Origin of the sequence: Chitinophaga flava, assembly GCF_003308995.1 — a bacterium.
GTDB lineage: Bacteria > Bacteroidota > Bacteroidia > Chitinophagales > Chitinophagaceae > Chitinophaga > Chitinophaga flava.
On the sequence record NZ_QFFJ01000002.1, the window covers coordinates 1960833 to 2422205 of the forward strand.

The following is a 461373-nucleotide window of genomic DNA, read 5'->3' on the forward strand; positions in this document are numbered from 1 at the left end:
TGATAAAAAAACAAACCACAGCAAGCCGGATACTTTTTCTGTAGGAATACAACTGGTGGACGCTGCAGGCAAAACCGTACTGCAGGAAGAAGCCGCCAACCCACAGCAGGTATTGGGCAACTATAAAAAAACAGTGAGCTTTCACCGCGAAGTACCAGGCGTACAAAGCTGGTCGGCTGAAACACCTTATCTCTATACGCTGTACTTCACCCTGAAAAATAAATCCGGCGAAGTACTGGAAGTGATACCGCAGCGGGTGGGCTTCCGCTCTGTTGAGCTGAAAGACCGCAACTTCCTCGTCAATGGAAAAAGAGTTTTCTTCAAAGGAGTGAACCGTCACGAACACAATCCCACACAGGGTCACACCCTTACCCGTGAGGATATGCGTAAAGATATGGAGATGATGAAACAGCTCAACGTAAATGCGGTGCGTCATTCCCACTATCCTCCAGACCCTTATTGGATGGAGCTTTGCGATGAATATGGTTTGTATGTGGTAGATGAAGCTAATATCGAATCTCACGGCCGCTACTACGATCTCGCCTATACGCTGGCCAACGACAAACAATGGCGTGTACCTCATCTGGAAAGAGTGAAGCGCATGTACGAACGTGATAAAAACCATGCTGCTGTAGTCACCTGGTCGCTGGGCAACGAAGCCGGCAACGGTACCAATTTCTACGAAGCATACGACTGGCTCAAAACACAAGACAGCCGCCCCGTACAATACGAACGTGCAGAATGGGACTATAATACAGACATGATCGTTCCACAATATCCCGATCCGGAATGGCTGGTGAAATATTCCAAAAGTAACCCCGACCGTCCGATGATCATGAGTGAATATGCGCATATCATGGGTAATAGTCTGGGTAACTTCCAGGAATACTGGACTGCTATTGAAAACAATCCTTACCTCCAGGGTGGTTTTATCTGGGAATGGATAGACCAGGGTATCGATACGGTGAAAAACGGTAAACGTATCCTCGCCTATGGTGGCGACTTTCCGCTGAGCGGGCCGGTTAACGAGGCTTTCAGCGACAACAACTTCTGCGTGAAAGGCGTGGTGACAGCACATCGCGGCCTGACGCCTATGGCAGTGGAAATAAAGAAAGTATATCAGCATATCAAAAGCCGCTACAAAGGCAATAACGTGGTGACTGTCACCAATGGTTATTTCTTCCGTGATCTGGCTAATGACCAGCTCAACTGGGAACTGCTGGAAGATGGAAAGGTGATAGAAAAAGGTGCTGTTAAAGACCTGACAGTAGCAGCGCAGCAGTCAGCTGATATTACCTTGCCGGTAAAAAGCAGTATCCGTGCAGGTAAGGAGTATTTCCTCAATGTACGGTATGTGTTGAAACAGCAGGAGCCTTTCCTGCCTGCAGGTTTTGAAATAGCATCAGAGCAGTTTGCCTGGGGTAAAGGTCAGGCGCTGGCACCTGCTGTGGTAAAACCTGCTCAGCTGACTTTGCAACAGGATGGCGGTCGCGCTACCATTAAAGGTGCTGGCTTCGCCGTTACCTTTAATCTGCAACAGGGCATGCTCGAAAAATATGAGCTGAAAGGAGAACAGGTCCTGGAAGGCGGTTTGCAGCCAGCTTTCTGGCGTGCTCCTACTGACAATGATATCGGTGCAGGATTTAATCACTCCCTGCGCAAATGGCGCAACGCCTATGCTGCGGGAAAAGTGCTCGAAGCAAAAGTGAATAAGACCGCTGATGGTTATGAAGTTTTGTTGAAGAAAGAAATAGTGGAAGGAGATGCCGTAGCCACACAAACCATTACCATTCACGGTGACGGCAGTATGAAAGTGTCTAATGCATTTACTGCTGTAAAAGGAAACTATACGCTGATTCCCCGCATCGGTAATGACTTGCAGCTGAAGAAACAGTTTGACCAGATTTCGTATTATGGCCGCGGTCCATGGGAAAATTACTGGGACAGAAAAACAGCTTCTTTTGTAGGCATCTATCAGCAGTCAGTTGATCAGCAGTATTTCCCTTACGCCCGTCCGCAGGAAAGCGGTAATAAGGCCGATGTACGTTGGGTTAGCATGACTAACAAAAAAGGAAATGGTATACGCTTTGAATATGCAGACAGTCTGCTTAATTTCTCAGCGCTGCCTTACAGCCTGGATGATCTCGATCCGGAAGCCGATAAAAAACAATATCACTCCGGTGAGCTGGTAACACGTCCTGAAATATATATGCATATAGATTTGCAGCAGTCGGGCCTTCAGGGTATCGACAGCTGGGGCGCTATGCCACTGGAAGAATACCGGATACCGTTTAAGAACCATGAGTACAGTTACTGGATAAAACCGGTGATGTAATAAAGATATCATCTATAACGAACAGGCTGCTGAATCCATTTCAGCAGCCTGTTTTGTAGTATCTTTACAGTCCTGCAGGACAATATCATGGAACAGACAGAAAATAGTGCCCAACGGAAGATTATTCACATCGATATGGATGCGTTTTATGCATCTGTGGAGCAGCGTGATCATCCGCAGTATCGTGGTAAAGCCATTGCGGTAGGTGGTTCGCCGGAAGGGAGGGGAGTGGTGGCTACAGCCAGTTATGAGGCGCGGAAATTCGGTGTCCGTTCTGCGATGTCGTCCAGGCGTGCTTTACAGCTATGTCCCCAAATTATTTTTGTACGTCCCCGTTTTGATGCTTACAAAGAAGTGTCCCGTCGTATCCGGGAGATATTTGCGCGTTATACCGATCTTATTGAACCACTTTCGCTGGATGAAGCTTACCTGGATGTTACAGTTGATAAACTGAATATTGGTTCTGCCATAGAGATTGCGAGGCAGATCAAAATGGCTATCCGTGAGGAGTTGCAGCTGACCGCTTCTGCAGGGGTGTCTGTTAATAAGTTTGTGGCCAAGATAGCTTCCGATCTCAACAAGCCGGATGGGTTTACGTTTATTGGTCCTTCTTCAATTGAAAGTTTTATGGAACAGCTGCCAGTGGAGAAGTTCCATGGTGTAGGTAAGGTGACGGCCGACAAGATGAAGAAGATGGGGCTGTTTACCGGCGGTGATCTCAAGAGGCTGTCGGAGCAGGAGCTGAAGCAGTATTTCGGCAAAGTAGGTACTTTCTACTACCGTATTGTACGGGGCATAGATGACCGTGCGGTGCAGCCACACCGCGAAACCAAATCCCTGGGCGCAGAAGATACCTTCCCCGTAGACCTGACGGCGGAGGAAGACCTGCATGCTGAGTTGGAGAAAATCGCGCAGACTGTTTACAACAGGCTGGAACGCTACGGCCTGAAAGGACGTACTATTACCCTGAAGATCAAGTACAGCGATTTTAAGCAGATAACCCGTAATCAATCATTTCCTTTTCCGGTAGGAGATATGGACACAATACTCCACACGGCCAAACAATTGTTGGCAGCTACCAGGCCAGAAGATAAGAAGATACGTTTGTTGGGTATAACGTTGTCTAATTTCGGAGAAGCGGGTCCTGTTTCGGATAAGCCTGTTAATCCACAGTTATCACTTTTCGATTTTGAGGGATGATCTTTACCTGTTGAACTAATGGCTTATTGCCAGTAACCGGGTAAATCAATCTCTGTCGCTACTTCGACAGCACGGGACCTGATCATTTTTTTCATGTCATCGTGCAGTTCCTGATGCTCTTCCCAGAAAGGAGCGGGAACATCCAGTACATTTTTCAGCAGATCGCCGGGGTACAGATCAGCTTCTACCAACAGGTCATCTTTAAGTTTTTCGATGGCCAGTGGCACCAGATAGGTTGGGTTAAAGGATTGGCCTATCAATACCCGTAGATCGCTGGCAGTTAATTTGATAACGGGTACTTTGCTGAGGGCAATGCATCTTTTAACTAATACTGAATCGTTTTCTGTAGCGGGTTCCCAACGTTTGTTTTCTAATTGTTCCAGAGATTTGTATCTCCAGACGTCTTTCCTGTTCATATGACCTCTCGTAACTTTTTGTCAATAATATACTAATTTAGTCAGATGATACCCAATCGCGTAATTTTTTTTCTTTTTGATGGGGTACACCTGCTGGATCTGGCAGGGGCTGTGACCGTTTTTGTAGAAGCCATTTGTTGTGGCCAACCTTATGAGTTGAAGTACGTATCTCCCTACAATCACCCGGGAACATCCTCGGGGCTTGGTTTTGCCGCTGTAGATCCGCTTGATTCCGTGACAGTAATGCCGGACGATATCCTGATTATAGCGGGCATGGACCTGAGAAGATGGGACCGTGCCGATGATGCTTTGTGGATACCCTGGCTGCAGGCTGCGGCTGCCACTGGCGCCACCGTCTGCTCTGTTTGCACTGCAGCATTCGCATTGGCCGCTGCAGGCCTGCTGGATGGTCAGCACTGTACCACACACTGGGCGCAGACGACCTTCTTACAACAGCAATTTCCGCGCCTGAAGGTAGTGGAAAACAGATTATTTGTAAAAAGCGGCCGGATTTATACCAGCGCCGGCATCGCTACCGGTATCGATATGGCGCTCTCTCTCATAGAAGAAAGGCATGGTATCGCCTTTGCGAGCCTCCTCGCCAAAGTACTGGTAGTACCCATGCGACGCGATGGTTCTTCACCGCAAGATAGCATCTTCCTGCAAAACAGACAGCATATTAATCATCAAATTCATCAGGTACAGGATTATATCGGCGCCCATCTGCATCAGAAACTCACCCTCAGCGAACTGGCCGATCAGGTGTTTATCAGTCCCCGCAACCTCACCAGACTGTTCAAAACCGCCACCGGTACCACTATCGGAGATTATATCCAGAAACTCCGCAGGGAAAAAGCCCTGCTGCTGCTTAAATCAGAACATAAGGTGGCCTGGGTAGCCCGGGAATGTGGTTTTAAAAGTCCTAACCAGCTGCGCCAGCTGATCAAAAAAGATACAAGCCTCAGACTGTCCTGATCTGTAGCTTCCTTGTCCCGATTTTGCCTGCCGCCTCCGCTAGCTTTGCAACATAAATTTTTATGTCATGAAACAGTTGCTGTTATTGTTGTTGCTGGCACCGTGCCTGCTTTTTGCCCAATCGGGAACATTAAAATACGTTTGCCCTCCCTGTGGTCCCTGTGATACTATTGTATATCATAAACAAGGTAAATGTCCGCATTGTGGTATGGTACTGATGAAAAAAGACACCATCGATCAAAAACGTTTGAAAGTTTGTTTTTACCTGCAGGACGGCGTGGAAGTGCTCGACTTCGCCGGGCCGATGGAAGTATTTTCCTATGCCGGCTTTGAAATATTTACCGTCTCCAAAAAGAAAAAGCTGATATCACAGGGTGTGTTAAAAATAACCCCCGACTACAGCCTGGCGGATGCCCCGCCTGCTGATATCCTGGCTGTATTCGGTGGTAATGCCGGCGTGGCTGCAGATGACCCGGAGGTGATCGCCTGGATCAAAGCCCGCGATAAAGCTACTGCCAGCTACTTCTCCGTTTGTACCGGCGCCTTTATCCTGGGTAATGCCGGTCTGCTCAACCACCAGACAGCCACCACCTTTCACCAGAGCATCAACCACCTGCGTGAACGCCTGCCTCAAACCAAAGTGGTGGAAAACGTACGTTTTGTAGATAATGGCCGCATCATCACTACTGCCGGCATATCCGCCGGTATCGACGGTGCCCTGCATCTTGTTGGTAAACTGAAAGGGGAAGAAGAAGCCCAACGTATTGCACGGGAGATGGAATACGATAAGTATGTGCCTAATCAGGGTATGATCACGGCCAACAAATAAAAAAATACGGGTATAAAAAACAAGGGTGTATCTGGCAACAGATACACCCTTGTTTTTGAAATGATTTGTCTCAGACAGCCCGGTTATATTTCGGCAATACCATCGTTCTTACAACGGTATGCGCCACCAGCGACAACACCAGTGACAATACGATCAATAGCGCAGACTTCATTGGCGTGTCAAATACATCGATCACACCAGATACAGATTTGCCCGCAAAAAGAAGGGTGATGATACAGGCCAGCAGACCCGTGATCCATAAGGTAATATGGGACCACAGATACCTGGTTTTCAGGAAACCCTTTTTTCCAAAGGAGGTGAACAACAGCAATACATGGGCTACAAAAAACGATGCAGCGAAGACAATCAACAGTGTAAGCATTTGGGTTGTGTTTTGGTTTTTGGGAAATGGTATTATACCAAAATACTATTTTTTTCGAATAAGTAAATCTTTTAATCAACAGGCGTCAGCCGGCTTCTCCGTATTTGGTGCGGATCTGGGAAATGTGTTCAGCGATCATATGCAACCGGTAATAATATTTCTCAAAGATATCATCGTACATGCGGTGGCGGTTGACCAGAAACGCATTCAGTGCTTCATAAATGAATTCTTCGAACGTAATGTGTTCACTTACCCGGATAACACATTCCGCTACCGGTTCCAGGCTGGTGGTAAATTTTGATTTCACCTGTATGTCTGCCATACAGGTGATCATGATTTTATAGAGGTTGGGAGCTTTGGCGAAGGGGGCATAATGTACAGCTGTCAGTCCGTGCTCATCATAATGGTATTTGCGTACATCTTCTGCCAGCAGAAACTCGACCACCTCCCTGTTGCTATTATACCGGGTGGCAAGCAACAGGGGGGTATCGAGGCTGTCCAGCATAAAATCGAAGTGGATATTGTGTCTTATCAGGATCAGCAGCATATCGGTGATGGCCGCAAGCCGGTGATGCTGGAAGATGTAGGCAATAGCATACAGATAATCAGGACTATCAATGCTCAGCGTAGCACCCTTCTTCAGGGCATATTCTACGGCCTGTGGTTTGTTGGCCCCTACCGCACAGAAAATGATAGGGATCACATCTTCCTTCATATAACGGATGTCGGCACCGCCATCTTCAATCAGTAATTCAGCCGCTTCAAAAAAAATCTCCTGGTACTCCAGCAGCTCACATAAGAGTTCTGATAGCTCCCGCCGGTTAAAGTCTTTCAGATGATGTCTCACCAGAGCGAGCACTTCGTCCGGGTCCTGGCTTGTTCTCAGTTTGCGCTTTAAGTCGTACAGAGAAATTTTCTGCATATGTTTTCATAGGGTGATAGATAAGCGGGAGAGAACCCATAGGATGAAAAAGCGGCTGCAATGATAATAAATATTAGTTAAAAAAATTATTTGTTTTCCTGATGTTTCCATAGCTCCTGAAATATAGGGCTATGCTCCCGGAGATATTTGAAATCGCCGGCTGCTACCACACGGCCCTGTTGCAACACATAGATATAATCAAACTGCGGCAGCAGGTGCAGGCGGTGCATAGCCGACACGATCGCTTTGTCGGAGAAGGTTTTAAACATCTTACTGTAAATCATTGCCTCCGTTTTAGGATCTACGCTACTGGTAGGTTCATCCAGCAAAATGATCTCACTGTCCCTGGCGGCAAGGATACCCCTGGCAAGGGCAAGCCGTTGTTTCTGTCCACCCGATAAGTTGACGCCTTTTTCCCGTATGTCTGAATCCAGACCTTCTGGCAGTAAGGCTATCACTTCAGAGAAGTGAGCACTTTCACATACGTCCATGATCTCTTCCTTGCTGAAAGGCAGGCCCAGTGTAACGTTGTAGGCGATGGTGTTTTCGAAGATCTCCGGCTCCTGTGGGAACAGGGTCACCGATTCATAGATGGTGGCTAACGGGTACGGCTCTCCGTTGACGCGTACGACGGTGTCTTCCTCCGGTTCATACAGTCCTCTGAGAATTGCCAGCAGTGTGCTTTTGCCGCTGCCACTCTCACCGATGAGCGCTATTTTTTTACCTCTCCCTATCTGTACCTCCAACTGGTGAAGACTCTGTGGTGCGTGACTTTCCAGGTAGGTGGCCCGGTGAGAGAAGTTCAGCTCCCGTATGTCAACGGTTTCCCAGTTGTCAGGCAGGGTAGGGGCGGTATCCGGACGATGGTGTTCCTTGTAGGAGTCGCTGATATTGCTGGCCGTTTCCACGGCTGTGTTATACTGCACGATATCAGTATACTGCCAGGCTACGTCGGAGAATACACTGGTGAATTGGTTCACATATCCCAGCAGGATAACCAGATTGGTCACCAGGAAAACTTCTCCAGGCACCCAGTGCTGGAATATATACCCGAGGGCAATCACGCAGTAGATGAGTGCAATCAGCATTTCTGCTACAAACCACTTCCATTCGTTGATATAGGCATTTTTCCGGAAGGGAGGCCAGATGGCGGCCACTTTCCCTAACAGTCCGTTTTCCATGCTTTTCTCCAAACGCAGGGTGATTACCGTCATGATATTGGACAGGCTGTCAAACAGGTTGGCTGAAACAGCATGCTCGCCTTCATTGACAGCTTCCAGCGTTTCAATATAAGGCTTGTCAAAACGGATCATGGCAAACACACATATAATGCCCATTGCTACACCGATAGCGCCATACAGTGGTGAAAAATACACCATCGCCACCAGCGAAAATATGAGCTTGGACAAGGCATGCAGGTACATAAAACCATGGGAGAAAAATTCCTTCAGCGCCTCATAGGCTTTACGGATACGGTTGATCACGGTACCGCTGTGGTTATCCTGATGCCACTTCACCGGCAGGTGAAGGGCCTGATGATAACGTTCCTGCAGAAAGTTGCGGCTCAGCTTAAAAGCCAGCTGCCTTTCCATGACCCTGGCCGGCCCGTGAAAAGCCCATTCCAGCAGGTGAAGCGCCATATAACCGCCGGCAAACAGCATGGCGTTGCGGGGCAGATTGGCTGAATCCTGTTGTATCGTACCAATGAACCACCCAAACAGTATGGGGTTCAGGGAAAAACAGACATTCGCCAGAATAAAAAGAGTATATATCAGCAGGAATCGTTTACGCTCTTTGCGCGCGTATTTCCAGGCAGTTTTTAATAATGAAACGTAAGGGTTAGGCATGGCCTTTAAAATTTAGAAGTGCCTTATCTGGTACGATATTCGTACAGAATCAGGCGTAAAAAACCGTTTGTTATGAAAAGTTTATCCGCGTTTAAAATGCTGTTCTGCTCTTTATTATCCCTCATTACTTTCACCAACATCTATGCCCAGGATACCAAGGCTCAGAAAAAAGCCGCCAAAGCAGAAGCTGTTAAAGCAATGGTGGATAATAAAACCTATGTTTTCGTTGCTCAGAGCGCTACTCCCATGAGTGGACGTGTACGGCAGATCACCCCTGATTTTAACCTCACTGTTACGCCCGATTCCATTGTCAGTTACCTGCCTTATTTTGGCCGGGCGTATTCAGCTCCCTATGGTGCTACCAAATCGCCCCTGGATTTTAAATCAAAGGATTTTCAATACACTACTACCCCCGGCAAAAAAGACGGATGGGATGTGAGTATCAAACCCAAAGACCAGGATATCCAGAATATGACGATTTTTATTACCAGCAGTGGTTATGCTACCGTACAGGTGACCAGCAACAACCGGCAGCCGATCACATTTAATGGGTACGTGCAGGAAGTGAAGAACAACAAGTAAAACATTTTGCAAAAATAGGGTCCGCGGTTATTTGGTTATTTGACATTCATCAAATAATCAGATAACCCTTTTTTTATTGAATGGCTCTTACCATTTGGTAGTTGGTCAGCTCCACCCCGTCAATGTTTACCGATTGTTCCTGTACCACCCGGAACCTGATTTTTTCAAAAAACAATCTGGCGGTTATACTTACATAGGCTGTCAGTAAAGGTATCCCCAGCTCCTTCGCGGTCTGGATAATATGGTTGGCCAGCAAGGTGGCTATGCCCTGCCGTTGATAATCCTTATGTACAAACATCATATCGAATTCTCCGTCATCTTCCAGTGATGCTAATCCGGTGATCACTTTATCAGGCGTTTCTGCTATAAAAAAATGCTGGGTATTGATTTTATTTTCCAGAGAAGAAAGCCGGTCTCCGCGCCCGGACCATGCTGCTATCTGCAGAGCATTATAATCCCGGCTGTTCACTGTCCGGATAGTTTGCTGGTAGAGGTCGCGAAGCTCGGGCATATCGCTGATGGTAGCTTTGCGTAAATTCATCATGTGGGTAACATTTAAATCGAATGGATAACGTTATATTTAGACGAACAAATTTACCTTATTCAATGGAGAACCAATCACCGATCACCACATTATTTCTGGATATTGGCGGCGTACTGCTTACCAACGGATGGGACCGGGCCGCACGCAAGCTGGCGGTACAAACGTTTAACCTCGATGCTGCTGAAACCGAAGAAAGGCATCACCTTACATTCGACACCTATGAAGTAGGCAAACTCACCCTCGATGAATACCTGAGCAGGGTGGTGTTTTATGAAGACCGCCCTTTTACGCCTCAGCAGTTCCGCGATTTTATGTTTGCACAGTCGTCCCCATATCCTGATATGATTTCGCTGGTAAAACATCTGAAAGAAAAGTACAAACTCAAGATCGCCATCGTCAACAATGAAGGCCGTGAGCTGAACACCCACCGTATCCATTATTTCGGCATTGCCTCTTTCGTTGACTTTTTTGTATCCTCCTGCTTTGTGCACTATCGTAAGCCGGATGCGGATATTTACCGGATCGCACTCGACATCGCTCAGGTATCTCCGGGAGAAGTCGCCTATCTGGAAGACCGGTCCATGTTTGTGGATGTGGCAAATAGTGTAGGCATCAACGGTATATGTCATACCAGCTACGATACCACGGTGGCTGCATTGGAGAAGTTTGGCCTGAAACCCTGATTCATTCAGACCATTGGCAATTTCTTACGCCAGCTGATATCTACGATGGGTAACAGAACAAACAGCTCCGTTACAGAAGCGGTCAATAACTCCGGGAACTTCAGCAAGGTGGGCGCTAAGCATAATACGCCTACCCGCGTATGGTGGGATGTTAAATAAGATGGCCTTGAGGAATCCGATCAAAGTAACCTGCACCGGCGGATACCCGGCGAGATCTTAAATAAGATGACCGCCAGGGTTTATTAAAAATTGTGCAAAAAAATAGTTTGACCATCCCGATTGTCTCAGACGACCGGGATTTTTTCTTTTGTATATATTAATCGCTATTTTACCGCTGATGTAATTTTTAATCTGCTATAACGATTTTGTAATAATAAATTTCTATTTTGGCAGACCAGGGATGCTAAAAGAGTTGTTGTCATGACTACAGTCTGTATAAACAGACGTGGCATGAGTGCGTACTGTGTATAATTCCACGAAATATACTTTGAAGATCTGAAGCCTGCCCTTCAATTCCAGACAAATTCAATCAATAGTCACTATTTATTTACGTTGGATGCGATGCTAAATGCATTTGGCAAAAACTCAAAAACAAAAACAGATCTATGCTCAGAAGGTATGAGTTCTGCCCAAAGTTAAAACGGCTGGGAGTAAGTCCCGGCAAGGCTTTGGTCTTCATGCTGGGTATCGGCTGCTACCAGCAGCTGGCCGCCCAGAACACAATTCCCTTAACAGACCTGTCGGCATTTAAACAACCGGCGCCCTCCTGGCGTATAGCCGGCGACGTGAATGCAGACCTGCAAAAGGAGAATACCCTGGTATCCACCACTGGTACAGGTATCCTGGTTAACCTACCCGATAAGGGCAAACATGGACAGGACCTCTTTACAACCTGGCAACATGGTGATATGGACCTGGAACTGGACTACCTGATGTCTGCAGGCTCCAACTCCGGCATCTACCTGCAGGGCAGATACGAAATACAGCTCCTCGACAGCTGGGGTAACCCTAACCCCCGCGCCTCCGACAACGGCGGTATCTACGAACGCTGGGACAACAACAAACCCGAAGGTCAGCAGGGATACGATGGACACGCTCCCCGGCAGAATGCCAGCCTCGCACCCGGCCTGTGGCAGCATATGAAAATCTCCTTCCAGGCCCCCCGCTTTGATGCCGCCGGCAACAAAACAGCCAACGCGGTCATCCTCAAAATAGAACTCAATGGCGTAACCATACAGGAAAACATATCCCTGTCAGGACCTACCCGCGGCGCTATCGGAAACAATGAAGTGGCTGAAGGTCCGCTGCGTATCCAGGGAGACCACGGCACCATTGCTTTCCGTAATATCCGTATACAGCAGTTTAATACACCACGTCCTGAACTGAAAGACGTAAACTATGCTATCTATAAAGGCGTCTTCCAGCAACAGCCGGACTTTAACACGTTAAAGCCACTGGCTTCCGGACAGGCTGCACAACTCACCTCCAACCTGGCCGGTTTGCCCGACAATCAGTTCCTGGTGCGTTATAACAGTACATTGGTGGCGAAAGCCGCCGGTAAATATGATTTTACGCTGCATACCTCCGGTGGCGGCGGACAGCTGAAAATCAAAGACCAGGTATTCAACGCAGGCCGCAACAAAGACGCCAAAGGCAGCGTGGAACTGGCTGCCGGCAGTTATCCGGTGGAAGTGCTGTACAGCAAGCAGGTAGACTGGGCCAAAGCGTCCCTTTCCCTGTCTGTACAATCGGCCACCCTTCGTGAATCGGTGCTCAGCGATGCCAATGTTCCCGCAGACGATCCTACCGACCCTATCCTGGTGACAGCATCCGAAAATACCATCCTGCGCAGCTTCATGGACCTGAAAGGTGGTCAGCGCGTAGTACACGCTGTTTCTGTAGGTAGTCCGGCCAAACTACATTACACCTACGATATGGACCATGCCGTACCGGTACAGGTATGGCGCGGTGAATTCCTGAATACCACACCCATGTGGCATGACCGTGGTGACGGCTCTTCCCGCCCGATGGGCATGGTGCGGATACTGGACCAACAACCGGCTATGGCACTGGCGCAACTGTCATCAGCAGATGCGCAGTGGCCTGCTGATACCACCGGCGCTGGTTATCGTCCTAAAGGTTATTCTCTCGATCCACAGGGCCTGCCTTCATTCCGGTTCGAGATATACGGAAGCACAGTCAGCGACACCCTGCGGATACTGCCACAGAATACCGGCGTACACCGTAGCCTTCAGGTGGCTGGCACCCCGGAAAATCTCTACGCCCGTTTAGCCGTGGCCGATAGTATCACACAACTACCCGATGGTACCTACATGATAGGGGACAAAGCCTGGTATATCAGAGTGGACAACAGCGGCGCTAAACCCGTTATCCGCAACCAGCAGGGAAAAATGGAACTGATCGTGCCCGTAAAAACAGCCATAGGATACGCCATTATCTTCTAAGCAGAAATATGCATGAGAATTATGAAAATGAACTATAAAAGATTGACTGCCGGGATAGCAGCCGGTATGTTGATGATGACTACTGCTATTCAACCCATACAGGCACAGGAGTCGCCCAAAGAGGAAGACTTCTTCCGTATAGCCCGTATCAGTTCGCCGGAAGGTACCCTGCTGGAAGTAGGCGGCCTGTGTACGTTGCCCAATGGCGACCTGGGCATCGCTACCCGCCGTGGTGACATCTTCATCGTGGAAAATCCCACCAGCCGGCAGCCTTATTTCCGTAAAGTGGCCTCCGGCCTGCACGAGGTGCTGGGCCTTGTATGGAAAGACGGATCCCTGTACTGCGCCCAGCGCGGTGAGCTTACCAAACTCACTGATACCGATATGGACGGTAAAATAGATCGTTTTGAAACCGTATATGCATGGCCGTTATCCGGCCACTATCACGAGTACAGCTTCGGCCCTGTAGTAGCACCCGACGGCTCTTTTTTCGTGTCGGGCAATGTGGCCTTCGGCAATGAAGAATGGTGGCGTGGTGAAAGCCGGGTACCCTGGCGTGGATGGATGATGCATATCAGTGAAGACGGTAAGATGGAGCCCTGGGCTACCGGATTCCGCTCTCCCTGCGGGCTGGGCATCATCGACGGCGAATTGTTTTATACCGAAAACCAGGGCGACTGGATGGGCTCCGGTGCACTGGTACACGTGAAAAAAGGGAGCTTCGTAGGACATCCTGCCGGACTGCGCTGGACCAACCTGCCCAACTCTCCGGTAAAACTCACCACCGAACAGCTGTATAGCAAAGTAGATCCGCGTTACCGCAGAGATGCCAATGGTCGCGCCATCAAACCGGAGAACGTAGAGAATGAAAAGTTCGTGACGCTCTTTGATATGAAACAATACTTCCCGGAAGTACAGCTGCCGGCCGTATGGCTGCCGCATGGTGTGCTGGGTGTCTCCAACTCACAAGTAGTGACTATACCCGAAGGTGTATTCGGACCTTTTGCCAAACAGGTGCTGGTAGGGGATCAGGGGCAGAGTAAAATTATGCGCGTGTTCCTGGAAAAAGTAAACGGCGAATATCAGGGGGCTGCATGGGACTTCAGAAGTGGTTTTCAGTCAGGTGTACTGCGTCTGGCCTGGGCTAAAGATGGCTCCCTCTTTGTAGGTGAAACCAACCGTGGCTGGGGTTCTGCGGGTGATGCCAATCAGGGGCTGCAACGGCTCGTATGGAACAACCGCGTGCCTTTTGAAATGAGAACAGTCAGCGCCCGCCCGGATGGTTTTGAAATTACCTTCACTCAGCCGGTTGATAAAAAATACGCAGAGGACTTAGCAGCTTATCATGTGGAGAGCTTTACCTACAAGTATCATCCCGTATACGGCAGCCCTACTGTTAACACAGAAAATCTGACAGTAAAAGGTGTGAAAGTATCTGCTGATGGTATGACTGTACGTGTCGTTATCAACGGTATGCGCCGCTATTATATTCACAAACTGGCATTGACCGGCATCCGTTCTCAGGAAGGATCTTATTCACTGGTACATCCTGACGTATATTATACACTGAATAATATTCCGGAAGGCGCGTCACTGCCGGCGTCGGAGCTGAGCACCAGAAGCAGTGCCAAAGCAGTAGCAGCTGAAACGAAAGCAGCTGCCGGCAAAACGGAGGCTGCTAAAGCAGAACCGGCCAAAGCGCCTACCTATGCGCAGATACAGCCACTGCTCAACAAACACACCTGTTCTTCCTGTCATAATCCGGATAAAAAGCAGGTAGGTCCTGGCTTTAAGGAAGTTGCCAAAAGAAACTATACAGTAGCGAAGATCATGGCATTGATCAAAAATCCGAAGCCAGAAAACTGGCCGGGTTATGCTACGCCTATGCCGCCTTTCCCGCAGGTGCCACAGGCCGATGCAATGAAAATAGCACAGTGGATCAACTCACTGAAATAACAATAACCAAAAAATCAATGGCTCCCGGTATATCAGGAGCCATTGGTTTTTCTAGAGCATGGTTATCTGTTCATCAGTTCTTCAATCTCTTCTGCTTCCCTCGGAATATTTTCCATCAGATCTTCATAACCGTTTTCGGTTACCAGCAGATTGTTTTCAATTCTCACACCTATACCTTCTGCTTCGCTATATATCCCTGGTTCGTTGGTGATAACGGCTCCTGCTGGCATGGGCTCATCATAATAGCCGGTGTCGTGTACGTCCAGTCCCAGGAAATGGGATACGTTGTGATAGCAGTATTTGCTCAGGTAATAAGCTTCTCCGTTGGCCTTAATGTCTGCAGTAGTGCAGAGTCCGAGCCCTACCAGTTCTCCGATGAGCAGGCTGTTGGAGGCTTTCCAGAGATCTTTTATGAGGATGCCGGCGCGTACGTGTTGCCGCAATTGTTTGTGGACGCGTAATACAGCATTGTAGAATTCTTTTTGGCGCGGGGTATAACGGCCGTTGACAGGGATGGTCCTGGTATTGTCAGCATTGTAGTACTCATAGTGGGCAGCAGCGTCGATGAGTACGAGGTCGCCGCTTTTGCCGGTAGATTTGTTGGCGCGGTAGTGCAGGATGCAGGTATCATCTCCGTAAGCCACGATAGGTTCGTAGGCCCAGGTAGTATTATGCTGCATGTATTCATGAATCATTTCTGCAGCTACCTGATGACCGCTTTTGCCGGGTTGCATGTATTGCAGCACACGGCGGAAACCTTTTTCTGTGATATCACAGGCTTTTCTGAGCAATGCAATTTCTTCGGGTGTTTTGGCATTGCGCTGACGGGCCAGGATAGGGTAGAGCCGTTCATAACGATGAAGTGGATAAAGTTGTTTGCAGGTCAGCAGCAGGCGGTCTTCCCGGGTCTGTGTTTCATTTTCAGAACGGGCATGTTCGTTGGTATGCAGGTAGATGCTACTACACAGCGGCAGTATTTTTTTCATGATGGTCCAGAACTCATCGGTATAAAACACAGTACTGATTCCGGATATCTCAGACGCTGCGGATTTATCAACTCTTCTGCCCACCCATTTGATAAAGAGCTGGTCTACTCTTTTGATGAACAGTACTTCCCGCAGGGCAGGGTCGGGATGAGAGGGACAGAGCACCAGCATGGCATCTTCTTCTGCGATGCCTGTAAGATAGTACAGGTTCACATTTGGGAAGTAGGGCATCACACCATCTGCGTTGGTGGGTAAAATATCGTTGGCGGTAAGGAGAGCGGCAGCGCCGGCAGGCAATTGCCGGGAAAGCTTTTGACGGTGCGCGGAAAACATAACTTACTTTGTTTGATTTTCACAAACATAGCAGGAGGGCGGGTAATTACTGGTGTAAAAAAGCGACAGTTTGAGGAAGAGTTAAACGGTTTATTCAGAAAGGGAGACAGACCATTTATGCCATTCTTTGCGGAAATGGGAGAAGTCGTGATAGCCCAGTTCTTCCCAGTCTGCTTTATAGCCGAGGCGGGTGTATTGTTCTGCCGCCTGCCGGAACCGCAGAATGGACAGGCATTTTTTGGGACTGATGTTTAAGGCTTCGCTGAAATACCGTTCAAGGGTGCGGGGAGATACGTATAGCAGGCCTGCCAGTTTTTTCAGTTGAAAGCCGGATTGCTGCAGGGCCGGGCCGTTGAGCGATTGTAGTATGCAGGCAAAGCGGTGATTGTCTGTGGCCTGGGCGGCATATCGGCGCAGGAAGTTTTCAAGCAGTGACTTGATCGTATCCAGGTTGGTGGCGTCGTATACGGCAGATTCCAGTGCTGGTACCTGCGACATGACATCATGGGCTGAAAGTGTCTGGCGGTGCATGTCTGCGCCTTTCACATGGAAGAGGTAATTGAGAGATGCCGGTTTGAATTTGATACCTGCCAGGAAATTGTTGGGATGATGCCGGTAGGATACAGGCGTTGTTTGGTATCCTATTAACTCACTGCCGCGGCAACTATGGAGCAGTTGTCCTTCTGCATTACATATTTCAAAAGGGGCGCCCATATTTAACACCAGCGATGAATTCATATTGGCCATGAGCAGTTCCCGGAACTCTTCATTGTCGGGGACAGGCTTGCGCAGGTCCAGCAGCCAGTAGTATACCACATGAGGGGCCAGGTCGGCCGAAGGGCTGATATACCGGTACTGGCCGGAGAAATATTGCTGATCTATGAATTCGATTGCCTGCATTGCAGGGGCTAATTTACGGATATTAAGAGCATGATTTGAACAGTTGCTGAACATTTTGCTCTCTTGTTCTGTTAATTAGGTTACCTGTGAAAATCCGGACCAGGGCATTCACGATCACTGTTTAATTGTCTTGTTTTACCCGGCTTTCATGTTATTTAATGACAAAAGACATTATTCCGGCGATCAGTCGCCGGTTGACGATATTATATTCTGTTCACATCATTTAAATTAACGGTTGATAAACAGGTACAACATCTTGCAATTTGTTGAGATGTGCTGGGGCGGGCTTATATCTTGATAGCGCCCGCCCTTTTTTTATTTCTTCAGAATAAGCACACCCTTACTCCCTGGATTTATATTGATAATATTTTCCTGCCATCAGCCCCATGGGAAGGCCGATCATCACCATAATAATACACATGCCAATAACGGTATTGGCTAAACGGAAAGGTCCGTGTGGGATACTGCTGACAGGAATCACCAGCAGGTTCATCACGATCCAGGCGAAGATGCCGTATATCAGCCCGGTTACGGAAGGGACTTTCCGCATTTCCGGTATACGGGGATACAGGAAAAAGAAAAGCAGGGTAAAGAAGAGGGCAAAACAGTAATGAAAAAACACTCCCCACCAGGGCATGGCGGGGTTGCCGCTGAAGGCATCTTTGCCAAATGCGCCGCTTGCGACAAACAGGAGTACGTTGACAAAACTTTTGCCGGTTACCAGTACAAACTGGACACAGGCGCTAAGCAGATCGAGGGTGCCGACCAGCATCCAGGTAAGCAGGATGATGCCGGGAGGAAAAGAGCGTGTTGTAGCCATAAGGGTAAAAAATAATCTGCATTAAATTAAAAAATTTCTATATAAAATTTCATTTCCACCTGTAGCAATATTATCGGTTACTGTTCGTCTTCTTATTTGTGTCACTGATACAATATTCCGCACTTTTAAAGCAATGTTAAAAGTTTAGCTTAAAATCTCCTTAAAATTATTTTGTAAATAATTGATTAACATGATTATAAGAATTAAAATTATAAAAATTTAAATAAACGTTTAAATAAACGATTGTTTAAATTAAACGTTTGTTTAACTTTGCTTCGTCAAATCAAAAGGGAACATGGAAGAGTATAACGAAAAACAGTTATCTATCATCACGGTGGCGGAAAAGCTGTTTGCAGATAAAGGTTTTCATGGCACTTCCGTTAGAGACATAGCCCAGGAAGCAGATGTTAACATTGCCATGATATCCTATTACTTCGGGTCCAAGGATAAGTTGCTGGAAGCTGTTTTCAGACTCAGGATGAATGCTTCCCGCATATTCATCAATGAGCTGGTCCAGAACGATACCATGGCCCCCCTGGAAAAAATATACTCCCTGATCGACAGGTTTATCAATAAAATGCTTAGTGAACAGAATTTCCAGTGCATTATGAGCCGGGAACAACTGAACAAGGAGCAAAGCCCGGTACGGGATCTCATCTGGCAACTGAAGGGCGAAATGCTGGGTTTGATGCGCCCGATCGTTACCAGTGCCCAGGATGCCGGTATCTTTTATAAGGATGTGGATGTGGAAATGCTGATGACAACACTGTTCGGAACCATTCACCAGACCATACCTGCCCAGTACCTGCTACGTACCTATACGGAATACGAGCATATGGACGACCAGGAATTCAAAGAATATTTAAGGCTCAGATTGAGCACTCATTTAAAAAAATTGTTTAAAGCAATCCTAACACATGAATTCTAGAAGCATATACACACGATTATATGCGCTTGCATCCGGAATCGCGCTGATGCTCGTCTTTCAGGCAGCATCCGCTCAAAGCGTAAAACCGCTTTCGTTAAATGAAGCCATATCGCTGAGTATACAAAACAGCAAACAATTGAAGGCAAGCCAGGCCAGGATAGCGGCGGCCAACGCCAACGTAAAAACGGCTAACGAACGTCAGTTACCCGACGCCAGCATCTCCGGCTCCTATCTGCGCCTCACACAACCCAACATCGATCTGAAGCTTGCAAAAGGAAACAGTAGCCCCGGCGCTGCTCCGATGGAAGCACCCAAAGTAAATCAGGCCGCTTACGGTATAGCCAATGTATCTGTACCTGTATTTGCCGGTATGATGATACAAAGCGGTAAGGAAGCTGCCAGATACCTCGCTCAGGCTGCAAAACTGGACGCTGATAAAGACAAAGATGATGTCATCCAGAATACCATCGCCGCCTACAGCAACCTTTATAAAGCAAACCAGGCGGTAATACTGATGCAGGAAAACCTGAAACAGTCTGCCCAACGCGTAAAAGACTTCTCCAACCTGGAAAAGAACGGTCTGCTGGCACGCAACGATCTCTTAAAAGCAGAGCTGCAACAGTCCAATTATGAACTGTCCCTGATGGACGCTCAGAACAGCCTGAAAGTAGCAAACCTCAACATGAACATCATGCTGGGACTGCCCGACAAAACAGAGCTGCAACTAGACACTACCGTCTTTAAAATGGATGATAAACTGGACGCCAGAGGTGTGGAAGAATTTGAACAACTGGCTTATCAGAACCGTAAAGACGCCGGCTCCCTCTCCGCTAAGGAAAAAGCAGCCAACGCTAATGTAAAAGCCACCAAAGGAGAATATTATCCTTCCCTGGCTCTCACCGGTGGTTATATCGCCGCTTATATCCCCAACGTGATAACCATCACCAACGCGGTGACTGCAGGGGTAGGTCTGAAGTATAACATTGCTTCCCTCTGGAAAACAGGTAGCAAGGTAGCCAGCGCCAAAGCCCAGCTCGCTGAACTGGAAGCCAACCAGGCCAGGCTTACAGACGCCATCCACCTCGATGTGGTGCAGTCTTACGAAAACTACCTGCTGAGCCGCAAAAAAATGGATACCTACATTAAGGCAATAGAACAATCAGAAGAGAATTACCGGATCACTAAAAATAAGCATGATAACAATCTGGCCACTACCACCGACCTGCTGGATGCGGATGTGGCTAACCTCCAGTCCCATCTGAACTACGCCTTTGCAAAGGCAGATGCGCTGGTAGCCTACAACAAATTGTTACAGGCATCGGGAGTACTCGATAACAACAAATAACAACAAACCAATAAACTACAAAGCTGTGGAAACGCAAACAAAAGCTACTAATAATATAACCATGCAGGAAAATTCCGCGCCTAAAAAGCGCAGCAAAGGGTTCGTGATCGTTCTGGCCGCTCTGGTACTGGGTGGTGGCGCGTTCGGTATCTCTAAATACATCCATAGTCTGCACCACGAAGAAACAGACAACGCCCAGATCGATGCTAACGTGAGCCCTGTTATTCCAAGAGTATCAGGTTTTGTGAAGGAAGTAAGAGTAAAAGATAACCAACACGTAAAAAAAGGTGATACCCTGGTAGTCCTCGATGACCGTGATCAGGCTATGAAAGTACAACAGGCAGAAAATGCGCTGGGTACCGCCAAAGCCAATCTGGGTGCTGCAGAAGCAACCACCTCCGCTGCCGAAGCCGGTATCAGCACAGCACAGGCCAACGTAGGCACCATCGACGCACAGATCGAAGCTGCCAAAGTAAATATCTGGAGAGCCAATCAGGACTACGAACGTTACAACAACCTGATCAAGGACCACTCTATCACCCAGCAACAGTACGAACAGGCACTGGCTGCCAAACAAACCGCTGAACGTCAGCTCGACGTACTGGTGAAACAGAAAGCTGCGGCCAACCGCCAGACTTCTGTAGTGTCTTCCCAGAGCAGCGCTACCTCCAAGCAAATCAGCCTGGCCAATGCTTCCATCAAACAAAGAGAAACAGATGTGGACGATGCTAAACTGGTACAGTCCTATACTGTGATCACTGCTCCTGAAGATGGCGTTGTATCAAAAATATTTGTACAGCCAGGTCAGTATATCTCCGCTGGTCAGTCTCTTTTCAGTGTAGTAATGGACACCGCTCCATGGGTAGTGGCCAACTTTAAGGAAACACAGCTCGACAAAATGAAGCTCGGACAGAAAGTGACCGTTCATGTAGACGCTTTCCCAGGCACTCCGCTGGAAGCCAAACTGACTTCCTTCTCACCTGCCACCGGTGCTAAATTTGCCCTGCTGCCTCCGGATAACGCTTCCGGTAACTTCGTAAAAGTAGTACAACGTCTTCCTGTAAAAATCGAATTCGATGACCCGAACAATGAGCTGATAAAACGCTTACGCCCGGGCATGAACGTACTGGTAGACGTGCATCTCAACTAATTCATACATGAATGCATCCCGACCAGGGGTTAATAGTTAATCCGCGACATATTAGATATTGAACGGAAACCATTAGCAGAACAATAATCCATCAGACAGGCCCTGAAACCGGCATTAATTATTAATTCCTGGTCGCCCTGCATTCATTCAAAATAAATCGCTGCATGCAACAAGAATCATTGGTAGAATACGGCTCGCGCAGGGTGATCATCACGATCACCGCTATCTTCTGCGCACTGCTGGAAATCGTAGATACCACTATCGTGAATGTGGCATTGAACGACATGCGCGGTAACATGGGCGCCACACTCAGTGAAATCAGTTGGGTGATCACCGCTTACGCTATCGGTAACGTAATCATCGTACCAATGACCAGCTGGCTCTCCGCACAGTTTGGCCGCCGCAATTACTTCGCTGCCTCTATTATCATATTCACCGTTTCATCCTTCCTCTGCGGTAACGCAACGGTCATGTGGGAGCTGATCCTTTTCCGCTTCATACAAGGTATCGGGGGAGGTGCATTGCTGGTAACATCACAGACAATCATTACAGAAAGTTATCCGCCCGAAAAAAGAGGTGTTGCACAGGCCATCTATGGTCTTGGTGTGATCATCGGCCCTACGCTGGGCCCGCCGCTCGGAGGTTATATCACGGATAACTATTCCTGGCCATATATCTTCTATATCAACATCCCTATCGGTGTGATTGCCACACTGCTTACCCTGCAGTTTGTACGTAGCCCGAAATATGCTGCGAAGAAAGCCATCAATGAAATCGACTTCCTCGGCATCCTGCTGCTTGCCGTTACCGTCGGCTGTCTGCAGTTTGTACTGGAACGTGGTCAGGAAGATGACTGGTTTAACGACCCCATCATCACCCTGTTCTCTGTAACCAGCGTTATGGCTTTGTTCTTCTTTATATGGAGAGAACTCACTTACAAAAACCCGATCGTGGAATTGCGGGTACTGAAAAACGGTAACCTGCGGGTAGGTACGATACTATCATTTATCCTCGGTTTTGGTTTGTATGGTTCTACCTTCATCATCCCGCTGTATACACAAAGTACGCTGGGATGGACCGCCACACAGTCTGGTATGCTCATGATTCCGGCCGCACTGACTACCGCTTTCATGATGCCTATCATCGGTAAACTCCTGGAAAAAGGAGTACCGCAACAATACCTGGTGGCATTAGGGATGTTATTGTTCTTCGTCTATAGTTTGTGGGGATATATGATCATCACACCTTCCGATACCGGTAAAGAGGCATTCTTCTGGATGCTGATCGTACGCGGGGTAGGTATGGGTCTGCTCTTTATCCCGATTACCACACTGGCGCTGTCGTCTCTGAAAGGTCAGCAGATCGGCCAGGGCGCTGCCTTCACCGGTATGATGCGTCAGCTGGGAGGTTCCTTCGGCGTGGCCCTGATCACTACCTTCATGGCCCGTCAGAATATGGTACACCGCAACGACCTGGTGGCCAAACTGGATACCAACAACCCCGATGTGATGAACCGCGTAAATGGCATGGCACACAACTTCGCTGCCAAAGGCATGGACGCCGGTACTGCCCTCAAAAGCGGATACAAGGTAATCGACTACAGCATCGCCAAACAAGCAGCTGTAATGTCTTACATGGACGTGTTCCTCTACCTCGGACTCATGTTCCTCATCTGTATCCCCTTCGTATTGATGGTAAGAGCTAAGAAAGCTGCAAAACTCGATCCGTCTGCTATGCACTAACGATCTTGTTTTTCAACATAAAATATTGTTGCAATAACAGTGTAACAGTTGTAGGTTTAGGTAAATAGGCCCCGATATTCATCGGGGCTTTATTTTTTTAGAAAGATGATCAGTGGAAGTTGCGCCGGATACGGCTGAGAGATTGCTGGGTAATACCCAGATAAGAAGCTATATCGCTTAGGGATACACGTAGCGCGATGTCCGGTTGACGGATCAGGAACTTACGATAGCGGGTAGTAGCATCTTCTCCTGCCAGTGCATTACGGGTCTGTATTTTGTCCAGCAGCCCCTGCTGGATGATAGCATTCACAAGATTTCCGAAATAAGGGAGCTTTTTATTTAATTCTTCCAGCGCTTCTTTTCTGAATACAATCACCTCACTGTCGCAGGCGGCAACAATGCCTTCCTGAGCCGGTGTGCTGCTGGTAAAACTTCCCAGTATCGTACAAAACTGATTACGCTTCAGGAAAAAAAGGGTGACGGTGTTTCCCTTATCGCTGGTGTTGATGATCTTAAGTACACCGTCACTGATAAAAAACAATTCCCTGGCCACTTTGCCTTCTTCCAGTAATACAGTCCCTTCTTTTACCTGGCGATAGCTGCAGTGGGTGTTTATCACCTGCTGGTCGGCAGCGCTGATGTTGCCAAAGAGCTGCAGGAAGTCGATGAGGGCCTGGAATATTTTATGTTCCATAGATGAATATCGTAGCGGACTAAGTTAAACAAAATGTGTTTATACCAGCACCGCGCCACCATCTACCACCAGTGTCTGGCCGGTGCCAAACTGTTGTTTCATCAGGTAGAGATAGGATTGAGCGATGTCTGCTGCTTCACCTACCCGTTGTACAGGCAGGCCACTGCCTACACTTTCGTACAACGCAGTCCTTTCTTCTTCACTGAAGCTGTTCCAGAGATTGGTCTTCACTACACCCGGAGATACAATGTTTACCCGCAGTGGTGCCAGTTCTACAGCCATCGCGCGGCAGAATGCATCCATGGCACCACAGATACTGGCGCCCAATGACCAGCCTGCACCGGGGCGGATGCTGGCAATACCACAGGTAAGTGTTACAGAGCCTCCTAGCCGTATATGCGGGGAACCATATTTGACCGCCGCTACAGCACCCCAGTAGCGGATGTTGAAATATTCGCGCGCCCGCTCCAGGTCTGTGTCGGAGAGCCTGCCGATACGGATGTTTTCACCCGCGGTATATACCAGATGGTCGAATGCACCTTCCTGGCCGAAATAAGCTTTGATTTCTTCTTCCTTACTAAGGTCCACCGCATGCCCGGAACAGCCTGCCGGCAATAGTTGTAACGCCTGTGCTATCCGGTGCCGGTTGCTGGAAACAATCACCACCTGCGCACCTTCTGCTGCTGCTGCCTGTGCGGTGGCCAGACCTATGCCGGAAGTCCCACCCAAAATAATAACCCGTTTACCTGCTAATGTATGTGCTGTCATAAATATGATTTCTGACAAAACTACTTAGCGGGCAAACGGGCCTGTTTACCAAATGGTAAAAAAGGAGTAGGTGTTAAAATACCAGATTACCCTGGTGTATCAGTGATTTTATTGGTGAAATACGAGATACCGCTTCTGCAGAACAACTCGCCTCTACCAGTACCAGGTCTGCTTTATCATCTGCCTTGGGCCACTGACGGTTACCTTTATCATCCAGCGGAAGTATGTTGTGGGTAGCTATCTTCAGGCATCTGGAAAGATCAAATTCTGTACTGTATCCATAAAGCTGCGCCACCAGGTTGGCTTTCTGCAGAATGCTGCCTGAACCGAAAGTGCTCCAGTGGTCGATGATACAGTCGTTGCCTGCCTGTACCTCTACACCGTATTTGTAAAGCGTAGGAATAGGCATAATCGTATTACCAAATGGAATGGTACTCATAATGCCGATGCGTGCATTACCCAGCTTTTCAGCCACTTCCTGCAGTTTGCTGTTATCCATTTTCGCCAGCGCAAAACTGTGACTGATATAAGTCTTGCCTTTCAGTACCGGATTTTCATTGACTTTATTGATCAGGTATTCAATGGTTTTGGTGCCGGAATCACCCGCTTCATGCAGATGGATGTCGATGCCCTTGTTATGATCGAGGGCCAGCTGCACTACAAAGTCCATGCTTTTTTCAATGCTGCCGTCGATGGTATATGGGTCCAGACCGCCAATGTAATCGATGTCCATTTTGGCGGCCTCTTTCATCAGTTCGGTGGAAGGCGTATAATACAGGCCATGCTGCGGAAAGGCCACCAGCTCTGCTGTAAAGGAAGCCTTTTTATTTTCCAGTGCCTTCTCCAGATTTTTGAGTGAATTTAAACCGGAAGTAGGCTCAATATTGACGTGACTTCTGGCATAGCCGGTACCTTTGGATTGTAGCAATTCAATGAGTTGTTCGGTACGGGCAGTGGATGTTTTCAGCAGTTCGGGGATCACCTGTTGTTCAAAGGCGATCATGTCTTTTACTGATTTATTTTTTTTGAGATGTGCTTTCCAGGGAAGACCGTAGAAGGTTTTGTCCAGATGGATATGCATATCGCGGAAGGAAGGCAGCATCAGCCAGCCTTTGGCATCAATGGCTTTGGCATTGGGCTGGTTGGGCAATACCGCTTTTATCTTACCATTGCTGATTTCGACGGAGAACAGTTCTGTTTTGGTACCTGTCACTTCACCTTCTTCATATTCGAAGCCTGTTTCCAGCCGAACGTTTCTAAGTGTAAAGGATTTGCCGGGGGCAATAGCGGGTGTGGCTGATGTTTCAGCTGTTGTTGCCCGGGCTGTACTCCCTGTCAGCAGGCTGCTGCCGGCGGCCAGTAGTATGGAGGAATTTTTAATGAAGTCTTTGCGGGATATTGATGACATGGTATTTCGGTTTTAAAACAAAGTTAATCCCCACAAAGTCAGCATTGATGAACGATTTATGCCAGAACTTGTAAAATTTATAACTGTTCCTTAAACTGACGGGGTGAAGCGCCGGTCTGGCTTTTAAAGAAATTCGAAAAGTAGGCCAGATCATTAAAGCCCAGTTCAAAAGCGATCTCTTTGATAGTTTTATCAGAAGCCAGTATCAGCCTTTTGGCTTCCAGCATCACCCGGTTCTGGATCAGAAAGGTAGCAGGCACCTGGAAATGCCGTTTACAAAGGATATTCAGGTAATTAGGGGAGATGTTCAGCTGTTCTGCATAAAAGGCTACCGACTTCTGCTCTTTGTAATTAGCATTGATCAGCGAAAGATATTTTAACAGTACCGGCTTGGTACGGTATACCGTCATATCTTCAAATTTATTTTCCGCTTCCCGGCTTATCAGCTGGGCAATCAGCTGATTTCTCAGATGGATGATCTCCCAGTGCACGGGCTGTTTGTTCAGTTCGTTTTGTATGGATTTAAACTCGTAGAGCAGCTGCCGGAAAACTTCCGGAGCCAGCTCAATCACCGGGTGATGCTGATAAAGCACAGCAGAGAAACGCAGCGAATGGGAGAAGGCTTCAAATGCCGGACGGGAAATCATCAGCTGATATCCGACGGTATTTTTACCGAAAGACCAGCGGTGCACCTGGTCAGGGAACAGCAGATGTATCTGATGAGCTCCCACCTTGTAATCAATGAAGTCGATGGAATGGGTACCGCTACCTTTTTCGATCAGGAGAAAAACGAAGAAATCGTGCTTATGGGGTTTCTCAATATATCTCTCTCCACGGAGCTCATGGTACAGAAAACTACAGTCGTTCTGCACATTATCCTGAAACGCCCTGATCCCGAATATCGGGAAATGCTCTTTTGCACTCATCTGCGTAAAATACAAAAATCCCGGAGCAAAGGCCCCGGGATGTGTTTGCTTGTTGAACTTAATGGGATTTATTTTTTGATGCTGTTAAAAGCTGAGCGCAATTTTGGTAAACAGGCGGGTACCGTTGAAGCCCATCTGGACGGCGTCCCAGGGGCCACCGGTTTCACCGTCGTAAGCCGATAACTTGGCGCCGGGTACATAACCCAGGTCAGGATGCACATTGAAGATATTATCCGCACCGAGGAACCAGGTTATACGGGAGGAGAAGCGGTAGCTGGCGTACAGGTCGGTTACCGCTTTGCCCCTGTAATTAAACTGTTCGGGGACCAGTGTGCCATCTTTGTCCAGTGCTACCATCGGGCTGATACCTGTTCCGGCCAGGTTGGGATCACCAGGGAGGCCGGAGCCTTCTTTGGCAGGGTCACCGGCAAAGCCGTAACCCAGCAGTACGATTTTTCCATAGTAGGTAACGCGAGTGCCTACACTGAGTTTTTTAATACCGTATTCCACATTCAATCCCAGTTTGGCAGGAGGGGCAGAGGCCAGCACAAAGTGTTGTTCCCGCTCGCTGAAAAACTCTCCGCGGTGCAGATAGCTGTCATTCAGTTTGTCCGGCACATTGATCTTATCGATGTTCATATGCTGGATATTACCAGTGAACAATACGCGGAAATGCTGGTCGTTCCATTTTTTGTTATAGTCCACTACCATGTCGAGGCCATAGTTGGTGGTATTGACAGCGTTGGCGAAGAACTGAGCATTATCGATGCGCAGGGTTTTAAGCGCGTTCCTGAAACCGTTGTCCAGCGTGGTATCCCCCTGATTGAACTGCCCTGACAATACGATCCTGTCTTTTACTTTTACAAGATAACCATCAAGGGTGATGGTGAGGTTGGAGATTGGTTTAAGGGAGAAGCCCAGGCTGGCGTTAAAAGATTTTTCCTGCTTCAGTGCCGGGATGCCGGCTGCCTGGGTGATAGCGTTGCTATTGGGGGCTATTTTCACTTCGGTGATACGGCCACCCTGCACGTTGGTAAACTGTGAGCTGTAGTTGATCTGTTGCAGGGAAGGGGCACGGTAGCCGGTACTAACGGAGCCGCGTATATTAAAACCGGGAGCCGCCTTGTAGCGGGCTGCCAGTTTATAGTTACTGGTAAAACCGAAGTCGCTGTAGTTCTCTACCCTGACAGCGCCGCCCAGCAGGAACTTGCGGGTAATATCCCATTCTGCGTCCACAAATCCGGCGATATTGGAGCGGTTGGCTTTCACCACATCGGTAGGGCGGTAGCCCGGGAATCCCTGTGCACCGGTAGCTTGGTTATAGGTAGGGTCGTAGTTGGTGTAGGAAGCTTCTTCTCCTGCGTATATGCGATACTGTTCGTAGCGGTATTCCGCACCCAGGGCTAAGTTGAAGCCTGCGCCTATATGAGGAATGTCTTTGGAGAAGGTGAGGTTGGCAGTATTTTGTGTAAAGGAAAAGCCACCATCATTAAAATGAGTAGGGGTGGCACTTCCCAGGGATGCGTTAAAAGTTTTATCACCAAAGAAGCGGAAATCATTTCTGCCGAAGGTGTTGCTCAGGTCCCATTTCCAGTTGTTGGCGGTGCTGCCTTTAACGCCGGCAGAAAGGGAAACGTCCTGTATATGTGTTTGTATATGTGGGTTGAAAATCGTGTCAGCTGGTCCGCCAGGTGTGGGGATGCTTTTCATGATATCAGGGTAAAAAATAAGGCTGCCGCCCGGGCCCAGCGGGAATCGGTCGGTATGGCCGCTGGCGAGTGGATTGTATCCATGGAGTGTACGCGTATAGGCGTAGGCGTCAGATGCTTTGTAGTTATATCCGCCGAAGGCGTAAACGGTCGTATTGCTGGTGCCAACGGGTATTTCGAGGTTGACCATTCCGCCGCCGGTGGTGACGGAGCCATCGCCATGGGCGCGGCGTCCGGCATTGATGGGCAATCCGTTGGTATTGTTCAGGTTAGTGTCCAGTACCTGCCGGAAGGTTTTGCTGAGGCTGAGGACGTTGGCGGAGAAGTTGATAAAGCCGTTGTGTTTGCCGATAGGCAGGCCATAGTTGGCGCCGATGCTGAAGGTATTGCCATCAATAGCATTGCCGTATTCGTATTGATTGAGTGATTTTTTATAATAGGTATTGTATTTCGGGTCTAAGAAGCCGGCGTAGCCGGTATTAATGGAGAGGTGGTTGACGTCTTTTTTAAGGATGATGTTGATAACACCGGCGATGGCGTCGGAGCCGTATTGTGCGGAAGCGCCGTCGCGGAGTATTTCCACGCGGTCGATGGCCGATTCGGGAATGGAGTTGAGATCGGTGCCGGAGTTGCCCCGGCCGCGGGTACCAAATACGGCTACAAACGCTGTCTGGTGGCGGCGTTTACCGTTGATGAGCACCAGCGTCTGATCAGGACCCAGGCCGCGGAGGGTGGCCAGATCTATCTGGTCGGCGCCGTCGCTGCCACTTTGTTTGTTGTAGTTAAACGAAGGCGCTGCGGCATTGAGCAGGGAGGTCAGCTCCATTTTGGCGCTGGGCAGCCCTGCCTGGTTGATGTTGATGACATCCACCGGTACCGGTGTTTCGGTTTTGGCGCGGCCGCTGCTACGGGTACCTACCAGAACGATCTGTGTCAGTTCGGTGGCGGCTGTAGTCAGCTGTACGTTTACTTCCGTACGTCCGTTGACGTTAGTTTCCTGGGTTTTGAAACCTATAGCGCTGAATTCCAGTATACTACCGGGTGGAACTTCCAGCTGATAGATACCGTCTTTGTTGGTCTGGGTGCCCTTGAGTGCAGCTTTTACCCTTACAGTAATACCTTCCAGCGGTGCGCCGGTGGTGGCGTCTGTAACTTTACCGGTAATCCGTTGATTTTGGCCGATGGCATAGTGCGTGCATAACAGGAGGCACAGGAGTAACAGGTTCTTGAGGATCATACATGGGGCTTTGCTTTAATTTAAGCAAAATTTTCCATATTTCGATTCCTTTTGTTACAGTTTGATACCAGTTTTTTTGTAGATGAAACTCAATAACCACGCTGGGCCTATCAAAAGAAACTGCAGGTCTTTAAAAAAGCTGGGTTTGGCGCCTTCTATTTTATGGCCGATAAACTGTCCTATCCAGGCCAACACAAAAATGATAAGGGATACCAACCATATGGGTGCCCCGGTGGCGGCGATCAGGCGCCATAGCCACAGACAGATAATACCAATGATCGTCATACCTACAGCCAGCGAGGACGACAGACGTGCGTAATAAATGATCAGTAATACCAGGGCAATCTGTGCCACAGTGAGTATGATGCTGGTACCCGGAACCGGTATCCTGATGGCATATAAAAAGCCCACTATACTAAAGAAAATAGCCGGTACACATATCCAGTGAATGAGCTTATTGGTATCGTTGCGATGACTGCTGCCATATTCATCCAGCCATTGATGAATTGTTTTCATGGAAGAAGCTGTTTTACTTGTTACTAATATAATTTATTTGCCGGTGATTACAACCTGTTTCATACCCGTTCTTCCGAAAAATACCGGGAAATACATCATCGATGCTTTGGCCGGATTCAGATGATAGGTACCGTTGTAACGCGGCATCAGATCGACCTTAAAAGTATGTTTGCCTTTGCTAAGCCTGTTACAGAAAATGCTGACCTTGTTTTTGAAATGCTCGCGATGTACTTCGTCATGCAACCATGACTGCGATTTACTCGCATAGGAGCATCCCGCCGGAATAGGAATTTCTATCATCACATATTCCGCATCTGCGGCGGCATTTACTTCTACACTGAGTACTACGCCGGTCCCTGCGGTCAAACGCGTCTGCGGTACCCCATTGTTAAGCAGGCTGCTGCTGACTTCAAACTGCCGGGATACTTTTTCCGGCGCCGGGTTCCAGTGTTCCTGCCAGGAGCTGAAATAGATATTCATATTGCCTCGTTTGCTGATCTGCATTGACTGGGCTGGTTTTAGCACAGTGTCATACGGAAAACTGGTGATGGTCTTTCCGTTGAGTGTAAGCGTGGCCGTTAGTGGTTGTCTGCTTTTCAGCAGATCGGGGAGAATGGTTTCGAGGATGGATGCGGATTCGAATGTATTGCGCCAATAGCCGGGTGCGCGCTGTTCCATCAGCCATTCCCGGATACTTTCCAGATAGTCATCCTGACCTTTTTGCTGGCGTAGTATTTTATACACCAGCAGTGTATGCATGATGTTATTGCTCAACAGCTGATTGTTTTCCTCACCCCAGTAGAGGTTGCCCACCATACTGCGCTGGCTTTGACGCAACAGCTGGTTGGTGTTAACGGTATCGCCTGCACGTACTTTCAGGTATAACAACCGGAGCTGGTCATAACTGCTCAAGCCGGCAGTGCCAATGGTGTCGAGATAACGATGGTAATCTACTTTGGAGCCCAGCTCCTGCAGCGTTTCGAGGATAGTGAGTTTATTCCGGTTGGGCTCAGAACCCAGCAGGAACACCTGGTAGTCGATCAGCGCCTGTTTGTTGAGATGAGTGGTATAGCCGTTGGCTTCTGCCATCAGCAGTGCTTTGATGACATGTCCGGAGATCCAGTATAGAGCCTCGCTTTTGTTCCACCAGCCCCAGAGGCCATTGCGGCCCTGGTTGTCGGTGAGTGCGCGTATCAGCTGACGGATGTTTTTTTCGCCCTCGAAAGTCTGGCCCAGGAGAGGGCGCAGCTGTTTTTCCTGCAGCAGGGCTATCAGTTTGCTCGCCATCTGTTCGTTGCAGTTGTATTCGTAATCTTTCAGCTGTACTATTTCATCCAGGAATACGGAAACCATTCCGTTGGTGGCGTGTATCCGTAGGGCACTGGTATCGGTCACTGTTAGGGAGAAGGAAGTGTCTTTGCGCAAGGCGAGGAAGTTGCCGGTAGCTTCTTTTACTCCCTGCGGGAAGATAGGGATGGCGCGGCGTTCGCCGTCCATGAAATTGTCGGGGCCCTGAATGGTATATTTCAGGGAGATACTGTCAGCTACGGGAATTGTTACGGCCATGGTATCCAGGTGACTGTCCTTTACTCCTGTGTTGCCCTGTAGCAATAGCTTGTCATTGACATAAAACCTGCGATCGAGGGTACTGCTGTCAGGGGTGTAGTTGAGTATTTTTCCGATGACGTGCATCGTGTCTCCGGCTATTGCAAAAGCGGGGATGGCCAGATTGGTAGTCAGCGGCTGGAATGCCTTGATCTGTGTGCTGGCGGTGCCGGCCTGTTGGTTGTCTGTAACCGCGATGGCAAAGGTTTGCCAGTTGGTGATATCATCCGGAAAGGTAACGTCAAAAGAGGTTTCACCTTTTTCGTTTGTGCGTAACCGTGGCTGCCAGAATGCATCATCCCGGAAACGCTGCCGCAGGCTGCTGCGGGTGGTTGGGATTGTCAGGCTGTCGCGGTTGGCTTTGCCGGACACGATGATGATGGCGCCGCTGGCAGCGCTGGAACCATAAAGGGCTACAGCCGCCTCACTCTTCAGTACGCTGATGTTCCCGATGAGGGAGGGATCTATTGAAGCGAGATCGCCCTGATAGGGTACTCCATCTATGATGATCAGTGGATTACCGGAAGAATTACTGCTGGTACCGCGGATGCTGATACCTGCAACACGGCCTTCCAGACTGCCGATTGATGCTCCGGTAAGCATCTTTCTCTTTACAGTAGCGTAACCTGTTACCACTACTTCCTGCAAGGCTTGTTGGGAAGCAGTGAGCACTACCCGGTGGAAATCCTGCTCATCAAGCTGGATTTCCTGTGATATAAAGCCCACCGTACTTATCCGCAATGTTCCGTACGGGGTGACATTCATCATAAACCGGCCTTCTGGATCGCTGACGGTGCCTACATTAGTTCCATTAAGCTGGATACTGACACCGGGAATGGGTCTGTTTTCCTCATCCGTAATCAGCCCGGTTACGGTTCTACGAAGGGACTGATTGTTCATGTACTGGTTGTTGAAAGTACCCGGGAAGTTGGTCTCATTATCATACCGGCTAAAAACATCAGGTCGTCGCCATACCTCTTCTGCCAGGCTGCGGCTGACAATATCTGCCGGCAGTACAGGTGTACTGTGAAGCTGGTGCCAGGTAGTGCCGCCTGCCTGAACAAACAGACTGTCCTGCAGCAGGTAACGGTTGCCACGAAGCAATATCAGTACGCGGTACCAGCCGGGTATCAGTTCGGAGAAACGCAGATTTTCCGGAGAGTGGATAGCATAGAAAGAAGGATCATCATAGCGGTACAGGAAAAGCTGCTTTACCTTGTGTTGGGAGAAACTGGTGTCCATCTGCAGGGATAACGCTGCCTTCGATGTTGTTTGCTGTGTGATGGTACTTTGCAAAGTACCGCCCATTTTGTAGTTGTCTTTATAATCTCTCCACAGGCTGTCCATGGTGCTTTCGGTAATGGCTGTTTCCAGCAGTGGTGGCTGGTATGCATTGTTGCTGCCGATAAAGGTAAAGAAGTGTTTACTGTCAAATGTTTTCTCCTTGATCAATCCTTTTGATATGCTAAAGACATAACCGGTTTCAGGGGTAAAAGGCTGGGAGTAATCGCCTTGTACACGGTAATTCGCTATGTTATTAGTTAACGGCCATACATAACGATAGGAGTTGTATCGTCTGGAAGGAAACGGTAGCACCCTGCCGGATTGTTCCAGATAGGTAGAGGGTTGTATGTTGGTAAATACGCCCAGATAACGGCTCAGTGAAAAACTTTCGTCTTTGGATATCAAAGGCGTTGCCGGTTTAATGGTTACGTAAGGACCAGGCTTGTTGATATCCATACTCAGAAAGGTTTTGCGCCCGTTGGCAGTATAAACGCTGTCTATGGTGATCACCTTATAGGGAGTACGTATGTGGAGATGATGAAAACCATGTGATACCGGAAAACTATAAGATGGTTTGATATCGGCCCAGTCCAGGTAGGCCGGCGAATCGTCGATCCATAAGTATAGAATACGCTGTGGTTGGCCATCGACGATGATAAACGGTGCTATCTGTGTAAGACCGTTGTCTACCGGTTCAGAAAGGCTGAACACTCCATCCGGATGTAAAAAACGATAATAGGTGCTGGTATCGATGGCCATGTCTTTTTTCCAGCGTTCCCAGTTCAAGGGCTGGGTACCGGAAGAGATACTACGCAGGTGGTCAGCATAACTGGAGTAAATACCTTTGCGGGGATACAGTTTACCTGCATAGGGAATGGAAGGAGGTTGCAGGTTTTCGAATTTGGTAGTGAGTCCGTAGGCTGTTATGTCTGCATCTTTTACCGGCCTGCCTTCCATATCTCTAACGTGAACGGATAAACGGGTCGTTTGTCCGGGGAATATAGTGAGCGGACTCTGGATATTGACGTTTAAGAGTTTGTCGGCATAAACGGCTGTAAAACTGCGTTCGGTCACCTGATCGTTCCAGATGTACTGAATAGAAACCGTATAGTTTTGCAGGGTAGTGGTGGCGGCTTTCCAAGAGAGGGGGGCGTGGCCATAGCCGCTGTTGACTATTTTATTGCCGGCGTAAATGCTGTACCAGAAAGGCAGGTGGAACCGGTTTTGTATCTCTACAAAAACAGAGTCATGGGTACGGCTGGTCTGACAGCTGATTTCATCATTCCCTGCGAGATCATTGTAGGTAGCCGAGGCCTGTGTAGCCTTTACGGTATAGGTATTTGCAAAAGGATGCAAAGGAATTTTGGCAGGCAGGCTGATGTTTGTCAGCTGTATCGTGTCGCCGGCGGTATTTCTGATTAAAAGGCTGCCCTTGTCGCTGACGGACTTGCCGGCAAACAGGCTGTTGATTTCGAGGCTGTCGGCCTTGCGGGTGAGCCGGATTTCTTCCTGTTTATATTCATAATGCTGGATCAGGTTATGATATTGGGCTTCGTTGCTGGCACTCAGAAACTGACAACTGATCTCATAATCCAGGCTGGCTGCGGGAAAAATACTGTCCGGGATGGCTACTTTGGTTTCACCAGAGGGTTCCAGATTTACTTCACGATACCAAAGGGTGTCGGGCACAAATACAACCGGCTGAAAGGTGCGGTTCACCACCGATTTTGTGGCCCAGAGCTTCACCCGCCCATCCATTACAGACAGGTTGTTTTCGTCAGTAGCTTTGAGATATACAGCAACCGGAGTGCCGCGTGTATGCCGGGAGTGGTCGGCCCGGGCACGAAAAGTAACGGTACTCAGTTCATATTCTTCATATTCAAAAGTCTGGCGCACCATCACTTTACGTTTGAAGGCAATCTTCCTGTCATCACCTTCATCATCATCTTCCGCGATGGGCCTGTTAGGTCCTGCTTCAATGGTCAGCAGGTACTTTTCATCCAGATCAATGTCGAGGCTGTCGCTGAGTACAAACTGGTATTCATAACCACCTGGCCGGTAGGGCTGAAGTGTGGTAAGGATTGTGTCTATATCCCGGTGATTGTCAGATAGTCTGAGTAGCAACGGTGTATTCACAACTCCGTTCTTACGGTGCCGGATAAACGCTTTTAGCCGTACGGTATCTCCGGGTTTGTACTTGGGTTTATTAAGTGCCAGAAAACCGGCATAGTTGCTTTCAGACGGGGTGCGGTAGCTAAAGCCATAGAAGTAGTCGGAATGCCGACGATGCTGTTTTCGGCTGAAAAGCCGCTGCAAGAATGATTTTCTGCGGGGCTGTTTGTTTATCTGCTGGGAAAGATCAAAGAAGTTGAGCACTTCGTTATATTTCACTTCGAGTATGCCTGTCCGTTTGTAGTGCCTGAGTCGGTAAGTTTGGGTGGTGGCGTCAAAAGGGATTTTTTTGTGTTGTAGTTGTACATCCGCATTGGCAATGGTTTTCCCTTGTATATCATGTACCAGTATGGCGAGGTCATTACCGTTGTTGATGAATTTGCAGCGTACATTTGCCACCGGCCGGAAAACATATGACAGGTTGGTTTGTTGTGCATATACTTCCAGGTAGTTTCCGGGAGGCAAAATGGTGGGGAAGGAAGCTGTAGCGGGAAAGGTGCCGGCAGGGGTATGCAGTAATTTTTCGTACGAACCTTTTTGCCGGAGCGGGCTTTTACGGTATAACAAACGGGCTTCATCGTCGGTTAACCTGTAAAGGTGATGCAGTGGGCTGCGTTGAGGACTGGTGGTCAGCATTTGTTGGGCATCAGTGGCAATACTAAGGCAGCATAGCAGTAGCAGCAATATGTATTTCAAGGTAAGCGGGATTTTACGGAATTTAGTGAAATATCAATATCTTTTGACAAAAATCTTAATCATGGAAACCATTGGATTTATTGGAACGGGCAATCTCGGAACTCCTATTGCAGCCAATCTGTTGAAAGCTGGCTATCAGGTGAAGATCTATAATCGTACCCGTGAAAAGGCAAAGCCTTTGGAAGCGCTGGGTGCCGAGCTGGTAGACAGTCCGGCTGCGGCTGCAGTGAAAGGTGGGATTGTGATGAGTCTGGTGTCTGACGACAAAGCGGTAGAGAGCATTGCAGGCAACGACCTGTTGCAGGCGTTGGGCAATGGAGGCATACATGTATCGATGAGCACTATTTCGCCGGATACGGCTCGTATGTTGTCTGTGCAGCATGAGGCGCAAGGTGTGGCTTATGTGGCGGCGCCTGTATTTGCGAGGCCCGAAGCGGCTGAGGCCAGGGTAGGCAATGCTGTCATTTCGGGGCCGGCAGCAGCGAAGGAGCGAATCAGGCCATTACTGGAAGCCGGATTCGCTAAAAATATTTTTGATTTGGGAGAAGATGCAGGCAGTGCTAATGTGCTGAAACTGATTGGCAATTTTATGATAGCCGGCGCCATAGAGATGATGGCAGAATCGTTTGCACTAGCGGAAAAGAACGGTGTAGATCCTAAAGCGGCCTATGAGATGCTGACCACCACGCTGTTTGCATCGCCGGTATTCCGTGGTTACGGAGGGATGATCACAGAGCGGAAATTTATCGGTAACCCCGCATTCAGTGCCGCACTTGGTCTGAAAGATATGAACCTGGTATTGCAAACAGCAGGCAGATCCTATACGCCCATGCCACTGGCTAATCTGGTACAGGCCAGGCTCACAACCGTGCTGGCCAGGAATACCAAAGATGCTGACTGGACAGCGCTGGCAATGGGAGCGCTGGAAGATGCCGGTATCAGCATTTAATTGACGCCTGCAGGTTCCAGTTCTCTGGCCGGTTGGGTCTTTTTCTTATGCAAGGCGCCCCAGCTGGCCATTTGATTTAATAAAGGTTCCAGTGACTTACCCAGCGAAGTCAGCTCATATTCTACCCTGGGAGGTACTTCCGGATAGATGATACGTTTTACCAGCTGGTCGCTTTCGAGCTCACGCAGTTGTAATACCAATACTCTTTCTGATACACCTTTGATGGATTTTTTCAGTTCATGGTACCGCATTTTGCCATCCAGCAGACACCAGAGAATGGTTGGCTTCCATCGGCCACCAATGACGGAGAGGGTATGAGCTGTACTGCACAAACGGCTGAGCGTCTTTTCATTAATGGCGTTGGTGGAGTTTGTTTTTCTCATAAAGAAATTTTGCTTCAGGCATTAAAGGTACGAAAATGATGGTATGCTATCCCGGGGGATAGCGCTATCATTCAGGTAACTCCATTGTAAACTTTCTGTAATAGCTATACGTTTGTATATAATATAAAAACTGTTACTATGAAAATTGTTCCACTGTTGGGGCGTATCCTGTTTGCGCTCATTTTCGTAATGTCGGGTATCAGTCACGTAGGCGGTGCTGGTGTAGAGTACGCCGCATCTGCCGGAGTGCCGGCAGCTAACTTCCTGGTCCGGGTAGCTGGTCTGCTGTCTTTGATAGGCGGGTTGAGTGTACTGCTGGGCTATAAAGCGAAAGTAGGTGCCTGGCTGGTTATCGTGTTCCTGATCCCGGTAACCTTTGCGATTCACCGTTTCTGGGGTATTGCTGATCCGATGGCTGCCCAGATGCAGATGGCCAATTTTATGAAAAATGTGGCATTGGTAGGAAGTGCTTTGCTGATCGCTTATTTTGGAGCCGGTCCGTTGAGCTTGGATAATAAGTAGTTGGTATAATGAAAGAAGGCCGGCCCGCAGTGATGAACTGCTTGGGCCGGCCTTCTTTATTCCCCTAAGGCTGCTCATTTATGTTGACCATATTTGATAACTTCTGTTATTAAATTGCCGCTCTCTCAAAAAATCTACTTGAAATATTTCACTTTTCTTTAATTAATTCTACTTTAGCGCGCAATTTTTAAAATCCCAACAAACCCTATCAGTGCATGCGACCCTTGATTAAAAACTCGGAAAACTATGTCAAGACATTTGATAACGCTGCGGTACGTACCGATACCAGTTCCGATCCCACTATATACTTTATCCAGGATTATCTGTATGATGCAAATTTTCGCAAAGGACCAAACACAACGCTGAGAATAACAGATTTTTTTATCAGCGATTATAAGCTTCTTCCCAATATAACCGGTAAATATAAAGAACCCCGGAACCCCGGGTATATAGGTTATATTGCTAATGACAATGGTAGTGGAGAACTTAGGGCAGCATCATTAGCTATAACCTCAACGCTTACACTGAATGCAAAGATCCAGACAATAGAAAAACACTCGGAATCCCAACGCAATAAGTACCTGCGTTTATTGATCCCCTTGAGTGAAGTGAAAGCACTCCTGAAAATTCAGCAGGACCATATCCTGTATGAATCTGCTCCTGCGGTAGTGACTACACCTCTGATAACAAACTTTACGGATCTCAATGATAAGCTGATCAGCCTCTTTCAAAAAGAACTGAAAGATAAGTACAAGGAAGCCAAAGCAGATCTGGTGAAGGCAAATGGTCTCTATTGTGCCTATTGCGAAACAGTCCTCACTGATGGTATCGTGATGGACATAGAACATAAACTGCCTAAAGCAAGTTTTCCGGATGTAATGATGGATTGGGACAACCTTGTTATCTCCTGCAAACCTTGCAATGAACTCAATAAAGGCAATAATCCCAAACAGGTATTGGGCGCACAGCGTATTATCTATGAAGACCTGCAGGCCCCGAAGGACCTGGACATACGCATCATTACCAGCCTGGTGCCGAAGGAAAGCGAGACATTGAAACAATTTAATGACGAACTGAAAAAGATTGCTGCTGACCAGGAATATGATGGAAGATTACTAAAACTGAAAGAGAAGATCAATAAAACTGAACTGGCAAAAATTCAGGCGCTCTGTCAACTGTATGGAGAACTGGAAAGTAGCACCGTTATACAGCAGGACCTGGATAACAAACAGGAATTCAGATTTTTCCCCTTTCCAAAAAAGATCAGGGATGTAATAACCAGGAGCGGTCATCAATACAATGCCCAGACTCAGGAACTGACAGTAACGGTGAACATGAAACGGAAGAATCTCAGCAAACTGGCCAACCTGAGAAATTTGTTTAAGGTTGATGATGCTGAAGATGAGATCATAATAAATACATTAAACAATCTTAATACAGCCTATCTTAAACTGGCCAACCTGAGTACACAGCTGAAGTTTGAAGATCCAAAAGATGAAAGTGTGGAAAAGGATAAGAAGAAGGAAAAAAGAGAAATAGCTTATCTTAATTTTCCGGCATTCCCCGTATATAGAGGGGAGGAGTTAAAGCTTGATTATGATAGTCTGAAAGAGTCAGCTAAAAAATGGAACCTATGGCCGGATGATAAGGATTATAATCCCCTCCGCTATCTGAAATATACCTACGCTACCAATCAGGTGAAGGTGGAACGGATAGAACCTAATGCCGGTGATGTGGCCAAGTATCATGGCACCCAAAGCATCATGGACATTGTAGGCATTAATCAGCCTAAAAATACCCTGACGGATTCCCGTCATACCAATCGTGCCAAAGCATGGAAAATTGCCGGAACCCAGCTGGACCTGGTAAAACAGGCCATTAATGCTCAAAGTAATGAGCATAAGCTGTACAAATATTTCAGAGAACTTCCTAAATCGCCTGCTGCTCCGGAAGGCATGGACGCCGATACATGGGAAAAAAACTGGACACTATTAAAAGCCACTTTTGATGTACCCGGAGTGCTGGTACCGGAAATAGTGTGGGCCAACCTCGTGGAAATAGCCTGTGCTACTGGCTTCTATTCTACCTGGCTGACCGTTTTTAAAAAAGACGGCAGCAAGGAACTGGCTGCGGAACTGGCGCTGAAACTCAAAAATAGCGCAGCCGGCACCCCCAGTGATCCGCATAAATACCACTCCACCAATATGCCATTTGTAAACGACTTTATTAATCTATGAGACCCTTCAAACGAAATCTGATTCCTTCCACGATATCCTATTCCCATTTTTATAATGCCCTGACTGATAACACCGGTGAATATTGCCACTTTTGTGAAAAAACACTGCGTAACGGCGGACAGCTGTTTCACAGAAACAAGGGAGTACTTGATGTAGATACAATTGTAACAGCGAATGACTGGACCGATTTGTTTCTGGTATGTGACGATTGCGCGGCTGCTGTACAACGAGAGGTGATCATTAAAAAACCTGGAGATAAAGTGGAGGATGATATGGATTTGAGTGATGATACACCTGTGGTTACTGAAGAAGATGCGGACTGGATGGCAAAAGTATTTATCCCTTCCAAAAAAAAGCAATGGGTATTACCTTCAGGAGAGGACGCTTGTTTGTGGCCCGATGACCCGGAAGTACAGGTGTATCGTAATGCTTCACTGTTATTGCTTTCTGAGAATATGGACGTATGGAGAGTGGTAGATAGGAACGGTACACTTATTTCCGAGGAAATAAGACCGTCGGTGGCACTACAACCTGTGGACACACTGGAGAAAGAACTGGCTGCGAAACTATGGAATACCATTCATCATTTTAAACTGAATGGATTTTATCTGAGCACACATCCCTCTGACCATATCAACCGCGTGTATTATATCCCTGAAGGGCAACAGTTCAATGATATGCGTCTGGTGATGCGCAGAAAAGTAATACAACTGGCCTCCAGGTATCTGGACCAGATGAACATCCTCGCTAAATTCGCCTACCTGGGAGCACAACCGATTACCAACCAGTTTAAAGTACTGCAGGAACTATACGGATATTGGTCTGTATGGGCCGTTGCACTAAAGCTATCCGCTATTACAGGAGAGCCTGCGCCGGTGTCGGGAGCATTAACGGATTCGTTATTGTCTATTGTGAGAGAAGAAAATAGACTGAAGCGTAAGAAGGATGATAAGGATAAAGATGATAAGAAACCTAAGCCGGAGGAACCGGAACTGGGAGATACCCCGGATGAAGACTACCAGTCGGAGAAGAAAAAACGTAAACCCGATAACGACCCTGAAAGTAATGATCAACGTGAAGGTAATGGTGATGATATGAACGATGAATAAACACCCCTGCAACTATGAAAGACATAAATACCCTATTGCTGTCTGCAGAAAATACTACAGAAGAACTGATCATTGATATTACTTATGATGGTGCTTTCTCCCGCATTCTGGGACTTCTGCAACAGCATCGCCTTATATTACAACAGGTAGCGTATATCCGTGGAGGTATGCTCAACGGTCTGCCTGTAAATCAGTTTAAAGGAAAAACCATTCTTAATGGCTTCGCCGTGGAAGTGCTCATCACTACTGGTGAAGACGGAAAAGGAATGTTTGCCATCATGGAAGCAGATCTGACTAGCGCTGGTCTGCAGGTATTGAACTTCTTTTTTTCTATTGATGAAAAAAACCTGAAGGGAACAGAAACGCTGTTGTTTCCCCGGCTGCAACTTTATGCGGAAGCCCAGTCCGGCAGCAATCAGGAATTCCTGGAGATATCCGGCTTCTTCAAAGGCCGCTGGAACCCCCTGGGCATTGAAGGGCTGGGGATTGAAGACCTGAAGCTGGGCGCAGTTATTTCCACAGACAAGGAGCTGTTGTGTAACCGCTACTCCGCTGTCATGGCGGCTTCTTTTCTCATAAAGGACAAGGTTGTTCCCATAGAAGTGATGATCCCTATTGGACCCGGAATCTGGCGTATACGGGTGCCGAAGAAAACAACGCTGCCTTCCCTTGCAGACCTGGTAAGCATGATAGGAGGGGAAGATGCCGTTAATGCGTTGCCGGAACAACTCCGGACTATGCCTTCCCTGCTCATCCGCACACTGGATCTTCGTTTTGATCCCCAGGCGGCAAGGATGCATCTGCTCAATATTGATATTGCAAGCAGCAGCCCCTGGCAGTTCAATTCCCGGCTTAGCCTCGAAAACCTGCGCCTGCAGCTGTCTATGGCCTGGAACAGCAGCAAGGATGCTTTCCCCTATACCATAACAGGAAGGATCAGTGGCCGTGCAAAGTTGGGGAAATTCTACCTCGCCGCATCTATCCCTTATCCGCTGAATGGCACTACCATCCTGGAAACCAGCACGGCAGAACCGTTACCTTCATTAGGAGAGCTGTTTTTAGCCCTGGATTTGCCAGACCTGGTACAGGCTATGCCACAGGGAATTGCAGCCAGTGGCGCCATGAATATTCATCATATCCGGGCATCGCTCAACCTGGCAGAGAAACAACTGCAGGAGCTGGATATATCCGTCAGTGCCGCCGGCCGCTGGCCTTTGTTGCCAGGTAAGTTTGAAATAGCCGCGCTGTATCTCGATTTTAACATCACACCTATCAACGAGTCCTGGGGTATCTGTGGCCGGATAGGAGGAACAGTAGCGCTGTTCAATACAACCATCGCTATTGAAGCCGGACGTTATGCGCCTGGTGCTAACTGGTATCTGCGGCTTACACAGCCTTTGCTGTTGCCCGATATCGGGGAACTGGCTACTCTAACAGGCATTGAAACGGTAACGGATACACTATTTCCTGCCGGATCAGGGCTCCGGCAGCTGCAGGCTTCTATCGATACCTTTGATATCAGTCTGCACCACGATACCGGCCGGCTGGCAGCCTATGCTTTTGGTATATCGATGAAATCCCCGCTGGTGGTATTGGAAAACCTGTTGGTGCTTAATAGCATCGATATATCTCTGGAGGTGATATCACCATTTGATAACAACACACGGGCTGTTAATGGTACTGCAGCCTGCACGCTCACTTTCGCCGGCATGACGGCCACGCTGGAAGGCACGCTGGACCAGGGACTGGTACTACAAGGTACCATCCCCGAAATGCGGCTTGTTACCATCCTGGAATCGCTGACAGGTACAGTACCTCCGGAACTGCCGGATGTCGTATGCCGGGATATATATTTTTCGCTGGATACCCGCACCCAAGCTTTTGTGATAAGAGCCGCCGCCACAGCAGATTGGGACTACGCTGGCAATGGTGCGCCATTGCACGCCACCTTCCAGTTGGACCTTGAGCGTAACGCCGCCGCCGAGCTCTCCTGTACAGTAAAGGCAGCCGTAAAAGGACAGGTGGCCTTTAACGCTGATTGTTATCTGCAGGAGCTGGATCTCTCTTTTTATATCCAGGCAGATAAAACATGGGGGGTAGAAGGAAATCTACAGGCTAACCTGTACGGTTATACGATGCATCTGGGTGCAGGATATCATCATAATACATTACTACTTTCCTGGTCAGCCGAACAGGAAGGTGGAAAACAATATCTTCCCCTTCTGGGTACTAAGGAAAGCGGTATCCTTGGATGTTCAGCATTCAGCTTTACCATTGGCAGGGCTGTAGCCGAAAAACCGCTTACATTCGATATACGGGCCAAAGGTGTGCTGGAAATACCGGAACATTTCTCATTGACAGGAGAACTGATCTTCAGAAAAGATGCTGCAGGTACCTATACAGCCGGCTTCCATGCCAACATGGACAATACAGCGCCAACAGATACCACAGCAGATATTATGCTGGATATCGTCATTCCGCAGGACCGCAGCCTGGCCAAACTCTCCGGAGCTCTCCGCGAAGTGGAACTGAAAAAACTGGCAGCACTCTTTCTGCGTAATACACCCTTGCCGGAAACCCTGCCGCAGATTACTTTCAGCAACCTGGCCTTTGAAGTGATGCCGGTTGCGGGCACCTTCTCTTTTTCCGGTGAGGCCACCGCTATATGGCAGCTTAACAAAAGCAGCCAGTCACTGCACACTTCCGCGCAACTGGAGGTGGGACGACGGAAAACAGAAGACGCTAAATTACTGTTTGGCGGCGCACTGAAATTTGATACGACTACATCTGTTGATATTATCGACAGTTGCAGCTTCCGCAGTTTTCATCTTGATATGGCACTGGGACAGCAGCAAACCCCTGTCGTGAAAGGTAGTGCAGCTATCTCGCTATTTGATCATGAGCTGGATTTTTCAGTGGCCTATATAGAACACTCCCTGCAATTAACTGCTGATCTGCATTCGCTACAGCTGTTGAATATTGAGGCGGTGATGGCCATACAGTTGAATACACTGGCATTCGTTTATGCCAAAACAGCAAACAATGTGGCCAGCTGGGAAATGGCTGCTACAGCGGATATCAGCCTGGAACATATTGGACATATCAGCGGTACGCTGCAATTATTTAATTCCCCGCATCGTTCAGGACTTTCCTTTAAGGCCAGCAATGCCTCACTGGAGGTGCCTTTGCCGGTACCCGGCGTGGAAATGGCGCTGCTCTTCGGTTTCGATCACTTCTCCCTTTATCGTGAAACGGAAGAAGGAAAACATTACTGGGGAATGGAGGCGGCATTGGACCTCGGCATCAAAGGGTTGCCGGAGGAATGTTGCCGTTATTTCGGAGAGCAAGACAGGATCACTTTCAAGACTACACTGCAACTCAGGAAAAACGCTTTCCATCTGCATCTCGACAGGCTGATAGGCCCCGTAATGATACCTATTCCAGATATAGAACAGGATGGTAAAACAGTATCACTGGGAGCGGCGCAAATACTGATCACTGATCTGGACCTCAGCATAGGCCGTACTTTCGGACTGTCTGTTACCGGTGGTTTAAGAATTCCCGCTGAGCTGGACCGTATTTTTGGTCAGCCGTCCAGCCCATTCTTTAATGCATTTGATCCGGCCCGGCCGGATGAAACTACTGTCAAACTGGAGGTGGGCATACAAGGAAGCAGTGTACATGCACGCCTGCTGACCTCACCACTGGCGGCTGTTCAGATGAAAGACGGTTGGGTGAAACTCGATCTGGGAGATTTTGGAAAATTCCGTTTTACGCTGCCGCAGTTCTCACTGAAAGGCAATGCCTTCGCTGCTTCCATCAAAATGGAGCGGGAGGGGGAACTGGCCATTCCGGTGAGCCTGTTGAAAAAACTACTGAAAGATAAGCTGCAAATGGAGAAGGTGGCCAATCTGCTGCCCGACAAAATTCCTATCAGTGATATCAGGTTCTTTGATGAAAACAGACATCTGCAGATAGGGCCTTTCCTGACGGCACTGGCGCCGGACAAGGCTACAGAAGACCTGCTGCGTTCGGCCATAGATGCGATCAATAAAACAGTGGAATACCTGCCGGACAGGCTGGTAAACAACTATATGAAGTTTACCCTTCCGGAAAGTTTTTATGCTGAAATTTCAATCGGTACAGGTTGTAATGTGAATATATCCGTTGGCGTTGGTGAAAGCAGTGAGCCTATCAGGGCGCTATATCCCACTATGACAGGTATACTGCCTGCCCTGGGAGGCATTGAACTGCGCAGCTTCTCTTTTGGTACCCTGTTCGGAGCCAGCATTTTTAATCTCTCACTCGATGCTACGTTCGATCAGTTTGATATTATCTCACTGGGCGCTGCCGCACTTGCCGGCTGGATGCCGGAATCCGTGCGGCAATTACTGCCGGATACCACCAAATTCCAGCAAACACTGACCATCAGCGAACTGTACATGATCATCATTGTTCAGGGTTATATCGTAGTGCCGTTACCGTTATTCTATAAACATATCGGTATAGATCATTATGGGCTGGAAGGATTACACCTGCACGGACATATCCGTTTCCCAAAGCCAGAGCTGGATGTGGCTGAGATATTCACTGTGCTGAACAATTTACGCAGGTTCTTTACGGATCCAGCTTTCGAACTGCCGGAAACAGATGATAAGTTGCCGCAGGGATTTGATCTGGTCTTCACCTTCGAAAACAGTTATCTCTTATTGCCCACTTATCTCGGTGGAGCCATGGTAGGGAAGAAAGAAGGAGAGCTGGTGAAGGTAAAGGCTGCGAAGATCATTGCCAAAGTGCTCAATACGGTCAAATTCTTTTCGTTGCGCAAGCTGATAGAATCTATCCCGATAGAATACCGTATCGTCAGCATACAGGCACAGGAACAGCGGCTGCTTGACTTCCGCTTCAGAATGGGCTATGCACTCACTACGCCTGGAGAATTTATCGCCAACAAACAACTGTTACAGTCGTTACAGCTGACAGATGACAGCATAGATCATTTTTTCTCTTATCCGTTGCCGCCGGATGCCAATGGAATGATGTTCCTGGCCAAGGGAAAACTGCAGCTTTTTGATACGCTCGAACTTGATGCCAGACTTGGTATTGCAGCGAGAGCAGATGGTTTCCTTATCAATATGCGCTTCTACGGCGCTATTTCAGACCTGTTGCAGATAACGTTGGCAGGAGAGATAAAAGCAGATAAACGGGACCATCACAACCCCGTAGCACTCTCAGGACAGGTCCTGTTGCGCTCATCTATATTTGAGAATCACGAAATACTTCGCGCTGTATTTGATTACCGGCATATCGATGGTAGAAACTATTGCTGTTTCAGTGGATTGATACGGTTGTTCCCGGCCAATATGCCGATTGCGCTGGAGGCAGAAGCCAGCATCGACGGCCGCTGGAGTGACGACGCCTTCAGTATCAGCAATGCTGAAACAAGACTGACCCTGCCGGTACTGGGCAGCTTCCGCGCTGTGACCACTTTGCTGATCACCCGTGAACAGCAACTGTATTATACTGTTCTTCATTTTAACGACAAACAGGTCAGGTTACTGATCAGCAATAATAACAATGAATTCCAGCTGCATGGTGAATTTGATGCATTATGCATAGGCCGGCTGCTGCGCTTTACCAGCTCGGCGGCCAGTCTGGATGATACCCGTCCGCAGGGACCAGAGATCTATATCCTTACAGATAAAGCAGCAGGCCAGCTGAAACTGTTTTACCTCGATGGTAAAATTACTTTCCTGGGCATGTATGCTGCCGTGAGAGTGAATATACGCCCTGATTACTGGGAGTTTATGCTGGCAGCAGGTATCGATATAAAACATTTGCTGGAAGCGGAGTTTCGTCTGAATTGCCGCATGGCGCCGGATCTTGCCTGGTTGAATGCCGATGCCTCTTTCAAGGTAGGACTACAGTTCGAGATTCCCAAAATCAGCTTCTGGGTATGGTTCTTTGGCTGGCATGAAATCGTATTGTTCGACGGTATCAAGTGGAGCGGATCTTTCGATGCATTACTGGATATTAAAGTCTACAACCCCGCCACCTGGAAAAGTACCTTTGATTATGATGCCGAGTTGCAGGATATTGCTGGTAAGATAGCTAGAATCACCAGAGAAATAGCAGATAAAGAAGCTGCCCTGCAAGCCAAACGCAACGGGCTTTCCAATGAAAGAAACGCATTGAAGGACCAGCTGCGTACCAGGGCTGAAAAAGTAAAGCGGGTGCAGGAGCTGCAACATGATCTTATCAATCTCTACATCCTCGATCAGCTCTTCGAGGCGAAGAGCAAGCGTGGTTCCGATCCTGACTGGACCTATGCTTATAACAATGCGGTGGAGGCATACCGTAAGGTGACAGACGAATACCTCCGGTTGTTGGATGAGCTGGGATTTGCTACCAGTGGTCAGCTTAAATTCTATATGGAAGCGCTACGTTACCTTGATAAAATTATAGAGTATATCGTAGTGTATAGCTTTGGCCGCTGGGGTTATGGCTGGTACAACATCAATGAGGTTTTATCATCCCGCAATGCTCCCGAATACGATATAGTATTACAATTTGTGCTGATGGCAGACAATATCAAACGGGGCCATCTGGCAAAGCACGGTATCGCCTATACGACAGACAAGGAAGACGAACAGATTGTTGCCCTTCAACAGCGCATAACAGATATGGGGCTCCTCTCCAAATTATTTGATGCCAGATCTAAAAAGGGTTCAGATCCTGAGTGGAAGACAGACTATGACATGGCCAGGAATGGTCTCTTTGAACGGATCAACGCTTATACCACTCATCTGGAGCAGGTTGGCTGGGAGAGTGAACAACAACGTACCCTAATGATCTCCCGATTGAATTATATTGATAAGATCAAGGAGTATGTGATTGTTTTCGGACACCTGAAATGGGGATATAATGGTACCTATGTTCAGGAGGCGCTGCGTTCCGGCAATATCCCTGATTATGATATCATTTTGAAGGTATTGGCGGAAATTGAAGCGCTTAAGATAGCGGCACTGAATAAATGTAACAAAGACCAGCCATTCGATAGTAAGGCAATTGAAGGGACTATGCTGCCCAATGCTTTTGGCCTTTCACGGGATTATCATCAGCAGGAAACTACCTATGAGGAGCTCAACACCGCCGAAGGAGTGTACCGGTATCTGCAGGAAGAGATCCTGTCTTATCAGGTAGCGCTGCGACAGCTGCGGGAACGTGAGCTGGCAGTCGGCCGCAGACGTAAAGAAGTGGAAGATGGCAGGAATCAGCCTATAAGGTTTGAATTAAAATTGCGGTCTTCCTTGCGGATACAGGAACATGTTCTGGTAGTGCCGCCTGTTGAGATCATGGTAGCGCCCAACAGGTTGCAGGATATATTGGGAGAGGTGAGTGCAAAAGTACTGGAAGCTATTATGAACAGTCTCTGGAATGTTGTGGTAGACCTGTTCTCCGGTCCACAACGCATGAGGGCTATCGGAGTTGAGGATATGTCCGGGGCTGATAGTGTGATGGAAGGTCCGGTGGGAGAAAAACCGTTCCCCTTCAGCTTTATACGGCATCCCACTAATCAGGAAGTTCATAGACGTTTGCTGATGGCTGGTTCTGATATGCAGCAAGAGCCGCCGCCGAAGGGATATGATGCTGCATTTGATCTGACGGAATATTTGTAAAAGAGATAGGGCTGGCATTGGCCAGCCCTTTTTAAAATCAGGGTAACATGAATGGCGAAAGTGAGGATAGGGATGATAAGGTTTATTGTCAATCAGGTTGTTGTTGATCCGGTGTGCTGTTCTGAGCGGCTTGTTTTTTACCGATTTCTTCCAGCAGTCTTAAACCGAGTAGTCCGCTGATGGGGCCATTAGCGCCATCGTTGCCACCGATCAGGATGTCTGGCATGATACGGATGTTTTGTGCACCGATAGCTTCCATCACTTTTAATTGTGTGAAGTTGCTGCCACCCATGGCTTCTACGGCCAGTTTATAGGATTCGGCGCTGGACTGACCGATGGCCAGGATTTTTTCCGCTTCTGCTTTACCGGTGAGAGATATTTTTTCCGCATCTGCTTTGGCGATCCATTCTGTGCGGTCAGCCTCTGCTCTGGCAAGCAGCCTTACTTTTTCTGCTTCACCACTAGCCAGCAGTTTCATACGATCACTTTCCGCGTTAGCCTGCAGACGTACGCTGTTGGCATCACCTGTAGCTTTCTTTACAGAAGCATCGGCGATTCTTTCTGCGATCAGTACGCCCTGGTCAGCTTTTACGATCTCTTTCTGCATTTCGGCTACTGCCGTTTCTTTTTCGAGGGACTGACGGGTTTCCTGAGCCTGGCGTTGTGTTTCGTAAGTCACTTTTTGTTCTTCCGCAATTTTACGGTCGGTCAGTGTTTTCATCAGGCTTTCAGGTGGTACGATATCACCGATGAGGGTATCTACTCCGAAAACGTTGTATTGATCCAGTACTTGTCCTATATGTTCTTTAGCAGCGTTTTGTCTTTCCTTACGGCTGGTGAGGAAGCTGATCACATCGGATCCCTGGGCGGAGTTACGGAAGTAGTTGCCGATAGTAGGTTCGAGTACCTGAGTAACAAGGTTGCTCATGTTACCGAAGCGGGCAATCACTTTCGGTGCTTCTGTGGTAGGGATATGGATGATCTGCGATACGTCGAGGTTGAAGGTAAAACCATCTTTACTCCGTACTGTAATGGTGGAAAGGTTTTTATCCAGCTGGTGTGCTTCACTTCTGGCGGAAGCCCAGTTGAGCACCAGGTTGGTAGTAGGTACCAGTTCCACTTTCATGATGTAGGGGTTGATAGGGTATTTACCGGGTCCTAACGGTTCCGCCCACACGCCTTTGAAACCTTTGGCTACGATGTTGCCGTGTTTGAATTCTGCACCGCTGATGTCTACGCCGTCGCTGCCTACGAAGGAGATGACTACGCCTACATGGCCGATGGCTATTTCAGTCATGCGTACGATTTCCATTTTGGCAAACCAGGGGTTGATGAAATAAGAACCGGCGAGGATCACTTGTTCCTGTAATCCTTTGTAGCCGCCTTTTTCGAGGAAGGCATCCACGTCCTGGAAGTTGTTATGCTCCGGGATGGTTTTACCGGCAATGGAGCCTGTTTCAAGGGCTTTTCCTTCGAGGGTGGTAACAATGCCCACGCCATTTTCGGGGATGGAGACCATGTCGGTGATTTCCACGTCAAACAGGAAGGTATTGATACGATAGGAGCCGGGCGTAATAATGCCTGTCTGCCGGCCTTTGCAGCCACCATTTTCCAGGAAGGCAACGGTATCCTGGAAGGTATCGCAGGCTACTTTACGGGCAAGGATGGCACCGGTGGGCAGTTCAGCACCGTCTTTAGCCATTACAAGACCTATTTTACCGGTGGGGATAAGGGTAAAGGGCTGGAAGGTAACACTGTACTGCCAGATCCATTTCCAGAAGTATACGCCGGGGGCCAGCGTTTGTGCCTGGAAACCGGCTTCACCTCTGGTGGCAAGGATACGTCCTTCGGGCAGTTCCTGTTTGCCGAAGAGCACAAATTTTTTCGTTACAAGCCCGATACGGTCTTCCGGCACGATTATAACGCCGAAGAATATACGAAGAATTACCTTGTAAAGTACCAGGCATAGAATGGGCAGGCCAATGAGCAGTGCCCATGTGAGAACAGGGGTGTTTTGCATGTTGCAGTTGTTAAGTGGTTATGTATGTTGTATGTGATAGGTACAGCGCACAGGAAGGCAGCAGCGGAGCAGAAAAAGTGCAGCGCAACAGCAGGCTGTTAACGAAAACCGTTAACAGTCATTTTACTTCACAGAAAGTTTATTAACAGCTTGGAGGAGAGGTGTTGTAGTTGGTGGCGATAAAGTTGGTCAGGTTGCTACCTGATTGATGGAGGTCCATTGTGTGTGAATTGAGACGTAAAAGTGCATATTATTTTTTATCCGTCAAAATAGCCTGATAATGCAGGTATCAGCGTATTAATCAAATGATAAATACAGTGGCATTGTTTTTTTTACGGCATCAACAAAGCATGGCTTTTACTGATGATTTTTTCAAAAAAACAGGCATAAATATTTTTTTTCCGCATATACAGCGGGTTTACAGCATAGATAACCCGAACGGATATCTTATTTTTAGAGAATAGAATGCATGTTGGTATGTTACAATTTGAATCAGGCATATATCATATACGTCAGCTGTTACCAGCAGAAGCGCCACTTTATAAGACCATGCGGCTGGAAGCCTTACTGCAGGAGGCAGGCATGTTCCGGAGTAAGTATCCTCCCGAGGTTGCTTTGACGGATGAGCAATGGCAGGAGCAGATAACGGATGCCGATAAGGCTGTTTTTGGCCTTTTTGCGGGCGATGAGATGATTGGTATTACCAGGATAATTTTGAGGGGAGAACAGGGAGAAGAAGGTTATCTGGGGCAGTCATATATCCGTAAAGCATACCGTGGAAAAGGGCTTTCAGACCTGTTGTATAAAATAAGGATGGCCTGGGCGGCTGAACATCGGCTAAAACGGGTGTGGGTTAGCCATCGGGAAAGTAATGTAGCATCGAGGGCGGCTAATCAACGTTTTGGGTTTGTATACAGTCACCGGGAGTCCTGCCACTGGCAGGATGGACAGACAGAAGATGTATTGTATTATGTGCTTGAATTGTAAAAGCTGGATAAGAACTTCACCTGATAAGGATGGCATTATCTGCTGGAGTTGTAAAGGAAGATAATGTTTCCTTGTTTACCTGCCGCATCAAAGCCTCTTAGGACACCTGTGTCGTGAACAAAAAATGTCCATCAGCCTGGTAAATGTTTTTCCAGGCAAGTAAATAAACCCGCTCCCGGACATATATGGTTGGTGAACGGAAACTTCTTTTGCAGAGAATGCTTACGTCCTTTTAGGCGTATTCGCTCTTTTCATTTTTCCTTTTGATTTATCAAAAAAGAAGTTATATTGAGCCACATTATCTGTTTTTTTCTTTGCTAAAACGATTTATTTGACATATTGTCAACCAAACAATCTTATATTTGTCGAAAGCTAAAACGATTTAGCCTAAATCTATTATTTTAATTCATTTATGAAAAGTTCCATGGCATTAGGAATTGATATCGGCGGGTCCCATATCACAGCAGCATTAGTTAACCTGGAGACAAGGACGATAGATACTCATTCCTGGAACCGTACGCGTGTCAATTCACAAGGAACCGCAACGGAGATAATTGACGCATGGGCGGCAGTGATTAATGAAGCTTTCAGGGACATCCAACCCGAAAGCAGATATATCGGTATCGGTATGCCCGGACCGTTTGACTATCAGGCTGGCATCAGCATGATGAAAGGTCAGCATAAATATGATGCCCTCTACAACCTGAACGTAAAAAACATGCTGGCTGCAAAACTGCAGCTGGATCCTTCCATGATACGTTTTATCAACGACGCAGGCTGCTTCCTGCAAGGTGAAGTATTTAGCGGCGCAGCCCGCAATTATCAGCATGTAATCGGACTCACCCTGGGCACCGGTCTCGGTTCTGCTACCTATCATGGTGGACAGGCCCAGGACGCTGACCGCTGGTGTTCTCCTTTCCTCGACGGTATGGCAGAAGACTACCTGTCTACCCGCTGGTTCGTAAAGCGATACCAGGAACTGTCCGGTACCGCTGTAAAAGATGTAAAAGAACTAATTACCTATATAGACAGCGATAGCAGGGTACAACAGGTATTCGATGAATTCGCACATAACCTGGCCACTTTCCTGATCGACTTTATCAAAGCTGAATCACCCGAAGCTGTTGTGATCGGCGGTAATATCGCCCAGGCTTCTCAACTGTTCTTCCCGGCTGTAATCCGGGAACTGGAAAAGGCGCATTATCACACTCCGTTACTGGTGGCCGCACTCGGCGAAAAAGCAGCAATCATCGGCGCTGCCAGCATCTGGTACGAATAACATCATCCCAGGACTAAAGTCCTGGGCTAAGTTCGGGGCGCTGAGTCCAGTGCTTAAATCCAGGACTTTAGTAACATCACACTATTATGATATCTCAGGAGATTCCCAAATACTACTATTACGGCATCTCAGGAGATTTCCAATACAGTGCAGCCAGCATCCGATAGGAGTAACATCATCAAAAATAGCCCAGGACTTTAGTCCTGGGCAACTGGATAAGCGTACGCAATACGCTTTGCTGCAGGGCTTCTGCATAAAATCATCTCAAAAAATTATATAAAAAACACAGGGCTTTTTCATCTTCCAAAATCCTGACAAAAAAACAGGAGAGGAGTGTGTAATGCCCGCGCTGGTCCTCATTTCTGTACATTAACCCAACGCCGGCCACCTATCGGGGCTGTTAGTACTCCTTTTGCCGCTTATCACTATTTCAAGCCGCTCCGCTTGCATATGCCCCCCTGACTTTCTATCTTACTACCATTCAACCAGGAGCTTATTATACAGTGAACATCTAACGGAGATCTATACACGTATTCAATCAAACATCTATATGGCAAAACAAAACAGCGATTCAAGGCGGGCGTTCCTTAAAAATTCCCTGGGAGCGCTAGCTGCTTTCACTATTGTTCCAAGGCATGTGCTGGGACGCGGTTATCTCGCGCCCAGTGATCAGCTTACCAAAGCCGTGATTGGCACCGGCGGTATGGGGCGTGGCCATTTTGGTTATGCCGGTACCCGTGTGGTAGCCATTTGCGACGTTGACCGCAATCACCTCAAACTGGGCATGGACCAGCTGGGAGACAAAGGTGTCAAAACATTTTCCGACTATAGGGAAGTGATCACCCTCCCCGAAGTAGATATCGTACACGTAGCTACTCCGCCACACTGGCATGGTATTATCGCTGCCGATGCTGCCCGCGCGGGTAAGGACATATGGTGCGAAAAACCGATGACAGCTACCATCGGTGAAGGCAAACGCCTCGTGGAAGCAGTGCAGCAACATGGCCGTATCTTCCGCCTCAATACCTGGTTCCGTTTCGAAGACCGCTTCTATGGCATGGGCACCACGGTAAAACCCATTAAAAAACTGGTGGAGAGCGGTCTGCTTGGATGGCCGCTGAAAGTCACCGTCAGCAAACATACCGGCTTCGACTGGAAATTTTTCTGGGTAGGCAAAACCAACCTCGACACCATGCCCGTTCCCAAAGAACTTGACTATGATATGTGGCTTGGACCCGCACCGTTCCGCCCCTACAACCCGCACCGCGTACACCAGACCTTCCGTGGCTATTGGGACTACGACGGCGGTGGCCTCGGTGATATGGGACAACACTATCTTGACCCCATTCAGTATTTCCTCGGTAAAGATGATACCAGCCCTGTAAGCGTGGAAGTTGATGCCCCGCAACAACATCCCGATGCCGTAGGCACCTGGAGAAGGATCACCTACACTTACGCCGACGGCTGTCAGATTATTCTCGATGGAGAAGGAAAAGATGAAAAAGCGGCTTATATAGAAGGTCCCAAAGGAAAACTGTACCCCGGCTTTAAATCAGATATCCCGGATCTGGAGAAAAAGCTGGCTGCCTTCCCCGATCCTGCACCACAACAAACCGACTTCGTAGATGCTGTGAAAAACCGTAAGAAATTTGCACTCAACGAAGAAAACGGTCACCGCTCCTGCACCCTCGTCAACATGGGTAAAATAGCGCTTCGCCTGAACCGCTCCCTCCAGTTTGACCCGGTGAAACAGGAATTCATCAACGACGCAGGCGCCAATGCCCTGATATTCCAACCCATGCGCGGCCCCTGGACCATCTAATATTACAAGTAAGAAACAGCATCAATGAAAAAGATATTACACATACTTATCGCACTGCTGGTGGGCTGGAACAGCCTGGCCCTGGCCCAGGGCCCTTCAGACCAGCGAGCCTTTCATACCAAAATTGCTGATGTGCTGGCGCTGATGCCTGCCTCTAATAAAGAGCAGTTCAATACCAACATGGAAGCGATTGCCGCACTCGGACAGGATGGCGTGACCACCATCGCCGGTATGCTGGCTCCACAGGGCAAAGGCGACAATACCCAGTTGCAGTATGCGCTGGCGGGTTATGCCTATTACGTTACACAACCTGGTAAGGAAGCCAAACGTAAAGAAGCCGCCGCTGCTTTCTGCAAAGCCATCAACAAAACCACCGATCCGGAAAACAAAGTATTCCTGATCACCCAACTGCAGACCACCGGCGATAATGACGCGGTGAGCACCCTGCAGCCACTGCTGGCTGCGGATCGTTTCTGCGATCCTGCTGCCCGTGTGCTGGTGAAAATAAATACGCCTGCTGCCCAGCAGGCATTACTGGGCGCTCTGTCTACTGCCAGTGCGGCCAATCGTATTACGCTTACAGAAGCGTTGGGGGATGCCCGTTATACTGCTGCAGTACCGGCTATCACCGCGCAACTGGGCAACACCGACAAAAAGCTGGTGAAAGTGTCTCAGTATGCGCTGGCACAGATTGCTGATCCTTCGGCTGCGACTGTGCTGGGTAATGGTGCCGCTAAAGCAGGCTATACATACGATGTTACCGATGCTACCTCTTCTTATCTGTACTATGCAGGACAGCTGGCCGCCAACGGCAATAAAGCTGCTGCACAGAAAATAGCAGAAGCCCTCGTAAAACAATGTGCTGCAGATGCGCAGGTACATACCCGTACAGCAGGACTTAAACTGCTGACCGATATCCTTGGGGAAAAAAGCATGCTCTGGGTAAGCCAGGCCGTTGCAGGTAAAAACAATGAATACCGCGATGCTGCATTGAAATTTGCCGCACCCTTTGCTGCAGCCACTTCTGTGGTGTGGCAGACACAACTGAAAAAATCCTCCGATGATACCAAAGCGGCTATCATCGGTATGTTGGGAGAAAACAAGGTGAAATCTGCACTGTCTACCGTAAGTGGATATACGAAAAACGGTAATGAAGCCGTAAGGCTCGCTGCCATCGCAGCTGCTGCCAGGATTGGCGAAACAGCCACCCTGCCTGCATTGCTGGATATCATGAAAACAGGTTCTGCTGCAGATATCAATGCTGTAAAGACAGCCCTGCGACTGATGCCCGGCAATGAAGTGGTACAGCAGTCCGGCGCAGTACTGGCAGCTATGCCTGCTCCTGCACAAACAGCGCTGCTCGAAGTGCTGGCCGCCCGCAAAGCAGACAGCCGCGTAAATGATGTACTGGCCCTGACCACCAGCAATAACGCTGACGTGAAAGCTGCAGCCATGGCTGCCCTGAAAGATGTGGCCAGCAAAAACAACACCCCTGCATTATTCGCACTGTTGAACAACGCCGGCTCCCAGCAGGAAATCAATCATATCCAGACAGCCCTGATCAATGCAGGTGCTACCAGCGATGATGTGTTGCCGCTGATGAAACAGGCGTCTGCTGCCAACCAGTCCCGTTATCTGGGTGTACTGGCAGGTATCGGTCAGCCTTCCGCACTGGAACCGGTGATGAATGCCTTTACTACCGGCAACGCAGCTACGAAAAAAGAAGCAATAGCTGCCCTGGTAGACTGGAAAAATGCTGCCGCTGCACCCGCCCTGCTGAAAATAGCCCGTGATCCTGCCAACAGCGACTATCGTGAGCAGGCACTGGCTGGTTATATTGCCCTCACCAAAAAATCAGGGTATCCTGCAGAACAGAAAGTGCTGATGCTGCGTAACGCTATGGAGTTGAATCCTTCCGCGCCGCTGCAGAATCAGATCCTGTCTGGTGTGGAACAATGCAAAACTTTCCCAGCCCTGCTGTTTGCTGGTGAATACCTGGATAACTCTGCCGTACAACAGAATGCTGCAATGGCTGTCATGAACATCGCCCTTGCCAATAAATCCTACAACGGTGCCCTCGTTCGCCAGCTGCTCGAAAAAACCAGCAATGTGCTGAAAGGTGGTGATGCAGATTATCAGCGTCAGTCGATCCGTAAATACCTCGCTGAAATGCCTGCCGGCGATGGCTTCGTGGCAATGTTCAACGGCAAGGACCTCAGTGGCTGGAAAGGCCTCGTGGAAAACCCTGTCGCCCGCGCCAAAATGGACGCTAAAACCCTCGCCAAAGCACAGGATAAAGCCAATGAAGCCATGCGCAAAGGCTGGTCTGTAAAAGACGGTCTGCTGATCTTCAACGGTCAGGGTGATAATCTCTGCACTGAAAAAAAATATGGTGACTTCGAAATGCTCGTAGACTGGAAAATCACTGCCAATGGCGATGCCGGCATCTACCTCCGTGGATCACCCCAGGTACAGATCTGGGACACTTCCCGCATCGATGTAGGTGCACAAGTGGGCTCCGGTGGCCTCTACAACAACCAGCAAAACGAAAGCAAACCACTCAAACTGGCTGACAACGCCATCGGTGAATGGAACCACTTCCGCATCATTATGAAAGGTGACCGCGTAACCGTTTATCTCAACGGCGTACAGGTAACCGACAACACCATCCTCGAAAACTACTGGGACCGCGGCCTGCCTATCTTCCCCGAAGAACAGATTGAACTGCAGGCACATGGCACCTATGTAGCCTACCGTAACCTGTACATCAAGGAGTTACCCCGTGTAAAACCTTATGTATTAAACGATGAAGAGAAAAAAGCAGGTTACAAAGTAATATTCGATGGCACCAACATGCACGAATGGACCGGCAATACCAAAGATTATGTAATTGATAACGGAGACCTGGTGATCTATCCTACCAATGGTGGTCACGGTAACCTCTATACGAAAAAAGAGTATCGCAACTTCTCCTTCCGTTTCGAATTCCAGCTTACTCCCGGCGCCAACAACGGTCTGGGTGTACGTGCTCCGCTCACCGGCGACGCAGCCTATGAAGGCATGGAATTACAGATCCTGGACAACGAGGCCGATATCTATAAAGATCTGCATGTATATCAATATCATGGCTCTGTATACGGTGTAATCCCTGCAAAGAGAGGTTACCTCAAACCAGTAGGAGAGTGGAACTATGAAGAGGCGATCGTAGAGGGTACCCATATCAAAGTGATTCTCAATGGTACTGTGATCCTCGATGGTGATATCGCGGAAGCCCGTGAAAAAGGTACGCTGGACCATAAACAACATCCCGGCCTGAAAAATGAAACCGGCCATATCGGTTTCCTGGGACATGGATCTATCGTACGTTTCCGGAATATCCGTGTGAAGGAACTGTAAAGAATTCTTTTCATGTAAAAACGCTTTGGCAATGTAGTTGTCAAAGCGTTTTTTTTATCAAGTATGTTGTTCACACAAATAGGGGATGTACTTTACTCAGAAGCTATCATACTTTTAGTATATGATAGAAAATAGGAAATTCAGTAAGGGCCTTAGTGTGCTGGTCCAGATAGTTTACATGCTATTGTTGAGTGGCTTTATCTATATTATGGTCACTGTAAAAAACTATTATGTTACTGTAGGATGTTATGTTATTCTGCTGATGGGAATACTCTATCAAATCAGGAAAATAATCAAAGAAGATGATGGTGAGTGGCCAGAGAATAACTGGTGGTTGGGGGCAAGGACTGTAGGTTATTACATAGGTGTCTACATTTTTCTTTTTTGGGGAGAAAAGGATGCTTTTGAAGGCGTTTTTTTACTCGTTGTAAAGATAGCAGTAGGGATAGTGATGATGATTTATCCGGTTGTTCTTTGGCGAAGAACTGTTCAGATAAAGAAGAGGAGAGAAGCGGAGCAGGAAGAAGAAGCTTAATACTTTTTATCAAAATGTTATTTAAAGACCGGCACTATAGGGGGGCTCCTTATAGTGCCGGTTTTTTTATGACAGCTTATTTAAATGGATCTGAATATTTCGGATCTGTGATCAGCTGCTGATCGGTCAGTGTATGCAGAAAAGCGATGATGTCACTTTTATCCTGGGAAGTTAACGGAATGCCTGGTTTACCTCCCTGGAAAAGCTGTATCCCGATATTCGGATTTTCTTTGGCCCCGGACTGATAATGATTCATGACTTCTTCCAGTGTGGCAAAGCGGCCGTCATGCATATATGGTGCGGTGAGCGCCACATTGCGCAGGCTTGGGATTTTAAAGGTGCCCTGGTCGGCGGGTTTGTGGGTAATTTCCCCGATGCCTTTGTCGGTGTAGTCGGTTTCCAGGCCGTTGTTGGAACCGAAGCCTATATTGATACCGGTGTTGTCTGCGATCAGGAAAGTGGGTATCTTCCCGGTACCGGCATTATTCAGGTCGCTATGGCATTCAGCGCACATTTTGACCTGCATCAGGTGCAGCCCATTTTTCTCTGCTGCATTGAAGTTGCTGAAATTGCTGGCGATACCTTCATCGTATTTAGAGCGGAAGGAGACGATACTGCGTACAAACTGTGATAAGGCATTGGCAATCCTGGCGGAGGTAACGGCCTCACTGCCAAATGCCGCCTTAAACAGCGCAGGGTAATAGGAGATACCGCCAAGCTTTGATTCCAGCGCTGCTAGCGAGGGCATGCCCATTTCAATATGATCGAGTATAGGCATTAACGTTTGTGTTTCCAGGTCGGCTGCCCGCATATCCCAGAACATGGCTTTGGTGCCGGAGAAACGCATGTTGACAATAGTCATACTGTTGCGGCGGGTAACGCCGTTGTCAAAGCCGGATGACTGGGCTACGCCATCGGTGAAAGCCTTGTCCTGGTGGTGGCAGGAGCCACAGGAGCGGGTGTTGTTGACAGAAAGGACTTTGTCGTAAAACAATACCCTGCCTAAAGTGGCGCCGGCATTGGTGATAGGGTTGCCGGCCGGGGTAACGTCCAGTTCTGGTCGCAGGTTCAGGAAGGCCTGTATATAAGGTGGCATGTTGTTACGGGTAGCAACGTAGTCGTACAGTGTACCTGGCAGGTTAGGGGTTCCGGGGGTAGCCGGAGTGCCAGGGGTAGTTGGCGGTGGTTTGGATGGCCCTTCGCCTGTCCCGGGTTTGTAGACATCATCATTTTTTTTACAGGCAGCTACGGTGAACAGCAATATGAGGGCGATAAAAAGCTTTTTGTTCATAGTTTCCTTGGTTTTGCTTTAATACACACTCAGGAGATTTTTCCCTTATGGAAAAAGAAATAAATTATTTTTGGCGCCGGTATAAGGGTTTTTTGAAGGTGGGGTGTATAGTTATAAGAAGCTATTGAAATAATCACGGTAAGCAGCTAACGAGTGAACATATATTTTGGCAAAGCTAAAGACCAGGATAAACTGGTGGAAGAATATTTTCAAACCTACTTCGAAGGGCTGCATCGTTATGCCTTTACAATTCTGAAGGACAACGATGACGCAAAAGATGCTGTGCAGGCCGTTTTTCTGAAGCTATGGGAGAAAAGAAAGGAGATAGATGAACAACAGTCGGTAAAATCGTATTTGTATACGGCCGTATATCATTACTGCCTTAACATAAAGCGGCACCAGAAGGTGAAAGACAGTTACATGGCTTATCACCAGCCTGTATACGAACATCGGAATGAACTGGTTGGCAAGGAAACACACCGCAAAATTATGGAGCATATTGAAGCGCTGTCTCCTCAATGTAAACTTATCTTCAGTAAAAGCCGGTTTGAAGGATTAAAATATGCTGAAATAGCCGCCGATATGGGATTGTCAGTTAAAACGGTGGAAGTGCAGATGGGAAAAGCTTTGAAGATATTGAGGGCCAAACTTTTCGATATAATGATGATACTGTTAGCCTGGCTGTTTTTTAAGTCATAATTTTTTTATCATGAGCAATGTTGAATCCCTGCCATATGAGTTGTTAGGTAGATATTTTTCCGGAGAAGCTACGCCGGAAGAAGCCATCGCTGTCGATGACTGGATGAGGACCCACCAGGACAACCAGGTGGTATATGATCAGGTGGCTGCCTTGTGGGATAGTGCTGTATTACAGCAACGTTATCAGTTGCCCGACAAGGAAACAGCTTTACGGGAGCTGAAATATAAATGGAATCCACCGGTGGTGAAAAGATCATTTCCGGCACTTAAGATAGCTGCAGGCCTGGCATTGCTGGTAGGCGTGGCTGCCATTCTGATGCTGCAGCTGCGGCGGCAGCCGGAGAAGACTACCCTCGCGATGATATCAAGGCAAACGGCCACGGATATATTCCGTGATACCCTGCCGGACAATTCGCTGGCAGTATTAAACAGCCATTCGGCTATCCGCTATGCACCTGGTTTCACAGATAGCGTCCGGATGGTTAATTTGTCTGGTGAAGCCTGGTTTGATGTAACTTCGCATCCTGATAAACCGTTTATAGTAGCGGTCGGGGATGTTCGGGTGCAGGTACTGGGAACAGCTTTTAACGTAAAACAATCGGAAGAGAAAATATCAGTGATGGTGAAAAGTGGTCTTGTCAGGATGTCGAGAGGAGATAGCAGTATACTTGTCAAAGCAGGCCAGGAAGGGATTTACAACATCGCTGGTAAGGAACTGGGGCTTACAGGAGGGGCGTTCAACGGAAATCAGATGGGATATGCCACCAGGATCTTTAACTTTGAGAACATCACGCTGAAAGAAATTGTGGCTCAGCTGGAAAAGGCTTATGGTATCAAAGTGATACTTGAAAACAAAGCATTGGAAAACTGTACCATGAGCAGCTCATTTGAAAACAAACCTATAGAATACGTTTTTGAGGTTATATCTGTTACATTGAATGTTACTTGCAGATTTGAAAAGGACAAGGTGTTTGTCAGCGGCGCCGGTTGTAATTAATGGCCGGCAGTGGTTCACAGCGATAGTTTTGCTGCTGTTGGGAATAACATCGGAAGGTAGCGCACAGCAGGCTGCCGTTAATCTCCGGCAGAATATTACAGTGGGAACCAGCGAAATCCGCCTGGATGTTTTGCTGCAACTGGTCACCAAACAAACGGGTGCCCGTTTTTCTCTGAATACCCGCAAGTTTTCCCCTTCCATGCTGATCCATGTGCAGAAGAAGGTACAACCCCTGTCTGTATTACTGGAAGACATCCGGCAACATACCGGTATCAGTTACCGTCTGCTGGGCGGACATATTATTTTCGTAGATGCGCCACCGGTAAAGGAGCCTTCGCCTCCCAAAAAAAAGGAAGTGACCACTAAAATACCTGCTTCTTCTCCGGCTATAAAAGCTATTCCTTCCCTGAAATCTTTATCCGCGCCCTCTATCGCTTTAACACCACTTACTTACAATATTGGTCCAGCCAGTGGTATAGACTCCGTATTTGTGGCAAGAGATACCATAAAGCCGCCGAAGGACACCGGTTTGCTGAATCTGTCTTTGAAAAAGCATATAGCAGATTCCGTGAAACACCGGAAGGACACTGGTTTGCTGAACCTGTCTTTGAAAAGGCCCACAACAGATGGCCAGGGATGGGGACTCGGACTGGGATGGGGACTGGGTACCATAGAATGGCCCGGGTTCCGTAGGGATACCAGTTTACGGTATCGTTCTTCCTGGAAGCCTGTTACGGATAAAAAGGAGTGGAGCCTGGGTATTATCAGACTACCGGGCCTTCATAGAGAGCTGGATTCCCTACAGCAGCAACAACAGCTGCAACTGCAACAACAGCAACAGTTACAGCAACTGCAAAACCAACAACAGTTAAGCGCACAACAGTTACAGCAGGAACAGCAAAAGCAGCAGTCATCTACCAAAAACAATCATACAACATCAACGGCTACACGAAATAAACAAACAACAAAATCCGGTAAATCACGTGACTCATTTCTGAGTAACCTGTTCAGAGGTAATACCCGCTCTTTTTCCCACACCACGGATGGGGAACCCGTGAGAGAAGGGATGATACCTTTTATCAATGCTGGTTTTACGGTAGATGAAGCTTTTTATGCCAATCCGGGTCTGCAGGCCGGGATGCCTTTTTTATACGTTACCGCTTCCTGGAGTTCCAATTTCACTAATTCCGGATTTCGTTATGGTCTGGGTACTTCCATCAGGTTAGCGGAAGATTGGCGCCTGCACCTGCAGGGCACAGCCATGAGTAAGATGACTTTCCCCTATGATTCTTCCGGGTGGCCCAGGTCAATACAAATGCAGTTGCTAAAGCTGTCATTAAATGTGGAACGTCGGCTGGGGGATCATTTCAGGTTACAGGCCGGTGTCTCTTTCAATAGATTACAGACGGAGTATTTTAGCCAGAACAGAGCTCTGCCCTTGAATAATAAGGAAGAAATTGCACTGAGAAATGTGAAATATTTTAAACCTCCCTATACCATTAGTAATAGTTATTCAGAAGGGGAGTCAAAGAATAATCGTGCCTGGATTGGTTTTCAGATAGGATTGTATTACCATCTTGGTTTACGCAGGAATTAGTTTTTGATGCAGGAATTTTAAAAAAAAATTCCTGCATCAAAATAAATGCTAAACCCGTAAATGTTCCTTCCGCTGTACATGCGACATATACGCCGCTGACATCATTTTTACACTGTCAAGATGAGTGTTGATGTTGGACACCAGTTGCGTTTTGGGGATATTGCCCAGGATGAAGTCCAGGAACTCTTTTACAACGGCAGTTTTCGATTGTTCAGTGAGTAGTTTGGAGTCATCCAGATGATGTCGGAGGGCGATGTCTTTCATGTTGATAACCTCCAGGGGCTTTTCTCCTCCCAACACACCGATGTTGCGGAAAATGTAGATATCGAAGTGATTGTTCCCGCCCACCAGATAATCTTCAGCGTTGTTCTGATGGTGTTTGTCTTTAGCCTGGTAGGAATGTATCTGTATGTTCTGGAACGGGCCCTGTTGAATGTGGTGATATTCGTGCTTCACACGTCCATTGCCTTTGTAGAGGTCACTGCCGGGCATGATCCAGTTCCTTCTTGCAAAGCTGTTATGCAGCAAGTTGATGGTGATGTTGGCGATGTTCTCTTCTTCTTTTAGCAGGCGTATGATCATAGCAGCATCCATTTCGCCATAATCCTTGTAGAGCTTCTGTAATTCGTGATGGCTGTATTGCCGGACATTGCCGTAATCCTTATCGAAATAATTGACATAATCAGCTTCTGTGAGCTGTTTGAGGAATCCGCGTGGCTGTACCATAGAAGATATTACTTCCATGCTGTCGGGTAGTTTGGAGGCGATACCGGGTGCCCGGAACAACTGGCAGACAATGTCGAAGATATGATAACCGCTATGGGATATCTTACCATATCCTTTGTTGTAAGGATGATAATCCTGTGTGACGATTTCTGAAGGGAGACGCCACTGGCCGTCACAATGGGTAGACTGGATATTGGTGACAGGACAGTTTGTGGCGACGGCTACTTCGCGGATACGTTCCATCGCCAGCTGGAAGCCAGGATGGTAGCGGCGCTGAACATTTACCGTAAATACGGTGGATTTACGTTGTTGCAGTTCATTGTACATCTTCAGCAGGTGCAGGTAATCATCCAGAATACCCCGGGCATGGGCCAGGTCTGAAATCGCATGATTGCGCGTGGTCACCGGTTTATCCATGAGGATATGCAGTCCGAGGCCCAGCGCCCATTCTGCATAAGCTTTGTGAACAGTCGGTTCTGTGGCGATGATCACGGCATTGATCTTGTTTGCTGTTACAAAATTATCGAGGGTGGCCTTCAACGTGGTTGGCAGCTCATCTGCAAACGGATCGATAAAAAGTGTGGGAATCTGGTATCCGTTCTTTTCAAAATGCTGTTCAACATTGGACGCTTCAGCTTTTACATCGATAGCGAGGGAAATCTCAACCGGGTATCTCTTTTTCAGATCGGTGACAGCGGGTAGATACACTCTTTTGGAATGAGGGCCAATTCCAACTAAGATAAGTCTAATGGGTTCTTTCATTGGCTTGAGGTTTTCAGTAGTAAAATTTAACGTTGTGAAATTTATATCTAATACTGGTCAGGGTTTGGGGCATAAAACTAAGGCATCTTATGATACATGTGGCGGACAGTATTTTACATTATCATTAATTTGTGTGGAGATAAAAACAGAGTGGGGCTGTTTCAACAAACAGACACTCCCGTCTGTAAAATCCGGGAGTGTCCTGCATTTAAACAATGTTTTCTATGGTAAGATCAGACACCTCCTTTGGCTGGGTCCTGCTGAAATATATGTGTCAGCATTTTATACAGCTCCGGATGTTTTTCTGCCAGCTGGTCGGGCCGTTCAAAAAAGTATTCTGATATCACAGCAAAGAACTCTGCTTCGTTGGTGGCGCCGTAAGGATTAATATCCGTGCGGCCTTCGGCCATTTCCTGAATGGTCTGGTGTACCAGCTTTAACCACGGGATGCTGTAACTGTGTTCCAGCAGTTTGGTAGGCATACCATCCGCATAGCCGTCTGCTTTGTCGAGCAGATGTACAAACTCGTGGATGGCAGTATTGCTTTTATCGGTGGTGTTGGAGAAGCCTTCCCGCAGGGCAGAACGGGACAGTATCATCTGTCCGTTGAGAGGGCCGCTACCTACCATACCCAGGATATTACGGTTGTTGCCTTCGTATTGGTAGCTGCTGTCAAAAGTATCCGGATAAAGGATCACATTGGTGAGGTTGAAGTACTCCCAGTTTTTAAAACCAAAGATGGGAATGATAGCACTGGCGGCTACCAGTACACGGTCCAGCGGTTCTACCGGAGTACCTACTCCTTCAATATGCGTCCTTTTGAGGAAACGTTGTAGCTGTTGTTCAAAGCGTAATTTGTCTGTTGCGTTGAGTTGCTGATAATAACGCACATGAGACTGCAGCAGTTCCCGGTAGCTGTCGGGAACGGCTGTCTTTTTAAGTTTATGGCGGGAGAACATGTTCACGATGGAGAGGAACAGTATCAGCCCTATCATGATTAATCCGAATAAGACCATGGTGCAGGGTATAAATGGTTATTTCCGGTATGCCTTGAACTCAGAGCCTTTTTTCCACTGAGGGAAAGTGCTTTCATTGCTGAGGGTATAACCTACGTTAAACATGAGGCGTACATCTTCTACCATACCGTCCATTACCCAGGTATCAGGGTTGAACTCATCGGCAGGGGAGTGGTAACGTAAACGGTTATACTCCGCCGTTTTTTCCTTGCCGGAGCCGGGAGCTTTGCCCACGATATCATTACCTGGGCCGAGGTATAATCCGGGTACGCCCTTCTTAGCAAAGTTAAAATGATCTGAGCGGAAAAACCAGCCGCCTTCGGGGTTGGCTTCCGGTACTGTTACGCGGCCTTGCAGGGCTGCAGCACGACGGGCATATTCATCCAGTTCTGACTGGCCCATGCCTATGACAGTGATGTCTTTGGTGCGGCCGAAAGTATTGAGTACATCGAGGTTGATATCGGCAACGGTTTTTTCGGGAGCAAACACCGGGTGAGAGGCATAGTACTCGGAGCCCAGCAGGCCTTGTTCTTCACCGGTAACGGAGAGGAAGAGAACAGACCGTGCCGGTTTGGTTTTGAGGCTGCTGAAGGCGGTGGCCAGTTCCAGCAGTCCGGCAGTACCGGTAGCGTTGTCTACCGCACCGTTGTAAATAGAGTCACCTTTTACCGGCTCACCAATTCCAAAGTGGTCCCAATGGGCGGAAAACACCACACATTCCTGCGGTCTTTTGGTACCTGGAAGTATGGCCAACACATTATGGGAAGTAGATTTTTTGATGGTATTATTGATGACCAGCGATGTTTTCAGATGAAGGTCAACTGGCTTAAAGTCTTTCTGTCTGGCTTTTTCCATGATATCCGGGGAGATGCCTGCGAGCTGGAAGATTTTTTTGGCGGCATCCTGGGTGATCCAGCCTTCCAGCGCGGTCCTGGACATATTGTTGTCTGCTGTCTGCAGGTGTAGTTTGGAATTGGACCATCCGCTGCGTACTACTTTCCAGGGATAACTGGCAGCAGCAGTCTCATGAATGATGATAACGCCGGTAGCGCCTTGTCGGGATGCTTCTTCAAATTTATAGGTCCAGCGGCCGTAGTAGGTCATGGTGCGACCTTTGAAAAGGTTATTGTCAGCGAAGCCGGGGTCGTTGATCATCACGATCACGGTTTTACCTTTTACATCGAGGCCTGCGTAGTCATTATGTCCGTATTCCGGAGCCACAATACCATAGCCGGCAAATACCAGTTCCGAATTGCTGATGTTTACCTGGTCCTGTACGCGGCGGGTGGCAGCTACATAATCATCGAGGTATTGTAAGGCCACCTCGCCGCCGGCGCCTTTGATGACCAGATTGCCGGCTGGTTTGGAGGCAATGGATACCATGGGTACATCCTGAAAATAGCTGTTGCCATTGCCTGGTTTCAGGCCCAGTGCTTTAAACTGGCGGGCCAGGTATTGAATCGTGCTGTCTTCTCCCCGCGTAAATGGCTTGCGGCCTTCAAAAGCATCGGATGCCAGTACCTGAATATGTTTCGCGAAACTGTTGGCATTGATCGCTTTGATAGCGGTTGAGTCCTGGGCCTGTACTCCCTGCAGCATCAGGGAAGCGGCCACACTGAATAATAACGGTGCTTTCAAAATAAGACAATTGATGATAAAACAAAGATCACTAGTGGATAACCCATGGGATAAGATCTGCATATCCTCGATCAGGCTCCTGCTGTCCCATAACAGGGGGTACAGCAACAAAACTAATCACGTGACCTCAAATCTATGGGATAAAATCCAGATAGGCAAAGTATGAGCGGTCCGGGCTTATGATAGTTTCCCGTATATGTTATCAGAATCCGGTATATAAGAGTTTGATCTTATCTCTGTACCGGATACCAATCGGAATTTCCTTATTGAAAGTAGTTTCAATAACATTTCCGTAAATGGAAATAATGGAATTAATAGCTATAATGTATGACCTGTTAACCCTGATAAAATCTTTGTTTCCCAGGTACATTTCGATAGTGGACATGGAAAGATGGGTGATATATTTTTTGTCCTTATAGTGAATGATGATATAGTCTTTTAATGCCTCTACAAATTTTATGTCAGGCTTCCACATCCTGTATATTCTCTTGTCGCACTTTATCCATATGTATTCTTCATTATTCATGTTGTAATTAATCATCCCAACAGCACCCGGTGTTTCTTCCCTGTTCGGTTCCAGAGTATCAACATTTTCAGCCGGAAATCTGATTGTAAGCAACTTATTCAGTGACTCCGCAAATCTGTCATAGGATAATGGCTTCATTAAATAGTCATATACATTATTATGGTAACCATCGATAGCATATTTGGATTCATACGATGTAATGATAAGATGCTTACATACTTTAGGTGAAATGGCAGATAGATATTGATATTCCCGCAATCCGGACATATGTATATCTATATACATTATCTCCGGTGTAAAATCATAGGAAAAATTAAGAGCATCATGGATACTATGAAAACTTCCGACTAGTTCTATGTTCTGAGTGCTCTGGATGTAGTTTTTAAGCAAATCATTTGAGCTTGCATCATTATCTACAATGATTGCACTTAAATGAGACTTACACATAAGAAGGCATTATTTGGTCACCAAAAATGGATATTATGAGATTTAGAATTCATGATTAAGTAGTCAGACTGATGGTTGAATCTAGTTAATGGGTTCTGAGGTCCTAAATTTTTTAGGATAGTATTTGCTCAATAAATTGAATATATGTGACACGCTACAATAGGGGGGGCATATTCAACAGATTGATATTTTAAATATAATAAAATTTTAAAAATAAAAAATAAATTTTTTATTGCATTTTAAAAAAAGTAAATATTACTAATCGTCCGGGGATCTACAAGATAGGATTACGTATGAACCATATCGCCTGGTTCTTTTCCAACCATACAAAGGACGTTTTTAAGACGAATAAAGGTCGCTGTATTTTTTAGTGTGTGATTGACAATTAATTGTAAATATTGTCAGTGATGTAGAACTGAAAGGTTGAGTTAATAGGAGCGTGGCTACAGTTGGCGAAGCTTACAATACTGCAAAGGATAATGTTATATGCTCAAATCATTCACCGGATAATCGTGGAGATATCATTACTTTCTGTCTTGACAAAAAATCTGGTCAACGTATAAATACATTGACCAGATTTGGCATTAGTTTTTCAGCCATCCGCCAGAAATGTGAGCCTGGCCGAACTCGCCTTCAGTTGGATTGGTAGGGCTTACAGGGCCGCCGCCGGAGATAGCGTCTGCGTTTGTAATCTCTTCACCCAATTCTTTCAGGAAAGATTCTTCGATGCTTCCCAGTTTGCTTTTTAATTGATCTTTAGATAATGCGCTGAGATCAATTGTGAATTTTGAGCTAGCCATAAAAAAAATGGATTTAGTTAACAATACATTGAATATAGACTAAGGATCTGCAGGGGAAAAAATAATTAGACGAGTGTGATGCTTTTGTAGATGAGTTTTATAAAATCAGGAGTATATTGAAAATAGAAAAATCAGGCGTTTTTTCTCTTCAATTCATTCCAGTCAATAAAATTTTCAAGCAGGTGTTTTTTGCTGTTTAATCCAACGGTGAAATTGGCATGGTACATTAAAATATCCAGGTCAGGAAAAGGTATGTCCTGGCCGGATTGCCATATTGGACGTCCATCACGGGATAAATTGTAGAACCTTTTTGATAACGGCTTGTATTGCACACCAGAACTATTTTTTAGGAAATAATTCATATTCTGCTGATCTGTATATCTGTCATTATAGTTGGAGAGTAGCGCATTGAAAAATGCCCGTGTTTGCGAATGTATTTTACAAATAAAGAACCCGCAGCATAAGTTGTGGTTTATACTCAATTCTCCTCCGTCATTCTGAAATGCTATATCATCGTGCGCCAGTTCATTAATTATTTCATACCTGATATCGTCAAAGAAAATGATGTCAACATCAGAGAAAACCACATACTCAGCATCCGTCAGTTGAATAAAATCGTTTACAAAACTGATTTTCTCTTTCATCTGTTTATTCCAGTTGATACTGCCAAACTCCCCGTTACATAACTGATCACTCGTTTTTATGACCAGTTCAAAACTATTACTCAGATACTGATTGTAACTGGGCAGGAAGAACCTGTCAAATAATATTTTATGAGAGGGAGAATAATAGGTGAGTAGTGGAATTTTATCGGTTAATATATTCATGGTTTTGGGAATTACGAACGAAAATCTTAATGGGCGTAATCATGATAGATATGTGGATGATGGGATCTCACCAGGTCCAATAACTTTTGGTTTTGTGATTGAGATGCCAGTTCTTTTTTAAACAACTGGCGGAGATCATTGTCATCATCGCTGATGTATTCATGGCGTTTGTCAAATGGAACAAAAATAATTTTCCCCAGTTCGACTAAATCTTCAATATACTTTGGAACATCGTCTACTCTGATCTCTTCAATGGGTTGAACAGCGTATTCCGACATCACTTCTCCTCTCCATCCGCCTTCTACAGCATGGAACCCATTTTTTTTAAGTAAATATATTGACCCTTTCTTCCCCTGGAATCTATATTGTATCCCATTTCTCACCCGTTCAATGATAAATGGGGGGCCGCCTGCTCCTCTTAAAAGGAGACTACAAAAATAGTCACCGCCTGTTTTGTTGAGAAAAAGAGAAGCGATGTAAAAATCGGTTGTTGCGTACAATACATTTTTATGAAGCAGACCTGAGTATTGAGGTACTAATGTTTCCAGGTGTTGTATATTACTTCCATGGAATAAATAATCCATAATCGTTTGGGTTTAGAAAAGACCATTTCCGTTTTTTTTATTTCCTGAAGACACTGCCAAATATCCGTTCAAATACACTTTTTTCATCTATCTGTATCTCCGCATCTCCTTGCATAACAGGTTGCTGGGGCAGCAATCTGTTAGTCGTAGTAATTAATTTATCGCTGTTTAGTTCTACGATAGCTGTATGCTCATGTTTACTAACATCGGGCATGATACCGGATATCTTTCCTTCCAGTATGCCATATTCCTGGGCAGGATAATTATCCAGATTAATCCATACTTTCTGTCCGGCTTTGATCTTTCCTACATTTCCATCGGTACTTTTAAGATAAACATCAACGCCTGGTACTTTTGGTATGATGCATATGGAATATAGCAGTGTATCATTTTTACCTGCTTCTTTTGATGTATAAACAATACCATCCAGCGGTGATGTGGCGTACCAGTTTTTTCCCGTACTGATATCCTGCCTGACCAGTAGGGTGTCTCCACGGGATACGGTGTCTCTGTTGTTTACAAGAAATTCCAACATCTGGCCGGTGTTGTTTTTTATGATAAGACTTTCAGGTGGGTTTTTGGTGTAGATGGTCACCTTTGCCTTCACCAGTTCCGGATAAGGTATGCGGGAGCTAAGCACCAGGATTACGATCGCTACAAGCAGCATCCATAACAATCCTGATCTGATCAGCCGATGGGGTACATGGCCAATCAGTTCTTCCATTTCCTGGCTATATTGCTCGTTTGTTCCAACTGGCATATTTGTATTTGTTTAAGCTACACCTAATTCTAATTGATTTTTTACCAACTCGAAGTAATATCCTTTTAAAGCCGCAAGGCTCCAATGGTCTCCCCGTTCTACTATACAGCCATCCTTCATTACAATTATCTGGTCAGCATTTTTTACGGTGCTTAATCTATGTGCGATAACAACCACTGTTTTTCCCTGATAAAACTTGGACAGGTTCTCCATAATGGCTTTTTCATTATTCGAATCCAAAGCACTGGTAGCTTCGTCAAAGAACAAATACTTCGGATCTTTATAAACCGCCCGGGCGATAAAAAGACGTTGTTTCTGACCTCCACTCAAACAGGATCCGGTGTTGCTGACCTTGGTGGAGAAACCCAGAGGAAGATTATTAATATAGTCCGTGAGGTTAGCGATTTTTATTGCTTCGTCCAGCTTCTCCATAGAAATACGACTATCATCCATGGCTATATTCTGAGCAATGGAGTCATTAAAGACAAAGCCATCCTGCATGACGGTGCCACAGTTTGTACGCCATTGATTGGCAGACATAGTAACAAGATCAGTTCCATCCACTAATATTTTTCCTTCACCGGGCGGATAGAACTTCAATAGTAATTTCATTAAAGTTGTTTTTCCACTTCCGCTGGAACCTACGATTGCCGTTATTTTTCCTTTGGGGATATGTATACTGATGTTTTTAAGTACGGGAGCACTTTTAGGTGATCCATATCTAAAGCTCAGGTTAGATATAGTGATCCCTTCTCCATGAATATCACGTAAATTATCTGCGGCGGTATTTTTTACTTCTGGTGCTACGGCGTCATTCAACAGCGCATCTTCATTGATTTCTTCATCATTTTTATTATGTATTTCTCCCAGTCTATCCAGGCTTATTTTAGCATCCTGTATGTTTCTTACAAAATTAATCAACTGTATTAGCGGATTATTCATTTGTCCTATGATGTAGGAAATACTCAGCATTACACCCAGTGATATTTGTTGGTGTATGACTAACATGGCTGCAGAATAGGAGATGAGTATATTCTTCAATTGGGTAAAAAAAGACGCCCCGATTTCCTGGTATTGCTCTAATGCCAGACTTTTGATGTTAACCTGGAACAACTTTGCCTGTATTCGCTCCCAGTTCCAGCGCCTGGACCGCTGGCTGTTGTACAGTTTTATTTCCTGCATCCCGGTAATAATCTCAAACAAACTGTTCTGCGTTTCCCTGGCGCGTTGAAAACGGTTATAGTCAATGTTTTTCCGTTGCTTTAAAAATATACATATCCATAATATGGACAATGCACTTCCAATGCAGAAGATCGCTAATAAAGTAAGGCTGTATAATGATAGTACAAAGGAGTAAACAACGAGGCTAATTAATGAAAACACAGTGCTTAATGTAGATCCTGTTAAAAATGTTTCAACACGTTTGTGGTCGGCTATGCGCTGTGTAAGATCACCTACATTTTTAGATTCAAAAAAACTAACGGGAAGTTTCATTATTTTAATAAGGAAACTGGATATAATGGATACACTTATCCGCGTGCTTACATGCAAAAGTATCCGGTTCCTGATAAGGTCGACCACGAAACTACCCGTGAATAACAATAGCTGAGATAATAGTATCAGGTGAATGAAGTGTATATTTTTTCTGTTAACACCAAAGTCGATCAGGCTTTGTGTCAGAAATGGAAAACACAACCCGATGAGATTACTCAATATAATGCCAAGAAAAAGCTGGAAGAAATATCTTTTATACGGTCTTACGTAATCCAGTAAGAATCTAAAGCCCTCGTTTTTTTCGGATTTGTTTTCCTGTTTAAGATAAAAATCAGGTGTGGGTTCCAGCAATAAGGCAACACCTTTATTTTCCGCGGCGCTTACCCAACATTTCAGGAAAGTACTTTCATCTACTTTCACGAGAGCATGTCCCGGATCGGCGATAATAAATTCTCTTTTTCCACCAAAAAAACTATTCTGTACTTTATACAGCACCACAAAATGCTTTTGTTGCCAATGGAGAATACAAGGCAATGGGGCTTTTTCTGTTAGCTGTTCGTAGCTGATTTTAGTAACCATAGATCTGAATCCGATGGTTTCTGCTGCTTCACTAAGTCCCAGCAGACTCACGCCACTTTGAGTAATATAAGAATGGCTTCTTAAAAAATTGAGGGAATAATCCTTTCCAAAAAAAGCAGCGATCATCCTCAGGCAGGTAGGCCCGCAGTCCATGAAATCAAGCTGACGGAAGTACTTATATTTCTTTTTCACAGTACTTGGTTTTATATTATCTACTAGGCCTGCTCCTGGCCGATCATCTCATAATAGTTTACGCAATGCGCTGCTTTATTAGTAAAATGTTTATGAAATCCTATGGTGAATTCAGTCTGCAGGACAGGGGCTTCCGGGTTATCAATATAATAGGTCGGAACATTCCCGTAGTAGGAAGCCCAACCGCTGAATGTACTTGGTGGAGCAATTATATAATCACATTTTGCCAGCGTATACAGATCTATTATTTCACTTTTCCGGATGTATACAACGGGCAAGGTAGAGAAGGAATGCATATCAATTTCCTCATCCGAGCAGATAATAAAAACAACAGAAGAAGGATTGTCGTGTCCGGATAACAACTGTTGCATTTCCTGTATTTTTCTTACATAAACAGTGTCCTCATAAAACCATTTTCCTCCCTGGTAGTTTTTGTAATCGCCTCTTCTGATATGTATGCCTATCAATGTTTTCCCGAATTTCCGGGCTTTGTTTACTATTGTATCAATTAGTCCGGCATATTTCTCTCTGGGCTTAAAAATATCACGGATGAAGAAGAGGTGTTTGGGCATGTTGATATGGTCGGTAAACCGCCAGCCTTCTACAAAGAGCACTTTGTTTTTGGCTTTCTCCAGGAAACGGGCATCATTCATATCGCAATACAATGCACCATTGGGTTGTGATGCAGGAATAATCGTAAGGTAATCCAGGAATGGGAGGCTTTTCCTTTTCTTCAGGAATTTGAAAAGTCCGCTGGCAATTTTGATCAATATCGAATTAAGGGTACCTGATCTCGAAAAATGAAACCTGACACCTGTTAATTTAAGGGTTGCATTATCCTCCAGGTCAAAATATTGCTGGTATGCCTCCGGAAAAGACAAATAATAAAACGAGTATCCATGCTCTATTGAATTGGCAATAAATGCCGAAGCATGCAATAACCTGTTCCCCAACTGGCCGTTCTTATACAAGTTGATAACCATTTGAAGTTATTTTATGTAGACTTTACCTCCTATCTGCTCTTAACGCGCGATTCTTCTTCACTGCTTCTGATATTGAGGCTTTTAATACTTTGCCTTAATTTTTGCAGATCAAATTCCAACCTTATATCAAAGGTCCTGGAGCCACGGAACTGATTGATTTCATTTTGAAAACCATCCGTATTTTGCACCATCTTGTCTTTCATGCCCAGGAACATGTCCCGGTATTCTGCCACCAGGATAATCTTCTTGTTAAGAAATTCTTTCCGGATGCCGGTTGTAATAGAGCTTTGAGGTTTAAACCGGTATATATCGTATACTGAACTGGTGGTATAATAACTATTGGCAGTGAACAGGAATCCTGGCAGTATGGTGAAGGTATTTAATGTTGTAAAGGTGAAATTATATCCCTGGAGATGATAGTTTTTGCCATTAAACTGCGAATTGAATTCATCATTCAATAAGGTGCCGGAAACCTGCAGGGTATACCATTTGGTAATCTCTTTTATATAACTTAATGCAAATACCAGGCTTTTTCTATTGTTAATGTTTACCATTTTTAAGGTCAGTATCTGACTTTGAAAATCGTAAAAAGGCATCTGACTGATCACATCATCTCTTTTCCTATAAGAGATATTCAGGTTAATATTTTTATAGTTGAAGTTTGCTTCATAACTATTGAAGATGGCAGGCTGGAGATAAGGATTTCCTTCTATTCTTGTGTACGGGCTTGAAATGATAGAAAACGGGTTTAGGTCGCTATAGGCGGGCCTTTGTAGTTTTCGGGTATAAGACAGGTCTATATTTAAGCTCCGGTTAAAAAAGTCTCTGGATATATTAAAATAGGGTAGGAGATTACCATATTCCCTGACGAACTTTTGTTTTGTTGTGACAAGATCTCCGCTACCCCTGGTATATTCATACCTTACCCCTGCTGTAAGATTAAAACCTTTAATAGCCCGGCTGGCATTTACATAGCCTGCAAATATCTGTTCATCATATGCAAAGTTGTTGGTCCGTGCTGAATCCCTCCTGTAGAATGATCCGGCCAGTGTATCATAGACGAGATTATTATCAGCAGTAGTAGTACTGGCCTTTATACCTGTTTTGAACCTAAAATCTTTCCATCTTTTTTTGAGATCGGCGTTGAAAGTCAATAACCTGGTTTGGGATACAACGTCATTCAGTGTACTGTTGAGCCCAGTTATGGCACTGTTGGTAATATCAATCTGCTGATGCTGGTCCTGATCAAAATAACCATGGTTTACCTGCATACTGAGGTCGCTTGTGCTATCAATTTTGAGTTGATAGAAAAGGGTACTGGCAATAGATCTGTTGATGGAAGAAATATCATTATTGCTGTTAATCTCCTGACCGTATGCCTGTGGTTTTATAAAGACCAAAGTACTGTTGGTGAGGGTATTTTCTTTATAATCTCCGTATATCCCCCGAACACTCAGACCCAGCTTTGATTTATCATTGAGCGGTTTTTCGTAATTGAGTCTCAGGGAATGGCTATTGGGTATTTGTTTGGAAAAGGAATGCTCTGAATAAGTGTTTTTAAACTGGCTGGTTTCTGTTTGCCTGTTACTTTCAAAATCCAGGAGTCCACTATACTTTGAATAATCATAATCGGCCTGGAAATAATGTCCTCCGTCTTTTTGATGAACATATCCCAAACCTCCGTACAGCTGGTTAAATTGATTCCTGCCATATCCAAGGTAGCCGTTTACGTTAGAACCATTTACGTATTTGGCTTTGTTAAGTGTTATGTCTATTACTGCATTATAATTGCCATCATATTCTGATCCCGGGGCTGTAATTAATTCTATCTTCTTTATTTCATTCGCCGGCAGATTCTTTAATTCCTGGATAGACAAAGGACTTCTTTTCCCGTTTATTAAAACAACAGGTTGAACGGTTCCGTTTATCCGGATATTGTCCTGCACTACAGAAACGGCTGGGAGCCTGGCAATGAGGTTCAATGCATTACCGGAAGTTTGATAGATTTTATTGGTAGCATCTATGATTAATTTGCCATTTTCACTTCTGATGGGCGGTGTGGATCCCGCAATATTGATGGCTTTGAGTGTGGTAGTACTGTCTAATAGAATCAGGTTCTGTAAGTCGATGTCCTTGTCAGTAAGGACTATATTGTTATTGGTCCATATTTTATAGCCTATAGAGGCTATTTTAAGAGTATAGTGGCCGGCAGCCAGCTGGGGCAGGATGAATTTACCTGTAGTATCCAAAACAGTTTGCGCAACAATCCCATTACTGTTTAAACGTTCCGCCGCAACCATACCTGTGGTAACCGGAATGCTGCTCTGAGAAATAACAGCTCCGCTTATCCGGAATTTTTTTTCATTCATTTGGCCGATGCATATCGTAGTTTTAAATGCAAGCAGTAGTCCAATAAAGTATATTAGTCTTTTTTTAATCATGTAATAGTGTGGAATTTAGCTACAGATTCGTTCTTGTGCGTTATAGTGAAAAGTGTCCAAGCAATGTGTAAGTAATATCGGGGGCTGTACTGCCTATATTGGATCCGTCATGCAGTATATTCTCAGTGGGAGCGATATAAGCCTGGTAAGGATCAAGTGGGATCCGAACAATAGGATAAGTACCATAAGTCCGGCAAAACAGCTGGCTTAAATGCCATTGGGTATTTTTGGCGTTAAAACTACCTTTTTGGTTGAGTATCCAGGTTTTCATTTCACTTAAGGGTTGATTCACAAATAGGAAGTATCTCTTCTGCGTACCTAAGTTAATACATAATCTGTTTTGTGCATCATGGGCTTTATCTATTGCCAGGTTATCAATATTGTCGATATGAAGCCCTGTATACTGTTTTCCTTTGAAATACTTTGTCGTAGTTGATAAGTTGGCGTCGTTTACCGAATAAAATCCCTTCGAAATTTCTTTTCCTTCCTGCAGAAAATGCGAACAGTATTTATTTAAAAGATCAGCATATTGCCTGAATAGTTCTTTTTTCTCAGATTGAACTTTCAGGAAATGGCGTTTGGAAATTACTTTATTTAAAGTAATGTTTTCAAATTTATTTTTCAATACACCCGGAATATCGAAAATATAAATGGTGGATGAGGACTCATTACCTGACTGTAGGTCGGCTTTCAGCATCGATAGTTCATCCTCAGTGATTTTCCGCCATTCATCCCGGGGCTTGTAGGCATTACTAATGTATGAGATACCCGTAGCAGCACGTTCTTTAGCCACTTCACATCCGGTTGAAATTTCCAAAGAAGCATATGTAGCTTCAGATGCAATTATTTTCACGCCTTCTTTCAGCATTGTTATAATATTTAAATTAGATAAATATCATGCTTCAACCAGTTCATACTTTTTGAGTATCTCATAAACGCTGTTCCGTATATGTGTATATATCTTCCCGAGATCATTGCAGTATATGGAGGGATTATCGAAGCTATTTGACTTTTTATACCGGTGAACAATATGTCCACCTCCGCATACTTCCTTCACCTGACAAGCATTACATTTGTCGCACAAACTGTTATGGCTTTTATAATACAACCTGGCCAGATTTGAGCTAAGTGCGTCGTCTATACTATTTGTACTGATATTTAAATTTTCCTTTGTGAACCCATCTCCGCATATTTTCAGCGAATCGATAGATTCGATTCCTCCATCTGTTTCTATTACCAGAACACTGTTGTTTTCTGATCCCATTTCATCGGATATCGTGGATTTCCCCATGATCAGGCTGATTGCATTTACAAAGCGTCTTATCTGAATAGGGGAAGTGCTTTTGGAATCAAGGATCCATCGATCAAAAATTTTAATTAACCAATCGGCATACCTTGTTTCAGTAGCGAGATTAATATGTTGGGGAAGACATTCGTAGTTAAGATCAGGAAATAAAAAATCAATACTCCTTATGCCGGTTGATTTGAAGAACTCATACATTTCGATAGGATCAGTATCCACGTTGATGACACATAACATTTTGGCCGTTTGCTCCAGGCCATTAGCCTTTAGCGTGTTGATCCCTTCAAGCACTTTTAAAAAGGTCCCTTTCCCGGAATGGTCCACCCTGTGTTTGTCATGCACGGCCTGAGGCCCGTCCAGACTGACCCCAACCCGTATGTTATATTTAATAAACAGTTGACACCATTCATCTGTAAGCAGGATTCCATTAGTTTGAACAGAGAAAAAGAGCTTCACTCCTGTATCAATTGTTCTCCTGGCTTTCTCCACAAATTCACTGAAAAATTCTTTTTTTGCCAGTAGCGGTTCTCCTCCATGAAAAATGAAAAAGAATCGTTGCAACGAGTGACGGAGACAATGCTCTTTTACTTTCAGAAGTAATATGTCAACCGTATCCTGACTCATAAACTTAGGCTGCTGCAAGTATGTTTGGTCTTCGAAACTATACATATAGCAGTAAGAGCAGTTAATATTACACCTACTGGCAATTTTCATCACCAAAGCGGAACAATATGGATCTCCAGTCATTTTCTTTTATTTTCAGTTATTAAAAACATTCTTCCAGTTCCTCAAACGACATTTGTTTGTATGGCACTTCACCATCAACATAAGTAGAAATTTTTTCGACTACTCTGTTTCGGATATGGTTGATAATCTTCATTAAATCCCTGCAATAGATGGATGGATTGTCAAATTCGTTTTCATTGCTGTAGCGATGTGGAAGGTATCCGCCGCCACAAATATTTTGTACAGGACAACGCTGGCATTTTTCATGCAGGACCAGGTGACTTTGATTGTATAGTTTTATGAGATCTTTGGAAAAGGAATCTTCAATAGAATGAGTCAGTACATTTACTCCTTGCTTGGTGAAACCATCTCCGCAAATCTTTAACACGTCAACGGGTTCTATATTTCCATCTGTTTCGATAACCAGTACCTGGTTTTCATGATTGCCGAGGAAATCACTGGATTGATAACGGCCAACAATACCATGTGAAATATTTTCAAACAAGCGGATCTTCGGCCTGTACTGATCTGTATCATAATACCAGGCATCGTAAAAACGAATAAGCCAGTCTGCATAGGCTGTACTGGTGGCCCATTGGTATTCCAGGTAAGGATGAGCGTAATTGGAATCAGGAAACAGCAGGTCGAGGTATACTATATCCAGCTCTTTAAAGTGACGATATAAATCAGCCGGGTCTGTTTCAAGGTCAATCACTGTCAATATTCCTCCGCTTAAATTATGGCCTGAATGCTGCAGGGCTTTGATTCCCTTAACTACATCCTTGTAGCTTCCTTTACCATTATGATATACCCTGTTTTTGTCGTTTGTCGTTTCATTACCGTCCAGGCTGATCCCAATGGCAACTTTATGTTCATTAAAAAAATCACACCATTCCTGATTCAGCAATATGCCATTGGTTTGAATGGAAAAATTAAGCGGGATATTATAGGACGAAAATACATTCCTGGCTTTCCGGATAAAATTTTCAAAAAAATTCATCCCGGCAAGTAGAGGCTCACCTCCGTGAAAGCTCATCTGGAACTTCTTAAGTTTTCTTTCATACGCGTGTGCGGCCGCTTTTTGAATAACGGCATCTGCAACTTCATCTGACATCACCTTGGGTTGATTTTTGTAAGTCATGTCACCAAGGTTATACATATAGCAGTAGGTACAGTTCAGGTTACACCGGCTTGACACCTTTATCACCAAATAAGAACAGGTCGCCATAAGAATAATTATTTTTTTATTACTTAATACATCCAAATGAATATAAAACAGATGTTATTTGTTCCCCAATTTTTTAGATAAATTAGATCCTTCAATAGACGAGTGTAGTTAATCAGCACAACCAGTGAAATGTGGGTATCATTTTTCGTTTTGGCCACTATCTTTCTGTCTACTTGATAAAAATAATAAGATGAGCAACGGGGAATTCTGCCGGGTGTATTGTCTTCCCCGGAACATAAAAAAAACAACACTTCCGATATTAAAAATCAATTCTTTCAATCTAAATCCCTTAATTTGCTGCTGGATAGACTAAACCAACTTTTACTCCCTGGACGGACCAACCAAAACGCTCAGTTGTATGCTCAACGCTCATCACGCTACTGATACCAGCGCAGGCAGGTATTGTGAAAAAGATTATGCAGGTTTCTGGTATGAAATGCAGCAGGACAATGAACAGGGCCTGTATAAGATTTACCATGACCTTTACGATAACTTCTACCACTATGGTATCTCTGTTGTGCTGGAAAAAGGTATCGTCAAAGAAGCTATCAATGACATTTTCGTAGATATCTGGCGGAAACGCCATCAGCTGGACATGCCGGAGAATATCCAGGCATATCTTTTTATATGCTTTAAAAGAAAACTGTATAAGATCCTCACCAAAACCCAGAAAGGGATTACCCTTACTGATAGTCAGCTGTTTCCCGAACCGGAAGAGCTGCCCTATGAATCAGTGCTGATCCGTCAGGAAACCGATGCACAGGTGAAGAATAAACTGGAACAAATGCTGGCGCTGCTCACCAGCCGTCAGAAAGAATTTATCCGCATGCGCTTTTATGAAGACCTGAGCATAGAGGAAATAGCAGTTAAGACAGCCGCCACCCCCCGCACCATCTATAATACCATCCACAATGCCCTCGTCCGCATCCGGGAAGTATATACCGATGCCACATTTATCGCACTGCTGCTGCTTTTGATCGATATGGAAAAAAATTCCTGATTTCTTTGGTAAAAAAACAGGCATTCCTCCCTCTTTATATAAAATGCCTGGAATGGACTTACAGCAGTATAAGGCGGAAGACTTTATTTTAAACGATTCATTCGTACGTTACTGCCTGCGCAGTAATGATACGGACGTGCAGTTCTGGGAAAACTGGCTGGAACGTTATCCGCATAAACAGGAAGAAGCGGAAAAGGCACGGCAGTGGCTGTTCCGCCTGGGACTTCGTCTTACGCCGGAAGAAAAGGATGCCGAGTTTGGCAAGCTGAAAGCGGTCATCTCAGTAGCAGATACGCCGGAAAAAAAGATTTCCTGGAAAAAGATCGCAAGAATCGCTGCAGCTATCGTATTACCACTGACAGCTACCACCTGGTGGCTGACAACACAACGGCAGGTGGCTCCTGCTGCTGATCAGGAAGCCTACACCATTTTTAAGGCTACGGATAGCCTCCGGCGTCAGGTAACACTGGCCGATGGAAGTCTGGTGATACTCAACCCGCACAGTGTGCTGAAAGTTCCCACCTCCTATAATCAAAAGCAACGTAACCTGCAGCTGGAAGGGGAGGCCCTGTTTGAAGTGGCCAAAGCGGAAGACAAACCATTTGTAGTGAGTGCCGGTAATATCCATGTACAGGCGCTGGGCACCGCCTTTAAATTAAGAGCTTACCATTTTGATAAAGAAGCTGCTGTAAAACTGGTGGAAGGAAAGGTACGGGTAGCGCAGGAAACAGCCGTAGCAGAACTGCTGCCCGGAGAACAACTCATCACCGGCAGAAACCACGCCCGCTTTAATAAAAACAGGTTCGATCTGGAACGGGAAAAAGCATGGCGCAGCGGTCGTCTCGTCTTTCACAATGCATCTCCCGCAGATATCGCCGCCACATTGGAATACTGGTATGGTATCAACATAAAAGTAATCACACGAAAAAACAAACCTATCCGCTTTAACGGCGTATTCAACAACAAACCGCTGCAGGAAGTATTGACGGCCGTTTGTTTCGTCAACGGGCTCGAGTCTGTCACAAAAAATGACACTTTATTCGTGCAACCAATAAGTAAATAGTCCTACAGGTTCATCTAAACAACCAAAATGCGTTATGAAGAAAACATCCCTTCTAAGGGCATGCTGTGCCATGCTCCTGTCTACCCTTTTGCTAAGTTGGGTGCAAATAGCAGAAGGCCTGAAAGATAAGATTGACGTAGGTTTTAGGCAAACAAAGGTGCTCAGCGTGCTGCAGTACCTCGAGAAAAATACCCGCCTGAAATTTTCGTACAATCTCGATGATCTGGAAAAACTGAAACCTGTGACCATCGATAAAAAAGAGCGGACAGTAGAAAATCTGCTCCAGGAGATCAGCCATGCTACCTCCCTGCAATTCCGGATGACTGAAGACATCATCCTGGTAAAAGCAGCACCAGCTACCTCTCTGGCGGTAGCACAGCCTGCACAGGAAAAACCGGTGGAAGGCGTGGTGAAGGCCGCTGGCGGCGAAGCGCTACCAGGTGTTAGTGTACGCGTAAAAGGTACTGCCCATGGAATGCTTACCGATGTACAGGGCCGCTTCAAATTCACTGACCTGCCTGCAGGATCTGTATTGGAAGTGTCTTTCATCGGTTATGAAAAACAGGAGGTAACTGTCAACGGTCAATCACCGCTGACTGTTACCCTTGCTGCTTCCACCAAAGTACTGGACCAGGTAGTGGTAGTAGGTTATGGTACACAGAGTAAAAGAAATGTGAGTGCAGCCATCACCTCCGTAAAAGGCAGCGAAATTTCCAACGTGGCCACCAATAACCCTGTCAATGCATTGCAGGGTAAAGTAGCAGGCCTCACTGTTACCAATACCGGCGGTGCCCCCGGCGGTATGGCCGATATCAGACTGCGTGGTATCAGTACCTTCGGTAGCCATCAGCCACTCTTCGTCATCGATGGTAGCCCCGGCGATCCCTATTACCTCAATAACAACGATATTGCTTCCATAGAAGTACTGAAAGATGGTGCTGCTGCCTCTATCTACGGTTCTAAAAGTGCCAACGGTGTAATCCTCGTCACCACTAAAAAAGGAAAAAAAGGTGCCCCGAAAATTGAATTCAACACCTGGTACAGCGTTGTCAACCCCACCGGTAAACTGCACCTGCTCGATGCGGATGGTTACCTGAAAGTTCATAGCATGATGTACGATGCCGCCCCGGCCGGCACCAAAAAACCCGCTTACCTCAAAACAGGTGTTACCGCTAACACCAACTGGCAGGATGAAATCCTCGGTCAGGGTAACAGCGAAAACTATAGCCTTAACCTCACCGGTGGCAGCGAATATTTTAACTATGGCCTCAGCGGTAACATCGCCAACGAAAAAGGTACGCTGCTGGGAACCAATTTTAAAAAGAAATCCATCCGCTCCCGCAATGAGTATAAAAAAGGACGCCTTACAGTAGAAGCTAACCTGGTATATGCTGAAACACAGCGCAGAGACGTTCCGTATAGTGTGAAAGACGCCTTCTTCCAGTCGCCACTGTTACCTGTATACGATAGCAAGGAGAAATACGGATATGCCATGCAGATCAACCAGCTGCCTAAATATGAGAATGCCGTAGGGGTGAACTTTTACAATGATAACAGCAATAAAACACAGTATTTCAACGGTAATGCGCGGCTGTCACTCGAACTGCTGAAAGGCATGAAGTTCGTTACCAATCTTAACCTGGCCAACTCTACTTACTTTACCTACAATTATCATCCTCCTTACCGCGCCAATGCCAATGATCCGCTGATCCCATATGCAAGATTGGAAGACGGACGCACCACCTACCGGGAACGGCTGATGGAAAATCTGTTGTACTATGATCGCAGCTTTGGTAAACATAACCTCAACCTCCTGGCAGGTTATACGGCAGCAGAAAGCGCTTCCAATAGTTTAACTGCAGTGGCAGACGGTAAAACCACCGTTTATTCTGTAGTAGATGGTCAGATCGTATCTAATGTGATACCTGGCGGATTTCTGGACCCATCCTTCAATACTATGGATGGTGCCAGTGGCGGTACTTACAGTGCTGGCGGTACCCGCTGGCAGTACAACCGTCTCTCCTGGCTGGGCCGTGTAAACTATGCCTATGATGGAAAATATCTCCTCCAGCTTTCCGTACGTCGTGATGGTTCCTCCAAATTCGGTGAAAACCGCCGCTATGGTACTTTCCCTTCTGCTTCTATCGGATGGAACCTGCAGAGTGAACCCTTCATGCAACAGTTCAACTGGCTTACCATGTTGAAACTCCGCGCCAGCTATGGTCGCCTGGGTAACGAAGATGTACTCACTGCCTATGATCATCAGCAGCTGATCCTCATCAAAAATGTACAGGGTGGTGGTTATGTACAGGGTGCCGGTTCTACAGCATGGCCTGGTGGTGCAGCCTACGATCTGCGCAACAAAGATCTGCGCTGGGAAACCAACGTTAGCCGCAACATCGGTTTCGACTTCAGTATCAATAACAAACTTACCGGTGCTTTCAACTACTTCAACAATACTACCATCGACCTGCTGATCAGAAAGGCATTGGCTCCCAGCAATGGCCTCAATGATCCTGTTATGAACGTGGGCCGTATCGCTAACCGCGGTTGGGAACTGGAACTCACCTGGGCTGATAAAAAAGGTGACTTCAACTATAGTGTAACCGGCACCGTTAGCCAGGTGAAAAACAAAGTGCTGGAACTCGCCAACGACGGACAGAAACTCTACGGCGTAGGCCTCAAATACGGCACAGGCCCCGTTCCCAATACTACCCAGGTAGGTAGCGAAATGGGTGCGTTTTACCTGTACGAGGCAGATGGTATCTTCCAGTCTGATGCAGAAGTAGCGGCGTATAAAAACAGCAAAGGCGAACTGCTGCAGCCGGATGCCAAAGCCGGTGATATCCGCTTTAAAGATACCAACGGTGACGGTGTAATTGACAACAACGATAAAACCTACCAGGGCAGCGCTTTCCCTAAAATCGAATACGGACTGAATATGAGCGTAGCCTGGAAAGGCTTCGATCTGCAGCTCTTCTGGCAGGGTGTGGGTGGTAATAAACTCTACAACGGTAACAAATACGAGTTACAGGGTATGGATGCCGGCCGTAACTTCGACGTGAGCACACTCAACGCCTGGACACCACAGAACACCAATACCAATGTACCACGTGCTGTATTGGGTGATCCCAACAATAACAACCGTGAGTCTACCCGTTTCCTCGAAAGCGGCAGCTACCTGCGTCTGAAAATGCTCTCCCTGGGATATTCATTCTCTCCGAAGCTGCTGCAGCAGGCGAAGGTATCACGCTTACGCCTGTACGTAAGTGCGCAGAACATACTCACCTTCACCAAATACTCTGGCCCGGATCCTGAAATTGGCCGTACCGATGTGCTGAACAACGGTCTTGACCGCATGATGTATCCGCAAAACAAAGTATTGATGGCTGGCGCTCAGCTGGAATTCTAACAGTCTTTTTGTCTGTAAAAAAACGATTATGAAAAAGTCTTTGTTATATATATCATTATTATCCGCAGCCATGGTATTTTCTACCGGCTGTAAAAAGGAGCTGCTAAACCAGAACTCACCGGATAAACTGACCTCAGACAACTTCTGGACTACCCGTGAAAGAGCCATTACCGGCCTCTCGGCAGCCTATTCCAGAATAGAGAGTTTTGCCGGATGGGACAACTTCATCGAAGCCCGTTCCTGCCGCGAATACTACCGCGAAGATTTTGTGGAACCTGGTAGCGATGCCTACAACTACAGCTGGTGGATGGAGATATACAACTACAGCTATAATTCAGGCAACTACGCCATAGACCTGCTCTGGAAAGATAACTACCGTGGTATCAACTTTACCAACCAGGTGCTGGAAAATGTGGCACTCATGAACAACAGCCAGATAGATGATGCCAGCAAAAGCATGATCCTGGCGGAAGCCCATTTCCTGCGTGCCTACTACTATTTTAAACTGCTCACTAACTTCGAAAAGGTGATCCTTCGTGATAAGGTGCCTAATGGCGAAAATGATCTGCCCAAAGTACCTTCTTCCCGTAATGAAGTTTGGGACGCTATCATCGCCGACCTGAAAGCCGCTGAGCCCGGACTGCCGCTGCGCGGAGACAGGCCCGCTACTGAGCTGGGACGTGTTACCAAAGGCGCTGCACAGGCTTATCTGGGTAAAGTGCTCATCTACCGCGCAGGAGAAGATAAGGGTAATGCAAAGGCTTATTTCACCGAGGCTTCCACCTGGCTGAAAAAAGTGATCGACTCCAAACAATACACCCTGATAGATAACTACCTGGGAATGTTCAACGGTACACTGACCAACTCAGCTGAATCTGTTTTCGAACTGCAGCAGACGATGGACGAAGCAAACGGCGCTTACTACAAATCACAGCTGAGCGACTGGATTGCTGCTTCAGAACTGGGTGGTTACGGAGAGATCTACGGTACCCAGAAACTGCTGACAGAAATGCTGAAAGAAGGAAAAGTAGCTACCGATGGTTTATATGACCATCGTGTATACAATACCGTTTTCTTTAAGGATGATTATTTTAATGATGCTGCCAATCCCCGTGTATACGGAAAAACTTACGATAAAGTGTTTGAAAACAACACTGTCGCCTTCCGTAAATGGATTCCTGCCAGCCTCGACCTGCTGGGCAATCCTGTTGCCATCAACATGCCCATCATCCGTTATGCTGATGTGAAGCTGTTGTATGCAGAAGCACAGAATGCCATAGGTTTCCCTGACCAGGCCCTGATACAGATCAATGAGGTGCGTGCCCGCTCCGCCATGCCGGCACTGCAGCTTGCCAATACCACGGATGTGTTTAACCAGCTGGTACATGAAAGAACGATGGAGTTCACGCTGGAAAGCAGCCGTTTCTACGACCTTCGCCGCTGGGGCATGCTCCAGCAGAAAATGCAGGACGCAGGAAGAACTTTTTCAACGGATAAAAGTTATTACCCGCTGCCACTCAAGGAAACACAGAACAACCCACTGGCTAAATAGCCATATTCACAACGGTTAAAAATTCCCGCCGGCAGCTGTGAGGCTGCCGGCGGTTTATACCACGGTACCATGAAGAAACTATTATCAGCTTTGTTGTTTTTGCCGGCGGTATTGCAGGCCCAGTCCAATGATTGGGAAAACCCGCAAAAGCCGTCTGAAAACACGTTATACCCGCACGCTCACTTTATTCCCTATCCGGACGCTGCTGCAGCCCTGAAGGGAGACAGCTCTCCTTTTACCCTCTCACTGGACGGCATCTGGAAATTCCACATGGCGGCCAATCCTGCCGCCCGTCCCAAAGGATTTGAACAACCCAACTATGATGTCAGCAGCTGGAAAACAATCCGGGTACCGGCCAACTGGCAAACGGAAGGTTATGCCCCCTATATCTTCACCGATGTAGAATATCCTTTTCCACCCAATCCTCCTTTTGTTCCCAAAGAAGAAAATCCTGTAGGCTCCTACCGGCGTAGCTTTCAGCTGCCCGTTTCCTGGAAGGGGAAACAGACGTGGCTGCATATCGGCGCTGCCAACGCTTTTGTATATGTATGGGTAAACGGTAAATATGCAGGCTTCAGTAAAGACAGTAAAACCCCCGCCGAATTTGATATCTCTGCATATGTACAGCCTGGCAACAATAACGTTTCTCTCCAGGTGTTCCGCTTCAGTGATGGTTCCTACCTCGAAGGGCAGGATATGTGGAAACTCAGCGGCATAGAAAGAAGCGTGTACCTGGTGGCGCGATCACCCTTATGTATATACGATTTTTTTGCCAAACCACTGCTGGTAAATGATTATAAAGACGGCTCCCTCCAGCTGGACCTCGCACTGAACAAACTACCGGCCCTCACGGACAAGGATAAACGTATCCGTATATCCCTGCAGGACAAAGGCAATACGATATTCTCAAAAACACTGCCTGTAGGCAGTGATAGTCTGTACCACCTGCAACAGTTATTACCTGGTATCAAAGCCTGGAATGCCGAACAACCCAATCTTTACCAGCTGGTCATTACACTGGAAGATAAACAAGGTAAGCCTGTCGAGAGTATAACCCAGGCCATCGGCTTCCGTAGCGTTGAAATAAAAAGAGGACTGCTCCTGGTAAATGGTAAACCCATTATCATCAAAGGGGTAAACCGCCATGAGCACGATATGCGTAATGCAAAAGTGGTTGACAAAGAAGGGATGCTGAAGGATATCCGCACCATGAAACAATATAATATCAATGCGATGCGTGCCAGTCATTATCCTAATAGGGAGGAATGGTATGCGCTCTGCGACCAGTATGGTATTTATGTGGTGGATGAAGCAAATATAGAATGCGATGGCATGAGCATGCATCCGCTGAAAACCCTGTCAGACAAACCCGAATGGAAGGCGGCCTACATAGAGCGTACCCGCCGCATGGTGGAAAGAGATAAGAACCATTGCAGCATCATCACCTGGTCGCTGGGTAATGAAAGTGATTTCGGCGAAAATTTTATCGATACCTACAAATGGTCCAAACAACGGGACAATACCCGTCCGGTACAATATGAAGTGGCCCGCAATACCCCCTGGACGGATATCGTGGCGCCCATGTATAAATCCATTGCCTGGATGCAGGAATATGTGCGGGAATACCGTGACCGCCCCGTGATCCAATGTGAATATGCCCATATGATGGGCAACAGCGGAGGCAATCTCCGGGATGACTGGGAGCTGATGCAAAAACATGATCAGCTGCAGGGTGGCTTTATCTGGGATTTTTCTGATCAGACATTTTTGCAACACGACTCACTTGGAAGGGCTATCTGGGCCTACGGCGCAGATATGGGCACTGTAGGTGCTACCAGCGATACCAGTTTTTGTGCAGATGGTATGCTGGCTGCCGACCGCTCTCCGCATCCGCAGGCTTTTGAAGTAAGAAAAGTGTATCAGCCGGTGCAGTTTGCGCCGGTAGGATGGTCCGCTAATCTGTTGCAGGTCCGCAATCGCTACGACTTTAACCTGCTGGACAACATTACATTAAGCTGGGAACTGAAGGGAGATGGAAAAGTGATAGCGTCTAAAGTGTTACCATACCGTCATCTGCAGCCACATCAGCAGGATACTTTACGTATAGACCTCCCCGTTATAAACCCGCATCCGGGTACACATTACTACCTGCATGTAAAGGCTGCCCTGAAAAATGCAGACGGCCTGTTACCCGCCGGCTTCATCGTTGCCACGGATCAGTTTGAACTGCCATGGTATACACCGGTGGCCACCCGGCAGGTGAAAGGCCAGGCCCTCCAGGTGAAGCCCTCCGCTAACGGCTGGGAAATTGGTAACGGACTGTTTACCGCCACCATCCGTGAAGGATGGCTGGAACAGTTTGCGGTTAACGGTACCGGCTATATGCAAAAAGCATTAAGGCCTCACTTCTGGCGCGCCGCTACCGACAATGATATCGGCAACAGTCAGCAGATGCGCTGTGCCGTATGGCAACATGCAGGTGACAGCTCCCGCCTGTTGTCTGCCCGTATTGTCCGCCAGGACCCGCAGCAGGTGGAGATACAGGCCATGCACTGGCTGCCGCTGGCAGATGCTCACTACGGTATAGACTATACGATATATGCCAACGGTGATATCAAAGTGAATGTTCGTTTCCTTCCAGGAGATAGCATATTGCCGGAGCTGCCCCGCATGGGCATGCGCATGGTACTGGCGCCGACACTGGATAAAGTGACCTGGCTGGGCCGTGGCCCCTTTGATAACTATCAGGACCGCAAATATGCAGCCGACGTTGACGTATATACGCTTCCTGCCGACTCCCTGTTTCATCCCTATCCCCGTGCACAGGAAAGCGGCTACCGCTCCGACGTGCATTGGATGGCGCTGCGTACGGCCGCCGGCAACGGCTGGATGGCCCGCAGCGACTCCTTACTCAACATGGGGGTGTTACACTTCGATATGGACCGGCTGAATTTTAACCGCCATCATAATGTACATGGCGGCTCTATGTACAACGACCCGCTCATCTGGTGGAATATAGACTACCAGCAGGCCGGCCTGGGCGGCGATAACAGCTGGGGCGCCAAACCACATGCTCCCTACACCCTGATATATAAACCATATCAATATAGTTTTATATTGAGACCTTTGCAGTCAGGTGATGAACCAATAGAAAAGGCGAAAGAGATATATGAGTAAATTAAAATGGCTGCTGGCGCTGCTATTGATACAGCAGACAGCCCAGGCACAACGGAACCACTTTGCAGATGTACTGGACCTGCACTACACTGTAAAAGACAGTACTAAAATAGCAGGCACTTTTTTTTCAGACATGGGAGCCTGGCATGCTTATGCTTTGCCCCAACCTGGTAATGGCAACGGCTTCACCGGTCCGCTGCTGATGGATATGAAAGGGGAGTGGTTATCTGATGCCATCGCACAACTGCACCTGTACACAGAAGGAAAAGAACTAACATTACAGCAGGACAGCACTACGACCCATTATTATCCGGGCCTGTTGCAGCTGGGATACACTGCCGGCGCCGTAAAGGTGCAGATGCAGCTCATTTTCACCGGCAAGCGGGAAGCGATGATACAGACCATCGTTCGTAATACCGGCAAGGCGCCGCTGTCCTTACTGGTACAGTGGCAGGGGCAACCGAAATTAAAACGGGCACAGATCAGTCTTGCAGATAATGGTATCAACATCGCCGTAGCAGGTACCCCGCATAGTTTCCGCCTGCAATGGTGGTCACCTTTGCCCTGGAATATCCGTTCCTCCGGCACCGGCTATATAGCAGAGAAAATGGTGAAGCTACCAGCAGGCAGCCAGCTGGAAGATCTGCAAACACAGACTTTTATACCGGAAGGGGCGATACCTGCGGCATCACCGGTGAAACCGGTATTCAGCACCGCGCTGCAGCAAAACGAACAACGCTGGAATGGTTACGTTAAGCAGCTGTTTCTTCGTATGCCCTTCACCGTTAAAGATCGTTTTCGCAGCCGGCTGGCCGTAAAAAGCATGATCACCCTGCTGACCAACTGGCGCAGTGCTTCCGGCCATATTCGCCATGATGGTGTATTCCCTTCTATTTCCTACCAGGGCTTTTACGGCATCTGGTCCTGGGATAGCTGGAAACAGGCCGTAGGACTCAGTTATTTCGCCCCCGAACTGGCTAAAGACAATATCCGTTCCCTGTTCGATTATCAGGCTGCATCCGGCATGGTACCTGACTGTATCTATGCAGACAGTACAGAAAACAATTTCCGCGATACTAAGCCCCCATTGGCCGCCTGGGCGGTATGGGAGGTATATAAAGCTTCCAGGGACACGGCCTTCCTCCGTGAAATGTATCCTGCACTCGAACGTTACCATGCCTGGTGGTATGCTGAAAGAGATCATGACCACAATAACTTGTGCGAATATGGCGCTACTGATGGCACCCGCATCGCGGCAGCCTGGGAAAGCGGTATGGACAATGCTGTCCGCTTTGATAAGGCAAAGATGCTGAAGAATGCGCCGGGAGCCTGGTCGCTCGATCAGGAGTCAGTAGATCTCAACAGTTATCTGTCTAAAGAAAAAACAATACTCGCTCAGATCTGCACCGTGTTACAACAATCAGACGAGGCCACCGTCTGGCAGGAGAAAGCCGGCGTACTGAGCCGGCAGATCAACCGCGTATTCTATGACGAAGCCTCCGGCTTTTATTATGACCGCCAGCTGGGCGGTGAGCTCATACGTGTCAAAGGCCCTGAAGGATGGATTCCGCTATGGGCAGGCATTACACCAGAACCTTACGTAAAAAATATAACAAAATACCTGCTGGATACCACTGTTTTTAATACATTAGTGCCCCTGCCCGTGCTGGACGCAAGTGAAAAGGCTTTCGATCCGCAACGGGGCTACTGGCGCGGGCCCGTTTGGATAGACCAGTTCTATTTTGCTGTCGCCGGCCTGAAGCAATACCGGGAAGAAGCCGCTGCCCGGGCACTGACAACAAAACTGTGGCAACATGCAGAAGGGATGAATGACAACAAACCCCTGCATGAAAACTATCACCCGCGTACCGGCAAAGGCCTGAATGCAGGGAATTTCAGCTGGACGGCAGCGCATGTGCTGATGTTGCTGGCAGACAAACTTTAATATTGAATGTTATGTTGTATACTTTTTCAGCAGCCGGAGTGGAAAATCTGCTCAGGGATCATTACGGTCTGACCGTTACTGCCAAAGAACTGGAAGGTTATGAGGAAGCTAATTTTCTGGTAAAAGATGAACAGGGTAATGCCTGGATTTGCAAGATAGCCGGAGATGATCATGCTCCTGCTTTTCTGGATGCCCAGGTGCGTATTCTCGACCATCTTGCTGCCAGCGAGGTGAAAGGATATTTCCCGCAGGTAGTGAAAAACACGAAGAAGGAAGCGGTGACCCACCTCATTTTCCCGGAAGAAATACATTATCTCCGCCTCTACACCTGGCTGGAAGGCCAGCCGGTTGTTACGGTAACGGGTACACGTGATATATATGCTTCCTGGGGCAGCCTCCTCGGTAAAATGGATAAAGCATTGGAGGACTTCTCTCATCCTGCCATGCACCGCGAAATCCGCTGGGACGTGGCCCGTGCACTCGATGCCCGCGACCAGCTGCACTGCATCAAAGATCCGGAGAAAAAGCGGCTGGCCGCTTATTTCCTGCTGCAGTTTGAGATGGAAGTACTGCCACACCTGCATCGTCTGCGTAAAGCATATACACATAATGATGCCAACGATTATAATATACTGGTACGTGATAACATCGTCAGCGGCCTGATTGATTTTGGAGATATGGTATACACCGTGCTGGCCAACAATGTGGCCATCGCCTGTACTTACGCCATGCTGGAAGCTACAGACCCTATGGAGGCCGCAGTAGCCCTGGTTGCTGCTTACCATCAGGTTTATCCGCTCACGGAAACAGAAACAGACCTGCTGTATTACCTGATAGCCGGACGTTTATGCATCAGCGTTACCACCTCTGCGGAGAAAGCTGCCGCCGGCAGTGACAACGATTTTCATTTTATCACGGAAAATGGTGCATGGAAGCTGTTGACTAAACTGATCACCATCAATCCGCTGGCCATGCAACAGGCTTTCCGCACCGCCTGTGGTTTTGCGCCGGTGATCGATAACGCGGCAGACTATACGCCGTTGCTCGCAGACCGGAAAGCTCATATCGGTCGCAACCTGAGCATCAGCTACAAACAACCGCTGAAAATTGTACGTGGCGCACTGCAGTACCTGTATGATGATAAAGGTCGTACATTCATCGATTGCGTGAATAATCCCAGCCACGTAGGCCACTGTCACCCTGTGGTGGTGAAGGCTATACAGCAGCAGGCCGCCCGGCTCAATACCAATACAAGATATCTGCATGATCACCTGGTTGACTATGCCAACCGGCTGATTGCCACACTGCCGCCTTCTCTGGAGGTATGTTACTTTACCAACTCCGGCAGTGAGGCCAATGATCTGGCCATCCGCATGAGCCGCCACTATACGCGGCAAAAAGATGTCATCGTACTGGACCACGCTTATCACGGTACCTCTACGGTAGCCATGGAGCTGAGCCCGTATAAGTTTGACGGTAAAGGTGGTTTCGGAAAACCATCCCATACACATAAAGCACTCAACCCTGATATGTTCCGTGGTCCTTACCGCGCAGACGATCCACAGGCCGGAGAAAAATATGCTGCCGATGTAGACCGTATCATCGCCGAGCTGAAAGGAGAGGGAAAAGGCCCTTCTGCCTATATCTGCGAAACCTTGCTGGGCGTAGGCGGACAGATACCGCTGCCTCCGGGATACCTGAAAGCCGTATATGCGTCAGTGAAAGCTGCCGGCGGCGTGTGCATCGCAGATGAGGTGCAGGTAGGCTTCGGCCGTGTAGGCGATGCCTTCTGGGGATTTGAACTACAGGAAGTAACCCCGGATATTGTCGTGTTGGGTAAACCGATCGGTAATGGTCATCCGCTGGCGGCAGTAGTGACTACCCGCGCCATTGCAGATGCCTTTAACAACGGAATGGAATATTTCAACACGTTTGGAGGTAATCCGGTTTCCATGGCCACCGGTCTGGCTGTGCTGCAGGTGATTCAGGAAGAAGGTCTGCAGGAACATGCAAGGGTTACCGGCAACTACTTTATGGAAGGGCTGCGTAAGCTGAAGGAAAAACATGCTATTATCGGCGATGTACGTGGTCATGGTTTCTTTATCGGAGCCGAGCTGGTACGCGATCGTACTACGCTGGAGCCCGCCGTACCTGAAATTGATGTCATCGTGGAAGCAATGAAACAACGTGGTTTCCTGCTCAGCACAGACGGACCTTTGCATAACGTGCTCAAGATAAAACCGCCAATGGTGTTCAACAAGGAGAATACAGATTCCTTGCTGGCCCATCTCGACGAAGTATTGTCTTCCATGTGATTCCTTATATTTGTTGCATGCAACAACAGGACCTGGCAAAAAAGGCCGCCGGAGAAAAAGCGGCCGAATACATCAAACCGGGTATGACCATTGGTCTGGGTACCGGTAGTACGGCCTATTATGCGATTATGCGTGTAGGCGCACTCGTGAGAGATGGTATGCCGCTTCGTGCGGTAGCCACCTCCGAACAATCGGAGCTGCTGGCAAAGGAACAGGGCATTCCCATCATCTCGTTCAGTGAAGTAGATAAAATAGATCTGGACATCGATGGGGCTGATGAGGTAGATGAGCATTTCCGCCTGATCAAAGGCGGTGGTGGCGCGTTGCTGCGGGAGAAAATCGTGGCGGCCGCATCATCTGAAATGATCGTCATTACCGACGAGTCCAAGTATGTAAAACACCTGGGCCGTTTTCCGTTGCCGGTAGAGATTATTCCTTTTGCCTGGGAGCTGACCTTTAAAAGGCTTATTGCCCTGGATGCAGCACCGGTGCTGCGTACCAGAGACGGCCGTACTTTCGTGACAGATAATGGCAACTATATACTGGATTGCCATTATGAAAAAATAAAAGACCCGGCTGGATTACACCAGCAGCTAAATGATATCCCTGGCGTAGTGGAGAACGGTTTGTTCCTGCACTACGCCAGTCGGCTTATTATCGGTTATGCAGATGGTTCTGTAAAATCCTTATCAAGATAGGAGCTGCGTTTGGTGTCCCTCGCTGTAATATATACCAGCAGAGAAATAAAAATACAAGCTGTTACATACCAGTAAAACCAGGATTCATGCCCTATCTTCTTAAAATAGAGGGCAATGGGCTCTGCTGTACCTCCAAAGAGGGCTACGGTGATAGCATAGGGGAAGCCCACGCCCAGCGCCCTTACCTCTGCCGGAAACATCTCTGCTTTTACCACCGCATTAATGGATGTATAACCACTTACAATGACGAGCGCTGCCAGGATGAGCCAGAAGGCGGTCCATTCGGAACTGGTCTGGCTAATGGTGCTCAAAATGGGCACAGTACACAGGGTGCCCAGCACGCCAAACCCTATCAGCAGCGGTTTTCTGCCAAATATGTCTGAAAGCCAGCCGAATAAAGGTTGCAGTACTGCATATATCAGCATCACGTAAAAAGTGATGGTGGTGGCTCGTTCTATGGTAAGATGTACTGTATTGACCAGAAATTTCTGCATGTAGGTAGTATAGGTATAGAAGGCGAGGGTGCCACCCATTGTAAGACCTATTACCGTAAAGGCTGCCCGGGGATACTGCTGGAAAAGGGCTTTCACCGATCCTTTGTTGGTCGATGTTTTATGTTTTTCGAAAGAGCCGGACTCCTGCATGTGAGTACGAAGATACAGCGCGAAGAAAGCGAGCAGGGCGCCAATGACAAAGGGAATGCGCCATCCCCATTCGTGCAGCTGGGCAGGGGAGAGGAACACCCGCTGCAGTAGCATCTGTACGCCGAGGGCTGTCAGCTGGCCACCAATCAGGGTTACATACTGGAAACTGGAGTAGAATCCGCGGCGACTGGCCGTAGCTACTTCGCTGAGGTAGGTGGCCGATGTACCGTATTCTCCGCCTACGCTGAGGCCCTGTAAGAGCCTGGCTACCAGCAGTAAAGCGGGCGCGGCTACCCCGATACTATTATAAGAAGGTGTAAAAGCGATGAGCATGGAACCCAGCGACATCAGTAAAACAGACAGTGTCATCGAGGCTTTACGGCCTTTCTGGTCCGCGATCCGGCCAAACATCCACCCACCGATAGGCCGCATCAGAAACCCTACCGCAAAGATGGCAGCCGTATTCAGCAGCTGTGCAGTGTAATTTCCCTTCGGAAAGAATACCGGAGCAAAATACAGTGAAAATGTAGTGTAGATGTACCAATCGTACCATTCTACCAGGTTGCCGGCCGAACCGGTGAGGATGGCCCTTATACGCCAGGCGTCAGTATTTTTCATATAGGTACCAAAAATATATAATTTAATTGGGCTTTTATCCGGTCAGGTTTGTGTTAAGAAATCCTGAAAAGTGATACATGCAGCGAAAAAAGTTTGGCCAGTACAGGACAAACTGTTATCTTCGTCCCGCTTCTTAAGAATATTGTATTTCAATTCTGTTAGTGATCTCCGGGTACATTCAGCTTTTTTCTTACATTTTTTCTTCTAGTCGCCCAGGTAGCCGCCTGTTTAATAATGGCGAAAACGAGTTCACAATTAAATATTATATAAATGCAAACAGGTGTAGTTAAATTTTTTAATGAAGCTAAAGGTTTTGGATTCATTAAAATCGAAGGTACAGGACAGGAAATTTTTGTTCACGTATCTGGAATTAAAGAAAGCATCGGCGAAAACGACCGCGTAGTATTCGACGTGGAAGAAGGTAGAAAAGGCCCGAATGCTGTTAATGTAAGACTGGCATAACTTTTTTTGATATTAGTTTTGTTGGACTGCCCTGGCTTTGTGCCGGGGCAGTTTTTTTTATTCCCAGGACTGAAGTCCTGGGCTATGTTTTATTTGGGCAACGACGAGGCTTTATGAATAAGCAGGCTTTTATTTCTCCATTATAAAAAACATCTACAAAAAACATTCCTCTCAATTCCTAAACCCCGTCTTATCCCCCAACAAACATAGCCCAGGGCTTCAGCCCTGGGAATATTGTTATATTCATCAACTATCTTCCCCAAACAAATAGCCTATATTTGCAGTTTCAATTTTAAAATATCATGCCCCAACCTGATAGTACAAATATCATCTTCCACCTGGCGGCAGATTTCATTAACCAGACGAACCGCCATGTCTTCCTGACCGGTAAAGCCGGCACGGGCAAGACTACGTTCCTCAAACATATCAAAGAACAGACGAAGAAGAATACGGTGGTGGTAGCGCCTACCGGTGTTGCAGCGATCAATGCCGGCGGGGTAACCATGCACTCCTTTTTTCAGTTGCCGTTTGGCCCTTTTATTCCGGGTAGCAAACGTGGCTTCGGTATGGATGAGATCAGCAGCACAGACAAACACAGTTTATTCCGCAACATCCGTTTTACCAACGATAAAAAAGTCCTCTTACAGGAACTGGAACTACTCATCATCGATGAGGTGAGTATGGTGAGATGTGATATGCTCGACGCTATAGACACGATCCTGCGGCATTTCAGAAACAAACCGTTGCAGCCTTTTGGTGGCGTGCAGGTATTGTTTATCGGTGACTTATATCAGTTGCCGCCGGTAGTGCCGGATGCGGAATGGCAGCTGTTGTCGGAGTATTACAAGAGTTCTTTTTTCTTCGATGCCAAGGTTATCGAACAGGCACCCCCGCTGTATATCGAGTTGAAAAAGATATACCGGCAAAACGAACAGCTCTTCATTGATGTGCTGAACCGTGTCCGTAACAGCGAGGTGGAGGAAGATGATCTGATGATGCTGAACGACCGCTATGATCCTTATTTTAAGGGAGAAGAGGGGGAATATATCGTATTGTCTACGCATAATCGTAAGGCAGATGATATCAACTCCCGTCGGCTGGCAGATATGCCTGGTAAGCTGTATCGCTTTGAAGGTATGATAGAAGGTGATTTCAGTGACAAGGCCCTGCCTACGGAACTGGTGCTTCAGCTCAAGATAGGAGCACAGGTGATGTTCCTGAAAAACGACCTGGCACAGCCCCGTCGTTATTACAACGGTAAAATAGCCACCGTAAAGGATATCAGTGATACTGAGATTACTCTCGTGTTGTCCGGCAATCATGAAGAGCTGAAACTGGAAAAGGAAACCTGGCGCAATATCCGCTATTCCTATAACCAGGAAGACAACAGTATTGAAGAAGAGGAGATCGGCAGTTTTACGCAATTCCCGATACGGCTGGCCTGGGCGATCACTATCCACAAAAGCCAGGGGCTTACGTTTGAAAGGGCTATCATCGATGCCGGTTATGCATTCGCTCCCGGACAGGTGTATGTGGCACTGAGCCGCTGTACTTCGCTCGAAGGGCTGGTATTGCATTCCCGCATTACTTACGGTAGTATCAAAACAGACCGGCAGGTGATTGAATTTGCGGAGAAAGAAGTAGCAGCAAACGAACTGGTGGTACTGCTGGAAATGGAAAGGAAGAAATTTCAGGCTACTTCACTACTGCAGTTGTTCGACTGGTACAGGATGCAGGCCAACGTAAGAAGTCATGCGGTATGGATTCAGGATAAAAAAGTGCCCGATATCGATGAGGCGCTCCAGTTGAGCCGCCGGCTGTCTGCTAAAACAGATCAGCAGCAGGAGGTGGCCAATCGCTTTGTGGTGCAGCTGCATCTGTTGCTCGATACTACGGTACAAACCGGAGAAACAGACCAGCTGGAAGAGCGGGTGACCAAGGCTATCGGTTACTTCACCCAAAGCATATACGAAGAGCTGATCAAGCCTTTGCAGGAACATATTGCGGTAGTGAAAAAGCAGAAGTCAAAGAAGTATCTGTTGCAGTTGATGTCGCTGGAAGCTGACTTCTGGCACAAGCTTCAGCAGATATGGGAAGTGTCTTATGCAGAGCTGAATTTTACCAAAGGACTGAAAGATTATTTGAAACTCAGGGAAGGGGAAACCGCTTCTGATGGAAAGAAGGAAACGGTGAAACCCGCAGCAAAAGGGAAGGTAGAACGGGGTAGCAGCCGTCGTGGTACGCTGGAACTATATCTGGGCGGAAAAACAATCCCGGATATTGCGGTGACACGGCAACTGGCTGTCAGTACTGTAGAAAGCCATTTGGCGCAGTGTGTAGAGGCCGGAGAACTGGACCTGTACCGCTTCGTGCAGGAATCAACAGTCAAACTGATTGTATCTCACATCCGGGAACTGGGCGCCACCGCCGCAGGCCCTATCAAAGAACGGGTAGGCCCTGCCGTTACTTTCGCTGAAATCAGGGCTGTGCAATGGTATCTTAAAAAACAACAGGAAGAACAGATTATGAAAGATTAAAAAGATTAAAAAAACAACGAAAGATGAAACTAAGCGTATTGGATCAATCACCTATCAGAAACGGCAGCAATGCCGTGGAAGCATTGCAGGAAAGTGTGCAGTTGGCCAAACTGGCAGACAAGCTGGGATATACTCGCTATTGGTTATCAGAACATCATAATACTAAAAGCCTGGCAGGCGCGTCGCCGGAAATACTGATTGCCAGGCTGGCCAGTGAAACATCACGTATACGGATAGGCTCCGGTGGGGTGATGCTGCCTAATCACAGTACCCTCAAGGTGGCCGAAAATTTCCGGTTGCTGGAAGCATTATTCCCTGGTCGCATAGATCTGGGCATAGGCCGCGCCCCTGGTGGCGACAGGTTTACAGCCCGTATCCTCAATCCGTCCAACACCTTTGATCCCAAAGAATTTGTACAGCAGCTGGTAGACCTCCAGGCATGGCTGACAGACAAAGCCTTGCCCGGGAGTATGCAGGAGAAGATAAGAGCGATTCCTTCCATCCCCACCTCACCAGACCTGTGGATACTTACCTCCAGCGGTGAAAGTGGTATGCTGGCAGCCCATTTTGGAATGGCATTATCTTTTGCCCACTTTATCTATCCCGTTGGCGGGCCGGAGGCGGTCAGCAATTACCGCAGCCAGTTCCGTCCTTCTCTTCATTTACAGGCTCCGCAGGCCAGTGTAGGTATCTTCGCTTTCTGCGCTGATACGGAAGAAAAAGCAGCAGAGATGGAAGCTGTTATGGATCATCGAATGCTGAGCTTCGAAAGAGGCCAGTATGATGTGTTTCCGACTTATGAAGAGATTAAGGACATTGAATATACGCCTGAAGAACTGTTGCGGATAAGAGCCAACAGTGGCCGCAGGATCGCTGGCACACCACAACAGGTGAAGCCCCGCCTCGAACAGCTGGCAGCAGCCTATGATGTAGATGAACTGGTGATCGCTACCATCACCAACGACCATGCCGACAGGCTTCGTTCCTACGAGCTGCTGGCAGAGGTTTTCCATCTTACAAAATAAAATATAAAATATTTTAATATATTTGTGACGGCTATACACCCATAGCCGTCATTTTTTTTAGTAGAGTGATATCGGCTACTTTAGAATAAAACCAGCAATCCTATGAAAAAACTGATCCTTGGCGCAGTGGTGCTTGCCTCCATCCTGACCGCCTGTTCCAAAAAAGATAAGAACAATGATGATAACGCACCGCAACCGGTGGTGGCAGGAAAGGATTCCCTGACAGTATATAAAGATCTGGAGTTTGATAATTCCGGCGCGAGTCAGACGCTGGGTGTGGCCTTCTCCACTAAAGAAGGAAAAATGTACAACCGCACCAATCTTCCTAAGGATGGTAAATCCATTGATCTGGTATATGCCGGGGTAGATCCTGCGGGCTTGTTCTTCAGCAGTCCTGATGCAAAGCAGCTGACGTTTGATAATGCAACTACTACGCTGGTGATGAATCTCCCATCTGCAGATGTGTATGATCCGGCCAAATTTGACACCCTGTCGCATGGTTCAGCGCTCAATAACCTAGCTGTAAAGCAGGATGGTCAAGTATTTCCGATGACCTACAAAGGGGTGGTGCTCTTCCGGAATGCCGCCGGCAAAAACGGGGTCATTAAGATAACATACATTGATGCACAACGGATACAGGCGACTATCAAAGTACAACCATAAAAGCAAATATATAAAGTACAGGACTGGCCGGGGATTACATCCCGGCCTTTTTTATTTATTACCAGTGAAAAATAAGTTAGTAACCGGTAAAAAAGAGGGAGGAATACTCCCGTGGCTGCCGCTAAATTTGCAGATAAGGAAATGACCATTAAAATCACTGCGACTGTGAAAGTAGGATTATTTATACCGTGTTATATTGATCAGTTTTATCCACAGGTAGGCATCGCTACCCTGGAACTATTGCAGAAACTGGGTTGTGAGGTGGAATACCCGCAGGGACAGACCTGCTGTGGCCAGCCCATGGCTAATTCGGGATATGAGCATCTGACACATCAATGTAATAGTCTGTTTGTCCGCAATTTTGCAGCCTACGATTACATCGTGGCTCCTTCCGGCAGTTGTGTGCTGCATATCAAGGAGCATCTGCACGATCCGGCCAGCGAAACAGCAGCTGCCAACATACGGTCCCGCATATATGAACTAACCGAATTTCTGACGGATATATTAAAAGTGAAAGCGCTGCCGGCACGTTTCTCCTGCAAGGTCGGCCTGCACCAGAGCTGTCACGGACAGCGGGGCTTGGGCCTTGCACAGATGAGTGAACTGGTAGCCGCTCCTTTCTCCAAACCTGAACAGCTGCTTCGTATGGTGGCCGGACTGGAACTGGTGGAACTGGGCCGAAAAGATGAATGCTGCGGCTTCGGCGGAACTTTCTGTGTAACAGAAGAAGCGGTCTCCGTAAAAATGGGAAAAGATCGTATAGCCGATCACGTTAAAAGCGGTGCTACCGTTATCACCGGTACAGACGTGAGCTGTCTTATGCACCTGGAGGGTATCCTCCGCCGTCAGCATCAGCCGGTGAAAGTGATGCATATTGCTGAAATCCTCAATCAAACAGCCGATGAACAGGCCAACAACTGATCACGCTACACTGGCGGACAAGTTTAATGAAGACGAGCCAAGGGTAAACTGGCATGATGAAACATTGTGGTGGGTAAGAGCCAAGCGTGACCGCCAGGCCTGGAGCATTCCGGAATGGGAGCTGCTCCGGGAAACAGCCTCGCAGATTAAATTAAATGTGCTGGGTAACCTGCACGACTATCTGATACAATTCGAACAACAGGCATTACAGAACGGTGCTATCGTTCACTGGGCAGCAGATGCGGCGGAGCATAACCGCATCGTGACAAACATCCTTCAAAAACATGGTGTAAAACGAATGGTGAAGAGCAAGTCCATGCTCACTGAAGAATGTCACCTCAATCCACATCTCATGGCCAATGGTATCGAGGTAATAGATACCGACCTGGGAGAAAGGATTGTACAACTGGCAGAAGAACCACCCAGTCATATTGTGCTGCCTTGTATTCATAAAAAGAAAGAAGAGATAGGGGAGTTGTTCCATGAGCATCTGGGTACACCTGCTGGTAATGCTGATCCACAGTTTCTCACTGCTGCAGCGCGCCAGCATCTGCGTAAGGAGTTCCTGCAATCAAAGGCGGCTATTACGGGTGTTAATTTTGCAGTAGCTGAAACCGGAGAAATGGTGGTATGCACCAACGAAGGTAATGCTGATATGGGGGCTCATCTGGCCGACGTACACATTGCCTGTATGGGTATCGAAAAAATCATTCCGCAACGTAAGCACCTGGGTGTATTTCTGCGATTGCTGGCACGCAGTGCTACCGGTCAGCCGATCACTACATATTCCAGCCATTTCAGAAAACCGGCTCCTGGCCAGGAGTTGCACATCGTTCTGGTAGATAACGGACGCTCCCGGCAACTAGGACGTGAGGACTTTCGCAATTCATTAAAGTGTATCCGTTGCGGTGCCTGTATGAATACCTGCCCGGTATATCGGCGCAGTGGTGGCCATAGTTATCATACTGCGGTAGCGGGCCCTATTGGCGCTATCCTGGCGCCTAACCTCAATATGAAGGATTATGCAGACCTGCCTTTTGCTTCTACCTTATGTGGTTCCTGCTCTAATGTATGCCCTGTAAAAATTGATATTCATCAACAGTTATATAAATGGCGGCAGGTGCTGGTACAGGAAGGACATACTACCGGTATGAAATCAGCAGGTATGAAGATCATGAGCGCTGTGCTGTCTCAACCTGGCAACTACAAAAAAGCCGGTAAAATGGGCCGCTGGGTAATGCGTGCTTTCCCGGGTATGGTCAACAATCGTATGAACCCCTGGTATAAACAACGGGAGATGCCCGCACCGCCGGCACAATCATTCTCCGAATGGTATGCACAAAATAAAAAAGACAAAAAATAACCATCAGCAAATAAGATATTGATATGAGCAGCAGGGAACAGATACTCAGAGCCGTAAGGGAAAATCAACCAGCATCCTCCGCATTGCCATCATTGGATGGGCTGTCGGGAACGATGCCTGCAACACTGGATGCTTACCGTAAAGTGCTGGAAGGACTGGGCGGCAGTTTGTTTGAAATCAGTGATACTGCTGAGATACCTGTCTTGCTGTCGCAACATTATCCCCATCTCAGCAGAGTAATCTCAGTTGCTGATGATTCACGGGAATGGGTAAACGAAAATCCTCATCTGCTGGAAGATGTGGATATGGCCATCGTACCCGGGCAATGGGGCGTGGCTGAAAACGGAGCTATCTGGCTAACGGAACAGGATATACATATAAGAGTGTTGCCTTTTATCTGTCAGCACCTCGCTATTATATTACCACGGCAACGGATATTGGCAACCATGCACGAAGCGTATGAAAAAATTGGTGCCCCACAATCCGGTTTCGGCGTGTTCATTGCCGGCCCCTCTAAAACCGCTGATATAGAGCAATCCCTCGTATTAGGCGCCCATGGCGCAAAAAGCCTCGTAGTATTTATTGTAGGTTAATTTCATTTTTCTCTTTAGGGATTTTTCAAAAAATCAATTACTTTTATGAATAAATTGATGGTTTACAAACACAAATGCATTGTTTTGTGAAAGTTTGGTATGGTGTTTGTTCCCTCCGCCGTCACTAAGCAACTTTAGAAAAAGAACTTATTTTAACCATATAGCGAACTTAGTTAACCAGGAAAAACCTAAAAACCATGTATGATTTATTCAGCGTGTTAGCGCGCGAAAACCTAAAGAAGGAAAATGACTGTCATCTGAACAACAATTCATGTGAATGTGAAAAGATATTGAGATTGTCGTGGCAATGTAACCACTGCTGTTGCTGATGTAGCGTTTTCTATTATCTGTAATGTTAGCTGTCCGAATTTTTAACCTGTATGCGAACACAGGCCCCCGGATATATATTACAGTCCAGGTAAGGTTTTACACCTGCCTTTATAATCCTGTCTGTTTGAATCGATTGGATCGCAATGCGTGTAGTATTGGAAAAATTTTTGCTGTTTACTTTTTCATAATGAGTAGAAATCAAAATTAAGTACTTACTTTGCAAAAGTTGAAAACCGATAAATGCGAACCAAACCTTAGCTGATCTGACAGGAGAGTAAAGCGCTTCTGTGAAAACCTATCCTGCGCAACTCTGCCCGATTGGACGAGCAATATTTTTTAACCGTATCTATTATTGAAACCTATGGTGCATAGATCATCATGGATTACCCCGTCGTGGCTTATCCTGCTGCTGGACCTCGGGTGCTCCGTCATCGCCATCAATCTTGCCTTCCTCCTCAGGCTGAACTTTGATATGGAGGCCCTCACTCCCTATCCATTGGAAAAAATCTCCTCTATTGTATTGGGTATTCATCTGGTACTGTCGCTGCTATTGCGTACATACCGAGGCATCGTCAGACATACCAGCCTGGCTGATATCGGCAACATCGCCTGCCTCAATATCATCAGCTGTTGTATCTATCTGTCTATTGGATACAGCCATGTACTGGACCCCGAAGTGAATTACTTCCCTCTCTCTGTTGTATTGATCAATTTCTTCATCACTTCCTTTCTCCTCTTGTCATACCGGCTGTTGGTGAAGTGGATATTTAAATACTATAAAAACTTCCGGTCTGTCAATAAAGTAAGGGCTGCTATCTATCATAATGGCCTCACTAGTCTGATGTTACGTAAAGCCATCAACGAAAATCCGGAGGCAGAAATACGTATTGTAGCATTCCTCGCTGATACCAACGCTCATGCAGGAAAATCCATAGAAGGCACGCCTGTATACGCTTTCCGTAAAGGACAGCTGTTTAAAATGGTCAAACAAGGGAAGATATCCCTGCTACTCATTCCCGATGAACATCTCGATCCGCTGCATCTGAATGAACTGGTGGAAGAATGTATAGCACTGAATATTAAAGTACAGAAGATCATCTCTGTCAATCAATGGATCGATGGTACACAAAACAGTATACAGTTGAAAGATATCAATATTGAGGACTTGCTGGAAAGATCCGTGATCGATATTAAAAATGAACAGCTGAATCATGAAATCAAACATAAGAGTATCCTCGTAACCGGTGCTGCTGGCTCCATTGGCAGCGAAATAGTAAGACAGGTGATCCGCTACGAACCTGCAGTGATCATTCTCTGTGATAAGGCCGAAACACCATTGCATGAACTGGAACTGGAGATGGCAGAGACAGGGACCAACGTTCCGATCATACCCTTCATTGGTAATGTGTGTGACAAAAGCCGCATGCAGCAGCTGTTTGAGGTATATGCTCCCGCTATCGTTTACCACGCAGCCGCATATAAACATGTACCTATGATGGAAAAAAATCCTTCCATCGCAGTGATGAACAATGTGCTGGGTACTAAGATCATGGCGGAATTGGCGGCGGAATTTGGAGCCGAGAAATTTGTGATGGTGTCTACAGACAAAGCCGTGAATCCTACTAACGTGATGGGCGCCTCCAAACGCATCGCCGAAATTTTCACACAGTCCTTTAGTATTAAAATCAACGAACAGTTTAAAAAAACAGGACCGGTATTTGGTTTGCCTCCCACCAGGTTTATCACTACCCGATTCGGGAATGTGCTGGGCTCCAACGGCTCCGTAATACCCCGCTTTAAAAAGCAACTGGAAAGCGGTGGGCCACTTACGGTAACGCACCCGGAAATCACCCGCTATTTTATGACCATCCCTGAAGCCTGCCAGCTGGTACTCGAAGCCGGCGCTATGGGACAAGGTGGTGAGATATTTGTTTTCGATATGGGCAAGCCTATGAAAGTGGCCGATCTGGCAAAGAAAATGATCCGTATGGCCGGTAAAGAGCCAGGAAGGGATATCCAGATCGTTTACTCAGGATTAAGGCCCGGAGAGAAGTTATACGAAGAACTGTTGAACAATGCAGAAAATACTTTACCTACCTATCACGAAAAAATTATGATCGCAAAAGTACGTAGCTATTCTTTTGCAGAGGTAGATGAAAAAGTCACACAACTGATTGCATCTGCCCAACAACATTACCTGACGCCAACGGTAGCACTAATGAAAAAACTGGTGCCGGAATTTATTAGTAAAAATTCGGCCTACGAAGAATTGGATAAGGATAAAATAAAAATGTAATCATTGCGCAGTGAAGGTTACACCGCCAGTGCACACCGTTGCCTGGAACGGCCCTTTATTGCCTGAAAAAACGAGAGTCAATATGAAGTTTTTCACCCGGGAAAAAGGAGCAATGCTCTGTTTTATGAAGAAACGTGGATGGGCAAACTGGCTGGTGGCAGGCATTGTCGGCATTTGCCTGTTCTCCTGTGCAACGCCAAAGAACATCACTTACTTTAAGGATGTGCCAGACTCACTACCCAACAAGGAAGTGGCTGAGGCGATGTACCAGACACCTGTCATCCAGGTAGATGATATCCTGCAGGTCAGCATCCAGACACTGGACCCTGCAGCCACTGTACTGCTCAATCAGCAGAACACCGCCAGCTGGCCGGTAACCGGTACTCCCGGTACTGGTGCTACTATCAACAGCAGCGGCGTAAGTGGATACCTGGTGGACAAAGAAGGATATATCACCCTTCCACTGATCGGTAAAATGCTGGTGAAAGACAAATCCACCAGCCAGGTCCGGGATGAAATAAAAGCCAAAGCCGCCGAGTTCTACAAAGACCCGGTAGTAAACGTAAGACTGGCCAACTTCAAAGTGACCGTATTAGGAGAAGTGGCACGGCCATCTACCTATGTAATGCCCAATGAAAAAGTGACCCTGCTCGATGCAATAGGTATGGCCGGAGATCTCACCATCTACGGTAAAAGAGATAATGTCCTGCTCATCAGGGAAAAGGATAACAAGAAAGAGTTTGTAAGATTCAACCTGAATAACACCAATCTGTTTACTTCTCCCTATTACTATCTGCAACAGGGAGATGTGGTATATGTTGAACCGAATAAGTCAAAGATCGCATCCACGGATGGCGCAAGGCTCAGAAACATCACCATCGTTTCATCTGCCCTGTCTGTATTGATTGTATTATTGACACGAATAAAATTCTAATATCTTAACACATTTGCATGCAGCACGAGAACATTTATTCTAAAGGACAACATTCTGCCAATGGCCACAGTAGGCCACAGGAGTCAAATGAGCGTGTACTGGACCTGCGCAGTATCCTGGACAAGGTATTGTCCAACTGGTATTGGTTTGTGTTATGCGGCATTTTAACCATCGCATTGGCATGGGTATACCTCCGGTATGCAACACCCGGCTATCTGATCAATGCAAAAATATTGGTACAGGATCAGCAGAAGGGTGGTAATATCCCCGGTGAAGAACTCTTTCAGCAGCTGGAACTGTTCTCCAATAAAAGCAATGTTGACAATGAAGTGGAAATACTGAAGTCCCGTTCCCTCATGGAAAAAGTAGTGAACAGCCTCGAACTGAATGTCCGCTACTTCACCGAAGGAAGAGTGAAGAAGACCGAAGTGTTTAATAAACGGCCTTTTTCCATGCACTGGCTGTCGCTCAAAGACACACTCTCAGCGGTGAGTTATACTGTGAGGCCCCAGGGCCGCGACAGCTTTGCCCTCCACCGGGAAGACCTCAGTCTCCGCGGTGCCTGGGGTGATACAATTCGTTTACCCGAAGGCGTTATGACGCTCGCAAGACATCATACAGTTGATAGCATTGAAGCAGAATACGATGTGAACGTAGTGTCCATAGACAATGCTGTGGCCGATCTGATGACACAGCTCAACGTGAGCATTCCAAATAAACAGGTGAGTACCATCGATCTGGCACTCACAACCACTATCCCGGGAAAAGGAGAGGAGATCCTCAATACACTGATAGACGCTTACCGTCACGCCAGTGTGGAAGATAAAAACCGGATCGCCGACAGTACCATCGATTTTATTGACAAACGACTGCGAATTGTCAGCACCGAACTGCTGGGCGTAGAAAGAAATATTCAGCAGTTTAAACAGGATAACCAGCTGGCGGACCTCACCGAACAATCAAAACTACTGGTATCTGGTACCGGCGACAACCTGAAACAGCTGACAGACGCTCAGGTAAAACTGAATGTGATCAATTCTATGGAAGAATATATCCGGGACGAAAAAAACAACAAAAGAATAGTCCCTTCTTCCATGATCGTGCAGGACCCCACCTTCGTAGGCTTGGTAGAAAAATATAACACCCTGCAACTCGAAAGGGAAAGGCAGCTGCTCGCAAGTACTCCTTCCAATCCGGTAGTGGTAAACCTCGACCGCCAGCTGTCAGGCATCCGCGGCGATTTAGCGAGCAACATACAATCCTTCAGGAAAGGGGTGGAGCTGAGTATCGAAGAACTGCAACGTAATAGTAATTCCCTCTCCCAGCGTATCCGCAAGGTACCTGCTGCAGAAAGGGTGTTCCTCGACTTCTCCCGCCAGCAGGCTATCAAGCAGGACCTGTATGTATTCCTGCTGAAGAAACGGGAAGAATCAGCCATCTCCAAAACATCCAACCTGGCCATTGCCAGGATCATTGATCCGGCTAAAAGTGACGCACTACCGTTCAAGCCTAAACGGATTATGGTATATCTGTTGGCACTCATGGCCGGCGCAGGTATCCCGGCCTTATGGATCTATGTGCGTGGTTTGCTTAACACCCGTATCCAGAGCAGGGAAGATATCAAAGCACTTACACCGGTACCAGTACTGGCCGAAATAGGCCACTGCAGCGATAAACAGTCACTGGTGGTAAGCAAAGACGGCGGCTCCCATGTGGCCGAACAGTTCCGCGCGCTCCGGACTAACCTGCAATTTATCTTGTCAGGCAAACAGGATAAAGTCGTGTTACTCACTTCCAGTATGAGTGGTGAAGGCAAGTCGTTTGTGGCCATCAACCTGGCTGCTGTATTGGCTTACTCCGGTAAAAAGGTAGTCCTCATGGAAATGGACCTTCGTAAACCGAAGATCTCAGATGGGCTGGGAATAAGCAATCACACCGGTTTTAGCAGTTATGCTATCGGAAGGGCTAGCATCAACGAGATCGTACAACCCTCGGGCATACACGAAAATCTGAAGGTCGTTTCTTCTGGGCCCGTACCGCCTAATCCGGCAGAACTGATGCTGCTGGAGTCTACTGAACACCTCTTCACTGAGCTGCGCCGCCATTTCGACTATATCATCATCGACACCGCCCCGGTAGGGCTGGTAACGGATGCCCAGCTGCTGGGTCGTTTTGCAGACGCTACATTGTACCTCGTAAGGCAGGGTTATACGTTCCGTCAGCAGCTGGAAGTGTCAAAAGACTTATATTTATACGGTAAAATGCCCAAAATCAATCTAGTCATAAATGATGTAAAAGCCTCAAGGTCATCGGGTTACGGTGGTTATGGCTACGGCTATGGCTATGGTTATGGGCATGAAAACACACAAAAAAAGAAAGGTATCAAAAAATTAAAATCACTTATAAATAACTAAAAATCATTTTAAGACAAAATAATACTATGGCTGTGGATACCAAAATAGCAATTATAGGCTTGGGATATGTAGGCTTGCCGCTGGCAGTGGAGTTTGCCAGAAAGTTCAGAACTGTAGGTTTCGATATTAACCAGGCGCGCATCGACGCGCTCAGAAATGGCCACGACCATACGCTGGAAGTTGCCGATGATGACCTGAAAAGCGTCCTGATAAAGGACCAGCAGGCAGCTACCGGATTATACTGTACCAGCAACATTGAAGAAATCAGAGATTGCAATTACTATATCGTTACGGTGCCTACGCCAGTGGATAAACACAACAGGCCCGACCTCACTCCGCTGTATAAAGCCAGTGAAACAGTCGGTAAAGTGCTCAGCAATGGCGATGTCGTAATCTATGAATCAACAGTATACCCCGGTGTTACGGAAGATGAATGTGTACCCGTACTGGAAAAGGTTTCGGGCCTGAAATTCAATAAAGACTTCTTCGCCGGCTACTCTCCTGAAAGAATCAACCCGGGTGATAAGGAACATACAGTAGCCAAAATATTGAAAGTGACTTCCGGCTCTACTCCGGAAGTGGCTGAAAAAGTAGACCAACTCTACAAAGCCATTATCACCGCCGGTACCCACAAAGCTGCCAGCATCAAAGTAGCCGAAGCTGCCAAAGTGATTGAAAACGCACAACGTGATATCAACATCGCTTTTGTCAACGAACTGGCTAAGATATTCAACCGCCTGGGAATCGATACAGATGAAGTATTACAGGCCGCCGGAACCAAATGGAACTTCCTGAAATTCCGCCCCGGACTGGTAGGTGGACACTGTATCGGTGTAGACCCTTATTACCTGTCACAAAAAGCTCAGGAAGCCGGTTACCATCCGGAGATTATCCTCGCCGGACGCCGCCTCAACGATGGTATGGGCGAATTTGTAGCCCATGAAGTAGTGAAGCTGATGGTGAAGAAAGAGATCAACGTTAAAAATGCTAACATACTGGTATTGGGCATCACCTTCAAAGAAAACTGCCCCGATGTGCGCAACACCAAAGTGGTAGATATCCTCAACACCCTGAAGGATTATCAAACCAACATTACCATATTCGATCCATGGGCTAATCCGGAAGAAGTACACCACGAATACGGATGGCGCTCTATACAGTCGCTCGACGGAGATTGCAATTATGATGCAGTAGTCCTGGCTGTAGCCCATCATCAGTTTAAAGACCTGACTTTCGATAAAATATGTAAGCAAACAAGGGTTATTTATGATGTTAAAGGCATGCTGCCAAAAGAAGCAGTAGACGGCAGATTATAATAACTCCCTAAAAAATTGTATGTACGAAGTACCTTATCATAAGGAAGAACTGTCTCAATACAGTTTCCTCGTCACCGGGGGAGCCGGTTTCATCGGCTCCAACCTGGTGGAATACCTGATGAAATACAAAGCGAAGAAAGTAAGGGTGCTGGATAATTTTGCTACCGGCATCCGGGAAAATATCGCCCCGTTCCTTACTGATCCTGCATTTGAGCTGATAGAAGGAGATATCCGTAACCTGGATGACTGCCGCAGGGCCGTTGAAGGAATGGATTACGTCTCCCATCAGGCGGCGCTAGGATCTGTACCACGCTCTATCAACGACCCGATTACCACCAATGAAGTCAATATCAGTGGTTTTCTTAATATGCTGGTAGCAGCAAGGGATGCAGGGGTGAAACGTTTCGTATATGCGGCCAGTTCCAGCACCTATGGCGATCATCCTGGTCTGCCTAAAGTAGAGGAGCTGATAGGTAATCCTTTATCGCCTTACGCCGTTACCAAATATGTAAACGAGCTGTATGCAAACGTATTCTCCAGAGTATACGATTTTCATGCAATAGGACTGCGGTATTTCAATGTATTCGGTCCCCGCCAGAATCCACGCGGGCCCTATGCTGCCGTGATTCCTTTGTTCATGGAAGCGGCTATCCGTAACGAAGCACCGGTGATTAACGGTGACGGGGAAACGAGCAGGGACTTCACTTTTGTGGAGAACGCCGTACAAGCTAATGTGAAAGCCTTGCTGGCAGACAATATCCGGCAAAGTGAAATCGTCAACATTGCCGCCGGTGAACGTACCACCCTCAACCAGTTATGGCAACATATCTGTGCTATCGGTGGTATCGATATAAAACCAGGCTATCAGCCGGAACGCAAAGGTGACGTGAAACACAGCCTGGCCAATATCAGCAAGGCCGGTCAGTTGATCGGATACCAGCCTGCCTTCACCGTACTGCAAGGGCTGCACATAGCAATGGACTGGTACCGCAACAATACAGTGTAAATAACCAGGCTATGAGAGTATTGACCATCGTAAGTAAACTGGATATGGGAGGCATCGAAAAAACATTGCTTTCATGCCTGCCCTATCTCAATAACGCTGCCATCCGGCTCACCGTTTGCTGTTATGCAAAGGGTGGGCTGCTGGAACAGCAGTATAAAGAAACCGGTGCAGAAATCATTTATTTCAAAAGAAGCAGGATACCCTTCAACGATGCCGTACAACTCTACAAAATCCTGAAAGAAGGAAAGTATGATGTAGTACACAGCAGGTTTGGTTTTACTTCGGGTGCCTTTGCACTGGCCTGCAAATGGTTGTCTATACCATTTATCGTGTCGGTACACAGCGAACGTTATTTCGCCAAACCTAAAAGGGAAAATTCGTTTATTCTGTCTGCCGCCACCAGGGCTTATCTGGCATTGCACAAACAACTAACGTTGCGTTATGCCACCAGAATCATCGGACATTCAAAAACAAACCTGCAATACTATACGGCCAACAGGCCCGCATCCGATAAGTTTCAGCTGATATACAACGGCATCGATTTCTCGAAACTGGCAGGCAACTCGCCGGAACTCGGCGATGAAGTGGCACAGTTTGTGGCAGATAGCAACTGCACCTTCCTGCATATCGGCAGTTTCAGGGAACCTAAAAATCATCTTTATCTGATCGATTGTTTTAAATCCCTGAACCCGATAAAGGAAAAATATAAACTGATACTCGTCGGCAACGGCTCTCTGTTTGAACAGGTGAAACGAAAAGTGGCCCTGGAAGGACTCGAAAGCTGTGTATTCTTCGCCGGTGTAGATCAGAATATCACTAAATACCTGCTGATAGCTGACCTGTTTTTCTTCCCTTCTATTTACGAAGGATTAGGAAATGTACTGATAGAAGCTCAATTCATGAAAGTACCGGTATGTGCTTCGGGCTTGCAGCCACATCATGAAGCCACGCACGAATACTATCATCAGTATTTCTTTGACCCGTATGATGTAGCAGATGGTAGCAATAAACTGAAAAACATTATTCGCCATATTCGTACCAACAGCATTGGAGAAGACGTAACAGTGCGGGCGCAACAATTTGTAATGGAAAATTTTACCATCGAACGGATGGCGGGAAACCTGGCAACAGTGTATAAGACAATAGGCCATCAATAACCATATCGCCTGTTGTAACTAACCATATAATTCTTTATTGAAAAGTGCCTAAGAATTCTTTTATCAAAGACCTTGCTAGTGTATTCACCAGCAGAGTGGCTTCTCTTGTACTGGGATTGGGTACCTCTATCGTTACGGCGAGGTATCTGGGTCCTGAAGGCAACGGGATAAGCGCCGCACTACTGGTATATCCGAGCCTTTTTATGGCCATCGGTGCACTGGGTGTACAACAGTCCACCACCTACTTCGTCGGACAGGAAAAATATGATATCAAGGAGGTATATGGCGCCGTACTGGCTACATGGATCTTCACCAGCCTTTTCGGTATCATCAGCAGCTTCCTGCTGATCAAATACTTCACCAAAGGCGACTATCCGAATATCCTTATTTTCTGGGCGTTGGCAGCGATTCCTTTTTCGCTGTATACTACCTACAGCTCCGGTATCTTTCTCGGACAACAGAATGTGAAAGCCTTCAACCGGATCAACTGGGTACCGGCTATTATCAATCTGGTATTTACTTTTTTGCTCACCGGTATTTTTCACTTCGGCGTGGCAGGCTCTATGGCGGCCACTTTCCTGGGGGTATTCTTTCTGTCGTTTTTGGTGGTGGTGAATATCCGGAAAATCATTCCGGTAAGACCCCGCTTCAATGGAAAAATTATCAAAGGGCTGCTAAGTTTAGGCGTGATCTATGCCGGCACTACACTGATCGCCAGTCTCAACTACAAGGTAGATGTGGTGCTGCTGGAAAAATGGTCCAATGCCTATGAGCTGGGGATCTATTCCAAAGGTGCAGTGCTGGTGGAGATGTTGTGGCAGATACCGGCTATTCTGAGCACCATCATTTTCTCGCGAAGTGCTGGTGCAAAAGATCCGGGGGAGTTTTCGCTCAAAGTATGCCGCCTGCTGCGTTTTGCGCTCATTCTCATTCTTGTGATCGCAATCGCTTTTTATTGCCTGTCGGATTTTGTGATTGGCCTGATGTATGGCCCTGCTTTTGCAGAAAGCTCTAAAGTGCTGAAAATACTGATGCCGGGCGTATTGTTGATGATCATCTACAAAGTGTTGTATATGGACATCGCAGGTAAAGGAAAGCCCTGGATGTCGATGGAAGCAATGATTCCCGCTGTAATTGCGAATGTACTACTCAATTACTGGTGGATACCCAGGTATGGCGCCAGCGGCTCTGCTATGGCTTCTACGGTAAGTTATTCCATCGCAGCGCTGGTATTCCTGGTACTGTATTCGGTACATACACGTATTCCTGTAAAACAAATATTTACATATACGAGGGAAGACAAAGCATTTGCAATGGCTATTGTAACAAAGTTCAGGAAGAAAATTTCAAAATAGGTAAACCTTTAAATGTTTGTTGGTTGTTATGGTGAAAGCGTTGGACATAAATATGAAAACATACAAGCCCATTGCCTGGGCATTGGCGCTGGTACTGTTGATTTCCTGCTCTCCATTCTTCAGTATGGGCGGTAACGCAGCCTACCTGATATTGGGTTCAACCGGCATCTATTTTATGTTGTTTGCCAATTGCCTGGCACATCGTCAGGCCCGTTTGACCAACCAGAATCTGAATTGTTTTATCATATCGTTTATTTTGTTGTTGTACCTGTTTTTCCCCATACGGCAGTATGATAGGATTGTGGTGGCTGCCGTATGGTTACTGGTATTCCTCACCGTTATTATGCTGGACACAGTCGTGTTGCTGATGGCCGCCAGATACTTTGCAGACATCATCTTTGTCATTGCCTTGCTGGCCTTGCTGGTAATTGTGATAAAACTCATCGGAATAGACCTGCCGTATTATCCTTATGAAACAGGTGCTACAGGCTCCAAATCGATGTTTTATATCTACCCCGGCACTGCGGTGTTGCAGGGACAGGAATATCAGGTATTTGGCCGTTCCCTGTTCCGTGTCAGCGGTATTTTTTCGGAGCCTGGGCATTTCGGAATGATCTCTGCTATTGTATTGTTTATGAACCCGGAGGTGCTGAGCAAAAAGAAGCGGATCGTAATCACTTGTGCTGCACTGCTGACGCTTTCGATGGGCTTTTATGTACTGTTTGCAGGTTTGTGTATGTACCGCTTTCGCTTTTCGCAAAAACAGGTAGTAGGTATGATAGTGTTGATGGTAGTAGGTTTTATCGTGATATCAGTATTGCCTGCCGATTTCCTGGACCGCTTTTTCCTGAACAAGGTAAGTACCAATCAGGATGTACTGGATGCCAGGACCAGCGCGGAGTTCTCCCGCTTCTATGACCATTATACCCGCTATCGGATCAATCTTTTCGGTGGTGGCAGAACCATCACGGAAAATTTTGAAGTAACATCTTCCGATTATCGTTCTTTCTTGTTGAAATATGGACTGGCAGGGATTGTATTGTATGTAGTATGGTTTTTTGTGATGACTTACAAGAGAAAACAGAAGTTTGTACTGTTATCATTTTTCTTTTTTGCTGTCGTATTTGTACATCGCTCCTGGTTGGTAGACTACCTGATATTTTTGTTTGCTGTATACTTTATTCCGATATCCTATGAATTAGCAATATTGCCCAAAAGCAGGCAGAGCACGGAGCCGCAGGACAATGACCTGCACTGGTATCCGGGCTGATGCCGGGTATATATAAACAGATTGAGAAAAACCGATTGTTAACAGTTAAATGTTAAAGAGATGACCATGTCCAGATCTGGCGCCCTCTTATGCGGCCTTGCCATGTATGCCATGTCCTGTATGGCACAGGGTGGCGACATCGATTACAACGGAAAGAAGTTTGTCTTCAGTACTGTGCCCGCACAGTACAATCACACGTCATCCGCCACCATGGCTGCAATAGTCAATGCGGGCATACGTGCAGCCGTAGACCTCACCACGCTGTTGCCGCCAGGATATAAAAAAGACGGTACCGTGGATTATACCGACTATCTGCAAAACGGCCTCGATAAAAACAGGGATGTGGTATTCCCTGATTTTCCAGTGCTGATCAGCAGTAAGGGGCTCACCGTCAGCAGCAATGCCAATCTGTATTTTAAGCCCAACTCCAAACTGATCATGCAGCCCAATAATCTGGAAAAATTCGAGATACTGCGCCTGCATGGTGTCAATAATGTCAAGATCTACAATGCTTGCCTGATAGGCGATCGCAACGATCATCAGGGTACTGTTGGCGAACATGGCATGGGCATCGCTATTCGTTCAGCCAAAGACGTTAGTATCTATAGTCCGCGTATCTCCAACTGCTGGGGCGATGGCATATACATAGGCTGGCGTACCCGCGATGTGGTGAATGATCATTATATCCCCAGTGAAAACATCAATATCTACAATGGTCTGTTGGATTACAACCGTAGAAACGGTATCTCCATCGTCTGCGGCCGTAATATCAATATCCGCAATACTACTATTGCCAACACTTACGGCACCTTGCCCATGAGTGGTATTGATATTGAACCCAATGAACCAAAAGATGTCATCAATAACATCACCATCGACAGCGTGACCACCTACAACAATGCAAGGGATGGCATACTGATCGTACTCACCAGACTGCCCAGCGCCAGCAGCAGCGTGAATACAAATATTGTGATCAAAGACCATCTGGATGATAAGTCCTACAGCGCTTTCCGCCTGGGCTCCGGCTTCCGTAAAACAGACCGCGAGATGACCGGTCAGATCTCCGTGATCAATCCGGTTTGGAAAAATAATGAAACGCCTTTCCGCTACCGTAACAACTATCAGATGCTGCCGGTAACCGAACTTAAAAATATCCGCGTGATAGGGTCCTCGCCAGGTGTACAGACTTTCAGCTCACCGGCACAGAGCGCAGCGGGTCAGGAAGCAGTGAAGAAAATCAAAGCAGGTTTGAGCAGGGAAAATAAAATCAGAATAGAAGATAAATAAATAATCAAGGAGAAAAATAATTATGGCAAAACTGCTTGTACATGCATGGGTGGTGCACAGGGATAAAGGAAGGTACTATTTGCCTTATACTCACTGGGTGTATCTGAAGGAGATCGTAAAATATTATGAGGAAGTATGTCTGCTGTCACCTGTTCAGCAGCATAAGGAGAAAGGTGGCAATGCACTCATGGATATCGGCTGTTTCGATAACGTAAAAGTATATGCGTTACCGTATTCCGGCAGTTATATGCGTGCTATTCCACATTTCCCGGCTTACCTCAATGCATACCGCAAACTAAAGGATTATGATGAAGTATATGCCCGTTATCCGGTGCCGTTCGGCTGGTTAGGAAAGTTCTTTTTCAAGGGAAAGAAACGGATTATTCATTTTGTAGGCGACCCGGTAGACGCAGCTAAAACCAACCCCAATTTCAGCCGGCTGAAGAAGTTTACCATGATTACCTTTTTCATGCCAGAACATTCAGCCTATATGTGGGCTTGTAAAGGAGCACAGGTTTTTACCAATGGTCATCATCTCAGAGAAAAATTATCCGGCTGGGGAGTTCATGCAAAGGCAGTGATTTCCTCCACACTCAATGATGCCGATTTCTATACAAGGGAAATCACCGGTATCACAGACGACGGGCCGAAACTGTTGTACGTAGGCTATCTGCGTAAAGCAAAAGGAGTGGAGACCGTCATCCGTTCTTTCCAGATCGTTCAAAGGAAATACCCCGGCTCCCGCCTCACCGTGGTGGGTTCCGGCGAGTTTGAAAGGGAGCTGAAAGACCTCGCCGCCGTATTGCACCTGGACGGGCATATACATTTTGCAGGACATGTCGACAATAGGCAGGAACTGAACAGTATCCTGCGTTCGCACGATATCTTCTGTTTTGCCAGCCTGTCTGAAGGATCTCCCCGTGTGATCCTCGAAGCCATGGCCAACAGTCTGGCGGTGGTAAGCACGCCGGTAGGCTCTTTACCTAATGTATTTGAAGACAAACAGGAAATACTGTTCGCTGATTTTAATGACCATGAAGCCTTTTATCAAAAGGTGGATACCCTGGTGAAAGACCGCACACTGATGCAACAGCTAAGCCATAACGCCTATACGAAAGTAAAAGGATTTACTATAGAAGGATTTATTAAAAGTATTTTTCATGAGGGTTAAAATATCTATCCTATACTCCTGGCTGGTGAAGGTGACCACCTTCCTGTTGCCTAATATCCCTTTATTCATGCGTTTCAGGGGATTCCTGTATTCGCTGATGATGAAAAGCTGTGGCCGTAACTTCCAGATAACGTCAACGGCTGTACTGAATTCACTGTCTGGCCTGGAAGTAGGAAACAATGTATATATCGCGCATCACACCGTAGTGATTGGTATCGATATCAGAATAGGGGATGAAGTGATTGTCGGGCCTAACTGTATTATATCATCCGGTAACCATACCTTTTTAAATAACTCCTACCGTTATGGTAAATCATTACGGCGGCCGGTCAAAATAGGCGCGGGGTCCTGGATTGCAGGCAACTGCTCAGTGCTCGGTGGGAGCATCCTGCCGGAACGTTCCATCCTGGGAGCCGGCGCTGTACTCAATAAAAAATACGAGGAAGCAGATGGGTTGTATGGAGGCATTCCGGCAGTATTCATAAAAAAAATGCGATGAGAATACTTTATATACATCAATATTTTGCAATGCCCGCCTCCTCCGGCGGTACCCGTTCCTATGATCTCGCTACGCAGTTTGTGAAAGCCGGTCACAAGGTAGTAGTGGTGACAACCAGCTCTTTCCTGCGCCAGTACACTTTTACAGATACCTGGACCGTAATGGAGGAAGATGGTATTGAACTACATGTGCTGAACCTGGAATACAGCAACAAGATGGGCTTCGCTAAAAGAGCGCTCACCTTCATGCAATTTGTGGTGAAGTCTACTCTCCGGGTATTAAAACTAAAAGGTGATGTGGTGCTGGCTACCAGCACGCCCATTACCATCGCTTTACCTGCTATGATAAAGCGCTCCCTGCATAAAGTACCCTTCATCTTTGAAGTGCGTGACGTATGGCCGGAAGTGCCGGTAGCCATGGGTATCATCAACAACAGAATGCTGGTAAAGCTGCTCAACAGATTTGAGAAACGCATCTATAAAAAGGCCGCGCATATCGTACCGCTGTCTGATGATATGAAAAAATCCATTGAACAGCGTACTTCCGTTCCCGTTAGGAAGATATCGGTCATCCCCAATATATCGGAGGTGGTGCGCTTCGGGAAATATGATGCCGGTAAAAGTATCCTCAGCGGCCTGCTGGGCTTTACACCACAGAAAACGGTACTGTATGCCGGAACGCTGGGCATGGTCAATGGCCTGAAATACCTGGTAGACCTGGCAGTATGTATGAAAAAGCTGGATGATACTGTGGTGTTTGTTGTGTTTGGAGATGGTATGGAGAAAACACAGCTGATGCAATATGCAGCGGAGCTAGGTGTGCTGAACACTAACCTTTGGTTCTTTGATCCGGTCCCTAAATCGCAGCTGGCACAGCTTTATTACGAATGCACCATAGCCAGTTCTTTTGTAATCCCGGTGCCGGAGTTGTGGGCTAATTCAGCCAATAAGTTTTTTGATTGCCTCGCCGCCGGCCGACCTGTTTTAATCAACCACCGCGGCTGGCAGGCCCATGTAATCGAACAGGAAAACGTGGGCTTTGTGATGCATTATGATGTGGCCGACATGCCGGTGGAAGCCCGGCGTTTTGCGGAATATATCAATGATAAAGCCCTGTTGCAACAACAACAGGTGAAAGCCAAAATGCTGGCCCAACAGCGGTATTCGCTGGATATCGCCGCCGGCACTTACCTGAAAATCCTGGACAATGTTGTATCGTAATTTTTTAAAGCGACTGCTCGATATACTCGTTGCATGCACGGCATTGCTGCTGCTGTCACCGCTGTTTGCGCTGGTCACGGTGTTGCTGTACTTCGCCAACAATGGAAAACCATTCTTCTTACAACCCCGGCCCGGCAGAAACGGGAAGGTGTTCAGGGTGATTAAATTCAAGACCATGAACGACCGGCGTAATACAGCAGGGGAGCTGTTGCCCGATGCAGACCGGCTTACACCGGTAGGGGCGTTTGTCCGTAAAACATCATTGGATGAAATTCCGCAGCTGATGAATGTTTTGAAGGGAGATATGAGTTTGATAGGTCCTCGTCCTTTGCTCATTGACTATCTGGAACTGTATTCTCCACGCCAGGCACGGCGTCATGAGGTGCGGCCGGGCATTACCGGCTGGGCCCAGGTGAATGGAAGAAACGCCATCAGCTGGAAGCAGAAGTTTGACCTGGATGTGTGGTATGTAGATCATCTGAGCCTGTTGCTGGATATCAGGATTTTGCTGCTGACGGTCGTCAAGGTATTTAAGTCAGAAGGTATTTCCCAGCAAGGACATGTATCGTCGGAGAGGTTCACCGGAGAAGTGAATGCCTGATCAGGTCTGCATCAACATAAACAATCATACCAAGGATTATAAAATTTATCAATTATGAGTGAAAAGATATGGCTCTCTTCCCCGCATATGGGTGGCACGGAAAAAGACTTTGTTACAGCTGCATTTGATACCAACTGGATTGCTCCTTTGGGTGCTAATGTAGATGGATTTGAAGAAGATCTCGAACAGTATCTGAAAGAAGGATACGTGGCAGCGCTCTCTTCTGGTACAGCAGCCCTTCACCTGGCGCTGGTACTGGCAGATGTAAAGGCGGGCGATGAAGTGATCTGTCAGAGTATGACATTCTCTGCATCAGCTAATCCTATCACCTATCTGGGCGCCACGCCGGTATTTGTAGACAGTGAAAAAGATACCTGGAATCTTGATCCTGTTTTACTGAAGGAGGCCATCCTTGACCGTATCGCCAAAGGTAAAAAGCCTAAAGCCATTATCCCTGTGCATCTCTATGGTATGCCGGCAAAAATGAACGAGATACAGGCGATTGCAGCCACTTATGATATTCCGGTGATTGAAGATGCAGCCGAGGCGCTGGGTTCCTGGTACGGTGATAAAGCCTGCGGCACATTGGGCGATTTCGGCATCCTGAGCTTTAATGGCAATAAAATCATCACTACCAGCGGTGGTGGCGCACTGGTGGGCAAAGACAAGGCAGCCATTGTGAAATCCCGCTTCCTGGCCAGCCAGGCACGTGATCCTGCACCTCACTACGAACATACTCATATCGGCTACAACTACCGGATGAGTAACATCTGCGCCGGCATCGGAAGAGGACAGATGGAAGTGCTGGAGAAAAGAGTAGAACAGCGCAGGGCCAACTATCAGCATTATGTAAAAGAGCTGAGTGGCTTGCCTGGTGTGCAGTTTGTGTCTGAACCGCAAGGTACTTTCAGTAACCGTTGGCTGAGTACCATCCTGATAGATCCGCTGCAAAGCAATGGCATTACCCGCGAAACAATCCGGCTGGCACTGGAAAAATACCAGATTGAGTCCAGACCCTTATGGAAGCCTATGCACCTGCAGCCGGTTTTTGCCGGAGCACCCGCTTATGTGAATGGTGTATCGGAAATGCTCTTCAATAATGGATTGTGTTTGCCAAGCGGTTCTAACCTCACTCAGGCGCAGTTGCAACAAACAACAGATATTATTAAGGCACTGTGGAACAAATAATTGCAGTTATCTAAAAACAAAATTCTAACGGCTTCGGATATACGGAGCCGTTTTTCCGTTCTACTCTATGAAGAGAGCCATCATCATATGCAGGAAAGCCTATGCGGTAGCCAGCGGTATGCTCGTTATGTGTATTTCCGTTCCATTGCTTGCTCAGGACATCGAAATAAAAAATCCTTCGCTGGAAGGACCCCCACGCGCGGCCGCCGCCCCACCTGGGTGGATGATCATTAATAACTCACCGGATATACAACCCGGTTGCTGCAGTGTCAGCCAGCCTGCCAGCCATGGAAGTACTTACAGTGGTATGATCAGCGATGCCACCATGGAAGAAGGCATTGTTCAGCACCTGAGCACCGGTATTAAAGAAGGGAAAGCTTACGCCTTTTCCGTGGACCTGGCTTTCCCGCCCGTATACTTCGGCCAAAGGACCTGTAGCGGGGCTTTTATCGTATATGGCGGCAACAAGCCCGGTGAAAAAGAAGAGGTGCTGTGGAAATCACCGCTCTTTTATCACACCAACTGGAAGCGCTACAGGATTGAGTTTTCAGCAAAAAAGGATTATGCTTATATTATGCTTTGCAATTATTTTACTCCTTGCAGTAGTGCAAAACTGTCAGCAGTGCTGGTAGACAATCTCTCTCCCGCAATACAGGAAATTCCGAAGGCCGTACTAACGGTACAACCTACCTGTAAAGGCAGCAGCATAGGCACCGCCAGCGTAGAGGTGCTGGGGGGCCCTGTGCCATGTACTTTCCGGTGGAAGCCCGGTGGACAAATTACTTCTTCCCTCAGTAACCTGGCCGCTGGCAGTTATGAAGTCACCATAACAGGCTTCAACGGCGCTTATACCACACTTACCGCTGTTATCGGCGAAGAGGTACTGAAAAACGAAATAAAGGTGCTGCCTTCCAGATGTTATGGAGATAACCAGAATGAAATATCACTTGTCACCACGGGCGGAAAAGTGCCATACCGCTATTATTTCAACGGAAGTGATCATCCACTGTATACGCCACAGTTCCGTGACCTGCATCCCGGCAAATATCCTTTGCTGGTGAAAGATGAACAAGGGTGCGCCACACAGGAACTTATAAATGTTGCAGAACCACCACTGTTGCAGATAACAGCGGCCCTGCTGAAAGACGTCAGTTGCAATGATACCCATGATGGAAAAATAGAATTGCAGATGGCAGGTGGCACCCCACCTTATGCCTATCGGCTGGAAACAGGGGAGTGGCAGTCATCCAATACCTGGAAGCAGTTGGATGAAGGCAGGTATTACTATACTGTTAAAGATAAAAATGATTGTCAGGTAACCGGTATGTCGGAGATCATTCGTAACAACCGTCAATGTGCTGTATATGTGCCCACCGCGTTTAGTCCCAATGGAGATGGTCGCAACGATGTGTTCAGATGCAGGGTCAATGATGATATTACTGCTTATCATTTGACAGTATATAATCGCTGGGGGGCTGTTGTTTTTAGCAGTACTGATCCCCAGCAGGCCTGGGATGGGGACCTGCAGCCTGCCGGGAGTTATGTATGGGTACTCACTTACACTGATAGTAAACTGCAGGCCCGCAGACAACAGGGAAGCCTGATGCTGGTGCGGTAATACACTTAGCGGGTCGCTGTCAGACTATTGTTTTTAAATGGATATTGTTCCAGCCGTTTCAGCAGCTTTTTGTTTTCTGCAATATCGCGGATGGCCTGCATATGTTTTTCATGGTGCAGGTCTGTACCGATATAGTCGATCATATTGGCATCCAGTAATTGAAAGGCTGCCTGTTGCACCGCTTTACCGTAATAACCGGTGAGTGACAGCAGGTTCAGCTGCAGTTGACATCCCCAGGATTTAAATTCCTTATAGAGGTTGAAGTTTTTGTGACAATAGTTATATCGTTCGGGATGGGCCAGCAAAGGCATATAGCCCCGGGCGCTCATTTCGAAAAGCCATTGGTGCATCTGTGGCGGTGGTGCTACAAAAGAGATCTCTACTAGTACCAGCCGTCCATTGAGTGTGAGCAACGGCGATTTCAGGAGCGTTTCAAACTGCTCGTCCATATAGTACTCTGCAGCATAATTGAAGGGCACATTGATTCGTTGGGTTGCGAGGGCAGCTTCCACCTCCAGATAAGGACCATGAATGGTTTCCTGCGAATTGGGGAAACGGTCCATCATAATATGCGGGGTGGTAATAATTTTCCGGATGCCCAGCTCATGCAGCTGACTGATAAAATCCACACTGGTGGCTACATCCGGAACGCCGTCGTCTATCCCCGGAATCAGGTGCGAATGAATATCTGTTTCAATGCCTGAGAGGAAAGGGACCAGTGATTTACTGGTATCCCGTTTTTTCCGGAAGAAGAACATGGTTAAAATTCCTTTTTGGTTTATCAGCGCAATGGTTCGCAAAATCTTTGCCAGTTACGGTTGCACATGACTTTTCAAAACGTAACGCAGCGGGAAATATTTACAGAGAGATCAGTTTGACGATTTCCTCCAGATACTGCTGGTCGGTGGTGTCAAAATGATCAGGCAGTTCGCTGTCCACATCCAGTACGCCCGCTACAATGCCGTCTTTTATCAGCGGCACCACGATCTCTGATTTGGAAAGGCTGCTACAGGCGATGTGACCGGGAAAAGCTTCCACATCCGGTACAACGAGTGTGGTGGCCTGTGCCCAACTGGTGCCACATACTCCTCTTCCCTTACGGATACGGGTACACGCTACAGGCCCCTGAAAAGGTCCCAGTACCAGCTCATCCTGCTTTACCAGATAAAACCCTACCCAAAACCAGCCGAATTGTTCTTTCAACGCAGCGGCTACATTGGCCAGATTAGCCACCAGGTCTGGCTCTCCCTCCAGTAATCCTTTGATCTGCGGGATCAGTGCCTGGTATTGTGTGGCTTTATCTCCTTGTACAATCTGTAAGTCTTCTGCCATTTTTTTCAGTAAAGGTAAGATAAATACACGCGCAAAGAAGTACGGCGGGAACACCGCAGGCAGGTGTAATTTTTTTTCACTTTTCCCGTTATTATTGTATATTTATTTAAAGTAACCATTGAAGAAACAGGCTCATTTTTAGTAATTCGCGATCATTTCCGACAGCTAACAGCTTTATTAAATATCTTTGTTACGCTATGAATCTACCTGAAGTAATATTAGTGACCGAATCCGATGAACCTATTGGTACGATGGAGAAAATGGAAGCGCACCGCAAAGGACTCCTGCACCGTGCTTTTTCCGTATTTATTATGAATGATGCCGGAGATATTTTGCTGCAGCAGCGTGCTCTGGGAAAATACCATTCACCCGGGCTTTGGACCAATGCCTGCTGTAGTCATCAGCTGCCTGGCGAAACCACCCTCGATGCGGCGCACCGCAGACTGATGGAAGAAATGGGTTTCGACTGTCCCCTGGAAGAAATTTTCGCCTTTACTTACAGGACCGTTTTTGACAATGGACTTATTGAGCACGAATTTGATCATGTGCTTATCGGATACTACAATGGAGCAATCAACCCCGACAGCGAGGAGGTTAAAGATTACCGGTATATGTCTCCCAGTCAGATACTGGAATTAATGGCGCGGGAGCCAGACAGCTTTACCAGCTGGTTCCATCTCGCATTGCCAAAAGTGTTAAAATATCTGAATCTGTCTGTCACCACGGCTGACGTGTAAATTGCCCTGTACTCTTTTTTATTGCATCTCATTTGCTGTTAACCGAAACAAATCACCTTTATCTTTTTTACTATGCCAACAGGTAGGGTAAAACCTTTGTTGTGCCCGCCTGCCAACGTTTTACCGGGAACGTCCCTGTTTTGTCTATGCCATTTCATAACCCTTAATAGTTAACTGTTAAACCACAGACACATGACAACGATCCAGTTTCCCCGGATCCAGTATCCGTTTCCCTCTCGTTTGAATCCGCATGTTCAGGCTGCCCAGCAACACGTTGAGGACTGGGTGTACCTTCATGGTTTGCTCTCTACCGAAAAGGCAAGAATGCGCTTTGCCAAAGCCCGTTTTGCCTGGCTGGCTGCCAGGGCCTTTCCCGACGCAGCACTGCATGAACTTTGCATTATCGCCGACTTCAACACCTGGCTGTTTATCCTCGACGACCAATGTGATGAAGCCGAAGCAGGAAAAAAATCCGACTTCCTCCGCAACGTCATGGCCGGTTTTATGAACATCCTGCGCAGTCCTGAACCCCGTACTCCGGCCACTAATGCGCCACTGCCGGCAGCCCTCATCAGCATCTGGGAACGGATGCAGGCCATCAGCTCACCTGCCTGGCAGCAGCGATTCATCCGCAGTATGGAAGATTATTTTAACTCCTGCCTCTGGGAAGCACAAAACAGAGAAAATCATGTAGTGCCCTCAGTAACCGACTATGTTAGAATGCGCCCCTATACCGGCGCTCTACTGGCCGATGTGGAAGCCATCGATATCATCGAAAAAATCTACCTCTCCGATGAACTGCTCCACAATGCCCTGCTCAAACGTATGATACAGGCCTGCAACAATATTGTCTGCTGGTCCAACGACCTCTTTTCCTTCAATAAGGAAAGCAAAGCCGGCGATGTGCACAACCTGGTAATGGTACTGCAACACGAACGCCAGTGCTCTCTGCAGGAAGCCATCGACGAAGCTGCCCGCATGCACAACGAAGAAGTGGCCATCTTTGTGGTATTGGAAAAACTATTACCGCTCACTGGCAGTGAAAAAGACTATGAACTGCTGCGATACGTGTCTGTATTGCGCTCATGGATCACCGGCAATTTCGACTGGAGCATGCATGATACCGGAAGATATGGGGCTATGGTAAAGGAAAAAGTGAACAGTTAATGAAGTTATAGCAGGGCTGACCCAAAAAGGGAGCTTTGGGTCAGCCGCTTGTCACGATGATCTGCGTTTCTCCAGGTATTTCTCTATCTGCTTGCCCAGCCACCAAAAAGAGAGTGCCAGAATAGAGAAAAAAAGCCCTTTGTTGGTACGGTCCCACAGATATTCGAAATAACGGGTGTAAAGATCCAGCAACAGGAATATCACTCCCATATCCCGCAGCAGATCATCCTTGATACGGATGCCCAGCAAGAGGGTAAGGACACACTGTGCACTGAAAACAACGACCCACCACAACAGATGTACCTGTCGTAATGCCTGCCATTCCTGCCAGGTACCACAGTTGCCGAAAATGGAAATCAGCCAGCCGGAAAGCATAAACAGTAACCAGCCACCAGCCCATGTAATCTCTTTGGCCGGAAGAAAAACAGCCCGGTGTTTCATCACCCATCCGGCTGCTATCAGCAACAGCGCCAGCAAAGCCATCCGGCAGGGCAGGTTCATCCCCAGAAAATAAGGACCATTGCTGGTGAGGTAATAAGTCAGTTTTACATAAGCCGGTATCAAACATAGCAACGTGGCAATCCATAACAGCCGGGAATGCAGCGTCAGTGCGACTATCGCATATACGGCCGTAGCCAGCAGCCAGAAAACGCCATAGTTGCCGCCAAGATAGCCCACACTTTTGCCCAGGTATACCACGGTAACGCCTGTACTCAGTATAGGCAACAACCAGAAAAGTTCACGGTTAAAGGAAAAGGATGCATGATGCCGGTTACGGCGCCAGCCCTGGTAACAAAGAAAAACGGTCAGCGCACCAAATAAAAAGGCGATCACACCATCTGTCAGGGAAAACTTCTTCCGGATAATTTCTATCCACTTCTCATCCAGTACCAATGAGCCAAATGCCATCAAAGCACAGGAAATGGCTGCTATGAAGATGTACAGCGTAATGGTTTGCCAGTCGTTGCTGCGGATGGAATAACTCTGCTGCAGATCTTCTGCCTGTGCATCACTGATCAGTTTGTCCTGCTGCCACTTACGGATGACCCGCTGCAGAAATTGCCCGTCTCTTTTGTCTACTTCCATCATGATGAACTCGATTTGTCCCCGATATGCACCAGGCGAAGCGTATTACGTTTTTTTATCTTGAGCCTGAAATGGTTGAAGAAGATCAGGCCTGGGATCACGAAGAAACTGATTTTCTGTACAGAGGTGTTTTCCGGGAAGATGAAGTATGCCATGGTGATGATGGTAAACCCGGTGCTCATCGTCAGAAAACTATATTTCAACCGCTGATAAAGCAGTTCCTTCTCCATATGCAGCCCTGCCACCGCCAGTCCGGGCTTGCGCTGAAAAATATAATAGCTGATCCAGAAAAGCCCCGCCAGACAACCGGCCAGATTAAACAGGTATATGTACAGCGGTAACATAAAATGGCTGCCTATATGCATTATCGACGCCGTGGAAAATGGAAAGGTGACAATAAAAAACAGGAAAAAAAGATTGCGGTGGATCAGCCCATCATCATAATGCTGTAAAAAACGACATAGCTGCAGATGCCATTTCCAGAATGTGCCAATGAACAGAAAACTCATCGCAAAAGTGAAAAACTCCATCAGAAAAGGGTTCAACAGCTGTATATAATCCGCAACAGGCGCCTTTTCAGGCATATGCGGCAGTTTGATTTCGATGATTAAGAGGGTAATGGCAATAGCAAACACGGCATCGCTGAACAACACCGCCCGGTCCAGCTCAAACTCACGGTGGGCCGGTTTAGCTTCCTTAATAACTGACATAGACATAATAAAAACGTATAGCTTTTCAGCAATATACGAAAAGCTGAATAAAGCAACCCCGCCACCATTTTGAAATCACGTTTTCGTATATTCTGAAATCAGACTTTTGCTGTATTCCTGTGCTGGTCTGACGAACCCGTTATCTGCTGCTTTCCTGCCGGTTACCATCCATCATTTGTGGACAACCTTTTCTTTTTTCTGTTGTTAAGCATTTATCAATCATCATATACTTTCAATGTTATAAGTATGCGTTGTACCCTTTTACTGATGGCTACGCTTTTTTTGTCAGGAATACATGCCACTTACGGGCAAATGGATACAACCAGGGGGAATTATGCCTTTAACCTGGCAGAGTGCATACAGTACGGGATTACGCATCATCACGACGTTGTAAATGCCAATCTGGACACCATTTTCTCCCAGGAACAGGTAAAGGAAGCTACCGCCAAACTATTTCCACATGGTAATATCACTGGCAACTTTACGGACAACCTGAAGTTGCCGACATCGCTTATTCCTGATATTGCCAATGGCAACTATAATAAAAAAATACCGGTACAATTTGGTACCCGTTTATCCTCCTCCATCACCGGAGAGCTGGACCAGGTCCTTTTCCGGAGCGATTATTTTATCGGCCTCAAAGCCTCCCGTGTGTATCGCGGACTGTCAGTCAAAACATATGTCCGCACCGAAATAGATACCAGGGTGGCCATCACCAAAGCCTACTACGCTGTGCTTACCAATCAGGAAAATATCCGCCTCTCCAGGGCCAATCTCGAACAACTCCGTAAAACCTTTTCCGATACCAAAGCCCGCTACGACGCAGGTGTAGCCGAAAGGGTAGACGTAGACCGCATCGCAGTGTCCTACAACAACAGCGTTACCCAGATAGAAAACCAGATCCGGTTGCTCGTATATTCGATACAGTTACTCAAATTCCAGATGGGCATGCCCCAGGAAAGTGGCCTCGAACTACGCGAAACCGTACAGGATCTCAACGTAGAATCATTCTCCTCAGATACCCTCAATTATAAAGTGGAAGACCGCATCGAATATGGTATACAAACCACCCAGATAGCCCTTGACGAATTGAACCTGAAAAGTAAAAAGCTGGCTTATCTGCCACAGCTCAACTTTTACGTCAACTATGGTTTCAACTATTTCTCCACCTATCTCCCAGACCTGTATAAACGTAATTTCGGCGCTTCCGCTTTAGGCATCAACTTAACATGGCCCATTTTTACAGGAACAGAAAGACTGCACCAGATCAAGGAACTCGGCATCACCCTGCAGAAATCCCGTAATGACCTGGATTTCCTCTCCCAGCAGATCAAACTGGAAGTGCAGAACGCCAATACTGCCTACGAGAACAATAAAGCCACGTTTGTGACACAGAAAACCAACATGGCACTCACACAGGGCATTTACGACAGAATCGTACTGAAGTTTGAACAAGGGGTAGCTACCAGCCTGGACGTGATTTCAGCCGAAAGTGAGCTCACCCAGGCCCGGACAGATTATATCAACGCCATGCTGAACACACTGATCAGCAAAACGGACCTGGACAAAGCAATGGGAAGGATTAAATAGACAGATGACCGACAATCATCATATTCAACAATCATGATAACCTGGTAATTTTTTCTCCATATGTACCTGAAATCAAATTGGATAATATTCATGATCGCGCTCCTGGGCACGTCCTGCGGCGGCGGTAAGAAAAATCAGCAGGCGGCCATGATGGGCAAGATGAAAGCTACTGTAATGGTACAGGACGTCGTGCCGACTTCCTATACGGTGAGTTCACAGTTTCCCGGCACACTGGTGGCGCACGATGTGGTGGCAATCCGCTCTGATGTGACTGGTTTTCTCTCCGGCATAAAAGTGAAAGATGGAAGTATGGTGAAAAAAGGCCAGCCACTGTATGATATCGACAAAAGCCGTTATGTTGCTGCCTATGGCCAGGTGGCCGCCAGCCAGCAACAGGCGGAAGCCGATCTCGCACAGAAACAAAGAGACTACGAAAGATATAAAACACTACTCGAACATGACGCCATCTCCCGGCAAACGGTAGACCAGGCCTATACTGCTGTGCTCACCGCCAAAGCCAATGTAGCCGCTGCTAAGGCTGCTGTCGCTAAAGCCGGTACAGATGTTAACCACTCGGTGATCCGCGCCCCGGCCAACGGCTCCATCGGTATCGTCCTGATCAAAGTAGGCGATATCGTCAATGCCGGCCAGACACAGATCAATACCCTCGTCAACGAACATCCCATCTTCGCTGATTTTGATGTACCACAGGCCAGCATCCCCCAGTTCCTGCGCATTCAGAAAGGACAAGGAGATGAAAAGTTCTTCCTGAAATTTACCAGCGGTGAAAGCTATGGAGAACAGGGGAAAATACAGACAATCAACAATATCGTTGACCCGCAAACAGGTACCATCCGCGTCAGGCTTGTGTTCCAGAACAGAGATGGCCTACTCAAATCAGGTATGAGCTGTGTAGTAGTCATGCAATATACCACCCCTGGCACACAGGTGGCCATCCCCACCAAAGCCATTATCCAGAACCTGTCCGAAACATCCGTGATGACCCTGACAAAGGATAATGTGGTAAAACCGGCATCTATCAAGCCCGGGCCCATTACAGATACCATGATCATCGTGGAAGAAGGCCTTAATGCCGGAGACAGGGTGATTATAGAAGGGCAACAGAAAGTCAGGCCCGGAGATACCGTTAATGTAGCCGGTGCCGGTGGTGCTCCTGCAGGAGGTAAACATTAATCCTAAATCGCCATCACAGTATGATTTCAAAAACCTTTATAGAGCGCAAGAATACTACGATAGTCATAGCCATCATCCTGGTGATTGTGGGGTTGATCTGTATGTTTAACCTGCCCATTGCGCAGTTGCCCGATATCGCCCCGCCTGTGACAGATGTAAGAGCCACCTATGTAGGTGCCAACTCCACCACTGTGGAAGAAACCGTGACCACGCCCATAGAAAACCAGGTCAACGGTACGCCCGGCGCGATGTACATACAGTCTGTAAGTGCCAACGACGGCTCCATGAGCATTACGGTTACCTTTAATCTCGGTACAAACCCTGATATCGCTACACTCGACGTACAAAACAGGGTTAGCCTCGCCTTACCCAGTACTCCCGATGAAGTACGACGTGTAGGCGTTACCGTGAAAAAACGTTCCAACGACATGCTGATGGTAATAGGGCTCAACACTCCGCATGAAAAACACAGCCATGAATTCCTGGACAACTACATGAACATCTACCTGAAACCGGAACTGGCCCGTATCGAAGGGGTGGGCGACGTAAATGTGTTCTCCCAGGATTATAGTATGCGTATATGGCTCAACCCCGATAAGATGGCTGCACTTGGGCTCACTGCCGGAGATATTGCCCAGGCTATCACCGAACAAAACCAGCAGGTGCCGGCGGGTAGTATCGGCGGACAGCCCATGTCCCGCAATCAGGCTTTTGAATATACAGTTAGCGTGAAAGGACGCCTGGCTACCTCAGAAGAATTTGGCAATATCATCGTTGCGAAAAATCCGAATGGCGGACTGGTACGCCTCCGCGACGTGGCCAGGATCAATCTGGGCTCTTTCTCCTATGCTATCGATGCTAAAGCCGATGGCAAAACAGGTAGTGGTCTGGCCATCTACCTGGCGCCTGGAGCCAATGCCCTGGATGTAAATGACCGCGTAATAGCCAAAATGGAGGAACTCGCCAAAGCCTTCCCCGAAGATGTGAACTGGCTTATCCCCTTTGAAACCACTTCTTTCGTAAAAATATCCATCAACGAAGTATTCCATACTTTCCTCGAAGCATTAGGACTGGTAGTGCTGGTGGTGTTTATCTTTCTGCAGAACTGGCGTGCTACCATCATTCCCATCCTGGTAATACCCATATCACTGATAGGCACCTTTATCTTCTTCCAGCTGCTGGGATTTTCCATCAATACCCTTACCCTGTTTGGTTTTGTACTGGCCATTGGTATCGTGGTGGACGATGCTATTGTGGTAGTGGAAGCGGTGCAGCATCATATTGATGTTGACCTGATGTCGCCGCGGGAAGCCACTTTTAAAGCGATGTCGGAGGTACAGGCGCCGGTAATTGCCATTGCGCTGATTCTGGCAGCTGTATTTGTACCGGTGGCGTTTATTCCTGGGGTGAGTGGTCGCTTGTACCAGCAGTTTGCACTGACGATTGCTTTCTCCGTATTGTTGTCTGCTTTTCTGGCACTTACGCTTACGCCGGCTCTGACAGCTATTCTTCTGCAGCCTGCTCATCTCACTAAAAAATCACGTGGGCTGAATAAACTCTTTTTTAAATTTAATGAATGGTTCAACAGATTCACTAACCGTTATGGCAATATGGTGATGCGTGCCATTCGTTTTACGCCGGTGGTCCTGATACTATTGTTGCTGCTTTTTGTAGCGGCTTTTTATTTGTTTAAGAAGACGCCTACCACTTTTGTGCCGCAGGAAGACATGGGGGCTATCTTCATCGCGTTGGAGTTACCTGAAGCGGCATCCACGGAGCGGACTAAGGAGGTGGTGAGTGAAATCGGTGATATCCTCCGGAGAGACAGTGCTGTACTCCACTTTTTCGGGATCTCCGGGATCAACTTCGTGGCCAATGCAACCAAACCCAACTCGGGCACTTTCTTCGTCAGCCTCAAACCATGGGATGTCCGTTATCCTCACGGCGACGATATGAATACTGTGGTAGGCCGCCTCCAGGGCGCCACCAGCAGAATTCTTGGTGCCACTATCATCCTGATCCCCGCACCCACACTCCGTGGTTTGGGTAACTCCGGTGGTTTCTCCTTCATGCTCGAACAGAAAAGCAATCCGGATATAGGCCAGTTTATGCAGGTAATGGGACAATTCCTGATGACAGCCAACCAGCGTCCGGAGATAGCCAGGGCCTATGCTTTCTTCAGTGCCAATACCCCGCAGTTTAATGTGGAAGTAGACAGAGATAAGTGTAAACAGCTGGGGGTAGCTGTCAGTGATGTGTTTGGCGCATTGCAGACATTCCTCGGAGGTCTGTATGTGAATGACTTTACACGGTTTAGCCGCAGCTTCCGCGTAGTGTTGCAGGCCGATTCATTATATCGTACTAATATCAACAACCTCGCTACTTACTATGTACGAAACAACCTTGGGCAGATGGTACCGCTGAGCGCACTCCTGGTCACCCGAAAAGGGGCAGGAGCTCCGGTAATCAACCACTTTAACCTGTATCGCTCTGTAGAAATTGATGGAGATGCCCAGGTAGGCTACAGTAGCGGCGACGCTATCAATGCGCTCAAGGAAGTGGCCGCCAAAACCCTCCCGGAAAACTTCGGCTTTGAGTGGGCCAACGTATCCCTTCAGGAGATAAAAGCCGGAAAGAGCAGCGTGCTTATTTTTATGTTGTCTATATTGTTTGTATTCCTGCTGCTGACAGCATTGTATGAAAGCTGGTCGGTACCCTTCTCTGTATTGCTGGCGGTACCGGTGGCCCTGTTTGGCTCTATCATAGCGCTCACGCTCACCAAACAGGCCAACAGCGTTTATTCACAGATCGGTCTTGTGACGCTGATCGGGCTGGCAGCCAAAAACGCCATCCTTATCGTAGAGTTTTGTAAGGATCGTGTAGACAGAGGAATGCCATTGATGGACGCTACGCTGGAAGCCGTAAAACTGCGTTTCAGGCCTATTCTCATGACATCCTTCGCCTTCATTCTCGGGGTAGTGCCTCTGTGTCTGGCTAAAGGGGCTGGTGCGGCCTCCCGTGTTAATATAGGCTTCACCGTTATTGGAGGGATGCTGGCAGCCACCTTGCTGGGGATATTTACAGTGCCGGTACTGTATGTGCTGATCACCAAACTGGCATATGGTAAAAAGAAACTGGCCGAACTCGAAGCACATGGCGATGAAGCCAGAAAACCCAAAGGTCTGGGTGAATAGTATTACTTTTAGCTGCCATGAAAAATACCGAACGATTTAGTAATAGGGTAGCCGACTATGAAAAGTACAGGCCACATTATCCGGAAGCCATTATTCCTTATTTGTCTGCTACCACCGGGCTTTCCCCGCAAAGTGTGATCGCCGACATCGGCTCTGGTACGGGCATCTCGGCACAACCCTTTCTGGACAACGGCAATACCGTATTTGCCGTAGAGCCTAATAACGAAATGCGGGCTTCAGCAGAAAAACAGCTAGAGCGCTTTCCAGGCTTTAAAAGTGTCAACGGTACCGCCGAACATACCACCCTGCCCGATCACTCCATAGATCTGGTAGTGGCTGCCCAGGCCTTCCACTGGTTCGACAGGGAATCCGCCCGCAAAGAGTTTCACCGTATCACCAAACCGGGAGCATTCGCAGTGCTCATGTGGAATTTCCGGCCAATCAACACTCCCTTCGAACAAGACTATGAGCAGCTGCTCAGGCAATACGGTAATGATTACCAGCATATGCAACACCGTAGTATAGACGCGGCACAGCTGGCAGCTTTCTTCCTGCCAGACACCTTCCGGGAAAAATCTATTGTGAATGCCCAACGCTTTGATTTTCCGGCATTGAAAGGGTTATTGTCCTCCAGCTCCTATATGCCAGATAAAACCCATCCCAGCTATCAGCCTATGGTCAGAGCACTGGAAGACCTCTTTGAAAAATACAAGGAAAACGGCATCGTGGTGTTTAGCTACGAAACGAAACTTTATACGGGAAATCCGGGAGCATAATTCGTTTCCCAGGGCTGAAGCCCTGGGCTATGTTTGTCTGGGGATACTGCGGTGGGTTTTATAAAAAAATCTACGCCAGGTTCCCATTAAACGTCTTTACACCCTACAAATACAGCTGCATTTTTTATAAAAATCCTTCCTAAATCCCATCCATTTACCCCAATCCTCCCTACAAATACAGTGATATTTTTTATAAAAAAACCTTCCTAAATCCAATCCATTTATCCCAATCCCCCGTCTTTACGCCCAACAAATATAGCCCAGGGCTTTAGCCCTGGGACCCTAAGCAAGGCTATCAAAAAGAATTTCAAGAGGATGTAAGGCTTTTACGCCAGTTCCATCTTTTACTTGATGGCGGCAGCTGGTGCCGGGCGCTGCTATCAGCGTGCCTGTGGTAGCATTGCGGACGGCGGGAAACAGTACCATTTCTCCGATTTGCATGCTGAGGTCGTAGTGTTCCTGTTCATAGCCAAACGAACCGGCCATACCGCAACATCCGGAAGGAATTACTTCTACGGTAAAATGTTGTGGTATGGACAACATTTTTTTACTATGCAGTGCAGATGATAGTGCTTTCTGCTGACAGTGGCCGTGTAGTTTTATATGTTGTTCCCTGGGGGTAAACTGGGCTGCGGTGATATGTCCTTTTTCTGCTTCGCTGGCGATGAATTCATCTATGAGGAAGCAGTTTTTGGCGAGGGTCTGTGCCTGCTGGCGCAGGTTTTCGCGGACAAGATCAGGGTATTCATCACGGAAACTGAGGATGGCAGATGGTTCTATGCCCAGTAGGGGAGTAGATTCGTTGATAACGTCGCTGAATATACGAACATTTTCTTCTGCCAGTTCCCGGGCTTTGCGTAACAGTCCTTTGGACATATATGCACGGGCACTTTCCGGATGCTCGATCATTTTTACTTCATAACCCAGACGGTGCAGTAGTTGTACTGCTTTGATACCTATCGGTGTGTCGTTGTAGTTGGTAAACTCATCGCAGAACAGGTATACGGTGCGATTGCCGGTACCTTTCTTTTCTTTGGACCAGGTCTGGTTGAACCATTTGCGCAAAGTGGTATGGTGCAGTTCTGGCAGGGAGCGTTTGGGGGCAAAGCCGCTGAGTTTGCGGATAAGGCCGCCGGTAAAGCTGTTGTTGATCAGTCCATTATATACACCGGGTGCGATGGCAGCCAGGGCAGACAGTTTGGAGAAGTTGCCGATCATTTTGGCGCGCATGGGTACACCGTTAGCATCGTAGTAATGCTGCAGGAATTCCATTTTCAGCTTGGCCATGTCTACGTTGGACGGACATTCCGATTTACATCCTTTACAAGCCAGACAGAGATCCAGTACGTCGTAGATTTCCTGGTGGTCAAAGCGGTTTTCCTTGTGGGAATGAGTGAGGAACTCGCGCAGGATATTGGCTCTGGCGCGGGTAGTATCTTTCTCGTTGCGGGTGGCCATGTAACTGGGGCACATGGTGCCGCCGCTCAGGGATGTCTTACGGCAATCTCCGGAACCGTTACACTGTTCTGCATGCTGGAGAATGGTCTGTTCCGGGAAATGGAAGATGGTGTTGAAAGCGGGTGTTTTTTGTCCGGGTTCGTACCGCAACATACTGTTCATAGACGGCGTGTCTACGATTTTGTTGGGATTGAAGATATTTTCCGGGTCCCAGGTATATTTGATCTGGCGCAGCAGTTCATAGTTTTTGTCACCCACCATCTGTTTGATGAATTCTCCACGCAGGCGGCCGTCGCCGTGTTCTCCGCTGAGGGAGCCCTGGTATTTTTTCACCAGGGTAGCAATTTCTTCGGCGATCGTTCTGAAAAGCTGGTTACCTGTTTCTGTTTTCAGGTCGATGATGGGGCGGAGGTGGATTTCACCGCTGCCGGCATGGGCGTAGTGTACGGCATGCAGGTTATATTTTTCCAGGATGATGTTGAAGTCCCTGATAAAGTCAGGCAGGTCTTCTACTGCCACGGCTGTATCTTCGATAACAGGTACGGCTTTCTCATCTCCGGGGAGGTTACTGAGCAGGCCCAGTCCGGCTTTACGGAGTGTCCAGATTTTTTTGGTGTCTTCTCCGAAGAGTAGCGGGAAATGATATCCCAGTCCGGCGGCACGTAGGGTGGCCTCGAGGCGGCCGGCTATTTCCTGTACTTCTTCCCGGGTGTTGCGGCAGAATTCCACTACCAGAATGGCGCCGGGGTCGCCCTTTACGAAGAAGCGGTTTTTACTTTGTTCAATATTGTCTTTGGTGCACTCCAGGATGTAGTGGTCAATCAGTTCGCTGGCGCTGGGTTTGTAATCCATGACCAGGATATTGGCACGAAGTGACTCGTCTACATTGTTGAAGTGGATACACAGCAGTCCTACCTCTTTGGGAGGCAGGGGATCTATATGTAGTTTGATTTCTGTGATAAAGGCGAGGGTCCCTTCGGAGCCTGCTATCAGTTTACAGAAGTTAAAGTCTTCTGTACCGGCGGTGAAGGGGGCTGTTTCCAGCAGCAGATCTACGGCATAACCGGTATTACGGCGGGGTATGCTCTTTTTAGGGAATTCCCGTCGTATTTCTTCCTGGTTGTGGTGGTTGCTCAGGGTGCTGCGTATCTGGCGGTAGATATGGGTTTCCAGTGTATCCGGCCCTTCACATTTATTGTGAAAATCGTCCGGGGAGATGCTGCCGAAGGTTACTTCTTCGCCGTTGCTGAGCAGTGCTTTCACTTCCAGCAGATGCTCACGGGTGCTGCCATATACTACGCTGTTGGAGCCGCAGGAGTTGTTACCTACCATGCCGCCTATCATGGCGCGGTTGGCAGTGGAGGTTTCCGGGCCGAAATAAAAACCATGTGGTTTGAGGTACATGTTGAGTTCATCACGGATGACGCCGGGCTGTACCCGTACCCAGTTTTCAGCAGTATTTAATTCCAGTATTTTGGTAAAACTACGTGACACGTCTGTGACAATGCCGTTGCCGACTACTTGTCCTGCCAGTGAAGTCCCTGCAGTACGTGGGATCAGCGAAGTTTTATTATTACGCGCAAAAGCGATCAGTTTCTTTAAATCGTCTGTTGATTCAGGGATGGCCACGGCCAGCGGCATTTCCCGGTATGCCGACGCATCAGTGGCATAAAGGGTTCGCATGGTATTGTCTGTATAAAGCGTGCCTTCCAGTTCCTGGGCCAATAGCTCTAGCTTTTCGCGCATCATGGTATAACCGGTTTAGAGAGGGCGAAATTAATATTTCAGTCCGGCTTTTTTATCCCTTGTAATGTATTCGTCAAAAAAAACATTATTCCTTTACAAATTGCGGCTTTTTTACTTTAAGCCCGCAAACCGCTTCCAGCCTGTCTGCCAGGTAAACAGCGAGATCAGGTGACAGTGCTTCATCATGCATATGCATGAAAAAATATACCTCCTGCAGTCCGTTATCAAGCCAGTATTTAATGCGGTTGGCCCAGTCATCGATACGGGTATAGTCAGTGGGATGTAAACTGTTGCCTACAAAACGGATGAATATTTTAGGGATGGTGAGATGCATATGCGCACAGTCCCTTCGTCCGGCGGTATCCGTAATGATGGAGCCTATATTCAGTGACTGCAGTTTTTCGAACAGTTCCAGCCTGACAGCTTCATCTGCGTACCACTCTGGGTGTCTGACTTCCAGAAAAAACTGAAGATCGGTAGGTAAGGAAGCCAGGTATTCGTATAGGGCTTTCCGTTTGGCGGGACCGTATCGGTCGCTCAGCTGGAGGAAGATAGGACCCAGATGCTGACCAAAGGCGAGTACCCCTTCCAGAAAGGCGGTGGTTTTAGGGCCTGCGATAGCAGGGCTCAGGTTACTGAAATGGCTGATTGCCTGTGGTACCTTCGGACAGAATTTAAAATCAATTCCTTTGGCGGCAGCGTCCCATTTGGAGATAGTGGAGGGGCCATAGATCTGGTAATGGGTGGCGTTGAGCTCTATGCCGTTAAAGTGATGTACATACTCCTGCAGGAATTGTGTTTCTTTAGTTCCTTTGGGGTATATCTTACCAATCCATTCCCGTCGTCCCCATTTGGCGCAGCCCAGGTAGGAAAGCGGTTTCTTCACAGGTTTACCTTTCAGTATTTTTTTGTTGAAAAGAGGTTCTGCCGGCAGTTTGAAATCCAGTTCTTCCAGCTCGGCGGGAGTAACACGGCCAAAGTCCATAAGAATAGTTTTAAACTAGCAGCCAGGGTGGCTGTAGCACACATGACATAATGGGGTACAGGTATAACAGGAGGTCTTACAAAGATACTAAAACAGAAGGCTGATCCCTAAAAGAACCCAGCTAAAATAAATTCTGATGAAACCCTTTGTTTTCTTATTTTTCCACGTTAACTTAAGATAGATTATCAATTATTTAGCATGGAGATATTACACGTTAGCGCGGAATGTTACCCGGTAGCCAAAGTAGGAGGGCTCGGTGATGTGGTAGGGGCGTTACCCAAATACCAGTACGAACTGGGGACTATTGCCAAGGTGGTAGTGCCGGCCTACAGGAACAAGTATTACGACACCCACGAATTTGATGTGGTCCATCAGGCTGGTATGTGGCTTGGACACGACTGGTACCACTTCAATGTGCTGAAGGAACGAAGCAACGAACTGGGCTTTGATCTGTATCTGGTAGACATCCCCGGCTTGCTCGATACCCCGAACGTTTACGGTTATCCCAACGACACGGAACGTTTTCTGGCCTTTCAGATCGCTGTGCTCGACTGGGTCAATGAATGGAACCATCAGCCGGACGTGATTCATTGTCACGACCACCATACCGGACTGATACCTTTTCTCATGAGTTATGGTTACAAGTATGAACGCATGAAGGAAATACCTTCCGTGCTAACCATTCACAATGCTCAATACCAGGGCCAGTTTGGATGGGACAAGCTGTACCTGATACCCTCTTTTGATTTATGGAAATCCGGACTGCTGGACTGGAGCGGGGCTATTAATCCCCTTGCTGCCGGTATTAAATGTGCATGGCGTGTTACTACAGTATCTCCCGGCTACCTGGAAGAACTGTATCATAACGCTAACGGGCTCGAATGGCTGATCAGCCATGAACGGGCCAAAACAGTCGGCATTATCAACGGTATAGATAATACAGTGTGGGACCCTGCCACCGATACCATGGTGCAGATCAACTATGATATGGATACAGTTGCTGAAGGGAAACTGGAAAATAAAAAAGCGCTCTGCGAACGCTTCGGCCTTGATTCCTCCTTACCACTCGTATCCTTCATCGGCCGGCTGGTAGGAGACAAAGGAGCTGACCTGCTGCCTGAAATTATTAGCCGCTCCCTGCATGAATTACCAGGAGAAGTGAACTTCCTCGTATTGGGAAGTGGAGATCCACATGTGGAATGGTCACTACAACAAACAAGACACGAGGTCAGTTATGGCTTTAACCTGCATATCGGGTACAATGAATCGCTGGCACATCTTATCTATGCCGGCAGCGATTTTCTGTTGATGCCTTCCCGGGTAGAGCCTTGCGGATTGAACCAGCTGTATGCCCTTCGTTATGGTACCGTACCGATGGTGCGTAGTACCGGCGGACTGAAAGATACTGTAACTGATTTTGGTGATCCCGATGGTTTTGGTATCCGTTTTAATCAGGCTGGCATTTGGGATGCCTGCTATTCCGTAAAACGGGCCATTGAGCTGTTTAATGATACCAGCCATCTGGAGGAAATACGGCTGCGGGGCATGCGGCTCAACAATTCCTGGGGCCGTTCAGCACAGCGTTATCTGGAAGTATACAGTAGTATGAAAAGTTAACACTGAAGATAAAGCACAGCGATTTCCTAATCTAAACCAACATCCACATTATGACGAAAGATGTAATATCCATTATTCTTGGAGGCGGTGCAGGTACCCGCCTGTATCCCCTTACCCGTCGCCGGTCTAAACCGGCAGTGCCTATTGCCGGTAAATACAGACTGGTGGATATTCCTATCTCCAATTGCCTGAATGCGGAACTGAACCGCATTTTTGTGTTGACCCAGTTTAATTCTGCATCGCTCAATAAACATATCAAAAACACTTATCACTTCAGCAACTTTGATAAAGGGTTTGTCGATATTCTGGCAGCAGAACAAACCCCTGACAACCCCACCTGGTATCAGGGTACTGCAGATGCCGTAAGGCAATGCCTCCATCATGTGGAGAACTTCGATTTTAAATACATACTGATCCTCTCCGGCGACCAGCTTTACCAGATGGATTTCCAGGAGATGATTAACCACCATATTGAAACGGGCGCTGAAATTTCTATCGCTACCATCCCTGTGAGCGCAAAGGATGCTTCTGATTTTGGGATACTTAAAACAGATGCTTCCGGTGCTATTGTTTCCTTTACAGAGAAACCATCGCAGGAAGCCCTGCCGCCATGGGCCTCTGAAGTGAGCGATGATATGAAGCAGGCTGGTCGGGTGTACCTCGCCAGTATGGGTATCTATATCTTCAGCAGGGAAGTGTTGTTCGAAATACTGAACAAAAAACCGGAGGCGACCGATTTTGGTAAACAGGTGATCCCTGATGCAATTGAAGCCCAGGCCAGGGTGTTCAGTTATCAGTACGAAGGCTACTGGACAGACATCGGTAATATCTCCTCCTTCTGGGAAGCCAATATCGGACTGACAGACGAAATTCCGCAGTTTAACCTCTTTAATGAGTCGCAGACTATCTACACCCGCGCCCGGATGCTGCCGCCTGCTAAAATATCAGCAACGCTTGAGAAAACAATCATTGCTGATGGTTGTATTATTATGGCAAGTCGTCTTGAACGCTGTGTGGTGGGCATACGTACCCGGATCGGCAAAGGGTCGGTCATCTCCAATACCTACATCATGGGGAGCGATTACTACCAGACCCTTGACGAACTGGACAAGGCCAACACCGAAGGTCGTCCGCAGATGGGCATAGGGGAAAACTGTGTTATCGACAGGGCGATTATAGACAAGAACTGCAGTATCGGAAATAACGTACATATCAAAGGCGGGGATCATCTTCCGGATGGAGATTTTGAGAAATATACAGTAAAAGACGGCATTGTTGTTGTAAAAAAAGGAGTAGTCCTGCCGGACGGATTCAATATCTAACAAAACAATACACATGCGATTGTCAATCGAGCGGAAGCCTACCAAGATTTATCCTGATCTGAAAAGGGTGGTCGCCAGGTTTTTTTTCAATGGCGAAGCCAGGGCTAAATCCATCATTCAGCATGTTGCTGGGATGACCGATGATGAAGTAGAAGTAACGATTACGCCTATACTGAGAGAGTTTTCCCGGCGTCACCGTAATATTACCCGCATCTTCGAAAGACATGCAGACAGAATCAAACATCTTTTCGCCGCAGTGCAAGTCAATTATGACGAGCTGTCGCTGAAAAGGAAACTGCTGACCGGCTCGTATTTTACCAATGAATATTCCATAGAGTCTGCTGCTTTTTTTAATCCATCGATGATTGAAGATGTGGACCAGAGCGGGTTGGAAGTAGGGGAGAAAAGAATCATACTCAGCTTCCGCGCAGTTGGAGAAGGACATATTTCTTCCATTGCCTTCCGCAGCGGACTGATAGACCGTGATAACCAGATCACCCTGGAAACTGCCGGCAATTATGTGGATGAAGCAGAAGTGATCCGCAACGCCATGTATAATAAAGGTAATTTCTTTCAGAACGCGGTGTCTATCAAACTCCCCGATCCGGTTATGCAGGAAGTAATGCACAGCCTGCCCGATCAGTTTGAATACATGGCTCTGAAGAAGGTAATCCGCGAAATGCAGCAGCGTTACCAAATAGACCACCTGCTCAAAAAAGCACTGGAAAGGTTGCTGTGGCTGGCAGATTCTTACTATGAACTGAATTTCTCACTGGACACCGATATCTCAGACCGTGTCATCTTCCCATATTCCGATGCGGAAAGCAGAGGGATAGAAGATGCCCGGTTTGTAAAATATACCAGCGAAAACGGCAGTGTCACCTATTATGCCACCTATACCGCCTTTGATGGTGTGACTATTCAGCCCAAACTACTGGCCACAAAAGATTTCTATAATTTCAAAATAATGCCCTTATATGGAGAGGGGGCCCAGAATAAAAATCTGGCCCTCTTTCCCCGTAAAATCAAGGGAAAATATGTGATGATATCCCGTATCGATGGTATCAACGGGTATATCATGTATTCCGATAAAATTAATATATGGGAAAATCCTCAGATACTGCATACCCCTAAATATCCCTGGGAATTTGTTCAGGTGGGCAACTGCGGCTCCCCCATTGAAACTCCGGAGGGCTGGCTGGTGATTACCCACGGGGTGGGCCCTATGCGTACTTACTGTATTGGTGCCAGTCTGCTGGACCTGGATGATCCCGGCACGGAAATAGGCCGTCTCCGCGAGCCGCTGCTTATGCCCAATAAGGACGAAAGGGAAGGTTACGTGCCCAACGTCCTGTATTCCTGCGGCTCTATCGTACATAATGATGAGCTGATCATTCCTTATGGCTTATCCGACTATGCTTCAGGCTTCGCTACAGTCAACCTGGAAAAGCTGCTGAACCAGATCAAAGCCGACGGTGTATAGCCTGCTCAGATCATTTTATAAACTTTCAGATAATCCTCCGTCATCCGTTCCGTTGTAAAGTGCTCACGGGCATGCATATGGCATGTATAGCGGTCTATCATACGGATGTCTTCCACCGCTGCTGCTGCCTCCTGTGTGGTATCCACCAGAAAACCGGTGCGCTGGTTCTGTATCAGCTCCGGCATTGAACCACGGTTAAATGCAATGACCGGAGTGCCACAAAGCATAGCTTCCGCCACACTCAGCCCGAAAGGTTCGTTGAAGCTGATCGGATGCAGGAGTGCAGTGGCTTTACCCAATAATTCACTACGGGCAGCGCCCCCCACCGGTCCCAGGTACTTTACCTGCTCATTGTCGATGTAAGGTTTTACCATCTCGTTAAAATAATCTTTCTGTTGTACTATCCCCGCCATCAGCAACTGCCGGTTGGTGTGCCGGGCTATTTGTATGGCCTCGTGTGTGCCCTTATCCGGATGAATACGCCCATAATAAAGCAGGTAACCATCGGCGGTGGGACTAAAACTAAAGTCCTCTGCCCGGATACCGTTATATACTGTTGCTTTATACTGGAGGGATGGATGACGGTCGGAATTGCTGATAGAGACGTAATGCCCCCCCTGGTTGTAGCGCTGGTACACAGGAACAATTTTCTCAGAAGAAAATCCATGGATGGTAGTGACCATAGGAGTGCCGATAAGCCGGGAATAAGTGAGGGGAAGAAAATCAAAATGATTATGGATAAGATCAAAGTGATGTGCCTGTTCCATCAGGTAGCTGATATGCATGCATTCGTTGACCTTGGCATCTGCGGAGTGGTCTTCTTCATAGCCCTGCCGGCATATCCAGGCCAGTTTACCATTTGTAACAGAATCGCTGGTGGCAAAAAGGGTTACATCTATTCCCCGGGCAATAAGCCCTTCTGCCAGGTTGGATGCCATCTGTTCCCAGGGGCCGTAATGTCTGGGTGGGGTACGCCACGCTACCGGTGAAAGAATTGCGATCTTCATAGTTTAAACCTTTTATCCGGCCAGAACCATACTGCCAGCCGTTTTCCCATTATCGGCAAATTCCAAACCATAATCACCGGACTCCGTCCATCAAATTTCAAAATCAAAAATCTTTAAATCACAATTTCTTCTCTAACTTCGTACATTCAAAAGTTTCGATGTGTTCAGATATATCGATTACTTTTATTGATCATTTGTAATTCGACACGCAATATGCTCGAGTATATTCCTTATGGGAAGACTGGTTATTTTAATCAGCTGGTAATAGATTTTTTAGCAGAAGAGCCACAGATCAAACCATTTTACGCCTATTCGCCTGTAAAACCGGATTTTGCTGCAGCTATCAAGGCCCGTCAGCAGTTCAATACCCCCCGGACAGCCCTGGTAGCGGCATTACAACAGCAATATAAAAACCTGGAACCCGTGAAGGCGGTACAGGATAATATTGCCAGCCTGCTGGAAGAGCGCACCTTTACGGTCACCACTGCTCACCAGCCCAACATCTTCACCGGCTACCTGTATTTTGTATATAAGATCCTGCAAACCATCAAACTGTGCAGGGAACTGAAACAACAGTATCCGCAACAGCACTTTGTGCCTGTATACTATATGGGCAGCGAAGATAATGACCTGGAAGAACTGGGAAGTATATACCTGGAAGGTAAAACCCTGACCTGGTCTGCCGGCCAGCAGGGAGCTGTAGGCCGCATGCAGCCCGATGGACTGGAACAGCTTATCGGCCAGGTAAAAGATGCGCTGGGATATGCTCCGCATGCTGGAGAACTGATTGCGCTGTTACGCAAGGCCTATCTTGAACACAATAATATCCAGGAAGCCACCCTGTATCTTGTACACGAGCTGTTTGGCCGCTATGGACTGGTGGTACTGGTGCCTGACAATCCTGACCTGAAACGTTTATATATTCCTGTCATGAAAGATGAGCTCTTTCATCAGGCTTCCCATACCATCGTTAATGATACCCTGGCTCAACTGGAAGCTCACTATAAAGTCCAGGCCAATCCCAGGGAAATAAATCTTTTTTATCTGCAGGATGGTATGCGGGAACGGATCGTACAGGAAGGGGAACAGTGGAAAGTATTACACACCCCGTTGAAATTTGACGCTGCCGCCCTGGAAAAAGAGCTCGAAACACATCCCGAACGTTTCAGCCCCAATGTCATCCTGAGAGGAATGTTTCAGGAAACGATCCTCCCTAACATCGCTTTTGTGGGCGGTGGTGGAGAAATTGCCTACTGGCTGGAGCTGAAAGGCCTTTTTGCTCATTATAAAGTACCATATCCTGTACTGCTGTTGCGTAACTCCCTGTTATTGACAGATGAGATGTCGAAGCAGCGCCTTGATAAGCTGGGGATTACCACTGCGGAATTGTTCCAAAGTACCGATGATATCGTGAACGGCTATGTGAAAAAACATACCAATGCCACGCTGGTTCTCAAAGAGGAATATGCTGTCATTGAAAAGTTGTTTGATGCCCTGGAGGAAAAGGCACGTAGTATCGATGTGACATTGGTGGCCAGTGCCGGGGCAGAAAGGAGCAAAGCGTTAAAATCTATTGGTAAACTGGAGCACAAGTTTCTGCGGGCGGAAAAGAAAAAATTTGCCTGGCAAACTGACCAGATCAAACAGGTGAAAAATAAATTGTTCCCCGGTGGCGCCTTACAGGAGCGTAAAGAAAACTTTATGCCCTGGTATGCCGCAGAAGGACCAGCATTCCTGGACCGGGTACTGGAGGCATTGACGCCGGTAACAGATCAGTTTATAATATTGAGCTGAGATATTGATTGAAACTATTTTTGAGGGGCTGTCTCTATAAAAGAGGCAGCCCCTTTTGCTGGATAGCTTACCAGGCAAAAGGGGCTGCTGTTTCTTTATTTATGAATCAGCTCAGGGCTTTACCCATATCCTTTACAAGAGAAAGCATGGCCTGCAGTTGGTCATGGACCTGTTTGGTTTCCAGCATCTCATCCCGGGTGGGGGTAGCACCTTTTCCTTCGTTGATCTCAAGCTGTCTGAGGTGCACCAGGTTGTGCAGATGTTCATCCAGTGTATCAAAGGCGTTGATGGGAGCCTGTAGTTGGGCTTGCTCACGGGTCCGGGGATCAATCATCAGGTACAGCTGGTCCATGTAGGCCAGCAGGTAATTGGTGATTTCCTGGTATTCCGGCCTGGGGAACTGCACACCGTGATGCATGCTGTAGGCGGCCAGGGCGGCTATATGGGAAGTAAGGGTATGGTTCAGTACTACAAAGTGATATACTTTGGAGGCATTTTTCTGTTTGCTTTTAGGTTCAGACAACATCCGCTGGAAGGCGGCCATCATATTGGCTGTGTCTACATAGGTGGTTTTACGGGCCAGCTTGAAATCGGTCACGGTATTGCTTTCTCCGGCATATACCTTTAACACCAGTTCCAGATATTTCCGGTTGGAGAGCAGCATTTTTTGCATGAACCCGGGCAGCGTATTGTGTTCCCAGGAAGGCCACAGCAACATATTGGCGAAGAAGGCGATACCACCGCCAATGAAGGTATCGAGTACTCTCTGGGTAGCATTGTAGAGATCAGCCGGATGCAGGAAATGCAACAGGAAGATGATAAAAGGTGTCACAAAAAACACGCTCAGTGTATATTGGAAGCTCATAAAACTATAGGCTCCCAGGATACACAGCAACATGGTGATGAATATAATGGTATTGTTGTGTGTGATGTAAAGCAGTCCGGCGGCAAAGAGTGCTCCGAGAACAGTACCTATCAGGCGTTGTATGCTGCGTGAGCGGGTAAGGCCGAAGCCGGGTTTCAGGATTACCACAATCGTCAGGAGGATCCAGTATACACGGTCCAGATGCAAGGTTATTCCCAGCAGATAACCAGTCACGGTGGCGAGGCTTACGCGGATAGCATGTCTGAAAATATGGGATTTGAAGGTCAGGTTGTCCCGGAAAGTTTCAAAATCATATTTCTGTCGGGTGGTAAACTTAGACAGTTCCAGCTTGGGATCAATGGTTGCGTCTTTCAGTCGTTCGAGGCGAGTAAGGCGATGAAGGTTGTAGATCCTTTGCGCCATATCCTGGAGGTTCTGAAGGATATTGGTGAGTGGGATGGTGCGGGTCCTTTCCGCCAGGGTAGGCAGTTTGAGGGTAATGTCCGCGATAGCCTTTTTCACCTTTTCCATTTCATATTTCAGATTGGTTTTGGGGAGGGAACGTTGTCCGGCTGCCACAGCCAGTCCTATGTTTTTAAGTTCTTCCACAAATTCGGTGATGAGGGCATGGAATTTCCCGAGGATATCGTCTTGCCGGAAATCGCGCTGGAGGGCATTGTAGTCTGTCTGGGAGGCCATGATCTGTTCCTGCAGGTCCACCATGTCCAGAAAGATGAGCACCATGCTTTTATTGATACTGGTGGTACCTTGTTGGGCGGAGCGTCTTTTTAACAGCAGCTCACGCACGTTTTCCTGTTTTTCGTTGACGATCACCTGTTGGGCCAGCACAGCCTTGTAGTTGGCCGCAACATCTACTCCTGGTGTATAGAAATTAGCCCTCAGTTCCAGGTAGCGGGCAGTCTGCAGGATACAGTCGCCCAGAGCCTGTTGTACATTGAGGTAGGGGCGGATCTGCCACAGGATCAGCGCCAGCAGCGAATACCAGATACTGCCCAGCAGCACCATGCCTGCATATACTACCGTCATCTTTGGTGAAAGATGTGTCTCTCCAAGGATGGAGACCATAATCAGCAGACAGCCGGTGCCGATATTACCACCCCGGTTGCCGTACACCAGCATCATTGCATACACAAAACAACAACCCAATATCCAGAAAGCCATCGGTGTTGGATAGGGCAATAGCAGCCCTGTGCCCAGTGCTGTAATAAAAATCAGGATGGTGCTGATGATAAGTCCGTTGCGCTTGTGGATGATAGTGCCAGGTACATCGCTGAGGGCGGTACACAAGGCGCCCATCGACATGGCAATACCCAGGCCCAGTTGGCCAATGGCCGCAAATATAAGGGAGGGGACCACCACACTGATAGTGGTGCGCAAACCGTTGCTGAAATGATAACTGTAAAGGAAGCTCTTAATATCGTTGATCCGCTGTTCTGTACGCAAACGTTAATCTGTTTTTGAAAACACAAAGATACACGCATCTCGCAAAGCAGCAAAGAAGCAATGTGTTCAGCGTAACTTTCCAGCACAATATTTTTGAAATTTTTCTAAATACCTTACATTTTAATAAGCCTTTATCAGGTTCTGAGTGAGTCCCTTTTGTTCTGCAGATCATTGAATACTGCTGGTGTCAACCGTGCTTTTTCGTGTAGCGCTGTTTGTTAGTTTACCAAAGCGCCAGCTAACCGAGAAGCTATAAGAGTTAGCAGGGAAGTTGGTAGTATATATCCTGTGAAAGGAGGGGTCTTTGATTTCGGATATCATAGGGCGCTGTTTCCGAAAGGGCTGATCAGCACTCAAGGTGAGGGAGAGTTTTTTATTGAGAAGGTCTTTGCGGAGGGTAAAGCCATAACCAATATTGGAGCTACTGCTGCCTTGCAGGCTTGGGCTGCTGCTATAGAAATATCCATAGGCATCGCCCCGGAAATCATGACCAAAATTATAATCTGTGTTCATGTATACATTACAGGAAAAACCACTGCTGTGCAGATTACCGCCGTTATTGAAATCAGTGTAGCTCACCCGCCCATTGGTTCCTACATTCCATTTTTTAGTCGGAGAGAAGCGAAGACCAAGGTTTACGCCAGCGGCTTTTGATTTGCCAATATTGTCATAGGTGGTTCTGGTAATGCCTTTGGTGCCATCAACACTGATAACGTTTTGAATTGAGTTATTGGTAAAAGTGTAATCTATACCGGTAGTCAGACTGATCTTATCCAGGATTTTGTTTAAATAGAGTCCGAAACTGTTGGCATAGGCCGGTTTCAGGTTGGGATTACCATATACAATATTATAGGGGTCATTATCATTGATATAGGGATTCATCGCAAGGATCTCTGGCCGCTGTAATCTGCGGCTGTAGGATAAAGAGAGGGTACTGAGGGCTTCCATCTGCCATGTAATGTTAATAGTAGGTACCAGACTTAGATAATTACTCTTGATGGTGGTGTTGTTGGAAAAAAAATCCCCGGTCTGATAAGTCTGTTCTAATCTGGTACCTGGCTTAACGCTGATTTTAGAGCCTATCTTAAATCGATAGGTGACATAAAAAGCCAGAATGCTCAGTTGTGTATTGAAGATATTAAAACGATCGGGGTTGGGTATCGTATCGCCTTGTGAATTACGGACAACCTGTGTGGTCGTATTTTCTGTCTTCTGGAAAGTGCCTTTAACGCCGGTTTCCAGTTTCTGGTCATGAGGAAGTGGAAGGGTATAGTCCATTTGCACGGTGGTTAGCCGGTTTTGGATAACATTATTGTTCCTATAAAAGCTATCTGTACCGGGATAATTGTTTTGAATGTTATCGGTATGGCCATCCGCAGAACCTGAAATTATGTATAATACAAATGACAATTCATGTCCGGGTTGTTTGAATTTGTGTTGGTAGTCCACTCCCGTTCCCACCCCCTGGCCAGGATTGTAGTTGTTGCTTTGGTAAGTGCCCTTTTGGATAAGGTGGTTGCTACTGTCATACCAGTTGTTGTCCTGAGGTGTATGGATGGTCGATCTATTAAAGGTACCACTGGCGGATATGCCGATACTATTGGAGCTATCTATGTCGTAAGTAAGTTCCAGACTGCCAGACAAAGAGTGGCTGTTTTTTCTTGTTTCCGTATTTTGCTCCAGGCGGCCTTTGTCACCAGGGATAAAACTTTCCCGGATGATGGAGCTGCTGAAGCGGCTGTTTTCTGAACTGCCACTGACATAAGCTGTAATACCAATTTTCTTTTTCCTGGCACTGAAAGACCCTCCTCCATTGAATCTTCCCAGGGTGTTATAGCTGCTGAATAGGCTACCGTTATATCCTATCGTGTGCTTTTGAGTGATAATGTTGATAATGCCTCCAATACCCTCTGCATCATACTTGGCGGAGGGTTCGGTAATAATTTCTATTCTTTTGATGATACTGGCAGGATATGCTTTCAATGCTTCTTTGGGATCCCTGGTGATCATGGAGGTGGCTTTACCATTCAGTAGTACTTTGTAGTTGGTTTGACCTTTTAATTTAATGGTCCCGTCGGCATCTACAGTAACGAACGGGATTTTACGCATGATATCCGAAGCAGAGCTGTTGTCTTTTTCGATATCATTTTCTACGTTGTAGATTAGTTTCTCATCTTCCAGCTCAATCAGTGGCTTTTTGCCGGTAACGGTCACGCCGCCCAGTTGCCGCATGGTTTGCGACAGGTAGCGGATGCCCAGGCGGTGGGTGAGATGGGCGGCATCTACCCTGAATGTGTCGAGCATACGGGGAGTATAGCCCAGCATCGTAATGCCTATCTGATAAGAGCCCGGTGCCACGCCGCTGAAGTTAAAACCTCCCTGGTTGTCGGCGAGGGTATGGGCAACTGCTTTACGGTCGGCCGCTTGCATCAGTACTACAGTCGCAAATTCTACGGGCTTCCCGGTAATGCTGTCTATTACCTGTCCGGTGACAGATCCCCCTTGCTGGCGGGCCTGGAGGGAAATAACAATCAATAACAGGAACAACAGCAATGTGCCTCTTAGCGTCATGGGTAGAATGGATTATTTTGAGGTATTACTCCGGGGCGGCCTATCTGTATAAAATGGCATAAGTCATTCTGGCATAGCTACATAGGTGCTGCCGGATTAGTTACACAAGCTATGAAATGTTACTGCTATTCCGGAGCGGTTGGAAACAGCGGATACAATTTAACATTCCTTGTTAATGTAAATTTCTCACAGGCAATTAAATTATAATCCTGCTTTTTACTATATTTATAATCAGTCTTTTAGAAAATCTGTAGGGGCTTCGGTGGTGTTATTTTTCGCCACAGTGTGTATAAAAAATTAAGGGAGATACCTGCTTCTCACTTAATTTACTTTTCATTCGGGTAAAATTATATCTTTGACGCCTTAAAAAAACCTCGGAGTAAGTCGTGCGCTTAAAAACACTAGAAATTAAAGGCTTTAAAAGTTTTGCTGATAAAACCGTCTTGAACTTTGATGAAGGGATAACCGGAGTAATAGGCCCAAACGGTTGCGGCAAAAGTAATATTATCGACTCCATCCGCTGGGTGATCGGGGAACATAAAATCAGCAACCTGCGTTCGGAAAACCAGGCCGGACTTGTGTTCAACGGTTCCAAAACACGTTCCGCCAGCGGGATGGCGGAGGTAAGCCTTACCTTCGAAAATACCAAAAACGTACTGCCTACCGAATTTACTACCGTCACCATTACCCGCAAATTCTACAAAAACGGGGATAGCGAATACCGCCTCAATGACGTGGCCTGCCGTCTTAAGGATATCCATAACCTCTTTATGGACACCGGCGTCAGCACCGATTCCTACGCCATTATCGAGCTAGGAATGGTAGACGATATCATCAAAGACAAGGAAAACAGCCGTCGCCGCATGTTGGAACAAGCGGCAGGCATCTCCATATATAAAACCCGTAAAAAAGAAGCTAAATCCAAACTGGAAGCCACTGAAGGTGACCTTAACCGTATTGAGGACCTGCTGTTCGAAATCAACAATAACCTCAAAACGCTGGAAAGCCAGGCCCGCAAAGCCGAACGCTTCTATGAAGTAAAAAAGGAATACCGCGACATCAGCATAGAACTGGCTAAGGCAGCCCTGGAAGGTTTTAATATCACCTTTCGTGAACTGTCCGACAAACAACAGGAAGAAAGCGATCGAAAACTGCAGCTGGAAACCGAAATTACAACGGCGGAAGCTGCGGTGGAAGAAGATAAACTACACTTCGTTGCTAAGGAAAGAGAGCTGCAAGCCCTCCAGAAATCATTCAACGAACTGGTAGCCACCATCCGTACCAAAGAAAATGATAAGAACCTGGCCTCCCAACAGCTCACCTACCTGCGCGAACGGGAGAAAAGCATCAGCGATTTCCTCAATAATGCAGAGGGACAGCTGCAGGGACTGACCACTTCCATCGAATTCTCCGAAAAACAGGTGGTGGAAGAAGCTGAAGTGTTTGAATCCATGGAAGACGAACTCGAAACCCTCCGCGAAATGGTGGAGGATAAAAAGGAACGCTTCCAGCAGAAAAAACAATCCCTCGAAACACTGCGCAATGACCAGCAACGTTGGCAACGCCAACAGTTCGAAGCAGAAAAAAAGGTAGCTGTGGCGGATACTTCCGTCCAAAACCTGCAACGCAGCATCCAGCAGCTTCAGGAGGAGAAAAACAGCCGGCTGCAACAGATCACTCAACTGGAAACTGAAAAGGAAACGCTGCAACAAACCATCACCACCAGCAAAAATGAACTGGATGAAATGGTGCGTTTCCAGGAAGAGACAAAAAATAAAATACTGGCTACCCAGTCTGATATCGAAGGACTACGTGACCAGCTGGTTGATGAAAACCGTAAACTCGATTCCAAAAGGAACGAATTTGACCTCCTCAAATCTCTGGTAGACAGTCTCGAAGGCTATCCGGAAAGTATTAAGTTCCTGAAAAAGAATCCGGACTGGAATAACAACGCTCCCATCCTGAGCGATATCTTTTTCTGTAAGGAGGAATACCGCACCTGCGTGGAGAACCTGCTGGAGCCTTATCTCAACTATTACGTTGTTAATAATGTAGCGGAGGCTGTACAGGCCATCCAGCTGCTGGATAGCCATAAAAAAGGGAAAGCCAACTTCTTTATCCTCGACCAGTTCCGTACGCAGACCAATGGTCTGCTGGCTCCTGCCGGTACTATTCCGGCGCTGGACGTAGTAGAGATTGAAGAAAAATATAAAGGCCTGGGCTATCACCTGCTGGGGAAAGTATTTATCGGGGAAGACCTCACCCGGCTGGAGTTCAGCCAGGTATCCGATGATGAAATATGCCTGGTGGAGAAATCCGGCCGTATGCACCGTGGTAAATTCAACATTACCGGTGGTTCTGTAGGCCTGTTCGAAGGCAAAAAGCTGGGAAGGGCCAAGAACCTGGAAAAACTAGAAGTGGAGATTAAAGACCTGGAAGCAGTTGTTGGCAGGCTCCGCATACAGATACAAGACAAGCATAATGAAGTGCTGGGTTACAACAGCCAGCTCAATGAAAATAATATCAACGCTGCCCGTGAAAAGATCAATCAGATGAACAATCAGCTGTTTGGTCTTCAAAACAGGATCGAAAACTTCCATCACCTGATAGAAGCCGGCGACAAACGCCTGGAAGAAATGCAGCAGTCTCTTTCAGCCAATCAGGAAAGCATCTCCGGCGTGAGGGAAGAACTGGAAAATCTGAACGACCGGGTGGGAGAGCTGCAGGACGGCATTGCGGAGGCAGACAGAATGGCCCAGGAAGCGGAACAGCAGTTTAATATGGCCAATGTGCAGTTCAATAACCAGAACCTGCAACATACGCGCCAGCACAGTAAGATACAGGCGCTGAAGCAGGAACTGGAGTTCAAACGCAAACAGCTGGCCGACCTGCATACGCAAATCACCAGTAACAAAGCTCAACTGGAAGATACCGTGGCCAATGTTGCTGCCGCTGAAGAAAAACGCAATGCTGCTGATGAAGGGCTCGTGGAATTGTTCCGCCGCCGGCAGGAAGAAGAGAAAGCGCTGAACGAAAAAGACCAGGAATATTATAACTTCCGCAACCACCTCCAGGAGCTGGAAACTACACTGAGAGCAAAACAGAAGGCCCGCGAACAGCTGGAGCAGCAGCTCAATACCGTGAAAGATAAAGTCAACGAGCTTAAACTACAGCTGGCATCCATGAAAGAGCGCCTGAGCGTGGAGTTTAAGGTCAACCTGGATGAGATCATCGATGAACAGCGTCATTCAGAGCTGCCAACAGAAGAGCTGCAGGCCAGCGCGGAAAGGCTGAAGAAACGCCTGGAAAATATGGGTGAAATCAACCCTACAGCCATCGAGGCTTACCAGGAAATGAAAAAAAGATATGAGTTCATCCTGGAACAGAAAACTGACCTGGTAAATGCAAAAGACTCCCTGCTGGCAACTATCCAGGAGGTAGAGACAACGGCTAACCAGAAGTTCCTGGAAACATTTAATATGGTTAAAGAAAATTTCATCCGCGTATTTAAGGCGCTCTTCACAGAGGAAGATCAGTGTGATATGATCCTCAGTGATCCGGAAAACCTGGCAGATACCGGTATTGAAATTATCGCAAAACCTAAAGGTAAACGTCCGGCAGCCATTACACAGCTCTCCGGTGGTGAAAAAACACTAACCGCCACTGCATTGCTGTTTGCCATCTACCTGATCAAACCGGCACCTTTCTGTATATTGGATGAAGTGGATGCACCGCTGGATGATGCCAATGTTGGTAAATTTACCAACATGATCAGGAAATTTTCTGATAATTCACAGTTTATTATTGTAACACATAACAAACAGACCATGGCCGCTGTTGACGTGATTTATGGGGTGACTATGCAGGAACCCGGCGTGAGTAAGCTGGTACCAGTGGATTTCAGAAGTTTAAACTGATGGATGGTTTTTGTTGTTGTATGGAGAGTTATTACTTTTATTCCCAATTTCATTATTCTAAAAAAATAAAAAACATTACACACTATGGGCGCATGGGGCACCAGGAATTTTGAAAATGATGGATCACAGGACTGGATTTTTGACGTGATCGATAGCAAAGATGGTGGGTTGGTAACTGATACGCTGGCGCGTATCATCAATAACACCGAGACACTGGAAATAGCAGATTGCGAAGAAGGCTTGGCGGCCGCTGAACTGGTAGCCGCGCTGGTAGGACGTCCTAGCGAAGACTTCCCGGAGGATCCGCTGGACAAACTGGACATACTGAACCTGATCGCAACAAAAGCGCTGAGAAATCAGGCTGTTACTGCTGTTAACAAAATACTGAGCGCTTCAGAAATGAAAAACTTCTGGGGCGAATCCGGTGATTTACAATCATGGGAAGCTGTACAGGCATCCCTGGTGAAAAGACTGGAACTGTAAACAAGGAATTATTATTCCTGCCGGGAAAAATGGTCATAGAAACCGGGAATGTAATTTCCTGGTGAACAGACTAAGATGACTAAAGAAACAATTTGCTTAAGGACGACCGAGTTTTGAGCAGGGTTTGTGCTGTGTCATATCGACCCGGAAAAAACGCAGGAGTTTAAAAAAATAAAGCCCGTATGATTTCTCATACGGGCTGATTATTTTATATAACTCGGGAGAGTGATTACAAAAGAATACCAGCGATGGTGGCAGACAAATAACTTGCCAGCGTACCGCAAAGCAATGCTTTGAGTCCCAGTTTTGCCAGGTCTGTTCTGCGGCCTGGTGCCAGTTCTCCGATACCACCAATTTGCATACCTACGCTGCTGAAGTTGGCAAAGCCGGCAATGGCAATGGTTGAAATGGTAATTGCTTTGGCAGATTCAATTTTTACTGCATGACTGGTCATGCTTTTAAAGGCCACAAACTCATTGATAGTTAGTTTCTGCCCCAGCAGTGTTGCCACATTGTTTACATCCTGGGTAGGTACGCCCATAGCCCAGGCCATAGGGGTAAACAATTTACCAAAGATCCAGTCCAGGCTCAGATTAAAATCCAGATGCAGCAGATGGCCGAAATGAATAAGACACCAGTCGATCAGCGCAATCAATGCAATGAAACCGATCAACATGGCAATAACGTTCATGGCTATTTTGAAACCGTCGCCTGCGCCATGGGAAATGGCATCAATAACGTTGGTGTAGTTGCTCTTTACTTCCATCTTCACCCTGCCCATGGTCACGCTTTCTTCCGTTTCCGGGAATACGATCTTGGAGATAACCAGTGCTCCGGGTGCAGCCATCAGACTGGCGGTGATCAAAAAGGGCGCAATATCCATACCCGCCTGGAATCCCATGTTGGCATATACCACCAGGATACCGCCGGCAATACAGGCAAGGCTGCCGCTCATAGAAGCAAGGATTTCACTTTTGGTCATGGAATTGAGATAAGGACGGATCATTACCTGAGCCTCTACCTGACCTACAAATGCACTGGCCACATTACTCAGCGCTTCTGCACCACTTACCCGCATCACCACATTCATTGCTCTGGCGATGACCGCTACTATTCGCTGCATAATGCCAAAATGATAAAGTACGGCCACCAGTACACATACCAGGATAATTGTGGCAGTCACGTTAAAGGCAAATACAAATCCACCGCTGGCGTAGTCGGCAAAGGTACCAGTAGGAGGCTGGGATACGCCTATTCCACCATAAACAAAGGACGCACCCTGACGTGCAAACGCTTCCAGTTTACCCATAGCGTGGCCTACTTGTTGAAAAAACCAGGTAATAGGGGGTACTTTGAATACCAGCAGCGCAATCAGCACCTGTAATGTAATACCACTCAAAACCAGCCGGTAGTTAATTTTACTCCTGTTGTTGGAAAACAAAAAGGCAATACCCAGAATAAGGAGGATGCCTATTAAGCCCTGAAAGCGTTCCATAAATGTTAATAAATTGTAAAATATTCCCAATTAAGGCGACGAAGATAAGTTTTTTTGTGATTTCTGGACTTTTTGCGGGAGAAATAGAAAATACTTTTATAATTATCAAACTAATTGCTTGTAAAACAACTGTTTAGACTATTACCTATCTGATTGCATTTCGTCTGATTATCTCCTGGAATCTTCAGCTATACAAACTTTCTTTTAGTCCCTAGTAGAAAACCATCCAATAAACTCCCACAATTATAGCCCAGGGCTTCAGCCCTGGGAAAAAATATGTTGCAAAAAATCGCAGGAGATGTATTTTTATGAATTGCAATCGAATTAAATAAGTAATGAGCCGTTTACAGTACCTGGTTATTTCCACGATTTCCCTGGCAATCTTAGCCTGCGGACATACTCAAAAACAACATTCATTAAGCAAACATGAGCAGGATTCTCTGGCGATGCGGAAGCAGTATGCCAGCTCACCTGTACTGGACGGGAAAGCAGCCATAGCAGCCATGCAGGTGGACAGCGGCCTGGAAGTACAGCTGGTGGCTGAAGAACCGATGGTGGTAGCACCGGTGAATGCGGTATTTGATGAGCGTGGAAGGATGTGGGTCGTGGAGATGACTGGTTTTATGCCTGACACCAGTGGGACAGGAGAAGAAAAACCGGATGGCAAAATCGTTATCCTCGAAGATACTACCGGCGATGGAGTGATGGACCGGCGTACGGTATTCCTCGATTCGCTCGTATTGCCGCGGGCGGTGTGTCTGGTGGAGAACGGAGTATTGGTGGCCACACCGCCGCAACTGTGGTTTATTGAGAACAATAACGATAAACCCGGCAAGCGGATACTGGTAGACGACCAGTATGCTGCTGGTGGTAATGTAGAACATCAGCCCAATGGCCTTTTGAGAGCTATGGACAACTGGATCTACAACGCCAAGTCAGACAGGCGTTATCGTAAGGTGGGCAACAAATGGTTGAAAGAAACTACCACTTTCCGTGGTCAATGGGGTATTACTCAGGATGACAAAGGCCGTCTATACTATAACAATAATTCTGAGAATCTGTTGGGAGATTATTTTCCACCCGGACTGGGAGGCAAAAATCCACATCAGCAGAATGCGGCCGGCTATGATCAGCGGATTGTGCGGGATAATCATGTGTATCCTGTCCACCCTACGCCAGGTGTGAACCGGGGCTATATGAAGGGTGTACTCGACGACAGTCTGCGGCTGGTAGAGTTTACCGCAGCCTGTGGGCCGGTAATATACCGTGGTGGCCTGTTTCCGGCTGAGTATATTGGTAATGCTTTTGTGGCAGAACCTGCGGCCAATCTGATCAAACGGAATATACTGAATGATAGCAGTTACATCGTAAAAGGAAAACAGGCCTATAGTGGTAAGGAGTTCCTGGCCAGCACAGATGAGCGTTTCCGGCCAACAGGATTGTACAATGGACCTGATGGTGCTTTATATATTACGGATATGTACAGGGGGATTCTGCAGCATAAGACTTATATCACTACATATCTTAAGAATGAGATCAAAATGAGAGAGCTGACTCAACCGCTCAACTGTGGCCGTATCTATCGCATTGTGCCCAAAGGACAACGTCCGGAGAAGACATTGATGACGCCGGAGCAGTTGTTTAGTATGTTGGGCAATGCCAACGGAGCTTTGAGAGACAAGGCTCAGCAGCTGATCATAGACCATAATATGATGCAACTGGTGCCTGAGCTGCGTGCTGCTTTGAAAGACAGCCATGCACCTCTTAAACAGGTACATTCACTCTGGGCGCTGGAAGGACTGCATGCATTGACTTATGCTGATATTACTGGCGTGTTGCAACAGGGGAATGATCCGCTTAGCGTACAGGCCCTGGCAGCATTACCGGCAGTATTGAATGCAGCTGTAGCCAAACCTGTTGCCACCACGCTGGATAGCCTGGCAGATAAACCGTTTTTTACGCCATATGTAGCCTATCTGTTGCCGGCTTTGAATAAGGCCGATAAAGCTGCTGCCACAAAGTTGGAAGCGAAACTCATAAAAAACTATGCACAGGATCGTTATGTGTCTGCTGCATTGATCAATAATGCTACCAATAGGGAAGCAGCACTCCTGAAACAACTGGTTGCCACTAATCCGGATACGGCACTGGCGCTGAATAAACAGCTGAATGTTGTGCTGAAAAGTATAGACAATGCTGCCAACGTAAAAAAAATGGACGCACTGGGCAAAACCTATCCCCACGGATACCGGATCTTTAATACCGTGTGCCAGACCTGCCATGGTAAAAACGGGAATGGGATCGCGGCGATGGCACCTCCGTTAAACGAAAGCAATTGGGTAAATGGTAACAAAAACACCCTGGCTGCTATTGTATTATACGGCCTTACAGGTCCGGTGGAAGTGCATGGGAAACTGTACAAGGCACCGGAAATAAATGGAGATATGCCTGGCATCGGCGGTAGCGATGAATTCAGCGATAGCGATATCGCCGAACTGCTCACATTTTTGCGCAGTGCCTGGAACAACAAGGCCGGAAAAGTGACGACAGAGGATATCCGGAATACACGCAAACAGTATAATGGCCGACAAAAACCCTTTACTGCCGGAGAATTAAGCAAATAGTGCGCGGATATCAATAAAAGGTCTATCTTTGCTACTCATAATTATTACAATTGAGTAAGGCAACAAACATATTATCCTGCTGTAGTAACTCTGGTACATGCCAACGTACCTGCGGGTTCCTGTTGCCTTTTTTATCCTGTCCCAAAGACTTCAACAATTAAGCCCGGGCAACTTATAGCATCGTAACAGTTGTACCCGGGGGGATGATACCTGTATGCTTTGTACAAGTAGTATAATCCATTTGCATTTTCCAAAACAATCTTATAAAAACAGTTTTATGAATCATCGGATAGCACGATGGGCAGTTTATCTTTTATGCCTGTTGCTGGATGGATGCGTGGCGGCTAGCCTTTATCGCGGTTATTTAACGGGATGGATCTTATTACCATTAGCTGTCGGCCTTAGTGTACTTACGCTGTACGACCGCTTGCAGGGCAAGCATGCCCTGTTGCGTAACTACCCACTGCTGGGACGGTTACGTTACCTGCTGGAGCAGATCAGGCCGGAAATGCGTCAGTATTTTTTTGAGTCTGATACAGATGGAAGACCGTTCAACCGCCGTCAGCGTGCGGTAGTTTATCAACGTGCCAAAGATGTAAAACAGACCGTTGCTTTTGGTGCATTGGAAAACATGTATGAGCCAGGTTATGAGTGGGCCGCGCACACTGCTTTTCCTAAGAAAGTGAAGCCGGAAGCATTAAGGGTAACAATTGGCAATGAACAATGTACACAACCTTATAATGCAAGTTTACTCAATATCAGCGCAATGAGTTACGGCGCATTGAGTAAAACAGCCATCCTTTCCCTTAACGGGGGCGCGCAGATTGGCGGTTTCGCCCACAATACGGGAGAAGGTGGTGTAAGTCCGTATCACCTGCAACATGGTGGTGACCTGATCTGGCAGATCGGTACAGGTTATTTTGGTTGCCGTGATGAGCAGGGAAACTTCTCACCAGAGGTATATACTGCAACAGTGGCAGCCCCTTCTGTAAAAATGGTTGAGCTGAAACTGAGCCAGGGTGCAAAACCTGGTAAAGGGGGGGTATTACCCGCAGCGAAAAATACACCTGAAATTGCAGCCATCCGTAAGGTAAAACCAGGCGTGAGCGTGCTTTCACCTGCTGCACATACTGCTTTTGGCAACGAATATGAAATGCTGGCGTTTGTGAAGCAGCTGAGAGAACTGTCTGGTGGTAAACCGGTAGGCTTCAAATTGTGCGTTGGCCGTAAAGATGAATTTGAACGTATCTGCATCGCGATGACCAACACCCGTATCTACCCCGACTTTATTACGGTAGATGGTGCGGAAGGTGGTACAGGTGCTGCTCCGCTGGAATTCACTGACAGCATCGGTATGCCCTTATATGACGCATTGGCACTGGTAGTGAATATGCTGAAGAAGCACGAACTGAAACAACATATCCGTATCATGGCCAGTGGTAAAATCATCACCGGTTTTGATATCATGAAAGTGTTGGCATTAGGTGCGGATGCATGCTATAGCGCCAGAGGTATGATGCTCGCATTGGGTTGTATTCAGGCCCTGCAGTGCGACAGTGGCAGCTGCCCGGTGGGAGTAGCTACTCAGGATCCAACCCTCTATCAGGGTGTGAATGTAACAGATAAACGCGAACGTGTGGCTAATTTCCACCGTAACACGATATATGCATTGGCAGAACTGATGGGCGCCTGCGGTTTCGAAGCAGCAGACAAAGTAAATCCTGCAGCCCTTTACAGAAGAGTAACCAGAACGGACATACGATCATATGAAGAAATATATGCACCGGACAGCAGCCGTTCTGCTGGAGCGGCGCTTTATCCGGGGCCATCTGTTAACAATTGATAAAACCCTGTTTTCATGAAAAAGAAACAGATTATTGTATCCCAACATGATTACGAAATTTTAAAAACCCTTTGTTACCACGCTCCTGGCACTGATAAGCTGAAGGAGGAGTTGGAAAGGGCTGTTATCAGAAAAACAAAAGTGCCGGATGATGTGGTACAGGTAAATTCCACGCTGCAGTTCAAAGATGAGCGCAGCGGTGCTGTACGGGAAGTACAGCTGGTATTGCCTGCTGCCAGCAACATCCAGCTGGGTAAACTGTCTATCCTGTCACCTATAGGTACCGCCCTGCTGGGCTACAGTGCCGGTGATACCATTGATTGGGAAGTGCCTGCGGGCAAAACCCAACTGCATATCCTGCGGGTAGTCAATGAAGGATAGTCCAATAAAGGCTATAATGTTAGCGATCAAATATGTATCAAGCAAAAAAAGCCCCGGCGTCTGCCGGGGCTTCTTATTTGGAAATGATGTGATCGTTATTAGTGGTACACAACCTTGTCGCCATAACCAATATGGTATTTGTCACAGAAGCCACCGTTCACTTCCAGCACATACTGTGCTTTTTTGAAAGAGGGGAGGCTTTGCTCCGACAGAGGCGTGGCATACTTCTGAATAGATACAATCTCCATCTTATCATCGATGTAGATGATGTCGAGGGAGATGTAGGTATTTTTCATCCAGAAGGAACGTTCTTCCATATCCGGAAAGATAAACAGCATGCCCTGATCATCGCTCATAGATTTACGGTACATCAGTCCGTCTTCTCTTTGTTTGTCAGTCTTGGCCAGCTGAATATCTATTTTGCGGATGGTGTCTGCATTGTTTTTGGAAAGAAACGCCAGCGACGCATCTTTTCTGAAGTCGCTGCCGTTTGCAGTAACAGTACCTGGTGATTCGGTACCGGCCTTGCTGCTGCTGGTTTCGGTAGCGGTGCTGTTGTTGCCTGTTTTTTCATGACAGCCCGACGCATATAGCGAGGCTATCAGGATGTATTTGTACGGTAGCTGCATAAGGATATTATTTGGTCAGTAATTCCTCTTCAGAAAAAACAACGTCAGTATAGTCTTTTATTTCGTTGTATACGGTATCCCTTTCTACAGGTCTTCTGCCGGCCTGTTTGATAAGGTGGGCCAGCTGGGCAGTGTTCATGGAAGGGTTTTGTTCTTCGGCTCCTGCCATGCTGTATATCTTGGTGGTATCATCAATGGTACCATCAAGATCGTTTACTCCGAAGGAAAGTGTCAGCTGGGCAGTGTTTCTTCCCAACATCGGCCAGTAGGCTTTCAGGTGCGGGAAGTTGTCCATATACAGTCGTGCTACGGCATACAGCTTCAGGTCTTCTACGATAGAAGTTTCCGGAATATCGGACATGTCGTTGCCTTTATTTCTGAATTTCAGCGGGATGAAGGTGTTGAAGCCATGTGTTTCATCCTGCAGCTGACGCAGTTGCTCCATATGATCAATACGGTGAGCATAGGTTTCTACGTGACCGTAGAGCATGGTAGCGTTGGTGGTCATACCCTGGTTATGGGCAGCGCGGTGGATGGCCAGCCATCCGTCACCATCTACTTTGTCGTGGCATATTTTGGCACGCACATCAGGATGGAATATCTCAGCACCGCCGCCAGGCATGGATTGCAGGCCTGCTTCGTTGAGGATACGCATACCTTCTTCGAGGCTTACCTTGGCTTTGCGGAACATATAATCCAGCTCTACAGCGGTAAAACCTTTAATATGGAGGTCGGGGCGGTGTGCCTTGATTTTTTGGATCAGCTCTACAAAGAAATCGAGCTGCATTTTAGGATGTACGCCACCCACAATATGTACTTCCGTAACAGGCTGGTTGTCGTATTTTTTCACGATGTCCAGCATCTGGTCGATACTGAGTTCCCATCCTTCTTCCCTGTTTTTATAGAGGCGGGAGTAGGAGCAGAAATGGCAGGTGAAAACACATACGTTGGTAGGCTCGATATGAAAGTTACGGTTGAAGTAAGTCTTGTCGCCGTGCATACGCTCCCGAACGTGGTTGGCCAGTGCGCCTAAAAAGCCGATATCACCTTTCTCAAATAAGGTCAGCCCATCCTCGGGCGTAATTCTTTCCTTGCGGAGAATTTTTTCTGCAATGCTCTTCAGGGAAGTATCCAGTGTGGCTTGCTGAAGAAGCGTTTGAACTGCCGGGTAATCTTGTCTCATCGTCATCTTACTTTCATTAATTTAATGGTGTTGGCCCTGTTCCTGTAAATTAATTTTACAAAATAAACACCATTTGGCTCATTTACCAAATTAAAGGTCATCCGGTTGTTGCGCCCGATGGCATTGCCTGGTTGTGTGGCTATCAGCTGACCGGCAGCATTATAGACGCTTACCTGTAACAGATCAGTGGGGATTTCATAGAAGGAGATCCATACCAGGCCGTCTGTAGGATTCGGATTCACCAGCACGCCGGCTTTCCGCAGATCAGGATTGATGTCTTTGCTGACAATTCTTATATTATCAATATAAATATTATTCTCTGAGTTTGATATATTTCTGAAAGCTACCTGAAACTTATCTTTACCCACCAGTGCCGTTATATCTACCGAATCGCGGCGCCATTCGCTGGCTGTAGGTACAAATTCAGTCTGTAATGCGGTAGGGTGGGTGATCAGGTTTTTACCCCATTTGTTATAAGCAATGTTCAAAGTCTGATGACAGTCTTTGGTAACTAGTACCTGCAGCGTGTCCCATACGTTACCGGTCATATCAGGATCGGAATACACGGCTGCCGCTACATCAAAGAAGAGGAAAACAGAATCGCGGCCCTGCGGATCAATCACCGGTGTGATCAGATCATCGATCTGATCGTTGACGTTATATCCTTTGTTACGTACCAGCACAGAGGCTTTGCTATGGCTGCCCACGTTCCTGTCACGCTCCCAGGTGAAGCTGCGGTCCGGATTGTACAGATCCCAGCCCGGAGGAGGGAAACTATCCTGCTCAAATCCTTCTTCAAATGGAAGCTGTACTTCCGCATCATAATGGAATTTGCTGGCTACGGTATCATTAGCCACATTGGCATCCGGCTGCCCGTTAGGCAATTGCGTATAGGCCTGAAGGTTATAGATTCCGACGGGGACCTGTGAAGACGGAAGTGTAACGGAAGTACTCTGCAAACTAGGTAGACTGCCCTGCCAGTCGTAATTAACGAGTGGGCCGTTGTTTAGCCGGTACAGGATACGTACAGACGTGAGCGGGTTAGTGCCTTTGTTGCGCAGTGTAACCACTGGCAGGATACGGTTATCGCAACGTTTTCCATCCGCACCGTTGATGGCTATCAGTGCTGCATCATTTTCCGGCAGTATTACGGGAGTGCATCCGTTGGAAGACATCAGGCTGCGGGTGGTGTTTTCCAGCACATCGCGCATTCTGCCCACCTGTCCGGCCGTAAAAAGATGCATACAGGCATCATCGGTATAGTCCATGTAATTCATGAACATGATGCCCGGAAAATTGGGGCTGCAGTTGTCGGTTTTGGGAAAAGAGGGGCAACCATAGGTGTTATCGCCCTGCAGGGGCGTATCTGCGATGCCGTCGTCTCTGGTGCAGGCGCCGTTGTCATCGCCCCAGATATGAATGAGGCCGAAAAAGTGGCCTATTTCGTGGGTGGTGGTGCGTCCGAGATTATAGATACGGCCTACGCTGCCGGTGGTACCGAAGGCGGTGTATAATACTACTACACCTTCCTGTTCGGAGGGATAACCCATTCCGGGAGGAGCGGCTACACCGAGGTAATTACCAGAGAGGCGTGTCACCCAGATATTGAGGTATTTCTGGGTATCCCAGGCATCGGAACCGCCGGATTTATCATATTTCACGTCGGGGCTACCGCCACTGATGTCAAAGCCGCGACCAGGCGCGGTGGTTACCCGCACAATACCGGTGGTGGGCTCGTCGCCGGGTGTACGCTGGGCCAGGCAATAGTTGATCCGCGAATTGCCGATGATAGGCTGCCATACAGGTGGTACCTGGCTGATATCCGGATTGGTAGCATTGTAGTCATTGTTGAGTACTGCTATCTGAGACATTACCTGAGCATCGGTTACCAGGTCGGGATTGTCGAGAACAATATGCACTACTACGGGGATGGTCACTTGCTGGGGAGTGGCTTCCGCCTGCACCCGCATCATGCGTCGTTGCTGTAATTGTAAAAGTTTTTTTTCATTGGCATCCATCACCTGCTGCAGGCCGGGATGTTCGAGGACCCGCTGCTGCAAAGCGACGGCTGTTCCGCATTTCCGCTGTCCGACAGAGGAGAGGCTGTAGAGTAAGGTAAACAGGATAATAAAAGTGTGGCGCAAAGATGGTTGTTATTAGAGGTTGATCAGATGGTTTTGCTGGTTTGGATTATGCTGTAAGATACGTAGCAGAACTGAAAATTTTGTTAACCGGAGACATTCAGACACAAAAAAGCCCTTCCGTATATGCGGAAGGGCTTCTTCATCACTCAGTCGTTTATATCCTTACAGGTTAGCCTGTATTTTTTTCTCGAGAACAGATCTTGGAACTGCGCCAATTTGTTTGTCTACTACCTCACCATTTTTGATGAACAGGATGGCAGGGATGCTGGTGATACCATAATCGATGGAAATCTGCGGGTTATGGTCCACGTTCACTTTACCGATGTTTACTTGACCGGCATAATCTTTAGACAAGTCTTCAATTACTGGTCCGATAGCACGGCAGGGTCCACACCATTCTGCCCAAAAGTCAACTACGGATAATTTATCGGAGTTCAGTACTTCCGTCTGAAAGTTCGAGTCAGTGAATTCTAAAGCCATAAGATATTATAATTTAAAGGTGTTTATTAATGATTGTTTTTGATTGTTTACGGTTGTGTAATGATCAAAACTTGAACCGAGTGCAAATTACTGCTTTTTTGACATCTTACTTATTGATTGTTTCGATATAGACATCGATATCCGGTTGTTTTCGCAGGAAATGCGCCAACTCGTCATTCATCTCTATATTTCTGTTGAAGGTATGCAGTTTCACCTGCAGGTTATTGTCCCGGTCGGTGAGCTGCAGGTGCAGTACGCTGCTGCCCGGGTAACGATTGATATTCTCTACCAGAAAGTCTACCGTTTCGCGTTTCAGCTGTTTGGGCGCAGTAGCCAGGAATACCTGTTTGGTATGTGTTTTTTTCACTTCCTGGAGCAGCTGTATGCTGCTTACCTTAAACTCATATTCGTTGTCGTTAAAGCGTTTGGACTTAAAGCCGCCGTTGATGAACAGGCAGAGGCCGGGTTTCAGGTAAGGTGCAAACCGGATGAAGTCTTCACTCCACAGGGCAAATTCAAATTTGCCGGTGTAGTCTTCTATGGTCATAACACCAAACTGCCGGTTGTTGCGGGAAATCCTTTCCTGCGCGTTGGTAACATATACGGCCAAACGAAAATTTCTTTCGCGGGAACGGCCGCCGGAGCTGCCAGGAGTACTGATTTCAGCCTGATACTCCACTAGTTCCTGCACCTGATTCATGTTATAATGTTTCAGCTCGAAACGGTAATCGTCCAGCGGATGGCCGGAGATATAGATACCCGTGATGTCCCGTTCGTTGTTGAGCTTCATGATCAGGGGCCATGGGTCGCAGTTGGGTATTTTAGGAGGCTCTACATCGGGCATGTCTTCGGCTCCGAAGAGGCTGCCTATATTGGAAGAGCCGGCAGAAACCTGTTGACCGAACTTCACGATTTTATCAAGTCCGCTTAATGGTTCAGTGTCCGGTTTATGGAAATACTGAGCCCGGTGGAACTCTGGGAAACAGTCGAAGGCGCCGGACATGATCAGGGCCTCGAGTGATTTTTTATTAACAGCGCGTTGGTTAACGCGTTTGATAAAGTCGAATATTGTTTTGAAAGTGCCTTCCTTTTTCCTTTCTTCCAGGAGATTTTCTACGGCAGCTTCACCCACGCCTTTGAGGCCACCAAGGCCAAAACGGATCTGCCCATTTTTGTTCACCGCGAAACCTTTCAGGGATTCGTTTACATCCGGCGGTAATACGTCGATGCCCATACGTTTACACTCTTCCATGAAGAAGGTGATTTTCTCGATGTTGCTGGCGCAGTTCAGTACAGACGCCATGTATTCAGAAGGGTAGTGGGCTTTGAGATAGGCGGTCTGGTAGGCCACAAACGCATAGCAGGTGGCGTGCGATTTGTTGAACGCATAGGAGGCGAAGGCTTCCCAGTCGGTCCATACTTTTTCGCAGACTTTCAGATCGTAGCCATGAGTGGAGCAACCTTCCATGAATTGCGCCTTCATCTTGTTCAGTACCGCGATCTGTTTTTTACCCATCGCCTTACGGAGGATGTCCGCATCTCCACGGGAGAAGTTGGCCAGTTTCTGACTGAGCAACATTACCTGTTCCTGGTATACGCAGATACCGTAGGTTTCTTTCAGGTGTTCCTCCATGTCGGGGAGGTCAAAGGTTACCGGCTCCAGTCCGTGTTTACGACGGATGAAGGACGGTATGTACTCGAGCGGGCCCGGCCGGTACAAGGCGTTCATGGCGATGAGATCGTCGAATCTGTCGGGCTTCAGCTCGCGGAGGTATTTCTGCATACCGGGCGACTCGAACTGGAACGTGGCGTTGGTTTCGCCTTTCTGGTACAGCTCGTAGGTTTTGGCATCGTCCAGCGGGATCTCGTCGATATTTATGTCCACGCCATGGTTCATACGGATCAGCTCCAGCGCACCTTTGATGATGGTCAGGGTTTTTAATCCCAGGAAGTCCATCTTGATTACGCCGGCAGATTCGATGATACTACCTTCAAACTGGGTGACCAGCAGGTCGGAGTCTTTGGCGGTGGATACGGGTATCAGGTCGTAGAGGTCTTGCGGGGCGATGATGATACCGGCGGCGTGGATACCGGTGTTCCTTACGGAACCTTCCAGTACACAGGCTTCACGGAGTACTTCACCCTGCAGATCCTGGCCTTTGATCAGCTCCCGAAGCCGCTTTACGTTTTCGATATCTTCACCGGCGAGGCCTTCCTTGTCGGAGAGACTTTTCTCTCCATCGAGGGGTGCGTTGAAGATACGGTCCAGCTGAATGCCGGGTTTGTCCGGTACCAGTTTGGCGAGGCCATTGGAGTCTACGAGGGGCAGGTCCATTACGCGGGCTACGTCCTTGATACTCATTTTGGCGGCCATGGTACCGTAGGTAATGATCTGTGCTACCTGGTTGCGGCCATATTTCTGTACTACGTAGTCAATTACTTTCTGACGGCCTTCATCATCGAAGTCCGTATCAATATCGGGCATGCTCTTACGGTCCGGGTTGAGGAAACGTTCGAACAGCAGGTTGTATTTGATGGGGTCGATATTGGTGATGCCGATACAGTATGCCACGGCAGAGCCTGCGGCAGATCCACGTCCAGGGCCGATGAATACGCCCAGGTCGCGGCCGGCTTTAATGAAGTCGGATACGATCAGGAAGTAACCGGCAAATCCCATGTTTTCGATTACCTGCAGCTCAAAGTTGATACGTTCTTCTACATCGGCTGTCATCTCGGTGTAGCGGGTACGTGCGCCCTCATAGGTGAGGTGGCGCAGGTACTGATCCTGCGTGAAAAACTCCTTTGGAATAGGGAAGTTGGGCAGCAGGATATCGCGTTTGAGATCCAGCAGCTGTACTTTGTCTACAATCTCATTGGTATTGTCTATGGCCTGTGGAAGGTCATGGAACAATGCCGACATTTCCTCCGTGGTCTTGAAATAGAACTGGTCGTTGTAGAAGGCGAAGCGTGTGTTTTTGGAAGCTACCTCATCATCAGAGAACTCCTTATTGGTAGGAGTGCTTTTCTTCTCACCGGTGTTGATACAGAGCAGGATGTCGTGTGCGTTGGCATCTGCCTGGTCTACATAGTGGGAGTCGTTGGATGCGATGATCTTCACATTATATTTCTGTGCATACTTCAGCAGTACATGGTTTACCTGGTCCTGCTCGGGAATGCCGTGCCGCTGCATTTCCACGTAGAAGTCATCGCCGAAAATGTCGAGCCACCATTTGAATTCCTTTTCGCCTTCTTCTTCTCCCTTACGCAGTATGGTTTTGGGAACGGAAGCACCCAGACAGCAGGTGGTGGCGATCAGGCCCTTATGGTATTGTAATATCAGTTCTTTATCGATACGCGGGTATTTACCGTAAAGTCCTTCCATATATCCGAGTGAACAAAGTTTGATGAGGTTGCGGTAACCTTCATCATCTTTGGCCAGCAATACCTGGTGATAGCGGATATCTTTTTCTTCGCGTGTAAAGGCACGTTTATGGCGGTTTTCCACCAGATAAAACTCACAACCAACGATGGGTTTTACTTTCAGTCTTTTATCTTTCGGATCACCAGGATTCAGTTTATTGTTGTACGCTTCTGCCACAAACTGGAAAGCACCAAACATGTTTCCATGGTCTGTGATTGCCAGTGCTGGCTGATTTGAAGCCATGGCTTTCTTGTACAGCGACTTGATGTCGGCTGCACCATCCAGTAATGAAAACTGCGTATGTACGTGTAAGTGGGAAAAGATCATCTCAATGCGGTTTCGTCAGGCGCCAAAAGTACGATGAAATATGCAATTATGAATGGAGAATTGTAATTGAGACAATTGATCTTCAATAAAAAACCATAATTCTCCATTCATAATTTGTAATTAACTAATAGTTTGTATTTTAGCGAAAATTTTTAACCAGGCGTATGATTAGAATTAAGGGACATCTATGGATGAAATTATCGGTTTGTGCAATGGCGTTAGGTTCCTGTTCTACTATCAAAAAGACTACTGCCAGTCGAAATAATACGCCCACGGTATCTGAAGGCAGACGCATCACCTTTATTGACGGCATTGCCACACCTGGTCGTCATACATCATCTTCCTACAACAATAGCAGCAGCAGGGATATCAGTATCAGCAAACATATTACCTACGGCAGTGCCAATCTGGAAAACGCACAGGGCTGGCAGTTCAAATATGCCCAGCTGCTGGACGTTCCGGTAGAAAATGTGCTGAACCACAGCCTGTATAAATTTATTGAAGATTGGATGGGCACTCCTTATCGCATGGGTGGTAAAACCCACAATGGTATTGATTGTTCAGGCTTCGTAAATATGCTGGTGAACACGGTGTTTCAGTTTTCTCTTACCGGCAACTCCGTAGAATTATATAACAAAGTGAGGCAGCGCCTCAGTTCCCGCGACCTGCACGAAGGTGATCTGGTATTCTTTAAAATACATCACCGTCGTATCTCCCACGTAGGCATCTACCTGGAAAATGACAAATTTGTACACGCCTCCACCAGCTCAGGCGTGATGATCAGCGATCTGAAAGAACCATACTGGAAAAAGTATTTCGCTGGCGGCGGCAGGCTTTGATTACAAGCCTATCTTCTTTCTGGCCATCTCCCATACATTATTTACATCTTCGGAAAGCCGTGTCACTATTACGGTGGTGCCAAACAATGCGAGGAACAGCACTGATCTTACGATGGTGTCGAAATACATGTTGAATACAAACGGCAGCTGTTTGACCAACAGCACACCACCAATGCCCAACAGCAGTGCCCACAGTGTTTTCAGGCTCAGGGGCTGCATGCCAAAGCGTATCCATATAAACAGGTAACGGATCAGATTAAAAAGGGCTACCGTGATGAAGTCTGCGTAAGCAGCTCCTACAGTGCCAAATCTTTTTATCATAAAATAGTTGAGAATAATGGATATGAACACCAGGGTGATATTGCTGACGAAGTCAAAACGCCAGTAGTTGGACGTTTGGATGATCTGGTTGTTGATACCGGTTATCAGGTCAACCATTTTGGCAAGGCCCAGCACTACAACGATCTGCGCAATATCCGCCCAGTCCGGACCTAGATACAGCACCAGGTTATGTCTTGACAGGAAGATGGCGCCGAAAATACCAACCCCGGCAATAGACAGTGTGATGGAGCTCTTGGCATATAGTTCCCGGATTTTGGCCATGTCCTTGTTTTTCCAGGCGGCGGCCAGAATAGGGGTGGTGATGGAATACATGCTGCGTTGTGGTACTTCCATGAAGCTGATCACAAAAGTAGCATATGAAAACAGCCCCGCATGGTTCAATCCCTGAACACTACTGATGATCAGCAGGTCATTGGTTTTACGCAACAAGGTAAATACGCTGGAAGAAAATACATAACTGCTGAAGGTAAACATACGTTTGCCCAGCCTTCTGGTCACATTGCTGACACCCTGTACACCGATTTTCAGCTGGCCCGTACGCCAGAGTATGACCAATAGTGCGATGGCACTGAAGGCATAAGGCACACTGAAGAAATTAATATACTGGGTAAAACTGATATGAGTAAAGGCAAACACCAGCAGGATAATAGTGGAAGCGATGCGGATACCACCTTCTTTCAGGAAATTGGACGCTATCGTTTTATGCAGCCCCCAGGCAAACCCTTCCAGCATATTAAAAATCAGAATAAAAAAGGTAAGCGGGTAGATCGCATAAAAGTATTGAATAAACAATGCTGAATTGGTGCTGAACTTGCGGACGATCAGGTCTTTAAAGACAAAGGAAAACACCACAAACAGCACATATCCTATCAGAGACACGATCAGCGTGAGTTTGGGCAGGTCGTTCTTTTCCGGTTTCAGGTAGTCATGATAAAAAGGGTAGAATTTATTGATCACCGGCACTGCGCCCAAAGAGGCTACGGTGGCCAGCAGGGTACAAACATCTATCAGTACGCGGGTTAATCCGATTTGCTCCTGGGAGAAGATCTTCGGCATTAATAACATCAGGTTCATGGCACCGAAGGCAAACCCTATGTAGATGGATATTGATGAATAAAAACTCTGTTTTCGGATGATCCCCATTGACTATTTTATGATGCACAAATATATAAAGAATCTTTCAGGGGCAGGCTCTGGTATTAGGAATTGTATATTAGAGCACAACAAGTAATAAGTTTTTTTCATGGTTTTTGCAGTTCTGCTATTTATGAATTTATTTTGCAAGACATTCATTAACATATGCTGATAGACTTCCTGATCCGTAATTATATCGTTTTTGCAAACCGCAGGCTACAGGCGGAACCTTATCCGCTCACCTTCTGGTGGCAGAAACGGGAGCGGCTGAAACGGTATTCCGGTAAACAGAATATTCTGACGCCCTCTTACCGGTCGTTGAAAACGCCGGGGGAGACTATTCCGGTGCCGGAATTAAAAGGGCTGTACGATGGTGTTACACTGGGCTTCTGGACTTTGGACGCAGCTTCCATGGCGCTGCTGTGGGAACGGCTGGTAAAAGAAAAGCCCCGGGTAATTGCTGAATGTGGCTGCGGCGTGAGTACCATTATGTTTGCCAAATATTTCTCCCTGCATCGTCCGGATGGTGTTTTATTGTCTTTTGAGCAGGATGAGAAAGAAAAACAACGGCTGGATAACCGATTAAAAGAGCTGGGACTCGAAAAAGGGGTTCATATATATTACGTACCTGTGAGTGATCCGGACAAAGGTTATGACTTCCACCTGAAAGGCGGACCTTCAGCTTTGCCCGGTGTAGAACCGTTTGACTGGCTGGTGGTAGATGGTCCCAATGGGTCTGACAACAGCCGTTATACCACAGTACCAGCTTTACAGGAGCTTGCCAAACCCGGCGCAGTATTTTTCCTCGATGATTCATTCCGTGACGGAGAGTTCCGGATTCTGGAAAACTGGAGTAAATTGCCCGGTGTAACCGTAGAAGGTATTTACCCAATAGGTAAAGGACTGGCTACCGGTAAATTTAAATAAGCAGCATGTCAACATTAGCACCGATCATATTTTTTGCCTATAAGCGACCTGACCATGCCCGTAAGGTGCTGGAAAGCCTGGCACAGAACCCGGAGGCAGCACAGAGTGAACTGTATGTTTTTGCCGACGGGCCCAAAGCAAACGCCAGCGAGGACGCATTATTACAGATCGCCGCCACCCGGGAAGTGATCCGCAGCCGCAACTGGTGTGGTAAAGTGCATATTGCTGAAAGGGTCCAGAACTATGGACTGGCCCAGTCTGTGATTACCGGAGTGACGGAAGTGATCGCCAAACATGGTAAGGCGATCGTGGTGGAAGATGACCTGGTACTGTCACCCTATTTTCTCCAATACATGAACCAGGCACTGGACATGTATGAAGATGAGCCACAGGTGGCATCTATACATGGATATGTATACCCCTTGCTGGAAACCGTGCCGGAGACATTTTTTATCCGGGGTGCAGATTGCTGGGGCTGGGGTACCTGGGCCCGTGCTTGGAAACAGTTTGAGCCCGACGGGCAAAAACTGTACGACGCCCTGCGCCTGAAAGGAGAGGGCAGCACCTTTGATTTTAACAATACGTACAATTACATGAAAATGCTGCGTAAGCAGATCGACGGACAGAACGATTCATGGGCTATCCGCTGGTACGCTTCCGCATTTCTGAAAAATATGTTAACGTTGTACCCGTCACGCTCACTGGTGCAGAATATTGGTACGGATGATACCGGCACGCATATGAACCAGGCAGACACGCCCAGCTTTGAAGTGGCATTGTCGCCTACGCCCATCATGCTGCAGAAACTACCGATAACAGCCAGTGTGCAGGGAACAGCTGCATTTGAGACATATTTCAGATCTATAAAGCCTGGTATATTTCAACGGATTAAGAAGCTCATGAAACGGAAGTAAGAAACAACAGCGGTTTGATATTGTAGTATTCCCTCAAAATACCGTGATCATGCGTAATGATAACCGGAATTACGACTACAGTCAGCTCCCTTCTGAAAAAAGAGGGGAATATGAAAAAGTGACCGACTTACTGAGTCCTGGCAATACCGTGCTGGACCTGGCCTGCGGCAATGGGCGATTGATGGAGATGATGATTGAAGAAAAACAGTGTGATTGTAAGGGGATTGAGATTTCCCCCTCCGGAGTGGAAATATGCCAGCAGAAAGGATTACAGGTAATCAGAGGTCGGGTTGATGAAACGTTGCCTTATGCCGACAACGAGTTCGATGTGGCGGTATGCAATGTGACTATACAAATGGTAATGTATCCGGAAACGCTGTTATCGGAAATGAAGCGGGTAGCCCGCCGTCAGATCATCTCATTTCCTAACTTTGCGTATTTCCTGAACCGTATAGACATGATGATTAACGGGCGTATGCCTAAAAAGATGTTGTTTGGCTACCATTGGTACAATACAGGGCATATACACCAGCTTTCTCTGCGTGACTTTGAAGAGTTGCTGGAAAATGTGGGTGGCCTGCACATCGCAAGGAAAAGGTATGTGCCTATTGGCTTTAAAATAATTGATAGTTTGGGCAATGTGTTTCCCGGATGGTTCCGTAAAACCATTATCATCGAAACGGTGAAAGATTGAGCCGGTTTATTGGGTCTTTATTGATATTATGAAGGAAAGAGATACAACATTATATTATTGTACACTGTTCGACAGTAATTATTTATCCCGCGGGCTGGCTATGTATACTTCGCTGGCGGCTGTTTGTGCTGATTTTCATCTGTATGTTTTTGCGTTTGATGATAAATGTCTGAACGTATTGCGGAAGATGGCCCTGCCTCATCTTACTGTGATCTCCCTGGCAGAATTTGAAGACCCGGAACTGCTGAAAGTGAAGCCTACCCGCAATAGGGCCGAATACTGCTGGACCTGTAGCTCTTCCACCATCCTTTATTGTATTCAACAATTCGAGTTGCCGCATTGTACTTATATTGATGCGGACCTGTATTTTTATAATAACCCACAGGTGCTGATGGATGAAATGGGCAACCATTCCGTGATGATCACAGAACACCGTTACACTCCCCGGTATGATAAAAGTAAACTGAGCGGTAAGTATTGTGTTCAGTATATAACCTTCCGTAACAACCGCTGGGGCATGGAAGCCTTGCAGTGGTGGCGTAATGCCTGCCTCGACTGGTGTTATGACCGTCATGAAGATGGTAAGTTCGGTGATCAGAAATACCTCGACGACTGGCCACAACGTTTTAGTAATGTATGGGTGCTGGAAAATCTTGGCGGCGGACTCGCCCTCTGGAACATCCAGCAGTACGATGTGTTTAAAATGAATGACAAGCTCCGTTGCCGTGAAATAACTACTGGTAAAGAGTTTGATCCGATATTTTATCACTTCCATTACCTGAAGTACTTTACAGACAATACCATAGAACTGGGCAGACGTACCATCACACCTGCTATAAAGGAACTGTTGTATAAGCCTTATATTCAGGAACTGGAAAAAAGCAGACAGCAGATACAGGCCGTAGATCCTTCTTTTGACCCACATGGCGCCCGTCCGCGTCCTTCCGGTCTGAAAGCTATACTGGTCACCATCCTGCGCAAATTGAAAAACGTATATCATATTTACCCCCTGAAGGAATCCGGGATTTAAACATACAGCATGGCACATATCATTAACCTGACAACACACAGTGATAAAAGGGGAAACCTTACCGTCATAGAAAAACAGATCCCTTTCGATATCAAACGGATCTTTTATATCTATGGCGTAGATGATTCCGTGAGAGGCGGACACCGTCATCATAAAACCATACAGGCCGCTATCTGCGTGCATGGAAGTTGTATCGTGTCCAACAACAATGGAAAAGGGGAACAGACCGATTTTGTGATGGACCATCCCAACAAATGCCTGATCCTGGAACCGGAAGACTGGCATACCATGCATCATTTCACTCCCGACGCCGTATTGCTGGTAATGGCTTCTACTCCATTTGAAGCAGCAGATTATATTTACGAACCTTATGACAACTGAGGCTATGATAGAATATGAGAACCTCGGCTTACTCAACAAGCCATTTTTTGAAGAATTCAGGACTGCTTTTAATGAAACACTGGAAAGCGGTTGGTATATACTGGGCAATAAAGTAAAGGAGTTTGAAACAGCCTATGCGCAGTATCATGGTATGAAACACTGCCTGGGACTGGCCAATGGTCTGGACGCTCTGACACTGAGTCTGCGTGCCTTCAACTTCGCGCCCGGCGACGAAGTGATTGTGCCCTCCAATACCTACATCGCCACCATCCTGTCTATCGCACAGTGCGGGCTGAAACCAGTACTGGTAGAACCTGATATTCATACTTACAATATTGACCCGGAAAAAATTCCGGCAGCGATTACTCCCCGTACCAGAGCCATCATGGTGGTACACCTGTACGGAAAAAGCTGCGAGATGGACAAAATAGTGGCCATCAAGGAAAAACATAACCTGGTACTGATAGAAGACTGTGCACAATCACATGCCGCAACTTTTAAAGGCCAGCTGACCGGTACCTTCGGAGAGTATGGTGCCTTCAGTTTTTACCCTACCAAAAACCTCGGTGCACTCGGTGATGCCGGCGCCGTGCTTTGTAATGATGACCAGCTGGCTACCGCCATGCGTCGTTTACGCAACTACGGTTCCGATGTAAAGTATTACAACGAAGTGGTAGGCGTGAACTCCCGCCTTGATGAAGTACAGGCTGCATTTCTGCTGGTGAAATTCAAATACCTGGCTCAAATCACCGAACATAAAAGGAAACTGGCGGAGGTTTATCATCAGGGACTGAAAAGTGATTTTATCAAACCGGTCGTACACCCCGATTATTTTGATGTGTACCACATCTACAATATCCGTCACGAGCGCCGTGATGAACTGAAACAGTTCCTGCTGGACAACGGCGTTAAGACCGATATTCATTACCCGCTGCCGCCTCATCAGCAGAAAGCGATGAAGGGTATCATAGAAGGTTCTTTCCCGATCTCAGAAGAAATACACCGGACTACCCTGAGTCTTCCTTGTTCTTACTACCATACAACAGCAGACATAGAGAAGGTGGTGGAAGTGATCAATAAGTTTTAAAGCCTATCACTGTGACGGATAAACGTTCATCACCACCGGTTGTCAGTATTATAACAGTTTGTTATAATGCCGCCAGGTTTATTGAAAGCACCATACAGAGCGTGCTGGCACAAACCTATCCTCATATTGAATACATTATTATTGACGGAGCCTCCAAAGATAATACGCTGGAGGTAGTGGCGCCTTACCGTTCCCGTATTGCGAAAGTGGTGTCTGAAAAGGACAACGGGCTCTATGATGCCATGAACAAAGGTATGCAGCTGGCTACCGGCGAATACCTGCTGTTCCTGAATGCAGATGATACCCTGGCAGACAATACCGTCATTGAACAGATGCTGCAGGCTTGTCCGGATGCCGACGTGTATTACGGAGAGGCAATGTTCATCGATGAAAAAGGTGCCGAACTCGGACTGCGGTCTGAACAAACACCGCATCAGGTGCCGGCACAACTTACCTGGAAAAGCCTGAAACATGGCATGGTAGTATCTCATCAGGCATATATCATCCGCAGGCGTTTAAGTCCGTTGTATGATTTGCAGTATAAAGTATGCGCAGATATTGACTGGATGATCCGTACACTCAAGGCTTCACGTCATATCTGCAATACCCATGTGGTCGTGTCCAGGTTTAGGGTTGGGGGGACGTCCAAACAGCGGCAGCAGCTGGCCTGGAAGGAACGGTATAAGATCCTGAGCCGCTATTACGGGCATATCCCTAATTTTACGCATCACCTGTTTATTGGGCTGCGGTATATCTTCTCCAAGAAATATTAATTGTTTTTATCTGCATAAAAAATGCGCCATGATCTACATCATGGCGCATTTTTAGTATATGCGGTACCGTTATTTAGAAGTCGGTTCCTGTTTTTCTTCTTTTTTTCCTGCAGCGATGATCTCAAAGATGAAAGCTCCAAGCACCAATATTACCAATACAGTGGAGGAGATGGAAGATATCTTCTGACCTGTAAAGAAGGTAGTTGGTTCAAACTTCAGATCGATTTTATGCTGTCCGGCGGGGATTTTCAGGCCACGCAGTGCATAGTTTACTCTTACGATATCGGTCTTTTTACCATCAATATAAGCGTTCCAGCCGGCAGGGTAGTAGATTTCAGAGAATACACCGAGACCTTCCTGGCTGTTGCTGGAGGCATATTCCAGGCTGTTGAGGCCATATTTGGTCAGTTTGATGGTGGCGCCGCTGTCTGCTGCGGGTTGGTAACCGTTGCCCAGTTCTTTTGCGAAACGTTTGTCTACCACGGCAGAATCTTTGGTGTCGAGATAGTCAAGCGTTTTCATTTCTGTGTTGGCATCGGGAGCCCATACAATACCTTTTACGAACCATGCGTTACCGTTGGCATCCGGGTTGCGCTGTGCCACTGGCTGACCGGTTTTCTGATCAGGTACGATAAAGTATTTGGTATTGAGCATGTTGAGCACATGCATATTGTTTTTGGAGATCTGGTGGGTGATGAGGTCCTGGTAAATCCACAGTTTGGCGGGGCTGTAGCCACCGATGTTTTTGTGGAAGTAGGAGGGGATGGCATCATCAAAAGGAGACGTGGTGAGGTTGAACACGCGGTAATATGGATCAGGGTCCTGTTTGATCTGGAGATCAGCCTGTGATGGTGACAGCTGTGACAGCAGCACAGATTCATCTACGAAACTGTCTTTGCCGAGGTAGTTTCTGTCTACCTGTACCAGATCGATGGTAACAGCAGCTACAATGATGATAGCAGCAGGTTGCCATTGCAGTTTACCTTTCAGATAAGCCCAGATAGCACCGGCAGCGATGGCGATAAACACCAGGGAGCGGATACTGTCTTTCAGCAGCAGAGAGCTACGGTCTTTTTCCAGCGCCCGTATCATCAGTTTGGCATTGGCTTCACCACCGAGCATCTGACCGAAGTAGTTGAGCATGGTAGCGTCGCTATGGCTGCTGAAATTCCAGAACATGCTGCCGAGGATGCCGAGCACCACTACGATACCGCCAGAGATGAGTGTAGCCTGTTTCAGTTTTTTCAGCAGTTCTTCCTTGGAATGTTTACCATTGGCCATTTCCTGTAATGCCCAGCAGGCGAGTATTACAAAGGTGAGGGACGGCAGTACCAGGGCCTGTGAAGGTGCTCTGAACTTGTTATATAAAGGCAGGTGGTAGAACAGGAAATCGTTGATAAATCCGAAATTCTTACCCCATGCCAGAATGAAACCGATAACGGTAACGGCCAGCAGCCACCATTTCTGCCAGTTGCTGACAACGAGCAGGGAGAGGATAAAGAGGAAGCAGATGATAGCGCCTACATATACAGGGCCGGAAGTACCTCTTTCCTGAGCACCGTAGTACAGGGGGAACTTCATCTGGTCCATATACTGTTCTACCTGAGCAGCGGGAGCGCCGAGGCTAATCATCTGTTCGTACACATGAGATCCGGTACCCAGTTTCTGCGCGGAGGAGTTACCCACAAAACCAGGGATCATGAGCGTAAAGGATTCCGGAACACCATAGCTCCATTCGTAGGCGTAGTCGATATCCAGTCCGGTGGATTTATTTTCTTTGGCATCTTCCTTACCCAGTGTGAGTTCAGATTTGCTGCCACGCATGGTATAATCTGCATATTCTTTGGTGGTGAGGAGGCTGTCCATGGCTGGCAATGCAGCCAGTATGCCGGCAAAGGCCAGCAGCACAGAAGCTTTGAAGAACTGCGGCAGTTCCTTGTTTTTCAGTGCGTGAATGAAGGCGCCTATTACCAGGCAGATGATCATGATAAGCGTGTAATAGATCATCTGAAGGTGATTGTTGTAGATCAGCAGACCGGTGGCCAGGGCAGTAAGGGCGGCGCCGCCGATTAGGCGTCCGCGGTAGGTCAGGATAATACCTGCCAGTACAGCCGGCATCAGTGCGATGTCGTACATTTTGGTGACGTGGCCTACATCGATGAGGATCAGGTTATAGGAGCAGAAAGCAAAAGCGATGGCGCCCAGGACTCTTATCCAGTATTTGAAATCCAGTATACATGCCAGCAGGTACATGCTGATCATGGCGAGGAACAACATGTTGATAGGGGCGGGCAGGCCGAGGGTAACCAGTTGATTGACAATGGTCAGCTTGTTTTTACCGGGACCAGTGTATACCACATAGGTAGGCATTCCGGAGAACATGCTATTGGACCACAGTGGGGTTTCACCAGTTGCTTCATAAAAGTCCCTCGCCTCTTTGGCCATTCCTTTTACGTTCATCATGTCGCTCTGGTTTACTATCTTGCCTTCCAATACAGGAGAGCAGTAAACCGTTGCCAGCAATATGAATATACCAATTGCTGCCAGATGGGGAAGAATGGCTTTTAGCCAGTTTTGCTTCATCGGATATCTTGTGTTTGGTTTAAAAGGAACAAAAATAACTGTAATTTATCCGAAATTTCAATATGCGTTGGATTCGATTTGTGTTAAAGTTTACATTTATCTGTAACCTGTGCTTTATTTTAGGTCAGATACTCAGGATTTCAGCGTATGATCATTCTTTTGATATGATCGTGAGCCATGTGCTGGTTTTAGGTGTGGGCGTGGCATTTCCGCTAAACCTTGTTGTTTGCCTGGTGACGGGAGTATTATTATTACTGAAAAAAATTAACTGGAAACAGCTGCCACCGTGGCTGTTTTTATGTAACGTCGGTATCTTAGTTGTTCAACTTATAGTTAGTTATTAAAATGGTCAAGAAACTTTTAAGTGATAAGCCTACCAAGCTTTTTGTGATCTTCGCCAGCTTTTTTGTAGCCAATGCGCTCATCGCCGAGTGTATCGGTGGTAAACTTTTCTCGCTGGAACGGTTGTTGGGGCTGGAGGTACACTCCTTTACCCTGTTTGGAGAGAGCGGTCTGGCGTATACGCTGACTGCCGGGGTGCTGTTATGGCCGCTGGAATTTGTGATGACAGACATTGTCAACGAATTTTACGGGCCAGTGGCGGTACGCCGTATCTCCTATATTGCGGTGGCACTGATCACCTATGCTTTTATTATGTTTTTTGTGGCGATCCATGTGCCGGCCGACAGCTGGTGGCTGGGCAGCAGTTCCGGAGAAGGGGTACCCAACATGCAGAGCGCTTTTGTGGGTATTTTCGGGCAGGGGATGTGGATCATCCTGGGTAGCCTCACCGCCTTTCTGGTAAGCCAGATCGTGGACGTGACAGTATTTCACCACATTAAAAAACGTACCGGTGAAAAACATGTATGGCTGAGAGCTACCGGTTCTACGGTGGTGTCGCAGTTGGTAGACAGCTTTATCGTGTTGTTTATCGCCTTTAAGATAGGAAAGGACTGGAGCTGGCAGCGTGTGCTGGCCATCTGCATGGTGAATTACAGCTATAAATTCGTAGTGGCGGTGGCGTTAACCCCGCTGATTTATTTGCTGGAGCATCGTATTGTCCGTTATCTTGGGCATGACACCGCTACACGGATGAAGGCCGCCGCCATGGGCAAGGAGATGCCGGTGATGGACGTGGTGCCGCACGATTAATATCGTGCCTTCACCAAGTCTGCCACTACTTTATCAATCGGGAGGGTGACGGCTGCGGCCGAAAAATCCTCCCAGTTGATCCATCTGGCATATTCAATCTCTGATACACCTTCCGGTACGGTAAAATCGAATGGCTTATCCAGCGTTTTGGCTGTAAAGGGAGACAGAGGAGTTACGAGATAGTAGATCGAAATAATCTGGGTTTCGTTATCAAAGGCTGATATCTGAAAGAAATCAGTGGTATAGATATGTTCTACCACCTTGATATCCTGTCCCAGCTCTTCGCGCCATTCCCGCACCATACATTCGAGGGTACCTTCCCCGAATTCGAGCCCGCCACCGGGGAATTTGGTATAATATCCGCCACGGATATATTCATCAGTTACGAGTACCTGTTTTTGATCATTGATCATGATACCATAAACCCGTACGTTAAATCCTGTTTGCATATTGTTATTGTTCCCTGTTTTCCGGAATATGTTTTAGATCAGAACCATTTCTTTTTCATGAAGTACATGCTGATGATCACCGATATCACGATGGAGAGGATAATGGGGATGTAAAAAGCATGTATACTGTGCTGGAAGGGCAGGTCTACGTTCATACCATAGATACTGGCTACCAGCATAGGGAAGGTGAGTATGATGGTGATGGAGGTAAGCCTTTTCATAACCACATTCAGGTTGTTGGAGATGATGCTGGCAAAGGCGTCCATGGTGCTGCTGAGGATATTGGTGTAGATATTGGCCATTTCGAGGGCCTGGGAGGTATCTACGATCAGGTCGTGGAGGAATTCCTTTTCATCTTCGTTGAGGCCCAGAAAATTGGTCCTTTCGAGCTTCATGAGCAGCAGCTCGTTGCTGCGGAGGGCGGTCACAAAATAGACGAGGCTTTTTTGTATCCGCATGATGGCCAGCAGTTCTTCGTTTCGGTTGGAATCGTAGAGTTTGGCTTCCAGCATGTTCCTGCGCTGATTGATTTCCTTGAGGTGATCGAGGAAATTGACTACTACCTTCTCGAAGATTTTGAGGACCATCATGTTCTTTTTTTCCGGAGACCTGTTGTGAAAGGTATCGAGGAACCTTTTGATGGCAGCGTTATCGAAGGAGTTGACAGTAATAATCTGATTGTGGGTAAGGACGATCACGATAGGGATGGTAATGTAGAAGGCATCGCTTTCGTTGATGGAATTGTTTTCCGTGGGTGTTTTGATAACGATGAGCTTTACATTGTCTTCCAGCTCGTAGCGTGATTTTTCGTCAATATCCAGGGAGTCGGTAAGGAAGTCCAGCGGTATATCCAGCTCTTCAGACAGCTGTTCAAATTCAGCCTGTTTCAGTGGTGGGGTGATATTTACCCAGGCACCGTTTTCGGGTGCCTGGATAGCTACCGTTTTGGCATCTATATTTTTGAAGTATTGGATCATCTGCGGGATAAGTTATCAGCCAATGGTAATCTGTCCTTCAAACACCAGGGTGGCGGGGCCACAGAGCCAGATGTTGGTAAAGGAGCGTTCACCGGTGCGGGTATAGCGTACTTCCAGTTGTCCGCCGAGTGTTTGTACGGGGACTACATATTCCTTTTCTTCTTTGCCGGCAAAGGTGATAGCAGCGGCAGTAACGCCGGTACCGCAGGAATAGGTTTCGTCTTCCACGCCTCTTTCATAGGTACGTACGAAGATGCCTTCTTCGAAAGGCTGTACAAAGTTCACGTTGGTACCTTCAGCGGCAAAACGTTCGTTGTAGCGGATCTGACGGCCTTCATTGAATACGTCTACCGCCTGTACATCGTCTACATATTTTACAAAGTGGGGAGAGCCGGTGTTAAGGTAATAATACAGCGGACCATGTTCTACAAAGTCCACATCCTGCATTTTCAGGTTTACCCAGTTATCACCGTCCATAGTGGCTTCGTGTTCACCATCTACCGCGATAAAGTAGAGGTTGCCATCGCCAACACCCATTTTATGGGCGAATGCAGTGAGGCATCTGCCACCATTACCACACATGGAGCTTTCCCTTCCATCAGAGTTGTAGTATTTCATGGCGAAGTCATAGTCTTCGCTTTTGTTCAGGAGCATCAGGCCATCGGCACCAATACCGAAACGGCGGTCACACAGTTCATTTACCTGTTCATTGGTAAGCCAGTCGTACTGTCCTTCCCGGTTGTCCATGATGATAAAATCATTCCCGGTACCCTGGTATTTATAGAAATGAATTTGTTGCATAATGCAAAGATAGAAAGCTTTTGGTTTCCCAGGGCTAAAGCCCTGGGCTATATTGGATGGAGATGATCGCCCAAATATAGCCCATCCAATATAGCCCAGGACTTTAGTCCTGGGGATTATAATGTTGCGATGATTTCGAGGCCTTTTTTGATAAGGGCTTCTACGGCAGCGCCACCATCTTTGGAAAATTCCTTGCGGATACGATTGGCTACGATAGCGCTGATAGACAGGCATTGATGTCCGAGTACGCGTCCCATGCCGTAGATAGCGGAAGTTTCCATTTCGAAGTTGGTGATACGGTGTCCTTCGTGGGAGAAGCCGGTGAGGTTGTCGATCAGGTTAGGGTTCGACAACGGGCCTCTTAATATGCGGCCTTGCGGGGCATAGAAACCAGGACAGGTAACGGTGATGCCTGTATGAAATCCGTCGGTGAAGTGTTTTTGCAGGTTTTCACCGGCGGCTAGCAGGCATGGATGGGCACCACCCGGTTGTAGTATTACCTGGCCGCGGAAGGCTTCCAGCAGCTGTTTTTCAGCGGCGGTGTTTTCGTAGGCATAATAAGCCATGAGGTTGTCGAGGCCCAGGCCATGGGAAGATACTACAAAGCTGTCTACAGGTATGCTCTCCTGGAGGGCGCCGGAAGTACCCAGGCGGATGATCTGCAGGGAAGTGAGTTCCTGTTTTACGAGCCGGGTATTAAAATCGATGTTAACGAGGGCATCGAGTTCATTGAGCACGATGTCGATGTTGTCGGTCCCGATGCCGGTAGAAACTACTGATAGCTTTTTATTCCCGATATAACCGGTATGGGTTACAAATTCACGGTGCTGGAATTTGTGTTCTACTTTGTCAAAATGTTTGGTCACCGCTGGCACACGATCAGGATCTCCTACAGTGATGATGGTATGAGCTAGTTCATCAGGTCTTACATCCAGGTGATATACCGCTCCACGGCTGTTGATAATGAGCTCAGATTCAGCAATACGTTTGTCCATTGTATTAAATTTTTTGTGTTTTTCACGATTCAACAATCCTCGTTGGCGCCTCAATATTCCTACGTTCTGTATTATTATCAAAATATTTTTTCAGATATTTTTTAAATAATATTTGGTGGTTATCAGAAATTTACTACTTTTGCAATCCCACAAAACGACGGGACGCCCGCTAAAAGGCAAGCAAAAGTAAGTGTTTCGTCAGACATATGGTTCCGTGGCCGAGTGGCTAGGCAGAGGTCTGCAAAACCTCGTACAGCGGTTCGAATCCGCTCGGAACCTCCAGATGGGAAAGTAAGAAGCCGCTCTTGAAGCGGCTTTTTTTATGCCCATGGCCGATTTGAGCCTATTGATAGCAGGCATTAAAGTGGGCGAAAGCCGGTGTTTGTAGGCGTTTTGTTTTACCATTGTTTTTATCATTCTGCACAATAAATTCCCGTTTTTCTTTACCTAAAATTAATCTCTGATGTATCATGATGGTGTAAAGTAATTGTTGTAAATTGCTTATCCCGCAAAAGTTTGGGGGTGTTCCCGGAAACCAGTCAGAGAGATGTGAACACCCTATTCCGGAGGACTTTTGTTTTTATTGACAACCTAAAAGTGTGTGGCGATGACAGAGATCATTAAAGTAACCGCAACAGATACCGGAAACCTGGAACAGGTAAAGCTGCTTTTCAGAGAATACGCCAACTGGTTAAGTGTAGACCTCAGCTTTCAACAGTTTGAAGAAGAGATGGCCAGTTTGCCAGGCCCTTATGCTGCCCCGGGTGGGGCGCTGCTGCTGGCAAAGGTAGATGGTCAGGTGGCCGGATGCGTTGCCGTCCGTCCGTTTGACAATACTACCGCAGAAATGAAGCGCCTCTTCGTAAAAGATGCTTTCAAGGGCCATGGCGTAGGAAAAGCCCTGGCTGCCAGAGCTATTGAAGAAAGTAAGGGACTGGGCTATAAACGTATTCTGCTCGACACCCTCGCGCATATGCGCCCAGCCATCGAACTATATACGTCGCTGGGATTCCAGCCAATTGCTGCCTATTATGATAATCCTATCAGCAGCGCCGTATATCTGTCTTTGAATCTGGAAGACATGTCCTGAAAGGGTTTACGCAAAGAGGCAAAGCAGCAGAGACGCAAAAGTTTCATGTTGCATTTGCTGCTTTGCATCTTTGAAGGACAACTAGCTTATGACCGGTAGTTTGTACCCATTATGATAACCGGCGGCCAGCAATTGATTGGCGTCGGTGTCTGTGAATTGTTTTGCTTGTTTGTCCCAGTATATTTTTTTCCCTGTTCTGAAGGCGATGTTCCCCATTTGAGCAGTTGTGGCTATCAAAGCCCCAGCCTGTATCGGCGCGTGCAGATCATCCATCCGGCGTGATTTCACCACTTCGATGAAATTGTGGGCATGTAGTGTCAGCCCATTGTCCACGGCTTTCTGCCGGGGCACGGCTTCCATTTTGTTTTTCTCCGGTATTACTTCCCATCCGCCCCTGTCCAGTACCAGCGTACCATTATTGCCAATAAAGGCAATACCGTGATCGCGGGCATAAGGTCCACCATCAATACCCTGGGCCTGTTCCCACTGGATATTGAAGCCGTCGAACTCATATACGGTGGTAAGGGTGTCGGGTGTTTCGGCAGCATCATCGGGATAAGCAAACTTACCACCTGCTGCCATGATGGAACGGGGTGTTTCTGCTTTCATGCCCAACAGGGCGTAATCGAGCAGGTGTACACCCCAGTCGGTCATCAGCCCACCAGCATAATCCCAATACCAGCGGAAGTTAAAGTGGAAGCGGTTTTCATTGAACGGCCTTTCACGGGCAGGCCCCAGCCATGCCTTGTAGTCAACACCGGAAGGGGGCGTACTGTCGGGTTTTACGGGAATGGACTTCATCCAGCCCATATAGGCCCAGGCTTTTACGAGCCTTATCTGTCCGAGTTTACCGGAGTGCACAAAACTGACGGCATCTTTAAAGTGTTGCTGGCTGCGTTGCCACTGGCCAACCTGTACGGCACGGTGGTAGCGCTGTTGAGCAGCCGTCATGGTACGGCATTCGGCGATGGAATTGCCTACTGGTTTTTCTACATACACGTCTTTTCCGGCGGCACAGGCATCTGTCATCTGAAGGCAATGCCAGTGGTCAGGTGTACCGATGATAACAGCGTCGATGCTTTTATCTTCCAGCAATTTGCGGTAGTCGGTGTAGGCTTTTACTTTGATGCCCTGTTGGGACAGTTCAGCCACCCGCTTGTCGAGTACATTGCGATCTACGTCGCAGAGGGCCACGCATTGGGCCGCAGGGTGTTTCAGCATGGCAGTGAGGTCAGACCAGCCCATGCCATTGATACCGATAGCAGCAATATTAACCCGGTCGCTGGCAGCGATCGTTTTTAGTGGGAGGGCCTGTAAGTCTGAAGGAAGCGCGGACACCAGCCCGGCGCCGGCAGCCAATGTAGTGGCGGAACGGAGAAAGTCTCTTCGTGAGTGCTTCATAAGTGGAATTTTCATTTTTTATTTAGTCCTTTGATCATTTAGTCATTTCAATACTTAAATATTGAAATGACTAAATGATCAAATGGGTAGGGCATAAAAAAAGCTGGTCGATTACAATCTTTCAAAGTAACGCCAGCTTGCTATTTATCTGCAAAAAAAACTAAAAATCTTCTTCTTCAGTTACGTCGTTGTCCTCCATGCTGAAGTTCATCATGGTGCCCAACAGATCGCTGAAACGGGTATGGTTTTCCGCTACCTTTTTGCTGATGAGGGAATAGGAAGCGAGTCCATGCAATACAAACTCCATCAGCAGCAGGGCTTCGCGGTTGTTGGCCTGCGGGAAGCGTGCTTTGACCATGTCTTTGAGTCCTTCTACCTTGTTGAGTGAAGTCTCGTATTGTTTATCACTGATATCCTGTAGCAGCTGGAGGCTGTTGCCTTTATCGAACCACTGGATAACGCTGCGGTAGGGATTTTCCACGGGTTGTGACTGTTTCTTTTTCTTGAAAGAGTCCGGGTTGGGGAAATAGGAGGCAAAAAGGGTGCGGATGGATTTATCGAGCAGGTTATGGGCCACCTGGAGGGGACCTTCCTGTTCGCCTTCATAAACCAGTTCTATCTTACCGGTGATGGCGGGGATGATAGACATGAGGTCAGCGATACGCACATGTGTCTCCTTTTCCTTGTTGATGATGGCGCGTCTTTCGCCGGAGCTCACCGCATTTTCATAGGCGGCGATGGTAAGGCGGGCGGAGACACCGCTTTTTTTGTCAACATACTCGCTGTTGCGGGCTTCAAAGGCTACCTGTTCTATCAGGCGTTTTACCATGTCGGAGATAGACACTTTGGCCAGCTGTTCATCATGTATATCGGCTTCCTGTTCGGTGATGAGCAGGGAGTTTTCAACGCTTTTCGGGTAATGGGTGATGATCTGGCTTTCTATCCTGTCTTTCAGCGGGGTAACGATAGAGCCACGGTTCGTATAGTCTTCCGGGTTAGCCGTGAATATGAAGAGTATATCGAGTGGCATGCGTACTTTAAACCCTCTGATCTGGATATCGCCTTCCTGCAGGATGTTGAACAGGGCTACCTGTATGCGGGCCTGGAGGTCGGGGAGTTCGTTGATGACGAAGATGCTGCGGTTGGACCGGGGGATGATACCGAAGTGGATGGCCCGTTCGTCGGCGTAGCTGAGTTTGAGGTTGGCGGCTTTGATGGGATCTATGTCACCAATGAGGTCGGCTACGGAAACGTCGGGTGTGGCGAGTTTTTCGGCATAACGTTCTTCGCGGGATATCCAGGTGATAGGGGTTTTATCGCCTTTTTCGGCGATGAGGTCCCTTGCGTATCTTGACAGGGGATTGAAAGGATCGTCATTTACTTCCGAGCCTTCCACTACGGGGATGAATTCATCGAGGAGGTCCGTCATCTGTCGGGCCATGCGGGTTTTGGCTTGTCCGCGCAGGCCGAGGAACAGGATATTGTGACGGGAGAGCAGCGCCCTTTCGGTGTCCGGTATGACGGTATCTTCATAGCCTATAATGCCGGGAAAGGAGGTTTCTTTTTTCTGCAGTTTTTTAATCAGGTTACGTCTGATTTCCTCTTTTACCGAAACGGGTTTATAGCCACTCTTTTTCAGTTCGCCTAACGTCTTGATGCTGGTGTCCATGTTTATAAGTTACGCAATTCCTTGCCGGTTTTAGAATAATTTTCGTTTCCCGTTTTCAAAATCGTAGAACAGGAACTGGCCCAGTTTGTCGGTCCCGGAGAAGAAGGCTTTACCGCTGTTGGTTTCGGTAAATTCCTGTACAAATTTCTGCAGCCAGGGATCGGTGGCCACCATAAAGGTGGTGATCGGTATTTTCAGTTTTTTGCACTGGGCGGCCAGATTGAGCGTACGGTTCAGGATTTTGCGGTCCAGACCGAAGCTGTTTTTATAGTATTCCTTGCCTATTTTAAGGCAGGTTGGTTTCCCGTCGGTGATCATGAAGATCTGCTTGTTGGGATTGCGCCGCCGCCGCAGTAAGTCCATGGCCAGTTCGAGGCCGGCCACCGTATTGGTATGATAAGGACCTACCTGCAGATAGGGCAGGTCTTTGATTTCGATCTGCCAGGCATCATTACCGAAAACGATGATGTCGAGGGTATCTTTAGGGTAGCGGGTGGTGATCAGCTCGCTGAGGGCCATGGCTACCTTTTTGGCAGGGGTGATCCTGTCTTCTCCATACAATATCATGGAATGTGAGATATCGATCATCAGGGCGGTAGATGTCTGGGTTTTATAGTCTGTTTCCTTGACTTCCAGGTCTTCCTGACTGATAGAGAAACTATCAATGCCGTGGTTGATCTGGGCATTGCGGATAGAAGCGGTGACATCGAGTTGGTCTACGCCGTCACCAAATTCAAAAGGTCTGGTTTCCGCGTTTAGCTCGTCTCCGATACCTGATTTCCGGATATTATGATTCCCTACCTGGGATTTTTTCAGTTTGCCGAAGATCTCTTCCAGCGCGTTTTTACGGATGGTCTGTTCGGTTTTGGCCGTGATAATGATTTCGCCGGCTTCATCTTCTTTCAGGTATCCTTTGTTTTTCAGGTCCTGAATAAAATCACCGATGCCATAGTCGTCGTTGGTAAGACCAAACTCTTTATCCAGCTCTGTAAGCCATTGGAGGGCTTCGGTCACGTCTCCGCTGGTATAGGTAAGTAGTTGGGTGAAGAGGTCCAGCAATTTCTGGAAGGGGGATCTGTTATTTTCATCCGGATTAAACCGGGAAAAAGTTATTCCTCTCATAGCACAAAAATCAAAACATAGTTCGTTATTAAAATTAATGAAAAAATTACCAGGATGGGTGTAATCATTTAAATCATCCTAATCTTGGTTAAAATCTTGTATTTTACGTTGAAAGCTATTACTTTCAATCATCAAAAAAATATCTATATGAAAAAACTGAGAAATGCATGGCTGCTGGCCGGCGGTTTAGCGGTGGCATTATTTGCGCAATCTGCCAAGGGTCAGGCCAGAGCAGATGCATTGGGTTGGAAACTGGGCGCACAGGCGTGGACGTTCAACCATTTTACCCTGGCAGAAGCGCTGGACAAAATGGACAGCTGCGGTATTCAATATGTGGAAGCGTTTCCGGGGCAGACCATCGGAGGTGGCATAGAAGGCAAGATGGATTACCATATGTCGCCCGACAAACAGGAGCAGGTAAAAAGCCTGATTAAAAAGAAACACAAGGTACTGGTAGCATTTGGCGTGGTAGTACCCAATTCTGAAGCAGAATGGAGAATGTTGTTTGATTTCGCCAACAGGATGGGCATTCAGAGTATCACCAGCGAGCCGCAACCGGAGTACCTGGACCTGATCTCTTCTCTGTGTGACCGCTATAATATTAAACTGGCGATTCATGATCATCCTAAACCCAGTCACTACTGGCATCCCGACAGCGTACTGAATGCTATTCAGGGCAGAAGTAAATTAATGGGCGCCTGCGCAGATATCGGTCACTGGGTACGTTCCGGCCTGGACCCTGTAGAGTGCCTGAAAAAACTGAATGGTCATATTGTGAGCCTGCACTTTAAAGATCTGAATGGTAAAACAGAACAGTCGCACGACGTAATATGGGGCAACGGTGTATGTAAAATACCACAGGTGCTGGAAACACTGAAAGCGCAGAAATTCAAAGGTCTGTTCTCTGCTGAATACGAGTACAACTGGGATTACAACGTACCGGAAGTAAAAGAAAGCGCTGCTTACTGGAGACAGATGGTGAGCAATCTGTAACTGTGATGCATGTGATAATGCTGATGCTCCTGATGGGGCGAGGATAAAATAAAAAAAGCCCAGGACTGAAGTCCTGGGCTTTTTTTATTTAAGCTGATTATTTGATTATTTGGCGGAGTCCGGGGCTGCCTGAGGGGCAGCATTGGAGTCTTCCGTGCTTACGTGCTGCAGGCCCTCTTTGGGGTGTGCACCGGCACCGGAGCCGAAGTCGATCTTCATACGTTGCAGCCAGGCGATGAACTGTTCAGCAGTTTGTCCGTCGCGTTGCAGATCGCTGGTCATTCTGCTGGCAGGTAATGCCTGATAGTAACGAATTTGTTGTTCGCAGTCTTTGATGATCTGGTTGCTGATCTCTTCTGCTCTTTTTACGTCACCAGCGATGTAGTGGGCGTAAACAGTTTGCAGGGAGGTGTAGTTGTGCATGTTACCCGGAGTGGTCATGGCGTAAGGGAAGTTGCCTTCCTTGATGTTTTTGTCCATGTATGTCAGCACGGAGATAGCGCTGTCTTTGGACTCACCGTTCTGTGTCATGGCCACGCTGAGGCGGGTGAAGGACTGACGCAGGTACAACAACATTTTGCGGTTAGGCTCATCGAAGTAAGTACCTGGTGTTTGTGCACCACCGAAGGCGAACTTGTGCATCAGGTTATCATACATTGCGTTGATATTGGCGTTGATATCCATACCCAGCGGATCGTTGGCTGTTGGTTTAGGCAACGGCACCAGGTGATATGCCAGACCATCGGTTCTGAGATAATCGTTCAGGCCGAGGTCTGTAGGGCTGGTAAAGTAAATAGGTCTTTTCCAGTTGTTGGTGGCGATGATATCATAAACGGCCAGGTCATTTTTGAGCAGGTAGCTTTTGTTGATTTTGAAAGATACCTGTGGCAGTATTCTGGCAGAGTCTTTGGCGCCAACCACACCATATTTCAGGACTTCTTCCTTGTTAACCGGGATAAACAGCTGGCGGGTAGGCAGGAAGTTTTCGGATCCGCCGTCCTGGGTGTTTACCTTGTTATGTTCATCATCACTTCCCATGAAGTCCATGATATCTTTCAGGTTGAAGTATTTATCAGCCGGGATGTTTCCTGGGTCGAAAAAGCGGATGAAGTTGCGGGTTTCGCCCTGGTATTTATCAGCAGCCCAGGTCATGGGCACTGCTGCGCTTTGGTTCACCATTCTGCGTTGCTGGTCGATATACCAGTCTACACCGAGGAGGCTGAGGTTGATCACCCTTATATCGGGGCGGATGCCTTCTACTTCCTGTGCGTACCAGAGCGGGTAGGTATCGTTGTCACCAACGGTAAACAGGATCGCGTTTGGCTGGCAGGATTCGAGATAATCTTTAGCGATATCTCTGGCGATGGTTTTGGTAGAGCGGTCATGGTCGTCCCATTCCTGGGCAGCCATCAGCACGGGTACGGCCAGGAGGCAGAGTGCAGTGGCGAGGGAAGGAGCGATGGTGCTGCTCATTTTCTTCTTAAGGAAGTTGTAAACAGACAGTACACCGAGTCCGATCCAGATAGCGAAAGCGTAGAAGGAACCTACATAGGCATAGTCACGCTCACGGGGTTGGTTACCGGCCTGGTTGAGGTACATTACGATCGCAATACCGGTAAAGAAGAACAGGAGCGACACAACGAGGGTGTCTTTGCGATGGTGATTGTAATGGAAGAAGAAGCCGAGAATACCAAGGATAAACGGAAGGAAGAACAGCGTGTTGTGTCCTTTATTGTTCCGGAGACTGTCAGGCATAAGGCTTTGGTCGCCATAGATCAGGTTATCGATGAAGGGGATACCGGAGATCCAGTTACCATCACGGACGTTGCCATAGCCTTGGGTATCGTTTTGTTTACCCACGAAGTTCCACATGAAGTAGCGGAAGTACATGAAGTTCATCTGGTATTGGATGAAGAACTTGATGTTGTCGCCAAAGGAAGGTTTTTCGTTGGCGTCGAGGCCGAGCCATGAGCGGTAGAAATCGGCGTGGCCCTGGTCGTTGCTGGCGTCCCATACGCGGGGGAAGAGCATCATGTCTTCTTTAGCGTATACCGGTTCCATTTTTTTGCCGGCAACAACATATTTTTTTGCGCTACGGGCATAGATGTTACCGCCTTCGTTATATTTTTCCGGGCGGGCGGTGAAAACCTGTCCGTAGATGAGCGGGAAATCGCCATATTGTTCACGGCCGAGGTATCCTACGAGAGAGATAGGATTATCTACGTTGTACATGTTTACCGAAGGATTGGCTGTAGCGCGTACCATGGTAGTGATGTAGGTAGAATAACCAAGGAGTGTGAAGAGGATGAAGAGGATGGTCAGGCGGCTGAAGTGCACTAATTTTCCCTGGTCCAGCTTTATACCAAAGGTTTTGATAAAGAAAGGAATGAGCAGGAAAAAGGTGGCCAGCAGCAGTTTAATGAATACTACACCACCGCTTGTATCGTTGTAAGCTGGCACCAGAATGATGGTGGCGATCACGATCAGCGGGGCGTAGAGGCCGAATTTAGGTTTTCTCAGACCGATGAGGAGCAGGGCTACTACTACCGCGAAATAGAAGATAAATCCAGTGAAGAATCCCATTCCGAGGTTATTGACGAAGATTACGTCCATATAGCCGGAGGCTTTTACGGTATCCTGGATCAGGTATTTCTGGACCATGCCGGTGATGGCACAACCGAGGATGAAAGCCCAGAAGGTGCCCCAGCCGGTAGCTTTGAAGCGTCTGAAGTAGTACACCATTACGATAGCAGGAATGGTGAGGAGGTTGAGCAGGTGAACCCCGATGGAGAGGCCCAGGAGGTAACCGATCAGTACGAGCCATCTGTCGGCATAGGGCTCGTCTGCTTCGTTTTCCCATTTGAGTATGGCCCAGAACACGATGGCGGTGAAGAAGGAGGACATGCCGTATACTTCACCTTCCACAGCGGAGAACCAGAATGAATCAGAAAAGGTATAGGCCAGGGCACCTACGGCGCCTGCGCCCATGATAGCGATCATTTTTTCACGGGAAATCTCTTCACCGGCTTTTACCATCAGACGACGGGCAAAGTGCGTAATAGTCCAGAAGAGGAACAGGATGGTGAAACCACTGGCGATGGCGGTCATGGTGTTAACACCGAGAGCGGCCTGTGAGGGTTTCAGAAACATGCTGAAGATTCTTCCGAGCAATACGAACAGGGGTGCTCCGGGAGGGTGGGGGATTTGTACTTTGTACGCAGTGGAAATAAACTCACCGCAGTCCCACAAACTGGCCGTGGCCTCCATAGTCATGATGTAAACAGAGCAGGCAATGATGCAAATCACCCAGCCAACTATGTTGTTGGTCCTTTTAAAATTCATAAGGTTGTTTTAAGGTCCGACAAAAATATAAAAAGTGGCAAATTATGCTAATCTGCTGAACAGTTTTAACTTTTTGTAAATATCTTTTTAATTGTTAGCTATAATCTTGAATAGTAGCTGGTTTGAAGGGAATTAAAATTGCATTAGAGCTCCCTGGCTGCCAGTGTGGATTCAGGCTTTATAGGCCTCTGTAACGGTCCATGCTGCTGGTTTTGCGCAAAACAGCACTTTAGTGGCGGCCCATGTTTCCCGAAAGAGATCTGATTGCCGATAGGCTTCCAGAGCCGCTTCCGACTCCCATTGGCTGAAGGTAAAGAAGGTGTTGCCGGAGGCCGGGTGTTCCCATAGTTCGAGGTGGAGGCATCCGGGGTAATGGCGGATGGATTGTTGTTGCCGGGCAAACAGTTCCCGGAAGGAACTTACCTTGTCGGGGGTAAATTCCATTTTAACGAGTCTGTTAATCATTGAAAAATAATTCTGACAGTTTGGTAGAATGAGAGTTGCTGGAAGCCGGTGGGCTGGGTTAGCTGGTCCCTGCGGAATCCCTGCAGGCCAAACAGGCCGGCGGCATTTCCTTTGTTGATGGCTATTTCGAGGTAGCCGGCAGCGTTAAACAGGGCCAGTTTCTGGCCTTCAGGTACATCAGCGTAAGTTTCACTGATCTGGTTGATCACTTCATTGCGGCGGAAAAATATCTGAAAGCGACGGTTCCTGCGCTGGGCATTGAACTGATCGCGGGTGATATTGACCACTACGTTTTCGAAGCTGTCGATATGGATAATCTGGCCTTCGATGAAATCATCGCCCACCAAAGGCTGCAGGTTATGTTTAATATGGATGCTTTGGGTGAGCGGGGCTATTTCTCCCAGGGCTTTGCCTCTGCTGAGTTCACGGGCGGCCATGGCCAGCTGTTGTATGATGGTGAACGTGTTTTTGGGAGCATGGGCCGGCAGGGGTATTTTAACCACCTTTTCAGGCATGCCACCAGCAATCATGGTCAGCAGGCCATTATCGGCGCAACCGATATATTGTCCGTTATGTTCGGCCACCAGCACATGATCGGGGCGGCGGTCGAACAGATTGATCAGTACAAAATGGAAAGTACCCAGCGGAAACCAGGCGAAGGCACTCTTACAGATATACGTTGCCTGCGGCAGGTTAAAAGGGCTGATATGATGGGTTATGTCCGTAACATGACATTCCGGGCAGTAATGCCAGAGTTGCCCTTTGATGGCACCTACCAGGTAATCCTGCATCCCTATGTCTGATGTTAATGTTATAATGGACATGCCAGAAAATCTAAATCCAAGCGCAATACACTAAATTCACATTTCAACTCCCTCTCCCTGCTTATCGAACCCGTATCACATCTGAATGGCCGCCTGGAATGGTCGCTCTCCTCCCAAAAAGGGTGCCATGGGGTTTTAAATGCAATCTCTTTGCAAATAAAGGTAAAAATACCGATGGCGCCTTATTTTAAGCTGAAATTTTGATTTTTATTGCAGTGGAGAATTGGGTTCTTTCTTAAAGTGGCTGTAAACAAGACCGTCAAGCAGACCCGGTACCAGTTTGTTGAGCCATACAGTCAGTTTGCCCTGGCCGGTAAGTACAAGGGTTCTTTTACGTTTGCTGATTGCTTTGGCAATGGCTGCAGCCACCGCTTCGGCACTCATCAGCTTATCCTCATTGAGCGGGGTTTCACTCTGCGCCTGTCCTTCCTGGTTGAGCGCTGTATTCCGTATATTCGAAGCCGTAAACCCAGGACATACCCACATTACGTTAACGCCTGTATGCAGATTCTCCGTACGCAACGCCTCCATAAAGCCCTGCATCGCAAACTTGGACGCCGAATAACCTGTACGTCCCGGCAAACCACGATAACCGGCAATAGAAGATACTCCCACAATAGTGCCTTTGGCAGCCAGTATAGCCGGAAAAGCGTATTTCGTGCAATAAACAGTGCCCCAGAAATTAATGTCCATCAGCGATTTCAATACACTCAGGTCCAGATCACGGAACAAGGCACGCATAGAAATACCCGCATTGTTGATCAACACATCAATACGGCCAAACCGTGCCATCGTAGCTTCCATAAAAGCCTTGCAATCCGCTTCCACACTCACATCCGCCACAAAGATAAACAAGGAGGGATGGTTGATCTCATTGCGCAAAGCTTCCAGGGCCGGTAACTTACGGCCACATACAGCTACAGCAGCACCCTGCTGTAACATCTCCATCACCAATGCTTTTCCAATGCCCGACGATCCGCCGGTAATAACTACTGTCTTGTTCTGAAAGTAAGTTTTCATGGGTATATTTTTGCATTGCAAAAATAGGCGAGAAGTTCATAGTAACAGCATTTTATTATAGGACTGATACAAATCTGTACAGCGCCTTCAGAAAAAATATTAGCTTGAAATGCTTTGTGGTGGCTTGTTTTGTGTGTTGTGGGTGAAATTTTTTTGTAAAAACTTGTTTAAAAATAAATTATTCCTATTTTTGCACCCGCTTAAACAGCAATACAGTAAAGGATTCCGTAGCTCAGTTGGTAGAGCAATACACTTTTAATGTATGGGTCCTGGGTTCGAGTCCCAGCGGGATCACAGATAAGTTTTAAACCTCGCGCATGGCGCGGGGTTTTGTTTTTTAGTTGAGTTTCTTTTGTGTGACCTTGACTTCTTTCCCGTATTTTATACAGGTTAACCAGCTTATGACAAGATGTTGAAATTCTCCTCGATCTGAATTAATAACCTGTTAGTAGTTTTAATAATCATCCATATCAATATTGTCGAAAGCTTCATTTCGATACATCGGACAGTAAAATAGTAACTCCTTCATACCTTTTATTTTCTTAAATCCCCAAGATTGATAATAATTGCTCAATGACTTTGTAGCTACCTTTTTATTTTTTTCGAATTTTCCCAAATCTAGTTTGGGTAATAGTGCTTTTTTATTTTTAGGATGTTCAAATTGCAATGGGTAAGGTTGTAGTATGAAAAGTTCACAATTGTCAAAGCGCCAGACTAAATCCTTAAATACTTTTGCTCCAATGCCTTTGCCTCTAAATTTTGGTATAATGCCTATGGTCTCAATGATACATAGTCTACTGCAATCAAACTCCAAATCAGGGAATTCTTTTAAAACTGGTTTTTTAAAAGTACGTTTTCCAAAATCATAAAAACCCTGACTGTGACGAAAAGTATATTCATAGGTATCAAACATTTCATAGATGTTAAAACCTTCTGCTTCTGCTTGACCTAAGGAGATGATTTTGAAATCCATTTCACCCGCATATTCATTAAAGGAATTATCGGCATATTCTCCTGCATACAGAACAGCTTTATATTCTGTTATACAGTCGCTTGCTTCAGGGGCGTGAATACCAGATGAAAACTTGTATTCTACATTTATAGTTAAGAAATCGTCTTCCATATCCATAGATAAAAAATCGTCAGCCATTTTATTATATTAATATCTGACTAAAATAAAAAAAAGGGGCATAAAACTTTCAGTGGTTGAAAGTTATATTTCAAGATCGCTCTGGGTCTAAAGATAAAGGTTAAAATAATTCCAATGATAGGACAGGCGCGTAATTTTTTTTGTCCAATAGTTTTCTCAGAAGATTGTTTCGGGGTAGTGAAGTGCTCCCTTTAACATCCAACAAACTGAATTTGTATAATAGTATGTAGAATACAAATTTCCCTTTGTGGCAGGATGGCAGTTTGAGTGAACGGGTACGTATCTGGCCAGTGACTCAGGAAACTTGTCATGGGAAGCCAGGCTGCCTTTACAGGCTGCAATCGCAGAGAATCCTCACGCTACACTTGTACCACCGATAGGCATTAGCCACCAGCAATTTTCATTTACCCTGAATAAATTTGCACCCGCGAGTTTTATACTGGAGATGTAAAATCCTTCCTGCAAGCTAGGTAGCAAAGATCGGATAACCTTTTGCCGCACCAGAAAATCCCCCTTTTACGGGATTGTATACACGTGAATTTAGATGTACCTTAATAGTCTACCTGTTTTTTTACGTCTAATTGAAAAACTATGAAAAAGAAAATTCATTTACCTAAACTCAGTTTGAACAAAAAAGTAGTGGCGCCTTTGATGGCTCCTCAAGCCGCTATGATGGCCGGAACAAGAATTTCTGACCCTTTGACGGAAAATCCCTGTGATCCGCTGCCCACCTTTGTGGTTTGTACTCGTAGGGCCTGCTGATTGCTATTGATCCGGCATTGGTGAAACAAAAACCTTCAGTTCCAAAGAGCTGAAGGTTTTTTTATATAACGAAAGGTAGATAATAGTATTGAGCTCAACAGATTAAGGAACTTTTAACAAGTGTTTTGTTACCTTTGGCACTGAAGTTTATCTCCTTACATGTCAACATTTACTCTTCAACAAACTCCGGATACTGAGTTGTGGCAGCTTGTCCGGAAGGGCAATCTGCAAGCTTTCGGAGAGATATACGAACGATACTGGGAAACCCTATATGAAAGTGCCTACTGGCGTTTATACGACAAAGCCGCCGCTAAAGACATTGTTCAAGAGGTATTTATATACTGTTGGCAGAAAAGAGAACAGATACAGATCACCGAATCTGTGGAAGCCTATCTTCGTGTAGCGGTCAGGTTTAAGATACTGAATCACCTGAAATCAGAACAGGCCCGGGAAAAATATTGTTTGCTGGCAGGCCGGGAACTGCCTGAGATTACCCATTCAACAGAAGAGTCCATTGCTGGTACTGATTTACAGGCCAGTTATCGAAGGGAACTGCAACGGCTACCCGAAAAAATGCGACAGCTGTTTATCGATAGCCGGGACCACGGCCTTTCTATCCGCGAAATCGCCGAAAAGCACGCCCTGTCAGAACAAACCGTTAAAAACCAGCTTTCCGCTGCGCTCAAAAAACTGAGGGAAGGACTGGGGAATTTCCTTTTAGATTAAATTTTTTTTCTTCCACATAGTACTTCCGGTATTTGAGGATTGTCTATTAAACAACAGCATATGAGTCATCCTGATCAACAAATCATCGATCTGCTGCTTGAAAAGCATGCTCTCGGAATTCTGACGAGGGAAGAAAGCGCTGTCCTGGAAAGATGGTATGCTGCCTTTCCTGCTGAGGGTCATGTATTTGATGATGAAGCGGAGCGGAAGATGATGAAGGAATCGATGAAAGCAGGCATTTTCGGGGCTATTCAGGCGGAGATGGAAGACGTGAAACATACTGCAGTCGTAACCGAACCTGTACCGGAGAAAAGGCCTGTCCGGCGCATGTATTGGCGCGCAGCTGCAGCTATCCTGGTACTGATGGCGACAGGCGGTTTGATGTACTTTTTCAACGGAAAATCCGAACCGTTATCCTATACAGAAGTAGCCGCTCCTGCTGGCAGGAACATGCATTACCTGAAGCTGCCGGATGGATCTGCTGTATGGCTGGAGCCGGGATCGAGGTTGCGTTATGTCAGTAACTTCGGGAAGAAAAGCCGGGATGTACAAATCGTCGACGGTCTGGCTCACTTCTCAGTAGCTCAGGGTGCATCACATCCTTTCATTGTCAGCACTGCTGCTGGTATACAGGCAAAAGTGCTGGGAACTGAATTCAGTGTGAAGGCCTACAGCGGGGTACAGTATATACAGGTCAATGTTGAAACAGGTATGGTACAGGTGTCTGACAGCGGTCATATACTCGGTGTGCTGAAAGCTGGTCAGCAGATCGTATATCAGCTGGAAACACAGACGGCTACACGTAATGAAGGTATACAGGACGACTGGCGCCAGGGAAGTCTCACTCTACAGAACGTATCGTTTGCCGAAGTAGCCAGGATACTGCAAAACCGTTACCAGGTACAGGTAGTATACGATGGTGGCATGATGTCGCTGTACCGCTTCAACCTCCGGATAGACAACAAAACTTCATTGGATGAAGCAATGGAAATGCTGAAAGATCTGAGTGGCATGACTTATACGCTTAGCAACGGCCGGGTAACTGTCACCGGCATACAACAATAATCACTCACCATAGGACCAGACCCTGTTTTAAACAGCTGCAGTTGCGGCAGGGGATTACTATGTCTTTAAAAAAGGAATCGCGCAATGCAACGAATTTTAACCATTCTGTTCTTAGCATATAGTCTGGTCGCCGCAGGCCAGCAAAATGAGGTAAAACTTAGTATCAGTATTCCTGCCACTTCGCTGGAAAACGCGCTAAAGCTGTTGGAACAACAAAGTAAGGTCCATTTCTCTTATGAATATACAAGAGTGCAGGGGATTACCGTTAAAGCGCATACTTACAAGGACGCGCTATTGGAAACAATCTGCCGGGACCTGCTGAAAGGTACTTCACTGATGTTCAAACGAAAAGGAGAACAGATCATAATCGGTCCTGCTCCCAGCCGGGAACATACGCTTAGCGGATATGTGGAGGATGCCACTTCCGGTGAAAGGCTGATCGGTGTTTCCCTGGCGGCACCGCAGTTCCAGGCAGGTACTATCACCAACGCCTATGGCTTTTACAGCATTACCTTACCAGCAGACTCCCTTCGGGTACAACTGTCGTATATGGGTTATCAGCGCCTGGATACTGTCGTGGCGATGAATAAGGAAGCGATGACCTTCCGGTTGAAGGCATTGAACCGCCAACTGGAGGAAATAACCATACGCGGCAGGCAAGCAGAACGAATCGAAGAATCTTCCCAGATGAGCCGCATTAATTTGTCGGCCGCTATGGTACAGTCAACACCACGTCTGCTGGGGGAGGCAGACCTGTTCAAGACCCTTCAGCTGTTGCCAGGTGTCAAACAAGGTACGGAAGCTACGAGCGCCCTACTGGTGCGTGGCGGAACACCCGATCAGAACCTCATCCTGCTGGATGGCGCACCGCTTTATAATCCGATGCACCTCATGGGAATATTTTCCACCTTCAATACCAACGCACTGAAAGACGTAACCCTTTATAAAGGCGCGTTCCCGGCACGTTATGGTGGAAGGTTGTCTTCAGTGGTAGATGTCTCCACTAAAGACGGAGATATGAATAAGATGCATGGTGACTTTTCCATTGGCCTGCTTTCAGCGCAGGCCACACTGGAAGGGCCTATCAAAAAAGGTAAAACCACTTTCCTGGTGTCTGCCCGCAGATCTTATCCTGATCTCGCAGCAAAGGTATACTTCAATAATCAGGAAGATGCTCCGGAAAAATTCAAATTGCATTTTTATGATATCAATGCCAAACTCCATCATAAATTCTCGGATAAAGACAAATTGTATTTCAGCTTTTATACCGGCCGCGATAAAATGGAGTCACGATACAGATATAACAGCATAGGAGGTAGTAACAATTACGTTTCCGATGCGGGGGTTCAATGGGGGAACTATACCGGTACGATACGATGGAACCACGTATATTCTCCGAAATTGTTCTCCAACGTAATGCTTATCGGCAGTGATTATCATTTCAGGTCCGTTTTCTCACAAGTAGGAAATTCTAACGGTGAGGCCTACTCGGATATGCAGAAACTTAATTCCGGCATCAAAGATTATGGTGCAAAAGCGGATTTTGAGTATCACCCCAGACCAGCACACGCCATTAAAGCCGGAGCCGCTTATATGTTCCGCATTTTTACACCAGGTGTCCTCCGGTCAAAACAAACACAGAAGGATGAGGTAACAGTAGACTCCGTGAATAATAACCGGGATATTCATACTTCTGAAATAGACCTGTATGCAGAAGATGACTGGGAGTTGTCCAAACGGCTGAAAGTGAACGTAGGATTGCATCTCAGTGCATTTAATGTAGAGAAACGTTTTTATCCTTCCCTGCAGCCACGGCTGAATATACGATATCTGCTGCCTGGTGACTGGGCCCTGAAAGCCTCCTATTCCCGCATGACACAATATGTTCATCTGCTGGCCAATAACTCCATCTCACTACCTACCGACCTTTGGGTACCTGCTACCGATAAGGTGAAACCACAGGAATCGGAGCAGTATGCACTCGGCATAGCTAAGAATATCTTTAATGATAAGTTTGAGTTTTCTGCAGAAACGTATTACAAGCGGATGCACAATGTGATCGAGTATAAGGAAGGTGCAGATTACCAGACCAGCAGCAGGGGAGATGCCTGGCAGTCCCTGGTGGCTGCCGGCGAAGGAGAAGCTTATGGGATGGAACTCTTGCTGCAAAAGAAAAGCGGAAGACTTACCGGTTGGGTTGGATATACGCTTGCCTGGGCAAACCGCATTATCCCACAGGTAAACTATGGCCGGGAATTCCCTTATAAATATGACCGCCGCCACGATTTCCACATTGTAGGAGCATATAAGCTGCGCAAAGGTATTGAACTGTCCGGTTCCTGGACTTTCCAGAGTGCTGCTCCTTTTACAATTCCGGTGGCGTCCTATGAGGGCGTAAATGGTCCCGTGTCTGAGGATGGCAACCGGGAGTGGGTCAATGGAATATCCCGCATCAATGAACGTAATAATGTACGTATCAAGGCTTATCACAGATTAGACCTGGGGGTTAATTTCATTAAATACAAAAAGAATGGATTGGTACGCACCTGGAATATTAGTCTGCTCAATGTTTATAATCGCTTTAACCCTTTCTTTTATTACCTGGACAGATATGAAAAGGACAGCCCAAAAGCAAAGCTCACTTCAGTTAACCTGATTCCTTTTATGCCCAGTATTTCTTACAGCCTGAAATTTTAAATAATGAGAACAAAATTATTGCTGCTGCCATTGTTACTGATCATCGTTTTTTGCAGCTGTAAAAAAACAGTAATGATAGATTTGCCTGAAGAGTCCAACAAGCCGGTGCTCAACTTATTGATGGGTAAGGATAGTCTGATAATAGCGCGGGTGACAATTTCTGAGCGCATTACCGGCCACTCTATATTCCCTGAAGCAGCGGTTTCCGTGATAAAGCTATACGAGAATGGACAGTTTAAGGAAAACCTGAGCCCATTCTCAAATGGTTACGGCACCTATTATAAAAGCACCGTCAGGGCGCGGTCCGGTGTAAACTATCGTATTGTTGCCACCGTTCCGGAGTATGGAGATGTAGAAGGCAGCGACTTTATACCAGAGCCGGTAAGTGGTGGCGAAATGAGTATCAAGCTGGTGTCCAACAACGATGTTTACGGCTTCAGAAAGGCGAATATATCGGTGGAGTTGCACGATAAACCAGGGGAAAAGAACTACTACCGGATAAGACTATACGAATTAGCTGAATTTAAGGATGATGCGGGTAACGAGCATCCCTATAGGACAGGGATACCCTTCATCACAGGAGACCTGCAGGACGGCATCTTCAACAAGGGTGGCCATATGGAATTCTACACGGATGATGCGCTTTTCGACGGCCGCAGCCCGCGTTTAAATTTCATCTCCGACAGAACAGGAAAATTTAATAAGGTAATAGTAGAAGTCACGTCACTCACCTACAGCAGCTACAGTTATTTATTCAGTAGCTTTATGGCGCGGATGAAAAATGAGGATCCTCTGTCAGAGAAAGTGATTGTTTATAGCAATATCATTAATGGCCTGGGTATTGTTGGCGGTATGGCGCTACAGGAATATATTATTACACCACAATAGTTTTTCAACGGAAACCATGGCTTACATCTAAAAACCTGCGCCTGGCGTAGGTTTTTTCTTTTTGCAGAATATTCAATGATATCGGGGTAAGTGTTATTTGGGGGTCCTGGTGATTTCCAGGTTGTGAGATGCTGCGATAGAATCTATCTGATGATTGTTATATTTACTATTGGCCAACAGAGTGTTGATCATGTCAATCTTTAAAGGTTGTTCCAGGCTGTTATTTTTCTTTTTATCCCCGGTTATTCCAAAACATTCAAACGGTGACTGTCTTGTAACAGAGGTTCAATGGATTTAGGCGTTATAAAGTTCGACGGTGCATTATTGTTCTCGGACATATGCGGAGGAGAATTACTTTAGACGGAATCTTTTAGTGATACAGACACTTTTAATGCAAAGAAGAGCAGCTGGCTGACAGTGCCAGCTGCTCATAATGCCCTCCATTAATTTGCAAGAGATACTGGTAGCGCTGACCATGTTTCTTTTATGGCTGCTTCTATTTTTTCTGCTGATTCATAGGTGCGTAGCATTGAAAACACTTTCATGATTCTACGTTGTACAGTAGAGGGGTCTTCTTTGAGATATTCAATGGGAAGACCTTTTAATAATACCCACAATAAATAAAAACTCATGGAAACCCTTACTGATCCTGTTTGAAGAATGGCATCCAATCGTTTGCTGCTGATGGATTCGGTGGATTTTCCTGTGGGCTTTGAAATTAACAGCTTCATTTTTTCGATGAATTCTGCTTCAAAATCATTCAGGGCCAATAGTAGTTCTGCTTTGAAAGCCGGATTTTCCAGTACCCTTGTGATGTTTGCTTTGGTTTTGAATTTAACAATGGCGGCAGACTGGCGTTTGTTTATTTCCAGGATTTCTTTGATGTTTCTTAGGTTTGCTTCTCCTGTGGTCATATAGTGCAGATAACACAAAGAGGTAACAAGTTCTTCGTTAAGCATCCTTTTGTCATCTTTTCTTAAATACAGCCAGTTGTTTCTCTTGTAGGTATCCTTGATTGCCTCAATGATTTCACTGTCAACATACGCATTCCAGCATTCGAAAGTATTTTCTTTAATGGGAAAAGGCTTGTGGTTGATCCGTTTGAATAATTCTTCAGGGAGAAAGTGTTTGTTGTTTTCTTCCTTAATCTCTATCACCTCCAGATCAAAATTTCTTATACAGGATTGTTCTTCTTCAGAGAGCTGTCTGAATTTCTTTTTATGCAGATGGGGTAATAACCCTGTCCGTAAGTTGAGCTCGAAATTATTTTTTTTGGAAAGGACCATTTTCCCCTTCTCATCAGTGTACCGCTCTCCAAGGAATCCGATCATTGTCAATAGCCGCTGTTGACCATCAATTACTTCAGCCACGCCGTCTTTTCTCACATAGATATACAAGGGGTGTATTTTGATACCTAACAGGATACTCTCAATTAATGAAGATGCCTTCGTAATGTTCATTACTTCACTACGTTGGTAGGCCGGTTTGATCTTGAATTTTCCTCGTTTGATTCTGTCGAGGATATCACTGACAGAAGTTGATGTTGGGTCCATTTTGGAAAAATGTTCCTGTTCTTTCCCGGGGGCAAAACGTTCCGCCATGTATTGATGCATCTTCTCCTTATGCGTCACCAGAAACTCATCATCACTTCTAAGATAGCGTACAAAAGATACGTTTAGCTGAGATGTGAAGAAGTTGGCAACCAGGTTGTAACGTTTGGTTATTATTTCAACGAGATTGTTGCGTTCCAGTGGAAAGTTCTGGGTTTGTTTGTCAAGATAACCAACCAGTTTTTCTTTAAAGGTAGGATTGTTGATTTCTTTAATCGTTACCTTCTCTTCTTCACAGACGGACAATGCCCAAAATAAACACTCATAAATGAGTCCATTGGAAGGGATTTTCGCCTCATCAAATTGTTTTTTTATTTCCAGGAGGATACTGCATTTTTCCCTGAAGTTGTTAAAAAGAAGTGGAATGTTTTCAGGATCCCCTTTATTAACGATGTTGTAGGAAAGATAGTCATAGTACATATTAACTATATCTTCCCTTTTATGCGTGAATTTATTGATGGGAATATGATGTAATACCAGAACTTGCCGGATATGCTGCATCATCGTTTCCTTGTTTTTGCGCCTGTGGTCAAACAAATCCATTACCTGGCTATAGAACCTGGTATCTTTTTCAAATTGTGTTTTAAAATAGATATTTATTTCATCCTGGATGTATTGGGCGTTGAATACTTCTTCTTTCTTTAAGGGTGATATGCCCAAATTGTATCGTTTGAAGATTTCCCGCTTTACAATTTCCTCAGCGGCTGCATTTATATTTGCATGGTCTGAGGCCTTTATCTGGATTAACCGGAGCGAGGTATTGAGTATACGCTCCTGCAGTTTTTCATCGAGCTGTGAGAATTTTTTTCCTGCCAGATTCCATAGTTTATCCAGTCCTTGTGGCTTTAGAGAGAAGCGGCCTCTGATAAACCGGTCAATCGTTTCGCATCGCTGCCTGCCATCTATCACTTCCCAGATTTTTTCTTTGATGTATATCACGATCGGTGGTATCTCCCCATGTAGGAGAATGGTTTCGATGAGGTAGGTAGCCTTTACGTCTGTCCACACATAATTGCGTTGGTAGGAGGGCTTGTAGTTTAAAATATGGGCCTGCTCATTATTCAGCTGAAACACTGAGCGTATTGATCTTAGTCTATTGTGGATTACAATGTTTTTAAACAAATTCAATATAGAAATTCCCATTTAAACGTATTTAGATGTTTTGTTAAATAATATTACCTGGTTGTTGGATAGGGTTTTCATAGGAGGAAATTCAACTTTTTCCAGGTTTGTTCACCTTGTCGATAATTTCGGTGGCCTTAAAGAACTGTCGTATTATTTCTCCTTGCGCACTGTACAGCTCTTTGCTTATCTCGGGGAAGGAGTAGCCGTTTTCATAAAACAGTTCAAAAATTCGTGTTTGCAGCGGGGAAAGATAAATTTTGTAATCTGATATGCATATGGGTTTTACTTGTTTCGAAGCATCATGGGCCTTTCTTATCCGGTCGATGATGGGCTGTAATATTCTTATGCATCTTTCTTCTTCCGCGACAATATACTGATGAGACTGTCCGGTAACTTTTGCAATCTGCTTATAGGAGTAGCCTTGCAAAATCAGTTGCATTATTTTTTTTCTTTTTTCGGGAATGTGCTCAATAGCCTTTTCGATGAGGTCAACTTTTTCCTGTTCATCCAGTGCTTTTTCCCATTGTATGATTTCTCTTTGCGGATCATAAACTGCCAATGAAATACCCTGATCCTCGTAATGCTCCAAGGACATTGTTCCACGTTTAATCCTGGAATAACCACTACGGAGGTAATTATAACAACCCCACCGAACGGAATTGCAGATGACAGCCTTGATGTGCGCTACATTTTGCATGGTGTTCCGGAGGTCCCAGATCAGTTTGAATGCATTTTGGATAATGGTTGTAATTTCAAATTCGTCCTGTATTATTTTACGGGCGAAGCTAAATACAGACTTGTACAGCTTGTTGTATATGTAATTAAGACCTCTCTCATTACCTTCTCTAAATAGCTGGAAGTATTCATGGGCAAAGTTTTCCCCTTCTGACGATTGATGAACAAAGTCAGTCATAAATTTTTACTTTTTTAATTTTTGTTTTTTATGGGATTATTCGGTTTTACAGAAGGTAGGCTTCTCTAAAACTGACACGATCATACCATTGATCGACCATTTATTATATTTTCATAAATGGGTTTTAAATTGATAGGTGGGATTTTATTTTGTCATTCGGTGTATTTTTTCGGTGAATAAATTTTCAAGGCGCAATTTTACCTAATGCAGACGGCTTTATTGTTAATAACTTGTAAATGTTAATAAGTATTTTTGTGGTAACGGCTGTGTATAATTGTGAGGAGCCAGTTGATGAAGGCATAGGAGAAGGGTTACAGAAAATATTTTACTAAAGTTGTCGTATTGGTAAGAGTGTTTATTATATATCGTATGGAATCATAACATTCATTTCTGTTGTTTGTTGCTTATGGGGTTAAATTTAGCAGCCCAACTAATTACTGAATTTGGCTGGGCTGCGTGTCGATTTTTGAGTAGATATTATGCAGGGAACAGTGTGTTTACTATTAAAGCCAGGCGCCGGGCACCCAGCACTAGTTGTTCTCCCACCAATGGTGCGCAACGATTATTGTAGGCTTTTTCTCCTTCCCAGGAAACATGAAATTTTTTATCTGCTTTGTCGGTGATTTTTAAGGATTGATAGGCTTGTCTGCTCTTGTTGACGGAATCCATAGCCCAGGACTCGGCCCAGGTACGGGGTGCGCCTGTGGGCGAAGCTGTCAGCTCCACGTGTAATGCATCAGCGGCAGCTGCGGGAGTAACGGAAGGGATCAGTGAATCCCAGTAGGCATGGAGGGTCGTTTCGTGTTCCATCGGCAGCAGCAGTAAATTACCGCCTTGATCACTTTGATGTGTCAATCCTTTCTGAACAATGACTGTGGGATCAGTGAGCAGTGCGGGTTGAGCGGTACTGTTGTCAATATAACAACAAGCTACGTGCAGGGGTTGGTGCAGATCGCCTATCAGATGGGTGAGCCATCTTAGCGCATTGATCTTACTCATGATTTGGGAATTCCCCTGTAAAACATCTACTGACTTTGCGATCATCTGTACTACATCGGTATCGCTGGTGAAGGGGGCGTACTGTTGCCGGTCATAGTTGGTGGCGCCCAGTGGCAAGTCTACAAAATGCCAGTGTTTATGCACCATATTGGGAAAATCCTTGAGGAACTGTGTGGTCTCGGGGTCGTTGGGTGCATTACCTTTTATTTCATCGGCCCAGGTGGCTACTTCTGCAAGGCTGCTTTGTCCGAGGGGAGCCAGCAGGGAGCTGACGGCCTTTTGCGCCTGGGGTGTCAGCTGTTTATCAGCTTCCATCGCGATGAATTTATGTCTTACAGGCCCCCATAATTCCTGGGGGGACACAGCGGCGGCGGTGTTTCTGGTGGGGTCGTTTGTTGTTGAGCTCATGTGAATGGGTGGTTTGAAGTGATATCAATAGCAGCGGCAGCATTAACGCAGCCATAGCCGTAATAGACAGAGTGTCCGTTCGTATAGTCGGTGGGGTTACCGATACGACGGGAGGAGGTTTGAATGATCTGTTTAACGTCGGAGGATTTTAATGCGGGGTTGTGGGAGAGTATCAGTGCGCAGACGCCCGCTACTACGGGCGCAGCGCCGGAGGTGCCTCCGAATGTTTTGGTATAATCGCCCACATCATAGCCAGCAGCATAGTCAATGCCCTGAAAGGTAAAAGTGCCTCTTACGTCGGTGGTGAGCAGGCCGCGGCCTCCCTGGCCGTCGGTAGGGGCACATACGGATATTTCTTTGCCATAGTTTGAATAACCGGCCCGTTCATCTCTGCTGGTAGATGCTGCTACAGCAATGACGTCCGGATGAATGGCAAAACCGTTTACAGATTCGTTCTGCGGGTCGTTGATATCAGCATTGGCATTGCCGGCTGCAAAAACGATGACACAACCCAGTCCATTGCGGCCATTGCGGGCACAGTCTTCGATAGCTTCCAGCTGCCGGGTAGACAGAACATAATACGCTGGTGAAGCTCCCCAGCTGCAACTGAGCACCCAGGCGCCGTTTTGGGTGGCGTAATTAAACCAGGCTTCTATGTTATCATCATTAATATTTTCGTTCCATCGGATGGGCATCAGTCTGCAGTGGGGAGCAACGCCTGTTATGCCTTCGTTGTTGTTACTTCCCAGCGCGAGGCCTGCACAGGCGGTCCCGTGGTAATCACCACCGAAAGGGGTTTTCTTACGCGGGGAAGGGTCTGGTGATAACGTCTGGAAATCCCAGGGGGCTACGATCTTACCTTCACCTCCAAGGTCGGGGTGACTCAGGTCAAAGCCATCATCGATGACAGCGATGATACAGTCGGGGTTTCCCAGTGATTGCATTTTCTGCCAGGCCTCTACTACTCTGGCATCAGCCCCTTCTTTAAGGCCAAGGCTACTGCCAAACTGAGTCCCCGAATTTCTCAGGTGCCACTGCTCTTTAAAAAGCGGGTCGCCTGGTAAATCAAACTGGGCGAGTTTTCCGGGGGTAGAGAGGTCCGGTTCGGCCAGGGTGATGTTTTCATTCTGCTGTAATTCGTAGGCTACTTTCAGCGGATTCATAGAATCGGGGGTGATGGCTACAATAAATGTCTCCTGTTTATCACCGGATGCATTTTCCTTTACCCTTGAGTTTACCACCATTAGTTTGTAGTTATCCAGGATGTTTTGTTTTGTTTCATCGCTGGTGCCTGGAGCAAAACGTAAGGTGAGCTTGCCGGTGGGGACATATGGCACCTGGCTTTTGGGGGTGTGATAGACATGGGTGCAGCTATCTATCAGCTCATGTTCACGTAGCTGATCCAATGTTTTATCAATATCCCCGGTACCCTTGATATTGATGAGATGAAAACCGCCCAGCTTTTTATGGGTGTCAGACCATTCCATGTCGCCTTCCAGCGCAGGCATTGCTGCCTCCAGGTCCATCGCTCTGCCCGGACGTAAAGCAACCTGGTCTTCACTTTTGTCAAGTTGAATGGTCGTATTGCCTCTTTTTAAGATAAACGAATCCATAACTGTTGTTTGCTTAGAAATAGCTTTTGCCTGCGGGTGATTCTCTTTTGGTGAACTCCTGCTGATACGCAGGCTCGTATAAGTCGGTGATGATAAATGTGCCGCTGGTTTCCCAGTTGTCTATTGTCCAGTTGCCTTGAGCGTCCAGCTTTTTGTTGATGGACTGGGACTGTATGTATATTTTCCCCCAGAACAACCATTTCCCGTCGATATTCTGTACGAGATAAACACGCACAGGGTCGGTCTGATAAATCCTTACCCGCTCTTTTTTATAAAAGGAGAACAGTTTTCCATGGACCTGGTCTATGGTTACGGGTTCTTTTATATGTTTTTCAAGATGAAGGATGTTGTCGGGAAAGCCCTGTTCTGTGGTGATCAGCAGGGTGTCATTTATTTCGATCATGCTTCCCATATGTCATCTATTTTTGTTTTAATCGTTGTACTGATGCTTCTCTGTCGGCTATGATTTTTTCCATGTTCTGTAATTCAGGTATCTGCCAGTTCTGCTGCCGTAGCTGGTCCCAGCTGAGGTCCAGTACTATCTGGTCGTTGTAGAGTACTTCGCCCTGTTCGTTTACTTCAAAAATAAAGGCAGGGGCTACGATGTATAATACCTGGCATTGCTGGCCACTGTTGTTGAGCAGCTGGAAAAAAGTCCCGGGCTGTGTGAGCACTGTTTCCCTTTCTTTTACTTCTATATAATACATATCGTTGCTGGCAGTATCTTTCATGCCTACAGTGAGCGTGCCGGACACCACCCAGGTAAGGTGTGTGATAACGGGATGTACATGTACATGTGATTTTTCGCCGGGGGCCAGCTCTCCGTAGGCAAGACTTTCCGCATCTATGATAGGAAGCTTTGCCAGTTTGGACTGTATCGGTCCTATGATTTCGTAAACAGTAGTACCGTCGGGTACCACCACGCCGTTTTCGATACGATAGATTTTATTCATAACAGGTAGGTTTTTATAAGAGATCACTGTGCCATTCAAAACTGGGTGCAGCATGTCTTCCCTTGGGATCGCCTGGAATAGGCAGCTGTACGAGGTTGTATGCTATCGGGGATAGTTTATGCATGCCGTTCAGGATGGCGGTATAAAAGGCAGCGGGATTGCCATTAAAACCTTCTTCCAGGTGAGAAAGCATGGTCGTATAATTGTTGTTGAAGAGATTGTTGAGATAACTCAGCTCAGGGAATTGCTGGAGATCGCTGCTTTTACAACTGGTTTTAATGGGAAAAACAGCCGTATAATCGACATCAATAACAGCTCCTGTGGGAGAGTGATATGGATCATCATTTTTGTTGTACAAACGACCGTGGTAAATTTCATTGAAGCGGAAGTAGTGTGGTACCTCATCAGTTCCGGCAAAGCTGAAAGCTTTTACAACAGTGTTTACAGAGCTGCCTTCACCCTGTTCTACGATGAGGTCTATGGCTGCTGTGGCGTTTGCAAGGCTGGTCACAACGATAGGTGTGCCGCCGCCACGCCAGAAATATTCTTCTGAAACCTGGTTTTCCTTTTTGCCGGTGAATACATTTTTTTCTCCATATGTGTTGCAGAGATCAATGAGATCATCTTTTATCCCCCGGTAAAATTCCCCAATGGTGAATCCGGGTATGGTAATACGCTCAAATTCGAGTGGACTGACCGTCCATCCATCCGGTAGTTCAATCTGAAGGAAAACGTCGATGGTGTCTTTGCTGAAGGCAGCCAGGTGTATATCGAACTGACGGTTTTTAAACTGTTTACCCTGAAACTCCATCTGAACGGGATATACGGGAATCTGCTCTTTCCCGAGTCTAACGTTGCCGCCAATGGCGGACAGCAGGTTGCCAGCCAGCAGCATGTGCAGCATTTCTTCCATGACCACACTTCTGATGATGGAAGCAGCCATGGCATTGGTGCCGGGACGGATGCTGAACATGGCGGTCAGGTAAGGCGGAATGGTGGCCAGTTCCAGCTCGATCGCCTTTTGCAGCTTTTCACGGACAGGTAACAGTTGATCTTGCAGATTCATATTTGAAGAGGCCTAAGCTTTTAATTGGTTTAATAAATGACTGCCCAGCCTTAAAGAGAGGGCGGTGAGTGTGAGGGTAGGATTTACAGCGCCCAGTGAAGAGAAAACAGCATTGGAACACATGTAAATATTGGAGGTGCCATGTACTTTCAGATCGGGATTTACCACACCTTCTTCAGGGCTGTTACTCATTCTGGTAGTACAGGCAGCATGGTCGGCCCGCCAGGAAATGGCGTTTTCTATTCCCGGATCTACCGCGTTCATATGGCCGAAGATGGTTTTAGTGATGGCTTCCACTTCTTTCATTCTGTTGTCAAAGTCTCCGCTTTTGTAGAAGTCAATTTTTGTTTCCCTCATTCCGAATCTGTTTTTCTTTTCTGAGTTTACCACGCGGTTTCTACGGTCGCTGAAGACCTCTATGAGACCCTGCAGTTGTACGGTAGTATTGGTTTGTATGGATTTGATGATTTCATCTCTTGTTTTGCCGTTGCTCATGGAGCGGGCCAGATTTACTTTGGGAGAACTGGGTGGATTGACAAGAATAAATTTCCCTTTGTGTTGTTCGGCCGGACTATCATAGTAACGTGATACCAGGGTAGGGAAGCCCATTTCAGGCTGAAGCATTTGTGGATTGGCTGGCAGCACGGCTTTGTAAAAAAAGTAAGGGTGTGTAATGAGGAACCTGCCTACCAGATCGTAGTCGTTGCCGATACCATTTTTCCACCGGTCCAGTGCAGAACGTTGTAACAGCTTGGCACCTTCAATGGCTCCTGCAGCGTTGATGATGATGTTTGCATGGATTGTTTCCCAGGCGCCATTTTTTTGGTTGAGATACTTAACGCCGGTAGCATGTGTTTTGCTGTCCATCAGTATTTCATCTGCGATGGCATTGGTGAGGATCTGAAGATGCGGGTACCGGGCGGATTGTACCAGGTCATCGAGGTTATTGGCAGCTGCAAACCGGGCGCCAAACGGACAGTATTTGCATAACCCGGTAGTATGACAGGGACCATGGCTGTTATTGGCATGGGTGTCGCCATAACGGGCTATAGGCAAATGAGAATAACTGACCGGTTCAGTGAATTTTTTGAAGGCATCGATAAACAGCCCGTCTTCCAGGGTGAAAGGAAAAGCCGGGAAGGGATATTTTCCTGACCGGGGCGTGGTAGTGTCTTCTGAGTCGCCGGAGACGCCGATAAAGTGTTCTGCTTCGTGATAGTAGGGTTCCATTTCCTCGTAGCCGAAAGGCCAGTCAATAACATCTCCCGGAGCAATACCTTTATTTTTCAGGCTGGTACGCAGCTGAAAGTCTTCGGGTTTTAACCGGAAAGACCAGCCGCCCCAGTGTACAGTAGAGCCGCCATAGAGGAAAGCACGTGCACCTACCATCGGAATCTCTGTGTCTCCTTCAAATTTATTCTCTCCTGGTTTGTCTCTGTCGGGGTAAGACAAATCGTGACAGGAATCATAAATATTCTGGTTGTCGAATGGCAGCTTGTTAGTGATGAGGTAATTCTGAAACAGGGCCCAATCCCGCAGTTTTATTTTTCCGCCTGCTTCCAGTACGGTAATGGATGTATTGGGCCTTTCGGCCAGTATTTTGGTGATCAGGGCGGTAGCGGCCACGCCGGAGCCGATCACCACAATTTCTGTTTGCATGATTTAATCTGCTTTTTTACGATAAGGGGTATGGTCTCTGCGGTTCATTCCTCCGATATATCCGGGATAGTTGATGGGTACACCTTGTGCTATGGCTGGGTTGCCAAAGGTTTTAAACCCGCCCAGCGAGAGGTTTAAGGCGATCAGTTCATTTACCACCAGCTGCTTTGCCCTGGCCAGGTTGGTGAAGGCCGGTGTAATGTTGGCAGCAGCGTCCGTAAATAACTTTTGAAAGGCGGCTTCTTCTCCCAGTTCGTCTGTCAGTTCCTGGATGACATCTCCGTAATTAACATATTCGGCCAGGTATCTGATATCCATTTCAATGCGGTTGGAGATAAAAATGAGGAAATCAGATTTCATGGCCTCAGGCGTTTCTGTTGTCTGCCAGAATTTACAGATCCGGACAAACAGCTGCCAAAGCGTATCCAGCAGCGTGTCATCCAGCTTCCGTAAATTCTCCAGCACAAAGTACCTGGCTTCGAGGTTATACTTTGACATGACAATAGTTGTTTTTCGTGTATTGGATGGATATGCCGGAGGGGTATAAATTTAGTTGTACAATACTCATTATTGTGGAGTACGGTAAAAAAGCAATATATGCATTCAGCCTAATTTAAAATGTTATGCATCAGATTTTATCCAATTGTTGCATCAGGGAGCATAGGGGTAAAAGAGGCACGAAGTGTCATATCATTTGAATCAAGTGAAGTATGAAAGTTAAAACTATCGCACCGATTGACTTCGAACGTCATTATATGTCCGAAATACCGCCGGTTTTCAAGACATTGGGAGTGCCTTTGCAGATATATGACATAAAAGAGACCGCCCGGTTTATTAATTTGCCGACCCCACTCTACAGGCCCGACTATAATTTTATCGTTCACCTCACAAAGGGGAGTGCCCGGCAACAGGTAGATGCCATTATTCAATCCATTTATGCCCATGATGTATTGTTTGTGAAGCAGGGGAATATGACTGCTTTAAAAGACGTGAGCCCAGATGTGGAAGGGCATATTATTGTATTTGAAGATAGTACGCTCAATCATCTTTTATCAAAGGAAAAACTGATCCACCTTTTCAGCACCAATACGGTCATTCAGTTGTCTGATGAAACGAGTAACTGGTTAACCCCGCTTTTCAGCTTGTTAACCCATGAAATGTACTACAGCGTACCCGACCTGGATGTTTGTTATTCGCTGTTTCAGGCAGCACTGATGAAGATTATAGCTTCAGACAAGGAGCAGCAGAAAAACGTGAACCGCAGCAGCGAGATTACCTTTGCATTTAAGGAACTGGTGTACAAACATCATATTGAGCAAAGATCCGTTTCTTTTTATGTAGATAAACTGGCGGTTTCCGTGAATTATCTGAACCGTTGTGTGCAGCAAACGATGGGCACTGCACCCAAGGAATGGATCAACAAAGTGAATATTTTACACAGCCAGCTTTTATTGCAGGACTTTACCAAAGATATTTCGTCTATTGCATTTGAACTCAATTATGAAGACCCTGGTTATTTTGGCCGTCTTTTTAAAAAGATAACGAGGTTAACACCTTCTGAATATAGGGCTTCCCTGATGCAAAGTTTGTCCTAGTAAAGGTAGATTCTGTTCTAAAGGAGATGAGCACCGCATGCGACCTTTGTAATATCAAATTCAAAGGAAAACATGAAAAGCTTACTACGTCAATCTATACTGGTTGTTTCGCTTACCTTATTTTCGAATCATATTTTTGCACAAACTATTAAAGATCTGGTGGGTGTTTCATTTACCACGCATTCAGAAAGCCAGTTCAACGATCTGCCTGAAGGCAGTGGTTTGAGTGGAAATAAATTTAAGTATAATACCTATGATGCCTGGTTGCCTTTGCCCCCGCTGCATTTCGGGAAGACCGAAATTTTTTCCAATATAAACTACCGGTTGATGGATTTTTCTTTTGACCGGTCTGAAACACAACATCTTTATCAATTGGATAAAATTCATGAAGTAAAAGCAATGATGATCGTCAGGCATCCTATCGCGAAGAAGTGGTCGGTGCTAGGAATATTAATACCTACGCTGGCATCTGATTTTAAAAGTTCGCTTTCTTCTGATGACCTGATTGTGGATGGTATTTATGGCGTGTCCAAAAGATTCGGTAAACATTCCAACCTTGAAGTGGGCCTGGGAGTCCACGTGATGTACTCTTTCCATGAGTTTCTGATCACACCCGGGATTTCTGTAGATTACAAAAGCAATAATGGTAAGTGGATGGGACAGTTTTACTGGCCCAGGCTGAATTTTGTATATAACCTGTCTAAAAACACACAGGTGGGCATTGCGGGCTCTATTGACTGGACCAAATACAACCTGCAGAATTATAAAGATTTTGAAGGAAAGGAAATTGATTATGCCCAGTTTTCGACTATTCATGCCGGGGTACAGTTTAACCAGCGTATCTATAAAAATTTCTGGTTCCAGTTGCAGGGAGGTATGGGACTGTTTGGAAGCTATAAACTGTTTAGTCCGCAGCATGATACTATCCGCAACTTCGGGGTGGATAATACGGTTTACGGGAAGGCTATGATTACGTACCGGCTGAAGTGATGGTCTATTCCATGTTGTTGTTAACCCCACATTGGTTTTTGAAAGAATGCCTGCCCGGGATGAACTGGTAGTCTTACCTTTTTCAAAGTAAAATGCAAAAGTTGACAGGCATCCAATGCTGTCAACTTTTGCATTTTACTTTGATGAAAAAAGCGGCATTAAAGTTTGGCAGATAGGAAGCGGTCGATCAGGGTAGCTACCTCCTGATGATGTTCTTCGAGCAGGAAGTGGCCTCCATCCAGTAGGTGCAACTCAGCGTCCGGCAGATCTTTCAGGTATGCTTTGGCGCCGGGCACCAGGAATATCGGATCATATTTACCCCATACGATCAGGGTAGGTGGTTGATGATTCCGGAAGTATTGTTGCCAGTTGTTGTATTGCGTAAAGTTGTGCTGGTAGTTACGCAATAAGGCGGCCTGTATGTCTTTTGTGCCGGGGACCTGCATAAAGTAGTCGTCCAGGAGGTAACCATCAGGGTTTATTCTTTCCGGATTTGTTTCGGGATGAAAATAGTTTCCCTTAATTCCTTCGAGGGAAAGCATACTATCCAATACGTTTTGCAGCGCTTCTTCATTGCCACTGTTTACGAGGGCTGCCAGTTCGTGTACCCTGGGTGCCAGCCCTTCCGTGTAGGCGTTCGCGTTCTGTATAAGGAGCGCTTCAATCAGTTCGGGTCTTTTGCTGGCAATCCTGAAACCCACTGGTCCGCCGAAGTCCTGAGCATATAAGCTGAACCGGGTTAATCCGATGGTGTCGATGAATTTTTCCATGATGAGCGCCAGCTGGTCAAATGTATATTCAAATACATCCCTGGCCGGCCGGCTGCTCAGCCCTGCACCCGGATAGTCAGGTGCGATCACATGGTATCTGGCGGACAGGTGATTCATCAGGTTGCGATACATGTGGGACGAAGATGGAAATCCGTGTAGCAAGAGGATTACAGGGGCGTCTGCCGGACCCGCTTCGCGGTAAAAGATTTCTACGTTGTTTACCTGTACGGTTTTAAAAGTAGCAGGGGAGAAGGTGATGGAGGTGTTCATTTTTGAATGATTTTTGAAAGATTATAATTGTGTACTAAATGGTACAATATTGCTTAAAAAAAATCAGGTCAGGACCTGGAGTTGAATTTCGATCAGGGGCAGCAATGTTTTTTCATCGGGATACATACGTCTGGTAACGTTCAAGCCGTTCCAGGCGGTGATAAGGTGTTTGGCCAGCAGATCGGGTCTCATGCTGTTTTTGAGTTGCCCGTGTTTTTGTGCGGCAATAATGATTTCCCGAAAGGTATCTTCCAGCTGCTGTAGCAGGCCAACGGATTTGTTCATCAGTTGTGGTTCTATGCTGGCCAGTTCCACAATAGTGTTGCCGAAGAAACAGCCGTTGTGATGCACTTTTTTGGGTGCATGGGCAATGTTGTAAAACAGGTTGCGGATCACGTCCAGCGGATTATCACTATTGGCCAGCTCTTTTATCATCCTGGCATCGGCTTGCTGACGGAATTGCTCCAGCACTTTTTCAAACAGCTCTTTTTTCCCGCCTTTGAATGCCAGGTAAAAGCTGCCTTTCCCGATGCCCATGGCCTCCAGCAAATCTTCGGTAGACGTGGCTTCATAGCCCTTAGACCAAAATACCGCTATGGCCTTGTTAATCACTTCTTCGTTATCAAATATTTTAGGTCTTCCTGCCATTGTATGTATCGATTGTCAAAACAAAAATAAATACTTTACTGATTAGTACAAAATATATTTTTAAATAGCCCAGGACTGAAGTCCTGGGCTAAATTAGATTGAATTGACGATTACGGTCTGAAGCTTAAGCCCTGGCTCCTGATATTATTTAAAGAGGTGAAGGGTAGCGCCTATTTCATAGGTACCATTCACATAAGTTTTGAGGCCTCCGGTCTGGAAAGTATACATGGCCTGGATACCCAGTGTTTTCATGATGTTAACGCCCAGGCCTGTAGTGAGGCTTTTGGAGCTGTGGTACATCGTCATGATATTGGCCACATTGTCCAGGAAGGTAACATTGAAGCCGGCATCGAGGATATTGTCGTAACCTCTGATACCACGGAAACAGAGTTTAGGCTCGATGGAGGAGAGTACACTGCCCTGGGGCCGGAATCTGTAGGAGACCGCCGAAAAGAATATGCTTCCACCATTTATGCCCTCGTCTCTGTTGGTAACCATGTTCCGGATATTGGGCAGAGAGGCCTGTATATTCAGGTGCTCGTCCGTATAGGCCATACCGTATTCCGCTTCGAAATAGTTATCGCGACGGTTGAAGGCGCCAAAGGCGGGGTCGTTCATATCGCCGTTTACATCTTTTACGTTGAGGCGTTGTATGTTCCATACGGCAGACAGGCCGAAGCTCAGCTGCTGATGAGGCTGACCCAGCGGAATGCGGTAAGCATAGCTGAGTCCCACACGCGTACGGTTGATCAGACCGGCCACATCGTTGAAGATATTCACGCCCACGCCCATACGTTCTTCCACTTTAATATCTGCCGAAGCAAATTTGGTGACGGGCGCGCCATTCATACCATTCCACTGGTTGCGGTAAGAGGCATTGATATGCAGACCCGTATCCAGACCAGCCATCGCCGGGTTGGCGAGGTACTGATTCTGGAAATACTGTGTGCCGGAGGGTTCCAGCAATGCCTGCGAATTACCGAGTGTCTGTCCCTGGCTTTTCAGGGACAAACAGATACCGGTAAACACAATTAAAGACGTATATAGTTTCTTTATCATAATCATATAATTAGTCTCTGATGATTGTGATGAATCCTTTGGCTACTTTATCAGTACCGTCAATTTTCAGCAGGTAGTAATAGGTGCCTTCACTGAGCGGACGCCCGTTCAGGGTGCCATCCCAGTCATTACTATAGTTCCTGCGATGGAATACCACGCGGCCGGTACGGTCGTAAATAGTTACTTCGTTGTTTGGATAACTGTCCAGATTACGAATTACCCATTTATCGTTTTTGCCATCACCATTCGGTGTCAGGATATTGGTAGCATCTACTTTAAAGTCTGTTGTTACTTTGATATTGATCTGTTGTACGCCTGTACATCCGTCCAGGTTGGTAGCGGTTACCTCATACGTAGTGTTCTGTAATGGCCTGATCCGGAGGGTGGCAGATTGCTGACCATCGAGGATACCGTCAGCACGGGTCCAGGTGTAACTATTACCGCCGGTGGCTGTCAGGGTGACAATATCTCCTTTGGATATATCGCCGTTTTTATCCGATGTGATGATGATCTGTGGCTGGGCTTTCACTTTCAGCGCGAAGGTGCGGCGAAGTGTATCCACGCCACCGTTTAAGGTGCCGCCATTGTCTTTTACCGTTACGGTAATATTCGCGGTACCGCTCACATTGGGTTTCAGGCTATAGGAGAGAAGACCACCAGCATCTATGGTCAGTGTGCTGAAGAATGCCTTGTCGGACTGTACAAAGTAAGTAAGCGTTTGGCCTGCCTCCACAGGGGATGCCCCTGTGAGCTGATAGGTTTGTTTGTCTGTGATACTGCACATTACCTGGTCTGGTATAATGTCCAGCGTAGGTGCCTGGTTGACCTGAAGCACCCGAATAGTGAATACTTTCTCGGTATACAGCCCGTTGTTCTGGGTAGTACGGATTCTGACAGCATAAGCATTCTTAACTGCATATACAAATGTGGCGTTGGTCAGCAGCTGATCACCGGAGATATTAAAGACGGCATTGTCGTCGGCGCCAGTACCTGATACCAGTGTATAGGTAAAGGTGGCTCCCGGCTCTTTCGTGATGGTAGTGAATTTACCTACCAGTGCTCCGGCCGGAACGTTTTCGCTGACCGTTGTATTATTGATAGTGATATCTGTAGGTGCCAGTGGTACATAAACGACAGTGATCTTCACATCCTGGGCCACACTGGTATTCAGACCATCACTAACGGTTACGGATATAGTAACGGTGGTATTTACCTTGCTGTTCAGCAGGGTTTCATCTTTTACCGTGATCTTGCCCGTAAGAGGATCTATGCTAAAGGCTCCGGATGGGTCTGAGGCAATAGTCCAGTTCTGCAGTACACCGGATGCATCGGTAGCAGCTGCCTGTCCGATATTGGTGCCGGCAGCACTGTATTGGTTGATGTTGAACTGTTGTCCGGATGTTACTACCGGTGCTGTCATATCAGCCACTACATTGAGGGGAGTGGAAGCCTGATTACCATTGATACCGATGTTTTTGGCTGCATCGGCCAGTATGGAAACGGTTACATTTCCATCGGTAACAGGCGTCACAGTGAATGTGTAACGGATGTTATCAGTTGTTTGTAATGTGCTGGCATTGCCATTGGTTACCTGGATACCGCTGAGGCCCAGTCCTGTTACTGCTTCACTGAATTCGGCCTTCACGGTAAACGGTGCATTGATACGGGCCGGAGCAGTGGTAGTTACTGTAACAGTGGGGTGATTGGTGTTGACATTTACCTGATGGGTGTTTTGTACACCATTCAGTGTCAGTATTGCGTCCAGACCGGCAGCGTTCTTGATGGAGCCACCGTTGAGCAGCAGTGCGGTGCCCAGGTCAATACCGTCCATGTCCATATCTCCGTTCTGAACGGTGTAACTAAAGGAGAGGATATTAGTGCCTGAACCACCCACGTATATTGCATTAACCGTGTTAGTGCCAATGATCACCGGCAGGCTAGGAATACCGATGGTGGTTACCGGCTGGTTGAATTCCACGGTGAATACCAGTGTGTTTGTTGCATTGTAGTATCCATTGGCTGGCAGCGTTACTTTGGTGGTTGCCGGAGGAATGGTGTTCACCAATACATTGCTGGTGGATACCGCCAGTAAAGCTGTTGGTGCAGCATTTCCGGCCAGGTCTGTGAAAGTGCCTGTTGTCAGTACCAGATTGGGCGTATAGGCGATACCGTTGAGGTCCTGATCTCCGTTTTGTACGGTATAGCGGAAGATCAGTTTGTTGGTGCCGGACCCTGTGCTATAATTGGCCTGTACGTTTGTAGTGCCTATCTGTAACAGGAAGTAAGGCGTACCGCTGCTTATTTTAACCGGTTCATTATACGTTAGTTCAAAGTCGAGGTTATCACCGGTTTTGTACCAACCATTATTGGGCACCTTTAAGCTTTGCAGTGCCGGAGCGGTTTTGTCAACCGTCAGCTGCAGTGTAGTGGTAGACGCAGTGTTACCATTTCTGGCAATGTTTATGGCGGCGTTAGCGGGTACGCTGATGGTGATAACGCCATCTGTACCAGGTGTGATAGTAGTCGTATAGGTGATGCCGTTTGCAGATACTGGTGTGCCGGCGCTGCCATTAGTGACGATAATAGCACCGGATGTAAATCCTGTTACTGCTTCACTGAAGCTGATTGTCACATCAAAGGCACCATTCACCAATGCCGGAGCAGCAGTGGATATGGTTACTGATGGATGTGTTGTGTTAACGATGACATTTTTGAAGTCTGCTACGTTATTCAGTATAAGTGTGGCATTGTTGCCGGCTATATCGGTGATGAGTCCTCCGCCTCCCAGAGAGATGCCTGCGCCCAGGGTAACGCCCTGAGGTGCGTCATCATCCGCTTGTACGGTGTAGGTGAAGGTCAAAGTATTGGTACCGGAACCACTTACATAGTATGCCGGTACAACACCGGAAGCCAGGTTGATGGCCATATATGGAGTACCGCCAACAGTATTTACATTCACGATTTCACTGAATTTCACGGTGAAAGTGAGGTTTTCATTTTCGTGATAATAACCATTTGCAGGCCCTGTAACTGCAGTTACTACTGGTGGCGTAAAATCGGCCGTCCGTTGCAGCTCATTGGAGGCGCTGTTATCGTTGTCACCAATATTCTGTGCTGCCCCGGCTGGTAGGGAAACTTTAACCAGGCCGTCAATAGCTGGCGTTACGTCTATTGTATAGTGGATATAATCTGTGGTGTTGAGATTGTCAACAGAGGCATTGGTTGTTACAAATGAGCTGGCCGTCAATCCGATTACCTTTTCGCTGAAGGTGATATCAGCAGTGAACGAACCATTGACTACTGATGCCGCAGTCGTCGAAATGTTGACAGTTGGTATGATTGTATTTACTCTCACACCATTGAGGTTATTATCATTGGTTAACAGGAGATTGGTGGTGTTGCCATAACCATCACTCAATCTTCCGCCTGCGTCAGAGAGGTAGCTGCCAAGGGAAACACCGTCGGCGTCATTATCTCCCGGTTGTACCATATAACTGAAAGTAAGGGCTGTGCTGCCGGAACCACTTTGATAAGGGGCTTGTACAGTGGTTGTGCCAATAACAATCGGTAGGTACAGTGGGCTGGCGCCTGGTTGTACGGTAAGCGCTTTACTGAAATTGACGGTGAAAGTCAGTGTTTGGCCTGCTTTATAATAACCATCTATCGGTTGGCCTACGGAAGTTACCACCGGTACGGTATTATCAAAAGAAAAAGTTGTACTGGCAGACATATTGCCGTTGAGAGAAGCGGCGCTGGTGGAGACGTCCGTAGGTAAATTCAGATTCACAGTGCCTTTGTTGCCCGGCTGGAACAGCAGGTCGAAGGTATAGCTGGTAGTAGCGGTGGTGCTGTTAGGTGTAACATTGGTAACAGTGATACCGCCGGGAACGCCTAATGCTGTTATACTTCCTGCATTTATACCTTTCACTGGTTCATCGAAAGATATTCCGATGCGTACGGTTGTTGCATTTACGATAACGGGAGTAGTGAAGGTCGCCACAGGCCGCTTACTATTGACCAGTACGGTGTTGTTGGCCACGTTGTTTAACGTAACAACAAGATTGTTACCAGCTGCGTCTGTGAGGGTATTACTGTTGGTGTTTATTACGCTGCCGATTGTGATGCCGTTGGAATCATTGTCGCCATCCTGTACTGTATATCTGAAAGTCCATGAATTAGTACCAGACCCGGAAACGTATATAGCCTTTTTGAGAGAAGAACCGATTATTAAGTCCAGGGAAGGTAGAGGGCTGGGGTTAGTATACACGATTTCGCTCATATTCACGGTGAAGTCCAACGCCTTTCCGATACCATAAGTTCCAGCTGCCGGTGTTGATACGCTTAGTACAGTAGGAGGGGTAAGATCTATCTCCCACGCATACACGGAATTAGTGGAGGCGTTTCCTGCTCTGTCCACACCATTGACGGAGTAGGTATGTACACCTTCAGTCAAACCGGTTAATGTAACAGGGTTGGTAACAACTCCGAACGTGCCTGCATCCAGTTTACCATTATAGGTTTGGATCGGTTCATCAGCGGAGAACTGGAAGGTGGCTGATTGCTGGTTGGTGACCGGTGGTGGAAAGGATGAGAGAGACACTACCGGAGGTGTCTGGTCGAGTGTAATAGTTGCGCTGGTGCCACTTACGTTGCCAGCGAGATCTTCTACCTGCATATATACTTTCTTCGGACCATCACCGGCAGAAACAGTATAGGTGCTGGAAGTACTGTAGGGCTGATAGGCACTCCAGAGGGTGCTGTCAGGAGAGAAGCGCATCTGCAGCGAGGTAGGGGGATCTTCGTCGGTGGCAGACGATGTCAACGTGAGGTCCCTTAAATTCGTATACGCTGCGCCGTTATTGATGCTAAGTGATATAACCGGAGGGTTTTTATCAATACTATAAACTTCCCCTGTATTATAAGGTACGTTTGTTACCGTGGGTATTATACCAGTACCATTTACATTCAATCTGACAGTGCCATTTCCGCTGCCGGTATTAACCACTACATTATAAGTGGTTCCGGAGCCTGAAACGATGGCAATATATGCGCCTGTAACGCCAGTGGTGGTTAAGTTGAATGCGCTGCTTGTAATATTGACGGCACTGCTGCTGAAAGTCACTTTAAAGGTGACTGTATTTGCATTTGAAGGAGAGGCACTGACTCTGGTGACACTGGATACGGAAGTGGTGGGAGGAGCCAGTTTGATCAGGCGTCCTCCGGCTGGCGCTGATGCTGCACCATCGCCGGCGAAAATAGTTCCATTGCTGGTGACAGCAAGTCCCCAGGCATATATAGGAGCGTTGCTGGTTAAGCTTGTATTGATAACCGTTCCGGACTGTGTAGGGTCGGTATATTTTACTATCTGTGAGGTAGTAGAGGTAAGTAACTCGGTAGTATAGATATTGTTTGCACCATCTATGGCGAGGGCAGTCACGTTTCTACCGGTAAAGAGGGTAGTGGGGGTGTATGACGGGGCAGTCAGTTTGATGAGTGCTCCGCCTGAATTGTTTTCAAGAAAATCAGTAATATAAATGTTTCTGTAGGAGTCAACAACAATGCCCCATGGATAGCTAGTTCCTCCACCGGGAAGGGGTACACCAGGGCTGACAACGGCACCAGGTTGGTCTTCAAGTCCTGCTCTATATCTCATTACCTGATACCTGGACGCACCATCGTATTCGAGGGTGTATATGTTGTCTAAAGCGTCTACTGTTATCGCAGAGTAATATTTGCCTGTCTGAACGACATCAACGATAGTATAAGATGGGGCTCTAAGGCGGATGATCTGTCCGTTTGCTGATGCAAAGGAATTGAGTACAAAAATATCTCCGATGGAGTTGACTGCAATTCCCCAGGGAAAGACAGGGCTATTGCGAGAGAGTCCTGAATAGATAACAGTTCCCGTGCCTGCGCCTCCTGCGAACCTTACCAGGTCGTAAAGCTGGGTCGTCGGGTTAAATCTGGTAGTGTAGATATTATTGCTATTATCTTTGGCTACCGCAGTATAGGAGCCTCCGGATTCAAGTTGGGTGAGGGTATACTGGGCTATCCCATGCAGGCTGCATAACATTGTTATACAGGTAAACAGGAATAATCGGATACTCCGGGTGTAAAATTTTTTCATATAGATCTGTTAGATACAGAGAAAAGGGTTTAGCCAACCGGATATACAATCATCGTGTATGGATTTGAGTGTAGTATCATCGAAGCGGATGCCTTTACCCTGGTCGAGAATGATTTTATTTATTTTATTGGCAGTAGTATTGATGCTTACAATATTGGATACCGGTAAGCCCAGTCCTGTTGAAGGGTGGAAGCCTTTTTCGCCGCGGGGACCTTTGATGGTGGAATTGCACAGATATTGTTTTACTGTCTGCCAGTCTCTTTTTTGTGCATGGGGTAATAGTTCTCTCCACACCAGTCCTGCTTCATAACCCATCAATGCAAAAATATTGGCTGGTTGCTGCGCAATCTGTTCGAAGGTTTTTACAAATAATCTGTTCTCTTTGCTTTCATCTTCCCGTATCCAGGTGAGGGCACTGTATATCTCCAGTTCATGGTGTTGTACATCGGCAAGGATGTCGTCATAGGCCATAGACTCTACTACAAGCAGCGGAATCGTTTTATGAAAACGGCTGTTTTTCCAGGCATCCAGGAACTGTGTGCCCATATTGCCGCTAAAGATGGCGTGTACATAGGGTGGCCGGTCATTTTCGATGGTCTTAAAAAATGCATCGAGATGTAAGGCGTTCTTGTTGGAGGGATCTTCTGGCAGTACGGTGCTTCGGATGGTAGTACCTCCGGCAGCGGCTGCACCCTGATAAAAAGCAGTATTTAAGTGGTAGCCTGCTTCATAACCAGGCATTACAATATGTCCTGCATCACCAAACCTTTGCTGGGCCCAGCGTCCCAAGGAGTACTGGGACTGCCATATCTGGTGCGATGCATAAAACATATGAGGGCTAATATGGGGAAAGTAGGGAATGAGTTCCCCCATATCAAACAGAAATGCCGTACCACCCTGTGATTCCACAATGGGGATGAGGTCTGGCACTGATTTGTAACTGACCAGTCCGGACAGCACGTCTACTCTGTTAAAGAATAATAGTTTTTGTGCAGCCTCCTTTGTGGCGGAGGGTTGTCCGCTTCTGGTAAATTCAGGAATGAACTGAATTGTTTGCTGGCGTGCAGGGTCCAGTCCCATCCCGATCAGCCATCCGGTGGCCAGGTGGGCAGAATAATACGGATACACCCCCGAGTAGGGGGTGAGTAATCCTATCGTCAGTGGTGGTCTTAAGCTCATTATGATCTGGATGGAAAGACACCTTGTATAGCAATGAGGTATGTCATAGCCATGTAAGGGGGGCGGATGGAAACAGCTGTATTGTTACCTGTCATGCCTACGGTCATATTACCATTTACGGTACCTGGTAAGAGGTTGGTATTGGGAGCAGCATCGCTGTAACCTTTGACCGGGAGGGAGTTGGGACCTGATCCGAGGGTGGGCAATGCAGCTGGTACCATGGTAGGGCCAGGCGTATTGCTGGTTCCGATCGTATTGCTGGCAGGCAGTGTTACGGTGAGGTTATTCACTACAGCCGCGTGTGTGTGTTGGGGAAGATTGGCAATTGTCAACGTAACGGTCTCACTACCGCCAACTACTCCGGGAGTGTAGTTAAGACCTCCCCAGGCGGGCAGACCTGTACCAATGATAGAGCGTCCCCTCAGATCGGGCAGTCCGAAGGTAGCGGTGCCATTGCCACCATAGGTGATTCCTATAAGAGCGTATAGTGCCTGATTGTTATTGATAGCAACCAGTGTACCATCACAGAAAGCATAACCAACAGGTGCAAAATTGCCCCCAAAAGCGAAGATCATCGCAAGAATTGGATCCATTTCCTTAGTAGATTAGATTTTATTTGAAAAAAATTTCAGTTGAATTTTATGACGCGGTTGTAAAATCCGGGAAGGCCAGTGAAGCGCCTCCCAGTCTGGCAGATTTAGCTGCAAGTACTGTTATCACACTGTTGGTTGCGGCAGCATAAACAGGTAAATGATGTGACTTATTTTGAATGATATTGATAAAACCGGATAGAGCGAGTGACGTAGCTCCCGTTGTGGCAACAGCATATTGGCGGAGGTGAGGAGCTGCACTTTCCCATACGTTTTGTGGATGGGCGTTGTTTTGCAGGTATATGGAGCCGGTATAGTCTACCCAGCTGCCAGTGGTGCCTTTGATACGAAATCCGGTGCTGTGGCCCGCTTCAGCCTGTAGTCTTACCTGTTGACCTGTTGTGGTGCTCAGGCAGATAGTCGTGATCTCACCCTGACGGATACTTGAATAGGTTTTGCCGCTCTTCGGATTTTTTACTTTAACCACATATTCTTCGGTGTTTTTTTCTATCCGGAGAGCAGTGTATTTGTTGGCATCAGACAGGCGCAGTAAGTTTTCCATCAATGCCATAGGATATAATGGATAGCCGTTTTCCTGCTGTGGAATATTGATAGAACAGGCTCCTGCGTATATGCTTTCCAGTTGGCCGAACCTGCCATCCTTTACCATGGCGGTCATTGCCAGCAGGTCGGGGCGGTAGCTGTGTTCATCCAGTGTAAAGTAGTGTTTACCGGTTTGCCGGCTTAGCTGTACGATGTGGCGGTGTTCTTCCAGGGTGCTGCCCATAATAGGGCCACAAGCGACATGTTTACCCTGCCGGAGTGCCGCCGCTGCAATAGCATAGTGCTGATCTGCCGGGGTAGCGATGATAACCGCATCCAATGCAGGATTGGATAATAACTGGTGGTAGTCGTCGTACAGTGCCGGTTTCGTGTAGCCTGCTGCGTTAAACAGCTTAAGGGCATCCCGCCTGGCTGTATCGCTGGTTTCACAGATGGCGCTGATATCCAGTTGTCTGTTAGATAATGCTGCTTCAAGATATTGCCTTCCCCACGTACCTGTTCCAATGAAGCCAATGCGTAAACGCTTGCTGCTAGCTGCTTTTAATAGTGAAGATGGCATAAATGTCACCGCTGGCAGTATTAAAGCAGCATTTTTGAGAAATAGTCTCCTTCCTGATTGCATTGAAGATCTTGATAGGGATAATAAAAATGGTTGTAGGCTTTTCTATAATTCAGGGTTAAAACTTAGACTTCACATATCCAAAATGCGGAGCAAATATATATTAATATTTTAATCAAGGTCTGATAATTTTTAGTGGTGGTATGGCGGGTGGTTAGAAAAAATTTTAAAAAAAAGTGTGTAAAGATTTGACAATGAAATAGTTTTTTATATCTTTGCCGCCCATTCAATGATTCCGTAGCTCAGTTGGTAGAGCAATACACTTTTAATGTATGGGTCCTGGGTTCGAGTCCCAGCGGGATCACTGGAATTTTAGAAACCTCGCGCATTGCGCGGGGTTTTGTTTTTTAGTTGAACGTTTAGTCGAGTTTCTTTTGTATAACCCCGATTTCTTTCCCGTACCTTATACAGGTTAACGAGCTTTTACTAAGATATGAAGAAGTATATATCGTTTTTTACGCTTTGATTATTAATTTAATTTCTGCTGGCGCATCATTTATTTTAGTCGGACGACGCTGATTATTTACTAATTTGTAGTATCATTCCAGATTGAATTTGTCTTAATTATCGGTTTGGCACATGTACAAAGAAATAGGAATATTTTATGATCAATACATTGATGGGACTAAACTTAATGATCAATCGTTTTTAGGTCATTTTGATGTTTTTCATTGGGAAAATTTAAAAAATGATTTATCTGCGTGTGCGCGTTTGCAACGCAAACCTTTTTACAAGATTGCCCTGTTAAATGGGACCGCCACCTATTATTCCAATAACGAGCAACTCCCCATCTCCGGTTATTCGATTGTATTTACAGAACCGATGACAAGATCCGGTTTCATAACAGATGATAAAAACTTCAGTGGCACTTATTGTGTGTGCAGTGAAAGCTTTCTCAAGGGAGCTGCAAAACTGAACTTGCGAAATTGGCCGGTATTCAAAGAACGGGAGGTTTATGTCCGATCCTTAAGCAAGGAGGAGTACAATTATTTGTCCCGGCTTATGCTGGAAATAGAACAAGAGAAGGATTCAGATTATCCTTTTAAAGAACATCTGGTGCGTAGTCGCGTGTTTGACATCATCCATTACATACAAAAATCAATAAATAGCAACGACCTTGTTCCTATGCATACGGAGGATACGCTTGGCGAACGCTTCTTCAATGTGCTCGAAAATGCTTTTTTCAATATCAGCCCGGAAAAAACACTGGCAGGTAAGACGCCAGCCTATTTTGCTGATTTGCTACATACCACGGTCGATTATCTGAATAACTCGCTCAAGAAGGCAACGGGCAAAACAACCCAGCAAATCATTCACGAACGCATCGTCGAAGAAGCTAATGTACTATTAAGACACTCCAATTATTCAGTGAAAGAGATTGCCTGGTGTTTGAATTTTCAGGAAACATCCCATTTCCTGAATTTTTATAAGAAACTTACCAATACCACCCCACTTGCTTATAGAACAACATAGGATTTTTGCATCTATTTACGGTTTTCTTGTATCTTGATGACTTTCCTGCCGGTATACCTTTGTACCGTAAACAATTTTAGTATTTAAAATAGATCAAAGGTGAACAACTCATTTTTAGTAATTGGAACAGGAGAAGTCGGCCTGTCTATGTTGCAGGGCTTGTATGACTATCAGGAAGCACATCAGTTAGACTAGAATATTGCTGCACTGGTACAGCCTAATAAAGAAGTCATTCAGCATTTCGAACAAAATGCGCCATTCCGGAATGTAAAACTTGAAACCATAGATCTTGTTACGAGTTCGGTGGCGGAATTGGCAGAAGTATTTGGGCACTATGATACGGTGATCTGCTGTAGCGGTTTTTCGATTGGGCAAGGTATGCAGGTAAAAATTACGGAGGCCGTATTGGAGGGCGCAGTCAGGCGTTATGTGCCATGGCAATTTGGAGCTGACTATGATCAAATTGGAAGAGGGAGCGCCCAGCCTGTTTTTGACGAACAGCTTGATGTAAGGGACCTCCTGCGCGCTCAGGATAAGACCCAATGGGTAATCGTATCTACCGGGATGATTACGAGTTTTTTATTCCGTGAAGATTTTGGTGTGGTCAGCCTGGAGAACAAAACCGTCCATGCTTTGGGCGCTTGGGATCATTCGTTGACGCTTACCTGCTGTGAGGATATCGGAAAACTGACCATTCAGGTTTTATTCCACCAACCTGAAATTGTTAATGAGGTCGTGTTTGTTTCGGGCGAAACAGCCACGTTTGCGCAAATTGCTGAGCAGGTAGAAGAAGTGTTCGACACCACTTTTGAATGTGTTCTTTGGAGCAGAGAACACTTGTCTTCGGCTTTAAAACAAGATCCGGATAATGTTTTCAAAAGATATCGCATGGTATTCACACATCCAGGAGTCAAATGGCCGATGGAGCAGACATTTAATTATCAACAGCAGATACCAACCATCGGTATTGTAGAATGGGCAAAGAAAAATATTCTTTCATAACACAGTAGTTGGTAGAACAATCTACTTCTAATGTATAGATCCTGGGGTCGAGTTTCAGCGGGATCACAGGGGTCAGACAAAACCTGCGCGTAGCGCAGGTTTTGTGTTTTTACTCTATAATTTATTCTATAAAAGCCGGGAGGGGCTTTCAGTTGACGCAGCTTTGTAAAGAACGAACTATCTGCATGATAGTTACGTTTTTTTTGCGCTAAAACCCCTTGTTAAATTTTGATAGAAGCTCGCTTTATTTTACGACTTCACTCACAAAAATGGAAGGAATGGCATTGGTGTAGTTTGCAAAATCCGCACGAATCGCATCTATATTTGGAGTGATGGCCGCTTGATATTCACGTAAGTTTTTTACATAAAATGTCCCAATGGCCATAAAAAGTAAAGGTTGGTTAGGAGCACCACTCAAAAAACCTTTTTCAATAGTATATTTAACCAAATTTGACCCTAAAAAGCCTGCCACCATGGGCATATGCTTAGTTTCATAATACTCCATATTGAAAGTTTTACCCTCGGCATAAGGGTACATAATAGATATCTTAATTAAGCCTTTTTCAGTAACAGTCATGTCGTGTTTTTGAGATTTTCCAGATTCCGTTTTCTGACCAAATGCAATAAAACAAGTGGCTAAAAGTAAAAACGATAAAATTAGATTGAACTTCATGGTTAATTAGTTTTATGTTACAAAATATTGAAATTGCCGTTTGCTTTCATTGGTAACTGTTAATTCGATATTTTTTTGTAATTTAAGACAAACGGATACAGTGATGAAACAGATTTTGACGCGGTCGTAGTTCTTCGCTACAGCAAGGAATACCAGGGCTGGAGCGTAAACGCCGGATTTTTTGCCTTTGACAAGTTTATTGTAGAGTCTTACCATGAAGGCCGCGAGGACATGCATTGAATCATGCAAACTAATCCTTTTACATAGGAAATTTCATAGAAATCAATACTTCATAATTGTAAAGAAAATCATTAACTACAGGGTCTTCAATCTCTCTTTCCGACAGGATTTGAAAACATATCTTCAAACAATTATTTTCTCCCACATTTACATAATCGCCGCTGTAAAGAACTTCCCTGATTACCCTAAAAAGTATATTTAAATCTCCGAAATCATTCTTTAGTATCTTTTCGATATTTTCGGTCATCTCCATATAAGTTTTCCTATATATCCATTTATCTTTAATTTCTTCTCCATACTTTTCATAAAACCGGAGTGTTGTTAATAGATCGCTTTCCCGGATCTGTTGCCTTTCCAGGATACTTTTCTGTTCCCATTCTAACTTACGCAGATCTTTTCTCAAATCCATTCTTCTTCTTAGCATGCCAAATATTTCATAAGTCTGATCATCTAGCTTAAAAGCACGTAGGCTATCGTCAATTAACTGCAGTGCTGATTCTATTTCCTGGATTTTATTCATAACAGGATTTTACAATTCCGATTGTCCATATTAAATGTCGAATTTCATCGGAGACCAATACCGGTTCATTCCTGTTAAAGGTATAGATATTTCTCTTTTGGGGCATGGGTGATATTATCGCAAGGCGGCGGTAGAGGCGTTGCATGTTCATTTAATTCTATCGGGTAGCCGTGCATTTTGGGTCAGATCGGACGATATACGGACGAATTTACAGTTCCGGAATTTAGGAGGAATGGCAGTTCCTGTACTTATCAAGGTAGATTTATCTGTATTTCATCAGTACTTGTCTATAATTCCAGCGGGATCACAGGTAAGTTTCAAACCTCGCGCATAGAACCATCATGAGGTCATTGACCTTTCGAAAGACGTTGGTATTCTTCCTTACCTGAACAAGTAAAATAATCTCGTATTTGTTTCCACGAACGATATCGGGCTGTCTGTTATACTTTGATTACAAGTAAATGGTTTGATAGTTTAAGCTTGTCCAGATGCAGGATGATTAAGCCGGATCAGATTTTTTACAGTGGTAACAATGACTTTGGAGTTAGGTGGTATCGTTTATAATAGTAACGGTATGAAAAAAAACTGAATCAGGATCTGGCTGTAGTGTTTTTTGAATCGTAGGATAACGGAAGTCACTGCATCTGAATGGTAGTTTTTTCCATTTTTTCAGATGTTTTTTGTGGAAATTTAAATTGTAATAATGTTTATTTTATAGATAGGAATCCAAATTGTTTACTTAAAAATGTTTATGGTGGCTGTTTTTATGATTTTTTAAGTTATTTATTTTTTTGTGGATTAAAAAAATTTGGTGTTGTTAATTCCTTTTATATCTTTGCCGTGGTTTCTAAAAAAAAGTAATCTTTTACCATTACTTGGTATCCCAAAATTTTTTAGAAAAATGAAATCCTTTAAAAAGGACAACCACCAAAACACAGAATAATCATTAAAGAAACTATTCCATTTTCATTTAAGAATCCTTAGTGTCATGTATCATTTCCGAATGTATTAGTTGTTTGTGTTAGCTGAATTCATAAGGAAAAATTTGTAGCCTGCATGTTGATGCTGTAGCATATTGTTGCTATTGGTAATTCGTGTACATTGTCGTGTTATGCTTGTTTAAAGCTGTAGGCATTCCCATTCCGTTGTTTTTTTTTATTTAATCACTTTAAATCAAATTTCATGAAAAAAACGATCCTATCAATGACCTTGATCGTATCTGTATTGTCTGCAATGAAAGTTTCCGCGCAAACATCTGCGACTGCAACAGCTAACGCTTCTGCAACTGTTGTAACGCCAATCGCCATTACTACAGGAAACAACCTGAGCTTCGGTCTGGTGGCTCCTTCTGCTGCTGCCGGTACTGTTGTACTGGGCACTGATGGTTCCCGTAACTTTACTGGTGGCGCTTCTCAGTTACCTGGAACTGGTACTGTGAGTGTAGCTACTTTCAACGTAACCGGAGAGCCTAATTACAACTATGCTATCACACTGCCCACCAGCGTAACGCTGACTAATGGTGGTGGTCAGAATTTGGTTGTTGATAATTTCGTTAGCAATCCTAATGGAACTGGTTTGCTGACTGCTGGTGCACAAACTTTGCTGGTAGGTGGTACATTGGAGCTGGTTGCTAATGCCAATCCTGGTAGCTACAGCACTGTAACTCCGTTTAGCGTTACTGTAAATTATAACTAATCAGTAGTATCCGTTTTGCCAGGGGCTGCGCATTGCGCAGTTCCCCTGGTTTTCTCTATTACCTCAATAAATGATTGGCCGATGATATTTTCAGCGATTTTTAAAAAGCTGATCCAGTGCCCTTTTCAAAGATGTGCTGTTGCCTTTAGTGTAGTGTGGATACTTATTTCCCTTCTGGTGTCAGGTAAGGTGAACGCACAAGGAAACCTGATGATTTATCCCAAACGAGTAGTGTTTGATGGTACTAAAAGAACCCAGGACCTGGGACTGGCTAATACTGGTGTTGATACCGCTACTTACCTCATTTCTTTTATACAGATAAAGATGAATGAAGATGGGACTTTCAAAAATGTTGAACAACCTGACTCCGGACAAAATTTTGCCAGTAATTATCTCCGCGTGTATCCACGGACTATTACTATTCCTCCAAAAGAATCACAGGCCGTTAAGTTACAAGTTGCAAATGCTGGCAATCTCCCGCCAGGTGAATATCGTTCTCATATATACTTCAGGGCAGTTCCACCACCTGTGCCCGCAGGTGAAAAACAAATTGTGAAAGATTCTGCTAGCCTGGAAGTAAAGCTGGTCCCAATATTTGGTATAACCATTCCCGTTATCATCCAGATAGGAGAGAGCACCACTACTGCCACTATATCGGACATAGCTGTTGATTTCAACGATCCGGCAAAACCTCAGGCGCTGATGTATTTGAACCGTACCGGAAATATGTCTGCATACGGAGATCTGACAGTTGATTATGTTTCCTCAAACGGACAAAAAATCCGTGCTGCTGCCATAAAAGGGGTGGCCGTTTATACTCCTTTGCAAAGAAGAAAAGTCCGGCTCGACCTGGATGCTTCATCAAAAATTGATTACCACCAGGGCCGGCTGGAGGTAAGCTATGAGTCCTCTAATGGAAAAGCCCCTGTGTCTTTGGCTAAGCAGGAACTTGTATTGAAATGAATAACTACAGATTATTCATGATAATCAATCTGAAAATAAAACAAGAGATTGGGTTAGTTGCAACAGTCCTGATGCTGATCTTGTATGTTATACCGGTCAATGCCCAAAGTCCTCCGACAATTATTCAGACATTAGGTTTTGGTACTTTCTGCACAGGCTCTGCAGGTGGTACCATTTCCATTTCACCAGCGGGTATTTGTACTGTGACGGGTGATGTAATCCCAATTGGAAAAGGTATGGTTTGCTCCCCCATCATTATAGAATTGGATGCACCTGTTGGCAGTAGAATGGCAATTTTGGAAACAAAAAGTTTATTGAAAGGAAATAGCGGCAATACAATGGTATTACGCATTAATGGAACAGATCCTGCTACTCCCTTTATCACTCGTCAGGAGAAGACCAGCATCAGTATTGGTGGAACCTTGATTGTACCAGGCTCAGGGCAGGTACCTGCAGGAAAATATACCGGTCAGTTATTTATTACTTTTTTAGTAGGGGAATAAAAGACCTTTATTAGCGGAAACGGTAATCATGTAAGAAGTGAGAATCCCACACCATAGACTTATTACTGCGTTGTACAAGGTGATCGCCCTGACATTATTCATAACAGGAGTTTCTACGCCTTGTTATGCACAGCATCAGCCTGATGATGATGAGGTGAGTGTAACTTTAAGATTTAAGGAGATCGGAACAATCGAGCTTCCGGTGATTATCCGAAATCAGGAAGTTTTCTTATCTGCAAGTGAGCTTTTCAATTTCTTAAAAATTAAAAATATACAGTCAGATAATCAAGATTCTTTATCCGGGTTTATTATGAATAAACAGGATTTTTTTTTGATAGAAAAAACGGGTGTTATGTATAGGGAGAAAAGAACAGACCTTACATCCCGGGATCTTATCAGTACCACTTCCGGATTATATCTGAAAGCATGTTATTGGGGGGAAATATTCGGTCTGAATTGTGAGTTCAAACTTAGGGATCTGTATGTTGAGTTAACCACCAAACTCGATCTGTCGGTTATAAAAGAAATGAAGCAGCAACGTTTGCGTGAAATGATCAATCGCCTGAAGGGAAATGTAAAAGTAGATAGCATTATTGGTAGAAATGCTACAGGATGTAATATTACTGCGGCTGACTGGTCTGTAACTGCAATGCAGCAACAGCAAGGAGATAACAACCTGTCCCTAAACCTCGCCTTAGGTGGAATGGTAGCCAGTGGGGAAACTAACCTGCTCCTGAATTATACCAATAACCGACAATTTGATCTTCGTAATCAGCAATTTATCTGGCGCTACGTCCAAAATGATAATCCGGTAGTACGGCAGGTCTCAGCCGGAAGGGTCTATACTCCAACAATCGCTTCTGTCCTGTTTCCGGTGACGGGCATACAAGTGTCTAATACACCCACATTTAACAGGACAGCTTTCGGTACCTATCGCCTGACTGATATTACTGAGCCAGGCTGGAAAGTGGAACTTTATATTAATCGTGAACTGATCGACTACCAACAGGCAGATGCCTCGGGTTTCTATAGCTTTAATGTTCCCATTATTTACGGCAATACTTCCATTTTGTTACGATTTTATGGTCCATGGGGAGAGGAGTACTCCCGGCAAAAAGACATTACAGTACCTTTTAACTTCCTTCCGGCGAAGGACTTCGAATATTCGGTGACTGCAGGTATCGAACTGGATACCTTTTATAGCCGTTTTGCGTCAGCAAGATTTCATTACGGCCTCACTCAAAGATTGACTGTAGGGGGCGGAATAGAATATCTTTCTTCCCTTCCTTCCGGAAATAATATTCCCTTTGTACAAGCCTCTTACAGACTACCGGGAAATTTCGTGCTAAGTAGTGAGTATGCTTATCAGGTGAGATCCAAAACTTCCCTTTTCTGGAGGTCCAAATCAGACATGGAGATAGAACTGATGTACCTTCGTTATCAGGAAAATCAGCAGGCAGTATTATACAACTATCTGGAAGAACGTAAGCTCACTTTTTCATTGCCGGTCAGGAGAGAGGATTTTTCGCTGCTCTCCAAACTTACAGTGGATCGGATTAAGATGCCGGTACCGCAACAGACCGGTGAAAAAATACTCAGTTTACCACCGCTGGAATATACCACAGCAGAATGGGTATGTGTTGGTTCCAGTGGAAGTGTAAATGCAAATCTGACTACCTTCTGTAGTTTCAGGAAGGGCTATAAAACAGTCGCCTATTCTAATTTGTCGCAGACGTATCGGGTGTTTGACAAGATGTTTTTTACACCACGATTGCAATATGCCTATGATAGAAATCAGATTACCAATGCAAAGATCGAATTGGAGAGGCCAATAGCGAACCATGGATTTGTTCGTTTTACACTGGAACGGGATTTTTATGGTAAACAATTTACCACAGGGATTATGCTGCGATATGATTTTTCCTTTGCTAAAACCGGTTTCAGTGCTAATATTTCTGCTCATAGGTCTTCTGTATCCCAATCTGCAGGCGGTAGCTTTTTATTTGATAGAGCCACTAATTACCTGGATGCGAATAATCTGGGAAGTGTGGGAAGGGCGCAATTTATCGTACAAGCTTTCCTGGATCTCGACGGCAATGGTAAGAAAGATCCTGAAGAACCCAGGATAGAAGGCGTGATACCACAGCTGAACGGGGGCATTGTACAATATTACAAAGAAGATACTTTGTGCCGGGTGTTTAACCTGGAGCCTTATAGAAAGTATATCATAACTGTTAATCCTGATGGTCTCAACTCCATTTCCTGGCGTATCAAAAATCCTACAATCAGTGTACAAGCACTTCCAAATCAATTTAAGTTGATCGAAATACCGATTGAGGTATATGGGGAGGTATCGGGTTCTGTAATGAATGAAAAGCGGCAAGGTCTGAGTCGGATTAAAGTAAATGTCTATAATGCCGCATCTAAACTAGTGAAATCAATACTAACAGAAGGGGATGGCTACTTCAGTTATTTAGGACTAACACCGGGTTCTTATACTGTCAGTGTGGATGCAGAGCAGATGAAGCGCTTAAGCCTGAAGGCCACTCCAGCGGTTATTGCAATTAAAGTTAAACGAAGTATTGAAGGGGATGTGGTAGACGGATTATCATTTCTGCTCACTTCTCCGGATATGGAAGCTCCGCCGGATAAATCCGGGAAGAATCCCTGAAGACTTAAAATATTCCCCAAAAGAACTCATACGCGTATCATACTAAACGTTTCTCTTTTCAATTTTTAATCATTTAAAATCCAATTTCTCATGAGAAAAAACCTCTTATCTTTAGTGGTTATCTTTTCAATCATTACTGGGGGTAAAGCTATTGCGCAAACCTCCAGTACAGCTACTGCTACCGCATCTGTAAAGGTCGTAACGCCTATTACCCTTACAAAAACAGTTGACCTGAATTTCGGTATCGTAGTTCCATCCGGAACACCGGGAACGATGACATTGACTCCATTAGGTGTTCGTACCCCCAATGGCGGAGTGTCAGTATTGTCTGCAACCGGTATGGTAACACCAGCATTATTTGCGATCTCCGGTGAGGATGGTTATGCCTTTGGTATTACCCTTCCCGGAACACAGGTGGCGCTGACAAATGGTGGTGGTCAGACTATGTACGTTTCTGACTTTACCAGCTTCCCACCGGTAGCCACAGGCGGTACATTGAATGGAGGTGTACATACGCTGACTGTTGGTGGTATACTGCATGTAAATGCCAACCAGGCTTCTGGTACCTATACTACCCAAACTCCTTTTTCCGTTACTGTAAATTATAATTGATTTACAGCAGTCGAGATTAAAGTATAGAAGATAGGAGGGTGTCCCAAAGGTAACTTTGAGATGCCCTCTTAAGTTTTGAAACCTCGTTCGTTGCCGCTGTCGTGAACGTTGCTGTGTGTATTCCCCGGCGCTTGCAGGCGGTTGTTTATAGCCGTGGGAGGTAAAGATATCTACCCTATTTTTTAAACTGCCTGCCTTATTGCTGAGATTATATTTGCTCTAGGAGTCTTCGTGGGCTGCGTCAGTTTGCAGGTAAGCCATTTTACAATTACGATGCTATGTATAACGGTGTTCTATGCGTTGTATCTGTCGTTATAGCTATGGTGTGACGATATTATCCACCTTATTATATGGGTAGTTGAAAATAAAATCTTGTAAAAGGTTGGTAATGAAATATATTTCCTTACCTTTGCAGCCCTCAATACATCATATGTATGGTGGGGAAATGATTCCGTAGCTCAGTTGGTAGAGCAATACACTTTTAATGTATGGGTCCTGGGTTCGAGTCCCAGCGGGATCACAACATAACAATCAAAGGTTATTAAAGCCGCTTAAATCACAGTATTTAAGCGGCTTTTTTGTTTTTGCCAATAAAAGGTAAATCATACAAAACGAATCTGGAAGGATACAAAAAAGGATACAGTAAATAATTTTAGATTTACTGTGTCCTTTTTCTGAAATACTTATCAGTAAAGGGTTTTAGGACTTACAAACCGATATGAATCAAACCAAACGAAACCCAAACATCGGTACTGAAACTTTTTGGACTATGAAAGTAAGTCAAGACTTATCAATTCTTTTTCATCTCCGCTACGACAATTTAAATCCTGAAGGAAAGGCAACGATCTGTGTTCGGATCACCGTTACAGGTTTTCCTCGTTGCAGGTTTTCACTGGGTTACAAAGTTGATCCCTCCAAATTCAATAAAGATGCTGGCGCTATTATCGGAAAATCTGCTGAAGCTGTAGAAATCAATAACCATATACAGCATGTAAAAAGTGAACTTATCCGGCATTACAACCTCTTAAAAGCGATTGACCCTACCGTAACTCCCACGATGATAAAAAATTCCTATAACGGTATCAACAGGGAAAAGCGTACACTTTTGGAAGTGGTAGATTTTCATAATGAGAAGTTCCAGGAGAAGGTTGACAAGGATAAGCGCAAAGGCAGCACTTTGAAAAAATGGGATTTCACCAAAGATAAAATCTCCGCTTTCCTTACCAGCGTTTTCAAAATGAAGGATATACCACTGGGCCACATCGAATATGCTTTTGGAGAAGATTTCTTCGACTACCTTACTTTAACGGAAGGGCTTCAGGATAACAGCGCAATGAAGTATATTAAGAACACTAAGCAGCTTTTAAAATTAGCGGTCCAACATAAATGGTTAAACGCAAATCCTATTGAGAATTATGTTTGCTCCTACATCAACCTTGAGCGGGATATATTGAACGCTGATGAATTGAGTCTGATGTATAATAAGGAATTTACCATCCGCCGGTTGCAGGAAACAAAAGGCGTCTGTACCGATTCTACGCTGTAAGCTGTGGAATCTTTAACATCGATCAACGCCAGACAGCCTATTTCCATGCCCCGAAGCGCACGGGCAGCATCCCCCATTTTTCAATCAATCATTTCACAAATTTTTCCTGTGGTTTGGTCATGTCAATTACTGGATCTATACTTGTGCCGATAAAGTGCATCGCTTTATTAAAGGCAGATTGTTTTGCTTTACAACAAATTATACTGCCTTTTTTCTTCTCTTTCTACTCCTGTCAATATCTTTTTTTATCCACATCCTGCCAATTAGCAACATTTTTAAAAACTACCGAACTATTGTAACATGATATTGTTATAATGCTGAATCTACATCTAATTCTTGTAATGAAGTGTTTTTTTTTCATAAGTTCAGTCCATAAATTTTAAAAGTATTAATGAATAGCAATTATGAAGAATACCAATTGAACTAGCCTATAAAACAAAATCTAGTTAACGTATTGATCGATCCAATTTGAAATGTAATATTTTACTTTAAATGCATTTGACTATAAAAAAATGCAGAGACTGTACATGTTGCTCCGGCTTCAAATGGACATTTTTTGGAAGTTGAAACTGATGGAGTAAAAGTTGAAGATATACTAATCCATATTGATATCGTTACTGCTATTAAATATTATGGTACGACTGAACTATTAGACAGGTTTATTAACCTGCAATTAATCACATTTTCCACTATTAGTTTCACCTGAACAAAACAGATACAATATACATTTAAACTTATCAAATGAGTAGCACAAATGTTAATCTGGGCCAGTATGATATGGTCCTGGCTTTATCACAAAGCAAAATTAATTTCGAGATCGGGATGCTGCATAAACAACGCGTCATTAACCCAGACTGGCAATTTCTCACCAGCGCGGACGGTAAAACGCATTTAAACAGTTCAGACAGCTCGTTTGCCGCAGTAAAAAAAGGCTGGCTGGACAAGAATGAGTATGAGAAAAAAAAACAACAGCTTGAGGCCGAATTAGACCGCATACAAACTGAGGTGGAAGATGCCCCTGCAGAAAAAAAAATCGAACTGAGACGCCAAAGAGATCAGAAAAAAGCTGAAATAAAGGCAGTGGACGATCAGGAGAAAGCCGCTGCCAAATACCAGGTGCTGATGGATACCACGATCGATGTACCCAAAATAGAACTAATAAATGGTTCGCATACCGAACTAATGTTCAATTTACCCATAATATCCGGCAAATTGAGTTACTTGAATGGCCAGGAAATAGCAAATGTGGATTTAGCCGGCATGTGCTACGCTTTTAAAGTCTCGATAGGTAAAATAAAAATAACTACTGACGGCATGTATTTGATAGATGATGCCAAAAAAACTGAGCTGCGGAAAGGTGGGCTAAACGACAATGATTTTACCATAGAATCAATTCTACTTGATTTTCAGAATACGAACGTTTCGCAATACAGCCAGGAGAACAGCAAATTACCGAAAGATGCCACCCACCTAACCAACCTGCAAATTTCCGTTACCAATTATTTTAAAACCATTGCAAACAACACTAATCCCTATGTGCTGGGATACGCCATACAAAAAAATAAACCGGCAGCGCGCGAAAAGCCAATGCTGTATCCAACCGGGGCTTCGTTTTCCACATCAGCCAGCCAGGAAAAAAGAGCGGCTGGTTTTAACTTCTTGCTGCTTACCGAAAATCATCAGTTTCCTTCAGGCCCTACTGCCGGGCGTATAGACAAGAGTTTGATAGAGAATGTAAAAGACCACACGGCCACCGCAAACGGTGTTATCGGCATTAATTACGATACCTTTATCAATGTATACCTTAACCAGCTTCACGCAAGCGTTATAGATACTTTTGATCAAGCATTCAAAAAATCGTTTCCCGATTTTTATGGCAGCCACAAGGCCAAGGGTGACGATGAAGTGTTCTCGTTCTCAAAGCCCGGCTTAAGCATGACCTTCAACCTGAAGCGAGGTCGCTTAAAAGACGAAAGTGACAATTATATACACCTGTCATACGAAATCACTGTAAGCGGCAATGTGCATAAAGAAGTGCCTATTGAAATTTTTGGAGGCCTAATTAATACTAAAAAAACAGTAGGCGTAGACCAAAAATTTTCTACTAAAGGCAACTATGAGTTAGAAGGAAAAAAAGGCGCGGCCGGCTCACTGTCCATCAAACTCGGAGCCTCCAACCAGGGAAAGCTTGAAATAGTTTCCAACTATCAGCCACCAAGCATTGGCCGCGATACCGAAAAGCCGGATGCTGGAAGTATATTCAAAACGGTCTGGCTAACATTGGCGCGGTTCATAAATCCGTTCGGCCTGGTAGGTGCGCTGGTAACCCTATTTGTTACGGATGATCCGCATAAAAACATCGTGAAGTTTGATGGTGATGTTTTTAAACCATTTGATTTTGATGCACTTAAAGACTTCTCCAACAAAGTAGTACTGCCCGGATCGAACGTATATACCTTTAAAAATGTGCGCCTGTTAAACGGGGATCTGAATAGCAACGATGCTGTGCTGTTTGATATTGCTTATGCGGTTGCTTCAAACTAATGAACACCTAAACAAATTGACAACATGGAAGACAACAAAAATCAACAGAATAAAAGCGGGATCAGGGCTGATTACCAGTGCGAGTTCATGCAAAATTATGTCGCCGAAAGCACCATCGATTCCGGCAAAGGTATCGAATCGATAAAGATGGGCGACGATGGAGCCGTTATTTTCTTTATCGGCAAAAACGGCGTGCTTACGGCCCTGATAGCTGCAAACGGAAGCGATTCGGGTTGGGATGCCGTTACACTCTCTACAGAAGGTTTTACAGCTACTGCTTTTGATATTTATCACGATGAAAAGACCAGCAAATTCATTCTGTGTTTTGCCGAAACAAAGGACGGCCAAACAACACTTCGGGTTTCAGATGAAATATCGCTTGGAGAAGATCAGCTAAAGAAATTTAAAGGCAGTTTAAACTACCGGTCGAAAAAGCTGGCTTCCCCTGAAAGAACGATCAACCACATTACCATCCACTCCAAAGGCGTGCTGTTCAGTACGGTTTTAAAATCGACCGATGCGTTATATTATCACTTCGAATATAAAGATGAGCCGCAAGCTTATACGCTTCCTGAAAATACAAAAACGATTCGGCAGTTAACCATAGGCAGCCTGTACGGCGGTGCCGGTGTATTTTTATTGTATGATATGCCGGATAACAACCGCACCATGCTGTTTCAGGGATTTCCGGAGGCCGAAGGCGAAGAGGCATTCGAGCACCGATTTGAAACCGATAAAGGTAAAACCATTAATTGCTTCGACCTGGTTGCGGACGAACAAGGCAACAGCGTCTTGTATACTGCCGGCGACGGTATCTACCGGTTTAAAGACACCAGAGAAGGCAAAGAAAAGATTGCCGATGTAAATATTAACTATACCCGGCTTGATGTGTCAAAAAACAACGGCGAGATTACCGTTTGGGCCATCGGTAAGGGTACTGGCGAGGCATGTCTTTACTACCTTACCAATAATTATTACCAGATAGACAGATCGGGCAACCAGCAGCTTACAGAAAGTAACTGGACAAAACCGCTACCGATGTATCAAAACATCACAGAGTTTTCGGCAATAAGGGGTAAAGATTATGTCAATCAACTGTTTCTTTTCAGCGACAGCGTAAATAACGGTGCACCCAGCTTGGTACATTTCTGGCAGGACGCGGTGAGTAAAAACTGGCAGGAAATGGCGGTAGGCGTGGCAAACCTCGACAATTCTGTCGAACTGAACACTTACACTACAGAGGTGAATTTCTCTAAAGAGGTGCCGTCGGCCCAGGCAAATGGTAAAATCAGCATATCGAGTAAGGAAAACACCATTTTGTACATCAATAACAAAAAACATTTCCTAACCATAGGCAAACACATCGAGCTCGATTATATCAACCGCATCAATATTATTTGCCCTGTCGATTCGCTGGCGGCACCAGCCATTACCATCAGCGCGCCGTTCCTGGATGCGCCCTTACACATCGAACCGGCCAAAGGAATAGCGGAGAAGCTGACGGAAAAAATAAAATCGGGCGCCGACCTTCGCAGCGCGAAAAAACAAAACGGCGAATTGTTGCTAAAGGGCAGCTTTGATCCGAAAAAGCTTGACAGCGTGGCATCGGCCATCAACAACATTGCCGGTACTGCGATAACATTGTCTGGCCAGGGAAAAGAAAATCCCCCGAACGCCATTACGCAAGTCACCTTTGGCGGAACGATACCGGCAGATGCAATTTTTTTGACGGATATCGGCAATACTATCGGCGATATTTTCTATAGTATAAAAAAGGGATTTATGGAAATTACCCGTTTTTTCATAGAAAAAGTGGCGCAGGGCGTGCAGTTTATTATTGAAGTGGGTGGCAAGGTGATCAGATGGATAGCAAACGCGGCAAAAGACGCCATCATTTTTTTAGAAAAGGTATGGGAAAAAGTGAAAGTGTTTTTCAAGGACCTGGTAGAGTTTCTGGCCTTCCTGTTTGATTGGAACGATATTAAAGAAACCAAAGAAGCGCTGAAAATGGCCATTACCAAAGGCCTGAAATCGATAAGCCCGGGCCTGAAAGAACTTGAAGCTATGGCACTTGATAAAATACGCGGGTTTAAAAAGAACCTGGAGCAGGTGCTTGGTTTTGACGACCCGAGCCTGAATAAAAACTTTAGCGAGATGGCCAACTCGCCCGCGCCTTACGAGGGTAAACGATTAGACTCGCGCATGAATTGGATGGACAGTAAAAAAGATGTTGTTTTTGGCAACACGGGTGTACAGTCTGACGGTGTGGATGTGAACAAGCTAAGCAACGTTAAAGATACCAGCCACGACCCTGATCTGAAGACAGTATTAGACCTGATCATCGACCTGTTTAAGGGAAAGCTATTGCTGGGCGAGTTTATTAAAAAAATGGCTAAAGTGATCATCAACCTCACTTTCAAGGCTATCGAAGCAATAGTAAAAGAACTGTTTAAGCTGATCATCGATTCGGTAGATTTTATTGTAAATGCCCTGGAAGCTGAAATAAACGTACCGCTGTTATCCGATATCTATAAAAAGATAAGCGGTTCTTCGCTCAGCATTGTCGATTTTATCTCGCTGATCATCGCTATCCCGATGACGATAGGTTACAAGCTGGCCAACAACTCGGCACCGTTTAAGGACATTACTGCCGAGCAATTTTCAAACAACATTGTAGCATCATTAGCATAAAAAAATATGGATACGTTAATAAACTCAAGCGGTACAGTTGTAGCAACAAGAACCGGCGACGAAATATACAAGGATGTATTGAAATGGACGAAAGTAGCGGTAAGCAGCCTTTCGGTAATTATTTACGCGGTTGAACGCGGCAAACGGTACGGCGATATACCCACCGAACTCAGCGGCGTGGATGCGGCGCTGAATGCAGGCGGCCCGGTTGAAAGATTTAAAGAAATAATGGCGATACCGACGAAAATAATAAAAGCGCTATCCTACGGCATTATGGCCATGATCTTTTTCGATGCCATATTTGACTATATGGATACCACAAAAAAAGAAGTGGTTTTTCTGGGGATAACATTGACGAAGGGTTGGAGAAGAATAGTTATGTACATCGTAATCGCATGTGTGGGCATACCGATTGGCACATTGTATTACATCAAACTGCATAGTACTGTAGCGGGCGCCGCTAAAAAATGGGAAAAACAAATTAGCGTAATTACCAACCTAGGCCAATGCTTTTACGGTATTGGCCAATTGATTATTTGGATTAAAAATCCAGAGATATTTAAAAATAAAAAAGTATTTATGGGCTGCAATATCACCAACAATATCACCTCCGTGGTAGAAATGTGGGGTGTAGATGTTGTGCTTTATTCTGCCGACTTAGGCATAGCGGCCGGAGCGGGTTACATAGTGGTATATAGCGTACGTACCGTAATCAAAACAAGCGAAGTAGTAGGATTGACCATAGCCGATTGATCTTTAAAAAGATGATCGTGTGTAAAACTGTTCTTATTTCATAAATACTGATTATAGAAATCAATTCTATTGTGACGTTGTCGCTGATACCATCTTTTTTATTTTCCAACATACAAGGGATGTTGAGGTAAAATCTAAATGTGCGGTTTCTGCTGCTGAAGTTGGAAGGTCTCATAATAGATGGTATGTCATGAAATATGTTATTAGAATGAGTAGCCCGGAAATCGATAATAATCTTGCATTTCGAATCGGTATGGAAATTGAGTTGGATGAAAGAAACAAAATGAATTTTTTACGATGCGTCGAACAAGTAAATCATACTACGAAATCATATCATGAGAAAATCCGGGATTCACTTCGCAGCTCTCAATAGTGCATATTTCGTTTGAATGGATTTTATCGAAGAATATCCTATAATATGAAGGGACGTTGGCAGTTTAGCCAATATCCCCTTTGTCAGAATGTTGTTATTTTATATAAAATTGTTGATTATTGTACCTTATGTTCGGTATTGACATATTAATGTTATTTTAATGGTATTTTGTATTATTTATGTTGTCTCAGCTAATTTGCGCAGATCAAAAACAAAAAGGTTCGAGTTTGTACCATAAGGATCACAAGAGTTTTATTAACCTCGCGCATGGCGCGGGGTTTCGTTTTTTAGTTGAGCGTTTAGCCGAGTTCCTTTTGTATAACCCCGATTTCTTTCCCATACTTTATATAGGTTAACGAGCCTTTACTTAAAATACAAAATTCCCAGAGGTGGTAATACGTATTTTAAGATAGTCATTCTATTTTTGTATACTTAAAATTTATAATTCGATATAGAATTCATTATTTTTATTTGTACAATCCATTATGGATCATTTTAACGATATTGACGAAGCAATACTCGCGCTTAGTTCCAGAATCTTAATTTATTACTTTACAATATTCATAGTCAGAACAAATGATCATTGAACAAATTGAACATAAAATTGGCAAAAAACTTCCCGAGAGTTATAAAAATCTCTTGCGCGGTATTAATGACTATTGCTACATCAGTTATAATGAATTCAGAGAGGAGTTTCCAGGTGATGCTGGAACCTCTTGGTTTTTTTGGGGAGAAAAAAGATTAGACGAATTATCTGTAATTGAAGGGGTAACAGAAAATAGAAAAGCATGGGAGGTATTAAAATCCTATAGTGAAATAAATGAAAAGACCGGGAAAAATATGCAGGGAAGGTTTTTAGATCACTTAAATTCGTTTATTTCTATTGCTGAAGATAATGGGGACATTCTTTACTTAGATGCCAAAGATAATTTTTCGGTTTGGATATATATGCATGACTCCGGCGAGTCAAAGTATTTGGAACTCAGTTTCGATGCGTGGATCATTAAGGCATCAATTGATCAATCAATTTGATTTGGATATATTTTCCTAATCCCAGCGGGATCAGTGGAGCAACAAAAAACCTGCGCAATTGTGCAGGTTTTTTGTTTTTAGTCTATTTGTTAGTCTACCAAAGTGCGGATGCTCGTTTCTTGCTTACCTAATCGGCTACCTAATCCACCCAATAAATAGAGTAACCCAATAATTACTGCGAAGAGTGAATAAAATGTTTCTGGGTATGTATTTGTACCATTCCAGGAATGAGATATTAACTCCCCTAATCCACGTAGTAAATAGATCCCTGAAATGGTGAAAATTACCGGTTTTTGAAAAGGTAGTTTTTTGTATTGATGAGTTGCAGAAAGACCATACAGTCCAAAGATGAAAAATATGACTGCAACGAAAACCGTTAATGCATATGGTAAAATAGGATGTATCGCTGATAGTAGCTGCATTTCATGCCCAATCCCCGTTACCTCAAACATTTTCTCTGCCCAGAATAACCCTATTATGTGGCCAAATGAAATGATTATATTTATATACCCGCCTAATCGTAACATCAGCTTTAATTTAGGTTGGTGAATGGGATGAGATAAATAACTGACCCTATTATAAATAAAATAGTTACTATTATATTGACCGGATGCTTAAAAGGGAGCAGCTGCTTAAAGAAAAATTGCTCAATTGTTCTTCCAATCCAAAATAGGGAAGACCCAATAAGTATGGCATTCCCCAGCCTAGTATAAAGCAGTTCGGTCGAAAAATAGATGCACAGAAAAGAGTGGAAAAAGAAAATATAAATCACCCTGAGATTTAATATTTGCATTACAGCCTGATTATTAGGAGTGATTTTTTTGAGTTCATTTTTCCAGTTTAGTTTATTCCAAAACAAACAGTGAAATAAGGCAAAAATCAGGCTGTGGATACCACAGATCACTATTAAGGTTCTCATGAGATTATTTTGATCCAAAGGTCTCCTTAATTATCCTTAATCCATTTGATATAGATCAAATTCTATTTTTTGGATTTCTTATTCTACTTAATGTTTCTAATGTAATTCCAAGAAAAGATGCAATATGGCCTAATGGAACTCTTTGAGTAATATCCGGACGAATAGCTATTAGATTAGTATATTTTTGTAAGGCGGTTTCGAACTGTAAGGAAACTAATCTTTGCTGAAGCTTGATTACCGATTGGGTGACAGCATACCTGGCCAGCTTTTCTATATCATGATGTTGATCACAAAGTTCAAGTATTGCTTTTTTGGGAATGATCATTAGCGTGGTCTTTTCCAGGGTCTCTATATAGTGAGAACTGGGCATATCAAGAAAGAAGCTGCTTCTTTCACAAATAAAATCACCCTCAAATGAAAACCAATCGCTTATGTCTTTCCCCTCTTTAAGATAGTATGCCCTTAAAACACCCGTTACTATAAAAATTAGTATTTCAGCATATTGGTTCTCTTTAATGATTATTGTATGCTTATCAAAAATCTCGATTCTTGAACATTCTTTTAAAGCCTCTCTGCTTTCAGGTTTTAGCTTTAAATACCTCTTGTCGATTAAATTAATTGTATCATCGATGCTTATTACATTATCCATACCCGCTATTGAAATCTATTTAATGGTGCACAAAGATAACAAACTTATAAGGGTGAAAAACAGTTCCGGATGCACAGTTTGGTAACTCCACTGACGTATTAAAAAAGTGGCTTTCTTATCCGATTTTCTCTCCGGTGTTTATGGCAACGATAAAAATGTTAACTTTAAAAAAGTTCGAAATTTGTAATAATCCAATCGTAGGTTAGCGGTTATCATATGATGACATCCTACAACCTTTTGATCAAACAATATGCAAGGACAAAACAGAAAAGATGAAGGCTTACAGCATGATGGGCTGGGGATCATGATTCGTTCAAACGAAAACCCCTATCTTTCAGCTGATATTCAGATCAAGAAACTGCAACCTCGCAGATTGACCTCTTATTTTATTGTATTAATTGAAAGTGGTTCAATTACATACAATTTAGATTTACAAGACATCAACCTTACAGACGGACACTTGCTTTTTGCAATGCCAAATCAAATTTTTACGCCACCAGACAAAACAGACGATCTTAAATATTTCAAGCTGCTGTTTGACGAAAATACATTGGCATTGTTGCCACAACAATTTTCCTTTTTAGTTAACCCCTTAAACGACCAGACCATAGTTCTTGACAGCGCTGCAAAAGACAGGGTGATAAAGGTTTTTGGAATTTTAAATCAGATAATTCATTTAGATAAATATGATGTCGACACTGAAGTAATATTAGCTTATTTGAACTCATTGCTATCAGAACTAAACAGCGCTTATTTCAAAAACAAAGAACCCCTCAACATCTTAAACATTAACCTTTCAAAGTTCATTGAGTTCAAACTGGTTGTGGAAACACACCTTACGGAGCAACCTTCTATCAATGCAATTGCAGAAAAACTGGCATTATCTACAAACAGTTTATATAGGATTGTAAAAGAATATTCCGGCTCATCACCCAAAGATTATTTCATTAGCCGTTTGATGGCAGAAGCTCAGCGAAAATTGCGTTATTCTAATACTTCTATCAAAGAATTAGCCTACGAACTGGGCTTTAATGACCCGGATTATTTTTCAAGACTCTTCAAAAAAAGTACAGGAAAAAGTGCAAGTGATTTTTTGCCCAGGCAGGATTTGTCGGGGAAATAAAATGAATTGTCCATTTCCGCTATTTTCCGGCCCTCTACTTTTGCTTCATAAAATTCACAAAAGAAATGAAATTCGCATTAGTAACAGGGGCCAACAAAAGTATTGGCTTTGAAGTTGCACAGCAACTTGCTCAAAAAGGAATTTATGTCTACCTCGGTAGTCGTAATGTAGAACATGGTATTGAAGCCGTGGACAAATTAAAAGCGATGGGACTAAATAATGTAGAAGTTATTCAGCTTGACATCACAAATCACGAATCAGTAATTAATGCCCGTAAAGAAATCGGTGGAAAAACAAAAGTCCTCGACATACTAGTTAATAATGCGGGTATTTATGGTGGTTACCCACAAACCGCGCTGGACTCAACTATTGACCAGTTTAAAGCAGCTTATGATACAAATGTTTACGGTGTGGTGAGAGTTACACAGGCATTTATTGATTTATTGAAAGAATCGTCGGAACCTCGTATTGTGAATGTAAGTTCAAGTCAAGGTTCAATAACTTTACACAGCGACCCGGCGTACAAATACTACGACTACAAAGGGGTTGTATATCTTTCCTCTAAATCAGCTCTGAATATGTACACCGTTGTTCTGGCATACGAACTAAAAAATACCAGATTCAAAGTAAATGCCGTTTGCCCGGGATATACAAAAACAGACTTCAATGGGCATCGCGGGACGGGCACTGTCAAAAGTGCCGGAAACAGGATTGTAAAATATGCTCTGATTGACAATGATGGCCCAACAGGAAAATTTTTTAGCGAAGAAAATAACCCTGAAACAGAGGAAATACCCTGGTAACAGGGCGTGACGCCATGATGACAGCTCCAAAGGAAACCGCTACACTAATTGAATCCTTCGCCGATTAAAACAAAGGCGTTGTTGCATAAATATTGGAAGTACCATTACTTATGTAACAACGCCTTTAAATTGTTTATTTTCAATTGATAAGGAGTTCGGGTATCATAGGATCGATTTCTTATAATTATTCCGCAGGGTAATATTGTTTTAACCAGCTGATTACTTTTGCAAAAACATCCATGGAAGCTGTTAATCCCATCCCATGTTTTTCTGTTGGATACAACTCAAATTGTGTCGGGATATTCAACGACGTTAGTTTTTCATGCAGCTTTTTTGCCTGGTTGACATCTACCAGTGGATCTTGTCCGCCGTGAAACAAAATAGTAGGTACACCGCTGGCTTTAGTGAGCTGGTAATAGGGACTGGCATCAAATGCAATTTTGGCCGCAGGATCGGGTTCTCCCAGCAGACGGGTTACTTTTTCATCGGCATCTTTATTTTCCTGTCTTGCTTTTTTATCAGTGAAATCTGTTGGTCCCCATAAGTCTACCACTGTTTTTACCTGACGTAAACTATCATAGGCATAGGCGTACTGCATAGCGAGATAAGCGCCGGCGCTACCGCCTATCAGGGCAAACTGGTTGCCATCGAATTGCAGTTTCTGGGATTTGGAAGATATGAACGCCAGTGCTTTTTTTACATCGTCCAATTGGGCAGGGTAAATGTTTTGATGATCCCGGATCAGGCGATAGTTCATGGACACTACGCCGTAGTGCAGTTTGCCGGCCAGTTCCTCGATGAGTTGTTGGGGGAATTCTTTTTTATCACCGCCGGTCCAGCCGCCGCCATGCAAATACACAATTATTTTTGTATTGGCCGAATGGTTTTCTGGCAGATAAGCATCCAGTGTATTATCTTCTCCGGCATCGCCATAAGGTACATTGCGCAGTGTGATGTACCTGGAACTGCTGGCTGCAGCCGGCAATGCAGCACCGTTGCCGCCATCCCGCATATTATTTTTTTTTAGATAACTGACGAGTGCCTCCGGGTGATCGCTCTGCATACCTTGTACGCCCTTGCTTAATACAGCATTCCAGGTGGCGGGACCTTCTGATGGTGTTTGTGCATCCAGCCATACGGCTACGCCATGTTGCCGGGTAACAGCCAGCATGGCGCTATCTGTGACATTGTCTAATACCGCGATGGTGATGTTATCCAGCAGGTAATTCAGTTGCGCTGGGGTAGTTACTTCTTCTGGTACGCTGGTCATCAGTGGCATTTGCGGTGCTGTTTTTCTCCAGGATTTATATTGTTGCTTGCTATTGAGATATACTACTATCTGTTTCTCCATCGCTGCGGCCTGTATTTGTTTCCATGTTTCGGCTACATCGGCATCTTTGAAATCAAGGTAGATATTAACTTTCCCTTTGCTGGCAAGTAAAGCTTCTGCGAATGTGGGTACACGATAATCTTTTCCGTCTTTACTATTGATTTTTAATTGTTTGACCTCCGCCCAGGTGAGGTCAGCGATTTTTCCTTTACCGTTGGTCATGCGATCTACGGTAGCGTCGTGCATGAGTACCAGTTGTCCGTCTTTGGTGGTGCGGAGGTCCAGTTCTGTATAATCGGCGCCACATTGAATGGTGGCGGTAATAGCGGCCACCGTATTTTCCGGCATGTCTACATGGTTACCGCGATGTGCGACTACCACAAATTTATTTTTGGTAGCAGGCAACGGAGCTGCCTGTTGTGCAATAGTGTTTTGCATCAACAGACAGGCGCCGGCAAAAATGAAAAGGTGTTTCATCATCATTACAGGATCTTTTTAGTATCGGTTACGAATACACGGGAACTTACGGTGTAAGTGCCGCCAGTCGGATTAACATATTGAAGGTCTACATAAAAAGCGCGGTAGCCGCTGGCAGGCAATGGTGTGCTTACTTTTACGGTTGACTTATGTGCTTGCCCCAGGCTTTGTGAGGACCATTTCTCATCTCGGAAATCCAGGTCAGTGGAATTAGCCGTCCATAAGATGACGTCTGCCAATTGATCTGCCGTAGCATTAATGGTGAGCTTTACGTTACCGCGACGGGTGCTGGTAATCCAACTGCAGTTAGGATAGGGCTGTTGCGTGAGGGTGGTGCCAAAGAAAGCACTGAGTCCTTCGAAGGCATGCTTTTTATCCCCCAGGCTGTGTCCGGCGTTGGGCGTGTAGTTGAGCATGTTTTTACCGGGGATGCTATCGAGGTAGTTTTTAACGTTGTCTACTACCCAGTATTCATCATTGGTACCCATGAAAATCATTTTCGGCATAGTGAGGAGCTGACGATAGGAATAAGGATCGATCATGGTGTTGATGGCTTGTCCTCCTTCCGTATGTGCTGCCTGTGGGATGCCGAGTTTCACGTAGTCTTCAATTTGTATGCTGTATTCTTTCCATGTTTTGATTTGATAATCGAGGCTTACCGGCATGTTCAGTACATCAATCACCATCGGTGCAATGGCAGCTACACGGCTGTCGCTGGCACCGGTGAGCCAGGTTGTCCAGCCACGCTTGGAAGCACCGGATACCACGAAGCGGTTTACATTTTGCGACAGTTTTTCTTTTGAAAACGACTGTACTACGTCCATAGCACGCACGGCGCTTTTCACCATAGGGAAAAGCAGGGGCCAGGTATAGTCGCCATCTTCTTTAAACTGATGAAGGGTAAAAGAGATAAGGGCATCTTCGGTCAGATTTTTAAAGAGCGGCTGATTGGGTGTCTGTCTGAGTACGGCGGTAATGGCTTTATTGGTGCCGGCCATAGCGGCAACCTGTTGATACAGTTCGTCCGTAGGGCCGTTCCAGTTAGGCAATCCATTTTTTACAGCGCCTCCGGTGATGAACAGCAGAGCGCCATCATAGCTCAGGTTGGCAGGCACAAAGATGGTGAGCTGATGTGTCCAGGTATATTCCCGCCATTTCTGGGAGGTGAGTAAAATACTGTAGCATTTTACATCCTTGATATTGAAAGAGTCTTTCAGTTCATAACGGAAGGAGGTGTCTCCGTTATTCAGGTAGCTTTTCAGCGCAGTGGCCGGTGTAACGGTTTGTTGTGCAAACGCCGCTACGAGGAAAAGCAGGTTGGCAAACAATGCGGTGGTTGTTTTCAGAAAGTGTTGTTTCATATACGGATTAGTGATTTAAAGTAAAATAAAAAATGTTTTACCATGGTTTGCCGGTGCCTTGAATAATCCATGGTTTAGACCAGGGACTGTTTTGTGGACCGTTGGCTCCAAAAGCAGACTGGGAGGTTACTTCCAATCGTTTCATGGCCTCTGTCACATTGGTTTTATTCAGGTTTCTTTCTTCCAGCATGTAATACAACCGTACGGGTAATACCGGCGCCTTTGCATTAGGACCGGCGTGTAAGTTGGGATATCCGGTGCGTTTATAGTCGGCCCAGGCTTCTGTGGCGGCGGTCCAGCTGGCGATCCATTTCTGTGTAATAATCTGTTCTTGTGTATTGTTAAACTTAACGTTAGGTTGAGACAGATAGGCTGCGAGGTTGCCGCTTACACCCCAGGTGCTGAAAGAAGCCTGTATACCAGCTTTGTAATGTGTTTCTGCATCGCCGGCGGCCCAGCCTTTTACAGCAGTTGCTTCTGCGAGGATGAAATGCACTTCTGCTGCGGAGATCAGTCTGGCTTTCAGCAATGGTCCTTTGGCTTGTTTGTAGATATCATTGAGCCAGGACACATGTGGGTTCCGGGAACCCTGTGCGGCATCCGGACTTAAGTTATATACCGCAGGGCCGGGAATGGCTGGTGGTATCCCTACATAGTTTACATCCTGGTTAATATCTTTCAGGGCGAGTCCCTTAGAAGCCAGTACATCCGGAGAAACATATCTCACCTTCCTGTTTTCACCATTTACGACGGTATCCACTGCTTTGTATACATTGCCAGTACCGGGAGGAAGTTTATCATCTACCACCAGGAAACATTGTACTTTATTGGCCCACACGCCCAGGCGCGGATCACGCAGTGTTTGCAGGTTGGTAACGAGGGTATTGCACATTTTCAGGCGGCGGTAGTTACTACTATCGCTGTCATACGCGGCATTGGCAGGCCAGGAGTCGGCGTTGCTGTTGCCGGGGAAGGACATGGTAGCATCGTCTGCGGCGTCGGTGATGATAGGGTATTGTGTTGGGTTGCCTGCTATTTTTTCGATACCTGTTTTGGCAATGGCCGGCAGTTTCTCTGATAAGCGCATATAATAACGTAATGCGAGAGAATTAGCCATTTTACGCCATTTTGCAGGGTCGCCCTGGTAGTACACATCAACAGCATCAATCGGGGCAGGATAAGCGCTCTTGGGCTTGGAAAGCAGAGCATTGGCTTTTTCCAGGTCGGCGAGTATGCCGGTATAAATATCCTGTTGCGGGTCATAAACCGGCGTAGTGGCAGGCGGACCATCTTCTCCTTTTAATGCCTGTGAATAGGGCGCATCTCCCCACAGATCGGTGATCAGTCCAAACATCATGGATTTCATCACGAGGGCCACGCCTTGTTGTAATTCGTTTTGTAAGGCAACGGCGCGGTTATACACCAGCTGATTATTACGCAGGATATCGTAGTAGGCGGTCCAGCTATTGCTGCCACCCCAGTCGTATTCATTGTGTGTGGTGGTCCATCCATCCTTTTGGGTATGTTGCATAACGCCGGCCATATCCTGATAGCCCAGGGTCACGATTTCCATGCCTGCCTGCGTTAGTACGGTAGACATGACGAGGTTCGGATTAGTTGTTGCCGGATTGGAACCATTCGGGTTCTCATTCAATTTCATGAGGTCCTTTTTACACGATGTCATGGAAGTACCTAACAACCCGAGGCAAAGTATAATTGATTTAGTAACTGTTTTCATGTTGCTGAGTTAAAGGTGCTCTTAAAAAGTAACGTTCAATTTAGCGCCCATGGGAATAGACCAGGGTGTAACATTGTATCTTTCAATACCCTGCATGAATTGCATACCAGAGCCCTGTACAGTGGTAGAAGGCTGGTAGGCATTTTCAGGATCAATACCAATTTTGGCTGCCGTCCACAGAATGATATTTCTGCTGTAGATGGAAACACTGGCATTCTGCACTTTCACACCGGAAAGCAGGCGTTTGGGTAATTCATAAGAGAGCGATACTTCCCGCAGTTTCAGGTAAGAAGCAGGGAACAGGAATGCTCTTGTGAAAGACCAGGCGCTACTACCCGCGTAAGGAAGTGTAAGCGTGCCTGGTCCTCCCAGATTTTCCGTATAGCCGGTAGGGTTACCGTTGGCATCGTATCCTTTGGCTCTTACACCGGGAATGAATACACCACCGTAAGGCAGTACATAGGGGCCATAGGCAAATCCATAACCATTGTATTCCGGTGTAGGACCACCCACTAAAGGAAACTTGTTGCCGCCTGGGATAATCAGTTCGTCCTGGTGACTCACGAGATAATCTCTGAGTTCCTGTCCTTTCATGTTACCGGGATTGGTGAGTTTATCGAGGAAGAGCTGTGAGTTGCCTTTCTCTTCTCCGTAACGATAGGTCTGGGAAACGAAGTCACCGCCGTTTCTCCAGTCGAAGGTCATGCTGAGGGTGAAGTTTTTATAGCTCAGTGTCGTTTGCAGGCCCATAATAAAGTTAGGGTTGAAGTTGCCTATTTTATTACGGGAATTCGTAGCATCTATACTTTGCCATTTACCGGTATTATCCAGTATCGGATAACCATAATAGGGAGATGATTTATCGGTAACGGTCACCATTTTTGCATCATAAATATCGCCGATGTCTTCTCCTACGTACGTCCATGCACCACCTTTACCTTCTTCCCAAAGGGTGTAGTAAGGCAGGTCATCAGGGAGTGAAATGATCTTTGTTCTGTTACGGGTGAAGTTCACATTAACATCCCATTTCCAGTTTTTCTGTTGCACCGGTGTACCGCCGAGCGTCAGTTCTACGCCGCGGCTTCTCAGCAAACCAGCGTTGATGTTGCGGGAGGAGAATCCGGATGATGGCGCTGTTTTAGGACTGAAGATTTGGTTTTTATTTTCCACCATGTAATAGGTGGCGGCAAAACGCAGGCGATTTCTGAACAAGTTGATATCGGCGCCTCCTTCGTAAGAGGTAGCGATTTCCGGTTTCAGGAATGGATTGAGCAGGTTGCCGGAAGTAGATAAGCGTGGGATATTACCCCAGGCGCCGGCATTATACAGGGTTGCCAGCAATTGATAGGGGGAGGCATCGTTACCCACCTGTGCGGCGCCGGCTCTCAGCTTGATGAGATTAATATCATCGGAGGTGAGGTGAGCCATTTCATTCACCAGCAAGCTCAGTGAGGCGGCAGGATAGAAATAGGCTGCTGCATTCGGCAAGGTGCTGGACCAGTCGGTACGACCCGTTACATCCAGATAGGCCATACCTTTATAGCCTACGTTTAACGTGCCGTAGATGCTGTTCACCCCTTTCTCGAACATAGTACTGTTATAGTTCAGGTTTTGCGGTGCAATGTTCTGAATAGTGTATACCCCTGGTGTATTTAAACCGGTACCATCTTTAGTAGAAGTAATAATGTTTTTGCCGGTCTGATAGCGCTTGTTACCACCTGCAGAAACGGAGAAGTCGAAGTCGCCGATATCTTTCTTATATGTCAGCAATACATCTATATTGCGTTCAAAGTTGCTGAGATTGATGATACCATATGCGCCACCGGGATTGTTAATATAACTGTTGGCGATTTTTGTTTCTCTTTTTTCGTTGTAGGTATCCAGTGAATACCGGGCCATGAAACTGAGGGAGGGTAGTATTTTCCAGTCGGCCCGTATGTTACCGAATACACGGTCTCTCACAAATCCATTCTTCACTTCATAAGCGAGGAAATAAGGATTGTTGAATACGCCGTTGGCCTGTGTGCGTTGTTGCAGGCCTTCCTGGCCGGGCATCCAGTAGTCTCTCAGGTCGCGTACATCGATGTGCGGAGAGATGGTGTATACTGCCTGTAAGGGATTGGCGCCTCTGTCTCCAGCCGGACGGTTATTGGAGTTGGTACGGCTGAAATCTAGGTTGGTGCTGAAACTCAGTTTTGAATTGGCCTGTAAGCTGGAGTTCAGGTTGAGTGCATTTTTGAACAGGTCGGTGTTAGGGATAATACCTTTGCTGGTCATATTGGCGTAACCTACCCGGTAAGCAATTTTATCGTTGTTGTTTGCCAGAGAAACAGCCGTGGTGGTGGTCATGCCGGTGTTCACAAAATTCTTCACGTTGTTTTTATGTGATACCAGCGGCATGGGAATTGGTTTGCCGTTCTGATCTTTGGGGCTGTTCCATTGTACTTCTTCATAGCCCATATCTAACTCTGCTCCGAAAGTGGCATCAATATTTTCCGTGATAATGGTACCAAAAGGATTGGTGAGCATATTACCACTGCGCGATACCGGGATACCAGAGAACTGTCCGGAGCCGAATTTGGTTTGCCATTTCAGGAATTTGTAAGGAATGTCGAATACGGTGTTTACGGAAGCATTGACAGTAGCGCGGTTTACTTTTTTACCGGTTTTAGTGGTGATGAGTACTACGCCGTTACCTGCGCGGGAGCCATACAATGCCGCAGCGCTGGGGCCTTTCAGGATGGTAACACTTTCGATGTTGTCCGGATTAATATCAGAAATAGCGTTGCCATAATCTACCTTGTTATCCTGACCAATCTGGCTGACGTTATTCACGGTGTTGGCCAGTGGTACGCCATCTACTACGAAGAGTGGCTGGTTGTCGCTGCTGAGGGAGGTAGCGCCGCGGATGATCATGCTGACAGAGGAGCCGGGACCACCGGTGGAGTTGATGGTAACACCGGCTACTTTTCCGGACATGGAATTCAGTAAGTTTTCCTGTGTGACACGGGTAAATTCTTTGCCGCCAACTTCTTCTACGGAGAAGCCCAATGCTTTCTTTTCTCTTTTAATGCCCAGGGCGGTGACGAGTACCTGCTCCAGCTCTTCCACTTTTTTTTTCATGACAACCGACAGTGATAGTTTGCTGGAATCATTAATCGTATAGCCTTTCAGGGTATCTGTCGTATAACCGGCATAGTTAAAGATAAAACGATAAGGGCCGCCGGCAGGCAATTTGGGAAAAGTGAAAATACCTTTTTCGTTGGTCAGGGTATTGGCCAGTACCTGATTGTCTGCATTCTCTACTCTTACCATTACACGTGCCAGCACTTCGTTGTTGGCGTTTTTGATAATGCCGATGGCAGCAGGATGTGTATTTTGCGCCAGCAGGCTGCCCATACACAACTGCGATAACAGCAGCAGCCAAATCGTTTTGGTGGGACGATCTTTTCGGGGTTGTCGAATATTTACACGCATAAAATATTTCATTTTTAGGCAAAAGGAATCACTGGCAGCCTTTTCAGGATGCAGTTAGTTACAGTTAAAGATGATTATATCCGGATTACGGTGTTATATAAATGATATTGTGTGTTTGTTTTATCGTCAGGTTGTTTAACGTGGCAATGGTAAACAGAAAATCGGTCAGTGATTCTTTGCTACTATCGAATGTTCCGGTAAAGCTCATGTCTGCAAGCGTACTTTCCTGGCATTGAATGGTGAGGTGATATTTCTCCGACATCAACCTGAAAATATTTGCCAGCGGCTCATTGTTGAAGGTGAATATTTCCTTTTCTGGTTTCGCGATCACCTGCTTTGTGGGAGTGCTCACTGTTTTATTGACTACCGCGGTCATTTTCACGGGGTCAAAAGAGAGATCCTCACCGGGCAACAGATAAGCGGTTTTCAGCCCTTTAATGCCCGCCAGACTATCTGGTTGCACTCTTACCTTACCGCTGATCAATTGTACGCGGATAGGTCCTTTTGCAGCGTCCCAGGCGGTGATTTTGAACACGGTCCCCAGGGCGGTAGTAGCCAGGTTACCCGCATGCACGGTAAATGGTTTGTTTTTGTCGGGAGCTACTTTGAATACGGCTTCTCCCGTTAAAAATATTTCCCGGCCGGTAACAGCAAAAGAAGACAGGTACTTTAGCTGACTACCTGGTGCCAGTTCTGCCTTGCTGCCGTCTTTCAAACGGATAGACATTATTTTCCGCGTACGATTGGCCTGTTGTACATAAGTATCCGGTACCATAACAGTACGTGTAACGGGTGTTGCCGCCGCTATCGGCATTGCCGGCTGGTGATGGTATCTGTTCCATACAAAGCCGGTAAGGGCGGCACCCAGTACAGCAGCCGCGATCCATTTATAGTAAATGGTCTTCACCTTTTTCTTTTGCCAGCTACGACTTTCAATGACGGCCAGCATTTTGTCGGAAACGTCGGTTGATAAAGTGTGCTCCGGGTGAAAAGAATGCCAGCTCTCTTCTGTTAACCAGGGCTGCAGCGCTTCCGGATGTTCCGCGAAATAAGCGGTGACAGCCTGCTTTTCTACTTCGTTACATTCTCCCCGGAAAAACTTTTCAAGTAATGTTGCTGGATGCTTCATATGTAGTATTCGTTTGAAAACAGTAAATCCCTCACTGCTTAACAATAAGTAAATATTCGGGTGAGAAAAAGGATCAGCAAAGCCAGGCGACGATGGCCGGTAATAACAGTAACAGGGAATCTTTTAGTTGCCGTATTGCACGTACGATGTGATTTTCAACTGTTTTGGGGGAGATGGATAATTGTTTGGCTATCTCTTTATGTGGAAGTCCTTCGAAGCGGCTTAGTTTAAAAACATTTCTCCTGATGGGAGATAGTTGTTCTATACTATTATATACCCGCGTCAATTCTTCTTTCACGGTAAGGTCTGTTTCCATATGCCAGTCGGGCGTTTCCCGGACCAAGGTCTCGGTATGCCGGTTTCTGACCTGTTGCTTGCGCAGGAGATCCGTCATCACGCTTTTGGCTATACGGAAAAGCTGTACGGAAATATCGTAATTTGTTGATAGTTTTTCCCTTTTTTCCCAAAGTAATATGAAAGACAGCTGTACTGTCTCTTCAGACAGGTAAGCGGAATGTGTACATTTCAATACGTAGAAATAGAGCTTTGTATGATATTGTTGATATATCATTTTGAAACACTCGATATTTCCATTCTTTATATCCTGTACGATACTTTCCATAATGACCGCAAATATCCAATGGACCTAAACAAGATACAAGGAATTACTGATTATATTATTGTTATTTTGGTGACTCCTTATTTCTTCAGTTTCAATACTAACGGAGCAGTAGCTACGCCCGGAATGGTGACTGTAATAGACAGGTCCAGGGTAGAATCGCTTACATTTTCGATCCAGTGTGGATCATTATTACCTTTTTGGTTTGTGAGTAAAAATACCGCATCGTGTACATCCAGTTTCCAGGTGCCTGCATTACCGGCAGTGGGCAGTATCAGATCAGTACAGCCTTTGATATTGAATTTGCCATCGGCGCCGAACTGATAAGTGTTGTTGGTGGTACAGGTAAATAATGCACCGGCCTGGCCTAAGAGGGGCGCCAGTTTAATGATGCTGGTGCCGGCAGGAATATTTTGCCCGCCAAGCTTTACCGGAACGGCAAAAACAATATCCTTTTGTTGCCAGTTACCTGCTACCAGTCCGTATTTGGCGGATTTATCAGGAGCAGCGTCCTGGCTCTTTTTACACGATGCCATTAGCAGCTGCCCTGCTGCCAATAGTGCCAGTGCTTTTACAGGGATTGAATTACGCATAACTTTTTTACGTTAAATGATAGGGATGATGAATAACTTGCTACAGAAGCCTTTATTATGTATTCGTTTGGAAAAGATAAATCCCTCATCTGGTAACAATTAGTTCATATAGGGAGTACAAATGACGGAGTTGCGGCATTATATTGCCGTAAGGTCTGTCCCTTCTCATTACGCAATGTACCTAGCTGACGTTTATATATTTTTAGAAAGGGAGCCAGCAGGTATCTTTCATTTTTTTCCATAGGTTGTCACATTTGGGAATCATGGGGTGTCTTTATGTATGAACTAAAAAATATTTAAGGAGGACATTCATTATGGCATTACGTATTTCAAAAGCGGAGCTCCCGGTTGAGCTCAGGGAAAACATGATCAGGCAGTTTGGCGCCGTTCCTGAGCCTGTTGAGGTTGTATGGCACAACCCCCAGGTTGCCACCGCCTCCCTTGAGTTGGGGCGCAGGGTGAGTGAGTGGAACGCATGTGACGAGCATCTCAAGTCGTTTGCGCATATGGCTGTCGCGGCATTGGTCGGCTGCAGCTGGTGCCTCGATATAGGCTACTTTCAGGCACAGAACCAGGGCTTAGACCTGGCTAAGGCCAGCCAGGTGCCATGCTGGAGAGCGTCAAATGTATTTACACCACAGGAGCGGGACGTGATGGAGTATGCTGAGGCGATGAGCAACACGCCTACGACCGTCACTGATGAGTTGTCTGCGCGTTTGCTGGAACAACTTGGCCCCGCAGCATTGGTGGAGCTGACTGCGTTCATCGGCTTTGCTAATCTGTCGACCAGGGTCAACACGGCGCATGGCATCACGTCGCAGGGATACTCTGATGCTTGCGCAATTCCGTTAACTAAACGTGCCGGAAAGTCCGGCGTAGTATTGAAATGATGGTTCAGGATCCCTTTATTTCCCACCGGAACCTGCTATTCACGGTCGCTTACGAGATGCTCGGTTCGGCGACTGATGCAGAAGATGTACTGCAGGAGGCCTGGCTCCGGTGGGTCAACGTTGATCAATCGCAGGTAAGTAACCCGCGTGCATACCTTATCCGGATCGTCACGCGGCAGGCGCTCAATTGGATGCGAACGTTGTCGCGTCGCCGTGAGGAATACGTCGGTGAGTGGCTGCCGGAGCCACTGCTGACAAGCCCCGATGTAGCCGAGGACCTTGAATTGTCAGAAAGCATCTCGATCGCTATGTTGATTGTGTTGGAAACACTAGGGCCGACGGAACGCGCCGTATTCGTGCTCCGCGAGGTTTTCAACCTGCCATATGGCGAGATCTCCGAAATAATCGGAAAACCTGCGGCTACGGTTCGGCAGATCGCGCGAAGAGCACGTGAGCATGTTGCGGCCAGACGTCAACGGGAGCTGGTAAGCCGGTCCGAACAGCAAGCCGTGGTGGAGCGGTTCCTGGCCGCGTTACGAACCGGACAAGTGCAGCAACTGATGGAGGTCCTGGCACCGGACGTTGTTCTGATTGCTGATGGTGGCGGACTTGTGGCTGCTGCTCCGGCTCCGGTCCACGGGGTAGAGCTGGTGGCGAATTTGCTCACGCGCCCCAACCGGGTGATTACTGCAAATGGTTTGTGGCTTAATGGTGAGCCGGGAGTCTGTTTCGAAAGTGACGGCGCTACTGCCGCAGTGAGCTTCGTTGTGGAGAATGGGCGGGTCGTCCGGATCTATGCGATCGCAAATCCTCAAAAGCTGACAAGACTGGGCAAACCAACCGAACTCGCCAGGTAGGTCGTGGTTTGGCACGTGCACAAAGCTGGAGGTATGGAATTACGAGAAGGGAATGCACAGTCCGGATTAATTGATATCATACTTTGAAATAGCAATATATTTTGATAAATTGAGTACCATTTTATTTAATTGAACTCTCCGATATTCAATACCGATAAAGGAACATAACAGGAACGAATTTTATGAATAAACTATTGATTGTACTCGGAGCTCCCAATGATCATTTGGGAAACTTGTCACAAATAGCAAAAGATAGATTGGCCTGTGCGCATAATTTTTATATCGCAAACGACAACTTTAAACTTGTTTGTACAGGAGGCTTTGGTCAACACTTTAATACAACCGATAAGCCTCATCATTATTATGCTAAAAAGTATCTTATGGACAGAAACATTCCCGCGGATGCTTTTCTAACCTGTCCACCTTCTTCCAATACTATCGAAGATTTTCAGATGACTAAAGATTTGGTACTTGAGGAGAAACCCGACATCCTGGTGATTATAACGTCCGACTTTCATCTTTCCAGGGCCAAGGTCTTGTATAATAAGATTATCAATTATCCAAAGGTTGTTTTTATCCCGGCTTCTTCTTCTTTGCCGAAAGAGCAACTGTTGCCACTATTGGAGCATGAGTCACGAGCTTTGAAAAAACTAAACGAGATCGATTCGATATAGGATTTTATAATTTTCGTAGTCCTCCAATCTACGGTGGCTGCCGCTAAGTAGTTAAAACGCCTTCAAGTCTTTTGACTTGAAGGCGTTTTTGTTATTACCACCGTATGATGAAAACAATAGCAGGACCAAAGACGGAGGTGGTGTTCATACGGCTTTGTGGTTGAAACTATAGATAGCCCTCTGTCCTGATTTTATCCGGAATATTTCCAATACTTTTTTTGCCAGTTACAAATGATTATCGGTTGCATTTTGTGGCTGTAACAGCGCAATAGCCTTTGTGCTGCAGTAGTCTGTATAATTTTAAGTGTATAAGTAACAATTATACTTTTCCAACAGGGGCTGCTGTATCGTAGCAATGAGGGGTTGTAGTTTAATGATCATTTTCCCACTCTTCAAATTTAGCTAGTTATGAAAATCCACCCCCTGATTACCACACTATTACTATGTCTGTTATGCTGGTCGCGCACTTCGGCCAGTTACATGTCAGCAAATCCAACGAGCGCACAGTCTGTCGCCGACACATCTGTTTCGTCACTAATCAGCAGTGCAGAATGGGATGTACTGTTTCCACACCGTTTCAATCCGGACGACCGGACCGGCGCCGGGACACTGCCCACAAGTCCGGACAAGGATTTCTACTCCTATAGCAACTTCGTGGAAGCTGTACGGCGTATGTCCAACGTTAAAGTCCTGCTGGAAAGACGCTGTGGTACTGATTACTACCGGATTACCCGTACTGATAAAACCACGGGTGTCACCACGGTGATCAGAACCGATCCCGGGTTCAATGATCCTACCTGGAACGGGCTTGCCATTATTACCCAGGTGCTGGACTATGGTACATTTGTGGCAGAAGGTGATATCAATGCCCGGAAAAGGGAGCTGGTAGCCTTCCTGGCCAACATATCCCAGGAAACAACCGGAGGCTGGCCCACAGCCCCAGGCGGGCAATACGCCTGGGGACTGTATTTCCGCGAAGAACAAGGTTACGAAGGAACCAACAACATCGGCTACCGGGATGAGACCAATACCATGTATCCGCCTGCACCGGGAAAATCGTATCATGGCAGAGGCCCTATTCAGCTCAGTTACAACTACAACTATGGCCAGGCCAGTGAGCTGATATTCGGCGACAAAAACGTATTGCTGGCTAATCCGGAAAAAGTGATTCAGGATGGCGCCATCGCTTTTGAAACTGGTATCTGGTTCTGGATGGCTCCTCAGTATCCCAAACCATCATGCCATGACGTAATGGTTCCCGGCAAATGGACGCCCACACCGGCCCAGCAGGCTGCCGGCATCAAGCCAGGATTTGGCGCTACCATCAATATCATTAATGGTGGCCTCGAATGCGGCAGCGGACAGGAAAACACCAAAGCGCTGAGCCGCATCGCACACTATCAGCGTTATGCCACCATCAAGCAGGTAAGCCTGGAACTTAACGGTGGTAATAATACCGCCAATTGCGGATGCGCCAGTATGTCCAGATTCACCGTTGACAACGGAGAGTGTGCCAGCCTTACATCCATCAGTTTTCTACAACCCGCCAATGGAATCCTTTCTACTACTTCATTAGGCCCGGTTACCCTGGCCGTTACCAAAAATGATCCGCGTAATGAGATCAGTAAAATCCAGATCACTGTAAATGGTCAGCTTTTCAATGATTCCATTATACAATGGACGCCACCGGGATACAATAAGTATACTGCCACGGCCAGGGGTATACGAAATGGACTTGATACAGTTACCACTACTGTAAGTTTTGCGGTATGGAACACCCGTACATTCGAAGGTTGCGTCAATCTTCCGCAGTGGCAAGCCTCCCAGAACTATACTACTGCAGGAAATATTGTGCTCTACAACAACAATATTTACCGTAATAAGTGGTGGGCAGGCAGTGCCAGCGTACCTGGCAGTAGCGATACATGGGAGCTGCTGGGCGCCTGTACCAACGGCCCACGGACTGATACCGGCTGTAGTGGTATTGCCTCATGGATATCCTCTAAAGCCTATTCTGCCGGCGATCAGGCTGTGTATAAAAACAAAATCTATAAGGCCAACTGGTGGACGCAAAACAGCCAGCCCGACCAGAACAGCGGAGCAGGACAGCCCTGGGCATACATACGGGATTGTGGCAGCACAGCAGCTATCAGTCAGCCAGTAAACAGTGCAGTGGTTTACCCCAATCCTGTTGAGGGTAACGTACTGAATGTGAAATTCTCTGCACCGGCAGGCGGGAAATTCTATCTGTCAATCCTCCATAGCACAACGTTACAGCGTGTCAAACAGGTGTACTATGTAGCATCTCATGATGGCTCCCATACCGTGCAGCTGGATGTAAGCCGTCTTCCCACCGGCTCCTGGATACTTCAGATCAGTGGTGACGGTAGCAACAGAAACAGTGCCGTTACTTTTATAAAAAATTAAACCCGGCGAAGCCATTAACAGCCCTGTATGCAGCAAACCTTCCCAGTGTCTTGCTGCATGCAGGGCTGTCGGCTTTTTGGGAAGATATATCGTGATAACTTCCTTTACTTCTTGAAAGTATATTACTTCAGTTTTTAATAAAAGAAATTATCTTTAGCGTACTTAACCTATGTCATGAATAAACAGGAATTTTACGCAGCATTAACCGCCAACAATTTAGACAAATACAAGCCCCAGTTCGAGGCCCTCATGAAAGACACTATCAGATATAATCTGACTCCCATCTCAGACTACAACGATGTACAGCCAGGGGCATCCAGGATAGGTGGTACCCCCGACCTCCCGGAGAGTATAGCCTGGCCTACTGATAATAAGGGTAACTATTTGTCATTTATAGCACAGCTCCGTTTGCAGGAAATCAAGCCTTTCGATACTTATAATGTGCTTCCCGATGCTGGCTATCTCTTCTTTTTCTATGATGCCGATCAAAGCATGGGAGGATATTCCCCGGATGAAAGACACCTGTTCAGCGTGATCTATTTCGAAGGTGCGGAAGAAGATCTCAGGTTTCCCGATTTCCCGGAATCGTTGAGCGCACAGTACGCTCCTTGTGCTCTCTCCTTTGAAACACAGGTTTCCATGCCTTACAAGTGGGGCAAAGAATTCTCCTTCCTGAGCAGTGAAGAAAGAGATACCTATGGAGAGCAGATATGGAAGGAGGCAGAGACCAATAAAACATTGGGCCATGCTGACATCCTTCAGGGCGAGATGGAAACGTTGTGCCAGATAGTGACTAATAAAGAATTTACGGGCGACTTTAATAAGTTTAACGGTCCGGAATATGATGAACTGAGAGCTGGCGCTAAAGACTGGCAGCTATTGTTGCAGGTAGACAGCAACGAAGGAAATGCTAACATGATGTGGGCAGACCTGGGACGTTTATATTTCTGGATAAAAAAACAGGATCTGAAAGAGAAAAATTTTGATAACTGCTGGTGCGTGTTGCAGGATATGTAATGTGTATGTGAAGAATGCTTATTTTCGGATATAAATACCCCTTTATCCCAAAATCAATTCCATCATGAATCTTAGTATTCAATCTTCCAGTCTGTTAATCCGCGATTTTTCAAAAAACGACTGGGAGGCATTACATCGTTTGTACATGATGCCCGAAACAGTGAGATATAATCCAAGTGGATATCCGGAAAATGAATCTGTGACAAAGGCGCTGGTGGATGAATGGTCGGCACAACAGCAAGCTGCGGAGAGAGAGAAGTACACTGCGGCTATAATTAATAAGGCAGATAACAATTTTGTTGGTGTTATTTCATTGGATCTGGGTGAGACAAAATACAGAAAAGGGGAAGTGTGGTATAAGCTTTTACCCGAATGGTGGGGGAGAGGATATGCTACCGAGGCGATGAACTGTATGCTGGCTTTTGGTTTCGGCCCGTTGAAATTACATAGGATAGAATGTGGCTGCAGTATTCAAAATATAGGGTCGTATCGGGTAATGGAAAAGGTAGGTATGACGCGGGAAGGTATTAAACGCAAAGTATTGCCATTGGAAGATGGATGGCATGATGCATATGTTTATGGGATATTGGCATCTGAATTTGGAGGGAATGCAGATTGAATTGCAATCAAATGTTTTTAGTGAATTAGCCCCAACCCGGAATGTTTTACAAAAAGGTTTTCAGCCGGACAGGCTCCCGCGAAGACAATAACGAGAATGGGCAGCCCAAATGGGCGACCTGATTTTTGGAGATGGTCTGACAAATGAAGGGTAATTTTTGGGGCCCCAATGCCTGCATGTTTGCAGATAAGCATGCAGGCAATAAAACGGGTGTCGTAAAAATTACTTGGTTGCCTCTAATGCAACAGCATTATTAAATCTTGATGCTTCCTCCACGCGTTCGAACATACGATCCTTACTATCGTTGAAGGCGCAACTCCGGACTTTTTGGAATCCGGCTTGTTGCAGGGCTGCACTCAACGACAGGCGGTCCCACATGTATAAATGTTCCCTGTTGCCATAAGCTGACTGAATCAACTGCTTCATGCCACGGGTCCGGTCCCGCTTTCCGAGTAGCGTTTCGTCCAGAAATTTTACATTGGCTTCGGGGTCCTGTTGATTCAAATGGGAGGTGTAGTGTTTAACGGCACTTTCCAGATCAGGCACCACACAACGGAAATAGCCTCCTGGTTTTAACAGCTGATAAGTGTTTTGCAGGGCCTTTTTACAGTCGTGGTAAGACAAATGCTCCAGCACATGACTGCAATAAATGCCATCACAGGAGTTTTCGCCCACACCAGGCAATCCTTTCAGGATATCACCCAAAATAACATTGGGATGAAAGGCTACGTGCATGCTCCGTTTTAATAGGTTACCAATTAAAGGCAGCTGTTGTAGCCGCAGGGTAGGTGATGAATCGAAGTTCTTCCATCCTTCCGGCGCCGAAAAGGGCCCGCAACCATATTGTACATAAAGTTTATGCTGTACCATAATTCAATAGTCATCTTTATGAAAAAATAGGGGTAATACGTTTTCGGAAAAATGCAATATCCATTCTCCTGTATAAATGCATTCAATCACTATTCCCAACCGGCGAACATTCAGTAGTCGGGCTTTCGGATGATATCCATTTCCAGTTTGATATCTTCCGGCCGGTACTTATTAAACCAGGCTTTGGGCCGAGGCTTAGACCGATATTAATGCACCTCCACATTCTTGTATATAGCTTGTTGTTTTTGGGGTGAAGGTTGGTATTCCTAATTTAATGAAAAGAACTTGTACAGCAATGGCTTAATAAGCAAATTGTTGAAACATAATATGTGTTGGTGTAACCAGTCCTGTACTGTAGGGTTAAACGTTTACCTCATAGCTTTGGTTCTTCATTCACTATATGAATTTCTTATTATAAAAATTTCATACATAATTTTATTTTAAAATGTTGAGTCTTATGACGGCTGTTCTACAGCAAGCTCTAAGGCTGTTAGCAGCAGCAATTACCCTGTTGTATTGGAGGGCATTTCACGGTGCCATAACTGCAGTATACGCAGCAGTCGCCGGTTTTGGGTTTTAGATGCTCATGGCAGTTTTCGCACTCATAGAAATATTGACAGGCATTGGTGGGCATTGTTTCTTCCTTCTGATACCCGCAGTTTGGACAGGTGAGAACTGATTTTAATTGAATGACAGTAGCAGACATAGATGATAGTTTTATTGTTTACGAATTCTTTACTCAGTAACGTTTTATGGTATTACTTTATAGCCTGTTTCGCGCTCTACAGCCGTGGCCAGCTGTTGAAAGGATATTTGAATACTGTCAAATGTTACTACTGATATACCTTTGGCATAAGAGGTATTAACTTGTCGTACTCCTTTCTTTTGCGCTAAAACATTATTTACATGCCCTTCACAGGCTTCACAGCTCATGCCCTGTATATGGAGTACCACCTGCTGTAAGCTGGTTGGATTGCTGACAGCCATATTTTTCCCGGGTGTCTGGGGTTGAAGATATTTGGCGTAATAGGGAAAGGTTGACAATAAAACAGAAACTCCGGTGATCATCCACAGAAAGGCTTTTGATTGTAACCAGTTTTTTTTCCCTTCATCTACACAGCCACAGGCATCTTTGGGCCGGGGCTTATAAGCCTGATAGAATGCGAATCCTAAAACCAGTAGGGTTGCACCCAGCAAATAGGGCCGTAGCGGCGCAGCCCAGCTAAATGCCGCAACTGTTCCACCTGCACCCCCTATTATGACCAGCAGCGGCATAATGCAGCAAAGAGACGATGTGGCCGCAAGTAAAAGACCCGAGCCAAGCAAAACTTTACTGTTTTTTCCTTTACTCATGTGGTTTCAGCTTTTAAATTCATTTGATTGATAAGCTTAAAGAATGGACGCAGCAGCTTAAAATGTTCTGCCCTTATAGAATAGAGAATGGTTTGCCCTACTTTGCGGGATTCAACGATGTTACCATCCTTCATTTTGCGCAGATGTTGAGAAATGGCAGGGATGCTCATGCCCAGAATATCACTCAAATCACAAGGGCAAAGCTCTTTTTCCTCTTCCAGCAGGTACAGGATTTTTAACCTGACATCATTGCCTGCCAGGGATAAAATACCCGAGAGCTGTGTAAAGGCGCGCTCATTTGCTGCCACCTTTTGCCTGCAATCATTTATCTGTACCGGGTTTGCCTGCTCACGAATGCATGTATTTTTCCCCTCCATAAGAATACTCTTTACTGCAAAGATAGGATTATTTAGTATTTAAGCAAATGCTTAAATATTATGCTCTGCAGCGTACTTGAAAATACGGATGCCATTCCCCTCGCTCTGTAACAGTATCAGGTATTAAGCTGCCGGTCCAGCAGGTAGACATATTCCAGGCCATCTATTTCATCCACCACCTCATCTGTTTTGATAAAACCAAAAGACCGGGCAAGTTCCAAAGAAGGTAAATTTTCCGGCGAAATGGAAACAATAAAACGGTGCACAGAAAAATGTACTGCTGCCCAATCAATAAGCCCCAGGATAGTCTCACGCGCATATCCCTTTCTTCTGTAGTCTGAGAAAATGTGATATCCAAGTTCTACTGCTCCTTTCCGGTATGGCTTGTCAGCATGAAGCTCCGGGCTACTATGGAAACGTACCAGACCAATCGTTTTCATTTCGTTTTTCAGGAGGATAGCCCTGGATGCCCATGGCCTGTAAGCCGGATCTTCCCGGAGCTGGCGGCAGTCGTTTTGCAGGCTGTTGAGTTCATTTAGAAATTCCGCCGGAATAGTAGCATGCAGTAGTTGCTGAGCTGTTTCCAGGTTATTGTCAAGGCAAGCGTTGGTAACTTCTTCTCCCAATAATCGTATTATCAAACGCGGGGTAATGATATCATTTAAAAATATAGACATTGCTGTTAATCCTTTACGCGAATGTATTCTATTTAGCTATGGGAAAATCTAACGAAGATCAAAAAATGTCGTTTTTATACTATGATTTTATTTCATAAATACTTTCTAAGTAAAGTTATAACAAAAGGAAAATGAGAAAATGATTCGTAGTTTTTAATTGTATTTAATTAGGATAACGAACTGAATTTTTAATGATGAAGTATTAAATGTATAGGCTGTCAAACTTCTCAAGTAGGCACCACCATTGGGCTTCCTGTGAATGTATTCTTACTTATCCAGTCTAAAATTTTAATGCTGGTATTCGTATTTTTAAATATTTTCGTTGTGTGCAATTGTGATAGTGACAACCACACTATATCCCATTGGTAGTTAAATAACCGAAGTATTTGATAATCCTGTTAATTTTTATTATCCACTTTAAAACCCAAAATCCCTCAACATGAAAAGATTATTTGCCCTGGTCATCAGCGGCTCTATGGTATTGATTAACCAGTCATGCCAGAAAAGCAACATGAAAGAAGAGACCCCCACTGTAAAAAACAGCACATTAAATGCAGGTGTCAGTGCCAAGGCGGTAGGCTCCTGTTTCAGCGCCACTTACATAGATACCTGGCATTATCCGACACCGCAGCTGTACATTTTTCATGATAATCAGTATGCCCGTTACGATGTGATCACCAATACCTACAATGGTGTGAACAGTATCTCTGCCTACGCTGGCGTGCCTTTCAGTTCCTTTGATGCAGCATATGTGGATACCTGGAGTTACCCTACTCCACAGCTGTATATTTTCAAAGGCAACCAGTATGCGCGGTATGATATCCTCACTAATACCTACCAAGGAGTGAATAGCCTCTCTGCATACGCCGGCGTGCCTTTCACCTCCATTGATGCGGCTTATGTGGATACATGGAACTATCCCACCCCCCAGCTGATGCTGTTTAGTGGTACACAATATGCCCGCTATGACATCCTGACCAATACCTACAAAGGTGTGAACAACATTGCCAGTGGTTATCCTGGCGTGCCTTTCAGCACCTTCGACGCCACTTATGTGGATACCTGGAACTATCCTACTCCACAGTTGTATATCTTCAGAGGTAACCAGTATGCGCGGTACGACATACCCACCAATTCATACAAAGGTGTGAACACTACAGCTGCTTACACTGGCGTGCCTTTCTGCCGGTAATCGAACAAGTGAATGGGGTTGGCTCAAAAGTAAAAGAATACTTTTGGGCCAGCCTTCTTCTTTTAGGGGATATTATTTCCTCATTAACCCCAGTTTCTTCATCGCCTTGATACCATCTTGACTGACCGGATTCAATTCAAGTGACTTCCTGTACATAATCACGGCATCCTCTTTATGCCCGCATTCCAGCAAGGCTTCTGCGTAGCTATCGTAGGTATTGAAGTTGGCTGGGTCCAGAAAGGTATTGAGTTTAAATGTTTCCAGCGACCATTGTTGATGCGATTTATGATTGGATTGATACAGGAAATCATACCCAAGAAAATTCATCTCTCTGGTATTAAAATAATAGTGTGTGGTATCAGCCATATAGAGATGGAGCATGCAGGCAGCATGATCTGGTCCTTTTTCCATCAGTGCTTTAGCATACGCACGTACCGCAGATGTCTTGAAATCAAGCGGTATGGGAGGCTGGTTATTCAGCATATAGAAACAAGAGGTTACGTTATCCCCGAATCTGCTGTTGCCATTGGTATAAGCCACCAGCATTTGTTTTCGGTCAAGGTTGTGATAATAGAAAGTGGCCAGTCCGAATTTAAATCCTCCATGACCTACACCTTTTCCATATGCCGGCTGATTAAATATTTCCCAGCCCAGACCATACTGGCCTGTACCTTCGCCCAGCATGGTGTCCATCTGCTCCGTATATTCCTTTCCGTTATTGAGTTTTAAAGGGGTAATAGCTTCCTCTACAGTGGACAATGATAACAGTTTCCCGCTAAAGAATGCGTTGTCGAATTTTATCATGTCATCCATGGTGGTAATGATATTGGATGCCCCTATGCTTGCCTGGTTATTGTATTCGCTGTACCGATAACGTTTAACCTGATCAGCAGGGAGGTACACTGAATCATAATAAGTGGGTTTTATCTGTTGCTTCACACAGAGAGTATCCTTGTTGCTGCCATATATCGATACGTAAGTATCTTTCATGCCTGCTGGTATGAAAATATTTTCCTCCAGATAGGCGGGAAAGGAGATGCCCGTGACTTTTTCTGTGATTAAGGCTAGTAGCGTGTAATTGGTATTACAATAACGAAACTGATCTCCCGGCGTAAAGTAAAGTCCTTTCTTCCATTGCCTGAGCAGTGGTAAAACAACGGCATTGAAAATGATTGAATCGGGGTATTGTTTAATTACTTCTTCGTACAGCTCAAGGTTAGGCAAGCCGGAAGTATGAGTAAGCAAATGACGGATGGTGACTCCTTTAAAAGGGAAGGAGGGAAGGTACTTTGCCACCTCATCATCCAGTTTCAGTTTTCTTTTATCTTTCAATTGAAGGATAGCTGTGGAGGTAAATATCTTTGAAACAGATGCAAGATTGAAGCGTGATTGTGCTGTGTTGGGCTTTTGAGCGGTGTAATCTGCATATCCACCTGAATAGGCGTATACTTTATGCCCCTTTTCTGCCAATGCGATATTGCCATCATAAAGATGATAAGCGGAGAGGGAGGCAAAGTATGTTTCCAGGAGGGAGTCCCGTTGCTGGGCCTGTATGCTGGCTGATATCAGGCATATTATTCCGATAATAAATTGTCGCATAAACCGGGTTTTGGTAAGGCTGGACAATATTATAGGAAAGCAGCGAAGAGGGTTGTTACATGTGGTGAAAGGTGTAAATAATGTGACGAAACAGGCAAATTCGGGTGTTGTGGTACAAACAATACAGCGCTACAGAGAAGCAGCACATGTGTGCTGCTTCTCTGCAATCAAATTGGCTGATTCAAAAATGTCCGGGCAATCTGATCTGTAACAGATCAGTTTTTTTCAGACAAAAAATTATTCAGCAGTTGTTGTTAGCAGAAATAGCCGTTCCTGCGGGCTTCCTCATCACAATTAATAAAAGTGTGATAGGAAATACGGCCTTCTGATTGATTTTTTTGTTCACTCAGTGAGTTAACGGTTGTTTTGTTGAGCATCAGTTTTTTTGCCAACGCGATTTTTTTCTTTTTCATGTTTCATAACATTTAATGGTAAATCCTCCCTGTCTTTAATCATGTGATATGGCCATGGGCGGGTTATTCAGCGCAGTAAATTCAGCATAATAGATTCTCCTGGAGAGATCTCCTGCTGTAACATTCTTTATATATACCTGTGGAAAACGCGGCTATACTTTTACGTGAAGAATAGAGTTGACAGGTGACGATATCGGGTATAACTTTTCAAAAAAAACATAAGCAAACGGGTTAATCTGATCAATGTATCACTATCTAAAAATACAAAAAAAAATGAAAAACAATTGGTCAAAAAGTCGGAAGATATTTGAATCATCCAAATAATAATTACATTGGCATCTATTAACTACATAGTTTGGGTCAGATGGATAACAGGTTAACCGGTTTCTTTGCGGCTATGGAGCAATATGCTCCGCTTTCCGGGGATGCAAAAAATGCATTCACAGAACATCTTCATTTCAGGGAGTTGAAAAAACATGAACTGTATCTGGTACAGGAAGACATCCCTCAGAAGATTGCCTATGTCAGCAGGGGATTGCTGTCATACTATAGAATACAGGAAAACGGGGATATCGTTATAAAGCGGTTTTTTGCTGAAAATTCGTTTGTAGCATCTACGGCAGCGCTGGTAAAAAGGGCACCCAGTATGTTTGCTATCGAAGCCCTGGAAGATACGCTACTGATAGAATTTCATTTCGAACAGTTTAAACAGCTGATGCATAACTATACAGACCTGGCCTTTTTCTGGATCAGCTATCTCGAAGAAAACTGGGTGGCCCGGAAAGAGGAGCTGGAAATAACCCTTAAATACCTCACGGCCAAAGAACGTTACCTTGACTTCATTCAAAACAACCCCACGTTGGTGAACCGCCTCCGTCAGCATCATATTGCTGCCTTCCTGGGAGTTACGCCTACACAGCTGAGCCGTATCCGCAAAGAGCTGTGAAATTTTCCCTGGCATCAACATATGTATATGTTTATTCCCAGTGACCGTTCTAGTTTTGCCTTACGCTTTTGAAAAGCGAAGGATTGTTAAACGGTTATTTTTTCATGAATAGACTCAAAGGAGCCTTCTTTGTGGTGATGGGAGCTGCAAGTTATGGCGTACTGGCCACTTTTGTAAAAATCGCAGGACAGCAGGGCTATACCACGGGGGCTGTCACATTTTCCCAATTCCTGGCAGGATTCTTATTCCTGTTTCTCTTACAGTTTTTTTTGCCGCGAAGGAAACAGGCAGTGCCTCTGCCGTTATCAGAAAAAATCAGGCTCATTGCCGGCGGTACTTCCCTCGGGCTTACCAGCACCTTCTATTACCTCTCCGTGCAGTATCTGCCGGTATCTGTTTGTATTATCCTGCTGATGCAGACTATCTGGATGGGCATTGTGTACGAGAGTATCAGGAAACGTGCAATGCCTGCATGGTCCAGGCTTTTGGCCATCGTCATTGTATTGGGAGGAACCATACTGGCTACAGGCGTGTATGAGTCCCATTTTATACCTGACTGGAAAGGAGTGCTGTTTGGTATGCTTGCCGCGGTGAGTTATACAGTTGCAATGGGTGTCTCCAATAGTCTTGCACTTGAACAGCCGGTAATCCGGAAGTCCATGTACCTCGTATTGGGTGGTCTGCTGGCCATTCTCATTTTCTGGAACAGACAGATTGTAGTTGACTTCCGGCCCGATATCTTCTGGAAATGGGGGCTGTTCCTGGCTACATTCGGTACTATATTGCCGCCTGTGCTGTTTAGTAAAGGGTTTCCGAAAGTGGGCATAGGAACTGGGAGTATCCTTTCGGCAGTGGAAATACCAGTTTCTATCGGTTGCGCCTGTATTTTTTTGCAGGAGCCTGTCAGTACGCTGCAATGTCTGGGCGTAGCCCTGATCATTAGCGGTATCATAGCTGCCAATCTGAAACCAGGCAAATCATAAAACTCCTGCGGACATCAATACCTGTAATTAATTTTTAAATATAATAGATATGAAACATTCGATTATCATGCTGTGGGTGCTGCTGGCGCCGGTTTTGTTTGTGAAGGCTGCCACAGTAGATACTGTTGCTGTTTTCAGCACTGCGATGAACAAACCCATTAGAACCCTCGTTGTATCCCCGGCTCAGAAGAAGGCAGGACAACGTTTTCCGACAGTATATGTACTTCACGGATACAGTGGCAATCCCGACAGAACTTTGAAAGAAGATATTCCGGCTTTGCCGGAAATGGCAGATCAGTACGGTATCATATTCATTCTTCCTGACGGAGGTTATGACAGTTGGTATATCAACAGCCCTGTCAAAAAGAACAGTATGTACGAAACCTTCATCGGACAGGAACTGGTCAGCTATATAGATCAGCATTATCCGACTACGGCATCACGCGACCAGCGCGGCCTGATGGGCTGGAGTATGGGTGGCCACGGTGCGCTGTATATCGGATTAAAACAATCTTCAAATTTTGGTGTGTTGGGTAGTATTTGCGGCGCTGTGGACTTCACCCCGTTTGTGATGGATTTCGGCATTGATAAACTGGTAGGGGCAGACAGCACAAAATGGAAATATTACAATGTGCTGGACAATGCCCGGTATTTTGTTTTCAGCCAGCAGCAGCTGATTATCGGCTGTGGTACTGCCGATCCTTTTCTGCCCTACAACCGCCGGCTTCATGAATACCTCGACCAGCAACATGTGGCGCATACCTATATTGAACAGGAAGGTGCACATGATCATGCATACTGGTCAAAAGCTGCGCAATACCAGGTTTTGTTCTTTAATTTTTTCTTTAAATCGAAGCAGTAGTGATAGACAGAAGGCTCCGGAATTTTCCGGAGCCTTCTGTGTTTTGGGAATGAATTTTTTAGAGAGATAACCAAATTCTGTTTTTCGCGGGTGATGAAAAGGGAATGGGCAAAAAGTACCAGATCTTTGTGTTCGCCTGTAGCGATTATCCACGTTTTTTTATTGAGCAGCATAGGAGTCATGTCCTCCCTAGTGAAGAAGCCGAATGTGTGTTGTTCCCCTTTTAACAGGCCACACTCCCCAAATAGCCTGATATCAGGCGTTATGAGGAAAATATATATTCTCCCGTTAGTTACACCGGTAACGGTTACACGTAATTTATAGGAAACATTTAGCCGTGGAGAATTCCATAGCGCCGAACCTGTCAGTTTTATTTTATTGGTTGATCAGATAATAAGCAGGCTCAATGAAATGCCGGCCGAATTAGGCTAATAGATAAAACGATCAGAGAGAGTGTGTGGGAGAGTATACTGCTGCGGATGTGCAAGCAGTATACAACAGAGGATATGGTATGATTGAAGTAACGGCTGCTGATTTACATCTGTGCAGCCGTTGCTGCTATAAACTAACTTATGAAACAGCTTCTGTTACAATAGCTGGCTGTGGCTGATAGCCACGGGTTCTCAGGGTAGCTGCTTCGCGGAGCGAAAGCATACGTTGTAGTTGAGGGTCCCATATTTTGAGCCTGCAACAGGCAATAATATCCTTTATGCGGAGGCTGGTGGTTTTGGCATTTTGCAGTTCCGGGATGTCGGCCATTACCTGTGGTAACCGATAGAAAGGAATACGCGCATTCAGATGGTGAATATGGTGATAGCCTATGTTGGCGGTAAACCAGTTCATCACCGGCGACATCAGCATATAGCTGGATGACAGCAAGGCAGCTTCGTGATAACACCAGTCTTCATTATCGTTGAAGGTAACACCAGGGAAATTATGTTGTGCATAAAACAGGTAAGCACCAATACTGCAGGAGATAGTAAAAGGTATCAGGATAAAAAACATCCAGGTCTGCCAGCCGAGGAAATAACAGATGGCTACGCTGCCGGATATATGTAATACCAGGGCCAGAAGGCTGTCGAGATGTTTACGCGGGCTGCTGAGAAATGATTGCAGACACATACCGATCATGAACATGGACAGATAGCCGGCGAGGATGGTAAGCGGATGTCTGCTGAAGAGATAAGCTCTTCTTTCCCTACGGCCCATCTGTTCAAATTTCTGCCGGGTGGCGATAGGGTAGGAGCCAATGCTGGCACTGAACAGTTTTGAATTATGTTTGTGATGATAATCGTGAGAACGTTTCCATATGCTGGTGGGAGCCAGGATGTACAGGCCAAAAATGGTCATGATGGCGTTAGCCACACGGGATTGCTGCAGGATGGTATGGTGCTGATGATCATGATAGATGACGAACATCCGCACAATGAGCAGGCCAGAAAGAATACTGATGACTAACCTCCCGACAAAAAACGGAATCATGATGGTCCCGGTAAGGGCAATTAAAAGTAGTCCCAGTGTAGTAAATAAATGAAACCAGCTGCTGGACCTGATTTCACTGGCATAGGGTTTAGTAGCCAGTATAAGGTCTTTCCCTTCGCGCATAAGCATATTGAGTTGAATGATGATAAGTTCGCCGTGTCGTTATATATGATAAGCCGGATTTTATACAGGCTGGCTACGTTTGTGCTTCCATCTTCTGTGCGACCAGAGCCAGGTTGCAGGTTGTTCCATAATATCTTGTTCCAGTTTTCGTGTATGCGATATCGTGATAGCACCTTCGTTTTCGGACGTTGGTGTTTCTACCAGCATGGAAGCTTCTACCCTGTAGTAGCCTCTTTTGATGCGGATAACGGATACATATACAACCGGGTAGTTCATTTTCTGGGCTATCTTCTCTGTGCCTTTGGAAACAGGTGTATCCTGATGAAGGAAGGTGGTCCACTGAGCGGTAGCGGGTTGTGGTGACTGATCTGCGATAAACGCGGTGGCGTTTACCTCCTGTCTGTTTTTCACCATTTCACGAAATGTGTCCTGCATGGCAATTAATTTGGTGCCAAAGCGGGTACGCATTTTATACATCAGGTTGTTGAATTGTTTGTTGGCCAGGGGATGATAGATCACATAAAGCTGTTGCTTACACAATATGCTGAAGGTATTACCGGCCCATTCCCAGTTGCCTTTATGGCCCATCACCAGTACGGTGCTCTTTTTTTGTTCGGCGAGTTGATTAAATAATGCTACGGTGGCAGGCGTAAAACTGCAACGTTTTACCATCTCAGCTTCGCTGATGGTAAGTGTTTTGAATGTTTCCAGAAACATGTCACAGAGGTAGTGATAGAAATCCTTGCAGATTCGCTTCAGTTCTGTGTCGCTCTTATCTGGAAAAGATGCACGCAGGTTGCTCATTACCACTTTTTTCCTGTACGACAGGACATAGTAAAGCAACACATACATAGCATCGGATAACAGGTACAATAAACGGAATGGCAATAGTGCCACACCATAAATAACAGGTTGTAGGCAGTAATAAATAATAATTGACAATTCAACAAAGTTTAGTTATCACTCCTCTTTCAGGAGTAAAAGTGGTAAATATAATTGTAAATCAGCATATTTCATAATACCAGTAAGTAACGAAAGTGTTATTTTGTTAATATTTCCTGAAAATGCACCTATTTTCCCTATTTGACGTTTTATATGGCCGATACCCCCACGAGTTTGCAAAAAAATAATTTTACCTGCGCCAGAAACCCGGAGCACCCGGCTAACGGGAATATAAGACATTTTCTAAAATTATCATTATCTTATAGCACCTTACTGTGATGAATGTTAATTGCATAAACCCCAAAATATGGTAGCCTCCGCTCAGCCCCGTCAGGGTAACAAACTCATCTTTCTTGGCCTTGTATTGTTCCTGATAGGATTGATTACCGGCCTTTTCGGCCATTCCATGGCTAATCCGCGAATGGCTTTGAGCGCCCATCTGGAAGGAGTAATGAATGGGATATTTTTAATAGTACTCGGACTGATATGGGAAAAAATGATACTATCCTCCACCTGGCTGAAGATAATATACTGGCTGGTGGTGTTCGGCACATTCGCCAATCTGGTAGCGGTTTTAATAGCGGCGATTACCGGTGCCGGTAAAATGATGCCTATAGCAGGCGGGCAACCAGGAACACCTTGGGTAGATGGTATCATCTCTTTCCTGCTGATATCACTTTCACTGGCCATGGTGGCTGCCTGCGTGATTATACTGATCGGTATGTACAAACGCCTCCGCATTCAATAGCCCTGTTGTATCCCCTGGATTTACCGATTTTTCACTGAAATGTACAGCCCTTTTACAGGCAATCTGTCGGAGTTTTGTATCAGTCGGGACAGCTAAGAACCGGCACTGACCATTTATGAGCACAAGACGGACATTCATCAAACAAACCGGTAAAATCGGCGCACTCAGCTTTTTGCCGTTCACAGATTTACTAAATAACCCAAAACAGGAACATACTATGAAAACAGCCACCCGATGGGCAGACGGCTCCAGGTTAGTCGTGTCCATATCCATGCAATTCGAATCGGGCGGACAGCCGGATAATGCGGAGAGCCCATTCCCACAGAATATGGAAAAAGGATACAGCGATTTGCCGGCAGCAACCTGGTATCAATATGGCTACAAGGAAGGCATTCCCCGGATGCTGGATAACTGGGATAAACTGGGTATTAAGGTAACCTCCCATATGGTGGGATCTGCGGTACTCAATAATCCCCAGCTGGCAAAGGAAATAGTGGACCGGGGCCATGAAGCCGCCGCCCATGGCATGAACTGGAGCGCACAGTATAATCTGCCCTATGAGGATGAAAAGAAATTTATAAAGGATGGGCTGGACGCAGTTAAAAAAGTTACAGGAGCTACTACAGTAGGATATAACGCCAACTGGTTGCGCAGAGGTGAAAATACCCTGAAAATACTGCAGGAGCTTGGGTTTACCTATCATATCGATGATTTGAGCAGAGATGAGCCCTTTATCATCCAGGTAAATAACCGGGACTTTGCCGTGGTACCTTATACATTGAGAAATAATGATATATTGCTCATTGAAGGAAGACATTTTTCAACAGACCAGTTTTTTTCACAGGTAAAGGCAGATTTTGATCAGTTGTATGCTGAAGGAGAATTTAAAAGAAGACAGCTGTCCATCAGCTTCCACGACCGTATCGGTGGCTCGCCACAGATGGTAAAGACGGCATATGATCTCATTAAATACATGCAACAGCATAAAGGCGTTTCTTTCAAACGGAAAGACCAGATCGCTGAATTGATATTGAATGACAGGACCGCCATCCGGGAAAAATAAACCAGATGGAGATATATAAAAAGAGATACTCAGGCGAGTATCTCTTTTTTATTGTGGCACCAACATATCAAGCTGAAGAAAGAATGCAGGGCAGGAGCCAATCCGGTTATTTTTGAGAAGATAATAATTATTATTAGATATAACGTTTCCGATATGTTCAAAGACTTTGCCCGCGCCACTTTCCGTAACCTATGGAAAGAGAAGTTTTTTACCGGTATCAATGTAATGGGGCTGGCCATCGCTATCGCAGCCTGCCTGTTGCTTTTTAAATATGTTTATTTTGAAATGAGCTTTGATAAGTTTCATATCAATAATAATAACATTTACCGGGTAACTTCTCTTTGGAACAAAGGCAAGGTACAGGAAGATCACAGGGCGCTCACCGTTCCCTGGACAGGACCGGGTGCCAAGGAAATCTTCCCGGAAATTGCGGAGTATGGGCGTTTGGCGCCGGTGAAAACTTTTATTGGGAAAGAAGTGATCAGCTATGAAGATAAAAAGATCAGTGAAGACAACGTATATTTTGCGGATCCCGGGTTTTTAAAAATGTTCTCTTTTAACATGCTGAGAGGAAGTATGGCCAACGCACTTAGTAAACCCTTTACAATAGTGCTGACAGAGTCCCTTGCTATGAAATATTTCAAATCACTGGACGATATTGTTGGTAAAACCCTAACGATAAAAACAGGCGGACAACTGGAGCAGGAAACCTTTGAGGTGACTGGCATTATAAAAGACCCGCCCGTCAATTCCCATATTCAGTTTAATGCACTGCTGTCCTTTACCTCTATCTTCCATGGACTAAACGAAGGAAGTACCTGGTGGCATTGGGATTATACCTATAACTATTTGTTATTGAGGGATGGTGCCGATCCGGTACATCTCGGGCAAAAAATGTCGCAGGAGCGAAAACGTTTGTTTGGCGCAGAGATGGGGAACTTCAGTGATGAAATTGAATTTGTGCTGCAACCCTTGTCAGCCATACATCTTGGTCCCGATCTCAAATTTGGGATAAGTAAAAACACCAGCCGGTCGGCCCTTTATTTCCTGATACTCATCGGTATATTCATCCTGATCATTGGCTACATCAACTATATCAACCTGGCTGTTGCAAAGTCTATAGAACGAGCTAAGGAAATCGGAGTCAGAAAGACACTGGGTGCGCATCGCTCCGGATTAATCAGACAGTTTCTATTCGAATCGCTGTTTATTAATGTGCTGGCTATGCTGGTGGCATTGTTGCTTACTACACTGCTGTTGCCTTTGTTTGAACGTTTTGTGGAGGTACATTTGTCTGTAGCCGGCCACCTTTCGGCTACGGTTGTTTTCCTGTTGTTATTGTTGATCGTTGGCACTTTCGCGGCCGGTTTATATCCTGCATTTGTTTTGTCTTCCCTTAAACCGATAGATGCGCTAAAAGACAGGGCAGCAAAACATATGCAGGGAGGCGGACTCAGAAAGGTATTGGTCGTCGGTCAGTTTGCATCGGCGGTATTGCTTATTTGCGGAACCGTCACTGTTTTTAAGCAGCTCCACTATATGAAAAATGTGGAGCTGGGCATGAAAATGGAGAAGGTGGTGGTGATGAAAGGACTGGGTGCTTTTGAAGAAAATCAGTATCAGTATCTCAAATCGGAATTGCAGAAAATACCTGCCATAGAAAAGGTGGCCGCTGCTTCAGCAGTACCGGGTGACGAATTACAGGCAATCCGGTCTAAGATCATCAAGGTCAATGGCCAGAAGAGTAACGATATAGATATTGTACTGGTGGATGAAGATTTTTTTGATGCCCTGGAGATTAAGCGCATTAGCGGAAGAGGCTTTAATCTTGCTTCTGATCAGGATGCATCATCTGTTATTGTTAATGAATCGGCTGCTGCATTGATGGGCTATAGTGATCCGGGCAAAGCCCTGCATGCCAATGTACAATGGGATAAGGGAGCTTTCGGACATGGAGGCAAAACCACCAGGGTAGTAGGGGTGGTCAGTGATTATTATCAACGTGCAAAAAAATCGCAGAAGACTCCTGTTGTTTATCTGCCAAGGAAGTTCTTTAATCCAAGGTGGACCAATCAGTATTATCTGGTAAAGTACCAGGCCGATAATCCGGCTTCCATGCTGGAAGTACTCAAATCCAGGTGGCAGCAGGCATTTGGCAATGTACCCTTCGATTATTTCTTCCTCGAAGATCATTTTAATATCCAGTATAAACCTGAGCAGCTGTTCGGAAATGTATTCAGTCTGTTTACTTTCCTGGCACTGGTGATTGCTGCATTAGGTCTGTTTGCGCTTTCTTCCTTTACCATTCTTCAGCGTAGCCGGGAAATTGCCATCCGTAAAGTGATGTATGCATCTGAAAGTGATATTGTAAAGTTGTTTCTGAAAGACTATCTGAAACTGATCCTGGTGGCTTATCTGGTGGCGATGCCTGTTGGTTTTGTTTTGATATCAAAATGGCTGGATGATTACGCGAATCGTATTACGATAGGTGTCTGGTTTTATACAGTGCCGGCGCTGGTGATAGTGTTGGTGGCATTGTTGAGTGTATCCTTTCAAACCTGGAAGGCTGCTGTGAAGCGGCCCATATTGGCACTTACAGACTGATATGATATCAAACAACAAAAATGGCGCGGGTTACCCGCGCCATTTTTGTTTTAGAGGTCTGCTTGGTATAAAAAGTCCAGCTGTTTCTTTGTGGTAGAGGCAGGCATACTGCGTACCAGGAAATTCCGGATGCCGGCGGCGATACTTCCTTTCCAGTTGGTGAGCTGTGCCATCTGCCAGGAGGTGTTGACAATTTTATGGGCCCGCAGGATACGCCTGGATTCATATTGCCGGAATGCCGTTTCATAATTGTTGTTGCCGCCAAGGCAATCGGCCAGTACATAAGCGTCTTCTATGGCCTGACTGGCACCCTGACCGAGATTAGGGGTGGTGGCGTGTGCAGCATCTCCCAGCAATACCACACGTCCGCGATGCCAGCCGCTGATAGGCGCCAGGTCATACAGGTCAGAACGGATCAGGTGTGCGGCCTTAATGTTGGCTACTACTTCCTTCATATAACCGCTGAATGGGGCCAGTTCCTGCCGTATCAGTGCCAGCGCTTCTTCCGGTGAGAAATGAGCGCCTTCGGGCAGTCTTTTGGTAAACCAGAAGTACACCTGGTTCTCACCTACATGGATATACGAAGCTCTTACACCATTACCGCTACCCCATACTTCGGCGGTCGTCACCTGTTCTGCTTTTGGAAGGTTCATTGTGATGGTGGTACGCCAGCATACCTGGCCTGAATAACGATAGCCTTTGCTACCAATATGAGATTCGCGGATGGCTGATCTTATACCATCGGCAGCAATGAGGATGTCTCCCTGTGCTTCGCTGCCATCTTCAAATCTGGCAATCACACCCTGGCTGCTTTCTGCTACTGCAATACATTTTTTACCTGTTTGTACCGGCTGTTGCAGGAACTCCAGCAAGGTGGCCTGTAAAGTAGCCCGGTGTATAGGCAAACTGCGGTTGCCATAACACTGCTCCAGCATGTTGTTGTCGATGGTTTGCAGTATCCTGCCTTTGTAGTTTTTTATATATAATTGTTCCAGATGACCACCTCTCTCTTCCAATACCTTCGTGAGGCCCAGCCTTTCATATACTTTCATGGCATTGGCACCGAGCAATATACCTGCTCCCACTGCCTTATACTCAGGTGCTGCTTCAAAAATCTCGTAAGTCCACCCTTTTTGTTGCAATGCGATGGCGGTGGTGAGGCCGCCTATGCCTCCACCGATGATGAGCGCTTTCATAAATAACTTATTTTAGGTCAAATGTACTAATTTTTTCAAAAACCAACGCATAGATCTATATTTTAACAGATTGTAATTTTTTATATATAAATATAAAAATGCTTTGTTGGGTAATACTTGTACATCGATCTATCCAGCAATTGATAGTTATGAGCGCCTCGGGAAAGAAGGCAATGGAGTGTTATTGAATGGGGAAATAAATTTCTACCAGCTGTTTGTCGGGTGGTGTATTAGTAGGGTCAGAGACAAATTTTTCGAAGAAAGGTTCATCCCGCAGTTCATAGCCGCTATTGGGTAGCCATTCTCTGAAAATCATGTCGTGTATAGTTCCCAGATGATGATAGGGGCCCTCATAGTGAAAGACCGCATATCGCCCTCCGGCTAAGGTTTTTACGCCGATATCGCCTCTGGGCTTAACTTCCTGATGAATGGTGAGGCATACATCAGAACGGAGTTTGTCCGCCGGTGTAACATTAGGATCATCATGATAAATTCCGATATGGTCTGCTTCAGCTGGCAGCAGGTTTTCTTCGGCGAGAAAGCTCCATAGCCTGGCATAGGCACCGGGATAATCCACCTGGTCGGGGCTTCCGGTGAGGCGGACATAGATTACAGGTTGATTTTCCCGGTTGATGATTTGTGCGCTCAGTTGGAGGTAGCGCTGGAGCTCCTGGTTCGTTGTTTTCATTTCTTTGCTTTTAGTCAGATAGATATTTTGATTTGTCTTGTAGATGAGGGGAGAAATGCCATAGAGAAGTTTGAATGCCCGTGAAAGGGAGGACGGTGTTGCAAAACCTATCTGGTAGGCAATATTTTCGATCGGCAGTTCAGAATATCGCAGTAACAACGCAGCCTTTTCCAGCCGGATACGGGATATATAGGCGGCAAGCGTTTCTTCCTGCATGGCTTTGAAAATTCTGTGAAAATGAAAGGCCGAGAAATTGGATATACCGGCAAGTGTTTTCAGGTCTATCTCTTCACCGAGGTGATGGTTGATGTATTCGATGACTACATTGATTCTGTTCTGATAATCTTCTCTGGTAACTATTTTGGATTGCATAGGGCAAAGGTATAGGTTCAGGCGGTGGAGTACTTTGCTTAACTTGCTAAATATACAACCAGTTGTAAAAAAGGCCGGTCCGGTTTACACCAGGCCAGCCTTGAACGTTAGGACAAAACGAACCGCCTTAAAAATAAAAATGGCCGGTTCTCCGAAAGAGTTGGCCGGCCTGCACGAGCTAAGGGTTATAATACGCTGACTGTAAGCTATTGCTTTGGTTTGTTTTTGATGATCAAAAAAAACATTTTTAATGGTAAGGATTCCTAAATGTATAGCATAAATTTATTTCTGCAAAAAATGAAAAGGGGTATTTGTTGATTGCCGGAAAACGCCCGATGTCCTCATTTTTTTCTTAGAGATGATCAATGAATGTTAGGTACTCCCGGGCATTTTCCTCCACTGTGGCCGTTTCCGGATTATGCTCCGCACCATAAAAGGCAAAGAAGAACCGGTAATCAGCCCGGACATAATTAAACGTGACTTCAAAAGGAGCTGTCAGTTCCCGTAATGTATATTGATATCGCCCATTTGCGCTGTAATCGTTTTCCCGGATACCGGCAGTAATGCCCAGCGCAATTTTTTTGCCTGCCAGCCTGTAACCGCTACCTTTTCCATAAGCCCAGCCATGGGTCAATACCTCGTCCAGCCACTTTTTGAAAAAGGGCGGACAGTTAAACCAATAGAAGGGAAACTGGAAGATGATTTTATCATGGGCTTCCAGTAGCTGTTGTTCCCGCGCTATATCTATTTTTTCGTCCGGATACTGCTGGTGCAGATCATGAAGGGTGTATTTGTCGGGATGTTTTTTTAATGCTTCCAGCCAAAGCCTGTTTATAAGAGAACTTTCTAAGTTCGGGTGAATAATGATAACCAGTGTTTTCATTGTATCATGTGTTTTATTTGCTGGCGCAAAAGTGAGATTCATAGCAGGATAAGGCAATAAGGGGGTAATTAATCACCTGGTGATAAATTTATCACCATGCGCGCAAACCGGGTTTTCGTTATTTTTGTGACCAATAAGAAGAATGAAGATGATGTATCAAAGGAAAATACCCATTGATTATAGTTGTGGTCTTAGTATTGCGATGGAGGTGGTAGGATCGAAGTGGAAGTTTTGTATTCTGGATGAAATTTCAAAAGGGGCTACCCGTCCGCGTGATCTGGTAAAGGAAATCAATGGCATCAGCAAACGGGTATTACAGAACCAGCTGAAGGAGCTGGAGATGCATGACCTGCTTGGTAAAATCGTTTATTCAGAAGTGCCTTTGCGCGTGGAGTATTACCTGACCCCGGCAGGAGAAACATTAATGCCGCTGATTGCTGCCGTTAATAAATGGGGGGAAGGTTATGCTCCCCGGCTGAAAGAGATATTGGAAGGCGAGCCGACGACGGTGCCGGTGTGAGCTTTTGTCACCAGAGAAAGCGTGATATATCTGTCCGGATGTATCACGCTTTGTTGTTTATGCAATATTTTCACAGTTGGTTAGGAGTGATGATATTGCAGTCTTTCGTGTAGGAATATACGCTATATTTGATTCTCTGTAGTATCGGAGAAATAAAAATTTTATTATTAGTTTTTACTTTTGTAAAATTGATAACGGATATATGTAGCAAAAAGTTATCGGTTTATCACCTGTTCTGTAGTCCTCCTTCCGGCTGATTTCGGGAGGAAATCCACTTAGCTTCAATCTTACGGCATTTTATCACTACAATACCCATCCATACAGCGACATAAAATAGTTGTAATCCATATTTTTCACCCTCTAAATAATAACCTATGTTGTTTAATCCTTAGTCTGTAGAAAGCATTTAAACTGACTTTTGTTATTCATTCTTAACCCAAAAGAAACAACTTGAGAAGTTTCCTGTTCATCTGGTTTTTATTTTTCACGAACCTTATTATCGTAAGCACTGCCTGTAATAAATCCACGTCTATGGCTTTCCAGGAGACCCGACAACCCGTACTGCTGGGAGAATATACCCCTTATCTGGTCACTAAAAACGGTGATGTCGTTACTGCCGGGTTTGTACAATCTGCACGGCTTTATAAGCTAAACCTGCGCATGACTAATGCCAGACAATATCTCAGACAACTTAGCCTGGCCTTAAAAAAGGATATGCCCGTAAAGGTGATGGTGTATAAAGACAGTGATGACATTGCATCAGTGACTGTAGCCTCTGAAGCAGCCAAACAACGATATATAGACGCTAAGAAGAAGCCCTGATGAGCGGTTGTCTCTTTTAATCTGAAAAAATCAAAATCTTTATCAAATGAAAAAAACCTTATTGGGACTGCTGGTAGTAGTCACACTGGCGGTCGTGTCCATTGTTGCCTGTAAGAAAGGGGCAGACGAATCTGTAGCCAACGTTAAATCAGAAAAACCGGTATTGCTCGGCGAATTTACTCCATACCGCCTGGATGTTACCGGTAATAAGGCCACCATCGGCTTTGTACAATCAGCCCGTTTGTTTTCCCTTGATACCAGACAACACGAAGATTTATTGACCCAGCTTCGTGCTGCCCGTGATAACGATGAGCCAATCAGAGTAAATATATACGAAGGCACGAATGAAATTGCGGGCGTGGAAAAAGCTTCCCGGCCAGCCATAGAAGCCTATCAGGCTTCCAAAACCACCAAACAGGTGGTGCGCAGTGAAAACATGCCCATTATTCCTGATTTAGCGACACTTAATAGTCTGTTTAATCTTTGTAAAACGCCTACCATTCCTTACAAGTATGCTGCAGATGGTTGTTATGCCAGAGCACATAAAATGCGTCAGATACTGCTGGCACAGGGTTATGATTGCGACAAACTTTTTGTGTATGGTAACCTGGCCGCCAATACCGGCAGCTGTTGCGTATACTGGGGTTATCACGTAGCGCCGCTGGTACGTTTCAAAGATGCTGCAGGAGTTGTTCAGCTGAGAATTCTGGATCCGTCTCTGTTCACCGGTCCGGTAGATCAGACCACCTGGCTTAACAAATGCCGCGATATCAATTGCGACTCAGGAGCCGGTATCTCAGGAACTTCCCAGCAGCCTGGCAATGTGTATGTAAGGGTATCCACCGGTACTTTGATTTATGATGACAACTATGCCAAAACCAACTGCACTATTACTGCTTACACCGGCTTGTCCGGCTGCATTGCCACCGGCAATAACAGCGCATGCTGGTAATTGATTTACCTGACACCCATCTGTATAAATTACCTGTGCCCCTGTATTATCGCAGGGGCCGGGTAATATTACGGAAGATTCCCTCTTATGCAAAAAAGGCTGCCGGATATTCTACTACGCCATTCACTCCATTCAGTCCGTCTTTTGTAAGTTCAATCGCCATACAATATTCATCCGGTACATCAAATGGCAGCTTAATACCGAATTCGCTGGCTTTTTTATAACCAAATCTGGGGTAGTACGCTGCATGCCCCAATAATACCACCGACCGGAATCCTGCTTCCCTTGCCTTTTGATGTGCCGCTTCAATCAGCCTGCCACCAATTCCCTGGTGCTGGTACGCTGGTATCACGGAAACCGGTGCCAGGGCCAGAGAAGTAAACTCATCCTGTTCATTTTTTATTTTAATGGGGGTAAGCAGAATATGCCCTATGATCTGTTGGCCGGATACGGCTACCAGCGACAGTGCCGGGATGAATCCGGGTGATTGCCGCAGTCTTTGTACCAGCCATTGCTCCTGATGATCGGAGTGCTCCATCTGCTTAAATGCATTTTCAATCACCTTAAAAACGGCTTCGTAATCAGCGGCCTCTTCTTGCCGGATGATAAAGTTAGGTGTAGTCATAGGTGTAAAGATAAATATATGCTGTACAACAACTTTGCGGTGGCGGGATTGTTCTCTATTAAAAACTGCATATGAAATACCCCATCGGCTTGTTTGCCTTATTGTTGATGGCCTGCGGCGGAGGCTCGGGCAATAATGGTGATCTGCAAAACAGAGTAGACAGTCTGGAGCAGCATGTGGGCACTACATTTAAACCTGAGCTCGGAGAGTTTATGACCTATATCCAGATACATCATGCCAAGCTGTGGTTTGCCGGCACAGAAGGAAACTGGGACCTGGCGAATTTTGCACTGAAGGAGATGGACCTGACATTTAGCAGGGCACAGCAGTACTGCGCTGACAGGCCGGAATTAAAGTCCCTTCCCATGATCACTGCCCCTATGGACAGCATGAAAAAAGCCGTGGCTGCTAAAGACATGCAACAGTTTAAAAGCAGCTTTACAGTGCTGACCAATACTTGTAACAATTGTCACCGTGCTACACAACACGCCTTTAATGTTATTACGGTGCCAACTACTCCGCCTTTCAGCAATCAGAGTTTTAAACCCGCTCAGTGAGCAGAAGAGATGGCGCTTCATGCCTCCGGAGTAATGTCCCAGATAAGAAGCAACATAATATTGAGGGGCCCTCTGTAGTACCTGAGGGTTACCTTTTATGAGATTCAGATAACGTATTTCGGGTTTCTTCAATCATAAATACGAGTTTCTTTGGGTAAGCCGAAGAAATTGCGCTTCCGCAATCAGCCTGCCGGTCGCTCAAATTCAGGATGAAATCGCGCTCTTATTTGCGGAGTATATTTTTAACCAGATATGGAAAAAATATTTTGAGCAACCAAATAGTTGCGTATATTTGCAACTGAATGGTTGCTGAATGGAAGTGAACAGACACAGGAGTAGAAATGTTTTTCAAAACAATAGTGAATCTGGTCAGGACAAATGCCTGATTTAATGAATCCGACAAATATTGTAAACAATAAAACAGGAAAAATGCATAATCTGGCATTTGACTTCTCTGTCAACAAAGAAAACAAAACGATTACCATCAAACGGGAGTTTGCGGCGGAGCGGCCTTTGGTATGGGACGCCTATACGAAAAGTGAGCTGCTGGATCAATGGTGGGCACCTAAACCCTGGAAGGCCAGGACCCAATCAATGGACTTCCGCGAAGGTGGCCGTTGGCTTTATGCCATGGTAGGCCCTGCCGGAGAAGAACACTGGGCGGTGGCCGATTACCAAACCATCATAAAACATCAGCAATTCATCGGAGTGGATGCTTTTACAGATGCAGATGGGCTTCAGGGAGGGTATTACCATGGCTATGGAAGGACTCGATGAATTATTATCTTCAATTAAAAAATAAATACAATCAGACCAAAATCAAATCAGAATGAAAAAGAAAATTTTGTTTGTCGTATGTCTTCTTTTCGGGTTAATGTTTATCAATGCAGGCCTGAATAAATTTTTCAACTACATGCCTGCGCCCAAGGACCTGCCTGAAACTATGCTCAAACAGATGGGGGCTTTTATGACTATCAGCTGGTTAATGCCATTAATTGGTACAGCAGAAGTGGTAGGTGGAGTACTTTTCATTACCGGAAAATTCAGAGCACTCGGTGCTATTATCATCCTCCCGGTAATGATTGGTATTGTATTAACCAATCTGTTGTATGTTCCGTCCGGATTACCGATGGTGCTGGTGTTGCTGGCCATCAACATCTGGGTGATCATTGAGAACAGACAGAAATATATGCCGATGATCAGCTAGTATGTGATCAGTGCATGGAATTCCGTCGTACTGGTTGTTCTGTTAAACGGGGATAGTCGGTATATCCTTTTTCCCCGGAAAGATAGTAGGTGGTCCTGTCGAGGTTATTTAACGGAGCCTGATTGCTGAAACGCTCCACCAGATCAGGGTTGGCAATAAATAATTCGCCGAATGAAACCATATCTGCAATACCGTCAGCAATGATGTCATTCGCCGTTTGCTGGTCAAAACCTCTGTTCACAATATATGTTCCTTTATACAGCTGGCGGAATCGCTGGGCCACAGCCCTTATCTGCACAGATGCCGGTATCGCCAGCCCTGGCTCAGGGAATCCGGCCAGGTGCAGATATGCCAGGTCATATTTGTTCAGCTGACTGCTGATGTGATCAAATAAGGGAATTGTTTCATTATCTGTCACGATACCAAAAGCATTGTTCCACGTAGGAGAAATACGGATGCCAACATGGGAGAGGGGAATACCTTCCCCTATGGCATCCAGTACTTCAAAAAGGAAGCGGCTTCTGTTTTCGATGCTGCCGCCGTATGCGTCTGTTCTCTGATTGGAACATTTTGCAAAAAACTGATGAAACAGATAGCCGTTGGCTGCATGAATTTCTACTCCATCAAAACCCGCTTCTATGGCATGGGTAGCGGCTTGTGCAAAGTCCTGCACGGTTTGCCGGATATCGGCAGCGCTCATCTCTCTGGGAACAACTGCCGGCGTATAGCCTTTGACGGTATATACGCCACAGTTGGGATCAATGGCGGAAGGAGAGAGGGGGAGCCTGCCATCCAGCAAACTAGGATGGGATACACGTCCAACGTGCCATAGTTGTGCAAATATTTTACCATTCTGCTGATGTACCTGTGTGGTTACCTGCCGCCAGGCTTTAGCCTGTTCCGGCGTGTAGATACCGGGTATATTAGGGCCTCCAACGGCATCGGGGCTGACAGCGATACCTTCTGTAACGATCAATCCTGCCGATGCTCGCTGGCCGTAGTATTGAGCCATCAGTGGTGTGGCTATACGGGACGCTGTGTCGGCCCTGCCCCTTGTCATCGGGGCCATCACAACACGGTTCCGCAAATTAAGATATGGAGAGTAGTATGGTTCCAGTAATTTGTTCATGTTTACAAAACTACGGACTCATGATTAGTATAAATTGTAAAAAAGCGACATCTTAGCCTTCATCGAAAGACAGATAGGAAGAAGGGGTGAACCCGGTGAATTTTTTGAACTCATGAATAAAGTGGGCCTGGTCGTAGTATCCTGCCGCATGTGCCAGTCCCGTCAGCGAAGTATAGTATTTTCTTTCTGTGAGGGTGAACTCAAAGCGAACAATCCTGGAATACAGCTTGGGATTGAAACCGGTTTGTTGTTTGAACCGTCTTTCAAACTGTTTTTTGGAGAGCGCGCAATCAGATGCCAGCGCATCAATGTTTACATTGCCCCTTTGTTTCCTGATCTGTTGTACCGCTTTGATGATGAGCTGGTCTTTTTTCCCGTCCAGGGCAAGTTGACTTCTGATAAAGTCCTGCAGTAACAGGATACGGCTTTCATTGCTGGACGCGGAGGCTATTTTTTCCTCCAGCAGTTTACCTTTTTTCCCGAGCAGGTCATCGAGATGAACGAAGTTATCCTGTAGCATTGCCGGCGGACACTGAAGGATGGAGCTCACGGCGCCGGGATGGAGCGTAACACTCAGGAAGGTGTCGAAACCGTTGGCGGTGTAGGTTGTAAACCGTTCTGTCTGTCCTTCTATGGAAGCACATATCAGCTGCCGAGACGTGTCCGATTGCTGGTTAAAAGTAAAGGTCAGGATTGTACCTGTTTTGGCGGTGGCATGATAACTGGTGTCGGTAGCTTCTCTGCTGCCCCAGTAGAATTGTCCGATGAAGTCTGCCAGTACGCCTTCCGGACGATAGGTCTTGTAATGCATAGGTTTCCGTTGTATCAGTTTTGGGTTTGATTATACTTAAATATTCCAGTGGGGATTGTCCTCCATTTTCTATTAACACACGAGCCTGGTATTTTTGCCATGGGTAATGATTGCTCTGCCTCTTGCTAAAGCCATAAGTTTCCTGTGTGGCATTAGTTACAAATTTGCGAACTGTGCCGAAATTTACAAAACCTATACCGCTAGTCTCTAAGAAATGACAGGCACATTACAGGTCCGGGAATTCACTTCCCCAAGGTGTCCGGCACCATGTCGTTGACGCCACAGGGTGCATTTTTCCCTTGTTGCAATGTAGCAAAACTGTTGATCTTTGTTATAAGATTCTGTTTGCAGGTTCCCGGTTATGAATATACAGATAAATGCGGGTATGACAGAATAAGCCGGTTAATAAACAAAAAGGTCCGGCAACCTGAAAGTCACCGGACCTGAAAAAAAGATATCAGCACTATCACTCACCTTTCTGGAATGCCACACTGACCATTTGGGTAGCGGGCCTCAACAGTACACCCACCTTAATATCCTTGGAAGGCTTGGCGTAAGTATTGGCTATCATATTACCTGCTTTGTTGGAATCTATCAGTGTATAGCCGGAAGCTTTCAGATCTTCCATAATCTTATTGCCCGCAGTGATTGGCTCGCCCCAGGAGAAGATCGTTAACTTATTGTCATAGCCTGCCCGAAAAGATGCACTGGACATAGGTTTGCGGTATTTCTCACTTCTGCCGTCGGAAGACACAAAAACAAATTTTTTGTTTTCCAGGCTTACTGTCACCTGGCCTTTGGATTGTTCAAAATAACGTTCAATTTCTTTGGTTTTAAATTCCTGTGCAAAACCGGAGAGCGACAATACTAATAGGGAAATGCAGGCTATCGCCTGAAAGAAAAACTTTTTCATAGGTGAATATATATGTAGTGCAAATATAATGTATAGACGGACTTGAAGGAGAGAAAATCAATCCTGATAAGTTGGAGTCCACTCTGATAATGCGCTATGGTAAATACATCCGGTTTTAGGCTACAATATTCCCTGATCTGGTTACATGGGGCCATACTGTTTACCGGAATTTTGTGAGAAAATACTACAGATGGAACTGACAGACTATCGTACGCTGGGCCGCTCGGGACTAAGGGTGAGCCCACTGACACTGGGAGCAATGACTTTTGGCCTGGACTGGGACTATGGCGCATCGCCGGAGGAGTCCGGGAAAATAATGACTGCTTACCTGGACAAAGGCGGTAATATCATTGATACGGCTAATATCTATACCAGAGGGCATTCGGAAAAGATTATCGGAGATTATCTCAAAAAAAGCAGCATCATAAGAGACCGCATGGTCATCTCCACAAAATTTTATGGTAGTATGCGTCCCGGAGATCCGAACAGTGGAGGTACTGGCCGCAAAAGCATTATCCAGGCGCTGGAACAGTCGCTCAGGAGGTTGCAGACAGACTATATCGATTTGTACTGGATGCATGCCTTCGATCAATTTACGCCGATAGAAGAAACATTGTATGCACTGGATCATCTTGTTCAGGCAGGTAAGATCCGGTATATCGCTGTTTCCGATACACCTGCCTGGAAAATAGCGCAGGCGCAGCTATTGTCTCACTTCCGTGGCTGGTCTTCTTTTATCGGTTTGCAGATAGAGTATTCCCTGCTCGAAAGATCGGTGGAAGCGGAGCTGGTACCCATGGCGATGGAAATGGGCCTGGGTGTGATGCCATGGTCACCGCTGAAGCAGGGTATACTAACGGGGAAGTATACACGAGAAAACAAAGGGGAGCAACTCAGCCGCAGACCAGGAGGCCAGGAGCTGAGTGAAAACACTTATGCAATCATTGACGCGTTAAAAGAGCTCGCGGAGGTACATCATACTACACCAGGCAATATTGCGCTGGCATGGGTTATTTCGCGTAGCGGTGTCACTTCCACGATCATCGGCGCCAGAACAGAAACGCAGCTGCTTCAAAACCTGCAATCACTGCAGATAACCCTGCGGGAAGAAGACCTGCGGCTGCTCGATCAGCTGTCAGCTCCTTTGCCTGTATTTCCCTATACCTTGCTGGCCAACGCCCGTCATATTGCGCAGGGAGGCGCCACAATCAATGGTCAGCCATCAGTGCTGCCCGCCATTCTGCCCCGGCACCACGCAGACGCATATTGAGGGAAACAGGGGGATGTCTTACCTTTGCCGGATGAAGAAGACTACCCAACCGCTTAGTGTATACCCGACCATTGCTGCTTTTCATGAAGAACTGGGATTGCCAGCCCCTCAGCATCCGCTGATCAGCTTTGTCAGCTATGAAGGTATGCAGTTTTTAAAGCATGAGTTTTCTTCCAGGATCATGCTGAACTTTTACAAGGTTTCCTTTATTCATAAAACGAATGGTAAAGTGCGGTATGGGCAGCATTACTACGATTTTAAAACAGGAGGTCTTTGTTTTGTAGGCCCTCAGCAAATTATATCCGGTGCCTCGCCGGAACGGAGTCTTTCCGGTCTGATCATATTTTTTCATCCGGACCTGATCAGGCATCATCCTCTCGGTAAAAAAATCAGTCAGTATGGTTTCTTTTCCTATGCTGTTTCAGAGGCACTGCATCTGGAAGAAAAAGAAAAGGAAATCATACTGGCTATGTTTGAACAGATAGGCGCTGAGCTATCTTCTCCACAGGATACTTTCAGCCAGGGCCTGCTGGTATCTGCCCTGGAGCTGTTGCTGGATTACAGCAACCGTTTTTATCACCGTCAGTTTGTTTCCCGGGAGCATAATGGTACAGACCTGCTGGCTCGCGTAGATAGCCTGCTGACAGACTACTTGCGGAGTGAGGCGCCGGCGCGGTCGGGAGTGCCTACGGTACAGTATGTATCAGAACAACTGCATTTTTCCCCGGATTACCTCAGTGATATGTTGCGTGCCAATACGGGCATGAATACACAGCAACATATTCATCATAAGTTACTGGAAACCGCTAGGGACTTGCTGGGGGCCGGTGAAATGAGTGTGGGGGAGATCGCTTACCACCTTGGTTTTGAGCAATCACAGTCATTCAGCCGTTTGTTTAAACGGAAAACGGGCCAGTCTCCACTGGCGTATCAGCAATCACTGAGAAAGGAATAACTTATCAGTCTTCTGCGGCCACTTTTTTTCTTCGGGCCAATTCCGCTTCTGTAGGTGGTTCCAGCGCAAATGATCCTGATTTAAGTGGTCCTCCCGGTTGATAGGAAGTCATGATGACACCGGTAGAAGAAACGGTAGAGCCCAGCAGTTCCCAGTTGCCAGGCTGGGTGCCTTCAGCAAACAAACGTTTTCCACTCCCAATAGTAACAGGGAAGGTCCAGATATGAAGCCGGTCGGCCAGATCATTGGCCAGCAGGGTTTGTATCAGTTTGCCGCTGCCGTTTACCAGCAAATCATGGCCCTGTTGTAGTTTGAGTGTGCGGAGACCAGCTACCACATCACCGGTGACCAGCGTTGAATTTTGCCAGGATAATGTCTGCGGTTTGCTGGAAACAACAAATTTCTCAATGCGGTTGAAAAGGTCTGCTGTCGGATCGTTTTGCATATAGGGCCAGTGTGCCGCAAAGATCTCGTAGGTTTTTCTGCCCAGCAGCAGGTCAAAGGGCTGGCTCATGGAACTGCCCATGGCTTGATTCATGAGCTCGTCCCAGTAGGTGGCGCTCCAGCCGCCCCATTGAAAACCGCCGGCGGTATCTTCCTGTGGGCCTCCGGGCGCCTGTAGCACGCCATCCAGTGTAAGAAAGGTGCTGATAATGATTTTTCGCATGGCTTAAACTTTTTGGGTGATGGATATATAACAGTTGACCAGTGGGTTAAAGTTGATCGATTTTGTATTGAACCTGCTGTTTTTCGACAACTATTTCTGCAGGTTTACGGAGTCTTCTGTTTGCCGGACGGAGCCACTTATTTCAGCAGCCCTTTAGGTGTTATCCCATATTTCTTTTTAAATGCCCGGTGAAAATGCTGGGGATGCGTATAGCCGAGACCGTAAGCAATCTCTGAGATATTTTTTTCGCCTTGTAGTATCTGTTGCCGTGCATTCTCCAGTCTTTCCTCGCTGAGGAAGGAAAAGACACTCTGTCCGAATAACAGCCGGAAACCTTGTTTCAGTTTAAATTCATTCAGTTCGCATAACTTCGATAGTTCAGCCAGGGTAGGTGGACAAGCGAGGTGCTGTAACAGATACTGCTGAGCATCATGTAGTTTGTCCTGATCGGCTTTTCTGAGGTTATGTGCTGCCGGGGGAGCTGCAGCAGGGATGAGGTTTTCCCATTGCAGGCAGAGCAGTTGCAGGGCCAGGGATTCGAAATGCAGCCGTTTTAATCCCTGTGGGTCAGGGCTCTTCCAAAGGAGGTCCAGCAGGGATTGCATCCTTCCGCTAAAACGTTCTGTGGGTGCATGTAAAACAAAGGGGATACCTTTTTCTATTTTGGTGGCCAGGTCGTATAATTCAGGTGCGTAGCTGGTTAGCAGGGAGATCATTTTCTCCGGTGTGATATGGATGCCGATATTGCGGAATCCATGGCTGTCGGCCAGTTCATTTTTTTCCCAGGAAGAAGGGTTGAACAGGATGTTGTGATATCCCCGGCTAAAAAGCCGGCGTCTGATCAATCTTTCGTGGGTCTGGTAAAGTTGACCGGACACTACAAAATTCATTTCCACAAAAGCCTTTTCATTGAAATGCTGCCAGCTAAGGAGTGGGGGACCTGCGGTAACGATCCCGTCGGCAATAGCGGTATCGCCGCAGATGATGAACCTGCCGCTGCCTTCCGCGTCGGGGAGCGGAAGCCGGTAGGTATGTTCCACCCCTTCCCGTGCAAGGAAGGCATCTGAGAAAGCAGCTGATTGTGTGGGCTGTGACTGCATGATGAAGTTCCGGTTGTCCGCAAAAATAAAGAAACAAGGCCAGGCTGTATAATCATCTGTGTCACACTTCTGAAAATGGTACTTATTTATCCGTTTTGTGCACTCTGTTGCGTTGTATAACCGGCAGTTTTACGTAAACATTTTACGTATGACACAAAGTAAACAGCAGGTATCGGTTGCACATGTGCCGGTGCTGATCATCGGCGGTGGTATTACAGGCCTCTGTGCGGCGTTGTTTTTGTTGCAGCAGGGCATCCGGCCATTACTGGTGGAAAGGCATAAGGGGACTTCTATTCATCCAAGGGCCCGCGGGTTTGATATCCGTACGATGGAGCTTTTCAGGGAGCTGGGGCTGGGAGAGGTTTTGCGGGAGGCTGGTAAGGCGCTCAGCCCCGCCTGGGGAGTATTGAGGGGTGTAACGGTGATGGCTGCACTGGAGAAGATGGTTCCCCGGGAAGAAGGCCGTATCGTTTTTCCCAGCCAGCTAAATGACCTGAAAAGCCTGGCGGCCCTGAGCCCGGAGATAGGCGCCCGTTGTACCCAGGATCTGGCAGAACCTGTTCTGCGTCAGGCGGCAACGGACAGGGGCGCTGATCTGCGTTTTTATACAGAGCTGGTATCGTTTTCACAGGATGCTCAGCAGGTAACCGCTTTGTTGCGTGACCGTACTACCGGCGATACTACTACCATTACTGCGGATTATATGATCGCTGCCGACGGGGCTTCCAGTCCGGTCCGTGAAAAGCTGCAGTTGCCCCTTTCCGGCCCTGGTGTGCTGGCTCATTTCCTGAATATTTATTTTGAAGCCGATATGGCAGCACTGGTGAAGGACAGAGAGTTCAGCCTGTGTATCATCGACAGGCCCGGGCTAACCGGATTTCTGACGACTATCAACAACAGTGATCGCTGGGTATATCAGCTGCGTTATTATCCCGAAAAACAGGAGCAGGTGACAGACTTCCAGGAACGACGGCTGATAGGTATTATAAGGGAGGCAATAGGACTACCGGAACTGCCTATACGTATATTGAGTGTATTGCCCTGGGAGATGGCTGTAAAAGTGGCGGATACCATGCAACGCGGCCGTATCTTCCTCGCCGGCGATGCAGCCCATGTAATGACACCCTATGGCGGCAAAGGCGCTAATACAGGTATCCAGGACGTACAGAACCTGTCGTGGAAACTGGCTGCTGTATTACGTAGACAGGCAGCCCCTTCACTATTGGACAGCTATACCTCCGAAAGGCAACCCGTTGGGCTGTTCAATGCCTTGCGCTCAGGGACTATGGCCGACGAACAAGGTATGCTGAAAGACAAGGAAATCATGCAGAATGTGCGGGCATTGATCGGTTTGCCGGACTATCAGTATCCAATACACGTAGCTTCCGGCTATTGCCCCGAAAAGCCGGAAGACAGGATGCTGTATGGCCTGCCAGGTACCAGGGTACCGCATATCTGGCTCGACGAAGCCTGTCGGGTTTCTACACTGGACCTGTTGAAGGGCAACTTTGTACTGTTTGTGCACGGGAAAGCGGATCGGTGGAAAACCGCGCTGGCGGATAAAAAGGAGGAGGTGGCTGTTTATGCATTTGAAGAAGCAGCCACTATTGAGCAGTGGCAGGAGCATACCGGTACCCGGGAGGGAGATGCGCTCCTGGTACGTCCCGATGGCTTTGTGGCCTGGAGAGGCAGGGAATCGCAGGCTGCAGGTATCCCTATACAGGAGCTGCTATCCTGATCTCATTCATCAGCAGCACAGCGTCGGTTAAAGTTGTGTTTGCGCGCAGTAGAAGGAGCTTTTCATAAGGGCTCCTTCCATTTAAAATGAAAATTTTGTTTTATTTTGGGACTAGAAACAAAGATGAGTAAGATGAAGATAAGAACCACTACCCCTGCCGACTATTCTGATATGCTGCGTATCTGGGAGTCTGCTGTTAAAGCCACACACGATTTTCTGAAAGAAGAAGATTTTCTGTTTTTCAAAGAACAACTGGTGTCAAATTTTTTCCCTCAGGCGGAAACTTATCTGCTGCTGGATGATCAGGAGCAGCCGGTTGCTTTTATAGGTGTTAATGGCGACATGCTGGAGATGTTGTTTGTGGATGATGTGATGAGAGGGAAAGGAATTGGCAGGTATTTGATTAGTTATGCCGTTGAGGAACTGAAGATCACTAAAGTAGATGTGAATGAGCAAAATAGCGAGGCTGCCGGTTTTTATGAGAAGATGGGTTTCAGAGTGACCAGCCGTTCTGAGCTGGATGGAATGGGCAAGCCTTATCCGATATTGCATATGGAACTGGTAAAGTAGAGGGGAGACCCGAAATAAAATGATGCCTTGCGGCACAATTTTTCATCGAACGCCAAAAAAAATTGTGCTGAACCGTCAAATAAATGAAGAGAACGTATAACCGGCCCGGCTATACGTTCTCTTCATTTACCCTTCCAAAAATATCTTCTTCCACGGGACAGCCGAGCGCATCATCATCAATCAATATAATAATCTGCCTGTACTTTAGAACTGCTGCACCACCGCCGTTGCTGCGGGTTTCTTTTTCTCCATATAGTCTGCCGCTTTTGTTGTTTAGCCATTGTACTGCTTCTTTCAGGTGTTTACCGGACCAGGCATCCTGTAGTCTGATCTTACAAAGTTGTATTGTTTCAACCGCAGCACTGCTGTTGAATGTGAGGCCAGTCTTTGTTGCCCCATCGCTGTAATTCCAGAATGATCCGGATAAGGGCATTGCCCTTGCAGGTAGGGGTATACAACGTTTGCTGCGGTATAGTGTCGCTGATGCAGGACTTATTCGCCAATCCCTCTGCTACCAGTTCTCCCAGGCGTTTGCTCAGTATCTGGTCTGATAGTGTTGGGAAGGCTTTTTTTAGTTGGCCGAAATGCTGAATGCCGTTGGTGATATTGTATAACAGTGACATCTTCCAGCGCTGACTGATATTCTTCAGCGTTTCGTTGACATCGCAGTAGTCTGCCAGAACTTTGAGGTTGTGTGCATTTGTGGAGCTTGTCTTTATTTTAGAGGCCATGGGTGCTGGTTTTACGTACTCACTTTGGGGTGAGTTATTGATGGAAAAATACTGACTGACTAACATTGCAGAAAAATAATACGATGTATACAAAATTAATCAGATTAATTATGCTTTTGCTGCTTAGCTGTATTGTCCGGCTTAGTGCACAATCCAAAAAGGTGTTTGTATTGGTTCATGGTGCATGGCATGGTGGCTGGTGCTGGCAGCAGGTAAGCACAAAGTTAAGGGAAGCCGGTAATATTGTTTATACGCCTTCTCTCAGTGGGCTGGCGGAACATCAGAACCAACCGCACGATAACATCGACCTGAATACCCATATCAACGACATTGTTCAGTTCATTACGATGGAAGACCTGCATGATGTGGTATTGGTGGGCCATAGTTATGGCGGTGTTGTGATCACTGGCGTAGCTGACCGTATTCCTGAAAGACTGAGTAAACTCATTTATCTCGATGCGGTGATTGCAGAGAACGGAGAAAGCGCTTTGTCCGTACAACCGGATACGGTAAGAAAGAGTTTCATTGAACAGTCTGCCCAATACCAGATGCACAGCATTCCCATTCTGCCCGCCGGCGTTTTTGGTGTGAGCAACCCTAAAGATGAAAAATGGGTCAACGACCGGTTGACATTACAGCCCTATAAAACGTTTGCGCAGCCGCTGGTGTTGCAGCATCCGTTCGGTAATCATCTGCCTCTGATCTATATCGCCTGCACCAATCCGCAACTGGGCGGCCTGCGTAGGTTTGCAGAGAAAACCCGTCAATCACCTTCCTGGAAGTATTATGAACTGGAGACAGGACACGATGCGATGATCACAGCGCCTAAGGAGTTGTCGGCTCTGCTTATGAAACTCAGTAAATAGTATATCCCTTCCCGTTGGATTGATTATATTTGAGGCCCAGGGCTAAAGCCCTGGGCTATATTTGATATGGCTAACGTGATTCAGTCACAATATCGTCCAGAATCCAATATAGCCCAGGGCTTTAGCCCTGGGGCCAAATTAATTTAATCATGAAAAAAATTTATCGTGCATTGTTGTTTTCCATTGTCATTCTGACCGGATACAGCACTTATGCCCAACAATCTGCTGCCAACACGCTCCGTGAAGGCAAACACAATTTCACCCTGCAATGGATCAGCTGGGACAAGCCCGGTAAAGTGATGATCACCAAAAAGAAGGATGGTACTTATAGTATCAAGGGGGAACAACGGGATGCAGCCACAGGCGATTTTGTGACTATCGACGGCAGCTTGACTGTAGTATCACCCCGTGAGCTGACATTTGAAGGAAATATCCAGACACGCTATTCAAATGTAAATGCCGGAAAGGTATGCGATAAAACCGGTACCTACCATTTTCTGGCCAAAGGCGCCCGTAAATACTGGCGTCTGCAGGAGATGGACAACTGTGAGGGTAATAATGTAGTGGATTACGTAGATATCTTTTTTTAGGCTGTACCAGCAGCTGGTAAAAATGCATAACCGGGAGGTTATGCATTTTTTTATGTCATCCATATATTAAAAAGGGTTGCCCCAGGCTGTCAGCACCAGGTTTCTGGGACCACCGTAGTCTCTGTGCTCACAGAGGTAAACACCTTGCCAGGTGCCGAGTGCGAGCCGTCCGTTATGTATGGGTATCATTACCGAACAGCCCAGCAGGGAGGATTTCAGGTGGGCAGGCATATCATCGGGCCCTTCATCATTATGTTCAAAGTCCGGATCGTTTTCGGGGACAGCTTTGTTGAAGAACGTTTCAAAGTCTGTTCTGACGGTGGGATCTGCGTTTTCATTGATGGTCAGCCCGGCGGAAGTATGCTGGATAAATACCTGGCACATGCCTGATTGTAATGTCCCGATTTGCGGGAACGCCTGTACAATTTCATGTGTGATAAGATGAAAGCCTCTTGGGCGGGCTTTCAGGCGTACGGCCTGTTGATATATTTCCATGCTCCTGATTTTCTGCAAAAGTAACATTTCCGTCCTGCATAAAATTCTGCTTGTAAATCACTGTGCTGTACTGTATCTTACCGGGATTGAAGCAAATTAAACCGGAATTATCTCATGTCAGAAATCGTTAAACCTTTACGGGTATTAGTAGTTGGCTGTGGTAACATGGGCGCGTCTCATGCTACTGCCTATCATACATTGGAAGGCTTTGAAATATGTGGTATTGTATCTACCGGCTCCAGTAAGCAGGTGCTCAATGACAAGCTGGGTGGCGGTTATCCGCTCTACAGCAGCTACGAAGAGGCGTTGGCCGCTACCCGGCCCGATGCGGTGTGTATCTCCACCTATCCTGACACACATGAAAGTTTCGCTATCATGGCGCTGGAAAGCGGATGCCATGTATTTATAGAGAAGCCACTGGCCGACTCTGTAGCGGGTGCTGAAAGAGTGGCTGCCGCTGCCCGTAAGGCAGGTAAAAAGCTGGTGGTGGGGTATATTCTGCGGCATCACCCTTCCTGGGAAAAGTTTGTGGAGCTGGCTCAACAACTGGGTAAACCACTGGTGATGCGGATGAATCTCAACCAACAAAGCAGTGGCAGTAAATGGGGCGTGCATCGTAACCTGTTGCAGAGCCTGAGTCCTATAGTGGATTGCGGGGTGCATTATATCGATGTGATGTGCCAAATGACCCGTTCGAAACCGGTACAGGTAAGCGCTATTGGTGCAAGGCTCTCCCAGGATATTCCGGCTGACAACTACAATTACGGCCAGTTGCAGATCCGTTTCGAAGATGGTTCTGTTGGATGGTACGAGGCAGGATGGGGGCCGATGATCAGCGAAACAGCCTTTTTTGTAAAGGATGTGATCGGCCCGCAGGGCTGTGTTTCCATTGTTGCTAAAGATTCCGGCAGTGCTGGTAATTCAGATAACATTGAAGCACATACGAAAACAGAATCACTGCGTTTGCATCATGCTGCGCTCAATGAAAAGGGAGAATTTGTAAAAGAAGATACCTGGATAGATATGCAGGATGAACCGGATCATCAGGAGCTGTGCAACCGGGAGCAACGTTATTTTCTCCAGGCTATCCGTCAGGACATAGATCTGACAGATCATGTGCAGGATGCGGTCAATAGTTTGCGTATAGCCTTTGCCTGTGATGAGTCTGTACGTACTGGTAAAATGGTGAACTTATAATTGAAAAGAGGGGCGCTACAGGTAGCAGCCCCTTTTATCTTTCTACCCTAACCAGCAGCAGGCGCCGGCCACCAGGGCAGCAAAAAGGGTATTACCGAAGTTAACGGCGTCGTTGCCGATATAATGTTTGCGTTCGAAGGCTGCACCCAGCACCGAGTCCATCAGATTGCCCAGTATACCGGCCAGAATAATGAACAATATGCGCCGGTCGAAACCTATCGCTGCCGCATATACGATTGCTATCACTGCTGCGCCGGCAGCACCTATCAGCGTTCCTTCCATGCTCACCACCCCATCAAGGCCTCTTGCTTCTTTTTTAAAAGTGAGGATATTAAAAAAACGTTTACCGTATACCGTGCCCAGTTCAGACGATAAGGTGTCTGCTGTTGCGGAAGCCAGGCTGGCAGCCATCATCAGCCGGTATAACTCCCGGCGGGAAGGATCTGCGAGCATCAGTATACCCATAATAGCTGCAGTACCGCCGTTGGCAAATACCTGTCCTGCTTTTCTTGTCTCCGGATGATAACCTTCGGCAGTAATAGCTGCTTTGGCCTGTTTTTTATGTGAGGTGGCCAGGGTGCCGAGGAGAAAGAAGGTTCCCAGCAGCGCAATGCCGCTGAAGCCTGCACCAGCAAATACGAGCAGTCCGGTAAGACCTGCTGCCAGCGCCGCCGGAACAGATAGTTTGCCTGTTCTGATACAGGCTATCATAAAAACAATCAGGGTAACCCCGAAAATGCATTGCTGCGTGAAAGTTGTGTCCATATACAAGGTCAGCAAAACTAATTAATTACTTTTGCTGACAGAAAAATTATATATGAAGACATTATTGAATCTGGAGGAATTAGCCTTGTTTCTGTTGGCAGTATTGGCGTTTGCGTCGCAGTCGCCTTATGGCTGGTGGCTTTTCCCTGTATGCCTGCTGTTGCCCGATCTGAGTATGCTGGGATATGCGGCTGGTAATAAGGTGGGCGCTTGTGTTTACAATTTCGTACATCATAGAGGGGTGGCCATTCTGGTTTATCTGGCGGGGCGATATCTGGCTTTGGACTGGCTGGTGTTTACCGGTATCATTCTCTTTGCGCATACCACCATGGACCGGATTTTTGGATACGGCCTGAAATATATGACCGCTTTTAAAGATACTCATCTGGGTGAGATAGGCCCTAATGCTAAGCAGCATCGGAAACAGCCGGACGCGTATAATTAATCCAGGCTTCCGCTACCATCAGATGTAAGGTAAAGCCTATCCAGAAAGCGGTGCCGAAAAATATCTGCGGCGCCAGTGCAGTCAGTGCAAAGAACATTCCTACAATAGGCCGTACGGTGGCGATGGCCAGCCCTATGGCAAATGTACGGATCATCCACTCCCGGTGCTGTGTTTTCCTGTGTTGTACATTGGCCCTCCATGCCAGCGTGAGGGCCAGCAAAAAATACAGTCCGAAAAGTGTACTGGCTGCCGCTTCATTGATCCCTCCAATGGGCAACATCACAAAAGGCATATAAAGTGCCGAAACCCCTACTATATAAGCATCTATCATAAACAGCCGTTCCAGTTGATGGTGCAGCTCCGGATGTTTTGTCTGCACCTCCGGCATAAACAGTGCCGGACCCAGTATCATAAATAATGCTCCCGGGAGTATATGCATCAACGTTATCACCGGATGCTGACTGAAGCCGGTGTCAAACGGGGCGGCACCCTTGCGGTTAAAAGAAGGTATGATACCGGCCATGGCCAGGATTCTTCTCAGTACCATCAGGATGCCGATGGTAGCCAGGATATACATGCCTATCCGCAGGATACGGGTCAGCCGTTGTATGGTTTGTGTACGGTCCATGTTACAAAGGTAGGCTGTCTCTATCACCACAAAAGCAAACCGCGACAACAAGGCAAAATGTGCAGACAGGAAGGCTAAACATAAAAAAGCCGGTGCGAAAACACACCGGCATATATAGTGATTGATTGTAAAGTCAGAATTTAAACGCCACGCTGGCAGAAAAGCGGCGGGGCATCATTCTTTCTATGGTAGTCCATCCGCTGTAATATTCCTTGTTGGTGATATTGTCCAGCTTGAGGGCCAGCCGGTAAGCATTCACCTGGTAAAAGATGCCGGCATTCAGTACTGTATAGGAGGGCAGCGTGAAAGTACCGGTTGCTTTACTGTTGACAGGAAGGTTTTCGCTGGCATAGTTGCCGCCGAAACCGATGCCGAGGCCATGCAGTTTACCGCTGGTAGCTGTATAACTGATCCACCAGTTGGCCAGATGCTCCGGACCTGCACTGACAGGCCGGCGGTCCAGCACGCTGGAATCAGCCTTTTCCATTTTACTGTTGTTATAGCCATAACCAGCCACGATATTAAGTCCTGGCAGCGGATTGGCGATCAGGTCTACTTCCACGCCCTTGCTGCGCTGGGAACCATCCTGGAGGGTGTAGTTATATTGGGTACCGTTTTTCTCAATGGTAGCGCCTCTGGTCATATTCGTCACCAGAATGTTGTAATAGCTGGCCGTCATAGTCAGTTTGTTCTGAAGCAGATCGAGTTTTACACCGCCTTCAAACTGATTGGCCTGCTGTGGTTTGAGGTTGCCGCTGAGCTCGGGCAGTGGCTGGGTTATAGGAGCCAGGTTCTGAAAGCCGTTCATATAGTTGGCAAAGAGGCTTACTTTATCTTTTACCACCTGATAGATCAAACCGAATTTAGGAGACACAGTGGTTTGACTGTAATTGTCTTCGTCCTTCTGTCCGGCAACAAAGTCCTGGGTAGGTTTACTGACAAAATGATCTACACGTAAGCTGGCCATGGCTATCAACTGATCTGTGATATTGAGCACATCAGACACATACGCGCTGTAGGTATAGTTAGTGGTGGTATTTTTAACCTGTCCGGAAGTGGCCTGTGCCAGCCGTGCATCCACAGCGGCCTTGTTGAGCTGTGCGTAGCGGGGATCACGTTTGTTGACAGCACTGACCATGTCAAACAGGACATAAGGTGAGTTGTCATTGTTGGTAGACAGGCTGAGGAAGTCCAGCCCTGCCACAATACGGTTGCGCAGTCCGCCAATTCTGAAGTCTCCGATAAAATTCTGTTGTATATCCGTTGCCGTAGTGGTGGAGTTCTGGTGGGTAAGGTATCTGCTCAGGAGGGTATCATTGGGCTTCTGCACATTATTATCACCCTGGTCCAGGAACATTACGTAAGAGTAGTAGCCGTTGCTGCGGCGTACACTTCTTGACACATTGGTTTGGGAGGTCCACTTATCGGAGATTTTGTAGGTGGCCTGCCCGAAGAGGTTCATACTGGGGGATTTCATGGTGATATCATTGCTGGTGAAGGAGCGGGTAAAGTCCATGCCCAGCTGTGCCGGTGTTCTGGCTATGAGTTGCCGGCGACGGTTGAGAAACACTATGGTAGGGTTGGTGCTTTCGTTGGTATAGAACTCCGTGTTCATGAGAAAGGAGAGGCGATCGTTGACCCGGTAGGAGAGGCTGGGAGCGAGGAACCAGGAGCGTTTGAAGCCGGCATCCTGAAAGCTGCTTTCTGAATGATAAGCAGCATTGGTGCGTAGTATGACTGATTTGTCCTTGTTCAGCGGGGTATTGATATCTGCGGTGATACGGTTGAGGCCATAGCTGCCGCCTGTATAGCTGATTTCGCCACCAAAAACATCATAGGGTTTTTTAGTGACGATGTTGATCAGACCACCGAAAGAGATCAGGCTGCTGCCAAACAGTGTGCCGGAAGGGCCTTTGATAGTTTCAACACGTTCTATATCGGCGGGGTCGGGACTGCCATTAGAGATACCCGCGATGCCGTTTACCATAGTAGGTTGTACCGCAAAGCCGCGCATGGAGAAATAACCGGCGCCATCGCCACCACGGCCGGTAGAAGACCATAGCCTGGAAACACCTGGCGCGTTTTTTAAGGCATCATCAAAATTGGTGATCACCTGTTCTTTCATCAGTTCTTTTCCCACCACATTGTATACCTGCGGGTTCTCCAGGTTTTTAATCGGGAGGCGTGCAATATAATCGCTCTCTTTGTTGGCCAGTTTGTTTTTTCCGCCTACAATGGTTACTTCCGATAATTGTGTTTTTGACACCTGTAACCGGATTTTCACGGTAGCAGTCTGATTGTTATTAATGGTCACTGTTTCCGCTACAGGCTCATATCCCAGCAGTGATACCTGCAGTACATATTTGCCGGGCTCCAGCCGGCGAAAGGCAAAGTCTCCTTTACTATCGGTAACGGTGCCACGATTATGCTGTTCTATCCTGACACTCACAAAAGCGGCGGGCTCTCCTTCGCTGGTGGTTATAATTCCTTTTATGTGGCCGGTGCTGCTCTGAGCCATTACACCAGACATAAAGCTAAAGCGCATTAATATAATTAATAGAAATGCTGACAATTTCCTGATCATGCTATTAAGTTGAAATACAAGTATTATCGTGATGATATCGCGGCACCAAAATTGAGGCAGGTATGCTAAAATAAATGATCGGATCAGGAAAAGTATTTACGCATTCCGGAAACATAACTGTGATGGATGTGATGAGGCTGATGCTCCTGATGAGCGAAGCATACATTTGGGTTTTTAGAAAAAATAATTTTGACGCATCATATATATCAGTTACAATCAAAATCATCACAGTTACGGTTTAAATCAAAATAATCACAGTTCGTGAGGAAATGGCTGGTCATTCTTCCGGAAGGCCACACATTTGTATTGCTTTAAACGGATGAATAATGAAGTTTGAAAAAATACATAACCAGGGGCAGGCGCAGCTTTTTCAGAGCAGGTATCTGGAGATGCTGACCAAAACCCATCCAGCGGTTATTTTTGGGATGTACCTGCCAGTGATCGGTTATATGTTGTATTACAGCTACACGGTATTGGGGTATTCCTTTTTACGGATAATGATGACCTTCCTGGTGGCAATGTTTAGCTGGACTTTGTTTGAATACATTATACACCGTTTTATTTTCCACCTGATCAGTGATAGTCCAGCTGTGAAGCGCGTGGTATATACGTTGCATGGTAACCATCACGAATATCCGCGGGATAAACAACGTTTGTTTATGCCACCGGTGCCGAGTGTGCTCATCGCTACTGTTGTATTCACCGTTTTCTATATCTTCCTGAAGAACAATGCTTTTATGTTTTTCCCTGGCTTTGTGTCGGGATACTTATTATACGGAAGCATGCACTATGCCATTCACGCCTGGGCTCCGCCTTTTAAGTGGATGAAGCCACTATGGAGAAATCACCATCTGCACCATTACAAGAATGACGAACTGGGATTTGGTGTCAGTTCGACACTATGGGACCGGGTGTTTCGCACGATGTTTAGTGGTTGCGTAGCTCTTCTCCTGGTACAGCCGGTTTTCGCTCATCAGTCGGCTGAAAGCGATTACAAGCTGGTGAAAAGGAATAAGTCCATCTCTCTTTATGAGAGATGGCTGCCCGCGGGAGAGAATGAAGAGCGTGTAAGAGAGATAAAAGCGGTGTTTACCGTAAAATCTGATGTGCAGGCGGTGGCCAGGTTATTGACAGACCAGCAACAGGGCGTGGTGTGGAACGTCCGCGCCAGGATTTATCGGGTGCTGCCCATGGTGGAAAGCCGTGAATGGGTTACCTATCTGAAATATAATATCCCATGGCCCTTTGGTGATCAGGATTGTTGCCTGTTGTTTCATCTGAAAGCCCATCCCTATAATGAACGTTCCGGGGAAATCAGCTTTGAGAGCACGCTCAGTAACCGGTTTCCGGTCACTGATAATGTGACCCGCATCACCGGTACCCATGGCCGGTGGCTGATGGAAGATCTCGGCGATAACGGTATGCAGATCACTTATACCATCACTACCAACCGCAGCGCCAGAATACCCAGGTGGGTATCAGACCCGATCGTCCGAAACAATATGTTTGAAACCATGTCTACCTTCAGAAGCATACTGGAAAAACGTTGAACAGCATCCTTCCTGTTTGATTAAAAAAAGCTTAGATCTCTCACCTGGCCCCATTCTTATCGTTTTTATACTTATCTTGTCTGTGCATCACTGTAAAAAACAAATGTCATGGAAGAAAAAAAGTATGAACTGATACCCTACATTACTTTCGGGGGCAATTGCGAAGAAGCATTGAATTTTTATGCCACGGTTCTTGGAGGCACGTTTAAAATCTGGACCCGCTACGATCATCCTGCTATGAATGCTCCGGAAGCATACCGTGATAAGGTGTTGCATGCGAGGCTGCAGTTTAATGGTTTGGCTATCTACGCCAGCGATATATTTCCCGGAAAGGAATCAAAGAAAAACAGTGGTGACGTCTCTTTGTCTTTAACATTCCCCGATTCTGCAACGGCACAGAAAGTATTTGACCAGCTGGCTGAAGGAGGGGAGGTTGGAGTACCTTTTGGTAAACAGTTCTGGGGCGAGTGGCATGGCAATCTGACCGATAAATACGGTATTAAATGGATGGTTAACAGCTGATCATCTTGCTATAAAAAGACTGGCCCGGGTATGAACCCGGTGCTCTCATCTCATTCAACTTAATCTAATTTAGCCCAGGGCTTCAGCCCTGGGAAATCTGTGATAGGGAAATCAGATTCCCGCAGTTATCTTCGAACACGGCTTCCATGCCCCAGTCCGTTTTGGTAGGCGGTTTACGGAAAATGACACCTTTGGCGCTCAGCCTGGCATAGTCATCTTCCAGCGTTTGAGTGCCCATTACGATAATGGGGATGCCTGCTGCGTATAGCCCTTGCTGATAGGCTTTTGAAATAGGGTGATCGGAGGGTTCCAATAGCAGCGCAGGGCCGTCCGGTGCTTCGGGTGATACCACAACAGCCAGCATTGCTTCCGGTACAAATATCTTTTTAAGAAACCCAAGTGTTTCGGTATAATGTTTAAAGGCTTCTAACGGGTCGTTTACATAAACCCCTGTCATGGCTATTTTCATATCAATGATTTTAGTAGTGAGTGATCATGGTGGAGGTATCATTACCTTTCCGGCGTTTTAAGATCATAGCACTGATTAGGGTGACAGCCAGTCCTACGGGCAATACTTCCGAATAGGTGATGATAATGACCCACAGCGGATTTTTATACAGCTCCCTGAAATGTTCTATTTCCTGTAATCTTTCCTGAAGCGTGACCGGGTTGGGATGGGCTTCACGGGCTTCTTTCAGCATATGTGCGCTGTATTTATCCATGAAGTCGGGAATAAACAGATAGTAGTCTATGAGCCATATCACAACATAAACGGTGGCAGCTATCAGTGATATCAACAGCCCTATTTTCAAAGCTTTCCAGAAGGAGATAACGCCGTTGTTGTATTTATCCCTGAAGTTTTTTATGCCCACAAATACAAAAGAGAAAGCGGCCAGCATCCCGGCATAACCGAGCACCATATTCCCTTTGAAGTTGGGATCATTATAACACCATAATGTGGAGACGACCATCATCAGGCTGATAATGGCACCTGCAATCAAGCCAAAAACAAGCACATTTTTTTTCATCTGTGTAATTTTGTAGATATCCAAAGATGCCGGACCTGCCTCATTTTTTGTCTATATGATGTGCCACTTCATGCGTGCTGTTTAAACATTTTCTGTGATCATAAAGTTATCATATTTAGGTTACAGCACCTATGCCTGGCACAGTCATTATTTTTCCTTTGCCAGGGTGAGTCCTTGCTCCTGCAGGGCTTCCTTAATCCTGGTGATGGCGTTGGGACCCATGCCGTGCAGTTGTAGCAGCGTGGATTCGGAGACCTTCGATAACTGTTCCAGCGAGGTGTATCCTGCATTGTGGAGCGCACGTAATGCCGGTGAAGCCAGTTTGGGCAGTGTGTTAGCAGCTGGTGGCGTTGATTTTTTTCGCATATGTGACGAGTGTGGATGATTAAATTTACAATGATATTGTAACATTTGCCAGGTGTGATACGTCAACTATGGGTAAAATAACAACATACATAACTTTAAAAAATTACATTTGCGCACAGCTAAATTTTATTTTCCTATGAACAGACGTACTGTTATCGCATTGCCACTCGTTTGCCTGACACTCCAGAGCCAGCCGCTTTTCAGCCGGGAGAAGAATGTTTTCATTACTCCGGCGCTGGCCGTATCAGCGGTGGCCGCTGACGGTATCCAACAGGGAAAACCGGCCCAGCAGGTCTCTTATGGCCAGGGAATCGAGCTCATTGTAAAAGGGCTGGGCCTCAATATTGACAACATCCGGTTTATCAAAGAACCCAAAGCGACCGATTACTGCACTAATGCAGATAACAAGGCTTCTTATGCACAAGCGGTGATCATTGCCGCCAATAATGGTATCACGCTGGCCCGCAGCCAGCGTTTTAATGTGCCCATGACCCGTGAACAGTTTGCCATAGCGCTGGAAGAAGGTATCGAACACACAGGGCCATACCCCGTGAATATGATGTGGATCAATATCAAAGATGCTGCTGCCTTCACTACTAAAGGGAAAGGCGACAATGCTGTACAAAACCTGATCAAATTTGGTGTGGTAGCGCTGGAGAACGGTAGTTTCCGTCCAAAAGCCAACATTACAGCGAAAGAAGCTGAAGCCATGGTGAAAAAAGCAGCCGCTTTTGTACAGTCTTTTAAAGAGCGCCAGGGCGGCAACCAGGAAAAGGAAACAGTGTCTTTCACCACTACACCCGTGAATACAAACGTCAACAGTGTTGTTGTTTCCCGGGGCAGCAAACCTAATTCAGGTTACCAGATAACCATCACAGCTATTGACTTTGCCGAAAACGGTACTGCTACCGTGCACTACAAACTCACAAATCCGGCACCGGACAAAATGTATATGCAGGTGATCACAGAACCTAAAGCTGAAACATTTGTATCTGTTGCTTATAAGGTGACCTTACAGGAGGATAAGTAAGTTTTTTTCCGTTGAGCAGCATCGCGTGTTTTACGAACAATTGTTTGTAAAACACGCGATGCTGCTCAATGGTCATATGCAGGACCTGATAAAACTTCATCAGTAATTTTTAAGAAAGCACCAGTATATTTTTCCCCGGCTGGTGAATCCTTACAGAAATAGATCTGGCTGTAACCTGCCACCAGGTGTCACGGCGTAATGGGCCAGATCGGTAATACCTTCTGCTTTTAATACCGCCTCATCTATAAAGTTATTGCCGGTGCAGGAAGCGGCCGGTTTATCCAGTATATAGTATGCTGCGTCGGCCATGATAGCGGGCTTGCGGCTAACTTTTATAATTGCGTCGCCTCCCAGCAGGTTTTTGATAGCGGCTGTAGCAATGGTTGTTGCCGGCCACAGGGAGTTGGCAGCGATGCCATAGGATTTCAGCTCTTCGGCCCATCCCAGGGTGAGCATGCTCATATTGTATTTGCTGATCGTATAGGCCACGTGTGGCCCCAGCCATTGTGGTGTAATGTTTACAGGCGGAGACAGAGTGAGGATATGCGGATTGTTGCCTTTTTTCAGGTAGGGTATACAATGTTGGGTGACCAGAAAAGTACCTCTTACATTGATATCATACATGAGGTCGAAACGTTTGGCGGGCGTTTGTTCGGTGTTGGTGAGCTGTATGGCGGAGGCGTTATTGATCACAACGTCTATACCACCGAAAGTGTCTGCAGCTTTTTGAACAGCCTGTTGTATCTGGGCTTCATCGCGGATATCTACCTGTATGGGCAGGGCTTTGCCTCCGGCGCTTTCTACAGCAGCGGCTACAGAGAAGATGGTGCCTCCAAGGCGTGGATCTTCTTCCACGCTTTTGGCAGCGATAACGATATTGGCGCCGGCAGCAGCGAGTTTGAGGGCAATGGCTTCACCGATGCCTCTGCTGGCCCCGGTAATAAAAATAGTGCGGTTTTGAAAGGTCATATGATGCTGCTTTTGGTGAAATGATATTTTTTATCTGCCGGCGATTGGCCGCCGACCTTTCTTAAATATACCCCAGACTCGATAAACTACCATGTAAATTTTTTTTTGCCGGACCATTTTGCAGAACATTTTACCCCATATGCAGAAAAAGCAGCCGGAATCACAAAGCAGCCGCCCGCCGTGCTGACGGGCCGCCTATTTTTGAGCCTGTTATCTTTTATCTGAATATGAATTACGCACTTGAAGCTCACCAACTCAGCTACCGTTTTTCCTCCAGGGAAACAGTGTTGCAGGATATCTGTCTGCAGGTATCGGAAGGGGCCATCTATGGTTTCCTCGGTCCTAACGGTGCCGGCAAAACGACGACGCTGCGCCTGCTGACCGGCCTGTTACGAAAACAAGCCGGCACTATCCATATCCTGGGCCTTCAGGCTGACCGGCACCGCCTGGAAGTAATGCGCCGGACAGGTTGTCTGATCGAAAGCCCTGCGATATATGAACATCTCAGTGCCATCGAAAACCTGTCTGTTCTTCAGAAAATTTATCAATGCCCGAAAGCCAACATGGGCGCAGTGTTACAAACCGTAGGACTGGGCGCGGTGGCCAACAAAAAAGCCGGACAGTTCTCCCTGGGAATGAAACAGCGGCTGGCACTGGCTATGGCCATGCTGCACCAGCCTTCCCTGCTGATACTGGACGAACCTACCAATGGACTGGACCCCAACGGCATTATTGAAATGCGTGAACTGCTGAAAAAAATCAACCGCGAACAAGGTACTACCATCATCATCTCCAGTCATCTGTTGTCTGAAGTGGAGCGGCTGGCCACCCATATCGGTATTATCAACAAAGGCAGGATGGTATTTGAAGACAGCCTGGATGCGCTGGTATGCAGACGTCAGGAAACACAGGGATTTCTGCTGGATACGACCCATCCTGCGGCTGCGCTGCAACTGCTCAGTCACCAGCAGGTGGAGGCCCGCGCCGAAGCCGGCCGGATCAGGATACCGGCACTGCCCGAAGAGACTATTGCAGGGCTGAACAGCCTGCTGGTGCAGCACGGTATAGGCGTTTACGGTATACAGGCCGTTAAAAATGACCTGGAAACAATTTTTATGGACCTCATCAATACATAACCTATGATTGCTTATATACATAGTCTTCAAAGCGAATGGCTGAAGAAACGGCACAGCGCCGCGGCCTGGCTTACCGTTGCCGGTGGCTTGTTTGTACCCTTGTTCATGTTGTGTGTACGGTTTTATTATTTTGATCAGCTCCCGAAAACCAATGCAGCCCCCGATATATGGGAGCAGCTCTATAATCACGCCTGGCGATATATGAGCTTCTTTCTGCTGCCAATGGGGGTGATATTGACCACCAGTCTGATTACCCAGCTGGAGACGAGCAATAACACCTGGAAGCTGCTGCATGTAACACCACAGCGGCCCTCTATCATTTTTCTGGCCAAGCTAACCGTCATCCTGCTAATGTTGCTGCAGTTTTTTCTGTTATTTAATATCGGTATTTATCTTACCGGCATAGTGCCCGCATTGCTGGTGCGGGATGTTCCTTTTCCCGCAGAAGCTTTCCCCTGGCTGAAATACCTGAATGGCAACTGGCAGTTTCTGATAACCTGTTTGCCGATAGTGGCGCTGCAGTATTTACTGGGGCTGCTGTACCGGAATTTCCTGTTGCCCCTCGGCGTAGGACTGGGCCTTTATATCACCGCTATGATCGTCTTTAGATGGAAATATAGTTTCATAATTCCTTACATTTATTGCGTCCTGGTGTTCAATAACAGCTTTAATCCGGTGGACCGTCCTGTGAGTATACAAGTGTTGGCTACCGGTTATTTTTTACTGTTCAGCATATTGGCATACGTGTTTTACATCAACAAAAAAGAAAAAGGGTAAAACAACAGTAACTGCTATGAAAAAATCCGCAGTCATTCTTTTACATACGGGCTACTGGCTACTGTATTATCTGCTCATACTTTGTTTTGCGCTGGTGGTTATCAAAGGAGGCATATTATCATGGGAACTGGCAGGCATCTTTATGATGCCTCCGATAGCTATCTTCTGTTTTGCACCGGGGTTCCTGGGGTTCTATACTTTTTATACGGTATTGTTTGACCGGTATCTTAATAAACAAAGGATAGGAGTACTCTGTATCGCTGCTGTGGTGGCGGCTCTGACTATCGGCACACTGGTCACCTGTTTTTTATTACCCTGGAACAACCGAATGACTTTGCAACAGGACCTGACCATGGCTTTGCTGTTGTCTTGTCTGGCTGCCATACATGGTGTGATCGGCCTGGTCATGAAAGGTTTTGTCAGCTGGTACGGGGATATCAAACTAAAAGAAGAACTGAATAAAAAGAACTTCGATATCTCCATGGCACTGATCAAAGCACAGATCAACCCACACTTTCTTTTTAATACGATCAATAATATTGATGTACTGATATCCAAAGATGCAGAAAGAGCTTCCCTGTATCTCAACCAGTTGTCGGGTATTATGCGTTTTATGTTGTACGAAGCGAGGGCGGAACAGATCCCGCTTTCGCGGGAACTGATGTATATTGATCAGTATATCGCGCTGCAACGGATACGCTCGTCCAATGCCAGTTATGTGACCTATCAGGTAGAAGGGGAGCCTGGCAACCGGATGATTGCCCCTATGCTTTTAATTTCCTATATAGAGAATGCTTTCAAACATGCAGAACATAAAAAAGCAGAAGATGCCATTCATATTCATTTGCAGATAACGCCGGAGCGTCTGGTATTTAGCTGCCGTAATCTGTACAGTGCGCAACCAGCTATCAGACAAGAACACAACGGGTTAGGCAATGAGCTGTTGCAAAGAAGACTGACATTATTGTATCCCGGGTGCCATCAGCTCCATATTACCCGTGAACAAGGCATTTATCAAGTAAACCTGATATTGGAAACACATGAAGATCAACTGCATCATTGTTGAAGATGAGCCCCTGGCATTGGAACGGGTGAGGGGCTATGTAGAAAAGCTGCCTTATCTGCAGCTGATGGGTACATTTGATAACGGTATCGATGCAATGGTATTTCTGCGGCTGCATCCGGTACAACTGATTCTGCTGGATATCAACATCGGCGGGATTTCAGGCATACAGCTGCTGGAGGCGGCCAATGCCAGTTGCGAAGTAGTACTGATCACGGCTTACGAAGAATATGCTATCAAAGGTTATGAGCTGAATGTAACCGATTATTTGCTGAAGCCTTACACCTTTGATCGTTTTATGCAGGCCATAGACAAAGTGCTGCATAATCTGTCGCGTCAGGCGCCGGCAGTGTCTTCCTTTATCTTCATAAAAACGTCGTGGCGGCTGGAAAAAGTGGTGCTCGACGATATTCTCTATATAGAAGGTAAAAGGGACTACCGTAAAGTATATACGCTGCATAAGCAGATCATGACTTTGCAGCCCTTTGGCTGGTTCGAACAGGAACTGCCACCAGCGCAGGTTTGCCGTGTCCACAAATCATATATGGTCGCCATCAGCAAAATAGACAGCATAGAACGCGATGGTATCCGTATTGCCGGTATTACCATTCCTGTTTCAGAGACCTATAAAAAAGATTTTTTTGCATTGATCACCCGCGGGTAGTTTTGCATATGCATCTATTACAACCCAAACCGATTATCGTCACCCTGGAGATAGCTCCCTCCGATATGGCCGTATTCAACCGGCTACGGGAGGCTCATTTTCCGGGGCATGCCAATTACCTGCAGGCACATGTGACGTTGTTTCATAAATTGCCGGGTATGGAATCATCTATTCCGGAAGTATTGGCGTGTAATAGCCGAAGACCTTCTTTTTCCCTGTTGGTAGACGGCATTGTTAACTTCGGTACCGGTATCGCCTATACGCTTAACTCACCGGAATTACAAGAGCTGCATGCTGGTCTGCAAGCAGCTTTTGATCCCTGGCTGGTGCGGCAAGACCGGCAACCACTACGTCCGCATATCACTATTCAGAATAAAGTAACGGCCTTTAAGGCTGCGCAACTGCATGCACAACTAAAACAGGCGTTTGTTCCCTTCTCCATTATGGCTACCGGTTTTGCTACCTGGGCTTATCTGCGTGGCCCCTGGAAAGCGCTGGACAGATTTATGTTTACTGAATAACCCGGATGATCGCGATATCATCGGTGGGTCTTAATCCATATACATGTTCGAGGGTTTTCAGTTTCCGGTCGAGCATATCATCCTTGTCCATATCTGACTTGTCGTGGAGAAGTAGTTCTACCGGATCTTCCAGCGGAATATCCACGTTGCGGCAGGGTTTGAAGAACAGAATACCGTCGGTGGCAATACTGATATGCTGTATGTTGGGGACGAAGATTTTCTGGGTGAGAGAATGATACCATTGATCAAAGTCTTGATGGAGATGGAAGCCCAGATAATCGGGTTTGTTGTCATGGTCAAATTCGGTGAGGTGGCCATTAATGCTCACTAAACCGTCTCCAATAGTCAGTATGATACCGGTGTTTTCTTTTTTATCTGCCAGAAAGAGGATGAGGGTGGTAAGCAGGTCCTGTTGCTCCAGCAGCAGCTGTTCCTGCATCTGCTTTAAGGTAGTCATGAGTTCGGATAAGATCAGTTTGAGCTGATCTTCCAGGCTGGGCTTAGGTTTCCCTGGGTTGTACAGTTCCTGGTATCCTTGTGTGATACAGATTTTTTTCAGGATACGGGCAACGAGGGTGGAGGCGAAGTAGCTGTCGCGGGCCATAGTGCAACCGTCCATAACAGCCATCAGCAGCCGGTCTGTACCGATGTTTTCAATTAGGTAATAGTCTTCGCAGTGATTGAGGTGAAAGTCTCCTATTTGCAGGGTGGCGTAAATCTTCATAGTGTTGGTGCCCGAAAGTAGTCATAGTTTGTTATACAATAAAAAAAGGTGCTGTCTTGAAAAGTAATTTCCGAGACGGTATCTTCTCATTGTTTTCGGCTTTTCTTCCATATTGCGGCAATGGCCAGTACAGTTTTTTTCATAGGTATTATCTTACTTTCGGCTGAAGTTACTTAGGGAACAGTTGTTGTTGTGCATTTTCTTTTTTTATATCGATAACATAACATCATTTTCCACTGTTTGCTGTGACAGCTGTTTCTGCATTTTGTCTTTACCTGGTTCGTTTTGAGTAGTTTCTCCATAGGAGGAATACCGGGTGGATGGTGATATTCCCTGATAATACTTTTCACCTGAAAAGTGCAGCGGATAATTATCCAGTATCACAAATCCGGGTATCCTGTAAATAAAAAGCGGGTGTATCAAAATTTGATACACCCGCTTTTATATCGGAATTCAGATGAATTTACTGATTGGCAGCTTTTTTCTTTTTAGCGTGGTCCACGATGGCACCTGTACCAGCTCCTACGCCGGCACCGATGATAGTACCGATGGCTGCACCTTTTACGTGGTCTGGATTGATGATAGCACCGGTGATGGCGCCTGCACCTGCACCTACCACAGCACCTTTAGCGGTATGGCTCCAGCCTTTTTTCTTTTTGGCTGCCGGAGCGGGAGCCGGAGCAGGGGTATTATCTGCGGCGGCAGTGCTGGGAGCTGCATAGCTGTTAGGTGTAGCAGCTTCCATTGTTTTGCCTTTATGAGCGGAGTGCTTAACGGCATTCATGGAATCTATCACCTGCTGTTTGGCAACATTGATCGCATTGATGGAGTCAATGGTCTCTTTTTTAGCTTTTTCTACTGCGGCAGCAGTGTCGCTGCTGTTGTTATTGCTGCAGGAGAAAAGTGTTACTACAGTCGCTAAGGCTAAAACTATCTGTTTCATGGTTTAAAATTTTTGGAAAATTTTAGGTTTGACAGCAGCAAGCGAAAACTATGCCATATGTTAAATTTCTGTATATATTTTGTTTAGAGAAGGTAAAAGTAACGCCAGTACGACACGTGGCCGGCGATCTGCAAATTATGCCGGCAGTTGTTTCCGGGTTTGTTTGCGGTGTGCGCCGGGAGTGATCCCTCTGTGTTTTTTAAAGAGGCGGGAAAGGTAACTTTCGTCTGTAAACCCCAGCTCCTCTGCTATTTCACGTACCCGCATATTGCTGTAGGACAGTCGTATCTCCACCAGCTTCAGCTTATAACTGATGATATAGTCCTGTATGCTCTGACCGGTATGTTTCTTAAAGTACTCACCGAGGTAATGCACTGACATGTTGAATGAGGCTGCCAAAACGTGCATGCGTAATCGTTCGGGATGATAAATATGTTCCTGGAGATAACTAATCATGCGGAGTACAGAGTACTGGCCGCTGTTTTCATGTACATCCGGAGATTCGGAGCGTAGCAGGTTGCGGGCGATCAGGTTGAGGAGTATAGAAATTGATTGACGGATGATGAGCTGGTACCCTTTGCCATGCAGTTGTTGCTCCCGGGTGATGTTGCCGAGTAAAGCATGGGCCATGTCCTGATCGGCTGTGTCGTGGAAGATGCAGCCAGCTTTGGCGCGGAAGTTATTAAAGATGTAATCGGTCTTTTTCATCCAGTCGCACATCTCCAGTCGCGACACTTCATCTTTCAGCTGTGTAATAAAGAGCTCGGTGAAACGAATAACGGTAAAAGCCGTTTTTTCCTGTATGTCGTAATGGTAGCGGTCTTTGGGCGATAGCAAAAACAGTTTTCCCTGGTGGTAGTCATATCGGTTGTCGTTGACATAATGATATCCCCGGCCTTCACGTACGTACACTAGCTGGAAGAAGGGCTGTGGCTGTCGGGGCGCCTCCCAGACTTCCTGTTCCTCCAGTATGATATCGTATGGTTCCTGCAGCAGCTTGTTGAACATAGTGCAAAAGTACAGGCAAAACCTGTTAAAGTGCCATTTTTTATTGTACAATCCGAAGTTTCTTTGCGGGCATAACAGAAAGGAATTTATTATGGAAGAAATGGATGACCGCCGTTGGTGGGCACTGGCAGTGCTTTGTATGGGCGCATTTTTATCGCCGCTGGATTTTTTTATTGTGAATGTAGCCTTGCCGGCCATTAAAAGCGGGCTGAACGCATCGGAGGGCGCTTTGCAGCTGGTAGTTGCTGGTTATGGAGCGTCCTATGCGGTATTTGTTGTGACAGGTGGCCGGTTAGGAGATATTTACGGACGGAAACGTATTTTTTTGCTGGGGATGATGTTGTTTACCCTTACTTCCGGCATTTGTGCGATGGCAACAGATATTCGTTTGCTGATAGGGGCGCGGATTGTACAGGGTTTGTCGGCAGCTTTACTGGCGCCGCAGGTATTGTCTACTATCCGGGTGATCTTTCCGGCTAAGGAGCAGCCGCTGGCCATGGGTATTTTCGGGGCCGTGTTTGGACTGGCGGCTATAGGTGGACAGCTGCTAGGTGGCGTGCTCGTTGAGGCTGGTATCTTTGGCTGGACCTGGCAAAGCGTGTTTATGATCAATATACCGGTGGGTATTATTACAGGTATAACGGGCAAGTATATATTAAAAGAGAACCGGCCTCCTTTCCGGCAGCAGCTGGATATACCAGGTATGCTGCTGATCACACTGGCGTTGTTATTGTTTATCTACCCGATTATTATGGGGCGTGAGGCGCATTGGCCGGCATGGATATTTGTGTGTTTGCTGGGGGCGGTACTGGCTGGTGGTTGTTTTGTATATATCGAACAGCTTACGCTGAAACGCGGACGGGCTCCATTGATACAGCTGCCCTTGTTTAAGGACCGGCATTTTGTGAAAGGGTTGGGTGTCATTTATTTGTACAATCATACAGCCGCTTTTTTCCTGGTATATCCTTATTATTTACAACATGAACTGCACCACGATGTATTGTCGGCGGGGCTGTCGGTGCTGCCTTATGCAGCGGGGTTCTTTGTGGGACCATTGATCAGCCCGGTGCTGGCCAGGAGGCTGGGTACTTATATCATTGGTTTGGGGCAGGGGCTGCTGGTGACGGGCTTTAGCCTGGTGGTGATAAGTCTGCTACAATCACCGGAACCGGGCCTGCTGCTACAGGCAGGGTTGTTTTGTGCGGGCATAGGCCATGGTATTGTAATGCCTTCCATCATGCGTATCATACTGGCAGCGATGCCAGGGCCGGTGGCTGGTCAGGCTGCAGGTATTGTGAGCACGGCTATCCAGGTGGGCGGCGTAATGGGTGTGGCCCTGTTGGGAACCTTGTTTTTTGCCCTGTTGGAACATTTTATTGCTCCAACTGCGCTGGGCATCACCCTGGGATGCCTGGCAGCACTGGAGTTGCTGGGACTCGCGTTGGTCATCTCCCTATCATCCACAAAAAAATAAAATCAAATAATATGGACAATCTCAGTAAAGCAAAAGAAGAAGTTATCCGGTTTAGTGAGTACATAACAGCCTGGTTCAAGGGTGAAGAGCGTGTAGCCGCTGCCGGTAGTGAAGGTGTGTTACAATACATCAGCCATGATTTCCGGATGGTATCGCCCAATGGTGTCAGACGCGACCGGCAGGACCTGGCTTCCTGGCTGCCAGCGGCTTTCGGGCAATATCCGGAAATGCGTATAACCATTAACGATATACAGGGTTACGCCACTCAACACCACGTGTTGCTCACTTATACAGAAACACAGCACGATGGGACCAATGAAAATACCCGTTATTCCAGTGCTGTATTTATCCGCGAAGGAGAGCATATGGTATGGCTGAACCTCTGGGAAATGCCTTAGATCCCGGTTTTCAGGTTCTGAATGATCTTATCCAGGAAAAGGATGGTGTGGGTATAGTCTTCCAGGCGGGTACCTTCCAGCATCTTTTCCTGGATTTTCTGTTGCCTGGCGGCCATGCTGGCAAAGGCTTTTGCACCGGTATCTGTGAAGCGGCAGGTATTGTCATGAAAGGTAATCCAGCCGCGGGTTGTAAGTGTATGTACTATTTCCTGTAATGTTTCAGGAGTGATAAAACGTGCCACCTGTGGGTAGTATTCATTCAGCGAAATACTACCATGGACGGAGATGTTTTTTAGTACCTGCCAGTGAAAGCGGGTAAGGTCCATGCTTTCGAAGGTACTGTTGAAGGTGGCTGTGATAAGGCTGTCGGCTTCTTTGAGATACCATCCGATGGGTTTAGGATTTTCCATGTGTTAGTTGTTATTGGCAGTGGTGATTTCGATCATGATGTTATCGTAGTGAAAGTAGAAACCGAATGTTTTCCGGATCTGTTTAGGGGCTTGGGTCAGTAGTATACCGCCATCCTGTAACTGTTGCCAGGTGTGATGTACGGCTGCTTTATCGGGCAGATAAAAACCAATGTGGAAGGCATCGGGATAGGAGTGATTACCGTTTTCGTTTAGCCGTTCCTGCATGAGTACCAACAGGAAACCATCTGGTCCGTTCAGTACAGCGATGGTGTCGTTAGGTGGAGTGTCGCTGCTATGTTGAAAGCCGAGATTAGTCTGGAAAAAGAGGCTGGCCTGGGAAACATCTTTTACAGTTAAGTTTAAGTGATTGATGGTCATAGTGTTGTGAATTTTAAAGCGAATGTTCGTTCTTTTTTATTTTGCAAATATAATCGAATGATCATTCTTTTAAAATTTTTATTTCAGGCTTACGGGTGAGCCGGTGAAATCACTGTATTGTTGAATAGCAGCTTTCAGCGCTGGCTGATGTGATTTTTTCAGTGGTTGGAAGTGTTGCAGTTCGAGGAGTATATCATTTTTTCGGATGCTTCGTTTCCATGTGCCGGTGATCTGGCCATCTACTACTATTACCGGCCCGAGGCTGGCCATAGGAGGGAGGCTCCCGTTGATCAGCAGTTGCTGGATATCTCTTTTTTTATAGGCTACGGTAAACTCATCAAAAGCAGGCAGCAGGAAAACGGAGGGCTGAGCGGCCGGATGCTGCTGATCGGGTGACATCCAATAAGTCTTACCATCCACTGCTACAGATACCAGCTCGTCCTGAATAGCGTCCAGGCCTCTTTTGGCTTCTGTGATTGTCAGCCCCGACCACCAGGCATAGTCCTGTAAGGTAGCGGGGCCATGACTGGTAAAGTACCGCAGGGCGAGCGTAGCCAGAGAGGCTTCCCGGCTTAAAGACGCCACCGGAGCGACGTGTTCTTCCAGCAACACATAGGTGAACTGTTTCCCATGCCTTGGACCACTGCAGATGATACGGTCCAGTTCTGCATGCATCAGCAGGGCCCCCAGGCGATACTCATCTGTGGAGATACCTGCTTCACGAAGGGCAGGCGCGATCTGCAGCCGGTTGAGCTGTTGTTTGTCGCGCAACAGTTTCTCCAGTATTTTATGACTCTTTGAAATCATCGCCGGGGTGATACCCCAACGGTTATCATTATACGAACAAAACGCTTTGATCCGGGGAGCCGTCAGTTCCAGCATCCAGCGCAGGTCCTGTGGCGCCACAAAATGCCAGGTAGGACGCAGCACATGTGTACGGATAATGGACCAGTTGCCCATGGCGTCGTCCAGCATGGTTTCGGTAATGTCCTTCAAACGCTGACCTATAGCCCATTTGGAAGCAGCATAGTCCTGTGCCTGTACTGCGCCCATCCACGACACTAACGCTGACGGATCTCTGAATTCCGGAGTCAGGAGGTGCTGGTACTGTAGTCTTTGTAATGTAATATCAAAAGCATTCATGGTTGTTAAGTTAGTGGTTCCTTTCATGCCAACAAAGAAATAATCACCTGGTGACAACAGTATGTCAGTTGATATGAAAATTATTTTTACCTTACCTCAAAATCTTCCTACACCAATGAAACAACCACATGAATGCTCTGATATGACCGAGATCCGCCAGGAGATAGACCGCATCGATCATCATATTATCCAACAGCTCGCCGAACGTTATGCTTATGTACAGGCCGCTGCTAAATTTAAAACCGACGCCGCCGCAGTAAAAGCACCGGAACGGTTTAAAGCCATGCTGCAGACACGCCGGGAGTGGGCTTCCACGGCAGGACTTGATCCTGATGTAATCGAAAAAATGTACACCGACCTCGTGAATTATTTTATTTCAGAAGAAATGAGTCACTGGAAAAAACAATAATTTTTTGGAAGTGTTAAATAATTAAATATCTTCGCGCTCCGTTTAAGGGAAATGATTCCGTAGCTCAGTTGGTAGAGCAATACACTTTTAATGTATGGGTCCTGGGTTCGAGTCCCAGCGGGATCACTGGAGTTTTAGAAACCTCGCGCATGGCGCGGGGTTTTGTTTTTTTGTCGAGGGTTTAGTGGAGTTCCTTTTGTATAACCCCGATTTCTTTCCCGTACTTTATACAGGTTAACGGACTATTATTTTTTTACGATAAATTTAACCAACAATTCACCCTTACTTAGATGTATAGTAAGGAAGTAGTTTATTCTTAATAATACTTGATTCATATGAAGGCCGCGAGGACATGTATTGAATAATGCCAACTAATCCTTTTACAGAGGAAATTTCATAGAAACCAATACTTCATAATTGTAAAGAAAATCATTAACTACCGGGCCTTCAATCTCTCTTTCCGACAGGATTTGAAAACATATCTTCAAACAATTATTTTCTCCCACATTTACATAATTGCCACTGTCAAGAACTTCCCTGATTACCCTAAAAAGTATATTTAAATCTCCGAAATCATTCTTAATATCTTTTCGATATATTTCGGTCATCTCTATATAAGTTTTCTTATATAACCATTGATCTTTAATTTCTTCTCCATACCTTTCATAAAACCGGAGTGTTGTTAATAGATCGCTTTCCCGAAACTGTTGCCTTTCCAGGATACTTTTCTGCTCTCATTTTAACTTACGCAGATCTTTTCTCAAATCCACTCTTCTTTTTAACAGGCCCCATATTTCATAATTCTGATTATCTACATTAAAAGCACGTAGGCTATTTTCACTTAACTGCAGTGCTGATTCTATTTCCTGGATTTTATTCATAACAAGATTTTACAATTCCGATTGTCCATATTAAATGTCGAATTTCATCGGTGACCAATACCGGTTTGTTCCTGTTGAAGATGTAAATATTTCTCTTTTGGGGCATGGGTGATATTATCGCAAGCTGGCGGCAGAAGCGTTGCAAATTGTTCATTTAATTCTACCGGGGAGCCGTACATTTTGGGGTAGATCGGACGATATACGGACGAATTTTACTGTTCCGGAATTTAGGAGGAATAGCGGTTTCTGTATTTAGCAAGGTAGATTTATCTGTATTTCAGCAGTACTTGTACAGGTAGCAGGTTTTGGTTAACGAGCTTTTACTAAGATAAAGAATTTTATGATTGTTGATATTGTTGAATTGCATTAAAACCATCCGCAATTGTTTAGCGGATGGTTTTAATGGTTATTTTGCCGAGGTAAGTAAAGCGGTCTGAAGACTAGCATCAAATTTGTTTAAAGCAGGAGGCTTAATTTCCTCATTAAACTCCATCTCTAATTGTATCGTCTTGTTATATTTCATTTTAAATAAGTGCTGAAATTGCTCTTGGGATTCAGCAATTGACATTAATGTCGTCACTTTAATGATCTGTTTTTTCAAGTGTTCTCGTCCAATTTCTGGTGTGAGGGATGGGGGAAATTTATATTTCCAATTACCTTTTTCAGTTTTGGGGTGTTTATTTTTTATAATACTCCCTCAGGTAAATGTTCATATATGTAGCGGGTTATAAGCTTACCTATAATTGAAGGTTTATTTTTGATGTATTGGGGTATGAGTGGCAATCCCCACAGTCGATATACTTGTTTGTAGAATTCATCAGTAAATGTGAGCTGCCATTTTAAAATCTCATCCGAAATATATGCAGTAGGAATTTTTTGTAGCTCAAACCTTTCTCTGTCATACTGGTACCCGGTAGCTTCGTCAACTAGGGCGATCATTCCCACAGTTGCAATTCCTCGAACTAATAGCTTGCACTGATCAAAGATGTGTATTTGATTACTTTTAAGTTTTCCCGCTTCGCCTGCATCAATAAAAACAGAGCAATATGAGGAAGTAGCGACGCTTTGTATCCAATTAATTCGACATTGTTCAAATCAATAAAATTGATTGGTTTAGAATGCTCAAAAGATTAAAACGTAGTTGATACGGTACAAGATCATGAAAAAAAATGGAGGTAAATAACCACAAGATATCTTTATAGAATGATCCCGCGGAATGGTTTAAAATCTCATTTTTATCTTGATGTTAATTCCTGTTTTTGTTGCTGGTATAAACATCCTTAGCCCTGTTTGCTAATAGGGAATAGTAGTTCGCTTGAAAAATGTATTGATTATATTGGCTGTGTTGAACAATCAAAATGTTTTCCTTTCGTCTGTAGAATAAATTGTATTTCCTATTGTTAAAAAAAAAACACACCTTCGCGGTCTGAAAAAAATCTATATTCTTAATTAGTAGCGATTGAAGCTATAAACTGTCCTGAATAATAATTAGAAACCACTAATGACACGTATTTATTTCCTATTCCTTTTTTGTTTTGCAAGTCTATCCGTTGTTGCTCAAACAACAAATCTGTCTGGAACTTACAATTATCAAGGAACCGTCAATGTTAACGGCTATCTTAATTCCACAGGGTCTTTTACTGCCACCGGGCCTTCCAGCTTTGAAGGAACCGTAAAAATTGGTGGATATTCCGGGAATAATTATTTCCGGGTGTTGCCTAAAACAGATAAAGCAAATGCTATTGCTGATTTTTATGATAATGCAAATGCAAGTATTTCGTCCTATTTCCTAATGGGGATAGGTAATACATCGTGGGGAGGGCCTCTTCCTGGTACTTTTATCTGGTCATCTTCTAATGGCGGTGCTGCTGTAAAGGATTTTTTTATATGGATGGGACCGAAACCAGACGTGACAAAACCTGCGATGTATGTACAGGCGAGTACCAATGCTGTTGCAATAAACACAACCCGGATTCCTCTTGGGTATATGTTTGCGGTAAATGGGGGAATTGTAGCTGACAAACTATTGCTGAAAAATATATCACAATGGCCGGATTTTGTATTTGAGAAAGAATATAAACTTCCTACTCTCCAGGAGGTGAAAGAGTTTATTCAGGTGAATAAACATTTGCCGGGAGTACCTAGTGCAGCCAGCCTCAATGATACTGGATTAGATGTGACTCAGATGAATGCTATATTGCTTCAGAAGCTTGAAGAACAAACGCTGTATATAATTAAGCTCAATGAGAAAATTATTGAGTTGGAAGCGAAAATTGAGAAAAATAACCTTTCCTATAAGAGCCTGTAGCCTTTTAATTTAGCAGAGATTATTTTTACATACCTACCTATTGAAATAGTCATCATTTAATAAGTTATATCGATTTTATTCCCAACAATACGATTCGGGGTGCCGAATTTTGGTTAGGTTGATGAATAATTTCAGATATTCTGTTTTTAAAAAGTCATGATATTTATTCACGATAATTTTAAAAAAGTAGTAGCATCTTTTTGGAGTGTGCTACTATTCTTTTTTGTAGCTGAAACAACAGTAGCGCAACAAACTATTGATCCCAATTCGTTTAAAAATCCAAACATTCTGTCTCCTGATGTAGCAAACCTCGGAGAATTTGGGCGGGTTCCAGTACTACCATTTAATGGTACTGTAGATGTTAGTATTCCGTTGTATACACTAAAGTATAGAGATATGGAAGTGCCACTAATACTCCTTTATAATACAAGGGGTAATAAGGTGGAGACTTTCAGAAGTTGGGTCGGGCTTGGTTGGAGCCTGATTTCTGGTGGTGTTATAACGAGAGAAGTTAATTATCAGCCGGATGAAGAACAGTTGAATTTTGGTAAAATAAGAGAGGATAGAGAGGATTGGTGGAGAGCAAGTGAAACCATTGATGGGCCTGATGAATTCTCTTTTAATTTCCTAGGGCATACTGGTAGTTTTTATATGGACCGGAACGGGAAATGGCAAATAAAATCCAAAGATGCGAATTCGCTAAAAATTGACTGTGTTGTAGCTGACAAACTAGACGCGAATGAGGGAGGTCCTCTTTATAATGTTAAGAACATAATAACTTTTGTCATTACTACACAAGACGGAACAACCTATACTTTTGGCAGGCAAGCTGAAGCAATAGAGAAAACAAGATCATGTAAATTGACGGCGGTGCCGGAGGAAGATCCTTTCGGAGTTCCCTTATTAGTTTCTAATGCATGGCATCTGGTGGAAATAAAAAACCAGAAGGGACAGATAAATTTCAAATATAAAAGGGGGGGGCATATTTCTGCAAGAAATGTAACGGAAATTTGTAGAGATCCATGGATAACTGAGATGAACCCTAGTATTGAAACTCCAAATGAAGCAAATGCAACACGCTATAATGGGCATTATCTTTCTTATCTTGAATCAATTGAGGCACCTCAATATTGCACATTGAAATTTAATATGGCGGAAAGTGCAGATTTAAAATATGAATCATTCAATTTCGTTCAGAGATTCTATGCCCTTGTCAGTGCTGAACCTGGAGGATCTGTCACGAAAGATTTGTTTTTTTCATTAGGGTACTTTCCTTTAGATGCGTATAATAACAAAGAGAAATATTTTAAATTGGATAACATAAAGATTTCTTATGCTGGTCAAAATACAGAAGATCAAGTAAAGTTCTCTTATATTGATAACAGTACAGAAAGGCTGAAGTTATCCAAAGTAACCATTTATCCCCAGGAGAATTTGTCAGAGCATTCCTATTCGTTTACCTATAATCCCCAAAAGTTACCCTCATATTTATCTGGTCGGGTTGATCATTGGGGATACTACAATGGGAGAAACTTCTATGGTGACAAATTAAAAATCGGTATAAAAGAACCGCCTGATTTAGTTGCTTATTTCAACTCCAGAGAGCCCGATCCTAGTTTTCTGCAAGCAGAAATCCTGAACAAAATAGAATATCCGACGGGAGGATCTACTACGTTTGTTTATGAACCTCATGATTACAGTTCAATAGTTATGTATAAGCCAATGGGGGTCCAGGGTACTCCTCAAAAGTTTGCTGGAGGGTTAAGGATTAAGAAAATAATCAACATCGATGGAGTTACAACACTTCCACTGGTTAGAGAGTTTTTCTATACGAAAGACTTTATTCAGGGGGGGACCTTGTCCAGTGGTGTATGTACAGGGCTGCCTGTTTATTATGAGTCAGGATATGATCGGCTAGGGAGTAGTTTTAGATTTTGTAGTTCGCCAAATGGTTTTGCAGGTTTATCTGATGGTAATCATATAACCTACACGGAAGTTGTAGAAAGAAATACTGATGGGAGTTATAAAAAGTATACCTATAGTAATCATGATAATGGTTATTTAGATATGGCACCTGATTTAATTAAAATGGGCCGGTCTATAACCACCGATGTGGCTTCTGTTTATACCTCTTATATATGCAGTAAGCGGGAACTGGAACGAGGTTTATTGTTACAAAGTGATGTTTTTAATAGTGATAGGAAACTACTGTTGTCAGAAATTAATACTTATAATTCAGAAGACAATAAATATGAGCAGTTTTTAAAGCAAAAGCTGGATATTACTTCAATTGGGGGAGCTACTTTTCTGGTGACCTCGCGACTATTTTATTTCTGGCCTTTCCTGGCTAAACAGGAACAAGTAGAATATGATAAGAATGGTAATCGGTTTTCAACAGTTAAGGTTTTCGATTATGACAGAGAAAACAGATTGCCCAGAATGCAGAGTCAATTGATAAATAATGATAACTATATTATCACAAGATATAAGTATGCTACGGATTTTATTGGTAATGTTGTTTATGATGAAATGGTAAAGCGGAACATGATTGCTCCGGTCGTAGAAACAATAGTTGAAAAAAAATTTCCTGAAAGCCTGAGATTGAATACTGGTACTTCCTCTATTATCCAACCCTATAAATTGTCACATAAGAAAACTAACTATGGGCTTTGGAATGAATCAAAGCATATATTGCCGATAAGCCAGGAAGAAGGTAATGAGGGTAGCCCATTGAAAACGGTTGTAAAGTTTGAAGGATATGATAATTATGGCAATCTTATTCAGTCCCGTACCAGTAAAGGAATATTGACTTCTTATTTATGGGGATATTCAGGTTTATATCCTGTTGCTGAAATTAATGGTCTGGATTATTCAAGGGCGTTTAGAGTTGTAGATGAGAATATTCTGCTGAATGTGAATAATGTTTTTTCAGAGCAGCAGATCATGTCTGAGTTGGATAAGTTAAGAAGTAATCTTAATGCGGCATTGATTAAAACCTATACCTACAGATTTGGCGACGGTATGACACAGACAAAAAATGCCCAAGGGGTAAGAACTTATTTTTACTACGATCGTGCGCATAGATTATCCATGACAAAAGATAATGATGGGAGTATTATAAAGATGTATGATTATAATTATAAGCTTCCATCTAATTACTAATCTATTGATCAAATAGTCGAAAATTTATAATGTTAAATATTAATAAATTCCTATTAATCCTATTGTCATTGGGCGTTTCAGCTGAATTAACCTGGGGACAAACAGAAAAGGCCAATCAGCCAGAATATATACCTAATCCAACTTTGAACCGGATTCGTACCTGGCAGCCAATTCAGATGTTCACTAGTTCCGATCAGGTTCTGAATTCATTTGATCCCGCAAAATCCAAGCTGACAGTTAAGTATTTTGATGGACTGGGCCGCCCTTTACAGGATATTGTTGTGGGGTATTCACCAACTACTAAGGATCTTGTTCGCATTTATTCTTTTGACAAGACCGGCCGCCAGCAATATAACTATCTGCCGTATATCAGCAATAACGGAAATGGGGTATTCAATATAAATGCCTATAATGATCAACAGCAGTACCTGTCAAGTCTGTACCCGGATGATAATTACTTTTATTCCCAAACAGTTTTTGAAAACTCGCCATTAAACAGGGTTCAGAAGAAACTTTTGCCGGGCATAAATTTAGTTGGAAGTGACCGGGGCGATGCGTCAAATTATGAGTTCAATAAGAATGAAGACGATGTGAAAATCTGGAAATCATCGGAGGACTATAATGTTTTACCTGTAGTTAGTGGAGTTTATCCCGTCAATAGTTTGCGCAAAGATATAACTATAAGTGATCGGGGTTTGCGAACGGTAAGTTTTATTGATAAAGTAGGACGTTTGATATTAAGTAAAACTGAACTTAATTTAAATACTCCTGACGGCCATCAGGGTTGGGTATCGACTTATTATATTTATGATGAAGATGGTAACCCCAGGATGGTTATTTCACCGAAGGCAGTGGATCTCATTTCTTCTACATGGACATTGTCATCATCGATTGTAGATGAGCTTTGTTATCAGACATATTATGATAAATCAGGACGGTTGGTGAAAAAGAAGAATCCTGGTCGTGCTCAGGAAGAAATGGTGTATGACCGGAGGGATAGAGTTATGTATGTTAAAGATGGTAATACCCCTGGTCAATGGAAAGTAAACTATTACGATAGCTGGAACAGAATGATGAGAACGGGAATCTCATCTAACCCAAAAAGTAGGGAGCAGCTTCAGCAGGAAGCAGATTTTCTTCCATCAAATGTCGTCCAATCAAAAACTGGAGACATGATTGTGGATAAAAGAAATAGCTATGTGATAAAATACACAGCAAGTAATAGTATACTTTTTACCTCTGGTTTTTTTGCCGACAAAGGAGATGGATTTGAAGCATCTCTTGATCCAGGGGCAACCAATAGCCCGGTTTTTTCTGAATATTTTGAAGAGAATCCTGTACCGTCAATTGAAAATATTCAATGGTTGTCTTTCAATTACTATGATGGTTATTTTTTCCCTGGAGCTACCGGTTTTAATAATACAGATTTTCTGAAATTAGTTAATGATGATCAAAATAGAGGGGTTAGTATTAATTCTCCCTATTATGATGTACAAGGTCTGAAAACAGGTGAAGCAATTTTAGTTCCTGAATTAGGAGTTACCATTACTACAACCTATTATTATGATACGGATGGTAGAGTTATACAGACAATAGGTAACAACTCAGTAGGTGGTATTAACTCTTTCTCCACTCGATACACATTTGATGGTCTAATCGCATCTACCTATCATCGCCATACTAACAATCTTGATACAGAGATCCCTCAGATATCAAAATTAACTGTTGTAAATAAAGATATAACAGGAAGGACTCTACAGGTCAAATGTAAGCTTAACAATGAAACGGACTTCAGAACTATTGTCTCCAATAAATATAATGAACTTGGGAAATTATCAGAGAAAAGTTATGGGAGTGCATTAGGTGTGGATAAATTCGAATATGATGCCCGTGGTCATTTAATATCGATGAATAAGGATTTTGTACGTGATGGAGTCAACGGTTTTTTTGGTTATGAATTACTGTTTGATAAAAATACTTCCTCCTCAATTGTAAACACTGGAATCAGTAATCCACGATATGATGGCAATGTTGCGGCAATGATTTGGAGAGGAAGCGGACAGCCAAAGAAATATGAATATGTCTATGATAATCTCAGCCGATTATTACAAGCTGACTATACTGCATACGCAGGGGACTGGTCAAATGCTGTTGAAGATTTTACTATGAAGACCACTGATAACGGGGATGTTAATCAGGCATATGACTATAATGGTAATATAAAAAGAATGCTTCATTTTGGGGCTCCCAATAGGGTGATTGATGATCTGGTTTATTCTTATGAAAATGGGGAGAGAAGTAATAGATTGAAATATATTTATGATAAGCAAAATGATCCGACGAGTACCTTAGGAGATTTTAAGGAACCAGCCCCCAACAATGTTGCGAATATAAATCAAGGGACACCGGATTATGGGTATGATAATAATGGGAACTTGATTTTTGATCTTAATAAAGATATCGTTTCCATTTCCTATAATACTCATGACTTGCCAACTAAGTTTGTCTTTTCCGATAATAGCTCCGTGTCTTTCATCTATACAGAAGATGGGAAAAAACTAAGAAAATCGGTGGTCGATAATACTGTAGTGCCATCCAGATTAACTACTACTTATTTTGACAATGGATTTGAGTTCCAGGATAACCATTTAAGAAGTTTTAATCAGGAAGAGGGGCGGGTTAGAGTTATTCGTATGGGGGCTGATGTTCGATCCTATGCATTTGATTATTTCATAAAGGACTATTTGGGCAATGTAAGAAGCGTTATTACAGATAATAAAAATGTGGGTTCGTTTTATCTGGCTACAATGGAATCGAAAGCTGCGGCTACAGAAAATCAATTGTTTAGTAATTTAGATGCAACCCGTACAACTGTTCCTAATGGTTATCCTGATACGACTTCCAAGGGAAATAATAAATTTGTTGCTAAACTAAATGGAAGAACAGCGGAACATAAAATAGGCCCATCATTGGTCCTGAAGGTAATGAAAGGGGATACCATCCAGATTGGAGTTAAGGCATTCTACAAATCAGGACAACTTGTTGAAAATAATGATGCAACTGCCGGTACTTTGTTGTTGTCAGCTATTGATGTTTTACAGCGACAAGCAACTGGTGGAATTCATCATTCGGATATGATTTCATCCGGTTCCCGATCAGCATCTGCTACATTTCCTTCTTCTCTGATGAAGCTTGTAAACAATGATAATTCTATTCCGAACTCAAGACCCAGGGCTTATTTGAATTATGTTCTTTTTGATGAGAAATTCAATTTATCCGAGAAAAATAGTGGGGTTAAGCAGATTAAAGAAAATCCTGATAATTTACAGGTATTGTCTTCTGACAGATTTGTGATTCAGGATAATGGCTTTTTATATATATCCACTACAAATGAATCCGGAAATGATGTATACTTTGATGATTTAGCGATTAGCATGTCTCCCGGACCGCTTCTTGAGGAATCCCATTATTATCCTTTTGGCTTAAAAATTAACGCTATCAGTTCTAACGCATACCCTAATACTGACTATTATGAAAATACTTTAAAGTTTAATGGAAAGTATTTAAATGAAAAAGAACTAAAGGATAACAGAGGGTTAAAGCTTCATGATTTTGGTGCCAGAATGTATGATGCTGCTATTGGCCGTTGGATGGGGCATGATCCTAAAAGTAGTGATTTCCCCAAAAGCTCCCCTTACAGTTTTGGATTAAATAATCCTGGTCGTTATATTGATCCGGATGGTCGTGCAGCAGTGCCTCCCAGCACATTTGTTGATCAGTATGGCAATGTGGTGGGTGGAACCACAGGCGACGGAGATAGAGGGGTGTATATGGTGAAAGGTTTAACGCGCGAGAATTTCAATATTTTTAAAACGGATACTTACAAAAGTGAAGGTGCTAAACTGGGAGAAACTTTTTCAGTTTATTCATTTTTGGAACCAAGTACTAATATCTGGATGGGACATATTAATATGTTGTCTATGGATGCTAAATCTGAACTGACCTTGGCTACAAATATGTTTAAGGAATATCAGAAGAACCATAGCTCTTTTGAATCTTTTTCATATTATAAGAGTAATGCAGGCAATTTACAAACCTATGATATCAAAACTTGGGGAGTGACTGATAAGTGGGGGCGTATGAGCGAAGCAGAAAAATTTAATCACGTATATACAGCTTCTTTTGCGGCACCTGGAATAATTATGACGCGAAGGGATGAAGGCAATTATGCCGCTGGGATGTTGATGAAAATAACCGGGCTAGGAAACGATATTATGATATCAGGCTACGGAGCTTACCAATCTAATGGTAATAAAATGGACTGGAGTTTCTATTTGAAGGCCATGGTTAATTATCTTTTTATGAAATTAGATAATGTACAAAACATTGGCCATAATCCTCAGATATATGATCCCGGATCTCCGGTCTTTAGCGATGATCCAGGTTCGGAGCAACTACAGAGAGTCGGTTACGAAATGCCAGTTGTTTTTTAGTTGACACACAAGAATAACCCGGAATCATTTTACAATTTAGGACTTTGCTATAAGTATTGTGATGATATCAGACAATCTAAAGCATTATTTTGAGAAAGCAAAAGGTTGTGGACAGGATGCTGCTGGAAAACAATTGAAAAGTCTTGTGACTTCAAATCCCTCATAAACTGGTTTGGGTTTTGTACCATAAAGATCATAGAGAAACAAAAAGCCTTCAAGTCATAGATTTGAAGGCTTTTTTCATCCACTGGTGGTAATATCTTCACCTCTCTTTTCTGAACACAAACATCGCCGCCGTGCCCGCAATCAGTGCGTGCATGCAGTATAGCTGGAATGCTCTTTCCAGTACGATGTTAAAGATCAGACTCAGTACTAAACTTCCAAGTCCGTATCCCCGGAAAAAGGAAAAGAGCTCCATCGAAGCGCCCTTGTTGGTACTATAAGTAGTAATGATCGCTGTAAACAACGGATGCGAAAGATCAAAGCCAAGTGATAAATGAATAACCAGCAGACACGGGAAGGACGCCAGAATATTCTTCTGACTCATAGCCTTTTCAGATGTGTCAAATAACCAGTTTCTCAACACGATTATCAGGACAGAACTGGCAAAACCGGTTGCTGAAACGTAGCTCAGTTGGTAGAGCAATACACTTTTAATGTATGGGTCCTGGGTTCGAGTCCCAGCGGGATCACAAATTGCTCCAGATTATCGATAATTTTTACTTTCACTATTGATATGTACTACCACCATGTAGTAAGCATAAATAATTTGGAAGAATGTATTGGAGTGAAAAACTAGATTCGATAAAAAAGAAGTTCCGATGGGTTCAAACTTCCAGGTATATGATTGTAAATATCAGGCATTGAAAGAACTTGTTTATCTGTCTTCCGGACAGAATGAGCAGGAGTTTTGTATAGTTGATAAGAAATACGCCTGACTACTATTTTTTAAAATAGATCGCTCAAAAGACTTGGTGGAAATTTACAATGCCGAAAGGTTGATATAACTAGGTTATCTGTGCAGATCAAACATAAAACGGTTCGGGTTTTGCACCTTTTCGCTGATTTTACTGAATGGCATAATGTAGCGATTGCCCAACATCTGTATCACTTTGGGCGGAGATTCTGGCTGATTATGAGCCGAATAAATTACCTGATGGCTTAATTATACTCATTGAACAGTACCGCCGCTATTTCGGTTGTCACTACCAAACCATATAACATCCAGGCATAATTCTTCATCCCCATCTTAAAAAGGAGGTAAGTAGGGATGAGGTAGATCAGGAATTTGAAAATAACGATGTATGGTAATTTTAACCTCCGCGTAGCTGTTGGTGCTGCCCATGTACCCCAGAGTACGATGATAAGCAATAACAATCCCGCAGCCACTGCATATCTTAACCATGGAGAAGCAATGATCTTAACAGGAACGTACACTGCAACAATCAACATAATTATTTCCAGTGAAAAGGCCAGTGAACGATTTAACCACTTGAGTAGAAACATCTGATAAATAGGATTGATGAAAACACCTTTGACTGATAAAATTAGTACAGGTTTAGATATATGTAATAATAAAGCCAAAAATTATTTTCCTTCTCCAGCTGGCCTGTAGCCCTGATATTGATGTATAAAGTCTGGTTTCTGGCAATATTACGGGATATGTGCCTTCCACACCTCATAGTTTTAAAGCGCTATTGGAAGTTAACCTGGTTGCTTTTCGAGCTCTCTGACAATCACTTTTGCCATTTCCCTGGAGCTGAAAGGATTTTGTCCGGTAATAAGATTTTTATCCACCACTACATTTGAGGTCATTGGAATAATCGATTTTTTTAGATCTGCACCTCTTTCTTTGATAGCTGCTTCAAGGTTGAAAGGCACTTCTTTTTTCCTTCTTGCGATAGTTTCTTCAAACCAATTAAAACCGGTCATTGACTTTCCTTTGATTAAATATTCCCCATTAGAAAGTTTTACATTCAGCAATCCGCCTACCCCGTGACAAATAGCGGCTACCATTTTGTTCCTTTCGTATTGTTTCCGGATGATGTATTGTAAATTGGTATCATCAGGAAAATCATACATGGTAGCGTGTCCGCCTGACAGATAGATGCAGTCGAAAACTTCATCCTTAACCGCTTCCAGATTTTTGGAGTGATTCAGTTCGTTCATAAATGACGGACTCCTGTAATAGTCTTTTGAAATTTTATCTAATACCAAAGGTTTGAGGCTTTCAGGATCAATCGGAACATTCCCTCCTTTGGGGCTGGCGATAATAATATTCCAACCTTTTTCTTTTGCACTGTGGTAGATATGTGTAAGCTCGCTGAGCCATAAGCCGGTTTTTAGTCTACCGCTTGCATACATATCAACGTTGGTGACTATTAATAAAATGGTTTTCATTTTTTATTATATTATTGCGCTGAAGTCTGCTGTTCATTTGCTATTTGCTCAATCCCCTCCTGATAAGTGGTAGCCTGAAAATCAGGGAATCGTTTTTTAAATTTTGAGTCATCAAATATATTGTCGTATTCATATCTGGGAAGCAGCTCCTGCAGTTCTTTTATCCGGTTGTTGAATATCGCACCAATCTTAAAGATAAACTTCGGAATAACGGCGTATTTCAAATCTTTGCCATAAATCGTGGAAGCCAGTGTGATGAATTGTTTATAGGTTAATCTATTATCATCAATCGGCAAATGCCAGGTTTGGTTGTAAGCATCCGGTGTATTCCCGATTAAAGCGGTTGCTCTGCTTGCATCGGGTGTCCAGATCAGGCTTCTTAATTTATCGTCCCGCAAAGGAATCCTCAGTTTTTTGTTCTCTTTAATATTATTGAAGATTAAAGAGTTTGTGATACTCTGTGTTTTGCCAGGGCCATAAAATTCCGGAGCACGACAAATAACGGCTTCTATTTCGCCGGCTTTTATTGCCTCTAGCAACAGGTCTGCCATTGCTTGTCTTACTCGGCCCTTTCTTCCAACGGGAGCAAAAGGAGTTTGTTCCGTAAGAATCCGGGCATCCTGTGGATACATGTAGGTATTATCAAAAAATACCAACTTTGTTCCATTGACTTTACAGGCTTCGATTACGTTGCGGGTGATCAACAGAAACTGTTTTTCCCACAAATCTGAATTCATTGGAAGCCCTAAAGTGAAGTAGGCTATTTCACTGCCTTTTACTGCTTCAATTGCATTTTCTTTGATGGACAGATCTGCTGAAAAAGTACTATCGGTATCATTTACTTTTCTGGCTTTCCTGCTTACAATCCTGATGTGCGAAGTAAAACTCCTTTTTAGTTCTCTCGCTAATTCTTCGCCAATTTGTCCATTGGCCCCTAGTATTGTTTGCATACTGTTTTTATTACTTCATTTTTATTGTTGATAATAAATAACAAGCGGAAAGATATTTAGTTTGAACAGGAATATACAGGGATACTATTTAAACCGGTTTTTATTACGATTATGTGATGGCCGATAATTTGGCAGATCGTACTTACATTACAGCTGTAGCGTATTCAGGTAAGCATCCCAAAGGAGATCTAATTCCGGAGTGGTGTTTTTAGGCAATATGATGGAACATATATAATCACTGACAAGGCATGAAATGGCTTTGTATTGAGGAAAATGGCGAAATGTGCTCGTATATACGTTGCCGTGTTTTTCTAATGTCTGAATTTCCAATAATTGAAAGTTCATCATTAACCCGGTCTTTAATATTTTAGATAACCCTTCCTTTATTGTCCATATAGTAGTACAGCCAACTGGTAAAGATAAATGACAGGCTGTGATGAGTGCTATTTCACTGGCTCCGAGCTGGCTTTTTATCGTATCAATTTTATCCGGGTTTACTTTTTCGAGATCAATTCCAAGTGGATGTTCTTCCGGAAATGCCAGTGCAATTCCTATATCGTCAGCATGACTGATACTTACCTGAATGTTTTGGTGCCTGGTGGTTTTTACAACGGGGAACTGAAAAATTCCGGTGCTGATTAAAACGGATGGCATGTTGTTTTCTTCAGTTAATTCACATACTGCTTTTTTAGAAGCAATTCTTCCCAGCAGATAACTCATTTTCCTTTTGTCAAATTTTAGCGTATTATAATATGCTTTTTCTTCGGGGTGAAGTAATGGGATTTTTTTTATGAGATCAGGTAAGTCGGATTTAATTATACAGAATCCGGTATTGAAATTATTGTTTTCTCGTTTTAATATAATTCTGCCGTTATTCATTTTTTATGTAGATACGTAGGTGTTGTTAGAAAATAAGGTCCATGTTTTAGTGCAGTTTTTTCGCAGTGACTTCAGCGTTGGCAATAAATTTAGTTTGGATTGCAGTCTGTTTTTGTGGATAATTTAATAATTAAAAAATATACCGTTATAAAATTAGTAAATATGTGCCATTGAATATTTTCATTTTTAAATGTTTGGAAAGCCAACATTTAAAAATGTTAGTATTAACAATTTTTTGTTTTGAAAATATTCTTTTATTTAAATTCTAATTATTAACTTGCACAGCATTATAATTTATCGTGAGCTTCAACCTGTAAGAAGAAGTGATTTATAAATAGTAATCCGTTATCCATGTTGTCACTATTTGATTAATCCTGTAATTTCAAAATAACCGTTAGAAAAAATAGTCTATTAATTTACCCTGAATAGATTGTTATTCTTTAAACCCTATTATTTCAATGTATATATCCAATGCATTTTATTACTATACTAGTCAAGGGTATAGTATGTCTTGTTGAAACCAAAGCGTGTAATTGTTACCCGAAAGTCTCCCTCGGCATGAGCTGGCTGACAGCGGAAAACGCGATCTTATGCAATATCGGCAAACAGCTGGTGTTGACGACCTTGTATTGCAAAATGCAGGTTCGGTAAATGTGAAATAACTAAAACTATACTATTTTGGTAGTGCCTGTAAATGCATGGTGCCATGGCTGTATTGCCATGCCTATGGTTCATTATATTAAATTGGTATGGACTCCTAACTTATTATTAGATAGTGTGTTTTCGAGAGATGGGTTGTTGGAAAGTGCGAGAGTGAATGCCGCCTATCGGGAAGCGTCTAGTCGTTTTTTATCATCTGTTGGATGGCTTAAAAAGCAGGATAATGGAGACTGTCAATTGAATGTTTCACCTCATGTGAAACAAATGATAGCCAGTTCTATGGCTATTATGGAGGCTGATTCCATCAGTCCTGAGGCAGATGAAAAACAGGTTGATCTGTTTGTCCGGATGCTGGAAAAAGTTTCGTCCACTCTTGATATAACTGTGTTTTCTTTTGATGCAATGTTAGATGGTATCCTTATTGTGCCTGTGCTCTTGCGTTTAAACAAGCACCTGCAATCCAATGGGAAATATTTTGACAGTGGTTTATTTCATCAACGTATACAAGCGCCGCTGATAAATATTTTTTTGCAGCGGGAATGGATAATTAAAGAAGGTAATACATTTATTTTTACAGATACAGGTGCAGCACTGGTTGCTAAATCGATATATGTTGAAACACTCGTTTTTCCGAATTTTTTGCTCACAGCGGCTTATCAACTACAGGAAGAAGCAGAGGATAAAATTGTACAGTTATTTGATCATCAGCATATAGATCGCCAGCCCAAATATATTGCTGAAATGGGCTGTGGAGAAGGAATTAACTTAAAGCGTATATACGAAAAAATAGTTTCCGGAACGCGAAGGGGCAAACATCTGGAGAGCCATCCGCTAACTTTAATCGGAATTGATCAGGATAAACGAACATTGGATTTAGCAAGGGAGAATCTTGCTGACTATCCAATGTTGCTCATACAAGGTGACCTGTCAGCACCGGGAAAAATCGCGAAAATACTGACGGAAAAGGGGATAGCAGCAGATGATATATTATATACCGGACTGCTGCCCGATTTCACTGGTCGTCCTTCGACTACTATTATCAGTGAGGATAAATATATATCCGGATCAGAAGAGCATATAACTTCGCAAACGCCATTTATATCTATTGTTCCCACAGATCGTTACTGGAAAAACTGGGCTGCATTGACAGGGAAGCATGGATTGGTGTTACTAACAGGCTATTGCCTGGAGCCTGAGTGTTTTGATGTGCTGGATGTTTTACATGTAGCCAACAGACCGGGCGCAGCATCGTGTATGTTAGAGGCGGCCAATGTGGGTTTGTTTGCCAACAGGCCGCTGGTAAAATATCCTGACTCGCTATCATTTACACGCTTGTCTTTCGGGCATTATCAGCAAAGGAATTATCAGGTTCGTTATGCCAGTCGCAACGACCTGCCTGTTTTGATGCAATTGGAAACTGTATGCTGGGCGGCAGATATACGTTTGCCAAAAAAAGAAATAGTAAGAAGATTAAAAACATATCCGGAAGGACAATTCGTCATTGAAGAAAATGGCAATGTGCTGGGAGTTATTTATACACAACGTATAACAGACGAAACAGCGCTTTATACTACCAGTGTAGATACAGTGGGAGCATTACATCATCCTGACGGTGCAATTGTACAACTGTTATCCATCAATATTTTTCCTGAATGCCAGAGCCGGGGATTGGGCGATGAGCTGCTGGAGTTTATTCACCAGTATGTTGCACTGATGAATGATGTAACGAAAGTATGCGCCATTACAAGAAGCCGGGATTTTAAAGGGAACACACAGGACGACTATGCAGCCTATATCAGACAAACAGATGAACATGGCTATTATGCAGATCCTATCATCAGGTTTCATCAGGTACATGGTGCGCAGTTGGGCGGTATTGTAAGCGGATATCGTGCTATGGACAAGGAGAACCTGAGTAATGGAATACTTGTACACTATGATGTTCGTAAACGGCAGCGGTTTACCGGCAATGGGCGGCAGGCAGTGGAAAAATCCGGATTAAGTTTGCAGGAGATCAGTGCAGCAATACAACAGCATATTGCAGGGGTATTACCGGAGGCAGCACATATAGACATGGAGCAGCCATTGATGGAGATGGGGCTGGATTCCGGCGATTTAATGGGACTGGGATTATTTTTAGATAACAACTACAATATAGCGGTACCCGGTTCATTTTTCTTTGAATATAATACAATAGGCCAGGTAGCCGAAAAAGTAGTGGACATGCTGGCGATTACATCTGCTGTGGTAGCGGATGAGGAGGATGTTCCTAATCATCGTGAACCGCAGGAGAAATTTGCTGAAACCATATCCGCTCCTGGTGATATTGCTATCGTCGGCACCGCATTTCGTGTTCCGGGCGCGAGTACTAAAGAAGCACTCTGGAATATACTGATTGAAGGTCGTTCTGCTATAACAACATTCCCTGAAGGGAGATGGACCTGGCCGGAATGGGTGAATCTGAATACCACCCACAAAGGCATTGACCGGGGAGGCTATTTACCTGATATCGATAAATTTGATGCTTCTTTTTTTAGGATATCTCCGCGTGAAGCGGAACTGATGGACCCACAGCAAAGGCTTTTGCTGGAGCTTACATGGGAGCTGCTGGAAGATGCCGGGTATAAAGCATCTACACAGAAAGGAAGTAAAACCGGTGTTTATATTGGCGCCAGCGGTAGCGACTACGAACTTTTACTGGGGACACAAAAAGGAGACGAAACCCTGACCGGTACCGGTACTTCACTAGCGATACTGGCCAACAGGTTATCCTATTTTTATGATTTTGAAGGCCCCAGCATGCTGATAGATACTGCGTGCTCTTCTTCATTAGTGGCCATCAATGAAGCCATTACTGCTATTAGTACAGGTAAGTGTTCTCAAGCCATTGTTGGTGCTGTCCACTTGATGTGTCATCCTTCCAGGAGCCTGGCGTATCATCAGTCCCATATGCTGAGTGAAGATGGCCGGTGCCAGACTTTTGACGCGGCTGCAAATGGTTATGTAAGAGCAGAAGGAGGTATCATGCTTTTTTTAAAACCACTTGCCCAGGCAATAGCTGACAACGACGATATACGCGGCGTTATTAAAGGGACCGCTGTTAATCATGGCGGCCAGTCTGGCGGATTAACGGTACCTAACCCGGAAAAACAACGCCGGTTACTGGAAGATGCTTACACCAATGCAAAAGTAGATATCAGAACGGTTAGTTATCTGGAAGCGCATGGAACAGGTACAAGTCTGGGTGATCCAATAGAAATAGCTGGATTAACAGCCGCATTTAAATCACTTCAGCAGGCATCAGGCGAACAGTTGGTTTCCTGGTGTGGAATAGGCTCTGTTAAAACGAATATAGGGCATCTGGAGGCTGCTTCCGGTATGGCTGGTATATTGAAAGTATTACTTTCAATGGAACACAGATTGTTACCCCCCACCTGCAACTACAAAAAACTAAACCCCAAAATAATATTAACAGATAGTCCATTTTATATTCAGCAGAAATTGCAGTCATGGCAGCCCACTGTTGCCAATGCGCCGCTGAGAGCAGGTGTGAGCAGTTTTGGAATAGGTGGCGCCAACGGTCATGTGGTATTGGAGTCATATCCGCAGGCGCAGCGAATAGCTCCGGGAAAAACAGGTCCCTGCCTTTTTGTATTGTCAGCTAAAAATATAGCACGATTAAAGCACTACGCTGAAAATATATTGCGGTACCTGGATGAAAACGTACCGGCTTTATCCGAGTTATGTTATACCCTGCAAATGGCCAGGGAAGAGATGGAGGAACGGTTGGCAATAGTATGCCGGGATATAGAAGAACTGGTGAACATATTACGCGATTATGCCAGTGGACTATCTTCCCAAAAAATCTATACAGGAAATATAAAAACCGTTGCAAGGTCAACTGAAACGTTTGACATCGCATCGATGGTAGCCAGGAGACAAATAACAACTGAAGCACTGCAGGATATCGCAACATACTGGTGCACCGGTGGATCCATCGACTGGACCTTATTTTATGAAAAACATCAACCTGGTAAAATACGGCTCCCAACTTATCCTTTTGCAAAGGACCGTTATTGGTTACCCGATGATAGTAGCACTGCTGCCATATTAAATAGTAATAGCAAACTACATCCATTATTACATCACAATAGTTCTACGCTGAAAGAACAACAGTTTACCAGCAGCTTTAATGGTAAAGAGTTTTTCCTGGCAGATCATAAAGTACGGGATGAAAAAGTGTTTCCGGGAGTAGCGTATTTGGAACTGGCAAGGGAAGCAGGAGAACAATCGTTGCAGGAAAAAATAACACAGCTGAAAGATGTACGCTGGTTAAGCCCGATCCAGGTAGGCGAACAGCCCGTTGAGGTATTCATCAGCCTTTTCCGGGAAAAGGACGATACTGTTTATGAAGTATACACCCATCATCAGGAGGGACGCAAAATAAACAGTCAGGGAAAATTAAGTACAAAAAATAAGCAGGCGCCTGAAAATTTTGATCTGGCTGCTATCCGGCAAAAATTGCTGCATACGAGAGAAAAAGAAGCGTGTTACCAATTATTTAAAGCGAAGGGATTAAAGTATGGTAGCAGCTTTCAGGGCATTGAAATGCTGTATTACGGCGAAACGGCATCATTGTCTAAAGTAACTTTACCGGAAGAGAAAAATTATGTGCTGAGTCCGGGTGTGCTGGACAGTGCGCTGCAAACTTGTCTGGGACTACATTTTGCAGAAGAAGGACAAACGCTGGCATTGCCTTTTAGCGTAGGGGAAGTAAATATTTATCACGAAATCCCTGCTACTGTATGGTGTTATGCCAGGCCGCATCAACACCGTAAATCAACCAGCACAGTTACCAGTTATGATATCGATATTTTAGGAGATGCCGGACAAGTACTGCTTAGTTTTATAGGAGTAGTAATGCTTCCCCTGGACGGATTTTACAAACCCCAACAGCCGGCCGAAAAAGAAAGTACACATTTATATCACATCAGCTGGCAACCTTCACTACCGGCAGTCATTCCGCAACAAATCACTACACCAACACCCCTGGTATTGCTGGCAGGTGGCTCAGCTGATCTGGCGGATAAACTGAAAGAAGTATTGGAACAGGAAGTTATCCTGCTATCCGGAGAAACAACGGAGGCCTATTTTCTGAGTGTACTGGAAAAGGTAAAGCAGGTACTGACAACCAAAACAGCTACGCATATAATGATTGTTTGCAGCCATGCAGATTATCTGGATTATGGTTTTGTATCGGGATTGTTAAAAACAGCTACACTGGAAAATCCCAGAGTAACCGGAAAAGTCATAGGTGTAGAACGTTTGAATATCAAGGAGCTGGATACGCTGATAACCATACTGGAAGCAGAACTACACACTGCCGATACAGAAGTATGTTATCACGAAGGAACGAGAACAGTAAAAATGCAGCAGGCTATAACAGCCGCTGCTGGTATCAAAGATCATGCTGGTATCAAAGAGGGTGGTGTATATCTGATTGTCGGTGGCGCTGGTGGACTCGGGCAGATTTTTGCTGCACACATTAGTCAGACTCCAGGTACGCAGGTGATACTCACCGGAAGAAAGGCTTTGTCTGTAGAGCAACAGACAGCTTTATCAGCCTTACCCAATGTAGTGTATTATCCATGTGATATCACCAACAGAGCAGCGGTAAATGATTTAATAGAAAGCATCAAAACCCGTTACAGGAAACTGGATGGGGTCATCCACAGTGCCGGTGTTATTCGTGATAGCTTCCTTGTCAACAAAACCGGAGAGGAAGCAGCAGCAGTGCTGTTACCCAAAATAACAGGCGCTAAAAATATCGATGAAGCTACAAAGGAGGAGGCGCTTGATTTTATGGTCTTCTTTTCGTCTGTATCAGGCGTATTGGGGAATGTAGGACAAGCAGACTACGCGTCTGCCAATGCCTGGCTGGATAATTATGCCCATTACCGTAATACACTGCAGGCAGCTGGAAAAAGATATGGTAAGACTTTAAGCATTAACTGGCCTTTATGGAAAGAGGGCGGAATGCAAATAACCGCAGAAAGTGAAAAATATCTTGCAAAGCAATGGGGCATGTTGCCATTGCCCACAACAGAAGGGATACATGCTTTTGAAACATTGCTTAATCATGTATCAGGACAGGGAATGGTTGCCTACAGAAAAGCGGATATCAGTGCAATAGACCGCACGACTGTGGTATCAGCGGAAATTGTTCAACCATCGTTTACGCATAGTGATGACAAGGAATTGCAAGCTGCGTCGATTCGTTATTTGCGCGGGTTACTGGCCAGAGAATTAAAATTACCGGAAGATAAATTTGATCTGAATGCCGCTTTTGCAGAGTATGGCATCGATTCGATATTGATAACGCGGCTGACTAATTGTTTGGAAGAAGTGTTTGACAGGCTGCCCATGACGCTGTTTTTTGAATACCAGGATTTTGGCGAATTAATCGGATACTTTATCCGGGAACATAGTGACGTTCTCCGTAAGTTGACCGGCCATCTGTTAAGTGCTCCCAATACGCCTGTACCTGTGGTAGCCGTTCATGATAATACTGTATCTGCATCAGATGATAAGTACAGGCAACGTTTTACAGATAGCAGGTTACAGGCCAAAATGCCGGTAACGGCTGAGGGAGATGTTGCTATCATAGGATTGAGTGGAAGATACCCGGGAGCCAGAAATATCAATGAATTCTGGGAGAACTTAAAAGCAGGAAAAGACAGCATTACAGTTGTTCCAAAAGATAGATGGGATGCCAGCAGTTTTTACAGTGAAGAAAAGGGAAAGGAAGGCAGCATCTATAGTAAATGGGGCGGCTTCATCGATGATATAGATCAATTTGACCCATTGTTTTTTAGTATCTCTCCCAAAGAGGCTGAGCGGATGGACCCACAGGAACGTTTATTCTTACAAACGGTTTGGGAAACCATAGAAGATGCAGGCTACACGAGAGAGATGTTACAGGGAACTGTCAATAAAGATGGATTAGGCAACCGGGTAGGCGTATACGCAGGTGTGATGTATGAAGAATATCAGTTATTCGGTGCGGAGGAAACATTAAGGGGAAATCCTATGGGGCTATGGGGAAATACTGCCAATATAGCCAATCGGGTATCTTACTTTTTTAATTTCCATGGTCCCAGTATGGCAGTGGATACGATGTGTTCTTCTTCATTAACAGCTATACACCTGGCATGCAGGGATATTCTGACGGGAGAAACAGACCTTGCAATAGCTGGTGGCGTGAATGTGAGTGTACACCCTAGTAAATACCTGATGCTCAGTCATGGTGGTTTTGTGTCCGGCAAGGGCAAATGTGAAAGTTTTGGTGAAGGTGGTGATGGTTATGTGCCAGGTGAAGGGGTAGGTGCTGTATTGTTGAAGCCATTCAGTAAAGCGTTGGCAGATGGTGACCACATTTATGGCGTTATCAAGGGTTCTGCCGTTAATCACGGCGGAAAGGTTAGCGGATATACGGTACCCAATCCTAAAATGCAGTCAGCTCTGATAAAAGAGGCGATCAGAAAAGCAGGTGTAAACGCTGCTGACTTCAGTTATATAGAAGCACATGGTACTGGTACCAGTTTAGGCGACCCAATAGAAATCGCAGGCCTGACCCATGCATTTGAATCCCGCAGTAAACAATATTGCAGCATCGGATCTGTAAAATCAAATATAGGCCACTGTGAATCAGCAGCAGGCATATCAGGGCTCACGAAGGTATTGTTGCAGTTAAAACATCAACAGCTGGTGCCCTCACTGCATTCCGCCGTGCTTAATCCGTATATCAATTTTGCTGATACCCCATTCAGGGTACAACAGCAGCTGGAAAAATGGACCACTACTGATAACCAGCCCAGATTAGCCGGTATCAGCAGCTTTGGCGCCGGTGGCAGCAATGCCCACCTCATCGTAGCGGAGTATCAGCCAACTGCTAAAAAAATATACACCGGAAATGTACCGGTTATTGTAGTGCTATCATCCAGGAATGAAACGCAACTGAAGGAACAGGCCTCCGGTTTGCAGCATTATATAACAATGCATCCCGACGCCAACCTTCACGATATCGCCTATACGTTGCAGATAGGGCGGGAAGCAATGGATGAGCGCCTGGCCCTGACCGTCGACAGTATTATAACACTTTCAGATAAACTGACAGATTATTTAGCCGGAAGAAAAACTGACTTATTTACAGGCAATAGCAGAAAGGATAAAGTTGATTTTTTACTTAATGGAGGCGCCGGTAATGCCTACATTACTTATGCAATAGCTAACAGGGAAATGGCGTCCGTTGCCCAGTTATGGGTAAGAGGTGTAAATATCGACTGGACTTTGTTTTATGGAGAACATACGCCTGCGAGGATCAGCTTACCTACTTATCCGTTTGCAAAAGAAAGATACTGGATACCGCTGAGTGAAGGACAAACAATCATAAACGGTAGCACCAGGCTGCATCCGTTGTTGCACAGCAACAGTTCCAGCCTGAAGGAACAGCAGTTTACAAGTATTTACACCGGCAAAGAATCGTTTTTGACGGATCATAAAGTCCGGGAAGAAAAGATATTGCCTGCTGCCGCTTTACTGGAGCTGGCAAGGGAAGCCGGTGCACAGTCAACAAAAGAAAAAATTACACAACTGAAAGATATCAGTTGGCTAAGCCCCATACAGGTAAACGACACGCCTCAGAAAGTATATATCAATCTTTATCCTGCAGATGAAGAAATCATTTATGAAGTATATACTGAAAATGCTGCCGCAACAAAACTACATAGTGAAGGAAGATTAAGCACCATACCATTGCAAACTCCCGGAAATATTGATCTGGAGGCCATCCGGAAGCAACTTCTCTACGTAAAGGAACAGGATGAATGTTACCAGTTATTCAATGCCAGGGGATTAAATTATGGCGCTGGTTTCCGGGGTATCCAAAAGCTGTATTATAGTACCGATGAAGCATTGTCAAGGATTGTTTTACCCCGGCAGGAAGATTATATCCTCAATCCTGGTATGTTGGATAGTGCATTACAAACCTGTGCAGGAATAAGTTTCGCCAAAGAAGAACAAAGTCTGGCACTGCCATTTAGTGTGGGTGAAGTGAATATTTATCGTGAGCTGCCAGCCGCTCTGTGGTGTTATGTAAAAGAGCGTAAGCGTAATAACATAAACAGTGGCATTGCCAGTTATGATATTGTCCTTCTGGGAGAAGAAGGAGAGGTATTACTGAGTTTGACAGAGCTGGTATTACTTCCCGCTGATTGGGCAGGAAACACCGGACAGCCTGCAGAAAAGGCAGCTACTTTTTTGCATGATATTACCTGGGAGCTATCGCCAGCAGTAGCCGGAAAAAGTATAGCACCTGCCCAACTCATATTGCTGGCGGGTGGTTCAGCAGAACTTGCGGATAAACTGAAAGAACGCCTGGCACAGGAGGTTGTGGCAATGCCGGAAAATACGCCCGTTGATTATTTTATAAATGTGTTGGAGATAGTAAAGGAAAAACTGGCCAAAAAAACGGCGACACATATCATGGTTGTTTGCAGCCATGCAGATTACCTGGATTATGGTTTTGTATCCGGATTGTTAAAGACCGCGGCACAGGAAAACCCTAAAGTAACCGGAAAAGTAATAGGGGTAGACAGTTTAGGTACACAGGATCTGGAAATGCTTACCGGCATACTGGAAGCAGAGCAATATACTACTGATACGGAAGTACGTTATCAGGCAGGGAAAAGAAGCGTAAGAACACTACATACTATAAGCGCCACTGAAGGTATAGCGGATAACCTTATTATTAAAGAAGGAGGCGTATATCTGATAACCGGCGGTGCAGGTGGGCTAGGGCAGATCTTTGCCGGCTATATCAGTCAAACAGCCAATACACAACTGATCCTCACCGGACGAGGTGTATTAACAACGGAAAAACAGACGGCCTTATCAGCCTTTCCGAATGCGGCCTATTATCAATGCGATGTAAGCAATGCGGAGGATGTAACCGCATTAATTACAACGATTAAAACACGTTATACAAGGCTGGATGGCATTATCCATAGTGCGGGCGTCATCCGCGACAGCTTCATCCTGAACAAGACCCGCGAAGAAGCGATGGCAGTGCTGTTACCCAAAATTGCTGGCGCAAAAAATCTGGATGAAGCTACCAAGGGGGAAACGCTTGATTTTATGGTGTTCTTTTCCTCTATCGCCGGTGTATTGGGTAATGTTGGTCAGGCCGACTATGCCGCTGCGAATGCATGGCTGGACAACTACGCGCACTACCGTCATGAAGAACAGCTAAAAGGAAAACGGAAAGGCCGGACATTAAGTATCAACTGGCCTCTGTGGAAAGAAGGTGGCATGCAGATAGATGAAGCGAGTGAAGCATATCTTGAAAAAGAATGGGGAATGCTGCCATTGCCTACTGCAGCAGGTATTCAGGCTTTTGAAACGCTGCTGAAAAATGGGTCGGACCAGGGAGTGGTTATATTTGGAAGGCGTCCGCTCTCAACAGCAACTTTAACACCGGAGGTTGCAGCAGAAAATATACTACAGCCATCAGTCATACATCATAAAGCGGGATCAGAAAAATCAGCCGAAGTGGCCACCAGCTATCTGCGGAGCTTATTGTCGAAAGAACTGAAGCTGCCAGAAGAAAAGCTGGAATCAGACCTCCCTCTGGGGCAATACGGAATCGATTCTGTATTGATTACCCGGCTAAACGGACAGTTGGAGGAAACATTTGGAAGGCTCCCCAAAACACTTTTTTTTGAATATCAGACATTGGGAGAATTAGCGGAGTATTTTATTACCTCGCATGGCGAAAAACTGCTGGCACTGGCCGGAGCTGTAAGCCCAAGCGTAGTAGCTGATACCACCGTTCAGCGGCCGGTAGCAAAAACAGATAACAGGAACAAACAACGTTTTGCTGCCGCTAAAACACTGGTGAATCCAATTGTACCAACAACTGACATTGCGATAATAGGAGTAAGCGGCAGGTATCCCGGAGCCAAAAATATCCATGAGTTCTGGGAAAATTTAAAAGCAGGAAAAGACAGTATTACTGAGATACCGGAAGACCGGTGGGAGATAAGTGATTTTTACAGCGAAGAAAAAGGGAAGGAAGGCAGAAGTTATAGCAAATGGGGTGGTTTTATAGAAGGGATAGATCGCTTTGACCCATTGTTTTTTAATATTTCTCCAAGAGAAGCCGAGTTGATGGACCCGCAGGAACGATTGTTTTTACAAACGGTTTGGGAAACGATAGAGGATGCCGGGTATACCAGGGAGATGCTGCAAGGTCCAGGCAGTAGCAAAATTGAACTGGCTGGAAAGGTAGGTGTGTATGCAGGCGTAATGTATGACGAATACCAGTTGTTTGGTGTGGAAGAAAGCTTGAAAGGAAATCCCATGGCACTATGGGGCACTACCGCCACTATCGCCAACAGAGTATCTTCTTTCTTCAATTTTCACGGGCCAAGCATGGCGGTGGATACGATGTGTTCTTCTTCTTTAACAGCTATACATCTGGCCTGTGAAAGTATTCAGAACGGTAATTGTGATCTGGCTGTAGCCGGTGGCGTGAATGTGAGTGTGCATCCCAATAAATACCTGATGCTCAGTCAGGGACGATTCCTGTCTGGCAAAGGGAGATGTGAGAGTTTTGGAGAAGGAGGTGAAGGATATGTGCCAGGGGAGGGAGTAGGGGCCGTACTACTGAAGCCATTAAGTAAAGCGGTAGCCGATGGAGATCATATTTACGGTGTTATTAAAGGTACTGCTGTTAATCATGGTGGGAAAACCAATGGATATACAGTACCCAATCCTAATGCACAATCGGCAGTTATCCGGGAGGCTATCAGAAAAGCAGGAATAAAGGCCACAGATTTCAGTTATATAGAAGCACATGGTACCGGTACCAGCTTAGGCGATCCTATAGAAATAACAGGTTTGACCAAAGCTTTTGAAGCCGATAGCAGGCAATATTGCAGCATCGGCTCTGTGAAATCCAATATTGGTCATTGTGAATCAGCTGCTGGTATTTCGGGGATCACTAAAGTATTACTACAACTAAAACATCAGCAGTTGGTGCCTTCCCTGCATGCTGCTACTCTCAATCCGAATATAGATTTTACGGTCACACCGTTTAGAGTGCAGCAGGTACTGGAAGTATGGACGACGACTGAAAATCGCCCCAGATTGGCCGGTGTCAGCAGTTTTGGAGCGGGTGGCAGTAATGCACACATCATTATTCAGGAATATACTGCACAGCCTAAAATAGTCTATACCAGCCCCGAACCGGCAATTATTATACTGTCGGCCATGGATACCGTCCGCGTGAAAGAGCAGGTGGTAAACCTGAAACATTTTCTGGCGGCCCACCCGGATGCAAATCTTTATGATATTGCCTACACATTGCAGATAGGACGGGAAGCTATGGAAGAACGTCTGGCATTGGTAGTAAATGATAAGGAAGCATTGCTGGAGAAACTGAACAACTATCTCGCTGGAAAAACCAGTGATATATTTACTGGTAATATCAAAAAGGATAAATCAGTTTTTTCACTGGAAGGTAATGCAGGAAAGGCGTACATAGAAAGTGCGCTGAAGGATAAGGAGAGCAGGTCCATTGCACAACTATGGGTAAAAGGAAGCAATATCGACTGGACTTTACTTTACGACGGATATCAGCCTGATAAAATCAGTTTGCCCACTTACCCGTTTGCGGCGGAAAGATATTGGATACCAGGAAGGGGAAAACAGGATATAATCAACAATAGCAGCAAACTACACCCGCTGCTGCATCGTAATAGCTCTAACCTGAAAGCACAGCAGTTTACGAGCATCTACACCGGTAAAGAATTATTTCTGACAGATCATAAAGTCCGGGAAGAAAAAGTGTTGCCGGGGGTAGCTTACCTGGAAATGGCCAGAGAAGCAGGTGTACAATCAATAGAAGAGAAAATTACACAGCTAAAAGATGTTAGTTGGCTAAGCCCGATACAGGTAAATGGTACACCTGAAAAAGTACAGATCAGACTGTATCCGGAAGGAACAGCAGTAGCTTATGAAATTTACAGGCAAACAGCTGCCGGAACACAAATTCACAGTCAGGGGAAATTAAGTACACAACCACAACAGGCGCCGGAAAAGGTGGACCTGAATGCTATCCGGCAAAGATTACCTTATGTAAGGAAACCGGAAGAGTGTTATCACTTGTTCAAAGCAAGAGGATTACATTATGGCACGAGCTTTCAGGGGATTGAAGAACTTCGTTACAGTGAAACCGAGGCATTGTCTAAAATTGTTTTACAGGAACAAAATGATTTTGTACTTAACCCCGGTATGTTGGATAGTGCTCTGCAGACTTGTGCAGGATTAAGTTTTGTCAAAGAGGATCAAAGCCTGATGTTGCCTTTCAGTGTAGAGGAAGTAAATATTTATCAGGAGCTGCCAGCTGGTATCTGGTGTTATGCCAGAAATAGTAAACATCATAAAGCAGGTAATAAAGTAAGTACTTATGATATCGATCTGTTAAATGAAGCTGGTGAAGTATTACTTCGTTTTTCAGCATTGGCAATGCTTCCACCGGATGGGTTAAAAACAGATACGGGAGCAGATAAGGTAAGCACACATTTATACAACAGCACCTGGCAACCTTCAGCTTTGACCTCCCAGCCCCAACAAGGTGCTACAGTAGCTCCGATGATATTGTTGGCCGGTGGCACAACAGTGCTGGCTGATAAACTGAAGGAAGAACTGGCATTGGAAGTAGGCATATTGCCGGAGCATACAACGGTGTCTTATTTTATGCATATGCTGCAGGTGGTGAAGGCAAAACTGCTTGCAAAACAGCCTGCTCATATCATAGTCGTTTGCAGTCATGCAGATTACCCCGATTATGGTTTTGTATCCGGATTATTTAAAACAGCCACACAGGAAAATCCAGCAGTAACCGGAAAAATAGTAAGCGTAGACCAGCTGGATATACAAGCGCTGGAAACGCTCACCAATATATTAAAAGCGGAACAGCATACCATTGATGCTGAGGTCCGCTATTATGAAGGGAAAAGGGCTATAAAAATAACGCAGGCGATCATTGCACCGGATACTAAGGAGCATCTTCCTGTTAAAGAAGGAGGCGTATATCTGATAACCGGCGGTGCTGGCGGATTAGGGCTGATCTTTGCCCGGTATATCAGCCAAACGCCCGATACGCATTTGATTCTCACCGGAAGAAGTGCATTAACGAAGGAAAAAGAAGAAACACTAGCCGCAATACCCAATGTGATGTACATTCAGTGTGATGTAAGTAATGCTGCGGAAGTGACCAATCTGATAGCCACCATTAAAACGCGTTATGCAAAGCTGGATGGCATTATTCATAGTGCCGGTGTCATCCGTGATAGCTTTATCATCAATAAAACGGAAGAGGAGGCGAGGGCGGTGCTGTTACCCAAAATAGCGGGCGCTAAATATCTGGATGAGGCTACAATGCATGATCCCATTGATTTTATGGTATTCTTTTCTTCTGTGGCAGGAGTGCTAGGCAATGTTGGTCAGGCCGATTATGCGTCTGCCAATGCGTGGCTGGACAACTATGCTCATTATCGCCGGGAAGAACAGATAAAAGGAAAACGATATGGTAAAACATTAAGTATTAACTGGCCCTTGTGGAGCGCAGGTGGTATGCAGATTACAGCGGAAAGTGAAGCATATCTTGAACAACAATGGGGGATGCTGCCATTGCCCACTGATGCTGGTATCGGTGCTTTTGAAACATTACTGGCCGGCGAATCAGAACAGGGTATTGTTGTTTATGGAAAGGATAGTGCAATGGGAAATCTATTTAACCCTGCAGGGACGGAAGAAAGAGATACGTCACCATTATTCATATTAAGTGAAAACGGAAAGGATGTATTACGGAAGGCATCGGTGAACTATATACGAAAATTACTGGCCCGGGATTTAAAGTTACCTGAAGATAAATTTGAGCCAGATACTCCTTTTGGAAAATATGGTGTTGATTCGGTACTGATAATCAGGCTGACAAATAGTTTGGAAGAAGTGTTTGGCAGGCTGCCTAAAACCCTGTTTTTTGAATATCCAACCTTTGGTGAATTAGCCACCTACTTTATAGAAAAACACAGTCATAAGCTCAGGGAATTAACTAACCATCCGGAGCAGGTAAACATGCCGGGTTTGCCGGAGAGTAGTCCGGTACAACAGCATCAGCAGCGTTTTGTTACCGCGCCAACAGCGTCAGCAGTTTTGCCGGTGGCAGAAGATATTGCGATCATAGGGTTGGGTGGCAGATATCCTGGTGCAAATAATATCCATGAGTTCTGGGAAAATCTGAAAGCAGGAAAAGACTGTATCACAGAGATACCTGGAGACAGATGGAATATTGATAATTTTTATCATAAAGAAAAAGGAAAAGAAGGTAGAAGTTATAGTAAATGGGGTGGTTTTATAGATGGCATAGATCAGTTTGATCCTTTGTTTTTTAATATCTCTCCAAGAGAAGCAGAATTGATGGACCCACAGGAGCGACTGTTTTTACAAACTGTCTGGGAAACGATAGAAGATGCGGGTTATACAAGGGAAATGTTGCAAGGAACACGCGGCAGCAAATCCGGATTAGGTGGCAGAGTGGGTGTATATGCCGGCGTGATGTATGAAGAGTATCAGCTGTTTGGCGCCGAACAAACCATGAAAGGCAATCCCATGGCATTATGGGGCAGCCCCGCCAGTATTGCCAACCGGATATCTTATTTCTTCAACCTCCATGGTCCCTGTATGACGGTAGACACTATGTGCTCTTCTTCATTAACGGCCATACATCTGGCATGCAAGGATATTCAAACCGGAGAAACAGACCTGGCCATAGCAGGTGGTGTAAATGTGAGTGTACACCCCAATAAATACCTGCTACTTAGTCAGACAGGATTTGTATCAGATAAAGGGAAATGTGAAAGTTTTGGTGAAGGGGGCGATGGTTATGTTCCTGGTGAAGGTGTGGGTGCAGTATTGCTGAAATCATTGAGCAAAGCAATAGCAGATGGAGATCGTATCTATGGTGTTATCAAAGGTACCGCCATTAATCATGGTGGTAGTACTGGCGGATATACAGTGCCCAATCCTAAAGCACAGGCAGCCGTCATAAAGGATGCTATTGGAAAAGCGGGTGTAAAAGCAGCAGACTTTAGTTATATAGAGGCTCATGGCACCGGTACCAGCTTAGGCGATCCAATAGAAATAGCAGGGTTAACCCAGGCATTTGAGGCAGAGGATAAACAATATTGCAGTATCGGTTCTGTAAAATCGAACATAGGTCATTGCGAATCTGCAGCCGGTATATCAGGACTCACCAAGGTATTGCTGCAACTAAAACATCAGCAACTGGTGCCCTCATTACATGCGGCCAGGCTTAACCCGTATATCAATTTTGCAGATACGCCATTTAAAGTGCAGCGGGAACTGGCGGCATGGACTACTGTGGACAATCGCCCCAGATTAGCCGGTATCAGTAGCTTTGGCGCAGGGGGAAGTAATGCCCATATTATTATTGAAGAATACCGTAGCCCCAAAGCGGCATATACCGATGCACTGCCAGTAGTTATTTTATTGTCTGCGCAGGATACAGACCGGCTGAAAGAACAGGCCCGGAATCTGAAAGATTATATAACAACCCACCCCGGTACAAATCTGCATGATATTGCCTATACACTGCAAACAGGAAGGGAGGCTATGGAAGAACGCCTGGCATTTATAGCAGGAGATATAGAAATACTGTTGGATAAACTGACCAGTTATTTATCCGGAAAAAATAAGGATATACTCACGGGGAATATCAGAAAGGATAAACATGGTCAGTTATTGGACGAAAGTGACAACAAGACTTATATAGAAAAGATGATAAAGGATAAAGTAATAGAGCCACTGGCGCAGCTATGGATAAATGGTGAGCGTATCGAATGGGCTTTACTTTATGAAGAAGGTAAACCGGAAAAGATCAGTTTACCCACCTATCCGTTTGCCAAAGAAAGATGTTGGGCACCTCCTGCTGATGAAAGACAAATAATGCAAAGTGAGCGTCACACATTACATCCGCTATTGCATTTCCAGGAAGAGGAAATCCTGCACCCTCTCTTACATAAATATGAATAAAAATATTAAATGAAAGGACGATGAAAGAACAGCGATTCACAAGTATATATACTGGCAAAGAACCTTTTTTGGCAGATCATAAAGTACGTGAAGAGAACGTGCTTCCAGGCGCCGCTTATTTAGAATTGGCAAGGGCTGCCGGAGAACAGGTGACAAAAGAAAAAATTACGCAGCTGAGAGATGTAAGCTGGCAAAGCCCTGTCCGGGTTAATGGTACCCCTAAGAAAGTGCATACCCGTCTTTATCCGGCAGGTGAAGATACCGGCTACGAAATTTACACGCAAAACGAAGCCGGTATAACGGTTCATTGTGAAGGGAAGCTAAGCACAACTACGCAGATGATCCCTGCAAATTATGATCTGGCAAATATCCGGCAACAGTTGCCCTATGAAAAAGAGGGGAAAGCATGTTATGATTTATTCCGGATTAAGGGACTGGATTATGGTCGCAGTTTTCAGGGGATAACCAGTCTTTATTACAGTGAAACGGCATCTTTGTCCCGCATAATGTTGCCCGGGGAAAAAGGTTATGTGTTGAGTCCGGGTGTATTGGATAGTGCACTACAAACCTGTGCGGGGCCCGGATTTGCAAAAGGAGATCAGCAACTGGCATTACCCTTTTGTGTGCGGGAAGTAAATATTTATCGGGAGCTTCCGGATGTGATCTGGTGTTATGCCAGAGAATGCAGATCCGATAAAAACAACACCGGCATCCTCCTTTATGATATTGACCTTTTAAACGAGCGGGGTGAAGTGCTGCTTGCTTTTAGAGAATTAATGCTGCTGCCACCGGATGGAGTAACATCAACCAAACAAGCGGTAACGGAGACGGCTACTTGTTTATTTGCCAATAGCTGGCAGGAAAAAAAGATAACCCCTGTAATAACAACGGCCACCCAACTGATACTGCTGGCGGGTGGTTCGGCCGATCTTGCGGACAAGCTGAAAGGGCAACTGGCACTGGAAGTGATGGCATTACCGGAAAATACACCCGTTGATTATTTCGTAAATGTGCTGGAGGTTGTAAAAGAGAAACTGACCATAAAAGCAGCGACACATATCATGGTTGTTTGCAGCCATACAGATTACCTGGATTATGGTTTTGTATCCGGATTACTAAAATCTGCCACACAGGAAAATCCTAAAGTAACCGGAAAAGTAATAGCGGTAGATAGTTTAGGTATACAGGATTTGGAAACACTTGCCGGCATACTGGAAGCAGAGCAATATACTGTTGACACAGAAGTACGTTATCAGGCAGGAAAAAGAAGTGTAAAAACACTGCATGGTATCAGCAACGCTGAAGGTATAGCGGATAATATTATTATTAAAGAAGGAGGCGTATATCTGATAACCGGTGGTGCAGGCGGGCTTGGGCAGATTTTTGCCGGCTATATCAGTCAAACAGCCAACACGCAACTGATCCTCACCGGACGCGGTGCATTAACCGCGGCAAAACAGGCGGCCTTATCAGCCTTTCCGAATGCGGCTTATTATCCATGTGATGTAAGCAATGCAGCCGAAGTAACCGCATTAATTACAACGATTAAAACGCGTTATACAAAACTGGATGGGATTATCCATAGTGCAGGCGTCATCCGCGACAGTTTTGTCCTGAACAAAACCCGTGAAGAAGCAACAGGGGTGTTGCTACCCAAAATAGCCGGCGCAAAAAACCTGGATGAAGCCACCAAAGGGGAAGCACTTGATTTTATGGTGTTCTTTTCCTCAATAGCCGGTGTGTTGGGTAATGTTGGTCAGGCTGACTATGCGGCCGCAAATGCGTGGCTGGACAACTACGCGCACTACCGTCATGAAGAACAGTTAAAAGGAAAACGGCAAGGCCAGACATTAAGTATCAACTGGCCTCTATGGAAAGTAGGTGGCATGCAGATAGATGAAGCGAGTGAAGCATATCTTGAAAAAGAATGGGGAATGTTGCCATTGCCTGCTGCTGAAGGTATCCGGGCTTTTGAAATGCTGCTCAACAGTAAAGCAGGTCAGGGGATAGTTGTTTATGGGAAGGCGCATGAAATAATAACACGCTTTACGCCTGCACTGAAAGCCGAAAGTAATATTCCACCCTCATTCATTCCCGACAAGGCCGAAACAGAAAGATGGAAAATGATATCGGTCAACTATACACGAAAATTACTCGCGAAAGAACTAAAAATATCAGAACATAAGTTTGAAGGGGATGTTCCCTTTGCGAAATATGGTATTGATTCAATATTGATTACAAAGCTGAACAGTTGCCTGGAAGGGGTTTTTGGAAGGCTGCCGAGAACGCTGTTTTTTGAATACCAGACCCTGGATGAATTAACGGGTTATTTTATGGAAGAACATCCTGATAAGTTAGCAACATTATCAGGTTATTCTCCGGAAACAACAATGACCGGCGCTGTAACAACTAAATCCATGCTGTTGCCGGATAAAAAACAACAACCTGTTGAAAAAACAAAAAGTGATGCTGTTGAAATATCAGGAGACGTTGCCATTATAGGGTTAAGTGGCAGATACCCTGGTGCAAGGAATGTTAACGAATTCTGGGAAAATCTGAAGGCAGGGAAAGACTGTATTACAGAAATTCCCCCTGATAGATGGGATATTAATAATTTTTATAGTGAAGAAAAAGGAAAGATCGGCAACAGTTACAGTAAATGGGGCGGTTTTATTGATGGTGTAGATCAGTTTGATCCGTTGTTTTTCAATATTTCTCCCAGAGAAGCTGAACTGATGGACCCTCAGGAACGATTGTTTTTGCAAACTGTTTGGGAAACCGTAGAAGATGCAGGTTATACAAGGGAGATGTTGCAGGGTTCACACAGTAGCAAAACTGAATTAGGTGGCAGGGTAGGTGTATATGTAGGGGTGATGTATGAAGAATATCAACTGTTTGGCGTAGCCGAAACATTAAAAGGTAATCCGGTATCATTATGGAGTAATCCCGGCAGTATTGCCAACCGGGTATCTTATTTTTTTAATTTCCATGGCCCCAGTATGGCAGTGGATACGATGTGCTCTTCTTCTTTAACAGCCATACATCTGGCTTGTGAAAGCATTCAGAATGGTAATTGTGATCTGGCCATCGCTGGTGGGGTAAATGTAAGTATCCATCCGGGTAAATATCTGGCATTAAGTGAAAACGGTTTTGTATCCAGTAAAGGCAGGTGTGAAAGTTTTGGAGAAGGAGGGGATGGTTATGTACCAGGAGAAGGAGTAGGTGCTATACTACTGAAATCATTAAGTCAGGCGGTAGCAGATGGAGATCGTATTTATGGGGTTATTAAAGGATCGGCTGTTAACCACGGTGGAAGAACCAATGGGTATACGGTACCTAATCCCAAAGCGCAGACAGCTGTCATAAAGGAGGCGATCAGAAAAGCAGGTGTAGCGGCAACTGACTTCAGTTATATTGAAGCACACGGTACGGGCACCAGTTTAGGTGACCCTATAGAAATAGCGGGTTTAACAAAAGTATTTTCAGGTGACGGTGGCCGGCAATATTGCAGCATTGGTTCGGTAAAATCTAATATTGGCCATTGTGAATCGGCAGCAGGAATTTCAGGTGTTACAAAGGTATTACTGCAATTAAAATATCAGCAGCTGGCACCTTCATTGCATGCTGCCACCCTTAATCCGAATATTGATTTTGCAGCCACACCGTTTAAAGTCCAGCAGGTGCTGGAAGAATGGGCTACTACTGATAACCAGCTAAGATTAGCCGGTATCAGCGGTTTTGGCGCAGGTGGCAGCAATGCGCACATCGTCATTCAGGAGTATCGTACACATAAAACGGCCTATACCAGTGATATGCCTGCCATCATTATATTATCTGCCCGTAACCTCATCCGGTTGAATGAACAGGTTGTAAACCTGAAGCATTTTCTGGAAACCCACGCAGACGCAAATCTGTATGATGTTGCCTATACGCTTCAGATAGGACGGGAAGCGATGGAAGAACGCCTGGCATTGATCGCAAACGATAAAGAAACCTTGTTGGAAAAGCTGACCAGCTATCAGGCAGGAAAAATGGACGATGTATTTACAGGTAATAGCAAAAGAAATAAATCGGAATTTTTACTGGAAGGTAATGCAGGAAAGGCTTATATAGAAAGTGCGTTGAAAGATCGGGAGAGTGGGTCCATTGCGCAGTTATGGGTAAGAGGGGTAAATATTGACTGGACTTTATTGTATGATGGGCATAAGCCGGAAAAAATCAGTTTGCCTGCTTATCCATTTGCCCGGAACCGTTATTGGGTACCGGCTGAACGTATGCCAGCTGCTGCAGCACCAGCGGTAGCAACAGCATCAGCAGCAGCGACTCATCTATACAGTACTGACTGGCAGGAGTCGTTGCCCGAAGTGGCCGGAAAACAGGATAATGCTATATCACAGCTGATATTGCTGGCCGGTGGTTCAACGGCGGTGGCAGACAAGTTGCAGGCAATGTTGGGACAGGAAGTTGTATGGTTGCCCGCAGCTGATGAGATAACTTATTTTATACATACACTGGAAAAAGTAAAAGCGCGGTTAACCACAAAAACAGGTATTCATATCAGTATCGTTTGTAGTAATGAAGAATACGTGTCTTATGGCTTTGTATCCGGATTATTAAAAACAGCTACACAGGAAAATCCTAAAGTAACCGGAAAAATAATAAGTGTTGAAAGCCTTGATATACACGGGTTGGGAACACTCGCCGGCATACTGAAAAATGAACAGTATACCCGGGATGCAGAGGTTCGCTACCAGGAGGAAAAAAGACTGATAAAAGTAACACAGGCCCTCACCAGTGAGGTAAATACGAAAACGAATCTTCCTGTTAAAGAAGGGGGCGTGTATCTGATAACCGGTGGTACTGGCGGACTAGGGCAGATCTTTGCCGGCTATATCAGCGAAACACCCAACACGCAATTGGTACTTACCGGTAGTAGTCCGTTGACGGCGGAGAAACAGGCTGTATTGTCAGCATTTCCCAATGCGGTTTATTATCAATGTAATGTGAGTAAGGCTACGGAGGTAACAGATCTAATAGCAACGATCAAAAAAGGTTACGGCAGGCTCGATGGTATTATCCATAGTGCCGGTGTGATCCGTGACAGCTTTATCATTAACAAGACCGCGGAAGAAGTGATGGCGGTGCTGTTACCCAAAATAGCAGGTGCTAAAAATCTGGATGAAGCAACGAAAGAAGAGACACTTGATTTTATGGTGTATTTCTCTTCTGTTGCTGGTGTATTTGGCAACACAGGTCAGGCAGATTATGCTTCAGCAAATGCGTGGTTGGATAATTATGCACACTTCCGTAATGCAGAACAGGCCAAAGGAAACAGACATGGTAAAACACGGAGTATTAACTGGCCCTTATGGAAAGAGGGTGGTATGCAGATTGCTGCTGAAAACGAAGAATATCTTGAAAGAAAATGGGGAATGTTGCCATTGCCTACCGCAGCGGGTATCAGTGCATTTGAAGCACTGCTGACAAATTCATGCAGTCAGGGAATGGTTATTTTTGGAAATGGAGATAACGTCGCTAAAAAATTATTTTCTCAACCAGTTCGGGATCTGGTTACATCTACCTCCGACATTCACTCAAAAGATTTACAGGTATCAGTAACAGGAAAAATACTGGAAATAGCTGCAGATCTCCTGAAGCTGAGCGTTACAGATATAGCAACAGATGAAAAATTAGGAGACTATGGCTTTGATTCTATTTTACTGACCAGGTTTTCCAATGAACTCAATAACTATTATGACCTGGATTTAAAGCCTACCTTGTTTTATAATTATTCAACGGTAGAAGGATTAACAACATTTCTGACAGAAGAATATGTTGATAACCTGGCAAAGAAGCATCCTGTTATAAGCCGGTCCGAAAAGGCTGCAGAGATATCTGCCGACACTATTGCACCGCCTCCCGTAGCCAGGCCGCAAACAATGTCCCCGCAGGACCCAATACCATACCACACAGCCGGGCCAGTAGCGATCATAGGTATGAGTGGGCGTTTTCCGGGTTCTCCCGATTTAACTGCTTTCTGGAGTAATCTCAGGGATAATAAAGATCTCATTGTTGAAATACCCGCTGAAAGATGGGATTGGCGAAAATATGACGGCGATCCGCAAAAAGACAGGAACAAAACCCGTGCGAAGTGGGGCGGTTTTATTGCCGATGCAGATAAATTTGACCCGCTGTTTTTTAATATATCCCCCAAGGAGGCAGAACTGATGGACCCGCAGCAGCGCATAGCCCTGGAAGCGGTTTATCATGCGCTGGAAGATGCCGGTATTAATGTAAAAATGTTGTCCGGCTCCAATACAGGTGTTTTTATAGGTACCTACTTTAATGATTATGCATCACTTATCCAAAGGGGAAATGCGATACAGGAAGCACAGTCGGCGACCGGTATTTCTCATTCCATACTTACCAACAGGATATCCTATCAGTTTAATCTGCATGGTCCGAGTGAGCCGGTAGATACAGCCTGCTCCAGCTCTCTGGTAGCCATCCACCGGGCTGTGGAGCATATCCGCAATGGTGATTGCGATATCGTAATAGCGGGAGGTGTTAGTCTTGATCTTATACCTGAAACATTATTGCCACTTAGTCAGGCGGGTATGTTAAGTGAAGATGGCAGGTGCAAGACTTTTGATCAATCAGCCAACGGCTATGTAAGAGGTGAAGGCGTAGGTATTGTAATATTAAAGCCATTAAGTAAGGCAGAAGCCGATGGCGATCATATTTATGGTGTCATCCGTGGTACTGCAGAAAATCACGGTGGTAAAGCCAATACGTTAACTTCCCCCAATCCTGCAGCACAAAAGGATCTGCTACTAAAAGCATATCGTTCTGCCAATATTGATCCCAGGGCAGTAAGTTATATAGAAACACATGGCACCGGTACGCCTTTGGGCGATCCGATAGAAACGGAGGGCCTGAAACTGGCGTTTAAGGAATTATATAAAGCATGGAATATTCCACAGCCGGAAACACCTCACTGCAGCATCGGAAGTGTGAAAACAAACGTAGGACATCTGGAGGCAGCCGCAGGTATTGTAGGTGTAATGAAAGTATTGCTTTCATTACAGCATCATACACTGCCTGGTAATCCACATCTGCAAATACCCAACGCATATCTTAAACTGGAGGGTAGTCCATTCCGACTACAAAAAGAAACGGAGGAATGGCTATCAGTCAACAACCACCCGAGAATAGCCGGTATCAGCAGCTTTGGATTTGGTGGTTCAAATGCACATGTCATTATCGAAGAGTATCAGCCACCTGCTAAAATTACCTACACTGGCGCCGCACCGGCCATCATCGCGCTATCGGCCCGAAATGAGCACCGGTTGAAGGAACAGGCCGTAAATCTGAAACGTTACCTGGAAATCAATAAAGCGGTAAATCTGTACGATATCGCCTATACCCTTCAAACAGGCCGGGAGCCGATGGAGGAGCGGCTGGCACTGATAGCCGAAAATAAGGAAGGGCTGGAAGCCTTGCTCAAAGAGTATCTCGCCGGCATAACAACCGATTCATCTGCCAATACAGTATTTACAGGTAGTGTCAAAAAAGACAAAGCAGACTTTTTGCTCAAAGGAGGCGCCGGACATGCGTATATCAATTATGCAATAGCCAACAAAGAATCGGCTTCTGTCGCTCAGTTATGGGTAAAAGGGGTGAATATTGATTGGGCTTTGTTATATGAGCATCATACACCTGCCAGGATCAGTTTACCAGCCTATCCGTTTGCGAGAGAACGTTATTGGGTGATGGAAGAAGAAGTACTGATGCTACCCCATAGCAATAACAAGCTACACCCATTATTGCACAGCAATGAATCCGATCTGCATGAACAAAAGTTTACCAGTATTTACACCGGAACAGAAACGTTTCTGGCAGATCACGTAGTGCGGGGTGAAAAAGTATTTCCTGGTGTAGCCTATCTGGAACTGGCCAATGCTGCGGGAAAGCGCAGCACGCATCAGCCGGTTACCACCCTGAAAGATGTTACCTGGCAGCAACCGGTCTATGTGAACGGTACTCCCCGGAAAGTACATATCAGTCTTTACCCGGTAGGCGAGGAAGTGGGGTATGAGGTTTACACGCAAAATGAAACAACAACACGGGTACATAGCGAAGGAAAACTTGGAACTAAAATACAACCCGCCATTGGAAAACAGGATCTGTCGGCCATCCGGGAGCGATTAACGCGCAGCAGAGAAGGAGAAGAGTGTTATGCATTGTTCAGAGAGATGGGGATCAATTACGGTACAAGTTTCCAGGGTATTGAAAAAATTTACTACAGCGAAACGGAAGCGCTGTCAAAAATCACTTTGCCACAGGAAACTGATTATGTACTGAGTCCTGGTATATTGGACAGCGCGTTGCAAACCTGTATAGGATTGAGTTTCGCAAAAGAACGCCCTAATCTGTTACTGCCCTTCAGTGTACATGAAGTGAATATTTACCAGGAGCTGACATCGGTCGTATGGGGGTATGTAAGGGAAAGTAAACAACGTAGTTCTGGTGGTAAAGTAACCTATTACGATATTGATCTGCTGAATGCCGAAGGGGAGGTATTGATTCGTTTTACAGAACTGGTAATGTTGCCATTGGACAAATTTTCCAACAGCAATCAACCGGAAGAAAAAGCAGCAGCTTTCTTATATACCAATACCTGGCAGCCAGCTCCACAGCGTGTAATAACCAAACAGGATGCAGAACAGCTGATCCTGCTGGCCGGTGGAGCCTCGGATCTGGCGGATAAACTAAAAGAAACATTGGAGTTGGAAGTAGCAGTGCTCCCGGGAGATACTGCTACGAGCTGCTTTATCAGTGCATTGGAGAGAGTTAAAGAAAAGCTGGTAACAAAAAAAGCTACACACATTACTGTGGTTTGCAGTAATGAAGAATATGCAGACTACGGTTTTATATCAGGATTGTTAAAAACTGCTGCACAAGAGAATCCTAAAGTAACCGGAAAAATAATAGGTGTAGAACGTTTGAATATACAAGAGCTCCAGGTACTCACGCAGATACTGGAGGCAGAACAATATACCAGAGATACAGAGGTATGTTACGAGGACGGGGAAAGAAAAATAAAAACAGTCTCAGCTATCACTGATGTTGCTGAAGGAAAGAATAATCCTGCTGTTAAAGAAGGCGGCGTATACCTGATTACCGGTGGAGCCGGAGGACTGGGGCAGATTTTTGCCAACTACATCAGCAGTGTGCCCAACACACAGGTGGTGCTCACTGGAAGAAGCCGTTTAACAGAAGAAAAACGAACTGCTTTATCTGTGTTGCCCAATGTGGTATACTACGAATGTGATATCAGTGATAAAGCCGCAGTAAATGATTTGATTAAAACGATTAAATCGCGTTATCAGAAACTGGATGGGGTTATTCACGCTGCCGGCATAATCCGGGATAGTTTCATTATCAATAAAACACCGGAAGAAGCAGCAGCAGTGCTGTTGCCCAAAATAACAGGGACTAAAAACCTGGATGAGGCAACGAGAGACGAAGTGCTGGATTTTATGGTCTTCTTTTCCGCTGTGGCAGGTGTACTGGGTAATGTTGGTCAGGCAGATTACGCTGCTGCCAATGCATGGATGGATAACTACGCACACTATCGCCATACGGAACAAACAAAAGGAAAAAGACAAGGTAAAACATTGAGCATCAGTTGGCCGCTATGGCGGGAGGGCGGTATGCAGATCGATGAGGAGAGTGAAAAGTATCTGTCGAAACAATGGGGCATGCTGCCATTGCCAGCAGGAGAAGGTATTAAAGCCTTTGAAACGCTACTCAGCAATGTAGTTGGTCAGGGTATTGTTGTTCATGGAAAAGGCAGTATGATAAGAACACTGTTTGCCGGAAAGAGGGTAGAAGAAAAAGCAGTGCTGTTGTCAGCTATACCAGCAGAAGGAGAACAGGAAAAGTTACAGACGGCATCAGCCAACTATATACGGAGATTATTATCAAAAGAATTAAGATTACCGGAAGATCGTTTTGAATTAGATGCCCCTTTTGAACAATATGGTATTAATTCAGTCTTGATTACCAAACTTACCAATCGTTTGGACGAAGTATTTGATAAACTACCCAGAACTTTATTTTTTGAATACCAGACCCTGGGTGAACTAATTGAATACTTTATAAAGGAACATGGAAATAAACTCCGTGAATTAACAGGAAATGCTGAAGTGGCGATTGCTCCTGTAATGGCGGATGCAACTGATAATCCGGAACCCATCACCAGCCACCGGCATCGTCAAAGATTTGCAGCGCTTCAACCAGCGGCAACATTGCCAACAGCACCGGAAGATATTGCTATCATTGGTTTAAGTGGCAGATACCCCGGCGCAAAAAATATTAATGAGTTTTGGGAGAACTTAAAAGCCGGTAAAGATAGTATCACGGAGATACCTGCGAACAGATGGGATATTGCTAATTTTTACAGCGAAGACAGAGGAGATAAAAGTAAGAGTTATAGCAAGTGGGGAGGTTTTATGGATGATGTAGATCTGTTTGATCCGTTGTTCTTTAATATTTCTCCAAGAGAAGCCATCATGATGGACCCACAGGAGCGGTTATTTTTACAAACCGTTTGGGAAACAATAGAAGATGCCGGATATACCAGAGAGTTATTACAGGGAACACGCGTAGATGGTGCTGAATTGGGTGGCAGGGTTGGCGTATACGCGGGCGTGATGTATGAGGAGTATCAATTGTTTGGGGCAGAAGAAACAGTTAAGGGTAACCCCCTCACCTTATTGGGTAACCCTAGTGGCATCGCGAACAGGGTGTCTTATTTCTTTAATTTCCATGGCCCAAGCATGGCAGTGGATACCATGTGCTCTTCTTCATTAACAGCCATACATATGGCCTGTAAGGATATTCAGGCCGGAGAAACGGACTTGGCCATAGCTGGCGGTGTAAACGTCAGTGTTCACCCCAGGAAGTATGTGATGCTGAGTCAGGGAAATTTTGTGTCTGGTAAAGGCAGGTGCGAGAGTTTTGGCGTGGGGGGAGATGGTTATGTACCAGGAGAAGGTGTTGGGGCAGTATTGCTAAAATCACTAAGCAAGGCAGTTGCAGATGGTGACCGCATCTATGGCGTTATTAAAGGGACAGCTGTTAATCATGGTGGAAAAACCAACGGATACACAGTACCTAACCCCAAGGCACAAACGGCTGTCATAAAAGAGGCGATCAAAAAAGCAGGTGTGACCGCGGCAGACTTTAGTTATATAGAAGCACACGGTACTGGCACCAGCCTGGGAGACCCTATAGAAATGGCCGGTTTGACAAAGGCATTTGCATCTGATAACAAACAATATTGCAGTATAGGATCTGTAAAATCAAATATTGGCCATTGTGAATCAGCAGCTGGCATATCAGGGCTCACCAAGGTATTATTGCAAATAAAGTATCAGCAGCTGGTACCTTCCTTACACGCTGCGACGCTCAATCCTCATATCAATTTTGCAGCTACACCTTTTAAAGTGCAGCAGCAACTGGAAGCCTGGACAACACCGGATAGCCGTCCCAGATTGGCTGGTATCAGTAGTTTTGGCGCCGGTGGCAGCAATGCCCATATTATTATTGAGGAATACCGCACCCCCCAAAAGGAGGCATATACCAGTATCCTACCTGCTATTATTGTACTGTCTGCACGTGATATTGCCCGGTTAAAACAACAGGCTTCAAACCTGAAACATTATGTTGAAGTTAACCACACGGCAAATCTGTATGACATTGCCTATACGTTGCAGGTAGGTCGGGAAGCGATGGAGGAGCGGCTGGCATTTCAGGCAAAAGACAAAGACGAACTTTTAAATAAGCTGACGGATTATCTGGCAGGCGCAACTGCTGAGATATTCACCGGTAATGCTAAAACAGGCGCAGCAGACTTGTTGACAGGCGATATGGAAATGTCCGTTGTACATAACGGCGCGGATGCCGATCCTGCATCTCTGCTGCACTTATGGGTAAAAGGAATGCGTATCGATTGGATGTTGCTTTACCCCGATCAACATCCCGATAGAATCAGTTTACCTGCTTATCCGTTTGCCCGTCAACGGTATTGGTTTGATAACACCCCCTTTCATGCAAAAGAAAAGATGAAAAAAAATACGCTGACAAGTACTACCGGAACACAGCCTGAGATGGCTACCACACCTGATAACTTTAATACACCATCAGATAAAACTATGCAACCGGAGAAGATCCGTTTGTCGAGTATTGATGATGCCATCAGATTGGTGAAGCCTGAAACGGAATATAAAACAAAACAATCGTTGGGAGACATAGTGCAGCCGCTTCCGGTGCCGGCAGTGGAAAATAGAGAGACGGTACAAACTGTGATGAAGAAACTGGAGGAAATAGTAAGTGATACCTTGTATTTAGACGACGATTTTGATGAGAATAGGGCATTTCAGGAGCTGGGATTGGATTCTATTGTTGGTGTTGAACTGATAAAAAGTATCAATGAACAATTTGATATAAAAATAAATGCCACAAAGCTCTATGACTATCCTACGCTAAAAACACTGGCAGGTTATATAACAACACAGCTGTCTGCTTCTCAGGAAAAAGAGGATCAGAAAGTTACGGTAATGGCTACTAAAGATACCATTAGCTTAATAAGCCCTGAGGTAGAAAATACACCAGTACAGCCCGTTGCTGTAAGGCCGGATAAACATATACAAGAACAGACGGTATTAGCACAACTAAATGAAATACTGCGTAATACATTGTACCTGGATGATGACTTTGATGAAAGCAAGGCATTTCAGGAATTAGGATTGGATTCTATTGTTGGTGTTGAATTGATAAAAAGCATCAATGAACAGCTTCACATACAGCTGAATGCAACAAAACTGTATGACTATCCTACATTAAAAACATTGACCAGCTATGTGGTCACACAGTTGCCGGTGGCTGCTGCCCCGATAGTACTGCCAGTACCTGATAAAGTACCAGCAGAAACAACTGTACCATCCTTACCGTTGGTAGCAGATACTACTGTTATTAATCACACACCTGTTACAGAGAAGGATACCCGTATTGCTATTATCGGTATGAGCGGGCGTTATCCGATGGCTCCGGATTTAGCCACCTACTGGGATAATATCTCTAAAGGAACAGATTGTGTAAGAGAAATTTCGAAAGACAGGTGGAACGCCGATGAATATTATGTAAAAGGTGGTGAAACAACTGGCAGCTTATATGCTAAATGGTTAGGTCAGTTGGAGGACGTGGATAAATTTGATCCGCTGTTTTTTAATATATCTCCTTCGGAGGCAGAGCTGATGGACCCTCAGCAAAGAATATTTCTGGAGGAATGTTGGAAATCACTGGAAGATGCCGGCTACAGCAGATCTCAGCTGGACGGGATGAAATGCGGTACTTATGTGGGGATAATGGGAAATGAATATGCTTATCTGGTAAAACAATCAGGGTTTAGTCAGCCATCATCCCAACTAATGACTGGTAACGCTGGTTCCATTTTTGCCGCCAGGATGGCTTATTTCCTGAACCTGAAAGGCCCTGCCATAGCCATAGATACTGCTTGTTCAAGCTCTTTGGTGGCCATTCATCTGGCTTGTCAGGCATTGTTGAGTGAAGAAATAGATATGGCAATTGCTGGTGGCGTAACACTTTATCTGGGTGTGGAGCCGTATCAGCAGATGTGTGCGGCCGGTATGTTGTCTAAAGAAGGAAAATGTAAAACCTTTGACAACAGCGCAGATGGCTTTGTTCCAGGAGAAGGCGCCGGCGTATTGATATTAAAACGTTTAGCCGATGCCGTGAAGGATGGAGATCATATTAATGGTGTCATTCTTGGGTCAGGTATTAATCAGGATGGAAAAACCAACGGTATTACCGCGCCCAGTGTAAATGCGCAGACAGACCTGTTAACAGGTATTTATAAGAAATATGCTATTGATCCGGAAACTATCACCTATGTGGAGGCACATGGCACCGGGACTAAATTAGGAGACCCTATAGAGGTAGAGGCGCTGACCACCGCATTTGGCGCATTCACATCCAAGACGGGTTACTGTGGTATTGGGTCTGTGAAAAGTAATATAGGACATACTTCCGCGGCGGCAGGGGTAGCTGGTATAGAGAAAGTACTGATGCAGTTTAAATATGCCAGTATTGCACCCAGCATACACTACATGAAGGAAAATGAATACATCAACCTGAAACAAAGCCCGTTTTATGTGAATACTGCACTGAAACAATGGAATGTGGCTCCCAACCAGCTAAGGCGCGCAGCTGTAAGCAGCTTTGGATTTAGTGGCACTAATGCACATCTGGTATTGGAAGAATATTCATCTCAATCACCGGCCGGCTATAGTAGCGGAACACCCGCAATCATTCTGTTGTCGGCTAAGAATGAAGATATATTGCGGCAGCAGGCTGCTAATTTAAAGTCTTACCTGATATCTGGTACGGATGCCAGCCTTGATAGTATCGCCTTTACTTTACAGACAGGTAGGGTAGCTATGGAAGAACGTCTGGCCATAGTAGCAAAAGATAAAACGGAATTAACCGGTAAGTTGACAGCTTATCTGGCGGGGAACAAAGAACAGGTATTGACCAATAATGTCAATAAAAATAAAACAGCTGCTATATCAGCTGCGGACAGTGTTGAAAATGCATTGAGGAGTAAAAACGGCGCACTCCTGGCTGAGCTATGGATAAAAGGGGCTGATATCAACTGGAGCTCTCTTTACAAGGGACAAAATCCCGGTAGGATTAGTTTGCCTGTTTATCCTTTTGCTAAAGAACGATACTGGATTCCGGTGGAAACAGGTCTGAAAACGGCGGATAACACCAGTAAACTGCATCCGTTACTGCACCTCAATAGCTCCAATCTGAAGCAGCAGCAGTTTACAAGTGTTTATACCGGCAAAGAATCTTTCCTGACAGATCATAAAGTAAAGGAAGAAAAAGTACTGCCTGGAGTAGCTTATCTGGAACTGGCCAGAGCTGCAGGGGAACAGGGTACCGCTGAAAAAATTACGCAACTAAGGGATATAACCTGGTTGCAGCCTATCGGGATAAACGGAAAACCAAAAGAAATACATATTCGTCTTTCTCCATCCGATGGAGAAATAGACTATGAAGTTTACACACAAAATAATCTGGAACAACAGATCCATAGCAAAGGGAAATTAAATACAAAGGTACAGCAGTCTGTAATCAGGTATGATTTATCTGCCATCCGGAAGCGGCTTACTGATGTCAAAGAAGGGAAAGAGTGCTACCGGTTATTTAATGAACTGGGATTAAGCTATGGCGCCACTTTTCAGGGGATAGCGCAATTATATTTCAGTGAACAGGAGGCCCTGTCCAGGATTACTTTGCCTAAAGAGACAGGTTATGTACTCAGTCCGGGTGTTTTGGATAGTGCCCTGCAGACTTGTGCAGGAATAAGTTTTACTCAACATGACCCAAAGCTGGCATTACCGTTTAGTGTGAGAGAAGTAAATCTCTATCAGGATTTGCCATCAGTGATATGGAGTTATGTCAGGAAGAGTAATAACGATAAAGCCAGCAGCAAAGTTACGCTTTATGATATTGACCTGCTGGATGATCAGGGTGGCGTATTGCTGAGCTTCAAAGACTTTGCAACACTATCGATAGACACGCCTGAACAACAACCGGTTATTCATTCATCACTCCGGAATGTGGTAACGAACGAACCAGGGATGTTATTTGCACCTGTCTGGAACCGCATAAAAACAGCTACCTCACTGGCACTGCCAGCGGGCGGAAAACATTTGATAATAACGGGTGATACTGAAATAGTACTGGCTGAAACGCTGGAGAATCTACTCGTTGCCGGAAACAGGGAAGTGTTAACGGTGAAGACATTGAGAGAAATACCATCGGATATAACTGATGTGTATCTGTTGCAAGGTATGTCAGTAACTCCTCCCGGGGCAACGCTAGAGGAAGAGCATGAACAAAGGGAACTGTCAGTGTTTAATACGATTAAAACATTGCTGGCTACAGTCTATAGAGACAAATCAATAAATATTACGGTGCTAACCGGCAACACACAAAAGGTATTGGCTACTGATCAGGTAAGTGAGCGTGGTAGCGGTATCGTAGGTCTCATTGGCTCCTTGGCAAAAGAACAACCTTATTGGCGTATTCGCATGATTGATATGGAAGTGCTGAAAACAACGCGCGCTGATATAGAAAAAATACTTGTTTGTCCTTATGATAAAGAAGATCCGGTAATCGGTTATCGGAACGGATATTTTTATCAGAAAGACCTGTATGAACTGGAACTGTCCGGCTGTCAAAGCAGTAAGCTGAGAACACAAGGAGTATACGTGATACTGGGAGGCGCCGGTGGCATAGGAAGGACTACCACTGAATATCTCGTAAACAATTATAAAGCGCAGGTCATTTGGTTGGGAAGAAGTCCACTGGATGATAAAATCAGGATGTCACAGGCCGCCATTGAAAAGCTGGGCGTAAAACCAATATATATTCAATGCGATGCGAATAATAAATCGAGCGTTGAAAATGCTTACCGGGAAATAAAAAAACTGAACAAATCGGTACACGGCTTATTTCATTCCGCAATTGTGTTGAATGATAAAATGATAGTGAATATGAATGAAGATGGGTTTAAGAAATCTTTTGCGCCCAAATCTTTAGCCAGCCATCATTTTGTTGAAACATTTAAAAAGGAACCATTGGATTTTATCTGTTTTTATTCATCCGTGCAATCACAATGGAACGCCGCGGGGCAGGGGAATTATGCTGCCGGATGTACTTATAAAGACAGCTATGCACACAGTTTGAAACATACACTGAATACACCGGTGTATATCATTAACTGGGGATATTGGGGAGAGGTAGGTGTCGTTTCTGCTGATGATTACAAAGCACGCATGGAATCAAATGGTGTTGGAAGTATTTCATCCGTAGAAGGAATGAATATCCTGGAAATGGTATTGGCTAATAAACCGAATCAAGTAATTGCTATAAAATTTATTTAAGATGAAATTTATTAAACGGAACAGAAAAATTACTGAAATTAATAACATATCCGTCTTAAAGGCAGCAAAGCCGGAAATAGCCGTGTATCAAGATAACGGACAAGCTGAGCTGATCTTAAAAGAAATTTGTAGCAAAGGAGTGTTACAGTTATTACTGGATTTGGGTTTGGAAAGCAGGCAGGTAGGTATACAACGGCCGGAAGACCTCAGGAAAGTATTGGGTATTGAAGATCGGTACGATCGCCTGTTTACTGTGCTGGTCGACTTATTGGAAGAAATGCGTTATTTAAAAGTTACGGCAAACGGTATAGTTGTACCCGATGTAGTAAAACAGGAACTGATACATTTCCGGCTAAAGGATGCATTGGAGCAGCTGGCTGCAAAAAGTAAGGCATACCAGCCGCATATACAGCTGATTAATATCTGTTTATCAGCTTTCACTGAAATACTCACTGGTAGGATACGTGCTACGGATGTAATCTTCCCCGGAGGTAGTTTAGACAATGTAAGCGGTATCTACAAAGGAAATTATAAGTCTGATTATTTTAATGAACTACTGGCTGGAATTGTAAAAGATAGTGTGGAAGAAGGATTGAAATATTTGAAACAGGGAGAGAAGATTCGCATATTGGAAGTAGGAGCGGGAACAGGTGGTACCAGTGAATTGATTTTTAGGAAGCTGGCGCCTTACAAAGAGCATATAACATATGTGTACACAGATATGTCCAGAAGCTTTTTGTTTTATGCGGAAGAGACTTATAAGGGTATTGCCCCGTATCTGGAAACAGCCCTGTTCAATATAGAAAAATCACCGGCAGTACAAAATTTTGAAGCGGGTAGTTGTGATATTGTAATTGGCGCCAATGTAGTACATGCAACAAAAGATATAGCAGCTACTTTAACTAATATCAAAGGTGTTTTAAAGAAAGATGGGTTGCTGATCCTGAATGAAATAGCGGGAACGGAAATGTTTACTACGCTTACATTTGGTTTGTTGGATGGATGGTGGTTGTATGAAGATGCAGGATTAAGACTGCCCGGAAGCCCTGGTCTGTCGGCTGAAGGCTGGCATGCTGTTTTAACAGAAACAGGATTTGAGCAGGCCATATCCTATCCGGAGAAAAATGATTTGTCGCAGCAAATTGTAGTTGCTAAGAGCAATGGCAGCATTATAGTGGGAAATGATATGCCGCAGGCATCACCTGAAGTAGTGGTTGTACAGGAACACTCATCTGATAAACCATTATTAAATGATGTGCTGTCGGCTGCTGAGCTGCATTTGAAAAGTGTATTTTCCCGCATATTGAAACTGGACGTCAGCAGAATAGATACAGAGGCCCGTTTTGAGATGTTGGGTATAGATTCTATCCTGATCGGGACTTTAGCAAGAGAGCTGTCCGTTGATTTCGGAACGGTACCGGTTACAACCTTTTTTGAATATAGGAATATCAGTGAGCTGGCAGCCTATTTTGCGGCGGAACATGCGGCATTTTTTACACCGGTTGAGAAAGTAATTATAGCTCCTGATGTTGAGGCCGAAAAGACACAACAGGATTTACCTCTTTATCATACACCTGTTACGCAACAGTCGGAAAATAAAAACAACACAACGTGTGTTCCGGATGATGCTATCGCAATTGTAGGATTAAGTGGCAGATACCCGGGCGCTGCCAATATCCGCGAGTTCTGGGAAAATTTAAAATCGGGGACAGACAGCATTACCGAAATTCCGAAAGACCGCTGGGATATAGACCGTTACTTCGATGAACGAAAAGGAAAAGAAGGAAAAATCAATACCAGATATGGTGGTTTTATAAATGGGGTAGCCGAATTTGATCCTTTATTTTTTAATATATCTCCAAAAGAAGCAGAACATATAGATCCACAGGAAAGACTGTTTCTGCAAACGGTGTGGGAGGCAATAGAAGATGCCGGTTATGCCGCCAGTGATTTATCACAGCGGGCAAAACAGCATGGACCGGTTCGTACAGGCGTCTACGTAGGCGTTATGTATGGAGAATATCAGCTGTTCGGGCCGGCGCTGTCAACCCCGTTAAATCCGGTGGCAGTAGGCGCCAGTGCAAGCAGTATCGCTAACAGGATCTCTTATTATTGCGATTTTGATGGTCCAAGTATGGCAGTGGATACCATGTGCTCCTCTTCGTTGACAGCCATACACCTGGCCTGCAGGGATCTTCAGTCGGGGGAAGCGGATGTAGCGATTGCCGGTGGCGTAAACGTAAGTATTCATCCCAATAAATATTTATTGTTGAGCCATGCCACCTTTTTATCATCCAGGGGACGATGCGAAAGTTTTGGCAGCGAAGGAGAAGGATTTATTCCCAGCGAAGGAGTAGGCGCTATCGTGTTGAAAAAATTAAGCAAGGCGGAAGCTGACGGGGATCATATTTATGGTGTTATCAAGGCTACAGCCGTTAACCACGGCGGCAGGGCTAATGGTTATACAGTGCCCAATCCGGTATCTCAGGCTGCCGTCATCCGTGATGCGATGAATAAAGCAGGTGTAAAAGCTTCGGACTTTAGCTATATCGAGGCACATGGTACTGGTACCAGCCTGGGGGATCCTGTTGAAATCGCTGGTCTGACAAAGGCTTTTCAATCAGACAGAAAACAATATTGCAGCATCGGCGCTGTAAAATCCAATATCGGGCATTGCGAATCTGCGGCCGGCATATCCGGTGTGACAAAGGTATTGTTGCAGCTTCAACATCGGCAGTTAGTACCTTCTTTACATTCGGCTGTACTGAATACCAACATCAATTTTGAAAACACTCCCTTTAAGGTGCAGCAAACGCTGGAAACCTGGATTACTGAAAATAATCAACCCAGGCTTGCAGGTGTCAGTGGTTTTGGAGCAGGGGGGAGTAATGCGCATATCATTATTGAAGAATACAGACCTGGAATAAAAGCTGCATATAACAGCCAGGACCCAGCCATGATTGTGTTGTCAGCGAAAAATGAAAGCAGGCTCAAAGAACAGGTAATCAACCTGAAAGGATTCCTGGAAAACAATACAGCTATAAACATCTATGATGTTGCTTACACGCTGCAAGTGGGCAGAGAAGCTATGGAAGAGCGGTTGGCGCTGATCGTGGATGATAGGGAAACCCTCATTGCACAACTGGACAGTTATCTGACAGGAAAAAATAAGGAGCTATTCACTGGCAACATCAAAAAAGAAAAGCAGGACTTTTTAATTAATGGGGAAGCAGGGAAATCCTACATTCAAAAAGCAATAGAGGCGAAAGAGCTGGTGGCACTGGCGCAACTATGGATAAAAGGTACCCGTTTCGATTGGTCTTTATTTTATGGAAAAAATAAACCTGCCAGAATCAGTTTGCCAACATATCCATTTGCCCGTCAGCGGTATTGGATCCCTGAAGTGGATGCACAACAGGTTGTATTTAATCATGGCAACATATTACATCCTTTATTGCACAGCAATGAATCAGACCTGAGTGAACAAAAATATGCCAGCCTTTACACCGGGACAGAACCATTTTTTACGAGTTATAAAAAAGGGAAGGAAAAGCTGTTGCCAGGTGTAGCTTTCCTGGAACTGGCCCGTGAAGCAGGTGAAAGAAGTATCCGTCAAAAAATCACGCAGTTAAAAAATATTGCATGGGAGCATCCTGTTGGTGTAAATGGTACTTCAAAAAAAGTATATACCAGTGTATATCCGTCAGGTAAGGAAATTGGCTACGAAGTGTATACCCAAAATGAAGCGGATATACAGGTGCATTGTCAGGGTATACTGCATGCACAGGCCTTGACAGCTCCTGCAAAGCATACGTTGTCGGCGATTCGCGACAACCTGCACAATAGCAGAACAGGAGCCGAATGTTATCACCTGTTTGACGGACTTGGCTTAAACTATAGCAGTGCTTTTCAGGGAATTGAAATGCTGTATTACAGTGATACAACTGCCTTGTCGAAAATAGCCATACCCACAGAAACAGGTTACGTACTTCATCCGGGTGTGTTGGATAGTGCTCTACAGACCTGCGCTGCGATGAACTTAACGCCGGTAGCACAAAAACAGATATATCCTGTAAGCCTGCGGGAAATAAATATTTACAGGGAGTTGCCGGCTGCTGTATGGTGTTATGTCAGAAAAAGAAAAGGCGGCGCGGAAGAAGCAGCTATCAGCTATTATGATGTTGACCTGATGAATGATGGGGGTGAGGTGTTGCTTACCATGACTGAATTTGCTTTGTCAGGAGTACCTGCTTCTGCTATGGCAACATCTTCTGCTTCACCCGATAGCCTGGTTTTTCTGACTCCGGGATGGGCGTTGTCCGCAGGTCCGTCTGTATTGACGGCAAAAGCTGCGCGGCAGGTGCTGGTGCTGGCAGGTGACAATGTCGCATCAAAGGTTGTTTCATTGTCAACAGCCGGTATAACGGTAAAAACATTCAGCGGCAGCTGCCCGATGCAATACAGTTCCTTCTTATATGAAGTGATAAAAGAAGTAATGGCCGATGGTAATCCCGCGCGTATCACCGTTCTGTATGAAAATAAAGATGCTGTGCTGTATGATTTTGCTACTGGTTTATTTAAAACTTTTCAACTGGGAAATCATCAGTTAAGCGGGCAGGTTTTGGGAATAGATACTTTGGATATGCCAGCAGATGCATTATTGAACATGCTTGCATTTGAAGCACAAACACGGGATATCGCGGTACGCTATATAAATAAACAAAGAGAAATAAATGTGTTAAAAACGGCGCCTGCATCGCCGTCATCTGCTATCTCCTTAAAAGAAGGTGGTGTCTATTTAATTACCGGCGGTACCGGTGGATTAGGAAAAATATTCGCTTCCTACCTGAGTCAACAGGGAAAGAACATCCGGTTGATACTGACTGGCAGAAGCGTCGCCACGGCAGATAAGCAGTCTTTTGTGTCAGGCATACCAGGAGCCGTATATTATACGTGTAACATCAGTGATCAGGAAGAAGTAACAGCACTGATCAACAATGTCAGAAAAGAGTATGGTGCTGTTAATGGAATTATTCATAGCGCCGGTGTTTCCCCTTCTTTTGAAGGGACTGTACTGGAAAAAGATATCACATCTTCCGCCGTTATCTTACCCAAAATAGCCGGTACACGATATCTGGATGAAGCTACTAAAAACGAACCGCTTGATTTTGTAGTTTATTTCTCCTCTGTATCAGGTACACTGGATGGCGTAATGGGCTTTAATCAATCAGATTATGCATTGGCCAATGCCTACTTAAATAGCTACGCACATAAAAGAAGTCTGGAGGTAGCTGCTGGAATGAAAAAGGGTCAAACCATCAGTATTAACTGGCCTGTGTGGGAAAGTAGTGGCATGTATAATGAAGACAGTGATAACTGGATGGAAAATGTATGGGGCATCAAATCACTGCCGGTGGAAGAAGGAATAGCTGCTTTTGAAAAGATAATGCACCTGCAACTGGGTCAGGTAATGGTATTGTATGGACAGCACAACAGATTGGTGCAGTCTTTTGCAGTGGCCAACAAAGAAAAAGCGACTACGGATACTACAGACTTGCAACTTTCTGCCACAAAGAAAATGTTGGAGATAGCAGCGCAACTGCTAAAACTGACTATTGCAGATATAGAGCCAGATGCAGAACTGGGTGACTATGGCTTTGATTCCGTTTCGCTGACAAAATTTTCCAATGAGTTAAATGATTATTACGACCTGGACTTAAAGCCCACGGTATTTTATAACTATCCAACAGTAGAAGGATTGGCAATATTTCTGGCAGAAGAATATGCTGATAACCTGGCAAAAAAACATGCTGTTGTTTCCGGGCAGGGACAGGTAGCCATGGTGGCTGCTCCTGTTATGCAACGCCAACCGATATTAAAACGGAAGTCAAGGTTTCTGCAGGGTCTGCAGTCAGACGCTGGCAAATCCTCCGGTGCTGCTGCGGTTGCAATAGTAGGTATGAGTGGGCGTTTCCCGGGTTCTCCTGATTTGGCTACTTTCTGGAACAATATCAGAGATAATAAAGACCTTATCGTAGAAATACCTTCGGAGAGATGGGATTGGAAAAAATATGACGGTGATCCGCAAAAAGATATGAACAAAACCCGCGCCAGGTGGGGAGGTTTCATCAATGATGTAGATAAATTTGATCCCCTGTTTTTTAATATCTCACCAAGAGAAGCGGAGTTGATGGACCCACAGCAGCGAATAACATTGGAAGCTGTGTATCATGCGCTGGAAGATGCCGGTATTAATGTAAAAGACCTGTCAGGTTCCAATACAGGCATTTTTATAGGAGCTTATTTCGACGATTACGCTTCATTGGTTCAACGCAGCAATTCCATACAGGAAGCGCAATCTGCCACCGGAATTTCCCATTCCATATTAACCAACAGAATATCGTACCTGTTTAATCTGCATGGCCCGAGTGAGCCGGTAGATACAGCCTGCTCCAGCTCTCTGGTAGCTGTGCACAGGGCTGTGGAGCATATCCGTAACGGTGACTGCGATATCGTTATAACAGGTGGAGTTAGTCTTGATCTTATACCTGAAACATTATTGCCACTTAGTCAGGCGGGGATGTTAAGTGAGGATGGCAGATGTAAAACCTTTGATCAGGCAGCCAATGGTTATGTAAGAGGCGAAGGGGTAGGTATTGTAATATTAAAATCATTAAGCAAGGCAGAAGCCGATGGGGATCATATTTATGGTATCATCCGCGGTACCGCAGAAAACCATGGTGGTAAAGCCAATACTTTAACTTCTCCCAATCCTTCGGCACAAAAAGACCTGTTGCTGAAAGCATACCGTTCTGCCAATATTAACCCTGGTACAGTAAGTTATATAGAAGCACATGGCACCGGTACGCCGCTGGGCGATCCGATAGAGACAGAAGGCTTAAAGCTGGCGTTTAGGGAGTTGTATAAAGAGTGGAATATTCCGCAGCCGGAAACACCTCACTGCAGCATCGGAAGTGTGAAGACCAATATAGGGCATCTGGAAGCAGCTGCAGGTATGGCTGGCATGATGAAAGTATTGCTTTCGCTACAACATCATACACTGCCTGGTAATCCGCATCTGAACACGCCTAACACATACCTTAAACTGGAGGACAGCCCGTTCCGCCTGCAAAAAGGAACAGAAGCATGGGTGTCTGTCAATAACCAGCCTAGAATAGCCGGTATCAGCAGTTTCGGATTTGGCGGAGTCAATGCGCATGTAATTATAGAAGAATATCCGCAAAAAAATAAAATTGCCTACACCAGCACTACGCCGGCAATAATTGTATTGTCGGCCAGAAATGAGCACCGGTTAAAAGAACAGGTTATAAATCTGAAACGCTACCTGGAAGTCAATAAAGCTGCAAACCTGTACGATATCGCCTATACCCTTCAGACGGGCCGCGAGCCCATGGAAGAGAGGCTGGCGTTGACAGTCGATCACATAACAGCATTAACAGATAAATTGACCGGTTATCTGCAAGGCGAGAAAAAAGATGTACTTACCAATAATATCCGTAAAAATACCTCCGACTTTTCGCTGAAAGGCGGTGCTGGACAGGCTTATATAAACTATGCAATAGAAAATAAAGAATCTGCTTCCCTGGCCCAGCTTTGGGTAAAGGGTGTAGATGTCGACTGGGCGTTACTTTACGGGAATGATAAACCCGCGAAGATCAGTCTGCCGGTTTATCCGTTTGCCCGTCAACGTTATTGGGTTCCTGAAATTAAAACGCAGATTGTGTTAGCAGACAATCATTCCTTATCACCCGCACCGGCTGTGATTGAATCGGACCCTACTACGGATGAACAAGTACCAGATAGCCTGGTTTTTCTTACCCCCGGATGGGTATTGTCTGCCGGACCGTCTGTATTGACAGCGAAAGCCACCCGACAAGTGTTGGTGCTGGCAGGGAAAGATGTTGCATCAACGGCTGGTTTATTATCAGCGGCCGGCATAACCGTAAAGACATGCAGCGGCAGTGGCCCGATGCAATACAGTTCCTTCTTATATGAAGTGATAAAAGAAGTAATGGCAGATAGCAGTCCCGCGCGTATCACTATCCTGCATGAAAATAAAGATGCGGCGCTGTATGGTTTTGCTACAGGGGTATTTAAAACCTTTCAACTGGGTAGTCATCAGTTAAGCGGGCAGGTTTTGGGAATAGATACATTGGCTATGCCAGCAGATGCATTACTGAATATGCTTGCATTTGAAGCGCAAACACGGGATATCGCGGTACGTTATGTAAATAACCAAAGAGAAATAAATGTGTTAAAAACGGCGGCAGCATCGCCGGCATCGACTATCACTTTAAAAGAAGGAGGTGTTTATCTGATTACCGGCGGTACTGGTGGATTGGGGAAAATATTCGCATCCTACCTGAGTCAGCAAGGAAAGAACATCCGGTTGATACTGACCGGCAGAAGCGCAGCCACCGCAGATAAGCAGTCTTTTGTATCAGGTATACCCGGAGCTGTATATTATGCCTGCAATATAAATGATCAGGAAGAAGTGAACACACTGATCAATCATATCAGAAAAGAATATGGTGCTGTTCATGGAATTATTCATGCAGCCGGAGTTGCCCCGTCTTTTGAAGGCACTGTATTGGAAAAGGATATCGCATCTTCCTCCGTTATCCTGCCAAAAATAATGGGTACACGATATCTGGATGAAGCCACTAAAGAAGAACCGCTTGATTTTGTAGTTTATTTCTCCTCTGTATCAGGTACGCTGGATGGCGTAATGGGCTTTAATCAATCAGATTATGCATTGGCCAATGCTTATTTAAACAACTATGCACATAAAAGAAATGAAGAAGTAGCCGCAGGAAGTAAAAAAGGACAAACCATCAGTATTGGCTGGCCGGTATGGGAACAAGGAGGCATGTATCATGAAGACAGCGACCGCTGGATGGAAAATGTATGGGGCATAAAATCATTGCCGGTGAAGGAAGGAATAGCTGCCTTTGAAAAAGCGCTACACCTCCAACTAAGCCAGGTGACGATACTTTACGGGCAACACAATAGATTGGTGAAATCTTTTGCAGTAGCCACCAAAGAAAAATCCACTACCGATACTGCTGAGCTGCAACTGGCCGCAACAAGGAAAATACTGGAAATCGCGGCACAACTCCTGAAGTTGTCAATTACAGATATAGAACCGGATACAGCATTGGGTGATTATGGCTTTGATTCTATTCTGATGACCAGGTTTTCCAATGATCTCAATAGTTATTATGACCTGGATTTAAAACCTACCGTATTTTATAACTACCCGACAGTAGAAGGTTTGGCAATATTTCTGACGGAAGAATATGCTGATAGTCTGGTGAAAAAACATCCGGGTGTTATCAGGTCGCAGCAAACCGGAGGAGTGGCTGTCAGCAATGTTTTGCCATCGCAGATAACCCGGCAGCAAACTACTGCCCGTCAGGATAAGATAGCGTATAATGCCGCCGGACCTGTAGCTATCATAGGTATGAGCGGCCGTTTTCCTGGTTCTCCTGATTTAGCCACTTTCTGGAATAATATCAGGGATAACAAAGATCTTGTCATTGAAATACCTGCAGAAAGATGGGATTGGAGAAAATATGATGGCGATCCACAAAAGGACAAGAATAAAACCCGCGCTAAGTGGGGTGGTTTCATCAATGATGCTGACAAGTTTGACCCCCTGTTTTTCGGCATATCTCCCAAAGAAGCTGAGTTGATGGACCCGCAGCAGCGCATAACACTGGAAGCAGTTTATCATGCGCTGGAAGATGCCTGTATTAATGTGAAAGACCTGTCGGGTTCGAATACAGGTGTTTTTATAGGTGCTTACTTTAATGACTATGCTTCGCTGATTCAGCATAATCATGTAGTGCATGATGCGCAGCTGGCAACGGGAATTTCCCATTCCATACTAACCAACAGAATATCGTACCTGTTTAATCTGCATGGTCCGAGTGAGCCGGTAGATACGGCCTGCTCCAGTTCCCTGGTAGCCATGCACCGCGCTGTGGAGCATGTCCGCAATGGTGACTGCGATATCGTCATAACAGGTGGTGTTAGTCTTGATCTTATACCAGAACCATTGTTGCCACTTAGTCAGGCAGGTATGTTGAGTGAAGATGGCAGGTGTAAAACCTTTGATCAGACAGCCAATGGTTATGTAAGAGGAGAAGGGGTAGGTATCGTAATATTAAAATCATTAAGCAAGGCAGAAGCCGATGGAGATCATATTTATGGAATTATCCGTGGTACCGCAGAAAACCATGGTGGTAAAGCCAATACGTTAACTTCTCCTAATCCTGCAGCGCAAAAAGACCTGTTGCTGAAAGCATACCGTTCTGCCAATATTAACCCTGGTGCAGTAAGTTATATAGAAGCACATGGCACCGGTACGCCACTGGGCGATCCGATAGAAACAGAAGGCCTGAAACTGGCGTTCAAGGAATTATATAAAGAGCGGAATATTCCGCGGCCGGAAATACCTCACTGCGGCATTGGAAGTGTGAAGACAAATGTAGGGCATCTGGAAGCGGCCGCAGGTATGGCCAGCGTAATGAAAGTATTACTTTCATTACAACACCGCATCCTGCCTGGTAATCCGCATCTGAAAACGCCTAATGCATATCTTAAACTGGAGGATAGTCCGTTTTACCTGCAAAAAGAAACAGCTGAATGGAAATCCATTAATAACCAGCCTAGAATAGCCGGTATCAGCAGCTTTGGATTTGGTGGTGCAAATGCCCATATCATCATAGAAGAATACCAACAGGCTACAAAGGTTGCCTACAGCAGCCAGGAGCCTGCTATCATTGTATTATCGGCCAGAAATGAGCACCGGCTGAAAGAACAGGTGGCTAATCTGAAGTGCTATATCGGGACAAATCCGGCAGCCAGCTTGTATGATATTGCCTACTCCTTACAAACAGGCCGGGAAGCCATGGAAGAACGGCTTGCATTGATAGCCGAAAACAAAGAGGCATTGGAGGCGTTGCTCACAGATTATCTTACTGGTATAACTACCAATTCGCTGACTCACGTATTTTCCGGCAGTACCAAAAAGGATAAATCAGACCTTTTACTCAAAGGCGGTGCAGGACATGCTTATATCAATTATGCAATAGCCAATAAGGAATTGGCTGCTATCGCCCAGTTATGGGTAAAAGGGGTGGATATTGACTGGTCTTTATTATATGGGCATCAAAAACCCGCTAAGATCAGCTTACCTGCTTATCCGTTTGCCAGAGACAGATATTGGTTCGATAGTTATAAGACTACAGCAAAGCCGGTAGTCAATACCACGCCGCAGGACAAACCGCTGGAGCAAGTGCCGGCAAAGACATTTGCCTATGAGGACCTGTTTAATAGTCATACTACGGGAGACGAAATAAAGATCAGGTTTTTAAAAGAAGGAATTGCCATTGTTTCAATGGAAGCAATAGCTACCAGCAATATGTTGAATATCCAGCTCATGATCAGCCTGAAAAAGACGCTGGATGAACTAAGGAAAAACAATGCGCTTAAAGTACTCGTTTTAACAGGCTATCAGAAAGTGTTTTCAATGGGTGGAGACCAGCAGGGACTGGAAAGTATAGCCCAAAGCGAAAGCAGTGTTACCTATTTCCCTTTCCTGTACAAAGGATTGTTGGAGTTTAATGTTCCGGTAATCAGTGCTATTCAGGGACATGCTTTTGGTGGAGGACTAATCCTTGGTATGTATGGTGATATTGTTTTATTGTCAGAAAACAGTACCTATTCCGCAAACTTCATGAAATATGGGTTTACACCAGGGATGGGCTCCACTTACATATTGGGCGAAAAACTCGGTAAACAACTGGCTACAGAAATGATGTATACTGCCAGGTTGGTCAGCGGGGAAGAAATTAAAAGAAGAGGAGCCTCTGTTATTGTAACCGGAGACGTGATGAAAGAAGCGCTTCAGATTGCCCGCGAGTTAAGTGAAAAACCCAAAAATGCGCTGGAGGCATTAAAGAAAAAATTATCCGCTGATATTCTGAATGTACTGGATTATCATGTTGCAGAAGAGCAAAAAATGCATGACCTCACATTCCATACAAAAGAAGTAGAGGCGCTCATTTCCAGTCACTTTGCCAAGACAGCTGTACAGACTGCTACGCCAACGGATAAACGTACACAGGAAATACCAGCGCAATCATCAGCAAAAGTATCATTGTCTGCCCTGGATACTATTACCTTGCCTGCAAAAGAAGAACAGCTATCTCCGGTAGCCGCTCCAACAGCGCGTTCTGCAAATAGGCCGGCTATCATCAAGGTATTAAAAGAAATATTTGAAGAGGTACTACACGTACCAGTTGCTGAATTGGTGGAAGATGCGACATTTATAGATCTTGGATTGGATTCGATCAGTGGTGTTGAAATTTTACAGAAGATCAATAATACTTTTGGTATTGCATTACAAGGCCCCATGTTGTATGATAATCCTACACTGCAACAGCTGGCTGCAAAAATATCAGAAGAGTCGGGTTGGCTGTCAGATCAGCTGCAGACAGCAGCTCCTGTGCATACAGACACCAAAGTATCACTGACAGCAGTTGAGAAGGTAGTATTGCAGCCGGTAGCAGAAAACATGTTGTATACTACTGCGACTGTAACAACACATGAGCATATCCCACAAAACGCACCGGCAAAACGTGAAAATGCAGTTGCCATGCCTGTTCGGCAGGAACCGGATATAGCTGGCATCATCAAAACGTTAAAAGAAATATTTGAAGATGTATTGCATGTGCCGGTTGCTGAACTGGTGGAGGATGCCACTTTTATAGATCTCGGATTGGATTCGATCAGCGGCGTTGAAATTTTACAGAAGATCAATAATGCTTTTGGTATTGCATTGCAGGGACCTACATTATATGACAATCCCACACTGCAGCAACTGGCAGGGAAAGTATCAGAAGCAGCCGGCTGGTTATCAGATCAGGTAGAGGCTACCGCAGCAACTCCTTTTGCCGCTGTAGTTTCCGGACAAGAACAAGATATTGCTGTACCGCCACCTGCCCTGACTGTTTCAGCAGAAACAGCCGGTGTGAATTATACTCCTGCAAATGAATCAGCAACAAGAGAAGATATGGCTGTTGTAGGAATGGATGGTTTATTCCCTGGTTCTGATAACCCCGAAGAATTATGGGCACAGGTATTATTAAATAAAAGGATCGCTTTACCAGCCGGAGGAAATACTGTAGAATGGCATAGTATAGATGCTGCTACAGTAGAGGCATATGCTGCGGCATACGCGCAAAGTACCAGGGGCTCTTCTTTAATGAGCCGTCAGTACCAGCTGGTGTTTGGTGTACTGGGCAGATTATTGGATACCGCCGGAATAACAAGGAAAGCATTGTCTGGCAGCAGAACAGGTGTGTTTATTGCCATTTCACAGGTAAATAGTACCGATAGCACCAACAGGGAATATTCGTCAGAAAATGTAGCAGCCATGTTGCCTGCAAAGATTTCCTACGAATATAATTTAACAGGTCCCTGCGAAGTGATTAATGCTGCCTGTACCAGTTCGTATTTAACTCTTCACAAAGCCATGCAGAGCATCAGGATGGGAGAATGTGATCAGGCTATTGTGGGCGGTATCAATGTGATATCCCGTGAAACTGCCAACTATGAAGGTTTAGCCGATTTGGGAAAACTATTGAGTAGGGATGGTGAAATGAAGAGTTTTGAAGATGATGCAGATGGAATTGTTCGTAGTGAAGGGGTGGGTATTATCATCATAAAACGATTGGCAGCAGCAAAAGCAGACAAGAATAATATTTATGCGCTGATAAAGGGAACCTGTTTTGCACATGGAGGAAAAAATCTTTCATGGGAAGCACCTAACCCTAAAGGAATAAAAGAGGTAGTAAGAAGAAGCCTGGAGTACGCAGGCGTAAATCCGGCAACCATCGATTATGTGGAAGCACATGGCATTGCAAACCGTATGGCGGATGCGGTGGAACTGGGTGCCATCAATGATGTATACCGGGAGCTGTGTACGGATGCAACAAAGAAATGGTATATCAGCAGTATTAAACCAGTTGTAGGGCACGCAGAACTGGCTTCAGGAATGGCATCCCTGATAAAGGCAATCAAAGCACTGCAGCATAAAACCATTCCAGGTATTCCCGGATTTGCGAATATCAATTCAGAACTGGCGCCGGGACACTCGATGCTGCTTCAATCCGGCGCTATACCCTGGGAAAATGGTCGTTATCCCAGAAGGGCAGCGTTGAATAGTTATGCGGTAGGTGGCGTAAATGCGCATGTTATTCTTGAAGAATACAAGGGCGCGGCAACACCGGAAAAAAGCAGGATTGCTGTTTCGGAAACAACCGAGGATACCAGCAAAGGCATGTCGGCTGTTGATACTGATATAGTATTTAACACACAACTATCTGCTTTTACCCGGGAGATATTTGAAATAGATATGGCTGAAATAGACCGCACACTATCTCCGGTTGATTATGATTTTGATTCCGTGAAAGTGATCCGGTTTATCAGGGAGATTAATGATGTATTTGGCCTGGATATTAAAATGGGACAGGTATTGGGTGCTGATAATTTTGGTGTACTATTCGATCTGCTGAAACATGAATGGAAGAAAAAGGAAACGCAGGCAGGTCATGGTAATGCTGCAAATACACTGGTATGGATGGAGAAAAAATATCCTTTATCCGAAGGGCAAAAAGGATTGTGGTTTATTCAGCACCTGGAACCTGGTAATACTACCTATAATTTGCCACTGGCCCTTATACTGGAAGGAGAAGTGGATACAGAACAAATACAGAAGGCGTTAATGTCTGTGTTGGAAGACCATCCTGTGTTACGGTCCAATTTTATCAGAGAAGCCGTTACCGGAGAGATCTGTCATAAAATAAATACGCCGGCAGCCGCGGTTTTTGTTGACCACAGTATCCTTGGAAAAAATGAGGATGTAAAAGAAACCTTCTGGCAGCTTTTAAGAAAACCATTTAATCTCGAATCGGATTGTTTGCTGAGGTTGTACCTGAAACGTGATCCGGATGCAAAAAGGACCTACCTTTTATTTGTTACCCATCACATTGTGTTTGACGGAACATCCAGTGCGCTGTTTATGGCGTCTTTATTTGAGAAATATAAACAGCTCTTAAAAAGAGAAAATAAAACGGATAAACAACCGGACCTGGCATATTTCAACTTTGTGGCATGGGAACAGGAATATATTGGAAGCAGCCGTGGTGAAGCAGCCCTGTCTTACTGGCGTGAAAAACTATCCGGTAACTTACCGTTGTTGTCATTGCCGTATGATATAACATCGAAAGAAACAAACACAGCTGGTGTTGGCTGCGGAATCATTCACCTGAAAAAACAGGAACTGGATGCGTTAAAGTTGCTGGCCCGTAAGTTGAACGTCAATTTATCCGTATTGTTCCTCAGTGTTTTTAACCTGTTGCTGAACCGGTTAACCGGAGAAGAGGACATCCTGATACTAACGCCAGTCGCTGGCAGGCCGGGAAAAGAGTATGAGCGTAGCATCGGATACTATGTAAACATGATGGTCACCAGAAACAATGTTTCACCCGGAAAACTGTTTCAACAACTGGCGAAGGAGACAAAGCAGGAATTTTTAAATGGAATAGATTATGCTGCCTATCCTTTCCCACGGCTTGTGTCAGCATTAAACCTGCATAAGGGGAACGGAAGGGAAGCTGCCTTTAATGTAGCTTATTCCTACCAGAATATTTTCGATAATGTGCTTGAAAGCGGTGACTTCGGCGCTGTAACGGCGCTGGACGGACTGTATCAGGAAACAGCATTCGACTACTCCTTGGAAATTAATGATTTGAGGGAAGAGTTAATTGTTAACCTGAAATATAATAAGGGATTATTTTATACCGCTACTATTGAACGGCATCTTACATACTTTAAAGAACTACTGAAAGGTATCGCTGAAAATCCTGCTAAAGCACTGAAAGATTATAATATACTGCCGGAAGAGGAATACCACGAACTGGTGGTAACCAGAAACAATACTGCAATAGACTATCCCCGTAATAAAACCCTGATAAACCTGTTTGAAGAGCAGGTAGCAAAAACACCAGATCAGATTGCGCTGGTATTTAAGGGAGAACGAATTACCTATAAAGCGCTCCATGAAAAGGTCTGCCGGTTAGCGAATCATCTGAAGAAAGCCCGTCTGCCACTGAATGCGCCGGTATCAATTGTTTCACATAAAAGCCCGGAGCAGATATGGGGCATTTTGGGGATATTAAAAGCTGGTGGGCACTACGTTCCCGTAAAAGGGAATTTACCTTCAGCAAGAATCAATGAGCTGATTTTGGAAACAGCTTCTCCGATAGTCCTGGTACAGCAGGATTATATGGACAAAGTCAATGTTCCTACGGCGATAAATGTTGTTTTATTGGAAGAACATGTTTTTGCAGCAAAAAGCTCCCTGCATGAAACCGTAAGATCATCAGATACAGACCTGGCATATATCATCTTCACATCAGGATCTACCGGGAAACCCAAAGGTGTAATGATTGATCACCGGGGGGCAGTAAATACACTTTATGATATGAATGCCCGTTTTGGCATTGGCGCGTCAGACAAGGTTTTTGGTATTTCTGATCTCAATTTTGATCTTTCTGTATATGACGTATTCGGCACTTTCGCCTGTGGCGCAACATTAATTCTGCCATCAGAAGAGGAAAGACAACACCCTGAAGTATGGCTTCGTTATGTAAAGGAAGAAAGAGTAACTGTATGGAATTCTGTACCGCAGATCGTAAACCTGTTAATAGATTTTCAGGAAGAAGCAGGCGGTAATGATATTTCCAGTTTGCGCTTATACATGATGAGCGGAGATTGGATCCCGTTGGAGCTTCCGGACAGGATAAAAAAAATCAACAGCCATAGCCAGGTAATCAGCCTGGGCGGAGCTACAGAAGGGTCTATATGGTCTATTTATTATCCTATCGATAAAATTAATCCTGCATGGAAAAGTATCCCTTATGGGTACCCGCTTGGTAATCAGGAAATGTATGTGCTGGACAAAAATCTGCAACCCGCGCCATTAAATATACCGGGAGATATATACATAGGAGGAACAGGCGTTGCCAAAGGTTATTACAAGGATGAGGTGAAAACTGCTGCCAGCTTTATTTATCATCCTGTAATGAAAAAAATCCTTTACAGAACGGGTGATTTGGGATGTCAGCACCCTGACGGCTATATGATATTTTTAGGTCGGCAGGATGGACAGGTTAAGATCAACGGTTTCCGGGTGGAGTTAGGGGAAATAGAAACCATATTACAGCAATCACCACTGGTACATCAATGTGTGGTAATAACGATAGAAGATGACCGGAGAAATAAGCGTTTAGTCGCTTACGTGGTACCGGCAGCAACATTTGATAAAGAAGCAATATTATATCACCTGAGGCAACATTTGCCGGAGTATATGGTACCCTCATTATTGATGGAGATCACAAAAGTACCGTTAAGCGCAAATGGTAAAGTAGATAAAAATGCCTTGCCCGTGGCCGATGTAGCAGCATTTGCCAACCTTGATTACATCGCTCCCGGAAATGAAACAGAAGCCCGGCTGGCGGCTATATGGGAGGCATTGCTTAAAATAGAAAGGCCAGGCATACACGACGACTTCTTTGAACTGGGAGGCAACTCTTTAGTTGTGATCCAGCTTGTCCATAAAATAAATACCACTTTTAAAAACGCAAATATTCAGCTGATTGATGTGATGAGAAACAACACTATCGCAAAACAGTGTGCTGTCATCTCCTGCAAACAACAAGCCGGACAATCTTTGGCCGGAGCCGGTACACATATCATTACACTCCGTGACGGTGATCATCAGGAGGTGACATTTATAGTACCAGGTGGACTTGGCGCCACCGAAGCATACCTGGACATGGCTAAAAATGTACCTGGAACAGGTGCTGTGTATGGGTTACAGATGAAAGGCGTATCCGGTAATGATACACCCAGCCATTCAATCGGGGAAATGGCGGCACACAACCTTACACTGATGTCAACTATATCCACTACCGGTAAAGTAAACCTATGGGGACACAGTTATGCGGGCATTGTTATTTACGAAATGCTAAAGCAGGCAGCTGGTGCTATCGTAACAGGAGAGGTGGTTTTACTGGACTGCTATACTGATCCGCTTTCTTTCTCTGAGGATCCTGCCATAGTAAAACTGGGCTTCTATTTTAAAGGATTGATCAGATTCAGCGGGTTATCGGTCAGTGAAAAAGAGGTAGAACAACTGGTGGCGGAAATCAATCATAGATCAGTAGAAGAAGGTCTTCAGTTTATATATGATACAGTGAATGTCCTGCCAAAAGAAATGATCGGTAGAATGTGGGAAGTGTTTAATGCATCCGCATCTGCAAAATATAGTATGAACGGAAAACTGAATAATCGTATTACTGTTATCCAGGCCGACAACTCACAGCTTACAGGAGGTGATTGGGGAAATGGTGAAGATTTGGGTTGGAATAAATTTTTTGAAGAGGTAACTGTTATTCACACTGCCGGAAATCATTTCTCATTGGTAAATGAACCGCATTGTTCAATGTGGGCATCAACATTAAAAACTAAAAAAAGAAATTAAGCTGATGAAAACAATCATGTTTCCCGGCCAGGGGTCCCAGTATAAGGGAATGGGTAAAGAGTTGTTTAAAATCTTCACTAAAGAGGTGCAGCAGGCCTCCAACATACTGGGCTATGATCTTGAAGAACTTTGCGTAAAAGATCCTGAGAGGAAATTAAGCAAAACAGCATTCACACAGCCTGCCTTATATGTTGTGAACGCGCTGGAGTATTACCAGAAGCATCAGGACAGTCAGCCTGCTTATCTGATTGGTCACAGTCTGGGTGAGTATAACGCCTTGTTGGCAGCCGGTGCTTTTGATTTTGAAACAGGTTTGCGCCTGGTACAAAAGCGGGGTGCATTAATGGCGGCGGCATCGGGAGGTAGTATGGCGGCCGTATTGGGCCTGCAGCTGGATGAACTCAGACAAAAACTGACGGATGGCGGCTATACAACGATTGATGTGGCCAATTACAATACACCTACCCAAACGGTCATTGCAGGCCCACAGGAAATAATCAATAAAGTAGTGAAGGATTTTGACGGTCAGGGTATTAAAATTGTTCCGTTGAATGTGAGTGCTCCCTTCCATTCCAGATATATGAAGCCGGCTGCAGAAGAGTTTGCCGTTTTCCTCCGGGATTTTAATTTTTCTCCTCTGCAAATTCCGGTAATCGCCAATGCTACCGCAAAGCCTTATGAAAATAATAACATAGCAGATTTACTAAGTACACAGATAGTAAGCTCGGTACAATGGACAGATACCATCCGTTACCTGATGGGAAATGATATTACAACATACGAGGAAATCGGCGGCGTAATACTTACCAAGATGGTAAAGGAAATCAGAGAAAAATGTACAGCCCTGGCGATAGAAAGAAATGTGCAGGTTGCTACTGTAAATACTCCAGCAGTAGTCACACAAACAGATATGCCGGTACGTGAAGAATGTTTGTCTACCCGCCTCGGCAGCCGGGCATTCCGCGAAGATTACGGTATTAAATACGCTTACCTCGCAGGGGCCATGTACAGAGGAATAGGTTCTAAGGAACTGGTGATTCGAATGGCCAGGTCAAACATGCTTGGTTTCATCGGTACAGGAGGTATGTCGCTGGCAGAAATAGAAAAAAATATTCAAGGTGTTCAGCGGGAACTGACAAACGGAGAAGCCTATGGCATGAACCTGCTTCATAACATTATTGATCCCGCATTTGAAATGCAAACAGTAGCGCTTTTTCTGAAATATGGTATTAAAAAAGTAGAAGCAGCCGCCTATATGCAAATGACGCCGTCGCTGGTTTATTACCGCCTGAGTGGTTTAAGAAAACATCATGATGGTACTGTCATCTGTGATCATAAAATATTAGCGAAAGTATCCAGGCCGGAAGTAGCGGAAGTTTTCATGCGCCCTGCCCCGGAAAAAATAGTCAATAAACTGTTGGAGGAGCGCCTTATCACAGAAGAGCAGGCAGCGCTTTCCAGGATGGTGCCCATGAGTTACGATATATGTGTGGAGGCCGATTCAGGTGGTCATACAGATGGTGGCGTAGCCCTGGTATTATTACCTTCTGTTCAGCGGTTGAGAACAGATATTCAAAAAGAGTATCGCTATAATACGCCCATCAGGGTAGGTCTTGCAGGAGGTATAGGAACTCCGCAGGCGGTGGCCTGTGCTTATATAATGGGCGCTGATTTTGTACTGACAGGTTCTATCAATCAATGCACCGTAGAGGCAGGAACAAGTGACGCAGTAAAAGATCTGTTGCAGGATATTAACGTGCAGGATACTGACTATGCGCCCGCCGGCGATATGTTTGAAATAGGCGGAAAAGTACAGGTGCTGAAAAAAGGGGTACTGTTTCCTGCGCGTGCCAACAAACTGTTTGCGCTCTATACGCAGTATAATTCACTGGAAGAGATACCGGAAAAAACCATGTTGCAGCTGGAGAAAAATTATTTTAAGAAACCGCTGGGCACCATATGGGAAGAAACCAAAACATATCTGAGAGATAAGGGCGATCAACGTATAATCGAAGAGGCAGAGAAACATCCTAAAAGTAAAATGGCGTTGGTATTCCGCTGGTATTTTGATTACAGTAATAAACTGGCTTTTGAAGGAAATACAGATGAGAAGGTAAACTTTCAGGTGCATACCGGTCCGGCGCTGGGCGCTTTTAATCAATGGGTGAAAGGCACCGAACTGGAAAACTGGAGAAATCGGCACGCAGATAAAATAGGTATTAAAATGATGGAAGAAGCGGCTGGGTTATTGAAAGAAACCCTCGTAATGCTAAATAATTAAAAAACAATAAAAAAACAGTACACATGAAAAACGAAGTTATTGCACTCATTAAGGAAAACCTGCTGGAAATCATCCCTGAATTATCTGGATCACAGATTCCACTGGATGAAACATTTGTTAATCTGGGTGCAAATTCTATTGACCGCGGAGAGTTGATTACATTAACGCTTGAACGCCTGGATTTGGAGATATCGAGGATTGAGTTTGTAGGTGCGCAAACAATAAATGAGCTGGCAGATTTGATCATCGAAAAGAAGTAACGAAATGGACACTGCAGAAATTTTCACACAGATAACCAACAATCTCAGGCAAATGCTTCCCGGATTGGATCTGTTTTATCAAAAGTTAGAAGGAAAAAAAGGATGAGTGTATCAAAACATGAAATTATGGCTAGCGGGTTGGGGGTTATTACACCAACCGGAATAGGACTGCCTCAGTTTACAGCTGCACTGAAAGAAGGGAGAACTAATTTTTCCGACATCACTTTTGAGTACAGTGATCAGGTGCTCAGATTTCCCGTTGGAAAGGCCAGTGACTTTGATTTTCAGACATTGGTGGCAGCAATAAATCTGGACAGCAGGGTTATTGATAAAGCTAAGCGGATGAGAAATATTTCTGCAAGCACTGTTTATGGTTTGTATTGTGCGCTGTCGGCATGGGCAGATGCAGGGTTGAATGATACTGATATTGATCCTGCAAGAGTTGCCATTGTATCTGGCGGGAGTAATACACAGCAGGCGGCCTTGCAGATGACACAGGATAAATGCCGGGGAAAGATGCAATTTATGAATCCCAATTACGGGGTGAATTTTTTTGATACCGATATGGTGGGTGTTATATCCGAAATATTGGGTATCACAGGAGAAGGACATTCTATTGGCGCTGCTTCTGCCAGCGGTAATATGGCCATTATCCAGGGGCATCGACTCATCAGCAGCGGCGAATATGATGTGGTACTGGTGGTAGCACCGTTAATGGACCTGTCTGTATATGAATATCAAGGGTTTACTGCTTTGGGGGCTATGGCGGCTATCCCTGCAGAAACAGCCCCCGGTGCAGTCTGCCGGCCATTTGATAATACACATGGAGGGTTTGTATACGGACAATCTGCCGGCTGTTTGGTGCTGGAATCAGCAACCTACGCTGCCAGGCGACGGAAGCAGGCCTATGGAACCATTGCCGGATATGGAATAGGTATAGATGCCAACAGAGGTCCTAATCCTTCTGCCGAAGGCGAAAAGAATGCGATGCTGGCAGCCATAAAAGCGGCGGGTATTACCTCCGGAGAAATAAACTATGTAAATACTCATGGTACTGCTTCTCCTACAGGCGATAAAACAGAAGTAGCTGCCATGCTTGCTGCAGGCCTGGCTGGTGTCAGGGCTAACAGCACTAAATCACTTATTGGACACGGATTAACAGCAGCCGGTTTGGTGGAATGTATCACCAGTCTTATCCAAATGAAAGAAAATTTCCTGCATCGGAGCAATAACCTGGTAAACCCCATCTCCGATGAAATTGATTGGATAAAAGATACCGTATCAGCAACAGATGTGAACTACACACTGAGCAATAGCTTCGGTTTTGGAGGGATAAATACATCTATTGTTATCAGGAAAAATTAATTCTCAGTACATCCTTAAATTAAGAAATTATGAAAGCAGGAATAGAAGCCATGAATATTTATTGCGGATCAGCAGCATTAAACGTTGCCGACCTGGCCAGAGCGCGAAACCTGAACAACGACCGGTTCGAGAATCTGTTGATGAAAGAAAAAACAGTACCCATGCCTTATGAAGATCCCATCTCCAATGGTGTAAATGCCGCCAAACCCATCATCGACAGCCTGACGGAAGAAGAAAAAAGCCGCATTGATATGGTCATTACCTGTACAGAATCAGGAATAGATTTCGGTAAGTCGATGAGTACTTATATTCATCACTACCTGGGACTGGGAAGAAATTGCAGACTGATAGAACTCAAGGGGGCCTGCTATTCCGGGACTGCCGGTTTTCAAATGGCGGTTAACTATATTTTATCACAAACAGCTGTAGGCAGAAAAGCACTGGTGATTTGTACTGATATATCAAGAACGAGTGTGGTAGATGCTTCGCTTGAAGGAACCTTTGCGGAGCCCAGCACGGGATCCGGAGCCGTAGCCATACTGGTAAGCGACTATCCCGTAGTGTTCCAGGTAGATCAGGGTGCTAACGGTTACTATGGCTACGAAGTGATGGATACCTGCCGGCCGGTACCGGATCAGGAAGCCGGTGATGCGGATGTTTCTTTGTTATCCTACCTCGACTGCTGCGAGAATGCTTTCAGGGAATATCAGAAAAGGGTAGAGGGAACAGACTATGAATCCACATTTGGATATCTGGCCTTTCATACACCTTTTGGAGGAATGGTAAAAGGAGCGCATCGTACCAATATGCGTAAGCTGAAACGTGCTACACCTGCTCAGATAGAAGCCGATTTTCAGAAAAGGGTAGTACCGTCTTTAACATACTGTCAGCGTGTAGGTAACATTATGGGCGCTACTGCACATCTGGCACTGGCCAGCACAATCGACAACGGTAATTTTGATACACCTCAACGGATAGGCGTATTCTCCTACGGATCTGGTTGTTGCTCTGAATTTTATAGTGGTGTTGTCACCGCCAGCTCACAGGAAAAACTAAAACAGTTCAGCCTCTCCAAACACCTGGACGACCGTTACATGTTATCCATTGAAGAATATGAAAATACATTTGCAGCCAACGAACAGTTAAAGTTCGGTACCAGAAATTATAAGGTGGATGCCAATCAGTTTCCAATGGCGTTTAAACATGTAAAAGGAAAGAACAGACTTGTTTTCTCAGAAATAAAAAATTACCACAGAATATATCAATGGGTATAACCATGTATACAGCAGAAAGTAATTATAAGACCATCAGGGTGCGTGAACAAAGAGGCGTATGTTATCTGCAGCTTTACCGGCCTGAGTCTGGCAACAGCATTAATGGGACACTCATTGAAGAAATAATGACCGTGCTGCATCAGCTTGAAAAAGATGCCGCTATTAAAGTAGTGGTGCTGGAAGGGCTGCCTGATAACTTTTGCACAGGTATGGATTTTACGGCAATGAGCAGTAGCATGTCTGATGTAATCGCAGCGGATGATCCCAATGGATTCTATGAAATGCTGAAATGTTTTTCTCTCTGCCCTCAGGCAATAGTCGCTAAAGTAGAAGGAAAGGTAAACGCTGGCGGAATCGGACTGATAGCCGCCAGCGATATTGTGATAGCAGATGAAAAAGCCATATTCAGCCTCTCTGAAGCTTTGTTCGGGCTGTTGCCCGCCTGTGTCATGCCATTTCTGATACGCAGAATCGGATATCAGAAAGCACAATGGATGACGCTGACCACACAAAGCCTTACTGCCGAACGGGCATATCAGATAGGTCTTGTAGATGAACTGACTACCAATGTAAACGATGCGCTGCGCAGAAATTTACTCCGGTTGCAACGACTGGACACAGATACCATCAAAAGCCTGAAAGATTATATGTCCCGTTTGTGGATTATTAACCAGTCCACTCAGCAACTGGCTGTAGATAAAATAAGCGCTTTGGTAAGTACAGAGAAGGTACAAACCAATATCAAAAATTTTGTGCAAAACGGAAAATTCCCATGGGACAAGTAGTAAAACTAAGTGAGTTAACACCTGATATTATTCAGATTACTATGGAAGACAGATCTTCCCGTAACACTTTTTCCAAAGAATTAATGAGTGGACTGATATCAGTTTTTGAAGAAATAAAACAGAATAACACTTATAAGGTGGCCATTCTTACAGGATACGAAAACTACTTCTGCTGCGGAGGAGCAAAGGAAGAATTGCTTCGGATCTTTAAAAAAGAAATAAAATTTAATGATCTTAATTTTTTTACCCTGCCACTGGATTGCGATATACCTGTTATTTCCGCTATGCAGGGCCATGGTATAGGTGGTGGATTTGTACTGGGCCTTTATGCAGATTTTACTATCCTCGGGATTGAGAATATTTATACAACCAATTTTATGAAATATGGATTCACCCCTGGTATGGGCGGCACCCTGATGGTACCTTTAAGATTAGGTGATGCCGTAGGAACAGAAATGTTGTTCTCTGCCAGAAATTACAGAGGAGAGGAGCTAAAAGAACGTGGTGTTTCATTGAAAGTAGTCCCAAAATCCTTAGTGCTGAAAGAAGCGATGGACCTGGCCCGAAGCCTGGCTGAAAAGCCAAGGTTATCCCTTATTACACTTAAAAAACATTTAGCTGCCGGTATAAGGGCCAAACTTCCGGAGGTGATAGCGCAGGAATTGAAAATGCATGATACTACCTTCCATCAACCTGAAGTAATGGAACGGATAGAAGCGCTTTTTGGTCAGTAAAGAAACTGAATATGAAGAGTAATGACAATATAGTATTCCTCTTTTCAGGCCAGGGAAGCCAGTACAGAGGTATGGGAGAAAAACTGTTCAGGCAGGATGCTGTTTTCAGAAATAGTTTGGAACAGAGTGATGTAATAGTACGGAAACAGTTAAACCGCTCATTGATTGATGAACTGTATTATGTAGATCAGTATCAGTTTGATGACTTACTGATTACTCATCCGGCTATTGTAGCGGTAGAAATAGCCATGTACAAGGTGTTACAGGGAAAAGGAATAAATCCGGATTATGTAGCGGGTAGCAGTCTTGGTGAATTTGCGGCAGGAGTGGTGAGTGGGGTATGGGAACCTGAGAGTGCCATCGAAGCAGCTATAGAACAAGCTAAGTCAATTGTAAGGAATGATGTTCCCGGCGGTATGCTGGCAGTCATACATGAAAAGAAAAGCCTGGAGCCTCTTTATCTTAAACATCAGCTTTTCCTGGCTGCTGATAACTTTGAGGGACATTTTACGCTCACCGGTCTATCGCAGCACCTGGACGCATTTCAGACTGAATTGGATAAGCGGGACATACAGTTTTTACGGCTTCCTGTCAATTACCCTTTTCATTCCCCGCAAATTGAATGTAGTGAGCATAACTTTACGTATTACACCGCCAGTACACTATCTCTGGCCCATCCTGATACAGGATTTGTTTCCGGAGTACATAACAAAGAGCTAAGTCAGTTACCCGAAAACTATTTCTGGGAAGCCATCAGCTGTTATATGAATTTCCCGGCAATGGTGAAGTATCTTGAAAATAAAGGCGTCTGCCGCTATATTGACGTTGGCCCTTCTGGTACAGGAGCTACTTTTGTTAAGTATAATTTAAGCCCCTCATCCACTTCTCAGACTTTTCAGATTATGACCCCTTATAAAAGAGAGCTGGAACAGCTGGAAATACTACAAAAAAGTTTGGGGCTATGAGAGGCCACAAAAAATGGGTTTTGTCGTTTAGTCTATTACGTTCGATCTGTTCTGTCTGTAGCCGGAACAATATCAATGGAGCCTAAGAATTTTTTGACGATAGCGGCAAAGCGTTCCGGCTGGTCCATGTGGACACTGTGACCAGCTTCCATGATTTGTTCAATCTGAAGTCTGGAATTAACACGTTGCAGCTCTTCAGCAACAGCAGCAGAAACCACGCCTCTATCACCAAATACGAGGAGGCCTGGAATATCGATGTTAATCACTAACTGCCTGTAATCGGGATTGGGTGGCGTGAGAACGTCAAAAGCAGCCATGCTGGTTTGAAGCCGGGCCCGGGCGAATAGCTCAATCGTCTCCGGTGACCGCTTAGTATGCCTGGTGCGCGCTTCAGCTATTATTTGCTCCAATGACATATTAAGAACCTTCCGATGCTGATCAGCCACATCACTATCCCGTACTTCGCGCTGAACTGCGGGATTCAGGAAGGTCGGATCAGCCAATACCAGACCTGCGAGTAGATTGGGTTTACGGCTTGCCACTACTGCTGCAGTCATCCCTCCCATTGAATGTCCGAGCAGGAGTGGAGGAGGAAGTCTCAGCGTTTTTATTAAACCGGCGACATCATTTGCATGATCTTCATATCGGTATCCGTGGTCGGGTGTGCTGGAGCTGCCATGCCCTCTGGCATCCGGCATAATAACATCATATTCCTCCTCCAGTGCATGTGCCAGCCCTGTCCAGCACAAGCCGTTAGTCATCAATCCATGTAACAGGATTAATGGCGGTTTATCTCCTCCGGTTCTTGTGTAATGTATGCTAATGTTGTTTGTTTCGCAGACTCCTGTTTGCCAGTTGGCCATTGGTTATTTTTTTGCGTGTAAAATATATGAACGGGCGGTGGTGATCCCGTTCATACATTCATTTATTTCTGCACCAGTGCCTGGCCTTCGAATACCACACCTGACCATCCATGAGCCATAAATTGCCTGATGTTTTGATGGTCGTCCCCATTGGGATTATTTAATACTGACTGATAGTGTTCTGCAAATAAGTAAAGTGTATCTTCTTTGGAAAGATTATTTAATTGGGCAAAAGCAAAAACTTTAGCACTACCCTGGTTTTGTGTAGCCTCATTATAAGCATCTCCATTTTTGAAGGCTGTTGGTTGGTGCTGATACTGACTTTCTATAAATTCAATCACTTCTTTAAACAGGATTGAATTGTCTTTTAATTTTCCAATCAATGTAGTTAATTGCCCGTTCATGCGGAATAATATTTTTAAGATTAAGGTGACGTTTTGACGTGAGTATTGATTTTAAGCTCACCACATCCCGTTTTACCGCTCAAAAATAAAAATTTTAGAATATCTTTTCCATATAACAAAAACAGCATCCATCGGGAGATGAATGCTGAATGTATCGTGTAGTCAATGTTATTCTTCAGTATCGGGTGTTTCTTCCAGCTGGTCCTTATCGGAGCCTCTCCGCAATTTTACTTTTGGATTACTCTGTGTTCCGGTAACGTTGAAGGGTATACCCAGAATACCGAATGGAGGCAGGCCTACGCGGCCTTTCAGGTTTAGTCTGCCATCAATGCTCACCTGTCCTTCGAAGCGGGGGCGGAAGCCAGCTACGCGCAGCTTGGTCCGCTCTATGGTAATAATATTATTGCTGATGCTGGATTTAATGTCCACTTTGGAAACATCCGGATCTTTTATTTCTGATTTGCCTGTGGACTGACTTACAGCATTCATCAGTTTGAAGCCTTTTAGTTTAATTTTCTTAACAGACAATACACCACCACCTTTGAGTGAAGGGTAGATTGGATTCATATTGCCGTCGAGTTTACCACCGAGGTGATAGTCAATACCTACTATGCCGCTGGCGCTGGCAGCCGAACTGGCCATATCCCGGAAAATTTTAATTTCATTATAGGCGCGCCGGATATCAAATTCCTTTGCCGTGATGTGATAGTCGAAGGAGGCCCGTTGTGGGTGTATACAGGCATAGGTGGCATCCATTTCTACGGGGGCTCCGATAATATTGAACCCGGTTTTGTTGAGCGCTACTTTGCCGCTGTCCAGCACCAGCTGTCCATGGAAACTATCAATGTTCATGCCTTTGAAGCGGATTCTGTCTGCTGCTGCATTGAGTGTCAGTGCCAGGTTAGAAGGCAGGATAATCACACCGGAAGGGGCAGTTGTTTTAGTAGCAGTAGTAGTCGCTGTTGTACTGGAATTGGTCATCAGTTCATCAGCGAATATGTCATTGCTTTTAAAATCGAAGGTGCCATGCAGCGTTTGGTTTTTTCCGGTGAGATAACCAATCACGTTGGTTAAAAAGCCATTCATGGTGAGCTTCGATTTTCCATAGGTGGCGATAAAGGTATCAAACCACATTTTATCCTGATCGAACCGGAATATACCGTTGCTGATATAAAAGGGCAGGGGAAACAGCTCCGAATTGAGCACAATATCCCTGACGGTCATAGTGCCCCGGTTATTTAGTTTATTATAGCGTCCGGCAACAGCATCGGCCTGGCTTCCGCTGAGCGCCAGGTTGGTTTTGATGAAGCCTTTCAGGTCATATCCCTGTATCGCAAATACTTTATAGATGGCACCCAGATCAATGGTACCGTTAGACGTAATATTATACCGGAGGTTATCGAAATTACTCAGGTCTGCTTTCAGCAGAAATGGTTTTCCTTCGAATTCAAAAGCGATGGGCTTCACATCTACCTTCAGGGAGCTGAGTGTGCCGGTGGTGTTGGTAATGCTGGCATCTACATTGATTTTCTGAATGGGTTTAGGATAATATTTTGTTTGCAGAGTACCATCACTCATGGTCAGTTTGGCCGTAGTTACCGGGAACAATCTTTTGGCCGGTACATAGCTGCCTTTGGTATTAATATCCACATGCAATGCGCCGGTAACATCAAGACTATCCATGGGATAGAATTGTTTGACATCGCTCAGTTGCAGGACAGAGGCCAGTTGTGCGTCTATAACAGGTGCCTGGGCATTGCTGAAGCGGAAGTAGCCTTTGATGTAGTTGCTTAACAGGTTGGCGTTGATATTACCGATATTAAAGTGCGTATGTGCCAGATTGTTATCCGGGCAATTAGCTGCTACCTCGAAGCTGATATTTTTCAGCGCTTCCGGGAGAGATGCCAGTTTGAAGTAACCATCGCGGAAGTTGGCCTTGAGATCGAAGGAAGGAATACTACTGATAACTGTGTCCGGATGGTGTTTGGGGCCGTGGTTTACAATGCTGGTGGCATATGGACCGTCAGCCAGCAGATGTGCCTGCAGTTGACCTTTGAGGTCGAAAGACTGCCAGCCCATCGCTTTGCTCCATTTTTCGAGGTCCAGGTCTGTATTTAATTTGAGGTGGATATCAGGTGTTTTAAGTCCTTTTACCCGTATCACAGAGCTGAAATAATCTTTATCGATATTAAAGAAGATGGAGTCTACATTAAGATATAAACTATCGGTATTCAGCTGGGCTAGCCTGGACTGAAAATTTAAAAACAGATTTTTAATGGGTGCCGGTGCTTTGGGATTGCTGATAACACCGTTGCGCACCTGCATATTAAAGGTCAGGTTGGGCATGGTGTTGGTTTCAGCAATATATTCACCTATCAAGCTGGCATTTACATCCGCAGTACCATCTACATTGGTATGTTGCATCCAGGTAAGATATTCAGGAGGCAGGGCTCCGAAAATGGCGTGCAGACTTGATTCCATAGAGCTGAGCCGGAAGTCCATTTTGTAGCCATTCTTCATGAAGGCGAAAGCGCCTTTTAATCTTACCGGCAGTTCATTTATTTTCAGATCATTTCTTTCAAAAATAAAATCCAGGGAGTTGGTGTTGATTTTTGTGATGAGTTCCCCGTTTAGTTTTTTAGATAGGATATACGAAGTATTGTTATACATGAAATCCAGGGAGCCGATATTGATCTTAGAGTAAAGATCGAAGACGGCTTTGCTGAGATCTCCTTTACCTATATAGTTTACGTCCTTTGCCTGCACATACATAGGGAGTGACTGATCATCGTAGATGAGGTGACAATGATCAATCTGTATCCTTTCTATCTTCATGGAGGCGCTGCCGCTATCGGGTTTACTGGCGGTGCTGGCCGGGGCCGCTTTATAGATATTATAATTCGGATGTCCCGAGGAATCAACCATGATATGGATTTTCCCTTTGGTCAGATATATCTCATCGATGGTGATGGCATTGGAAAATACGCTTTTCAGGTTTACACCCAGGGCCACTTCATTGCCGGCCACGAGGGTGTCCTGTGCGAAAGGGGCGCCGCCTTTCAGGCTAACATCGTATAGGGTTAGCGTTAGGGCAGGAAAGTGGTTAAAGAAAGATAACCGGGCTTTGGAAAAATTGAGTTCACCTGTGATACTGTTGTTGGCCCAGGTCTTGATCTTGCTGGATATGGCATCGGGGAAAAGGATGGGAAGCAAAAACAGCAACGCAAGAATTGCGGCCAGAGATATTGATGTAATTTTTAATATTTTTAATGCAACTTTTCTAATGAAGGCATTACGCATAGCAATCCGGGTATATATTAAATGGGTGCCAACATATGCTCTGTTAACGGGGAGGCATATACTGGCAATTCTATGATGGTTACGGGGGCGAAGGTAGTTATTTTTTGGCTGTAGACTTCCCGGAGGCTCTTTTTAGGAAAGAAAACGTATATGCAAAACTTTTACTTAATTTAATCCTGATCCAATCAGTAATTTATGACAAGTGAAGCAATGATCGCCTTTAAAGCTAATTTAAAACAGGCCGGATTGCAATTAATAGCAGAACGTATTACAATGGCCAAATCAGCCATGGATAATGCACAGGAAGCCGCCAATAGCGAAGGAAAGAGTTCTGCAGGCGATAAATATGAAACCGGAAGGGCCATGGGGCATCTTGAAAAAGACATGTATGCCCGGCAACTGGCTGAAAATATGAAGGAACTGTCCAGGTTACAGGAAGTAAAAACAGACGTCATCTACACCACCATCCAAACAGGTGCCTTTGTACGATGTGAGGAACAGTCCTTTTTTATTGCCGCAGGATTAGGGAAACAACTCATAGATGATCGGTCCATATTTTTTCTGTCTCCCTATACACCGCTTGCAAAATTGTTGCTACACAAAAAAGCCGGAGATAGTTTTCTCTTCAATAAAATGAGTATTGTTATCCTGGAAGTATATTAATTATAGTTAATAATCAGATAACCTTTTTCGTCTATTACAAACTGAGATACTCCGCCACTTACCTTTATCAGTTTATACATCATCATAAATCGCCTGTTTTCAATCTTATATTTTGCAGACATGATGGGTGTATAACGTGAACGTATAAATCAAAAGGGGGCAAAAGCCCCCTTCCGGTATTTATCTAGTTGTTTAACTGCAGAGACGCTGGCCCGAATTCTTCAAAATGAATCGAGGCTGTATCTACACCATTTTCTACCAGAAAACCGTAATGTTTGGCGATGAACGGCGCAGGTCCGCAGATGTAGTAATCGGCGTCTGCCTGTAATACGGCTGCTTTAATTTTGGAGAGATCCACCCAGCCGGTGTATTGTGCCTGTATTTCAGGCTGATCATAAAAAATATGATGGTTAAGATTGGAATAGGAGTCAGCGAGTTGTGTGAGGCGGTCTTTGAAGGCATGTACTGCTTCGTTGCGGCATCCATGTACCCAGGTGATGGCCGTATCTGTCTGTTTGGCGGTAAGCTCTTCGAGCATGGCCATCAGAGGTGTCTGGCCTACGCCGCCGCTGATAAATACTTTAGGACGGGATGTATTTTCATGGAGTGTAAAGGTGCCGGCAGGTGCTGATAATTCCACTACGTCTCCTTCCTGGATATGATCGTGGAGGCGGTTGGAGATCAGTCCGTCGGGATGACTGGCGCCTGCTTCCCTTTTTACTGAAATACGATAATATTTACCGTTGGGAGCACAGGAGATGCTGTACTGGCGGGGTTGCAACAGGTTCAGTTCAGGCAGGAACAGGCGCAGACTGATATACTGACCTGGCAGAAAATCCGCTACATCGCCACCATCAGCTGGATACAGGTAGAAGGAAGTGATTTCCGACGACTCTTTTATTTTCTGTTTTACAATAAAAGGTTTCCAGCCGGTCCATCCTGCATTTTTGCTTACTTGTTTTGTATAAAGATGTTGTTCGTGGCCAGTCATGATGGCTGCCAGCTGCTGATAGGCTACAGCCCATGCTTCCAGCAGTTCCGGTGTAGCGGCATCTCCCAGTACTTCGGAGATGGAGGCCAGCAGGTGTTTTCCAACAATTGCATAGTGTTCCGGGCGGATATCGAGGCTGGTATGTTTATGTCCGATGCTGTCTACTACCGGCATCAGTACAGCCGGATTATCAATGTGCTCTGCATAGGCCAGTACTGCCATTGCCAGGGCTGTCTGTTGTTTTCCATTCTGCTGGTTTCCCATGTTGAATACATGTTTCAGCTCCGGGTTATGGGTAAACATGCGGTTATAAAAATGGGTTGTCAGCAATACACCATGCTCTCTGAGCACTGGCACTGTAGCTGTTACGAGCTGTTTTTGTTCCGTTGTCATCTTATATAAACTTTGAATAACAAAAGACTTTTTTGTCCTTTATTTTTATAAAAAAAACTACTTGTTCAGCGTAAATTTCTCTTTAATCAGCCCCATATTGAATTTCCCGATAGTGGTGTTCTGCAGCATGCGGGTGATCCGGTTTCTGATTTTCTTAAAATCTTCATGCAGCGGACAGGGATTGCTTTCGGAGCAATAGGAGAGGCCCAGTGCGCATCCGATGAATATTTCATTGCCATCAATAGCTGTCACGATGTCCGCCAGCGGCCGGTTCAGGGAAGCGGCATCAAAGTAAAAGCCGCCATTAGGCCCTTTGGCAGACTGGATCAGTCCTTCCCGGCTGAGCTTCTGAAGAATTTTGGCAAGAAATGGTTCCGGAGAATTAATATGTTCAGCAATTTCTTTACTACCTACCTTGTATCCGGCATGAGATCGCTGCGCGATGTAGAAAACCGCGCGCATCGCATACTCACATGTTTTGGAAAAGATAGCCATATTGCTGCCTGAATATTTAATTGCAACACAAAGATAAGTCCGGAATAATAAAAGGCAAAAATATCTTTTATTATTTCGGGAATGATGATGCCAGCGCCAGGATTGACGGATTTTAATATTATTATATTTGATAAAAAACTATGTAAAAGTGAAGTAAAAACATTGCTGATAACCTATTTCCAGAAGGGCTTCGTACGCAGGTGATGAAGGGGAGCATTACATTCGTTTTTGAGATAATGGTGAATCGTAATACACGTGGCAGGATGCCCTACAGTATACACCATAGTATTTTCAAAACCTGCAGGAAAAATTCTCTTTACTTTTTCCAGTATCGCTTTTTCAGAGACAGGGTTTATAATATGATACTCAAAAGGAAAACTGTGGTCTATATCAGGGAAAATGTCTTCATTACTTTCTGTATAAACAAAGCTCCTGATGTTTTTGCTGATGGCCAGTCCCCGGTTTATTTCGTACAGGTGAGATAAGGATGTTATATCACCAATCAACACATAATTATCAGCACTGTTATCCACCAGCAGCTTGCCTCTTGGCTGTTCAAAATATACAATGTCGCCAGGCTGCACAGACTTAATCCAGTCAGCGCCCTTTCCATTTGAAAAAGTACAAATAGCAAAATCTGCAATCTGGTGAACAGGTTCATAATTCCAGAAGGAATATTTTCTGTCTTCGCAGTCAATATCGTAATGTGGATTCCCCAGGAAGAATTGAGCGGTAAAACCAGGCACATACTGCATTTGAGAAAAATCCTGGCTTTGTACTTTTATATGAAAAGTGTGTCTGGCGATCTTTTCTTTCATCAAAACGATACCACTCTGAATGATACTTGCTTCTTTTCTATGTCCCATAATCAATGTTTTATGGATGCAAATTTGGAAATTGTCTCATCCAAAAACTTTGACCTGAGTCAAAAACGATTTTTAAATTTTAGATTTTAATCTGCTTAATGTTTCCTGCGAGATGTTGAGATAGGAGGCTATCATTTTGTTGGAGAGCCGTCTTACAATGTCCGGGTTTTCTTCCAGCAACTGCCGGTATTTTTCTTTGGCATCCAATGTAAGGAACGACATCAGCCTCCTGGTATTGGTGACGTATGCATTTTCAAGATATGACCTGTAAAATTTCTCCCACTGAGGTATTATCTCCAGCAGATCATAGAAGCCGTTATGTGTGATATAGAATACTTCGGAATCTTCCACCGCCTGAATAAATTCTTCAGAAGGTTCGCTGGTGATGAAGCTGACCAGTGCAGTTGCAAACTGTCCTTCGAAAGCAAAATATCTGGTGGCATCCTGACCTTCTTCTGTAATAAAAAAGATGCGTAAACAACCAGTGCCAACGAAAAAAGTTCGTTGGCTGGTTTGTCCGTGTGTGAGTAATAACTCGTTCTTCTTTAGCTTCACCGGCTTAAAGTAAGATAGAATAACTTCCAGTTCCTGCTCACTAACGGTAATCTTGCTTTTGATATAATCCACTAACTGATCGTACATAAACACAAAAATATCAATTAATTTTTCGTTCGATGTGCCTGATTCAGCAGTATTGCAGTAGCAGCGGCAACTGCAGCAGTCAGGTAGATAAACGAATATCCGCAATATCCGGCTATCAGCCCAGCCAGTGGTCCGGTAATGCCTAGTGCGAGGTCAAAGAAAGCAACATAGGCGCCTAAAGCTACGCCTCTGTTTTGTGGTGTCACTTGTTTAACAGCTTCTACACCCAATGAAGGAAACACCAGTGAGAAACCAAAACCAGTAAGGGCTACGCCCACGAAAGCCATTTCGGAAGATGTTGCCATCCTGATGCAGGTGAGCCCCGCAACTTCCACCAGTAGTGAATAAAAGGCAATGATATGACCACCATGTTTATCAGGCAGATGAGAAAAGAACAGCCGTGCCAATATATAGGCGATACCGAAGATAGTGAGTGATAGTGAAGCGTTCTCCCATTGCTGCTGCGCAAAGTAAAGTGTGATGAAAGATGCAATCACCCCAAATCCCATTGTTGCTAAAGCCAATCCGCTACCTTGCCGCCAAATGGATTTAACGACTTTGTAAAACGGCATTCTTGCGCTACCTGCCGGCACCACTCCGCTAAGCCCAATAGCCAGTGCCAGCGCTATAACTGGCAAAATCAATATAGCGGTAAAAGCACCGTTTAATGAAAGGCTGTTCTCCATCCACATGCCAATGGGCGCGCCAAATGCCAGGGCTCCATACATTGAAATTCCGTTCCAGGCCATTACTTTACCGGAATACTTTACGCCCATCAGGCCTATTCCCCATGATAATGCTCCCGTTATTAATAGACTTTCTCCAAACCCTAATACCAAACGCCCTGCTAACAACAGGAGAATACTAAAGGATGGCTGTGATGTTATTGCATTGGAAAGCAGGTAAAATACACCGGTGAGGGCACATAAAATTAAACCGGTTGAAACAGACTTTTTACTGCCACGGGTATCACAGATAGTCCCTGAAAAATGCCTGGTTGCCAGGGTGGCTGCTGATTGAATACCGATAACAATGCCTACCATCAAACTGCTGTAATGTAGTTTGTTGGTTACAAAAGCAGGTAAGGTACCGAGGGATATGCCCAATGTTAAAAAGCCAAGGAAGACAATGCTGCAGAGCATTAACAGCTGTTGGATGGTGCCCGTTTCCGGAGCCGCATCAATGGCTGCTGCTGATTTTGATTTTAAATATTCCATTTCATTTCGTTTTTAAAAGCTGACACAAAGTTGCCATTGTGCAAAACGATAAACCTTGATCCAGGTCAAAAACGGAAAAACGGGTTGCAGATAATGGAATTAAATAAGCTTGCTGTTCACTGCATAAGACAAAGCATCCATAATATTATTTACCTCCAGACGCTCAAATATCCGTCGCCGGTAGTATTTAATGGTGTCTGGTGCAACAAAAATCTTTTCAGCAATCTGATTAATGGAGAGTCCTTGTGCATGCAAACGTAAAATTTCTATTTCCCTTTCGGTGAGCACAGGTTTTTCAGACTTCAGCCACATTTTCTTTCCGGCGTTTAGCTCCCACATTTCGATGGAGCCTTGTTTGTAAATACGGGCATTGCCAGCTGTTTGATGATGAGAGAGGGATACAATACACATGGCCTTCCACATCTTTCCGCTGCTGGTAAGAAAAAGAGGGGTCAGCTTATGATTGATCAGGCGCAGTTTACCATCTTTATCGATCAGGTGAAAATCATAGGTGATGCTGTAAAGTTTTCTTTCCGGTGCAGGAATACGCGCATAAAAATCAAATCCTACCTCATTGATCATTGTTAATAGTTCCATGTCTTTTTCCGGCACCTGCCGGAAATAAAATTCATAACCCAGCTGTAACACCTCTTCAGCAGAATACCCACATAAAAACAGCGGATTCTCTGATACATATTCAAACGACATGCTGGTATAATCAATCAGATATACGCTTTCGTAGGTCAGACGTGCAAATGCCTTCACCACTTCCAGATAGTGTTGTTCATGCTGGTCTGGCTCCGGGATTTCCCCTAACTTATTTTTGGTCAATAGGCCCGAACTGGCGTCTTTCTTCATTTATAACATTTAAATGGCTATAAATTTACACTCCGGTGTAGGCTTTCGCAAGTTTTTTGTTTTGAAAGCATAACCGGGATTAACCTGGCCCTGCTGGCAGCAGTTGTTGCAATTATTTATTGCTCGTGGGCAATCGGGCAGTTTCTGGATGGAAAGAAGTTCAGCAGCTATTTGCTCGCTATGATAGCGTATTTGCTGGGAATGGCCTCGTTTACCATATCAGCTGTTTTGATCGGGGGGGATAGATGCCTTTAACAAAGCTTAAATAGATCCTTCTTAAAAAGACCCCTTCAAATCGTAGGATGTGAAGGGGTCTTTTATTACAAGGTTTTTGATATTAGTTGGCTTCTGTATACTTCTTGAAGTTATCAAGTATGGCCTGCCAGCCATGTTTTTGCATTTCAACAGGGTTCTCCGTTTCCGGGTCAAAGCTTACCGCAACTTCAGTCTGGTTGCCGGTTTTGTGGAAGGCTACCGTTGCTTGTCTGCTGTCTGGCATGATGTAGGAGAGTTTTTCGCCATCTACCACTTCATTGTAGGTAGCTTCAAAGTCAAAGCCAAAACTTCCGTCTTTGGCTTCCATTCTTGCCGCATATTTTCCACCTACCCGCATATCATTGGTGGCGGAAGGGCAATGCCAGGAAGGGTCTGCGAAGTTCCATCCGGTAATGTGCTCAGGTTGGGTATAGTAGTCCCAAACTTTTTTAACGTCTGCGTTGATGACAGCTGTCACTGTGACTTTAGTGCTCATTTTATCTAGGGTTTATAGTTGATAGAAGTTCATCCAGTTTTTCCAGGGTAGCGATCATGCCTTGTTCCATGCCCATTTGAACAACCGCTTCCAGATCGGAAAGCGATTTGTAGGTCACTACCGTTTCTACTAAGGCGTTTTCGCCTTTATCGGTGAATGTTACCAGCCACTCAGCGCGGGGCAGGCTTTCATTGATTACACCTGCTGCATCACAGAAAGCATCCAGAGAGGTGTAGTAGTCGATGGGTTTGATTTTCAGGTAATCAGTCCAGCCCCAGTACTCTGTGCCGTTGGGTTCCACCATAGCATAATGCCAATGTCCGTTTTCACGGAAGTCCATTGATTTGGTTTTGGTGGTCAGGGGTTTGGGGGCAAACCATTTATCCAGCAATTCGCTTTTGGTGTAGCAGTCCCAAACCAATTCACGGCCGGCTAAAAACTCACGTTTGATAGTGAGCGTATTCTTTTTTTTGTCTACCAGGAAGTCAAACTGCAAATTATGTTTCATTTTTTTGGTTTTTTAATTGTTGCTAAAAGCTCATCTAATTGTTGAAAGCGATTTTCCCATATCTTCCTGAATTGTTCCAGCCATTTATCTATCTCTTTCATTTTTTCAATTTCAAGTTGATAATAAATCTCCCGTCCCTGGTGCTCTTGTTTCACCAGCTCACATTCTGTCAGTATTTTTAAATGTTTTGAAACGGCTTGTCTGGTCGAATCAAAATGTTCTGCAATCGCATTCGGGGTCATTGCTTGTATGGCCAGCAAAGCGATGATGGCCCTACGGGTGGGGTCGGCAATGGCTTGAAAAACATCTCTTCTCATAGTAGTTTGTTTTGTTTCCGAAACCAATTGGTTGCAAATATAAATGCAACTTTTCGGTTTCGCAAATTTATTTTCGAAATTTTCCGGCAGGCTAAAATTGTACTATTTTTTAAGAATACAAAAAGCCGGAGAGAATCTGATCACATAGGTAACGTTATTAAACTGGTCGGCATAATAGAGATTACCAGCTGCGTCGAGGGGGTACGTCCGCGGGCCGTTTATAAAACGAGAATCAGGATCGTTTTGTTTCGAAGTAGAAGATGCTATGTTGTAGCTGAGGCGGGGGGAATTCAGTAAATACACCCTGCTTTCATTAAAAGACAGGGTGTAATATTGTCTACTGCCTGGTGAAGACAGCCGTTCTTCCAAACAATGGTGTTCCGACATATCCTCTGATTTCCAGTTTATCACCTTTCAGGCTCATAACACTACTGTAGGTTTTTCCACTTTTAGGGTCATATACTTCACCATCCACCCACTTTCCATCTTCGAATGTAAAACCGGTAAGGATTACCATATTTAGTAAGGTCCTGTCTCTCAGGCTGGCATTCTTGTTTTTATTGTCTTTGCGTGGTGTTTTTCCATCGGCCTCAAAGGGTGTTTTCATCCAAACCAGTTTCCCATAATATTTGCCGGATGATTCATAGATGTCCACCTTTCCGTCTTTTTCCGGGTTAAACCACAGACCTTTTATTGCGCTGGCCGCCTGAGCAAATCCTGTCATGCTGGCCAGCGTCAATCCTACTACTAATGCTAATCGTTTCATGTTTAGATTCTTTATGGTAAAATAAAAGCAGGCGACTGATATTTCGTTGAAGGTATACCAAAAAAGTGATTCCTGAGTTTCCTAATGCTGTGGTATTTCGGGATATAGTAACGCTGGTGGCGGATTGGCGTATTATCTATATATTTGTTTAAATATCCCTATATGAAAATCAGACCATTAAATTATACTCCCTGGTATAACAATCCCAGGACGCTTATTTTGTTTATCATTTTCATTCCTTTTGTAGGATTGATTGGATTGATTAAAACGACGCTGATCTCCGGAAGGAAAAAACTATTGATGATTCCCGCGTTTATAGTGATTGTAATCGCGTTGGTATTGTTTTTTACTTTTCTTTCGGCTATTTAGCGGGGTGCAGCTATAAATCAAAATAACACATGGCACTTCCTGAAAAAGGATAAAAAATAAGAAACCCTTGCAGAAATAGTCTGCAAGGGTTTCTTTATATCTTCGGATGAACCGTTTATTTTGTACTTCCTGCTTTGATCAGGTCTGCTGGTGTGATCTGATTGCTTAACAGATAACCGAAAGCATCCCATCTTTTATCTGGTTGTCCTGCTGCAGTTTTGGCGTTGATATAGTTTTTGATCAGGTCCTGGCCGTAGTTATAATTGATGACGTAACTGCGGTTTTTGCGGATGAACTGCAATCCTTTTTCGGCTGCCTCGCGGTTGAGCAGGGTGTAGTTCAGCAGCCACTGTACTGCTGTGGAGTCAGACATGCTACCGTTTACCATACCTCTTGCCACTTCATTGCGGGCATAGTTAAGCCGGCCTTTTATGTCCAGTGCCTTGAAATAGGCAGTGATGCCGGTGGTGTCGAGGCCTGCCAATGGCAATAATACTGATTTGGTAAAGGTTGTTTTCTCTTCTCCGGGAAAAGCTATTTCAATTCCGTAATTGGCACTGCCCTCTGCTATCAGCGACTGTGGGCTGAAGAGCGGATAGAGGGAGATCTCCACCCATCCTTTGTCGTGATACAGATTTTTTTCGAGCAACATATTATATACGTGATGACCAGGATAACCTTCGTGGCAACCCAGGTCTATCGCCTTTTCTATGAAGATATTCAGGTCGGCACTGATCTGAATGAGGCTTTTATAGTTTCCCTTGTACCAGTTATATCCCATCCAGGGCTTGCCGCTGACATATTCCAGTGTAAAGCTCTCAGTGGCAGGCAGACCATAATGCTGCAAGGTACGTTTGCGGGCTTCGGCAATACCTGTTTTAAAAACGGTGTCAAGTTTATCCTTTGGGATCACAAAACGATTGGCTAGTTGCTGGAAACGCTCCGCTACCGGTCCTTTGCCAGGCAGCAGGCTGTCCAGTTCTGTTATCAGTGAGTGGTAGTGTTCTTCCGGATACACTGGCGCCACGGCGCCAAACAGCTCTTTGGATTCTTCGTCGAATGGTTTGAATTCGCCGGAGAATATCCTGATACGGCGGCCGAAAGCGGTGAGCTGCTGTGTGATCCAGTTGGCGCGGATACGGATGGTATCATTGTCTGTTGAGCCGGAAATGTCCTGCAATGCCTTTTTGAGTGCATCCACTTGTGCGAGGAAGCTGTCTTTCGGAAATGAGTCCTGTTTGGACGCGGGCTTCAGGGAGTCAGGTCCATAGTAGGCGTCTACAAAATCGGGATCATACTGCCCGATATTCAGTCCGAGGCGCACATACTTTTGTGCGAGCAGGTCTAGCTGCTGTTTTCCGGTATCCTTTGTTGGGCCTGTGTTACAGGCGAAGATTAATATAAGCGGCAGTAGCCGCAGGGTGTTTCTCATGTTATAAAAAGACATTTATTATGCGATCAGGTCTTCTATTTCTGCAGCTGTTCTGGCGAATGGACGCCCGAGCATGCGGCTGCCACCGGCTGTTACCAGGAAGTTGTCTTCCAGGCGTATGCCACCGAAATCATTATAGGCGGTCAGTTTATCATAACAAATAAACTCCCTGTGTTTGTCTTCCGCCTGCCAGGCGGCGGTAAGCAAGGGGTTGAAGTAGATGCCTGGTTCTATCGTCAGCACAAAGCCTTCTTCCAGTTCGCGTCCAAGTCGGAGGGACTTTAATCCGAAGGCTGTACTTTTCTTCAGGTCATCTGTATAACCTACATACTCTTCGCCCAAACCTTCCATGTCATGAATATCCAGTCCGAGCATATGTCCGAGGCCACAGGGGAAGAAGAGTGCATGTGCACCAGCTGCTACGGCCTCTTTGGCATTACCTTTCATCAGGCCCAGTGTAATCAGTCCTTCCGCAATCTGCTCGCAGGCCAGCAGGTGTACGTCTTTAAACCGGATACCGGGTCTTACTGCATCAGCGGCGGTCTGGTAGGCATGGTACACAATGTCGTAAATTTCCCGCTGTGCTGTACTGAATTTTTTATTAACGGGATGTGTGCGGGTAAGATCACCAGCGTATCGCATGGCATTTTCGGCGCCACAGTCGCAGAGTACCAGTTGTCCGTCCCGGAATGCGGTTTTATGTGGATGGTTATGAAGAAACTGTCCGTTGGCTGTGAGGATAACGGGGAAGGATATATTACCACCGGCGGCGATAGCGACAGCCTGCAGACGGCCGGCGATCTCTGTTTCAGTGACGCCTGCAGCCGCTAGTTCCATAGCTTTGAGCTGCATATCTATCGTGGTGTTGACGGCTGTCTCAATCTGTGCAATTTCTTCTGCAGATTTGATGGCACGCTGACTGATTACCGCTTTTATAAACTTAACGGATACACGCTGTTCGACTTCTTTTGCCGGGATATCCAGCCAGGCGGACAGCTTCAGGGTATGTTCCGGCCGGTAGGGTGGGAGAAAGTGGACCGGGCGCTGTAATTTCCCGGCCTGTGTCAGGAAGTTGTCCAGCTGCGATAAGGGCCTGACGTCTGAGATGCCCGCCCTGGCAGCATGTGAAGCCAGAGAGTCTACAGGGCCTGTCCACATGATCTCTTCAACGGTGGCTTCATTACCGAATAATATCTCCCGGTTGTTATCAATATCCAGCACAAATGTAAGTCCGGGCCTGTCGATTCCCGTAAAATACAGGAAACTGCTGTCTTGCCGGAAAGGGTAGATGTTATCCCTGTAATTCATGCCGCTGTCGTCGTTTCCGGGCAGTAAAATGATACCGCTGCCCATATCCGATTGCAGCTTGTTTCTTCTATTGATATAAGTTTCCTTTAAAAACACGTGGTGGTGATTTAATAATTAGCAGATATTATCAATGCTAAAAATAAGCAACAAACGCGGACGATAAATCACAGGGTTAAAAAGAGGATAGAGTAGGTTAATAATTGTAAACCGTCAGTGTGCCGGGGTCTTCTCCAGCATTTACCAGAGCGCAATTTAAGCAAATGCAGCATTGTTTTCCCTCATCTGACAGCTGCTTCAGGAGAGGATGTCGTTTGTAGGCTAAAAATTTTTTTTCAAATATTTTTGGAGAAGAAAATATTTTTTATACCTTCGCGCTCCCTTCAAGGGAAATTGATTCCGTAGCTCAGTTGGTAGAGCAATACACTTTTAATGTATGGGTCCTGGGTTCGAGTCCCAGCGGGATCACAGAGAGTTTACAAACCTCGCGCTAGTCGCGGGGTTTTGTTTTTTAGTTGAGCGTTTAGTCGAGTTCCTTTTGTATAACTCCGATTTCTTTCCCGTACTTTATACAGGTTAACCGGCTTTTACTAAGTTAAGAAATATAGTTATAGGTGATATCTGTCTTTTCGATCACATTATCCACTACACGGACTGGATGGTTCTCAAGGTTTGCTTTAACGATTACAGAAAGTCATTTTCCTTTGGCCATACTATAAAAACGAAAAACACATCATTGAGTTTGGTACTCCATAAAAAAAAGAGGACGCCTTTTGAGACGCCCTCTTTATTTTCATCAATAGGAATTCTACCTTACCTCCAGCTTATAAGGCGGCGTATCCGCTGCAACCAATGCTCTGAACTGTTTAAAGCGTTCTGTATTCTGTTTCTCACGGCCAAAAATCTCCAGATGAAATTTCATTCCGCTGACCTCTTCCTCCGTGTACTGATTCAGACTAACGGCTCCGGATATTCCCAGATGCGCCTGGCAATTAGCACAACCACCAACATCCCAGCGGCTCAGCACGGACTGATAACCGACAAGATATCTTTTATCATCCCCTTTGGTTGCATACACACCAACAATAAAAGAGCCTTTGATACCTCCTCTGCTAAGTCCTGAAATATAGAGATGCAGATTGCTTCTCTTTGAATCAAGAGCACTGGCAGTTCTTGCAGCTGCAACAACATCGTTTTGCGACAATGAGCCATCGGTATAGGTATAATTTAGCTGTGATTCAATATTTATACAATCTTCTGATGTGAAATAGGTAGTATCTGTTTTTATAAACGGTTTTAGCGCAGTTGTCATAGTCAGTGTTTCATTCTCCGTTTGCCCGTTGGCAGGGCCTTGTCCGGCACCGCCATTGAAACCATTTGAGGTACCCAGATCTGCGGGGTCTTCGATGATGTCAAAACGTTCTGTAAAACCCTGCTTTTGCTGCCATAACCAAAACACACGATCTATATTACAGTGGTGAAAAAAGAAGATGGGATCCAGTCCTGCCGTATCATTCTCGCCCATATCACCATTTGCATCCGGTAGCTGAGATGCATCATAGCCTCCGTTATTTATGCCGGTAGGAAGAGTAAAACCACCAACTGCCAAATGAATATCGTTGTGCGGATGCTCCAGTGCAGTGTACCCTTTACCATAATAAGCAGCAGATTGCGTATTGGAAAATATCGTATAAATAGGAGCGTCAAGACAATCACTGAATGCCTTTGCTATACCTGCCGGTCGTGTTGTCCCGTCTCCTGGGCCACATCCGGGTATGTAGTAAGTCACATTATTAAGCCATTGTAATACATTCGCATTCAGCAAGGCAATATTGGCGTTCGGATCAAAGAAATTAGCATTATACTCGTAAGTAGTGGCTTGGGCCTGCGGCGTGCCCACAAGGCCAGACAGCGGGTATCTTACTGTTTGGTAACCTTGTGGTTTGCTATAAACTGAGTCGTCATTGTTCACCTGGTCAGTTATTTTTTTAGGGAAAATAAATGAGGCAAGTGGATTATCGATGGCATTATTATCATCAGGTACAATTCCCTTATCACGCAAACACTGCGGGAACTCTCCCTTGAATGTAAACTTCGGAGCTGTAAGCGCACGCGGTATGCCATATGTGGTTGAATAGGAATCTGTCTCATCCCAATAGGGTTGCATTACATCCTCACAACCAGGAGTAGTCTGCAGGGCTTTTTCCAGCTTGTATACATATACCCTGTGCCAGGTGGGGAAAAGCACATTCTGGTGATTACAGTAGCCACCCCACCATTCCGGGTTTGTAGCGCCTTCCCCGGCAAATGGTTCTCCGTGATACCCACCTATCACAAAAAAAGAGTTAGGGTCAGTAGGTGGTAATGCTTTAATATAAGCCCATGCTGTCATCAGTTTTTCCAGATCATTATTGATGCCTGCATCATAATCATTCTGAATTTCAATTATAGAGCGGCGAACGCCTATGCCATTTCTTGTCATAGTTAAGCAATTTTGTGTTTCTTGTGAATAAGTTTCAAGGATACATTGGGGAAATTACTCAGTAAAGATCCTGTCAGGATCATGCCAACGCCCGCAACCAGCGACCATTGTGTGCCAGGGAAGAATGCGCGGCTGCTCATAATAAAAACCGCACCCAACATGCTGATAATAAAAGGCAGGTATCCTGCCACTCTTATCCGCTTATACAAAAAGAAAAGATGTATCGCCAGGAAGATCATCATTACGGGCAGCAGCCATTTCATATAAGGTAGCTTCGCCAATCCCAGGCTACCGAACATACTCATATAAACAGCCCAGCACATAGGACATTTCGGGAAAAAAGCAATTAGGATGCTCAATATGACCGAAGGTACACTCCTGGCGGTTTTCGAGGGTATTGTCCCCGATGATTGCTGCTCACCGGAATGCCTGACATGGCAATTACAAGTGTTGCATTCATTTAAATTTTCCATAGCGTATATTGATGTTGTAAAAGAAAAGGCTGAAAGATATTTATGCGTAATTCAGCCACGGAAAAGGGTTTAAAAGAAGCAGCAGGACCATCTCTGCAATGGTTGCTATGAAAGAAATAGGGGATGCCATTTTTCATAAGACAACATTTTATGGGACCCGACACTCACATGAATTGGAGGAACGTCAGATTCAAGCGGATCGGAAGAAAATACCAGATTCTTTTTTTGCTGTTGGATACTTTTAGTTTGCTTGCTGAGCATGAGATGAGCACCCGGCGCAAATCCCATGGTTAACAGCTGCATGATTGTCTTTCTGTGTTTGCATGAGCGTGTTCATAAGAGTATCTCATTTATGGAATAAAGAATAAAGAAATATTGCGGGTAATAGATGCCCTGCCCGAAATTGCTCCAGGCTGAGTTATCAAAGGATATATCATTCTATCAACAGGGGTGCTGCTATTCAGAAAATGGAACGAGCGAACTCGATACACCACTGCATCAGGAAAAATTCTGGCTGTATAAGAGAAGTCTTGCAGAAATGAACGCCTAAGGGGAAGTTAATACCGGCCTGCCTTCTGAGGGTAATTCCACAACATTTGTATGATGGTTATTTGAGGGTTTAGAGTGATGAAAAAATGGTAACCATAACTTTTATGTAATCGAAAATAAATAAAAAAATCATTTCGCCAAGAGGGTCGCCAGAGCGAATTTTAAATGTGTATTAATTTTGTATGTGTTTAAAGAATAATTTGATTGTTGATACAGATGGTTTGGTCGACGCATCTATTTTGGCGAAAGTGTGGCCAGGTTAAAAAAGGGGAAAAATACCCGTCAAAGTTGAATTGGTGAAATGACGATTGGTTATTGCTACAAACGGACACTATCGGTTGCAGGGACTGATTTTTTCAAAAATCAGTGTACTTGGCTGTAGTACAGGAACCCATGTATAACCCACCCCACTTCCGGCATTTTCATGATAAAACCCGCAAATATGCGGGCTTTATCATGAAATACAATTTAATTTAATCACAGGTTTTCCTGATATAATCCCAGCGGGATCACTGGAGAAACAAAAAACCTGCGTACTGCGTGGGTTTTTTGTTTTGGGTCTATTCCAACACCACTACCCCCGGAATAAAAAAACTGTCATATCACTATATCATTGTGATCAAATGAAAAAATTCGGAGTCTCCAATACTTCTGGTAGGTTTGCCGCTATGCGGGATCTCCGGAACAGTATTACGTTGGGTGGTCTTAGGGCTACTTTACCATATTTTCCTGGTCCCCCGGCCGGGCAGCTGCATAGGGACCAGGATTGATATTCTGCTGATGTAATTATCCATCAATCATATGAGGCACGAAGCGGCTTTTATTATCGGTGATAAGGGAGTCTGCTTCGCGGATACCCATACCTGCGGCCTGCTGTGCTATCACCCAGCTGCCTATCACCGGATATTTGCCATCATAGGCCGGAAGCTCGAACAGTTCCTGGAATACATATCCTTCCTGGCCGTAGCCACCGTCGGAGGATTGCAGCAGCTGTCCGTTGTCGACCATTTCTATATTGGCTCCTTCTCTCGAGAGAATAGGTTTTTTCACGAAGCGGTTCATGCCGTGTGAGTCGAACCATGCTGGCAGCAGATTAGGATGATTCGGGTACATCTCCCACAGGATAGGCAGCAGCGCTTTGTTGGAGAGTATCATTTTCCAGGCAGGCTCAATCCAGAAGGCCTGGTTGGCATCTTCTGGTATATTTTTTCCGAAATCATCTCTCAACAACCATTCCCAGGGATATAACTTGAAGATGTTCCTGATAGACTCATTCTCCAAATCCATAAATGTTCTCGTGCTGTTATCCCAGCCCAGATCGTCTATAAATACAAGCTTGGTATCCAGACCCGCCTGCATAGCACAGTCGCGCAGGTACTCGGTATTGGTAAGATCTTCAAGGGTTTGCTTCAGACAGCTGAAATGCAGTTTGCCGGGACGCAGGTAAGATGCGAGCGTTTTCCAGCCATCGATCAGCTTTTCATGAACAGAGTTGAACTGGTCTTTGGATTTATCAAAATCCTGAAGCCAGAACCACTGTACGATGCCTGCTTCATAGAGAGAAGTAGGAGTGTCGGCATTGAATTCAAGCAGTTTAAGATGACCGTTCTTATAACAGAAATCAAACCGGCCGTAGATAGCAGGATGATCTTCCTGCCAGGTTTTTTCTATATAAGGGATAGCCCCGTCAGGAATCGCAAAGCGATGATACAGGTTATTGTCCATTACATATTGCACCGCGCCCAGGCACATATCCCACAGCTCCTGTGTGGCGCTTTCAATTCTGTTTATTTCGCTGAGCATAAACTTGTAATAAGCACTTTCATCCCAGTAGGGGATATCTGTTGTATGAAATCCAAACCCCAGCTTCTCAACGGCGCTCTGCCAGTTGTTGCGGGGAGGAATACTAATTCGTTGCATCTGAAAATTAATTGAAATTAGGAAGAAACACTGAAACCATGTGAGCCAAATCCGCCACGGGTAATACTTCCTTTGAAACCATTGCGACCGGTATTGGCATGCGCACTGAGGCCTCCGGAATAGTAACCGGCACGCGTATAACTACCATTGTAATAATGACCATAAGGCCTGAAGGCATAGTACCAGAGATGCGAATGGTGGTGATATCCGTTGTTACTGGAATAATATCCATTGTCATCCCCATAATAATTTCTTACACCGTTGTAGGGAGCAGTGGTATCGCCGCGCATGAATACCCTGCGCTGGTGATGGGGAGTAGGCTTATGACAGCTGGCAAGTATTGCGGTAATCAGCACCAGTTGTATGTGTGCCGATTTTTTAAGTTTCTTATTGAACGGTGACATAAATCTCGTAATCCTTCTGAAGTTTAATAGATGTAGTATCTCCGTTCCCGTTTTCGCCCTGTTCTGTGGTTTGGCCCAGGGAAGGAATTGTATCGCGGTGCACTACTGTTTTGTACAGGGATGAGTTAGTCCAGATTTTATGGGTAGTCACCATTTCATCATGAAACTTGTCGATGTGGTTGGTACTGAGTACTGTTTCAATAGAACCTGTTTTGTCGATGGCATCGGTAATGTCTTCATTATTGGGTTCACTGGCTTCATTGCTACAGCTTCCCTGTGCCAGCATACAACAGATGAGGGCGCCTGACAGGTATAGTTTTTTATTCATGGCGGGTATAAATTATAGTACGAAGTTAATAAGGGAATATATTATTTATATAAAATTTTTTAAGTATAATAGCATAGCCCCAAGGTTGATGTGTATAATATAAGCGAGCATAATAGAGAGAATAGTATTAGGATTTATTGCACTGTGTTTGTTTCTGTATTTCCCTGGAAGCACTCTATAGGCATTCAATAACTATCATCCGGGTATCTCCTAAGTGTCCTATAACTATCGCTCAAATAAGCTGGTTCAGGCTCATATTTGATACTTTTTTGCTAATAAGAAGAGTAGGCATTCCGGGCGAGTCATCTATTTATCTTGATGAGATACCATTATTGTGGGGAAAGCATCACATTAATACCCGGAACGCCGGCTTCAGATCCCAACTCTGGGATGAATTCAACCGTGCTGCCATGGAATGGATTTACAACATGGGATATCCGTGCTACACAGATATTATATCCGCAATAGGTAGAAGTGTAGGGAGGTTTGGAGCGAACAACTTATCCTAATAATACGGGGGGCGGCCAACCACTCCCCGTATTGATATTAAATGCATTTATCCTTTCAATAACGCCGCCATAGGTCATTGTATTAAACTGTCTTTTCGATTGCGGTTAATGCAGGTGCCTGCTGTAACTCAAAGATGTATCAAAAGCGTGTATGCGTTATTGTGATATATTGTAATCTGGAATGGGGCACCCGTATTGCTGTTATCAACTCCAACGAAACGGAGCTGAAAATGAACGAAGAACAACCCATGCCAAGCTGAGGATGGGGTGAATCAGGAGGCCCCTATATTCCTTAACCGCCTACCCGTGATACACTCTGGAAGAAGTAATGATGCCGTCTTTTATCTCCAGTACTTCTCCTACCAGCAGATCCTCTTCGTTGGGCACCTGACGGAGATATTCCATAAATACCCGGTCCTGATTGGCGGTTAACGTATGCAAGATATATTGCAGGTGAGGATATCGCTCAAAAGAATCCTGCCACCAGACACGGAGTGCCTCCTTACCTTTGATAAGGCCGCCCGTAGCTGGCTGCCGAATTTTCAACTTCGGACTGTAATGCATCGCATTATCGTGGTACAGAGATAGTAATTTTTCCAGGTCATGTTCATTGAATGCTTCGAACCATTTGTGAGCAATGAATTCCAGTTCGTTTGGTGCTGACATATACTACTGTTTGTAAGCGGCAAATATAGGTTAGTTGTCTGGACTCCGCATACAAATTCCTCTGGGGTTATTTTTTTATGTAGAAGAAGATTTTAAAAAATTCCCGATGGTATCCGCTTTAAAATTTTATCTTTAAATTGCTTCATTGTATGCCTCACTTTGTAATAGAATGTTCAGATGGAAAACAAGCTTTCCAGCATTATCATACAAAAACAGGCACCGTTGTTTACTAATATTTCATTTCTATCCATGAATATCCGGGAGGTTGAACAGATGGAACTAAAAAATGATACGCTTCTTTTAAAACTATTAAGTGATAAGGATGCTTCGGTATATTACAAGCTATATACCGAAAGAATGAATGAGCATCCTTTTCTTCCAGATGAAACACCGTTGGCATTTACTACCCGAATTCTTCAATTATGTAATGTCTTATTCACCATACGACTAAGAAATCAGCCGGAGATCATTATTGGAGATTGTGCCTTGCATGACTGGGATCAGAAAAATAATGAAATTGAAATTGGTGGTTCCTTATTCAAAGCCTACCAGGGGAAAGGTTATATGCAATCGGCTTTTGATCTCCTCATTGAACACGCAAAGGACCGCTATCATGTAAAGAAAATCATAGGTAAAACGCAAGTAGACAATAATCATGCGATTCGCCTGGTTGAAAAGTTGGGTTTTCAGAAAGAAAAGGAGGAAAACAGCACAGTTCTTCTTAGTAAAATATTGTAACTGGTTTTGCTTTTTAAGTCGAGCTTTCAGGCGAGTTGCTTTTATAAAACAGCTTTTTGTTTCCCATTCTTTATACAGGTTATATTCTCTGCACAACTCCATTTTTTGTTGGGTATGTATTATTGTCAGAATGCTAACGGGCAGTTCCTGAAATTACGAATAACGGCTGTACTTCGCAGTCATGCTCTCCTATTAAAAAGTAAAAGGAATCTTTCATGCTGACTCCTTTTAATTTATCATGATCATATAGATGTTGTAAGGCTTTATGCAAAGCCAGGTAAGCATTATACATATAAATATTACTCAATTCGGAATAGCCTTCCAACTCGAATACATCAAGGTGCCCATATTTATCTTCATCAATATTAAAGTAGGCCAGTTTAGTTAACGGAGTACAGCATTCCAGCGAAACGCCAGGAACAGCATAGTAACCATTCGCAAAATCATAACTCCCGAGGTTGTCATATGGAGTTACCTGAAAAGGAATGGGATTCTCCAGTTTAGTTATTCCATATACAAGCGCTTCTTCCGACTCTGTTAACAGATCACTGTATTCGAAAAGAATAGCAAATAAGGCTGTCTCCATGTCAATATCCTTTTCGGGATTTGTCCACCAGTTCCGTATGTTCGCTTCCAGTTCAGCGACAAATGCAGAAACGTTATCATCGGCTGAGAGTTCCGGTACCAATGGTCTGAATTCTTCAAGTAAAGGGTGTAGATCGGTGATAGCAAGAAATGCTGATTTATTGGCTGATAGCTCATTGGAGAGGAATGCTTTGATTTCAGAATTCATGGATAGTGATTGATGTTTGGAAATAGTAATCTTGGTTAGATTCTCCTCAACAAAAATAGTCTAAAACGTATATTTTTATTTTCTGTTTCTAATCTTATCTGGTTTTGATAGGTGTTTTATAGATAGGCTATTGCTTGTAAAGAAGGGATTGGGCTTGGATTTGGGAGAGTCTATCATAATTTCCAAGGAATTGGTTCGGGAACAATCCGAACAGGATCACAGAATTAGAAAAAGGCTTCAGAATATATTTGAGCGGGAAGTTCTTATGCAGGCTTATAAGTATGAACGACGATCCCGCCGGGGAAATCCTCTGCAGCAACCAGTTTCAGGTCGAGTGGCTTTGCAAAGGCGTTGAAGATTGGCAGCCCCGCGCCTAACACTGTCGGATGGATTGCCAGGCGGTATTCATCGATGAGGCCTGTCCCTATCAGGCTGCGCATAAACCCGGCGCCGCCTAATGCCAGAATGGGCTTCCCGGGTTCTTGTTTCAGTAGTTTAATACTTTCAGCAAGATCACCGTCGAAGACCCGCGTATCAGCCCAGGAGGCAGCAGTGTCGGGCGATACTTTAAACCCTTTTTGGGTAAATACAGCTTTGGGGGTTTCGTTCATTGGTGCGGCAAAGGGCCCTGTTGCAGTTGGCCAGTAAGCTGCCAGCGTTTCAAACGATTTCCTGCCCATAATAAGCAGGCCGGCCTCCACAATTTGTCCGACACTCCAGGCCCTCGAAGCTTCATCAGAGCTCTGGAAGACCCAATCTTTCTCTCCATTGGGACCGCCAACAAAACCGTCAACCGAGATCGACATTTTCATAATTAGCTTGCGCATAAGTCAGAGATTTGTTCCCGAAAATAAACCATCTCCTTGTAGCGATGCAGGGGTGATAGCGACAAAGACAGGGGGAATTGCGCATTCGCGGCCTCTGCCCTGAACATGGTTGTGTGTTGTTAGCTTAACATATAGTCCAGGATTGGCGCACATTTCTCCTTACATGGCTTGTAGTAGGCCCCATGTTTCCAGGTGGCTGATTTGGGAGATAAGCCCCACCAGAATTCGACCAGAGCCAAAGGCTCCATCTGATGACGGAATGCGTATTGCAGCAACTTCGGACCAGCACATTCCCCGGCACCTGCAGGCGGTTGTTTATAGCCGTGGGTGGTAAAGATATCTACCATATTTTTAAAATGGCCTGCCTTATTGATGAAGTTGTATTGCTCCAGGAGTCTTCGTTGTAGCGTGATGGAATGAGCTTTACGCAATTCCTTTAGCTGTGTAATGGCTGGTTGATGGAGGATAGCATCTTCCTGGGAAAGAGCGGCAATTTCATTGTTGATTTCTGATAAACGAATCATCCCGGCATTTAGAAAGCTGCCTGTTTTAAGTCCGTCGAATATGGGCTCTACAAATCGGTTGTGATGATTTCCATTTGCCAGCTTGCCGGAAAATGCCGACAGATAACCCAATATTCCATGCCGGGTTCGTACTACGAGTACGCCGAACATTTTACCAATAACAGCGCCATCGCCATTGTTATCCAGGCCAAAATTATGTTTCCACTCACTTTGCAGGGCAAGATGTTGTTGAAGCTCAGCAACCGCAATTTCACAAAGTGGATGAATGCTATCATTCAGGCTAAAAGTAAGTGTTTCGGCCATAGCCCTGGCAGTGTCCTGGTCCGTAAAACGACAGAAGGCCGTGCCTGTTTGTTGTTCCTGTTCAGTTACAGATTGATCATAATCGTCTTCTACATCGGTCATATACACGCTTGTTGGCATACGGCTCCAGCCTTGACAGGCCGGCTTAAAAAAGCGCAAAGGTAGGCGATTTTGTAATTACTGTGTTATGTACAACAGTGTTTCCATGCTTTGTATCATATGCCCAGTCAAAAAAAAATCATATAAAAAGTTGATAATGAAATATATTTCCTTACATTTGCTGCCCCAATACACCGGGTGTATGGTAGAAAATGATTCCGTAGCTCAGTTGGTAGAGCAATACACTTTTAATGTATGGGTCCTGGGTTCGAGTCCCAGCGGGATCACAGACAAGTTTCAAACCTCGCGCATGGCGCGGGGTTTTGTTTTTTAGTCAAGTGTCCCTGTCATTAAATTTGTCAGCAGGTATTCTAATCTTTGTTTTTGTATGTTTATTGATATCTGTACCTGATACGAAAAGATCTGATTTTAGAGTATCCTTTTGTTCTCTCCACTATGTCTGGGGGGCATTTGAGATCGGGTTGTTTCGTGTGAATTTGAAATGGCCAATCACCATTTACCATTTTGTTAACAAGTAAAGGGTTATTTTTATAGCCTTACTCACCGAGTAGCGCTTTATATTTCCATTTATTCTATTGACATATTTGAGATTTATTCCTCGCTTCTTTAAAAATTTCAAATATGGTCATCTTTATTTTTTTTGCCAGCATTTGGTACCTGTCATTGTTCTCTCAGACTTTCTTTCAACATAGATATGCCGCTCATGGCGCGTTTACAATGAGTAAGGGATGGGAAAAGTTTTTCTTTTTATTTACCTATGTCACACAAGGCTCATCATATATGAGTCCCCGGGCATATGCTATTATGCACAGGCTGCACCATGCGCATACAGATACGGAGCTGGATCCGCATTCGCCTTCAAATTCGCCCAACATATTTTCGATGATGTGGGATACAAGAACTGCATATCAGCAGATTCTCCATAATAAGGTGGAAGTGGAGGCACGGTACACCAAGAATCTGCCAAAGTGGAGCTGGTTTGACAAGTTAGCCAACAGCAGTCTTTCCAGATTGTTATGGGTTGTGGCTTATGTATTATTTTTTGTCGTGTTTGCCACAAATCCATATCAGTACCTGTTGTTACCAATTGTAGTGTCGATGGGGGCATTTCATGGAGCGATAGTTAACTGGTTTGCACACAAATATGGTTATATCAATTTCAAGTTAAGAAATACAGCCATGAACCTCTTGTTTGTAGATGTATTGATGCTGGGAGAATCTTATCATAACAACCACCATAAGCATCCTTCTTCTGTGAATTTCGGACAGCGTTGGTTTGAGGTGGATCCGGTATATCATATCATCCGGTTATTGTCTTATTTAAAGGTTATCAGGCTGGTACATAGTCCTAGGAAGGAGATAGTTGTTTCCTGAGAATGAATACCTAAGTCAGTTAACAACATTCATGTGCGGCACTGTAAAAGTAATTCCCGCTGGCTACAATGTTGTTAACTGGCCTCTGTAGGTATATTTCAATAAATGCTGATATCCGATCTCCAATAGTTCCTTTATCAGAACTTTTTTGACTCGGAACCAGCCTTTCTTACAGCAGTTGCACTGTAACCTTTCGGTGTTTTTTCCCGCGTAAAATATACCTTATCTCTCTCCTTTACAGGCTCTGATATATCGTTAATATGAAAGAATATACTTTCTCTGGATTTGTCATCAGTGATAAATCCAAATCCCTTTGAGGTATTGAAGAAATTAACAACTCCGGTTCTTGTGGTCTCTTCCGGAGGTCGGGGAGTAGCGCCAATCCGGATGTCTTTTGAATCTATTTCTGCTTTTTTAGTTTCTTTGGGAGGTACGGAGCTGAGGTTTCCATTTTCATCCACGTAGGCCAGCATATCCTCCAGACTCTTACCTTTATTATTATTGGTTTTCCGTTCCTGCTTTTTTTGCATCTTGTCTTCTTTCACTTTGGCTTTCTTTTTTCTGTTTTCTTTTTTTGAAAATGATTCACTCATAATTACTTCGTTTTAGTTAAATCGCATTATTGCGTGATTGTTCTCTATTCTGACCACTCAAGCTCATGTATTCAGAAATCTTTCATGTTTCTAATGGCAGAGCTGTCATCATTATCATCTCCCATGTGTACATCACCATACCTTTGATATCGGTATAATGTCAGACTGAATACAATAGAAAAAAGTAAGGCTCCTTTTCAGAAACCTTACAAGACAGGGTTCTAACATAAATTTTTATCAGAGATAAAAGAGATATGTAAAATAATGTCTTAGTATCTTGTCCTGGGGAAACGCTCTCTTTCCGTTCTTGGCCTTGCTGCATTGACAACGATAGTCTGCGTGTCAACGGAAGTACCGTTCAGATTCCGGATAGCGCGCTCTGCATGAGCGTCATCCGGCATCTCTATGAAACCAAACCCTTTGGAACGGCCGGTGTAACTGTCAATAACTACTTTAGCATTCTGTACAATGCCAAATGGAGAAAACAGGGCTGTTAACTGTTGCTCAGTTGTCTCGCGGCTTAAATTGCCAACAAAGATGTTCATGAGGGTAAAATTTTAAATATGAGGAATATGGCAGCTGGAAAAGCGAAGACTGAGGAAGAAGAGGAGTAATCCAGACTAAATCAGAGGAAGCCGAGGCAGTAGCCTAATGCAATTTGTAATGTAACTATATTAAAGATAGGCTTTAAATTGAATAAATGCGGGATTATTTTGAAATTGCTCATTATTCAATTGCTTATCGGCTACATTTTTAAACATAGTTCGCCTGAGAAAGCAATAGTGTAAAAATGAAGACAGGAGGAGGGCTTATGTACACTATTTCAGACACTTTTTACCCATATAATGCCTGATTTTAATTATTTTTAAAATCGAAAACCATTATACTGTAGTGAAAAAATTTCCGGGCTAGAATAATTAACAGCATTCAAATCATCTATGGGATACAAACTATCTTTGTTAACCGGCCTCATTTTGCTTGCCGTTTCATTATACAAATTGAAGCAGTCTATTGATTTCATTGGCAGAAGCGAACGTGCCATGGGTATCGTTATCTCGCTGGAGGAAGACGGTGATGGAGCTTACTCTCCGGTTTTTGTGGTAAAAACGAAAGAAGACGAGATCATTTACCACCATTCAGTTGCAAATAGCCCGGCAACCTGGCATATCGGAGAAGAAGCCATCTTTCTGTACGACCCCGGAAATCCAGGTTCCGTTACGATGATGGGTTATTTCTGGCTTTTCAACTGGACTATATTTTCTATTGCCATCGCTATTCCGTTGATTATTTTCGGTTTGAGCTACTATTTGATTAATCCATTGATGAGATTGCAGGATGAAAGCCATTAACCGTTATTTAATGCTAAGCAGATGATGCTTCAAATTATGAGTGGATGTTGTTGTTCACCCCCGTATAAATACCGGTAATTATTCGCATAACTATAAATTTGATCTGATATCTTTGCCTGCAAAATTTTGTGATGTCTACATTCTCCAACTATTATGATATGATCCTTGATCATGTGTCTGCACGGGTCACCTTAACGGCTGATGAAAAGCAACTTTTTTGCGATGCCCTAACATTACGGAACTTATTGCCCAGGCAATACCTGCTGCAGCAAGGCGATATTTGCAGACATGAAAGTTTTTTGTGTAAAGGATTTCTGCGTTCTTTTTATGTAGATGATCAGGGAGATGAACATACGTTACATTTTGCATTGGAAGATTGGTGGATAGCAGATTTGCAAAGCTTTATTAGGCAGGAACCGGCTACACGCAGTATTATAGCCATGGAACCCGTCACTGTATTACAGATCGAAAAGCATACAAGAGAAGAGTTGTTGAAAGAGGTACCAGCGCTCGAACGTTTTTGGCGTATACTCAATGAAAATGCATGTGCCTCACAAGATGAACGTATTCTGAATAATATCACCCTCACAGGGGCAGAACGTTATGCGCAGTTATTAAAAAAATATCCTTCCATAGATCAGCGTATGCCCCTGAAGCATATTGCTTCTTATCTCGGCATTACACCTGTATTCCTAAGCCAGATCAGGAAAAGTAACCTGAAAAATTAAATTAGTTTAATTTCATTTATTATAATAGTTATACCTGCAACGGCAACGTGTGAAATACTTTTGTGTTCATAACATACATACTTATGAACACAATAAAACATCCAATATTTCAACCGTTGCAATTGCCGGGACATCTATTAAAAAACAGATTGACGATAGCGCCTATGTCCCGCGTAAGCGCTACCTCCGAAGGGTTGGCCACTAGTGAGATGGCAGACTATTATACTGCATTTGCCAAAGGAGGGTTCAGTATGATCATCACCGAAGGCAGTTACACAGATGAGATGGCGAGTAAAAGTTATCCTCATCAACCCGGACTTGTCTCCCCTTCTCATGCAGCAGCCTGGCAACCAGTAACAGAACAGGTGAAAACACATGGTGCCCTTATCATTGCACAACTGATGCATGCAGGCGCTCTATCCCAGTACTCTCCGGAAACGATTGCTCCTTCTGCTATACAACCGGTAGGCGTTAAATTGGCACAATATGGAGGTACAGGCGCTTACCCCTTTCCGAAGGCTATGAGCCCGGAAGATATTAATACCGTTAAAGAAGGTTTTGTAAATGCCGCCAAATTCGCGCTCCAGGCTGGTTTTGATGGAGTAGAATTACATGCTGCCAACGGATACCTGCTCGATCAGTTTCTTACACCCGAATTAAACGTTCGTGAAGATCATTATGGAGGCAATACCAGCAACCGTTTCCGCATCATCGCTGAAATTATTGATGCTATCAGAGCGGTTGTACCAGTGCATTTCCTGGTAGGTATACGGCTATCAGAAGGAAAGGTTAATGATCTCAAATACCGCTGGAAAGATGGTGCGGCCATGGCCATCGAAATTTTGGAGGAAGCCGGAAAAACAGCCCCCGATTTTATTCATATTGCTGTTCAAACCGGAGAGTGGGAGCGAGATAGCTTTTACAGCAATGGCACCTCTTATGCCGCACTGGCAAAACAAATAACCGGCAAGGTGATCATCGCTAACGGCGGAATGCACCAACTGACAAGGGCCGCCAGGGTTATCGAAGAATCGCATGCCGACCTTCTCTCTATAGGAAAGGCTGCCCTGGCCGATCCGGCCTGGCCTTTGCACACACTGAACGGAACACCATCCCTTGCCTTCCATCCTGATATGCTTTGGCCCGAAGCCACGATCAAACATACAAATGCAATTATCAAATCCAAACACATCACTATCTCATGAAAACACTTTTTTTAGTACTCGTTAGCTTATACAGCATGCACGTTTTTGGACAAAAAAACAATTCAAACTATCAAACAAAAAATAACAAAATGAAAATCTCACAAATAAAAATCAATCCAGATCCGTATCAACCTTTCCGCCTTGCTCAGGGCTATCGCGCCGGTGATCTCTTATTCATTTCCGGACAAACAGCTATTGATGATCATGGTCAATTAATCGGGATCGGTGATTTTGACAAGCAGGCTACCCAGGCTTTTGAGAACCTGGAAAGAGTATTGAAAGCAGGTGGTTCCAGTCTCAAAAATGTGATAAAAGTAACTATCCTGTTAAAGGATATGGGTAACTTTAATAAGATCGTTGCTTTGAGAGGTAAATATTTTACCGCTCCTTATCCTGCAGACACAATACTGGAAGTATCTTCCCTTTATTCTCCTGATGCGCTGATAGAAATAGAAGCAGTGGCTGTGGCAGATGATGCAGCAGAATGGAAACAGTAAAAATACTGTCGTCAATGGTATACAGAAAAAGCCTTCAGATCATTTGATCTGAAGGCTTTTAATTTCTACTAACTTCAGAGTGATGCCTGTAATAAAAAGAATAGCCGTTAATCAACCTGTTAACGGCTATTCTTTTGTGCCTGATTATTTGGTGTTCATGCTGGTGATCAGCGACACAAGTGTGCTTGCACTAACAGGAACCGGATTGAAAGTTATTGTAGTATAGTTTTGGCCTGCAGCAGGGGCGCTGATAGTTACAGTTCTCTGCTCAGCATAGAACTGACCGCCGATAGAGGAGATGGCAAGGAAAGTGCCGCTCTGTCCTACAGGAATGGCGTTCTGATAGCTCAGGAACCCTTCGAAGCCTGGGGGCGGAGTGAAGATGGTGTTATAGAATTTGATGATGCTATTGATGCCAGTAGGTTTGAAGTACAGCATGGTAGGCTCTTCGCCGCTAAAGCTGGTGCTGGTAGCCGGATTGTAATTGGAGTTGAAGTAGGCCAGTACGGTCGTTTTCGGATTTGGCAGACTCATTAATCTGTCGCAGTTGGTCCATTTGATGAGGCTGTCCAGTCTGAAGTTGAGGGTGCCATTGGTGCCATCAAACAGTGCGTATGCAGAAGCCGGATTTGTTACCTGCTGCCAGTCTATGCCTTTGTTTGCGCTAATGGTAGTAGATAAAGTGATGAGCTGGTTTACATAATTGTAACCACTGGTGTTGATAGTGATAGAGGTATCACCGTTCCACATTGGGATACGCTGGTCAACTGGTTTGGCAGGTACCTGAACTTTGATGGCGCTGTCTTTACGTAATTGTAACGGTGTTGTGCCCTGGTTTGCTGAAACAAAAAATTCACCGAAGGATTCCAGTGGCGCGCCTGTGTTGGTGGCGGTAGGTCTGTCTGCGAAGATCATACCTGCAGCATTACTAATTTCCTTTACAGAGAAAGTGATGGTACCTGTAGCAGGGCTGCCATCAGGTTTTACCAGTGAGTTATCAGAAATAATATACGTTCTGCCGCCTTTAGTGGTAAAGGAAGCGCCCTTCTGGAGGTCTACAGTGTAGGTTTCATATGCCGGACCATTGGCTCTCAGGAATGTGTGAAGCTTTAATCCGTCAGGATCAGGTGCTGCCGCCGCTGCCACCCTGGCGGAGAATTTTTCCTTTGAAGCATCGGAAAGATCGTTTTTTAATTGTTTGGTACATGCACCAAACAATAGGAGTACGGCGATGCCGCCTGCAACGTAGATGGAATTACTGCTCATAGCGTTGTGTTGAGGGAATTTAAAAATCGGGTTTCGAGTGATCAGTTTTCTTGAAAGTGATTATAGGTTGAGCCATGAAATTACCATGTGTAACTGCTATGATAATTCAGAGTGATAATTATTTTTATTTTATAGAAATAGTAGAGAGATGTTGTTGAGCAATACCATCGGCAGAAACCCATATATGGTATGTTGCGTTGTTCTGATCGGTTCCGTAGGGCTCATTACAGCATTTTTGAGTTGTGTGGGAACTGCAAAACCTGCGCTGAGCAAAGGTTTTATTTGGGGGAATGTTTAGCGGGGTTTCTTTTATACAACGTTCTCCATACTTTATGCAGGTTGACCAAGCCTGGTTATATGCGTTTCAACCGCCTGTAACTAACTGTGTACAAATTCTCCATTATCTGTCACTGCTTTGTTGCCCCATTGGGTAATGGCTTCCAGTACCGGTACAAAACTTTCCCCCAATCTGGTTAAGTCATAAACGACTTTAACCGGAGGTTTTTTACCAAATACCTTTCTTGTTATCAATCCGTCTTTTTCTAATTGTTTCAATTGCAGACTTAGCGTCATTTCCGTAATGGAAGGTATCTCTTTACGGAGTTCATTATATCTTTTCTCCCCATCTTTGAGATGATAAAGAATTACGGCTTTCCATTTTCCTCCGATCAGATTCATGGTTAAACTAACTGTACAAGGGTAGGCTTTCCCGTTAAATTTTACATAATCTCCAATACACTCTGTTTTCATTTGTCATTCGTTTTAATCTATCTGTTTGGATAGATATTGCAAATGTATCATACTAAAAATAGTCATGCAACTAAAATAATTATAGTACAGAAGACACCGAAGCAGTTCAGAGCCGTAAGACTGCTGATTGAAGATTATACCAGATCCTTTGTAGAGGCAAACCTGTAATGCAACAACCGGTAACTGCTATCGTGCTGGTCCATTTTTCTTTCTCATAGCTATCATTTTTCTGATGTAGATGCCTAATTTAAATTATTTTAATGATTAATAATTATGATGGAAATTTGCACTATCAATAATTAAAATGATACAAATGAAGATATTCATTATCAATGGTGGACAGGTTTTCGCGCATTCCGGCGGGAAGTTCAACGACTCTCTAACGGACTGGACAACAGGATTCCTGGGTCACAAAAGATTCGAATACAGAGTTACCAATATCAGCGACGACTTTGATCCCATGGCTGAAGTGGAAAACTTTAAATGGGCAGATATCGTCATCTATCACACCCCCATATGGTGGTTCCAGGTGCCTAACCGTTTAAAAACGTATATCGATGAAGTGTTCACCGCGGGCCATCAAAACGGGATGTATACCAGCGATGGAAGAAGCCGTAAAAATCCTGCTATCAATTATGGCACCGGCGGACTGATGCAGGGCAAAAAATATATGGTCACTACTTCCTGGAACGCGCCGGATACAGCTTTTACCTTGCCTGGTGAATTTTTCGACCAAAAATCAGTCGATGATGGCGTTATGTTCGGGTTTCACAAAATGAACCAGTTTGTAGGGATGGACAGAATAGAAGGGTTTCATTTTCATGACCTGGAAAAAAATGCTACACAGGAGCGGGTTGACAACTATCGTCATAGCTATCTCAAACATCTGGAAGGAGTATTCACTTTTGAAAAACAATTATCATGAGCATTTATTTGACCGCGATTATCAAAACAAAGACCGAACATCGCGATGAGGTCGTAGCAGTATTACAGAATATGGTAAAGGAAACCAGAAAGGAAGAAGCCTGCATTCAGTATGACCTTCATCAGGGAACCGAAGATGAAAACCTGTTTGTTTTCTATGAAATATGGAAGAGTAGGGAAGGACTTGACAGCCACAACCAGCAGCCTTATATCCAGGCATTTGTTGCTTTGGCGCAGGACAAATTGCAGGAAGCCCCCAAAGTTTATCTGACTAAAAAAATATAAAGAGCAGATTACAGGTCATTGTCCGGCCGCCGGCAGATATTATCCCTTATCGGAATAATTGTGAAATAAACAATTAATAATAAATCGTTCCGGCGGCAGAAAATGACCTGTCATTTTCGGAAAACTATATCATCACAGCGTATTCAGGAAATCATTTTTACGCCGTTGTGAAATCTCCAGCTTGACACCGTTTGTCATGGTCACATAGCCGTTTTTTCCTTTGATATAACTCTTTATGAAACGTAAGTTGATGATCGTAGATTGATGGATGCGGCAAAAGTTATTTGCACCGAGGAGATTCTCATAAAATCCGAGGCCACGGGAGGAGGTGACCTTCATATTGTTCGCCAGGTGAAAAGTAGTATAGCTGCCTTCTGAATGACACCAGATAATATCCTTGAGGTCGAGAAACTCAAACCCGTTGACGGTAGCCACGCTTATTTTCCTGTCCTGGCTGCTTTGCTGGGCCAGGTTGTGTAACAGGGTGTCCACATGCTGATGTCTGGTTTTTTCGTTTATCCGTGTACGTGCCCGGTCAACAGCCTCTCTGAACTCATTGAGGCCAACGGGTTTCAGCAAATAGTCTATCGCCGCAAACTTGAATGCCTTGAGGGCATAATTATCATATGCAGTTATAAAAACCAGTTCAAAGTTCTTTGCAGATAGTTTACGCAGTACATCAAATCCTGTTCCGTCAGCTATCTGGATATCCATGAATACCAGCTGTGGTGCTCTGTTCTCAATCAGCTCTATGCTTTCTGAGATATGGCTGGCGGTGCCAACTACCTCCAGGTCCGGCGCAAATTGCCGGATCAGGTCGCAGATTACATGCATGTTTTTTTCATCATCTTCAATAATAACAGTGGTTATAGTCATAGCTAGTCATTTAATATGGGAAAAGATACGCGGACAATGGTGCCCTTACCGGATAGATTGGATGCTTCTTTATCGATTATTTCCAGCAATATTTTATTCTTTTGGATGGCATTAATGACATCGATCCGGCTTTTGGTGATGCCGGTACCCATGGATATATATCCGGAGAAATTGGCTTTTTGAGCGGTTAACGATGCCCGTATACCGATGCCATCATCATCAATAATACATACCAGGTAGTTGTTTTCCCGGTTGAAACTGATTCTGATATTCCCCGCTCTGTCCACCAGCGGAGTGATACCATGTTTAATGGCATTCTCTACATAGGGTTGAATAATCATAGAGGGGATATTGATAAAGGTAGGATCGATGTCAGGGGTGACCTCTACCACATAGTTCATGCGCTCTCCCAGGCGTACTTTTTCCAGTTCCAGATAAAGCTCCAGTACTTCTACTTCTTCTTCCAGTGTAATGGTGGCAGCAATGCTGTATTGCAGGATATTCCGTATCAGCTTCGAAAATTTGTACAGATATAAGTTGGCATTTGTAATATCTGCCCGTAGGATATGATGCTGTATGGACCCCAGGCAGTTAAAGATAAAATGTGGGTTCATTTGTCCTCTCAGCACTTTCATCTCCAGTTCTGCCATTTCCTTTTTAGCCTGATAGATCTTGTCTTTTTTACGTTGTTGTATCTTGAAATAAACATAAACGGAATACCCGATCAGGGCGCCCGTAAAGAGATAAGTAAAAAATATAAACCAGGATGTTTTCCAGAAGGGAGGGATAACGGTGATGGTGATTCTTTTTACAGGATCGCTTTTATTGCCCCAGCGATCTACGGCCCTTACTTCAAAGGTATGAATGCCGAAGGGCAAGGTGGAAAATTCCAGTACATCGGTAGCGGTACTGGTCCAGTTACTGTCCAGGTTTTTGAACCGGTACTGATAAGTGGTTTGTTTGCCACTCCGGAAAGAAATACCGGATAATTCGATGCGGAGTTTATTTTTTCTATAGTCTATCGCCACCGTATCGCGGGGAACAATTTCATCGTTATCTCTGATAACTGTATTGATATTGATAAGCGGGTTAAGCATGGCACGGGGAGTATCGTTTTTAGACATAAAACAAATTCCCCTGGCGGTGGCGGCCCAGATGTAATTATCGCTGACAGTGGTCTGATTCACATCAGATGAAATAAGTCCGTCGTTTTCTGTGATCCCGGAAATGGAATAGATGGGGGTATTGTGATTCCAGCGATAGATGATGCGGGAGATACCCTGATCAGTGGATACCCAGGCTATATTGCCATCAAAAAATACATCCTTACAAATATCACTCAGTAATCCCTGTTTTTTTCCGATGGTGCTTAGCTGACCGTTTTTCAGTATGTGGAGGCCCTCCGGTGTTGATATCCAGATGGCCGAATCCGGCGCAATATTGATGCGGTTGATAATACCGCTTAGCTGCGGGTATTGTGTGCCCAGGTAGTGAATGGAATCATTGAGCAAGGCGTATACGCCATTCATAGAGCCCCAGTAGTAGTTTTTGCCCAGACCATTGATGCAGGTGGCTTTATGTTTTAACACTGGCCGGGGTTCTCTTTCATGGGGTGTCATAATAAGAATGCCAGCACTGGTGGCAACGGCTATAGTAGTATCGGATATCAGGTGTATTCCTTTAATACTGATACCATGGAAAATGGTTGTACTGGTATTGTCAGCGTTAAGGGAATGAAGCCCGTAATCACTGGCCACCATCAGCTGACGCTGGCCATAGGGCTTGATGTCCATGATCCTGTTATTGAGGTTGCTGCTGTTCCATTGGGTGTATGCCTTGCTTTTTATATCAGGAAGATGTATTTCCAGGATGTTTCCGTTGGCAAAACCTGCCACCATACGGTTTTTATCAATCGTTTTAATGGTTTTTACGTCTTTGGAGGCCAGATCGTTTAGGCCTGACAGATAGTACGCATTCAGATTGGGAAGGTAATAAACCCCGTCATTATGAGTGGTCACCCAATATCCGCCTTCATGGTCTTTTATAATCGATGTACAGTAGGTTTTCGGGAAAAAGGTCTGGACTATCCGGTGGGAGGAGGCGTAGTTGGTTACCCGGATCAGCCCTTTGTCTCTCGAGCAGCACCATAAAATAGAGTCATTCTCGCAGAAAATGGAATTGGTGTTGCGGTAGTTTAACTGAAGAGATTGAATCGGACAGATGACTTTTAACCCTGAGCTGTCTGCTTCATATAAGACCTCCGTGACAAACAGGAGTGAGCCCTTCCTGGTATTATATGTATGCAGAAATTTAATGTTAAAGGGGAAAAAGCCATCGAGATGGAGATAAGGAAAGGTATAACTACGGGTTTTGGTTTTACTTTTTATCGCCAGTTTATAGGTAGAGTCACCTGCCAGTGAGAAGTAAAAATTGACTTTTTTTTCGGTAGACCCTTTTAATAAGGTCGATCGAAGAAAATCATCATCGGGGAAAAAAGTATGATGGGTAAATTTCCATTGATCCGTTTTATTAGACGATACATAATAGCCTTTAACCAGTTGCGTCCCTTCAGAATAACTGCTATGAAGGTAAATGGAGTCCCCGGTAAAGTCTTCCGTAATGGAAAAAACACCTTTACAATGTTTCATACTCCAGATCTTCCCCTCACGGTATAAAGCAGGGATACCAGCTCCGGAGATAAACCACATATTATTATGTTTATCTATGTATAATTTCAGTATTTCATTGTCGGGCAGGCCATCTGCTTTGCTGAAGTTTTTAAATGATTTGCCGTCAAACCGGCTTACCCCCTGGTTGGTGGCAAACCATATAAAGCCGTTTTTATCCTGGAGAGCCTGGTATACAATAGGGCCCGGCAAGCCGTCCTTAACAGTATACTGCGTATAGGATGGGTCCTGACAATGCGCTCTGGCCGCGGTAAGGAATAGTAAGATCAGCGTTAGTCGTATAGTCAGCAAACAAGTATTTAAATGGTGATATAGGCGCATAGATTAGCTAATAATACGGCCCGTCGTGCTACTTTTATGCGATCGGGACACCAGTATTATCGGATAAATATACGAATAAACATATAAATGAATGGACATATGTCGAAAATTGCCATTTTGAATGCAGTTTATCTAGTTTTTGACGCAGATGTAAAATGGAGGTTTTTTCATTGGAAAAGTCCATATATCTTGCTGCCTGTAAGCATTTAACTACTTGACCAATGTATAAAACGACCCATACTCCTGCAGGTGAAAGCCGTTTATTACATATCAGGAAGATTGAATGTTATAGCTAAGCTATTCCTATACCTATACCTAGTAGTGTAGCTAATTATTTAAAGTCATCTAACGGGAGTGCGTTTACCCTTGTAAATACATTGGAAAACACTTCCGGAAGGAAATCACCTGATATTATAAAGTAATCGGGGTGATAAAAATGCGCTGGTCAATGGATAAGGTTGCCGTAACTCCTTCCGCCATTATAAGGTTATTACGCAATTCCATATGTGGATGCAGTCATCCGCCTGTGGAAATAAAAGAGTAATTATTTATCCATTGTATTAGCGCTTACTGGTTAATAAAACAAAGGGCATCTAAGTATGCCCTTTGTTGTTTTTATGTAGTACAAAGAACAGTCTGTCAGCACCGGTAATAATAACCTAATATGGCAAAGATGATCTTTCAATATAACTACGTACGGGCAGGACTGTTAGTCACTGCCTGCCTGCTGGCCATCATGGCTTTTACAGCCGTTCCCCAAAAAAATCCTGTAACCCGGCAGGTCAACGACTATTTTGAGCAGATCCGGCGCAACCCACAGCTACTGACTGCATTTTTTACCGCTATGCCCAAAGGCGGAGATCTTCACCATCATTATTCGGGATCAGTGTATGGAGAAACCTATTGGGAGATACTTTCAGATAATAATGGTTGGATAAATACGACCAGCCTTGAAACAGATACCCCTGGCGCTGTTCACCAGGCCCCATGGAAACGGTTGGCAGAACTGCAGAATGACAGCAGGCTGGACTCCGTTAAACAGGCCTTTTTGAGAAAGGTGTCTATCAAGGATTATGACCCTTCTATAGGTCCACCGGACCAGCACTTTTTCGCCACATTCGGGAAAATGGGTACTGTGGCCTCATTCAGGATGGAAGTGGGATTACGGGAGCTGAAGCAAAGGGCGTTGAAGGAAAATGTTCAATATATTGAAACGATGCTGGGGCAGGTTGACACCGTTGTGAGCCTGCCTGATGGCGCCAACTGGGAAAAATCACTGACTGCGGCTTCGTTGAAGGACAGCCTGGCAGTATTTAATACGCTCAACAAATTACATACGGCGCTGATTTCGGCAGGGGTGGCCACTGCCGCAAAGGGCTATTGTCACCGGCTGGCCGAAATGCATAACAAAGCCCATCCTGATGATAGTTCCTTCATGATACGCTATCAGCTCAGCATCCGGCGGTCGTTGTCCCCCCTTCAGGTATACCGGCGGTTATTGCTGGCTTTTCAGGTAGCCAGCCAGGATACATTGGTGGTGGGCGTTAATCTGGTGACAAGGGAGGATGGGGATGTGTCCATGCGGGATTATAGTCTGCATATGCTGATGTTTGCGGACCTTAGCCGGCGTTATCCCGGAGTGAAGTATGCCTTGCATGCCGGTGAGCTGGCGATGGGCATGGTGAGGCCGGAGCAGTTGCGTTCTCACATTACGGAGGCCGTGATGACAGCCGGAGCTAAACGTATAGGCCACGGCGTTACTATCGCATATGAATCTGATTGGAAAATGGTGCTGCACAGGATGTCGGCTCAGAAGATCCCTGTAGAAATCAACCTGAGCAGCAATGAATTTATTTTAAAAGTCAAAAATGAAGAGCACCCTGTGCTGCTGTATCATTCGCATAAAGTCCCCATCGTTATCGGTACAGATGATGCCGGCGTGCTCCGCACTGATCTCACCCGGCAATATGTGCTGCTGGCCGCCAGATACCCTTCATTACGTTATACAGATATAAAGGAGATGATCAGAAACAGCATCATCTATAGTTTTATACAACCGGCCGCCAGCAAGGAGCAGCAGCTCCGCAAACTGGATACTGCATTGCTGAAATTTGAAGAGCAGGTTCTGGCCTATCGTCAGCATCAACACAACCGATAATAAGCCGCATGAATACAGTGACTCATGCGGCTTTTCAACGATTAAGGCAGAAGATATCAGTCCGGGCATGCTACTGGTTTTCTGCTTTTTTCATAAAAGGTTTGGAGTAATATCAGTACCAAAGCGGCCACACCAAACACACACATGGCCCAGGGCGTACTGCTCACGCCATATCGGCTGATGACCCATCCACCCGCTAATGTACCGGATGATATACCCAGGTTACCAAATGAAATGGAAAGGCTATTGGCAAACTCCGGTGCTTCCCGGGCAAAAGCAATCATATAGGCCTGCCCGGTGAGAAAACAAGGCGTATGCAGGAAGCCCCACAGCGCTATCAGCAGTACCGTGCTAAAAGATAGAGGACCGGAATAATAGATACCTATAGCCGTTAGCGTTAGTCCTCCCAGAAAAACAACCGTTGTTCCGGTAAGGCTTTTACCCATTGTCTTACCTGCAGTAAAATTACCCAACACGCCCATCACGCCAAACAATAACAGCATGCCGCTGATGGTGCCGGCACTCATACCATTTACTTTACCAAGGTAATCGGCGAAATAGGAATAGGTGGTGAACATGGCCGCATTCATCAGGAATACCATCACCGCACTGATGATGAACGCCGGCTTCTGAAGAATCAGCAATTGATTGCCCAGCGGCTTCCTTTCCGCTACAGGCATGGAAGGCAGCATAGTCAGTATACAGGTCAGGGCTGACAGACTAACTATACTCTGTACCACAAACGATGCCTGCCAGTTCCCGAACAGGTCTGCTATATAAGTGGCAAAGGGTACTGTTGTCACGGTGGCAATACCGATTCCTCCCAATACAATGGCCATCATTTTATGCTCGTCTTTTTTATCCGCAGCACCGGTGGCAGCAGCGATAGCGGTAGAGATATAAACCGGCTGCAGAAAAGCAGGCAGCATTCTGGCAACCAGCAACAGCCAGAATGGTGGCGATAGCAGAGAGATGATTCCCGAAATCAGGAAGAGGCCAAGGCTGAGCGCCATTATTTTTTTGCGGTTGAATCCGGACATAAACAGTGTCATAAATGGTCCTGCAAGCGCAATCACCATGGCAAAGGCACTTAGCAGCAACCCGGCTTTATCTATACTGATGGCATAATACTGTGCTACCTGCGGCAGGATACCGATGACACCAAATTCTGTTGTAATAACGCCCAACATTCCCAAACATCCTATGTATGCAATCTTTTTCATCATCACCTAACATTATTGTATTGAAAAATGATCGCTCAGGAAATCCGCTGCCTCTGCTATGGCCTGTTTCGCATCGCTGATGATGCCTCCCATCTGAAAGAAACCATGGATCATTCCGGGATATTCAGTCAATCTTACGGTTACTCCGGCAGATTGCAGTTTTTGTGCATATTGTACAGCTTCATCTCTTAAAGGATCATATTCCGCAGTAATAATCAGGGTAGGCGGAAGTCCTGTAAGATCGCTGGCCAGCAGGGGAGCTGCATCCGGATCATTCCTCTGAGAAGGAGAGGGGGTGTACAGGTCCCAGGCTATTTTGGCGCCATCCAGTGTGAGATTAGGTCCGTCTGCAAACAATTCCCATGATAGCGTGCTCAGTGAAGAATCTGTAACAGGATAGATCAATACCTGACAAGGGATATTTATTCCCAGTGTTTTTACAGCCTGTCTGGTGACGGTAGCTGCAAGCGCGCCACCGGCGCTGTCTCCGGCCAAAGCGATCCGGCCTGGATCTATACCCAGGGCGGTAGCATTTTCAATGACCCATTTTAAAGTCTCGTAACAATCATTTAATCCATGAGGAAACGGAAATTCAGGCGCCAGCCGGTAATCGACGGCAATAAACACGGCGTTTGACAACCGGGCTAAAGTACGTACAGGCCGGTCATGTGTTTCAAGATTCCCTGCATTAAACCATCCACCATGGAAATACACTACGGCCGGAAGCTGCGGCTGATCAGACGGCCTGTAAATACGAACATGGATATCTCCGCTAGCCGATGGTATGTAGACGGTTTCAATGTTAAACAGTGTTTCCGGCTCTCCGGCCATAGGGATAAAACCTTCATAAAACTTCCTGCCTGCCAGCACTGCATCTTCCATTTCCGGCATAGGGATGGATTGAATATATTCCAATGCGGAAACGACTTCGGGCGATAATATCAGTTGATCGTTCATCTGTTTTTTATGCAAAAATGCGATGAAAGGGGTCATAAAATAAAATAGTATGATTTATCATCCTCATAAAATTATTTATACCTTCATGGTATGGTAAATCTGGAATGGTATAGAACATTTAAAGCGGTGTACCAAACAGGATCACTGACAGCGGCATCCAAAGCGCTTTTTATATCGCAGCCGAATGTAAGCCAGCATTTGTCTGCATTGGAGGCGTATATGGGGAAACAGCTTTTTGAACGAAAACCTAAACTGGTCCCCACAGATGATGGCAAACTGTTTTACACGCAACTGGTAGGACCGCTGGAAAAACTGGAACACCTGGAAGTTTCTTTTTCTGCAATGAGCAAAGGACAGCCATTTCCAACTATCCGTTTGGGTACGGTAAAAGAGGTGTTTCATACAGTAGCCCTGTCAAAGCTGGCGGCATTCCCTGCGGATATAGTCACCTCATTCGGACTAACCCAGGACCTGCTTGTTAAGCTGAGTAACGGAGACCTCGATTTTGTAGTAGCCACTCAACGGACAGATAAAAAGGATATTTTTTTTGAACCGATCCTGACAGAATCCTTTGTGATAGCCGGTAATCCGTCGTTGGATACAAAGCAGTTCCGGGCGCTGATAAAAAAGAAAGACCTGCTAAAAGCGGAAGAATGGCTGCAGCAGCAGGATTGGTATGCCTATAGCACCGATCTGGCCATTATACGCAGATTCTGGCTCACTAACTTCAAAAAAAGACCGCCCATCCAACCACGTTTCGTTATTCCGGATATGAATACTATTTTGTTGGCCATTAGCCAGAACGGAGGCCTTACCATTGCCGCTGATTATTTGGTTAATGAAGCCAAAAAAGAAGGCCGGATTGCAGAAATATGGAAAGGAACAATACCAACCACCAACGTCCTCTATCTGGCTTATGATAAGGCTAAAACGACTACCAAAAAGGTAGAACTGATCAAATCGTTATTTTTATAAGTCTGCGTATATAAAGTGAACATGAAAAAATTCCACACTATTATGATGAAGCCGGTTATCTGGCTCTTTTTGCTGTTGAGTACCGGCGTATCTGCCCAAACAGCTGTCTCCACCGGGTCCTGGACACCGGACAATGGAAATGGCACTTTCAAAAATCCGCTGATGTGGGGAGATTGGCCGGACCCCGATATTATCCGTGTAGAGGATAAATTTTATTTTATCTCTACCAGTATGCATTATGTACCTGGTTGTCCTGTTGCTGTTTCCAATGATCTGGTAAACTGGACCATGGCCGGATATGCTTTGGAACGTTATAATGAAGATCCCCGGTATGATCTGAAGGGAGGCAACAAATATCTGAATGGGTCATGGGCCGCTACAATCCGCCACCATAAAGGGTTGTTTTATGCAGGTTTCTGTACGCCGGAAATGAATGGTGAGAAAGGACATTTCTCTATGTGTACGGCGAAGAAGATAGAAGGGCCCTGGACCCGGACTATCTTTCCTGAATATCTTTATGACCCCGGATTGTTTTTTGATGATGATGGGAAAGTATATGTGGTGCATGGTCAGCAGACAATTTATATCACAGAACTAAACAGTGATGCCTTATCGGTAAAAACGCCACAGCGAAAAATTTATGACAACCGCTCTTTCCCTTATCTGGAGGGATCTCACATGTATAAAGTAAATGGTAAATATTATATTCTGGGATCTACCGGCGGTACCCGTGGACGACAGGTATGTTTGCGTGCCGACAGTATTTACGGACCTTATGAATCAAAGGTGGTGATACAGGACGATCATAGTTATCCGGGTAATGGTTTACACCAGGGAGGGATGGTGCAGTTGAAGAATGGAGACTGGTGGTTTATCATTATGCAGGACCGTGGTCCTATAGGACGTGTACCTAACCTGGAGCCGGTTTCCTGGGTAGATGGATGGCCTATGATCGGCGTTAATGGCAAAGGGGTGGATACCTTCCCCAAACCCAAAGTAGACAAGGTTTCCCCGATCCGTGTGCCGGCTTCTGCGGATGAATTTAATTCATCCCGGTTGGGTTTGCAATGGCAATGGAATCATAATCCCGACAATGCCAATTGGTCATTGACAGCGCGGCCTGGCCATCTCCGCCTGAAAGCGGGAATGGCCGCTAACCTCGCCGAAGCCCGTAATACGCTTACGCAGCGGGTAGAAGGTCCTTATTCGGAAGGCAGGGTGGAGCTGGATGCTGCCGGGCTGAAACCCGGTGATGTAGCAGGATTGGGTGTGTTTCAGTTTCCCTATGCTTATGTGGGAGTACGTCAGAAAGATAAGGGAAGAGAACTGGTAATGGTCAACAACGATAGTACGATAGCGGTGGTGGGCCTTCATACCGGTAAGGTGTGGTTAAAAGCGCAGGTATATGAAAAAGACTTTACCGCCACTTTTGCCTACAGTACAGATGGTACTCACTTTATTCCGTTTGGTAATACGCTGAAGATGGGACTGGGCCTGGATTGGACAGCCAATCGGTTTGCCCTGTTTAATTTTAATACCACTTCAGAAAAAGGTGGCTATGCCGACTTTAACTGGTTCCGCCGCTGATATGGATATTTACAGCATGCAGGAGAGAAACCCTTCTGCATGCTGTAACCAGAAGGTAATACTACTTCTTCTGCGATTCCATCATCATTCGGGCAAAATGCGGATTCATTTCTGTAATGCGGCCGGTGTTGAATGAAAGCCCTATAGATCCTGGTGGAGGCACAGCTCCGCCCAGGCCCATACCGGAAACGGAAAAATACAAAGCAGCCTTACCATCTTCCCCTTTGATGGTCCACCATGCACCGGTGACACCACCCTTGTTGAGTTTCAGTTCAGTACCTGTCGGCGTTTCATATCGTAGAAAACGGCTGGCAGGAATCTCCACCTCTTCACTATTTACCTTTACAGGCATGGCTTTGCCTTTGTTACCGAAGAGATATACCACATTTTTTTCTTCCCGGTCTGTATTTCGCTGCAGGGCTTCGTCGGAGGCCAGGTACAGGTCGAGGATCAGTTCGGGTTTGCTGGAATCCGTATCGGTAAAGGACCGGAATATGAATACGTTGGAACCCAGTTTATTGGAACGGTTGCCGGCATGGATCCACAGCTCCCATAGCGACCTGCCACCCATGGCCGATGCCTTTGATGACAGCGTAGCTACATATTCCAATCCGGCCGTGTCGGCGGGATTGTTCCAGTAAATGAATGAGCGGTGTTTTCCTTTGCGCTCGAATGTTTCGGATTTCCTCAGTATATCTATGTTCTGACTATACGCGCGGCTACAGAAGAGGAATAGGCAAACGAATATCAGGTATGGGAGCTTCATACGAAGTATTTCTTCTAAAGTAAATAAAAAAATTGCGGATATGCAATGGCTGATGGCAGAGGAGTGATGGTACAGTCGGATAATTTTTATGCTGCTGATTCTAACGGAAATATCGAACAGATAGTGTGTTTGTTTGTTTTTCTTTATTTGTTAGGTTTGTTAGGCCATCATTCGAAAAGGCTCGCTGTGCCTCAGTTTGGTGTGCTTTTCCTCAGAAACAATATTAACAACGAAGTAAAACCCCACGTAACATGAAACCCTATTATGCAGAAGCCATTGCTGGTACTTTAAAATCCAAACCGATGGGCAGCACCACCTTAGAGGTGAAAATCCAAAACTTTCTGAAAGTGCATGTCATTTTCTTTTATGTATCTGATACAGGGCTGTTGCTGGATGTTCCATCCAATAAAATCGTGCCGTCCGGTACCGGAATATTTCGTGCACCATTTGTTACAGGCTCATACCTGGTAGTGAAGAGTCTGTCAACCGGAGGATTCATAGGCGTATTCGCCCTGGATACCGCCATTAAGGAGTATTACATTATGCCGGCTATGTTAAGTAATCCTCAGGACATCGGGCAAATTCCGGAGCCTACAACAGAATGTATAGTACCTAAAGACTCTCAGCCGGTGGTGGTGGGTTACGGCGTATGGGGGAACCGTTCGTTTATAAGAGAACAGTCGTGGCAGAAAATGGCTGATTCCTATACATTGGCCCCCCGTGAAACCCGTACCGTAGGCAGTACCTTCACCAGTGGTATGACACAAACCAGCTCCACGGAAGAATCTGTCAGCAAGGCTTTGAGTATAGATACCTCTCTCGGATGGGGGCCTATCTCTTCCAATATTTCCATGAGCCTGAATACAACTTCTACCAGCATGCAGAGTTATACCATTAATCAGGAGGAAACCAGCTACGAATCATCTGAAGTGACCAACACCAATGATTTCCCGGTGATGAATGTCAGATGGCAGCTTTGCGATACAGTGACTATTTTCGATCTGGTAAAGTCTGCAGAAGCAGCAGCGTCAGTTATTTCGCGAGTGCCTCCTTCAATCGTTAAATCCTATAACCTTCAAAAACTGGTCAAAGCAGAGGAGCCCCCTGCCTTATCCACTGAAACCTTGAAATGGTGGATGTCTCAGCAGAAAGAAAAATGAATACAATCATCTAATCGTATTAGCCATGATATATATTTTTCATCAGAACATGAAAAATTATGGAGGTAGCGGTGGTAAAGTAGATAGGACGGCCATATTTTACACTGCATTCAGGCGCATCAGAAGTAGCTTTGATGAAATAAAAGTTGCAGGATTCACAGAAATCACCAATAACTCTTCAGCAACTACCGGGTTGAGAAAGTTGGTGGAAGGGCTGTTTGGAAAAATCCGTGCTGGCGGCGGGCTTCATCAGCTTGCTGTGGTAAACTGTGGCAGGACTGCATTAGGCAGAACGGAGTATGTTGGATATGCCGTAAAAAGGAATATCACTATCAGGGGGTTCGGACGAATCTATGTTCAAACCGGCTCAAAAGTGGTGGTGGATGAGGCGCCTGTGACTACGGGTGTTTCTCCGCAGGTAGACGTTAATGGCAGAAAGTTTAAAGACTGGGCAAAGACCATGTCTACAGACGCGCTGGCCGATTATCGTGTGATTGTTTATGCCGCGCTTGAGCTTGGAGATAAAATTGAAGTGATTGGGTTTGTACATAACATGTATACGCTTGACAATAACAGAATGAGTTTTATGCAGATGTTACCAACCATGATGGCGGCTGCCCAGGGAGACGATAACATTTATGTAGGTGGAGATTTTAATGTAAAGGCTAGAGATATTGGCTCCGCCCGCAGAAAAAAGTATTATCATTATTCCAAACCGATGGTCGGCAAACCAAGCGGGAATGATGAAAAGAAGTTTACAGGCGGTGGTACATTGTTAAGCGGACGTTTATATGACTATTGGTTTAGCAATATTGCGAAAAACTCCGCTAGTGCGCCCAAGCCTTATATTGCAACCAATACCTTACGTATGAGAGGTCTTTCAGACCACTGTGGTATCCTGCTTGAATTGCAATGAAATTCATTTGCAAGCGTCATAAAAAAGCGACACCTGTGATCATTCACAGGTGTCGCTTTTTTATGAGTAGATGTTATTGATATATTTTTACCCAGTCAACAATCATCTGCACAGGAAGGTCTGTAGGGTTGACTTTCCCTACCCAGTTGCCACCCAGCTGCTGATCGATCAGAATGTAAAAAGGCTGATCATATGGCCATTGAGACGGGTCCACATCTTTTACTCTCGGATAGGTAAAAGTATCCTGACCATTGAGCTGAAAAACAATCCTGTCGGGATACCAGCTGATGCCAAACGTATTGAACTCAAGCAGGTTCAGTCTGGCCGTGCCAAAATGAGGTGGCTTCCCGGTTTGTTTCAGATTAAGTGTATAGTAGGAGTGAGTAGTCTGATAGATAATACTGTCATGGTTGAGGTGCTCCATGATATCGATTTCTCCATTCCGAGGATAGGTGCCGTATTTGTCCTGTTCTGCCAGCATCCACATGGCAGGCCATGCTCCCCTGGCGCATTCCAGCTTTGCCCGTATTTCAATTCTTCCATACTGGAAAGCGAATTTACCTTTACTCCAGATCCCGCCTGTAATAAAAGGCCGTTTATCCACGGAAGTATCCGGGTTGATGATACCACGGAGATAGAGCAGGCCGTTGTCCAGCCGGTAGCAGTCATCATGGCTGCTCATATGTTTGTTCCAGTCTGATTTTCCCGGTGGGATGCGTGTCCATTTGGTGGTATCCAGCGCCTTGCCATTAAAATCATCCTTCCATACCAGTTTCCATGATTTCTCCTCACGTCCTTCTTTTTGAACGTATAGGTGGTTCCCCGCTCCGGATGGGGTACTGACTTTGCAGGCTGTAAAGGTAGTGGCAGCAAATAGCAATGCCTTCAGCATTTTTTTCATTTGTTCAACTGTTCGGTCTTCTTGAATAAGGGTGAAAAATAGCGCTTTTTTGGCAGGAAGTACCTTTTATCCTGTTGAAGGAAGTTTTACAACGGTTAAAAGAGGGATGTGCTGAAGATGGTACCGCTACCGCAGGGCAGAGAGCGATGATCTGAAACCTGAAACGTATCTGAGGAAGTTGATAAATGGCTACCCGCTACAAATGACTACGTGAACGCATATATTCAGTCGAGAGTGTATCAAGAAACTGAAACAATTTTTCATTCATCTCACTGAAATCATAACTGCGGATTTCGTCGGGTTGCTGAACAAAACGGTGTGTGGTGCTAAGGGCGGGTAGTGCTTCTTCACTGGCAATCAGTGCTTCTATCACTTCCGCATTAAATTCCATATGGCACTGAAATCCATAGACTAAATCAGTGTATTCCACGATTTGTCTGGGGCAGCCCTCACTGGTAGCGATTATTTTGCTGGCAGGAGTGAGGCCGGGCATATCATTATGCCAGTGCCCTACCGGCAGGGAGACGCCGAAATGTTTGAATGCAGGATGTTGCAAACCGGTTTCAGTTAACTGTATCGGATATACGCCAATTTCCTTTTCCGGGCTGTGTTCATATTTTGAACCCAGGGCTTCGCCTGTTAACTGCGCACCCAGGCAAATACCAATCACGGCTTTACCTGCGGTTATACATTTTTTTATCAGATTGATTTCTGCGTATGCATCGAAATGAGCGCATTGGGTGAGGGTAGTATCAGGGCTCTGAGGACCACCCATCACAATGAGCATATCAATGGGATCAATGGCTTCAGGAAGCGGTTGGTTTTCATATACTCTCGAAAAGCTTGCCGTGTGGTTTCTTTTTTGAACCCACTCCAGATAAGCGCCCGGAGCCTCAAATACTTCGTGTATAACAAAATGTATATGCATGTTGGCGATAGTTATTGTACAGTGACGGACTCGTTCCAGTAGTAGCTGTCGGGCGTGGGCCTTTGACCAAAAACGGCCGTACCTACACGGATTATGGTGGCGCCTTCTTCAATGGCTGTTTCCATATCACCGCTCATGCCCATCGAAAGTTCTTTCATGGTTACACGGGGGATGTTGGCAGCAATAATCTGCTGTTGTATGTTTTTAAGTAACTGAAAACACCGGCGCACTTTTTCCGTTTCCGCACTCAGCAATCCGATAGTCATTAAACCTTGTATTTGCAGGGTTTCCAGCCGGGCCACCTTTTGTACCAGGTCCAGGGCTTCATCCGGGCGTACCCCAAATTTGCTTTCCTCTCCGGAAGTATTTACCTGAATCAGCACATCCAGTTTTTTGTTTTCAAAGCATAAACGCTGATGAAGTTTCTCTGCTAAATCCAGGCGGTCAAGGGATTGAAGGCAGGTGACTTCATATTTGAGGAGGTCCTTGATCTTGTTGGTTTGCAGATGGCCGATGAAATGATTTTCGTGAGGGCTGTTTTTCAGCGCTTCGTATTTTTCTTTCAGCTCTTGTATTTTATTCTCCGCAATCAGCGTCTGTCCTGCCTGTAACGCGATCTTAATGCGTTCGGCAGGAATGGTTTTAGTAGCCAGCAATAGTTTTACCTCGCTGGTGCTGCGATGGCTCTTCTGGCAGGCTTGCTGTATTCTATTCCGGATAATATGCAGATTGTCTTCTATGGTTTCACTCATACCGGTGCACTTTGGTTTTTTAGCTCCAGGTCCGCTATCAGTGCAGCTTTTATCTGTGTAAAGGCGTCATCTTTAGCTTCTGCAAATGAAATATCGTAGCGGCGTTTGATTTTCTGCAAACGCTCAGGGAAAGCGGCCAGGATTTTATCGTAATAAACATTCAGTTCAGCAGCGCTGGGCATCTCAAATGATATTCTCAGCTGAAAACGCCTTATCAGTGCCTTGTCTATTATTTCCGCGTGATTGGTGGCGCAAATAAGCAGCGATTGCTGAGGATAATAATCGATCAGTTGAATCAGTGAGTTTACCAGTCGTCTCATTTCTCCTACATCTTTATCATCATCGCCCCGGGCTTTACCTATCTGGTCAAATTCATCGAGAAACAGCACCGCTTTTTCACGCCCTGCTTTATCAAAAACAGCCTTTATATTTTGAGATGTTTCGCCAATACGTGAACATACCACATTGCTGAGGTTGAGTATAAACAGGTTTTTGCCCAATGCATTGGCAATGGCTTTGGCGGTGGTTGTTTTACCGCATCCGGAACTCCCGTGGAGCAATAGTTTGTTGTTGACAGGAAGTCCGTACTGCTGTAGTTCTTCAGCATAGTTGTTTTCCTTGATCAGCTGTATGATCGCGTTGCGGTTATCTTCCTGCAGAAAAACGTCATCCAGTTTGGTTTGCTCTTTGTCTTTAATGATAAGGTCGTAAACAGTCATTGATTGTTTGTGTTATAAAACAACACTCCTGAAGCCGACAGACATTCAGGAGTGTGTATACGTTATTTCAAATCCTCCATGGATGCGCCGAAATTGATATGCAGCACATTACCATTAGATAAAACCAGGGCAGGAACGGATTTTACACCTGCTCTTTCAGCCACTCCGATCTGGGCTTTATCAGTGCCTAAATGTACGACTTCCACCTGGTTTTGAGGAATGAGGTTCAATATATCCTGCTCTGCACTCACGCATACAGGACATCCTGCGTGATAAAATACTGCTTTTGACATTGTAGATTTTTTTAAATGTTTTTGCGCTATCGCAATGTAAAAGTAGGTAGTATCAGGGTCGGTGGCGTGGTCCAGTTTTTAGCTAAAATGATGGTCCAGTTTTATCTCAAAAAGTATTTAACAGGCACATCCATCGTTAAATAAAAAAAGGAAGGGCCAACAGGCTGCCCTTCCTTCATTATGAATAGTTGCTGAGACTATTTAAACAAATGAACAACAAGGTTCAACTCAAAAGTACCATTGGTATAGTTGGCCAGCCCGGAGGTCTGGGAGTTATATACCAGCTGGAACCCCGCTACTGATTTGTAATTGATACCAGCGCCGGCACTGAAACTCCTGGTGGAATGGTACATGGCCATCACGTTGAAGAGGTCTTCGAAGAAAACAAAGTTGGCTCCTGCATCTATGATGTTATCATACCCTTTTATACCGCGGAGGCAAACCTTAGGCTCTATAGAAGTCAGTTGTTCGTCGATATCAAACCGATAGGAGGCCGCTGAATAAAAGAGGGAACGGTTGACACCAAAATCATTGGACTTATCTTTTAACAGGCTGACGAGATTAGGTAATGAAGCCTGCAGGTTTAGTCCTTTACGGGTGAAAGCCATACCAAAATCCGCTTCGAAATAATTGTCACGCCGGTTAAATGCATTGATATTCGGGTCTGTGATATCACCATTGATGGATTTGGTGTCCAGGCGTCTGTTGATGAATGCGCCGGACAGGCCAAAGTGCAACATGCTTAGCTCACTGGCGCTGAGGGGCAGATGATAGGAATAGGTAAAGGCTACTTTGGTGTTGTTCAACAGCCCTGCTTTATCATTGAAGATGTTCATCCCTATTCCGACGCGTTTAAACAGCTTGTAGTCGGCCGTCAGGGCTTTGGCCTGAGGGGCGCCGGGCATATCCGATGATTGCCGCTGGTAGGCGAGATATACGTGCAACCCTGTATCTATGCCGGCCATGGCGGCATTGGCCATGTACTGGTTTAAAAAGTATTGGGCGGCCATCGGCTCATAGAGTTGGGAGGGATTGCCGGCGCTTTGTGCACTGGCGCTGCTGTTGCTGAGCGCAACTGCGCCCAGCAACAGTATATATCTGGCAAACTGCTTCATGATCGGTTCCTTAATTTTCATGAATGATGGTAATAAATCCTTTGAATTGTGGTTTGTTGCTGCCCAGGTCGATGATATAGTAATAAGTACCTTCTGCCAGGCGCTGGCCATTCACGGTGGCGTTCCAGTTGTTGGTATAACCCCGCTGGTGGTATACCATCCGGCCGGTGCGGTCAAATATTTTCACTTCATTCTGCGGGTACATATCGATGTTTCTGACGATCCAGAGATCGTTTTTGCCATCGCCGTTGGGCGTGAGGATATTGGTCGCTTCCAGTTTATAATCTTCTTTTACCGTGATGGTGATTTCTTTGGTAACACTGCAACCGGCTGCGCTGGTAATGGTCACCTGGTAAGTGGTGGTCTGCGCCGGCCTTGCTACCGGTGCTGCAATAGCGGGGTTGTTAAGCCCTGCTGTCGGGTCCCAGGTGTAGGTATCACCACCGGAGGCAGCGAGCACAATACTTTCGCCTTTGCTGATGGTGGTATTGCCATTTGCGTGTACACTACCGTTGGGCATCGGGTTTACTGTAACAGTGCTGCCCGCAGATGTTAACTCGGTATGCGCATAAATGGCTTTTACGGTATAGTTGCCGCTTTGACGCACTAACAGCGAACTGTTGGTGGCGCCAGGTATCAGCACATTGTTACGGTACCATTCGTAGGCAGGGGCGGTGGTAGACTGCAAGGTTACGTTGCTACCTTCGCAGAAGGTGGTGTTGCCGCTGGCAGTAACAACAGGCGGTTTGTAGGCTGTTACATTGATGACCTGTATAACCGCCTGGGCTGCTTCGTAATTGTTATTGCCAGCTTGGGTGGCGGTGATGATGGCGGTGCCGGCATCGCCTACCACAGCGGTGTTGCCATTGATACTGATGACTGCATTGTTATCGCTGGCAAAGCTAACAGGCAAACCGGAGCTGGCCGTTGCAGTGAACGCAAAATCAGGATCGCCCTGGTTTTTGTAGCCGGGAGCAGTAAAGGTTATCTGTTGTGTAGCACGGTTGATGGTGAGCGTACTGCTTACATAAGATATAGAATAGTTTCTGCTGCTGAGGCCTGCAGGGCTGATTACATAAGAACCTGCATTCACAGCTCCTTGTGAGGTACCGCTGTAGCTCAGCTGTCCCTGCAGCATGGAAGCGTTGTCGTTGTTTATCCATCCCGTATAGTCCGCACCGTTACCACCGATATAGGCGTTGCCGTTATAAATGCGGGTATCGTTTTTAGCGGTAACGGTCAGTGCAGCCTTACCGACGTTGAAAGTCTGGGAGGCCTGCGGAGCAGCGTTGTAGTTGCTGTTGCCGGCCTGGTCTGCAACGATGGTTACTGTACCTGCGCCGGTGATGGTTACGGTGTTGCCACTGATAGCGGCAGGCCCGCTGGCTACAGCATAACTTACCGGTAAACCACTGCTGCTGGAGGCACTGATCGTGAAGGAGCCATCACCATAGGTTTTGTTGCTGATAGCGGGGAAGCTGATCATCTGATTGGTGGGCCCTACAGTTAAAGTACCACCTATCAGGGTAAAGGTATAATTGGCGGCGCTAAGGTTGCCTGCAGTGATATCGATAGGATAGGCACCCGCTACACTGCCGGTATTGGCAGTGGTGCTGAGTGCCGGTGCACCGCTTACTACACTGATGTCATCTGCATAAACAAAACCGATGATGGTATAGGTGAGTGCCGGATTATTGATACCGTAGTTCCGTTGTTTGTCATCAGCTTTAACACTGAGAACTGCTGGCGCTACCGAGAAAGTCCTGCTGACAGGGCCGGCCGCATTGTAATTGGCGTCACCACTCTGTGTAGCCGTTACCGTTACAGTACCTGCGCCGGTAATGGTGAGGGTATTGCCACTGATGGTAGCTGGGCCGGAAGTCACAGCAAGACTAACGGGGATACCTGCATTGGAAGTAGCGTTGAGCGTAAACGCTGCGTCACCGTATGTTTTATCGGTTATCGCTGTGAAGCTGATAGCTTGTGCAGCTTTTACTACGGTTAAGATGCCTGCAGTAAAACTGAAGCTGTAGTTGGCTGCACTGAGGCTGCCGGTTGTTACAGTGATGGGGTAGGCGCCCGGGGAGCTGGTGGTATTAGCGCTGGTGCTGATATCCGGAGTACCGCTTATCACGCTGCTGTTTTCACTGTTTACGTAACCTGTTATCACATAGTCGAGCGACGGGTTGGCCAGGTTGTAGGCTTTTGTTTTATTGTTGGCAGTAACGGTCAGTACTGCTTTATTGATGGTAAAGGTTGCAGACACCTGTTGGGCAGGATTATGATTGCCATCACCCGCCTGATTGGCGTTGATGGTCACCGTACCTGCGCCGGTAATCGATACGGTATTACCGCTGATGGTGGCCGGTCCGCTGGCAACGGAATAACTTACCGGTAAACCACTGCTGC

Annotated in this window: 338 protein-coding genes and 7 tRNA genes (2 of these 345 running past the window's edge); 174 read left to right on the forward strand and 171 right to left on the reverse strand. The window is 45.5% G+C overall.

Going from position 1 to position 461373, the window contains the following annotated elements:
* Together DF182_RS24135 and dinB are read left to right on the forward strand one after the other, a co-directional pair.
* Positions 1-2335, forward strand: the 3' portion of a protein-coding gene (locus DF182_RS24135) for a glycoside hydrolase family 2 TIM barrel-domain containing protein (RefSeq protein WP_113618348.1). Its footprint begins 821 nt before the window's first position; only the last 2335 of its 3156 coding nucleotides appear in the window; the start codon falls outside the window, past its left edge; it ends in the stop codon at positions 2333-2335.
* Positions 2336-2422: 87 nt separating this feature from the next.
* On the forward strand, positions 2423-3535 hold the full coding sequence (gene dinB / locus DF182_RS24140; RefSeq protein WP_113618349.1) for a DNA polymerase IV: 1113 nt from the start codon (positions 2423-2425) through the stop codon (positions 3533-3535).
* Between the two features lie 23 nt (positions 3536-3558).
* On the opposite strand, the gene DF182_RS24145 is transcribed toward dinB, so the two are convergent.
* Positions 3559-3951 (reverse strand): contact-dependent growth inhibition system immunity protein, encoded by a 393-nt coding sequence (locus DF182_RS24145; protein ID WP_113618350.1) that lies wholly within the window; start codon positions 3949-3951, stop codon positions 3559-3561.
* Between the two features lie 45 nt (positions 3952-3996).
* Here DF182_RS24145 and DF182_RS24150 point away from each other — a divergent pair, with 45 nt between their 5' ends.
* Both DF182_RS24150 and DF182_RS24155 read left to right on the forward strand, forming a co-directional pair.
* Entirely contained in the window at positions 3997-4926 is a 930-nt protein-coding gene (locus DF182_RS24150) for a GlxA family transcriptional regulator (RefSeq protein WP_113618351.1), read from the forward strand.
* 67 nt (positions 4927-4993) lie between these two features.
* Positions 4994-5755: a DJ-1/PfpI family protein gene (locus DF182_RS24155; protein ID WP_113618352.1), complete on the forward strand. Its 762-nt coding sequence runs from the start codon at positions 4994-4996 to the stop codon at positions 5753-5755.
* Between the two features lie 70 nt (positions 5756-5825).
* Here the strand turns inward: DF182_RS24155 and DF182_RS32475 are convergent, their stop codons facing one another.
* The 3 genes from DF182_RS32475 to DF182_RS24170 all read right to left on the reverse strand — a co-directional run bounded on the left by DF182_RS32475 (position 5826) and on the right by DF182_RS24170 (position 8906).
* A complete protein-coding gene (locus DF182_RS32475) occupies positions 5826-6137 on the reverse strand; it encodes a hypothetical protein (protein WP_170148845.1) in 312 nt (103 codons plus the stop codon).
* An 85-nt stretch (positions 6138-6222) separates the two neighbouring features.
* Entirely contained in the window at positions 6223-7059 is an 837-nt protein-coding gene (locus tag DF182_RS24165) for an ankyrin repeat domain-containing protein (RefSeq protein WP_113618354.1), read from the reverse strand.
* An 86-nt stretch (positions 7060-7145) separates the two neighbouring features.
* Positions 7146-8906: an ABC transporter ATP-binding protein gene (locus tag DF182_RS24170; RefSeq protein ID WP_113618355.1), complete on the reverse strand. Its 1761-nt coding sequence runs from the start codon at positions 8904-8906 to the stop codon at positions 7146-7148.
* 72 nt (positions 8907-8978) lie between these two features.
* On the opposite strand from DF182_RS24170, the gene DF182_RS24175 reads away from it, so the two are divergent.
* Positions 8979-9488 (forward strand): DUF4251 domain-containing protein, encoded by a 510-nt coding sequence (locus tag DF182_RS24175; RefSeq protein ID WP_113618356.1) that lies wholly within the window; start codon positions 8979-8981, stop codon positions 9486-9488.
* A 73-nt stretch (positions 9489-9561) separates the two neighbouring features.
* Here the strand turns inward: DF182_RS24175 and DF182_RS24180 are convergent, their stop codons facing one another.
* On the reverse strand, positions 9562-10032 hold the full coding sequence (locus DF182_RS24180) for a GNAT family N-acetyltransferase (RefSeq protein WP_113618357.1): 471 nt from the start codon (positions 10030-10032) through the stop codon (positions 9562-9564).
* 62 nt (positions 10033-10094) lie between these two features.
* Between DF182_RS24180 and DF182_RS24185 the strand changes: the two genes are divergently transcribed.
* The 3 genes from DF182_RS24185 (at position 10095) to DF182_RS24195 (ending at position 15136) form a co-directional block, all read left to right on the forward strand.
* A complete protein-coding gene (locus DF182_RS24185; RefSeq protein ID WP_113618358.1) occupies positions 10095-10715 on the forward strand; it encodes an HAD family hydrolase in 621 nt (206 codons plus the stop codon).
* 605 nt (positions 10716-11320) lie between these two features.
* Entirely contained in the window at positions 11321-13180 is a 1860-nt protein-coding gene (locus tag DF182_RS24190; protein WP_113618359.1) for a 3-keto-disaccharide hydrolase, read from the forward strand.
* A 12-nt stretch (positions 13181-13192) separates the two neighbouring features.
* The gene (locus DF182_RS24195; protein ID WP_211327198.1) at positions 13193-15136 is read left to right on the forward strand and encodes a hypothetical protein; all 1944 of its coding nucleotides are present in this window, start codon (positions 13193-13195) and stop codon (positions 15134-15136) included.
* Positions 15137-15198: 62 nt separating this feature from the next.
* On the opposite strand, the gene DF182_RS24200 is transcribed toward DF182_RS24195, so the two are convergent.
* From DF182_RS24200 to DF182_RS24210, 3 genes are all read right to left on the reverse strand, one after another.
* A complete protein-coding gene (locus DF182_RS24200; RefSeq protein ID WP_113618360.1) occupies positions 15199-16455 on the reverse strand; it encodes an aminopeptidase P family protein in 1257 nt (418 codons plus the stop codon).
* A gap of 90 nt (positions 16456-16545) precedes the next feature.
* Positions 16546-17355, reverse strand: coding sequence for a helix-turn-helix domain-containing protein (locus DF182_RS24205; RefSeq protein ID WP_161964244.1), 810 nt, complete (start codon positions 17353-17355; stop codon positions 16546-16548).
* 340 nt (positions 17356-17695) lie between these two features.
* Entirely contained in the window at positions 17696-18175 is a 480-nt protein-coding gene (locus DF182_RS24210; protein WP_113618362.1) for a hypothetical protein, read from the reverse strand.
* Between the two features lie 295 nt (positions 18176-18470).
* On the opposite strand from DF182_RS24210, the gene DF182_RS32780 reads away from it, so the two are divergent.
* The 4 genes from DF182_RS32780 to DF182_RS24230 all read left to right on the forward strand — a co-directional run bounded on the left by DF182_RS32780 (position 18471) and on the right by DF182_RS24230 (position 23340).
* Entirely contained in the window at positions 18471-19103 is a 633-nt protein-coding gene (locus DF182_RS32780) for a TetR/AcrR family transcriptional regulator (RefSeq protein ID WP_113618363.1), read from the forward strand.
* The gene (locus tag DF182_RS24220) at positions 19093-20448 is read left to right on the forward strand and encodes a TolC family protein (protein WP_113618364.1); all 1356 of its coding nucleotides are present in this window, start codon (positions 19093-19095) and stop codon (positions 20446-20448) included. The genes DF182_RS32780 and DF182_RS24220 overlap by 11 nt, the downstream gene beginning before the upstream one ends.
* A 25-nt stretch (positions 20449-20473) precedes the next feature.
* Positions 20474-21598: an HlyD family secretion protein gene (locus tag DF182_RS24225; protein WP_317048439.1), complete on the forward strand. Its 1125-nt coding sequence runs from the start codon at positions 20474-20476 to the stop codon at positions 21596-21598.
* A 164-nt stretch (positions 21599-21762) separates the two neighbouring features.
* On the forward strand, positions 21763-23340 hold the full coding sequence (locus DF182_RS24230) for a DHA2 family efflux MFS transporter permease subunit (protein ID WP_113618366.1): 1578 nt from the start codon (positions 21763-21765) through the stop codon (positions 23338-23340).
* A 109-nt stretch (positions 23341-23449) separates the two neighbouring features.
* Here the strand turns inward: DF182_RS24230 and DF182_RS24235 are convergent, their stop codons facing one another.
* From DF182_RS24235 to DF182_RS24265, 7 genes are all read right to left on the reverse strand, one after another.
* Complete coding sequence (locus DF182_RS24235; protein WP_113618367.1) at positions 23450-24034, reverse strand: Crp/Fnr family transcriptional regulator; 585 nt, start codon at positions 24032-24034, stop codon at positions 23450-23452.
* A 39-nt stretch (positions 24035-24073) separates the two neighbouring features.
* The gene (locus DF182_RS24240; protein ID WP_113618368.1) at positions 24074-24802 is read right to left on the reverse strand and encodes an SDR family oxidoreductase; all 729 of its coding nucleotides are present in this window, start codon (positions 24800-24802) and stop codon (positions 24074-24076) included.
* Between the two features lie 73 nt (positions 24803-24875).
* Entirely contained in the window at positions 24876-26210 is a 1335-nt protein-coding gene (locus tag DF182_RS24245) for an amidohydrolase (RefSeq protein ID WP_113618369.1), read from the reverse strand.
* Positions 26211-26287: 77 nt separating this feature from the next.
* Positions 26288-27136, reverse strand: a complete 849-nt coding sequence (locus tag DF182_RS24250; protein ID WP_113619709.1) for a helix-turn-helix domain-containing protein — start codon at positions 27134-27136, stop codon at positions 26288-26290.
* Positions 27137-27220: 84 nt separating this feature from the next.
* Positions 27221-30082: a TonB-dependent receptor gene (locus DF182_RS24255; protein WP_113618370.1), complete on the reverse strand. Its 2862-nt coding sequence runs from the start codon at positions 30080-30082 to the stop codon at positions 27221-27223.
* Positions 30083-30136: 54 nt separating this feature from the next.
* The gene (locus DF182_RS24260; RefSeq protein WP_113618371.1) at positions 30137-30598 is read right to left on the reverse strand and encodes an Mpo1 family 2-hydroxy fatty acid dioxygenase; all 462 of its coding nucleotides are present in this window, start codon (positions 30596-30598) and stop codon (positions 30137-30139) included.
* A gap of 33 nt (positions 30599-30631) precedes the next feature.
* Entirely contained in the window at positions 30632-36355 is a 5724-nt protein-coding gene (locus tag DF182_RS24265; protein WP_147243533.1) for an alpha-2-macroglobulin family protein, read from the reverse strand.
* Between the two features lie 61 nt (positions 36356-36416).
* On the opposite strand from DF182_RS24265, the gene DF182_RS24270 reads away from it, so the two are divergent.
* Positions 36417-37304 (forward strand): NAD(P)-dependent oxidoreductase, encoded by an 888-nt coding sequence (locus DF182_RS24270; protein ID WP_211327199.1) that lies wholly within the window; start codon positions 36417-36419, stop codon positions 37302-37304.
* Here the strand turns inward: DF182_RS24270 and DF182_RS24275 are convergent.
* Positions 37301-37687 (reverse strand): winged helix-turn-helix transcriptional regulator, encoded by a 387-nt coding sequence (locus DF182_RS24275; protein WP_113618373.1) that lies wholly within the window; start codon positions 37685-37687, stop codon positions 37301-37303. The genes DF182_RS24270 and DF182_RS24275 overlap by 4 nt on opposite strands.
* A 138-nt stretch (positions 37688-37825) precedes the next feature.
* Between DF182_RS24275 and DF182_RS24280 the strand changes: the two genes are divergently transcribed.
* The 4 genes from DF182_RS24280 (at position 37826) to DF182_RS24295 (ending at position 49234) form a co-directional block, all read left to right on the forward strand.
* Positions 37826-38209, forward strand: a complete 384-nt coding sequence (locus tag DF182_RS24280; RefSeq protein ID WP_113618374.1) for a DoxX family protein — start codon at positions 37826-37828, stop codon at positions 38207-38209.
* 215 nt (positions 38210-38424) lie between these two features.
* Positions 38425-40446, forward strand: a complete 2022-nt coding sequence (locus tag DF182_RS24285) for a hypothetical protein (protein WP_147243534.1) — start codon at positions 38425-38427, stop codon at positions 40444-40446.
* Entirely contained in the window at positions 40443-41555 is a 1113-nt protein-coding gene (locus DF182_RS24290) for a hypothetical protein (RefSeq protein WP_113618376.1), read from the forward strand. Before DF182_RS24285 ends, DF182_RS24290 begins: the two co-directional genes overlap by 4 nt.
* Positions 41556-41569: 14 nt before the next feature.
* Positions 41570-49234 (forward strand): hypothetical protein, encoded by a 7665-nt coding sequence (locus DF182_RS24295; RefSeq protein WP_113618377.1) that lies wholly within the window; start codon positions 41570-41572, stop codon positions 49232-49234.
* An 88-nt stretch (positions 49235-49322) separates the two neighbouring features.
* Here the strand turns inward: DF182_RS24295 and DF182_RS24300 are convergent, their stop codons facing one another.
* Positions 49323-51254, reverse strand: coding sequence for an SPFH domain-containing protein (locus tag DF182_RS24300; protein WP_113618378.1), 1932 nt, complete (start codon positions 51252-51254; stop codon positions 49323-49325).
* A 477-nt stretch (positions 51255-51731) separates the two neighbouring features.
* Between DF182_RS24300 and DF182_RS24305 the strand changes: the two genes are divergently transcribed.
* The 5 genes from DF182_RS24305 (at position 51732) to DF182_RS24325 (ending at position 59273) form a co-directional block, all read left to right on the forward strand.
* The gene (locus tag DF182_RS24305; protein WP_161964245.1) at positions 51732-52241 is read left to right on the forward strand and encodes a GNAT family N-acetyltransferase; all 510 of its coding nucleotides are present in this window, start codon (positions 51732-51734) and stop codon (positions 52239-52241) included.
* A gap of 412 nt (positions 52242-52653) precedes the next feature.
* A complete protein-coding gene (locus DF182_RS24310) occupies positions 52654-53520 on the forward strand; it encodes an ROK family protein (protein WP_113618380.1) in 867 nt (288 codons plus the stop codon).
* Between the two features lie 550 nt (positions 53521-54070).
* A complete protein-coding gene (locus tag DF182_RS24315) occupies positions 54071-55342 on the forward strand; it encodes a Gfo/Idh/MocA family oxidoreductase (protein WP_113618381.1) in 1272 nt (423 codons plus the stop codon).
* A gap of 24 nt (positions 55343-55366) precedes the next feature.
* The gene (locus tag DF182_RS24320; RefSeq protein ID WP_113618382.1) at positions 55367-58738 is read left to right on the forward strand and encodes a DUF1080 domain-containing protein; all 3372 of its coding nucleotides are present in this window, start codon (positions 55367-55369) and stop codon (positions 58736-58738) included.
* A 121-nt stretch (positions 58739-58859) separates the two neighbouring features.
* Entirely contained in the window at positions 58860-59273 is a 414-nt protein-coding gene (locus DF182_RS24325; protein WP_113618383.1) for a hypothetical protein, read from the forward strand.
* 76 nt (positions 59274-59349) lie between these two features.
* Here the strand turns inward: DF182_RS24325 and DF182_RS24330 are convergent, their stop codons facing one another.
* Positions 59350-60564, reverse strand: a complete 1215-nt coding sequence (locus DF182_RS24330) for a cytochrome-c peroxidase (protein ID WP_113618384.1) — start codon at positions 60562-60564, stop codon at positions 59350-59352.
* A 153-nt stretch (positions 60565-60717) separates the two neighbouring features.
* Here DF182_RS24330 and DF182_RS24335 point away from each other — a divergent pair, with 153 nt between their 5' ends.
* The 3 genes from DF182_RS24335 to DF182_RS32615 are packed head-to-tail and all read left to right on the forward strand — an operon-like array spanning position 60718 to position 63857.
* Positions 60718-61263 (forward strand): RNA polymerase sigma-70 factor, encoded by a 546-nt coding sequence (locus tag DF182_RS24335; protein WP_113618385.1) that lies wholly within the window; start codon positions 60718-60720, stop codon positions 61261-61263.
* A 10-nt stretch (positions 61264-61273) separates the two neighbouring features.
* A complete protein-coding gene (locus tag DF182_RS24340; RefSeq protein ID WP_113618386.1) occupies positions 61274-62260 on the forward strand; it encodes a FecR family protein in 987 nt (328 codons plus the stop codon).
* On the forward strand, positions 62217-63857 hold the full coding sequence (locus DF182_RS32615; protein ID WP_211327200.1) for a hypothetical protein: 1641 nt from the start codon (positions 62217-62219) through the stop codon (positions 63855-63857). The genes DF182_RS24340 and DF182_RS32615 overlap by 44 nt, the downstream gene beginning before the upstream one ends.
* A gap of 48 nt (positions 63858-63905) precedes the next feature.
* Here the strand turns inward: DF182_RS32615 and DF182_RS24350 are convergent, their stop codons facing one another.
* The 14 genes from DF182_RS24350 to DF182_RS24415 form a co-directional block, all read right to left on the reverse strand.
* The gene (locus DF182_RS24350) at positions 63906-65345 is read right to left on the reverse strand and encodes a Gfo/Idh/MocA family protein (RefSeq protein WP_113618387.1); all 1440 of its coding nucleotides are present in this window, start codon (positions 65343-65345) and stop codon (positions 63906-63908) included.
* A 233-nt stretch (positions 65346-65578) separates the two neighbouring features.
* Positions 65579-66361 carry a M90 family metallopeptidase gene (locus DF182_RS24355; protein ID WP_245957528.1) on the reverse strand — a complete coding sequence of 261 codons (783 nt, stop codon included), beginning with the start codon at positions 66359-66361 and terminating at the stop codon, positions 65579-65581.
* An 18-nt stretch (positions 66362-66379) separates the two neighbouring features.
* Positions 66380-67999: a M28 family metallopeptidase gene (locus DF182_RS24360; protein ID WP_245957529.1), complete on the reverse strand. Its 1620-nt coding sequence runs from the start codon at positions 67997-67999 to the stop codon at positions 66380-66382.
* A gap of 202 nt (positions 68000-68201) precedes the next feature.
* The gene (locus DF182_RS24365) at positions 68202-68972 is read right to left on the reverse strand and encodes a LytR/AlgR family response regulator transcription factor (RefSeq protein ID WP_113618388.1); all 771 of its coding nucleotides are present in this window, start codon (positions 68970-68972) and stop codon (positions 68202-68204) included.
* Between the two features lie 584 nt (positions 68973-69556).
* Entirely contained in the window at positions 69557-69772 is a 216-nt protein-coding gene (locus DF182_RS24370) for a hypothetical protein (RefSeq protein WP_113618389.1), read from the reverse strand.
* A 131-nt stretch (positions 69773-69903) separates the two neighbouring features.
* Positions 69904-70599 carry a putative nucleotide-diphospho-sugar transferase gene (locus DF182_RS24375; protein ID WP_113618390.1) on the reverse strand — a complete coding sequence of 232 codons (696 nt, stop codon included), beginning with the start codon at positions 70597-70599 and terminating at the stop codon, positions 69904-69906.
* A gap of 26 nt (positions 70600-70625) precedes the next feature.
* The gene (locus DF182_RS24380) at positions 70626-71183 is read right to left on the reverse strand and encodes a hypothetical protein (RefSeq protein WP_113618391.1); all 558 of its coding nucleotides are present in this window, start codon (positions 71181-71183) and stop codon (positions 70626-70628) included.
* Positions 71184-71220: 37 nt separating this feature from the next.
* Entirely contained in the window at positions 71221-71943 is a 723-nt protein-coding gene (locus tag DF182_RS24385; protein WP_113618392.1) for a putative HlyD family type I secretion protein, read from the reverse strand.
* Between the two features lie 12 nt (positions 71944-71955).
* Positions 71956-74208, reverse strand: a complete 2253-nt coding sequence (locus tag DF182_RS24390; RefSeq protein WP_113618393.1) for a peptidase domain-containing ABC transporter — start codon at positions 74206-74208, stop codon at positions 71956-71958.
* A gap of 23 nt (positions 74209-74231) precedes the next feature.
* On the reverse strand, positions 74232-75191 hold the full coding sequence (locus DF182_RS24395) for an alpha-1,2-fucosyltransferase (RefSeq protein WP_113618394.1): 960 nt from the start codon (positions 75189-75191) through the stop codon (positions 74232-74234).
* 29 nt (positions 75192-75220) lie between these two features.
* Positions 75221-77560, reverse strand: coding sequence for an outer membrane beta-barrel protein (locus tag DF182_RS24400; RefSeq protein ID WP_161964247.1), 2340 nt, complete (start codon positions 77558-77560; stop codon positions 75221-75223).
* A 112-nt stretch (positions 77561-77672) separates the two neighbouring features.
* Complete coding sequence (locus DF182_RS24405) at positions 77673-78500, reverse strand: hypothetical protein (protein ID WP_113618396.1); 828 nt, start codon at positions 78498-78500, stop codon at positions 77673-77675.
* Positions 78501-78527: 27 nt separating this feature from the next.
* On the reverse strand, positions 78528-79682 hold the full coding sequence (locus DF182_RS24410; protein WP_113618397.1) for a radical SAM protein: 1155 nt from the start codon (positions 79680-79682) through the stop codon (positions 78528-78530).
* A 19-nt stretch (positions 79683-79701) separates the two neighbouring features.
* Positions 79702-80889 carry a radical SAM protein gene (locus DF182_RS24415; RefSeq protein ID WP_113618398.1) on the reverse strand — a complete coding sequence of 396 codons (1188 nt, stop codon included), beginning with the start codon at positions 80887-80889 and terminating at the stop codon, positions 79702-79704.
* 358 nt (positions 80890-81247) lie between these two features.
* On the opposite strand from DF182_RS24415, the gene DF182_RS24420 reads away from it, so the two are divergent.
* From DF182_RS24420 to rpiA, 8 genes are all read left to right on the forward strand, one after another.
* Complete coding sequence (locus DF182_RS24420; RefSeq protein WP_113618399.1) at positions 81248-81889, forward strand: RNA polymerase sigma factor; 642 nt, start codon at positions 81248-81250, stop codon at positions 81887-81889.
* A gap of 52 nt (positions 81890-81941) precedes the next feature.
* The gene (locus DF182_RS24425) at positions 81942-82952 is read left to right on the forward strand and encodes a FecR family protein (RefSeq protein ID WP_161964248.1); all 1011 of its coding nucleotides are present in this window, start codon (positions 81942-81944) and stop codon (positions 82950-82952) included.
* A gap of 34 nt (positions 82953-82986) precedes the next feature.
* On the forward strand, positions 82987-86364 hold the full coding sequence (locus DF182_RS24430) for a TonB-dependent receptor (protein ID WP_113618401.1): 3378 nt from the start codon (positions 82987-82989) through the stop codon (positions 86362-86364).
* Positions 86365-86392: 28 nt separating this feature from the next.
* Complete coding sequence (locus DF182_RS24435) at positions 86393-87916, forward strand: RagB/SusD family nutrient uptake outer membrane protein (RefSeq protein ID WP_113618402.1); 1524 nt, start codon at positions 86393-86395, stop codon at positions 87914-87916.
* A gap of 69 nt (positions 87917-87985) precedes the next feature.
* Entirely contained in the window at positions 87986-91093 is a 3108-nt protein-coding gene (locus DF182_RS24440; protein ID WP_113618403.1) for a glycoside hydrolase family 2 TIM barrel-domain containing protein, read from the forward strand.
* Positions 91086-93038: an MGH1-like glycoside hydrolase domain-containing protein gene (locus DF182_RS24445; RefSeq protein WP_113618404.1), complete on the forward strand. Its 1953-nt coding sequence runs from the start codon at positions 91086-91088 to the stop codon at positions 93036-93038. The genes DF182_RS24440 and DF182_RS24445 overlap by 8 nt, the downstream gene beginning before the upstream one ends.
* A gap of 11 nt (positions 93039-93049) precedes the next feature.
* Positions 93050-95353: an aminotransferase class III-fold pyridoxal phosphate-dependent enzyme gene (locus tag DF182_RS24450; RefSeq protein WP_113619713.1), complete on the forward strand. Its 2304-nt coding sequence runs from the start codon at positions 93050-93052 to the stop codon at positions 95351-95353.
* 17 nt (positions 95354-95370) lie between these two features.
* Positions 95371-96051, forward strand: coding sequence for a ribose-5-phosphate isomerase RpiA (rpiA, locus tag DF182_RS24455; protein WP_113618405.1), 681 nt, complete (start codon positions 95371-95373; stop codon positions 96049-96051).
* Here the strand turns inward: rpiA and DF182_RS24460 are convergent.
* Complete coding sequence (locus tag DF182_RS24460) at positions 96015-97313, reverse strand: MFS transporter (RefSeq protein ID WP_113618406.1); 1299 nt, start codon at positions 97311-97313, stop codon at positions 96015-96017. The genes rpiA and DF182_RS24460 overlap by 37 nt on opposite strands.
* A 270-nt stretch (positions 97314-97583) precedes the next feature.
* Between DF182_RS24460 and DF182_RS24465 the strand changes: the two genes are divergently transcribed.
* From DF182_RS24465 to DF182_RS24570, 22 genes are all read left to right on the forward strand, one after another.
* Positions 97584-97775, forward strand: a complete 192-nt coding sequence (locus DF182_RS24465; RefSeq protein ID WP_078668260.1) for a cold-shock protein — start codon at positions 97584-97586, stop codon at positions 97773-97775.
* A 302-nt stretch (positions 97776-98077) separates the two neighbouring features.
* Positions 98078-100312 (forward strand): helix-turn-helix domain-containing protein, encoded by a 2235-nt coding sequence (locus tag DF182_RS24470; protein ID WP_113618407.1) that lies wholly within the window; start codon positions 98078-98080, stop codon positions 100310-100312.
* Positions 100313-100335: 23 nt separating this feature from the next.
* Positions 100336-101337: an LLM class flavin-dependent oxidoreductase gene (locus DF182_RS24475; RefSeq protein WP_113618408.1), complete on the forward strand. Its 1002-nt coding sequence runs from the start codon at positions 100336-100338 to the stop codon at positions 101335-101337.
* A gap of 102 nt (positions 101338-101439) precedes the next feature.
* Entirely contained in the window at positions 101440-102000 is a 561-nt protein-coding gene (locus DF182_RS24480; RefSeq protein WP_113618409.1) for a hypothetical protein, read from the forward strand.
* 141 nt (positions 102001-102141) lie between these two features.
* On the forward strand, positions 102142-102921 hold the full coding sequence (locus DF182_RS24485; RefSeq protein WP_245957534.1) for a (Fe-S)-binding protein: 780 nt from the start codon (positions 102142-102144) through the stop codon (positions 102919-102921).
* Positions 102902-104284, forward strand: coding sequence for a lactate utilization protein B (locus DF182_RS24490; RefSeq protein WP_113618410.1), 1383 nt, complete (start codon positions 102902-102904; stop codon positions 104282-104284). Before DF182_RS24485 ends, DF182_RS24490 begins: the two co-directional genes overlap by 20 nt.
* Positions 104285-104307: 23 nt before the next feature.
* Entirely contained in the window at positions 104308-104877 is a 570-nt protein-coding gene (locus DF182_RS24495) for a LutC/YkgG family protein (RefSeq protein WP_113618411.1), read from the forward strand.
* 691 nt (positions 104878-105568) lie between these two features.
* Positions 105569-107503: a polysaccharide biosynthesis protein gene (locus DF182_RS24500; RefSeq protein WP_245957536.1), complete on the forward strand. Its 1935-nt coding sequence runs from the start codon at positions 105569-105571 to the stop codon at positions 107501-107503.
* Positions 107504-107585: 82 nt separating this feature from the next.
* Positions 107586-108437: a polysaccharide biosynthesis/export family protein gene (locus DF182_RS24505; RefSeq protein WP_245957537.1), complete on the forward strand. Its 852-nt coding sequence runs from the start codon at positions 107586-107588 to the stop codon at positions 108435-108437.
* A 17-nt stretch (positions 108438-108454) separates the two neighbouring features.
* On the forward strand, positions 108455-110851 hold the full coding sequence (locus tag DF182_RS24510) for a GumC family protein (protein WP_113618412.1): 2397 nt from the start codon (positions 108455-108457) through the stop codon (positions 110849-110851).
* A 26-nt stretch (positions 110852-110877) separates the two neighbouring features.
* On the forward strand, positions 110878-112167 hold the full coding sequence (locus DF182_RS24515) for a nucleotide sugar dehydrogenase (RefSeq protein ID WP_113618413.1): 1290 nt from the start codon (positions 110878-110880) through the stop codon (positions 112165-112167).
* 19 nt (positions 112168-112186) lie between these two features.
* Positions 112187-113173 carry an SDR family oxidoreductase gene (locus DF182_RS24520; protein WP_113618414.1) on the forward strand — a complete coding sequence of 329 codons (987 nt, stop codon included), beginning with the start codon at positions 112187-112189 and terminating at the stop codon, positions 113171-113173.
* An 11-nt stretch (positions 113174-113184) separates the two neighbouring features.
* Positions 113185-114330: a glycosyltransferase gene (locus DF182_RS24525; protein ID WP_113618415.1), complete on the forward strand. Its 1146-nt coding sequence runs from the start codon at positions 113185-113187 to the stop codon at positions 114328-114330.
* 44 nt (positions 114331-114374) lie between these two features.
* Positions 114375-115685, forward strand: coding sequence for a flippase (locus DF182_RS24530; RefSeq protein ID WP_113618416.1), 1311 nt, complete (start codon positions 114375-114377; stop codon positions 115683-115685).
* A gap of 52 nt (positions 115686-115737) precedes the next feature.
* Positions 115738-116955, forward strand: coding sequence for a hypothetical protein (locus DF182_RS24535; RefSeq protein WP_147243535.1), 1218 nt, complete (start codon positions 115738-115740; stop codon positions 116953-116955).
* Between the two features lie 60 nt (positions 116956-117015).
* Complete coding sequence (locus DF182_RS24540) at positions 117016-118242, forward strand: right-handed parallel beta-helix repeat-containing protein (protein ID WP_113618418.1); 1227 nt, start codon at positions 117016-117018, stop codon at positions 118240-118242.
* A gap of 22 nt (positions 118243-118264) precedes the next feature.
* Positions 118265-119413, forward strand: coding sequence for a glycosyltransferase family 4 protein (locus tag DF182_RS24545; RefSeq protein WP_113618419.1), 1149 nt, complete (start codon positions 118265-118267; stop codon positions 119411-119413).
* Positions 119403-119912, forward strand: coding sequence for an acyltransferase (locus DF182_RS24550; protein WP_113618420.1), 510 nt, complete (start codon positions 119403-119405; stop codon positions 119910-119912). The genes DF182_RS24545 and DF182_RS24550 overlap by 11 nt, the downstream gene beginning before the upstream one ends.
* On the forward strand, positions 119909-121132 hold the full coding sequence (locus DF182_RS24555) for a glycosyltransferase family 4 protein (RefSeq protein ID WP_113618421.1): 1224 nt from the start codon (positions 119909-119911) through the stop codon (positions 121130-121132). Before DF182_RS24550 ends, DF182_RS24555 begins: the two co-directional genes overlap by 4 nt.
* The gene (locus DF182_RS24560) at positions 121119-121733 is read left to right on the forward strand and encodes a sugar transferase (RefSeq protein WP_317048440.1); all 615 of its coding nucleotides are present in this window, start codon (positions 121119-121121) and stop codon (positions 121731-121733) included. The genes DF182_RS24555 and DF182_RS24560 overlap by 14 nt, the downstream gene beginning before the upstream one ends.
* A 54-nt stretch (positions 121734-121787) precedes the next feature.
* Positions 121788-122921, forward strand: a complete 1134-nt coding sequence (locus DF182_RS24565; RefSeq protein ID WP_113618422.1) for an aminotransferase class I/II-fold pyridoxal phosphate-dependent enzyme — start codon at positions 121788-121790, stop codon at positions 122919-122921.
* 67 nt (positions 122922-122988) lie between these two features.
* Positions 122989-124539 (forward strand): T9SS type B sorting domain-containing protein, encoded by a 1551-nt coding sequence (locus DF182_RS24570; protein WP_113618423.1) that lies wholly within the window; start codon positions 122989-122991, stop codon positions 124537-124539.
* A gap of 5 nt (positions 124540-124544) precedes the next feature.
* On the opposite strand, the gene DF182_RS24575 is transcribed toward DF182_RS24570, so the two are convergent.
* Positions 124545-125297 carry a tyrosine-protein phosphatase gene (locus DF182_RS24575; protein WP_113618424.1) on the reverse strand — a complete coding sequence of 251 codons (753 nt, stop codon included), beginning with the start codon at positions 125295-125297 and terminating at the stop codon, positions 124545-124547.
* A 100-nt stretch (positions 125298-125397) separates the two neighbouring features.
* On the reverse strand, positions 125398-125871 hold the full coding sequence (locus DF182_RS24580) for a GAF domain-containing protein (protein ID WP_113619718.1): 474 nt from the start codon (positions 125869-125871) through the stop codon (positions 125398-125400).
* 197 nt (positions 125872-126068) lie between these two features.
* Here DF182_RS24580 and idi point away from each other — a divergent pair, with 197 nt between their 5' ends.
* Together idi and DF182_RS24590 are read left to right on the forward strand one after the other, a co-directional pair.
* Positions 126069-126608, forward strand: a complete 540-nt coding sequence (gene idi, locus DF182_RS24585) for an isopentenyl-diphosphate Delta-isomerase (protein ID WP_113618425.1) — start codon at positions 126069-126071, stop codon at positions 126606-126608.
* Between the two features lie 192 nt (positions 126609-126800).
* Positions 126801-127775: a terpene synthase family protein gene (locus tag DF182_RS24590; protein ID WP_113618426.1), complete on the forward strand. Its 975-nt coding sequence runs from the start codon at positions 126801-126803 to the stop codon at positions 127773-127775.
* A 51-nt stretch (positions 127776-127826) separates the two neighbouring features.
* Here DF182_RS24590 and DF182_RS24595 read toward each other — a convergent pair whose 3' ends face one another.
* Positions 127827-128864: a hypothetical protein gene (locus DF182_RS24595; protein ID WP_113618427.1), complete on the reverse strand. Its 1038-nt coding sequence runs from the start codon at positions 128862-128864 to the stop codon at positions 127827-127829.
* On the reverse strand, positions 128861-129571 hold the full coding sequence (locus tag DF182_RS24600) for a TMEM175 family protein (RefSeq protein WP_161964249.1): 711 nt from the start codon (positions 129569-129571) through the stop codon (positions 128861-128863). The genes DF182_RS24595 and DF182_RS24600 overlap by 4 nt, the downstream gene beginning before the upstream one ends.
* A gap of 312 nt (positions 129572-129883) precedes the next feature.
* Here DF182_RS24600 and DF182_RS24605 point away from each other — a divergent pair, with 312 nt between their 5' ends.
* The 4 genes from DF182_RS24605 to DF182_RS24620 all read left to right on the forward strand — a co-directional run bounded on the left by DF182_RS24605 (position 129884) and on the right by DF182_RS24620 (position 136325).
* The gene (locus DF182_RS24605) at positions 129884-131161 is read left to right on the forward strand and encodes a TolC family protein (RefSeq protein WP_161964250.1); all 1278 of its coding nucleotides are present in this window, start codon (positions 129884-129886) and stop codon (positions 131159-131161) included.
* A gap of 90 nt (positions 131162-131251) precedes the next feature.
* The gene (locus DF182_RS24610) at positions 131252-132355 is read left to right on the forward strand and encodes an efflux RND transporter periplasmic adaptor subunit (protein WP_161964251.1); all 1104 of its coding nucleotides are present in this window, start codon (positions 131252-131254) and stop codon (positions 132353-132355) included.
* 20 nt (positions 132356-132375) lie between these two features.
* On the forward strand, positions 132376-135549 hold the full coding sequence (locus tag DF182_RS24615; protein ID WP_113618431.1) for an efflux RND transporter permease subunit: 3174 nt from the start codon (positions 132376-132378) through the stop codon (positions 135547-135549).
* A 17-nt stretch (positions 135550-135566) separates the two neighbouring features.
* Positions 135567-136325 carry a class I SAM-dependent methyltransferase gene (locus DF182_RS24620; RefSeq protein ID WP_113618432.1) on the forward strand — a complete coding sequence of 253 codons (759 nt, stop codon included), beginning with the start codon at positions 135567-135569 and terminating at the stop codon, positions 136323-136325.
* Positions 136326-136607: 282 nt separating this feature from the next.
* Here the strand turns inward: DF182_RS24620 and DF182_RS24625 are convergent, their stop codons facing one another.
* Together DF182_RS24625 and DF182_RS24630 are read right to left on the reverse strand one after the other, a co-directional pair.
* On the reverse strand, positions 136608-139532 hold the full coding sequence (locus tag DF182_RS24625; RefSeq protein WP_245957539.1) for an FAD-binding and (Fe-S)-binding domain-containing protein: 2925 nt from the start codon (positions 139530-139532) through the stop codon (positions 136608-136610).
* Positions 139533-139614: 82 nt separating this feature from the next.
* Positions 139615-140514: a DUF72 domain-containing protein gene (locus DF182_RS24630; protein WP_113618433.1), complete on the reverse strand. Its 900-nt coding sequence runs from the start codon at positions 140512-140514 to the stop codon at positions 139615-139617.
* A 198-nt stretch (positions 140515-140712) separates the two neighbouring features.
* On the opposite strand from DF182_RS24630, the gene DF182_RS24635 reads away from it, so the two are divergent.
* The 3 genes from DF182_RS24635 to DF182_RS24645 are packed head-to-tail and all read left to right on the forward strand — an operon-like array spanning position 140713 to position 144936.
* A complete protein-coding gene (locus DF182_RS24635) occupies positions 140713-142131 on the forward strand; it encodes a glycogen synthase (protein ID WP_113618434.1) in 1419 nt (472 codons plus the stop codon).
* A 50-nt stretch (positions 142132-142181) separates the two neighbouring features.
* Positions 142182-143453: a glucose-1-phosphate adenylyltransferase gene (locus tag DF182_RS24640; protein ID WP_113618435.1), complete on the forward strand. Its 1272-nt coding sequence runs from the start codon at positions 142182-142184 to the stop codon at positions 143451-143453.
* Positions 143454-143466: 13 nt separating this feature from the next.
* Entirely contained in the window at positions 143467-144936 is a 1470-nt protein-coding gene (locus DF182_RS24645; protein WP_113618436.1) for a glycoside hydrolase family 130 protein, read from the forward strand.
* A gap of 5 nt (positions 144937-144941) precedes the next feature.
* On the opposite strand, the gene DF182_RS24650 is transcribed toward DF182_RS24645, so the two are convergent.
* Positions 144942-145943 carry a glycosyltransferase family 4 protein gene (locus tag DF182_RS24650; RefSeq protein ID WP_113618437.1) on the reverse strand — a complete coding sequence of 334 codons (1002 nt, stop codon included), beginning with the start codon at positions 145941-145943 and terminating at the stop codon, positions 144942-144944.
* A 213-nt stretch (positions 145944-146156) separates the two neighbouring features.
* Here DF182_RS24650 and bshC point away from each other — a divergent pair, with 213 nt between their 5' ends.
* Positions 146157-147737 (forward strand): bacillithiol biosynthesis cysteine-adding enzyme BshC, encoded by a 1581-nt coding sequence (bshC, locus tag DF182_RS24655; protein ID WP_113618438.1) that lies wholly within the window; start codon positions 146157-146159, stop codon positions 147735-147737.
* Positions 147738-147843: 106 nt separating this feature from the next.
* On the opposite strand, the gene DF182_RS24660 is transcribed toward bshC, so the two are convergent.
* A complete protein-coding gene (locus DF182_RS24660; protein WP_113618439.1) occupies positions 147844-150066 on the reverse strand; it encodes an FUSC family protein in 2223 nt (740 codons plus the stop codon).
* A 168-nt stretch (positions 150067-150234) separates the two neighbouring features.
* Positions 150235-152637 (reverse strand): outer membrane beta-barrel family protein, encoded by a 2403-nt coding sequence (locus DF182_RS24665; RefSeq protein WP_113618440.1) that lies wholly within the window; start codon positions 152635-152637, stop codon positions 150235-150237.
* A 386-nt stretch (positions 152638-153023) separates the two neighbouring features.
* Here DF182_RS24665 and smc point away from each other — a divergent pair, with 386 nt between their 5' ends.
* Both smc and DF182_RS24675 read left to right on the forward strand, forming a co-directional pair.
* Positions 153024-156554, forward strand: a complete 3531-nt coding sequence (gene smc, locus DF182_RS24670) for a chromosome segregation protein SMC (RefSeq protein ID WP_113618441.1) — start codon at positions 153024-153026, stop codon at positions 156552-156554.
* A gap of 84 nt (positions 156555-156638) precedes the next feature.
* Positions 156639-157037 carry a DUF4259 domain-containing protein gene (locus tag DF182_RS24675; protein ID WP_113618442.1) on the forward strand — a complete coding sequence of 133 codons (399 nt, stop codon included), beginning with the start codon at positions 156639-156641 and terminating at the stop codon, positions 157035-157037.
* Positions 157038-157266: 229 nt separating this feature from the next.
* Here DF182_RS24675 and DF182_RS24680 read toward each other — a convergent pair whose 3' ends face one another.
* On the reverse strand, positions 157267-158532 hold the full coding sequence (locus DF182_RS24680; protein ID WP_113619720.1) for a NupC/NupG family nucleoside CNT transporter: 1266 nt from the start codon (positions 158530-158532) through the stop codon (positions 157267-157269).
* A gap of 335 nt (positions 158533-158867) precedes the next feature.
* On the opposite strand from DF182_RS24680, the gene DF182_RS24685 reads away from it, so the two are divergent.
* The 3 genes from DF182_RS24685 (at position 158868) to DF182_RS24695 (ending at position 163380) form a co-directional block, all read left to right on the forward strand.
* Entirely contained in the window at positions 158868-161156 is a 2289-nt protein-coding gene (locus DF182_RS24685) for a DUF7133 domain-containing protein (protein WP_113618443.1), read from the forward strand.
* 277 nt (positions 161157-161433) lie between these two features.
* Positions 161434-162999 (forward strand): FMN-binding glutamate synthase family protein, encoded by a 1566-nt coding sequence (locus DF182_RS24690; protein ID WP_113618444.1) that lies wholly within the window; start codon positions 161434-161436, stop codon positions 162997-162999.
* A gap of 15 nt (positions 163000-163014) precedes the next feature.
* Complete coding sequence (locus tag DF182_RS24695) at positions 163015-163380, forward strand: GreA/GreB family elongation factor (protein ID WP_113618445.1); 366 nt, start codon at positions 163015-163017, stop codon at positions 163378-163380.
* Between the two features lie 98 nt (positions 163381-163478).
* Here DF182_RS24695 and DF182_RS24700 read toward each other — a convergent pair whose 3' ends face one another.
* The 5 genes from DF182_RS24700 to dnaE all read right to left on the reverse strand — a co-directional run bounded on the left by DF182_RS24700 (position 163479) and on the right by dnaE (position 171564).
* Positions 163479-164009 (reverse strand): DUF192 domain-containing protein, encoded by a 531-nt coding sequence (locus DF182_RS24700; protein WP_113618446.1) that lies wholly within the window; start codon positions 164007-164009, stop codon positions 163479-163481.
* Positions 164010-164016: 7 nt separating this feature from the next.
* Positions 164017-165192 (reverse strand): aminofutalosine synthase MqnE, encoded by a 1176-nt coding sequence (gene mqnE, locus DF182_RS24705; protein WP_245957543.1) that lies wholly within the window; start codon positions 165190-165192, stop codon positions 164017-164019.
* Between the two features lie 2 nt (positions 165193-165194).
* Positions 165195-167336 carry a M43 family zinc metalloprotease gene (locus tag DF182_RS24710; protein ID WP_113618448.1) on the reverse strand — a complete coding sequence of 714 codons (2142 nt, stop codon included), beginning with the start codon at positions 167334-167336 and terminating at the stop codon, positions 165195-165197.
* 162 nt (positions 167337-167498) lie between these two features.
* A complete protein-coding gene (trxA, locus tag DF182_RS24715; protein ID WP_113618449.1) occupies positions 167499-167816 on the reverse strand; it encodes a thioredoxin in 318 nt (105 codons plus the stop codon).
* A gap of 106 nt (positions 167817-167922) precedes the next feature.
* Complete coding sequence (gene dnaE / locus DF182_RS24720; RefSeq protein WP_113618450.1) at positions 167923-171564, reverse strand: DNA polymerase III subunit alpha; 3642 nt, start codon at positions 171562-171564, stop codon at positions 167923-167925.
* Between the two features lie 164 nt (positions 171565-171728).
* Between dnaE and DF182_RS24725 the strand changes: the two genes are divergently transcribed.
* Positions 171729-172403: a C40 family peptidase gene (locus DF182_RS24725; protein WP_113618451.1), complete on the forward strand. Its 675-nt coding sequence runs from the start codon at positions 171729-171731 to the stop codon at positions 172401-172403.
* On the opposite strand, the gene DF182_RS24730 is transcribed toward DF182_RS24725, so the two are convergent.
* On the reverse strand, positions 172404-173888 hold the full coding sequence (locus DF182_RS24730; protein ID WP_113618452.1) for a lipopolysaccharide biosynthesis protein: 1485 nt from the start codon (positions 173886-173888) through the stop codon (positions 172404-172406).
* Positions 173889-174044: 156 nt separating this feature from the next.
* On the opposite strand from DF182_RS24730, the gene DF182_RS24735 reads away from it, so the two are divergent.
* Genes DF182_RS24735 through DF182_RS24765 form a run of 7 tightly spaced genes read left to right on the forward strand, consistent with a single transcriptional unit; the run spans position 174045 to position 179685 of the window.
* Complete coding sequence (locus tag DF182_RS24735; RefSeq protein WP_113618453.1) at positions 174045-174806, forward strand: class I SAM-dependent methyltransferase; 762 nt, start codon at positions 174045-174047, stop codon at positions 174804-174806.
* A 5-nt stretch (positions 174807-174811) separates the two neighbouring features.
* Positions 174812-175720 (forward strand): glycosyltransferase family protein, encoded by a 909-nt coding sequence (locus tag DF182_RS24740; protein ID WP_113618454.1) that lies wholly within the window; start codon positions 174812-174814, stop codon positions 175718-175720.
* Between the two features lie 49 nt (positions 175721-175769).
* Positions 175770-176414: a methionine biosynthesis protein MetW gene (locus DF182_RS24745; protein WP_113618455.1), complete on the forward strand. Its 645-nt coding sequence runs from the start codon at positions 175770-175772 to the stop codon at positions 176412-176414.
* A gap of 28 nt (positions 176415-176442) precedes the next feature.
* Complete coding sequence (locus tag DF182_RS24750; protein ID WP_113618456.1) at positions 176443-177444, forward strand: glycosyl transferase; 1002 nt, start codon at positions 176443-176445, stop codon at positions 177442-177444.
* A gap of 9 nt (positions 177445-177453) precedes the next feature.
* Entirely contained in the window at positions 177454-177825 is a 372-nt protein-coding gene (locus DF182_RS24755) for a sugar 3,4-ketoisomerase (RefSeq protein WP_113618457.1), read from the forward strand.
* On the forward strand, positions 177815-178912 hold the full coding sequence (locus DF182_RS24760; RefSeq protein ID WP_211327201.1) for a DegT/DnrJ/EryC1/StrS family aminotransferase: 1098 nt from the start codon (positions 177815-177817) through the stop codon (positions 178910-178912). The genes DF182_RS24755 and DF182_RS24760 overlap by 11 nt, the downstream gene beginning before the upstream one ends.
* Before the next feature lie 11 nt (positions 178913-178923).
* A complete protein-coding gene (locus tag DF182_RS24765) occupies positions 178924-179685 on the forward strand; it encodes a glycosyltransferase family 2 protein (RefSeq protein WP_161964252.1) in 762 nt (253 codons plus the stop codon).
* Between the two features lie 69 nt (positions 179686-179754).
* On the opposite strand, the gene DF182_RS24770 is transcribed toward DF182_RS24765, so the two are convergent.
* Positions 179755-182268 carry a YfhO family protein gene (locus DF182_RS24770; protein WP_113618459.1) on the reverse strand — a complete coding sequence of 838 codons (2514 nt, stop codon included), beginning with the start codon at positions 182266-182268 and terminating at the stop codon, positions 179755-179757.
* A gap of 345 nt (positions 182269-182613) precedes the next feature.
* Between DF182_RS24770 and DF182_RS24780 the strand changes: the two genes are divergently transcribed.
* Positions 182614-183420 carry a queuosine precursor transporter gene (locus DF182_RS24780; protein WP_113618461.1) on the forward strand — a complete coding sequence of 269 codons (807 nt, stop codon included), beginning with the start codon at positions 182614-182616 and terminating at the stop codon, positions 183418-183420.
* Here DF182_RS24780 and DF182_RS24785 read toward each other — a convergent pair.
* The 4 genes from DF182_RS24785 to DF182_RS24800 form a co-directional block, all read right to left on the reverse strand.
* Positions 183417-183869, reverse strand: a complete 453-nt coding sequence (locus tag DF182_RS24785) for an NUDIX hydrolase (RefSeq protein ID WP_113618462.1) — start codon at positions 183867-183869, stop codon at positions 183417-183419. The two genes, DF182_RS24780 and DF182_RS24785, sit on opposite strands and share 4 nt — an antisense overlap.
* A gap of 38 nt (positions 183870-183907) precedes the next feature.
* On the reverse strand, positions 183908-184846 hold the full coding sequence (locus tag DF182_RS24790) for a magnesium transporter CorA family protein (RefSeq protein ID WP_113618463.1): 939 nt from the start codon (positions 184844-184846) through the stop codon (positions 183908-183910).
* A 15-nt stretch (positions 184847-184861) separates the two neighbouring features.
* Entirely contained in the window at positions 184862-185647 is a 786-nt protein-coding gene (gene dapF, locus DF182_RS24795) for a diaminopimelate epimerase (protein ID WP_113618464.1), read from the reverse strand.
* Positions 185648-185763: 116 nt separating this feature from the next.
* Positions 185764-186642 (reverse strand): nucleoside phosphorylase, encoded by an 879-nt coding sequence (locus DF182_RS24800; RefSeq protein ID WP_113618465.1) that lies wholly within the window; start codon positions 186640-186642, stop codon positions 185764-185766.
* 208 nt (positions 186643-186850) lie between these two features.
* On the opposite strand from DF182_RS24800, the gene DF182_RS24805 reads away from it, so the two are divergent.
* Both DF182_RS24805 and DF182_RS24810 read left to right on the forward strand, forming a co-directional pair.
* Positions 186851-186924, forward strand: a tRNA-Cys gene (locus DF182_RS24805).
* Positions 186925-187249: 325 nt separating this feature from the next.
* Positions 187250-187732: a GNAT family N-acetyltransferase gene (locus DF182_RS24810; RefSeq protein WP_113618466.1), complete on the forward strand. Its 483-nt coding sequence runs from the start codon at positions 187250-187252 to the stop codon at positions 187730-187732.
* Between the two features lie 81 nt (positions 187733-187813).
* On the opposite strand, the gene DF182_RS24815 is transcribed toward DF182_RS24810, so the two are convergent.
* From DF182_RS24815 to DF182_RS24825, 3 genes are all read right to left on the reverse strand, one after another.
* A complete protein-coding gene (locus DF182_RS24815) occupies positions 187814-189133 on the reverse strand; it encodes a Gfo/Idh/MocA family protein (protein WP_113618467.1) in 1320 nt (439 codons plus the stop codon).
* 160 nt (positions 189134-189293) lie between these two features.
* A complete protein-coding gene (locus DF182_RS24820; protein WP_113618468.1) occupies positions 189294-190802 on the reverse strand; it encodes a magnesium chelatase in 1509 nt (502 codons plus the stop codon).
* Positions 190803-190832: 30 nt separating this feature from the next.
* Positions 190833-191924, reverse strand: a complete 1092-nt coding sequence (locus tag DF182_RS24825) for a vWA domain-containing protein (RefSeq protein ID WP_113618469.1) — start codon at positions 191922-191924, stop codon at positions 190833-190835.
* A gap of 147 nt (positions 191925-192071) precedes the next feature.
* On the opposite strand from DF182_RS24825, the gene DF182_RS24830 reads away from it, so the two are divergent.
* Positions 192072-192917: a sugar phosphate isomerase/epimerase family protein gene (locus DF182_RS24830; RefSeq protein WP_113619722.1), complete on the forward strand. Its 846-nt coding sequence runs from the start codon at positions 192072-192074 to the stop codon at positions 192915-192917.
* Between the two features lie 105 nt (positions 192918-193022).
* On the opposite strand, the gene DF182_RS24835 is transcribed toward DF182_RS24830, so the two are convergent.
* The 4 genes from DF182_RS24835 to DF182_RS24850 all read right to left on the reverse strand — a co-directional run bounded on the left by DF182_RS24835 (position 193023) and on the right by DF182_RS24850 (position 198568).
* Positions 193023-196259: a glycosyltransferase family 117 protein gene (locus tag DF182_RS24835; RefSeq protein ID WP_113618470.1), complete on the reverse strand. Its 3237-nt coding sequence runs from the start codon at positions 196257-196259 to the stop codon at positions 193023-193025.
* A gap of 171 nt (positions 196260-196430) precedes the next feature.
* Positions 196431-196724, reverse strand: a complete 294-nt coding sequence (locus DF182_RS24840) for a putative quinol monooxygenase (protein ID WP_113618471.1) — start codon at positions 196722-196724, stop codon at positions 196431-196433.
* Positions 196721-197548: an SAM hydrolase/SAM-dependent halogenase family protein gene (locus DF182_RS24845; RefSeq protein ID WP_113618472.1), complete on the reverse strand. Its 828-nt coding sequence runs from the start codon at positions 197546-197548 to the stop codon at positions 196721-196723. Before DF182_RS24845 ends, DF182_RS24840 begins: the two co-directional genes overlap by 4 nt.
* A gap of 207 nt (positions 197549-197755) precedes the next feature.
* Positions 197756-198568, reverse strand: coding sequence for an SDR family oxidoreductase (locus DF182_RS24850; protein ID WP_113618473.1), 813 nt, complete (start codon positions 198566-198568; stop codon positions 197756-197758).
* Between the two features lie 221 nt (positions 198569-198789).
* On the opposite strand from DF182_RS24850, the gene DF182_RS24855 reads away from it, so the two are divergent.
* Positions 198790-198862: transfer RNA gene (locus tag DF182_RS24855), tRNA-Lys, on the forward strand.
* A gap of 160 nt (positions 198863-199022) precedes the next feature.
* On the opposite strand, the gene DF182_RS24860 is transcribed toward DF182_RS24855, so the two are convergent.
* Entirely contained in the window at positions 199023-199718 is a 696-nt protein-coding gene (locus DF182_RS24860; protein ID WP_113618474.1) for a hypothetical protein, read from the reverse strand.
* 591 nt (positions 199719-200309) lie between these two features.
* Here DF182_RS24860 and DF182_RS32380 point away from each other — a divergent pair.
* From DF182_RS32380 to DF182_RS24880, 5 genes are all read left to right on the forward strand, one after another.
* A complete protein-coding gene (locus tag DF182_RS32380; protein WP_153260015.1) occupies positions 200310-200480 on the forward strand; it encodes a class I lanthipeptide in 171 nt (56 codons plus the stop codon).
* Between the two features lie 159 nt (positions 200481-200639).
* A complete protein-coding gene (locus DF182_RS24865) occupies positions 200640-201206 on the forward strand; it encodes an RNA polymerase sigma factor (RefSeq protein WP_113618475.1) in 567 nt (188 codons plus the stop codon).
* Positions 201207-201266: 60 nt separating this feature from the next.
* On the forward strand, positions 201267-202271 hold the full coding sequence (locus DF182_RS24870) for a FecR family protein (protein ID WP_113618476.1): 1005 nt from the start codon (positions 201267-201269) through the stop codon (positions 202269-202271).
* A gap of 84 nt (positions 202272-202355) precedes the next feature.
* Positions 202356-204968, forward strand: coding sequence for a TonB-dependent receptor (locus tag DF182_RS24875; RefSeq protein ID WP_113618477.1), 2613 nt, complete (start codon positions 202356-202358; stop codon positions 204966-204968).
* Positions 204969-204971: 3 nt separating this feature from the next.
* Positions 204972-205856 (forward strand): DUF4249 domain-containing protein, encoded by an 885-nt coding sequence (locus DF182_RS24880; RefSeq protein WP_113618478.1) that lies wholly within the window; start codon positions 204972-204974, stop codon positions 205854-205856.
* Positions 205857-206299: 443 nt separating this feature from the next.
* Here the strand turns inward: DF182_RS24880 and DF182_RS24885 are convergent, their stop codons facing one another.
* The 9 genes from DF182_RS24885 to DF182_RS24925 all read right to left on the reverse strand — a co-directional run bounded on the left by DF182_RS24885 (position 206300) and on the right by DF182_RS24925 (position 216700).
* Positions 206300-208540, reverse strand: a complete 2241-nt coding sequence (locus tag DF182_RS24885; protein ID WP_161964253.1) for a DUF262 domain-containing protein — start codon at positions 208538-208540, stop codon at positions 206300-206302.
* A gap of 139 nt (positions 208541-208679) precedes the next feature.
* Positions 208680-209504 carry an RNA polymerase sigma factor gene (locus tag DF182_RS24890; RefSeq protein ID WP_113618480.1) on the reverse strand — a complete coding sequence of 275 codons (825 nt, stop codon included), beginning with the start codon at positions 209502-209504 and terminating at the stop codon, positions 208680-208682.
* Between the two features lie 477 nt (positions 209505-209981).
* On the reverse strand, positions 209982-210911 hold the full coding sequence (locus tag DF182_RS24895) for a S1/P1 nuclease (protein WP_113618481.1): 930 nt from the start codon (positions 210909-210911) through the stop codon (positions 209982-209984).
* Complete coding sequence (locus DF182_RS24900; RefSeq protein ID WP_113618482.1) at positions 210908-212524, reverse strand: S8 family peptidase; 1617 nt, start codon at positions 212522-212524, stop codon at positions 210908-210910. Before DF182_RS24900 ends, DF182_RS24895 begins: the two co-directional genes overlap by 4 nt.
* Before the next feature lie 13 nt (positions 212525-212537).
* Positions 212538-212936, reverse strand: a complete 399-nt coding sequence (locus DF182_RS24905; RefSeq protein WP_113618483.1) for a hypothetical protein — start codon at positions 212934-212936, stop codon at positions 212538-212540.
* Between the two features lie 7 nt (positions 212937-212943).
* Positions 212944-213477, reverse strand: a complete 534-nt coding sequence (locus DF182_RS24910; protein WP_161964254.1) for a cupin domain-containing protein — start codon at positions 213475-213477, stop codon at positions 212944-212946.
* 13 nt (positions 213478-213490) lie between these two features.
* Entirely contained in the window at positions 213491-214543 is a 1053-nt protein-coding gene (locus DF182_RS24915) for a ferritin-like domain-containing protein (RefSeq protein ID WP_113618485.1), read from the reverse strand.
* A gap of 12 nt (positions 214544-214555) precedes the next feature.
* Complete coding sequence (locus tag DF182_RS24920; RefSeq protein WP_113618486.1) at positions 214556-216202, reverse strand: GMC oxidoreductase; 1647 nt, start codon at positions 216200-216202, stop codon at positions 214556-214558.
* Between the two features lie 3 nt (positions 216203-216205).
* Positions 216206-216700: a hypothetical protein gene (locus DF182_RS24925; RefSeq protein ID WP_113618487.1), complete on the reverse strand. Its 495-nt coding sequence runs from the start codon at positions 216698-216700 to the stop codon at positions 216206-216208.
* 212 nt (positions 216701-216912) lie between these two features.
* Between DF182_RS24925 and DF182_RS24930 the strand changes: the two genes are divergently transcribed.
* Positions 216913-217797, forward strand: a complete 885-nt coding sequence (locus DF182_RS24930) for a helix-turn-helix domain-containing protein (protein WP_211327202.1) — start codon at positions 216913-216915, stop codon at positions 217795-217797.
* Between the two features lie 72 nt (positions 217798-217869).
* Positions 217870-218787, forward strand: coding sequence for a DUF6268 family outer membrane beta-barrel protein (locus DF182_RS24935; RefSeq protein WP_113618488.1), 918 nt, complete (start codon positions 217870-217872; stop codon positions 218785-218787).
* Between the two features lie 158 nt (positions 218788-218945).
* Here the strand turns inward: DF182_RS24935 and DF182_RS24940 are convergent, their stop codons facing one another.
* The 7 genes from DF182_RS24940 to DF182_RS24970 form a co-directional block, all read right to left on the reverse strand.
* A complete protein-coding gene (locus DF182_RS24940; protein ID WP_113618489.1) occupies positions 218946-219827 on the reverse strand; it encodes an alpha/beta fold hydrolase in 882 nt (293 codons plus the stop codon).
* 63 nt (positions 219828-219890) lie between these two features.
* Entirely contained in the window at positions 219891-220475 is a 585-nt protein-coding gene (locus tag DF182_RS24945; RefSeq protein WP_113618490.1) for a TetR/AcrR family transcriptional regulator, read from the reverse strand.
* 144 nt (positions 220476-220619) lie between these two features.
* Positions 220620-221534 (reverse strand): PorP/SprF family type IX secretion system membrane protein, encoded by a 915-nt coding sequence (locus DF182_RS24950; RefSeq protein ID WP_161964255.1) that lies wholly within the window; start codon positions 221532-221534, stop codon positions 220620-220622.
* A 10-nt stretch (positions 221535-221544) separates the two neighbouring features.
* The gene (locus tag DF182_RS24955; protein WP_113618492.1) at positions 221545-227661 is read right to left on the reverse strand and encodes a T9SS type B sorting domain-containing protein; all 6117 of its coding nucleotides are present in this window, start codon (positions 227659-227661) and stop codon (positions 221545-221547) included.
* Between the two features lie 9 nt (positions 227662-227670).
* The gene (locus DF182_RS24960; protein ID WP_113618493.1) at positions 227671-228840 is read right to left on the reverse strand and encodes an ABC transporter substrate-binding protein; all 1170 of its coding nucleotides are present in this window, start codon (positions 228838-228840) and stop codon (positions 227671-227673) included.
* A complete protein-coding gene (locus DF182_RS24965) occupies positions 228840-229433 on the reverse strand; it encodes a phage tail protein (protein WP_113618494.1) in 594 nt (197 codons plus the stop codon). The genes DF182_RS24960 and DF182_RS24965 overlap by 1 nt, the downstream gene beginning before the upstream one ends.
* A 46-nt stretch (positions 229434-229479) precedes the next feature.
* A complete protein-coding gene (locus tag DF182_RS24970) occupies positions 229480-230616 on the reverse strand; it encodes a Gfo/Idh/MocA family protein (RefSeq protein WP_113618495.1) in 1137 nt (378 codons plus the stop codon).
* Positions 230617-230844: 228 nt separating this feature from the next.
* Between DF182_RS24970 and DF182_RS24975 the strand changes: the two genes are divergently transcribed.
* From DF182_RS24975 to DF182_RS24985, 3 genes are all read left to right on the forward strand, one after another.
* A tRNA-Lys gene (locus DF182_RS24975) sits at positions 230845-230917 on the forward strand.
* A gap of 275 nt (positions 230918-231192) precedes the next feature.
* Complete coding sequence (locus DF182_RS24980) at positions 231193-232086, forward strand: helix-turn-helix domain-containing protein (RefSeq protein ID WP_113618496.1); 894 nt, start codon at positions 231193-231195, stop codon at positions 232084-232086.
* A 231-nt stretch (positions 232087-232317) separates the two neighbouring features.
* Positions 232318-233088: an aromatic alcohol reductase gene (locus DF182_RS24985; RefSeq protein ID WP_262511121.1), complete on the forward strand. Its 771-nt coding sequence runs from the start codon at positions 232318-232320 to the stop codon at positions 233086-233088.
* Between the two features lie 244 nt (positions 233089-233332).
* Here DF182_RS24985 and DF182_RS24990 read toward each other — a convergent pair whose 3' ends face one another.
* Together DF182_RS24990 and DF182_RS25000 are read right to left on the reverse strand one after the other, a co-directional pair.
* Positions 233333-233761 (reverse strand): EthD family reductase, encoded by a 429-nt coding sequence (locus DF182_RS24990; RefSeq protein WP_113618498.1) that lies wholly within the window; start codon positions 233759-233761, stop codon positions 233333-233335.
* A 259-nt stretch (positions 233762-234020) separates the two neighbouring features.
* Positions 234021-234521, reverse strand: a complete 501-nt coding sequence (locus DF182_RS25000) for a hypothetical protein (protein WP_113618500.1) — start codon at positions 234519-234521, stop codon at positions 234021-234023.
* Positions 234522-235703: 1182 nt separating this feature from the next.
* Between DF182_RS25000 and DF182_RS25005 the strand changes: the two genes are divergently transcribed.
* The 11 genes from DF182_RS25005 to DF182_RS25060 all read left to right on the forward strand — a co-directional run bounded on the left by DF182_RS25005 (position 235704) and on the right by DF182_RS25060 (position 249904).
* The gene (locus DF182_RS25005) at positions 235704-236216 is read left to right on the forward strand and encodes a DUF4402 domain-containing protein (protein WP_113618501.1); all 513 of its coding nucleotides are present in this window, start codon (positions 235704-235706) and stop codon (positions 236214-236216) included.
* Between the two features lie 177 nt (positions 236217-236393).
* The gene (locus DF182_RS25010) at positions 236394-237179 is read left to right on the forward strand and encodes a fimbrial biogenesis chaperone (protein WP_147243536.1); all 786 of its coding nucleotides are present in this window, start codon (positions 236394-236396) and stop codon (positions 237177-237179) included.
* Positions 237180-237196: 17 nt separating this feature from the next.
* Positions 237197-237682, forward strand: a complete 486-nt coding sequence (locus tag DF182_RS25015; RefSeq protein WP_161964257.1) for a DUF4402 domain-containing protein — start codon at positions 237197-237199, stop codon at positions 237680-237682.
* Positions 237683-238034: 352 nt separating this feature from the next.
* Complete coding sequence (locus DF182_RS25020) at positions 238035-240353, forward strand: carboxypeptidase-like regulatory domain-containing protein (protein WP_161964258.1); 2319 nt, start codon at positions 238035-238037, stop codon at positions 240351-240353.
* 90 nt (positions 240354-240443) lie between these two features.
* Entirely contained in the window at positions 240444-240965 is a 522-nt protein-coding gene (locus DF182_RS25025) for a DUF4402 domain-containing protein (protein ID WP_113618505.1), read from the forward strand.
* 447 nt (positions 240966-241412) lie between these two features.
* Positions 241413-241485, forward strand: a tRNA-Lys gene (locus DF182_RS25035).
* 198 nt (positions 241486-241683) lie between these two features.
* Positions 241684-242511, forward strand: a complete 828-nt coding sequence (locus DF182_RS25040) for a phage integrase SAM-like domain and Arm DNA-binding domain-containing protein (protein WP_113618506.1) — start codon at positions 241684-241686, stop codon at positions 242509-242511.
* A 741-nt stretch (positions 242512-243252) separates the two neighbouring features.
* A complete protein-coding gene (locus DF182_RS25045; protein WP_113618507.1) occupies positions 243253-245055 on the forward strand; it encodes a cell envelope integrity protein TolA in 1803 nt (600 codons plus the stop codon).
* A 24-nt stretch (positions 245056-245079) separates the two neighbouring features.
* Positions 245080-247746, forward strand: a complete 2667-nt coding sequence (locus DF182_RS25050) for a hypothetical protein (RefSeq protein WP_113618508.1) — start codon at positions 245080-245082, stop codon at positions 247744-247746.
* Positions 247747-247752: 6 nt separating this feature from the next.
* Positions 247753-248499, forward strand: a complete 747-nt coding sequence (locus DF182_RS25055) for a hypothetical protein (protein WP_113618509.1) — start codon at positions 247753-247755, stop codon at positions 248497-248499.
* Positions 248500-249448: 949 nt separating this feature from the next.
* On the forward strand, positions 249449-249904 hold the full coding sequence (locus DF182_RS25060; RefSeq protein ID WP_113618510.1) for an SMI1/KNR4 family protein: 456 nt from the start codon (positions 249449-249451) through the stop codon (positions 249902-249904).
* Between the two features lie 89 nt (positions 249905-249993).
* Here the strand turns inward: DF182_RS25060 and DF182_RS25065 are convergent, their stop codons facing one another.
* The gene (locus DF182_RS25065) at positions 249994-250431 is read right to left on the reverse strand and encodes a hypothetical protein (RefSeq protein ID WP_113618511.1); all 438 of its coding nucleotides are present in this window, start codon (positions 250429-250431) and stop codon (positions 249994-249996) included.
* Between the two features lie 447 nt (positions 250432-250878).
* Positions 250879-251472 (reverse strand): Crp/Fnr family transcriptional regulator, encoded by a 594-nt coding sequence (locus tag DF182_RS25075; RefSeq protein WP_113618513.1) that lies wholly within the window; start codon positions 251470-251472, stop codon positions 250879-250881.
* A 250-nt stretch (positions 251473-251722) separates the two neighbouring features.
* Between DF182_RS25075 and DF182_RS25080 the strand changes: the two genes are divergently transcribed.
* Both DF182_RS25080 and DF182_RS25085 read left to right on the forward strand, forming a co-directional pair.
* A complete protein-coding gene (locus tag DF182_RS25080; protein WP_113618514.1) occupies positions 251723-252595 on the forward strand; it encodes a helix-turn-helix domain-containing protein in 873 nt (290 codons plus the stop codon).
* 65 nt (positions 252596-252660) lie between these two features.
* Positions 252661-253398: an SDR family oxidoreductase gene (locus tag DF182_RS25085; protein ID WP_113618515.1), complete on the forward strand. Its 738-nt coding sequence runs from the start codon at positions 252661-252663 to the stop codon at positions 253396-253398.
* A gap of 184 nt (positions 253399-253582) precedes the next feature.
* On the opposite strand, the gene DF182_RS25090 is transcribed toward DF182_RS25085, so the two are convergent.
* The 7 genes from DF182_RS25090 to DF182_RS25120 form a co-directional block, all read right to left on the reverse strand.
* Positions 253583-255211: a glycerophosphodiester phosphodiesterase family protein gene (locus tag DF182_RS25090; protein ID WP_113618516.1), complete on the reverse strand. Its 1629-nt coding sequence runs from the start codon at positions 255209-255211 to the stop codon at positions 253583-253585.
* Positions 255211-256566 (reverse strand): PhoPQ-activated pathogenicity-related family protein, encoded by a 1356-nt coding sequence (locus tag DF182_RS25095; RefSeq protein WP_113618517.1) that lies wholly within the window; start codon positions 256564-256566, stop codon positions 255211-255213. The genes DF182_RS25090 and DF182_RS25095 overlap by 1 nt, the downstream gene beginning before the upstream one ends.
* Positions 256567-256603: 37 nt before the next feature.
* A complete protein-coding gene (locus DF182_RS25100) occupies positions 256604-258226 on the reverse strand; it encodes a SusD/RagB family nutrient-binding outer membrane lipoprotein (protein WP_211327204.1) in 1623 nt (540 codons plus the stop codon).
* 99 nt (positions 258227-258325) lie between these two features.
* Positions 258326-261781, reverse strand: coding sequence for a SusC/RagA family TonB-linked outer membrane protein (locus tag DF182_RS25105; protein ID WP_211327205.1), 3456 nt, complete (start codon positions 261779-261781; stop codon positions 258326-258328).
* A gap of 85 nt (positions 261782-261866) precedes the next feature.
* Positions 261867-262910 (reverse strand): FecR family protein, encoded by a 1044-nt coding sequence (locus DF182_RS25110; RefSeq protein WP_113618520.1) that lies wholly within the window; start codon positions 262908-262910, stop codon positions 261867-261869.
* A 73-nt stretch (positions 262911-262983) separates the two neighbouring features.
* Positions 262984-263532, reverse strand: a complete 549-nt coding sequence (locus tag DF182_RS25115) for an RNA polymerase sigma factor (RefSeq protein WP_113618521.1) — start codon at positions 263530-263532, stop codon at positions 262984-262986.
* Between the two features lie 77 nt (positions 263533-263609).
* The gene (locus tag DF182_RS25120; RefSeq protein WP_113618522.1) at positions 263610-264122 is read right to left on the reverse strand and encodes a hypothetical protein; all 513 of its coding nucleotides are present in this window, start codon (positions 264120-264122) and stop codon (positions 263610-263612) included.
* 314 nt (positions 264123-264436) lie between these two features.
* Between DF182_RS25120 and DF182_RS25125 the strand changes: the two genes are divergently transcribed.
* The 6 genes from DF182_RS25125 (at position 264437) to DF182_RS25150 (ending at position 270606) form a co-directional block, all read left to right on the forward strand.
* Positions 264437-265012 carry a carboxymuconolactone decarboxylase family protein gene (locus tag DF182_RS25125; protein ID WP_113618523.1) on the forward strand — a complete coding sequence of 192 codons (576 nt, stop codon included), beginning with the start codon at positions 264437-264439 and terminating at the stop codon, positions 265010-265012.
* A complete protein-coding gene (locus tag DF182_RS25130; RefSeq protein WP_211327206.1) occupies positions 265009-265869 on the forward strand; it encodes an RNA polymerase sigma-70 factor in 861 nt (286 codons plus the stop codon). The genes DF182_RS25125 and DF182_RS25130 overlap by 4 nt, the downstream gene beginning before the upstream one ends.
* 182 nt (positions 265870-266051) lie before the next feature.
* Positions 266052-266543, forward strand: a complete 492-nt coding sequence (locus DF182_RS25135) for a YdcF family protein (protein WP_113618524.1) — start codon at positions 266052-266054, stop codon at positions 266541-266543.
* 408 nt (positions 266544-266951) lie between these two features.
* On the forward strand, positions 266952-268970 hold the full coding sequence (locus tag DF182_RS25140; protein ID WP_147243538.1) for a glycoside hydrolase family 19 protein: 2019 nt from the start codon (positions 266952-266954) through the stop codon (positions 268968-268970).
* Positions 268971-269144: 174 nt separating this feature from the next.
* Positions 269145-269987 (forward strand): YwqG family protein, encoded by an 843-nt coding sequence (locus tag DF182_RS25145; protein WP_113618526.1) that lies wholly within the window; start codon positions 269145-269147, stop codon positions 269985-269987.
* Positions 269988-270051: 64 nt separating this feature from the next.
* The gene (locus DF182_RS25150) at positions 270052-270606 is read left to right on the forward strand and encodes a GNAT family N-acetyltransferase (RefSeq protein ID WP_113618527.1); all 555 of its coding nucleotides are present in this window, start codon (positions 270052-270054) and stop codon (positions 270604-270606) included.
* A gap of 222 nt (positions 270607-270828) precedes the next feature.
* Here the strand turns inward: DF182_RS25150 and DF182_RS25155 are convergent, their stop codons facing one another.
* The 5 genes from DF182_RS25155 to DF182_RS25175 form a co-directional block, all read right to left on the reverse strand.
* Positions 270829-271476 carry a class I SAM-dependent methyltransferase gene (locus tag DF182_RS25155; protein ID WP_113618528.1) on the reverse strand — a complete coding sequence of 216 codons (648 nt, stop codon included), beginning with the start codon at positions 271474-271476 and terminating at the stop codon, positions 270829-270831.
* A gap of 490 nt (positions 271477-271966) precedes the next feature.
* Complete coding sequence (locus DF182_RS32810) at positions 271967-272182, reverse strand: GDCCVxC domain-containing (seleno)protein (RefSeq protein WP_113618529.1); 216 nt, start codon at positions 272180-272182, stop codon at positions 271967-271969.
* 44 nt (positions 272183-272226) lie between these two features.
* Positions 272227-272829, reverse strand: coding sequence for a mercuric transport protein MerTP (merTP, locus tag DF182_RS25165; protein ID WP_113618530.1), 603 nt, complete (start codon positions 272827-272829; stop codon positions 272227-272229).
* Positions 272826-273206, reverse strand: coding sequence for an ArsR/SmtB family transcription factor (locus tag DF182_RS25170; RefSeq protein WP_113618531.1), 381 nt, complete (start codon positions 273204-273206; stop codon positions 272826-272828). Before DF182_RS25170 ends, merTP begins: the two co-directional genes overlap by 4 nt.
* A gap of 116 nt (positions 273207-273322) precedes the next feature.
* A complete protein-coding gene (locus DF182_RS25175) occupies positions 273323-273883 on the reverse strand; it encodes a GNAT family N-acetyltransferase (RefSeq protein ID WP_113618532.1) in 561 nt (186 codons plus the stop codon).
* A gap of 439 nt (positions 273884-274322) precedes the next feature.
* On the opposite strand from DF182_RS25175, the gene DF182_RS25180 reads away from it, so the two are divergent.
* Positions 274323-275075: a hypothetical protein gene (locus DF182_RS25180; protein ID WP_113618533.1), complete on the forward strand. Its 753-nt coding sequence runs from the start codon at positions 274323-274325 to the stop codon at positions 275073-275075.
* A 72-nt stretch (positions 275076-275147) separates the two neighbouring features.
* On the opposite strand, the gene DF182_RS25185 is transcribed toward DF182_RS25180, so the two are convergent.
* Complete coding sequence (locus DF182_RS25185) at positions 275148-276674, reverse strand: serine hydrolase domain-containing protein (RefSeq protein ID WP_147243539.1); 1527 nt, start codon at positions 276672-276674, stop codon at positions 275148-275150.
* Between the two features lie 254 nt (positions 276675-276928).
* Positions 276929-277087 carry a class I lanthipeptide gene (locus DF182_RS32385; RefSeq protein ID WP_153260016.1) on the reverse strand — a complete coding sequence of 53 codons (159 nt, stop codon included), beginning with the start codon at positions 277085-277087 and terminating at the stop codon, positions 276929-276931.
* Positions 277088-277451: 364 nt separating this feature from the next.
* On the opposite strand from DF182_RS32385, the gene DF182_RS25190 reads away from it, so the two are divergent.
* The 3 genes from DF182_RS25190 to DF182_RS25200 all read left to right on the forward strand — a co-directional run bounded on the left by DF182_RS25190 (position 277452) and on the right by DF182_RS25200 (position 279878).
* Positions 277452-278033, forward strand: a complete 582-nt coding sequence (locus DF182_RS25190; protein ID WP_211327207.1) for a Crp/Fnr family transcriptional regulator — start codon at positions 277452-277454, stop codon at positions 278031-278033.
* A gap of 104 nt (positions 278034-278137) precedes the next feature.
* Entirely contained in the window at positions 278138-279016 is an 879-nt protein-coding gene (locus DF182_RS25195; RefSeq protein ID WP_113618535.1) for an EamA family transporter, read from the forward strand.
* Between the two features lie 49 nt (positions 279017-279065).
* A complete protein-coding gene (locus DF182_RS25200) occupies positions 279066-279878 on the forward strand; it encodes an alpha/beta hydrolase (RefSeq protein ID WP_113618536.1) in 813 nt (270 codons plus the stop codon).
* A gap of 570 nt (positions 279879-280448) precedes the next feature.
* On the opposite strand, the gene DF182_RS25205 is transcribed toward DF182_RS25200, so the two are convergent.
* Genes DF182_RS25205 through DF182_RS25215 form a run of 3 tightly spaced genes read right to left on the reverse strand, consistent with a single transcriptional unit; the run spans position 280449 to position 282665 of the window.
* Entirely contained in the window at positions 280449-281483 is a 1035-nt protein-coding gene (locus DF182_RS25205; RefSeq protein WP_113619726.1) for a fatty acid desaturase family protein, read from the reverse strand.
* Between the two features lie 60 nt (positions 281484-281543).
* A complete protein-coding gene (locus DF182_RS25210; protein WP_245957545.1) occupies positions 281544-282425 on the reverse strand; it encodes a lysophospholipid acyltransferase family protein in 882 nt (293 codons plus the stop codon).
* An 18-nt stretch (positions 282426-282443) separates the two neighbouring features.
* Positions 282444-282665, reverse strand: coding sequence for a hypothetical protein (locus tag DF182_RS25215; protein ID WP_113618537.1), 222 nt, complete (start codon positions 282663-282665; stop codon positions 282444-282446).
* A gap of 67 nt (positions 282666-282732) precedes the next feature.
* Between DF182_RS25215 and DF182_RS25220 the strand changes: the two genes are divergently transcribed.
* From DF182_RS25220 to DF182_RS25230, 3 genes are all read left to right on the forward strand, one after another.
* Complete coding sequence (locus DF182_RS25220; RefSeq protein WP_113618538.1) at positions 282733-283173, forward strand: hydrogenase; 441 nt, start codon at positions 282733-282735, stop codon at positions 283171-283173.
* A 217-nt stretch (positions 283174-283390) separates the two neighbouring features.
* Positions 283391-284236 carry a polysaccharide deacetylase family protein gene (locus DF182_RS25225; RefSeq protein WP_245957547.1) on the forward strand — a complete coding sequence of 282 codons (846 nt, stop codon included), beginning with the start codon at positions 283391-283393 and terminating at the stop codon, positions 284234-284236.
* A 153-nt stretch (positions 284237-284389) separates the two neighbouring features.
* Positions 284390-286840: an ABC transporter permease gene (locus DF182_RS25230; RefSeq protein WP_147243540.1), complete on the forward strand. Its 2451-nt coding sequence runs from the start codon at positions 284390-284392 to the stop codon at positions 286838-286840.
* A 50-nt stretch (positions 286841-286890) separates the two neighbouring features.
* Here DF182_RS25230 and DF182_RS25235 read toward each other — a convergent pair whose 3' ends face one another.
* From DF182_RS25235 to DF182_RS25245, 3 genes are all read right to left on the reverse strand, one after another.
* Positions 286891-288036, reverse strand: coding sequence for an FAD-dependent monooxygenase (locus DF182_RS25235; RefSeq protein WP_113618541.1), 1146 nt, complete (start codon positions 288034-288036; stop codon positions 286891-286893).
* 181 nt (positions 288037-288217) lie between these two features.
* On the reverse strand, positions 288218-289096 hold the full coding sequence (locus DF182_RS25240; protein ID WP_113618542.1) for an AraC family transcriptional regulator: 879 nt from the start codon (positions 289094-289096) through the stop codon (positions 288218-288220).
* A gap of 352 nt (positions 289097-289448) precedes the next feature.
* On the reverse strand, positions 289449-289979 hold the full coding sequence (locus DF182_RS25245) for an NAD(P)H-dependent oxidoreductase (protein ID WP_113618543.1): 531 nt from the start codon (positions 289977-289979) through the stop codon (positions 289449-289451).
* A 148-nt stretch (positions 289980-290127) separates the two neighbouring features.
* Here DF182_RS25245 and DF182_RS25250 point away from each other — a divergent pair, with 148 nt between their 5' ends.
* From DF182_RS25250 to DF182_RS25260, 3 genes are all read left to right on the forward strand, one after another.
* Complete coding sequence (locus tag DF182_RS25250) at positions 290128-290499, forward strand: winged helix-turn-helix transcriptional regulator (RefSeq protein ID WP_211327208.1); 372 nt, start codon at positions 290128-290130, stop codon at positions 290497-290499.
* 531 nt (positions 290500-291030) lie between these two features.
* Positions 291031-291321, forward strand: a complete 291-nt coding sequence (locus DF182_RS25255) for a hypothetical protein (protein WP_147243541.1) — start codon at positions 291031-291033, stop codon at positions 291319-291321.
* Positions 291322-291367: 46 nt separating this feature from the next.
* Entirely contained in the window at positions 291368-292273 is a 906-nt protein-coding gene (locus DF182_RS25260; protein WP_113618546.1) for a protein-glutamine glutaminase, read from the forward strand.
* A gap of 85 nt (positions 292274-292358) precedes the next feature.
* Here the strand turns inward: DF182_RS25260 and DF182_RS25265 are convergent, their stop codons facing one another.
* Entirely contained in the window at positions 292359-292898 is a 540-nt protein-coding gene (locus DF182_RS25265) for a GNAT family N-acetyltransferase (protein WP_113618547.1), read from the reverse strand.
* 71 nt (positions 292899-292969) lie between these two features.
* Between DF182_RS25265 and DF182_RS25270 the strand changes: the two genes are divergently transcribed.
* The 3 genes from DF182_RS25270 to DF182_RS25280 all read left to right on the forward strand — a co-directional run bounded on the left by DF182_RS25270 (position 292970) and on the right by DF182_RS25280 (position 294662).
* A complete protein-coding gene (locus DF182_RS25270; RefSeq protein WP_113618548.1) occupies positions 292970-293455 on the forward strand; it encodes a hypothetical protein in 486 nt (161 codons plus the stop codon).
* A 429-nt stretch (positions 293456-293884) separates the two neighbouring features.
* A complete protein-coding gene (locus tag DF182_RS25275; RefSeq protein WP_245957549.1) occupies positions 293885-294232 on the forward strand; it encodes an SRPBCC family protein in 348 nt (115 codons plus the stop codon).
* Between the two features lie 52 nt (positions 294233-294284).
* Positions 294285-294662, forward strand: a complete 378-nt coding sequence (locus DF182_RS25280; RefSeq protein ID WP_113618549.1) for a DoxX family protein — start codon at positions 294285-294287, stop codon at positions 294660-294662.
* Positions 294663-294669: 7 nt separating this feature from the next.
* Here the strand turns inward: DF182_RS25280 and DF182_RS25285 are convergent, their stop codons facing one another.
* From DF182_RS25285 to DF182_RS25295, 3 genes are all read right to left on the reverse strand, one after another.
* Positions 294670-295791, reverse strand: a complete 1122-nt coding sequence (locus DF182_RS25285) for an alkene reductase (protein WP_113618550.1) — start codon at positions 295789-295791, stop codon at positions 294670-294672.
* Positions 295792-295843: 52 nt separating this feature from the next.
* Positions 295844-296602 carry a helix-turn-helix domain-containing protein gene (locus DF182_RS25290; protein WP_113618551.1) on the reverse strand — a complete coding sequence of 253 codons (759 nt, stop codon included), beginning with the start codon at positions 296600-296602 and terminating at the stop codon, positions 295844-295846.
* 466 nt (positions 296603-297068) lie between these two features.
* Positions 297069-297515, reverse strand: coding sequence for a hypothetical protein (locus DF182_RS25295; RefSeq protein WP_113618552.1), 447 nt, complete (start codon positions 297513-297515; stop codon positions 297069-297071).
* A 190-nt stretch (positions 297516-297705) separates the two neighbouring features.
* On the opposite strand from DF182_RS25295, the gene DF182_RS25300 reads away from it, so the two are divergent.
* The gene (locus DF182_RS25300) at positions 297706-298785 is read left to right on the forward strand and encodes an aldo/keto reductase (protein ID WP_113618553.1); all 1080 of its coding nucleotides are present in this window, start codon (positions 297706-297708) and stop codon (positions 298783-298785) included.
* Positions 298786-298816: 31 nt separating this feature from the next.
* Complete coding sequence (locus DF182_RS25305) at positions 298817-299740, forward strand: helix-turn-helix domain-containing protein (protein ID WP_113618554.1); 924 nt, start codon at positions 298817-298819, stop codon at positions 299738-299740.
* Between the two features lie 4 nt (positions 299741-299744).
* Here the strand turns inward: DF182_RS25305 and DF182_RS25310 are convergent, their stop codons facing one another.
* Positions 299745-300407 carry a dihydrofolate reductase family protein gene (locus DF182_RS25310; RefSeq protein ID WP_113618555.1) on the reverse strand — a complete coding sequence of 221 codons (663 nt, stop codon included), beginning with the start codon at positions 300405-300407 and terminating at the stop codon, positions 299745-299747.
* Between the two features lie 137 nt (positions 300408-300544).
* Positions 300545-301507 (reverse strand): helix-turn-helix transcriptional regulator, encoded by a 963-nt coding sequence (locus tag DF182_RS25315; protein WP_113618556.1) that lies wholly within the window; start codon positions 301505-301507, stop codon positions 300545-300547.
* A gap of 148 nt (positions 301508-301655) precedes the next feature.
* On the opposite strand from DF182_RS25315, the gene DF182_RS25320 reads away from it, so the two are divergent.
* Together DF182_RS25320 and DF182_RS25325 are read left to right on the forward strand one after the other, a co-directional pair.
* Positions 301656-303245 carry an FAD-dependent oxidoreductase gene (locus DF182_RS25320; RefSeq protein ID WP_113618557.1) on the forward strand — a complete coding sequence of 530 codons (1590 nt, stop codon included), beginning with the start codon at positions 301656-301658 and terminating at the stop codon, positions 303243-303245.
* A gap of 132 nt (positions 303246-303377) precedes the next feature.
* The gene (locus DF182_RS25325; RefSeq protein ID WP_113618558.1) at positions 303378-303815 is read left to right on the forward strand and encodes an acetyltransferase; all 438 of its coding nucleotides are present in this window, start codon (positions 303378-303380) and stop codon (positions 303813-303815) included.
* A 109-nt stretch (positions 303816-303924) separates the two neighbouring features.
* Here the strand turns inward: DF182_RS25325 and DF182_RS32180 are convergent, their stop codons facing one another.
* Together DF182_RS32180 and DF182_RS25330 are read right to left on the reverse strand one after the other, a co-directional pair.
* Positions 303925-304248: a hypothetical protein gene (locus DF182_RS32180; protein ID WP_147243542.1), complete on the reverse strand. Its 324-nt coding sequence runs from the start codon at positions 304246-304248 to the stop codon at positions 303925-303927.
* On the reverse strand, positions 304166-304546 hold the full coding sequence (locus tag DF182_RS25330) for a winged helix-turn-helix transcriptional regulator (RefSeq protein WP_161964259.1): 381 nt from the start codon (positions 304544-304546) through the stop codon (positions 304166-304168). The genes DF182_RS32180 and DF182_RS25330 overlap by 83 nt, the downstream gene beginning before the upstream one ends.
* 110 nt (positions 304547-304656) lie before the next feature.
* Between DF182_RS25330 and DF182_RS25335 the strand changes: the two genes are divergently transcribed.
* Complete coding sequence (locus tag DF182_RS25335) at positions 304657-305412, forward strand: alpha/beta fold hydrolase (protein WP_245957551.1); 756 nt, start codon at positions 304657-304659, stop codon at positions 305410-305412.
* A 149-nt stretch (positions 305413-305561) separates the two neighbouring features.
* Positions 305562-306002 carry a hypothetical protein gene (locus DF182_RS25340; protein ID WP_147243543.1) on the forward strand — a complete coding sequence of 147 codons (441 nt, stop codon included), beginning with the start codon at positions 305562-305564 and terminating at the stop codon, positions 306000-306002.
* A gap of 66 nt (positions 306003-306068) precedes the next feature.
* On the opposite strand, the gene DF182_RS25345 is transcribed toward DF182_RS25340, so the two are convergent.
* A complete protein-coding gene (locus DF182_RS25345; protein WP_113618562.1) occupies positions 306069-306497 on the reverse strand; it encodes a secondary thiamine-phosphate synthase enzyme YjbQ in 429 nt (142 codons plus the stop codon).
* Positions 306498-306611: 114 nt separating this feature from the next.
* On the opposite strand from DF182_RS25345, the gene DF182_RS25350 reads away from it, so the two are divergent.
* Positions 306612-307694, forward strand: coding sequence for a Gfo/Idh/MocA family protein (locus DF182_RS25350; RefSeq protein ID WP_113618563.1), 1083 nt, complete (start codon positions 306612-306614; stop codon positions 307692-307694).
* 42 nt (positions 307695-307736) lie between these two features.
* Here DF182_RS25350 and DF182_RS25355 read toward each other — a convergent pair whose 3' ends face one another.
* The gene (locus tag DF182_RS25355; RefSeq protein WP_113618564.1) at positions 307737-308459 is read right to left on the reverse strand and encodes a DUF92 domain-containing protein; all 723 of its coding nucleotides are present in this window, start codon (positions 308457-308459) and stop codon (positions 307737-307739) included.
* Positions 308460-308511: 52 nt separating this feature from the next.
* On the opposite strand from DF182_RS25355, the gene DF182_RS25360 reads away from it, so the two are divergent.
* A complete protein-coding gene (locus tag DF182_RS25360; protein ID WP_113618565.1) occupies positions 308512-308904 on the forward strand; it encodes a DUF4260 domain-containing protein in 393 nt (130 codons plus the stop codon).
* Here DF182_RS25360 and DF182_RS25365 read toward each other — a convergent pair.
* Together DF182_RS25365 and DF182_RS25370 are read right to left on the reverse strand one after the other, a co-directional pair.
* Positions 308867-309532, reverse strand: coding sequence for a DUF2306 domain-containing protein (locus DF182_RS25365; RefSeq protein WP_113618566.1), 666 nt, complete (start codon positions 309530-309532; stop codon positions 308867-308869). The two genes, DF182_RS25360 and DF182_RS25365, sit on opposite strands and share 38 nt — an antisense overlap.
* A 133-nt stretch (positions 309533-309665) precedes the next feature.
* Positions 309666-312077 (reverse strand): TonB-dependent receptor, encoded by a 2412-nt coding sequence (locus tag DF182_RS25370; protein WP_245957553.1) that lies wholly within the window; start codon positions 312075-312077, stop codon positions 309666-309668.
* Positions 312078-312442: 365 nt separating this feature from the next.
* On the opposite strand from DF182_RS25370, the gene DF182_RS25375 reads away from it, so the two are divergent.
* Positions 312443-313666, forward strand: a complete 1224-nt coding sequence (locus tag DF182_RS25375) for a sterol desaturase family protein (protein ID WP_113618568.1) — start codon at positions 312443-312445, stop codon at positions 313664-313666.
* A 108-nt stretch (positions 313667-313774) separates the two neighbouring features.
* On the forward strand, positions 313775-314188 hold the full coding sequence (locus tag DF182_RS25380) for a VOC family protein (protein WP_113618569.1): 414 nt from the start codon (positions 313775-313777) through the stop codon (positions 314186-314188).
* An 82-nt stretch (positions 314189-314270) separates the two neighbouring features.
* Here DF182_RS25380 and DF182_RS25385 read toward each other — a convergent pair whose 3' ends face one another.
* The 3 genes from DF182_RS25385 to DF182_RS25395 form a co-directional block, all read right to left on the reverse strand.
* Complete coding sequence (locus DF182_RS25385) at positions 314271-314657, reverse strand: VOC family protein (RefSeq protein WP_113618570.1); 387 nt, start codon at positions 314655-314657, stop codon at positions 314271-314273.
* A 10-nt stretch (positions 314658-314667) separates the two neighbouring features.
* Entirely contained in the window at positions 314668-315216 is a 549-nt protein-coding gene (locus tag DF182_RS25390; protein ID WP_113619728.1) for a DUF4199 domain-containing protein, read from the reverse strand.
* A gap of 147 nt (positions 315217-315363) precedes the next feature.
* The gene (locus DF182_RS25395) at positions 315364-315582 is read right to left on the reverse strand and encodes a helix-hairpin-helix domain-containing protein (RefSeq protein WP_113618571.1); all 219 of its coding nucleotides are present in this window, start codon (positions 315580-315582) and stop codon (positions 315364-315366) included.
* Between the two features lie 136 nt (positions 315583-315718).
* On the opposite strand from DF182_RS25395, the gene DF182_RS25400 reads away from it, so the two are divergent.
* Entirely contained in the window at positions 315719-316612 is an 894-nt protein-coding gene (locus tag DF182_RS25400) for a protease complex subunit PrcB family protein (protein WP_113618572.1), read from the forward strand.
* A 150-nt stretch (positions 316613-316762) separates the two neighbouring features.
* Here DF182_RS25400 and DF182_RS25405 read toward each other — a convergent pair whose 3' ends face one another.
* A complete protein-coding gene (locus DF182_RS25405; RefSeq protein WP_113618573.1) occupies positions 316763-317581 on the reverse strand; it encodes an SDR family oxidoreductase in 819 nt (272 codons plus the stop codon).
* Between the two features lie 227 nt (positions 317582-317808).
* Between DF182_RS25405 and DF182_RS25410 the strand changes: the two genes are divergently transcribed.
* The 5 genes from DF182_RS25410 to DF182_RS25430 are packed head-to-tail and all read left to right on the forward strand — an operon-like array spanning position 317809 to position 321742.
* Positions 317809-318717, forward strand: a complete 909-nt coding sequence (locus tag DF182_RS25410) for an ABC transporter ATP-binding protein (RefSeq protein WP_113618574.1) — start codon at positions 317809-317811, stop codon at positions 318715-318717.
* A 3-nt stretch (positions 318718-318720) separates the two neighbouring features.
* The gene (locus DF182_RS25415; RefSeq protein ID WP_113618575.1) at positions 318721-319494 is read left to right on the forward strand and encodes an ABC transporter permease; all 774 of its coding nucleotides are present in this window, start codon (positions 318721-318723) and stop codon (positions 319492-319494) included.
* A 16-nt stretch (positions 319495-319510) separates the two neighbouring features.
* Positions 319511-320560 (forward strand): sensor histidine kinase, encoded by a 1050-nt coding sequence (locus DF182_RS25420; RefSeq protein ID WP_113618576.1) that lies wholly within the window; start codon positions 319511-319513, stop codon positions 320558-320560.
* Positions 320535-321221, forward strand: coding sequence for a LytR/AlgR family response regulator transcription factor (locus DF182_RS25425; RefSeq protein WP_113618577.1), 687 nt, complete (start codon positions 320535-320537; stop codon positions 321219-321221). Before DF182_RS25420 ends, DF182_RS25425 begins: the two co-directional genes overlap by 26 nt.
* A gap of 8 nt (positions 321222-321229) precedes the next feature.
* Positions 321230-321742, forward strand: coding sequence for a 2'-5' RNA ligase family protein (locus DF182_RS25430; RefSeq protein ID WP_147243544.1), 513 nt, complete (start codon positions 321230-321232; stop codon positions 321740-321742).
* Here DF182_RS25430 and DF182_RS25435 read toward each other — a convergent pair.
* The 4 genes from DF182_RS25435 to DF182_RS32185 form a co-directional block, all read right to left on the reverse strand.
* A complete protein-coding gene (locus DF182_RS25435; protein ID WP_113618579.1) occupies positions 321732-322466 on the reverse strand; it encodes a protein phosphatase 2C domain-containing protein in 735 nt (244 codons plus the stop codon). The genes DF182_RS25430 and DF182_RS25435 overlap by 11 nt on opposite strands.
* Before the next feature lie 207 nt (positions 322467-322673).
* Positions 322674-322889 (reverse strand): hypothetical protein, encoded by a 216-nt coding sequence (locus DF182_RS25440; protein WP_113618580.1) that lies wholly within the window; start codon positions 322887-322889, stop codon positions 322674-322676.
* A 40-nt stretch (positions 322890-322929) separates the two neighbouring features.
* Positions 322930-323409, reverse strand: coding sequence for a glycine zipper family protein (locus DF182_RS25445; protein ID WP_161964260.1), 480 nt, complete (start codon positions 323407-323409; stop codon positions 322930-322932).
* Between the two features lie 135 nt (positions 323410-323544).
* On the reverse strand, positions 323545-324417 hold the full coding sequence (locus DF182_RS32185) for an AraC family transcriptional regulator (RefSeq protein ID WP_161964261.1): 873 nt from the start codon (positions 324415-324417) through the stop codon (positions 323545-323547).
* Between the two features lie 91 nt (positions 324418-324508).
* Between DF182_RS32185 and DF182_RS25460 the strand changes: the two genes are divergently transcribed.
* Together DF182_RS25460 and DF182_RS25465 are read left to right on the forward strand one after the other, a co-directional pair.
* Entirely contained in the window at positions 324509-325891 is a 1383-nt protein-coding gene (locus DF182_RS25460) for an MFS transporter (protein ID WP_161964262.1), read from the forward strand.
* 11 nt (positions 325892-325902) lie between these two features.
* A complete protein-coding gene (locus tag DF182_RS25465; protein WP_113618583.1) occupies positions 325903-326289 on the forward strand; it encodes a nuclear transport factor 2 family protein in 387 nt (128 codons plus the stop codon).
* Here DF182_RS25465 and DF182_RS25470 read toward each other — a convergent pair.
* The 3 genes from DF182_RS25470 to DF182_RS25480 all read right to left on the reverse strand — a co-directional run bounded on the left by DF182_RS25470 (position 326286) and on the right by DF182_RS25480 (position 328247).
* Positions 326286-326699 (reverse strand): MarR family winged helix-turn-helix transcriptional regulator, encoded by a 414-nt coding sequence (locus DF182_RS25470; RefSeq protein WP_113618584.1) that lies wholly within the window; start codon positions 326697-326699, stop codon positions 326286-326288. The two genes, DF182_RS25465 and DF182_RS25470, sit on opposite strands and share 4 nt — an antisense overlap.
* Before the next feature lie 3 nt (positions 326700-326702).
* Complete coding sequence (locus DF182_RS25475) at positions 326703-327077, reverse strand: VOC family protein (RefSeq protein ID WP_113618585.1); 375 nt, start codon at positions 327075-327077, stop codon at positions 326703-326705.
* A 78-nt stretch (positions 327078-327155) separates the two neighbouring features.
* Entirely contained in the window at positions 327156-328247 is a 1092-nt protein-coding gene (locus tag DF182_RS25480) for a winged helix DNA-binding domain-containing protein (protein WP_147243546.1), read from the reverse strand.
* Positions 328248-328335: 88 nt separating this feature from the next.
* Between DF182_RS25480 and DF182_RS25485 the strand changes: the two genes are divergently transcribed.
* Together DF182_RS25485 and DF182_RS25490 are read left to right on the forward strand one after the other, a co-directional pair.
* The gene (locus tag DF182_RS25485; RefSeq protein WP_113618587.1) at positions 328336-328629 is read left to right on the forward strand and encodes an isochorismate lyase; all 294 of its coding nucleotides are present in this window, start codon (positions 328336-328338) and stop codon (positions 328627-328629) included.
* A gap of 53 nt (positions 328630-328682) precedes the next feature.
* Positions 328683-328755: transfer RNA gene (locus tag DF182_RS25490), tRNA-Lys, on the forward strand.
* 1439 nt (positions 328756-330194) lie between these two features.
* Here DF182_RS25490 and DF182_RS32900 read toward each other — a convergent pair.
* A complete protein-coding gene (locus DF182_RS32900) occupies positions 330195-330449 on the reverse strand; it encodes a P63C domain-containing protein (protein ID WP_113618589.1) in 255 nt (84 codons plus the stop codon).
* A gap of 562 nt (positions 330450-331011) precedes the next feature.
* Here DF182_RS32900 and DF182_RS25505 point away from each other — a divergent pair.
* The 3 genes from DF182_RS25505 (at position 331012) to DF182_RS25515 (ending at position 339473) form a co-directional block, all read left to right on the forward strand.
* The gene (locus DF182_RS25505; protein ID WP_113618590.1) at positions 331012-331818 is read left to right on the forward strand and encodes a hypothetical protein; all 807 of its coding nucleotides are present in this window, start codon (positions 331012-331014) and stop codon (positions 331816-331818) included.
* Positions 331819-331974: 156 nt separating this feature from the next.
* On the forward strand, positions 331975-334980 hold the full coding sequence (locus tag DF182_RS25510) for a hypothetical protein (RefSeq protein WP_113618591.1): 3006 nt from the start codon (positions 331975-331977) through the stop codon (positions 334978-334980).
* 68 nt (positions 334981-335048) lie between these two features.
* Positions 335049-339473 (forward strand): DUF6443 domain-containing protein, encoded by a 4425-nt coding sequence (locus DF182_RS25515; protein ID WP_161964263.1) that lies wholly within the window; start codon positions 335049-335051, stop codon positions 339471-339473.
* 262 nt (positions 339474-339735) lie between these two features.
* Here DF182_RS25515 and DF182_RS25520 read toward each other — a convergent pair whose 3' ends face one another.
* From DF182_RS25520 to DF182_RS25545, 5 genes are all read right to left on the reverse strand, one after another.
* Positions 339736-340020: a hypothetical protein gene (locus tag DF182_RS25520; protein ID WP_147243547.1), complete on the reverse strand. Its 285-nt coding sequence runs from the start codon at positions 340018-340020 to the stop codon at positions 339736-339738.
* A 614-nt stretch (positions 340021-340634) separates the two neighbouring features.
* Positions 340635-340979 carry a YrdB family protein gene (locus DF182_RS25530; protein WP_113618594.1) on the reverse strand — a complete coding sequence of 115 codons (345 nt, stop codon included), beginning with the start codon at positions 340977-340979 and terminating at the stop codon, positions 340635-340637.
* Positions 340980-341177: 198 nt separating this feature from the next.
* Positions 341178-341873 (reverse strand): type 1 glutamine amidotransferase domain-containing protein, encoded by a 696-nt coding sequence (locus tag DF182_RS25535; RefSeq protein ID WP_113618595.1) that lies wholly within the window; start codon positions 341871-341873, stop codon positions 341178-341180.
* Between the two features lie 11 nt (positions 341874-341884).
* On the reverse strand, positions 341885-342823 hold the full coding sequence (locus DF182_RS25540) for an NAD-dependent epimerase/dehydratase family protein (protein ID WP_113618596.1): 939 nt from the start codon (positions 342821-342823) through the stop codon (positions 341885-341887).
* Between the two features lie 147 nt (positions 342824-342970).
* On the reverse strand, positions 342971-343702 hold the full coding sequence (locus DF182_RS25545) for a 4'-phosphopantetheinyl transferase family protein (protein WP_113618597.1): 732 nt from the start codon (positions 343700-343702) through the stop codon (positions 342971-342973).
* A 939-nt stretch (positions 343703-344641) separates the two neighbouring features.
* Here DF182_RS25545 and DF182_RS25550 point away from each other — a divergent pair.
* The 10 genes from DF182_RS25550 (at position 344642) to DF182_RS25595 (ending at position 404883) form a co-directional block, all read left to right on the forward strand.
* Complete coding sequence (locus DF182_RS25550) at positions 344642-361540, forward strand: SDR family NAD(P)-dependent oxidoreductase (protein ID WP_161964264.1); 16899 nt, start codon at positions 344642-344644, stop codon at positions 361538-361540.
* A 20-nt stretch (positions 361541-361560) separates the two neighbouring features.
* Positions 361561-378582 carry an SDR family NAD(P)-dependent oxidoreductase gene (locus DF182_RS25555; RefSeq protein ID WP_113618599.1) on the forward strand — a complete coding sequence of 5674 codons (17022 nt, stop codon included), beginning with the start codon at positions 361561-361563 and terminating at the stop codon, positions 378580-378582.
* A 1-nt stretch (position 378583) separates the two neighbouring features.
* Positions 378584-397219, forward strand: coding sequence for a non-ribosomal peptide synthetase (locus tag DF182_RS25560; protein ID WP_113618600.1), 18636 nt, complete (start codon positions 378584-378586; stop codon positions 397217-397219).
* Between the two features lie 4 nt (positions 397220-397223).
* Entirely contained in the window at positions 397224-399500 is a 2277-nt protein-coding gene (gene fabD / locus DF182_RS25565; RefSeq protein WP_113618601.1) for an ACP S-malonyltransferase, read from the forward strand.
* Positions 399501-399523: 23 nt separating this feature from the next.
* Positions 399524-399760 (forward strand): phosphopantetheine-binding protein, encoded by a 237-nt coding sequence (locus tag DF182_RS25570; RefSeq protein ID WP_113618602.1) that lies wholly within the window; start codon positions 399524-399526, stop codon positions 399758-399760.
* 126 nt (positions 399761-399886) lie between these two features.
* Positions 399887-401125, forward strand: a complete 1239-nt coding sequence (locus DF182_RS25575; protein WP_161964265.1) for a beta-ketoacyl synthase N-terminal-like domain-containing protein — start codon at positions 399887-399889, stop codon at positions 401123-401125.
* Between the two features lie 29 nt (positions 401126-401154).
* Complete coding sequence (locus DF182_RS25580) at positions 401155-402399, forward strand: hydroxymethylglutaryl-CoA synthase family protein (protein ID WP_317048441.1); 1245 nt, start codon at positions 401155-401157, stop codon at positions 402397-402399.
* Between the two features lie 2 nt (positions 402400-402401).
* Positions 402402-403184, forward strand: coding sequence for an enoyl-CoA hydratase/isomerase (locus DF182_RS25585; protein ID WP_161964266.1), 783 nt, complete (start codon positions 402402-402404; stop codon positions 403182-403184).
* The gene (locus tag DF182_RS25590) at positions 403172-403918 is read left to right on the forward strand and encodes a polyketide synthase (protein WP_113618606.1); all 747 of its coding nucleotides are present in this window, start codon (positions 403172-403174) and stop codon (positions 403916-403918) included. The genes DF182_RS25585 and DF182_RS25590 overlap by 13 nt, the downstream gene beginning before the upstream one ends.
* An 11-nt stretch (positions 403919-403929) precedes the next feature.
* A complete protein-coding gene (locus DF182_RS25595) occupies positions 403930-404883 on the forward strand; it encodes an acyltransferase domain-containing protein (protein ID WP_113618607.1) in 954 nt (317 codons plus the stop codon).
* Between the two features lie 35 nt (positions 404884-404918).
* Here DF182_RS25595 and DF182_RS25600 read toward each other — a convergent pair whose 3' ends face one another.
* The 3 genes from DF182_RS25600 to DF182_RS25610 all read right to left on the reverse strand — a co-directional run bounded on the left by DF182_RS25600 (position 404919) and on the right by DF182_RS25610 (position 409450).
* Positions 404919-405746: an alpha/beta fold hydrolase gene (locus DF182_RS25600; protein ID WP_113618608.1), complete on the reverse strand. Its 828-nt coding sequence runs from the start codon at positions 405744-405746 to the stop codon at positions 404919-404921.
* 62 nt (positions 405747-405808) lie between these two features.
* Positions 405809-406150, reverse strand: coding sequence for a HopJ type III effector protein (locus DF182_RS25605; protein ID WP_113618609.1), 342 nt, complete (start codon positions 406148-406150; stop codon positions 405809-405811).
* Positions 406151-406318: 168 nt separating this feature from the next.
* Positions 406319-409450, reverse strand: coding sequence for an AsmA family protein (locus DF182_RS25610; protein ID WP_113618610.1), 3132 nt, complete (start codon positions 409448-409450; stop codon positions 406319-406321).
* A 195-nt stretch (positions 409451-409645) separates the two neighbouring features.
* Between DF182_RS25610 and DF182_RS25615 the strand changes: the two genes are divergently transcribed.
* On the forward strand, positions 409646-410113 hold the full coding sequence (locus tag DF182_RS25615; protein ID WP_113618611.1) for a hypothetical protein: 468 nt from the start codon (positions 409646-409648) through the stop codon (positions 410111-410113).
* Between the two features lie 184 nt (positions 410114-410297).
* Here the strand turns inward: DF182_RS25615 and hmpA are convergent, their stop codons facing one another.
* The 12 genes from hmpA to DF182_RS25680 form a co-directional block, all read right to left on the reverse strand.
* Positions 410298-411497: an NO-inducible flavohemoprotein gene (gene hmpA, locus DF182_RS25620; protein ID WP_113618612.1), complete on the reverse strand. Its 1200-nt coding sequence runs from the start codon at positions 411495-411497 to the stop codon at positions 410298-410300.
* A 57-nt stretch (positions 411498-411554) separates the two neighbouring features.
* Positions 411555-411992 carry an RrF2 family transcriptional regulator gene (locus DF182_RS25625; RefSeq protein WP_113618613.1) on the reverse strand — a complete coding sequence of 146 codons (438 nt, stop codon included), beginning with the start codon at positions 411990-411992 and terminating at the stop codon, positions 411555-411557.
* Positions 411993-412165: 173 nt separating this feature from the next.
* Positions 412166-412858 (reverse strand): SIP domain-containing protein, encoded by a 693-nt coding sequence (locus DF182_RS25630; protein WP_113618614.1) that lies wholly within the window; start codon positions 412856-412858, stop codon positions 412166-412168.
* Positions 412859-412930: 72 nt separating this feature from the next.
* The gene (locus DF182_RS25635) at positions 412931-413500 is read right to left on the reverse strand and encodes a Crp/Fnr family transcriptional regulator (protein WP_113618615.1); all 570 of its coding nucleotides are present in this window, start codon (positions 413498-413500) and stop codon (positions 412931-412933) included.
* A gap of 17 nt (positions 413501-413517) precedes the next feature.
* A complete protein-coding gene (locus tag DF182_RS25640; RefSeq protein ID WP_113618616.1) occupies positions 413518-414717 on the reverse strand; it encodes an MFS transporter in 1200 nt (399 codons plus the stop codon).
* A gap of 99 nt (positions 414718-414816) precedes the next feature.
* A complete protein-coding gene (locus DF182_RS25645) occupies positions 414817-415575 on the reverse strand; it encodes a response regulator transcription factor (RefSeq protein ID WP_113618617.1) in 759 nt (252 codons plus the stop codon).
* 337 nt (positions 415576-415912) lie between these two features.
* Complete coding sequence (locus DF182_RS25650) at positions 415913-416326, reverse strand: SRPBCC family protein (protein ID WP_113618618.1); 414 nt, start codon at positions 416324-416326, stop codon at positions 415913-415915.
* A gap of 1 nt (position 416327) precedes the next feature.
* The gene (locus DF182_RS25655; RefSeq protein WP_113618619.1) at positions 416328-416834 is read right to left on the reverse strand and encodes an SRPBCC family protein; all 507 of its coding nucleotides are present in this window, start codon (positions 416832-416834) and stop codon (positions 416328-416330) included.
* On the reverse strand, positions 416831-417151 hold the full coding sequence (locus DF182_RS25660) for an ArsR/SmtB family transcription factor (RefSeq protein WP_113618620.1): 321 nt from the start codon (positions 417149-417151) through the stop codon (positions 416831-416833). Before DF182_RS25660 ends, DF182_RS25655 begins: the two co-directional genes overlap by 4 nt.
* A 337-nt stretch (positions 417152-417488) precedes the next feature.
* Entirely contained in the window at positions 417489-417917 is a 429-nt protein-coding gene (locus DF182_RS25670; protein ID WP_113618622.1) for a DUF2147 domain-containing protein, read from the reverse strand.
* A 484-nt stretch (positions 417918-418401) separates the two neighbouring features.
* Entirely contained in the window at positions 418402-419718 is a 1317-nt protein-coding gene (locus DF182_RS25675; protein ID WP_113619730.1) for a hypothetical protein, read from the reverse strand.
* An 18-nt stretch (positions 419719-419736) separates the two neighbouring features.
* On the reverse strand, positions 419737-421122 hold the full coding sequence (locus DF182_RS25680; RefSeq protein ID WP_113618623.1) for an aminopeptidase P family protein: 1386 nt from the start codon (positions 421120-421122) through the stop codon (positions 419737-419739).
* 296 nt (positions 421123-421418) lie between these two features.
* Here DF182_RS25680 and DF182_RS25685 point away from each other — a divergent pair.
* Positions 421419-421491 (forward strand) — tRNA-Lys (locus DF182_RS25685).
* A gap of 340 nt (positions 421492-421831) precedes the next feature.
* Here DF182_RS25685 and DF182_RS25690 read toward each other — a convergent pair.
* The 6 genes from DF182_RS25690 to DF182_RS25725 form a co-directional block, all read right to left on the reverse strand.
* Positions 421832-423505, reverse strand: a complete 1674-nt coding sequence (locus DF182_RS25690) for a tyrosinase family protein (protein WP_113618624.1) — start codon at positions 423503-423505, stop codon at positions 421832-421834.
* A 2-nt stretch (positions 423506-423507) separates the two neighbouring features.
* Positions 423508-423978 (reverse strand): hypothetical protein, encoded by a 471-nt coding sequence (locus DF182_RS25695; protein ID WP_147243548.1) that lies wholly within the window; start codon positions 423976-423978, stop codon positions 423508-423510.
* 1335 nt (positions 423979-425313) lie between these two features.
* Positions 425314-426447, reverse strand: a complete 1134-nt coding sequence (locus DF182_RS25710; RefSeq protein ID WP_113618628.1) for a glutathionylspermidine synthase family protein — start codon at positions 426445-426447, stop codon at positions 425314-425316.
* Positions 426448-426464: 17 nt separating this feature from the next.
* The gene (locus DF182_RS25715; RefSeq protein ID WP_113618629.1) at positions 426465-426851 is read right to left on the reverse strand and encodes a hypothetical protein; all 387 of its coding nucleotides are present in this window, start codon (positions 426849-426851) and stop codon (positions 426465-426467) included.
* On the reverse strand, positions 426835-427179 hold the full coding sequence (locus tag DF182_RS25720) for a hypothetical protein (RefSeq protein WP_147243549.1): 345 nt from the start codon (positions 427177-427179) through the stop codon (positions 426835-426837). Before DF182_RS25720 ends, DF182_RS25715 begins: the two co-directional genes overlap by 17 nt.
* A gap of 809 nt (positions 427180-427988) precedes the next feature.
* Positions 427989-428354, reverse strand: a complete 366-nt coding sequence (locus DF182_RS25725) for a nuclear transport factor 2 family protein (RefSeq protein WP_113618631.1) — start codon at positions 428352-428354, stop codon at positions 427989-427991.
* A 177-nt stretch (positions 428355-428531) separates the two neighbouring features.
* On the opposite strand from DF182_RS25725, the gene DF182_RS25730 reads away from it, so the two are divergent.
* Positions 428532-429092 (forward strand): GNAT family N-acetyltransferase, encoded by a 561-nt coding sequence (locus DF182_RS25730; RefSeq protein ID WP_113618632.1) that lies wholly within the window; start codon positions 428532-428534, stop codon positions 429090-429092.
* A 133-nt stretch (positions 429093-429225) separates the two neighbouring features.
* Here the strand turns inward: DF182_RS25730 and DF182_RS25735 are convergent, their stop codons facing one another.
* The 3 genes from DF182_RS25735 to DF182_RS25745 all read right to left on the reverse strand — a co-directional run bounded on the left by DF182_RS25735 (position 429226) and on the right by DF182_RS25745 (position 431698).
* Positions 429226-429885, reverse strand: coding sequence for a hypothetical protein (locus tag DF182_RS25735; protein WP_113618633.1), 660 nt, complete (start codon positions 429883-429885; stop codon positions 429226-429228).
* 263 nt (positions 429886-430148) lie between these two features.
* The gene (locus DF182_RS25740) at positions 430149-430712 is read right to left on the reverse strand and encodes a dihydrofolate reductase family protein (RefSeq protein WP_113618634.1); all 564 of its coding nucleotides are present in this window, start codon (positions 430710-430712) and stop codon (positions 430149-430151) included.
* 119 nt (positions 430713-430831) lie between these two features.
* Complete coding sequence (locus DF182_RS25745) at positions 430832-431698, reverse strand: pseudouridylate synthase (RefSeq protein WP_211327209.1); 867 nt, start codon at positions 431696-431698, stop codon at positions 430832-430834.
* A 154-nt stretch (positions 431699-431852) separates the two neighbouring features.
* Between DF182_RS25745 and DF182_RS25750 the strand changes: the two genes are divergently transcribed.
* Positions 431853-431925, forward strand: a tRNA-Lys gene (locus DF182_RS25750).
* 355 nt (positions 431926-432280) lie between these two features.
* Positions 432281-433033, forward strand: coding sequence for an acyl-CoA desaturase (locus DF182_RS25755; protein WP_113618635.1), 753 nt, complete (start codon positions 432281-432283; stop codon positions 433031-433033).
* Between the two features lie 137 nt (positions 433034-433170).
* Here the strand turns inward: DF182_RS25755 and DF182_RS25760 are convergent, their stop codons facing one another.
* Positions 433171-433578 (reverse strand): cold shock domain-containing protein, encoded by a 408-nt coding sequence (locus DF182_RS25760; RefSeq protein WP_245957562.1) that lies wholly within the window; start codon positions 433576-433578, stop codon positions 433171-433173.
* A gap of 317 nt (positions 433579-433895) precedes the next feature.
* Entirely contained in the window at positions 433896-434171 is a 276-nt protein-coding gene (locus tag DF182_RS25765) for an RNA recognition motif domain-containing protein (RefSeq protein ID WP_113618637.1), read from the reverse strand.
* Positions 434172-434564: 393 nt separating this feature from the next.
* Here DF182_RS25765 and DF182_RS25770 point away from each other — a divergent pair, with 393 nt between their 5' ends.
* From DF182_RS25770 to DF182_RS25785, 4 genes are all read left to right on the forward strand, one after another.
* Complete coding sequence (locus DF182_RS25770; protein ID WP_113618638.1) at positions 434565-434975, forward strand: DUF3592 domain-containing protein; 411 nt, start codon at positions 434565-434567, stop codon at positions 434973-434975.
* Positions 434976-435106: 131 nt separating this feature from the next.
* Entirely contained in the window at positions 435107-435703 is a 597-nt protein-coding gene (locus DF182_RS25775) for a Crp/Fnr family transcriptional regulator (RefSeq protein WP_211327210.1), read from the forward strand.
* An 83-nt stretch (positions 435704-435786) separates the two neighbouring features.
* Positions 435787-436908, forward strand: a complete 1122-nt coding sequence (locus DF182_RS25780) for an oxidoreductase (protein ID WP_113618639.1) — start codon at positions 435787-435789, stop codon at positions 436906-436908.
* Between the two features lie 89 nt (positions 436909-436997).
* Positions 436998-437405 carry a RidA family protein gene (locus DF182_RS25785; RefSeq protein ID WP_113619732.1) on the forward strand — a complete coding sequence of 136 codons (408 nt, stop codon included), beginning with the start codon at positions 436998-437000 and terminating at the stop codon, positions 437403-437405.
* A 144-nt stretch (positions 437406-437549) separates the two neighbouring features.
* On the opposite strand, the gene DF182_RS25790 is transcribed toward DF182_RS25785, so the two are convergent.
* The gene (locus DF182_RS25790; RefSeq protein WP_113618640.1) at positions 437550-438671 is read right to left on the reverse strand and encodes a hypothetical protein; all 1122 of its coding nucleotides are present in this window, start codon (positions 438669-438671) and stop codon (positions 437550-437552) included.
* A 378-nt stretch (positions 438672-439049) separates the two neighbouring features.
* Positions 439050-439421 (reverse strand): winged helix-turn-helix transcriptional regulator, encoded by a 372-nt coding sequence (locus tag DF182_RS25795; RefSeq protein ID WP_113618641.1) that lies wholly within the window; start codon positions 439419-439421, stop codon positions 439050-439052.
* Between the two features lie 313 nt (positions 439422-439734).
* Here DF182_RS25795 and DF182_RS25800 point away from each other — a divergent pair, with 313 nt between their 5' ends.
* Together DF182_RS25800 and DF182_RS25805 are read left to right on the forward strand one after the other, a co-directional pair.
* A complete protein-coding gene (locus DF182_RS25800) occupies positions 439735-440346 on the forward strand; it encodes an NAD(P)H-dependent oxidoreductase (protein ID WP_113618642.1) in 612 nt (203 codons plus the stop codon).
* Complete coding sequence (locus tag DF182_RS25805) at positions 440343-440630, forward strand: putative quinol monooxygenase (RefSeq protein ID WP_113618643.1); 288 nt, start codon at positions 440343-440345, stop codon at positions 440628-440630. Before DF182_RS25800 ends, DF182_RS25805 begins: the two co-directional genes overlap by 4 nt.
* Before the next feature lie 132 nt (positions 440631-440762).
* Here the strand turns inward: DF182_RS25805 and DF182_RS25810 are convergent, their stop codons facing one another.
* Positions 440763-441506, reverse strand: coding sequence for a LytR/AlgR family response regulator transcription factor (locus tag DF182_RS25810; protein WP_113618644.1), 744 nt, complete (start codon positions 441504-441506; stop codon positions 440763-440765).
* A 2-nt stretch (positions 441507-441508) separates the two neighbouring features.
* Entirely contained in the window at positions 441509-444514 is a 3006-nt protein-coding gene (locus DF182_RS25815) for a sensor histidine kinase (protein ID WP_113618645.1), read from the reverse strand.
* Between the two features lie 664 nt (positions 444515-445178).
* Here DF182_RS25815 and DF182_RS25820 point away from each other — a divergent pair.
* A complete protein-coding gene (locus tag DF182_RS25820; RefSeq protein ID WP_113618646.1) occupies positions 445179-446672 on the forward strand; it encodes an amidohydrolase family protein in 1494 nt (497 codons plus the stop codon).
* Between the two features lie 56 nt (positions 446673-446728).
* Here DF182_RS25820 and DF182_RS25825 read toward each other — a convergent pair whose 3' ends face one another.
* On the reverse strand, positions 446729-447898 hold the full coding sequence (locus tag DF182_RS25825; protein ID WP_211327211.1) for an MFS transporter: 1170 nt from the start codon (positions 447896-447898) through the stop codon (positions 446729-446731).
* A 9-nt stretch (positions 447899-447907) separates the two neighbouring features.
* Positions 447908-448888, reverse strand: coding sequence for an alpha/beta hydrolase (locus tag DF182_RS25830; RefSeq protein WP_113618647.1), 981 nt, complete (start codon positions 448886-448888; stop codon positions 447908-447910).
* Between the two features lie 54 nt (positions 448889-448942).
* Here DF182_RS25830 and DF182_RS25835 point away from each other — a divergent pair, with 54 nt between their 5' ends.
* Both DF182_RS25835 and DF182_RS25840 read left to right on the forward strand, forming a co-directional pair.
* Positions 448943-449827 carry a LysR family transcriptional regulator gene (locus DF182_RS25835; protein ID WP_113618648.1) on the forward strand — a complete coding sequence of 295 codons (885 nt, stop codon included), beginning with the start codon at positions 448943-448945 and terminating at the stop codon, positions 449825-449827.
* 21 nt (positions 449828-449848) lie between these two features.
* The gene (locus DF182_RS25840) at positions 449849-451414 is read left to right on the forward strand and encodes a glycoside hydrolase family 43 protein (RefSeq protein ID WP_113618649.1); all 1566 of its coding nucleotides are present in this window, start codon (positions 449849-449851) and stop codon (positions 451412-451414) included.
* Positions 451415-451475: 61 nt separating this feature from the next.
* Here the strand turns inward: DF182_RS25840 and DF182_RS25845 are convergent, their stop codons facing one another.
* Positions 451476-452180, reverse strand: a complete 705-nt coding sequence (locus tag DF182_RS25845) for a hypothetical protein (RefSeq protein ID WP_113618650.1) — start codon at positions 452178-452180, stop codon at positions 451476-451478.
* 251 nt (positions 452181-452431) lie between these two features.
* Between DF182_RS25845 and DF182_RS25855 the strand changes: the two genes are divergently transcribed.
* On the forward strand, positions 452432-453340 hold the full coding sequence (locus DF182_RS25855; protein ID WP_113618652.1) for a hypothetical protein: 909 nt from the start codon (positions 452432-452434) through the stop codon (positions 453338-453340).
* Between the two features lie 25 nt (positions 453341-453365).
* Positions 453366-454256, forward strand: coding sequence for a hypothetical protein (locus DF182_RS25860; protein WP_113618653.1), 891 nt, complete (start codon positions 453366-453368; stop codon positions 454254-454256).
* Positions 454257-454329: 73 nt separating this feature from the next.
* Here DF182_RS25860 and DF182_RS25865 read toward each other — a convergent pair whose 3' ends face one another.
* From DF182_RS25865 to DF182_RS25895, 7 genes are all read right to left on the reverse strand, one after another.
* Positions 454330-455157 (reverse strand): glycoside hydrolase family 16 protein, encoded by an 828-nt coding sequence (locus tag DF182_RS25865; RefSeq protein ID WP_245957563.1) that lies wholly within the window; start codon positions 455155-455157, stop codon positions 454330-454332.
* Positions 455158-455353: 196 nt separating this feature from the next.
* The gene (locus DF182_RS25870; RefSeq protein WP_113618654.1) at positions 455354-456085 is read right to left on the reverse strand and encodes a type 1 glutamine amidotransferase; all 732 of its coding nucleotides are present in this window, start codon (positions 456083-456085) and stop codon (positions 455354-455356) included.
* Positions 456086-456096: 11 nt separating this feature from the next.
* Complete coding sequence (locus DF182_RS25875) at positions 456097-456837, reverse strand: YggS family pyridoxal phosphate-dependent enzyme (RefSeq protein WP_113618655.1); 741 nt, start codon at positions 456835-456837, stop codon at positions 456097-456099.
* A complete protein-coding gene (locus tag DF182_RS25880) occupies positions 456834-457556 on the reverse strand; it encodes an AAA family ATPase (RefSeq protein WP_113618656.1) in 723 nt (240 codons plus the stop codon). Before DF182_RS25880 ends, DF182_RS25875 begins: the two co-directional genes overlap by 4 nt.
* Positions 457557-457618: 62 nt before the next feature.
* Complete coding sequence (locus tag DF182_RS25885) at positions 457619-457849, reverse strand: thioredoxin domain-containing protein (protein ID WP_113618657.1); 231 nt, start codon at positions 457847-457849, stop codon at positions 457619-457621.
* Between the two features lie 197 nt (positions 457850-458046).
* Positions 458047-458985 carry a PorP/SprF family type IX secretion system membrane protein gene (locus DF182_RS25890; RefSeq protein WP_161964268.1) on the reverse strand — a complete coding sequence of 313 codons (939 nt, stop codon included), beginning with the start codon at positions 458983-458985 and terminating at the stop codon, positions 458047-458049.
* Positions 458975-461373, reverse strand: partial view of an MBG domain-containing protein gene (locus tag DF182_RS25895; RefSeq protein ID WP_161964269.1) — the final stretch only. 4408 nt of this gene lie beyond the right edge of the window; only the last 2399 of its 6807 coding nucleotides appear in the window; its start codon lies beyond the right edge, outside the window; it ends in the stop codon at positions 458975-458977. The genes DF182_RS25890 and DF182_RS25895 overlap by 11 nt, the downstream gene beginning before the upstream one ends.

Bases quoted from the DNA above. Each gene is read 5' to 3' on its own strand.
- dinB (WP_113618349.1), top strand. From the start codon at position 2,423: ATGGAACAGACAGAAAATAGTGCCCAACGGAAGATTATTCACATCGAT.
- DF182_RS24145 (WP_113618350.1), bottom strand. From the start codon at position 3,951: ATGAACAGGAAAGACGTCTGGAGATACAAATCTCTGGAACAATTAGAA.
- DF182_RS24150 (WP_113618351.1), top strand. From the start codon at position 3,997: ATGATACCCAATCGCGTAATTTTTTTTCTTTTTGATGGGGTACACCTG.
- DF182_RS24155 (WP_113618352.1), top strand. From the start codon at position 4,994: ATGAAACAGTTGCTGTTATTGTTGTTGCTGGCACCGTGCCTGCTTTTT.
- DF182_RS32475 (WP_170148845.1), bottom strand. From the start codon at position 6,137: ATGCTTACACTGTTGATTGTCTTCGCTGCATCGTTTTTTGTAGCCCAT.
- DF182_RS24165 (WP_113618354.1), bottom strand. From the start codon at position 7,059: ATGCAGAAAATTTCTCTGTACGACTTAAAGCGCAAACTGAGAACAAGC.
- DF182_RS24170 (WP_113618355.1), bottom strand. From the start codon at position 8,906: ATGCCTAACCCTTACGTTTCATTATTAAAAACTGCCTGGAAATACGCG.
- DF182_RS24175 (WP_113618356.1), top strand. From the start codon at position 8,979: ATGAAAAGTTTATCCGCGTTTAAAATGCTGTTCTGCTCTTTATTATCC.
- DF182_RS24180 (WP_113618357.1), bottom strand. From the start codon at position 10,032: ATGATGAATTTACGCAAAGCTACCATCAGCGATATGCCCGAGCTTCGC.
- DF182_RS24185 (WP_113618358.1), top strand. From the start codon at position 10,095: ATGGAGAACCAATCACCGATCACCACATTATTTCTGGATATTGGCGGC.
- DF182_RS24190 (WP_113618359.1), top strand. From the start codon at position 11,321: ATGCTCAGAAGGTATGAGTTCTGCCCAAAGTTAAAACGGCTGGGAGTA.
- DF182_RS24195 (WP_211327198.1), top strand. From the start codon at position 13,193: ATGAGAATTATGAAAATGAACTATAAAAGATTGACTGCCGGGATAGCA.
- DF182_RS24200 (WP_113618360.1), bottom strand. From the start codon at position 16,455: ATGTTTTCCGCGCACCGTCAAAAGCTTTCCCGGCAATTGCCTGCCGGC.
- DF182_RS24205 (WP_161964244.1), bottom strand. From the start codon at position 17,355: ATGCAGGCAATCGAATTCATAGATCAGCAATATTTCTCCGGCCAGTAC.
- DF182_RS24210 (WP_113618362.1), bottom strand. From the start codon at position 18,175: ATGGCTACAACACGCTCTTTTCCTCCCGGCATCATCCTGCTTACCTGG.
- DF182_RS32780 (WP_113618363.1), top strand. From the start codon at position 18,471: ATGGAAGAGTATAACGAAAAACAGTTATCTATCATCACGGTGGCGGAA.
- DF182_RS24220 (WP_113618364.1), top strand. From the start codon at position 19,093: ATGAATTCTAGAAGCATATACACACGATTATATGCGCTTGCATCCGGA.
- DF182_RS24230 (WP_113618366.1), top strand. From the start codon at position 21,763: ATGCAACAAGAATCATTGGTAGAATACGGCTCGCGCAGGGTGATCATC.
- DF182_RS24235 (WP_113618367.1), bottom strand. From the start codon at position 24,034: ATGGAACATAAAATATTCCAGGCCCTCATCGACTTCCTGCAGCTCTTT.
- DF182_RS24240 (WP_113618368.1), bottom strand. From the start codon at position 24,802: ATGACAGCACATACATTAGCAGGTAAACGGGTTATTATTTTGGGTGGG.
- DF182_RS24245 (WP_113618369.1), bottom strand. From the start codon at position 26,210: ATGTCATCAATATCCCGCAAAGACTTCATTAAAAATTCCTCCATACTA.
- DF182_RS24250 (WP_113619709.1), bottom strand. From the start codon at position 27,136: ATGAGTGCAAAAGAGCATTTCCCGATATTCGGGATCAGGGCGTTTCAG.
- DF182_RS24255 (WP_113618370.1), bottom strand. From the start codon at position 30,082: ATGATCCTCAAGAACCTGTTACTCCTGTGCCTCCTGTTATGCACGCAC.
- DF182_RS24260 (WP_113618371.1), bottom strand. From the start codon at position 30,598: ATGAAAACAATTCATCAATGGCTGGATGAATATGGCAGCAGTCATCGC.
- DF182_RS24270 (WP_211327199.1), top strand. From the start codon at position 36,417: ATGGAAACCATTGGATTTATTGGAACGGGCAATCTCGGAACTCCTATT.
- DF182_RS24275 (WP_113618373.1), bottom strand. From the start codon at position 37,687: ATGAGAAAAACAAACTCCACCAACGCCATTAATGAAAAGACGCTCAGC.
- DF182_RS24280 (WP_113618374.1), top strand. From the start codon at position 37,826: ATGAAAATTGTTCCACTGTTGGGGCGTATCCTGTTTGCGCTCATTTTC.
- DF182_RS24285 (WP_147243534.1), top strand. From the start codon at position 38,425: ATGCGACCCTTGATTAAAAACTCGGAAAACTATGTCAAGACATTTGAT.
- DF182_RS24290 (WP_113618376.1), top strand. From the start codon at position 40,443: ATGAGACCCTTCAAACGAAATCTGATTCCTTCCACGATATCCTATTCC.
- DF182_RS24295 (WP_113618377.1), top strand. From the start codon at position 41,570: ATGAAAGACATAAATACCCTATTGCTGTCTGCAGAAAATACTACAGAA.
- DF182_RS24300 (WP_113618378.1), bottom strand. From the start codon at position 51,254: ATGCAAAACACCCCTGTTCTCACATGGGCACTGCTCATTGGCCTGCCC.
- DF182_RS24305 (WP_161964245.1), top strand. From the start codon at position 51,732: ATGTTACAATTTGAATCAGGCATATATCATATACGTCAGCTGTTACCA.
- DF182_RS24310 (WP_113618380.1), top strand. From the start codon at position 52,654: ATGAAAAGTTCCATGGCATTAGGAATTGATATCGGCGGGTCCCATATC.
- DF182_RS24315 (WP_113618381.1), top strand. From the start codon at position 54,071: ATGGCAAAACAAAACAGCGATTCAAGGCGGGCGTTCCTTAAAAATTCC.
- DF182_RS24320 (WP_113618382.1), top strand. From the start codon at position 55,367: ATGAAAAAGATATTACACATACTTATCGCACTGCTGGTGGGCTGGAAC.
- DF182_RS24325 (WP_113618383.1), top strand. From the start codon at position 58,860: ATGATAGAAAATAGGAAATTCAGTAAGGGCCTTAGTGTGCTGGTCCAG.
- DF182_RS24330 (WP_113618384.1), bottom strand. From the start codon at position 60,564: ATGAACAAAAAGCTTTTTATCGCCCTCATATTGCTGTTCACCGTAGCT.
- DF182_RS24340 (WP_113618386.1), top strand. From the start codon at position 61,274: ATGAGCAATGTTGAATCCCTGCCATATGAGTTGTTAGGTAGATATTTT.
- DF182_RS24350 (WP_113618387.1), bottom strand. From the start codon at position 65,345: ATGAAAGAACCCATTAGACTTATCTTAGTTGGAATTGGCCCTCATTCC.
- DF182_RS24355 (WP_245957528.1), bottom strand. From the start codon at position 66,361: ATGGTCTTATTCGGATTAATCATGATAGGGCTGATACTGTTCCTCTCC.
- DF182_RS24365 (WP_113618388.1), bottom strand. From the start codon at position 68,972: ATGTGTAAGTCTCATTTAAGTGCAATCATTGTAGATAATGATGCAAGC.
- DF182_RS24370 (WP_113618389.1), bottom strand. From the start codon at position 69,772: ATGGCTAGCTCAAAATTCACAATTGATCTCAGCGCATTATCTAAAGAT.
- DF182_RS24375 (WP_113618390.1), bottom strand. From the start codon at position 70,599: ATGAATATATTAACCGATAAAATTCCACTACTCACCTATTATTCTCCC.
- DF182_RS24380 (WP_113618391.1), bottom strand. From the start codon at position 71,183: ATGGATTATTTATTCCATGGAAGTAATATACAACACCTGGAAACATTA.
- DF182_RS24385 (WP_113618392.1), bottom strand. From the start codon at position 71,943: ATGCCAGTTGGAACAAACGAGCAATATAGCCAGGAAATGGAAGAACTG.
- DF182_RS24395 (WP_113618394.1), bottom strand. From the start codon at position 75,191: ATGGTTATCAACTTGTATAAGAACGGCCAGTTGGGGAACAGGTTATTG.
- DF182_RS24400 (WP_161964247.1), bottom strand. From the start codon at position 77,560: ATGAATGAAAAAAAATTCCGGATAAGCGGAGCTGTTATTTCTCAGAGC.
- DF182_RS24405 (WP_113618396.1), bottom strand. From the start codon at position 78,500: ATGCTGAAAGAAGGCGTGAAAATAATTGCATCTGAAGCTACATATGCT.
- DF182_RS24410 (WP_113618397.1), bottom strand. From the start codon at position 79,682: ATGACTGGAGATCCATATTGTTCCGCTTTGGTGATGAAAATTGCCAGT.
- DF182_RS24415 (WP_113618398.1), bottom strand. From the start codon at position 80,889: ATGGCGACCTGTTCTTATTTGGTGATAAAGGTGTCAAGCCGGTGTAAC.
- DF182_RS24420 (WP_113618399.1), top strand. From the start codon at position 81,248: ATGCTCAACGCTCATCACGCTACTGATACCAGCGCAGGCAGGTATTGT.
- DF182_RS24425 (WP_161964248.1), top strand. From the start codon at position 81,942: ATGGACTTACAGCAGTATAAGGCGGAAGACTTTATTTTAAACGATTCA.
- DF182_RS24430 (WP_113618401.1), top strand. From the start codon at position 82,987: ATGAAGAAAACATCCCTTCTAAGGGCATGCTGTGCCATGCTCCTGTCT.
- DF182_RS24435 (WP_113618402.1), top strand. From the start codon at position 86,393: ATGAAAAAGTCTTTGTTATATATATCATTATTATCCGCAGCCATGGTA.
- DF182_RS24440 (WP_113618403.1), top strand. From the start codon at position 87,986: ATGAAGAAACTATTATCAGCTTTGTTGTTTTTGCCGGCGGTATTGCAG.
- DF182_RS24445 (WP_113618404.1), top strand. From the start codon at position 91,086: ATGAGTAAATTAAAATGGCTGCTGGCGCTGCTATTGATACAGCAGACA.
- DF182_RS24450 (WP_113619713.1), top strand. From the start codon at position 93,050: ATGTTGTATACTTTTTCAGCAGCCGGAGTGGAAAATCTGCTCAGGGAT.
- rpiA (WP_113618405.1), top strand. From the start codon at position 95,371: ATGCAACAACAGGACCTGGCAAAAAAGGCCGCCGGAGAAAAAGCGGCC.
- DF182_RS24460 (WP_113618406.1), bottom strand. From the start codon at position 97,313: ATGAAAAATACTGACGCCTGGCGTATAAGGGCCATCCTCACCGGTTCG.
- DF182_RS24465 (WP_078668260.1), top strand. From the start codon at position 97,584: ATGCAAACAGGTGTAGTTAAATTTTTTAATGAAGCTAAAGGTTTTGGA.
- DF182_RS24470 (WP_113618407.1), top strand. From the start codon at position 98,078: ATGCCCCAACCTGATAGTACAAATATCATCTTCCACCTGGCGGCAGAT.
- DF182_RS24475 (WP_113618408.1), top strand. From the start codon at position 100,336: ATGAAACTAAGCGTATTGGATCAATCACCTATCAGAAACGGCAGCAAT.
- DF182_RS24480 (WP_113618409.1), top strand. From the start codon at position 101,440: ATGAAAAAACTGATCCTTGGCGCAGTGGTGCTTGCCTCCATCCTGACC.
- DF182_RS24485 (WP_245957534.1), top strand. From the start codon at position 102,142: ATGACCATTAAAATCACTGCGACTGTGAAAGTAGGATTATTTATACCG.
- DF182_RS24490 (WP_113618410.1), top strand. From the start codon at position 102,902: ATGAACAGGCCAACAACTGATCACGCTACACTGGCGGACAAGTTTAAT.
- DF182_RS24495 (WP_113618411.1), top strand. From the start codon at position 104,308: ATGAGCAGCAGGGAACAGATACTCAGAGCCGTAAGGGAAAATCAACCA.
- DF182_RS24500 (WP_245957536.1), top strand. From the start codon at position 105,569: ATGGTGCATAGATCATCATGGATTACCCCGTCGTGGCTTATCCTGCTG.
- DF182_RS24505 (WP_245957537.1), top strand. From the start codon at position 107,586: ATGAAGTTTTTCACCCGGGAAAAAGGAGCAATGCTCTGTTTTATGAAG.
- DF182_RS24510 (WP_113618412.1), top strand. From the start codon at position 108,455: ATGCAGCACGAGAACATTTATTCTAAAGGACAACATTCTGCCAATGGC.
- DF182_RS24515 (WP_113618413.1), top strand. From the start codon at position 110,878: ATGGCTGTGGATACCAAAATAGCAATTATAGGCTTGGGATATGTAGGC.
- DF182_RS24520 (WP_113618414.1), top strand. From the start codon at position 112,187: ATGTACGAAGTACCTTATCATAAGGAAGAACTGTCTCAATACAGTTTC.
- DF182_RS24525 (WP_113618415.1), top strand. From the start codon at position 113,185: ATGAGAGTATTGACCATCGTAAGTAAACTGGATATGGGAGGCATCGAA.
- DF182_RS24535 (WP_147243535.1), top strand. From the start codon at position 115,738: ATGAAAACATACAAGCCCATTGCCTGGGCATTGGCGCTGGTACTGTTG.
- DF182_RS24540 (WP_113618418.1), top strand. From the start codon at position 117,016: ATGACCATGTCCAGATCTGGCGCCCTCTTATGCGGCCTTGCCATGTAT.
- DF182_RS24545 (WP_113618419.1), top strand. From the start codon at position 118,265: ATGGCAAAACTGCTTGTACATGCATGGGTGGTGCACAGGGATAAAGGA.
- DF182_RS24550 (WP_113618420.1), top strand. From the start codon at position 119,403: ATGAGGGTTAAAATATCTATCCTATACTCCTGGCTGGTGAAGGTGACC.
- DF182_RS24555 (WP_113618421.1), top strand. From the start codon at position 119,909: ATGAGAATACTTTATATACATCAATATTTTGCAATGCCCGCCTCCTCC.
- DF182_RS24560 (WP_317048440.1), top strand. From the start codon at position 121,119: ATGTTGTATCGTAATTTTTTAAAGCGACTGCTCGATATACTCGTTGCA.
- DF182_RS24565 (WP_113618422.1), top strand. From the start codon at position 121,788: ATGAGTGAAAAGATATGGCTCTCTTCCCCGCATATGGGTGGCACGGAA.
- DF182_RS24570 (WP_113618423.1), top strand. From the start codon at position 122,989: ATGAAGAGAGCCATCATCATATGCAGGAAAGCCTATGCGGTAGCCAGC.
- DF182_RS24575 (WP_113618424.1), bottom strand. From the start codon at position 125,297: ATGTTCTTCTTCCGGAAAAAACGGGATACCAGTAAATCACTGGTCCCT.
- DF182_RS24580 (WP_113619718.1), bottom strand. From the start codon at position 125,871: ATGGCAGAAGACTTACAGATTGTACAAGGAGATAAAGCCACACAATAC.
- idi (WP_113618425.1), top strand. From the start codon at position 126,069: ATGAATCTACCTGAAGTAATATTAGTGACCGAATCCGATGAACCTATT.
- DF182_RS24590 (WP_113618426.1), top strand. From the start codon at position 126,801: ATGACAACGATCCAGTTTCCCCGGATCCAGTATCCGTTTCCCTCTCGT.
- DF182_RS24595 (WP_113618427.1), bottom strand. From the start codon at position 128,864: ATGATGGAAGTAGACAAAAGAGACGGGCAATTTCTGCAGCGGGTCATC.
- DF182_RS24600 (WP_161964249.1), bottom strand. From the start codon at position 129,571: ATGTCAGTTATTAAGGAAGCTAAACCGGCCCACCGTGAGTTTGAGCTG.
- DF182_RS24605 (WP_161964250.1), top strand. From the start codon at position 129,884: ATGGATACAACCAGGGGGAATTATGCCTTTAACCTGGCAGAGTGCATA.
- DF182_RS24610 (WP_161964251.1), top strand. From the start codon at position 131,252: ATGATCGCGCTCCTGGGCACGTCCTGCGGCGGCGGTAAGAAAAATCAG.
- DF182_RS24615 (WP_113618431.1), top strand. From the start codon at position 132,376: ATGATTTCAAAAACCTTTATAGAGCGCAAGAATACTACGATAGTCATA.
- DF182_RS24620 (WP_113618432.1), top strand. From the start codon at position 135,567: ATGAAAAATACCGAACGATTTAGTAATAGGGTAGCCGACTATGAAAAG.
- DF182_RS24625 (WP_245957539.1), bottom strand. From the start codon at position 139,532: ATGATGCGCGAAAAGCTAGAGCTATTGGCCCAGGAACTGGAAGGCACG.
- DF182_RS24630 (WP_113618433.1), bottom strand. From the start codon at position 140,514: ATGGACTTTGGCCGTGTTACTCCCGCCGAGCTGGAAGAACTGGATTTC.
- DF182_RS24635 (WP_113618434.1), top strand. From the start codon at position 140,713: ATGGAGATATTACACGTTAGCGCGGAATGTTACCCGGTAGCCAAAGTA.
- DF182_RS24640 (WP_113618435.1), top strand. From the start codon at position 142,182: ATGACGAAAGATGTAATATCCATTATTCTTGGAGGCGGTGCAGGTACC.
- DF182_RS24645 (WP_113618436.1), top strand. From the start codon at position 143,467: ATGCGATTGTCAATCGAGCGGAAGCCTACCAAGATTTATCCTGATCTG.
- DF182_RS24650 (WP_113618437.1), bottom strand. From the start codon at position 145,943: ATGAAGATCGCAATTCTTTCACCGGTAGCGTGGCGTACCCCACCCAGA.
- bshC (WP_113618438.1), top strand. From the start codon at position 146,157: ATGCTCGAGTATATTCCTTATGGGAAGACTGGTTATTTTAATCAGCTG.
- DF182_RS24665 (WP_113618440.1), bottom strand. From the start codon at position 152,637: ATGACGCTAAGAGGCACATTGCTGTTGTTCCTGTTATTGATTGTTATT.
- DF182_RS24675 (WP_113618442.1), top strand. From the start codon at position 156,639: ATGGGCGCATGGGGCACCAGGAATTTTGAAAATGATGGATCACAGGAC.
- DF182_RS24680 (WP_113619720.1), bottom strand. From the start codon at position 158,532: ATGGAACGCTTTCAGGGCTTAATAGGCATCCTCCTTATTCTGGGTATT.
- DF182_RS24685 (WP_113618443.1), top strand. From the start codon at position 158,868: ATGAGCCGTTTACAGTACCTGGTTATTTCCACGATTTCCCTGGCAATC.
- DF182_RS24690 (WP_113618444.1), top strand. From the start codon at position 161,434: ATGAATCATCGGATAGCACGATGGGCAGTTTATCTTTTATGCCTGTTG.
- DF182_RS24695 (WP_113618445.1), top strand. From the start codon at position 163,015: ATGAAAAAGAAACAGATTATTGTATCCCAACATGATTACGAAATTTTA.
- DF182_RS24700 (WP_113618446.1), bottom strand. From the start codon at position 164,009: ATGCAGCTACCGTACAAATACATCCTGATAGCCTCGCTATATGCGTCG.
- mqnE (WP_245957543.1), bottom strand. From the start codon at position 165,192: ATGAGACAAGATTACCCGGCAGTTCAAACGCTTCTTCAGCAAGCCACA.
- trxA (WP_113618449.1), bottom strand. From the start codon at position 167,816: ATGGCTTTAGAATTCACTGACTCGAACTTTCAGACGGAAGTACTGAAC.
- dnaE (WP_113618450.1), bottom strand. From the start codon at position 171,564: ATGATCTTTTCCCACTTACACGTACATACGCAGTTTTCATTACTGGAT.
- DF182_RS24725 (WP_113618451.1), top strand. From the start codon at position 171,729: ATGATTAGAATTAAGGGACATCTATGGATGAAATTATCGGTTTGTGCA.
- DF182_RS24730 (WP_113618452.1), bottom strand. From the start codon at position 173,888: ATGGGGATCATCCGAAAACAGAGTTTTTATTCATCAATATCCATCTAC.
- DF182_RS24735 (WP_113618453.1), top strand. From the start codon at position 174,045: ATGCTGATAGACTTCCTGATCCGTAATTATATCGTTTTTGCAAACCGC.
- DF182_RS24740 (WP_113618454.1), top strand. From the start codon at position 174,812: ATGTCAACATTAGCACCGATCATATTTTTTGCCTATAAGCGACCTGAC.
- DF182_RS24745 (WP_113618455.1), top strand. From the start codon at position 175,770: ATGCGTAATGATAACCGGAATTACGACTACAGTCAGCTCCCTTCTGAA.
- DF182_RS24750 (WP_113618456.1), top strand. From the start codon at position 176,443: ATGAAGGAAAGAGATACAACATTATATTATTGTACACTGTTCGACAGT.
- DF182_RS24755 (WP_113618457.1), top strand. From the start codon at position 177,454: ATGGCACATATCATTAACCTGACAACACACAGTGATAAAAGGGGAAAC.
- DF182_RS24760 (WP_211327201.1), top strand. From the start codon at position 177,815: ATGACAACTGAGGCTATGATAGAATATGAGAACCTCGGCTTACTCAAC.
- DF182_RS24770 (WP_113618459.1), bottom strand. From the start codon at position 182,268: ATGAAGCAAAACTGGCTAAAAGCCATTCTTCCCCATCTGGCAGCAATT.
- DF182_RS24780 (WP_113618461.1), top strand. From the start codon at position 182,614: ATGGTCAAGAAACTTTTAAGTGATAAGCCTACCAAGCTTTTTGTGATC.
- DF182_RS24785 (WP_113618462.1), bottom strand. From the start codon at position 183,869: ATGCAAACAGGATTTAACGTACGGGTTTATGGTATCATGATCAATGAT.
- DF182_RS24790 (WP_113618463.1), bottom strand. From the start codon at position 184,846: ATGATCCAATACTTCAAAAATATAGATGCCAAAACGGTAGCTATCCAG.
- dapF (WP_113618464.1), bottom strand. From the start codon at position 185,647: ATGCAACAAATTCATTTCTATAAATACCAGGGTACCGGGAATGATTTT.
- DF182_RS24800 (WP_113618465.1), bottom strand. From the start codon at position 186,642: ATGGACAAACGTATTGCTGAATCTGAGCTCATTATCAACAGCCGTGGA.
- DF182_RS24810 (WP_113618466.1), top strand. From the start codon at position 187,250: ATGACAGAGATCATTAAAGTAACCGCAACAGATACCGGAAACCTGGAA.
- DF182_RS24815 (WP_113618467.1), bottom strand. From the start codon at position 189,133: ATGAAGCACTCACGAAGAGACTTTCTCCGTTCCGCCACTACATTGGCT.
- DF182_RS24820 (WP_113618468.1), bottom strand. From the start codon at position 190,802: ATGGACACCAGCATCAAGACGTTAGGCGAACTGAAAAAGAGTGGCTAT.
- DF182_RS24825 (WP_113618469.1), bottom strand. From the start codon at position 191,924: ATGAGAGGAATAACTTTTTCCCGGTTTAATCCGGATGAAAATAACAGA.
- DF182_RS24830 (WP_113619722.1), top strand. From the start codon at position 192,072: ATGAAAAAACTGAGAAATGCATGGCTGCTGGCCGGCGGTTTAGCGGTG.
- DF182_RS24835 (WP_113618470.1), bottom strand. From the start codon at position 196,259: ATGAATTTTAAAAGGACCAACAACATAGTTGGCTGGGTGATTTGCATC.
- DF182_RS24840 (WP_113618471.1), bottom strand. From the start codon at position 196,724: ATGATTAACAGACTCGTTAAAATGGAATTTACCCCCGACAAGGTAAGT.
- DF182_RS24845 (WP_113618472.1), bottom strand. From the start codon at position 197,548: ATGTCCATTATAACATTAACATCAGACATAGGGATGCAGGATTACCTG.
- DF182_RS24850 (WP_113618473.1), bottom strand. From the start codon at position 198,568: ATGAAAACTTACTTTCAGAACAAGACAGTAGTTATTACCGGCGGATCG.
- DF182_RS24860 (WP_113618474.1), bottom strand. From the start codon at position 199,718: ATGGCTGACGATTTTTTATCTATGGATATGGAAGACGATTTCTTAACT.
- DF182_RS32380 (WP_153260015.1), top strand. From the start codon at position 200,310: ATGAAAAAGAAAATTCATTTACCTAAACTCAGTTTGAACAAAAAAGTA.
- DF182_RS24865 (WP_113618475.1), top strand. From the start codon at position 200,640: ATGTCAACATTTACTCTTCAACAAACTCCGGATACTGAGTTGTGGCAG.
- DF182_RS24870 (WP_113618476.1), top strand. From the start codon at position 201,267: ATGAGTCATCCTGATCAACAAATCATCGATCTGCTGCTTGAAAAGCAT.
- DF182_RS24875 (WP_113618477.1), top strand. From the start codon at position 202,356: ATGCAACGAATTTTAACCATTCTGTTCTTAGCATATAGTCTGGTCGCC.
- DF182_RS24880 (WP_113618478.1), top strand. From the start codon at position 204,972: ATGAGAACAAAATTATTGCTGCTGCCATTGTTACTGATCATCGTTTTT.
- DF182_RS24890 (WP_113618480.1), bottom strand. From the start codon at position 209,504: ATGACTGACTTTGTTCATCAATCGTCAGAAGGGGAAAACTTTGCCCAT.
- DF182_RS24895 (WP_113618481.1), bottom strand. From the start codon at position 210,911: ATGAGCTCAACAACAAACGACCCCACCAGAAACACCGCCGCCGCTGTG.
- DF182_RS24900 (WP_113618482.1), bottom strand. From the start codon at position 212,524: ATGGATTCGTTTATCTTAAAAAGAGGCAATACGACCATTCAACTTGAC.
- DF182_RS24905 (WP_113618483.1), bottom strand. From the start codon at position 212,936: ATGGGAAGCATGATCGAAATAAATGACACCCTGCTGATCACCACAGAA.
- DF182_RS24910 (WP_161964254.1), bottom strand. From the start codon at position 213,477: ATGAATAAAATCTATCGTATCGAAAACGGCGTGGTGGTACCCGACGGT.
- DF182_RS24915 (WP_113618485.1), bottom strand. From the start codon at position 214,543: ATGAATCTGCAAGATCAACTGTTACCTGTCCGTGAAAAGCTGCAAAAG.
- DF182_RS24920 (WP_113618486.1), bottom strand. From the start codon at position 216,202: ATGCAAACAGAAATTGTGGTGATCGGCTCCGGCGTGGCCGCTACCGCC.
- DF182_RS24925 (WP_113618487.1), bottom strand. From the start codon at position 216,700: ATGTCAAAGTATAACCTCGAAGCCAGGTACTTTGTGCTGGAGAATTTA.
- DF182_RS24930 (WP_211327202.1), top strand. From the start codon at position 216,913: ATGAAAGTTAAAACTATCGCACCGATTGACTTCGAACGTCATTATATG.
- DF182_RS24935 (WP_113618488.1), top strand. From the start codon at position 217,870: ATGAAAAGCTTACTACGTCAATCTATACTGGTTGTTTCGCTTACCTTA.
- DF182_RS24940 (WP_113618489.1), bottom strand. From the start codon at position 219,827: ATGAACACCTCCATCACCTTCTCCCCTGCTACTTTTAAAACCGTACAG.
- DF182_RS24945 (WP_113618490.1), bottom strand. From the start codon at position 220,475: ATGGCAGGAAGACCTAAAATATTTGATAACGAAGAAGTGATTAACAAG.
- DF182_RS24950 (WP_161964255.1), bottom strand. From the start codon at position 221,534: ATGATAAAGAAACTATATACGTCTTTAATTGTGTTTACCGGTATCTGT.
- DF182_RS24955 (WP_113618492.1), bottom strand. From the start codon at position 227,661: ATGAAAAAATTTTACACCCGGAGTATCCGATTATTCCTGTTTACCTGT.
- DF182_RS24960 (WP_113618493.1), bottom strand. From the start codon at position 228,840: ATGAGCTTAAGACCACCACTGACGATAGGATTACTCACCCCCTACTCG.
- DF182_RS24965 (WP_113618494.1), bottom strand. From the start codon at position 229,433: ATGGATCCAATTCTTGCGATGATCTTCGCTTTTGGGGGCAATTTTGCA.
- DF182_RS24970 (WP_113618495.1), bottom strand. From the start codon at position 230,616: ATGCAATCAGGAAGGAGACTATTTCTCAAAAATGCTGCTTTAATACTG.
- DF182_RS24980 (WP_113618496.1), top strand. From the start codon at position 231,193: ATGTACAAAGAAATAGGAATATTTTATGATCAATACATTGATGGGACT.
- DF182_RS24990 (WP_113618498.1), bottom strand. From the start codon at position 233,761: ATGAAGTTCAATCTAATTTTATCGTTTTTACTTTTAGCCACTTGTTTT.
- DF182_RS25000 (WP_113618500.1), bottom strand. From the start codon at position 234,521: ATGAATAAAATCCAGGAAATAGAATCAGCACTGCAGTTAATTGACGAT.
- DF182_RS25005 (WP_113618501.1), top strand. From the start codon at position 235,704: ATGAAAAAAACGATCCTATCAATGACCTTGATCGTATCTGTATTGTCT.
- DF182_RS25015 (WP_161964257.1), top strand. From the start codon at position 237,197: ATGATAATCAATCTGAAAATAAAACAAGAGATTGGGTTAGTTGCAACA.
- DF182_RS25020 (WP_161964258.1), top strand. From the start codon at position 238,035: ATGTATAGGGAGAAAAGAACAGACCTTACATCCCGGGATCTTATCAGT.
- DF182_RS25025 (WP_113618505.1), top strand. From the start codon at position 240,444: ATGAGAAAAAACCTCTTATCTTTAGTGGTTATCTTTTCAATCATTACT.
- DF182_RS25040 (WP_113618506.1), top strand. From the start codon at position 241,684: ATGAATCAAACCAAACGAAACCCAAACATCGGTACTGAAACTTTTTGG.
- DF182_RS25045 (WP_113618507.1), top strand. From the start codon at position 243,253: ATGAGTAGCACAAATGTTAATCTGGGCCAGTATGATATGGTCCTGGCT.
- DF182_RS25050 (WP_113618508.1), top strand. From the start codon at position 245,080: ATGGAAGACAACAAAAATCAACAGAATAAAAGCGGGATCAGGGCTGAT.
- DF182_RS25055 (WP_113618509.1), top strand. From the start codon at position 247,753: ATGGATACGTTAATAAACTCAAGCGGTACAGTTGTAGCAACAAGAACC.
- DF182_RS25060 (WP_113618510.1), top strand. From the start codon at position 249,449: ATGATCATTGAACAAATTGAACATAAAATTGGCAAAAAACTTCCCGAG.
- DF182_RS25065 (WP_113618511.1), bottom strand. From the start codon at position 250,431: ATGTTACGATTAGGCGGGTATATAAATATAATCATTTCATTTGGCCAC.
- DF182_RS25075 (WP_113618513.1), bottom strand. From the start codon at position 251,472: ATGGATAATGTAATAAGCATCGATGATACAATTAATTTAATCGACAAG.
- DF182_RS25080 (WP_113618514.1), top strand. From the start codon at position 251,723: ATGCAAGGACAAAACAGAAAAGATGAAGGCTTACAGCATGATGGGCTG.
- DF182_RS25085 (WP_113618515.1), top strand. From the start codon at position 252,661: ATGAAATTCGCATTAGTAACAGGGGCCAACAAAAGTATTGGCTTTGAA.
- DF182_RS25090 (WP_113618516.1), bottom strand. From the start codon at position 255,211: ATGATGATGAAACACCTTTTCATTTTTGCCGGCGCCTGTCTGTTGATG.
- DF182_RS25095 (WP_113618517.1), bottom strand. From the start codon at position 256,566: ATGAAACAACACTTTCTGAAAACAACCACCGCATTGTTTGCCAACCTG.
- DF182_RS25100 (WP_211327204.1), bottom strand. From the start codon at position 258,226: ATGAAATTGAATGAGAACCCGAATGGTTCCAATCCGGCAACAACTAAT.
- DF182_RS25105 (WP_211327205.1), bottom strand. From the start codon at position 261,781: ATGCGTGTAAATATTCGACAACCCCGAAAAGATCGTCCCACCAAAACG.
- DF182_RS25110 (WP_113618520.1), bottom strand. From the start codon at position 262,910: ATGAAGCATCCAGCAACATTACTTGAAAAGTTTTTCCGGGGAGAATGT.
- DF182_RS25115 (WP_113618521.1), bottom strand. From the start codon at position 263,532: ATGGAAAGTATCGTACAGGATATAAAGAATGGAAATATCGAGTGTTTC.
- DF182_RS25120 (WP_113618522.1), bottom strand. From the start codon at position 264,122: ATGCGTAATTCAATCCCTGTAAAAGCACTGGCACTATTGGCAGCAGGG.
- DF182_RS25125 (WP_113618523.1), top strand. From the start codon at position 264,437: ATGGCATTACGTATTTCAAAAGCGGAGCTCCCGGTTGAGCTCAGGGAA.
- DF182_RS25130 (WP_211327206.1), top strand. From the start codon at position 265,009: ATGATGGTTCAGGATCCCTTTATTTCCCACCGGAACCTGCTATTCACG.
- DF182_RS25135 (WP_113618524.1), top strand. From the start codon at position 266,052: ATGAATAAACTATTGATTGTACTCGGAGCTCCCAATGATCATTTGGGA.
- DF182_RS25140 (WP_147243538.1), top strand. From the start codon at position 266,952: ATGAAAATCCACCCCCTGATTACCACACTATTACTATGTCTGTTATGC.
- DF182_RS25145 (WP_113618526.1), top strand. From the start codon at position 269,145: ATGAATAAACAGGAATTTTACGCAGCATTAACCGCCAACAATTTAGAC.
- DF182_RS25150 (WP_113618527.1), top strand. From the start codon at position 270,052: ATGAATCTTAGTATTCAATCTTCCAGTCTGTTAATCCGCGATTTTTCA.
- DF182_RS25155 (WP_113618528.1), bottom strand. From the start codon at position 271,476: ATGGTACAGCATAAACTTTATGTACAATATGGTTGCGGGCCCTTTTCG.
- DF182_RS32810 (WP_113618529.1), bottom strand. From the start codon at position 272,182: ATGTCTGCTACTGTCATTCAATTAAAATCAGTTCTCACCTGTCCAAAC.
- merTP (WP_113618530.1), bottom strand. From the start codon at position 272,829: ATGAGTAAAGGAAAAAACAGTAAAGTTTTGCTTGGCTCGGGTCTTTTA.
- DF182_RS25170 (WP_113618531.1), bottom strand. From the start codon at position 273,206: ATGGAGGGGAAAAATACATGCATTCGTGAGCAGGCAAACCCGGTACAG.
- DF182_RS25175 (WP_113618532.1), bottom strand. From the start codon at position 273,883: ATGTCTATATTTTTAAATGATATCATTACCCCGCGTTTGATAATACGA.
- DF182_RS25180 (WP_113618533.1), top strand. From the start codon at position 274,323: ATGAAAAGATTATTTGCCCTGGTCATCAGCGGCTCTATGGTATTGATT.
- DF182_RS25185 (WP_147243539.1), bottom strand. From the start codon at position 276,674: ATGCGACAATTTATTATCGGAATAATATGCCTGATATCAGCCAGCATA.
- DF182_RS32385 (WP_153260016.1), bottom strand. From the start codon at position 277,087: ATGAAAAAGAAAAAAATCGCGTTGGCAAAAAAACTGATGCTCAACAAA.
- DF182_RS25190 (WP_211327207.1), top strand. From the start codon at position 277,452: ATGGATAACAGGTTAACCGGTTTCTTTGCGGCTATGGAGCAATATGCT.
- DF182_RS25195 (WP_113618535.1), top strand. From the start codon at position 278,138: ATGAATAGACTCAAAGGAGCCTTCTTTGTGGTGATGGGAGCTGCAAGT.
- DF182_RS25200 (WP_113618536.1), top strand. From the start codon at position 279,066: ATGAAACATTCGATTATCATGCTGTGGGTGCTGCTGGCGCCGGTTTTG.
- DF182_RS25205 (WP_113619726.1), bottom strand. From the start codon at position 281,483: ATGCGCGAAGGGAAAGACCTTATACTGGCTACTAAACCCTATGCCAGT.
- DF182_RS25215 (WP_113618537.1), bottom strand. From the start codon at position 282,665: ATGTCTTATATTCCCGTTAGCCGGGTGCTCCGGGTTTCTGGCGCAGGT.
- DF182_RS25220 (WP_113618538.1), top strand. From the start codon at position 282,733: ATGGTAGCCTCCGCTCAGCCCCGTCAGGGTAACAAACTCATCTTTCTT.
- DF182_RS25225 (WP_245957547.1), top strand. From the start codon at position 283,391: ATGAAAACAGCCACCCGATGGGCAGACGGCTCCAGGTTAGTCGTGTCC.
- DF182_RS25230 (WP_147243540.1), top strand. From the start codon at position 284,390: ATGTTCAAAGACTTTGCCCGCGCCACTTTCCGTAACCTATGGAAAGAG.
- DF182_RS25235 (WP_113618541.1), bottom strand. From the start codon at position 288,036: ATGAAAGCGCTCATCATCGGTGGAGGCATAGGCGGCCTCACCACCGCC.
- DF182_RS25240 (WP_113618542.1), bottom strand. From the start codon at position 289,096: ATGCAATCCAAAATAGTTACCAGAGAAGATTATCAGAACAGAATCAAT.
- DF182_RS25245 (WP_113618543.1), bottom strand. From the start codon at position 289,979: ATGAAAACACTGGTTATCATTATTCACCCGAACTTAGAAAGTTCTCTT.
- DF182_RS25250 (WP_211327208.1), top strand. From the start codon at position 290,128: ATGATGTATCAAAGGAAAATACCCATTGATTATAGTTGTGGTCTTAGT.
- DF182_RS25255 (WP_147243541.1), top strand. From the start codon at position 291,031: ATGGCTTTCCAGGAGACCCGACAACCCGTACTGCTGGGAGAATATACC.
- DF182_RS25260 (WP_113618546.1), top strand. From the start codon at position 291,368: ATGAAAAAAACCTTATTGGGACTGCTGGTAGTAGTCACACTGGCGGTC.
- DF182_RS25265 (WP_113618547.1), bottom strand. From the start codon at position 292,898: ATGACTACACCTAACTTTATCATCCGGCAAGAAGAGGCCGCTGATTAC.
- DF182_RS25270 (WP_113618548.1), top strand. From the start codon at position 292,970: ATGAAATACCCCATCGGCTTGTTTGCCTTATTGTTGATGGCCTGCGGC.
- DF182_RS25275 (WP_245957549.1), top strand. From the start codon at position 293,885: ATGCATAATCTGGCATTTGACTTCTCTGTCAACAAAGAAAACAAAACG.
- DF182_RS25280 (WP_113618549.1), top strand. From the start codon at position 294,285: ATGAAAAAGAAAATTTTGTTTGTCGTATGTCTTCTTTTCGGGTTAATG.
- DF182_RS25285 (WP_113618550.1), bottom strand. From the start codon at position 295,791: ATGAACAAATTACTGGAACCATACTACTCTCCATATCTTAATTTGCGG.
- DF182_RS25290 (WP_113618551.1), bottom strand. From the start codon at position 296,602: ATGCATTACAAGACCTATCGTCCGGAAGGCGTACTGGCAGACTTCATC.
- DF182_RS25295 (WP_113618552.1), bottom strand. From the start codon at position 297,515: ATGAAAAAGTTTTTCTTTCAGGCGATAGCCTGCATTTCCCTATTAGTA.
- DF182_RS25300 (WP_113618553.1), top strand. From the start codon at position 297,706: ATGGAACTGACAGACTATCGTACGCTGGGCCGCTCGGGACTAAGGGTG.
- DF182_RS25305 (WP_113618554.1), top strand. From the start codon at position 298,817: ATGAAGAAGACTACCCAACCGCTTAGTGTATACCCGACCATTGCTGCT.
- DF182_RS25310 (WP_113618555.1), bottom strand. From the start codon at position 300,407: ATGCGAAAAATCATTATCAGCACCTTTCTTACACTGGATGGCGTGCTA.
- DF182_RS25315 (WP_113618556.1), bottom strand. From the start codon at position 301,507: ATGCAGTCACAGCCCACACAATCAGCTGCTTTCTCAGATGCCTTCCTT.
- DF182_RS25320 (WP_113618557.1), top strand. From the start codon at position 301,656: ATGACACAAAGTAAACAGCAGGTATCGGTTGCACATGTGCCGGTGCTG.
- DF182_RS25325 (WP_113618558.1), top strand. From the start codon at position 303,378: ATGAAGATAAGAACCACTACCCCTGCCGACTATTCTGATATGCTGCGT.
- DF182_RS32180 (WP_147243542.1), bottom strand. From the start codon at position 304,248: ATGCCCTTATCCGGATCATTCTGGAATTACAGCGATGGGGCAACAAAG.
- DF182_RS25330 (WP_161964259.1), bottom strand. From the start codon at position 304,546: ATGGCCTCTAAAATAAAGACAAGCTCCACAAATGCACACAACCTCAAA.
- DF182_RS25335 (WP_245957551.1), top strand. From the start codon at position 304,657: ATGCTTTTGCTGCTTAGCTGTATTGTCCGGCTTAGTGCACAATCCAAA.
- DF182_RS25340 (WP_147243543.1), top strand. From the start codon at position 305,562: ATGAAAAAAATTTATCGTGCATTGTTGTTTTCCATTGTCATTCTGACC.
- DF182_RS25345 (WP_113618562.1), bottom strand. From the start codon at position 306,497: ATGGAAATATATCAACAGGCCGTACGCCTGAAAGCCCGCCCAAGAGGC.
- DF182_RS25350 (WP_113618563.1), top strand. From the start codon at position 306,612: ATGTCAGAAATCGTTAAACCTTTACGGGTATTAGTAGTTGGCTGTGGT.
- DF182_RS25355 (WP_113618564.1), bottom strand. From the start codon at position 308,459: ATGGACACAACTTTCACGCAGCAATGCATTTTCGGGGTTACCCTGATT.
- DF182_RS25360 (WP_113618565.1), top strand. From the start codon at position 308,512: ATGAAGACATTATTGAATCTGGAGGAATTAGCCTTGTTTCTGTTGGCA.
- DF182_RS25365 (WP_113618566.1), bottom strand. From the start codon at position 309,532: ATGGACCGTACACAAACCATACAACGGCTGACCCGTATCCTGCGGATA.
- DF182_RS25370 (WP_245957553.1), bottom strand. From the start codon at position 312,077: ATGCGCTTTAGCTTTATGTCTGGTGTAATGGCTCAGAGCAGCACCGGC.
- DF182_RS25375 (WP_113618568.1), top strand. From the start codon at position 312,443: ATGAAGTTTGAAAAAATACATAACCAGGGGCAGGCGCAGCTTTTTCAG.
- DF182_RS25380 (WP_113618569.1), top strand. From the start codon at position 313,775: ATGGAAGAAAAAAAGTATGAACTGATACCCTACATTACTTTCGGGGGC.
- DF182_RS25385 (WP_113618570.1), bottom strand. From the start codon at position 314,657: ATGAAAATAGCCATGACAGGGGTTTATGTAAACGACCCGTTAGAAGCC.
- DF182_RS25390 (WP_113619728.1), bottom strand. From the start codon at position 315,216: ATGAAAAAAAATGTGCTTGTTTTTGGCTTGATTGCAGGTGCCATTATC.
- DF182_RS25395 (WP_113618571.1), bottom strand. From the start codon at position 315,582: ATGCGAAAAAAATCAACGCCACCAGCTGCTAACACACTGCCCAAACTG.
- DF182_RS25400 (WP_113618572.1), top strand. From the start codon at position 315,719: ATGAACAGACGTACTGTTATCGCATTGCCACTCGTTTGCCTGACACTC.
- DF182_RS25405 (WP_113618573.1), bottom strand. From the start codon at position 317,581: ATGACCTTTCAAAACCGCACTATTTTTATTACCGGGGCCAGCAGAGGC.
- DF182_RS25410 (WP_113618574.1), top strand. From the start codon at position 317,809: ATGAATTACGCACTTGAAGCTCACCAACTCAGCTACCGTTTTTCCTCC.
- DF182_RS25415 (WP_113618575.1), top strand. From the start codon at position 318,721: ATGATTGCTTATATACATAGTCTTCAAAGCGAATGGCTGAAGAAACGG.
- DF182_RS25420 (WP_113618576.1), top strand. From the start codon at position 319,511: ATGAAAAAATCCGCAGTCATTCTTTTACATACGGGCTACTGGCTACTG.
- DF182_RS25425 (WP_113618577.1), top strand. From the start codon at position 320,535: ATGAAGATCAACTGCATCATTGTTGAAGATGAGCCCCTGGCATTGGAA.
- DF182_RS25430 (WP_147243544.1), top strand. From the start codon at position 321,230: ATGCATCTATTACAACCCAAACCGATTATCGTCACCCTGGAGATAGCT.
- DF182_RS25435 (WP_113618579.1), bottom strand. From the start codon at position 322,466: ATGAAGATTTACGCCACCCTGCAAATAGGAGACTTTCACCTCAATCAC.
- DF182_RS25445 (WP_161964260.1), bottom strand. From the start codon at position 323,409: ATGAAACAGATAGTTTTAGCCTTAGCGACTGTAGTAACACTTTTCTCC.
- DF182_RS32185 (WP_161964261.1), bottom strand. From the start codon at position 324,417: ATGTTCAACAAGCTGCTGCAGGAACCATACGATATCATACTGGAGGAA.
- DF182_RS25460 (WP_161964262.1), top strand. From the start codon at position 324,509: ATGGAAGAAATGGATGACCGCCGTTGGTGGGCACTGGCAGTGCTTTGT.
- DF182_RS25465 (WP_113618583.1), top strand. From the start codon at position 325,903: ATGGACAATCTCAGTAAAGCAAAAGAAGAAGTTATCCGGTTTAGTGAG.
- DF182_RS25470 (WP_113618584.1), bottom strand. From the start codon at position 326,699: ATGGAAAATCCTAAACCCATCGGATGGTATCTCAAAGAAGCCGACAGC.
- DF182_RS25475 (WP_113618585.1), bottom strand. From the start codon at position 327,077: ATGACCATCAATCACTTAAACTTAACTGTAAAAGATGTTTCCCAGGCC.
- DF182_RS25480 (WP_147243546.1), bottom strand. From the start codon at position 328,247: ATGAAAGGAACCACTAACTTAACAACCATGAATGCTTTTGATATTACA.
- DF182_RS25485 (WP_113618587.1), top strand. From the start codon at position 328,336: ATGAAACAACCACATGAATGCTCTGATATGACCGAGATCCGCCAGGAG.
- DF182_RS32900 (WP_113618589.1), bottom strand. From the start codon at position 330,449: ATGATCGCCCTAGTTGACGAAGCTACCGGGTACCAGTATGACAGAGAA.
- DF182_RS25505 (WP_113618590.1), top strand. From the start codon at position 331,012: ATGACACGTATTTATTTCCTATTCCTTTTTTGTTTTGCAAGTCTATCC.
- DF182_RS25510 (WP_113618591.1), top strand. From the start codon at position 331,975: ATGATATTTATTCACGATAATTTTAAAAAAGTAGTAGCATCTTTTTGG.
- DF182_RS25520 (WP_147243547.1), bottom strand. From the start codon at position 340,020: ATGAGTCAGAAGAATATTCTGGCGTCCTTCCCGTGTCTGCTGGTTATT.
- DF182_RS25530 (WP_113618594.1), bottom strand. From the start codon at position 340,979: ATGTTTCTACTCAAGTGGTTAAATCGTTCACTGGCCTTTTCACTGGAA.
- DF182_RS25535 (WP_113618595.1), bottom strand. From the start codon at position 341,873: ATGAAAACCATTTTATTAATAGTCACCAACGTTGATATGTATGCAAGC.
- DF182_RS25540 (WP_113618596.1), bottom strand. From the start codon at position 342,823: ATGCAAACAATACTAGGGGCCAATGGACAAATTGGCGAAGAATTAGCG.
- DF182_RS25545 (WP_113618597.1), bottom strand. From the start codon at position 343,702: ATGAATAACGGCAGAATTATATTAAAACGAGAAAACAATAATTTCAAT.
- DF182_RS25550 (WP_161964264.1), top strand. From the start codon at position 344,642: ATGGCTATTATGGAGGCTGATTCCATCAGTCCTGAGGCAGATGAAAAA.
- DF182_RS25555 (WP_113618599.1), top strand. From the start codon at position 361,561: ATGAAAGAACAGCGATTCACAAGTATATATACTGGCAAAGAACCTTTT.
- DF182_RS25560 (WP_113618600.1), top strand. From the start codon at position 378,584: ATGAAATTTATTAAACGGAACAGAAAAATTACTGAAATTAATAACATA.
- fabD (WP_113618601.1), top strand. From the start codon at position 397,224: ATGAAAACAATCATGTTTCCCGGCCAGGGGTCCCAGTATAAGGGAATG.
- DF182_RS25570 (WP_113618602.1), top strand. From the start codon at position 399,524: ATGAAAAACGAAGTTATTGCACTCATTAAGGAAAACCTGCTGGAAATC.
- DF182_RS25575 (WP_161964265.1), top strand. From the start codon at position 399,887: ATGGCTAGCGGGTTGGGGGTTATTACACCAACCGGAATAGGACTGCCT.
- DF182_RS25580 (WP_317048441.1), top strand. From the start codon at position 401,155: ATGAAAGCAGGAATAGAAGCCATGAATATTTATTGCGGATCAGCAGCA.
- DF182_RS25585 (WP_161964266.1), top strand. From the start codon at position 402,402: ATGTATACAGCAGAAAGTAATTATAAGACCATCAGGGTGCGTGAACAA.
- DF182_RS25590 (WP_113618606.1), top strand. From the start codon at position 403,172: ATGGGACAAGTAGTAAAACTAAGTGAGTTAACACCTGATATTATTCAG.
- DF182_RS25595 (WP_113618607.1), top strand. From the start codon at position 403,930: ATGAAGAGTAATGACAATATAGTATTCCTCTTTTCAGGCCAGGGAAGC.
- DF182_RS25600 (WP_113618608.1), bottom strand. From the start codon at position 405,746: ATGGCCAACTGGCAAACAGGAGTCTGCGAAACAAACAACATTAGCATA.
- DF182_RS25605 (WP_113618609.1), bottom strand. From the start codon at position 406,150: ATGAACGGGCAATTAACTACATTGATTGGAAAATTAAAAGACAATTCA.
- DF182_RS25610 (WP_113618610.1), bottom strand. From the start codon at position 409,450: ATGCGTAATGCCTTCATTAGAAAAGTTGCATTAAAAATATTAAAAATT.
- DF182_RS25615 (WP_113618611.1), top strand. From the start codon at position 409,646: ATGACAAGTGAAGCAATGATCGCCTTTAAAGCTAATTTAAAACAGGCC.
- hmpA (WP_113618612.1), bottom strand. From the start codon at position 411,497: ATGACAACGGAACAAAAACAGCTCGTAACAGCTACAGTGCCAGTGCTC.
- DF182_RS25625 (WP_113618613.1), bottom strand. From the start codon at position 411,992: ATGGCTATCTTTTCCAAAACATGTGAGTATGCGATGCGCGCGGTTTTC.
- DF182_RS25630 (WP_113618614.1), bottom strand. From the start codon at position 412,858: ATGGGACATAGAAAAGAAGCAAGTATCATTCAGAGTGGTATCGTTTTG.
- DF182_RS25635 (WP_113618615.1), bottom strand. From the start codon at position 413,500: ATGTACGATCAGTTAGTGGATTATATCAAAAGCAAGATTACCGTTAGT.
- DF182_RS25640 (WP_113618616.1), bottom strand. From the start codon at position 414,717: ATGGAATATTTAAAATCAAAATCAGCAGCAGCCATTGATGCGGCTCCG.
- DF182_RS25645 (WP_113618617.1), bottom strand. From the start codon at position 415,575: ATGAAGAAAGACGCCAGTTCGGGCCTATTGACCAAAAATAAGTTAGGG.
- DF182_RS25650 (WP_113618618.1), bottom strand. From the start codon at position 416,326: ATGAGCACTAAAGTCACAGTGACAGCTGTCATCAACGCAGACGTTAAA.
- DF182_RS25655 (WP_113618619.1), bottom strand. From the start codon at position 416,834: ATGAAACATAATTTGCAGTTTGACTTCCTGGTAGACAAAAAAAAGAAT.
- DF182_RS25660 (WP_113618620.1), bottom strand. From the start codon at position 417,151: ATGAGAAGAGATGTTTTTCAAGCCATTGCCGACCCCACCCGTAGGGCC.
- DF182_RS25670 (WP_113618622.1), bottom strand. From the start codon at position 417,917: ATGAAACGATTAGCATTAGTAGTAGGATTGACGCTGGCCAGCATGACA.
- DF182_RS25675 (WP_113619730.1), bottom strand. From the start codon at position 419,718: ATGAGAAACACCCTGCGGCTACTGCCGCTTATATTAATCTTCGCCTGT.
- DF182_RS25690 (WP_113618624.1), bottom strand. From the start codon at position 423,505: ATGACAAGAAATGGCATAGGCGTTCGCCGCTCTATAATTGAAATTCAG.
- DF182_RS25695 (WP_147243548.1), bottom strand. From the start codon at position 423,978: ATGGAAAATTTAAATGAATGCAACACTTGTAATTGCCATGTCAGGCAT.
- DF182_RS25710 (WP_113618628.1), bottom strand. From the start codon at position 426,447: ATGCAACGAATTAGTATTCCTCCCCGCAACAACTGGCAGAGCGCCGTT.
- DF182_RS25715 (WP_113618629.1), bottom strand. From the start codon at position 426,851: ATGTCACCGTTCAATAAGAAACTTAAAAAATCGGCACACATACAACTG.
- DF182_RS25720 (WP_147243549.1), bottom strand. From the start codon at position 427,179: ATGAATAAAAAACTATACCTGTCAGGCGCCCTCATCTGTTGTATGCTG.
- DF182_RS25725 (WP_113618631.1), bottom strand. From the start codon at position 428,354: ATGTCAGCACCAAACGAACTGGAATTCATTGCTCACAAATGGTTCGAA.
- DF182_RS25730 (WP_113618632.1), top strand. From the start codon at position 428,532: ATGGAAAACAAGCTTTCCAGCATTATCATACAAAAACAGGCACCGTTG.
- DF182_RS25735 (WP_113618633.1), bottom strand. From the start codon at position 429,885: ATGAATTCTGAAATCAAAGCATTCCTCTCCAATGAGCTATCAGCCAAT.
- DF182_RS25740 (WP_113618634.1), bottom strand. From the start codon at position 430,712: ATGCGCAAGCTAATTATGAAAATGTCGATCTCGGTTGACGGTTTTGTT.
- DF182_RS25755 (WP_113618635.1), top strand. From the start codon at position 432,281: ATGGTCATCTTTATTTTTTTTGCCAGCATTTGGTACCTGTCATTGTTC.
- DF182_RS25765 (WP_113618637.1), bottom strand. From the start codon at position 434,171: ATGAACATCTTTGTTGGCAATTTAAGCCGCGAGACAACTGAGCAACAG.
- DF182_RS25770 (WP_113618638.1), top strand. From the start codon at position 434,565: ATGGGATACAAACTATCTTTGTTAACCGGCCTCATTTTGCTTGCCGTT.
- DF182_RS25775 (WP_211327210.1), top strand. From the start codon at position 435,107: ATGTCTACATTCTCCAACTATTATGATATGATCCTTGATCATGTGTCT.
- DF182_RS25780 (WP_113618639.1), top strand. From the start codon at position 435,787: ATGAACACAATAAAACATCCAATATTTCAACCGTTGCAATTGCCGGGA.
- DF182_RS25785 (WP_113619732.1), top strand. From the start codon at position 436,998: ATGAAAATCTCACAAATAAAAATCAATCCAGATCCGTATCAACCTTTC.
- DF182_RS25790 (WP_113618640.1), bottom strand. From the start codon at position 438,671: ATGAGCAGTAATTCCATCTACGTTGCAGGCGGCATCGCCGTACTCCTA.
- DF182_RS25795 (WP_113618641.1), bottom strand. From the start codon at position 439,421: ATGAAAACAGAGTGTATTGGAGATTATGTAAAATTTAACGGGAAAGCC.
- DF182_RS25800 (WP_113618642.1), top strand. From the start codon at position 439,735: ATGAAGATATTCATTATCAATGGTGGACAGGTTTTCGCGCATTCCGGC.
- DF182_RS25805 (WP_113618643.1), top strand. From the start codon at position 440,343: ATGAGCATTTATTTGACCGCGATTATCAAAACAAAGACCGAACATCGC.
- DF182_RS25810 (WP_113618644.1), bottom strand. From the start codon at position 441,506: ATGACTATAACCACTGTTATTATTGAAGATGATGAAAAAAACATGCAT.
- DF182_RS25815 (WP_113618645.1), bottom strand. From the start codon at position 444,514: ATGCGCCTATATCACCATTTAAATACTTGTTTGCTGACTATACGACTA.
- DF182_RS25820 (WP_113618646.1), top strand. From the start codon at position 445,179: ATGGCAAAGATGATCTTTCAATATAACTACGTACGGGCAGGACTGTTA.
- DF182_RS25825 (WP_211327211.1), bottom strand. From the start codon at position 447,898: ATGATGAAAAAGATTGCATACATAGGATGTTTGGGAATGTTGGGCGTT.
- DF182_RS25830 (WP_113618647.1), bottom strand. From the start codon at position 448,888: ATGACCCCTTTCATCGCATTTTTGCATAAAAAACAGATGAACGATCAA.
- DF182_RS25835 (WP_113618648.1), top strand. From the start codon at position 448,943: ATGGTAAATCTGGAATGGTATAGAACATTTAAAGCGGTGTACCAAACA.
- DF182_RS25840 (WP_113618649.1), top strand. From the start codon at position 449,849: ATGAAAAAATTCCACACTATTATGATGAAGCCGGTTATCTGGCTCTTT.
- DF182_RS25845 (WP_113618650.1), bottom strand. From the start codon at position 452,180: ATGAAGCTCCCATACCTGATATTCGTTTGCCTATTCCTCTTCTGTAGC.
- DF182_RS25855 (WP_113618652.1), top strand. From the start codon at position 452,432: ATGAAACCCTATTATGCAGAAGCCATTGCTGGTACTTTAAAATCCAAA.
- DF182_RS25860 (WP_113618653.1), top strand. From the start codon at position 453,366: ATGATATATATTTTTCATCAGAACATGAAAAATTATGGAGGTAGCGGT.
- DF182_RS25865 (WP_245957563.1), bottom strand. From the start codon at position 455,157: ATGAAAAAAATGCTGAAGGCATTGCTATTTGCTGCCACTACCTTTACA.
- DF182_RS25870 (WP_113618654.1), bottom strand. From the start codon at position 456,085: ATGCATATACATTTTGTTATACACGAAGTATTTGAGGCTCCGGGCGCT.
- DF182_RS25875 (WP_113618655.1), bottom strand. From the start codon at position 456,837: ATGAGTGAAACCATAGAAGACAATCTGCATATTATCCGGAATAGAATA.
- DF182_RS25880 (WP_113618656.1), bottom strand. From the start codon at position 457,556: ATGACTGTTTACGACCTTATCATTAAAGACAAAGAGCAAACCAAACTG.
- DF182_RS25885 (WP_113618657.1), bottom strand. From the start codon at position 457,849: ATGTCAAAAGCAGTATTTTATCACGCAGGATGTCCTGTATGCGTGAGT.
- DF182_RS25890 (WP_161964268.1), bottom strand. From the start codon at position 458,985: ATGAAAATTAAGGAACCGATCATGAAGCAGTTTGCCAGATATATACTG.